Origin of the sequence: Mycobacterium parmense, from assembly GCF_010730575.1 — a bacterium.
Lineage (GTDB): Bacteria > Actinomycetota > Actinomycetes > Mycobacteriales > Mycobacteriaceae > Mycobacterium > Mycobacterium parmense.
On record NZ_AP022614.1, the window covers coordinates 2,007,297 to 2,462,639 of the forward strand.

A 455,343-nucleotide genomic window follows, 5' to 3' on the forward strand; every position below is an offset into this window, starting at 1 on the left:
TATCAGTGCGCATCCGAGTAAGTTCCGGTTATGGGTCCCGGGCAAAGAGTCGACGCGCTGTCGCCGCTGCGCCAGGGGCGATCCAGCAAAGCCGCCCCGGCGCCCGTGCCCGAGGTGGCGCCGTCGTCGGGCTGGTCGCGGTTTGCGACCGGGATTTCCGGGAAGTTGAAGGCCGGCGCCCGCGAAGCGCGGATTCTGCGTCACCGGTTCTGACCAACCCGCTGGAAAGGGTGGACGACCATGACCGCGACGCTCATCACCGGTGCCGACGTGTGGGACGGGATCTCCGAACGCGCGCAGCGGCGACAGGTGCTGGTCGTCGACGGCCGCATCCAGCGGGTGGGCGACACCATCGAGCCGCCGGCCGGTGCGAAGGTGGTCGACCTGCCGGGCCACACCCTGACGCCGGGGTTCATGGACTGCCACACCCACGTCACGTTGGCGCCGCCGTTCGGCCCGGGCGCCGCCTCGCACTCCAGCGTCAGCAACGCCCTGAACGCGCTGCCGGTCCTGCGGGCCATCCTGATGAACGGGTTCACCACGGTGCGCGACCTCGCCTGCGCCGACGTCGACTACCCGACGATCGACCTGCGCAACGCGGTCGCGGCCGGCGTCATCGAGGGCCCGCGGATGCTGGTGGCGCCGCACATGATCTCCGCGCGCGGCGGCCACGGCGATTTCAGCGCAATGGTCGCCGGCCAGTATCAGGGCCGGCGCCGCGCGCTGGAGTTGGCGGCGGCGGACGGTGAGGACGAGATCCGCACGCGGGTGCGCCAGGAGGTCCGCGCCGGCGCCGACTGGATCAAGTTCGCCGCCACCGGCGGCTTCGCCACTCCCTCCGACGAGCCGGCCCACGCCACCTACAGTCAGCGGGAAATGGATGTGCTGGTGGCGACTGCCGCCGACCTCGACATCCCGGTCACTCCGCACAGTTACGGCGACGAGGGCATCCGGCGCGCGGTGCGCGCCGGGGTGCGCAGCGTCGAACACGGAAACCTGGCGTCGGCGGACACGCTGCGGATGATGGAGGACCATGGGGTGTTCCTGGTCCCCACCCAGTACGCGGTGCTGTCCGGCGCCCGGCGCAGTGACGACGACAGCTACTGGGACGCGCTGCCGGAGTACACCCGCCGCAAGGTGCGGCGATACCGGCCGGCGTTGTTGAACGCCGCCGAGCGGCTGGCGGCGAGCAACGTGCGGGTCGCATTTGGCACCGACGCGGGAATGTTTCCGCACCACGAGAATTGGCGCGAGTTCCCGACGATGGTGTCCACCGGCATCACGCCGCTGCGTGCGCTGCGGGCGGCCACCAGCGTCGCCGCCGAACTGCTCCGGCTGGACGACCTCGGGGCGATCGCCGAGGGCAAGATCGCCGACCTGGTGGCCATGCCGGGTGATCCCTTCGCCGACATCGACGTCACCGGCCTCGTCGACTTCGTGATGAAAGAGGGCGTGATCTACAAAAGCCCGGCCGCCTGACCAGTCAGCCGCCGGGGCGCCAGAGCTGCAGCGTGCTGGTGATCCCGGCGGGCAACTCCAGCAGCTCGATGGGCGTGCCGTCGGGGTCGTGAATGAAGAACATCCGGACGCCGCCGATGTCGACGGGCGGCTCGGCCCGAACCTCGGGGTGCTCGCGTCGCACTCTCTCGTAGGCGGCGTCGAGGTCGTCGACCCGGAACGACACGTTCGTGTAGCCCAGGTGCGGGCCGCCCGGGGTTTTCGGCAACGCCCCCAGCGACAGCAACTCGACCATGGCGCCGCCGATCAACCCGCCCACCATGCGGCCCTGCCGCGCGGCCCCACCGGTTACCGAATCCAGCGCCGCCCCTTCGAGTTCGACGTCGAAGACGACGTCCATGCCCAGCACCGCCCGGTAGAACGCGACGGACGCCGCCATGTCGGAGACGCCGACACACACGTGGGAGAAATTCTGCACGGGCAGGCTCATGGATGCTCCTTTGCGCTCACGAAACCCCGCGAGAGGGCGTGTCTGTACGCCGACACGCCGTGAACACGCTACATTTGCGCGCCCTCGCGGCCAACCGGCCGGTCAGCCGCCCAGGCAGCCCGGCCCGAGCAGCTCCTTCAGGTCGCCCATCAGCGCCGGCGATGGCGTGACGCGCAGCGAGGCGTCCAGCTCGAGCGTGGTGATCCGGTCGCCGCTGATGAGCCGCAGATGCACCTGCGAGGTCCCCGGATGCCGGGCCAGCACCTGCTTGAGAGCGCTCACCTTGTCGATCGTGCACTGCCGGGTGGGTAGGCTGACCGCCAGTGGCCGGTTCACCTGAGCGCTCGAAAAGTCCGGCACCACAAGCTCGTTGGCGATGAGCGAGATACGGTCGTCGCGGATCGCGACCTTCGCGTTGACCAGCACCACCGCATCGTCGGCGATGTCGGCGCCATAGGTCGAGTAGGCGTGCGGGAAGAACATCACCTCGATACCACCGGTGAGGTCCTCCAATTGCGCCGACGCCCAGGGCATTCCGTTCTTGTTCACCCGCCGGTTCACCGAGGCGAGGATGCCACCCACCCGCACCTGGGTCTCGTTGGCCACGTCGCCGTCCAGGATGGCCGGGATCTGGGTGTCCACCTGGGCGGCCAGCAGGTGCGCGACGCCGTTGAGCGGGTGCCCCGACACGTAGAGGCCCAGCATCTCGCGCTCGAGGGCCAGCTTGTGCTTGTCCTCCCACTCGTCGTCGGGAACCTTGATGGTGAACACCGCTTCGGTGCAACCGTCATCGCCGCCGAACAGGTCGAACTGCCCCATCGCCTCGGCCTTCTTGGTGCCCAGCACCGAGTCGACGGCGTCGGTGTGCACGAGGAACAGGCCCTTGCGGGCATGGCCGAGGGAATCGAACGCGCCGGCCTTGATCAGCGACTCGGTGACCTTCTTGTTGCAGGCCGAGATGTCGATCTTGTTCAGGTAGTCCGAGAAATCGGTGAATTTGCCCTTGCCGCTTCGGGTTTGGATCAGGGAACTCACCACGTTGGCACCGACGTTGCGCACCGCACCCAGCCCGAAGCGGATGTCCTGGCCCACCGAGGCGAAGTTCACCAGGGACTCGTTGACGTCGGGCGGCAGCACGGTGATGCCGAGCTTGCGGCAGTCGGCCAGATACACCGCGGCCTTGTCCTTGTCGTCACCCACCGACGTCAGCAGGCCGGCCATGTACTCGGCCGGGTAGTTGGCCTTCAGGTACGCGGTCCAGTACGACACCAGCCCGTACCCGGCGGCGTGCGATTTGTTGAACGCGTACCCGGCGAACGGAAGGATGGTGTCCCACAACGCTTTCACGGCTTTTTCGGAGAAGCCGTTGGCGGTCATGCCCTCGTAGAAGCCCTTGTACTCGGCTTCCAGCACCTCGAGCTTCTTCTTGCCCATCGCCTTGCGCAGCGCATCGGCCTTGCCCATCGTGTAGGAGGCGACCTTCTGGGCGATGAACATGATCTGCTCTTGGTAGACGATCAATCCGTATGTCTCGGACAGGATCTCGCGTAGCGGCTCCTCGAGCTCCGGGTGGATCGGCTTGATGGCCTGCCGGTTGTTCTTGCGGTCGGCGTAGTCGTTGTGGGCATTCATGCCCATCGGCCCGGGGCGGTAGAGGGCCAGCACGGCGACGATGTCGTTGAACTCGGTGGGCTGCATCCGGCGCAGCAGGTCGCGCATCGGGCCGCCGTCGAGCTGGAACACCCCGAGCGTGTCGCCGCGGCCCAGCAGCTCGTAGGTGGGCTTGTCATCCAGCGGCACCGACTCGAGGTCGAGGTCGATCCCCCGGTTGGCCTTGATGTTCTCCAGCGCGTCGCCGATGATCGTCAGGTTGCGCAGGCCCAGGAAGTCCATCTTCAGCAGGCCGATGGCCTCACACGACGGGTAGTCCCAGCCGGTGATGATGGCGCCGTCCTGCGGACGCTTCCACAGCGGGATGGCCTCGGTGAGCGGCTCGCTGCTCATGATCACCGCGCAGGCGTGCACGCCGGCGTTGCGGATCAGGCCCTCCAGCCCGCGCGCGGTCTGGTAGATGGTGCGCACGTCGGGATCGGTCTCGATCAGGCCGCGGACCTCGGCGGCCTCCTTGTAGCGCTCGTGGTTCGGATCGGTGATGCCCGACAGCGGGATGTCCTTGGCCATGATTGGCGGCGGCAAGGCCTTGGTGATCCGGTCGGCGATGGCGAAGCCGGGCTGGCCGTAGTGGATGCGCGCCGAGTCCTTCAGCGCGGCCTTGGTTTTGATGGTGCCGAAGGTGATCACCTGAGCCACCCGGTCGGAGCCCCACTTGTCGGCGGCGTAGCGCACCATCTCGCCGCGCCTGCGGTCGTCGAAGTCGATGTCGATATCGGGGGCCGACGGGCGTTCGGGGTTGAGGAACCGCTCGAACAGCAGGCCGTGCGGGATGGGGTCGATGTTGGTGATGCCCAGCGCGTAGGCCACCAGCGAACCCGCCGCCGAGCCGCGGCCCGGTCCCACCCGGATGTCGACCGAGCGCGCGTAGTTGATCAGGTCCGCGACGATCAGGAAGTAGGACGGGAAACCCTTGTCGCAGATGACCTTGATCTCGTACTCGGCCCGGTCGATGTAGTCCTGGCCGACGCCCGACGGGAACCGGCGCCGCAGTCCCGCCAGTACCTCGTGATGCAGCCAGGACGCCTGATCGTGGCCCTCGGGCACCGGGAAGATCGGCATCCGGTCGCGCGGTTCCCACACGTCGGCGTAGGACTGCACCCGCTCGGCGATCAGCAGCGTGGAGTCGCACGCGCCGGCCACCTCGCCGTCCCAGATCTGGCGCATCTCGGCGGCCGACTTCAGGTAGTAGCCGTCGCCGTCGAACTTGAAGCGGTTCGGGTCCGACAGCGTCTTGCCGGTCTGCACGCACAGCAGCGCCTCGTGGTTGTGCGCGGCGTCGCGGGTGACGTAGTGGCAGTCGTTGGTGGCCAGTGGCGGGATGCCGAGCTTGCGGCCGATTTCCAGCAGGCCCTCGCGGACCCGCTGCTCGATGGACAGCCCGTGGTCCATCAACTCCAGGAAGTAGTTGTGGGCGCCGAAGATCTCGCGCCACTTCGCGGCCGATTCCAGCGCCTCGCGCTCCTGGCCCAGCCGCAGCCGGGTTTGCACCTCTCCCGACGGGCACCCCGTCGTGGCGATGATGCCGGTGGAGTTCTCGGCGATCAGCTCGGCGTCCATCCGCGACCACTTGCCGAGCTGGCCCTCGAAGGACGCCAGCGAGGACAGCTTGAACAGGTTGCGCAGGCCGGTGGCGTTCTCGGCCACCATCGTCAGGTGCGTGTAGGAGCCGCTGCCCGAGACGTCGTCGGACTTCTGGCCGGGGTCGCCCCACAGGATCCGTCGGGTGTCGAAGCGTGAAGCGGGGGCGATGTAGGCCTCGACACCGATGATCGGCTTGATTCCGGCCTTCGCGGCGGCGTTGTAGAACTCGCTCGCGCCGAACATGTTTCCGTGGTCGGTCATGCCGACCGCCGGCATGCCCAGGCGTTCCACCTCGGCCAGCATCGGCGTGATCTTCGCGGCACCGTCCAGCATCGAGTACTCGGTGTGGTTGTGCAGGTGCACGAAGGAGGATTGGTTCATAGGGACGCCAGTGTATGACTCAGCACCGACGCGTTGCGGGCGTGTCGCGAAGTGTGTCTTGCGCTCCGCCGGCGGCCGTATGGAATCTAAGGTGGGCGCTATGAGTGAGGCCGACGAGTGGTCCGCCGATGCGTCGCCATGGTCGGCACGGGAGTCCGAGCTGCTCGCGGTGACCCTGCGCCTGCTGCAGGAGCACGGGTACGAGCGGCTGACGGTCGACGCGGTGGCCGGCGCCGCCCACGCCAGCAAGGCCACGGTGTACCGGCACTGGCCGTCGAAGGCCGAACTGGTGCTGGCCGCCTTCATCGACGGCATCCGCGAGGTGGCGGTCCCGCCGAACACCGGGACGTTGCGGGGCGATCTGCTGGCCGTGGGCGAGAACATCTGCCTGCAGGCGCATCAGCACGCCGGCACCATCCGGGCCGTGCTGGTCGCGGTCTCGCGGCACCCCGCGCTCAACGACGCTCTGCAGCATCAGTTCCTGGATCAGCGCAAGGCCCTCGTCCGGCACATCATGCGGCAGGCCGTCGAGCGAGGGGAGATCGCCGAGTCCGCGGCCACCGAGGAGCTGTGGGACCTGCTGCCGGGATACCTCATCTACCGGTCCATCATTCCCGGCCGGCCGCCCACCCGCGAGACGGTGCAGACCCTGGTCGACGGCTTCCTGATGCCCGGCCTCACCCGACCGGCCGAGTAGCCGGAACCGGAAAAAAGTGTACGCCAGCGTCTCTTGTGCAGTACTGATCAGTACCGTACCGTCAGAGCGGACGGTCGCACCGGCCCGGCCGATGGCGACCACCGCGCCCGAGCATCGAAAGGCGAACGGGTGAAGGGGCTTCCGATTGCATCCCTGGTGAAGCGAGGGTGGATGGTGTTGGTGGCGGTCCTCGTCGTCGTCACCGCGGGGTTCGCCATCTACCGACTCCACTCGATCTTCGGTTCCGACAGCAGCGCCTCGGCCAACCACGGCCTGTCCAACGAGATCGTCCCGTTCAACCCCAAACAGGTGGTGCTCGAGGTGTTCGGCGCGCCGGGCGCGGTGGCCACCATCAACTACCTGGACGTCAACGCCCAGCCGCAGCAGGTGAAGAACGCTCCCCTGCCCTGGTCGTACACGATCACCACGACCGAGCCGGCCGTGGTCGGCAACGTCGTGGCGCAGGGCGACGGCAACGTGCTCGGCTGCCGCATCATCGTCAACGGTGAGGTCAAGGACGAACGCACCGTCGACAAAGCCGACGCCTACACCTTCTGCCTGGACAAATCCGGATGACCGGCCCAGAAGCCCCGCGGCCCTCCGTCCCGCGCGCCATCCGCCGTCTCTCCTTGCCCATCCTGCTGTTCTGGGTGGCGCTGGCCGCCATCACCAACATCGCCGTGCCGCAGCTGGAAGAAGTCGGAAAGACCCACAACGTGGCGCTGAACTCACCGGACGCGCCGGCGCTGAAGGCCATCAAGCGCATCGGGCAGGTGTTCGGCGAGTTCGACACCGACAGCTCGGCCATGATCGTGCTGGAAGGCGACAAGCCGCTGGGCGCCGACGCCCACCGCTACTACGACGCGATGGTCCGCAAGCTCGAACAGGACAAGAAGCACGTCGAGCACGTCCAGGACTTCTGGGGCGACACCCTGACCGCCGCCGGCTCGCAGAGCAGCGACGGCAAGGCCGCCTACGTCCAGGTATTCCTGACCGGCAACCAGGGCTCGGCGCAGGCCAACGAATCCGTGGCCGCCATCCGCGACATCGTCGAGCACACCCCCCCGCCGCCCGGCGTCAAGGCCTACGTGACCGGGGCGGCGCCGCTGATCTCCGACCAGTTCGACGTCGGCAGCAAGGGCACCGCCAAGGTCACCGGGATCACCGTCGGCGTCATCGCGGTGATGTTGCTCTTCGTCTACCGATCCTTGTTCACGATGCTGCTGGTTCTCATCACGGTGCTCATCGAAATGGCGGCCGCCCGAGGCATCGTCGCTTTCCTCGGCAACGCGGGCGTGATCGGGCTGTCGACCTACGCGACGAACCTGCTGACCTTGCTGGTGATCGCCGCCGGAACGGACTACGCGATCTTCGTCGTCGGCCGATATCAGGAAGCGCGCGGCACCGGGGAGAGCAAGGAATCCGCGTTCTACACCATGTTTCACGGGACGGCCCACATCGTCCTGGGGTCGGGCCTGACCGTCGCCGGCGCGGTGGCCTGCCTGAGCTTCACCCGGCTGCCGTACTTCCAGAGCCTGGGAATCCCGGCCGCTCTGGGCATCCTCGTCGCGCTGTTCGCCTCGCTGACGCTGGGCCCGGCCATGCTCACCCTGGGCGCCGCCGTGGGCGTCTTCGAGCCGAAGCGGGCGATGCGAACGCGCGGCTGGCGGCGCATCGGCACGGCGATCGTCCGCTGGCCCGGCGCCGTCCTGGCGGGGGCGTCCGCGCTGGCCCTCGTCGGCCTGCTGGCATTGCCGGGATACAAGACGAGTTACGACACCCGCCCCTACATGCCCGAGAGCGCGCCCGCCAACGTGGGTTACACCGCCGCGGAACGGCACTTCTCGCGCGCCCGGCTGGAACCCGAGCTGCTGATGGTCGAGACCAACCACGACATGCGCGATCCGGCCGACATGCTGATCCTCGACCGGGTGGCCAAGGCCGTGTTCCACGTTCCCGGCGTGGCCCAGGTGCAGACCATCACCAGGCCGCTGGGAACCCCGCTCGACCACAGCTCCCTGGCCTTCGTCGTCAGCAATCAGAGCGCCGGACAGCAGGAGAACCTGACCTATCAACAGGATCGGGCGGACGACCTGCGCAAGCAGGCCGGTGAGCTGGGCAAGACCATCGGCATTCTGAAGCAGCAGTACGTGCTGCAGCAGCAGCTCGCCGCCTCCACCCACAGCGAGGCGCAGAACTTCCACGACACGGTCGACACCATCAAGGACGTGCGTGACAAGATCGCCAACTTCGACGACTTCTTCCGGCCGCTTCGCAGCTACTTCTACTGGGAGAAGCACTGCTACGACATTCCCGTCTGCTTTGCGATCCGCTCGGTTCTCGACGTGCTCGACAGCGTCGACCAGCTCACCGAGAAGTTCGAAAACCTCACGGCCACACTGGACAAGCTCGACGCGCTGCAGCCCAAACTCGTGGCGCTGATCCCACCGCAGATCTCCAGCCAGGAGATCAACCGCGAACTGACGATGGCGAGCTATGCCACCCAGTCCGGGATCTACGCGCAGACTCAGGCCGCGATCGACAACGCGACCGCGCTCGGGCGTGCCTTCGACGCCGCAAAGAACGACGACAGCTTCTACCTGCCCCCCGAGGTCTTCAACAACCCCGACTTCAAGCGCGGGCTGAAACTGTTCCTCTCCCCCGACGGCAAGGCCGCCCGGATGATCATCACCCATGAGGGTGACCCCGCCACTCCCGAGGACATCGCGCACATCGAGCCGATCAGGAAGGCCGCGCACGAGGCCCTGAAGGGCACGCCGATGGCGGACGCCGGCATCTACATCGGCGGCACCGCGGCGACCTACAAGGACATCCAGGACGGCGCCAAGTACGACCTGCTGATCGTGGGGCTCGCCGCGCTGAGCCTCATCCTGCTGATCATGATGATCATCACGCGCAGCCTGATCGCCGCGCTGGTCATCGTCGGCACGGTCGCGCTGTCGCTGGGCGCCTCGTTCGGGCTGTCGGTGCTGGTGTGGCAGTACATGTTCGGCATCCAGCTGTACTGGGTGGTGCTGGCGCTGGCCGTCATCCTGCTGCTGGCGGTCGGATCCGACTACAACCTGCTGCTGATCTCGCGCTTCAAGGAGGAGATCCATGCCGGCCTGAAGACCGGCATCATCCGCGCCATGGCCGGCTCGGGCTCGGTGGTCACCTCCGCGGGCCTGGTGTTCGCGGTCACCATGTGCGCGTTCGTGTTCAGCGGTTTCCAGGTCCTCGGTCAGATCGGGACGACGATCGGCCTCGGTCTGCTGTTCGACACGCTCATCGTGAGGTCGTTCATGACGCCTTCTGTCGCAACGCTTCTCGGGCGCTGGTTCTGGTGGCCGCAGCGCGTGCGCCCACGTCCGGCCAGCCAGATGCTGCGTCCTTACGGGTCGCGCACGGCTGTCCGCCAGTTGCTGTTGTGGGAGGACGACGACCGCACGGTGATGCCGGCCGCCCGCTGATTTCAGGCGTACCGCTCGACGAACTGCTTGAGCGACTTGTCCACGTCATTCCTGACGGCGCGGGCCGCGGCCGAGCCGACCGGGCCGAACAACGCGCGCCCGCCCAGTTCCAGGCGCAGGCCCAGCGCCGAGCCCTCGTCCGTCGGGCGCACGGTGAGCGTGACGGAGTACCTCGTGCCGCCTTTGCCGGAGCCCGACAGCGCGACCTGGCGCGGCGGGTCCCACTTCGTCACGGTCCACGTCACCCGGTTGCGAAAACCCTTGGCGCGCGCCACCCCCACCACCTGGGTTCCCTCGGCCAGCTCGGCGGGCAGCTCGCTGCGCCAGCCCTCGTGCATCACCAGCCAATCGCCGAGCTCCGAGAGATCGGAGACGTGCTCCCACATCCGCTGCGGACTCATGGGCACGTCGGCGGTCATGTCAACAGCGGCCATCGCACGACCCTATCCCGGCGCGCGGTCACATCCGCCACGCCGGCCGCTGCCTAGCTGCTCGGTCCCCCGCGCAGCCGCTGACCGATGCGCAGCGCGGGCAGCAGCAGGCTGCGCGGCGCGTACCGGCCGCCGGCGCTGACGGCCTTGGGCACCACACCCGGCACGACGCTGCGCCGGCCCGCGAGCATCCCCCCGATCGCGGCCTGGGCCACGTCGGGCGGCGACACCTGAGCGACCGGGATGCTGAACCGCTCGGCGTTGGCGATCTCGGCCCACTCCGTGGGCACCGGGCCCGGGCACAGCGCCGTCACCGACACCCCCGTTCCGTGCAACTCCTCGTGGACGGCCTCGGAGAAGGTCTGCACGAAGGCCTTGCTGGCCGAGTACACCGCCATGAACGGGATCGGCTGGAAACCGGCGATCGACGCGATGTTGAGCACGGCGCCCGCGCCGCGCTCGACCATGCCGGGCAGGGCCGCGTGGGTGAGCTGCATCAGCGCCAGCGCGTTGAGGGTCACCTGCTCGCTCTCGCGTTCCAGCGGCAGCGTGTGGAACGCACCGCTGGTACCGAACCCGGCACTGTTGCACAGGCCGGCGACGGGCTCGGTGCGCAGCCGGTCCGCCAGCTTGGCGCGCGCGTCGCCGTCGCTGAGATCCAGCGGCATCACCTCGACCGCGACCGAGTTTTCCCGGCCCACCTCGTTGGCGAGTTCGTCGAGGCGATCGCGGCGGCGCGCCACCAGCAGCAGCGGGAAGCCGCGGCGGGCCAGCCCGCGGGCCAGTTCGGCGCCGATGCCGGACGAGGCGCCGGTGATGACGACGACGGTGTGGGTGCCCGGTTTGGGGAGACTCATGATGTCACCAATGTATCCCGCGGGTGGCGCGCACAAACGTCTCGCTTCGCTTGTCGAATTGGTTTGTTTCCGAACCGGATTCGTCACCCTTTGCGGCCTCGGAGTCGCTGAACATCGCGAAGGCGCGGTTGCGGACCAGGTCCATCACCGCCGGGTTCACGGCGTCGGCGACGGCGGCGAACTGCCCGAACGGCGAGCTGGCGCGCCGCGGCCGGTGCACTATCGCGTCGGCGATCACGCCGGCCGCCTGCTCCGGCGTCAGCGCCGGGAACTTGTCGTAGATGGTGGTCGGGCTGATCATCGGGGTACGCACCAGCGCCATGTGCACGGTGGTGAAGCGGACGTTGTCGTTGACCGTTTCGGCCTGCAACGCGTCGCAGAGGCTGTCGAGCGCGGCCTTGCTGGCAATGTAGGCGCCGAAACGTGGCGCGCGGGTCTGCACACCGACCGAGGAGACGTTGACGATGTGGCCGAAGCCGCGCTCGCGCATGCCCGGGATGAACTTGAGGATGAGCTGCACCGCGCCCAGATAGTTGAGCTGCATGGTGCGCTGATAGTCGTGGATGCGGTCGTAGGACAGCTCCAGCGAGCGGCGGATGGACCGCCCGGCGTTGTTGATCAGGACGTCGACGCCACCGAGGTCGTCGAGAACCTGGTCGGCCATCGCCGCGATGGCGTCCATGTCGGACAGGTCGCACGGGTAGACGTGGGCCGTTCCGCCGTCACCACGGATCTGGTCGGCGACCTTGTCGAGGTTTTCCTTGGTGCGGGCGACGAGTGCCACCACGGCGCCGGCTTCGGCGATCTTCTTCGCGGCCGCCTCCCCGATGCCCGACGAGCCGCCGGTGATCAGGACGGTCCTGCCCTCCACGGCGTCCTCGAGCGTGCGGCCCTGCACCGCGTCGAGCAGATTGCGCAGGTAGAACGGCCGGTACCGGCCGGCCGAGTTGGGGGTGTTGATGATGTGGGAGACCGCGGCGAACGGCTTCTCCACAAGGTTCGTTAGGTCACCGAGGTTCATCGGGCGTCGCTCCTGATGATCTTTGCCCCCCGGGGTGGCTGGCCTGCCCGTTGACCGGACCGCCGCGCGGAGCTGTGGCGGGTGATGTGACGTGCGTCATTAAGCAACCTAGGACATCGATCGCCCGGACCGGTGCAGATTGCGCGCAGCGCGGCCCACCGCGATTCTCACGGCGCGGCGATCGCCGCCGTCAAGATCGGGCAATCCCGTTGTCACGCAGCGTCACTGGCGCGCCATCACGGACTAACTGACGGGCAATGCCGAAATTTTCCAATCGCACTTGAGAAAATTCTGGGACGTTTCCGCACTCCCGAGCCCGTCGCCGTCTACGACAGGATCGGCGGGGACCGTCACCGAGATCATCGGCCCGATCTCGCCGCTGGCCCCCGACATCGCGCCGGCGGAGCCCACCAAGGTCCGAGCCGGGCCGGGGTCAATACAGCGCGCCCGGCGTCCTAGCATGCGTACGTGGGTCGCAGTTTCGACGATCTGGTGGCCGAGGCCGACGCGGTCAGCGTAGACGGGTGGGACTTCTCCTGGCTGGACGGGCGGGCCACCGAGCAACGGCCGTCGTGGGGCTACCAGCGCCTGCTGAGGGGCCGGCTCGCCGAGGTGTCGGCCGCGCTGGACATCCACACCGGCGGCGGCGAGGTGCTCGCCGGCGCGGGGCCGTTCCCACCCACCATGGCCGCCATCGAGACCTGGCCGCCGAACGCGGCTTTGGCCACCAGCCGCTTGCATCCGCTCGGCGTCGTGCTCGTCGCGACCCGCGACGAGCCGCCGCTGCCCTTCGCCGACGACGCCTTCGACCTGGTGACCACGCGTCATCCGGTTTCGGTCTGGTGGGGCGAGATCCTGCGGGTATTGCGGCCGGGCGGCACGTACCTCGCGCAGCACATCGGCCCCGCGACCATGGGCGAGCTGGTCGAGCACTTCATCGGGCCGCAGCCGCAGAAGTGGGCCGAGTTCCATCCCGACGCGGTGCGGGCGCAGGCAACCGAAGCGGGCCTGCAGGTGCTGGATCTGCGGATGGAGCGGCTGCGCGCCGAGTTCTTCGACATCGGCGCCGTCATCTATTTCCTGCGCAAGGTGGTGTGGACGGTGCCCGACTTCACCGTCGACGCCTACCGTGAGCGGCTACGGGAACTGCACGCACGCATCGAAGCCGACGGGGTGTTCGTCGCCCACGCCGTGCGACTGCTCGTCGAGGCCCGCAAGCCGGACTGAGTCAACCCTCGCCGCGCAACACGTCCAGCGCATGCCGCAGGTCGGCCGGGTAGGGGCTGACGAACTCCACCCGCCGGCCGTCGGCCGGATGTGCGAACGCGAGCGAACGTGCGTGCAACCATTGGCGTTCCAGCCCAAGCCTTTTCGCGAGTTTTGGGTCCGCCCCGTAGACGAGGTCGCCGCAGCAGGGGTGGTGCAGCGCGGCGAAATGCACCCGAATCTGGTGGGTGCGACCGGTTTCCAGGTGAACGTCGAGCAGGCTGGCGGCGATGAACGCCTCGAGGGTGTCGTAGTGGGTGAGGCTGTGCCGGCCGTTCGTGGTGACCGCGAACTTCCACTCCCCGCCGCGGTGGCGCCCGATGGGAGCGTCGATGGTGCCGCTGGACGGATCCGGATGCCCTTGCACCAGAGCGTGATAGCGCTTGTCGACGGTGCGGTGTTTGAATGCGCGCTTGAGCACGGTGTAGGCGTTCTCGGAGAGCGCGACCACCATGACCCCCGACGTGCCGACGTCGAGGCGGTGCACGATGCCCTGCCGTTCCGGCACACCCGAGGTGGTGATCCGGTATCCGGCGGCGGCCAGGCCGCCCAGCACCGTCGGCCCGGTCCACCCCACCGAGGCGTGCGCCGCCACGGCGGCGGGCTTGTCGACCACGACGATGTCCTCGTCGGAATACAGGATCGTCATGCCCTCGATGTCGACCGGGGTGTTCTGCGGCGCCGCGGGCGCCTCCGGCAGGCGCACATACAGCCAGGCGCCGCCGGTCAGGCGGTCGGATTTACCCGCCTGCACGCCGTCCAACTCGACGCCGCCGTCCTCGGCGAGCGCGGCGGCCGCGCTGCGCGAGAGCCCCAGCAGTCGCGCCAGGCCTGCGTCGACGCGCATACCGGCCAGTCCCTCGGGGACCGGCATCGACCGCTCGGTCACCGCTGGTCGGCCTTGCGCCGGCCGATCGAGTCGAAGTCGTAGCCGAATATCGACAGCACGACGAGCAGGATGGCGCCGCCGACCACCGCCGGATCGGCGACGTTGAACACCGGCCACCAGCCCACCGACAGGAAGTCGACGACATGTCCGCGCAGCGGTCCGGGTGCCCGGAAGAAGCGGTCGACCAGGTTGCCCGTGGCGCCGCCGAGGATCATTCCCAGGCCCACCGCCCACCACGGCGACACCAGCCGGCGTCCCATCCAGAAGATCCCGGCGACCACGCCGGTCGCGATCAGGGTCAACAGCCAGGTGTATCCCGTCGCCATCGAGAACGCGGCCCCCGAGTTACGCACCAGCGTCCACGTCACGGTGTCCCCGACGATGGACACCGGCTGGCCCGGCGGCAGCAGGCGCACGGCCAGCACCTTGGTGACGATGTCCAGGGTCAGCACGACCGCCGCGACGGACAGCAGCAGGCGCAGCCGTCGGGGCGGACTCTGCGCGGGCACGGCAGCCGCAGCGTCGGCCGCGCCGTCGTCCTCCCGGCCGGCGTCGTCAGCCGCCTCGGCTGACGTCACCGGCTCGGTCGATCCTGTTGGTTCCTCGGGCACTGTCTCATCATCTCCTAATGCGGCCGCAGGCTCAGCCGATGTTCGCCGGCGGCGTGCGCGATGATTCCACTATGGCCCGCGTCACCGTCATCGCGACCGGAGGCACGATATCCACCGGTACGGACGCGCACGGGGTACACCGGCCCGCCTACAGCGGTGCGGACCTGGCCTCGGGCATCGACGGCTTCGACCTCGACGTTGTCGACCTGCTCGCCGTCGACAGCTCGCAGCTGACGCTGCTCGATTGGGATCGGATTCGCGCGGCGGTGCAGGCCGCGGTCGCCGACGGCGCCGACGGCGTGGTGATCACCCACGGGACCGACACCATGGAAGAGACCGCCCTGTGGCTCGACCTGGTCTACGGCGGGTCGCCACCCGTGGTGCTGACCGGCGCGATGCGCAGCGCCGACGCCCCCGACGCGGACGGCCCGGCGAACCTGCGGGATGCGCTGGCGGTGGCGGCCGCCCCGGCGGCCCGCGGCGGCGGCGCGCTGGTGTGCTTCGCCGGGCGGGTGCTGCAGCCGCTGGGCATGAGCAAGGTGGCGACCGCGGACCTCGGCGGGTTCACCGGCGAACTGCTCGGCACGGTCGACGGCCAGGTGTCGCTGTCCGGCGCGAAAACGCGGACCTACCTGGGCGAACTCAGCGCCGCCGCGGCACCGCGGGTCGACATCGTCGCGGCATACCTCGGCAGCGACGGGGTGGCGCTGGACGCCTGTGTGGCGGCCGGCGCGCGCGGCGTGGTCCTCGAGGCGCTGGGGTCGGGCAATGCGGGCGCCGCGGTGGTCGACGCGGTGCGCCGGCACTGCCGCGACGGGGTGGCCGTCGCGGTGTCGACCCGCGTCCCCGGCGGGCGCGTACGCGCGAGCTACGGTCCGGGACACGACATGGCGGCCGCCGGCGCGGTGATGGTGCCGAGGCTGCGGCCGCCTCAGGCCCGGCTGCTGGTAATGGCCGCGCTGGCCGCCGGGCTACCCGTCGCCGACGTCATCGGCCGGTGGGGCTGAGACCTGCAGCGCGCCCACGTAGTCCGGCCAGTCCAGGGAGTCGACCGGGTTCGCGGCCGAGAGGTCGGCGGTGCCGGCGGGAAACGTCCGGGCCGGGCCGGGGCCGGACCCGCGGGTCTCGAACCGCGCCGTGACCACCCCGTGGCCCGCGCCCTGCACCCAGCCGTGCCCGAGCTCGCGGTGCACGACGTCGTCTCCCACCCGCCACCCGACGTCGTCTCCCACCCGCCATCCGGCGTCGTCACCGATCCGCCGGCCCGCGGCGTCGGGACCCGCCGCGAACATCGCCTCGGCGGCGGTCTCGACGGACTGCCTGCCAGGTTCCTGCCCCGGCAGCTCCAGGTCCGGGAACAGCGATTCCTGGCGCACGTCGCTCAGGCCCGAGAAGCCCACACCCAGCAGGCGAATGGGCCCGATCTCGCGGGGGTCCAGCAGCAGGCGCCGGGCCACCGCGACCAGCGCACCCGGCTCGGTCGTCGCGTAGGGCAGCGTCGCCGACCGGGTCAGCGTGCTCATGTCGGCCTTCTTCAGCTTCACCGTGACGGTCCGCGCGCCGCGGCCGTCGCGCAGCAGGCGCTGGTGGGCGTGCTCGGCGATGGGGTCGATCGCCTCGCGCAACTGCTCGAGGCTGGTGAGGTCGACGGCGAAGGTGGACTCGGAGCTGATCTGCTTGGCCTCGGCGCGTTCGGCGACGGGCCGGTCGTCGACGCCGCGCGCCAGCAGGTGCAGGGCCGGACCGACGGTGGCACCCAGAATGTTGGCGGCTTCGGCGGCGGTCAGCGCGGCCAGTTGCCCGATGGTCTCGATGCCGAGCCGGTGCAGCTTCTCCTCGGCGACGGGCCCGATGCCCCACAGCCGGCGAACCGGCAACCCGCCCAGCAGCAGCTCCTCCTCGGCGCGCCGGACCACCCGGACCCCGTCGGGCTTCGCCAACCCCGACGCGATCTTGGCGACCTGCTTGCCCGATCCCGCCCCGACCGACGCGGTGAGGCCGGTCCGGTCGCGAACCCGCCGCCGCAGATCCTCGCAGAACTGTTCGACGAGCTCGGCGGAGGCTCCCGCGAGTTGAGGCGGCTCGCCGAAAGCCTCGTCGAAGGAGAGTTGCTCGACGACGGGCAGCACCTCACGCACGGTGTCGAAGACGCGCCGGCTGGCCACGCCGTACACCACGCCGCGCGGCGGCAACACCACCGCGGTGACGCCGATCAGGCGGCGCGCCTGATGCATCGGCATCGCCGAGCGGGCGCCGAACACGCGCGCTTCGTAACTGGCGCCGGCCACGACGCCCCGACCGCCCAGGCCGCCGACCAGCACCGGCCGTCCCCGCAGGGTCGGTCGGGTGAGTTGCTCGACGGAGGCGAAGAACGCGTCCATGTCCAGGTGCAGCACCCAGCGGGACTCCACACCAGAAGATGGTATTGGTCTAGCGTCTTGGGATATGGCAATGAACCTGGCCCACCGGTTGTGTTGCAACTCCGACCGCTGGGCGCACGAGGTGAAGGACCAGCTGCTGCCCTGGGTCCTCGCCGGCGTGGACCTGGGCGAGCACGTCCTCGAGATCGGGCCCGGCTACGGCGCGATCCTGCGAATGCTCGTCGACATGGCGCCGCGCGTCACCGCGGTCGAGGTCGATGCCCCGATGGCGCAGCGGTTGCAGCGGCTGTACGGCGACCGGGCCCGCATCGTCAACGGCGACGGGACGGCCACCGGATTGCCGTCCGACGAGTTCAGTTCCGTGGTGTCGTTCACGATGCTGCATCACGTGCCCACCGCCGAACTGCAGGACCGGTTGTTCGCGGAGGCGTTTCGCGTCCTGCGCCCCGGCGGCGTGTTCGCCGGCAGCGACAGCGTGACGTCGCTGAAGTTCCGCATTCTGCATTTTCGCGACACATGCAACACGGTCTCGCCGGACACCCTGCCGGATCGCTTGCGGGCGGCCGGTTTTCGCGAAGTCGAGACCGAGGTCCGCGGGGGCAGGCTGCGCTGGTGCGCGGTCAAATGACCGAGCGCGACGAGGACGGCGCGCCGTCGACGCGGCTGGCGCGGCTGCGGCGGCAGTGGCACGAGAGGCTGCAACCCGGCGAACGGGCCGCGGTGCTCGCGTGGGCGTCGTTCACGGTCACGTTCGGCGGGCTGCGTGTGCTCACCCACTGGCTGCGCGCCGGACACGGGCCGTCCGGCGGCGGTATCTCCGTGGGCGGCAGACACTTTCACCATTACAACATCGGCATCGGGATGCTTGCCACGGTGGCCGGCGTGGGGTTGCGCGGGTCGGATAAGCAACGACAGCATCCGGTGGCGGCGGTGGCCTACGGCGCGGCGAACGCCATGATCGTCGACGAGCTGGCCCTGCTGCTGGACCTCAAGGACGTCTACTGGGCGCACGACGGCCGCGAGAGCGTCGACGCCGCCGTCGGCCTCATCGCCGCCGGCGCGACCGTCGTGGCGGGCATGCCGTTCTGGCCGCACGCCCACCGCGCGCTGTGGTCCGCGCCGAGGTCGCGGGCGGCGGGCAACGCCGGCGCGCCGTAAGAGGTAGAACGGAAGACATGCCCTCTCTGGCCACCGAACCCTCACCCTCCCCCGACCAAGAGCCGCATCTGCTGCGACAGGTGGCGGAGTCCTTCGGCGTCGACGCGCCACGGTACGACCGCGCGCGGCCCCCCTACCCCGACGCCCTGATCCAACGCGTCGTCGCCGCCAGCCCCGGCGACGAGTTCCTCGACGTCGGCTGCGGCACCGGCATCGGGGCACGCCAGTACAAGGCGGCCGGCGTCACGGTCCTCGGTGTCGATCCGGACTTCAGGATGGCCGAATTCGCAAGGACGACAGGCGTCGACGTCGAGGTCGGCAACTTCGAAACGTGGGACGCCCGCGGCCGCACCTTCGACGCGGTCGTCGCGGGACAGGCCTGGCACTGGGTCGACCCGGTGGTGGGCGCCGAAAAGGCGGCGCGGGTGCTGCGGGCGCGCGGGCTGCTGGCGCTGTACTGGCATGTCTTCGACCCACCCCGCCCCGTCGCCGAGGCTTTCGACGAGGTCATGCGCAAGGTGGCGCCCGACGCGCCGCTGCAGAACCCTGGCCTCGAGCTCCAGGAACGAAATCTGCACCGGGCCATCGAAGGCATCCGAACGACCGGCGCCTTCGGCGAACCCGAGCAGTGGCGATTCGAATGGCAGCGCCGGTACACGCGCGACGAGTGGCTGGACCATCTGCCCACCATGGGCACGCTCACCCGGCTGGCGCCGGAGGAGATCGCGACCGTGCTGCAAGGCGTCGGAACCGCCATCGATGCGATCGGCGGAGCGTTCACGATGGACTACGTGACGCTGGCCGTGGCCGCGAAGCTCCTCTAGCCCCGCGAAAGTGCAACTACCGACAGCTCCACTCGGGAAACGCGTTGCCGGTTGCACTTTCGCGGTCAGGAGCGGCAGCCCGCCGCCAGCAGAGCGCTGCGGACCCGGTCGACGACGGTGTGCGGACGGCGACGCAACAGCTCGGCGCTGACCCGGATCAGCCGCCACCCCCGTCGCTCCAGTTCGACCGTGCGATCGATGTCGTTGGCGCGGGTGCGCGGGTCCGTCCAGTGCTGGGCACCGTCGTATTCCACGCCGACGAGCCACTCCTCCCAGCCCATGTCGATGCGCGCCAGCACCGCGCCGAACACGTTGCGGACCACGATCTGGGTCCGTGGTCTGGGCAGCCCGCCCCGAACCAGCAGGAGCCTGGTCCTGGTCTCCTGCGGCGACTCGGCGCCCGCGTCGACCAGGGGCAGCGCACATCTGAGCTGCTTGAGACCCCGGGCGCCGCGGTGCCTCGCCAGCAGGGGGTGCACATCGCCGGCCCCGACACCCGTGGCCCGGGCCAGGGCGTCGATCCGCGCGACCGCCTCCGTCAATCCCGGCCGCCGGCCCAGGTCGAACGCGGTCCGCGCGGGTGAGGTGACGGGCACGCCGGCGACGAGCACGCTTTCTCCGGGGAGCAGCGTCTCGTCGCGCGCGACGATCAACGGTGGCGGCCGCTTGCGATCGGTGATCAGCTCGGCGGGGGCGCCGGCGTCGACCCACTCCGCACCGAGCAGCGCCGACGCGGAGTGGCCGCAGACCACGGCCTTCCTGCCCGACCAGAGCCACGCGGCGATCGCGCGATCCCGGGCGGTGAGCGGGCCGCCGCGTCGGCGATAGACGTTGCGGTAGATCCGCGTGCAGGACCTCCGCAGCTCACGCTCGGTCAGCGCGCCTCCTTTGACCGCTTCGGTGCCGACGAAGGGCATTGCATCCACCGGAGCAGGATGCCACGGCCCTCCGACACGTCACGAGAGTGCAGCTACTGACGGCTTCACTCGGGAAACGCGTTGCCCGTTGCACTTTCGCGCTCAGGAGCGGGCGATGCTCACCCGCACGCCGTCGCCGATGTCGACGCCGTCGGCCGGATCGCCGAATTCGAAAGCCGTGGCGAGGATCTCCCCCGCGATCAGATCGCGGTGGGCCGCCGCCCAGTCCGCCCGCCCGGCCGGCACGGACATCACCACGGAGATGCGATCGGACACGTCCAGCCCGGTCGACTTGCGCAACTCCTGCAGCTCGCGGATGCGGTCCTTGGCCCAGCCCTCGGCCTCCAGCTCGGGGGTCACCGTCGCGTCCAACACAACCAGCCCCGACCCGTCGGGCAGCGCCGCGGTGTAGTCGGGGTCGGCGGCGACCAGCCGCGAGCTGTACTCCTCGGGCCGCAGCACGGCCGGGCCGGCGCTCAGCGTGCCGTCGGGGTTGACGACGCCCTCCCCCGCCTTGACCGCCTTGATGGCGGCCTGCACGTCCTTGCCCAGCCGCGGCCCGGCCACCCGCGCGTTCACGGTGAGCTCGAAGCGGCCGTAGGTGTCGATCGCGTCCGTGAGCTCGACGGACTTGACGTTCAGCTCGTCGGCGATCAGATCGACGAATGGCTCCAGCCGCTTCGGGTCCTGCACGGCCACAGTCAGTTTCGGCAGCGGCAGCCTGACCCGCAGCTTCTTGGCCTTCCGCAGCGACGACGCCGCCGAGCACACTTCGCGCACCTGGTCCATCGCGGCCACCAGGTCGGCGTCGGCGGGCACCTCGCCGGCCTCCGGCCAGTCGGTCAGGTGCACCGACCGCCCGCCGGTGAGGCCGCGCCATATGAGCTCGGTCACCGACGGCAGCAGCGGGGCGGCCAGCCTGGCCGTCACCTCCAGCACGGTGTGCAGGGTGTCGATCGCGTCGACGTCCTCCTCCCAGAACCGCGAACGCGACCGCCGCACATACCAATTCGTCAGCGCCTCGGTGAACAGACGGAGGTGCTCGCAGGCCCGCGAGATGTCACAGCGATCCATCTCGGTGGTCAGGTCGTCGCGCAGCGCGGCCAGCTTGGCCAGGATGTAGCGGTCCAGCACCTGCCGCGAATCGGTGCGCCAGTTACCGGCTTTGGGCGCGTAGAGCGCCAGGAAGCTGTAGGCGTTCCACAGCGGCAGCAGCACCTGCCGCACGCCCTCGCGGATGCCCTGCTCGGTGACGATCAGGTTGCCGCCGCGCAGGATCGGCGAAGCCATCAGGAACCACCGCATGGCGTCGGAGCCGTCGCGGTCGAACACCTCGCCGACGTCGGGGTAGTTGCGCAGCGACTTGCTCATCTTCTGGCCGTCGGAGCCCAGCACGATCCCGTGCGCCACACAGGTTTTGAACGCCGGGCGATCGAACAGCGCGGTGGCCAGCACGTGCAGCGTGTAGAACCAGCCGCGGGTCTGGCCGATGTACTCTACGATGAAGTCGCCCGGGTAGTGGGTCTCGAACCAATCGGCATTCTCGAACGGGTAGTGCACCTGGGCGTACGGCATGGACCCGGAGTCGAACCACACGTCGAGCACGTCGGGGATGCGCCGCATCGTGCTGCGACCGCTCGGGTCGTCGGGGTTGGGCCGGGTCAGCTCGTCGATGTAAGGCCGGTGCAGATTGTCAGGGCGCACCCCGAAATCGCGCTCCAGCTCGTCGAGGCTGCCGTACACGTCGATCCGCGGATGGGCGGGGTCGTCGGACTTCCACACCGGAATCGGGGTGCCCCAGTAGCGGTTTCGCGAGATCGACCAGTCCCGGGCGCCCTGCAGCCACTTCCCGAACTGGCCGTCCTTGACGTGCTCTGGATACCAGGTGATCTGCTGGTTGAGTTCGACCATCCGGTCCCGGAATTGGGTGACCGACACGAACCACGACGACACCGCCCGGTAGATCAGCGGGTTACGGCAGCGCCAGCAGTGCGGGTAGGGGTGCTCGTAGGTCTCGTGCCGCAGCAGCACCGCGCCGTTGGCGGCCACCGGGCCGCCGGCGTTCTTCAGGTCGCGGATGATGTGCGGGTTGGCGTCGAAGACGCGCTGGCCCCGGTAATCCGGCACGCTGGAGTCGAAACGCCCTTTCGAGTCGACCGGGGTGACCGGCACGATGCCGGCCGCCTCGCAGACCGCCATGTCGTCCTCGCCGTAGGCGGGCGCCATGTGCACGATCCCCGTGCCGTCCTCGGTGGTCACGAAGTCGCCGGGCAGCACCTGAAAGGCGTCGGCAGTGTCCATGAAATACGGAAAAGGCGGCAGGTATCGGGTGCCGAGCAGGTCGGCGCCGCGGTAGCTGCCGAGCACCTCGGGTTCCTCGCCCAGCTCACGGGCGTAGGCGGCCAGCCTCGCCTCGGCCAGCACGAATCGCCGCTCCCCCACCCGGACCTGCACGTAGGTCACCTCGGGGTTGACCGCGACCGCGAGGTTCGACGGCAGCGTCCACGGCGTCGTCGTCCAGATCAGCAGGTAGGCGCCGTCCACCGGGCCGCCGACCGCCTGGAATCCCACCGTGAGTGCCGGGTCCTGCCGGCTCTGGTAGACGTCGTCGTCCATCCGTAGTTCGTGGTTGGACAGGGGGGTTTCGTCGCGCCAGCAGTACGGCAACACGCGATAGCCCTCGTAGGCCAGGCCCTTGTCCCACAGCTGTCTGAACGCCCAGATCACCGACTCCATGTACGGCAGATCCAGCGTCTTGTAGTCGTTGTCGAAGTCCACCCAGCGGGCCTGGCGGGTCACGTAGGCCCGCCACTCATCGGTGTAGCGCAGCACCGATTCGCGGCAGGCGTCGTTGAACGCGGCAATGCCCATGTCGTCGATCTGGGACTTGTCGGTGATGCCGAGCTGGCGTTCGACTTCGAGTTCGGCGGGCAGCCCGTGGGTGTCCCAGCCGAAGCGGCGCTCGACCTTGTAGCCACGCATGGTGCGGTACCGCGGGACGATGTCCTTGACGTAACCGGTGAGCAGGTGCCCGTAGTGCGGCAGCCCGTTGGCGAACGGCGGCCCGTCGTAGAACACGTATTCCTCGGCGCCGTCGCGGCGGGCGATGCTGGCGCGAAACGTATCGTCGCGGGCCCAGTAGTCGAGGACGTCGAGCTCGAGCGCCGGAAAGTTGGGGGCGCCGTCGGCCAGCTTCGGATATGCCCGGACGGGCTGAACCCCGTGGTCCGTCTGATCAGTCACGATGCGCGTCGTCTCCCGTGCCGTTACTCAGGCCGGGGACGACGACGCGCCAGTGGCGCGAGCGCCGCGGTACCACCCCGCTTGCCGCGCTGCCGCGCGGCCGCTCGTTGAAGGCTGTGACGGGCCTACCCGTTCGGTTCTACTGGGCCGGGCCGGCTGTTCTTCCGAATGCTCCCCGGTGATGGCCGGATCGACGCGGTTAAATGCTACCGCGAGACTGCAACTGCCGACGCAAACGCCGAGCGACTCCGTCGGCAGTTGCCGCCTCGCGGTGCAAAACGCACCATCAGGCCCGCACTTCGAGCACACCGGCCCGCCACAGGGCGGCGTACACGTGGCGCAGCGGGATGCTCAGCAGCCGGGCCGCGCCGTCCACCAGCGGGTCGCCGGCCGCGACGGAACGCAGGACGTCGGCGCCGCGCGTCGCCTTCTTGGGTGCCGCGGCTGCGACGGTGTCGGCGTCGCGCACCACCGTCAGCTTGCGGGCGGGGGCCACGGCTACCACTTCGTCGTACAGAACTGCGGTCATGATCGCCTCCTAGAGGGACTCCAAACGGGGATTAACTGGACTGACGTGTCCCGTCCCGTTGTGGTTCCGGTTCCAGAAACGCTTGGCCGATAAGGCGTTTAGCGTTACGACGACTCAGGCGAGAACGTCGTGCCGGAGACCGGATCGGGACGCGTAGTTCGGATATCGATCCGGACTATCGCTGGAACTCATACGTCCCTCACCTCCTCGCGGTCACGACATGCGCGGTTGTCCGCGCACGATTGCAGCAGGAGAACAGGACCCGACAAATGCCGGAGAACCGCACCCCTCTCGTCAGAGCTTCGACACCACACGACGTGTCCGGTTGCCCGGAAGCCACCTGGGCTCAACCCTTAATCCGGGAGGAGCTGTCCTGACCCGGGGCGTCTTTCGACGTTCGGGGTCAGTGGCCTGTATTCGTGTAGACGCCTCACCTAACGAGGTGCATACCTGACCGATGATGCACGACGGGTCCGACAGGGTCAAACTTCTCGGCAGCACTTTTCCGAATCTTTACGAAGTTCCCCGGGACGCACACAGGACGCACACAGGCGCTGTCCAGCTTCGGTATTGAGCGGCGGATGCGGCAACGGGGTCGCTCACCTGTCCACCAGGCCGTCGAGGCGCCCGATCGTGTCGATGAACTCCTCGACCATGTCCAGGACGACCGAACGCGCCGGCCGGACCCGATCCAGCGAACCGACCACCTGACCCACGAAATAGGTGGCCAGCTCGCGGGCCTGAGAACCCGACTGGGCGGCCGCCTTGTTGATGCGCACCTGCGACTCGGTGACCAGCGCGCTTTGCAACGGCATGCCCAGCGGATCGGGGCTGTCCCGCCGCTCCCACTCGTCGGTCCAGGCCGTGCGGAGCATCCGCGCCGGCTTGCCCGTCAGCGAGCGCGAGCGCACGGTGTCCGAGGAGGTCGCGGCCAGGAACTTCTCCTTGACGACGGGGACCGTCTCGGCCTCTTCGGTGGTCAGCCAGACCGACCCGCACCACACGCCCTCGGCCCCGAGGGCCAGAGCCGCGGCGACCTGACGACCGCGGGCGATGCCGCCCGCGGCCAGCACGGGAGTCGGCGCGACCGCGTCCACGACCTCCGGCACCAGCACCATGGTGGCCACCTCGCCGGTGTGCCCGCCTGCCTCGGTGCCCTGCGCGACGATGAGGTCGACGCCCAGCTCCGCGTGCCGCCGCGCGTGCCGCGTGGTGCCGGCCAGCGCGGCGACCAGCACATCGTGGTCGTGGGCGCGCTCGACCAGGTCGGCGGGCGGCGAGCCGAGCGCGCTCGCGATCAGCCGAATGCGGTGGGCGAAAGCCACTTCCACCAGCGGCTCGTAGCCCTTCGGTGAGATGTTGAGGCCGCCCGCGGAGGCCAGCCCCTCGTCGGGGGCCGCGGTGACGCCGTAGCGGGACAGCAGGTCGTCGACGAACGCGCGGTGTTCCTCGGGCAACAGTGTGCGGGCCTGTTTCGCGTCGATCCCGCCCCGCTCGGCACCGACGTACTTCGGCGGCAACAACAAATCGACGCCGTAGGGTTTGCCCCCGGTCTGCTCGTCGATCCAGCACAGCTCCTTTTCGAGCCGCTGGGGGCTGTGTGCGACGGCGCCGAGGACTCCGAATCCGCCGGCGTTGGTCACCGCCGCCACCACGTCTCGGCAATGGCTGAAGGCACAGATGGGGAACTCGACGCCGAGCATCTCGGCCACTGCGGTTCGCATTGGCCAGACGCTAGAAGTCGGTGGCGCTCAGGTCAATCAAGCTCCCGGTCGGCCCCGCGCCGAACGCGTACCCGGGGCGACGAAATCCCGTATCCCACAACGTGGTTGGCCGTTCGCACGGCGTCCGGGGGAGCGGGCGGCGCTCAGCCGGGCGGGCGACCGTCCGGTGGCCAGCTCGAGACGCCGTCCTCCAGCGGAACCTCCAGGCTCTGCAGAATCGACGCGACCATGCGCCACGCGCCGATCGCGCTCACGATTTCGATGAGAACCTTTGTATCGCCGTTGAATTCGCGCCGACACGCCGCCCAGCTGGCGGCGCTGACCGCGCCGTCGCGCACCACGTCGTCGGTGGCCGCCAGCACGGCGCGCTCAGCCGGCCCGAACGGCTCGTAGTTCTGCCAGTCACGCACCCCGAGCAAGTCGTCGGCGGTCACCCCCAACCGCGAGGCGACGCGCCAGTGCTGCGTCCATTCGTAATCGCAGGCGGTGAGCCAGCCGATCCGCATGATGACCAGCTCGCGCAGCCGCTGGTCGAGTGCGCCGTGCCAGAGCATCGTGGCGAGCAGGTCGTTGATGGCGCGAGCCAACGGCGGATGGTGCAGCAGGACTTGGAAAATGCTGAGTTCGGCCATGTAGTCGGGCACGGCCGCCTCGTCGGCGGCGGCCTTGGCCTCGCCGAGCGGCAATCCGGGCACTCGCGCTGATGTCATGGTGTGCGCACTCCGCCTCCTCGCCGGACACCGGCCGCGCGGCCGTCGGGACTTAGCTGAGCGACGCCCCCAGCACACCTATGGCACGCCCCCGGCAGCCCTGCGTTGGCCGGCTTTCGTTGCGTCAGAGTTGCGATCATAAAGATTCAGCGATTCTCGCGCGGGTCTTCGCAATAACACCTATCATGCCGTGATTGGCCATACCGTTGTGCGTTCAATTGACGCATCCTGCCCCTTTCCAGGGGTTCGGTTATTGCGTGATGCGAAGACCCACTAACCGTTAGTTAGCCTAACCTGAAGCGCGCCGCTTACCCTGTTACATCCGGGCGGGGGCGACCCTCGCCTCATCCACGAGCCGAGCCTCGGCCGTCGCCCGTCCGACCCGCCCGGATCTGACGCCGACCGTGCCGAGAAAACGCGTACCACGTTGGCGCACACTGCGTCTAGCTGCGATTTTGGAATGATTCTCGGTATCCACGCGTCGTCGGCCGGCCCCTCGCCCGCCGCGTCGGAAACTTTGCGACCCGGCGGATGCTTGTTAAATTTTTGTACGAGCGAACGATTTTTCCACGCATGTGCACCGCAGCCGCTACGCTCTGATCGCGCCAAGTTCTTTGGTTGGCTTCGACAGTGGGGGTCGACGGGTTGGAAGTGTGACGCTCGTGAGTTGCAGGTCACACTCGAAAAATCAGCGATATTTCTCGAAGCGCTGATAAGAGCTTGCGGCAGTGATAGGAACTTGTGGATAGGCAAGGAGAGGTGAAGGACAGTGGATAAGGCAGGCGTGACTCCGGTTGCCGTCATCGGGATGGCGTGCCGGCTGCCCGGGGGAATCGACTCCCCTGACCTCTTTTGGGAAGCGTTGCTGCGAGGCGACGACCTTGTCAAGGAAATTCCTGCGGACCGCTGGGACGTCGACTACTACTACGACCCCGAACCCGGCGTTCCCGGCCGGTCGGTTTGCAAGTGGGGCTCCTTCCTGGACAGCGTGGGCGACTTCGACCCCGAGTTCTTCGGCATCACCGAAAAAGAAGCGACCGCGATGGACCCTCAGCACCGGCTGCTGATGGAGACCGCGTGGGAGGCCATGGAGTATGCCGGCCTCACTAAGGACACGATCGCCAAGGAGACCGGCGTCTTCGTCGGATTGAACTACGGCGACTACCAATTCGTGCACGCCGCCACCGACGCCTTCGACGGCCCGTACGGCAACCCCGGAACCATCTCCTGCATGGCGTCGGGACGCGTCTCCTACGCGCTCGGCCTGCACGGTCCCGCGTCGACGGTGGACACCGCCTGCTCGTCGGGCCTGTTCGCCATCCACCAGGCCTGCCGCAGCCTGCACGACGGCGAGAGCAACATGGCCTTCGCGGGCGGTGTCAACGTGATGATGGAGCCGCGCCGGTCCGTTTCGGCGTCGGCGGGCGGCATGCTGTCGGGCACCGGGCACTGCCACGCGTTCGACGTCAAGGCCGACGGCTTCGTGTCCGGCGAGGGCTGCGTCGTGCTGCTTCTCAAGCGCCTCACCGACGCGCAGCGTGACGGCGACCGGATCCTGGGCGTCATCCGCGGCACGGCCGCCAACCAGGACGGCCACACCATGAACATCGCGATGCCGTCCGGCGAGGCGCAGGCCGCGGTGTACCGCGCGGCGCTCGCCGCGGCCGGCGTCGACGCCCGCACCGTCGGCATGGTCGAGGCGCACGGCACGGGCACCCCCGTCGGCGACCCGATCGAGTACGCGAGCACCGCCGAGGTGTACGGCAAGGACAACCCCTGCGTGCTGGGTGCCTCCAAGACCAACTTCGGCCACACCCAGGCCGCCGCGGGCGCACTCGGCCTGATGAAGGCCGTCCTCTGCGTCCAGCACGGCGTGGTCCCGAAGAACCTCCACTTCGAGGGCCTGCCCGAGGAGATGGCGCGGATCCAGACCGGCCTGTTCATCCCGCAGGACACCACACGGTGGCCCCTGGAGAGCGGCCAGCCCCGGCGCGCGGCCGTGTCGGCGTACGGCATCTCGGGCACCAACGTGCACGCGATCGTCGAGGAAGCCCCCGAGCCGCTTTCCCGCAACGGCGTGGTGACCAAGCCGAGCCGCGACGAGACGCTGGTGTTCCCGCTGTCGTCGTCGTCGACGGACGGCCTGAAGGAGACCGCGGTCCGGCTGGCCGAGTGGGTCGAGGCGCACTCCGCGGAGCTCGCGATGCCCGACCTGGCCTACACCCTGGCCCGCCGGCGTGGACACCGCTCGGTGCGCACCACCGTGCTGGCCAACAGCACCCACGAGCTGGTGACGGCGCTCCGCGAGGTCGCCGACAGCGAACTGCCCTTCCAAGAGGTGGTGGGCCAGGAGGAGCGCGGCCCGGTCTGGGTGTTCTCCGGGCAGGGGTCCCAATGGGCCGCCATGGGCGCGGACCTGCTGGCGAACGAGCCCGCCTTCGCCGCGACCATCGCCGAGATCGAGCCGCTGATCTCCGCCGAGTCCGGCTTCTCGGTGACCGAAGCGCTGACCGCACCCGAGAAGGTGACCGGTATCGACCGGGTGCAGCCGACGCTGTTCGCCGTGCAGGTCGCGCTGGCCGCCACCATGAAGTCCTACGGGGTCGCCCCCGGCGCGGTCATCGGCCACTCGATGGGTGAGTCCGCGGCGGCTGTGGTCGCGGGAGCGCTCTCGCTCGCCGACGGCGTGCGCGTCATCTGCCGCCGCTCACGGCTGATGACCAAGATCGCCGGCGCCGGCGCGATGGCGTCGGTGGAACTGCCTGCACAGCAGGTGCTTTCGGAGCTCATGGCGCGCGGCATCAACGACGCCGTGGTGGCGGTGGTGGCGTCCCCGCAGTCCACCGTGATCGGCGGCGCGACCGAGACCGTCCGCGAGCTGGTGGCCGTCTGGGAGCAGCGCGAGGTGATGGCCCGCGAGGTCGCCGTCGACGTCGCGTCGCACTCGCCGCAGGTGGACCCGATCCTCGACGAGCTCTACGACGTCCTGGCGGACGTCGAGCCGTTGACTCCCGAGGTGCCCTACTACTCGGCCACGTCGTTCGACCCGCGCGAGGAGCCGTACTGCGACGCCAACTACTGGATCGACAACCTGCGCCACACGGTGCGGTTCTCGGCGGCGGTGCAGGCTGCACTGGAAGACGGCTACCGCGTCTTCGCCGAGCTGTCGCCGCACCCGCTGCTCACCCACGCCGTCGACCAGACCGCCCGCAGCCTCGACATGACGGTGGCCGCCCTCGCCGCGATGCGGCGCGAGCAGCCGCTGCCCCACGGCCTGCGCGGCCTGCTCGGTGACCTGTTCACCACCGGCGCCTCGGTCGACTTCTCGGTGCTCTACCCCGCCGGCCACCTCGTGGACGCCCCGCTGTCCGCGTGGACCCACCGAACGCTGCTGCTGAGCCGCGACGGCCACAGCTCGCGCGCGCTGCGCTCCAGCGTCGCGGTGCACCCGCTGATGGGCCAGCACGTGCGCCTGCCCGAGGAGCCGGAGCGCCACGTGTGGCAGGCCGAGATCGGCACCGCAACGCTGCCCTGGCTGGCCGACCACCAGGTGCACGGCACGGCGACCCTGCCGGGCGCGGCGTACTGCGAGATGGCGCTGGCCGCGGCCGGCACCGTGTTCGGCGAGGCGGCCGGGGTTCGCGACGTCCGCTTCGAGCAGATGCTGATGCTCGACGAGGAGACGCAGGTCAGCCTCACCGCCACGGCGGAGGTGCCCGGTTGCCTCACCTTTGCGGTGGAGACCAACGAGGACGGCGTGAAAGCGCGCCGCGCGTCGGCGGTGCTGCACTCCCTGGACGACTACGAAGTGCCCGCCGTCCACGACATCGAGGCCCTGCTGGCCGCTCACCCGAGCCGCCTGGAAGGCGCCGATCTGCGCGACGCCATGGACCTGTGCGGAATCCAGTACGGCCCGGCGTTCACCGGCCTCACCGCCGCGCTCACCGCCGAAGGAGCGGGTACCACGGTGCTCGCCGAGATCGGACTGCCCAGCGTGATCCGCACGCAGCAGACCAGCTACGGCGTGCACCCGGCGTTGCTCGACGCCTGCTTCCAGTCGGTCGCCGCCCACCCGAGTGTCGCCGGCGCCAGCCTGGGCGGCCTGCTGCTGCCGCTGGGCGTGCGCGAGCTGCGGGCCTACGGCCCGGTGCACGCGGCCCGCTACTGCTACTCGCGGGTGACCGCGGCCGCGGGCGGAGCCGTCGAAGCCGACCTGGACCTGCTGGACAAGCACGGGGCCGTGCTGCTGACCGTCCGCGGCCTGCAGATGGGCACCGGCGTCTCGGCCGCGGGCGAGCGCGCACGCGTCATGGGCGAGCGGCTGCTGACCGTCGAGTGGCAACAGCGGCAGCTGCCCGCGGTCGCCACCACCGAGCCCGGATCGTGGCTGCTGGTCAGCACCTCCGACGCCGCCGACATGGTGGCGACGGCGTTCACCGACGCGATGAAGTTGCACGACGCGGAGTCCGCGACCCTGGCCTGGCATCAGGATGCCGACCACGCGGTCGTCGCCGAGCAGCTGCGTGACCAGATCGCCCGGGTGGGTTACTCGGGGATCGTGGTGCTCACCGGACCACGCACCGACAACCCGGACGACCAGCCCGCCCGCCGGGGTGGAGACCTCGTCCACCACCTGGTTCGCATCACCCGCGAACTGCCGGAGATCCAGGGCGAGGCGCCGCGGCTCTACGTCGTCACGCGCGGTGCGCAGAACGTGCTGTCCGAGGATGTCGCCAACCTCGAGCAGGGTGGGCTGCGGGGACTGCTGCGGGTGATCGGCGCCGAGCACCCCCACCTGCACACCACCCACATCGACGTCGACGAGGCGACCGGTGCCGAGCAGGTGGTGCGCCAGCTGCTGCTGGCGGGTCCCGACGAGGACGAGACGGCGTGGCGCAACGACGAGTGGTACACGGCGCGCCTATGCCCCTCTCCCCTGCGTCCCGAGGAGCGCAAGACCACTGTCGCCGCCCACGAGAACGACGGCATGCGCATGCAGATCCGCATGCCAGGCGACCTGCAGACCATGGAGTTCGCCGCATTCGACCGGGTACCTCCGGGCCCCGGGCAGATCGAGGTCGCGGTGACCGCGTCGAGCATCAACTTCGCCGACGTCCTCAACGCGTTCGGCCGCTACCAGAGCCTGGACGGCATCCTGCCGCAGCTCGGCACCGACTTCGCGGGTGTGGTGACGGCCGTCGGACCGGATGTCACCAACCACAAGGTGGGCGACCACGTCGGCGGCATGTCGCCCAACGGCTGCTGGGCCACGTTCGTCACGTGCGACGCGCGCCTGGCCACCACCCTGCCGGAGGGGCTGACCGACGCCCAGGCGGCGGCGGTGACCACCGCGCACGCCACGGCGTGGTACGGCCTGAACGACCTGGCCCGCATCAAGGCCGGCGACAAGGTGCTGATCCACTCCGGGACCGGTGGCGTCGGGCAGGCGGCGATCGCCATCGCCCGCGCCGCGGGGGCCGAGATCTTCGCCACCGCCGGTAGCGAGCAGCGTCGACAGATGTTGCGCGACATGGGCATCGAGCACGTGTACGACTCCCGCACCGTCGACTTCGCCGACGAGATTCGTCGCGACACCGAGGGCTACGGCGTGGACATCGTGCTCAACTCCGTGACCGGGGCCGCCCAACTCGCGGGGCTGAAGCTGCTGGCGCTGGGCGGGCGGTTCGTGGAGATCGGCAAGCTCGACATCTACGGGGACACCAAGCTGGGTCTCTTCCCGTTCCGCCGCAACCTCGCCTTCTGGGGTGTCGACCTCGGGCTGATGTCGGTGAGCCACCCGCAGCAGGTCAGTGAGGTCCTGAGCACGGTGTACCGGCTGACCGCCGAGGGCGTGCTGCCGATGCCGGAGGCTACGCACTACCCGCTGGCCGAGGCCGCCACGGCGATCCGGGTCATGAGCGCGGCCGAGCACACCGGCAAGCTCATTCTCGACATCCCGCAGGCGGGACGCAGCAGCGTGGTGTTGCCGCCGGAGCAGGCGCCGGTCTACCGGCGCGACGGCTCGTACATCATCACCGGTGGCCTGGGCGGCCTGGGCTTGTTCCTAGCCGAGAAGATGGCGGCGGCCGGCGCGGGCCGGATCGTACTCACCTCTCGCTCGCAGCCAACCCAAAGGGCTTTGGAGACAATCGAACTCGTTCGTTCGATCGGCTCTGATGTGGTGGTGGAATGCGGCGACATCGCCGAGGCCGAGACCGCAGAGCGGTTGGTCGCGACGGCGACGGCCACCGGCCTGCCACTGCGTGGCGTGCTGCACGCGGCGGCGGTGGTCGAGGATGCCACCCTGACCAACATCACGGACGAGTTGATCGACCGCGACTGGGCACCCAAGGTGTACGGCGCGTGGAACCTGCACCAGGCCACCGCGTCCGCGGAGCTGGACTGGTTCTGCTCCTTCTCCTCGGCGGCGGCCCTGCTGGGCTCGCCCGGTCAGGGGGCCTACGCCGCGGCGAACAGCTGGCTGGACGCGTTCACCTACTGGCGACGCGCTCAGGGGCTGCCGGCCACCTCGATCGCCTGGGGCGCCTGGGGCGAGATCGGTCGCGGTGCGGGGTTCGCGGAGGGCACGGGTGCCGCGATCACTCCGGACGAAGGCGCGTACGCGTTCGAGTCGCTGCTGCGCCACGACCGCGCGTACACGGGTTACACCCCGCTGATTGGCACACCCTGGATTGCATCCTTCGCGGAACGCAGCAAGTTCCTCGAGATGTTCAAGTCCGCGGGTGAAAAGCGTTCGGGCTCAAGCAAACTGCGCGCCGAGCTGGCAGAGCTGCCACTCGACGAGTGGCCGAGCCGGTTGCGGCGTCTGCTCTCCGAGCAGATCGGCCTGATCCTGCGCCGTAACATCGATCCCGATCACCCGTTGTCCGAATACGGCCTCGACTCACTGGGCAACCTGGAGTTGCGCACGCACATCGAGGCTCAGACAGGGGTTCGCATCACGTCTGCCGACATCACCACCGTTCGGGGGCTGGCGGATCACCTCTTCGACAAATTGGCGCCCAAAGAAGACGCGCCTGCGTAACGATAGTGACGAAGAGGGCGAAATGACCTGTACTGCTGGGGTTGGAACAGAGGAGGGAAACGTGTTCATCGGAGGAGGCTCTGAGCACGACAGCCTGCGGGTTGGTAACGCCTACGACTGGGACCCGGGCTCGGGCACCATCGTGACGTGGCAGCCCACGCCGGGTTGCGTTGCGAAAGCACTGCAAGCGCCAGTGAGTCCCGTCCCGCCCAGCTCCATGCAGGCAGGTCACCTTCGCGGCTACGTGGAGTTCCGTGACAAGGGCCTGGACTATTCGCGGGCCGTCATGGGCTCGTGGGACGTCCCGGGCAAGTGCGACATCCGCGCGATGACCTACGTCATCAACGCGCACCTCCGGCGGCACGCGACCTACCACAGCTGGTTCGAGTACAACGGTGCGGACAACATCGTCCGGCACACGCTCAAGAACCCGCGCGACATCCAGTTCGTCGCGAAGGACTACGGCGTGCTGACCCAGGCGGAGTGGCAGGACCACGTGCTGGCCACGCCCAATCCGCTGCAATGGGACTGCTTCCGCTTCGGCATCGTTCAGCACGAGGAGAAATTCTCGCTCTACGCGGTCGTCGACCACCTGCACTGCGACCCGATGCTGATCGCCGGCCTGTACGTCGAGATCCTGATGAACTACACCTCCCTCCTCGAGGGCAAGGCTCCGGTGACGTTGCCGCCGGCGGCCAGCTACGACGAGTTCTGCCTGCGCGAGGCCCAAACCGTGTCGTCCATGACGGTGGATTCGCCCGAGGTGCGCAAATGGATCGAGTTCGCCGAGGCCAACGGCGGAACCCTGCCGGACTTCCCGCTGCCGCTGGGGGATCAGACGATCCCGTGCGGCGGTGACGTCCATGTCCAGCAGCTGCTCGGCCCCGACCAGACGGCGCAATTCGAGGCGATGTGCCAGCGCGCCGGCGCGCGGTTCAGCGGCGGCCTGTTCGCCTGCGCCGCCCTGGCCCACCACGAATTGTCCGGTGCGGACACCTATTACGGCCTGACTCCCACCGACAAGCGCAAGAGCCCCGCGGACTTCATGACCGTGGGCTGGTTCACCGGGGTGGTGCCGTTCACGGTTCCCATCGACCCCAACTCGTTCGAGGAGACCGCGCGCGCCGCGCAGGCTTCCTTCGACGCGAACATGAGCTGCTCGAACGTGCCGTTCGACCGGGTTCTGGAACTGGCGCCGTGGCTGAAGAAGTACGGCCCGCAGTTCACCATGATGAGCTACATGGATGCGGGCCTGCCGCCCCTGTCCGCCATCGTGGCGACCGCGCTGGACGGCGTGAACGCGACCGCGTTCACCGACGGTCGCAGCCCGGCCTACATGTACTCGACGGTCTTCCGCCTGTTCGACGAGGTCTCGATCATGATCTCGTACCCGAACAACCCGGTGGCCCGGGAGTCGGTGATCCGCTACACGGACACGCTCAAGTCGGTCTTCGACCGGGTTGTCTCGGGGAGCCTGGCAGCGGTTCCGGTTCGCGTCGCGAGGTAAGGCGTCCGGGGACTTCGCCCTCCGAACAAGGATGAGGTCCTCGGAACAAGAGTGGTCCTCCGAACGAGAATGAGCGACCTTCAGCGATGAAGTTTGTCCTGGCAGCCCATGGAACCCGTGGCGACATCGAGCCCGGCGCCACGGTGGGGCTGGAGTTGCAGCGTCGTGGGCACGACGTCCGAATGGCGGTGCCGCCCAACCTGATCGATTTCGTCGAGTCGGCCGGGCTGCCCGGGGTCGCGTACGGCCCCGACACCCGCGAACAGATCGTCGCCGTCGCCGAGTTCACGCACAACGCCTTCAAACCCCAGAGCCCGGCCAGGTTGTTCCGCGACTGCCGCGAGCTTTTCGTCGAGGGCTGGGCGGACATGAGCCGGACGCTGACCTCGCTGGCCGAGGGCGCCGACCTGTTGCTGACGGGCCAGACCTACCACGGCGTCGTGGCCAATGTCGGTGAGTACCATGACATTCCGGTCGCGGGACTGCATCACTTCCCGGTGCGCGCCAATGGCCAGATCGGTGTTCCGTTCCTCTGGTCGCCGGCCCCCGTGGTCCGCGCCACGCTGAAGGCGGGGTGGCGACTGTACTCGGCCATGTCCAAGCCCAGCGAGGACGCCCAGCGCCGGGAACTCGGCCTGCCGAAAACGACCGTCCCCGCCTGGCAGCGGATGGCCGACGCGGGAGCGCTCGAGATCCAGGCCTACGACCAGGCCGTGTTCCCCAAGCTCGCCGCCGAATGGAACGGGCGGCGGCCGTTCGTCGGCGCGCTGACGTTGCAGTTGGCCGCGCACACCGACGATGAGGTCGCCGCGTGGATCGCAAACGGAAAGCCCCCGATTTACTTCGGTTTTGGCAGCACGCCGGTCAAGTCCCCCGCCGAAACGGTGGCGATGATTTCGGACGCCTGCGCGGAGTTGGGCGAACGGGCGCTGGTCTACGCGGGAGCGGACGGTGCCGAATCGATGCCCCACGACGACCACGTGAAGCTGGTGGGACTGATCAACTACGCGACCATCCTGCCCATGTGCCGGGCGGCCGTTCACCACGGGGGCGCCGGGACCGTCGCCGCGAGCCTGCGCGCCGGGCTGCCGACGTCGATCCTGTGGGACGTGGCCGACCAGTTCATCTGGGCGACACAGGTCAAGCGGCTCAAAGTTGGCTCTGCTAAACGTCTGTCGAACATCACCCGCAAATCGCTGGTCCGCCAGTTGCGCGCGATCCTGGCCCCGGAGTGCGTGGCGCGGGCCCGCGACATCGCCCCGAAGATGACCAAACCCGCCGTCGGTGTCGCCACCGCCGCAGATCTTTTGGAGCAAACCGTCCGCGTCAGCGCGTGAGACGACGCCGCAAGCGGGCCGCGAACGAAAAGTGATCCAGGTAACGAAGCGGCCGGCCAACTGCGTTGCGCCCAGGTTGGCGGGGGCGCAGGCTATTTGGCGCCGGGCCGAGGTCAACGGCGGTGGGCAAATTCGCCGGTATCGCCGCGAGAAAAACCGAGACCTAGTAACGTCCCAGAGTGATGTGGACTTACGTGGTGTGGGTGGGGGTCGGGATGCTGCTGGATCCCGTGCGGATCGGCATCGCGGCCCTTCTGATGTCCAGGCGACGGGCCATGGTCAACCTGCTGGCCTTCTGGATAGGCGGGATGGTCGCCGGCGCCCTCGTCGGTGTGGCCGTGCTGGTGCTGCTGCACGACATCGCCCTGGTGGCGATCCAGTCCGGCATCTCCACCATCAACGACGTCAGGTCCGCCGTCATCTTCCTGACCGGTGAACACCTCCGGATCACGATCGGCGTCGTCGCGCTGACATCGCTGGCGATCATGCTGGCGCGCGATCGCGCCAAGATGAAGACCCTGGTCACGGTCGGCGCAGGGCCGGCCCTGGACGCGGCGCCCCCGCCGCCGCGCAGGCAGAATTTCGTGGCGGCGCTGGCGGCCCGTGCCCACGGCATGCTCGATTCCGGCTTCATCTGGCCGGCCTTCCTCGTCGGGCTGATGTCCACGTTCCCGCCGGTCGAGGGCCCGATGATCCTCACCGTGATCATGGGTTCGCGAGCCACCGCCGGCACGCAGTTCAGCGCCTTCATGGTCTTCACCTTCCTGGTCCTCGCCTTCATCGAGATCCCCCTGGTCTGCTTCCTGGCGGCGCCGCAGAAGACGGAAGCCGTCATGGTCCTCATCAACCACTGGATCACCGTCTATCGGCGCCAGATCGTCGAGACGATGCTGTTCGTCGCCGGGGTGCTGACTCTGACCCAGGGCATCATCAACCTCTGATCGTGGCCGACCGAGTCGGCGGATTTCGGTGGTCGAGGCCCGGGCCGAGTGGGAAGGTATGTGGGTGATCGCCGAAGAGATCGCCGGAGGGGACGATTCGCCAGCTGTCCCCACTGTCTCGGTGTGCGTGCCGATGTACAACAACAGCGCGACCATCGAGCGGTGCCTGCGCAGCATCCTGGACCAGGAGGGCGTCGACTTCGAGATCCTCGTCGTCGACGACAAGTCGTCCGACGACTGCGCGGCCAAGGCCGCGGCGCTGCTGCGGCCCGGGGACCGGCTGGTCCGCAACGACCCCAACCTGGGGCTCAACGGGAACCACAACAAGTGCATCGAGATGGCGCGTGGTCAGTTGATCCAGTTCGTGCACGGCGACGACTGGCTCCTGCCGGGCGCGTTGAGCACACTCGTACCACTGTTCGAAGACCCGGCCGTCGGGATGGCGTTCGCGCCCCGGCGGGTCATCAACGCGAAGGACGTGCCGCTGCACCGGCGTCTGGGCCCCGCCCACATCTGGTTTCCGTGGCTGCGTAAGCACAACCGCGGATCGCTGCTGGTCTGCCAGATGATGTACCAGGCCGCCATGGGCAACTGGATCGGCGAGCCGACCTGCGTGATGTTCCGGCGCCAGCTGGGCGTGGACGTCGGGGGTCTGCGCGACAACATCTATCAGCTGGTCGACCTGGACTTCTGGTTGCGCCTGATGCTGCGCTGCGACGTGTGCTTCGTGCGCAAGAAGCTCTCGGTGCGCAGCCACTCGGCGGGCACGACGACGCTGAGCATCGTGCGCGCCCGGCGCAACTGGATGGACCACCTGCGCATCCTGACCTGGCTGATCGTCGACCCGGCCTCCCCCTCCTTCGTCCGGGTTACGGCCCGCATCTGGTGGGCACTGAAATGGCTGGGGATGGTGCTGCAAACCGCCGTGCTCGGCCCCGAGCGGCGGACACGCCTGAAGCTCCTGGCCGACGCCCGCGTGACCGAGTTCGCCCGGGCCCGACAGCTGGCCGACAAGCTCGGCCGGAGCACCGAGCAGCTCAGTCCTTGACGAAGGCGTACAGGCGGTAGGAGATGCCGCCGTCGCGCTGCAGGTCCTTGTCCATCAAGCCGGTGAAATAGCGGAAGAAGCCGGTCAAGAAGGTCGGCACGTGGCGATTCAGCAGCTCCTCGGACCGGCGCGTGTTCGCCGCCAGCCCGCGCTTGGCCTCCTCGAGGATGTCGCGCCGCGAAACCTGCCGCAACGGGGCACCGGACAGCACGTCGTCCCACCAGCCGGCGGCCTCCGGCCGGCGGTTGTCGGTGTAGAGGAAGTAGCCGCCCGGGCGCAGGACGCGAGCCACCTCGGCGAGGAAACCGACGAAGTTGGGGTATTGATGCGACGCCTCGACATTGATCACCGCGTCGAACGATGCGTCGGGAAACGGCAGGTTCTGGGCGTCGCCCTGCACGAATTTCAGGTTGGGAATCCGATGCCGTCTCTGGCACTTCCTGATGCTGGCCGGGTTCAGATCCAGTCCGGTATACGAGGCCGGGCCCAAGGTCCGCATGATGTAGGACGCTCCCCCGCCGGCCCCACAGCTGACTTCCAGAACGTCCTTGCCGGTGAGGTCGGTCTGCGAGGCCGTGACGTGGTAGAGCTGGATGCAATAGCGGTTGCGCTCGTCGGAGGCCTCGAGCGGCAGGCCCATCGGGGGGTCCTCTTCGTAGCCGAAGTTGAAGAACACGACGTCGTCGCCGACTTGGCGGGTGCCCAGCGGCAGCACATATTTCGTGGTGAGCTTCCCAATCAACGGGTTGGACTGGAAGCGGAATCGAGTAGCCACGGGCAGAGTGTTTCACGAAGGCCTGAAAGGATGGCCGAATTGGCCGGGTTCACCGGGTGAATTTCCGCTGCCAAAAAGCCCCTGACCAGCAGATTCCCACCAAAGTCACAGCAACATCACGGTCCGTGCCGCAATTGTGATTAGCCCACGGGACCGAACGCTTGACGGTAGGGTGAGTTGGGTGTCAAGCAAGGTCGGCACCGGCTCGCACGAAGCGGCCAAACCAGGGGGAGTCTTCGACCGCATCGGTGATGTGGTCGTTCGATGGCCGCTGCTCGTCATCGCCGCGTGGGTCGCGTTCGCGGCAACTCTGGCGCTGACGCTCCCGCCCTTGATGGCGCAGGCTGCCAAGCACCAGGACAAGCCGCTCCCCGACGACGCCCCCACCATGATCATCAACCAGGACATGGCGAAGGCCTTCGCCACCCCGGGGACCACGTCCGAGGCCCCCAAGGGCCCCGGTCCGCAGAAGAAGGCCGGCGACCCCGATGCCGGCGGCGGCAACCCCCTGGGCGGCGGCGGGTCGCTGCTGATGATCCTGCTGACCGACGAGCATGGGATTTCGCCGGCCGACGAGGACGTCTACCGCAAGCTTGTCGAGAGGCTGCACGAAGACAAGCAAGACAAGATGACCGTGCAGGACTTCCTGAACACCCCGCAGATGCGTGAAGTCCTGGCGAGCAAGGACGGCAAGGCCTTCATCCTTCCGGTGTCGTTCCCCGGCGCGGGCACCGACCCGGTCGTGGTTGCCGGCTACCAGCGCGTCAAGCAGATCGCCAAAGAGGTCACCAAGGGAACCTCCCTGACCGCCAACGTCAGCGGCCCGCTCGCGACGATCGCCGACGCCACCGCCATGGCGCAGGAGGACGCCCACTTCATCGAGATCGGCACCGTGGCCAGCGTGCTGATCATCCTGTTCATCATCTACCGCAACGTGGTCACCATGTTGGTGCCGCTGCTCAACATCGGCGCGACCATCGGCACCTCGCAGGGCGTCCTGTCCGGGCTGTCAGAGATCGGGCTGCCGATCAGCCTGCAGAGCATCGTGCTGATGAGCGCGGTGATGATCGGCGCGGGAACCGACTATGCGGTCTTCTTGATCAGCCGATATCACGACTACGTTCGCCGAGGCGAGACCTCGGACCGCGCGGTGAAGATGGCGTTGATGTCGATCGGCAAGGTGATCGCCGCGTCCGCGGCCACCGTCGCCGTCACCTTCGTCGCGATGGTCTTCACCAAGTTGGAGGTCTTTTCGGCGGTCGGCCCGGCGATTTCGATCTCGGTCATCATCTGCCTGCTCTCGGCGACCACGCTGCTGCCCGCGCTGTTGGTGATCACCGGCCGGCGTGGCTGGATCAAGCCCCGCCGGGACCTGACCACCAGGACCTGGCGGATCATGGGCACGCGGGTGGTCCGCAAGCCCCGCATCCACCTGGTCGGCAGTCTGGTCGTCCTCATCGCCCTGGCCGCGTGCACCAGCGTGATGCGGTTCAACTACGACGACCTCAAGACCATGCCCGCGTCGGTGGACAGCTCCAAGGGATATGTGGCGATGAACAAGCATTTCCCGATGAACGCCCTGACCCCGATGGTGTTGTTCGTCCAGTCGTCTCACAACCTGCGGAAACCGGCGGCGCTGGCCGACCTCGAGCAGATGGCCAGCCGGGTGGCAGCGCTGCCCGACATCACGATGGTGCGGGGCCTGACCAGGCCGAACGGCGATCCGCTGGAGCAGACCAAGATCTCGTTCCAGGCGGGCGAGGTCGGCAGCAAGCTCGACGACGGGTCCAAGCAGATCGCCGCGAACGGGGACAACCTGGACAAGCTGGTCAACGGCTCCAACCAGTTGGCCGACGCGCTGGCTCAACTCCGCGACCAGGTGAACACCGCCTTGTCCAGCCTCAGCGGGGTCGTCGGGCCGCTGATGGCCATGGAACAGATGATGGGCGGCGACAAGACGATCTCCGCCCTCAACCAGGGCGCGCAGTTCACCGGCCAGCTCAAGTCGCTCGGTGACAACCTGGGCGCGTCCACGGCCAACGCCCAGGACATCGCGACGTGGGCCGGCCCGATGCTGGTCGCCCTGAATGACAGCCCGGAATGCAACGCCGATCCGGGTTGTGTGAACTCGCGTGCCGGGCTGGCGTCGCTCGTGCAGGCCAACAACGACGGCACCCTCAACTCGCTGAAGATCATGGCCGCCAACCTGCAGTCGGCCCAGAAGGCCCAGACCATCGGCCAGACCCTGGACAAGGTGCAACAGACGATGTTGCAGGCCTCGGCCGCCATGACGACCATCAAGAATCTGCAGTCCACGATGGGCCAGGCGCAGCAGGGCGCCAACGCCCTGGCCGACGGCAGCCGGGCCATCGCCGGCGGCGTCAAGGAACTGGTGGACCGGACCAGGGACATCGGCAGCGGGCTCAACGAGGCGTCGCAGTTCCTGCTGGACATGAAGCAGAACGCCAACAAGGCCGACATGGCCGGATTCAACATCCCGCCGCAGATCATGACGCGCGACGAGTTCAAGAAGGGCGCGGCGATCTTCATCTCGCCCGACGGCCACGCGGCGCGGTACCTGATTCAGAGTGCGATCAATCCGTTCAGCACCGAAGCCATGGATCAGATCCCCAAGATCATCAAGGCGGCACAGTCGGCGACGCCGAACACCGAGCTGGCCGACGCGAAGATCTCGGTCGCGGGAATCCCCAGCGGCCTGAAGGACACTCGCGACTACTACAACGATGACATCGCGTTCATCGTCTTCGCGACCATCATCATCGTGTTCCTCATCCTGGTCGGGTTGTTGCGCGCGATCGTCGCGCCGCTGTATCTCATTGGCTCCGTGCTGCTTTCGTACCTGTCGGCCATGGGGCTCGGTGTGCTCGTGTTCCAGATCATCCTCGGCCAGAATCTGCACTGGAGCCTGCCGGGATTGTCGTTCATTCTGTTGGTCGCGGTCGGTGCCGACTACAACATGCTGCTCATTTCGCGCATCCGCGACGAGTCGCCGCACGGGGTGCGTGTCGGCGTGATCCGCACCGTCGGTTCCACCGGTGGCGTGATCACCTCTGCCGGTTTGATTTTCGCGGCATCGATGTTCGGCCTGATGACCGCCAGCATCTACACGATGGCCGAGGCCGGGTTCATCCTCGGCATGGGGATCCTGATCGACACGTTCCTGGTTCGCACCATCACCGTGCCGGCCGTGGCATCGTTGATCGGCCAAAAGAACTGGTGGCCTTCGCATCTGGGAAAGAATGCCGAACAGGTGATGGCGGCCCACCAGGCCAAGCAACGGCAACTCGAACAGCTGACCGATCAACTGGTGCGGATGAAGGTTCTTCCCACCCAGAAGATCCGTCCGTCGTTCACCCCGGCGCAGGCCACTCTGGCCGCGCGCAAAAACGGCGCAAAACCCGCCAAGGGCAACGGGAAGAAGCGAAGCGACGACGACTTGCCCCATGCTTTGCCGATATTCGACCTCAGCGGCCTGCCCTCACACCTGACCGACGCCCTGCGGGAGTCGGATTCGAAGGCGACAACGGCTGCAAACGGCAACGGCAGGCAGCCCAAGAAGGCCGACCGCTACCTCGGCCACTCCCTACCGCTGTTCGGGAACAACATCCTTTCGCAGCGTCCCGTCGTGCTGACCAACACCAACGGCAACGGGCACGCCAACGGCAACGGGCACGGGCTGCCGGCCGACGACGACGACGTCAGCCAGCCGCTTCCGGTGTTCGGCGCCGCCAACGGAAAGAACACGGGCGACTAGCACACCGCCTCTCCACTACGCGTCCAGGCGGGTGAACTCGTCCTGCCGGTACAGCTCCACGCACTGGGAGCGCCGGATCTTGCCGCTGGTGGTGATGGGGATCGAGCCGGGCGAGACCAGCACCAGATCCGCCACCCGCAATCCGTGCGACTTCGAAATGGCCGAGGTCACTTCGCGTTTGACTACGCCCAGCCTCTCGGCCGCCTCCTCGTCGGACTCGCCCTTCTTCTTGAGTTCGATGATCGCGACCAGCTTCTCCACACCCTTGTCGGGAACCGCGATCGCCGCGCAGCGGCCCGCGGTGATCTCCTGGATCGTGGCCTCGATGTCGTCAGGAGAGTGGTTGCGCCCGTACACAATCAGAAGATCCTTGATGCGCCCGATGATGAAGAGCTCACTTTCGGAGACGAATCCCGAATCACCGGTGCGCAGCCAGGGGCCTTCGGGTGTTCCCTGGTGGGGCTCGACGATCTGGGCGCCGAACGTGCGTTGGTTCTCCTCGGCTTTCTGCCAGTAGCCGGCGGCAACGTGGTTGCCGTGCACCCAGATCTCCCCGACGGATCCTTCGGGGCACTCGCGGCGGGTGTCGGAGTCGACGATGCGCACCAACTGTGACTTCGGCGTGCCGTAACTGACCAGCGGTGTACCGCTTCCGGTTTCAGATCGCTCGGCTTGACCGGCGGAAAGTTTCTCGGAGTCGAAGTGGACGATCTTGGGTGGTTCACCGACGTTACGGGTTGCGATGTACACCGTCGCTTCTGCCATGCCGTACGACGGCCGCAGCACCGCGGGGTCGAGGTTGAACCGGGCGAACCGGTCGGCGAATCGCTTGAGCGTTGCGGGCTGCACCCGCTCGCTGCCGTTCAGAAGTGAGTGCACATTTCCCAGGTCGAAACCGGCCATGTCCTCGTCCGAGGTCTTGCGCACCGCCAACTCGAACGCGAAGTTGGGCCCAGCCGAAAACGCGCCTCCGTTGGTTGCCAGCTGTTGTAACCACCGGGCCGGCCGCTGCAGGAATCCCACCGGGCTCATGACCACCGTGGGTGCGCCCACCACAATCGGGAAGATGATTCCCAGCAGCAGACCCATGTCGTGATACAAGGGCAGCCAAGACACCGCACACAGCCCCGGCGGGGCGACCGAACCGCTGGCCGCGAAGAAGTCGGCGGCGACCTGCTCGAAGTTGGCGAAGACGTTCTTGTTCGACACCATGACGCCGGCCGGTGTGCGTGTCGACCCGGAGGTGTACTGCAGATACAAGAACTCCGGCTGGTCATTGCGGCCACGCGACCGGGGTCCGGCCGGCTTCTGTCGAGAATCCAGGTCCAGCAGGTCGACTTCGACGATCGACGGGGTCGACGCCCCTTGTTGCGATTGCACAGCGTCGTTGACATTGTCGACGACGGCCGACGTCGTGAGGACCACCGCGGGCGAGGTGTCGGCCAGAACCGAGACCGTCCGCTCGTCGTGGGCGCCGCCGAAGGGCACCGAAAGCGGAACGGCAACCAGCCCGGCCTGCAGCGCGCCCAGGAAACCGACGATATAGTCCAGTCCCTGAGGCGCCAAGATCACGGCCCGGTCGCCGGTCGACCCGCGAAGTCGCAGCTGTTCGCCGAGGTTCACCGCTCGCCGGTGGAGCTGCGACCAGGTCAGGGAGGTCGCAACGCCGTTCCAATCCTGCTCGAAGTCAAGGAATGTGACCGCCGTGTCGTTCGGCTGCAGGCTGGCACGCTCGCGCAGGACAGCAGAAAGTGAAGACTCAACCACGGGCATCAGGTTACCTTCGTCGTGGGCGTTTCCGGACATAACCGCGACGAATCGTCTCCGAGGGCAAACCGCCGCGCAGGTGAGACCCATAAACTACCCTGTACGCGGTGGACAATCGGCTCGCACATATGGACCAGGCATCGTTTCTTGGTCTGCGGGCGCTTGGCTACGGGGCGCTCGTGCAGTTCAACTGGATCTATAACCGTGCCGTCGACATCGACGGGCTGCGGCGTTTCCACCACAACCTCGGCTACGGGTTGTTGGGCCGGCGGATCGAACGGTCGCCCTTGCCTTTCGGCCGTGACCGGTGGGTGTGCGCCCGTGGTCCGGCGGACCTCGACATCGCCGAAACCGCCCGGCCCCGCGCCGATCTGAGTGCCTGGCTGCTCGAGCGTGCACGCCTGCCGCTGGATCCCGAGCACGGCCCCAGCTGGCATCTGGGGGTGCTGCCCCTGCTGGACGGCGGAACGGCGATCAGCCTGGTGACTTCGCACACCATCGTCGACGGTCTCGGAATCCTGCAGGCAATCACCGACGCCGCCACCGGGCGCACCCGCTACCTGGGATATCCGTCACCGTGCTCACGCACCCGCACGCGCGCTGTGCTGCAGGACACCCGGCAAACCCTGGCATCGGTCCCAGAATTCGCGCGAGCGCTGCGTGCCACCGCGCGCATCGTCCGGTTGCGGAGAGCCGAAGTCGCCACCTCGATCATGTCGGCGCCACCGCGTCCCCGGGATGCCGGCGACGACCAGCCCGTGGTGCCGACGCTGACCGCCTACGTCGACCTTGCGGACTGGGATGCGTGCGCGAATAGTCTTGGAGGAAACAGCTTTACGCTCGTTGCCGGCTTCGCGGCCAGACTCGGCGTCCGATTGGGACGCGTCTGCGACGACGGCACGGTCACGTTGTCGTTTCCGGTCAGCGAGCGCACCGAGAACGACACCCGCGGCAACGCCGTGGTGCTCCCCACCATTTCCGTCGACCCGACGCACTTGTCGTCGGACCTCGCAGAGGTCCGCTTGAAGTTCAAGCAGGCGTTCGCCGATCTCGCGCAGATCACCCAGGAGTTGTTGGCGCCGCTGCCGTTGGCGTCGCTGACACCGAAGTGGGTGGCCCGCAGAACAGCGCGGATGGGGCTGGGCGCTGCCAATTCGCCCATCGGCTGCTCGAACGTCGGCGCTATCGACTCAGCGGTCAACCGCCCGGACGGCACCGAGGCCGACTACGCCTCGGGGCGCTTGATCGAGCCGTGGATCACCGAGCGGACACTGGAGGGCATGGGCGGGCAGCTCTTCGTAGTCTCCGGACGCGTCGGCGGCCGGATCTTCCTCGCCGTCAACGCCTACCTTGCCGGGCAGCAGAATTCGGTGGCTGCGCTGCGCGAGGCCTTGTCACGCACCTTCGACGAATTCGGTCTGGTTGCGCAGATCCATGGCTGAATCAGGGATCAACACTTGGCTTCCGTGAGCGTTACCCTCACCGGCGCAACGGGATTCGTCGGACGCCACATATTGCGCAGCCTTCTGGCGCGCGGATGCCCGGTGCGGGTCCTGGTTCGCGATCCGGCACGGCTGGCGGATCTTCGCGCACACCAAGCACTCCAAGTGGTCGAGACGCCCGACTTGTTTTCCGAGGCGGACGACAGACTCCATGAGCTTCTCGATGGGTCCAAGACCTTGATCCACGCTGCGTGGTATGCGGAACCGGGCAAATACCTCACCTCGCCGATCAACCTCACGTGCCTGACGGGCACCCTCAACCTCGCCTCCGCATTCGCGGCGGTCGGGGGCAGGCGATTCGTCGGCCTGGGCACCTGCGCGGAATACGATCTGTCCGCGGGGCTCATCACGACCGACACCCCGTTGTCCCCGAACACCTTGTATGCCGCGTGCAAAGCGTCGGCCTACCAGGTGCTTCGCTGTCTGCTCGACACCGAGGACGTGAGCTTCGCCTGGTGCCGGCTCTTCTACCTGTACGGGGAAGGCGAGGACGAGCGGCGGTTGGTTCCCTACCTACGCAAACAATTGAGCGCGGGGCAAGACGTGCTGCTCACAAGGGGTGATCAGGTGCGTGATTTCCTCGATGTGCACGATGCCGGCCGGATGATCGCCGACGTCGCGCTGGGAGACCAGCAGGGCGCACAGAACATCTGCTCAGGCGAGGCGGTGACGGTTCGGCAGCTCGCTGAACGCATTGCCGACGAGTACGGTCGGCGTGAACTGTTGCGATTCGGGGCCAGGCCCGAGAATCTCTTTGACCCACCGCGGGTTGTCGGCGTGCGAAAGGACGTGCGATGAGTGGGGTGACGCAGCTCTACGAGCAGTCGGACTTTCCCATTTTTCAGAACCGGATGTATGACTCCGCCGAGGAGGCACGCTCCTGTCCCCGAGGCGATATCCGTTTGGTTCAGGACGGCGGGAGCGGCCTCGTCTACAACGCGGCATTCCAGCCCGAATTGATGAACTACGACGCCGCGTACCAAAACGAGCAGGCACACAGCCCGCTGTTCAAAAACCACCTGGACCAAGTCGCCGGCATCGTCGAGCGTAACCTGGGCACCGACGGGCTGATCGAGGTCGGTTGCGGCAAGGCGTACTTCCTCGAGCTGCTCCAGTCGCGCGGCTTCTCCATCGCCGGCTTCGACGCCACGTACGAGGGCGAAAATCCCGCCGTCCAGCGGCGCTACTTCGACGCGGGCGCGGGCGTGTCGGCGACGGGACTCATCCTGCGGCACGTCCTCGAACACGTCCAGGACCCCGTCGCGTTTCTCGAGGGAATACGCGACGCCAACGGCGGCGGGCTGATCTATATCGAGGTTCCCTGCTTCGACTGGATCCTGCGGGCGCGCGCGTGGTTCGACATCTTCTACGAGCACGTCAACTACTTCAGGCTCGACGACTTCTCCAGAATCTTCGGCCGGGTGGTGGAGGGCGGCCATCTGTTCGGCGGCCAGTACCTCTACGTGGTCGCCGACCTCGACACCTTGCGGTCGCCGGCCGGGCCGGGCGACAGGGTGGAGTTTCCGCAGGACTTTCTGGCGATGGCATCCGGCACGCCGTCCGATCGGGGCACCGAAGCGACGGCGGTATGGGGGGCGGCGTCCAAAGGGGTCATCTTCTCGCTCTTGCGGGAACGCTCCGGCAACCCGGTCGACGTCCTCATCGACATCAACCCCGCCAAGTGCAACAAGTACGTGCCGGCCACCGGCCTGCGCGTGATGTCCCCGGAAGAAGGCATGGCCGCGCTCCCGCCGGGTTCAGACATCTGCGTGATGAACTCCAACTACCTCGAGGAGATCCGCACGATCACGGGAGACCGATTCAACCTGATTGGAGTTGAGCGTGACTGAATTCGACGACGAGGTCAAAAAGCGGATCGACGCGATGTCACGCGATGACCGCCTCCGGGCGGATGCCCAGGAGTTCATGCGGACCTCGCTGCTGTCCCAGTACTCCTACAACTTCTCCTGGATGTCGCGGCCCATCATCCAGTACCCCCAGGACATGGTCGCGATGCAGGAGCTGATCTGGCGGGTCCGTCCCGACCTGGTCATCGAGACGGGCATCGCCCACGGTGGATCGCTCATCTTCAGCGCGTCCATGCTGGCGCTGCTGGACGTGGCCGACGCCATCGAATCCGGTGCGACGCTGGACCCCGCCAAGTCGGGTCGCAAGGTGCTGGGCATCGACATCGACATTCGTGCGCACAACCGGGCCGCCATCGAGGCGCACCCCATGGCCTCGCGCATTCAGATGATCCAGGGTTCGAGCATCGCCCCCGAGGTGGTCTCACAGGTGCACGGGATCGCCGCGAGCTATCAGCGTGTGCTGGTGTGTCTGGACAGCAACCACACCCATGACCACGTGCTCGCCGAGTTGGAAGCCTATGCCCCGCTGACCTCGGTGGGGAGCTATTGCGTGGTCTTCGACACGATCGTCGAGGACGTGCCCGCCGAACTGTCCTCCGACCGCCCTTGGGGCCCGGGCGACAATCCCAAGACGGCCCTACGCGACTACCTCAAGTCCCACCCGGAGTTTCAGATCGACAAGAGCGTCCAGCACAAACTGCTGATCACCGTGGCCCCCGACGGCTATCTGGTTAGGACGGCACAGGATTCGACGTCGTTGACCGACAGCCAGGTGTGAGGTAGCGGCAGCCTCACACGACGGTCAACTCGGGAACCGCTGTCACGAAACGCGTGCCGAGGCCGGTGAGGTCAGCCAACTGGGTCTTCACCTCCCGCGCGATGTTCCACGGCAGGATGACGACGAAGTCCGGCGGATTTTCCCGCAGCGCGTCGGGTGATCGGATGGGAAGGTGGCTGCCCGGCATGAATTTGCCCTGCTTCGACAGCGCGGCATCGCAGACGTACGGCAGCAGGTCCGGCCGGACACCCGCGTAGTTCAACAGCGTGTTCCCTTTCGCGGCGGCGCCGTAGGCCGCCACGCGCCGACCGGAGCGCTTCTGTTCGATGAGAAAGGCCACCAGGTCATCCTTGACGCGGTCGGCGGACGACTGGAAAGCCGCGTAGGTCTCGGGCCGGGTCAGCCCGAACTCCTCCTCCCGCGTCAGCAGCACCGCGACGCGGTCCGTCGCCGAAATCGGCGCCGCGGCATGGCAGCCGTACACGCGCAGGCTGCCGCCGTGAGTCGGCAACTCTTCGACGTCCCACACCCGCAGGCCGGCGGCGGCGAAGACGCGTGACACGGTCGTGAGTGACAGATAGGAGAAATGCTCGTGGTAGATGGTGTCGAACTGGGTGCGTTCGATCAACGGCATCAGATGCGGAAACTCCAGCGTGACCGTGCCTTCCGGTTTCAGCACGGCGGCGAGCCCACGAGTGAAGTCGTTGATGTCCGGCACATGGGCATACACGTTGTTGCCGAGGATCAGGTCGACGCCCCGTCCTTCACCGGCCAGCCGACGCCCCAGGGCTTCCCCGAAGAACTCCCGTTGCACCGGGATGCCCAGCGCTTCGGCGGCGGCGGCCGTGCTCGCCGTCGGCTCGATGCCCAGGCACGGAATACCATCCGCGACAAAATTTTTGAGTAGGTAGCCGTCGTTGGAGGCCACCTCGATGACGAAGCTTTGCGGCCCCAGTTGGAGCCGGTCGGTGATCATGCGGACGTAGGCGGCAGCGTGGTCGAGCCAACTGGTGGAGGTGCTGGAGAAGTATGCGTAATCCGCGCTGAAGAGATCTTCGGCGCGGGCGTAATCCTCGGTCTGCACCAGCCAGCACCGGTCACACACCTTCACCCGCAGCGGATAGTGCACCTCGGGGCTGGACAGGTCCTCGGCGCGCAGGTAGGCGTTCGAGGGGGGCGCGAAGCCGAGATCGACGAAGTTGTTCTCCAAGCGGGTGCCGCAGTGTCGGCATTTCATAGGGCGACTCCGCTGAAATCGGCACCGACGAGCGGATGGGAAAGGTCGCGCGGCGACAGGTCCTTCGGCGGCAGCGGCCATCCGATGGCGAGTCTCGGGTCGTCGTAGCGCAGCCCGCCCTCGTACGGCGGCTGGTAGAACTCCGTGTGCAGGTAGAGCAACTCGCTGTCGGGCTCCAAGGCCTGGAAGCCGTGAGCGAAGCCCTCCGGGATGAGCAGCATGCGCGCGTCGTCCTGCGCCAATTCCTGGGCGTGCCAACGAAGGAACGTCGGGGATCCGGCGCGCAGGTCGACCGCCACGTCCCAGACCCGGCCGCGAAGGCAGCGAACCATCTTCATCTCCGCATGCGGTGGACGCTGGAAATGCATGCCGCGCACGGCCCCGGCGTGACTGGTTGTGGAGTGGTTGATCTGCGCGATCTGGCGGTGCCCCAGCAAGGGCGAAAGTTCTTGAGCGCAGAAGAGGCGGACGAACGCGCCACGGGCATCGCGATGCGGCGTGGATTCCACGAGCTTCAGATCGGCGATCGGGGTGTCGAGGATCTTCATGCGGTCGCCCATCTCAGGCCGGAGTCACCGGCGTCGGCGACATAAGCGGCCAGTTCCTCGGCACTCGACACCTCGCCGACCTCGACGAATCGGCGATACCACTGCGCGGTGTGGGCAATCGCGCTCTCGAGGTTCCAGACGGGCCGCCACCCGAGGTGCATCTTCGCCTTGGCGCTGTCGAGCTGGAGCAGGCCCGCCTCGTGCGGCTGGGGACCGGACGCGACGTTCCAGCGGAGCTGCGGCCAGGTGCGGGCAAGGTCTTGGAGAACCCGCTCCACGGTACGGTTTCCTTCCCCATCGGGTCCGAAGTTCCACGCGTCGGCACACTCGGCGTCGCCTGCCAGGAGCCGTTGCCCCAGTAACAGGTATCCGCTGAGGCAATCCAGCACGTGCTGCCAGGGGCGCGTGGCGTGCGGCGAGCGGATCACCAGCGGCTCGCGGGCGATGAGCGAACGCACCAGGTCGGGAATCAGCCGGTCCTCGGACCAGTCACCCCCGCCGATCACGTTGCCGCCCCTGGCGGTCGCCAGCAACGGCGCCGAGGGGTCTTGCAGAAACGCGGTCCGGTAACTGGCGGCGACCAGCTCGGCGCCGGCCTTCGACGCGCTGTACGGATCGTGGCCCCCCAGCCGGTCCCGTTCCCGATACGGCCACGGCCATTCGCGATTCTCGTAACACTTGTCGGTCGTGACCACCACCACGGCGCGGACTCCCGGTGTGTGACGGGCCGCTTCCAGCACGTGCGCCGTGCCCATCACGTTGGTGGCCCACGTGGTGACGGGCTCCCGGTAGGACCGGCGGACCAAAGGCTGGGCGGCCAGGTGGAAGATGATCTCCGGCCGCTCGGCGGTGACGACCCTGCGGACTTCGGCCTCGTCCCGGACGTCGATGCGATGGTCCTTCACCTGCAGCTTCAGCAGGTCCCAATGGCTGGGCTCGGACGGCGGGTCCAATGCGAGCCCGGCGACCTCCGAGCCCAGCGCCTGTAGCCACAGACACAGCCAACTGCCTTTGAAGCCGGTATGGCCGGTGACCAGGACGCGGCGTCCGCGATACGCAGTTCCGAAAGCGTTCAACGCCAGCATTTCCACGGCGCCTCGCCGCTGCTCCACAACTCTTCGAGCATGTTCTTGTCCCGCAGCGTGTCCATCGGTTGCCAGAACCCGGAATGCTCGAAGGCCATCATCTGGCCGTCGGCGGCCAGGCGAGCCAACGGCGGGCCCTCCCAGGAGGTCTCGTCACCGTCGATGTAGTCGAGCACCGCGGGCGACAACACGAAGAATCCGCCGTTGATGAGGCCTCCGTCGCCGCGTGGCTTCTCGGCGAAGCCCGTGACCTGCTCGCCGTCGCATTCGATGGCCCCGTAGCGACCGGGCGGAAGCACCGCAGTCACGGTCGCGTGTCGCCCGTGCCGACGGTGAAACTCGATGCTCGCGCCGATGTCGACGTCGCTGAGGCCGTCGCCGTAGGTGAAACAGAACGCGTCATCGTCCTCGATGTAGGCCGCCACGCGCTTGAGGCGCCCGCCGGTCAGCGTGTCGTCCCCGGTGTCCACCAATGTGACCCGCCACGGTTCTGCGTGCCGCTCGTGAACTTCCATCTTGTTGGCGGACATGTCGAAAGTCACGTCCGACATGTGCAGAAAATAGTTGGCGAAATATTCTTTGATCACATAACCCTTGTAGCCACAGCAGACGACGAAGTCGTGGATGCCGTGGTGGGAATAGAGTTTCATGATATGCCACAGGATCGGTCGTCCACCGATCTCCACCATCGGCTTGGGGCGGATGACGGTTTCCTCCCGGATTCGTGTGCCGAGACCGCCTGCAAGCAATACGGCTTTCATCGAGCTCGCTTTTGTTTTCGCTGATACCAACTTGATGTCACCTTCGGCCGATCCGCCGCCTCCGCCAGTCCCGCGGAGTATCTCGTGTCACCTTCTACTATCACAGTCATGTACCCGAAGACTTCGGCGGGGATGTTGCGCGCATATCTTTCGTTCAGATGACGGATCAGCAGGTAAGACCCCAATCTTTCGGAAAGAAATCCGACGGCCCTGATTTGCTGATCGTTGTATTTTTTCACACGGTCGCCGTACCGGCACAGGAATTGCCTACCGACAACCTCGATTTTCGACAGGGCCTGCACCAGCCAGGACTTCGGGTAGATTCCGAGTTCGATGCCTCCCGGGATGAAGTGCTTCGCGCCCAGCAGCTCCGTCACCGAACGGGAATCCAGCACGCCTAATTCAACTGCCAAATTGGTGTAATCAAGGATGTCCTTCAACTGGTGGCCCGATGCATACTGCCCCAGCACCGACTCCGCAAGAAAAATGGGTTGCGCAAGCAGGAAACCGACGTCGCCTCTCAGCATGGAGGCAGATAGCTCGACCTCTTCATCCACGCTGTCCATGTTCAGTTCCCGCATCGTGGGATACGAATGCGATTCCGAGCCGACGGCGAAAGGAAGAACCCTCTTTCGATACGAGGAGATCTCGATGAGCTCGGCCTCGCCGGCGAACCTTTCGATCGCGACCGGCAGAGCGTGCGTTCCCGCGGCGCCGTAGGCGATCGAACGAGCCTCGTGCCAAAACGGGTCCAGTTGCTTTACATGACAGGCGGAGTCGGTTTGGAAATTGCCGAGCGCGATGCAGTCGTCATACCATTTGTCGGGCAATAGTGGCTTCTTGTGCGTAACGCAGAAGCTGTGAATCATGATTGCGGATCAGTTCCCGGATGGAACGCTCGTCGGAGACGACGCGCTCGGGGCTTTTACGAACACATCCACCGTTCGGCGGCGGAGCGCACCGAGGGCAGGGCGGGGGCCGATGGGTTCGTCATGCGGGCAGTCTAGCTAGCTCGCGGCCGGTTCTGGCCATAAGGGCGCGACTCGTCGCGTCACGTCGACCCGTCAAGCCCGGTAGGCGCTCGGCTTCGGGTTGCGGAGAGCACGGCGCACGACGACGACGGAATCGTGGATCTCGACGCTGCCGAGGATCGCGGTGATGACCGGCACCGAAGCCTCTTGGGCCCGGGCCGGGGGGCCTGCCCGAAAGCCGGTCTCGCCGGTGGCAACCTGGTAATGGCTGTGCATCGCGTCGATCAACGCCCGGATGAGCTCCATGAAAGAAACGGGGCTGTCGCGGTAGAACGTCGAGTAGTCGCAGTCGACGTCTTCGACGATGTAGACGCCGCCGTCGATCAACGCATTCGCGAAAAGGCAGCGGAACGAATCCACCATGTGCGAGCTCGTATGGCGGCCTCCGTCGACGATGACGTCGAACGGACCGAATTCCGCGGCCACGTCCTTGAGCGAACAGACCTCTTGCTCGGCGCCGACGCGGACGTAACTGCCTTCGGAATTCGCGACCCTCAACAACTTCGAATCGACGTCGAGGCCGACGATGAGCGAGTCGGCGTGCAGGTACTCCTGCCACGCCGGTAGCGCCCCTCCGTAGAAGCCACCGATCACCAACATCCTGATCGGTCTGGCCCGGTCGACCACGGACTCACGAACAGGCAAGTGGCGCAACAACGTAGGGCTACGCGGCCCCAACTTCTCGCCACGCGGCTCGGAGTCCGCCGCCGTCCACGTGGTCATCGCCGCAAGCTCTGGCCCCAGGGCCCTCAGCATCGCCTCGCGGCCCCTGTACGGATAGCGCCAAGGTATGCGGAAAGCGGGAGGCCGGGCTACTTCGCGCAGACCGCGACCCGCCAGCGTCAGCCGCAGGTAGTCCCTGATCTGGGTCACCGACATGTTGGCGAGTACGCGCTTGTGGGTCTTTCGCCGCGGTGAACCACTCATATCGCACCTATTGTAGGGGTCACCTGAAACCGCCCCCATGCGCCCGCGACCCGGCTCAGGTCGCCACCAGGGCAACGGTGTTGGAGACGATTGCCCCGAAACGGTTTGGGGGACGCCGGACCACCTAGCCGGCGATCGCTGACTGACGCCTAGGACGGCTTCACAGGTGGCCTGACCCACGAACGGGGTCCGCAGCCGAGCCGGTTCACGTTCGCTTCGATCAGACCGTAGGGATAATCGGTGTGCTGCTCGAGGAACTCGCGCAGCTGTGTCATGGAGTCGTGCCACGGGGCGTTGTGGCGCGGCAGGACCGTCTTGAGGAACGGGAACCGCAGGTGCTCGATGAGGCCGTCCCAGAAATAGAGCGTGTTGTTCGTGGGTGGGCCGGCGAACCTGCCGGCCCACTGGTGCGCCGGCGACCGGCTGTAGGCGGCTTCGACGGCCGCGGCCGAGACGAACGGTGTGATCGTGAGCCCCGCCGCGCGGGCGCGCCTGGACATGCCGATCTCGTAGCGCCGGATGAGGCGAGGCTTGTCGACGATGTAGCGGAACCCGTCCCAGAAATCTTCGAGAAATGGGCGCGTCCGCGAGTTGAGATCCCACGCCAGGAAGAAGGACTGCAAGTGGGCAGCGTACTCGGCACTCTCGATGGCTCCGTACATGTCGGCGCCGTGGAAGCAGTCCCACATCTCTTTGATCGGGAAGAGCGGACCGTACACGCTGTCGTTGGTGAGGACCAGGCGGTCGAATTGGTCGAGCGACCAGCCGCGCTGCCGGACGACCGACCACGCGAGGTGCCAGGAGCCGAAATCGAGCGAAAGTGTCCGGCGAGTGAAGATGCCCGCACACAGCGAGCGGAGCGGGGCGACCGACTCCGCGGTCAGCGTCGGCGACCCCGAGACGAAGACGACCGTGGCTCCGAGCCGGTTCAGCGCCCGTAGGTAGTAGACGACGTAGGGGTCGACGACGCCCTGCGGGTCGAAGTGCGCGAAGAGAACCAGCGTGCGCCGGTCCGGCGGTGGCTGCGGCGGAAGCTCCTGATGATTTTGACAGATGAAGCCCAGCGCATCCCCGCTCACGCGGTAGCGGATAGCGGCTCGGTGGGAGTCGCGGACGGATTCGTCACGCAGGGTCCCGGGGAATCTCCACATGGCGCCCAAAACGTCTGGCGCCTGCCAATTTCGGAGCGCGTCCGGTCGCTGGAACTTTCCGGCGAGGCCACCGAACGCAAATCGGGGTTCCCGATCGCTCAAGGTCAGACTTCCCTCGTCGTGCGTGACAGGACCGCGTCAGAGCGTAACAGGGAGGCGTCACACACCGCGGGACTCGACCCACGTTCGAATGCGTCGGGCGGAGGTCTTCGGTCGCACCCAGGCGGACTCGCCGAGTCCGAGTCGGTCGAGGTTGGATTCGATGAGCTCGTAGGGGTACTCGGTGTGCTGTTCGATGAACTCGCGCAGCTGCGGGATGGAATCCTGCCAGGGCTCGTTGTGGCGCGGCAATCTGGTCTTGAGGAACGGGAAGCGCAGATGCTCGATCAGGACATCCCAGAAGTAGATGGTGGTGTTGGGAGGTCGCGGCCAGGACAACCGCTGCGACCATTGATGATTCGGTACGCGCTCACCCATCGCCTTGACGTCGGCGACGGAGACGAACGGTTTGATGCTGAGCCCCGCCCCGAGCGCCCGCGTGGACAAACCGACCTCGTAGCGCCGGATCAGGAGCAGTTTGTCGACGACGTATGTGAAGTTGTCCCACTCGTCGTGGAGGAACCGGCGGGTGCGCGAGTTGAGGTCCCAGGCCAGAAAGAACGACTGGATGTGGCGCTTCTGTTCAGTGTTCTCGATGGCGCCGTACATGTCCGCGCCTCGGAAGGTGCTCCACATCTCTGCGATGGGGAACAGCGGGCCGTACACGCTGTCGTTGGCGATGACCAACCGGTCGAACTGGTCGAGCGACCAGCCGCGGTCCCGCATGATGCACCACGCCAGGTGCCACGAGCCGAAGTCGAGCGACAGCGTCTGGCGGGTGAAGATCCCGGCGCACAGCGGTCGGATGGGAGCCACCGACTCCGGTGTCAGGTGCGGTGAGCCGGAGACGAAAACGATCGACGCACCCAGGCTGTACAGCGCCTTCAGGTAGTAGACGACGTAGGGGTCGACGATGCCCTGCGGATCGAAGTGAGCGAAGAGCAGCAACGTCCGTCGGCCGGGCGCAGGCTGGCGCGGCAACTCCTGGTGCGTCTCGCAGACGAATGACAGCGCGTCGCGATCCTGGCGGTAGCGTTGCGCGACTCGGTAGGCGGTGCGCTCGGATTCGCTACGCAGCCTCGTCAGATGTGCCCGGGCGATCTCAGACCATCGGTGCATGCTTATTCCGCGGGACTGCCGGCTCCGACATCCTTGGTCGCGAGTGCGAAATAATCACTCTTGGTAGTGGTCAGGTCGACGATGTCGAAGCCGAGGTGGCCCAGAACCTGTTCGATCAGCGGCGCGTCGAACACGTGGTGATGCAGAGTCCGGTTCTCGAAATTCTTCAGGCTCCGTTGCCGAAAATGCTCCAAGTCGCCGGCGGGCGGATCCATCTTCAGGTCGTGCAGCGACAAGATCTCATCGAGGTGGGTGAGGTCGTCCTCCCCCATCCCGCGATTGAAGTCGTCCAACAGGTGGTCGAACCTCGTGATCGGGCGGCGATGGTCGAAGTTGCTCTCTTTGCGCGGAAGCACCAGGATGAACCCTCCCCCCGGTTTGATGACCCTCTTCCACTCCGCGAGAGCCTTGAGTGGATTCGCCACGTGCTCAAGGCAGTTCGAGGACAGCAGAAAGTCGTATTGCTCGTCGGCGATCTGACTCAGGTCGGTCGCCTCCGAGATGAACTGCCTGCCGACTCTGTTGCCGTCATAGTTGAAGTTCCGGCCGGCCTCGATCCGGCCCTCCCAGATCGTGTCCGTGCCGAAGTTGACCCCGTCCAGTTCGCCGACGAACTGATAGAGGGGCAGCACCGTTTTGAACAGCGCACTCGGGCCACCGATCTCGATTCCGTGCTTGTTTTCGACGACGCTCTGATACTTCTGGCGGACAGGAAGACGCCACCGGGCATATTTCAGGATGTAGAAAAGGTCGACTGCCGACTTCGGCGCGAACTCTTTCACTGTTTGGCGCATCACATTCCTTCTCGGTCGGCCAGCGCGCAGTGGCGTGACATCACCGTCTCGGTGTCACCGGGCTTCGTCGTGCTCCGCAAGCGAAGAGCAACGTTACCCCCAGAGCCAGCAACGCAGGTCCTATCGCGAGCATCAGGCCGACGGCGCCGGCGGTGGCGCCGGCCAGCGCCCCCCGTAGCCACAGGCGACTGCGGACCCAGGCGTTGTCGGCGCCGGAAGGCCGGATCTCGACCGGCAGTATCGCCCTGACGTCGGGGTCCCCGAGGATACGGGCCAGGCGCTGCGGGTTGGGATACGCGAGGCTCCCCACAACGCCGTGCCCGCCGCCGGCTCGAAGATCGCCGATGTCGTTCGTTTCGAGGTAGGCCTGCGCATTCACCTGCTGTTGACGCGCCGACCTGCTCCAGTCAACGGCTCCGAGCAGCGAGCCGCAGTAACCGAGCGCCGCGATGGCCGCCACCACGATGAACATCCACGCCGCGGCGCAGCGCCGCGCGTAACGCTGCGATCGCGGGGAACGCGCCCCGTCCGCCAGCGCGAACACCGCCACCAGTCCCAGCGGGTACGCGAGCAGGACGATATCCAAATACCGTACTGCGATGAGGGTTCCACGACCGTAGGCGAGCATCGCGAGCTGGATGAGGAGCCATCCGCCTATTCCGAGGGCCACCCAGGCGCGGTGGGAGACGGCCGGGCGCCCGTCGAGGATGTGGCGGCAGTACCAGATCATCGGCGCGACACCGGCCAACGTCAGGACGCCGTATTCGCACAGCCCCTCGGCGAACGCCCACGGGGTGGTCGTCGAAGCCGCGGCGGTCCCCTCCCACCCGACCATGGCCACGGCGACGGAGACCATGACGGCGATCGCGACGAACTCACGGCCGCAGCGCTTCCTGACGTCGGCGGCCAGCTGCAGGCCCACCAGCCCGCCGGCCGCCACGATCGCCGCCACCCCCACCCCGAAGGACAGGCAACCGAGGACCGCGGCGGTGAGCGCACCGAACCAACGCGCGGAGAAAGCCGGCGCGGTGGCGAATCCCACGAGCGTCGCGATGCCGAACAGCAGCGCGAGGTAGAGCTGACACTGAAAGCCCCACAGCTCGTTCTCGTACCCGATGGGAATCGCGAAGAGCCACGCGACGAAGCACGCGAACAGCAGCCGGCGGTGCGGCGCGACCAGCGGCATCAACAGCGCCGCGAGCCAGGTGATCGCCGCGGTGTGGACGACCGCGCCGACGATCATCTCCAGACGCGTGTCCCAGTGGCCGGCCAGTTCCAGATGCACCAGGGCGAGCACCCGCGCCACGAAGATGCGGTGCTCGTTATGCGGAGCGAAGAGATCGGCGAAGGAGAGCACCCCCTTGAGGTAGGGCGAATACAGCCTCGACGCCTCCGCGTCCCACTGATCCAGCAGTGGCATGGGCGAGCCGAGCGCCGAGATGACCATGAGCTTGGCGCCGAAGACGGCGCAGGCGACGGCGATCAACAGCGCGGGTACACGGTTGCGCGTCTTCGGCACCTCGTTCGTGGCCCGCGGCACCCGGTCGTCAGAGGGCACGTGCGGCGCCTGCTCGGCGACCGCGTCCGCCGGCGCCGAGTCCACCTGCTCACTCATCGTCGCCCGCTCGGTACCGTCGCAGCAGCCGGAACGCCCCCAGCGAGGCGAGCCCGCCGCCGGCCCAGGTCAGCATCGGGCGCCGCATCGCCACGCCGTACCAGTGCAGGTAGGCCGGCAGCCAGCCGATCAGATCGAACTTGCTGGTGCCCGCGGTTCGGTCATCCCAGCTGCTGGGAACCTGATCGATTCGGTAGCCGAGCAGATGCGCCTTGGTCGTCAGCTCCAGCCCCACCTCGAACCCGCGCAGGCTCTCCACCGGAACCTCCTCGAGGAAGCGGCGACTGTAGGCGCGGAAGTTGGTGGTGGCGTCGTGGGTGGGCACGCGGCCCACGTAATGCAGGCTGAGTCCGGCGGTCCGCGACATCAGCGTCTTCAACCGAGGACCGCCGCGCTGGGTCCCGCCCGGCATGTACCGCGACCCACTGACGACGTCGGCTCCCTCGTCGCGAATCTTGGCTGCCATCAACGGGATCACCGATGGCGGGTCCGACAGGTCGGCCATGCTGGTGACGACGACGTCGCCGTCTGCGGCCGCGAAACCGGCAATCAGCGCGTTCGCCACGCCGTTGCCCAGGGAATTTCGCACCAGGCGCACCGTGGCGGGCCGGTCCGGCATCGCGGCCAGAGCCGGCAGTGTGCTGTCCGCGTCGAAGTCGTAACACACCAGTAGCTCGTGTGGGGTGTCCGCCAGCGCCTCGCTGAGCTTCCTGACGCATTGTTGGATGTTGTCGCCCTCGTTGTAGACCGGGATGACGACGCTCACCAGGCGCCGGTCGCCCGCCGCGCTTCGGTGGGCCGGCTTGCGGGCGCGAATGACGAACTGCTTGCCGAAGATTGGCCACGCCGCGCGGGTGCGCAGGTACGTACGGACCAGGATCGGCGCCTGGGGCAGCGGCGAGGAAGAGGTGTACGGCAGGAAGCGGTCGACGTCGTCGACGATCTCGAAATCATTGAACTTCAGCAGTTCGACCAGCGACCGGTCGCTGATCGGCACGGTGTGGTCCCAGAAGTCCCAGTAGTTGCCGGGAACGAAGCGGATGTTGGGCCCCATGGCGATCAGGTGCCCGCCGGGTTTGAGGACCCTGACGGCTTCGGCGATGGTGCGCTCGACCTCGGCCTTGCCGTCCAGGTGCTCCAGCAGATTGCTGGTGAAGACCACATCGACCGAATCGTCGTCGAGGAACGAGAGATCGTCGGCGCGGCCCCGGTGGAATTCGATGCCGGCGCCCAGCATCGCGGCACTGTCCGGGTTCAGGTCGACGCCGATCCGGCGTGCCGCGCTGACATGGTTGAGGAACTCGCCGTAACCGCATCCGAGGTCCACCACGGTGTCGCTGCGCCGGATCCACGCCTGGAAGAAGTCGCGCACCAGAACGGCCCAGATCGCAGAGCGTGACTCGACCGTGTGGCCGAACCGGTTGCGGTACAGCTGCTGCAGGTCAGGGTCCCCGTCGATGCGCATGTCGTCCCTAACGGTAGAACCAACGCGCGTCAGATGGTCCCGGCTTCGACGGCGTTCGCGACCCAGGGTATGACCTCGTCGAGCATGGCATCGAGCGTGGTGGCGGCCTCGAAGCCGAGCACCTCGGACGCCTTCTCGACGTCGGGCGACCGCAGCTGGACGTCATGCTCGAAAGGCGGATCGCTTTCGTAGCGGAACGGGACGCCGGGACGCATCTTGCGCCAGATCACCTCCGCCAACTCCAGCACCGTGGTGGCCTGCGGGGTGGACAGGTTGAAGTCGCCGTTGAGGGCGGCGGGGTGCTCCATGCAGGTACGGATGCCGCGAGCCAGATCACCGCCGTAGGTGTAGTGACGCACCTGCGTGCCGTCGCCGAGGATGTGCAGGGGGTCCTGGCCCTTGGCGACCTTCTGGATGAGGTCCGGAACCACGTGACTCATGGCGAGTTTGACATTTCCACTGGGAATCTCGCGCCCGCCCAGCGCCCGCTGCTCGCCCGTGCCCACACAGTTGAACGGCCGGATGATGGTGTACGGCAGGCCGTACTGCTCGTAGGCGCCGTGCGCGAAGTACTCACATGCCAACTTCTGAAAGCCGTATGTGCTTGTGGGCGGCGGACATTCGGTGATGTGTTTTTCGGGCGTCGGGAAGATGGTCGCGTTCTCGAAGACCATCGACGAGCTGATCACGTTGATCTTCTTGAGCCAGCCCTTGCGGTAGGCGTAGATCGCGGTGTCGAAGTGCGCTGCGGCAATGCGCTCGTTCTCGGCGAGCAGGTCGTAGGCGTACTCGTGGAAGTACGTGATGCCGCCGATGCGTGCGGCGCTGGCCACCATCTGGTCGCATCCCTGCACCAGGCGGCACATGAGGTCGACGTCTTTGACGTCGCCCTCGACGAAGTGGTAGCCGGGATGCCCGTCGTAGCTCTTGGCGACCTTGCCGTATTTCGAGTAGTTGTCGATCCCGACGACCTCGTGCCCGGCGCGAAGCAGCTCGTCGACGACGTAGCCGTTGATGAACCCCGCGCTGCCGGTGACCAGAACCTTCACTGGCCCGCCGCACCTGTGCCGGCCCGCGCGAAAGCGGCATCGCGTGGCGCCTTGTCTTCCAGCTCGCTGAGGTCCAGACATCCCCACACGTCTTCGACGATCTTTCCGTGCGGGATTCGCAGACCCCGGTAGATGGAATGCGGCACGCCGACCACCAGGACGTCGGCGCGACCGAGAACCGCATCGAGGGCGTGGTAGTCCGGGCCGTCCAGGAAGGGGTCGTGCAGCATGACCTTCTTGGCCTCGAGCATGAGCAGATGCCGCAGCTTGAAGCTGAGCGAATCACGCGTGTCGTCGCAGTCGGCCTTGAACGTCATCCCGAGAAGGCCAACGGTCTTGTGGCGCAAGTCGACTCGGCGCTTGAGCATGTTGACGATGAACTGCGGCTGGCCTTCGTTGATCAGCATGGCCGCATGCCCGAGCATGAAGTTGTTGTTGCTGAAGGCGGCGAGCTGCATGGTGTCCTTCAGCAGGCAGGGCCCGGCCGCCAAGCCGGCCCTGGGCATGCTGTCGACCCGGCCGTTCTTGTAGGTGGCCGCGTGGTGGACGCTGTTGAAGTCGAGGCCGGCCTCGCGGCTGAGCAGGTAGAACTGGTTGGCGACCGCGAATTGGATGTAGCGGTAGGCGTTGCAGAAAAGCTTGGCCAGCTCGGCTTCCTGCGGTTGTACCTCGATGATCTCGCCGGCTATCCGTGAGAAGAGTTCACGCACGACTCGACACCCCTCGGCATCGAACCCACTGATGATCTGCGGGATGACCCTCAGTTCGCGGATCGAGTGCCCCTGCGCGATCCGTTCGGGGCAAAAGGTCACGTGCACACCGATCCCGCGCTCCTGGAACATCTCGTGCACGCGCCGGCTCAGCCCCGGGTAGACGGTGCTTCGCAGGATCAGCGTCTGCCCGTCATGGAAATACGGGCTGATCTCGTCGATGATCCGAAAGAAGGTGTGCGCCTGAGGAGTCAGGTATTCGTCGACCGGCGTCCCGACGACACAGATCACGATGTCGGAGTTGCGCACAGCCCATGAGTCGGTGGTCGCCGAGAGACGTCCGGTCGGCAGTATGCGCTTGAGAAGTTCGTCTGCGCCCTCCTCGACGAACGGCATGCGGCCGGCCATGATCGACCTCAACGCGGCGGCGTTGGTGTCGAGGATGTCCACGCGGAACCCCTCTTCCGCGAGAACCAGGGCCAGCGGCAGTCCGACATGCCCAGCGCCGCCGATGATGCAGATCCGCGTATCGGGTTGAGCTGTCATGCGAAACGCCCCTTCGTTTCCATCTCCCCGCCCACTCGACTTCGGGCGGCGGGGACAGCGATCGCGATATTCAATTTGGGTCCCGATTGTTCGGAGCCTACGAGATCGCTATGAGCGGTGGGGCGTTTTCAACAAGTCGCAACATCGCCATAACTTGTCGGTTCCACGAAAGCCCCAGCGCCCTCAGATCTTTGGACACACGACAAATAAGTCGCGGCGAAGGGGTCGAACCGGGCGGTTGGAATTACGACGCCTCAACTGCCCGAGTGGTCGAGGTGGTCGGCCGCTTTCCAAACCGTCGGTTTGCGCACACGCGCAGTCGATGGATTCGCGCACACCTGGGCGGGCGGAATTGCGGTCGGCGGATCCGCCTTGCGGCGTTCAACTGGAACGGCGGATCACTGCGCCTGCCTCAGCCCGTCGCGGCCCCCGGCTGGTAGTACGGCGCCCCGTATTCGGTCACCGGGCGCAGGCCGTGTTTGCGCGCCTTCGCGGCGGCCTGCCGCATCAACTGATAGATCGCGACGAAGGCGGCGTGATCGGTCGCCACGAACGGCGTCAGCAGCCGGTTGTGCACCAGCGCGAAAGCGATTCCCGTCGCCGGGTCGCACCACCCGACCGAGCCGCCCAGGCCGACATGCCCGAACCCCGGCATCACGTTGCCGATCGGCAGGCTGTGGTAGCCCAGGTGGAAAGCCAACGGCACGAACAGGTTTCGGTCCGGGCGCAGGCTTCGCTCGCCGGTGAGGCCCGCCACCAGCTCACGCGACAGGAACTGGGTTCCGTCGACCTCGCCGTCGTTGGCGATGGCGCCGTACATCCTCGCCAGCCCGCGTGCCGTCACCACCCCGTTGGCCGCCGGGATCTCGGCGTCCAGCAGCGGGATGTCACCTTGGACGGCACCGACGATTCCCTTGAAGTACATCGACCGGTAGGCCCCGGAGAGCTGGTTGGCCACCTTGCGCGTCACGTAGCCGACGATCGGGTTGCCGACCATGTTCTTCGGCAGGATGATCTCGGCGGCCCGCGTCGGCGCGCCGGCCGGCGGCCGTCCCAGGTACATGCCGTCGGTGCCCAGGGGCGCGGCGAGCTCCTCGCGGATCAGCACGGCCATGCCTTTTCCGGTGACCGACCGCGCCAGCCCGGACATCAGCCAGCCGAAGGTGAGCGCGTGGTAGGCCGACTTGCCCAGCAGCCGCCCCGGGGCCGCCGCGGCCAATCGCCGCTCCATCGCGACGTGATCCAGCAGGTCTTCCATGGTGGCGCCGCGCAGACCGGACAGGCCGCCCTGGTGGCGCATCACCTGGCGCACCGTGAGGGCGGCCTTGCCGTTGGCGGCGAAATCCGGCCAGTACTCGGCGACCGGCGCGTCGTAGTCGATCAGCCCGCGGTCGGCGAGCCGGTGGATGACGGTGGCGGCCATCCCCTTGGTCGCCGAGAACACCATCGGGGCGGTGTCCTCCGACCACGGCCGCTGACCCCCCCGGTCCGACCAGCCCGTCCACACGTCGACGACGGGTTGACCGTCGACATACACGGCCAGCGCGCCGCCGCCGAACCGGCGCGCGGGGAACATGCTGGCGAAGCTCCGAACGACGCAACCGAAATGGGAGTCCGCCGCGCCCGACATGCGATGACCTGCGTCAGGGTCATCGCCATAAAAGACCGCGCGTCGATCGACTCCGGTGTCCATCGTCACGAACCAAAATTTACTAGGACTTCACACCTTCCATGCAGAAACCTCAAATATTTACCAAACCGTTAGTGGGTTGCGGCCCTACATGTGCGCACAAAGGTCTGGTTAGGAATTTTTATGGGCCGCCGAACGTAGCACAGGTGCTACGCTCGGCGAATGGCCAAACAAATCACTCAGCGCGAGCTGCGCAACCACAGCGGCGAGATCATGCGCCGGCTCGACCAGGGCGACTCATTTGTTGTGACCAGGAATGGCATCCCGGTCGGCGAGCTTTCTCCCTTGCGCCGGCATCGATTCGTCACCGGCGAAACGGCCGTCGCCGCGTTCAGGGGCGCTCCGCCGGTGGACTTCGAACGGTTCCGCGCAGATCTCGATCAGGTCGCCGCCCAGGACATCGCGCCTCGTGGCTGAGGCACCACGTCAGTCGCGGGGGCTCATCGACACCTCGATCGTTATCGATCTGGATCACATCGACGTCGAGCAACTCCCTACCGAACTGGCCGTCAGTGCCCTGACCATGGCTGAGCTTGCCGCCGGCCCTCACGCGACGGCCGATGCCGGCGAGCGTGCACGACGCCAAGATCGCCTACAAAGAGCGGAGGCCACCTTCGATCCACTGCCTTTCGATAGCGACTCGGCGAGGGCCTATGGGCGCATCTACGCCGCGGTTGTCGCAACCGGACGCAAGGCGCGGGGCCCCCGCGCCGTTGATCTGCTGATCGCTGCCACCGCCGTGGCCATCGACCTCCCGCTGTACACGCGCAACGCAGACCATTTTCGAGGGCTTGAACAGCTCCTGACGGTCATCGGCGTATAGGCCGAGGGTGCCCGCTTGTGTGGCGATTCCCGCGATGTTCACCCGGGCGGCGCTTTGTCGGGCCACCGGAACCGCTCGCGGTATGCCGACCAATCCCACGTCGACAGGAACGCCTGCGCAGCCTCATAGCCCCTGTTGAAGAGCTCTTCGAGACGCCCCCGGGATGCGCCGAAGTCAAGTACGCCCACGTCAGTCGATTCGACCAAGATCGCGCGGGAACGAACCCACGGCTGGTTCAGCTGGGTCTGGTCATGACCGACCAGCATGGTGGTGAGCAGGCTCTCCAGCAGAGACGTCTGATCGAAGAGACGAAGCGGCCTCAGAGCAGGCATCACCTCGCCAATGCCCTCGGCAATCCTCGGTACCACGGTGATCCCGAACGTGGGCCAGCGTGGCGCTTTGCCGTCTGGCCGGTCAAAGGTATCGACCGGAAAGTTCGACAGCACGCCACCGTCGACCAGCGTGGATGGCCTACCGGTGGCGCTGGTCAACGTAACCGGGCGGTAGAAGAACGGAATCGCCATCGAAGCGCGCACGGCGTCCGCAACGAGTTGTTCATCGGGGTCCAGCCCGTAGAGGCGCCGGTAGTCCCACGGTAATCGCACCAACTGGGCCGCCGTCAGATCCGCGACAGTGACCACCAGCTTGCAACGCCGCCCTTCGATCAGGTGGTCTTCGTCGAGGGCCAGATCACCGAACGAGTTCACGCCCAGGTTTTTCAGCTCACTGCGAATCCAGTCGTAGGCGACGTCGCCGCGGTACATGCTCGAGTCCCGCAGCAGACCCCACGCAGGACCGAGATAGGGCACGGGTGCCGCGTCACGCCATTCGCGCAGCGGCACCGATAGCGCCAGTTCTTTGACCTCCTGGCTCGTCAGCTGGTCACCATTGGACGCGGCGGCGAGGATGGCCGCGACGACCGAGCCACCAGAGACCCCTGACGCCCTTTTGAACGAATATCCAGCGTCCATGAGCGCGACGATCGCACCTACCAGGCCGATGAACTTGACGCCCCCACCAGAGAGAACCACATCCGCATGTTTCGGCTGCTGGTTCATCTCGCGATCATGTGCCATTGCTGCCTTTCTGCCGCGAGGCAACCGAGCGCGGCGACTCAGCTGTCCGACGCCGCCTCGAGTATTTGCTGGGCCGCCAGCGCCGGCGTCAGCTCCCCGGCCTTGACCCGCCGTTCCACGTCGGCGCGGATCTTGCGCACCCGCGGGTTGGACAGCAGCCGGTCCAGGACCGTGTCGCGCACCATCTGCCAGGTCCAGTCGACCTGCTGGGCCCGCCGGCGCGCCTCGAACTCACCGGCCTCGGTCAGCACCTCGCGATGACGCTCGACGGTCTCCCACAGTTCCTTGAGGCCGGTCCCCTCGATCGCGCTCATTGTCAGAACGGGCGGCCGCCACAGCGTGTCGCCCGGATGGATCAGCCTGATCGCCGCGGAGAGCTCACGTGCGGCCGCCTTGGCCTCCGCGACGTGTTCCCCGTCGGCCTTGTTAACCACCACGATGTCGGCCAGCTCCAGCACGCCCTTCTTGATGCCCTGCAGCTGGTCGCCGCCGCGCGCCAGGGTCAGCAGCACGAACGTGTCGACCATGTTGGACACCGCCACCTCGGACTGGCCCACGCCGACGGTTTCGATGAGGATCACGTCGAAACCTGCGGCCTCCAGCAACACCACCGTCTCCCTGGTGGCCTTGGCCACCCCACCCAGCGTGCCCGACGTGGGCGACGGCCGGATGTAGGCGTCGGGGTGGACCGCCAGCCGCGCCATGCGCGTCTTGTCACCGAGGATCGACCCCCCGCTGCGCGTCGACGACGGGTCGACGGCCAGCACCGCCACCTTGTGGCCCCGCTCGATCAGGTGCATGCCGAGCGCCTCGATGGACGTGGACTTGCCCACCCCCGGCGTGCCGGTGATGCCGACGCGGTGCGCGTCCCCGGAATCGGGCTGCAACGCCAGCAGCAGCTGCTGCGCCTGCTCGTGATGGTCGGGGCGGGTGGATTCCAGCAGCGTGATGGCCCGCGGCAGCGCGGCCCGGTCGCCTGAGCGGATGGCGTCGGCCAACTCCTCGATCGTCATCTTCCCGGCCCCGCGAAAGTGCAGGTGCCGACGCATTTCCCGAGTAGCTTCGTCGGTGGTTGCACTCTCGCGTGAGTCATTCGAGTGAGTAGCCCAGGCGCTCGGCCAGCTTGTGCAGCAAGCCGATCGCGGCGTCGGCGATCACCGTGCCGGGCGGGAAGATCGCGGCGGCCCCGGCGGCATACAGCTCGTCGAAGTCGTCGGGCGGGATCACCCCGCCCACCACGATCATGATGTCGGGCCGCCCCACCTCGGCCAGCGCGTCGCGCAACGCCGGGACCAGGGTCAGGTGGCCGGCGGCCAGCGACGACACCCCGATGACGTGCACGTCGTTGTCGGCCGCCTGGCGGGCCACCTCGTCGGGCGTGGAGAACAGCGACCCGACGTCGACGTCGAAGCCGATGTCGGCGAACGCCGTCGCGATCACCTTCTGCCCGCGGTCGTGGCCGTCCTGCCCCATCTTGGCCACCAGGATCCGGGGCCGGCGGCCGTCGGCCTCGGCGAACTTCTCGACCAGTTCGGTGGCGGCAGAAAGCGAAGTGATGTTGATGGCCTTTCCGGCTTCGTCACGGTAGACCCCGGCGATGGTACGGATCTCCGCCTGGTGCCGCCCGTACACCTTTTCCAGCGCGTCGGAGATCTCCCCGACGGTGGCCTTGGCGCGCGCCGCGTCGATGGCCAGGGCCAGCAGGTTGTTGCCGAGCCCGTCTCGATCCCCCTTGCGCCCGTGCGCCGCCGCCGCGCGCGACAGCTCGGCCAGCGCGGCGTCGCACGCGGCCTGGTCCCGGTGGGCGCGCAGCTCGTGCAGTTTGGCCAGCTGTTCGGCGCGCACCCGGCTGTTCTCGACCTTGAGCACCTCGATCTTCTGATCCTCGTCGACCTGGTACTTGTTCACCCCGATCACGGGCTGCTGGCCCGAGTCGATGCGGGCCTGGGTGCGTGCGGCCGCCTCTTCGATGCGCAGCTTGGGGATGCCGTCGCTGATGGCCTGCGCCATGCCCCCGTGCTCGGCGATCTCGGTGAGGTGCAGGCGGGCGCTCTGGGCGAGGCGGTGGGTCAGCCACTCCACGTAGTAGGAGCCGCCCCACGGGTCGATCGGGCGGGTGGTGCCCGACTCCTGCTGCAGCAGCAGCTGGGTGTTGCGCGCGATCCGGGCCGAGAAATCGGTCGGCAGCGCCAGCGCCTCGTCCAGGGCGTTGGTGTGCAGCGACTGGGTGTGGCCCTGGGTGGCGGCCATCGCCTCGATGCAGGTGCGCGCGACGTTGTTGAACGCGTCCTGGGCGGTCAGCGACCAGCCGGAGGTCTGCGAATGTGTGCGCAGCGACAGCGATTTGGGGTTCTTGGCGCCGAAGCCGGCGACCAGTTCGCTCCACAGCAGCCGGCCGGCCCGCAGCTTGGCGACCTCCATGAAGAAGTTCATGCCGATGCCCCAGAAGAAGGACAGCCGGGGCGCGAACTTGTCGATGTCGAGCTCGGCGTCCAACCCCGCCTTGATGTAGTCGACGCCGTCGGCCAGCGTGTAGGCCAGCTCCAAATCTGCTGTGGCACCGGCCTCCTGGATGTGGTAGCCGGAGATCGAGATGGAGTTGAACTTGGGCATCTTGGCGCTGGTGTAGGCGAAGATGTCGGAGATGATGCGCATCGACGGCTTGGGCGGATAGATGTAGGTGTTGCGCACCATGAACTCTTTGAGGATGTCGTTCTGGATGGTGCCGGCCAGCTTCTCCGGCGGCACGCCCTGCTCCTCGGCGGCCACCACGTACAGCGCCAGGATGGGCAGCACCGCGCCGTTCATCGTCATCGACACGCTCACCGCGGACAGGTCGATGCCGTCGAACAGCTGCCGCATGTCGAGGATGGAATCGATTGCCACGCCGGCCATTCCGACGTCGCCCGCGACACGCGGGTGGTCGGAGTCGTAGCCGCGGTGGGTGGCCAGGTCGAAGGCCACCGACAGCCCCTTCTGCCCGGCGGCGAGGTTGCGGCGGTAGAACGCGTTGGAGTCCGCGGCGGTGGAGAAGCCGGCGTACTGGCGGATGGTCCAGGGCTGGTTGACGTACATCGTCGGGTAGGGGCCGCGCACGAACGGCGGCTCGCCGGGGAAGGAGTTCAGCGGGTAGCCGTCCGCGGCGGCGGCGGTCCGGTCGGCCGCGGTGAAGACCGGCTTGACGTCGATGCCCTCCGGCGTGTGCCACACGGCCTCGGCGGACGGCCCCTGGCCGGCCGCCACCCGGGCGGGCTGCGGGACCGCACGGTCGCCGTGCAACGGGACGCCGGCGAAACTGCTGACGACGGGTGTGCTGGTGGTCATGTCCCTAGGCTCCCAACCGGGTCAGCAGGTCCGACAGGGTCTGCACCGCATTGATCTTGGTGGTCAAGAAGTCGTCTGGCCGGGGTTCGGCGTCCCCCACCGCTTTTTCGGGCCCGGCCAGGTACACCCTGGCCACACCGGCGTCCCGAGCGGCCCGCACGATGCCGGCGGCCTCGGCGCCGTACCGCTTGTCGGTGCCGCACATGACCGCCACCGGGGGCGCTCCCGCCGCTGCCACGGCCCCCGCGACGCTCTCGGCGTCGACCGGGCCGGGATTGACCGCCTCGATTCCGCCCGAGGCCAGCAGGTTCGCCGCGAACGTCGCCCGGATGTTGTGCTCGGCGAGCGGACCCAGTGGCAGCAACAGCACCCGCGGACGGGACCCGGTGCGCCCCAGGTACACATCGGAGCGGTCACGCAGCGCCTCGAACTCGGCGGCATACCGCGACAGGCCGTCGGTCTGCCGCGAATCACCCTGCGGCAGAACGGGTTCGGATAGATTAGGGAATTCGCTGACCCCGGTGACCGCGGTGCGGCGGTGCGCGATGTCGTCGGAGCGCCGCGCGGCGATCTCGGCGATCTGGTCAGCGACGTAGTCGGCGGCGTCGATGAAGCCGCCGCGGGCCTCGATCGCCTGGAACTGCTCCCACGCCCGCGCGGCCAGCTGCTCGGTGAGGTCCTCGACGAACCACGACCCCCCGGCCGGGTCGGCCACCTTGCCGACGTGCGACTCCTCCAGCAGCAGCAGTTGCGTGTTGCGCGCGATGCGGCGCGCGAAGGTGGGCGACATGCCCGGGAATCCGCCGGGAATCAGCTCGTCGAACGGGAACACCAGCACGGTGTCGGCGCCGCCGACGCCCGCGGCGAAGGCGGCCAACGTGCCGCGCAGCATGTTCACCCACGGATCCCGCTGGGTCATCATGGGCAGCGATGTCTCGGCGTGCAGGACCGCGGCCCCGCCCGCCGGGTCGCCGACCACCTCGGCCACCCGCGCCCACAGTTGCCGCGCGGCGCGCATCTTCGCGATGGTCATGAACTGGTCGTCGGCCGCGGACAGCCGGAAGCTGATCTGCCGCAGAGCCTGACCCACCGCCATGCCGGCGTCGGTGAGCGCGCGCAGGTAGGCGACCGCGGCCGCGATGGCTCCGGCGAGCTCCCACGTCGCGTTCGCGCCCAGATTGTGGAAGGCGGGTCCGTCGACGGTGATCGCTCGCACGCCGGGGCGCCCGGCCACGCGGGTCGCAACCGAGAGGACCTGCTCCATCGACGGGGCCGCCCGCCCGCTCAGCCGGGCGGTCAGCGGGTCGGCGCCCAGGTCGACCGAGACGGTGGCGCGCTCGCCGTCGCCGAGCCGGTCCACCAGCGCCAGCAGCCCTTCGCAGGCCGCACAGTAGTCGCCGCCCGCGTCGAGGATCACCGGCGCCAGGTCCAGATACACGCCCGCGAGCAGCTTCTCGAGATCGGCGGCCGCCACGCCGGACTCCCCCACCCGGACGAGCAGCGCGCCGACGCCGTCGGCGAGCGCGGCCAGCGTCGCCGCGTTGGCGGAGTCGCCCGACTGCGAACCGGGAAACGCCTCGACGACCTTCCAGCCGGAGCCGGCGTCGCGCAACACCTCGCCACCGCGCACGTACGGCCACTCGCCCGGCAGCGGCCGCTCCGGCAGCTCGTCGAGGGCGGTGTAGAGCGCCCGGATCGCGATTCCGTCGTACGTCGGCGTCTCCAGCAGCCGCTCGGGCTGGTCGCCGAGCGCGCCGGGTTCCTTCCCGGTGCTCTTGGCCAACACGCCCGCGACAGCGGTGCGCCAATGCGCGCGAACCCGTTCCAGGTCGTCGAGCTCGGGTACGTCAACGGACACCGATTGCTCCCTTATTCAGCGTCTTGCCGGGATGCCTCTTGACCAATGAGGCTAATTGATGGGCGCCCGGGGGAAAAAATGGCGAGGTGCGGCCATCAGGCCAGGTCCCGCGGCGAAACGCCAGCCTCGGGCAACGCCGTATTCACCGGCGGCCCGTAACCTGGTGAGTTGTGACGGCGCCCGCCACCTGCAAAATCGGCCAGACTCTGCGCGAACTCGGCTCCACGATCGCAGCCACCGCGCGCCAGCTGTCGCGGTCTCGGGTCCTGTGGACAGTGGTCGGTATCACAGTGCTGCTGGCGCTGGCGTCGCTATTGCCCCTGCCCTCGCCGGTCCAGATGCGTGACTGGGCGCGGTCGTTGGGACCGTGGTTCCCGCTGGCTTTCTTCCTCACCCACATCGTCGCGACGGTGGTGCCCGTACCGCGCACGGCGTTCACGGTGGCCGCCGGCCTGCTGTTCGGCCCGGCGCTGGGCATCGCGATCGCGGTGGTCGCCAGCGCCACGAGCGCGATGATCGCGATGCTGCTGTTCCGCGCGACGGGGTGGCGGCTGAACCGGGTCGTTCGTCACCGGTCCATCGAGACCGTGGATGCGCGCCTGCGGCAGCGGGGCTGGCTGGCCATCATGTCGCTGCGGCTCATCCCCGCCGTGCCCTTCGCGGCGCTCAACTACGCCGCCGGCGCGTCGACCGTGCGGGTGCTGCCCTACGGGCTGGCGACCCTGGCCGGCCTGCTTCCCGGTACTGCCGCCGTGGTGATCCTCGGCGACGCCCTGACCGGCCATCCCAGTGCCCTGTTCTACCTGGCCTCGGGGATCACGAGCGCGCTGGGCCTGGGCGGGCTGGTCGTCGAGGTCCGCCACTTCGTCCGGCACCATCGCCGCACCCGGGATCCCGCGCGTGACGACGGCGCCGCCCCCGAACCGGCCGTCGTTGGCTGATCCGCCGGCGCCGCTGAGACCGCGGATCCATAGCTGGGTGCTGACGATCGCGGCGCTGTGCAGCGCCGCGGTGCTGGTGGCGGCCGCCTGCCTGCTGCGGCGGACCGCCGACCCGCCGCCGGACGAGCCGCCGCCGCCCGCCACGGCGCCGATCGACCTGCCGGTGGCCGGCGCCATCGGCCCGGGCGCGGGCATCTACGTCGACTACGAAGACGGCTCCGGCGGAATCGCCTGCACAGCCGGGTTCTTGGTGCGCACCAGCACCGGCCGGGCCGGTGTCCTGACCGCCGGCCATTGCAATCGCCCCGGCGAGGCCAGCAAGGTGACGATGAACCTGGCGGGGATCCTCCCCTACGCGACGCTGGGCACCTTCACCGAGACGGTCGACGACGAAGCGCTTACCGACAAGCACGACATCGGGCTGATCATGCTCGACGGCGACAACATTCCGCGGACGTCGGCCATCGGCGCCGCACTGCCGGTCTCCGGGGTCGCAAGCAACCTCGAACTCGGCGACCAGCTGTGCAAGTTCGGCATGACCTCCAACGCGGCCGCGTGCGGGGAGGTCGTGGAGGTCACCGACAGCAAGGTGGTGTTCTTGGCGCCCGGCAAGTGCGGCGACTCCGGCGGACCGGTCTACCTCATGCGCAGCGACGGAACCGCCAGCGCGGTGGGCATCCACGTCCGCGGCGGCGACCCCAAGAACCCCAACGCCGGGTGCTCGGCCCCCGCGACGTTCTCCGTCGCCGAGCAGCTGCGGCCGTGGCTGGACAAGTGGAACCTGACCGTCGTCACCACCGCGCCGGGCGAGCCCCGCTGACGTTCACGCCGTCGCGGGCAGGCTGAGCCGGAAACTCGCCCCGCCCTGGTGCGGCAGACACACCAGCTCGCCGCCGTGGGCGCGCGCCAGCGCCCGCGCGATCGCCAGCCCGAGCCCGGCGCCGCCATGGTCGCGGCCGCGCCCGGCGTCCAGGCGCACCAGCCGCTCGAAGATCCGCTCGCGCTGGTCTTCCGGGATGCCCGGGCCGGTGTCGGTGACGGTCACCTCGGCGGTGCCGTCGCGCCCGGCCAGCTCGACGGTGATCGTGCCGCCCGGCGGGGTGTACCGGCGGGCGTTGTCGAGCAGGTTGGACAGGATCTGCGCCAGCCGGGTGGGGTCGGCGTTGACGGTCAGCGCCGGCGGGCCGGTGCGGGTGACGGTGAGCTCGGGCGCCAGCATGGCGGCGCGGTCGGCCTCGGAGTCGGCGAGGCCCGCCAGGTCGAGGTCGCACAGGTCCAGCGGGAGGCCCGCATCGATGCGGCTCAGGTCCAGCATGTCGGCGACGAGCCGACCGGCGCGGCGGGCGTCCGACAGCAACAGGCTGGCCCGGCGGTACTGCGCGCGCGCCGCATCGTCGTCCTCCTGCTGGGAGGCGCTGCTGGCGAGCTGCTCGGCGGCGACCTGGATGCCGGCGATGGGGGTGCGCAGCTCGTGGGCGGCGTCGACGAGGAACCGCCGGGTTGCCGTCTCGGCGCGCTGCGCCGTGTCGGCGGCCCATTGCGCCCTGCGCTCGGAATACTCCAGCGCGTCCAGCATCCCATCGAAAGCGCTTGCTGCGCGGCCTAATTCGGTGTCGGTGCGGTCGGGGCGCAACCTTGCGCCGCGGTCGCCGGTCCTGATGTCGTTGGCCAGCGCGGTCAGCCGGTCCAACGGGCGCAGGGCCGCCCGGCTGACCGCGACCAGCAGCAGCGCCGCGACCAGCAAAGTCACCACGCCCGCGCCGATCATCAGCTGGCGCAGCTGGCGTGTCACCTGGGTGGCCTGGGTGGTGTCAGCGACCAGAATCAGCCGGGCGCCGTCGGGCAGGGGGTGGACCACGGCGGTCGCGGTGGCGTCCGGGGGCGGGCCGGGCGGCGGCATGGGCGGCATGGGCGGCATTCCCGGCATGGGCCCCATGCCCGGCATGTGCGCCATGGGTGGGGGGCCGGGCGGGGCGAACGGCGGTGGGGGCGGTGGCGGCGGGACCACCGGCCCGGCGTCGGTGTCGGGGCTGATGCCACGGTCGCCGTAGGTCGCGCCGTCGGCGGTGACCAGCAGCGCGCGCACCCCGCCGCCGTTGAGCTCGGCGGCGATCAGATCGGGCGAGCTGCGCGCGGCGACCAGCGCGTCGGCGCGCGACGTCGCGGCGAGCAGCCGGTCGTGCAGGTTCTTGCGGGTCAGCACCCCCAGGCTGACGTCGATGGTCACCCCGAGCACGACGAGGAGCCCGGTCAGCAGCGCCAGCACCACCAGCGTGACGCGGCGCTGCAGCGACGGCGTGGCGGTCATGACCGCTGGGGCTGCAGGCGGTAGCCGATGCCGCGGACGGTGTGCAGGATCCGGGGCCCGTGCGCCTCGAGCTTGCGCCGCAGGCCGCTGACGTGCACCTGCACCAGGTTGGGGTCATAGGCGTCGTAACCCCACACCGCGTTCAGGATCTGGCCGGCACTGACGATCCTGCCGCGCTGTTGCACGAGGTAGGCCAGCAGTCGCAGCTCGGTCGCCGTCAGGTCCAGGCGGTGGCCGTCGCGCGCGGCGACACCGGCCTCGGCGTCGAGCATCAGGTCGCCCAGCTGGACCACCTGCGGCAGCCGCCCGCGCCTGCGCAGCACGGCGCCCACCCGCGACACCAGTTCGGCGAGCTCGAACGGCTTGATCACGTAGTCGTCGGCCCCGCCGTCCAGGCCGCGCAGCCGGTCCTGCAGGCCGTCGCGGGCCGTGATCAGCACGATCCCGACGTCGCCCCACTCCCGGATCACGTCGACGAGCGCGAAACCGTCGCGCCCCGGCAGCATCACGTCCAGCACCACCAGGTCGGGCCGCAGCCCGTCGAGCGCCTGCTCGAGCCCGTCGCCGTCGCAGCGCGCATCGGTGTGGTAGCCGACGTCGACGAGCGCTTCGCTGACCATCTCGCGGATGGTCTCGGAGTCCTCGACCACCAGCACCCGCGGCGTGCCCGCGCAACCGGCGTGCCGCGGGTCTGTCATGAACCCATTGTCGCCACCCGTCCTGAAACGAGCCTGAAGGTGTCGGGTCACAGGAGCCACCGGGCGGTCGGGACGTGTGTTCGTGCAGGCAAACCCCTCCGCCGTTGACTCGAGTGACAGGCGGGACATGGCGGGCCCTGCTTCTTCAGATCCACTTCAGCTGCGGCTCCTACCGTCCGGTGACATGACCATCAACGAGAACGACAACACGGCCAAGCCCGACCCGGCGATCCCGGCGCCGCCACCCCCGCCCGCCCCGGTCGCCCTCCAACCACCCCAGCGTCGCCGTCACTCCACCGGCGTGGTGATCGGCGCGGGGGTGGTGGGAGCGCTGGTCGGCGCGGCGGGCACCGTCGCGGCGATCGCGTTCGCCTGGATCGTCATGGCGGGACCTCCCGGTCCGCCGCCGTTCGGCCCGCCGCCGCCTCCCGGCCCGCCGCCGATGATGGCGCCGGCCTGGCATCACGGGCCGCCACCGCCGATGCCCGGGATGGCGCCGATGCCCGGGATGGCGCCTATGCCCCCGATGCCCGGGATGCCCCCGATGCCGGGCCCCATGCCGGGAGGGTTCGGGCCGCCGGGCGCCGAGCACCCGGCGCCGCCGGCGCAACCCTCGCCCCCGCCGCACATCTGACGAAAGCCCGCCGCCGTCACACCGGCGTGGCGGCGGCGGGCGTGCGACTGGGAGGATCGCGACTATGCGGGGATCACTTCTGCCCAGGCTCGCGGGACGGCTGCTGCGGTCGCGCCGCCTGACGCGCGCCCCGATCTGGCTCTACAAAGCCCGGGCGGGTGCCCTGTTCGGTTCGCGCATCCTGATGCTCGAGCACGTGGGCCGCAAAACGGGCAGGCCGCGCCACGTCGTGCTCGAGGTCGTCGACCGGCCCTGCGCCGACCGCTACGTCGTCGCCTCGGGATTCGGTCGAAAGGCCCAGTGGTTCCGCAACATCGAGGCCGACCCGCGGGTGCGTGTCTACTCGGGCGGCCACGCCCCCAGGCCGGCCGTCGCACGGGTGCTGCTCCAGGACGAGGCCGACCGGGCCCTGGCCGCCTTCCGCGCCCGTCACCCCCGGGCGTGGGAGCGCATGCGGCCGGTGCTCGAAGAGACGCTGGGCATGCCGATCACCGACAGCGGCACCCCGCTGCCGATGGTCGAGTTCAGCTGCGCTTCGGGCCCTTGACGGTCATCACGGCGAACGTGGCCAGAAAGGCCGCCGCCGGAACGACGTTGACGAACTTGTCGTGCGCGCGCACGTGGGCGCCGACGGCCAGCACGAAGTACAGGGTCAGCATGGCCGTGGTCAGCCGGGCCAACGCGGGGAACCAGGTGACCGATAGCAGACCGACCGCGGCCGCCGCCTTCACCACCGGCAGGATCTGCCGGACGTTGGCCGGGACCTCGAGGTCGTCGAGGACCTTTTTGATGGGAGCCACCTGCACGGCGCACGCCACCGCGTCGATGGCGTGAAACGCGGCGAGCCCGGCATAAGTCTTCGGCGACGTCAACGCAGTCATGGGTTGATCCTATTGAGTGAGCTCCCCCGCCGCGCCATCGACCGGCCGCCGGGCGATCGCCTCGGCCTTGGCGACCGCCTGCGCGATCGCCGGGTCGGTCTCCGTGTTGAACCAGTCGGCGACCTCGTCGTCGTCGTCGGTGACGGCGTGCTTGGCGGCGTCGTCGACCGGGGACGGTTGGAAGCGGAACACCCCGTCCTCGCCGGGGGCGCCGAGCAGCTTGGTGAATCCCTGCAGCGCCGAGCTGAAGTCGCTGGGCACCACCCACACCTTGTTGGCGTCGCCGCGCGCCATCTGCGGCAGCGTCTGCAGGTACTGGTAGGCCAGCATCTCGGGGGTGGGCCTGCCGGCCTTGATCGCGGCGAAGGTCTTCTCGATGGCCTTGGCCTGCCCCTGCGCGTGCAGGTAGGCCGCGGCGCGCTCGCCCTGGGCGCGCAGCATCTGGGACTGCCGGTCGGCTTCGGCGGCGAGGATGGCCGCCTGCTTGGCGCCTTCGGCCGCCAGGATCTGCGCCTGCTTCTGGCCCTCGGCCTCTTTGATCGCCGACTCCCGCATCCCCTCGGCGGTCAGGATCATGGCCCGCTTCTCGCGGTCCGCCTTCATCTGCTTTTCCATGGAGGCCTGGATCGACGGCGGCGGGTCGATGCTGCGCAGCTCGACCCGCGCGACCCGCAGGCCCCAGCGGCCCGTCGCCTCGTCGAGCACGCCCCGCAGCTGGCCGTTGATCTTGTCGCGTGAGGTCAGGGTCTGCTCCAGCGTCATGCCGCCGACGACGTTGCGCAGGGTGGTCGTGGTGAGCTGCTCGACGCCGACGATGTAGTTGCTGATCTCGTACACGGCCGCCTGCGGGCTGGTGACCTGGAAGTAGACCACCGTGTCGATGTTGAGGGTCAGGTTGTCCTCGGTGATCACCGGCTGCGGCGGGAAGGACACCACCCGCTCGCGCAGGTCCACCCGGGCGCGGACCCGGTCGATGAACGGCACCAGCAGGGTCAGCTGCCCGCTGACCGTGCGGCTGTAACGCCCCAGCCGCTCGATGACCGCCGCCTCCGCCTGGGGGATCAGCGCGACCGACTTTGCCACCAACACGATCGCGAATCCCACGAGGACAGCGAGCAACACCAGTCCTGCAACCGCACCTTGCACAGGAGTTCCTTTCTCTCGCAGGGCTTCTCGCGATCCTCTTACAGACCGCTCCTGAAGACCACCGCCGTGGCGCCGTCGATGCCCATGACGGTTACGCACTCCCCCGGTTCGTACACGTCGGCCGCGTTGAGCGGCCGCGCCGTCCATACCTGCCCGTCCAGCTTGACCTGGCCCTTGTCGCGGGTGACCCGGTCGAGCACCAGCGCGTCCTTGCCCCGCAGCGCCTCAATCCCCAGCGCAGGCGCGCCGGCGGGCGTCAGCCGCCGCCGCAGCGGCGGCCGCACCAGCGCGAGGAGCAGCACCGAGACGATCAGGAACACCCCGCCGTTGACCCACCCCGGCCAATCCGCCAGCCAGCTGGTTAGCGACGCGGCCAGCGCCCCGCCGCCCAGCATCACCAAAAACAGGTGGCCGGTCAGCGCCTCCGCACCGGCAAGCACCAGCGCGAATATGAGCCATAGCACCGCGGCGGGCATGCGGCCAGGATACGCGTCATCGGCCTTTGCCGGACAAAACAACTACACTGCGACATCGTGTGGTCTCCCAGTGTCTCCCTTTCCCTGTGGGCCAACGCCTGGCTCGCGGGCAAGGCCGCGCCCGACGACGTCTTGGACGCGTTATCGCTTTGGGCACCAAAGCAATCGGTCACCGCGTACGATGCGGTCGCCGCGGGCCATACCGGCCTGCCGTGGCCCGACGTGCACGACGCCGGGACCGTCTCGCTGTTGCAGACGCTGCGCGCCGCGGCGGGGCGACCGGCGCCGACGCCCGGCGGTCCGGGCCGGCTGCGAGGGACGATCAACGTGCTCATGCCGGTGCCCGGCGACGTCCGCGGGCTCACCCCGGGCACGCAATTCCAGCGTGACGCCCTGGCGGCCGGAGAGGCGGTGGTGGTCGCGAACCCCCACGAGCCCGACACCGCCATAGGGCTGGTTCCCGAATTCTCCTACGACGACGCCGACGACGAGGAAAGCTTTCCCGACCTGTGCGCGCTGTCGTGGACGGTGTACTCGCTGCCCGGGGCCCCGGTGCTCGATCACTACGAGTTGGGCGACGCCGAGTACACGCTGCGGTCGGCGGTGCGTTCGGCCGCCGACGCGCTGGGCGCGATCGGGCTGGGATCGGCCGCCGCCGACGTCGACGACCCGCGGGGGCTCGTCGAGCAGCTGCTGGAATCCGCACGGCAGCACAAAGTTCCGGATCACGCGCCGTCGCGCGCGTTGCGGGTGCTGGAGAACGCCGCCCACGTCGACGCGATCATCGCGGTCAGCGCCGGGCTCAGCCGGCCGTCCGACGCCGTCGACCGCTTCGCAGCACCGCTGCCCGCGCTGGAAGCCCTTGGGGCGCAGTCGTCCTCGGAGGCCAGGATCGCCGGCGACGCGCTGCGCCCTTTGACCGCAGTCGTCCGTTCGGCGAGGATGGCCGCCGTCAACGCGATCCTGCACTCGGCCTGGGCAGATTAGGCTCGGCGGCCGCGCAGTGCGGCGGAAGGCACGCCTCGCCGTTGACGCCGGCCAGGCAGCCGGGCACCGGATCCGGGCCGCTCACCCGCAGGGGCGCCCGGCCGCGGCGCAATTCGTCGACCAAATCCGCGGCCAGCCTTGCGAACCGGCGGTCGGCATTGAATGTCGACGCCCTCGCGAACGCGATACCGGCCGCCTCGGCCTGTCCGCGCAATTCGTTGTCGAGGTCCCACACCACCTCGATGTGGTCGGCGACGAACCCGACGGGGCAGACGATCACGGCCTTGACCCCGGACTCGTCCAGGGCGGTGAGATGGTCGGCGACGTCGGGCTCCAGCCAAGGCACCTGCGGCGGACCGGACCGCGACTGCCACACCAAGTCGTACTCGGTGTACCCCGCGGCGGCCGCGACAAGCCTTGCGGCGTAGGCGACCTGGCGACTGTAGAGCCTGGGGCCCAGGCTATCGTCGGCGGCCACCGGGACCGAGTGCGCCGTGAACACCAGGCGGGCGCCGGCGGGCACGGACCTGGCGGCGGCCGCGATGTTGTCGGCGAACATCTCGACGAATAGCGGATGGTCGAAATATCGCCGCAGCTTGACCAATTCGGGTGCCTGCGGCCCGGCCGCCGCACGAGCGCGCGCGAGGTCCTCGGCGTACTGGGTGCAACCGGAGTAGCCGCTCCACGCCGAGGTGGTGAACACCGCCGCGCGACGAACACCGTCGTCCCGCATGGCTATGACGGCGTCTTCGACATACGGATGCCAGTTGCGGTTGCCGAAGTAGACCGGCAGCTCCAATTCCGAGTTCAGCTCGGCGATCAGCGCACGATTGATCCCGTTGATCGGCGACACCCCACCGAAATGCAGGTAGTGCCCGGCCACGTCGTCGAGACGTTCGGGCGGCACCTTGCGGCCCCGGGTGACGTTCTCCAAGAACGGCCGCACCTGCTCGGGCCCTTCCGGCCCGCCGAAGGACAGCAGCAGGACGGCATCGAATTCCATGGCGGCTCAGAGCAACTGCGTGCTGGCGCCGCCGTCGGCGAAGATGATGGTCCCGGTGGTGGCCGGCAGCCATTCCGACAGCAGCGCGCACACGGTCTTGGCCACGGGCGTGGCGTCCTTCATGTTCCAGCCGAGCGGCGCCCGCTGGTCCCAGCCCTCCTCGAGCAGGCTGATCTGGGCACCTGCCTCCTCGCCGAGCGCGCCGCCCACGATCGCGCTCATCGCCAGCGTCCGGATGGGGCCCGCCGCGACGAGATTCGACCGCACGCCGTACTTGCCCGCCTCGCGAGCCACGAACCGGTTCACCGACTCCAGCGCGCTCTTGGCGACGGTCATCCAGTTGTAGGCCGGCATGGCGCGGCTGGGGTCGAAGTCCATGCCGACGATGCCGCCACCCGGATTCATGATGGGCAGCAATGCCTTTGCCAGCGACGCATACGAAAAGGCAGAGATGTGAATGCCTTTCGCGACATCTTCGAAGGGCGCGTCGAAGAACGGGTTGACGCCCATGCCGGTCTGCGGCATGAATCCGATCGAATGCACCACGCCGTCAAGCTTGTTGCCTTCGCCGATCACCTCGGTGACCCGCTCGGCGAGCGTCGCCAGATGTTCCTCGTTCTGCACGTCGAGTTCCAGAAGCGGCGCCTTCTGGGGAAGCCGGTCGGCGATGCGCTGGACCAGGCGCAGCCGGTCGAAACCGGTCAGCACCAGTTGGGCCCCCTGCTCCTGGGCCACCCGCGCGATGTGGAAAGCGATCGACGAGTCGGTGATGATCCCGGTGACCAGGATCCGTTTGCCTTCGAGCAGTCCTGTCATGTCCGTCCTCTTCGTTTGTTGAAATCAGTGGCCCATGCCCATGCCGCCGTCGACCGGGATGACCGCACCCGAGATGTAGCTCGCATCCTCCGACGCCAGGAAGCTGACCACCCCGGCGACCTCGGCGGCGGTGCCGACCCGCTTCGCCGGGATGAATTCCAGTGCGCCCGCCTGGATCCGCTCGTCGAGCGCGCGGGTCATGTCGGTGTCGATGTAGCCCGGGGCCACCACATTCGCGGTCACCCCGGCCTTGGACAGCTCCCGGGCGATCGAGCGGGCCATGCCGATCACACCGGCCTTGGAAGCCGCGTAGTTGGCCTGGTTGCCGATGCCCCAGGTCCCGGAGACCGAGCCGATGAAGATCATCCGGCCGAACCGTTTCTTGGTCATGCTGCGCGATGCCCGCTGAGCGACCCGGAAAGCCCCGGTGAGGTTCGCGTCGATCACCTTCTCGAATTTCTCCTCCGTCATCCGCATCAGGAACGCGTCCGCGGCCAGGCCGGCGTTGGAGACCAGCACCTCGACCGGGCCCTGGTGCTCCTCGACCTCTTTGAAGGCGCGATCGACGGCGGCGTTGTCGGTGACGTCGCACTCGACGCCGAAGAGTCCCTCGGGCACCCCGGTTCCGCGGTGCGTGACGGCCACCTGGTGGCCGTCGGCGGCCAGCCGCCGCGCGATCGCCAGGCCGATCCCCCGGTTGCCGCCCGTCACCAGGACCGAACGGGATACGAATGCGGGTCTGCCCCAGTCGGATGCGGCGTCGGTGGCGTTCTCGGTGGCTGTCTCAGTCACCCCGACAACGTAGCGCCTCGCCACCGCGGGTCCGACATGGGGCCGAAATGCGGCCGCTGTGCACGCGGTCGACCCCTGGTCGACTCGGGACCGCCCCCCGCGGGGTGATCACGTGCTCGCTGCATGCCCCCGAAGTACGAGGTCGACGGCCGCGGCGATGACGTCGTCGCCGGGCACCGTGCCGAACATCAGCGACGGGCAGGCCACCACCCCGGAGAGCATCCAGACCGCCGCGTCCAGCTCGGGGCCGTCGAAGAGTTCGGCGAGAATGTTGCGGATCGGTCGCTGCCCCTCGGAGTTGATCTCATTGCGGATTTGGCTCATCGTGTCGACCGTCGCCCACTGCGCCATCGCGGACAGCACCCGGTCGAGCCGCAGGTCGACGACTCCCTGCCGGAATGCGGTCAGCTCCCCGATCAGGTCGGCGCGGACGTCACCGGTGGGTTCCGGGTGCTTGAAGTCGCGAACCGACGCCAGCGCCATGGCGGCGAGGTCGGACCGCGACGGCCAGTGCTTGTACAGGGTGGTCTTCGAATAGCCGGCGCGCTCGGCCACGCGAGCGTGGGTGAGCGCCTCGGAGCCTTCCTCGACGAGCACGTCGAAGGCGGTACGCGCGACATCCGCCCGGGTTCGGACGATCCGGGCATCCTCGCCCTGCTCGTCCGGCTGGCCGGGGTGACCAAATGTCATCGATCGCGCCCTTCTCCCGCCTAAGCGGTGCGGATGTGTCGCGGGTGATGCTCAAAATTACCCGATGGACGAAGCGATCAGAAATGTTCGGCAGAATCACTAATGTACTAGTAGTTCATTAGTGTACTGTCTGTTCTATCCCGTCCGGCCCGCGGTCTCGCGCCCGCTCCTCGCCGCGACGGTCCCACGCGCGCTGGTCGTCCCCCGGGCCGACCGGCGGTCCCGGCTCGACCCACACCGGAGGGGAAAACAGATGAGTTCGCGAATCGACATGGGCTCGGTCCTCGCGCACCAGGCCGCGGCGACGGACACCCGCTATCACCCGGCGGCGGCGGTTCGCCGCCAACTGAACAAGGTCTTCCCGACGCACTGGTCCTTCCTGCTCGGCGAGATCGCGATGTACAGCTTCATCGTGCTGCTGATCACCGGCGTGTACCTGACGTTGTTCTTCGACCCGTCGATGACAGAGGTCACCTACAACGGCGTCTATCAGCCGCTGCGGGGCGTCGAGATGTCCAAGGCGTACGCGTCGGCGCTCGACATCTCGTTCGAGGTGCGGGGCGGGTTGTTCGTGCGGCAGGTCCACCACTGGGCCGCCCTGCTGTTCGCGGCCGCGATCATGGTGCACATGGCCCGGGTCTTCTTCACCGGAGCCTTTCGCCGGCCGCGCGAGGCCAACTGGGTGATCGGGTCGCTGCTGCTGATCCTGGCCATGTTCGAGGGCTTCTTCGGCTACTCGCTGCCAGACGACCTGCTCTCGGGCACCGGCCTGCGGGCGGCGTTCTCCTCGATCACGCTGGGAATCCCGGTGATCGGCACCTGGCTGCACTGGGCGTTGTTCGGTGGCGACTTCCCCGGTGACGTCATCATCCCGCGCCTGTACGCCATCCACATCCTGCTCTTCCCGGGCATCATGCTCGCGCTGATCGGGCTGCACCTGGCGATGGTGTGGTTCCAGAAGCACACCCAGTTCCCCGGGCCCGGACGGACCGAGCACAACGTCGTCGGCGTGCGGGTGATGCCGGTGTTCGCCGTGAAGTCGGGCGGCTTCTTCGCGGCGGTGGTGGGATTGCTGGGCCTGATGGGCGGGCTGCTGCAGATCAACCCGATCTGGAACCTGGGCCCCTACAAGCCATCCCAGGTCTCGGCGGGCTCGCAGCCGGACTTCTACCTGATGTGGACCGACGGGCTGGTCCGGCTGTGGCCGGCGTGGGAGTTCTACTTCTGGCACCACACGATTCCCGCCGCGGTGGCCGTCGCGGTCCTGATGGGCGTCATCCTCGGCGCGCTGGTCGTGTACCCGTTCCTGGAGCGGCGGTTCACCGGCGACCGCGCCCACCACAACCTGCTGCAGCGTCCCCGCGACGCACCGGTGCGCACCGGGATCGGGACGATGGCGATCGCCTTCTACATCGTGCTCACGTTCTCGTCGTTCAACGACATCATCGCTTACCAGTTCGACATCTCCCTGAACGCGATGACGTGGATCGGGCGCATCGGGATGGTGGTGCTGCCACCGATCGTCTACTTCGTCACCTATCGCTGGTGTGTCAGCCTGCAGCGCAGCGACCGCGCGGTGCTCGAGCACGGCGTCGAAACCGGGATCATCAGGCGCTTGCCGCACGGGGCGTACATCGAAGTGCACCAACCGCTGGGCCCCGTCGACGAAGGCGGCCACCCGATCCCGCTGCAGTACCAGGGCGCCCCGATCCCCAAGCGGCTGAACAAACTCGGCATGGGCGGTCGGCCGGGCTCGGGCAGCTTCCTGTTCGCCGACCCGCCGGCCGAAGCGGGCGCGCTACTGCGGGCGACGCACGCCGGCGAACAGCGCGCCCTGACCGCACTGCGCGAACGCCAGAACGGCAACGCCACCAACGGGAACGGCCGGGCGTCACGGGAGGCCGACGAGGGCTAGGACGGCAGGCGGCGGTTGATCAGCAGCGCGGCCAGCGCCGCCAGCGCCAGCACGACGGCGCCGAGCCGCAGCCAGCCCACGCTGGCATCACCCCTGATGGTCTCGTACCCGATCTGCTGCTGCAGCGTGGCGTAGACGCCCTTGAGCTCCGAGAGGCTCGAGGCGCTGTAGGCGTTGCCGCCGGAGAGCTGCGCGACCTTCCTGAGCGTCTCGTCGTCGACGGGCACCGGCTGGCGCTGGTCGTTGATCTCGACGAACCCGTACGGCGTGCCGAAGGAGATGGTGGAGATCGGCACCCCTTGGTCCTTGGCGGTGCGCGCGGCGGTGAAGGCGCCCTTGGGATTGTCGGGGTTGGTCGGCATGGTCTCCTTGCCGTCGGAGAACAGCACGATGCGCGCCGGCGGAGGGGCGTCGCCGCCGCCGATCACCGCGCCGACGGTGGCGATCGCCTGCAGGGCGGTGAAGATCCCCTCGCCCGTGGCGGTGCGATCGGCGAACTGCAGCTTGTCCAGCGCGGCCTTGGTGGAATCCCGGTTGGTGGTCGGCGACACCAGCACCGTCGCGGTGCCACCGAAGGCGATCAGCCCCAGGTTGATGCCCGGGGTCAGCTCGTCGGCGAACTGCTTGGCGGCCGCCTGCGCGGCGGCCATCCGGTTGGGCGCGACGTCGGTGGCCCGCATCGACTGCGACACGTCGATCACCAGCATCACCACCGCGCGGTTGCGGGGAATCCGAACGTCGTTGGTGGGACCGGCCATCGCGACGGTGAACAGCACCAGCGACAACACCAGCAGGATCGCCGGTACGTGGCGCCACCGCGAAGGCCGCTTGGGCGCAACGCTTTCCAGCAACTCCATGTTCGCGAACCGCAGGATCCGCCGCTGGCGCGACAGCTGCATCACCACATACAGCACGGCCAGCGCGACGACGACCAGGAAGAAAAGGAAGAACCAGGCATGCGCGAACCCGGTCAAGGACATCGCGCCGAGGAACGGCAGCGTCACTGCCTACCCGCCAGCGCCCCGCGCCGGCGGGACTCGACGAAGCGGACGATGTCGGCGATCCAGTCGCGGTCGGTGCGCAGCGTCAGCACCGGGGCCCCGCAGCTGCGGACGGTGCGGGCGACCTCGGCCCGGTGCGCGGCGGCGGCCTTCGCGAAATCGTCCCGCAGGTGCGCGTCGATGGTGAATTCGCGGGTCACGCCGGATTCGGCGTCCTGCAGCACGACGTCGCCGACATCCGGCAGCTCGACGTCGCGGGGATCGAGCACCTCGACGGCCAGGACCTCGTGGCGGGCCGCGACCGCGCGCAGCGGCCGCATCCAGTTGATCGGGCCGAGGAAGTCGCTGATGATCACCGCCATCCCGCGCCGGCGCTCCGGCCGGCGCAGCGCGTCGATCGCCATCGCCAGATCCCCGCGCACCCCGACCGGGGCGCGCGGGGTGGTGGCGATGGTGCGCAGCAGCGTCTGCTCGTGCTGGCGCCCGGAGCGGGCGGGCACCCGGGTGATGGTGGCGCCGTTGGCGACGATCGCGCCGAACCGGTTGCCGCCGCCGCTGTTGAGGAAGGTCATCGCGGCCGAGGCCGCCACCGCCAGGTCGCGCTTCTCGCAGCCCACCGTGCCGAAGTCCAGGCTGGCCGACATGTCGACCACCAACCAGGTCTCCAGCTCACGGTCGGCGATCATCTGCCGCACGTGCGGGTGGGTGGTCCGCGCGGTGACGGCCCAGTCCATCCGCCGGACGTCGTCGCCGGGCTGGTACTCCCGCGACTCCCCCGGCTCGGATCCGGGGCCCGGGATCAGCCCCAGGTGGTCGCCGTGCAGTACGCCGTCCAGCTTGCGACGGACGGTCAGCTCGAGTTTGCGCAGCGCCGCCGACAGCTTCGGGTCGACGATCTGCCCGCGCTGCATCGATGGCGGGTGGCCAGCAGCCGACGGTTCCCCGCTGGGGTTCGGCTCGGTCACCGACCGCTGGCCGCGCCGGCGGCCTGCATCACCGGCGGTACCGAATGACCTTGCTGCGGAACGGCGTTCACCTGAGGCAGGGCAACCGTCTGCAGGACCCGGTTGATGACGATCTCCGGCGAGATCTCGTCGGCGAGCGCGTCGTAGGTGAGCACCAGGCGGTGGCGCAGCACGTCGGGGATGACCTCCACGACGTCCTGCGGGATCACGTAGTCGCGGCCGCGCACCAACGCCAGCGAACGCGCGCCGGCGATGATGCCCAGCGAGGCGCGCGGGGACGCGCCGAACGAGATCCACGTCTTGACGTCGTTCATGCCCAGCTGCTCGGGGTGCCGGGTGGCGGTCACGACACGCACCACGTAGTCGACGAGCGCGTGGTGGACGAAGACGTTGGCGGCGATGTCCTGCAGGCGCAGCAGGTCGCCGGTGTTCAGGATCTGCTTGGGCGTCGGGGGCTTGACGCCCATCCGGTAGATGATCTCCCGCTCCTCCTCCGGCGACGGGTAGCCGACGTTGATCTTGAACAGGAAGCGGTCACGCTGGGCCTCGGGCAGCGGGTAGACGCCCTCGTGCTCGATCGGGTTCTGCGTCGCCATCACCAGGAACGGGTTGGGCAGGTCGAAAGTCTTGCCGCCGATCGACACGTGGCGCTCCTGCATCACCTCCAGCAGCGCGGACTGCACCTTGGCGGGGGCGCGGTTGATCTCGTCGGCGAGCAGGAAGTTCACCACCACCGGGCCGAGCTCGGTGTCGAACTCCTCCTTGCCCTGGCGGTAGATGCGGGTTCCGATGATGTCGGTGGGCACCAGGTCGGGGGTGAACTGGATGCGGGCGAACGTGCCGCCGACCACCTTCGCGAACGTCTCGACGGCCAGCGTCTTGGCCACGCCCGGGACACCCTCGAGCAGGACGTGGCCCCGGGAGAGCAGGCCGACCAGCATCCGCTCGACGAGCTGGTCCTGGCCGACGATGATGCGTTTGACCTCGAAGATGGCCCGCTCCAGGGTGTGAACCTCGGCGGCCAGGCCGTCACTGGCGACACCGGCGCCGCCTTGAGGCGCTTCGTGGGCCGACGGGGCGGAATGTTGCCCGCCCGGGCCCGAGTAACCGCTGGCGCCCGGGGGCGGCCCACCTGCTGCTGTCATCAACCCTCCACAGCTCAAATACGACACGACTGCTGCACGACCGATGTCGTGGGGCAGCGACGTGCCCGCGTCCAACTATTCCAGGCCCGCAGGATTCCGTCGACGCCGCGGGTCCCGCCCGGAATTCATCCGGGCGACCGCGCCGGTTTCAGTACTCGATGATTCTCGTCAGGAACGGTGTCATGCCCGGTCGACGGACCGGGCTGACGGTGACCTTGCCGGCGCTGCCGGACGCCTCCAGCATCTGGCCGTTGCCCAGGTACATGGTGACGTGCTGGCCGCCACCCGGGCCGTAGAAGATGAGGTCGCCGCGCCGGGCCTGATCCTGGGGAATGTGCCGGCCGGCGTTGTACTGGTCGCCGGAGAACCGCGGCAGCAGCACGCCGACGCCCGCGAAGGCGTACCGCATCAGGCCCGAGCAGTCGAAGCCGGTGATGTTGGCGCCATCCTCGACGCCCTTGCTCGGGCCCTGCAGCGTGCCGCCGCCCCAGGAGTACGGGACGCCCATCTGCGACCCGGCCCGACGGATCACGTACTCGATGGCCTGCCGGCCGTTGGCCCGCGGGATCCGGCTGGCGCCGGTGTTCGTGGCGCTCGGGGCGTCATTGCCGCCCAGGTTGATCCCGAGGCCACCGAGGAACTGCTTGCCGAAATCCAGCGTGGTCTGGGTGGCCTGGGCGGTGGCCTGCAGGGAGGCGTTGGCGACCGCGAGCGGGTCGCCCGGGGCGCCGGCGCTGATGGTCGCCGGCAGCGTCGGGTCCCACTGTCCGGGGTCGGCCGAGGCGGGCGCGGGCCCCGAAACCGTGACGGACATCAACAGCCCGGCCACCACGGCGGTGATCCAGGCGAGGTTGATGAGGCGAAACCGGTTGCGGCGCATGGTTGTCCGTTCAATGCTCACAGATTCACCACTCGATGTAGCGGACCACGTAGGGCGTCATGCCGCTGGTGCGCACCGGCGCGACGCGGACCTTCAGGCCGATGTCGGGGGCCTCGAGCATCTGACCTTGACCGAGGTAGATCGTGACGTGCTGGCTGCCGCCGGGACCGTAGAAGATGACGTCGCCGCGGCGCATCTGCGACGACGGGATCTTGCGGCCCAGGTTGTACTGCGCGCCCGAGTAGTGGGGCAGCTTGATGCCGACACCGGCGAACGAGTACAGCACCAGGCCCGAGCAGTCGAAGCCGGTGATGCCCGCCCCGGAGTCGATGCCGTGGCTCGGTCCGGCGGCGTTACCGCCACCCCAGGAATAAGGCACCCCGACCTGCGACATGCCGCGCCGGATCACGTACTCGGTCGCCTGCCGCCCGTACACCCGCGGGATCCGGCCGCCCGGCGTGGCGTTGTTGATGCCGGTGTCGTCGGGCTTGAGAATCCCCATCTGCTGCAGGAAACCGCGGCCCATCTGGGCGGTGACCTGTGTCGAGGTCGCCGAGATGCCGAGGACCTGGTTGATCACCGCGATGGGGTCACCGGGAACGTTGGCGCTGGGCACCATGGGCAGCGTGGGATCCCAGGCCCCGTCCCACTTGCGGGCGCCCGCCGACGGCGCGGACGCGCCCGGGGCGCCGTCCCACCGGTCGCCCGACGCGGCGCCGGTCGGCCCGCCGCGGCCCGTCGACCACTCGCTTACCGCCTCGCGTCGGGCCGCCTCGAGTTTTGCCTGCGCCTCGTCGCGCGCCGCGGCCAAACGCACGATCTCGCCACGCTGTTCGTCGAACTTGCGCTTGGAGTTCGACAGCGCCGCCACCGCCGCGTCCTGGCTGGCCTTCGCGTCGGCGGCGGCCCGGTCGGCCTGCTGCTTGGCCAGCCGCGCGGCCGACTCCTTGTTGACCTGCTCGGTGCGTGCCCGTTGCAGCTTGGTCAGCACCGCTTCGGAGCTCGCGGTCAGCGTCCGGGCCGTGGACGCGGTGTCGATGATGTCCTCGGGGCTGCTCGCGGTGAGGTAGCTGCCCGACGGGCCGTTCATGTACGTGGCCGCCGCGAACGTGTCGAAGCGGCGCTGCGCGGCGGAGATCGCGCCGTTGGCGTCCTTGACGGCCTGTTGACTGGCCTCCAGGTCGTGTTGGGCCGCGGCGACGTTGTCCCGCGAGGTTTCGACGTCGACCAGTGCCTTGTTGACGCTTTCCTGCTCGGTCTGGATCTCGGCACTCAGGTCCTGCAGACGCTGGTTGGCGTTGGCGACGTTGGCGATCAGCGACGCCAGGGTGTCGTCGGCGTGTGCCAGGCCCGGCGTGCACAGCAGCACCGCGAGGCTCAACACCGAGGGCACGACCGGTCGCACCAGCCGCCGCGTAGAGGATCCCCAGCGTGTTCGTCCCATTCGACTCAGGTCTCCTACGGCTCAACGTGGACGGGCGGCGCCAGCCGCCCCGTCCCCGGGAGGCACCATGAATAACACGAGCATCATTCGCACCGTACGTCACATGGGACGCGGGGGAAACAGACCTCATAAATCGCACTCTGGACGTGCGTTTACTGTGATCGAACGGTGATCTGCGCAGTTTGCCCGTGCAGAGAGTGAGAGTTTGCGACGCGCGATTAGGCGCTGCTCCCCGGCTGCTCAGACGGGGCGGGGCCGGCCGCCGACGACGTTGCTGCCCGCCTGGCGCGCACCTGCAGCAGCCGGGTGCCGACGGCCGCCGCGAGCACGCCGACGAGCAGGCAGATGGTGAGACCCGTCCAGGGGAACTCGGGGGCTTCAAGCTCGTGCAGGAAATTCTGCGCCGACTGCACGGCGTTGCCGGTCTTGGCGATGTCCTCGCCCGCCTCCAGCGTCACCCGGGGGAACTGCGTGCTGTAGCTGCCGACATAGCTCGGGCTCAGCGTCAGCACGGTGGCGTCGTGGTAGTCGGCGCCCACGACGGTGGAGATGTCGCGCAGCGGGGTGTCGTTCGGGGGGTTGTGGTCGAGCAGCACGACCTTGAGGTTGATGCCGTCGGCGCGCGCCTGGTTCACCACGGCGAGCAGGCCGGGCACAGCCGCCGGCGGGGCGCTGACGGAGTCGGCGGCCACCTGAGCCTTGACCGCGGCCATGTCCACGTCGACCGGGATGTAGGCGGGCAGGACCGGGTGCGAGCCGAAAGTCATGATGTGCCTCCTGCGGTAGGGCTACGAGCACCGTACGCGACGTGCAACCGGGGGTTTAAACGCACGCGCATCGCGACAAGACTGGGGTGTGCGAGCGCCCGGCGCTATGCAGGACAAGCGTACTGTTAAAGTTGCACGCGGCCGACGACACGGCCCGTCGGCGGCATGAACTGAATCTCGGGAGTTGATGTGATGAGCAAGGAATCGGTGAACTCGTTCGGAGCCCGCGACACCCTGACGGTCGGCGACAACAGCTACCAGATCTATCGCCTGGACGCCGTCGCCAATACCGAGAAGCTCCCCTACAGCCTCAAAGTCCTCGCCGAGAACCTGCTCCGCAACGAGGACGGAAGCGACATCACCAAGGAGCACATCGAGGCCATCGCGAACTGGGACCCCAAGGCGGAGCCCAGCATTGAGATTCAGTACACGCCGGCCCGCGTGGTGATGCAGGACTTCACCGGCGTCCCCTGCATCGTCGACCTGGCTACCATGCGCGAGGCCATCGGCGATCTCGGCGGCAAAGCGGAGAAGGTCAACCCGCTGGCGCCGGCCGATCTGGTGATCGACCACTCGGTGATCGCCGACCTGTTCGGACGGGCCGACGCGTTCGAGCGCAACGTGGAGATCGAGTACCAGCGCAACGGCGAGCGCTACCAGTTCCTGCGTTGGGGCCAAGGGGCTTTCGCCGACTTCAAGGTGGTTCCCCCGGGCACCGGCATCGTGCACCAGGTCAACATCGAGTACCTGGCACGCGTGGTGATGGAGCGCGACGGCGTGGCCTACCCGGACACCTGCGTGGGCACCGACTCGCACACGACGATGGTCAACGGCCTCGGCGTGCTCGGCTGGGGCGTCGGCGGGATCGAGGCGGAGGCCGCGATGCTGGGCCAGCCGGTGTCGATGCTGATCCCGCGGGTCGTCGGCTTCAAGCTGACCGGTGAGATCAAGGCCGGCGTGACCGCCACCGACGTCGTGCTGACCGTCACCGAGATGCTGCGCAAGCACGGGGTGGTCGGCAAGTTCGTCGAGTTCTACGGCGAGGGCGTCGCGCGGGTGCCGTTGGCCAACCGCGCCACCCTGGGCAACATGAGCCCCGAATTCGGCTCCACCGCCGCCATTTTCCCGATCGACGAGGAAACCATCTCGTACCTGAGGTTCACCGGCCGTAAGCCCGAACAGCTGGCGCTGGTCGAGGCCTACGCCAAAGAGCAGGGCATGTGGCACGACCCCGAGCACGAGCCGGCCTTCTCCGAGTACCTCGAACTCGACCTGTCGGACGTGGTGCCCTCGATCGCCGGACCGAAGCGGCCGCAGGACCGGATCCCGCTGTCGCAGGCCAAGGCCACGTTCCGCGAGCAGATCCCCACCTACGTCGGCGACGACGACGGCGCACAGGGCTACTCCAAGCTCGACGAGGTGGTCGAGGAGACGTTCCCGGCCAGCGACCCCGCGTCGCCGTCGAACGACCACGCCGACGACCTCCCCCAGGTGGCGTCCGCCGCCGAACACTCGAACGGCCGCCCGACCAATCCGGTGACGGTGCGTTCCGACGAGTACGGCGAATTCGTGCTCGACCACGGCGCGGTGGTGATCGCGGCGGTAACGTCGTGCACCAACACCTCCAACCCCGAGGTGATGCTGGGCGCCGCGCTGCTGGCCCGCAACGCCGTCGAGAAGGGGCTGACGTCCAAGCCGTGGGTGAAGACGTCGATGGCGCCGGGCTCGCAGGTGGTCAGCGACTACTACGAAAAGGCCGGGCTGTGGCCCTATCTGGAGAAGCTGGGGTTCTACCTCGTCGGCTACGGCTGCACCACGTGCATCGGCAACTCCGGCCCGCTGCCCGAGGAGGTCTCCAAGGCGGTCAACGACAACGACCTCGCGGTCTCCGCGGTGCTGTCGGGCAACCGCAACTTCGAGGGCCGCATCAACCCCGACGTGAAGATGAACTACCTGGCGTCACCGCCGCTGGTGGTCGCCTACGCGCTGGCGGGGACCATGGACTTCGACTTCGACTCCGAGCCGCTGGGGCAGGACAAGGACGGCAACGACGTCTTCCTGAAAGACATCTGGCCGTCGCAGCAGGACGTCTCGGACACCATCGCCTCGGCGATCAGCCAGGAGATGTTCACCAAGAACTACGCCGACGTGTTCAAGGGCGACGAGCGGTGGCGCAACCTGCCGACCCCGAGCGGCGACACCTTCGAGTGGGCGGACGACTCGACGTACGTGCGCAAGCCCCCGTACTTCGACGGGATGGCGGCCGAGCCCGAGCCGGTCCGCGATATCAGCGGTGCCAGAGTCCTTGCACTGCTGGGTGATTCGGTGACCACCGACCACATCTCCCCCGCCGGGAGCATCAAGCCGGGCACGCCGGCCGCGAAGTACCTCGACGAGCACGGCGTGGACCGCAAGGACTACAACTCCTTCGGCTCGCGGCGCGGCAACCACGAGGTGATGATCCGCGGCACCTTCGCCAACATCCGGCTGCGCAACCTGCTGCTCGACGACGTGTCCGGCGGCTACACCCGCGACTTCACCCAGGACGGCGGCCCGCAGGCGTTCATCTACGACGCCGCGCAAAACTATGCGGCGCAGGGCATTCCGTTGGTGGTGCTGGGCGGCAAGGAGTATGGATCCGGGTCGTCGCGAGACTGGGCGGCCAAGGGCACGCTGCTGCTGGGCGTGCGCGCGGTGATCGCCGAGTCCTTCGAGCGGATCCACCGCTCCAACCTGATCGGCATGGGCGTGATCCCGCTGCAGTTCCCCGACGGCAAGTCGGCGGGGTCGCTGGGGCTGGACGGCACCGAGGTCTTCGACATCACCGGCATCGAAGCCCTCAACGACGGCAAGACGCCGAAGACGGTCCACGTCAAGGCCGTCAAGGAGGGCGGCGACCCGATCGAGTTCGACGCCGTGGTGCGCATCGACACCCCGGGCGAAGCCAGCTACTACCGCAACGGCGGCATCTTGCAGTACGTCCTGCGCAACATGCTGAAGTCGTAGCCCCGGCCGACCGACTCCCTGGTCATGCCAAAAGTCAGCCAGGACCATCTGGCGGCCCGTCGTCGCCAGATCCTGGACGGCGCACGCCGGTGCTTCGCCCAATACGGTTACGACAAGGCGACGGTGCGCCGGCTCGAACAGGCGATCGGGATGTCGCGCGGAGCGATCTTTCACCACTTCCGCGACAAAGACGCGCTGTTCTTCGCGTTGGCGCACGAGGACGCCGAGCGGATGGCCGACGTGGCGTCGCGCGAGGGCCTGATCCAGGTGATGCGCGACATGCTCGCCGCGCCGGACCAATTCGACTGGCTGGCAACAAGGCTGGAGATCGCGCGCAAGCTCCGCAACGACCCTGCCTTCAGCCGTGGCTGGGCGGAACGCTCCGCGGAGCTGGCCGCGGCGACGACCGACCGGCTGCGCCGGCAGAAGGAGGCGCAGCGGGTGCGCGACGACGTCCCCGGCGACGTGCTGCAGTGCTACCTGGAGCTGGTCCTCGACGGTTTGGTGGCGCGGCTGGCCTCGGGCGAGGATCCGCAGCGGCTGGCCGCGGTCCTCGACCTGGTGGAGAACTCGGTGCGCCGCAACTAAACACGTCGGCCGGTTTCGCGCTATCCCTAAGCCAACTCGATGAGATCGCGGTATTGCTCGGACCAGAAGTCCTCGGTGCCGTCGGGCAGCAGGACGACGCGCTGCGGGTCGAGCGCCTCGGCCGCGCCGGGGTCGTGCGTCACCAGCACCACCGCGCCCTGGTAGCTGCGCAGCGCGTCGAGCACCTGCTCGCGCGAGGCCGGATCGAGGTTGTTGGTTGGCTCGTCGAGCAGCAGGACGTTCGCCGTCGACGCCACCAGCCCGGCCAGGGCGAGCCTGGTCTTCTCGCCGCCGGACAGCGTGCCCGCCAGTTGGTCGAGCTGCGGCCCGCTGAACATGAACGCGCCGAGCAGGCCGCGCAGATCCTGTTCGCCCGTGTCGGGGGCGGCATGCCGGATGTTGTGCCAGACGCTGGCGTCGTTGTCGAGGGTGTCGTGCTCCTGCGCGAAATAGCCTATCCGCAAACCGTGTCCGGGCTCGAGGCCGCCGGTGTCGGGACTCTCGACGCCGGCCAGCATCCGCAGCAGCGTGGTCTTGCCGGCGCCGTTGAGGCCCAGCACCACCACGCGCGAGCCGCGGTCGATGGCCAGGTCCAGCCCCGTGAACACCTCCAGCGAACCGTAGGATTTGCTCAGCCCCTTGGCCATCAGTGGCGTGCGCCCGCACGGGGCGGGGACGGGGAACTTGATCCGGGCGACCTTGTCGCCGACCCGCTCCTCGTCGAGGGAGGCCATCATTCGGTCGGCCCGGCGCAGCATATTCTGCGCGGCAACGGCTTTGGTGGCCTTCGCGCCCAGTTTGGCGGCCTGGGTGCGCAACGCGGCGGCCTTGCGTTCGGCGTTGGCACGTTCCCGGCGGCGACGTTGCTCGTCGGTGGCCCGCGCGTCCAGGTACTTCTGCCAGGTCATGTTGTAGACGTCGACCTCGCCGCGCACGGCGTCCAGGAACCACACCCGGTTGACGACGTCGGCGAGCAAATCGACGTTGTGGCTGATGATCACGAGCCCGCCCGTGTGCGCCCGCAAGAAGTCCCGCAGCCAGCCGATCGAGTCCGCGTCGAGGTGGTTGGTCGGCTCGTCGAGCAGCAGCGTGGTTCCCGACCCCGAGGCTCCCGCCCCCCCTTCGGAGGCGGCGAACAGAATGCGCGCCAGCTCGACCCGGCGTCGCTGCCCGCCCGACAGCGTGCGCAGCTTCTGCGTCAGCACCCGGTCCGGCAGGCCCAGACTCGCGCAGATGCGGCTGGCTTCACTTTCCGCACCGTAGCCGCCCAGGGCGACGAAACGCTCCTCCAGTTGCCCGTAGCGACGGATCGCGCGGTCGCGGGCCTCGTCGTCGGCGACCTCGGCCATCAGCGCCTGCTGCTTCTCCAGATCGGTGAGCAGGACGTCGAGCCCGCGAGCCGACAACACCCGGTCGCGGGCCAGCACGTCGAGATCACCCTCCTTGGGATCCTGTGGCAGATAACCGATCTCGCCGGTACGGGCCAGCGACCCGGCGTACGGCTCGCTTTCGCCCGCGAGGATGCGCAAGGTGGTGGTCTTGCCGGCGCCGTTGCGCCCGACCAGACCGATGCGGTCGCCGGGCTGCACGCGCAGGTCCGGGCCGTCGGGCGACAGCAGGATGCGCGCACCGGCGCGGACCTCGAGGTCCGTGGCAGTGATCACATTCGCTCCCCGGTGTGTCTTTGCTTATTTGTCGTCCGCGGCTTACTCGTCGCCGCTTATTTGTCTTCCGTGGCTTGTTTGTCGTCCGTGAAGACCGCTGGTCGGCGTTCTGCGCGCGCGGCAACCGCTTCTTCGAAGTTGGCGGTGAGCAGTCGGACGAAAAGCTGGCCCAAGCCTTCGGCTTGCATGTGCCCCTCCAGGCTACCGGCGTCCAGTCCACTCCACAGGGTGCGTTTGGTCAACTCGATGCCCGGCCGCGAGAAGGCCGCCATCCGCGCGGCGATGGCGTAACAGGTGTCCAGCAGCTGCTCTTCGGGCACCTGACACGACACCAGCCCGATCCGCTCGGCCTCCTCGGCGGTGACGTCGCGACCGGTCAGCATGATCTCGAAGGCGCGCGACGAACCGATGGCCCGGGGCAGCAGGTAGCTCAGCCCCAACTCGCTGGCGGTCAGCCCGTTGTTGATGCCCGCCGCCCGGAAGTAGGCGCCGGTCGATGCCACCCGGATGTCGGCGGCCAGCGCCAGGCACAGCCCGCCGCCGATGGCCGCGCCGTTGACCGCCGCGATCACCGGCTGGTGCAGCCGCCGCAGCGCCAGGATGACGTCGTCGAGCAACTCCATGGAGCGCAGCGCGTACGTCGGGCGGGTCAGCCCGTCGACGTTGGGCACCGTGCCCGCGGACTTGTGATCCGCACCGGAGGAGAACCCTCTGCCCGCCCCGGTCAAGACCACCACCCGCACGGAATTGTCGTACGTGACGGTCTCGAGTGCCTGTTTGAGCGGGACCATGACGTCGAACGCCATTGAATTCATTCGCTCGGGCCGATTGAGGGTTATCAGCGCGACGCCCGGGCGCGGGTGCTCCATCAGTACCAAACTCACCCGTGAAAGGTAACGCGCCCGCCGCGCGGCGCCCCACCCAGCGAACATTCCCCGGGGCGAAAATGGGCCGGCAAGTGGGACTGATCACGGTCGATTTCGCCGAACTTCCCGCCCGGTTTCGTTACGTCTGCTATCTTTTGCAGCATTGGACGCATTGAACGAGCTACGGCCCGGATGTTCGGTTTAGTGGGGGAACGCACTGTCCCGCAACGATGTTCAAGCATGGGTCGCGGGTGTGCTGCCGGCAACGTCGCCGTGACGTTTCGCCGCACTCGAATACCCGCGGGCAGCTGGCTGGCGCACTAGGGAGGCACTTTGTTCGTCCCAGGAAGGGAGGCGTTCGGATCGATCGACGACTGGGTGCCCGCCCCCGGTAACGTCGTGTGCTGGCACCCCTCGCCCGCGTCGCTTGCCAAGGTCCGTCAAGCCCCCGTCAGCGCCGTTCCGGCCAGCCATCAGCAGGCCCGTCACCTGCGGAATTTCCGTGACCACGCCACCCGCGGCGTCGACATGTCGCGGCTGTGCATCGGGAGCTGGGACATGCCCGGCCAGTGCGACACCCGGGTGCTGACCTACGTCATCAACGCGCACCTGCGCCGGCACGACACCTACCACAGCTGGTTCGAGTGCGCCGAGCACGACGAGATCCTGCGGCACACCGTCGGCAACCCGAACGACATCAACATGGTGCCGGTCAGACACGGCGAAATGACCCCGCAGGCATGGCGGCAGCACATCCTGGAGACGCCGACACCGTTGGAATGGGATTGTTTCCGCTTCGCGGTTATTCAGCGGCCCGACGATTTCACGTTCTGTTTCGTGATCGACCACCTCTACATCGACGCGCAATTCATCGGCGCGATGAGCGTGGAGTTCTACCTGATGTACAACGCCCTGCTCGCCGGGGGGGCGCCCATCTCGCTCCCGCCTCCGGGCAGCTACGAAAATTACGCCGTTCGGCAGCACCAGCTCACGTCCGCGCTGGACCTGAACTCCCCGCAGATCCGTTCCTGGGTCGACTTCTTCGAGAGCAACGACGGGACCCTGCCGGAGCTGCCGGTGTCGCTCGGCGACGGGTCGGGCTCATGCGATCTGATGTTCGTGCAGGTGATGGACGAGCGGCAGACCGCCGACTTCGAAGCAGCGTGCCTGGCCGCCGGCGCCCGCTTCAGCGGAGGCGTGTTCGCCTGCGCCGCGCTCGCCCAATACGAGCTGACCGGCGCCGACACCTATTACGGGCTGATCGCCCGCGACCTGCGCAGCACCCCGGCGGACTTCCTGACCATCGGGTGGTTCACCGGCTTCTGCCCGATCACCGTGCCGGTCAACCCCGCGTCGTTCGCCGACACCGCCCGCGCCGCCCAAAAGTCGTTCGACGACGGCAAAGAGCTGGCCGAGGTGCCGTTCAACCGCGTGCTGGAACTGGCCCCGTGGCTGCACATGCCCCAGCAGCGGGTGCCCCTGCTCTTCCACCTCGACGCCAGCAGCCCGCCGCTGTCGACCATCGTCAACTCCGAGCTCGGCGGCACGAACATCAAGATCTACCACGACGGCGGGGTTCCGGCCCGGTTCGACCTGCGGGTGAACCGCTACGAGAAGGAGACGCAGATCATCGTCTTCTTCCCGGACAACCCGGTCGCGCGCGAATCGGTCAGCCGGTATCTGGACACCCTGAAATCCATCTACCAGCGCGTCGCCGCGGGCCGCGGCGCCGCGCAGTTTCAGCGACTACTGGTCTGACGGGGCCTGCTCGGCCCCCGCCGCCTCGACGTCGAAGGATTTGACCTGCTGCACCAGGTCCTCGAGCGCCGCCGCCGGCAACGCCCCGGGCTGGTTGAAGAGCAGCTTGCCCTTCTTGAAGGCCATCAGCGTGGGAATGGACCGGATCTGGGCGGCCGCCGCGAGCTGTTGCTCGGCCTCGGTGTCAACCTTGGCGAACACGATGTCGGGGTGCTTGTCGGACGACGCCTGGAAAGTCGGCGCGAATTGGCGGCACGGGCCGCACCAGGACGCCCAGAAGTCGACGAGGACGATGTCGTTGCCCTCGATGGTCTCGTTGAATTTCTCGGCTGTGAGATCCACTGTTGTCACAGTTTCCCCAACGCCGTGGGGTGCCCCGATGTTCCCCGGCGAGCGGGCCGCGGCGCCGCGGGTGGGCCAGGACATCGAATTAGCCTCCGGCACATGGTAAGCCCCCAAAGCGCGCCCACCACGTAGGCGGTCGCGGTCTGCGGCGCAGCCCACAGGAAACCGGCGCGTAACCTTCCGCGACACCGCCCGAGGTTACGGTTGCGTACGTTTTCCCGCGTCCGCAAGACTGAGCGCGGATGATCCGCCAACGGAGGGAATCGCGTTGGGCCACTACATCGCAAACGTTCGCGACCTCGAGTTCAATTTGTTCGAGGACCTCGATGTCGGCGCCGTACTGGGCACCGGTCGCTATGCCGATCTGGACGAGGAGACCGTCCGCACCATCCTGGCCGAGGCCGCCCGCCTGGCGGAGGGCCCGGTAGCCGAATCCTTCGCGTGCGCCGACCGCAACCCACCGGCGTTCGACCCGGCCGAGCACAGCATCAGCGTGCCGCCCGAGCTGGCCAAGACCGTCGAGGCGATCAAGGAGGCCGGGTGGTGGCGGCTGGGCCTGGCCGAAGAGATCGGAGGGATGCCGGCGCCGCCGCCGTTGGCCTGGGCGGTCAACGAGATGATCGTGTGCGCCAATCCGGCCGCGAATTTCTTCTGTCTGGGCCCGTTCATGGCGCACGCGCTGTTCCTCGAGGGCAACGACGAGCAGCGGCGCTGGGCGGCCGAGGGCACCGAACGCGGCTGGCAGGCCACCATGGTGCTCACCGAACCGGACGCGGGCTCCGACGTCGGCGCGGGCCGCGCCAAGGCCATCGAGCAGCCGGACGGCACCTGGCACATCGAAGGCGTCAAACGGTTCATCTCCGGCGGGGACGTCGGCGACACCGCCGAGAACATCTTCCACCTGGTGCTGGCCCGCCCCGAGGGGGCCGGGCCGGGCACGAAGGGGCTGAGCCTGTTCTACGTGCCCAAGTACCTCTTCGACCCCGAGACGTTCGAACTCGGCCCGCGCAACGGGGTTTACGCCACCGGCCTGGAACACAAGATGGGCATCAAGTCCTCCCCCACGTGCGAAATGACCTTCGGCGCAACCGATGTGCCCGCCGTCGGCTACCTCGTCGGCGACGTGCACAACGGGATCGCGCAGATGTTCACCGTGATCGAGTACGCGCGCATGACAATCGGCGTGAAGGCCGCGGGCACCCTGTCCACCGGCTACCTGAACGCCCTGGCCTTCGCCAAACAGCGGGTGCAGGGCGCGGATCTGACGCAGATGTCGGACAAGACCGCGCCGCGGGTGACCATCATTCACCACCCCGACGTGCGCCGGAGCCTGATGACGCAGAAGGCGTACGCGGAGGGCCTGCGGGCGCTCTACATGTACGCGGCGGCGCATCAAGACGATGCTGTGGCACAACGCGTTTCGGGGGCCGACCACGATATGGCGCACCGCATCGACGACCTGTTGTTGCCGATCGTCAAGGGGGTGAGCTCCGAGCGCGCCTACGAGGTGCTGACCGAGTCGCTGCAGACGCTGGGCGGTTCCGGCTTCCTGCAGGACTACCCGCTCGAACAGTACATCCGCGACTCCAAGATCGACTCCCTCTACGAGGGCACCACGGCGATTCAGGCGCTGGACTTCTTCTTCCGCAAGATCGTCCGCGACCGGGGCCAGGCGTTGCAGTTCCTGACCTCCCAGGTCAGTCGCACCATCGACACCTGCGACGAGGCGCTGAAGCCCCAGGCCCAGCTGCTGCAGACCGCGCTCGACGACGTCACGGCGATGACCGCCGCCATGACCGCATACCTGATGTCCGCGACCCAACACCCCACCGACATCTACAAGGTGGGTCTCGGATCGGTGCGTTACCTGCTGGCGGTCGGCGACCTGCTGATCGGGTGGCGGTTGCTGGCGCAGGCCGGCATCGCACACGCGGCGCTCGAGCGCGGCGCCGACAAGGACGCCGCCTTCTACCGCGGCAAGGTGGCGACCGCGTCGTTCTTCGCCAAGAACATGCTTCCCAGGCTGACCGCGCTGCGCCATGTCCTCGACTCGATCGACGACGACATCATGCGCATTTCCGAGCAGGCGTTCTGACAGCGCGAGTTACACACAGTTTACCTACAGCTTCAACGGGTAAATGTTTCCGTGGGCCCACCCACGATTGGAGAAACGTTGATACCTGCCAGTTGTCCCACGTCCCGGTTAACCCGCCTCGCGGTCGTCGCAGTCGCCGGAGCCACCGCGCTGTCGGTCGCCGCGTGCGGTTCCTCGAACAAGTCGGCGTCCACCTCGACCTCCACGTCCACCTCGACGACGACCTCGACCACCACCGCCACGGCGCCGGCTCAGGGCGAAGCGAAGGTCAGCGGGCTCATCGCGTCGGTGGCCGGCAACGCGATCCAGGTCACCAAAGAGGACAACACCAACGCGACGGTCAACTTCACCGCGACCACCAAGATCCTCGAGATCACGCCGGCCGCGCTCGCCGACGTCACCATGGGCAGCTGCGTCACCGTGCGTCCCGTCAAGGAGGAGACCCAGGGCAACCAGCCGGTGACGGCCGCTTCGGTGAAGGTCAGCCCCGCCGTCAACGGCACCTGCCCGCAACCCCAGAAGCCCCCGGCCGCTTCCAGCAGCACGGCGCCGCCCGGATCCCCCGCGCCCGCGCCGCCCAAGCCGATCCGCGGCGCGGTGGCGTCGGTGACGGGTAACACCATCAACGTCACGGGCAGCGACGCCAGCGGGAACACCCAGCAGACGGCCGTGACGGTGGACGACAAGACGAAGTACACCAAGCAGACCTCCGCCGCGACTGAGGCCATCACCCCGGGCAAGTGCCTGTACGCGCGCGGGACCATGGACAACGCCAACGCGCTGCAGGCCACCAGCATCCAGCTGCGCCCGGCCAAGAACGGCAAGTGCGAAGGCCCGGGCGCGCACCCGGGACACGGCGGCTGACCGCACTTTCCCGCGCGGGCCTCGCGCGACTCGGAGTCGCCGCCGTTGTCGTCGGCGCAATCGCATTCGGATTCGCCATGTGGGGTCCGGTCGGCGGCTCCGGCAAGCGCCGCGTGCCGGCCATCTCGCCCCCCACGACGCCCACGTCGGTGCCGGCCGCGGCGCCGCCCGCGCCGTCGGTGGCCAAGGATTACGTCGAGGGGATGATCGAATCGGTATCGGGCACCGCGGTCGGGCTGCGGACCCGCACCGGGTCGGCGGCGGTGGACTTCACACCGGCCACCCGGGTGGTGGACGTCGCCCCGGCAAAACTGAGCGACATCACCCCCGGCAGCTGCGTCAACGTCCGCGCCACGCCGCAGAGCGGGCCGCCCGCCGGTGGCGCGATCACCGCGCAGACCGTGACGATCACGCCCGGCGTCGACGGCAGGTGCCCGCCCCCGGCGGGCTTCTACGGCACGGTCGCGGCGGTGTCGGGCAACACCATCACGGTCATGGGTGTCGGCGGTCAGCCGGCGACCACCAACGTCAACGTCGTCGACGCGACCTCATACACGATGCAGACGGCCACCGACACACGGGCGATCCAGAACGGCAAATGCATGGGCGCCCAGGGAGACACCATCGATGGTGTGCTGCACGCGGCGATGATCAGCCTGCAGGCGTGCCCCCCGATGGGGCACCATCACCACCACCTTCACCTGCCCCACTTTCACCTGTAGGGCAGCGAGGTCAGACGGTGAAGCCCAGGGCGCGCAGCTGCTCGCGTCCGTCTTCGGTGATCTTGTCGGGGCCCCACGGCGGATTCCACACCCAGTTGATGCGCAGGTCGTCCACCAGGCCGCTGCCGACCAGCGCGCTGCGCGACTGGTCTTCGATCACGTCGGTCAGCGGGCAGGCCGCCGACGTCAGGGTCATGTCGATGAGCGCCACGGTTCCCTCCTCGCCCTCCTCGACATTCATGCCGTAGACCAGTCCCAGGTCCACGACGTTGATGCCCAGCTCGGGGTCGACGACGTCGCGCATCGCCTCCTCGACGTCGGCCAGGAATTCCTCACCCGGTGCGGCGGTCTCGCTCATCCTCAACCTCCTGAAAACCTGCGGCCGCTTGGGCCAGAGCGTCTTTGAAAGCCATCCAGCCCAGCAGCGCGCACTTGACGCGCGCCGGGTACTTCGCCACGCCGGCGAACGCGACGCCATCGCCCAGGACGTCCTCGTCGCCCTCGACGGTGCCGCGCGAGGACACCATCTCGGTGAACGCGCTGACCGTCTCGAGCGCCTGGGGCACGCTCTGGCCGATCACCTGCTGCGTGAGCACCGAAGTGGCGGCCTGGCTGATCGAGCACCCCTGCCCGTCATAGGAGACGTCGGTGACAGTCTCGCCGTCGCCGGACAGCGCGACGCGCAGGGTGATCTCGTCACCGCACGTCGGGTTGACGTGAAACACCTGGGCGCCGAACGGCTCTCGCAGCCCACGGTGCTGTGGATGCTTGTAGTGATCGAGGATCACGTCCTGATAGATCTGTTCCAGGCGCACGGTCAGTCTCTCCCGAAGAATTCGAGCGCACGTCGCACGCCGGCCACCAGTCGGTCCACCTCGTCGTCGGTGTTGTACACGGCGAACGACGCCCGCGCGGTGGCCGCTATGCCGAACCGGCGGTGCAGCGGCATCGCGCAGTGATGCCCCACCCGCACGGCGACCCCGTCGTCGTCGAGCACCTGCCCCACGTCGTGGGCGTGCACGCCCTCGACGACGAAAGCCACCGGCGAGCCACGGTTCTCCATCGACGTCGGCCCGAGGATCCGCACGCCGTCGATGCCCGACAGTCCCTCGATGGCCGCGGCGACCAGCCGGCGTTCGTGGGCTTCGACCGCGTCCATGCCGATCGCCGACAGGTAGCGGGCCGCCGCGCCGAGACCGACCACCTGCGACGTCATCGGGGTGCCCGCCTCGAAGCGCTGCGGCGCCGGCGCGTAGGTGGAGTGCTCCATTGTCACGTTCTCGATCATCGACCCGCCGGTGAGGAACGGCGGCATCTCCGCCAGCACCTCCCCTCGGGCGTACAACGCGCCGATCCCGTTGGGCCCCAGCATCTTGTGCCCGGAGAAGGCGGCGAAGTCGACGCACAGCGAGCCCAGGTCGACCGGCTGGTGCGGCACCGACTGGCAGGCGTCGAGCACGGTCAGCGCGCCCACCGACCGGGCCCGGGCGACCAGTTCGGCCACCGGGGCCACCGCACCGGTGACGTTGGAATGATGGCTGAACGCCACCACTTTCACGCGGTCGTCCAGCCGCAGGGAGTCCAGGTCGATACGCCCGTCGTCCGTGACGCCGTACCAGCGCAAGGTGGCGCCGGAGCGGCGGGCGAGTTCCTGCCAGGGCACCAGGTTGGCGTGGTGCTCGAGCTCGGTCACGACGATGACGTCGCCCTCGCCGACCGAGCGGTCGAACCGGTTGTCGCCCAGCACATAGGACGCCAGGTTGAGGGCCTCGGTGGCGTTGCGGGTGAACACCAACTCGTCGGCGCCCGCGCCCACGAATGCCGCGACGTCCGCGCGGCCCTGCTCGTAGGCGTCGGTGGCCTCCTCCATGAGCTGGTGCGCACCGCGGTGGACCGCGCCGTTGGAGTTGATCAGGAAGTCGCGTTCGGCGTCGAGGACCTGCAACGGGCGCTGTGAGGTGGCGCCGGAATCCAGATAGGCCAACTGGTTCCCACCGCGCATGACGCGCTTCAAGATCGGGAAGTCAGCGCGGATCGCGTCGACGTCCAGCGGTGTCGCGGTCATGCTACGCCCCCGCGGCAGCGGCCTGCGTGAAGCGCTCGTAGCCGTTCTCCTCGAGTTCGTCGGCCAGTTCCGGCCCGCCGGATTCGACGATCCGGCCCCCGACGAACACGTGCACGAACTGCGGGCGGATGTAGCGCAGGATCCGCGTGTAGTGGGTGATCAGCAGGATGCCCCCGTGCTCGGCTTCCGCATAGCGGTTCACGCCCTCGCTGACCACACGCAGCGCGTCGACGTCCAGGCCGGAGTCCGTCTCGTCCAGGATGGCGATCTTCGGCTTGAGCAGTCCCAGCTGCAGGATCTCGTGGCGCTTCTTCTCTCCGCCCGAAAAGCCCTCGTTGACACTGCGTTCGGCAAAGGCCGCATCGATCTCGAGCTCGCCCATGGCGGCCTTGACCTCTTTGACCCAGTGCCGCAGTTTCGGCGGCTCGCCGCGGACGGCGGTGGCCGCGCTGCGCAGGAAGTTCGACATCGACACCCCGGGCACCTCGACCGGGTACTGCATGGCCAGGAACAGCCCGGCGCGGGCGCGCTCGTCGACGCTCATGCTCAGCACGTCCTGGCCGTCCAGCGTGATCGAGCCGGAGGTCACGTGGTACTTGGGGTGCCCGGCGATGGCATAGGACAACGTGGACTTCCCAGAACCGTTGGGGCCCATGACGGCGTGCGTCTCACCGGATCCGACGGTCAGGTTCACCCCGTTGAGGATGGGGATCTCGCGGGCGCCCTCGGCTGCGTTCGGGTCTTCGACACTGACGTGCAGGTCTTTGATTTCCAGGGTCGTCATCAGGCGGTTGCTTTCGATTCGGTGATGGCCAGTTCGTGTTCGATGGCCGCGGTCAGGCGTTCCCGGATCTCGGGCACCGCGATCTTGGAGATGATCTCGCCGAAGAAGCCGCGCACCACCAGCCGGCGGGCCTGCTCCTCGGGAATGCCGCGGGAACGCAGGTAGAACAGTTGCTCGTCGTCGAAACGGCCTGTGGCACTTGCGTGTCCGGCACCGACGATCTCGCCCGTCTCGATCTCGAGGTTGGGCACCGAGTCGGCGCGCGCACCGTCGGTGAGCACCAGGTTGCGGTTGACCTCGAAGGTCTCGGTGTCGGTGGCCTCGGCGCGGATCAGCACGTCGCCCACCCACACCGTGTGTGCGTCGGGCCGCTGTGAGTCCGGGTCTCCCTGCAGCGCGCCCTTGTACAGCACGTTGCTGCGGCAGTTGGGCTTGGCGTGGTCGACCAGGAGCCGCGACTCGAGGTGCTGACCGTCGTCGGCGAAGTACAGGCCCAGCAGTTCCGCGTCCCCGCCTGGCGCGGCGAAGCGCACATTGGCCGACAGGCGCACGACCTCCCCACCGAGGGTGACCGAGACGTGGCGAAGCACCGCGTCCTTGCCGAGCTTGGCGTGGTGCGCGCTCAGGTGCACCATGTCGTCGGCCCAGTCGGCGATCCACACGACGGTGAGCCGCGCGGCGTCCCCGACGACGAACTCGACGTTGTCCGCATAGGTCCCGCTGCCCCGGTGGTCGATCACAACGACCGCCTCGCCGAGCTCACCGACCCTGATCTGCAGGTGTCCGTAGGCGACCGCGCCCTCGCCCGGCCCGGTCACCGTGATGCCGACCGGCTCGGCGACCTGCACATCGCGCCCGACCGTCACCAGTGTCGCGGAGTTGAACGACGAAAAAGCTTGCGCGGCAACGCGGTCGGTGGGTACGCCGCCCTGGCCCAGGCGCTCGTCGCCGCGGCGTACGGTCTCGGTCTGCACCCCCGGCTGGTCGGCGACGCTGATCGGCGCCCTGCCCGTGCCGGGCGCCGAGCCGTCGTGCAGGCCCCGCAGCCGGCGCAGCGGGGTGAACCGCCAGATCTCGTCGCGGCCGCCGGGCACCTCGAAGGCGTCGACGTCGAAGGAGGCGAACAGCTCGCCCTTGTTGATCGCGGCAGGAGCCGTCATCCGACCGCGCCCTCCATCTGCAATTCGATCAGCCGGTTGAGCTCCAGGGCGTACTCCATGGGCAGCTCCTTGGCGATCGGCTCGACGAAGCCGCGCACCACCATGGCCATCGCCTCGTCTTCGGTCAGCCCGCGGCTCATCAGGTAGAACAGCTGGTTGTCGCTGACCTTCGACACGGTGGCCTCGTGGCCCATCGTCACGTCGTCCTCACGAATGTCGACGTAAGGGTAGGTGTCGCTGCGGCTGATCGTATCGACAAGCAACGCATCGCATTTCACGCTGGAGCGGGAGCCGTGCGCGCCCTTGTTCACCTGCACGAGGCCGCGGTAGGAGGTGCGGCCGCCGCCGCGGGCCACCGACTTGGACACGATGTTGCTCGACGTGTTGGGCGCCAGGTGCAGCATCTTGGCGCCCGCGTCCTGGTGCTGGCCCTCGCCGGCGAACGCGACGGACAACACCTCGCCCTTGGCGTGCTCACCGGTCATCCACACGGCCGGGTACTTCATGGTGACCTTGGAGCCGATGTTGCCGTCGACCCACTCCATGGTGGCGCCCGCTTCGGCGCGCGCCCGCTTGGTCACCAGGTTGTAGACGTTGTTCGACCAGTTCTGGATGGTCGTGTAACGGCAACGGCCACCGGGCTTCACGACGATCTCCACCACCGCCGAGTGCAGCGAATCCGACTTGTAGATCGGCGCGGTGCAGCCCTCGACGTAGTGGACGTAGGCGTTTTCGTCGACGATGATCAGCGTCCGCTCGAACTGGCCCATGTTCTCGGTGTTGATCCGGAAGTAGGCCTGCAGCGGGATGTCGACGTGCACGCCCGGCGGGACGTAGATGAACGATCCCCCACTCCAGACGGCGGAGTTCAGCGCCGAGAACTTGTTGTCGCCGGCCGGGATCACGGTGCCGAAGTACTGGCGGAAGATCTCCGGGTGCTCGCGCAGCGCCGTGTCGGTGTCCAGGAAGATGACGCCCTGGGCCTCGAGGTCTTCGCGGATCTGGTGGTAGACCACCTCCGACTCGTACTGGGCGGCGACACCGGAGACCAGGCGCTGCTTCTCGGCTTCCGGGATGCCCAGCTTGTCGTAGGTGTTGCGGATGTCCTCGGGCAGGTCATCCCACGTGGCGGCCTGCTTCTCCGTGGACCGGACGAAGTACTTGATGTTGTCGAAGTCGATGCCCTCGAGGTTGGAGCCCCAGTTCGGCATCGGCTTGCGCCCGAAGATGTGCAGCGCCTTGAGCCGGTGCTCCAGCATCCACTCCGGCTCGTTCTTCTTCGCCGAGATGTCACGGACCACCGCCTCGGACAGCCCGCGCTGTGCGCTGGCGCCCGCGACGTCGGAGTCCGACCAGCCGTAGCCGTACCGGCCCAGCGAGGCGATCGCCTGCTCCTGGCTCATCGGCGCCGCGGTGGGTTCCGGGGTGGTCTGTACGGCGGTCTTCTGGGCCTCCGGGGTGAGGGTCATCGAGACACTCCTTCGTCGCTCGTGGTGGTGCGGCGCGGGCTGGGCGCCGGGATCGATGTCTGTGTCAGGGGAACGTGCGTGGTGCAGGCGCAGTCGCCGTTGACGATGGTTGCCAGCCGCTGCACGTGGGTGCCGAGCACCTCGGACATGGCCTGCTGCTCGGCGTCGCAGAGCTCCGGGAACTCCTGCGCGACATGCGAAACCGGGCAGTGATGCTGACAGATCTGCACGCCGTGAATGGGTCCGCCGACCCGCGTGGTGGTGGCCACGTAGCCGGCCCGGGTCAGCGCGTCGGCGACCCTGCCCGCCGCGGCCTCGACGGCGGCGTCCGCCGCGCTGTCGGCGCCCTCGACGCCCGCCAGAATGGAGTCGATCCGCCGGCGGGCGAACGTCTGGACCGCCTGCTCGCCGCCGATCTCGCGCAGTTGCCGCATGGCCGCCGACGCGAGGTCGTCATAGGCGTGCTCGAGCTTGGCCCGACCGGCCGCGGTGAGCCGGTACCGCTTGGCGGGCCGCCCGCGTCCGACCTGCTGCCAGGCCGCAGGGGCCGTGGCCTCGGCGTCGCCGGCGTCGATCAGCGCGTCGAGGTGGCGGCGCACGCCGGCCGCCGCCAGACCCAGCCGGTCGCCGATCTCACCCGCGGTGATCGATCCCGACTCGACCAGCAGCCGCACGATCGCGCGGCGCGTCTGCCTGTCCGGCGCGGAGACCGCAACGGAGGCAGCAGCCGAAGCGGAGGCCGCGGGGATTTTCACAACACCAGTGTGACGCAATTGCGGGAATCGGTCCAGCGAGGGTGCCCTCCGCGGGAGTTGCGCTGCTCACACCGCGACCGCGGCGCCCCGTTACGCTGCTCTGATGGCAGCCCGCCACCACACCCTGAGCTCGTCGATCGCCAGCCTGCACGGCGACGAGCAGCCCGTGGGCACGCCGCTGAATCCCACCGACCTCACCGCCCTGCAGCGCACTCGCCTGTTCGGCGCCACCGGCACCATCCTGATGGCGATCGGCGCCCTGGGCGCCGGGGCCAGACCCGTCGTGCAGGACCCGACGTTCGGGGTGCGGCTGCTCAACCTGCCGTCGCGGATCCAGACGGTGTCGTTGACGATGACGTCCACCGGCGCGGTGATGATGGCGCTGGCCTGGCTGATGCTGGGCCGGTTCGCGCTGGGCAACCGCCGGATGTCGCGCGGCGAGCTGGACCGCACCCTGTTCCTGTGGATGCTGCCGCTGCTGCCCGCCCCGCCGATGTACAGCAAGGACGTGTACTCCTACCTGGCCCAGAGCCAGATCTCCCTGGAAGGGCTGGACCCGTACCGGGTGGGCCCGGCGTCGGGCCTGGGCCTGGGCCACATCTTCACGCTGTCGGTCCCCACCATCTGGCGCGACACCCCGGCCCCCTACGGCCCGCTGTTTCTGTGGATCGGCCGCGGCATCTCGGCGCTCACCGGCGAGAACATCGTCGCCGCCGTGCTCTGCCACCGGCTGGTGGAGCTGGTCGGGGTGGCGCTGATCGTGTGGGCGACGCCACGGCTGGCCCGGCGCTGCGGGGTGGCCGAGGTCAGCGCGCTGTGGCTGGGCGCGGCCAACCCGCTGCTGATCATGCACCTGGTCGCCGGTGTCCACAACGAGGCGCTGATGCTCGGGCTGATGCTGACGGGGGCCGAGTTCGCGCTGCGCGGCATCGGCGCGCCACGGCTCATGCCGGCCTCCTGGCGGCCCGGGCCCGACTGGGAGCCGCTGGGCATGCTGCTGGCCGGCTCGATCCTGATCACGCTGTCGTCGCAGGTGAAGCTCCCGTCGCTGCTGGCGCTGGGGTTCGTCACGATGGCGCTGGCCCACCGCTGCGGGGGCAACTTGCGGGCGCTGGTGCTGGCCGGCGGCGGCATGGCCGGGCTGTCGCTGGCGGTGATGGCGTTCGTCGGCTGGGCCAGCGGCCTCGGCTTCGGCTGGATCTACACCCTGGGCACCGCCAACGTGGTGCGCAGCTGGATGTCGCCGCCGACGTTGCTGGCGCTGGGCACCGGGCAGGTGGGCATCCTGCTCGGCCTGGGCGATCACACCACCGCGGTGCTGGCGCTGACCCGTTTCATCGGCGTCCTGATCATCACCGTGATGGTGAGCTGGCTGCTGCTGGCCGTCTTCCGCGGCCGGCTGCACCCGATCGGCGGCCTGGGCGTGGCGCTGGGCATCTGCGTGCTGCTGTTCCCCGTCGTGCAGCCCTGGTACCTGCTGTGGGCGATCATCCCGCTGGCCGCCTGGGCGACCCGCACCGGCTTCCGGGAGGCGGTGATCGTCATCACCCTCGTCGTCGGCATCTTCGGCCCCACGGCCAACGGTGACCGCTTCGCCCTCTTCCAGATCGTCGACGCGACCCTGGCCAGCGCCGTCGCCGTGCTGGTGCTGATCGCGCTGACCTACACGCGCCTGCCATGGCGGCGGCTGCCCGCCGAGAGCCGCGACCCGGACGGCAGTGGCGTCGCCGAACCAGGCTCCGCCGCCGCGGATCCCGAGACCCCGCAGCCGCCCGCGCAGCTTGACGCCTACGCTGATTCCACGTGAGCGCGGTCCCCGAGACACCCCAGACAGTGGTGCGCCTGCGCGGCGTCAGCAAGCGATACGGTTCCGGCCCGACCGCCGTCGAGGCCGTCGCGGACCTCGATCTGGACGTGCGCGCCGCCGAGGTGCTGGCGCTGCTGGGCCCCAACGGCGCCGGCAAGACGACGACGGTCGAGATGTGCGAGGGCTTCGCCCGCCCGGACGCCGGGACCGTCCAGGTCCTGGGGCTGGACCCGGTTGCCGACAACGCCCGCCTGCGGGCTCGCATCGGAGTGATGTTGCAGGGCGGGGGTGGGTACCCCGCGGCGCGCGCCGGCGAGATGCTGCGCCTGGTGGCCGCCTACGCCGCAGACCCACTGGACCCCGCGTGGCTGCTGGACACCCTGGGCCTGACCGACGCCGCCCGCACCACCTACCGGCGGCTCTCCGGCGGCCAGCAGCAGCGCCTCGCGCTGGCGTGTGCGCTGGTCGGCCGCCCCGAACTGGTCTTCCTCGACGAGCCCACCGCCGGCATGGACGCCCACGCCCGGCTGCTGGTGTGGGACCTGATCAACGCGCTGCGACGCGACGGTGTGACCGTGGTGCTGACGACCCACCAGCTCAACGAGGCCGAGGAGCTCGCCGACCGGATCGTCATCATCGACCACGGGCGCACGGTCGCCCAGGGCACACCGGCCGAACTCATGCGCACCGGCGCCAAGGACCAGCTGCGGTTCAGCGCGCCGCCGCGGCTCAACCTGTCGCTGCTGGCCTCCGCCCTGCCGGAGACCTACAAGGCCACCGAGGTGACGCCCGGCGAGTACCTGGTGGAGGGCCGGGTGGACCCGCAGGTGCTGGCCACCGTCACGGCGTGGTGCGCCCAGATCGACGTGCTGGCCACGGACATGCGGGTCGAGCAGCGCAGCCTCGAGGACGTGTTCCTCGACCTCACCGGCAGAAAGTTGCGGTCCTGATGTCAGAGATGACCGAAGCGAACGTCTTCCCGGCGGGCACCTTCACCCCGGACCCGCGCCCCAACGCGGTGCCCCGGATGCTCGCCGCGCAATTCGGCCTGGAGCTCAAGCTGCTGCTGCGCAACGGCGAACAGCTGCTGCTGACCATGTTCATCCCCATCACCCTGCTGGTCGGGCTCACGCTGTTGCCGCTCGGCTCGTTCGGCGGCAACCGCGCGGCCACGTTCGTCCCGGTCATCATGGCGCTGGCGGTGATCTCCACCGCGTTCACCGGGCAGGCCATCGCCGTCGCGTTCGACCGCCGCTACGGCGCGCTGAAACGGCTCGGCGCCACCCCGCTGCCCGTATGGGGCATCATCGCCGGCAAGTCACTCGCGGTGGTGACCGTGGTCTTCCTGCAGGCAATCATCCTGGGCGCCATCGGGTTTGCGCTCGGCTGGCGACCCGCCCCGGCGGCACTCGCGTTGGGTGCGGCCGTGATCGCCCTGGGCACCGCCGGTTTCGCCGCACTCGGCCTGTTGCTGGGCGGGACGCTGCGCGCCGAGATCGTGCTGGCGCTGGCCAACTTGATGTGGTTCGTCTTCGCCGGGTTCGGCGCGCTGACGCTGGACACCGAGATGATCCCGCCGGCGGTCAGGTGGGCCGCCCGGCTCACCCCGTCGGGGGCGCTCACCGAGGCACTCTCGCGGGCCATGGCGCTGTCGGTGGACTGGTTCGGCGTCGTCGTCCTGGCGGCCTGGGGCGCGGTGGCGGCGCTGGCCGCGCTGCGCTGGTTCCGCTTCACCTGAGTCCGGCGTCCCGTCACACCCGTACTACAGGCCGTAGTTTTGGGTGGCTTACGATCGGGCGGTGCTGATGCGGTTGGTCGACCTGCTGCCCAACCCCAGCCTGCGCGTCCAGCGGATGATCGCCGCGCTCGTCATCGTCTCGCAGGGCGGCATCGCCGTGACCGGCGCGATCGTCCGCGTCACCGCGTCGGGCCTGGGCTGCCCCACCTGGCCGCAGTGCTTCCCCGGCAGCTTCACCCCCGTCGCCCATGCCGAGGTGCCGCGGGTGCACCAGGCCGTCGAGTTCGGCAACCGGATGATCACCTTCGCGGTGGTCATCACGGCGGTGCTGGCGGTGCTGGCGGTGACGCGGGCGCGGCGCCGCCGCGAGGTCCTGGTGTACGCGTGGCTGATGCCGGTGTCGACGGTGGTGCAGGCGGTCATCGGCGGCGTCACCGTGCGCACCGGGCTGCTGTGGTGGACCGTGGCCATCCACCTCCTCACGTCGATGACGATGGTGTGGCTGTCGGTGCTGCTGTACGTCAAGGTCGGCGAGCCCGACGGCGGCGGGGCCGCGGTGGTGCACCGGCGGGTGGCCCGGCCACTGCGGGCGCTGACCGCGCTGGCCGGGGTGAACCTGGCCGTGGTGCTGGTGACCGGCACGCTGGTGACCGCGGCCGGCCCGCACGCGGGTGACCGCAGCCCGACCCGGACCGTGCCGCGCCTCAAGGTGCAGGTGGCCACGCTGGTACACATGCATTCGTCGTTGCTGGTGTCCTACCTGGCGCTGCTGGTCGGGCTCGGCTTCGGGCTGCTGGCCGTGCGCGCCTCCCGGGATGTGCTGCTGCGGCTCGGTGTGCTGCTGGCGCTGGTGTGCGCGCAGGCCGCCGTGGGGACCGCGCAGTACTTCACCGGGGTGCCGCCCACCCTGGTCGCGATCCACGTCGCGGGCGCCGCGGCGTGCACGGCGGCGACCGCGGCGCTGTGGGCCTCAATGCGAGAGCGGTCCGAGCCCCAGCCGCTCGCAGGCTGATTCCACTGCGAGCGCGAAGCGGCGCTCGGCTTGTTCGCGGTCCCCGGAGCCCAGGCACCGCCACCCCAGCGACGGCCCGACCAGGTCGAGCGCGACCAGCCGGGTGCCGACCACGTCGACGCGCGCGTAGAGCAGCTCACCGGCGGCGACCCCGGCGCGTTCGGCGGCCGAAGCCAGCGCGGCGTGACCCGCCTCCCACACCTCGAACTCCGGCTCGATCGGCCCCGCGCCGGCGAACGCGTGCGACTGCCGCCCGGCGAGGAAGATCAGCGCCGCATCCGCCGGCACCCCGCGCAGGACGGACACCCCCGCGGCCTCGAGCTCGTCCAGGTGGCGCTCGCCGAGGTTCCAGGCGACGGCCGCGGGCGGGTTGAGCAGGTGGCGCACGCGTCTCGTCCAGGCCAGCAATTCGGCGCGGCGGTCGGCGTAGCCGCGGATGCGCTGCAGGATCACCAGGTCGGCGCTCACGGTGACGGGGTCGTCCCACGAGCATCGGCGCGCGTGCAGGCCGCGCCGGCGCAGCGCGGCGACCAGCCCGTCGCCGTCACCGTCACCCGCCAGCAGGATGCGCGGATGGAAGACGTCCGGGCGGGCCAGCTTCATGCCCGGGCATGATAGCCACATGCACGCAATCGAAGTCAGCCAAACCGGCGGCCCCGAGGTGCTGAGCTACGTCGAAGCGCCGCAACCCCGGCCCGCGGCCGGCGAGGTACTCATCGAGGCCGAGGCCATCGGCGTCAACTACATCGACACCTACTTCCGTTCCGGGCAGTACCCGCGGCAGTTGCCGTTCATCATCGGCTCGGAGACCTGCGGCACCGTGGCCGACATCGGCGAGGGGGTCGACGGATTTCGCGTCGGCGATCGCGTGGTGACCGCCGCGGCATCCGGCGGCTACGCCGAATTCGCCACGGCGCCTGCGCATCTGACCGCGAAGGTGCCGGACGGCGTCGCGCCCGACGTCGCGGCTTCGGTGTTGTTGAAGGGACTGACGGCCCACTACCTGCTGACGTCCGTCTACGCGGTGCGGGAAGGCGACGCGGTGCTGGTGCACGCGGGAGCCGGCGGGGTCGGGCTCATCCTGACACAGTGGGCCCGCCTGCTGGGAGCGCGCGTCATCACGACGGTCTCCACGCCGGAGAAGGCGCAGCTGTCCCGGCGGGCCGGCGCCGACGAGGTGCTCTCCTACCCCGACGACCCGGCCGAGTTCGGCGCGACCATCCGCGGCCTGACCGGCGGCGACGGGGTGGCGGCGGTCTACGACGGCGTGGGCGCCACCACGTTCGACGCCAGCCTGTCCAGCCTCGCCGTGCGCGGGACGCTGGCGTTGTTCGGCGCCGCGAGCGGGCCCGTGCCGCCCGTCGACCCGCAGCGCCTCAACGCCGCCGGCTCGGTCTACCTGACCCGGCCATCGCTCGCCCACTTCATCCGCACCGGCCCCGAGTTCGCCTGGCGGGCAGGCGAACTGCTCGACGCGGTCTCGTCCGGGGCCATCACCGTCGAGGTCGGCGCGCGCTACCCGCTCGCCGACGCGGCCCGCGCGCACGAGGATCTGCAGGGCCGCAGGACGACCGGCTCGATCGTCTTGCTGCCCTGACGGTCAGAACAGGACAGGCAGCCCGATCGCCGAGTCGATTGCCAGCGCGCAGAAAACGACGGCCAGGTAGTTGTTCGACTGCAGGAACAACCGCAGCGGCTTGACCGGTTCGCCGGCGCGCACGCCGGAGTACAGCTGGTGGGCCATCGCGAGGAACCACACGCCCGCGAAAACCGCGACCGCGGCGTACAGCCAGCCGGCGGCGAGCGCCAGCGCCAGGGTCGCCAGCACCGTCAGCCAGGTGTAGATCAGGATCTGCTTGGTCACCTGTCGCTCGGTGGCGACGGCCGGCAGCATCGGAACGCCGGCCGCCTTGTAGTCGTCCTTGTACCGCATCGCCAGCGCCCACGTGTGCGGCGGCGTCCAGAAGAAGATGACCGCGAACATCACCAGTGCCGGCCAGCCGATGGTGCCGGTGACGGCCGACCACCCGATCATCACCGGCATGCAGCCCGCGGCGCCGCCCCACACGACGTTCTGCGACGTGCGGCGCTTGAGCAGCAGGGTGTAGACGAACACGTAGAACGCCACGGTGGCGAGCGCCAGCAGACCCGAGAGCAGGTTGGTCGTCCGCCACAGCCAGCAGAACGAGGCGACGGTGAGCGCGAGCCCGAACACCAGCGCGTTGCGCGTCGGGACGGCTTCGCGTGCCAGGGGCCTGCGCGCGGTCCGCTTCATCACCTTGTCGATGTCGGCGTCGGCCACACAGTTGAGCGCGTTGGCGCCGCCGGCCGCCAGGATCCCCCCGACCAACGTGTTGGCGATCAGCAGCGGGTTCACCGTCCCGCGGTGGGCCAGCAGCATCGCGGGGATCGCGGTGACGAGCAGCAGTTCGATGACCCGCGGCTTGGTCAGCGCCAGGTAAGCCAATGCCGTGCTCTGTACCCGTCCTCGTACTCGGCTCGGCGCGGCGTGCCCGCGAACGCTCACGCAATAACTCCTTGGGGTCGCAGCGGCGCGCAGTGTCTACTACGCACGATGGTAGACCGCTCACCGGCGGCGGTGAGCCCGCAGGGTCGGTTGGGACGATTTTTCCGGCATTGCGGGACCGATTGCAAAGCGCGGGTGGCCGGCGCGTTAATTTTCACATCGACCTGGGGTGGGTACCCGAAACCCTGCACTGCAAAGGCCGCCGTTCCCGCACTAGGGTGGGATTGATCAGCTCGATGACCCCGAGGACAGAGTCTGTGACGACACTTGAAGAGATCTCCACGCTGACCCGACCGCACCTTCCCGACGACTGGTCCGACATCGACTCGGCCGCCGTCGACACCGTAAGAGTCCTGGCGGCCGACGCGGTGCAAAAAGTCGGCAACGGGCACCCCGGGACGGCGATGAGCCTGGCTCCGCTGGCCTACACCCTCTTTCAGCGCACCATGCGGCACGACCCCAGCGACACCCACTGGCTGGGGCGCGACCGCTTCATCCTGTCGTGCGGGCACAGCAGCCTGACGCTCTACATCCAGCTCTACCTGGGCGGGTTCGGCCTGGAGCTGTCCGACATCGAGTCGTTGCGCACCTGGGGCTCGAAGACGCCGGGGCACCCGGAGTTCAGGCACACCCTGGGCGTCGAGATCACCACCGGTCCGCTCGGCCAGGGCCTGGCCTCGGCGGTGGGCATGGCGATGGCATCGCGCTACGAGCGCGGCCTGTTCGACCCCGATGCCGCCGCGGGCACCAGCCCCTTCGACCACTTCATCTTCTCGATCGCCTCCGACGGCGACATCGAGGAGGGCGTCACCTCGGAGGCGTCGTCGCTGGCCGCCGTCCAGCAGCTGGGCAACCTCATCGTCTTCTACGACCGCAACCAGATCTCGATCGAGGACGACACCAACATCGCGCTGTGCGAGGACACCGCCGCCCGCTACGAGGCCTACGGCTGGCACGTGCAGCGGGTCGAGGGCGGCGAGAACGTCGTCGGCATCGAGGAGGCCATCGCCAACGCCAAGGCGGTGACCGACCGGCCGTCGTTCATCGAATTGCGAACCATCATCGGCTATCCCGCGCCCAAGCTGATGAACACCGGCAAGGCGCACGGTGCCGCGCTGGGCGACGAGGAGGTGGCCGCCGTCAAGAAGATCCTCGGCTTCGACCCCGACAAGACGTTCGAGGTGCGCGACGACGTGATCGCCCACACCCGCAAGCTGGTGGACCGGGGCAGGGAAGCGCACGAGAAGTGGCAGGCGGACTTCGACGCGTGGGCCCAGCGCGAACCCGACCGCAAGGCGCTGCTGGACCGGCTGACCGCCGAGAAGCTGCCCGAGGGGTGGGACGCCGACATCCCCACGTGGAAACCGGGCGACAAGGCCCTGGCCACCCGTGCCGCGTCCGGCAAGGTGCTGTCGGCGGTGGGCCCCAGACTGCCCGAGCTGTGGGGCGGTTCGGCCGACCTGGCGGGCAGTAACAACACCACGATGGACGGCGTCAAGTCCTTTGGGCCGCCCTCGATTTCGACGAAGGACTACAGCGCGGACTGGTACGGACGCACGCTGCACTTCGGCATCCGCGAGCACGCGATGGGCGCCATCCTGTCCGGCATCGTGCTGCACGGCCCGACCCGCGCCTACGGGGGCACGTTCCTGCAGTTCTCCGACTACATGCGCCCGGCGGTGCGGCTGGCCGCGCTGATGGACATCGACACCATCTACGTGTGGACCCACGACTCGATCGGGCTCGGCGAGGACGGTCCGACCCACCAGCCGATCGAGCACCTCGCGGCGCTGCGCGCGATTCCCCAGCTGTCGGTGGTCCGCCCGGCGGACGCGAACGAGACGGCCTACGCCTGGCGCACCGTCCTGGCCCGCGGCAACGGCAGCGGTCCCGTCGGGCTGATCCTGACGCGCCAGGGCGTGCCGATTCTGGAGGGCACCAGCGCCGAGGGCGTCGCCCGGGGCGGCTACGTCCTGGGCTCCGGCGCCGAGGAGGAGGGCGCCGAACCCGACGTCGTCCTGATCGGCACGGGCTCCGAGGTCCAGCTGGCCGTCGAGGCACAGAAGATGTTGGCGGAGAAGGACATTGTCGCGCGCGTGGTCTCCATGCCGTGCGTGGAATGGTTCGAGTCCCAGCCCGAGGAGTACCGGGACAGTGTGCTGCCCCCGTCGGTGTCGGCCCGGGTGGCCGTCGAGGCGGGTATCGCGCAGCCCTGGCACAAGCTGGTCGGCGACACCGGCAGGATCGTCTCGATCGAGCACTACGGCGAGTCCGCCGACTACAAGACTTTGTTCCGTGAGTTCGGCTTCACCGCTGAGGCCGTCGCTGCCGCCGCGGAGCAGGTAGTGGATAACTGAGAAAGGTGTGGTTCACATGACCAGTCAGAACCCTAACCTCGCGGCGTTGAGCGCAGCGGGCGTGTCCGTTTGGCTGGACGACCTGTCGCGGGAGCGGCTGAAGTCGGGCAACCTCAAAAAGCTTATCGACACCCGCTGCGTCGTCGGTGTCACCACCAACCCGTCGATCTTCCAGAAGGCGCTCGCCGAAGGCGACGCCTACGAAGAACAGCTGTCCGAGTTGGCCGAGCGCGGCGCCGATGTCGAGGCGACCATCCGGACCGTGACCACCGACGACGTGCGCGACGCCTGCGATGTGCTGGCCCGCGAGTGGGAGGCCTCCGACGGGGTCGACGGCCGAGTGTCCATCGAGGTCGACCCGCGGCTGGCCGCCGAGACCGACAAGACCATCGCGCAGGCCGTGGAGCTGTGGAAGATCGTCGATCGGCCAAACCTGTTCATCAAGATCCCCGCGACCAAGGCCGGCATCCCTGCCATCACTTCCGTTCTGGCGGAAGGGATTTCGGTCAACGTCACGCTGATCTTCTCGGTGGAACGGCACCGTGAGGTGATGGACGCGTACCTCGCCGGCCTGGAGAAGGCTCGCGAGGGCGGACACGACCTGTCCAAGATCCATTCCGTCGCTTCGTTCTTCGTCTCCCGAGTGGACACCGAGGTGGACAAGCGGCTGGAGAAGATCGGCACCGAGGAGGCGCTCGCGCTGCGCGGCCAGGCCGCCGTGGCCAACGCCCGGCTGGCGTACGCGGCATACCAGGAGGTATTCGAGGGCGGTGAGCGCTTCGCGTCGCTCAAGGCCGACGGGGCCCGGGTGCAGCGGCCGTTGTGGGCCTCGACCGGTGTCAAGAATCCCGACTACTCCGACACGCTCTACGTCACCGAGCTCGTCGCGCCGAACACGGTGAACACGATGCCGGAGAAGACCATCGAGGCCGTCGCCGATCACGGCGAGATCAAGGGCGACACGGTCACCGGCACGGCGGCGGCCGCCCAGGAGGTCTTCGACAAGCTGTCGGCCCTCGGGATCGACCTGTCCGACGTGTTCGTGGTGCTGGAGAACGAGGGTGTGGACAAGTTCGTGGAGTCCTGGACCGAGCTGCTTCAGGAGACACAGAAGCAGCTGGATTCCGCCTCGAAATGAGTCCGGCTAAGTCTGCGGACCTATGGCGAAACCCTCTGCGCGACAAGCGGGATAAGCGGCTGCCGAGGATCGCCGGCCCGTGCGGCATGGTGATCTTCGGCGTCACCGGCGACCTGGCCCGCAAGAAGGTGATGCCCGCCATCTACGACCTGGCCAACCGGGGCCTGCTGCCGCCCAGTTTCTCGCTGGTGGGTTTCGCCCGCCGCAACTGGGACACCGAAGACTTCAGCAAGGTCGTCTATCAGGCCGTCAAGGACCACTGCCGCACGCCGTTCCGCGAGGAGAACTGGGAGCGGCTGGCTGAGGGATTCCGGTTCGTGCCGGGCGCTTTCGACGAGCAGGACGCCTTCGGCCGGCTCGCGGAGACCCTGGAGAAGCTGGACGCGGAGCGCGGCACGGGCGGCAATCACGCCTTCTACCTCGCTATCCCGCCCAAGTCCTTCCCGGTGGTGTGCGAGAAGCTGCACAACTCCGGGCTGGCCCGCCCCCGCGGCGACAGCTGGAGCCGGGTGGTCATCGAGAAGCCGTTCGGCCACGACCTGGAAAGTGCCCAGGCGCTGAACAAGTCGGTGAACGCCGTCTTCCCGGAGGAGTCGGTCTTTCGGATCGACCACTACCTGGGCAAGGAGACGGTGCGCAACATCCTGGCGCTGCGATTCGCCAATCAGCTGTTCGACCCGGTGTGGAACTCGCACTACGTCGACCATGTCCAGATCACCATGGCCGAAGACATCGGGCTGGGCGGCCGGGCCGGCTACTACGACGGCATCGGCGCCGCCCGTGACGTCATCCAGAACCACCTGATGCAGCTGCTGGCGCTGACCGCGATGGAAGAGCCGGTCAGCTTCAGTCCCCGTGCGCTGCAGGCCGAGAAGATCAAGGTGCTCTCGTCGACACAGCTGGCGGAGCGGCTGAGCGAGACCACCAGCCGCGGCCAGTACACGGGCGGCTGGCAGGGCGGCGAGAAGGTCGTCGGCCTGCTCGACGAGGAGGGCTTCGCCAAGGACTCCACCACCGAGACGTTCGCCGCGATCACCCTCGAGGTCGACACCCGCCGCTGGGCCGGGGTGCCGTTCTACCTGCGGACCGGAAAACGCTTGGGACGCAGGGTGACCGAGATCGCGCTGGTGTTCAAACGCGCACCGCATCTGCCGTTCGACGCGACGATGACCGATGAACTGGGGGCAAACGCCATGGTCATCCGGGTGCAGCCCGACGAAGGGGTGACACTGCGGTTCGGCTCGAAAGTGCCGGGCACCGCGATGGAGGTCCGTGACGTCAACATGGACTTCTCCTACGGCTCGGCGTTCGCCGAGGAGTCGCCGGAGGCCTACGAACAACTGATCCTCGACGTGCTGCTGGGCGAGCCCTCGCTGTTCCCCGTCAACGAGGAAGTCGAATTGGCGTGGCAGATCTTGGATCCCGTTCTCGACAACTGGGCCGCGGGCGGCAAGCCCGAACCGTACGAAGCCGGCACCTGGGGCCCGGAGTCGGCGTTCGAGATGCTGCGCCGCACGGGCCGGGAATGGCGGCGGCCCTGAGATGATCATCGACATGCCGGACACGACGACCACCGCGGTCAACAAGAAGCTCGACGAGCTGCGGGAGAAGATCGGCGCCGTGACCATGGGTCGGGTCCTGACGCTGATCATCGCGCCGGACAGCGAGGACATCCTCGAGGAGTCGCTCAAGGCGGCCAACGACGCCAGCCACGAGCATCCCAGCCGGATCATCGTCACGATGCGGGGCAATCCCTACGCCGACGAGCCGCGGCTGGACGCGCAGCTGCGCGCGGGCGGCGACACCGGCGCCAGCGAGGTGGTGATCCTGAAACTGTCCGGGCCGCTGGCCGGCCACGCCGCCAGCGTGGTCACCCCCTTCCTGCTCCCGGACATCCCGGTGGTGGCCTGGTGGCCCGACATCGCGCCCGCGGTGCCGGCCCAGGATCCGTTGGGCAAGCTGGCGATCCGGCGGATCACCGATGCGACCAACGGGATCGACCCGCAGGCGGCGATCAAGGGCAGGTTGCCCGGGTACACCGCGGGCGACACGGACCTGGCGTGGGCGCGCATCACCTACTGGCGGGCGCTGCTCACCTCGGCGGTCGACCTGACACCCCACGAACCGATCGAGTCGGCACTGGTATCCGGTCTGGCGACCGAACCCGCGCTCGACGTCCTCGCGGGGTGGCTGGCCAGCCGGATCGACGGCCCGGTTCGCCGGGCGGTCGGCGAACTCAAGGTCGAGCTGGCGCGCGGCAGCGAGACCATTGTCCTGAGCCGCCCGCAGGACGGCAGGACGGCAACATTGAGTCGCACGGCCCGGCCGGATGCCCTGCTTCCGTTGGCGCGCAGGGAAACCGGCGAATGCCTGGCCGAGGACCTGCGTAGGCTGGACCCCGACGAGATCTATCAGACCGCGCTCGAAGGCATCGAGAAAGTGCAGTACGTGTGAGCACCGTCGTTGAAATCTTCCCCGAGAGCCAGACGCTGGTCGCCGCCGCGGCCAAGCGGCTGGCCGACAGTATCCAGACTGCCGTGGCGGCGCGGGACCGGGCGCTGATCGTGCTGACCGGCGGCGGCAACGGCATCGGGTTGCTGAAGTCGCTCCGCGCCCAGCCGATCGACTGGTCGAAAGTGCACCTTTTCTGGGGCGACGAACGCTACGTGCCCGAGGACGACGACGAACGCAACGAGAAGCAGGCCCGGGCGGCGCTGCTCGACCACATCGATATTCCGTCGAGCCACGTGCACGCGATGCCGGCCAGCGACGGAGAGTTCGGCACCGACCTCGCGGCCGCGGCCTTGTCCTACGAACAACTGCTGGCGGCCAACGCCGAGCCGGGCCAGGCCGTGCCGAATTTCGACGTCCACCTGCTCGGCATGGGACCCGAGGGACACATCAACTCGCTGTTCCCGGACACGCCGGCGGTGCTCGAGACCGCACGCATGGTGGTTCCCGTCGAGGACTGCCCGAAGCCGCCGCCGCGGCGAATCACGTTGACGCTGCCCGCCGTCCAGCGTTCCCGGGAGGTCTGGCTATTGGTCTCCGGGGCCGGCAAGGCCGACGCGGTGGCCGCCGCCTTCGCTGGCGCGCCGCCCGTCTCGGTGCCCGCCGCCGGGGCCGTCGGCCTCGAGACCACGCTGTGGCTGCTCGACGAGGAGGCGGCGGGCAAGCTGCCGTCGCGCGCCGGGGATTAGGCACGCATGGCCGACAAAACCGTACGCGGCGGGCACGAGCGCAGCCGGATCAGGACCCTGACCCAGGCGGCGCTGAACGCCGACAAGACGGTGGAGCAGGTCGAAGACGTTCTCGACGGCCTCAGCAGGACGATGACCGAGCTGAACCTCTCGTTGTCGAACCTGAACGCCACGGTCGAGCGCATGGAGGGCGGCCTCGATCATCTGGACGGCACCCTGTCCAGCCTGGACGACCTGGCCAAGCGGCTGCTGGTGCTGGTCGCACCGGTCGAGGCCGTCGTCTCGCGCATCGAGGACATGGTGAAGGCGAGCGAATCCATGATGTCCCCGCTGGCGGCCACCGAGCATGCCGTGCGCGGCGTCTTCGACCGGCTGCGCAACCGCGCGGCTCACTGACGCCGGGCCCCGCCTACATCTTGGTGGACCGGGCCATCACGAAGCTGTACAGCCCGTAGGTGATGAGGCCCGCGCCGGCCGCGGTCAGCAGCGCCGCCCCGTAGTGTTGGGCTCCCAGAGTTTTCAGCGCCCCGTCAAGTCCGGTGGCCTTCCTCGGTTCTGAGCGACACGCGGCCAGGATCACCAGCGCGCCGGTGAGGACGATCACGGTGCCCTTGCCGATGTAGCCCGCCACGCCGAGCCGGCGCACCAGGGCACCGGACCTGCCCTCCAGGTCGTCGACGAAGGTGCGCCTCGCGCCCTTGTAGATGTGGTAACAGCCGACCGCGACGATGATCAGTCCGCCCGCGATCAGGGCGAGGGTGCCGCCGGTCGACTCCATGAGTCGCGCGCTGATGCTCGAATTCTGCTGGTCCGCGTTCCTTCCCGCGCCCCGGGCGAATCCGAACGCGGAGTAGGCGAACGCAAGGTAGACCGCCGCCAGGCCCAGGGCCTTCACCCGCAGGGACGCGTCCGACGACGAGCCGTCCGGCTTGCGGTCACACGACCGGCCGAGGGCCGATTCGACGAGCCGCCACAGGCCCATCGTCAGCAGCGCGGCCGTGGCGATCCAGAGCGCGAGCGGGCCGCCCGGCTTGGCCGCCAATGTCGCCAGGGCGCCGCTCTGGTCGGCGGTGCCATGCCCGCCGAACGCCAACCGGATGGCGAGGTAACCGACGATCAGATGCAGCAGCCCGTTGACGACGTAACCCGCGCGGGCAAGCCGTTCGAACACACCGTTCTGGGCCAGCTGCGCCGCGGTGGCCGGCGCCGCGTTGTCCGACATGGCCTACGAATGCCCCCGACTCACTTTTCCGTAACGTGTCGGCCCGTGACCTGCGTCGCCGGCGGGACGGGGCGCGGAGGGCTATCCGCTGTTGCGCAGGGCGCTCGACAGCCCGTTCATGGTCAGCAGGATGCCGCGCTGCACCAGTTCGTCGTCGTCGCCGGAGCGGTAGCGGCGCAGCAACTCGACCTGCAGGTGGTTGAGCGGCTCGAGGTACGGGAAGCGGTTGAACACCGACCGCGCCAGCGCGGGGTTGTCGGCGAGCAGGTCCTCGTGGCCGGTGATCAGCTTGTGCATGGCGATCGTCCGCTGGTGCTCGTCGGCGATCTTGTCGAACACCCGGTGGCGCAGGTCTTCGTCGGCCACCAGCTCGGCGTAGCGGGCCGCCAGCCCGAGGTCGCTCTTGGCCAGCACCTGCGCCATGTTCGACAGCGCGCCGCGGAAGAACGGCCAGCGCTCGTAGAGCTCGTGCAACGTCCGCACCCGCTCGTCCTCGCTCTCGGGGCCGGCCTTGATCCATTGCTCGAACGCCGTCCCGGTGCCGTACCAGCCCGGCAGCATCACCCGCGACTGGCTCCACGCCAGCACCCACGGGATGGCGCGCAGGTCGGCGATCGAGGAGGTGGGCTTGCGCGACGTCGGCCGGCTGCCGATGTTCAGCGACCCGATCTCGCTGACCGGCGTGGACGCCATGAAGTATTCGACGAAACCCGGTGTGTGGTGCACCAATTCGGCGTAGGCGCGCTGGGCGAGGGTCGCGATCTCGTCGAGCACCGCGTAGGCCGGCTCCGCGGCTTCGCCCAGGCCCTCGACGTCGAGCAGGGTGGACTCGAGCGTGGCGGCCAGCAGGCTCTCCAGGTTGCGCCGCGCCATCTGCGGCTCGGCGTACTTGGCCGCGATCACCTCGCCCTGCTCGGTGAGGCGCAGCGAGCCGCTCACCGCGCCCGGGGGTTGCGCCAGGATGGCCTGGTAGCTGGGCCCCCCGCCCCGGCCGACCGTGCCGCCGCGGCCGTGGAAGAGCCGCAACCGGATTCCGGTCTTGCGCGCCACCTCGACCAGGGCCAGCTCGGCGCGGTAGACCGCCCAGCTCGACGCGAGATATCCGCCGTCCTTGTTGGAGTCGGAGTAGCCCAGCATCACCTCCTGCCGGCCGCCCTGGGCGTCGACCACCGCGCGGTAGATGGGGAGTTCGAGCATCGCGTGCAGGATCGCCGCGCCGTTGTGCAGGTCGTCGATCGTCTCGAAGAGCGGCGAGATGGCGACCGGACAGTACGGTTCGGGTCCCGACGCGTCCAGCAGCCCGGCCTCCTTGAGCAGGATGCCGGCCTCCAGGACGTCGGACACCGAACGGCACATGGAAATCACGTAGGTGGGCACGGCTGCCGGACCGTAGAGTTGCACGGCGCGCGCGGCGGCCCCGACCACGCCCAGTTCGCCGCGGGCCAGGTCGGACAGTTGCGTGCGGTCACCGACCAGCGGCCGGCGGGTGCCCAGCTCGGCCGCGAGCAACCCCACCCGCTCGTCCTCGGGCAGCGAGCCGTAGTCGGGGTGCACGCCGGCCCACGCGAGCAGCTCGGCGACCACCTCCTCGTGCACGTCGGAGTTCTGGCGCATGTCCAGGCCGCTGAGGTGAAATCCGAAGACGCGCACGCCTTCTCGCAGGAGGGCGAGCCTGTCATCGGCCAGCAGGGCGCTGCCGTGGGTGCGCAGCGAGTGGTCGATGGTGTCGAGGTCGGCCTGCAACTCGGCCGGTGTGACGTATGGCGGCAGACCGAGGTCGAGTCGGTCCGGTGGTTGCTGATCCAGGATCTTGGCGGCGGTGGCGGTGAGCCGGCCGCGGACCACCCGGACGGCCCGGCGGTACGGTTCGTCTGCGCGGGCCTTCTCCTGGCACCCCTCGGACAACTCGGCCAGCGCGGGGCTGACCGCGACGAGGCGCGCCGACATCGACAGCTCCTGTTCCAGGGCGGTGAGTTCGGCCAGGTAATGCGCCAGCGCGGTGAAGGCCGCGCTACCGGTGGCCAGCCGCACCACGTCGCCCGTCACGTTCGGATTGCCGTCGCGGTCGCCGCCGATCCAGGAACCGGGTTGCAGGATGGGCCCTGCCAGCAGATCGGCGTCAGGCCAGCGGGCCCGCAACGCCTCTCGGACCTCCGCGTTCACCTGCGGGATCACCTTGAAGAACGCGGCGTCGTAATAGCGCAGCCCCACCTCGATCTCATCGGTGATCTGCAACCGGGACAGCCGGATGAGGGCGGTCTGCCACAGCGTGAGGACGTGGCGGCGCAGCTCGTGCTCGATGTTGCGGCCGTCGTCGGTCTCGGCGTGCCCCTCGGCGTGCAGCCGCATCAGCTGGGTGATCCGGTGCTGGGTGACGAAGACGGTGCGGCGGCGGGTCTCGGTGGGGTGGGCGGTGATCACCGGCGAGACCAGGGCGCCGCGCAGCGCGTCGGCGACGGTGGCCGAATCAAGCTCTGCCCGGTCGAGTTTGGCATACGTCGCGGCCAGGCTGCTGTCCTGCGGCGCATCGCCCGCGGCCACGTGGATGGCGCGCCGGCGCTCGCGGTGGATGTCCTCGGCCACGTTGGCCAGCAGCGCGAAGTGGCTGAACGCCCGGATGACCGGGATGGCCAGGCGGATGTCGATGCCGTAGAACATCCGGGCCAGCTCGGCGCGATCGATCTCGGAGCGACGGACCCGGAAGGACTCCACCCGCGCCCGCTCCACCAGGTCGAAGACCTCGTCGCCGTTCTGTTCGCGCACGGTGTCGCCCAGGATGGCGCCCAGCAGCCTGATGTCGGCCCGCATCGGCTCGGTCGCCTCGCGGCCGACGAGGGTCCGCTGGACGGCACCGATGGGCTCCAGAGCGGTGTCAGTGACCTCAACCATGCGTCCCAGTATCGTGGCGGATCGCCCGGTCCGCCCCTCGGGGAAAGCAGCGACGGGTCAGCGGTACTTGATCAGCAGGGCCATACCGACGATGCACACCAGCCAGATACCCGTGATGAACAGGGTCAACCGGTCCAGGTTCTTCTCGACCACCGTCGAACCGGAGAGGCTGGACTGCACGCCCCCGCCGAACAGCGTGGACAAGCCGCCACCCTTGGCGCGGTGCAGCAGCACCAGCAGGACCACCAGGATGCTGGTGACGACCAGCGTGATCTGCAGCGCCAATTGCATGACGCGCAGTTTACCCGGCGCGCGCCCGTGCCCTACGGAAGGGGCCCGCCGGCGGCGATCGCCGCCAGCGTCGCGAACTGCTCGCCGTCCAGCGACGCCCCGCCGACCAGGGCCCCGTCGATGTCGTCGCGGGCGACGATCTCGCCGATGTTCTTGGCGTTCACCGACCCGCCGTAGAGCACTCGCACGCCCTCGGCGACCTGCGCCGACGCCAGCGCGCCCAGCTCCTTGCGAACCGCGGCGCACACCTCCTGCGCGTCGGCGGCGCTGGCAACGCGCCCGGTGCCGATCGCCCAGACGGGCTCGTAGGCGACGACGACCCTGCCGATCTGCTCGGCGGACAGCCCCGCCAGCGACCCGCGCAGCTGCCGCTCGCAGTGGCCGACGTGCTCGCCCGCCTCACGGACGTCGAGGTGCTCGCCGATGCAGACGATCGGGGTCAGCTCGTGCCTGAGCGCGGCGGCGGCCTTCGCGGCCACCAACGCGTCGTCCTCGTGGTGGTAGGTGCGCCGCTCGGAGTGCCCGACGATGACGAACGTGCAGCCCAGCTTGGCCAGTAGCGGCCCGCTGATGTCGCCGGTATAGGCGCCGGAGTCGTACTGCGAGAGGTCCTGGGCCCCGTAGGTGAGCCGCAGCTTGTCGCCGTCGACCAGGGTCTGCACGCTGCGCAGGTCGGTGAACGGCGGCAGCACCGTGACGTCGACCCTGTCGTAGTACTTGTCCGGCAGGGCGAACGCGATCTTTTGCACCAGCGCGATCGCCTCGAAGTGGTTGAGGTTCATCTTCCAGTTGCCGGCGATCAACGGCTTGCGGCTCACGCGTCACCTCCCGGCTGCGGCCGGTTCAACACCTCGATACCCGGAAGTGTCTTGCCCTCAAGGTATTCCAGCGACGCGCCACCGCCGGTCGAGATGTGCGAAAAGTCACCCTCGGGGATGCCGAGGGCGCGCACCGCGGCCGCGGAGTCGCCGCCGCCGACCACGCTGAACGCGCCTTTGCCGGTCGCGGCGGCGATGGCGTCGGCGACGCCCTTGGTGCCCGCGGCGAACGACGCGAACTCGAAGACGCCCATGGGGCCGTTCCAGAAAATCGTCCTGGCGTTGGACAGCAACGCCGTGAACCGTTTGACCGAGCCCGGCCCGATATCCAGGCCGATCTTGTCATCGGGGATCGAGTCGGCCCCGACGGTCTGCGGCTGCGCGTCGGCGGCGAACTTGTCGGCGACGACGATGTCCATCGGCAACCGCAGCACGTCGACGTAGGTGTCCAGCAACCGCCGACAAGTTTGAACCATCTCCTCTTCCAGCAGCGACTTGCCCACTGAGAAACCCTGCGCGGCAAGGAAGGTGAAGCACATGCCGCCACCGATCACGATGCTGTCGGCCTTGGTCGCCAGCGACTCGATGACGCCCAGCTTGTCGGATACCTTTGACCCGCCGAGCACCACCGCGTAGGGGCGCCGGGTCGAGCTGGTCAGCTGCTCGAGCACCTCGATCTCGCCGGCCACCAGCGTGCCGGCGTAGTGTGGCAGCAGCGTCGCCACGTCGTACACCGACGCCTGCTTGCGGTGCACCACCCCGAAGCCGTCGGAGACGAAAGCCCCCGCCGGACTTACCAATTCAGCCATCTCGCGGGCCAGGGCCAAGCGCTCGGCGTCGTCCTTGCTGGTTTCGCGCGGGTCGAAGCGGACGTTCTCCAGCAGCAGGACGTCGCCGTCGGTGAGCCCCTCGGCGCGGGCCAGAGCGTCGGCGCCCACCACATCACCGGCCAGTTGCACGTGCCGGCCCAGCTGCTCGCCGAGCGCGGCCGCGACCGGAGCCAGCGACAACTTCGGGTCGGGCCCGTTCTTCGGGCGGCCCAGGTGCGCCGCGACCACCACCCTGGCGCCGGCGTCCAGCAGCGCTTTCAGTGTGGGGACCGACGCGGTGATCCGGCCGGGGTCGGTGATTACGCCGTCTTCGTCGAGCGGGACGTTCAGGTCGGAGCGAACCAACACGCTTCGACCGGAAACCCCTTGCTCAAGCAGGTCTTCGAGCGTTGGAACGGCCACGATTACAGCGACTTGCCGACCAGGCCGACCAGATCGACCAGGCGGTTGGAGTAGCCCCACTCGTTGTCGTACCACGACACGACCTTGGCCTGGTTGTCGATCACCTTGGTCAGGCCCGAGTCGAAGATCGAACTGTGCGGGTCGGTGACGATGTCGCTGGAGACGATCGGCGCGTCGTAGTACTTCAGGATGCCCTTGAGCTTGCCCTCGGCGGCGGCTTTGAACGCCGCGTTGATCTCCTCGGCGCCGGCGGGCTTCGACAGCTCGGCGGTCAGGTCGGTGACCGAGCCGGTGGGAATGGGGACCCGCAGGGCGTAGCCGTCGAGCTTGCCCTTCAGCTCCGGCATCACCAGCCCGATCGCCTTGGCCGCACCGGTGGACGTCGGGACGATGTTCAGCGCCGCGGCGCGGGCCCGGCGCAGGTCTTTGTGCGGGCCGTCCTGCAGGTTCTGGTCCTGGGTGTAGGCATGGACGGTGGTCATCAGGCCCTTGACGATGCCGAACTCGTCGTGCAGCACTTTGGCAAGCGGCGCAAGGCAGTTCGTGGTGCAGGAGGCGTTGGAGATGATGTTCTGGCTGCCGTCGTACTTGTCGTCGTTGACACCCAGGACGATGGTGATGTCGGGGTTGGTGGCGGGCGCCGAGATCAGCACCTTCTTGGCGCCTGCGTCCAGGTGGCCCTTCGCCTTGGCGGCGTCGGTGAACAGCCCGGTGGATTCCACGACGACGTCGACGCCCAGGTCGCCCCACGGCATCGCCGCCGGGCCTTCCCTGACCTCGAGTGCGGAGATCTTGCGGTTGCCGACGACTATCGTGTCCTCGCCGTCGAGGCTCACGTCGAAGGGCAAGCGGCCCAGGATCGAGTCGAACTTGAGCAGGTGCGCAAGCGTGTGGTTGTCGGTGATGTCGTTGACGGCAACCACCTCGATGTCGGCGCCGCCCTGCTCCTGTTGAGCCAATAAGGCACGGTAGAAGTTGCGCCCGATACGACCGAAGCCGTTTATACCTACCCGGACCGTCACTTGCCTCTCCCTGTCTTCCTGCTGTTGCGAGTCCGCTGATGTCGCGCTCGTGGTCAGCCTAGAACAGTGAGGTGCCGCAGCGTGCTGCCGGTGAGCGCGCATCGGGTTCGCCGTCGCCCGGGACCGGCGTACCCGTAGCGCCACCCGCCCCGAATGCCGCATTCCGCGGGCGCGAAATCAGCTCAATTTGAATTCAAAAGGCGCGGCCGTCAAAGTCCCGGAAAGAAAGCCCGTGGGAGGAATCCCGAATGAAATACCCGGCCGGTCCGCGGGCCGGCATGTAACGAGGCACGGACGGCCATTCCGGCCGGTGCCGGCCACCCCGGTTGGGGGTGTTGACCACCGCATCCACCGGGCGGCGCGAAATGGCCTCGCGGGGGCTTTTGGAATGCGGAAACGTCACCTTTTGGAAACGGTGCGGCGCGTTCGTTCCCCGTTGTGCACCCGATCCCGACAATTGACTCGGTCGTCCCAGCACGACCTGGGTACGGCAAGCGGCTGCACCGATTGACTGCGAAATGTCGAGCGTGAATATAAGGAGTTGACGTTGATGACGATCTTTGAACGGGTCAACATCAAGATATTTGCCAGCGCCGGGTTGTGCGGAGCCGCTATGGCGATGAGTCCGGACGCGGCCGCCGCCCCGTTCATGACGGGCGGGGCCTGCATCCACCAGCAGGCCGGCGACGCTATCGCGCCGGCGGCCGCTGGAGCGGACGCCGCGGGCGCACCGGTGGTAGTGGCCGGCGATGTGTGTACGACGAGTGCCCCCCTCACCGACATGTCCGGCGTCCCGCTGGCCGTGCCTGGGCCACTGGCCGCGCCGGTGCCGGCCGGAGCACCGCTGATCGCCCTCGGGCCACCGATTCCGGCCGGTGCCCCGATACCGGCCGGCGCTCCGCTGCCGGCGGTGCCGGTGGTGCCGGTGGGCGCTCCGCTGATCGCGCTGGCCGGGGCTCCGGTGGACGGGGTCATCGCCGCGCCGATCATCGACATGGCCAAGGACGTGCCGACCGGTCCGGCGCCCACCGGCGGGCCGGTGCCCGGTCAGCCGGTTCCGCCCGGCCCCGCGCACTGAGGCCGATCCCGTTCGAAGACGACGCGGACCCGCTGGGTTATCCCAGCGGGTCCGTTTCGGTTCGGGCCGGGGGTTCGGTCAGGAGAAATCAGCCAGTAAAGACTGGTAGGCGGCCGTGCGGCAGTGCCGTTCAGTGCCGTTCGATGGCGTTCAGTGCCGTTCGATGGCGTTCAGCGCCGTTCGATGGCGTTCAAGGCGGCACCACCCGCGTGTGAGCCGGGAGCTATTCCTGGACGATCACCGGGTCGCCCACGTGGACCGCGTTGTAATACCACTCCGCGTCCTGTGGGCTCAGGCTGATGCAGCCGTGGCTGACGTTCTCGAGCCCGAGGGAGTTGACCGCCCACGGCGCCGAGTGAACGAAGAGTCCGTGGTTGGTGATGCGGACGGCGTAATCGACCGGGAGCCGGTAGCCGTCGGGGTCGTCGACGGGGATGCCGACGCTGCTCGAATCCATGATCAGCGAGCGTTCCTTGGACAAGACGGTGTACGTGCCGACCGGCGTCGGGAACTCCGGCCTGCCCATCGAGGCCGGCAACACACCCTGTTCGCCGAAGTGTGGCCGGTGATGGGGGGTGGGCACCGGGGGCGTCGGTCCGGCCTCGACCCCGTCGATGCTGACGGTGAAGGTGTGATCCGAGATACTGGCCACGCCGACGACGGCGGGGCCCGTCTCGAACTCGGTGGCCACGCCGCCGACCGACAGCGCCATGGTGCTGTGTGCCGGCCAGAACCGGTCGGGCACCCACTGCACGACGTCGTTGTCGAGCCACTCGAATCTGCCGGTCATCGCGGGCGCCGATCTGACGTCGAGGGCACGCTCGGCCGCGTGCCGGTCGGCGATGGGAACCCGGAACCTCACCACGATCGGGTGCGCCACGCCCACCACCGCGCCCCGCGCCGGCAGCACCGACGCGATCGGGGGCCCGGATGGCCGGCTGGCCGCCGCCAGCCTGATATCGGCGGGCCCCGCTGCCACGCTCGCAGCGATCCCGACAACGGCGAGGACACACCGAAAAACCGCCCGCATGGCTCCAATTCCCTTTAACTGACAGAGTTGCAATAGTGATGTTAAGGCGGTGTGACCAGTGTAAACGTAAGGGCGCGTAAGCGATTCGATCAAGTATGGGTCACGTTTCGGCTACGGCCGGTTGCGCAGCCAGCGCAGCGCCGACTCGGCGGCGTGGTAGCCGCACAGGCCGTGGATGCCGGCCCCCGGCGGCGCGGACTGCGAGCACAGATACACCCCCGGCACGCCGGTCGCGTAGGGGTCGACGGCGATGCGCGGACGGAAAAGGACCTGCAGGCCGTCGTTGGCGCCGCCGATGATGTCGCCGCCGACGAAGTTGGGGTTGTAGGCCTCCAGCTCGGCGGTGCCCTTGCTGACGGTCGCGACGACGCGGTCGCGAAAACCCGGGGCGAACCGTTCGATCTGCTCGACGACGGCCGCGGTCGCGTCGCCGGTGTAGCCGAACGGCACGTGCGCGTATGCCCACACCGGGTTGATGCCGCCCGCCGACCGCGACGCGTCGGCCAGGTACTGCTGGCCGACGAGCACGAACGGCCGCCGCGCCATCTTCCCTTGCGCGCGTTGATGTTCCGTGTCGGCGATCTCGGCGAATGTTCCGCCGAGGTGGACGGTCCCCGCGCGTCCGCAGTAGGGGTTCGTCCACGGTATGTGGCCCTCGACGGCGAAGTCGACCTTGAACGCCGACGAGCCCTCGCGGTAGCGCCGATAAGACCGTGCGATGCGGCCGGGCATCACGTCGCCGTAGAGGCCGAGCACCCCGGCGGGGCTGAGGTCCAGCATGACCACGTCGGCGCCGCCGATCTGGGCGCGGTCGGTGACCCTCACCCCGGTGCTCACCGTGCCGCCGTGCTCGGCCAGCGCGGCGGCCAGCGCGCGAGTGATCGAGCCTGATCCGCCCCGGGCGACGGGCCAGCCGTAGCGATGCCCGCTGGCCAGGATCATCAGGCCCAGCGACGCGGTGAGCGGGCGGTCCAGCCGGGTGTAGACGTGGGCCGCCGCGCCGCCGAACAAGGCGCGCGCCTGCTCGGTGCGCAACCAGCGGGCCACCGCGGTGGCCGGCAGCAGCGCGCGCGGACCGAAGCCGGCCAGGCGAAGCGGGTGATGCGGGATGTTCAGTGCCGGGCGCAGCAAGTCCTGCGCCAGGGCGTCGAATCCCCTTGCCAGGTCGCCGATCATGAGCCGCCACCGGCGGGCGTCGGCACCCATCAGCTCCGTGGTTCGCTCGATCGACTGATACAGCACGCCGGCGGTGCCGTCGTCGAGCGGGTGGGCGCAGTCGATCTCCGGCCAGTCCCACTCGAGCCCGTGGCGCTGCAGGTCCAGCTCCCGCCAGAACGGCGAACCGACGCCCAGCGGGTGGAATGCCGAGCAGTGGTCGTGGATGACACCGGGCACGGTGAGCTCGCCCGAGCGCGCTCCCCCACCGACGGTCTCGCCGGCCTCCAGCACGTGCACGTCGACGCCGTTGCGGGCCAGCTGGATTCCCGCGGCCAGGCCGTTGGGCCCGGCACCGACCACCACCGCCTTAGGCACGGACGGTCACCGGGAAGTCGTCGCCCGGCTCGGGCCACGGTTGCCGGCTCAGCATGCTGTCCACCTCGACGTACCCCTCCTCGATCAGCCCGGTCTTCGCGTCGACGATGCGGTACTGCTGCCGTTGCGCCTGGATCGGCTGGCTCTCCAGGATGATCACCCGCACGTCGCCCTCGTCGAACCGGCAGCGCCGCTGCAGCGCGGCGAGCAACTGCTCGTTGTGCAGGTGACCCTCCCCGAAATTCCACCCGATCAGCGGCCCGGCGACGATCTCACCGTCGCGCAGGACGTAGCCGGCCTCGTCGGCGCCGACGGCACGCGCCACCAGACCGTTGAGCGCCCGTCCGTGAGTGTGCATGGACCGCCACGCCATCAACTTGTCGATCATGAGTTCGGCGGTGTCCGGATCATAAAGCCGGGCAAGTTGTTTGGGGACCAGCGCCGCGGCTTTGGTGACGTTTGCCTCGATCCGGTCCTCGACGCCCGCCCGCAGGCACCAGGTGCTGGTGGCCCAGTTTCCGGCGTAGTAGCGCATCGCCGGAAGAAACGAAACCTGCTCGGGGAACAGATTGCCCACGATCGGCACCACCGCCAGCGCGCCGACCAGGATGGCCAGCAGCAGCGGGGAGCTCAGCCCCGTGGCCCTGACGCCGGCGTAGTGCCCGAACAGGTAGAACAGCGAGAAGATGAAGAACACGTTCCACTCCAGCGGGACTCCCATCGGGATGGTGGACGTGATGTTGAGGTGGAACAGCACCATGAACGCGATGAGGAACCAGGCCCACCGGTGCCCGTCGGCGAACAGCACCAGGACCAGGGGCACCAGGAACTCGGCCGTGGTGCCGCCGACGTGCGCCATCATCGTGGGCACCCACGACGGGCGCAGGTCGTCGACGGGGTCGCGGTAGAGCCTGCGCTTGAACCAGTTGAAGGCGCGGGACCGCAACAGCGGGTTGTTGCTCATCATGACCGCCACCACGTAGGGGAAGTGGTGGTTGAGTTTGGACGTCGCCGCTCCCCACCACAGCGCCAGCATGATGATCTTGTACGCGGCGATCTGGTCGGTGAAGCCGAAGAAGAAGACCAGCAGGGTCAGTCCGTAGTGTTCACCCCGCGCGGCGAGGAACACCGTCTTGTCGCGCAGGCCCAGCAGCGCCAGCGCCACGATGGCCGGCACCACGACGGCGGGATCGATCAGGCCGACGTTGGCGGAGGGGACGCCGGCCGCGCTCACCGGCCCGCCCCGCCCGGGTGACAGCAGCGCCCATACGCCCGAGCCCAGCACGACCAGATACAGCGCCACGTCGACGACGGTGCGGCTGTCGCCGGCGGTGAAGGGGATCTTGCCCGGCCAGGGCGGCAGGCGAATCGTGTTGGGCCGCAACCAGTACAGGAAGCCGCCGAACGGCGGCCAGAACCGCGCGGTCAGCGGCCCCGATCCACAGCCCAGGCCCAGGATCTCGAAGAGCAGGGTGAAGACGACGACCTTCTGATAGACGATGGGCTGCGTCCACCAGTCCGCGATGCGCCAAAGACCGCCGAGGCCCGGCGTCAACGAGATCGTCGCGGCGGCGCCGGCGACGTACACCGCGATCTTGAACACGTAGAAGAGGTACACCGCGAAGGGAGTGCCGAAGCCGTTCTCCACCCAGTGGCGGGACATGATCTGGCGCCGGGCCGACCGCGGCAGCGTGCGCCAAATGCGGGGGTCGACGTCGGGAAGCTCCGGTGTCATGAACCCCATGGCGGCGAAATATGGTGCGATTCAGGCCGAATCGACGGCGACGGCTACCGGGCGGCGAACCGGTGCCGCGCGGCCAACGGGGGTTCGCCGACGTTTCGCCGCGGAAACCTCCGGCGCAGCTCGTCGATCATCTTGTCCAGGGTCCGCCGGTCTTGTTCTTCGGCGCGCGTCATGCGCCGGAAGTTGCAGGCGGCCTCGGTCTCTCCCTGGGCTTCCGACGCGGCGAGCGCCTTGCGGTACTCGTCGATGCGGTGGTCGATGAGCCGACGGCGCTGGGCGAGCAGATGCAGAAAGTAGTCGGCCTGTCGGCTGTCGGCCGACACGGGCGGTTCGGCCTCGCCGATGGCCGGGCCCGCGGCCAGTGCCCTGGAGTGCCGGCCGTCGCGGCGGCCGCTCGACCCGCGTGCCGCCACCGAGCGTCCTTGCCGCTCGTCAGGCACACCGGCGAACTCCATCTGGCCTCTTTCAGCTCGTCGGGCGTTTGGGCGTGCGTAACAATAACGCGCCGGATCGGCCAGCACCATATGGACGAAGAAGAAAGGAACAAACGCCGTGAGCTCCGGCCCGTGGCCGGTCGCTACCATCGAGGGACTCGACGCGGCCCACCAACGCCAAGCGGCCTCGCCGGAGCCACGAGGGAGGAACGTGACCGACAGCGACAGCGCGGACGGCGGGGACATCGGCAAGTTCGACCCCATCCTGACCCAGCGCCTGATGGGCGCGATGCGCCCGGTCCTGAAGACCTATTTTCGGTCGGAGGTCCACGGCCTGGAGTCCTTCCCAGCAGGCGGGGTCCTGGTGGTCGGCAACCACTCCGGTGGCATGTTCCCCATGGACGTGCCGATCTTCAGCGTCGACTTCTACGACAAGTTCGGCTACGACCGGCCGGTCTACACGCTGAGCCACGACATCCTGATGACCGGTCCCACCGCCTCGTTCTTCCAGCGCACCGGCTACATCCGCGCCAACCGCGAGAACGCGGCGAACGCGCTGCGGTCCGGCGGCGTCGTCATCGTCTTCCCCGGCGGCGACTACGACGCCTACCGGCCCACGCTGTCGGAGAACGTCATCGACTTCAACGGGCGCAAGGGCTACGTGAGGACCGCGATCGACGCCGGCGTGCCCATCGTGCCCGCGGTGTCCATCGGCGGGCAGCAGACGCAGCTCTACCTGACCCGGGGCACCTGGCTCGCTGAGCGGCTGGGGATCAAGCGCCTGCTGCGCAGCGCCATCCTGCCGCTGTCGTTCGGCTTCCCCTTCGGCTTGAGCGCCGTCATCCCGCCGAACGTGCCGCTGCCCACCAAGATCACCACGCAGGTGCTGGAGCCGATCGACATCTCGAGCTTCGGTGACGACCCGGACGTCGACGAGATCGACGAGCACGTGCGGTCGGTGATGCAGCAGGCGCTCAAGGATCTCGCCGCCAGGCGCCGATTCCCCATCGTGGGCTGAGCCGTGGCCTCTCGTGTCAACCAGATCGCCGGCCTCCTCGCCACCCTGACGCGCGCCGGGATGATCGCGCCGATGCGGCCCGACCGTTACCTGAAGATGGCCGCCGCCATGCGCCGCGAGGGCATGGGCATCACCGTGGGCTTCGCCGGCGCGGCGCAGCGCTGCCCGGACCGCCCCGCGCTGGTCGACGAGCTGGGCACGCTGACGTGGCGGCAGCTCGACGCGCGGATCAACGCGCTGGCCGCGGCGCTGCAGGCGCTACCCGGCGGCCAGCCGGCGGTGATCGGGATCATGTGCCGCAACCACCGCGGCTTCGTCGAGGCGCTCGTGGCCGCCAACCGGATCGGCTCCGACATTCTGCTGCTGAACACGTCGTTCGCCGGCCCGGCGATGGCCGACGTGGTCAACCGCGAGGGCGCCGACGCCGTGATCTACGACGAGGAGTTCACCGCGACGGTCGACCGCGCGCTGGCCGACAAACCCGGCGCCGTACGCATCGTGGCGTGGACGGAGGGCACTCATGAGCGGACGGTCGAGAAACTGATCGCCGACCACCTCGCACAGCGGCCCGCGCGCACCGGCCGCAAGGGCAAGATGATCCTGCTCACGTCAGGCACAACCGGAACACCCAAGGGCGCCAAGCAATCCGGTGGGGGCGCCGGGATCGGCACCCTCAAGGCGATCCTGGACCGCACGCCGTGGCGGGCCGAGGAGACCGTCGTGATCGTCGCCCCGATGTTCCACGCCTGGGGATTCTCGCAGCTGGTGTTCGCCGCGTCGATGGCCTGCACCGTGGTCACGCGCCGCAAGTTCGACCCGGAGGCCACGCTCGACCTCGTCGACCGCCACAAGGCGACGGGCCTCGCGGTGGTGCCGGTGATGTTCGACCGCATCATGGAGCTACCCGAGGAGGTGCGAAACCGCTACAGCGGCAAGTCACTTCGGTTCGCAGCCGCGTCCGGGTCCCGGATGCGCCCCGACGTCGTCACCGCGTTCATGGACCAGTTCGGCGACGTGATCTACAACAACTACAACGCCACCGAGGCGGGCATGATCGCCACCGCCACCCCGGCCGACCTGCGCGCCGCGCCCGACACCGCGGGCCGGCCGGCCGGCGGGACCGAAATCCGGATCCTGGACGGCGAATTCAACGAACTACCCACCGGCGAGGTCGGCACCATCTACGTCCGCAACGACACCCAGTTCGACGGTTACACCTCCGGCACGACCAAAGACTTCCACGCCGGGTTCATGTCTTCGGGTGACGTGGGCTACCTCGACGAGGCCGGGCGGCTGTTCGTCGTCGGCCGCGACGACGAGATGATCGTCTCCGGCGGCGAGAACGTCTATCCGATCGAGGTGGAGAAGACGCTGGCGGCACACCCCGACGTGGCGGAGGCCGCGGTGATCGGCGTCGACGACGAGCAGTACGGCCAGCGGTTGGCGGCGTTCGTGGTGCTAAGCCCGGGAGCCCGGACCGGCGTGGACGAGCTCAAGCAGCACGTCCGCGACAACCTGGCCAACTACAAGGTGCCCCGCGAGATAGCGATCGTCGACGAACTCCCCCGCGGCAGCACGGGCAAGATCCTGCGCGCCGAATTGCAGGCCAAGGTCAGCGGCTCGTGAACCGGACGCTGATCGCGCGGCTGCGGCGCCCCCGGCCGGTGCTGCGCGCCGCGGTGGAATTCGTCAACGCCGCCAACGGTTTACGCCCGCTGGCCCGCAAGGGTTACAGCACCGTCCTGGTGTTCTGGTTCGGCTGGCCCACCTCGGAGGTGCCCGGCCTGTACTTCTCGGCCTCGCTGGCCGACGCGCTGCGCCGCGGCCGGCGCGGCGACTTCGCCGGCCGGCGCGGCAGGGTGGCGATGGCGCTGACGGCCGCGTCCTGGGCGATCCTGGGCGTGATCCGCTACCGGGGCGTGACCACGCCGGGCCCGGTGCTCGAAGCCGGTCTGCGCGAGCAGCTGGGCCACGACTACGCCAACGAGATCCTCGACCTCCCGGCGGCCTTCACCCGCCGCGGGCGCCGGCTCCTGCCGCTGGCCAACACCGTCGCGCGCCGTCGCTACGTCGACAAGACCAACGTGGTTTCCTACGGCCCGCACGGCCGCGCGAACCTCGCCGATGTCTGGCGGCGCCGCGACCTGCCGCGCGACGGCAAGGCACCGGTGCTGCTGCAGGTGCCGGGCGGGGCCTGGATCATCGGAATGCGCCGCCCGCAGGCCTATCCGCTGATGAGCCACCTGGCGGCCCGCGGCTGGGTCTGCGTGTCGATCGCCTACCGGGTGTCCCCGCGGCACACCTGGCCCGATCACATCGTCGACGTCAAGCGGGCGCTGGCATGGGTGAAGGAGAACATCGCGGACTACGGCGGCGACCCCGACTTCGTCGCCATCACCGGCGGCTCGGCGGGCGGGCACCTGTGCGCGCTCGCGGCGCTGACCCCCAACGACCCCCAGTTCCAGCCCGGCTTCGAGGACGCCGACACCTCGGTCGTCGCGGCGGTTCCGGTGTACGGGCGCTACGACTGGTTCTCCACCGAGGGCGAGGGGCGACGCGAATTCATCGGGCTGCTCGAAAAGTTCGTGGTCAAGCGCAAATTCGCATCGCACCGGCGCGTCTACGTCGACGCCTCGCCGATCCGGCAGTTGCGTGCCGACGCGCCGCCGTTCTTCATCCTGCACGGCTCCGACGACTCGCTGATCCCGGTCGGCGAGGCACAGGACTTCGTCGAGGAGATGCGCGCCGTGTCGAAGTCACCGGTCGCCTACGCCGAATTGCCGAACGCGCAGCACGCTTTCGACATCTTCTCCTCGCCGCGGGCGCATCGCTCCGCCGAGGCCGTAGCGCGCTTCCTCTCCTGGGTCTACGCGACCACCTACGCGGCGCGCGACTAACTAGCCGCCTCGCCCCTTGCGCCAGCCCAAACGTTGACATCTATATTTTATAGCTATATATGTTAGATAGGAGGTGGTGGAGATGACACCCACGGATGACAAGCCGTCCCGACTCAAAGAACTGTTCCTCGGACCTGATCTGGTCGTGATGCCCGGCGTGTACGACCCGATCAGCGCCAAGCTGGCCCAGCAAGCCGGGTTTGCCGCGCTGCAGTGCAGCGGCCTCGGGATCGCCGCGGTGCATTACGGTGTCCCGGACTACTCCATCGTCTCCCTGGCCGAGATGGCCGGTGCCTGCGGCGTGATCGCCCGATCGGTCGACATCCCCGTGGTGGGGGACGCCGATACCGGATTCGGCAACGCGGTCAACACGTTCTTCACGGTGCAGACCTTCGAACGCCACGGCCTCGCGGGGATCAACTTGGAAGACCAGGTCATGCCCAAACGGTGTGGCCACCTCGACGGCAAACACGTCATCGACCTGGACGAGGCCGTGGCCAAGATCCGGGCCGCGGCCGATGCCCGGCACCACCCGGACTTCGTCATCACCGCCCGTACCGACGCACTGGCCGTGGAGGGCATCGACGGCGTTATCAAGCGCGGCAACGCCTATCTCGACGCCGGCGCGACGCTGGTGTTCGTGGAGGGCTTGCACGCGCGAGAGGAGATCGTCGCCGCCGTTGCGGGTATCGACGGGCCGGTGGGGATCAACATCATCGAAGGCGGCAAGTCGCCGACGCATCTGACGTTCACCGAGCTCCAGACGCTCGGCGTGGCCCGGGTCAGCCTGCCCGGCGCCCTGCTTGCCGCCGCGATCACGGGGATCACCGACGCACTCGAGCAGATTCGCCACGACGACGGGACCTGGAACCTGGGCACGCGCACGGCCGGCTTCGCCGACATCCACGACCTCGCCGGCACGCCGCTGGTCGCCGAACTCGAGCAGCGCTACCTTGCCGGTCTCGCTTCCAGCGGGGGGAGGCGGTGATGGCAGCGCAACCGAGCACGGTCTTCGACAAGATCTGGGATGCCCACGTGGTATCCCAGCTCGATGCCGACACCGCGCTGCTCTACGTCGACCGGATCTTCCTGCACGAGAAGAGCGGTGCGTTCGCCCTGACCAGCCTGCGCGACGATCACCGGCGGGTCTTCGACCCGCACACCGTATTCGGCACCCTCGACCATTCGGTGGACACGCGGCCCGGACGCACCGACACCAGCCCGCTGCCCGACAGCCAGAAATTCATCGAGGGATTCCGGGCCACCGCCGCGGCGGCAGGCATACCGATCTTCGATCTCGGCGACGACCGCCAAGGAATTTGTCACGTCACCTTCCCCGAGCAGGGACTGGTCCTGCCCGGCATGACGATGGTGTGCGCAGACAGCCACACCGGCACCAACGGAGCGCTCGGCGCGCTGGCCTGGGGCGTGGGCGTGAGCACCTGCGAGACCGCCCTGGCCTCCCAGACGCTGGCCGTCAAACGGCCCAAGACCCTGCAGGCCCGCTGCACCGGATCACTCGGCGACGGCGTCTACGCCAAAGACCTGATCCTGGCGCTCATCGCGACCATCGGCGCCGCCGGCGCCACCGGCCACGCCATCGAGTACGCCGGGCCGACCATCGAATCGATGCCCATCGAAGGCCGAATGACGTTGTGCAACATGGCCGTCGAAGCCGGCGGGTTCACCGGCATCGTCTCCCCCGACGCCATCACCCTGGACTACCTCAGGAGCCGAGCGCAAGCACTCACCGGTAGCGACTGGCAGCGCGCCGCCCGGCAATGGTTGGCGCTGGGCACCGACGACGGGGCACGTTTCGACCGCACCGTCGACATCGACGTCACCGCCTTGACACCCCAGATCACCTGGGGCACCAGCCCCCAGCACTGCGCCGGCATCGACGCATCGGTGCCGCATCCCGACACGCTGCCCGATCCCGCCGGAGCCGCAAAAGCACTCGACTACATCGGGCTGACGCCGGGCACGCCGATGACCACCATTCCCATCGACGCCGCCTTCATCGGATCCTGCACCAACGCAAGACTTTCCGATCTGCGAGCCGCGGCAGCACTGCTGGCCGGACGCCACGTCGCCGACGGAGTCACCGCCATCTGCATCCCCGGGTCGACCGCGGTCAAGCGCGCCGCCGAGGCCGAGGGCATCGACCGCATCTTCATCGACGCCGGCTTTCAATGGCGCGAATCGGGCTGCGGTTTCTGCTTCTTCGGCGGCGGCGAGGGCTTCCCGAGCGGCGCGCGCGTGGTCAGTTCCACCAACAGAAACTTCGAAGGCCGGCAGGGCCCCGGCGTGCGCACCCACCTGGCCAGCCCCGCCACCGTCGCCGCGTCCGCGCTCACCGGGCACATCACCGATCCCAGGACCCTGCCATGACCGACCGATCACTGCGACACGTCGCCGGCGTGGTCGCGCCGCTGCTGCGTGACAACATCGACACCGACATCATCGCCCCCTCCCGTCTGCAGGTGCCCGGACTGGGCAAGACCGGTTATGAATCAATCCTGTTCGGCAACTGGCGCTACGACGAGAACGGCTGCGAACGGCCCGATTTCATCCTGAACCAGACGGATTACCGGGCCGCGACGATGCTGCTCACCGGTGCGAACTTCGGCTGCGGCAGCTCCCGGGAATCCGCGGTCTGGGCGCTACGCGGATTCGGCATCAAGGCCATCATCGCCCCCGGCTTCGGGTCCATCTTCGCCGCCAACTGCTACCGCAACACCATCCTGCCGCTGACCCTCCCGCCGGACGAACACGCCCGCCTGGTCGCCGAACTACACATCGACGCCGCCGAACCACCACGAGCAGAGATCGACCTCGAACACCGCCGCGTGCGGGCCACCGCGGGGCCCTGGCACTCGTTCCCCATCGACCACCGGCCCCGCAGTTTGCTCCTCGACGGACTCGACGACATCGACGACAATCTGCGGCACCGCAACGACATCGACGCCTACCGCGCCCGCGACCAACGGCTGCGCCCCTGGCTGTACCGCCGCGCCGACAGCACGGGACGCGACAGCGCGGAAAACCGGGGCTAGACGCTCAGCGCCGCCGCCTTCTCGAGTTCGGTCAGCGCCTGCTCGATGCGGTCGGCCATGTCGTCGATGTCGTTGGCCACCTCGGGCGTCGTCACGAAACCGAAGTCCAGGTAGTCCTGGTAGGAGAAGCAGGTGATGTTCAGCGCGACGTCCATCACCGGCGGACCCAGCGGCACCAGCGACTCCAGCCTGGCCCCGGCCATGTACAGCGTAAAAGGAGGGCCCGGGACGTTGGACACGACCAGGTTGATGGGCGCCAGGTTTCGCGACAGCCCGCTGGCCGTGTAGGCGCGCGCGGCCAGCTGCAGCAGCCCGGGCGGGGTGGTCTCGGTGAGCCCCATGATCTGATGCGCCGACAGAGCCCTGGCCATTTCCTTTGCGCTCTGCGTGCTTTCGTGGATGGCCCGCAGCCGCTCGCCGGGGTCTTCGATATCGGTCGCGAGCGACGCGGTCATCGAGCTGACCTGATTACCGACGTCGTCCTTGCTCTCGTCGGTGCGCGTCGACACCGGGATCTGCGCGATCAGCGGTTTGGCCGGCAGCTCGCCACGCTTGAGCAGGTACTCCCGGGCGGCGCCGGCCACCAGCGCCAGCACGACGTCATTCAGCTTGACGCCGAAGGCGTCCTTGACGGCCTTGGCGCGGGCCAGCTCGATGCGGCAGCCGCTGATCCGGCGGTGGGGCGACACCGGGGCGTTGAAGCGCGTCTTGGGCGCCTCGAAGTAACGCGGCGGCCTGCTTCGGATGCCCAGCGTGGCGATCTGCTGGCGCAGCGTCTGCTCGACGAGCAGGGCGACGCGGAACGGCGTCTTGACGCCGACGTTGATCAACGCGCCGATCGCGCGGCGTTGGAGGCCGGGGAGCTGCGATCCGCCCAGCGACCCGACCGTGCCCTCGCGCGGCGGCCGGGGTTCGGGCGTGACGTCCAACAGGATTTCACCCAGCCCGGCGCCGGAGACACCGTCGACGATGGCGTGGTGCATCTTGGTCAGGATCGCGATCCGGCCGCCCCCAGGACCTTCCAGACCCTCGATGACCCACATCTCCCACAGCGGCCGCGAGCGGTCCAGCTTGTAGGACATCAGCCGGCCGACGAGCTCCTCGACTTCGCGGCGGCCGCCGGGGGCGGGAACGCCGATGCGGCGGATGTGGAAGTCGATGTCGAGATCGGGATCCTCGACGAACCACGGCCGGTCCAGCCCCAGGGGCGCGCCCGTGACCCGCCAGCGCAGCTGGGGCAGCTCGGGCAAACGCTCGACGATCAGCTCGCGCAGACGCTGGAAGCTGTACTCGGGCGCGTCGCTGGGATCACAGATCGCCAGCGCACCCACGTGCATGTGCCAGCCCGCCGTCTCCGCCGACCAGAACGCCGCGTCGACACTCGAAAGCCGTTTCATGAGCTGACCGTAGCCCGATCAGGCATCCTCCAACAGATCCGGCGTCACCGCCGACTCCGTGTCGGGGATGCCGTCGATTTTCGCCTTGCGATCGGCCATCGACAGCAGCCGCCGAATGCGTCCTGCCACAGCGTCTTTGGTCATCGGAGGGTCGGCGAGCCGGCCGAGTTCCTCCAGCGACGCCTGCCGGTGCTCGACGCGCAGCTTGCCCGCCGAGGCCAGGTGGTCGGGCACGGTGTCACCGAGGATCTGAAGCGCCCGCTCGACGCGGGCGGCCGCCGCGACCGCCGCCCGCGCCGAGCGGCGCAGGTTGGCGTCGTCGAAGTTGGCCAGCCGGTTGGCCGTGGCCCGCACCTCGCGCCGCATCCGGCGCTCCTCCCAGACCAGCCGGGTGTCCTGGGCGCCCATCCGGGTGAGCAGCGCGCCGATCGCCTCGCCGTCGCGCACCACCACCCGGTCCGCGCCGCGCACCTCGCGGGCCTTGGCGCTGACCCCGAGCCGCCGGGCCGCGCCCACGAGCGCCAGCGCGGCCTCCGGTCCCGGGCAACTGACTTCCAGCGCGGACGAACGTCCCGGCTCGGTCAGCGAGCCGTGCGCCAGAAACGCGCCCCGCCATGCGGCTTCGGCGTCGCCGATGCTGCCGCCGACGACCTGGGCCGGCAGGCCGCGCACCGGCCGCCCCCGCACGTCGAGCAGCCCGGTCTGGCGCGCGAGCGCCTCACCGTCGTTGGCCACCCGCAGCACGTAGCGGGTGCTCTTGCGAATCCCGCTGGCCGACAGGACATGCACCACGGCGTTGTAGCCGTACAGCTCGAAGATGTCCTTGCGCAGCCGCCGCGCGATGTTGCCCAGGTCGACCTCGGCCTCGACGACCACCCGGCCGCCCACGATGTGCAGCCCGCCGGCAAACCTCAGCAGCGAGGTGACTTCCGCGCGCCGCGCGCTGACCGACTTCACCGTGAGGCGACTCAGCTCGTCCTTGACCTCGGTCGTCATCGCCACGCGTCGTCACCCCTGTCGCCGTCGATCCGAACCTCTTCGGGGGCCGTCGCACTCGGCGTCCCCGGGCCCTGGTGGCCCGCCCGGACCCCGTCCAGGGCCGCCGCGAGCTTGCCTGGATCATGTAAAGGTGTACCAGGTCTGGCCACATCCGCGAAGTGGACCTGGGCTTGCAGCAACGTCGCGGTGCGGCGCAGTTGGTCCCGCTCCCGCTCGCTCGGCACCCGTTCGGCGTCGATGATGATGTCGTGCACGGTGAACCAGGGGGCGTGCTGGGCCAGTACGTGCAGGTGACGCTCCACGGAGAAGCCGGCCGTCTCCCCCGGCTCGGCCACCAGGTTCAGCACCAGGGCCCGCCGGGCGGTGGTAGCCTGCAGCGCCGACGCCAGCCCGGGGACCAGCACGTGCGGGATCACGCTCGTGAACCACGACCCCGGCCCCAGCACCACCAGGTCGGCGCCCATGATGGCGTCGACGGCCTGCCGGGTCGCGGGCGGGTCCTTGGGCAGCAGCCGCACCCGCCGCACCTTGCCCGGCGTGGTCGCGATCGCCACCTGGCCGCGGATCAGCCGGAACATGCGCGGGTCGGTCTCCAGGCCGGACACGTCGGCCTCGATCTGCAGCGCGATGGGGCACATCGGCAGCACCCGGCCCTTGACGCCGAGGATGCGTCCGAGCTCGTCGAGCGCGGCGACCGGATCGGCCAGCACCTCGGACAGCCCGGCGAGCATCAGGTTGCCGATCGGGTGTCCGGCCAGCGCGCCGCTGCCGCCGAACCGGTGCTGCAGGATGGTCGCCCACAGCCGTCCGTGCGGGCTGTCAGAAGCCAACGCGGCCAACGCCATTCGCAGGTCTCCGGGCGGCACCACGCCGAGTTCGCTGCGCAGCCGGCCCGACGATCCGCCGTCGTCGGCCACCGTCACCACCGCCGTGACGTGAGGGGTCAGCCGCCGCGCGGCCGAGAGCGTCGCGTACAGACCGTGCCCGCCGCCGAGCGCCACGATGCCCTGGTTCACCGGTGCGCTCATTCGCGGCCCAGGTCCCGGTGCAGCGCCCGCACCGACAGCTGCGGGTTGCCCCGCAGCAGCTGCATCAACGCCTCGGCGATCGCGACGCTGCGATGCTTCCCGCCGGTGCAGCCGATGGCGACCGTCATATAGCGCTTGCCCTCCCGCCGGTAGCCGTCGACAACCAGAGACAGCAATCGATGGTAAGCATCGAGGAACTCCGCCGCGCCGGGTTGGTCCAACACGTAGTCGCGCACAGCCGGGTGCTGGCCGGTGAGCGGACGCAACTCGTCGACCCAGTGCGGGTTGGGCAGGAAACGCACGTCCATCACCATGTCGGCGTCCATCGGCAGGCCGTACTTGAAGCCGAACGACTCGACGGTGACGCTCACGTACGTCCCGGTCTCGCCGCCGAACGCCCGCTCGATGCTCTCGCGCAGGCCCCGCACCGACAGCGTCGAGGTGTCGATGATCAGGTCGGCGGTGGCGCGGACCGGGGCCAGCATCCGGCGTTCGGCGGCGATGCCCTCGGCCAGGGTCTGCTGGCCCTGCAGCGGGTGGCTGCGGCGGTTCTGTTCGTAGCGGCGCACCAGCATGTCGTCGGACGCCTCCATGAACACCACGCGCGGGCTGATGCCGCGGGTGGCCAGCTCGGTGCGCACCGAGTCCAGGTCGCCGGTGAAACCGCGCGACCGCACATCCATCACGACGGCCAGCTTGGTGATTCGCGAGCCGGCCGCCAAGCCGAGATCGACCATCCGGGTGATCAGCTGGGGCGGCAGGTTGTCGGCCACGTACCAGCCGAGATCCTCGAGCACCTTGGCCGCCGTGCCCCGTCCGGCCCCGGACAGTCCGGTGACCAGGACGACGTCGATGTCCGCCCCCGTTTCGGGGCGGGCATCGCCCGGGTGGCTGTCGGTCAGGTCGCCCGTCATTCGGAGCCTCCCGTCGACCCGGCCCGCTCGGGCCGCAGGGCTTCGAGCACCGCGGTGGCGGTGGCCACTCCGATCCCGGGCACGGCGGTGATCTGGTCGACGGTGGCCTCCTTGAGGCGGGCTATCGATCCGAAGTGGGTTACCAGCGCCTTGCGGCGATGCTCCCCCAATCCTGGCACCGAATCCAGCGCCGATGCTGTCATTCGCTTGGATCGCTTGCTGCGATGGTAGGTGATCGCGAACCGGTGCGCCTCGTCACGGACCCGCTGCAGCAGATAGAGACCCTCGCTGTTGCGCGGCAGGATGACCGGGTCCGGCTCGCTGGGCACCCACACCTCTTCCAGCCGCTTGGCCAGGCCGATCACCGCGACGTCGGTGACGCCCAGCTCCTCGAGCACGGCGGCGGCGGCGTTGACCTGGGGCGCGCCGCCGTCGACGACGTACAGGTTGGGCGGGTAGGCGAAGCGGCGCGTTTTGCCCTCCGGCGAAAGCAGATTCGGGTCGTTCTTGTCGCTCAGATGCCGCTGGAACCGGCGGCGGGTCACCTCGGCGATGGAGGCGACGTCGTCGGAACGCCCCTGCCCCGCAGCTTCCCTGATCCCGAAGTGGCGGTAGTCCGACTTGCGGGGCAGGCCGTCCTCGAACACCACCAGCGAGCCGACGACGTCGGTGCCCTGCACGTGACTGACGTCGACGCACTCGATGCGCAGCGGAGCCTCCGGCAGCCCCAGGGCGTCCTGAATGCTCTGCAGCGCCGCCGATCTGGCGTTGAAGTCGCCGGCGCGCTTCAATTTGTGTTGCTGCAGGGCGTCTTTGGCGTTGCGCTGCACGGTCTCGGCCAGCGCCCGCTTGTCGCCGCGGCGCGGAACCCGCAGCACCACCCGCGAGCCGCGCAGGCCGGAGAGCCAGGTGGCGAGCTCGTCGGCGTTGGACGGCAGGCACGGCACCAGCACCTCGCGGGGCACCGGGTTGACGGCCTCGTCGGCCGAGCCACCCAATTCCGCCTGCTCGCCGTAGAACTGCGTCAGGAACTGTTCGACCAATCGCTCCTCGCCGGATTCCCCGGGGTCGCCGGACTTCTCGACGATCCAGCCGCGCTGCCCGCGGACCCGGCCGCCGCGGACGTGGAACACCTGCACCGCGGCTTCGAGGTCGTCGTCGGCGAAGGCGACCACGTCGGCGTCGGTGCCGTCCCCGAGCACCACGGCCTGCTTCTCCATGGCGCGCTTGAGCGCGCCGAGGTCGTCGCGCAGCCGCGCGGCCCGCTCGAAGTCGAGTTCGTCGGCGGCGGCGTTCATCCGCTGCTCCAGTTCGCGGGCGAACCGATCGGTTTTGCCCGACAGGAAGTCGCAGAAGTCCTCGACGATCTGGCGATGCTGCTCGGCGCTGACCCTCCCGACACACGGCGCGGAGCACTTGTCGATGTAGCCGAGCAGGCACGGCCGGCCGATCTGGTTGTGGCGCTTGAACACTCCGGCCGAGCAGGTGCGGGCCGGGAACACCCGCGTGAGGAGGTCGAGGGTTTCGCGGATGGCCCACGCGTGCGAATACGGCCCGAAGTAGCGCACGCCCTTGCGGCGCGGGCCGCGGTACACCATCAGCCGCGGGAATTCCTCGTTGAGGGTGACCGCCAGCACCGGATAGGATTTGTCGTCGCGGTAGCGGACGTTGAAGCGCGGATCGAACTCCTTGATCCAGTTGTATTCCAGCTGCAAGGCCTCGACTTCGGTGTTGACCACCGTCCACTCGACCTTGGCCGCGGTCGTCACCATCTGCCGGGTGCGCGGATGCAGGCCCGCGACGTCGGCGAAGTACGACGTCAACCTGCTGCGCAGGCTCTTGGCCTTGCCGACGTAGATGACTCGTCCGTGCGGGTCCCGGAACCGGTAGACGCCGGGCTCGACCGGGATGGACCCGGGCGCGGGGCGATATGTGGCGGGATCTGGCACGTCTCCAGGCTAATGGTCGCCGGCCGTGCGCTCCGAAGGGCCCCGAAGGGGCAGTTGGCTCCTCGGAAAGCCGAGACAGGGGCCCTCAATGCCGTTGCGCCCGTATCGCACCGGCCACCGGGCACGTGGGCACTCGGCGGGCGGCACCGGGCGACGCTCAGTTCGCCGACAGGTCCGGCCGGTACCGGGCCACCAGGGACCGCACGGTGTCCATCGCCGCCACGGCCCGTTCCCTGTCGATGGCCTGGATGGCCATCACCGGGACGTACTCGTCGTCGGGCAGGTCGACTCGCGCCATCCGGGCGCCACGGGGAAACGAGACTCCGACGATCTCCGACCATTCGAAAAGCCGGTAGCCCAGCAGATTACGCACAGCAACCCCGGCCGGTCCCAACCGCAACCGGGGGCGGGTGAACAGCAGCACGAGCCCGGCCAGCACCAATCCGAGGACGGCCATCGCCACCTGGTCGGCGGTCTGGAAGATGACCCCGGTGGACTTCATCTTGAGCAGAAAACCCACCGTGACAAGGACTCCCGCGATCACGACCGCCGCGGCGCAGGCGAACAGCGGCGTGCGGTGCGCACGCAGCTCGACGTCCCACGTCTCGCGGTCGCGCGACGACGTCACGACCGGGCGCGCAGGTCACGCAGGGTCAGCGCGGCGGTCAGGGCCGCGCCGGCCGCCTGCGCCCCCTTGTCCTCGACCGAGGTCGCAAGCCCGGCCCGGTTCAGCGCCTGCTCCTCGGTGTCGGTGGTCAGCACCCCGTTGGCCACCGGCGTCGAGGCGTCCAGCGCCACCCGGGTCAAACCCTGGGTGACCGCGTCGCAAACGTAGTTGAAATGGGGTGTCTCGCCGCGGATCACGACACCCAGGGCGATGACGGCCTCGTGGCTGCGGGCCAACTCCTGGGCCACCACCGGAAGCTCGATCGCGCCGAGCACCCGCACCACCGTCGGGCTGTCGATGCCCGACTGGGCGGCCACCTTGCGGGCGCCGGCCAAAAGCGCCTCGCAGATCTCGGTGTGCCAGGTGCTGGCCACAATGCCCAGCCGCAGACCGGACGCGTCGATCGCCGGGATCTGCGGTTCCCCGCTACCGCTCACAAAGCGCCGCCGAATTCCCCGGGAAGATGGACGGATTCGTGGAATTCGTCCAGCCCGGCCAGGTCGTGACCCATCTTGTCGCGCTTGGTCATCAGGTAGCGGATGTTCTCGGCGTTGGCGCGCACCGGCAGCGGCACGCGCTCGATGATGTGCAGGCCATACCCGTCGAGACCCACCCGCTTGGCCGGGTTGTTGGTCAGCAGCCGCATCGACCGCACGCCCAGGTCGACCAGGATCTGGGCGCCGATACCGTAATCCCTTGCGTCCGCTGGCAATCCGAGCTTGAGGTTGGCGTCGACCGTGTCTTCCCCGGCGTCTTGCAACTGGTAGGCCTGCAGCTTGTGCATCAGACCGATGCCGCGGCCCTCGTGGCCGCGCATGTACAGCACGATGCCGCGCCCCTCCCGGGCCACCATCGCCATCGCGGCGTCCAGTTGCGGCCCGCAGTCGCAACGGCGCGACCCGAACACGTCCCCGGTGAGGCACTCGGAGTGCACGCGGACCAGCACGTCGTCACCGTCGGCGTCGGGTCCGGCGATCTCGCCGCGAACCAGCGCCACGTGCTCGACATCCTCGTAGATGCTGGCGTATCCGATGGCCCGGAACTCGCCGTGGCGGGTCGGGATCCGCGCCTCGGCGATGCGCGCGATGTGCTTCTCGTGCTTGCGCCGCCACTCGATCAGATCGGCGATGGTGATCAGCGCCAGGTCGTGCTCGTCGGCGAACACCCGCAACTCGTCGGTCTGGGCCATCGCGCCCTCGTCCTTCTGGCTGACGATCTCGCAGATAGCGCCCGCGGGCTGCAAACCCGCCAACCGGGACAGGTCGACGGCGGCCTCGGTGTGTCCGGGCCGGCGCAACACCCCGCCGTCCTTGGCGCGCAACGGAACGACGTGCCCGGGGCGGGTGAAGTCGCCGGCGACGGCGGCGGGGTCGGCGAGCAGGCGCATCGTCGTGGCCCGGTCGGACGCCGAGATGCCGGTGCCGACGCCGAGGCGGGCGTCGACGGTGACGGTGTAGGCCGTGCCGTGCTTGTCCTGGTTCACCGCATACATCGGCAGCAGCCCCAGTCGGTCACAGATCTCGCCCGCCAGCGGCACGCACAGATACCCCGACGTGTAGCGCACCATGAAGGCCACCAACTCCGGCGTCGCCTTCTCGGCGGCGAAGATCAGGTCGCCCTCGTTCTCGCGGTCCTCGTCGTCGATGACGATGACGGCCTTTCCGGCCGCTATGTCGGCAACCGCCCGCTCGACGGAGTCCAACCTCGTCATCTTGGCTACCTTGCTGTCGTGGGCCCGGGTGGGGAGCCCGAGTGTTGTCTTTAAGTATGAACCACCGGGACGCGGACGTTATTGCCGCGGACGCGCAGCCCGGATGAGCCGGCCTTAAGTCCCGGCTGTGAAGAGGATCTGAGACACGGGGTCCGGCGCGCCAACGCGTTTTGGCGCTCTGTGCGGGGGGAATGGGGCCGGCATGAATACCACCACGCAAACAAAACCGTGGGTTCGCCTGTGCACCGCAGCACTGGCGGCCGGCGGTCTCGCTGCAACCACGCTGGGTCTGGCTTCCGGAACCGCTCAGGCGGCGCCCCCGCCGGCGCCGGCGTACCACCACCACTGGTGTCCCGGCGACCAGTGGGATCAGAGCTGGGGCCCGTACCAGAACTGGAACAGCTGTCACGACTGGGACGACAACTACGGCCCGGCCGGCTATGGCGCCCCGCCGCCGTGGGCGCGGCCGATGCCGCCGCCACCGCCGTGGGCGCCTTGGGCGCACGTCGTCTGGAACCCCGGGGTGAATGACTGGGGTTATTGGGACGGCCCCGTCTGGCGACCGCTCTAGCCAAGACAGCAACCACCCGACGGCAACGCAGGCCACCGCGGCGGCGCGCACCGCCGCTGCCGGTGGCCTGCGTTCACCGGCGGTCAGCATGCGCGGCGCGGCTGAACCGAAGAGCCCGCCTCACCAGCCGCGGAAGCTGAATCACCTGCCGCTGTGCGCCATCAACCGCTCGACGTATTTCGCGATCACGTCCACCTCGAGGTTGACCTGGGTGCCGACCGGCGCGCTGCCCAGGGTGGTGAGTTCCCGGGTCGTCGGGATGAGCGACACTTCGAACCAGTCCTTCGGCCCGGCGCCCAGGCCCGAGACCGTCAGGGAGATCCCGTCGACGGTGATCGACCCCTTCTCGACGACGTAGCGCGCGACCTCGGCGGGAACCTCGATGCGCACCACCTCCCAGTTCTCGGAGGGCGCCCGGGCCACGACCCGGCCGGTCCCGTCCACATGGCCCTGCACGATGTGGCCGCCGAGCCGGCTGTTGACCGCCGCGGCGCGCTCGAGGTTCACCCTGCTGCCGACCTGCAGAGCGCCCAGGTTGGACCGGTTGAGCGTCTCGGCCATCACGTCCGCGGTGAACTGGCCGTCGGCCGTCAGCTCGGCGACCGTCAGGCAGACGCCGTTGACGGCGATCGAGTCGCCGTGGCCGGCGTCGGAGGTCACGACGGGCCCGCGGATGGTCAGGCGCGCTGCGTCGGTCAGGACGTCGCGCGCCGTCACCTCCCCGAGTTCCTCGACAATTCCGGTGAACATCGCACCAGCGTAATCGGCCTGCGGGCGCCGACCCACGCCCCGCGATCCCGAGCCGCACTTAGGCGACCCTCTACGATGCACAGTATGCAACTAAGCCGCCGTCTCACGGCCGTCTTTGCTTCCCTGACCCTTACAGCCCTCGCGATCTCCGGCTGCTCGTTCAGCTCCACGACGAGCAGCGGCGGACCGTTGCCCGACGGCAAGACCCTGGTGAGCCAGTCCGCCGACAGCACCAAGAACCTGAAGAGCGCGCACCTGGTGCTGACCGTGCAGGGCAAGATCGCCGGACTTCCCGTACGGAACCTGACCGGCGACCTCACCACGGTCCCGAACACCGCCGCGCAGGGCAACGCCCAGATCAGTTTCGGCGGGCAGGACATCAGCGCCGACTTCGTCGTCGTGGGTGGTGACCTGTACACCAACGCGCTGAACCCCGGCGACAAAACGATGACCGACGTCGGCCCGGCCTCACAGGTCTACGACCCGTCGGCGATCCTGAACCCCGACACCGGCCTGGCCAACGTGCTGGCCAACTTCACCGACGCGAAGGCCGAGGGCCGCGACCAGATCAGCGGCCAGACCACGGTCCGCATCACCGGCAACGTCTCCGCCGACGCCGTGAACAAGATCGCGGCCCCCTTCAAGGCGACCGCTCCGGTGCCGTCCACCGTCTGGATCGTGGAGAGCGGCGACCATCAGCTCGCGCAGATCAGCCTGCAGAAGAGCCAGGGGAACACCGTGCAGATGACGCTGTCGAACTGGAATCAGCCGGTGCAGGTCAACAAGCCCACAGCGGGCTCATGAGGGCGCTGGCGGGACGCCGCGTCGCGATCGGCGCCGGCAGTCTGGCGGTACTGCTCGGTGCGCTCGACGCCTACGTCGTGGTCACCATCATGCGCGACATCATGCACGACGTCGGCATCCCGATTAACCAGCTGCAGCGGATCACCCCGATCGTCACGATGTACCTGCTGGGCTACATCGCGGCCATGCCGCTGCTCGGCAAGGCCTCCGACCGGTTCGGCCGCAAGCGGCTGCTTCAAGTCAGCCTGGCGACGTTCATGGTCGGCTCGGTGGTCACCGCGCTCTCGGTCGCCATCGGCCACTTCAACGTGGCCGACCTGAACGTCCAGATCATGGGGCACCCGCTGCAGAGCCTGCAGATCCTCGGCTACCCGATCGTGAACCTGCACGTCGAGAGCCTCCAGGTGCTGGTCGTCGGCCGTACCATCCAGGGCATCGCCAGCGGCGCGCTGTTGCCGGTCACCCTGGCCCTGGGCGCCGACCTGTGGGCGCAACGCAACCGCGCCGCCGTGCTCGGCGGCATCGGCGCCGCCCAGGAGCTCGGCAGCGTGCTGGGCCCGCTCTACGGCATCTTCATCGTCTGGCTCTTCCGCGACTGGCGCGACGTGTTCTGGATCAACATCCCGCTGACGTTGCTGGCGATGGCGCTGATCCAGGTCAGCCTGCCGAAGCACGATCGCAGCTCGGCGCCGGAGAAGATCGACCTGGTCGGTGGCCTGCTGCTGGCGGTCACCCTCGGCCTCGCGGTCATCGGGCTGTACAACCCGAATCCCAACGGCCAGCAGGCGCTGCCCAGCTACGGGCTGCCCCTGGTGATCGGCGCGGTGATCGCCGGGGTCGCGTTCCTGATCTGGGAGCGGTTCGCGCGGACGCGGCTGATCGACCCGGCCGGGGTGCAGTTCCGGCCGTTCCTGGCCGCGTTGGGGGCGTCGTTCGCCGCCGGCGCCGCGCTGATGGTCACGCTGGTCGACGTGGAGCTGTTCGGCCAGGGCGTGCTGAGCCTGGACCAGAACAAGGCCGCCGGCATGCTCACGTCGTTCCTGATCGCGCTGCCGGTCGGCGCGCTGCTGGGCGGGTTCATCGCCACCCGGGTCGGCGACCGGGCGGTGGCGTTCGTCGGTCTGCTGATCGCCGCGGGCGGCTACCTGCTGATCTCACACTGGCCCGTGGACCTGCCGCACTACCGGCACAACTTCTTCGGCCTGTTCTCGATGCCGGCGATGAACAACGACCTGATGATCGGGGGCGTCGCGGTCAACAACGACCTGCTGATCGCGGGCATCGGGCTCGGGCTGGTGATCGGGCCGCTGACGTCGGCCGCGCTGCGCATCGTCCCGTCGGCCGAGCACGGCATCGCCTCAGCGGCGGTCGTGGTGGCCCGGATGACCGGCATGCTGATCGGCGTGGCGGCGCTGAGCGCGTGGGGCTTGTACCGCTTCTACCACATACTCAGCGCGAAGAACGCCGAGGTGTCGACCAGCCTGAGCATGACCGAGCAGGCAATTGCCAAGGCGCAGAACGCGATCCCGTCGTTCGCCGCGATGTACGGCGAGATCTTCACCATCACCGCGGGCGTCTGCGTCGTCGGGGCGCTGCTGGGGCTGCTCATCAGCGGGCGCACGGACCACGCCGAGGAGCCGGCGATTCCCGAGCAGGAACCCGTCGCCGCGCCGGCGCCGTAACCCTCAGCCCGGCACCAGGCTGAGCACCAGATCCGGTCCGGCCCGGTCGATCCCGTCGAACTGCCACCGCAGCGCGCGCGCGATGGTGGGGACGCCTAAGTCGCCGACCGCGGTGATCGGCCCGCCCAGCAGCATCGGCGCGACGTACGCGAGGATGCGGTTGACGGCCCCGGCGCGCAGGAATGCGCCCGCGAGCGTGGGGCCGCCCTCCAGCAGCACGTCGGTGCGGTCGGACACCGCCTTGATCACCTCCATGGGATCGTGGGTGCGGATCACCATCGTGCGCGACTCGTCGTTGAGAACCTTTGCCTCGGGCGGTATGTCGCGCATCCCCACCACCACGCGCAGCGGTTGGCGGTCGGCCAGCGAGCCGTCGGCCAGCCGGGCGGTCAACGCCGGGTCGTCCGCCAGCACGGTTCCCGTGCCGACCACGATGGCGTCCGCGCCGGCCCGGCGGCGATGCACATCCAGGCGGGCGGCCTCGCTGGTGATCCACTGGCTGGTGCCGTCGGCGGCGGCGCTGCGGCCGTCGATGCTGGTGGCGTATTTCCAGGTGACGTGCGGCAACCCGGTCCGCTGTTTGTGCAGCCACTCGCGCAGCGGCCCGGCCGCCACCTGGTGGGCCAGCGCGCCGGCCTGGACCTGCAGGCCCGCCGCCTGCAGCCGGCCCGCGCCGCCCCCGGCGATGCCGTTGGGGTCGGTGACGGCGTACACCACCGCGCTCAGGCGGGCCTCGATCAACGCGTTGACGCACGGCGGGGTCTTCCCGTAGTGGTTGCACGGCTCGAGGGTGACCACCGCGATCCCGCCGGCGGCCAGGCCGCCGGCCTTGCGCAGCGCCACGATCTCGGCGTGGTCGCCGCCCGCCGGCTCGGTGCCGCCGACGCCGACGACGCGGCCCTCCCGATCCACGATGACCGCCCCGACGGGCGGGTTCGGGTAGGTCTTGCCCTTGACCAGATAGGCTTGCTCGATCGCCAGACGCATTGCGGCGTCGACGCTTTCGACCTTCTGAGGCTGGTTCATTCGCTCAGGTGGGGTGACGCGGCGGCGGCCTGTCGCCGCAGCGCCTCGATCGCGGACCGCGGGTCCTGCGCGCCGTACACCGCCGAGCCGGCGACGAAGCAATCCACGCCGGCCTCGGCGGCCTGCTCGATCGTGTCCTCGTTGACCCCCCCGTCGATCTCGACCAGGATCTTCAATTCGCCCGCGTCGACCAGCTTGCGCACGGTCCGGACCTTGCTCAGCACGTCGGGAATGAAACTCTGGCCGCCGAAACCCGGCTCCACCGACATGATCAGCAGGGTGTCGAAATGCGGCAGGATCTCGAGGTACGGCTCGAGCGGCGTCTTCGGCTTGACGCTGATGCCCGCCTTGGCGCCTGCGGCGCGGATGTCGCGGGCCACCCCCACCGGGTTGCCGGTGGCCTCCGCGTGAAACGTCACGTTGTAGGCCCCCGCCTCGGCGTATGGCGGCGCCCAGCGGTCCGGGTCCTCGATCATCAGGTGGCAATCCATCGGGATCGACGTCGCGGCCAGCAGGCTCTCCACGACCGGCAGGCCGATGGTGAGATTCGGCACGAAGTGGTTGTCCATCACGTCGACGTGCAGCCAGTCGGCGCCGACGACCGCGGCGGCTTCGTCGGCGAGGCGAGCGAAGTCGGCGGCAAGGATCGACGGCGCGATCAGTGGCCTACCGGTGTTGCCAGGCATGTGCGCCAGACTATCGGCGGCGCAGCGCCGCCGCGGCCCGGCTACCCCGCTTCGCGGCGCAGCGCCGCCGCGGCCCCATCCTTTCCGTCGCGCAGCGCTACCCCGCTTCGCGGCGCAGCGCCGCCGCGGCCCCATCCTTTCCGTCGCGCAGCGCTACCCCGCTTCGCGGCGCAGCGCCGCCGCGAACATGGCGTCGGTGCCGTGCCGGTGCGGCCACAGCTGGACATACGGGCCGTGGCCCAGACCCGCGGCGGGATCGAACAGCGGCCGGGTGTCCAGCGCGCTCACCGGATGGCGGCGCAGCGCGTCGGCGACCACGCCGGCGGTCTCGGCCAGATGAGGCGAACACGTCGCATACAGCACGACACCGCCGGGACGGGTGAGCGCGATCGCGGCTGCCAGGAGTTCGCGTTGCAGCCTGGTCAGCGCGGGCACGTCGGCCGGCTGGCGCCGCCACCGGGCCTCGGGCCGGCGGCGCAACGCGCCCAGCCCGGTGCACGGCGCGTCGACGAGCACCCGGTCGAAGCCCGGCTCGAGACCGCTCCGCCGCCCGTCGACACGCAGCACCTCCACGTCCAGCCCGCGGGTGTTCTCGACCACCAGATCGGCGCGGCGCGGCGCCGGCTCCACCGCCGTGACCCGCGCCCCCGATCCCGCAGCCAGCGCGGCCAGCAGCGCCGTCTTGCCCCCCGGGCCGGCGCACAGATCCAGCCAGCGCCCCGCGTCGTCGTCGACCTCCGCCAGCGTCAGCGCCCGGGCCACCAGCTGGCTGCCCTCGTCCTGGACCAGCGCCACGCCGTCGCGCACGGCCGCCAGCCGCCCCGGGTCCCCGCCGGGCAGATAGACCGCATAGGGCGAATAGCGGCCGGCCGTACCCCCCACCGCGTCGGCCAGTTCGGCGGCGCTCAGCGCTCCCGGGCGCGCCGCGAGGTGCACCTGGGGCCGTTCGTCGTCGCTGGCCAGCACCGCATCGAGTTCCGCCGCGTCCGCGCCCAGCGCGTCGGCGAAGGCCTGGGCGACCCAGCGCGGGTGGGCGTGCACGAACGCGGCATGCCCCACCGGGTCGCGCGCCGGGTCGGGTGCCAGCTCGTCGACCCAGGACTTTTCGTCCCGAGCGGCGATGGCCCGCAACACACCGTTGACGAAACCTGCTCGCGCCGAATCGAATTCGATGGCGGCCTGCTCCACGGTGGTGGACACCGCGGCGTGGGCGTCGACGCGGGTGCGCAGCAGCTGGTAGGCGCCGAGCCGCAGCAGGTCGAGCAACACGGGATCGATGGACTCCGGGGAGCGCTTCGCAGCCGCGCCGATGACGGCGTCGAGCAGGCCCCGGCCGCGGCAGGTGCCGTAGGTCAGTTCCGTGGCGAACGCGGCGTCGCGTCCGCTGATGCCACGTTCGCGCAGCAGCGCGGGCAATGCCAGGTTGGCGTAGGCGTCGCGCTCGCTGACCGCCCGAAGCACCTGGAACGCGGCGGCCCGCGCCGGGTCCAGCTGCCGGCGGCGCGGCCTGCGCTGCGCGGGGCTCATGAGGCGCGCGCGGCGGCGTCGAGCCGCGCGCCCCGTGCCCAGTCGACGGCGTTCATGAACCTCTTGCCGGGCGGCTGAATCTGGCCCAGCCGCACCGGTTGCGAACCGGTTCCGATCCACACGCCCTTGCGATCGACCCGAATAGCGCCGGGCGCCAACGGATTCGGCGCATCATAGTCGACGCGGACCGGCCCCAGTTTGACGCGCTGGTCGCCGACGAGCGTCCAGGCTCCCGGGCTGGGCGTGACGGCCCGGATCCGCCGCTCCACGACCGGTGCAGGCAGGTCCCAGCGCACCCGGGCCTCCTCGACGGTGATCTTGGGCGCGACGCTGATCCCGTCGGCCGGTTGTGGCCGCGGGGCCAACGTTCCCGCGGCCACGCCGTCGAGCGTGGCCGACAGCAGCGCGGCGCCCGAAGAGGCCAGCCGCTCGAGGAGGTCCCCCGCCGTGTCGGTGGGCCGGATGGCCTCGGTCACCACCCCGTAGATCGGGCCGGTGTCCAGGCCCGGCTCGATCTGGAACGTCGTCGCCCCCGTGACGGCGTCGCCCGCGGCGATCGCGGCCTGCACCGGCGCGGCACCGCGCCAGGCGGGCAGCAGCGAGAAGTGCAGGTTGATCCAGCCGTGCGGGGGCACCGCCAGCAGGCCCTCCTTCAGCAGGGCGCCATAGGCGACCACCGGGCAACAGTCCGGCCCCAGCTCCGCGAGCTCGGCGACGAACTCCGGCGAGTTGGGCCGCGACGGCCGCAGGACCGGAATGCCGCGGTCGAGCGCCTCGCGCGCCACCGGTGACGGCTCCGGCTTCCCGCGGCGCCCGGCGGCCGCGTCGGGCCGGGTCAGCACGGCGATGACCTCGTGGCGGGGCGAGTCGACGAGGCTGCGCAGCGCGGGCAGCGCGGGTTCGGGAGTGCCGGCGAAGACAAGGCGCACCGGCACAGTCTAGGAAGCGGCGGCGCGCCGTCCACACGGCGCGCATATTGCGTGCGTATACTGTTGCTTATACATATTGTTTCTTGCAGTTACGGTTGGATGAACCGGACCGCACTGCCGTGCTAGTGACAATGAAGTCGAGTGGGCAGCCCATCGGATTCCAGGAGGTCTGATGACTCTCGACACCACGATCAGCGACGACTACCGGCTGAGTCCCTCACATCGCACGGTATGGGCACTGGGCGACTACGCCCTGATGGCCGAGGAGGTGATGGCCCCGCTGGGACCCGTTCTGGTCGCCGCGGCCGGGATCGGGCCGGGCGTGCGGGTGCTCGACGTCGCCGCCGGTTCCGGCAACATCTCGCTCCCGGCGGCCGCGGCCGGCGCTGACGTCGTCTCCTCCGACCTGACCCCCGAGCTGTTGGCGCGGTCGCAGGCCAGGGCCGCGGCGCGCGGCCTGGTGCTGGATTATCGCGAGGCGAATGCCCACGCCCTGCCCTTCGGCGACGGCGAGTTCGACGCCGTGGTCTCGGCGATCGGCGTGCAGTTCGCGCCGGATCAGCAGCGCGCCGCCGACGAGCTGCTGCGCGTCTGCCGACCGGGAGGGACGATCGCCGTCCTCAGCTGGACCCCCGAAGGCTTCTTCGGGCGGATGCTGTCCACCATCAGGCCCTATCGGCCCAGCCTGTCGCAGGCGGTCCCCCCGGCGGTGCTGTGGGGGCGGCCGGCCTACGTCGCCGGCCTGTTCGGCGACCGGGTCAGCCGCATCTCCGCCGTGCGCGGCATGCTGAGGGTGAACCGTTTCGACAACGCCCACGCCGTGCACCGCTACTTCAAGAACCACTACGGTCCGACGATCGAGGCGTACGCCAACATCGGCCACAACCGGGTGCTGACGGCCGAACTCGACGCCCAGCTCATCGAACTCGCCCAGCAACACCTGGCCTCCGGCGTCATGAAGTGGGAGTACCTGCTGCTCACCGCCGAAAAGCGGTGATTCGGACCAGAATGGAGAGATCTCAGGAGATGCCTAGAAATCCCTAGAGATCGATGTCCGCGTCCAGGTGGACGTCGGGCTCGCCGCCGGCCGCGGTGAACGCCGTGAGGGCACGGATCAGCCCGTGCCTTTCCGCCGCCGGCATCTGCTGCACGATGGCCGCGATCTCGGCGCGCCGGTGGGCCGTGACCCGGCGCACCACGTCGCGGCCGCGCTTGGTCAGGGCGGCCAGCAGTTCGCGGCGGGAGGTCGGGTGCGGCAGGCGGTCGATCAGGCCGGCCGCGACGAGCCGGTCGACCATCCGGCCGGTGGCCGACGGCTGCACTCCCAGCAAACCAGCCAGCGTCGCGAGGTTGACCGGGCCGCGATTGGACAGGATCACCAGCGTGCGGAACTGCGGGATGGTGATGCTCTCGTCCACCTGGCCGATCGACCGCGCCGAAATCGCCACCAGCAGCCGGGAAGCCGTCAGCAAAGCATCGGTGATCACATCCAGGGATTCGTCGACGGACGTGTCGTTGTTGCTGGGCATCGCCTCTCCTCCCGACCACCTCCCGGCATCGGAGCCCGAAGACTAGAAAGTTTAGCAACCTTCCAGTGTCGCGATCTGGGAATTATTTCTCACGCGTACTGTCTACGCCGGTCAGGGTATAGAGGTTTCATACCCGCTTTTCGCGGACTTCAATTGATCACCCGATGTGTAACGGATCGATCTGCACGCGGACCGGCTCCGCGGTCTGCCGGGCGCTGAGCAGCCGCACTCCGCGCCGCAGCGCCGCCGCCAGCGCCAACCCCTGATCGCGGCTCACGCGCACCAGCATCCGCGTTACCGGTCCGCCCGCGGGCGTCCCCGCCGGCCGCCGCACGCCGGGCGGCAGGTCCACCGGGCCCAGCAGGTCGGCGCGGATGTCTTGGTCCTGAGGCAGCCCGGTCTCGTCCAGTAACGCCGCCACGGCGCCCGGCGCTCCGTCGATGGCCGCCATGTGCACGCTCGGCGGCAGGCCGAGCTCGGTCCGGGCCGTGAGCTCGGCCTCCGCGTGGCCCACCGGGTCCCAGCGGATCAGCGACTGCACCGTGGGGATCGACGACTCGGCCACCACCATCACCACACCGCCGTCGCCGCGGGGCCGGACCAGGGCCGCCGCGGTCAGCCAGCGCCACAGCGCGTCCTCGGCGGCGCGCAGATCCTGCCGGCCCAGCAAGGCCCACGTGTCGAGCAGCAGCGCCGCGCCGTAGCCGCCGGCCGCCGGGGGTTCGGCGCCCGGCGTGGCGACCACGACGGCGGGGCCCGCCGCGACCTCCGCCACGACGTCCTCGCCCGTCGACGTGATCACCGGCGTGCCGGCAAACGCGCGGCCCAGCTCCTCGGCGGTGCGCCGCGCCCCGACGACGACGGCACGGACCGCGTCCGAGCCGCAGCGCGCGCACCGTCGCGTGGGCTCGACGCGACCGCACCAGCGGCAGACCAGCGCCGTCCCCCGCTCCTGCAGCGACAGGGGCCCGGTGCAGTGCCGGCACCGGGCGACGGCGCGGCACCGACCGCAGGCCAGCGACGGAACGTATCCGCGCCGCGGCACCTGAACCAGCACCGGCGCGCCGACCGCCAGCGCCGAGCGGGCGGCGCGCAACCCCAGCGACGGCACCCGCGCGGTGCGCGCCGCCGGGTCACGTTCGTCGGCGTAGCCGGTGTCGTCCAGGGCGATCACCCGGGGCGTGCGGGCGCGCACCACCGGCCGCGCCGCGACGATGTCGTGCGCCCACCCGCTGCGGACCAGGGCGTGGGCCTCGGCGGTCCGCGCGTAACCGCCGATCACCGCCGCACAGCGGGCCTGGTGGGCGCGCAGCATCGCCACCTCGCGGGCGTGCGGGTACGGCGCCCGCGGCTCGGCCAGGCTGTCGTCGGCGTCGGCCCACACCATCACCAGCCCCAGTTCGCCGAGCGGGGCGAACACCGCGCTGCGGGTCCCGATCACAAGCCGCGCGGTGCCCCGCAGCGCGGCCAGCCAGCGCCGGTAGCGGGCCGCCGGGCCCAGGCCGGCCGACAGCGCGACGACGGCACCGTCGTCGATGCGGGCGGTCGTGGCCCGCGCGAGGGTGTCCAGATCCCGTTGATCGGGCACGACCGCCAGGACCGACCGCCCGGTCCGGATGGTCTGCGCCGCGGCCTCGGCGAAACGCTCCGCCCACGGCTCGCCGGGCAACGCCTGCCACACGGCCCGCGCGGCGCGGGACTCCGACAGGGCGGCCAGGAACTGGCCGCCGCGGACGTACCCGCCCCAGGCCGCCGGGTCGACCGGCTCCGGCAGGGCCGCGGCCGCCGGCGGCACGGCTTCGCGCTCGACCCGGGCGTGCCGCGGCGGCACCGCCAGCCGCAGCACGTCGGCGCGGGTGCCGGCATAGCGGGCGGCCACCGCGTCGGCCAGCCGGCGGATCTCGGGGGTGAGCACCGGTTCGGGCGACACGACGCGGTCGAGCCAGCCCAGCTTGCCGGCGTGGTCGGTGTCGTTGCGCCGTTCCAGCACGAACCCGTCGACCAGCCGGCCGTGGAACCGCACCCGCACCCGCACTCCCGGCTGGGCGTCGTCGGACTGCTCGGCCGACACGAGGTAGTCGAACTCGCGGTCCAGGTGCGGCACCGACAGCATCGGCAGCACCCGGGCGATGGGTTCGATGTGAGATGCGCTCTTATTCAAAGCCTTCGGCGGGCCAGTCGACGACCTGCGCGCCCTCTTCCCAGTCGTCGTCTTCGTAGCCCTCGTCCAGAACCGACTCCTCCCGGCCGAAGAAGAACCCGGCCGTGATGAGGACCTGAGCCGCGGCGTAAAGCCACCAGACGGGCACCGAGAGAGCCTGGTTGTCCAGGATGAACCTGCCGATGCCGATCATGGCGTCGGACAGCGCGAAGCAGATCGCGCCCACCGCGGTCCAGATCGTCGGCAGCCGCGCCAGCTGCGCCGTGCACACCATCGCGGTCAGCACCAGGATGTAGGCCGTGACCGGGATCGTGAGCTGGTCACGGCTCAGGTGGGGCCAGAACCAGGCCAGCAACGCCAGAGTCGCCAGGCAGATCAGCGCCACGGCGGCGATGCGCGGCCGCGACGGCGCCGCCACGGTGGCCAGCGGCAGCAGCGCGGCCAGAAAACACAAGTGCGCCAACAAGAACGAGGCCAGCCCCACGACGAAGGACAGGGTCCACCACGGGATCGCCAGCAGCCAGTCGCCGGTGGCCGACAGCAGCAGTGCGGGCACCAGCCAGCGCCGCTCGCGGACGATCGGGTGCCCGAGCGCGGCGACCGTCAGCAACAACGCCATCAGCGCTTTGAACGGGGGCTGCAGGATCCAGTGCCCGGTCAGCTCCGTTCCCGGCGGCGACCGCAGCGCCAGCACGGTCAGGTAGACGCCGTAGGACAGGCCGGCCCAGCCGGCCACCACCCAGCCGCCGGCCACCAGGCGAGGTGCGTACGGTACCTCCATGCCCAGCTTGGACAGAACAGCCGACGAGAAACCCGCAATCGACCCCATCTTGCAGAAGGTACTGGATGCGGTTCCCTTCCGGCTATCACTCGACGACGGTGTCGACGCGGCGCGACAACGCTTCCGCGACCTGCCGCGCCGGCCGGTGCACCCCGAGCTGCGGGTCGAGGACCGCGACATACCCGGCCCGGCGGGGCCGATCAACATCCGCATCTATTGGCCGTCAACCGATCCCGGCGCGCGGCGGCCCGTCGTCCTGTTCTTCCACGGCGGCGGTTTCGTGGTGGGCGACCTCGACACCCACGACGGCACGGCCCGCCAGCACGCGGTCGGCGCCGACGCGGTCGTGGTGTCCGTGGACTACCGACTGGCGCCCGAGCACCCCTACCCCGCCGCCGTCGAAGACGCTTGGGCCGCAACGCAGTGGGCGGCCGCGCACGCCGACGGGCTCGGCGTCGACCCCGCCCGGATGGCCGTCGCCGGGGATTCGGCCGGGGGGACCATCGCCGCGGCGACGGCCCAGCGCGCCCGCGACAGCGCCGGACCGCCGATCTCGTTCCAGCTGTTGTGGTATCCCTCCACGATGTGGGACGCGACGCTGCCCTCCTTCACCGAGAACGCCGCCGCGCCGATTCTCGACGTGCGGACCGTCTCCGCGTTCTCGCGTTGGTACGCAGGCGAAGTCGACCTGTCGGATCCGCCGCCGGCCATGGCGCCGGGGCGGGCGAAAAACCTGGCCGGCCTGCCGCCGGCCTACATCGGGGTCGCCGGATACGACCCGCTGCGCGACGACGGCATCCGGTACGGCGAGCTGCTGGCCGCGGCCGGCGTGCCCGTCGAGGTGCACAACGCCGAGACGATGGTGCACGGCTACCTCGGTTACGCGGGTGTGGTGCCGGCCGCGACCGCCGCCTGCGATCGGGGGCTGGCGGCGCTGCGCAACGCCCTGCACGGCCGAACCCCCGGCGTACGGTAAATCCATGACCGAGCCGACCAGCGACCGACCAGCCATCGATCCGACGTTCAAGTCGTTGCTCGACGCGTTCCCGATGACCTTCAAGGCAGAGGACGGCGTCGAGGTCGCCCGCAAGCGGCTGCGCCTGCTGAAGGTGCCGCAGGAGATGCTGCCGGGCTTGCGGACCGAGGATCGCACGGTCGACCACGGCGGGCTCGCCGGCATCCCCGTCCGCATCTACTGGCCGGCCGGTGCCGCCACGCCCGCGCCTGTCGTCGTCTTCTACCACGGCGGCGGCTTCTGCCTGGGCGACCTGGACACCCACGACCCCGTTGCCCGCGCGCACGCGGCCGGCGCGGAGGCGATCGTGGTTTCCGTCGACTACCGGCTGGCCCCCGAACACCCGTTCCCCGCCGGGGTCAACGACTGCTGGGCGGTGCTGCAGTGGGTCGCCGAGAACGCCGCCGAGCTGGGGGGCGACCCGGCGCGGATCGCGGTGGCCGGTGACTCGGCGGGCGGCAACCTCGCGGCGGTGATGGCGCACCTGGCCCGGCAGCACGGCGGTCCGGCGCTGGCTTTCCAGCTGCTGTGGTACCCGACGGTCACCGCGGACCTGTCGCTGCCGTCCTACACGGAGAACGCCGCCGCGCCGGTCCTGGACCGCGACGCCATCGATGCCTTTCTGTCCTGGTACCTGCCCGAGCTCGACATCAGCGACCCGACGGCGCTGCCCCCCACGGTGGCGCCGGCCAACGCCGACGACCTGTCCGGTCTGCCGCCCGCCTACATCGGCACCGCCGAGCACGACCCGCTGCGCGACGACGGGGCCCGCTACGCCAAGCTGCTGACGGCCGCGGGCGTGCAGGTCGAGCTGAGCAACGAACCCACCCTGGTGCACGGCTACGTCAGCTTCGCGATGGTAATCCCGGCCGCGGCCGAGGCCACCGACCGGGGGCTGGCGGCGCTGAAGCGGGCGCTGCACGGCTGAGGACAACCAGATGACCTGCACGCCCGACCACCACACGCTGATCATCGGCGCCGGGTTCGCCGGAATCGGCGCCGCCATCAAGCTCGACCGGGCCGGCATGACCGACTACCTGCTGCTCGAGGCCGGCGACGGCGTCGGCGGGACGTGGCACTGGAACACCTATCCCGGCATCGCCGTGGACATCCCGTCCTTCTCCTACCAGTTCTCGTTCGAGCAGAGCCCGCGCTGGTCGCGCACCTACGCGCCCGGCCGCGAGCTCAAGGCGTACGCCGAGCACTGCGTCGACAAATACGGCCTCCGGTCGCGAATCCGGCTCGGCACGAAGGTGATCTCCGCGGAGTTCGACGACGAGCGCGCCGTGTGGCGGGTGCGCACCGACCGCCACGGCGAGCTGACCGCCAGGTTCGTGATCAGCGCCTGCGGCGTGCTGACCGTGCCCAACCTGCCCGACATCGACGGAGTGGACTCGTTCGGCGGCATCACCATGCACACCGCACGCTGGGATCACTCCCAGGACCTGGCGGGCAAGCGCGTCGCCATCGTCGGCACCGGCGCCTCGGCCGTGCAGGTGATCCCCGAGATCGCGCCGATTGTCAAGCAGCTCACGGTGTTTCAGCGCACGCCGATCTGGTGCTTCCCCAAGTTCGACGTCGCATTGCCCGCGCCGGCCCGCTGGGCCATGCGACTGCCCGGCGGCAACGTGGTCGCGCGGCTGGCCAGCCAGGCCTTCGTCGAGCTGACCTTCCCGATCTCGGCGCAGTACTTCACGGTGTTCCCGCTGGCCAAGCGGATGGAGTCGGCGGGGCTGGGCTATCTGCGCCGGCAGGTCCGCGACCCCGCGGTGCGCGAGCGGCTCACGCCGCGCTACGCCGTGGGCTGCAAACGGCCCGGCTTCCACAACGGCTACCTCGCGACGTTCAACCGCGACAACGTGCGGCTGGTGACCGAGCCGATCGACAAGATCACCGCCTCGGCGGTCACCACCACCGGCGGCGACGCGCACGAGGTCGACGTCTTGATCCTGGCGACCGGTTTCAAGGTGATGGACACCGACCACGTGCCGACCTATCCGGTCACCGGGAGCGGCGGCCTGCCACTGAGCAAATTCTGGGACGAGCACCGGTTGCAGGCCTACGAGGGGGTCTCGGTGCCGGGGTTCCCGAACTTCTACAGCGTGTTCGGGCCATACGGTTATGTCGGCTCGTCCTATTTCGCGCTCATCGAGGCCCAGACCCATCACATCGTCCGGTGCCTCAAGCGGGCCCGGCGCTGCGGCGCCAGCCGCGTCGAGGTGACCGAGGACGCCAACGCGCGCTACTTCGCCGAGATGATGCGCAAGCGGCACCGCCAGATCTTCTGGCAGGACAGCTGCAAGCTGGCCAACAGCTACTACTTCGACAAGAACGGCGACGTCCCGCTGCGCCCGACCACCACGGTGGAGGCGTACTGGCGCAGCAGGCGGTTCGATCTCGACGACTACCGGTTCTCCGCCTAGCGCTAGGCTTTCACGCGTGGCAAAGGAGTATCCCCGTCTCGACGAGTCGCTGCGTGACTTCATCGCCGAGCAGGCCATGTTCTTCGTGGCCACCGCACCCTCCGAGGGTGGCCGGATCAATCTGTCCCCCAAGGGATACCGCGACACCTTCGCCGTGCTCGACGACCACACGGTGGCCTACCTGGACCTGTTCGGCAGCGGCGTCGAGACGATCGCCCACCTGCGGGACAACGGCCGGATCACCGTGATGTTCTGCTCGTTCACCCGCTACTCGAGGATCCTGCGGCTGTTCGGCACGGGCCGCGTGGTCCGCCCCGACGACGCCGAATTCGATTCCCTGGCAGCGCTTTTCGGCGCCAACAACCACGCCGGCGTCCGGGCCGCCATCGTCATCGATGTGAACCGGATCGCCGACGCGTGCGGATTCGCGGTGCCCTACTACGAGCTCGTCGACGAGCGGCCCGTGCTCGACGCGCACCACGCCGGGGCCTCCGACGCCAAGTTCGCCGGCCTCGTCGACCGCAACCGGCGCAGCATCGACTGCCTACCGGCGCTGGACGCCGACCACCCGACGCCGCAGAAGCGGGCCTAGATCGCCCGCTTGAGCTCGTCGACCTTGTCGACCTGCTCCCATGGCAGTTCGACATCGGTGCGCCCGAAGTGCCCGTAGGCGGCGGTCTGGGCGTAGATCGGGCGCAGCAGGTCGAGGTCGCGGATGATGGCGCCGGGCCGCAGGTCGAACACCTCGGGCACGATCTTCTCGATCTTGACCGGGTCGACCGTGGCGGTGCCGAAGGTCTCGACGAACAGCCCCACGGGGGCGGCCTTGCCGATGGCGTAGGCCACCTGCACCTCCACCCTTTCGGCCAGGCCGGCCGCGACGATGTTCTTGGCCACCCAGCGCATCGCGTACGCCGCCGAGCGGTCCACCTTCGACGGGTCCTTGCCGGAGAACGCGCCGCCACCGTGGCGCGCCCAGCCTCCGTAGGTGTCGACGATGATCTTGCGGCCGGTGAGGCCCGCGTCGCCCATGGGCCCTCCCAGCACGAACTTGCCGGTCGGGTTGATCAGCAGCCGCGTGGACGAGGTGTCCAGCGTGTCGTGCGCGAGGTCGTCGAGCACGGTGTTGAGGACCTTCTCGCGCAGGTCGGGCGTCAGCGTGTTCGCCAGGTCGACGTCGGCCGCGTGCTGGGTGGAGATCACCACGGTGTCCAGTGCGACCGGCACGTCGTTCTCGTAGGCGATGGTGACCTGCGTCTTGCCGTCCGGGCGCAGATACGGCAGCACGCCGTTCTTGCGCACCTCGGTCAGCCGCCGCGACAGCCGGTGGGCCAGCGCGATGGGCAGCGGCATCAGCTCCGGGGTGTCGCGGATGGCGTAGCCGAACATCAGGCCCTGGTCGCCGGCGCCCTGGGCGTCCAGCGGATCGGCCGCGCCCTCCACGCGCGCCTCGTGGGCGGTGTCGACGCCCTGGGCGATGTCGGGCGACTGCGCGCCGATCCCGATGTTCACCCCGCACGAGGCGCCGTCGAAGCCCTTGTCCGACGAGTCGTAGCCGATGTCGAGGATGCGCGCGCGCACGGTGTTGGTGATGTCGGCGAAGGCCTCCTTCGCCGTCGTCGTCACCTCGCCCACGACGTGCACCTGGCCGGTGGTCACCAGCGTCTCGACCGCGACACGTGAGCGAGGGTCCTGCGCCAGCAGGGCGTCCAGAACGGAGTCGCTGATCGCGTCACAGATCTTGTCGGGATGGCCCTCGGTCACCGACTCACTGGTAAACAGGCGACCCTTTTCGCTCACTATTCCCGTCCTCTCGATTAATTAGTTAGTCAAATTATAGTCTGCGGCCCGGATCTGCATCCGTCCAGTGGTGCAAGCGACCAGCCAGGACCCCTTCAGGAGCCGCGCAGAAACGTGACGATCGCATCCACAATACGACTGGCCATCAGGGTCTTGGAGCCGTGCTGCAATGCGGACTCGGCGCCGTCGGACGCCAACATCCAGCCGTCGTTGTTGTCGACCTCGAACGCCCGGCCGTCGCCCACCGCGTTGACCACCAGCAAATCGCACCCCTTGGTGCGCAGCTTGGCGCGGGCGTGGAACAGCACATCGCCGTTGGCGTCGCCGGTCTCGGCGGCGAACCCGACGATGGCGCGCATGTTGGGCAGCTCGCCGTGGGCCCGGGCGCGGACGACGCCGGCCAGGACGTCGTCATTGCGCACCAGGTCGATCGCCGGCGGGCCGGCCTGGCTGTCGGGGCCCTTTTTGATCTTCGCGGCCGAAACCCGCGCGGGCCGGAAGTCGGCGACCGCCGCCGCCATCACGAGCACGTCCGCCTCGGCGGCGTGCTTGGAGACCGCATCGCCGAGTTGCGCGGCGGAGCTGACCTGGACCACCTCCACCCCGGCGGGGTCGATCAAGCCGGCGGTGTGCCCGGCGATCAGCGTGACCTGGGCCCCGCGCTGGGCGGCGACCCGCGCGACGGCGTAGCCCTGCTTGCCGGAGCTGCGGTTGCCGATGAAGCGGACCGGGTCGATCGGTTCGCGGGTGCCGCCGGCGGTGACCAGCACCTTGCAGCCGGCGAGGTCGTAGGGCAGGGCGTCGTTGCGCTCCAGCAGCAGGTGGGCCAGGGTGGTGATCTCCTCGGCCTCGGGGAGCCGCCCCGCCCCGCTGTCGTGGCCGGTGAGCCGCCCGGAGGCGGGTTCGAGCACCACCGCCCCGCGGCGGCGCAGCGTGGCCACGTTGTCGACCGTGGCGGGGTGCAACCACATCTCGGTGTGCATGGCGGGGGCGAACAGCACCGGGCAGCGGGCGGTCAGCAGCGTGGCGGTCAGCAGGTCGTCGGCCCGGCCGTGAACCGCCCGGGCCAAGAGGTCCGCGGTGGCGGGCGCCACCACGACCAGGTCGGCCTGCTGGCCGAGCTTGACGTGCGGCACGTCCGGGACGTCCTCGAAGACCCCGGTGCTCACCGGCTGCCCGGAAAGCGCCTCGAACGTGGCGGCGCCGACGAAGCGCAGCGCGGATTCGGTCGGGACGACCCGCACGTGGTGGCCGGCCTCGGACAGCTGGCGGACCACGGTGCACGCCTTGTAGGCGGCGATGCCCCCGGAGACGCCGACGACTATCCGCTTGCGGTCCACCGCCCCTGCCCTGTTACTCGCCCTCGGTGTGCTCGAGCAGGTCGCCGTGGATCTCGCGCATGGCGATGGAGAGGGGCTTCTCCTGCAGGCCCGGCTCGACGAGCGGCCCGACGTACTCGAGGATGCCCTCACCGAGCTGGTTGTAATAGTCGTTGATCTGCCGGGCGCGCTTGGCCGCGTAGATCACCAGCGCGTACTTGCTGGAGACCCGGTCCAGCAACTCGTCGATGGGCGGGTTGGTGATGCCCAGCGGCGTGTCGTAGGCGCGCTGTCCGGCCGCCAGCGAGTCGAACCGGTCGGCGGTGGGGACGGCGGCCAGCGGCGCGTCGGACTGCGAAGTACTCACGTAAGTCAATCTCCTGGTGGATTACTGCGGTTGTCGGACCGCGGGGAAGTTCGTGCTCAATCTCGAGTGGGTCCGGTCTGCGCGTCTGGACGGTCCGGCGCAGTTACCAGCAAGGATACCAATTCGGCGCACGCCGACTCCAATTCCCTGTTGACGACGACCTCGTCGAAGTCGTCCTGGGCGGCCAATTCGACGCGGGCGGTCTCGAGGCGGCGCCGGATGGCCTCCGGGGTCTCGGTGCCGCGGCCGACGAGTCTGGCCTCGAGGTCCTCCCAACTCGGGGGCGCCAAAAACACGGTGATGGCCTCGGGCAGCGCGGATTTCACGGCCCTGGCCCCCGCCAGATCGACCTCGATGAGCACCGGATGCCCGGCCGCGGTGGCGGCCCGCACGGGTGCGGCCAGGGTGCCGGAGCGGTGCAGCCCACCGTGGATGTCGGCCCACTCGAGCAGGGCGCCCTCGTCGATCAGTTGCTGGAACCGGGCGGCGCTGACGAAGTGGTAGTCGACGCCGTCGACCTCGCCCGGCCGCGGCGCCCGCGTGGTCGCCGAGACGCTGAAATGCAGGTCAGGGACGCGTTCGCGCAGACAACGGACCACCGTCGACTTGCCGACGGCCGAGGGACCGGACAGCACGACCACACGGCCGCGCTGTGCGTCCGGTCCCCCGCCGGCGCTCACCGGGACTGCCCGGTTTAGGAGCCGAACTTTTCCAGCAGAGCCTTGCGCTGGCGGTCACCGAGGCCCCGCAGGCGGCGGGTCGGGGCGATCTCCAGCTCGGTCATGATCTCCTGCGCCTTGACCTTGCCGACCTTCGGCAACGCCTCCAGCAGCGCGGAGACCTTCATCTTGCCCAGGACTTCGTCCGTTTCGGCGTCCTTGAGCACCTGGCTGAGGTTGGTGCCGCCGCGCTTCAGCCGGTCCTTGAGCTCTGCTCGAGCTCGACGTGCGGCAGCCGCCTTCTCCAACGCGGCCGCGCGCTGCTCGTCGGTCAACTGGGGAAGGGCCACGATTCCTCCGTATCTGATCAATCTCAATCGATCTTCATGTGTCTTCGCCGGGTACTTCTGCCAGCGCAGACGACCGTACTCAGGCCTTCCGACGAAATCTAACCCGCCCCCCGGGTTAAGGCGATCAAACCCGCAGCATGCGCCCGCTCAACGGGCCCGGCGAGGCCGGGAAAACACCGTCGGCCGGGCAGCGCCGACCGTGGCTGTGCACGGGGCTGACCGCGCCGCGCGGGCCGCCCCTTTCCTGCCTTCGACCAGCGGTTTTGCACGCCACGGCGACGGGGCGTCCGCCCGGGCGGCGACGCGTCGGACGTCCGCGGCGCGGGGCCCGATCGGCCCGGTGCTGGGCATCACGCGATCGGCAGGGCGTGTCGCGCGTGTCGCGTCGTCGCCCGGTGGGGTTGCGCGCGGGCTCGGTTACGATCGAGCGGTGCCGAACCTGCGGATTCGTCAGGCGGCGGACCTGCTCGGAGTCAGCGACGACACCGTCCGGCGATGGATCAACCAAGGCGCGCTGACGGTCAGCCACGACGCGGCCGGGCGCAAGGTGATCGCGAGCGAGGATCTGGCCCGGTTCTCCCGCAGCAACGCGCCCGCTCCCCCACCGGATCCGCTGGGCATCGGCAGTTCGGCCCGCAACCGGTTCGTCGGCCTGGTCACCAAGGTCGTCAGCGACAAGGTGATGACGCATGTCGAGATGCAGTGCGGCCCCTTCACCGTCGTCTCGCTGATGAGCACCGAGGCGGCCGAGGAGCTGAGGCTCAAGCCCGGCAGCGTCGCCGTGGCCGTCGTCAAGGCCACGACGGTGATCGTCGAGACGGCCCCTTAGACCGACCCGAGGTAGGCGACCGCGTCCACCATGCGCTCGCCCGCCGCCCGCAGCTCGGGCACGCCGGGACCGGCCCGCAGCACTTCGCGTGCGACGGCGGGCAGCAGCTGGCCCGGCGCGGCCCCGCCCAGGCCCGCCAGCGCCTCGGGACGCCCGCCCTGGACGCCGAGCCCCGGCACCAGCACCGGGCCGCCCAGGGCGCTGAGATCGGGCGCCTCGAAGACCGTCGCACCGACCACCACCCCGACGAACCCGGCCTGGTCCGCGGTGACCGACCGGTTGGCCGCCGCCGCCTGGTTCACGATCAGCTGCGCCACCGTGCGACCGTCGGTGGCGGCGCGTTGCACCGTCGCGCCCTCCGGGTTGGAGGTCGCGGCCAGCACGAACACCCCCCGGTCGCGCGCCGCGGCGGCCTCCAGCAGCGGCCGCAGCGAGCCGAACCCCAGGTAGGGCGAAGCCGTGACGGCGTCGGCGGCCAGCGGCGAGTCGCCCGCCCAGGCGGCGGCGTAGGCCGCCATCGTCGAGCCGATGTCGCCCCGCTTGGCGTCGGCGATCACCAGGACCCCGCGATCGCGCAACGCGGCGATGGTGCGTTCCAGCACGGCGAAGCCGGCCGCGCCGTACGCCTCGAAGAACGCCACCTGCGGCTTGACGACGGCGAAGCCGGAGAACGCCTCGACGCAGATGTCGCAGAACCGGGCGAGCCCGTCGGCGGTGGTCGGCAGGCCCCAGGCGCGCAGCAACTCCGGATGCGGGTCGATGCCCAGACACAGCGGCCCGCGGGCGGACTTCGCCCCGGCCAGCCGACCGCCGAACCCCGTCACAGCGGCCCTCTGTCGCGCGCTTCGCCCGCGCCGCCGTGCCCGATCAGGCTGTGCAGCTCCTGCAGGCTCCGCACCCCGATGTCGCCGCGGATGCCCGCCTCGATGCCCTGCACGGCCGCGGACGCCCCCTGCACCGTCGTGACGCAGGGAATGTTGGCCGACACCGCGGCAGAGCGGATCTCGTAGCCGTCGATGCGCGGGCCGGAGTTGCCGTAGGGCGTGTTGATGACCATGTTCACCCCGCCGGCCCGGATGGCGTCGACCGCCGACATCTCGGGGCGGCCGGGCTGCGGCTCCTCGAAGTGCTTGCGTACTTCGTCGCACGGAATCCCGTTGCGCCGCAACATCTCCGCGGTGCCCTCGGTGGCCAGGACGCGGAACCCGAGGTCGGCGAGGCGCTTGACCGGGAACACCAGCGACCGCTTGTCCCGGTTGGCCACCGAGACGAACACCGTGCCCTGCGCGGGCAGCGACCCGTAGGCCGCGGTCTGGCTCTTGGCGAAGGCGGTGCCGAAGTCGCGGTCGATGCCCATCACCTCGCCGGTGGATTTCATCTCCGGGCCGAGCAGGGAGTCGATGGCGGCCCCGTCGGCGCGGCGGAAGCGGTGGAACGGCAGCACCGCCTCCTTGACCGCGATCGGCGCCTGCGGCGGCGCGTGGGCGCCGTCGCCGGTCGCGGCCAGCATCCCCTCGTCGCGGAGCTGGGAGATGCTGGTGCCCAGCATGATCCGCGAGCACGCTTTGGCGAGCGGAACGGCGGTGGCCTTGGACACGAAGGGCACGGTACGGCTCGCCCTCGGGTTGGCCTCCAGCACGTAGAGCACGTCGTCCTTCAGCGCGTATTGGACGTTGAGCAGCCCGACGACCCCGATCCCGAACGCGATGGCCTCCGTCGCGCGGCGCACCTTCTCGATGTCGCTGCGGCCCAGCGTCACCGGCGGCAGCGCGCACGCCGAGTCACCGGAGTGGATGCCGGCCTCCTCGATGTGCTCCATGATGCCGCCGATGTAGACCTCGGCGCCGTCGCACAGCGCGTCGACGTCGATCTCCACCGCGTCCTCGAGGAAGCGGTCGACGAGCACCGGGTGCTCCGGCGACAGCTCGGTGGCGCGGGTGATGTAGCCCTCCAGCGTCTGCTCGTCGTAGACGATCTCCATGCCCCGCCCGCCCAGCACGTACGACGGGCGCACCAGCACCGGGTAGCCGATCTCCTCGGCGATCCGGCGGGCCTGCGCGAAAGTGGTTGCCATGCCGTATTTCGGCGCCGGCAGGCCGGCCGCGCTGAGCAGGTCGCCGAACGCGCCGCGGTCCTCGGCCAGGTCGATGGCCTGCGGCGGGGTGCCGACGATCGGCACGCCCGCGTCGGCGAGCCGCTGGGCCAGCCCGAGCGGGGTCTGGCCGCCGAGTTGCACGATGACCCCGACGACACCGGGTCCCCCGCCGGCGGACTGCTGCTCGGCACGGAACACCTCGCACACGTCCTCGAAGGTCAGCGGCTCGAAGTACAGCCGGTCGGCGGTGTCGTAGTCGGTGGACACGGTCTCCGGGTTGCAGTTGACCATCACGGTCTCGAAACCGGCCTGGCTCAACGTGGTCGCCGCGTGCACGCAGCTGTAGTCGAATTCGATGCCCTGGCCGATCCGGTTGGGCCCCGAGCCCAGGATCAGCACCTTGGGCTTTTCCTTCTGCGGAGTCACCTCGGTCTCGGCGGCGGGGTCGAGCTCGTAGCTGCTGTAGTGATACGGGGTCTTGGCCTCGAACTCCGCCGCGCAGGTGTCCACCGTCTTGTACACCGGGTGGATGCCGAGCCGCCCGCGCAGCGACCGGACTCCGTTCTCCCCGGCCAGTTCCGGCCGCAGCGCGGCGATCTGGCGGTCCGACAGGCCGCTGTGCTTGCCGCGCCGCAGCAGCTCCGCGTCGAGTACCGGGGCGGCGGCCAGCTCGGCGCGCAGGGTCTCGAGCTCCGCGATCTGCGCCACGAACCAGGGGTCGACGCCGCTGGCCTGCGCCACCTGCTCGATCGAGGCGCCCAGACGCAGCGCCAGCTCGATGTCGTAGAGGCGGCCCTCGGTCGGGGTCCGCAGCCGGTCCAGCACCTCGTTGACGTCGCCATCCGGGTCGGGCTTGGTCCAGAAGCCGGCGCGGTCGGTTTCCAGGGACCGCATCACCTTGCCGAGCGCCTCGATGAAGTTGCGGCCCAGCGACATCGCCTCGCCGACGGACTTCATGGTGGTGGTCAGGGTCGGGTCGGCGCCGGGGAACTTCTCGAACGCGAACCGCGGCGCCTTGACCACGACGTAGTCCAGGGTGGGCTCGAAGCAGGCCGGCGTCTCCTTGGTGATGTCGTTGACGATCTCGTCGAGGGTGTAGCCGATGGCGAGCTTGGCCGCGATCTTGGCGATGGGGAAGCCGGTGGCCTTGGACGCCAACGCGCTGGACCGCGAGACGCGCGGGTTCATCTCGACGACGACCAGCCGGCCGTCGCTGGGGTCGACCGCGAACTGGATGTTGCAGCCGCCCGTGTCGACGCCGACCTCGCGCAGGATGGCGATGCCCAGGTCGCGCATCCGCTGGTATTCGCGGTCGGTCAGCGTCATCGCCGGCGCGACGGTCACCGAGTCGCCGGTGTGCACGCCCATCGGGTCGACGTTCTCGATCGAGCACACCACCACCACGTTGTCGTGGCCGTCGCGCATCAGCTCGAGCTCGAATTCCTTCCAGCCGTAGATCGATTCCTCGATGAGCACGTTGGCGCTGGGCGACGCGGCCAGCCCGGCGCCGGCCATCCGGTCGACGTCCTCGTGGCTGCGGGCCATGCCCGATCCCAGGCCGCCCATGGTGAAGCTGGGCCGCACCACGACCGGCAGGCCGACCTCCGCGACCGTTTCGCGGACCTCGTCCATCGTGAAACACACCCGGCTGCGGGCGGATTCGCCGCCGACCTTGGCGACGATGTCCTTGAACCGCTGCCGGTCCTCGCCGCGCTGGATGGCGTCGAAGTCGGCGCCGATGAGCTCGACGTCGTAACGCTCCAGCGCGCCGCTCTCGTAGAGCGCCACGGCGGTGTTGAGCGCGGTCTGCCCCCCCAGGGTGGCCAGCACGGCGTCGATCTTGTTGCCCCGCTCGGCCTGCTGGGCGATGACGCGCTCCACGAACGCCGGGGTGATGGGCTCGACGTAGGTGTGGTCGGCGTACTCGGGGTCGGTCATGATGGTCGCCGGATTGGAGTTGATCAGGCTGACCTGCAGCCCCTCGGCGCGCAGCACCCGGCAGGCCTGGGTGCCGGAGTAGTCGAATTCGGCCGCCTGCCCGATGATGATGGGCCCCGAGCCGATCACCAGCACGTGGTTGAGGTCGGTGCGTCGCGGCATCAGCGGCCCCCTGCCATCAGGTCGATGAACTGGTCGAAAAGGTACTCCGCATCGTGCGGGCCGGCGGCCGCCTCGGGATGGTACTGAACCGAGAACGCCTTGCCGCTGGCGAGTCTGACGCCCTCGACCACCCCGTCGTTGGCGCAGGTGTGGCTGACCACCGCGGCGCCGAACGGCGTGTCGAAGCGCTGGCCCGCCTCCCCCTCGAGCGCGAAGCCGTGATTCTGCGCGGTCACCGCCACCCGGCGGGTGACGTGGTCGATCACCGGGATGTTGATGCCGCGGTGACCGAACACCATCTTGTAGGTGGACAGGCCCAGCGCCCGGCCCAGGATCTGGTTGCCGAAACAGATACCGAACAGCGGTATTCCGGCGCCGAGCACATCGCGGGTGAGCGCGACGACGTGGTCGGCGGTGGCGGGGTCGCCGGGGCCGTTGGACAGGAAGACCCCGTCGGGCTTGAGGTCGGCGATCTGCTCGAAGGTCGCCGACGCGGGCAGCACATGGCTGCGGACGCCGCGCCGGGCGAAGTTCCGCGGTGTGTTGGTCTTGATGCCGAGGTCGAGCGCGGCGACGGTGAAGCGTTGCGGGACTTCGGGTTCCACGACGTAGACATCGGGGGTGCTGACCTCGCCGGCGAGATCGGCCCCCAGCATCGACTGCTGGCCGCGTACCCGCGCCAGCAGCTCGTCCGCGTCGGCGAGCGCGTCGCCGGAGAACACCCCGGCCTTCATCGAGCCGCGGCTGCGCAGGTGGCGCACCACCGCGCGGGTGTCGATGCCGGCGATCCCGACGATGCGCTGGCGGACCAGCTCGTCCTCCAGCGTGCCGGTCGCGCGCCAGTTCGAGGCTCGCGGCGACGGGTCGCGCACCGCGTAGCCGGCGACCCAGATCTTGTCGCCCCGGCTCTCGGCGTCCTCGGCATTCCAGCCGGTGTTGCCGATCTGCGGCGCGGTGGCCACCACGATCTGCCGGTGGTAGCTCGGGTCGGTCAGCGTCTCCTGATAGCCGGACATGCCGGTGGAGAAGACGGCCTCGCCGAGTGTCTGGCCGACCTCACCGAACGGCGACCCGGTGAAGACGCGGCCGTCCTCGAGGACCAACACAGCTTTACCGCTCACGCGGCTCCCTCCTGTCCGGCCTGCAGCCAGTCGTCGTATTCGCCGCGGTTGTTGGCACGGAACCCGGTGTCGATCTCGACGCCCGACGGCAGGCGCCACCGGATCGCCAGGATCGAGTTGCGCGCGGCGACCTTGCCGGCCATGCCGCGCTCGGCGCGGACCGCGGTGATCGACCCCTGAGGAATCCAGATCGGTTTCGCGCGAATGCGTTCCAGCAGTATCCCCTCGGGATAACGGGTCAGCACCGCCTTGCTGCGGTAGCCGAGATCACCGGCCGTGACCCGGTCGTTCCAGGCCGGCGACAGCGTGGAACCGACGTAGATCCCCCGGATGGTGGTGGTCGCGGCGCCCACCTCGTCCGGCATGGCGGGCATGGTGCCGATCAGCTCGCTCTGCCGCGCGGCGCGGCGCCGCCAGCCGACCATCATCAGCTGGATCACCACCGCGATCACCACCACCAGCACGGCCGCGAAGATCAGCGACCCCACCAGCGTGCCGGAGTTCATGCCGGGGACTTCCCATCTCGAGCCGTCACCTTCCCACGCAGCAGCGTCGCGGTCACGGTGGCGGGCAGGCTCATCGCCTCGTACGGCGTGTTGGCCGACCGGCTGGCCAGGTCGGCCCCGGCGACGGTCCAGGTCGCGTCCGGGTCGATGACGGTCAGGTTGGCCGGCTCCCCGACCTCCAGTGGCCGCCCGTGGTCGGGCAGCCCCACGATGCCGGCGGGGTTCTCGCTCATCACGCGGGCGACGTCGCGCCAGGTCAGCAGGCCGGGCTGCACCATCGTCTGCACCACCACCGACAGCGCCGTCTGCAGCCCCAGCATGCCCGGGCGGGCGGCGGAGAACTCGCAGCACTTATCGTGCTCGGCGTGCGGGGCGTGGTCGGTGGCCACGCAGTCGATGACGCCGTCGGCCAGCGCCCGCCGCAGCGCCAGGGCGTCGGCGTGCTCGCGCAGCGGCGGGTTGACACGGTTGCGCCCGTCGTAGCTGGACAGCCGGCCGTCGTCGAGCAGCAGGTGGTGCGGGGTCACCTCGGCGGTGATCGAAATCCCTTGGCCCTTGGCCCATTTCAACAGCTCGACAGTGCCCGCGGTGGAGGCGTGGCAGATGTGGACGCGCGCGCCGGCGTCGCGGGCCAGCAGCGCGTCGCGGGCGACGATCGACTCCTCGGCCGCCCGGGGCCAGCCCGCGAGCCCGAGCCGGGCGGCGTTGGGTCCCTCGTGCGCGACGGCGCCGACGGTGAGCCTGGGCTCCTCGGCGTGCTGGGCGATCAGCACACCGAGCCCGCTGGCGTACTCCAGGGCGCGGCGCATCACGAGCGGGTCGTGCACGCAGACGCCGTCGTCGGAGAACATCCGCACCTGCGCGGCACCGGCCGCCATCATGCCCATCTCGGTGAGCTCGGCGCCGGCGAGCCCGACGGTGACCGCCCCGACGGGGTGCACGTCCACCAGGCCGACCTGCCGGCCGCGGTGCCAGACGTGGTCGGTGACCACCGGACTGTCGGCCACCGGGTTGGTGTTGGCCATCGCGAACACCGCGGTGTAGCCACCCAAAGCCGCTGCTGCCGAGCCGGTGTCGATGTCCTCGGCATATTCTCGGCCGGGCTCGCGCAGGTGGGTGTGCAGGTCGACGAAGCCGGGCAGCAGCACCTGGCCGGTGGCGTCGATGACGTCGGCGGTGTCGGGGATGTCCAGCCCCGCGCCGATCTCGGCGATCTGGCCGTCATCGACCAGGACGTCGACGCGGTCGCCCTCCCCGTACAGCCTGACCCCACGGATGACAACGCTCACGCCGCGATTTCCTCCGCTCCGATCAGCACGTGGAACAGCACCGCCATCCGCACGTGCACACCATTGGAAACCTGTTGCAGCACAGCCGATTGTGACGAGTCCGCAACCGACGAAGCGATCTCCATGCCGCGCAGCATCGGGCCCGGGTGCAGGACAACCGCGTGACCGGCCAGCATGGCCTGGCGGCGGTCGGACAAACCGTACAGCGACGAGTACTCCCGCACCGACGGGAAGAAGCCGCCGTTCATCCGCTCGGCCTGCACCCGCAGCATCAGCACCGCGTCGGCGGCGGGCAGCTCGGCGTCGAAGTCGTTGGACACCGTCACCGGCCACCCGTCGACCCCCACCGGCAGCAACGTGGGCGGCGCGACCAGGACCACCTCGGCGCCGAGCGTGTCCAGCAGCATGACGTTGGAGCGCGCGACCCGGCTGTGCAGGATGTCCCCGACGATCACGACGCGCCGACCTTCGATGCCGCCGAGGCGCTGGCGGATGGTCAGCGCGTCGAGCAGCGCCTGCGTCGGGTGTTCGTGGGTGCCGTCACCGGCGTTGATCACCGACGGGCCGCCGGCGTCCGAGCACGTCCAGTCGGCGAGCAGCTGCGCGGCGCCGGAGGCCGGATGGCGGATGATCAGCGCGTCGGCCCCGGCGGCCCGCAAGGTCAGGGCCGTGTCACGCAGCGACTCGCCCTTGCCCACCGACGATCCGGACGCGCTCACGTTGATCACGTCGGCGCTCATCCACTTCCCGGCCACCTCGAACGACACCCGGGTGCGGGTCGAGTTCTCGTAGAACATCGTGATGATGGTGCGGCCGCGCAGCGTGGGCAGCTTCTTGATCTCGCGGCCGACCAGCGCCTGGGCGAACCGGTCGGCGTCGTCGAGGATGGCGGTCGCGTCGTCGCGGCTCAGGTCGCCGGCGGTCAGCAGGTGGCGGGTCATCGCGAGATCACCACGCCGTCGCGACCGTCGTGCTCGGTGAGCAGCACGTGCACGCTCTCGCTGCGCGAGGTCGGCACGTTCTTGCCGACATAGTCGGCACGCAGCGGGAGTTCGCGGTGGCCGCGGTCGACCAGGACCGCCAGCTGCACCGCCCGCGGCCGGCCCACGTCGCGCAGCGCGTCCAGGGCGGAGCGCACCGAGCGCCCGGAGTAGAGCACGTCGTCGACGAGGATCACGAGCGCGTCGTCGACGCCGCCCGCGGGAATCGAGGTGGCGGCCAGCGGACGCGGCGGCTTGGTCATCAGGTCGTCGCGGTACAGCGTGATGTCCAGCGCGCCGCGCGCGACGTCCACGCCGCTGAATTCACCGATGTTGGCGGCCAACCGTTCGGCCAGGATGACGCCGCGGGTCGGGATGCCCAGCAACACCACGCGCGGGGCATCGGGACCGTCGAGTGCGGTCTTCTCGATGATCTGATGTGCGATACGGGAAACGGTGCGGCCCACGTCGGCCGCCGACATCAATTCCCGGGTGTCACCCGCGGCACCCATGCGAGACCTGACCTCCTTCTCCGCCTCGCCGGACGGATCGTTAAAGGATGTCGACTGCACGGCAGCCTAGCACTTCCGGTGACTACCCTGGCGACCATGACGGGCTCGGGTCCGGGGTTCTCCGGATTGCAGCGGATGGACTTCGATGCGCTCTACCGCGGCGAGAGCCCCGGCCAGGGCATCCCGGCGATGCACACACCGCCGTGGGACACCAAGGCGCCCAAGGACAACGTCGTCGCGTGGCATGCCGCCGGCCTGGTCCACGGCGACGTCCTCGACATCGGCTGCGGGCTCGGCGACAACGCCGTCTACCTGGCCCGCCACGGCTACCGGGTGACGGGGCTCGACATCTCGCCGACCGCGCTGATCACCGCCGAGCGGCGCGCCGCGGACGCCGGCGTCGACGTCACGTTCGCGGTGGCCGACTCGACCAGGCTCGAGGGCTACGCCGGCGCGTTCGACACCGTGATCGACAGCGGCATGTTCCACTGCCTCGACGACGACGGCAAGCGCGCCTACGCCGCCGCCGCGCACCGGGCGACCCGGCCGGGCGCCACGCTTCTGCTCAGTTGCTTCTCCGACGCCAATCCGGCCGACGGCGACTGGCCGCGGCCGACGGTGTCCGAGCAGGCGCTGCGCGACGTCCTCGGGGGCGCGGGCTGGGACGTGGCGGCCGTGGAGCCGGCCACGATGCGCCGGGAGGTGGACGGCCAGACGGTCGAGATGGCGTTCTGGTACGTCCGCGCGCAGCGGCGCTGACCGCGCCGCTCGGCGCCGGGGAGCAGAGCCGCCGCGCACGCCGGGACCACCCCCGGCGCGCCTTCGGGCAGAGCCTCCGCCGACCCGACCGCTACCCTGTACCGGTGAATCGCTCGTCCCTCGACGTCAATGCGGCCTCGATCCGCGAAGTGTGCGACGCGGGCCTGCTCGCCGGTGCGGTGACCGTGGTCTGGCAGCGCGGAGAAGTGTTGCAGGTCAACGAGATCGGTTACCGCGACGTCGACGCGGGCCTGCCGATGCAACGGGACACGCTGTTTCGCATCGCGTCGATGACCAAGCCCGTCACCGTTGCGGCGATCATGAGCCTGGTCGACGACGGCAAGGTGAGCCTGACGGATCCGGTGGTGCGCTGGGCGCCGGAACTGGCCGACCTCCGGGTGCTCGACGACCCGCGGGGCCCGCTGGACCGCACGCACCCGGCGCAGCGGGCCGTCCTGATCGAGGACCTGCTCACCCACACCAGCGGCCTGGCCTACGGGTTCTCGGTGTCCGGGCCCATCTCCAAGGCCTACCTGCGGCTGCCGTTCAACCAGGGCCCCGACGCCTGGCTGGCCGACCTGGCCACGCTGCCGCTGGTTCACCAACCCGGCGAGCGGGTCACCTACAGCCATTCGATCGACCTGCTGGGCATCATCGCCTCCCGCGTCGAGGACAAGCCGTTCCACGAGGTCCTCGACGAACGGATCCTGGGCCCGGCGGGCATGCCCGACACGGGGTTCTTCGTCTCGGCCGAGGCGCGACGCCGAGCCGCGACCATGTACTCGCTCGACGAGCACGAGCGCCTGCGGCACGACGTGATGGGGCCCCCGCACATCACGCCGCCCGCGTTCTGCAACGCCGGCGGCGGGTTGTGGTCGACCGCCGACGACTACCTGCGGTTCGTGCGAATGCTGCTGGGCGGGGGCACGATCGACGGGGTGCGGGTGCTGTCCGCCGAGTCGGTGCGGCTCATGCGGACCGACCGGCTCACCGACGAACAGAAGCGGCACAACTTCCTCGGCGCGCCGTACTGGGTGGGCCGCGGGTTCGGGCTCAACCTGTCGGTGGTGACCGATCCGGCCAAGTCGGCGCCGCTGTTCGGGCCCGGCGGCCTGGGCACCTTCAGCTGGCCCGGCGCCTACGGGACGTGGTGGCAGGCCGACCCGGGTCCCGAGCTGATCCTGCTGTACCTGATCCAGAACCTGCCCGACCTCACCGTGGACGCGGCGACGGCCGTCGCGGGCAACACCTCCCTGGCCAAACTCCGCACGGCGCAGCCGAAATTCGTTCGCCGCACCTATCAGGCGCTCGGCCTCTAGCACCATGGCCGACCACCCACCCGACCGCATCAGCGGGCCCCGGCTGGTGCTGCGCCGGCCCGTGGTCGACGACGCGGGCGCCCTGTACCAGCGGGTCGCCCGCGACCCCGAGGTCACCCGGTACCTGCAGTGGGCGCCGCACCCCGACGTGGCGGCCACGCGCCGGGTGATCACCGAGAAGCTCAACGTCAGCGACGACGACCGGACCTGGGCCATCGAACTGCGCCACAGCGGCGGGGTCGTCGGGCTGGTCAGCGTCCGGCGCCCGGCGCCGCACTCGGCCGAGATCGGCTACTGCCTCGGAAAGCGCTGGTGGGGAAAGGGGTTGATGTCCGAGGTGCTCGACATGCTGCTCGCCGCGCTGGACGCCGACCCCAAGGTGTACCGCGTCTGGGCGACCTGCAGCGTCGACAACACGCGCTCGGCGCGCCTGCTGGAGCGGGCGGGCTTCTTCCTGGAGGGGCGGCTGGCCCGCCACGCCGTCTACCCCACCATGGGTGCCGAGCCGCAGGACAGCCTGCTCTACGCCCGGATCCTGCGCTGACTAGCCGTCTTCGCCCAGCGCCCGGCGCGCGTACGCCCGCACGTCGGCGTCGCCGTCCTGCAGCGCCATCCGCAGCGCGTCGCGGGCGGCCGGCTCGCAGGTGAATCGGGCCAGGCCGAGCACGGCCGCCTTGCGCACGTCGAGGTGCGCGTCGGCCAGCGCCTCGGCCAGTCGCGGCACCGCGAACGTGGCCACCGCACCCGACAGCGCGCGGGCCGCGCCCTCGCGGACCTGCCACGCGGGCGCCCCCAGCGCCTGCTCGACCAGAGCGAATTCCTGCTCCCCGCAGCCCAATTCGCCCAGGGCAGCCAGCGCGGCGGCCCGCACGAGCGGATCCGGGTCGCCGATCAGCGCGCGGACCGCCACGCCGGCCCCGGCGCCGCCGCCCAGCGTGGCCAGCCCCGCCGCCGCCGCGATGCGGACCTCGCGGTTCTCATCGCCGGTGGCGTCGACCACGCCGGCCACGTCGTCGATCGACACCAGCGCGCGCACCGCCTCGATGCGCACCCGATGGTCGGGATCGTCGAGCGCGCGGCGATACTGGCCGGCGTCGCCGGCGCGCCGGGCGGCGAGCAGGTACACCGCGGCAGCGCGGACCACCGTGTCGCGCGACCCCAGATGCTCCCCGGCCGGCGCCGGGTCGGGCAGCACCTCGACCAACTCGCGGATTGCCTCGGCGCCGGTCCGGCGAACCGCCGCGTCGCCGTCGGACAGCGCCGCGTAGAGGGCCGCGGCGTATCCGTCGGGAAGATGCTCGGTCAGCGTCACGACCGCCGTGCGGCGCACCCCGGCGTCGGGGTCGTCCAGGTATCCCCTCAGGTCGGCGACCGTCGGCTCCGCCAAGGCGAGGACCTCGGCGATACGCGGCGACGGCGGCTCGAACGTGGTTGCCGCCGCGCCGATTCGGGACCCGGCGGTGGCCGGCGCCGGACCGCCGATCAGCTCCGGCTGGTGCACCGGCCGCACGCTCTGGTCCGCCGGCGGCAGGCCGTCGAGTTCGGGGACCGCCACGATGTAGGGGGCCACCGGCCGCTTGAGGAAGGCCATCCCGCCGTCGGCGTCCTTGCGCAGGTTCAGGTGGTAACCCCACTGTCCGTCGTCGCGGCCGGGCAGATCCGCCCGGTCGTGGTAGAGCCCCCAGCGCGACTCGGTCCGGGTCAGCGACGACCGGGCCGCCATCTCGGCGCAGTCCCGGATGAACGACACCTCCACCGCGCGCATCAGCTCGTGCGGATTGCGGGCACCCATCGCGGCGATCTCGTCGCGCATCCGCTCGAACGTGCGCACCGCGATGGACAGCTTGGCCGCCGTCTTGGGCGGCGCCACGTAGTCGTTGACGAACCGGCGCAGCTTGTATTCGACCTGCGGCTGCGGCGGCCCGTCCGGATGCCGCAGCGGCCGGTAGATCAGCTCGTGCGCGGCGCGCAACTGGTCCTGTGGAAGCCGTTGCGGCGCACCGACCTCCCCACGCGTGCCGGCGGCGTGCGTCCCGGCGAGGTCACCGAAGACGAACGCGCCGATCATGTAATTGTGCGGGACGCAGGCCAGGTCGCCCGCGGCGTAGAGCCCGGGCACCGTGGTGCGGGCATGCTCGTCGACCCACACCCCCGACGCGGAATGGCCACTGCACAAACCGATCTCGGAGATGTGCATCTCCACGTCGTGGGTCCGGTAGTCGTGGCCGCGGTTGGCGTGGAAGGTGCCCCGGGTGGGGCGCTCGGTGGTGTGCAGGATGCCTTCCAGCGCGGTCAGCGTCTCGTCGGGCAGGTGTGACACCTTCAGGTAGATCGGCCCGCGTGCGGAGTCGATCTCGCTTTTGACCTCGGCCATCATCTGCCCCGACCAGTAGTCGGAGTCGACGAACCGCTCGCCGCGGGCGTTGACCTGGTAGCCGCCGAACGGGTTGGCCACGTAGGCGCACGCCGGCCCGTTGTAGTCCTTGATCAACGGGTTGACCTGGAAGCATTCGATGCCCGAGAGCTCGGCGCCTGCGTGATAGGCCATCGAGTACCCGTCGCCGGCGTTGGTGGGGTTCTCGTAGGTGCCGTACAGGTAGCCCGACGCGGGCAGGCCGAGCCGGCCGCACGCCCCGGTTGCCAGGATCACCGCCTTCGCGCCGATGGCGACGAATTCACCTGTGCGCGTGTGCAACGCGGCGGCGCCGACGGCCCGGCCCGCGCTTGTGGGGTCGGTCAGCACCCGCACCGGCATGAGGCGGTTCTCGATGCGGATCCTCTCCCGCATCGAACGCTGCCGCAACACCCGGTAGAGCGCCTTCTTGACGTCCTTGCCCTCGGGCATGGGCAGCACGTAGGAGCCCGACCGGTGCACCCGGCGCACCGCGTACTCGCCGTGCTCGTCCTTCTCGAACTTCACCCCGTAGCGTTCCAGCCGCTGCACCATCGCGAACCCGCGGGTGGCGGTCTGATACACGGTGCGCTGGTTGACGATCCCGTCGTTGGCCCGGGTGATCTCGGCGACGTAGTCCTCGGGTTCGGCCTTGCCGGGGATGACGGCGTTGTTGACGCCGTCCATCCCCATCGCCAGCGCGCCGGAATGCCGGACGTGCGCCTTCTCCAGCAGCAACACCTGCGCGCCGTGCTCGGCGGCCGACAGGGCCGCCATGGTGCCCGCCGTGCCGCCGCCGATGACCAGCACGTCGCAGTCCAGGCGGACCGGGGTCAGGTCGGGGATCTGCATCAGGCCGCCACCGGACGGTCGAGCGCGGCCATGCCTTGCCGGCGGTTTGTCATTGGCAGTCTTCGACTTTCAGCGCAGGAGGTAGGGCATGTTGACCGTGACGGCACCGGTCGGGCAGCGGGCCGCGCAAGGGCCGCAGTACCAGCATTCGTCGACGTGCATGAACGCCTTGCCGGTGTCGGGGTCGATCGCCAAGGCGTCCAGCGGACAGACCTCGACGCACAGGGTGCAGCCCTCGATGCACAGCGACTCGTCGATCGTGACCGGCACATCGGCGCGGATGTTGTCGATCAATGTCATCTATGACTCCGTATCATGTTGCCGTGCATGGTTATTCGATCCCCTCGCATACGGATGTACTCGAGGTCGACGGGCCTGCCGTCGTCGAGGCTGGTGAGGCGCTCGAGCATGAGCAGCGCCGCCCCGTCGGGGACCTGCAACGTGGCCGCCGAGTGCGCGTCGGCGGGAATGGCCTCCAGTGCCAGCGACGCCGAGCCGAGCCGGCGTCCGCTCACCTGCTCGATCAGCGCGAAGATGTCGTCGGTCTCCAGCGGATGCTCCAGCACCCGGTGCCCGATGCCCGGGGCGAGGTAGGTCAGGTCGAGGCTTAGGGGCAGCCCGCCCAGGTAGCGCAGCCGCTCGACGTATACCGCCTGCTCACCCGGTTCCAGTCGCAGCCGGCGAGCCACCGCCGGTGGCGCGGTGACCGGCGTGGCGGCCCGCACCTCGTTGCGGACCTTGCCGAGCTCCGTGAACGTCTCCTTCAGGCCCAGCAGCACATCGAGCCCGTGGTCGTACTTGCGCTGCGCGACGCGGGTGCCGATCTTGGGCCCGCGCTCGATCAGGCCCTCGTGTTTGAGAACGCCAAGGGCCTCACGAACGGTGTTGCGGGACACCAGAAATTCGGTGGCCAGGTCGTGTTCGGCCGGCAGGCCGTCGGGGTAGGCGCCGGTGTGGATCTGCCGGCGCAGCACGTCGGCGACCCGCCGGGCGCGGTCGGCCCGCGGTCCGCGGAGGGGTACTGGCTGCGCCACGCCGCCACGCTAACCCGGCAGGGGGCGGTCTCAGGGGCGCCCGAGCGCGGCTCCGAACGGCCCGGCGGCCTATTGCGCCGGGCGCGATTCGGCTTTCACCAGCGGTGACAGCCGTCCGGAAAGCCATTGCGCCACCGCGGACGCCCGCACGGCGTTCCGATCCCGGTGATCCGAACGCGGCGGGCCGCGGTCAGCGCCTCTTGGCGTACCTGCACACCATGTCGCTCTCGCGGAACGTGCCCGTGTGCTGGCGGCCGTTGTCGTCGCGGCCGAAGAAAGTCCATTGTTTCGGGTTCTTCTGCGGTTCGCCGATGAGCTTGACCGTGTAGCGCATCTCGGTCTGGTCCAGCGTGCCGATGAGGTCGCCGACCCGGATATCTCGCGGATGCACGCGAGGCGCGTCCGACCAGTTCAGGGGCATGCGGCCGTCCTCACGCTCATCGACAGCGCGAAGGTTGGCGCCGGTCAGTTACCACCACGCTACACGCGTGCGTCACGCCTCTCCGCGAACCTTCTGCGCGGTCGCGTCACCGTTGAGCGCCGCGGCGTCCGACGGCAGCTCGAAGCCCGGGAACGCCGTGCCCACCGCGGCCGTCGCCGCGTCGCGCTGGGCCTCCATCCGGGCCAGCGCCGCGTCGGTGAACACTGACAACCCGAGGTCAGGGTTGTAGCCGTGGATCTCCTTCACGTCGAGCTGGGCCAGGAAGTAGACGATCTCCTTGGACACCACCTGCCCGGGGACCAGCACCGGGAAACCGGGCGGGTAGGGCACCACGAAGGTCGTCGACACCAGTGTCCTGCCCTCGGCCAGCCGCCGGCCCGCCATGCCGATCATCACGTGCTCACGGTCGGACTCTTCGTATCCGGCGTAGAAGGCCGCGCGCATGTCCCCGAACTGGCAGGCGTCGACCGGGCGGAAGGCGTCGTCGAACTCGCTGAAGTCCGGCAGGTGGGGCAGGTCTTCGGTGATCTCCTCGACGCGGCGCTGCTGCAGCGCGCGGTCGGCGGTGCTGGCCGCCTTCTGGGCGCGATCGAAATCGGTGGCCACCCTGCGCAACACGTCGAGCAGGTAGTGCACGCTCGACCAGGTGACCCCGATGGTGAAGATCAGCAGCACGCTGTTGATGGACGTCTTGTTGATCTGGATGCCGAACCGTTCCATCAGAATCTTCTCGCGGAAGTCGTAACCGTTCATGCCGGTCTTGCCGATGAACAACGTCACCCGCGTCGCGTCCAGCACGAACTGATCGGACCGCCACGCCTCGTTCCACTGCGCAAGGGCGCCCTGCCGGACCTCGCGGTAGGAACTGACCGAGGAGGCACGGAACTCCTCGGGCACCAGGTCGGCCTCGTCGAGGATGCGAAACCACTTGCTGATCAACCGGTCCCGGCGGACGCGATGACGGAAGATCAGGGCCATGTCGTACACCTGCCGGACCAGCTGGAAGCCCTCGATGTCGACCTGCCGGCGCGCCAGGTCCAGCGACGCGAGCAGCTGCTGGTTGGGCGAGGTCGAGGTGTGGGTGAGAAACGCCTCGCCGAACGCGTCGCGGGCGAGCGCGTTGAAATCCTGGTCACGCACGTGGATCATCGACGCCTGCCGCAGCGCCGACAGCGACTTGTGTGTCGAGTGGGTCGCGTACACGCGCACCCGAGCCCGGGCGGGATCGGGCAGCAACCGGCGCTCCAGCCACTGCGACCGGCCCCCCTCTTCCTGCACCCGCTCCATCTGCGCCGCCCACTGCCGGTACTCCTCGGCGTATTCCGGGGAGGCCAGCCGCTGCTCGAGGCGCTCGGCCGACACCATCGCGGTGCGCTGCCGGGCCCACGGCACCGCGGTGGCGAAGGCGTACCACGCCTCGTCCCACAGGAAGCAGATGTCCGGCTTGATCGCCAGCACCTCCTCCATCACCCGCAGCGGGTTGTACACCACGCCGTCGAACGTGCAGTTGGTGAGCAGCAGCATGCGGACCCGCTGCAGCTGGCCCGCCGCCTCGAGGTCCAGCAGCGTCCTCTTGATCGTGTGCAGCGACACGGCGCCGTAGATCGCGAACTGCGCCAACGGGTATGCGTCCAGGTACAGCGGGTAGGCGCCGGCCAGCACCAGGCCGTAGTGGTGCGACTTGTGGCAGTTGCGGTCGATCAGCACGATGTCGCCGGGCCGGGTCAACGATTGCACGACGATCTTGTTGGCGGTCGACGTCCCGTTGGTGACGAAATAGGTGTGGTCGGAATTCCAGGTCCGCGCGGCCTTGTCCATCGCCTTCTTGATGTTGCCGTGCGGGTCCAGCAGCGAGTCCAAACCGCCCGACGTGGACGATGTCTCGGCCATGAAGATGTTGCGGCCGTAGAACTCACCCATGTCCTGCAGCGACTTGGAGTTGAAGATGCTGGCGCCGCGCGCGACCGGCAGGGCGTGGAACTGGCCGACGGGCGCTGCCGCGTACGCCCGCAGCGCGTCGAAAAACGGTGTGGCGAAACGGTTCCGCAGACCCGCAAGTATGGTGCTGTAGAGGTCGGTGACGTCGTTGAGCCGGTAGAACGTGCGGTCGTACACGTCGGGCTCGCTGTCGTCGCCCGCCGCGATCGACTCATCGGTCAGCAGGTAGAGGTCGATGTGGGGCCGCAGTTCGCGGATCCACTCGCCGCATTCCACCCAGTCGTTGGCGCGGTCGGGGATCACCCCCTGCGCGTCCTCGTTGGGCCCCAGCAACGTGTTCATCAGCGGCACGCGGTCGCGGCTGCGCAGGGGCAGGTCGTCGCGGATGATCGCGGCCTGGATCTCCCCGTTGAGGGCGACCGCGGTGATGGCGTCCTCGACGCTCGGCACGACCAGGAACTCGAACTGCACGTCGTCGGACGGGTCGCGCAACGCGCGCAGGCACTCGGCCAGGCTTTCCGGGGCCGTGGTGGGCGCGTCGTCGGCGAGCAGCACGGTGTAGAAGTGCTGCTGTTTGGCCCTGGCCACCAGCTCCTGGTCCGCCAGCGGCGCGGTCGTGTCGAAAAGTCCTGCGCGGTCGCCGTATTCGCTGAGCAAACGCACCGCCAGCGAGACCTCTTCGGCGAGCCGCACCGTGGAGAGCATCTCCAGGTGGGCGCGGAAGGCCGCCAGGTTCTCCGCGCCGGGGTACAGCCAGTACCGCTCGTAGGCGCCGATGCGGTCCATCAGGCGCTTCACCCGGTTCAGCTCGTGGGTCTTGTCCATCCCGGCGAGGTCGACCTCCGCGAGGTGACGGCAGGCGTCATCGAGCAGGTTCCACGTGTCGATCCGCGCGTAGGACGGGTTGGCCACCGCCGCCAGGGCCGAGACCCGGAGGCGTCGCGGCTGGCCGCTGTTTCGAATCATGACCTCACTGTCCTCCTCGAATGACCCCGCGAAACGGCGCGTCAGCCCGGCTCGTCCCCGTTTCCTCGCGGACCGCGGCTGCTCTCCAGCCATCGCAACACGGGAAGCTGCGGGAAATCCCGGCGCCGCGCCGGTAACTCGGTGACGTCGCCGAGCGAGCGCACCACGGCCTGGGTCAGGCCCAAGATGGCGGCCATGACCGGCAGCAGCGGCTGCAGCGGCCTGGCCGCCGAGCGGACCGTGCTGATCCGGCGGGCCACCACCAGGCGTTCGACGCAGTGATACAGCCAGGCGCCGACGGCCAGCGCGTAGATCGACAGCGCCGACGCGGCGATGGCCCACCCGGACGCGGCACACATCACGGCGCCCAGCACCACGGTGGCCGCCAGCCAGCCGGCGACCACCACGCGCAGCTCGAGCCGGGTCACGAGCCGGGCCCCCGGACCGCCCGGGCGGCGGCGCGGATCTGGGGCGTCACCAGCATCACCTGGCCCAGCACCCCGTTGACGAAGCCCGGCGATTCGTCGGTGGACAGCTCCTTGGCCAGCTGGACGGCCTCGTCGACGGCGACCGGCTCCGGGACGTCGTCGGCGTGCAGCAGCTCCCACACCGCGACCCGCAGGACGGCGCGGTCCACGGCCGGCAGCCGGTCCAGCGTCCAGCCCTGCAGGTGCGAGCTGATCAGGTCGTCGATGTGCGCCGCGTGTTCGGCGACCCCACGGGCCGCCAGGACCGTGTACGGGTGCAGCGCGGACACGTCGGGATCGGATTCGGCCAGCGCGATGCGGCCGTCGACCACCTCGGCCGGGCTCAGCCCTCGGGCCTCGGCCTCGAAGAGCAGGTCGACGGCGCGCTTACGGGCCTGATGGCGTCCCCGAAAGGGCCTCGCGGGCCGGCTCACGCGTTGACGCGTCCCAGGTAGCTGCCGTCACGCGAATCCACCTTCAGCTTGTCCCCGGTGTTGATGAACAGCGGAACCTGAATCTCCGCCCCGGTCTCCACCGTCGCCGGCTTGGTGCCCGCGCTGGAGCGGTCCCCCTGCAGGCCGGGCTCGGTGTGGGTGACCTCGAGCTCCACGGTCACGGGCAGCTCGAGGTACAGCGGCGCCCCGTTGTGGAACGCCACCTGCACCGGCATGCCCTCCAGCAGGTACTTGGCGGCGTCACCGACCAGCGACTCCGGCAACGGGTGCTGCTCGTAGTCCTGGCTGTCCATGAAAACGAAATCCGAGCCGTCGCGGTACAGGTAGGTGGTGTCGCGACGGTCCACCGTCGCCGTCTCCACCTTGACGCCGGCGTTGTACGTCTTGTCGACGACCTTGCCCGAGAGCACGTTTTTGAGCTTGGTTCGCACGAAGGCCGGGCCCTTGCCGGGCTTGACGTGCTGGAACTCGACGATCTGCCACAGTTGGCCGTCGATCACCAGCACCAATCCGTTCTTGAAGTCGGCAGTTGATGCCACGGTCGGTGTATCTCCTCGAGGATGTTCGAATGCGTCGCACAGCAGCGCCAACCCATTATCGACCATGGCCGGGCCCCTGCTGCCGCCCGACCTTACCCGCGGCCGCTACCCGGTCGGATCCCCCAGGCAATGGCCGTGGTCTTTCACGATCGTTCCGCCCGGGGCCTTGGCCAGCACCGCCGCCTCGGCGTCCCCCATCGTCGCGCCCCAGCCGCCGAAGTATTTGGTGTTGGAAGCGTTGGTCGCGAGGGCGATGCACCCACCCGGACCACTGGCCAGCAGGCGGCAGTCGCTGATGGTCTTGCGGCACGCCGACATCACCACCTGCTGGGCGGCGTCCTGGCTGGCCGCTCCGTCGACGGTCTGGATGTGCCCGGTGGAATCCGATATCGCCATCGCGATCCAGTTGCTGTCGGCGTGCGAGATCGGTGCCCCCGCGAGCGCCAGGCCGACCGCTATCGGCGCCGCCACTCGTTTGTACATGGAGGAAGGCTATTACGGGCCCGCTGATCCCGCGACCGGCGCGCGATCAGGCCAGAACGGTCAGATCCTTGGGGAACCGGGTCAACAACTCGGGGGTTCCGGCGTCGGGCACGACCAGCGTGTCCTCGATGCGGACGCCCCCACGCCCGGGCAGGTAGACGCCGGGCTCCACGGTCACCACGGAGCCCGCCAGCAGGGTGCCGACGGACGTGGCCCCGATTCCCGGCGCCTCGTGGATCTGCAGGCCGACGCCGTGCCCCAGGCCGTGGCCGAACAGCTCGCCGTATCCCGCGTCGGCGATCATCGTGCGCGCGGCGGAATCCACGTCGCGCAGGCCGGCGCCCGGACTCAGCGCCTCCCGGCCGGCCCGCTGCGCCTCTGCGACCAGCTGGTAGATCTCCTGCTGCCACTCGGCGGCCTTGCCGAGCACGAACGTGCGCGTCATGTCGGAGTGGTAGCCGGCGACCAGCGCACCGAAGTCGATCTTGACGAAGTCGCCGTCTGCCAGCACCGCGTCCGTCGGGCGGTGATGCGGGATCGCCGAGTTCGGCCCGGCCGCCACGATCGTCTCGAACGAGATCGCGTCGGCGCCGTGGTCGATCATCAGGGCCTCCAGCTCCCGGCTCACCTCGCGCTCGGTCCGCCCGGGCCGCAGGCCGCCGCCCGCCACCAGGTCGGTCAGCGCGGCGTCGGCCGCCTCGCAGGCCAGCCGCAGCAGGGCAACCTCGCCGGCGTCCTTGACCTCGCGCAGCGCCTCGACCGTGCCGGCGGCCCGGACCAGCTCGGTGGCCGCTTTGTGCTCCTCGATCGCGCCGGTCAGCGCGTCGAACCCGTCGACGGTGACCACGTTGCTCTCGAAGCCCAGCTTGGCCGCGCCGCCCTCGGCGGCCAGGCCGACCAGGTGGCGTCCCAGGGCGCGCTCGATGGCGATCTCGAGCCCGGCGGCCTGCTCGGCGGCCTGGGTGCGATACCGGCCGTCGGTGGCCAGCACGTCGCCACGGTCGTCGGCGAACACCAGCAACGCGCCGTTCGAACCGGTGAAACCGGACAGATACCGGACGTTGACCAGGTCCGTGACCAGCATCGCGTCCAGCCCGCGGGCACCCATCTGTGCTTTCAGGTTGTGTCGGCGCTGAGAATGTGTCACGACCCTTGACGGTACTCGCTACGCTGATGGCCCATGAGTAACTGGATGGTGCGCGGCTTGGCGTTCGCCGGGTTGATGGTGGTCCTGCGCCTGATTCAGGGCGCGCTGATCAACGCCTGGCAGACGCACGCCGGACTGTTCAGCATCGTGCTGCTGCTGCTGTTCATCGTCGGCGTTGCCGTGTGGGGCGTATTCGATGGCCGGGCCGACGCCGCCGCCAACCCCGACCCGGACCGCCGCCGCGACCTGGCGATGACCTGGCTGCTGGCCGGCGTGGTCGCCGGCGTCGTCAGCGGCGCCGTCTCCTGGGTGATCGCCCTCTTCTACAAGGGCCTCTACACCGGCGGGCTGCTCAACGAGTTGACGACCTTCGCGGCCTTCACCGCGCTGCTGGTGTTCCTGCCGGGGATCATCGGCGTCTCGATCGGGCGCTGGCGGGTGGACCGCAATCCCCCGGCCCGCCGCGAAGGCGAGGCGGACGAGGAGCGCGCCGACACCGACGTCTTCTCCGCCGTCCGCGGCGACGAGACGCCCGCGGCCGCATCGCACTCCGAGTCCCACACCGAGCCCTATCCCGAGGAAGCGACGCAGGAGCGGACGTCCGCGGTGGCCACCGCCGAACGCGAGCACGAGGCACCCACCGAGACGATCCCGACGGGCTCGTGGGGCGGCACGACCGAGTCGGCCCCCGCTGCGGAGGACGACGCGAAGACCGAGGTGATCCGCAGCGACGCCGAGGACCACACCAAGCCGCACCCGCAGCCCGAGAGTTAGGCCCCCGCGAGGTAGCGCAGCGCCAGCAGGTAGCCCTGGATTCCCAGCCCCACGATCACGCCCGTCGCGACCGGGCTCAGGTACGAGTGCCTGCGGAATTCCTCGCGGGCGTGCACGTTCGAGATGTGCACCTCGATCAGCGGCGCGGCGAGCTCGGCGCAGGCGTCGCGCAGCGCCACCGACGTGTGAGTCAGGCCGCCGGCGTTGAGGATCACCGGCTGGCCGGCGTCGGCGGCGGCGTGGATCCAGTCCAGCAGTTCGGCTTCGCTGTCGCTCTGCCGCACCACGGCCCGCACGCCCAGCGCCGCGGCCTCGCGTTCGATCAGGGCGGCCAGCTGGTCGTGCGAGGTGTCGCCGTACACGTCGGGTTCGCGCCGGCCGAGCCGGCCCAGGTTGGGCCCGTTGATGACCTGGACGGTGACGCTCGAGGTCATGCGGCGCCCAGCCCCGCGTATGCCGCCGCCAGTAGCGCCGGGTCCGGCCCGGCCAGCCGGCCGGGCTTGGCCAGCCCGTCGAGGACCACGAAGCGGAGCACACCGGCGCGGGATTTCTTGTCCTGGCCCATGTACTCGATGAGCTGGGGCAGGGCGTCGGCGTCATAGCTGACCGGCAGGCCCAGCAGCGACAGGATGCTGCGGTGCCGCTGCGCGGTGTCGTCGTCCAGGCGTCCGGCGAGCCGCGCCAGCTCGGCGGCGAACACCAGGCCCACCGACACCGCGGCGCCGTGGCGCCACTGGTAGCGTTCGCGCCGCTCGATCGCGTGGCCCAGAGTGTGCCCGTAGTTGAGGATCTCGCGCAGTTCCGACTCCTTCTCGTCGGCGGCGACCACCTGCGCCTTGACCGCGACCGCCCGCCGGATCAGCTCCGGCAGCACGTCGCCCGCAGGGTCCGTCGCGGCGCCCGGGTCGGCCTCGATGAGGTCGAGGATCACCGGATCGGCGATGAACCCGGCCTTGACCACCTCGGCCATGCCGGCGACCAGCTCGTTGTGCGGCAGCGTCTGTAGCGTCGCCAGGTCGGCCAGCACCGCCAGCGGCTGGTGGAACGCGCCCACCAGGTTCTTGCCCGCGTCGGTGTTGATGCCGGTCTTGCCGCCGACGGCCGCGTCGACCATCCCCAGCAGCGTGGTGGGCACGTGCACGATCGACACGCCGCGCAGCCAGGTGGCCGCCGCGAATCCGGCGACGTCGGTGGCCGCGCCGCCGCCCAGGCTGACCAGGGCGTCCTTGCGGTCGATGCCGATGCGGCCCAGCACCTCCCACAGGAATGCGACGACGGGCAGGTCCTTGCCGGCCTCGGCGTCGGGGATCTCGATGCGGTGCGCGTCGGTGCCTCTGGCGGACAGGTGGCTCCGGATCACCTCGGCGGTCTCGGTCAGCGGGGGCTGATGAACGACGGCCACGCGGTGCCGGCCCGTGAGCAGCTCCTCGAGCTCGGTGAGCAGTCCGGTGCCGATGACGACCGGGTACGGCGGGTCGACGGCCACCTGCACGGTGACCGGGTCGTCGGGGCGGGTCACGTGGCCGCCTCCGGAATGTTCCGGGATGACTGCAGTCGCGCGACGATGTAGCGGACCACCGCCCCGGGATTGCGGCGGTTGGTGTCGACCCGGATGGTCGCCACCTGCCGGTACATCGGAATCCGCGCGGCCATCAGGTTCTTGAATTTCTCGACGCGGTCGCCCCCGGCCAGCAGCGGCCGCACGGCGCCACCGCGGGTGCGGCGCGCGCCTTCGCCCGCGCTGATCTCCAGGTAGACCACGGTGTGGCCGGTGAGCGCCTCGCGCACCCCCGGGCTGGTGACGGCGCCGCCGCCCAGCGACAGGACGCCGTCGTGGTCCGCGAGCGCGGCACGCACGACGTCCTCCTCGATGCGACGGAACTCCGATTCGCCGTCGGTGGCGAAGATGTCGGCGATGCTGCGACCGGTCTGCTGCTCGATCACCGTGTCGGTGTCCAGGAAGCCGACCCCGAGCGCCTTGGACAGCCGGCGGCCGATGGTGGACTTGCCGGACCCCGGCAGCCCCACGAGCACGGCCCGGGGGGCCATCACGCGGTACCCCGCGCCGCCGGCGACTCCCGGTCGGCCACCGCGCGCCGGTAGGCCTCGACGTTGCGCCGGGTCTCGGCGAGCGAGTCGCCGCCGAACTTCTCCAGCGCCGCGCGGGCCAGCACCAGCGCGACCATGGTCTCGACCACGACCGCGGCGGCCGGCACCGCGCACACGTCGGAACGCTGATGGATGGCGACGGCCTCGTCGCCGGTCGCCATGTCGACGGTGGCCAGCGCCCGGGGCACGGTGGAGATGGGCTTCATCGCCGCGCGCACCCGCAGCGGCTGGCCGTTCGTCATGCCGCCCTCGAGCCCGCCCGCGCGATTGGTGGAGCGGACCACGCCGTCGGGCCCGGGATACATCTCGTCGTGGGCGCGGCTGCCGCGGCGGCGCGCCGTCTCGAACCCGTCGCCGATCTCGACGCCCTTGATGGCCTGGATGCCCATGACGGCGGCCGCGAGCTGGCTGTCGAGCCGGTTGTCGCCGCTGGTGAACGACCCCAGGCCGACCGGCAGGCCGACCGCGACGACCTCGACCACGCCGCCGAGCGTGTCACCGTCGTTCTTGGCGGCCTCGATCTCGGCGATCATCGCCTGCTCGGCGGCCTTGTCGAAGGCGCGCACCGGGCTTGCGTCGATGGCGGGCAGGTCCTCGGGAGATGGGGGCGGCCCGTCGTAGGGCGCCGACGGCCCGATCGCGATGACGTGGGACAGCACCTCGGCGCCCAGGGCCTGACGCAGGAACGCCCGCGCGACCGTGCCCGCGGCCACGCGGGCGGCGGTCTCGCGGGCGCTGGCCCGCTCCAGGACGGGCCGCGCGTCGTCGAAGCCGTACTTGAGCATGCCCGCGTAGTCGGCGTGGCCCGGCCGCGGCCGGGTGAGCGGCGCGTTGCGCGCCGAGGTTTGCAGGACGTCCAGCTCGTCGGAACCGACCGGGTCGGAGGCCATCACCGTCTCCCACTTCGGCCACTCGGTGTTGCCGATCTCGACGGCGATGGGCCCGCCCAGGGTCAGTCCGTGCCGCACGCCGGCCAGCACCGTCACCGCGTCGCGCTCGAACGACATCCGCGCGCCGCGGCCGTAACCCAGGCGGCGGCGCGCCAGCTGGTCGGCGATCTCGGTGGAGGTGACCTCGACACCGGCGACCATGCCTTCGACGACGGCCACCAACGCGCGGCCGTGGGATTCCCCGGCGGTGATCCAACGCAACACGGGTTACATCTTCCCATGTGGCCCGGCGTGCCCTTAAATCCGCGGTGCGCCGGTCCGATGCGGGCAAGGCGTGCTTGGATTGGGTATGACACTCGACGAGGTCGGGGTCGACGTCGAGATCGCGACCCAGGGCGTCGGCCTTGCGCCGGTGTTCCAGCCCATCGTGTCGCTGCCGGATGCGGTGGTCGTGGGCTTCGAAGCACTCGCGCGCTGGCCGTCGTCGGGCGGGCTCGATCCGTGCGCGGTTTTTGCCCACGCCCGGGCCACCGAACGCACCGACCAACTCGATCGCATGTGCATCGACGCCGCCATCGCGAGCGCGCTGGCCAGTGGCTGGGCGCCCAACACCTTGTTGAGCCTCAACTGCGAGCCGACCGCGGTGAGCATCCGCCGCTCGGAGGACGAGGTGCTGGCGCGCGGCTACGAGGAATTGCAGCTGCTCTTCGAGCTCACCGAGCGCAGCCTCCTCGAGCATCCCCACGCGCTGCTGCACAAGGTCGCCGCCCTGCGCCGTGACGGGTTCGCCATCGCACTGGACGACGTCGGGGTCAATCCGGACTCACTCGCCCTGCTCGACGTCATCTCCCCCGACGTCGTCAAGCTGGACCTCACGCTGGTCCAGTCGCAGCCCGACGACGCCCAGGCCCGCACGCTGACCGCGGTGATGGCCCACCACGAACGGACCGGAGCGCTCATCCTCGCCGAGGGAATCGAGTGTGACGACCACCTCGAACAGGCACTCGCGCTGGGTGCCGACCTGGGGCAGGGGGCCATGTTCGGTCTTCCGCGCCCCGCCGCCGAACACCCCCCGCCCGCGGCCTGGTCGTTGCCGCCGCGGAAGCGGCGACCCGCGGCGGCCGGCGCCTCGCCGTTCGACATCATCTCCGGCCGGCGTCCCGTGCGGACGGCTCGCAAGGAAACCATGACCGCGCTGTCGCGCCACATCGAGAGCCAGGCCCGACGCGCCGCCGACCCGCCGATCCTGCTGGCGGCGCTGCAGCACGCCGAGAACTTCACCGGCCACACCCGCGGGTCCTACCGGAGCCTCGCGACCCACTCGCCGCTGGTGGCCGTCTTCGGCCGCGAACTGCGGGCCGACCCCGGCTCCGCCGTGCGCGCGGTGGACCTCGACCCCACCGATCAGTTGTGCGCGGAATGGGTCGTGCTGGTCCTGGGCCCGCACACCGCCGCCGCGCTCATCGGACGCGAGCACGACGCCGATCCGCGCTCCGACTGCCGCGACGGCGACCGGCGATTCGACTTCGTCATCACCTACGACCGGGCGCTCGTCACCGCGGCCGCGTGCAACATGCTCGACCGGATGCGTTGACCGCGCCCGTCACGTCCCGCGACTAGCCCAGCAGGCTCATCCCGACCGCGGCGGCGGTGGCCGCGCACATCGACGGCCCGTGCGGCACCGCGCGCACGCCGCGCAGCCGCGCGGCCGTCCCGCCCGCCGCGGTCAGCACCGGCGCGGCCAGCGCGGCCAGGAACCACGCGCCGGCGCCGCAACAACCGGCCAGCCCACCCAGCCCCAGGGCCAGCTTCACGTCGCCGCCGCCCATCCCGGTCGGGGCCGCCAGGTGGACCAGCAGGTAGATCGTGGCCAGCGCCGCCGCCCCGGCCAGCGCCGGCGCCCCGCGGCCCGCCCAGGCGGCGGCCACCAGGATCGCGGCGGCCCCGGGCAGCGTCAGCAGGTCGGGCAGCCGGCGCTGCCGGAGGTCGTGCCAGCTCAGCACCGCGAGCCAGCCGAGCACGAGGGCCACTGGGACGATCCGCACGGACGAGACGCTAGCGCGCCGCCTGCAGGGCGCAAGCCATCGCCTCGCGCGGCGCGGGCAGCCCGGTGAACTGCTCCACCTGCGCGAACGCCTGGTGCAGCAGCATCTGCAGCCCACCGATCACCCGGCCGCCGGCGCCGGACACCGCGGCCGCGAGCGGGGTGGGCCAGGGGTCGTAGACCGCATCCAGCAGCAGCGGGATCGCCGCGAAGGTTCCCGCGTACCGCGCCGCGACGTCGGCCGGAATGGTGCTGACCAGGACCTGAGCGGCAGCCACTTCGTCGGCCAGGCCGCTGCCGTCCAGGGCGCAGAACCGCGTCGCGACCCCGACCCGGGCGCCGAGGTCCAGCAGCCGGGCCGCCTTCCGCGCGTCGCGGGCCACCACCGTGACGCCGGCGACGCGCAGCTGCGCCAAACCCACGACAGCCGCCGGCGCGGTGCCGCCCGATCCACAGACCAGCGCCCATCCCGAGGCCACCCCGGCCGCCGACAGCGCGCCGCGGACCCCGTCGACGTCGGTGTTGTCGGCGCGCCAGCCCGACGCGGTGCGTACCAGTGTGTTGGCCGACCCCACCTGCTCGGCGCGTTCGGTGCGCTCGTCGGCGAACCGCAGCGCGGCGAACTTGCCGGGCATGGTCACCGAGACGCCGACCCACTCGGGCCCGAACCCGCCGACCACGCCCGCCAGCTCCTGCGCGCCGCAGTCGATGCGCTCGTAGGTCCAGCCGTCCAGGCCCAGCGCGCGGTAGGCGGCCAGGTGCAGTTGCGGAGACTTCGAGTGGGCGATCGGCCTGCCGAGCACGCCCGCCCGTCTAGCGCGAGCTGTCGAGGACACCGTTGCGCTTAGCCAGCTCGATGTTGGCCAGATGCTGCTTGTAGTCCTTGGTGAACAGCGTCGTGCCCTGCGCGTCGATGGTCACGAAGTACAGCCAGTCACCGGGCTCGGGATGCTCCGCGGCGCGCAGGGCGTCGACGCCGGGCGAGCAGATGGCTGTGGCGGGCAGCCCCTGCGACACGTAGGTGTTCCAGGGCGTGCGCTGGGCGCGATCGGCGTCACTGGTGGCCACCTCGCGCCGGTCCAGCGGATAGTTCACCGTCGAGTCGAATTCCAGCGTGTGGTGGGCGTGCAGGCGGTTGTAGATCACCTGCGCCACCTTGGCGAAGTCCGGCGTGTTGGACTCCTGCTGCACCAGCGACGCCACCACGAGGATGTCGTAGGGCGACAGGCCCATGTCCTTGGCGCTGTCCACCAGCCCGGACTTCATGTACTCCGCGGCCCCGGCGCTGATCAGGCCCGCCAGGATGGTCTCGGGCGTTGCGGAGGGATCGACGTTGAACGTTCCCGGGGCGATCAGCCCCTCGATGCGGCGGTGGTCCTTGCCGAGCTCGGTGACGGGCTCGAGGGCCCACGGCGGCACCGCCAGCGCCGCGGGGGCGCTGTCGGACGCCGCCGCGCGCAGGTCGGCCACCGAGACGCAGTGCTTGCCGCCGTCGAAAGCGGCGCAGGTGGCCCGCGACGTCAGCGTCAGGATTCCCGGGATGGTCACGTTGGTCTTCATGTCGGTGGTGTCGTCGAGCTGCCGGCCCTCCGGGATGACCAGCCTGCCCACCCGGTTGCCGGGGTCGGCCAGCCGCGCGACGGCGTTGGCGGCCGGGATCTCGGTGCGCATCTGATAGAAGCCGGGCTGGAGGGCGTTGATCGCGTTGTTGCCGTGCGCGGCGTTGACGAACGCCCGGACGGTCTTCACGACGCCATCGTGCAGCAACGTCTCGCCCACCATCGTGGTGGAGTCGCCGTCCTGCACCTGGATCACGACGTCGCGCTTGCCGCCGCCCGAGTAGTCGTCGGCGGACCCGAACATGGTGGGCCACAGCTTGACCCCGGCGAACACGACGCCCACGACGACGACGACGATCACCGCCAACGCCGCCCTGCCGGCGAAGCGGCGCCGGCGGCGGTTGCGCTCCTCGCGCCGGCGCGCCCGACGGTCGACGCGGCTCATCCTGCGCCGCGGCGACCCGACCGTCTCGGGCTCAGCACGTTCGCGGCGTGCGCTGTCAACCATCGGCGAGTCCCCCCGCGCTCTGCGGCGCGCGGCGCTCATCGAGCCAGCTCTGCAGGATCGCCACCGCCGCCGCCTGGTCGATCACCGACCGCTGCTCTCGGCCCCGCACCCCGGCCGCGCGCAGCGACCGCTGCGCGCTGACGGTGGTCAGCCGCTCGTCGGCGAGCCGCACCGGGATGGGCGCGATCCGCTGGGCCAGCGTCTCGGCGAGCTGGATCGCGTCGAGGGCCGCGGGTCCGGTGCGGTCGGCCAGGGTCCGCGGCAAGCCGACGACCACCTCGACCACCTCGAGCTCGGCGACCAGCGCGCAAAGCCGGCGCACGTGCCGCCCGGTTCGGTCGCGGCGCACCGTCTCCACCGGGGTGGCCAGGATACCGTCGGGGTCGCTGCAGGCCACGCCGATGCGCACGCTGCCGACGTCGATGCCCAGGCTTCTGCCGCGCCGGGACGCCCGCGCCGTATTGCCCTGGTCGGGGTCGCCGGGCCGGTCGGGCAAGCGATGTTGTGCCGGGACCACTCAACCGACCCGATCGATCTCATCGCGTACCGCCTTGAGCGCCACGTCGATGCCGGTCGGATCCTTCCCTGAGCCCTGGGCGGTGTCGGCTTTGCCCCCGCCCCGGCCGTCGACGGCCACGGACAGGCGTTTGACCAGGTCGTTGGCGCTGATACCCAGGTCCTGCGCGGCCGCGTTGACCGCGACGACGTACGGGACGGCCGACCCGCCGTCGCCGTCAGAGGTCTCGGCGATCAGGGTGACCACCGCCGGCTGACTGCCTTGCTTGCGCAGAATGCCGCCCACGACCGAGCGCAGGTCGGCCGCCGTCGCGGCCGGCATGCGTTGGGCCACCAGCAAGACGTTGCCGATGCGCTCGGGCTCGATCTTGGCCACGGTTGCGGTGAGTCCGCCCTTGCGGGCGCGTTCGAGTTCCTTCTCCGCGGCCTTGAGCCGCTCCACCAGGGTGGCCACCCGCGCGGGCACCTCCTCGGACGGCACCTTCAGCGAGGACGCCAGCCCCGCCATCAGCGCGCGTTCCTTGGCCAGGTGCCGAAACGACTCGAGCCCGACGTAGGCCTCCACCCGCCGGACCCCCGAACCGATCGACGACTCACCCAGGATGGTCACCGGCCCGATCTGCGCCGAGTTGTGCACGTGCGTCCCGCCGCACAGCTCCAGCGAGAACGGGCCGCCGATCTCCACGACCCGCACCTGGTCCGGATAGGCCTCGCCGAAGAGCGCCATCGCGCCCATGGCCTTGGCCTTCTCGAGTTGCTCGGTGAACGTGTGCACCTCGAAGTCGGCCTGCACGGCCTCGTTGGTCACCTCTTCGATCTGGGTGCGCTGCTCCTCGCTCACCGGCCCCTGCCAGTTGAAGTCGAAACGCAGGTAGCCGGGCCGGTTCAGCGACCCGGCCTGAACGGCGTTGGGGCCCAGCACCTGTCGCAGCGCAGCGTGCACCATATGGGTGCCCGAGTGGCCCTGCGTGGCGCCGCGGCGCCAGCCCGGGTCGACGGCGGCGACCACGGTGTCGCCCTCGACGAACTCCCCCGACTCGACGTTGATCCGGTGCACCCACAGAGTTTTGGCGATCTTCTGCACGTCGGTGACCGCCGCTCGGGCGCTCTCGCCGGACCCGGTGCCGCTGATGGTGCCCTCGTCGGCGATCTGGCCGCCGGACTCGGCGTAGAGCGGTGTGCGGTCGAGCACCATCTCCACCCGCTGGGCCCCATCGGCGCCGTGCGCCACCACCGGCACCCGCTTTCCGTCCACGAAAATCCCGAGAATCCTTGCTTCCGAGGATAATTCGTCGAAGCCGGTGAACTCGGTGGGCCCGGCGTCCACCAGCTCGCGATAAGCGGTCAAGTCGGCGTGGGCATGCTTGCGCGCGGCGGCGTCGGCCTTGGCGCGGCGGCGCTGCTCGGCCATCAGCTCGCGAAAGCCGATCTCGTCGACCTGCAGGCCGGCCTCCGACGCCATCTCGAGCGTCAGCTCGATCGGGAAGCCGTAGGTGTCGTGCAGGGTGAACGCATCTGAACCGGAGATCGCTTGTGCGCCCGACCGTTTGGTGGCGCCGGCGACCTCGTCGAACAACTTCGAGCCCGACTCCAGCGTGCGGTTGAACGCCGTCTCCTCGGCGACGGCGATCCGCCTGACCCGGTCGAAGTCGGCGACGAGCTCGGGGTACGACGGCCCCATGGCGTCGCGCACGGTGGCCATCAGGTCGCCGACGATCGGGCCGTCGATGTCGAGCAGCTTGGCCGAGCGGATGACACGGCGCAGCAGGCGGCGCAGCACGTAGCCGCGCCCGTCGTTGCCGGGGCTGACGCCGTCGCCGATCAGAATCGCCGCGGTGCGGCTGTGGTCGGCGATGACGCGATAGCGCACGTCGTCTTCGTGGTTGCCGGCGTCGTATCCGCGCGGCGCGCGCGACGCGACGAGATCGATGACCGGGCGCAACAGGTCGGTCTCGTAGACGTTGGCCACGCCCTGCAGGATGAACGCGACCCGCTCCACGCCCATGCCGGTGTCGATGTTCTTGCGGGGCAGCGGACCCAGGATCTCGAAGTCGGTCTTGCCGGTGCCCTCGCCGCGTTCGTTCTGCATGAACACGAGGTTCCAGATCTCGATGTAACGGTCCTCGTTGGCGATCGGGCCGCCGCCGACGCCGAACTCCGCACCCCGGTCGTAGTAGATCTCCGACGAGGGGCCGCACGGCCCGGGGATGCCCATCGACCAGTAATTGTCCTCCATGCCGCGGCGCTGGATACGCTCGACGGGCAGCCCGGCGATCTCCTGCCACAGTCGCACGGCCTCGTCGTCGTCGAAATAGACCGTCGCCCAGAGCCGTTCGGGGTCCAGGCCATAGCCGCCGTCGTCGAGGCCGCCGGTCAGCAGGCTCCACGCCAGCTCGATGGCCTCGCGCTTGAAGTAGTCACCGAACGAGAAATTGCCGGCCATCTGGAAGAAGGTGTTGTGCCGGGTCGTGATGCCGACCTCGTCGATGTCGGGCGTCCGGATGCACTTCTGGATGCTGGTGGCCCGCGGGTACGGCGGCGTGCGCGCGCCCAGGAAGTACGGGACGAACTGGACCATGCCCGCGTTGACGAACAGCAGGTTGGGATCCTCGAGGATCACCGAGGCGCTCGGCACCTCCGTGTGGCCCGCCTTCACGAAGTGATCAAGAAACCTCTTCCTGATCTCGTGTGTCTGCACTCTTCTTCCGCTTCTTTCTTACTTCGACGTGGGTTCCCAGCCTATTCTGCGGGCAACGCGGCGTGCCGCCCGGCGGTGGCCGTCAGCCCGCCATGAAGCTCAACCGCACCGTCCGGCGCGGGTTGTCCCGGTTGAGGTCGACCAGCACGATGCTTTGCCAGGTGCCCAGCGCAGGATCGCCCCCGGCCACCGGCACGGTCACCGACGGCGAGACGATCGCCGGCAGGACGTGATCGGCGCCGTGGCCCTCCGAGCCGTGCGCGTGCCGGTAGCGGTCGTCGCGGGGCAGCAGCCGTTCCAGGGTGTCGACCAGGTCGTCGTCGGAGCCCGCACCGGTCTCGATGATGGCCACCCCGGCCGTGGCGTGCGGCACGAACACGTTGCACAGGCCGTCGCCGCAGCTGAAGCAGAACCTGCGGACCGCGTCGGTGAGGTCCACGATGCGGCGGTGCGCGGTGTCCACCTCCAGTACATCGGTATGCACCCGGACCAGCCTACGGCGATGCCGCAGGACGCGGCCAATTCGATGTGACGGTTGCCACACCCTCGCGGGCAGGAGGAAGGTGACTGGTGGGACCGGTGGCGCCGCCGGGGCGCCGCCCCACACGAGAGGGGTCGATCGTGTACGCACGCTCCACCACCATTTCGGCGCAGCCGTTGTCCGTCGACATCGGCATCGCGCACGTCCGCGACGTCGTCATGCCCGCCCTCGCGGCGATCGACGGCTTCGTGGGACTGTCGCTGCTGGTCGACCGGCAGTCCGGCACGTGCATCGCCACCAGCTCGTGGGAGACCGTGGAGGCGATGCGGTCCAGCGCCGAGCGGGTGGCGCCGGTCCGCGACCAGGCCGCGCTGATGTTCGACGGCAGCGCGCGGGTCGAGGAATGGGAGATCGCCCTGCTGCATCGCGACCACCGTTCGCGGGACGGCGCCTGCGTGCGGGCCACCTGGCTCAAGGTGGTGCCGGACCAGCTCGGGCGGTCCCTGGACTTCTACCGGGAGGCGGTGCTGCCGGAGATGGAGCAGCTCGACGGGTTCTGCAGCGCCAGCCTGATGGTCGACCACCCGGCCTGCCGGCGGGCGGTGTCCTGCTCGACGTTCGACAGCATGGAGGCGATGGCGCGCAACCGGGACCGGGCGACCGAGCTGCGCAGCAGGCGTGTGCGGGATCTGGGCGCCGAGGTGATCGACGTCGCCGAGTTCGAGCTGGCGATCGCCCGGCTTCGGGTGCCCGAGCTGGTCTAGGGCAGCGAGTCCCCGGGAAACCCGCGGCACGGGTGCACCCGGTAGTTGAAAACCCCCGATGCCACGCCCGGGTCGTCGGCCATGATCGCGACGGTGTCGTCGATGGTCGCGGCGAAGACCCCGATACCGCAGACGTCGGAGTCGTCGGTGACGGGCAGCACCACCGCGAGCACGCCGTCGTCGCGCAGCGCGAAGTTGCGGCGGCCGTGCTCCCAGACGATGGCCGGCGTCCCGGCGTCATCGAAGTTGGGCCCCTTGGTCAGGATCACCAGGCTGTAGGGCCTCGCTTTCGGCAGCAGTTCGCTCATCTGCGCGTCGGTGAAGGTCTTCACGATCGCCTCCTTTTCGCCCGGATGATCGCGCGCAGGCGTTCCAGCCGGCCGGCCATCTCCCGCTCGCCGCCGCGACCGGTCGGCCGGTAGTAGTCGACGCCGACCAGCTCGTCTGGCGGATACTGTTGTCCCACAACGCCGTCCGGATCGTCGTGCGAGTACTTGTAGCCCTGGGCGTTGCCCAGGGCTGCCGCGCCGGAATAGTGGCCGTCGCGCAGGTGCGCGGGGACCAGGCCGGCCTTGCCCGCCCTGATGTCGGCCATCGCCGCCCCCAGCGCGGTGGTGACGGCGTTGGACTTGGGCGCGGTGGCCAGGTGGATGGTGGCGTGCGCCAGGGTCAGCTGGGCCTCGGGCATCCCGATCAGCTGCACGGTCTGCGCGGCGGCCACCGCGGTGTGCAGGGCGCTCGGATCGGCCATGCCGATGTCCTCGCTGGCCAGGATCAGCAGCCGGCGGGCGACGAATCGCGGGTCCTCCCCGGCCACCAGCATGCGGGCCAGGTAGTGCAGGGCCGCGTCGACGTCGGAGCCGCGCACCGACTTGATGAAGGCGCTGATGACGTCGTAGTGCTGGTCGCCGTCGCGGTCATAGCGCACCGCCGCCTCGTCCAGCGACTGCTCGACGGTCTCGACGGTCACCTGCGCGCCGGACCCCTGAACCGATTCGGCGGCTACCTCCAGCGCGGTCAGCGCGCGGCGGGCGTCGCCGGCGGCCAACCGCACCAGCAGCCCGACCGCCTCGGGCGCCACGGCCACCCGGCCGCCCAGGCCGCGGGGATCGTCGACGGCACGCTGCACGACGGTGCGGATGTCGTCGGCGCCCAGCGGGCGCAACTGCAGGATCAGCGACCGCGACAACAACGGGGCCACCACCGAGAACGACGGGTTCTCGGTGGTCGCCGCCACCAGCAGCACCACCCGGTTCTCCACGGCGGACAGCAGCGCGTCCTGCTGGGTCTTGGAGAAGCGGTGGACTTCGTCGATGAACAGCACCGTGCGCTCGCCGTTGAGCAGCGCATGGCGCGCCGACTCGATGACGGCCCGCACCTCCTTGACACCGGCCGACAGCGCCGAGAGCGCCTCGAACCGGCGGCCGGTGGCCTGCGATATCAGGGAGGCCAGCGTCGTCTTCCCGCTGCCCGGCGGGCCGTACAGGATGGCCGACGCCACACCGGAGCCCTCGACCAGGCGGCGCAGGGGCGAACCCGGCGCGAGCAGGTGCCCCTGGCCCACCACCTCGTCGAGCGACGCCGGTCGCATCCGGACCGCCAGCGGCGCCCCGGCCGACACGCCCAGGCCGCGGTCGCTCGTCCGGGCGGCGCCGGGGAGGTCAAACAGACCGTCGGACACGGCTTTAGGCATACCACGCCGGGATGACCGGGTGCGTCGGCCCAGGCAGGCGGCGGGCAATGCGCGCGTCCTGGCCACATATTTGCTAAGTTCCCGTTTGCCAAGTCCCGTGCGTGTGCCCACAGAGCAATCAGACAGCTAGGACGGACATGAGCCAGCCCCCCGAATATCCAGGGACCTCGCCCGACCCCCACGGGGGCAACCAGAACCCGCCCGGCTACCCACCACCGCCCGGCCCGCCGCCCGGTTACGGACCGCCGCCCGGCCCACCCGGTTACGGCGCACCGCCACCCCCGCCGCCCGGTTACGGACCGCCCCCCGGCTACGGCGGGCCCCCGCCCGGCTGGGGGCAGCAGCCCGGCTACGGCGGGCCCGCCACGGGCCCGGGCTTCAGCGTCGGCGCCGCGTTCAGCTGGGCGTGGAACATGTTCACCAAGAACGCGGTGGCGCTCGTCGTCTCGGTGCTGATCTACGCGCTGCTGTTCGGCGTCGGCTACGGCGTGCTGGCGCTGAGCGGCGGCCTGAACACCAACATCACCGACTCCGACGACTACACCAGCGCCACCACGACCATGGGGCCCGGCGGCTGGGCCATCATGGCGGTCGGCTACCTGCTGGTGTTCGCGGTCGGGGTGTTCGTGCACGCCGCGTTCTTCTCCGGCTGCCTGGACATCGCCGACGGCCGGCCGGTGGGCATCGGCTCGTTCTTCAAGCCGCGCAACCTCGGTCCGGCGATCCTCGCCGCGCTGCTGGTGGGCGCGCTGACGGGGCTCGCGTCGGCGCTGTGCTTCCTTCCCGGCCTGATCCTGGGCATCTTCGTCCAGTTCACCGTGCCGTTCGTGATCGACCGCTCGCAGTCGCCCATCACGGGCCTGAAGTCGAGCTTCTCGACGGTGTCGTCGAACTTCGGCAACGCCCTGCTGGCGTGGTTGGTGGAGCTGGCGGTGGTCTTCGTCGGGGCGCTGGTCTGCGGTGTCGGCCTGCTGGTGGCCGCCCCGCTGGCCGGGCTGATCCTGGTGTACACCTACCGCAAGCTCTCGGGCGGCCAGGTCGTCCCGCTGGAGCAGTCCGGCTACCAGCCGGGACCCCCACCTGGGCAATACCCCGCCTAGCGGCGGCGCCGACGCTGAATTGCACTGCGCTGCAGCCTGGTGGCGCTTGTGATGCAATCAGCGGTTATGAGTATCAAAGTTGCGCTGGAGCACCGCACCAGCTACACCTTTGACCGGCTGGTCCGGGTTTTCCCGCACATCGTGCGGCTGCGCCCGGCGCCCCACTGCCGCACGCCCATCGAGGCCTACTCGCTGCACGTCGAGCCCGACGACCACTTCATCAACTGGCAGCAGGACGCGCTGGGCAATTTCGTTGCGCGGCTGGTGTTTCCGAACCCGACGACCCGGCTGAGCATCACGGTGGGGCTCATCGCCGACCTCAAGGTGATCAACCCTTTCGACTTCTTCATCGAGGACTGGGCCGAGACCTGGCCGCCCGGCGGCCTGGTCTATCCCAAGGCGCTGGCCGACGACCTGCGACCGTACCTGCGCCCGGTCGACGAGGACGGCGAGGGGTCGGGCCCCGGCGAGCTGGCGCGGTCCTGGGTCGGCGACTTCTCGGTGCCCGACGGGACCCGCACCATCGACGTGCTGGTCGCGCTGAACCGCGCGATCAACGCCGACGTCGCCTACAGCGTGCGGATGGAGCCCGGGGTGCAGACGCCGGACCGCACGCTGCGCACGGGGATCGGCTCGTGCCGGGACTCGGCGTGGCTGCTGGTGTCGATTCTGCGCCAGCTCGGGCTGGCCGCCCGCTTCGTGTCCGGCTACCTGGTGCAGCTGGCTTCCGACGTGGAGGCCCTCGACGGGCCGTCGGGGCCGGCCGCCGACTTCACCGACCTGCACGCGTGGACCGAGGTGTACATCCCGGGCGCGGGCTGGATAGGGCTGGACCCGACGTCGGGGCTGTTCGCCGGCGAGGGCCACATCCCGCTGGCCGCAACGCCGCACCCGGCGTCGGCGGCGCCGATCAGCGGCGGCACCGAGGTCTGCGAGTCGGTGCTGGAGTTCTCCAACACCGTCACCCGCGTGCACGAGGACCCGCGCGTCACGCTGCCCTACAGCGACGAGGCGTGGCAGACGATCTGCGAGGTCGGCCGGCGCGTCGACGAGCGGCTGGCCGCCGCCGACGTCCGGCTGACCGTCGGCGGCGAGCCGACGTTCGTGTCGGTGGACAACCAGACCTCCAAGGAGTGGACGACGGCCGCCGACGGGCCGCACAAGCGGCGCCGCGCCTCCGACCTGGCCGCCAGGTTGAAGTCGGTGTGGGCGCCGCAGGGACTGATCCAGCGCAGCCAGGGCAGGTGGTATCCGGGAGAACCGTTGCCGCGCTGGCAGATTGCGCTCTACTGGCGCACCGACGGGCTGCCGCTGTGGACCGACGAGGCGCTGCTGGCCGATCCCTGGGGCGACGAGGCGGCCGGCCCCGCCGACGCCGAGGCCGCGCACGAGGTGCTCGCCGGGGTCGCCGACGGGCTGGGCCTGCCGTTGTCGCAGGTGCGACCCGCCTACGAGGACCCGCTGTCCCGGTTGGCCGCCAAAGTTCGCATGCCCGAAGGCGATCCGGTGAGCGAGACCGACGACCTGGCCCCCGGCGCCGACACCGCCGCCGACCGCGCCGCGCTGCTGGCGCGCCTCGACGAATCCACCACGGCGCCTTCGGCTTTCGTGCTGCCGCTGCATCGCCGCGACGACGACCTGGGCTGGGCCAGCGCCGACTGGCGGCTGCGACGGGGCCGCCTGGTGCTGCTGGCCGGGGACTCGCCGGCGGGGCTGCGGCTGCCGCTGGACTCGATCAGCTGGCACCCGCCGCGCGCCCGGTTCGACGCCGATCCCCTGTCCGTTCCCGGCGCGCTGCCGGCCGGGCCCGAGGCGGGCGACGCGGTGGTGACCGACCCCGAAACCGCGCCGACGACCGCGATGGTCGCCGAGGTCCGCGACGGGCTGGTGTACATCTTCATGCCGCCCACCGAGGCGCTCGAGCACTTCGTCGACCTCGTCGCCCGGGTGCAGACCGCGGCGGCCAAGGCCGACCGTCCGGTGGTGATCGAGGGCTACGACCCGCCGCCGGACCCGCGGCTGCGCTCGACGACGATCACGCCCGACCCGGGCGTGATCGAGGTCAACGTCGCGCCCACGGCCGGCTTCGCCGAACAGCGCGAACAACTGGAGACGCTCTACGCCCAGGCCCGCCTCGCCCGGCTGTCCACGGAGTCCTTCGACGTCGACGGCACGCACGGCGGCACCGGCGGCGGCAACCACATCACCCTCGGTGGGGCGACGCCCGCCGACTCCCCCCTGCTGCGCCGCCCGGACCTGCTGGTGTCGCTGCTCACCTACTGGCAGCGGCACCCGTCGCTGTCCTACCTGTTCGCCGGGCGATTCGTCGGCACCACGTCGCAGGCGCCGCGGGTCGACGAGGGCCGCGCCGAGGCCCTCTACGAGCTCGAGATCGCCTTCGCCGAGATCGCCCGCCTCGCGGCGGCCGGCTCGCCCAAGCCCTGGGTGGTCGACCGCGCGCTGCGGCACCTGCTCACCGACATCACCGGCAACACTCACCGCGCCGAGTTCTGCATCGACAAGCTCTACAGCCCCGACAGCCCCCGCGGCCGGCTCGGCCTGCTGGAGTTGCGGGGCTTCGAGATGCCCCCGCACCTGCGCATGGCGATGGTGCAGTCGCTGCTGGTGCGCTCGCTGGTGGCGTGGTTCTGGGAACAGCCGCTGCGCGCCCCGCTGATCCGCCACGGCGCCAATCTGCACGGGCGATACTTGTTGCCGCACTTCCTGATTCAGGACATCGCCGAGGTCGCCGCCGACTTGCGCGCGCACGGCATCGCCTTCGAGACCAGCTGGCTGGACCCGTTCACCGAATTCCGCTTCCCGCGCATCGGCACGGCGGTGTTCGACGGCGTCGAGATCGAGCTGCGCGGGGCGATCGAGCCGTGGAACACCCTCGGCGAGGAGTCCACCGCGACGGGCACCGCCCGCTACGTCGACTCGTCGGTCGAGCGCATCCAGGTCCGCATCATCGGCGCCGACCGCCACCGCTACGTGGTCACCTGCAACGGCTATCCGGTGCCGCTGCTGGCCACCGACAATCCCGACATCCACGTGGGCGGCGTGCGGTTCAAGGCGTGGCAGCCGCCGAGCGCGCTGCACCCGACCATCACCACCGACGGCCCGCTGCAGTTCGAGCTGGTCGACCTCACCTCGGAGACGTCGCGCGGCGGCTGCACCTACCACGTGTCGCACCCCGGCGGGCGCGCCTACGACCAACCGCCCGTCAACGCCGTGGAGGCCGAGGCGCGCCGCGCCCGCCGCTTCGAGGCGACCGGCTTCACGCCGGGCAAGCTCGACCTGGCCGGCCTCAAGGAGAAGCAGGCGCGCATCTACACCGACATCGGCGCGCCGGGCATCCTCGACCTGCGCCGCGTGCGTACCGTGCAGCAGTAATGGCGTTTGCGGACATGACGTTCGGCACGGGCGGAGCGACCGGGCCGGGCTCGACGACCAGCGGCGGCCGCTACGACGCCGACCGCCTGCTGGCCGGCTATAAGTCAGCGCGCGCGCAGGAGGCCCTGTTCGACCTGCGGGACGGCCCGGGGATCGGTTACGACGAGTTCGTCGACCACGACGGCAGCATCCGTCCCGCCTGGTCCGAGCTGGCCGACACCGTCGCCGAGCGCGGCAGGGCGGGCCTGGACCGGTTGCGCTCGGTGGTGCACGGCCTGATCGACAACGACGGCATCAGCTACACCGAAGTCGAGCCGACCAAGGACGGGGCCCACGCCCTGGAGCCGCGGCCGTGGCGCCTGGACGCCCTGCCGATCGTGCTCTCCGCCGCGGACTGGCAGGTGCTCGAGGACGGCCTGGTGCAGCGCTCGCGCCTGCTCGACGCCGTGCTCGTCGACCTCTACGGGCCGCGCTCGTTGCTCACCGAGGGCCTGCTGCCCCCCGAGCTGGTGTTCGCCCACCCCGGCTACGTGCGGGCCGCCAACGGCATCGAAGGGCCCGGCCACCACCAACTTTTCATGCACGCCTGCGACGTCAGCCGGTGGGCGGACGGCACGTTCCGGGTCAACGCCGACTGGACGCAGGCGCCGTCGGGCGCCGGCTACGCGCTGGCCGACCGGCGCGTCGTCGCGCACTCGATCCCGGACCTCTATGAGCGGATCGCGCCGCGACCCACCACACCGTTCGCCCAGGCGCTGCGGCTGGCGCTGATCGACGCTGCGCCCGACGTCGCCCAGGACCCCGTCGTGGTGGTGCTCACGCCGGGCATCTACTCCGAGACCGCCTTCGACCAGGCGTATCTCGCGACGCTGCTGGGCTTCCCGCTGGTGGAGAGCGCCGACCTGGTGGTGCGCGACGGCAAGCTGTGGATGCGGTCGCTCGGCACGCTCAAACGCGTCGACGTCGTCCTGCGCCGCGTCGACGCCGAGTACACCGATCCCCTGGACCTGCGCGCCGACTCCCGGCTCGGGGTGGCCGGGCTGGTGGAGGCGCAGCGCCGCGGGACGGTCACGGTGGTCAACACCTTGGGCAGCGGCATCCTGGAAAGCCCTGGGCTGCTTCGCTTCCTGCCCGAGCTGGCCGAGCGGCTGCTGGGGGAAGCCCCGCTGCTGCGCACCGCCCCGGTGTACTGGGGCGGCATCGCCGCCGAGCGCTCACACCTGCTGGCGAATCTGTCGTCACTGCTGGTGAAATCCACCGTCGGTGGCAAAACCTTTGTCGGGCCTAATCTTTCGTCGCAGCAGCGCTCTCGGCTGGCCGCTTGCGTCGAGAAGATGCCGTGGCAGTGGGTAGGTCAGGAACTGCCCCAATTCTCGTCGGCGCCAACCGATCACGCTGGCGCGCTGTCCTCGGCGGGCGTCGGCATGCGGCTGTTCACGGTCGCCCAGCGCAGCGGGTATGCGCCCATGATCGGCGGCGTCGGCTACGTGCTGGCCCACGGGACCGCCGCATACACCCTGAATACCGTCGCGGCCAAGGATATCTGGGTTCGCCCCACCGAGCGGGCGCGCACCGAGACGGTGACCCTGCCGTCGGTCTCGCCGCCGGTGAAGACCGCCGCGGGCACCTGGGGCGTCAGCTCCCCGCGCGTGCTGTCCGACCTGTTCTGGATCGGGCGTTACGGCGAGCGCGCGGAGAACATGGCCCGGCTGCTGATCGTGGCGCGCGACCGCTTCCACGTCTACCGGCATCAGCAGGACACCGAGGAAAGCGAGTGCGTGCCGGTGCTGATGGCCGCGCTGGGTCGCATCACCGGCACCGACACCGGTGCCGAAGGCGACCAGGCCGAGATGATCGCCGTCGCCCCCTCGACGCTGTGGTCGCTGACGGTGGACCCGGACCGTCCCGGGTCGCTGGTGCAGGCGGTGGAGGGGCTGGCGCTGGCGGCCCGGGCGGTGCGCGACCAGATGTCCAACGACACCTGGATGGTGCTGGCGGCGGTCGAGCGCGCCCTCGCCCTGCATCCCGACCCGCCGGACTCCCTGGCCGAGGCCGACGCCTCGCTCGCGTGGGCGCAGGCGCAGACGCTGTCCGGGATGCTGACGCTGTCGGGGGTGGCCGGCGAGTCGATGGTGCGCGACGTGGGCTGGACGATGATGGACATCGGCAAGCGCATCGAGCGCGCGCTGTGGCTGACCCGGCTGCTGCACGCCACCCTGACCACGGTGCGCAGCCCCGCCGCCGAACAGACGATCATCGAGTCGACCCTGGTGGCGCTCGAGTCGTCGGTCAGCTACCGGCGTCGCACGGTCGGCACGGTCAGCGTCGCCGCCATGGCCGAGCTGATGCTCTTCGACCCGACCAATCCCCGGTCGCTGCTGTATCAGCTCGAACGGCTGCGCTCCCACCTCAAGGACCTGCCCGGCTCGTCGGGCTCGTCGCGCCCGGAGCGGCTGGTCGACGAGATCAACACGCTGCTGCGCCGGTCGCACCCCGGCGAACTGGAGATGGTCAGCGACGAGGGACTGCGCGCCGAGCTCGCGGAGCTGCTGGACACGGTACACGTCGAGCTGCGCGACCTGGCCGAGGTCATCACCACCACCCAGCTGGCGCTGCCCGGCGGCATGCAGCCGCTGTGGGGCCCCGACGAACGGCGCGTGATGCCCGCCTGACCGACCGCGGCGCGTCACGCCGGAGCCCTGACTCGCGGCGTCGCCCCGGCCCGCTCAGCCCACTCAGCCCGCTATCGCGGCGGGTCCCCTGGCCTCCGACGTCACCTCGTCGACCACGGTGTGGATGAACTTCATCTTCTCCAGCACCGCGACCGGCAGCACGAACGGGTACAGGTCGTCGTGGCCCATCGACCGGTTCACCATGTTCAGCGACCACGACAGCGGCAGCCACATGTCGATGATCGTCTGGAATGCGCTGGGGCCCAAGGCCGGCCGGTCGAAGGTCGCCGACGCCGGCGCCAGGCCGCACCATGCCGAGGTGTCCAGGGTGTCGCGGATGTGCAGGTAGTGTGCGAACGTCTCGGCCCAGTCCTCGGCGGGATGCATGGTGGCGTAGGACGACACGAAGTTCTCCTGCCAGCCCTCGGGGGCGCCCTCGCTGTAGTGGCGGTCCAGCGCCGCCTGGTAGTCGGCGTCCGGATCGCCGAAGAGCTCGTTGAACCGGGCCAGGTACTCATCGGACGGGGCGACCAGGCGGTAGAAGTAGTAATGCCCGATCTCGTGGCGGAAGTGCCCCAGCAGGGTCCGGTACGGCTCGTCCATCTCGACCCGCAGCTGCTCGCGGTGCACGTCGTCGCCCTCGGCCAGATCCAGTGTGATGACGCCGTTCTCGTGGCCGGTCATCACGTTCTCGTGCGCACTGGACAGCAGGCGGAAGGCCAGGCCCTGGTCGCGATCCTCGTCGCGGCCGACGATCGGCAGCTTGAGCTCGTGCAGCTCGGCGATCAGGCGCCGCTTGGCCGCCTCTGCCCGCGCGAACTCCGTCATCCCCGCTGCGTCGGCGTCGTTGGGCCGCACCGTGGTCAGCACGCACGACGCGCACAGTCCGCCCGGGTTGCTGCGCACCAGCCAGTTGCACTCGGCCAGATGGCGATTCACGCACAGCTGGTATTCGCTGGCGCTGACGAACCCGGCGTGCTCGCCCTCGTCGCCCGTCGTGATGACCAGCAGGGCCATCTGCTCGAGGGAGAATCCCAGTGCGCTGCCACACCCCAGGCAGGTGGAGTTCTCGAACGTCAGCCGTTGCCCGCAGTTGGGGCAGTGGAAGTCACGCATGCAGCACGTCACCTTCGAAGGGGACGACGTCCACCGCGACGTCGATCACGCTGCGCTCGGAATTGGTGTAGATGATGCCGCGCAGCGGGGGCACGTCCGCGTAGTCGCGGCCCCGCCCCACGATGATGTAGCGCTGGTCGACCATCTGGTCGTTGGTGGGGTCGAGCCCCAGCCATTCGAACTGGCCGGGCTCCTGAGGGGTCCACACTGCGGCCCAGGCGTGGGTCGCGTCGATGCCGATCATCCGGTCCTTTCCAGGGGGTGGGTCGGTGGCCAGATAACCCGACACGTAGCTGGCCGCAAGACCGTTGGCTCGCAGGCAGGCGATTGCCAGCCTGGCAAAGTCTTGACATACCCCTTCTCGCGCCGCCAGAACCTCCTTGACCCCGGTGGAAATCGTCGTCGACCCAGAGCGGTAGGTGAAATCGTTGAAGATCCGCGTCGCCAGGTCGCGCAGCACCTCGACCAGTGGGCGTCCCGGCGCAAAGCTGGGCGCCGCGTACCGGCGCACCTCGTCGGTGATCTCCGGCGGGTTGAGGTCCAGGGTGAACTCGGTGGCGAGCGCTCCCCTGCGGCCGGTGGGGCGCGCCGCCTCCCATGGCTGCACGGCCGGCCCGCTGCGGTACCGCTCGGGCGGCGGCGGGTACACGTCGACGATCGAGTCGCTGGTGACGATCAGGGTCCGGTGCGGCTCGGTGACGTGGAAGTAGGAGCTGATGTTGCCGTACACGTCGCGGCTGGTGGAGCTGTCGGCGGGGGCGGGGTCCACGGTCAGCCGGTGAGTGATGCAGCGCTGGCGCAGCGAGTCGCGGGGGGTGAGGAAACCGCGGCCATACGAGCTGGTCACCACGTCGGAATACCGGTACTCGGTGCGGTGGGTGACCCGGTGGCGGCGGGGAACGCCGCCCTCGGCGTCCGACAAGGGTTTCGACAAGGCTCCTCCTCACCGCTGATCACATCACACCGGGGCCGGATTCGCGGGGTCCGCCGATCCGGCGCCAAGCGCGCTTTGCGGGAGCACAATCAATGGGTGGCCACGTGGGACGACGTCGCCCGCATCGTCGGTGAGCTGGCACTCACCTCGGAGCCGTCACCGCGCGACTGGCGGGTCGGCAAGAAGTTGCTGGCGTGGGAGCGCCCGCTGCGCCCGTCCGAGCGCGAGGCGCTGACGCGCGACGGCACGGAGCCGCCCGACGGCGACATCCTCGGCGTCCGGGTGTCCGACGAGGGCGTCAAGTTCGCGCTGATCGCCGACGAGCCGACCGTCTACTTCACCACCCCGCACTTCGACGGCTATCCCGCGGTGCTGGTCAGGCTGGCCCGGATCGCGGCCCGTGACCTCGAGGAGCTGATCACCGAGGCGTGGCTGACGCAGGCGCCGAAGAAACTGGTCCAGGAGTTCCTGGCCGACTCGCGGTGAGCCGGCTACCGCAGATCGATCACCCGCTGCAGGTCGTCGACGCAGGCCGCGACCACGTCGGCGAGCACCACCTCGGCTCGGGCGTGCGCATTCGACTGCAGCTCAACGACGTGCTGGCGCGCGGCGGCGGTATAGGCGCAGGCCCCGGCCGGGTCGGTGTCGGCCAGCGCCGTGGCGGCCGCGAGCACCACCAGCACGGTGTGCAGGGCCCGCGGCGGCCGGTTGTCGCAACCGTCGGCGGCGGGGGCGACGACGCGGGCCAGCTGCAGCACGGAACCGGCCAGCAGGGCGACGTGCACGGCCTGGTGATCGGCCGCGTCGACGGCGCCGCGCAGTCCCCACCGTCGCGGTGAGACGCGGACCACCTGACGGGCGGTGGCGCGCGCGCTGATCAGCCCGCCCACCTGCTGGTGCACCCGGTCGACGACCGACAGCGGCCAGTCGGAGGCGGCCTCGCGGCGCCCGGCGGCGATCTCGGCGGTGTGCGACAGCACGACCTGCAGGATCGCCAGCACGCCGACGCGGGCGCGGCCCAGCACCTTCAACGGGTCGGCGGGGAACAGCAACACCGCGAAGACCAGCGCCAGCAACCCGCCGATGAGGGCATCGTCGATGCGTTCCCAGCCGACCCCGCGGCGGAACAGCGCCAGCACCAGGATCGACGAGACGACGGTCTGGTTGGCGAACATCATCCCCTGGCCCAGGTAGCCGCCCTCGATCAGCACCGCCGCCGAGAGCGCGATCAGGGCGGCCAGGCCGATGGGGACCGGACCCGTCCCCAACAGGATCTGCACCACGGTGCCCATTCCGATGCCCAGGGTCACGCCGATCATCATCTGGATGGCGCGTTGCGCCCGTAGGACGTTGGTGATCGACAGGCACACCGCGGCGGCGATCGGCGCGAAGAACGGCTGCGGGTGGCCCAACACGTCGTGGGCGACGTACCAGGCGAGACCCGAGGCGACCGAGGTCTGCAGGAGGTTGAACCACCGCCCCCGCAGGCGTTTGAAGTGGGTCACCGCCCCCGCGTACGCCGCAGAGCGCATGGTCCGCGGCGCCGGGGTCACGGGGTGCCCGGGCCTAGTTCGGCTGCAATTCGAACAGCGGGATCACCCGGCTGGTCTTGGACTGGTACTCGGCGAAGCCCGGCGCCGCGGCCGCGACCTTTTCGAACAGCGCGTCGCGCTCGGCGCCCGGCAACTCGCGGGCGGTGACGTCGAACGCTTGCACCCCCTGCGGGGCGCCAAGCTCCACGTGCGCCGCCGGGTTGGCCCGCAGGTTGTGCACCCAGGCCGGGCTGACGGGCGCGCCCGCGAACGACCCGATGATGATCAGCTTGCCGTCGATGCGGAAATAGGCCAGCGGGTTCACCCTCGGCTGGCCGGACTTGGCGCCCGTCGTGGTCAGCAGCAGCAGATTCGCGCCCTCGAACTGCCCGCCGACCTTGCCCTCGTTGGAACGGAATTCGTCGATGATGCCGGTGTTGAACGCGTTGATGGTGCCCGTGTCTGGAATCTCGGTCATGCCCGCTCAACTTTCTCCGGCTTGGCGTCTATTCCGGACTGCGTACCCGGCGTTGGTATCGCGTAGCCGCGATGGTCCCGCGACGCAATCCCTGGCCACAGCGTTGAGACTGCTGGCCGCCGGAAACGTTGAAAAATAGTGTTTCGTTCCCGCTGCGTACCCGCACATCAGAAGCGCGTCCAGCGGCCGCCAAATCTTCACACCACGATCCAAGCATCAAACAGGGGGCCAAGGTGACCGGCGACCAATATGGCCGACGGCCGCGTCGAGCAGTACGTGCTTCTCGTCCCCGCGGGGGGACGTCGAGGTCACCGCCGCCGGTGCGCGCCAGCTGGCCCGCCGCGCTGCATAATGCGGCGGATTCCCTCGATGACCTGCGGTGAGCTGCTCCCCAGCGGCCTCGAGAGCAGCTGGCGACGAAACTCGAACCCCGTCCCTGCAGCGATAAACCATCCTCGAGTTACGACACGCGATACTCGGGGCATACCCTGAGGTTGCGATTAGAAGATCTGGGGTGTAAAAAGAAGAAGCCCGGCCGACCGGCCGGGCTTCTGAAACGGAGGTTCCGCACAAGCGGTAGACCCCTGCTGTAGCGAGCTGAGTCTACCGAACGTGCGGGCCCTCCTTCAAATCGAAGGAGAGTTAAATCATGCTCAAGACGATTATCCAGGCGATGCCGGCAGGAGGCACCGACGCCCCGAAGATCATGACGGGAACGTTCACCGACCTTCGTGCGCTGACGGTGCCGGTCACCGAACTGGTCGCGAAAAAGCCGTCTCCGACTTACCAGCATGTGGTGGAGGAGATTCGGCCGATTCGGGACCTCGTCCAGCGTGACATGTCGGGCGCCAAGGCCACCAACGCCAAGACCAAGCTGCCGGCCTACGTCGGCCGAAAGTTGACTCACAATGGGCAGTGGACAGGTCCGGTGTGGAACTTCATCATCTGGCTTCCCGACTCCTTGGAGCTGGCCGGCGACGAGAACGACCCGGTGATGACCTACCAGCACGACCCGACGAACCTCGGGTTCTACCTCGACGGCGAGTCGCGGGGATTCTGCCTCGAAACGATGATCCTGGTCGAGGACGATCCGGATCGGCGCAAGGCGCTGATGAACATCCCGGTCATCATCGAGCTCTACGACGGCATCTCGGTCGAGCGCGCCGCGCAGCATTTCCGGGACACCAACGGCCTGGGCGTGGGAATCAACGCGGCGCTGCTGGTCGGCCACGATTACGAAGATCAGTGGATGGAGACCACCCGGAAGGTGTTCGCAGAGCTCAACATCGAGCTGGAGGACCAGTCCAGGCAGGTCAAGGCCAACAGCTCGGCCGTCCTGACGGTGGTCGCGGCACGCGCGATGGTTGCGGCCATCGCTCGCGGGGTCAGCGCGGTGCAGTTTGGCGCGGGCACGATCCCCACCACGATCGACAAGGAGCCGGTCGACTTCAAGAAGCTGGAGTCGGTCGCCGCCAACTGGCTGGGCCACGTGTTCTCCACCTGCGGTGTGACGGCGTTCAAGGACAAGAGCCTGGTGCTGCGTGCGGTCCCGGTCAGCACGGCGCTGGGTGCGCTCGGCCGGCCGTTCTACACCGGCGACGTGGACGCCCAGCTCAAGGCCAAGGCCCTGCTCAGCAACTCGGACATCGACTGGTCAGCAGGCTCGCACTGGTCGGGGATTGCCGGGAAGCTCAATCCCAATGGGGCGTTCTCGGTGGGCTCCGGCAAGGAGAACGGCTACGCCACCTACCGGGCTCTCACCGAGCCGTCCGACCCGGGTTACAAGTCGATCCGGCACATCCGGGACGCCGAAGTAGCAGCGAGCTGAATTGAAGGAGCCCGGCCTGCCAGGCCGGGCTCCTTCTTCATCAGGGCAGCGGCGGCCGGGTGAGCGCGATGGCGCGGGCCACGACCCCGAAGATGCCCGGATACCAACAACCGATCAGAAAGAGACCAGCTGAAAATGCCACGCCCCTTTACCTTTTCCCAGCGAAAAGGCTTAACACCGATCCCTGAGCCAGTACAGCTCGAGAGCATGGACGAACGGCTCCGGACTGATTTATGGAATGTGCTTTTTCACGAGCTATTCAAGCCGTTCGCCCAACCCGCGCCCTACTCGCTACAAAGTTTCTGGTGGCACCACTTCGGTTTTCCCGCCGAGAGCTATGACGAGCGAAAGGTCGGTTACCAGGTCAAGCTGGTCATCAGCGAGGGCGAATGGTACGAGGTCTACGACCTGCTCGAGTTCATTGCGAGCCAGACACCCGATTACTACCCGCAGCTCCTGAAGCTGCTGAACAGCGTTCTCGAGCTCAACCGCGCCGGATACCGGATCGTGGCTGGCCACGTCGTTGAAATCACCGACGAGAACGAACTCCAGTCGATCCGGGACGCGGCCGCGAAACCAGCGGGCTCCCCGGTGCGCCAGCACCTCGAAAAAGCTGTGCAGCTGTTCGCCAATCGGGACAATCCGCAGTACGCGAACTCGATCAAAGAGTCGATCTCGGCGGTCGAGTCGGCGGCGCGCGACGCATCCGGCAAGCCGTCCGCGGTGCTGGGCGCCGCTCTCGACGAGATCGCCAAACAGACCGGGTCGGTGCATCCGGCGCTGTTGAAGGGCTGGAAAGCGATCTACGGATTCACCAGCGACAGCAGCGGTATCCGGCACGCGGATACGCCCGGCAGCGTGCCGGCGACTCCGGAACTGGCGCAGTACTTCCTCGTCACCTGCTCGGCGATGGTCAACCTGCTGACGACGTTGCAGGCAAAGCCGTAGCGCCGCAGCCCGGTCACTGTGTGGACACCTCGGTGGCCGCCGTCGCCTCCGGTGCGCCGCCCAGGGCTACGGCGCAGGCGATGACCTGGTCGGCCAGCGCGGCCCGCTCGGTCGACGGGGCGGTGTAGATGCGGGCGGCCAGGCCGAGCAGCTCGGCGGCGCCGGCTTTGCGACCCTGGCCGAGACCGTAGGCGCAGCGCGGGGGCGGACCACTGCGTACCCACTGCGTACCGAGAGCACCTGATCGCAGCTAACGTGCAGGTGAGCACGTTAGCTGGTCTCCGGCTTGGCGTCTATTCCGGACTCCTTGCGCTGCTGGGCGGTGATCGGCGCCGGCGCGTTGGTCAGCGGGTCGACGCCGCCGCCGGTCTTGGGGAACGCGATCACCTCGCGGATGGAGTCGACACCGGACAGCAGCGCGTTGATCCGGTCCCATCCGAACGCGATTCCCCCGTGCGGCGGGGCGCCGAAGGTGAACGCCTCCAACAGGAATCCGAACTTTTCCTCGGCTTCGGCGTGATCGAGGCCCATCACCGCGAAGACCCGCTCCTGGATGTCGCGGCGGTGGATACGGATGGAGCCCCCGCCGATCTCGTTGCCGTTGCACACGATGTCGTAGGCGTCGGCGAGCACGCCACCGGGATCGGTGTCCACCGCCTCTTCATGGCCCGGCTTGGGCGAGGTGAACGCGTGGTGCACCGCGGTCCACGCCCCCGAGCCCACGGCCACGTCGCCGGCGGCGGTGGCGTCGTCGGCGGGCTCGAACAGCGGCGGGTCCACGACCCACACGAACGCCCACGCCTTGGGGTCGATCATGTCGAGCCGCGCGGCGATCTCGCCGCGCGCGGCCCCCAACAGGGCCCGCGACGGTTTCGCCGGTCCCGCGGAGAAGAAGATGCAGTCGCCGGGCTTGGCCCCGACGTGGGCGGCCAGGCCAGAGCGTTCGGCGTCGGAGAGGTTCTTGGCGACCGGACCGCTCAGCGTCCCGTCGTCGCCGACCAGCACGTAGGCCAGCCCGCGGTGGCCGCGCTGTTTGGCCCACTCCTGCCAGCCGTCCAGTGTGCGCCGCGGCTGCGAGGCGCCGCCGGGCATCACCACCGCGCCCACGTAGGGCGCCTGGAAGACACGAAACGTGGTGTCGGAGAAGAAGTCTGTGCACTCGACCAGCTCGAGGGCGAACCGCATGTCGGGTTTGTCGGAGCCGAAGCGGCGCATCGCGTCGGCGTAGCTGATCCGCGGGATCGGCGTCGGGATCCGGTAACCGATCAACTCCCACAACGCGGTGAGGATCTCCTCGGAGATCGCGATGATGTCCTCGGCGTCGACGAAGCTCATCTCCATGTCGAGCTGGGTGAACTCGGGCTGGCGGTCGGCGCGGAAATCCTCGTCGCGGTAGCAGCGGGCGATCTGGTAGTAGCGCTCCATGCCGGCGACCATCAGCAGCTGCTTGAACAGCTGCGGGCTCTGCGGCAGGGCGTAGAACGAGCCCGGGTGCAGCCGGGCGGGCACCAGGAAGTCGCGCGCCCCCTCCGGGGTCGAACGGGTGATCGTCGGCGTCTCGACCTCGACGAAGTCGTGGCGCGCCAGCACCGCGCGCGCGGCGGCATTGACCTTGGCGCGCAACCGAAGTGCAGCTGCCGGCCCGTCGCGGCGCAGGTCGAGGTAACGGTACTTCAGCCGCAGCTCCTCACCGGCGGGCTCGTCGAGCTGGAACGGCAGCGCAGCGCTCTCCCCGAGCACGGTCAGCGACGCCGCGTTGACCTCGATGTCACCGGTGGCGATCTCGGCGTTGGCGTTGCCCTCCGGCCGGATCTCGACGGCGCCGGTGACCGCGACGCAGAACTCGGAGCGCAGCCGGTGCGCCTGCGCCAGCACGTCGGGCTCGCGGAACACCACCTGGGCGACCCCGGAGGCGTCGCGCAGGTCGATGAAGATGACACCGCCGTGGTCGCGGCGGCGGGCCACCCAACCGGCCAATGTCACCTGCTGCCCGGCGTCGCTACTTCTCAGCGAACCAGCGGCGTGGCTGCGCAGCACAAACACACTCCCTTTGGCTTGGTATCGAACGAGTGCCCAGTCTAGGCGGCCGTGTAATTTCGTCCGTATCGCCACCAACATCGCACTCGTCGGTCCCGGCGCCGTCGGCACGACCATCGCCGCCCTGCTTTACAAGGCCGGGCATTCGGTGACGGTGTGCGGTCACACGCCCCGCGCGGCCATCGAACTGCGGCCCGACGGCGCCGCCCCCATCGTGGTGCCCGGGCCGGTGCGCACCGACCCCGGCGAGGTGACCGGGCCGGCCGACGTCGTGGTGCTCGCGGTGAAGGCGACCCAGAACGACGACGCCGCCGCCTGGCTGGCCCCGCTGTGCGCGGAACACACCATCGTCGTGGTGCTACAGAACGGTGTCGAGCAGGTCGAGCAGGTCCAGCCGCACTGTCCGTCGTCGCCGGTGGTGCCGGGCATCGTCTGGTATTCGGCCGAGACGCAACCCCAGGGATGGGTGCGGCTGCGCGGCGAGGCCGCGATAGTGCTGCCCAGCGGGCCCTCGGCGGAGACCATCGCCGGGCTGCTGCGCGGCGCCGGCTGCCGGGCCGACTGCGACCCCGACTTCGTCACCGCGGCCTGGCGCAAGCTCTTGGTCAACGCGCTGGCCGGTCTCATGGCGCTCTCCGGGCGCCGGTCAGGCATGTTCCGCCGCGACGACGTGGCCGCGCTGGCGCGGGCGTACGTCGCCGAGTGCCTGGCCGTCGCGAGGGCCGAGGGCGCCCGGCTGCCCGACGGCATCGTCGACGAGCTGGCCGAGCTGTTCCGCCGGGCCCCCGAGGACATGGGCACCTCGATCCTCACCGACCGGGAGAACGGCCGGCGGATGGAGTGGGACATCCGCAACGGGGTGATCATCCGCAAGGGGCGCGCCCGCGGCCTGGCGACGCCCATCAGCGATGTCGTCGTGCCGCTGCTGGCGGCGGCCGGCGACGGTCCGGGCTAGATTTAGCGCCATGTTCCCGCTTCCGCCTGCGCGACAGCGTCGGCCCCGCCAGCACGCCCCCGCCGCGACCCCGCAACTTTAGGAGCATGCGATGACCTTCAACGAGGGCATGCAGATCGACACCAGCACGGCGTCATCGTCCGGCGGGATGGGTGGGATGCGGATCGCGCTCGGGGGCGGTGTCGGCGGCCTGCTGATCATCTTCCTGGCGCTGTTCTTCGGCGTCGACCCCGGCGGCATCGTCAGTCAGCAGCCGATGGACACCCGCGACGACGCGGCGCCGGGCTTCGACCTGAGCCAGTGCAAGACCGGGGCCGACGCCAACAAGTACGTGCAGTGCCGCGTGATCGCGACCGGCAACTCCGTGGACGCGGTGTGGCATCAGCTGATGCCGCGCTACACACGCCCGCACGTGCGGCTGTTCACCGGGCAGGTGGACACCGGCTGCGGCCCGGCGACCACCGCGGTGGGGCCGTTCTACTGCCCGGTGGACCAAACCGCCTACTTCGACACCGACTTCTTCCAGGAGCTGGTCGACAGATTCGGTTCCAGCGGCGGGCCTTTCGCCCAGGAGTACGTGGTCGCCCACGAATACGGCCACCACGTGCAGCAGCTGCAGGGCTACCTCGGCAGGGCACAGCAGGGCGCGCAGGGGGCCGGCGGCAACGGCGTGCGCACCGAGCTACAGGCCGACTGCTACGCCGGTATCTGGGCGCACTACGCCTCCACCGTGAAGCAGGAGAGCACCGGCGTGCCCTATCTGGAGCCGCTGAGCGACAAGGACATCTCCGACGCCCTCTCGGCCGCGGCTTCGGTGGGCGACGACCGCATCCAGAAGTCGGCGACCGGCCACATCAATCCCGAGTCGTGGACCCACGGCTCCTCCGAGCAGCGCCAGCACTGGTTCACCGTCGGCTACCAGAGCGGCGACCCGAACAAATGCGACACGTTCGACGCGACGAACCTCAACTGAGCACCGGGGCCGCTACCAGCGCCGCGTCGAGCACGTCACCCCGGTGGTGGCGCTCTGGGTCACCACCACCTGGCCGTCGACGGCGATCTGGCACTGGATCTGCGGGGTGTTGCCGGAGTCGCAGTCCGGCCAGTGGCACCCGCCGCTGGCGGTGACGATCGCCCACTGGCCGGGGTCCGCGAGCGTGGTGGTGTAGGTCAGCGGCTGCCCGGCCGAGAACGCCGTCTGCACGGACTTCATGTACTGCGACGAGTTGTTGTCGTAGGCCGCCTGGCTGGGCGGATCGCTGTCCATGTAGCGCACGTTGCCCGTCAGGTTGCCGGTGGCCGTGATCGTGTAGGTCACCTGGTGGCCGGCGGGGTCGGCATCCGAGGTCGCGGGCGTGACAACGGAAAGCATGGCCAAAGCGGCCACAGCGGCCGCCGCCGTCGCGATCCCGCGGGTCACCTTTCGCACGTTCGTCATGTCGCAAACGCTACCGAACTCGTTACGCGCGGTTGTCCGGCTCGGGGTATGAAGCATGCATGAGCGACGATCCGCAACCCGCCCGCGTCACCGGCCCGCAGGCGCCGGGGTTCAGCCGCCGCAGGCTGCTGACGACAGGCGCCCTGTCGACGGTCTTTGGGGCGGGAATCGGGGGCGGCGCGGTGCTGCTCTGGACCCGCGCCGGCGCCCCGGCGCTGTGGCACCAGCCGGACCGCGACGGCGCGCCGCCCGTCGTGGGCCTGCACCTGCAGTACGGCAGCAACGCCGCCACCGAGGTGGTGGTCTCCTGGCACACCACCGAGGCCGTCGCCAACCCGCGGGTGATGCTGGGCACGCCCGCCGCCGGTTTCGGGCGCACCGTCGCGGCCGAGACACGGACCTACCGCGACGCCAAGTCCGGCACCGAGGTCCGCGTCAACCACGCCCGCCTGACGAACCTCACCCCGGACACCGACTACGTCTACGCGGCTGTGCACGACGGCACCGACCCCGCGCAGGGGACGGTGCGGACCGCACCGCAGGGACGCAAGCCGTTGCGCTTCACCAGCTTCGGCGACCAGTCGACGCCCGCCCTGGAGAAGCTGCCCGACGGCAGGTACGGCACCGACAACATCGGGTCGCCCGCCGCCGCCGACACCACGCTGGCGATCGAGCGGCTGGGCCCGTTGTTCAACCTCGTCAACGGCGACCTGTGCTACGCAAACCTCGCGCACGACCGGGTCCGGACGTGGTCGGACTGGTTCGAGAACAACACGCGGTCGGCGCGGTACCGCCCCTGGATGCCGGCGGCCGGCAACCACGAGAACGAGTTGGGCAACGGGCCGGTCGGTTACGCGGCCTACCAGACCTACTTCGCGGTGCCCGATTCCGGGGCCGACGCGCAGTTTCGCGGGCTGTGGTACTCGTTCACGGCCGGGTCGGTGCGGGTGATCAGCCTGGCCAACGACGACGTGTGCTTTCAGGACGGCGGCAACTTCTACGTGCACGGCTACTCCGGTGGTGAGCAGAAGCGTTGGCTGGCAACCGAACTCGCGGCCGCGCGACGCGACCCCGATGTCGACTGGGTGGTGGTCTGCATGCACCAGACCGCGATCTCGACCGCCGACCGCACCAACGGCGCCGACCTCGGTATCCGCGAGCAGTGGCTGCCGTTGTTCGACCAGTACGACGTCGATCTGGTTCTGTGCGGCCACGAACACCACTACGAGCGGTCGCATCCGCTGCGCGGGGCGATGGGCACCGACACGCGGACGCCGATACCCGTCGCGACCGGTAACGGCACCGTCGACGCGAGCCGGGGAACGGTGCACCTCGTCATCGGCGGTGGCGGCACCTCGCTGCCCTCCAACGGCATGTTCTTCCCGCAGCCGAGGTGTCGCGTGTTGACCGCCGTCGGCGACTACGACCCCGCGATCGGGCGCAAGAAGCCGATCTACGTCATCGAGGATGCGCCGTGGTCGGCGTTTCGCGACCGCGACAATCCCTACGGCTTCGTCGCTTTCGACGTCGACCCCGGCTCACCCGGCGGCAACACCTCGATCAAGGCCACGCACTACGCGCTGAGCGGTCCGTTCGGCGAGGTGACCGTGGTGGAGCAGTTCACGCTGACCAAGCCGCGCCGCGACAGGACCGCCTAGCGTCAGAACAGCGTCGGCTGGGCGGGCTCCGCGACAGCCGGGGCTGCCCGCGCGAACGGCCGGTGGTCGCCGGCCAGCCGATGCTTGCGGATCAGCGGTGCGGCGCGTGCCCGCAACATGTCGCGGTAGTCCGGCGGCAGGTAGGCGCCGCGCCGGTACAGCTCGCGGTAGCGGCCGACCAGCTCGGGATGCGAGCGCGCCAGCCACTCCATGAACCAGCCGCGGGTGGAACTGCGCAGGTGCAGGCCGAAGACCGTGACCCCGGTGGCGCCGGCGTCGGCGATCTGGCCGAGCAGCCCGTCGAGGTGCTCGGCCGAGTCGGTGAGGTGCGGCAGCACCGGCGCGACCATCACATGGCAGTCCAGGCCGGCGTCGCGGATCGCCGCGATGAGGCCCAGGCGCGCCTGTGGCGTCGGGGTGCCGGGCTCGACGTCGCGGTGCAGTTCCGGGTCGCCGACAGCCAGCGACACCGCCACCGAAAGCGAAACCCGTTGCGCAGCATCGGCGATCAGCGGCAGGTCGCGCCGTAGCAGCGTGCCCTTGGTCAGGATGGACATCGGCGTGCCCGACTGAGCCAGGGCGCTGATGATGCCCGGCATCAGCGCGTAACGGCCCTCGGCGCGCTGATAAGGATCGGTGTTGGTGCCCAGCGCGACGGTTTCGCGCCGCCACGACGGCCTGCGCAACTCGCGGCGCAGCACCTCGGCGACGTTGGTCTTGACGATCACCTGGCTGTCGAAGTCGTTGCCGCAGTTGAGGTCCAGGTACTCGTGCGTGGGCCGCGCGAAGCAGTAGCGGCAGGCGTGCGAGCAGCCCCGGTAGCCGTTGACCGTGTAGGTGAACGGCAGCGCGGCCGCGTTCGGCACCCTGTTGAGCGCGGACTTGCACAGCACCTCGTGGAACGTGATGCCCTCGAACTGCGGCGCGCGCACGCTGCGGACGAGTCCGATCCGCTGCAAGCCGGGCAGCGCCTCGTCCTCGACCGGCCTGCCGTTGACCGCGACGGCCTGATTCGCCCAGCGCATGCTTTATTCGAACACTAGTTCGATACGAAGTCAAGTCCGCGCGCCTAGAAGGGCGGCGGGTCGTCGTCGTCTCCCACGATGCCGGAACACCCGAAATCACATGTCGCCGTTTGTCTCTCAGGGACTTGGCGCGCCTGCCTGTTGTGCCGGCGTTCGGTGGCGATGTAGTGGGCGCGGTTCTGGGCCCGTGTGCGTTTGCGTTTGGGCATCATCGCGGTGCGCTCCCCGCACCGCCCGGTGGGCTCGGCCGCCCACCGGGGCGCGGGCCCAGTCGGCGCGCACAACTGCGGGAACAGCCACGCGCTGCCCGGGGTGGTCACGTAGGTTGAGCCGTCGGACAGTCGCCAGAGCACAGTCCCGTCGGGCAGCTGCTGGTCGCGCCACCCCCAGAAGGTCTTCATCACATGGTGGCATCGGTTGGCTGAAGAACACTTCAGCCAAAGTGCCACCCGGCTTGCTCAGTACGGGTGGACGGGGTTGTGATAGTTGGGACCCGCGATATGGGCGGCCGCTTCGATTACGAGCCCGCTCAGCGGCAGAAGCACCAGCAGTGCCAACACAGCTACCTTGATGGTCCTCTCCGCGTCGGACCCGACGGGCTCGCCGGTCACCTCACTGAGCACCTTGAACTTCATCACGGATTTGCCGATAGTTGCGCCCGTCGTGCCCTGTCGGTAGCCCCAGTTCCAGACCGAGTACGCCAGTGCCACTAGCAAGCCGATCACTATGGCCGCCAGCCCCGTTGCAGTCACGTGCCCACCGCACACCGTCTTGAAGCCGCCGACATATGGTTCGCAGAACTTCCCAATTAAGTACTCTGCGATGGCGCCGGCGATGCCGTACACGATCAAAATTGGAAAGGCATCAATTAAGGTGGCCTCGACACGCCGACCCGGTGATGTCGGTGGCAGTATCGTCAATTTCTGGCGCGACGGCGGCGGTTTCGGCTCAGCGGTGGGCTTCTGCCGGGCATCTTGACCGCCGATGTCCACGAAGGATTGATCGCTTCCGTGGAGCGGGGTCCCGGTGGAATTCGCAACCTCTGTCGGCACCGCTGATTCAGGTGTACCCGTGGCACCTGCCGGGCCGTCGATAATGGTCGACCCGGACGCGGGCGCGAGTCGCTCCGGCGGCGCCATGGTGTCCGAGGAAGCTTTGGCGGCGTCGTCGATGATCGCAGACTCAACTGGTGTGGCGGTGTCGGTAGTGATAGGCGGTGGCTGCTTGAGCGACTCCGTGTCGATGGCGGCGACTATGGCTTCTACTTCGGTTCGTGTTCGATAGGTGACGTCTTCGCGGTCGCGCAGCTTCCTTAGCATCGTCATGATGTCGTTGCGGGCGGCCTCGTGCTGTCCGTCTTCTCGTAACCCCACCTGCAGTTGAGCCACGAGGGCGGCCTGGTCGCGCGGGCTCAGATATTCGGGGTTCGAGATGATTGTGTAGAGCCGGATCAAATACTCGAACGGCACCGGTGGTTCACCGGGCAGCGGTTCCGGGAGCGGGTGACGCCGCGCCCGCTCCCGGTGCAGCGCCGCACTTATCCGCATGGCCGTGCTGGGCGTGGGGAGGCGGTAATCGATCGCCTGCACCGCCCCCAGCGGGTTGAGCTGCATGCTGTCGACGGGGCCGACCTGGATGGGAAGGATGGGCAGACCGAGCGCCTGCCCGTACTGCAGCTCGGCCTGGCACGGCTTGGACTCGATGGAGTTTTGTGAGAGCGCGAAGACGAACACATCGCAGCCGCGGATCTGTTCGAGGATTGCCCGCCACCATGCCTCGCCGCCGGCCAGGCGCTGGTCCATCCACACCTGCTCGTCGGCGTCTTGCAGATTCTGCACGAGACTTTTGACCGCGTCCCTGTCGCGGCTGGAGTAACTGACGAACACCGTCATGGCCAGTCCAACCTCTCACTACGCCCAGTCCCCGCAAGCCTAGACGCGGTCTTTCAGGCTGCCCGCAAAACGGCCGATCGCGGCCTCGCACGTCTTTCTTCAAGGCTGGCGGCGGCCCCGTTAAGTACGTTTCAGGCATGACGAAAGCAACCACGCCGCGACGGGCGGCGATCTACACCCGCATCAGCCTCGACAAGTCGGGCGAAAGGCTCGGCGTACAGCGCCAGCTCGACGACTGCAACGCGCTGGCCGAGCGCCTTGGCTGGGAGGTCGTCGAGCACTTCGACGACAACGACCTGTCGGCCTTCTCCGGCCGGGTGCGGCCCGGTTTCGAAGCGCTGCTCGACGGCCTGAAGCGCGGCGAGGTCGACGCGCTGATCTGCTGGCATCCCGACCGCCTGTATCGCACGCTGAAGGACCTGGTGCGCCTACTCGACCTGGCGACCGGCGTCGAGATTCGGACCGTCAACGGCGGCGAGTTCGACCTGTCGACGGCGACCGGCAAGATGCTCGCGACCATCCTGGGGTCGGTGTCGTTCAACGAGTCAGCGCACAAATCGGAGCGCCAGCGCCGCGCCGCCCAGCAGAAAGCGGAGGCCGGGTTGCCGCAGTGGACGCGGGCTTTCGGCTACCTGGGCGACACGCGCCAGCCAGACCCCAAGACCGCCCCGCTGGTCGCCGAGGCGTACCGGACGGTCCTGGCCGGCGGGTCGATCACCGACGTCACGCGGGCCTGGAACGCCGCGGGCGTGCTCACGATCAAGGGCAAGCCGTGGACACCGGCGCAGCTGTCATCGTTCTTGCGTAAGCCCCGTAACGCTGGCCTGCGCGCCCATAACGACGAAATCGTCGGTCCGGGAACATGGCCCGCGCTGATCGACGAGGACACCTGGCGGGCGGCGCGGGCCAAGCTCGACGCCCGCAACCGTGGTCGCCGCGCGATCCGCTGCCACACCCTGACCGGCATCCTGCAATGCGGCAAGCCGGGCTGCGGCGGCTACCTGTCGGGGCACCGCACGATCGACAAGCGGATCGCATACGCCTGCAAGACCTGTCGCGGTGTCAGCGTGCGAGCCGACCAGGTGGAGCCGATGGTCTACAAGCTGCTCGCTGGTCGCCTGGCCCAAGCCGACGCGGTCGACCTGCTCAAGACGGAGTTGCACGACACCGAGTTGGCCGAGCAGCTGCGCGCCGAACGGGCCACCCTGCTCGCGCGCCTGGACGAGATCGCCGACGAGCGCGCTGACGGCGACCTGACCGGCCCCCAGGCCAAGCGGGCGACCGAGCGCGTGAACGCGAAGCTGGCAGCGATCGACCGCCGCCAGCAGGACCAGGAGCGCGACGCTGTTCCTGGTGGCGCTGGGCTTCGAGCAGCCGCCTGTTGCGTGCCTCCCAACGGCACTCGGCGCAGACGCCGGTTCGGTTGTCGGGATTCAGCGCTTCGCCGCACTCGCAGAACTCGACCAGGCGGCGCGCGGTCACGACGCGCACCTTGTTCCCCGCGCACGCGGTCTGGTTACCTACGCGTCTGTACCCCTTTGGGTTACCAGCTGCACGAAGTAACCACCTTCCTACGTCCATCGTGAACCAACGAGCCCGACAAGCCGGGATCGCGCATCCTGGCGGCAATCCGGCTCATCAAACGGGGCGCGATGGCTGACGACGACGACTTCTACGACGACGATGACTACTTCGTCGACGACGACGAGGACCCGTCGACGCCTGGGTCGAACGCACGCTGGCGACCGCGCCGCCGCTGACCGACGAGCAGCGCACCCGCCTGGCCGAATTACTGCGACCAGTCCGCAAGGCTCCGAACGGTGGTGCGGCCAGGTGACGAAAAGCCAAGCGACCCAGCTCGCTGCTGAACTGGGTCGCTTGTCGATGTCCGACCGAGATTCTGCCACAGCACGACGACAGTTGCGCTGCAACACGACTGGGGTGATGCGCTGATGTGGTCCAAGCTCGACGACAAGCTGCACAGCCACCAGAAGGCGCGGAAGGCGGCCTTGGAAGCGATGGGCCTCTGGGCGGTTTGCCTGTCCTACTGCGGCGACCAGTTGACCGACGGGTTCGTGGCGGCCTGGTACGTCGCCACCTGGGTGCCGGGCCGCAAAGGCGTTGCGATCGCTGACCGTTTGGTCGCCGCCGGGCTATGGGAACGGGCCGAACGCGACGGCGAACAAGGCTGGCAAGTGCACGACTACCTTGACTTCAACAAGTCACGGGAATGGGTGGTTGCCAACCGTGAGGCCACCGCGCAGCGGCAGCGCGACTGGCGTAAACGCGCAGGTGGTAACGGTGAGGCATCCACTGATGGCGACGACTGAGACCTGTTGCCCCCGAGGGTGTCACAGCGTTACGGACACCGTTAGTAACGGCGTTAGTCACGCGGTCAGTCACACGACCCCGACCCGACCCGACCCGCTTCTAGCCCCTCGCGAACTCCTTCGGAGTTAGACGGGGGCGGCGCGCCTGCTGTGCGTGCGCTGGTCGGCCAACGGCACGATGCACACCCAGTTCGCTTTCCATGCGTCGGTCGATGCCGCCCTGGCCGTCGCGGCGGTCCCGTGCGACGACGACGCCTGCGTCCTCGTCCATGACATCGCCGAGCGCGACGACCACGGCAGGCTACGCGTCACACCAACCCGGCCCGTCGACATCGACGAGCTGCGGAACCGCATGAGCGAGGCCGCCGACGAAAGGCGGCAGCGCGAAAACGCGCGACACCGCGCGCTGTACCTGCGACAACTCGCCCGTCTGGGACTACCACCACCATCCGGAAGGCAACCACGATGACCAACCAGGAGCCGACACTGGCCGACCTGGACGACGGTGAAGCGTTCGTGATCGGGCGCGAACTGGCCGCGATCAGCAACGACGTGCCTTACCCGCAAGCGCAGGCCTGGGCGCGCCACAAGGCCTGGTTGATCGCCGAAGAACTCGACCGGCGCATCGGATCACCCAGCCCGCCACGGCCCGAACTGGTGACACTGTCCGACCTCGCGCCCGTCCATCTGCGCCGCCTGGCCGACCGGGTCGGCGTGGTCGCGGCGCTCGAAGCCGCCGACGGCGAGGCCGGACCCGCGGCCCGATGGTGGCGAGCGCTGCACGCGCGGATCGTCGCCGCAATCGAGAACCGGGAGCGCGACGCCGCACCGCTGCGCCAGTGGCTGCATGAGCACCCCGTTAGCCATGAGGTCCCCGCCGACACGCCGACCTGGCGGGAGATCAGCGGGCTGCCCGATGCCGAATGACTGCGGCGTCACGCAATTGCGCCGTCACGCATACGATTTGGCTCGGCGAGTCTGCGGCCCGCTTGTCGGTGACCTATGCCATGATCGAGCGCAGGCGTTCACCAGCCGGGACGGGATCGTTGCCGCGACCAGGACCGCGAACGCCGCCATCCGCGCCCCAAATACCAACGCATCCTTGCGCGCCCAATCGCGTTCGCGCGCAACACTTTCCCGGAGGACTAATGTCTAACCGTCTGCAGGCCCAGTACGACCGCCTGGCCGCGCTGCGCACCGACCTACGCGGCAAGCGCGACGCCGTCGTGGCCCGCGCTGAACGCGAAGGCCGCAAGGACCTGACCGAGGCCGAGACCCGGTCCTTCACCGATCTGACCGACCGCCTGAAGGATGTCGGGGCCCGCTGCGGGGACGCGGCCGAAGAGTTGCGGCGCGCGATTGGCGACGGCGACGACCTGACCGCGCGGGTGCGGCAGGCCACTGCCGGTGTCACCGCTGGCGCTAGTGCGGTGATGGGCGGTCGTATCGCTCCGATCACCTTCGACGAGACCGAGCTGCAGCGCGCGTGGTCCGCACTGTCGGCGCACCAGTCCTATCGGATCGAATCGCGGGCATACGGCACCATCGACAGCCTGTTGCCGCCCGAGTTGTACCCGAACATCGTTGGCCCTGTCTACGAGAACCGCTTGCTCTCAAGGCTGCCGGTCACCCCGTGCGACGCGCCGTTCGTTCGCTACATTCGGCACTACGGAACGACCGGCGCTGCCGCGATCGTCGGCGAGGGGCAACCCAAGCCGGAACTGGTCCCCCAGACCGACGAAGTCACCATCGAGATGGCCAAGTTGGCCGCCCACGTCGGCACATCATGGGAATCCGTTCGAGATTGGCCATCGTGGCAGGAGTACCTGACTCAGGACCTTGCCCGCGAGATCTACAGCGCGGAGAACGCCCAGCTACTCACCGGCAGCGGCACCGGCAGCAACATCACCGGCTTCACCAGCGTCTCAGGCATTTTGACGCACCAGGCCGGTACTGGGACGACGCCGCTGTCGCCGCTCGACGACATCGAGTTAAGTATCGCGACGATGCGGACCGGCGCTGTCCTGGCCGAGCCGGACATCTTCGTGGTCCACCCGACCACATGGAGCGCGATCAGAAGGTCGAAGGACCGTTACGGCAGGTACCAGGTCGCACCAGATCCGACGGCCAACGAGGCGAAGTCGGTGTGGGGCGTTCCGGCGCTCGTCACGACGCAGTTCCCCGCGGGTGAGGGCCTGCTGATCGACAGCTCGCGATTGGCCGCGTGCATTGGCGGGAAGGCCTGACGCTGCTGATGGGATACAGCGGCAACGATTTCACATCGAACATCGTCCGGTTCGTGGGTGAGGAACGGTTCAACTTGGCCGTCGAGCGCCCGGCCGCTGTCTGCCACGTCACTGGGCTGCCAACAGCATGACCGCCGCGAAGACGGCCAAAGTCGTTGTCCGTCAGCCGTTTAAGGTCACGCAGGCCGGTGTCGACTACTGGCCTGGTGACACGGCGGCGGTTCCGCCGCGCGTCGCGCAAGAGTGGACCAAGCTCGGGTTCACCAAGCTGTTCGACGCGGCCGCCGAACCGGCGTCCGACACCGACCCGACCGAACCTGCGCAGCCCAAAACAACTGCGCCGAAGCCGTCAAGGCGGTGGCGCTGACGGGGCGGACGCCGAGCTCGCTGCCGCCACGGGAAAAGACGCGACGGCGGTGGGTCAGTTCTCATACCCGCTGCCTGATACGGCAGTAGCGCGCTGGGATCGTCGCGCTATCGTCGGCAACCATGACGGCTGAAACCAAACCACTTTGGTATACGTCCAACCCGGACCTGGGCGACGAAAGAGCAGAGCTTGAGGCGATCCTCAAGCGCTACCAGGTGCTGTTCCGAAAGCTCCTAGTACCAGGGGCCGTGGATGCGCTGGATAACATCAATAAACTGCTTAACGGTTTCGGCAATGCACAGTTAAACGCTCTGGGATCGCTGTTTTTTAGTCTTGAACGCACGTTATTCAACTCCCCCTCACCTATATTTAATGGCGAGGAAAGCTATCAACGATATTTGGTCGAGTATGTGCCACTTAAGCACATACGTGATTTCATTTACTACATCGTGACCAACATGTCTGACGCGGTGCCTGCGCCTTTTCCGGGACGAGAGTCAGTAATCGCATTCTTCGTGGAGTGGAGTTCGGCCCTCAGCAGTTTCCTTCTGCGCGAGGGTCGTGGAACGATGCGTTACGACCCGAGGACCGACGGAATTAACTTTTCTAACACGCCATCTGAAACGGTGGCTCTGCGGCAATGGTCCGCTCAACTCGACGAATCGTTGGCGACGTTCCGCGGCATTCTCAACGAGGAGGATGCGCGCGAGTCGGCCGTTCAGTCCGCAATCGAAGCACGTCATGCTGCCGACGCAGCGCGCCGTGCCGCAGGCGAAAGCGGTGCCCTGAGCATGGGCGAGCACTTCCAGCGAATCGCGGCTGATGAACAGAAGTCCGAGAAGGATTGGAATAAAATCCTATTTCTGCTTATTGCGGCCATTCTCGCAATGAGTGCGTTCATTGTGTATAAGTCGGTTTACTCACAGTGGGTTCAAACGCTGCTACACCTCGTCATCATTTTGCCGGTTATCGGTGCGGCAACTTATGCGTCGAGAAACGCAGGTCATCATCGAGTAGTTGCCCGGTGGGCAAAAACGGCGTCAGTCCAAGTTAACTCCGTCCAAGCCTTTGCTGAGCAGTTAAGCAGCCCCGAGAACCGGGATAGGCTAATCCTTGAGTTAGGCAAAAACGTGTTTTCGACACCTGCGTATGGTGACCCGTCCAAAGTTGAACATTTCTCTGCCATCCCCCCCGACCTCCTTGACGCGGCGAAAGAAGTAGCGAACAAGTCGTTACCTGAGAAGGCCAAGAGAGGATAGCCCTCGTATGAATGGTCGCTTGACTCGCTGTCAACCGAGGCGCTGGCTAGATCGCTGACCGAACCCCGATGCGAGCCCACTCACCCATCCGCTGGAACCTCGATCCGGCCATCCCTGCAGGCGTGGGTGGTTGAGCAGGTGTAGGGCAACGAGACCGGCTAACATGGCGCAGTCCCCAACGGCCCGTCCCGTCGACGGCACCCATGCTTCGACCAGTCGCCACTTGAGCCCATCCTTTGCGGGAACTCGTTCCCGGCACCCGTTCCGGCGCACCCCGACCCGAAGGGACGTCAAATGTTGCCCGGTGGCGCGGCCGCAGGAGCCGCCCGGAACGGGTGAACTCCCCCTGAAACAACGTGAACAAATTTTGGGCCAGACATCCAACGTGATATCTGCCGTAAGCCACGGTAGGGAATGTTTCTGCACCTTCCGAGCCGAGGTGGCTTGTTCGTGTCAAATGTGAACACCCTGTGATCGCAACCCGCGCTGGTTAGCGCTGTCTCGCGTTCACGATCCGCCGAATATCTGTCTCTGATACTTCGCCGGAAGTGTGCCCTCGTTTATGGCGTGCAAGACGGTAAAAGGCTGCAGCAGCGGGTTGCGGAAGCGGTATCGGTACCGCCGTTCAACACCATCCCGCTTCAACACGGATCCGCGGTCATAGCCGGTGAAATCTTTTAGATGTCGACTGAAGGCTGGGATGTCGTAATCCCTTTTCATCACATCTGACAGCGGCTGCCTGACTGCCGGCGGTGCGAAATAACCAAGACGGTCTTTCTCGGCCAAGGCGCACGCCAACAGGACCGACCCGTACAAACTGTCCCGCGAGCTCTGGACGGCACGCAGATACTCCTTCATCAGGGTGTGTTTATCGACGGCCTTTGCAATTGCTCGGCGTACGTCGCTCATATCAACCAAGTTGCGGTCGTCGCTGACGGCGGCGCTTGCTGCCTCTAGAGCGAGCAAGTGGACGTAGTGAGGCAAACCCTCGGCGAGACGTGCCAGTGCAGCCTTTGCGGCAGCCGATGCACGGAGTCCAACCTGGCTTAGACCGTTATCGACGATCTGCGCCTGCTCGCTGTCGCTCATGCGCGGGACGGGAACTTCCCTCAGCGCGCGCTGCACGGATTCGTGTTCACCGATGAGCCCGTCCAGCGAATCGGCAACGCCAACGAAAATCAACTTCGTAGCTACTTCGTGGTCTGACAGGGCCTTGATCGTGTCGGCCATCTGCGACAACGATTCTGCATCCTCCATGCGGTCGTATTCATCCAAGATGAAGATGCTCTTGGGTACGTCTTGCTGAAGTATCTGACGGATCGAATCCGGGTCGAGTCGGCCCAGCCCGTCGCCGCCTCTATCAATATCGAAGCCGACCTCTCGCATGAGCCTGGTCCACACCCGGTCGAACGTATCGTCGGTGCTGCAGTTGATTCGTGCAACCGCTGTGCTTTTTCCGAGGGGCCCAAGAAATTCATGGAGCACGTTCGCAATCGAGGTTTTGCCGACGCCACGTTCTCCGTATAGCACTACGTGCGTCCCGGGCTGCGCGATCGCCGTGATCACGTCGATCAGCTGGTCGAGGCGGCCCGCAAACCGATCTTTTCTGGCTACCGGTGCACCAGGCGTGAAGATTGTATTGAGTTGGATCAGCCGGTCAATCTTGTCAGTCAAGGCGAGGCTCCTTCCTCTATCGTTACAAACTAGCTCCTTACGCCATCACCCTCCTAGCAATATCTCTTAAAATCTTTGGCGACGCTGTAGACACGCCCGTAATGGCGTGAGATCGTGGTGTACATGACGACGCCAACCACCCCCGACCTGGACCGTGTCGTGCCGGTCGTGTGCCGCGCCTGCTCTGGCCCGGGGAATGGTCGTCGACTTGGCGCGGTGGGCTGGCATTCCAGTGACCCGTTTCAGATCTGGGTCTTCGACGGAGACGATGTCGTCGGCAGGCACTACTCGGCGGCTTACGCCGGGGATCACGGGGGTGTTATTCCGGGCGTGGTGGTCGCCTACACGTTCAGGTGTACGGCTTGCGACCGCAGCTCGGCCTCAATCCCCGTTGGCGATCTTCGAGCGCTCGCCGCTGCGGCATGGAGCCCACTGCAGCCAGGGGTGGTTGATGTTTGAATCGAGAAAGGCGTTGGCTTGTGAGTGATTTCAACAAGGTTCGCGTGACGCGTGCTGATCTAGAGGACGTCATCCGCGAGAAGGCGGCGGGGGTGTCCGGCGTGGACCTCGAGGCGGTGGTATCGGAGTTGGTCGCGCGCTTGCCCGACCTGGTCGATGAGCACACCGCCACCAGTGCCCTCCGCGCTGACACCGTGCACGCCTGGATCGAGCAGCAGATCGACGCCGAGTGCACCTCCGCTGAGTTTGACGCGGTCCTCAAGGCCAACACCCCCTGAGCCGCGGCAGGACCTATCGATGACGGACCAAAACCCCTGGTCGCTGGAACGTACTTAACCCCGCTGGTGATGGCGGCGGCACAGCGATTTCAGGTTGGACAGATGCGTGGACCCGCCGTCGGCGTACGGGACCGTGCGGTCGATGTCGCAGTCCACCGCGGGCCGGTCACACCCGGGCGCCCGGCACGTCAGGTCCCGGCATCGTACGAAATCCGCCAGCCGGGCCGAGGGCGTGTAGCGCGGTTCGGGGACATCCGACGGCCAGACGACCGGCGCCAGCCGCGTCGAGGCGGCCAACTCGGCGAGCACGTCGGCCGGGATCAACCCTTCGGCCCCCGGCAGGACCGCCGGCGCCGACCCGCCGCCCGCTAAAGCGGCCCACTCGGCGACCACGTGGATCACCACCGCCGAGGCCCCCGGCCCCCGCCCCGGCCGCGCAATCCGGCGACCCGCACCGGCAACCCAGCCGATTGGCCCCGCAAGCCAGGGCCCCCAACGCGTCGGCGCGGCGCTGGTCGTCCGGCAACCGCGGTCGACGAGGCCGGCCATCGTCGTCACCGCGGCAGACCCTAACCGGGCCCGTCGCTGGCGGCCGCCAACAGCGGCACGACCAGATCGCTGATCGGCGTGGGGATGCCGTGCGAACGTCCACGCCGCAGCACGACCCCGTTCCGGCTGTCCCATTCGAGGGGACGGCCGGCTTGCCGGTCGGCGAGAATGGAGGTGCCCAGGTCGGCCGGAGAGCCGCGAAATTTGTCGACGATCGCCTGCGGCACTTCGTCTTCCAGCGTCGCGCCCTCGGCGCGAGCAACCTCGAGGCATTCGCGGAGGTAGGCCAGCGCCAGCCCGGTGACGTCGGTTCGGGCGAACATGCCAGCACGGCGACCAGCCAGAACCATCAAACCCGCGACGGCGTTTTGCAGGAGCTTTCGCCACGCGACGGACGTGAAGTCCGCCGCCACGTCGACCGAGCAACAGGTGCCGCGCAACGCCTCGAGCACCACGGCGCTCGCCGGCTCGTCCGGCACGGTGATGCGCGCTTCGCCGCGCAGCCACACCGAGGCGTCCGGTTCGCGTTGAGCGGGAAACCACACCACCGAGGGCAGCACCGCGCCGCCGGAAAGGTACGGTCCGACAAGCGTTTTCTGCTCGACGCCGTTCTGCAGGACGCAGACAACGGTGTTCGGGCCGCACAACACCGAAAGCCAGGGCGCGGCCGCCTTCACCTGGGTCGACTTGACCGCGAGGAATACCAGGTCGAAGGTGGCGTCGAGCTCGCCCGGATCGATTCGCACCGGCCCCGGCACGACGACACGACCGCCGTCGGCGCGCAGCTCCAGGCGGTCGCGCGCCGAGCGACCGCAAATCGTCGGCGTCCGGCCGGCCTCGTGCAGCGCCGCGGCCACGGTGGTGCCGATCGCCCCCGGACCGACGAGGGCGACGGTGGGCGCTTCAGACGTCACGGCCCTCTCGTCCCGAATCACCAGCCGCCCTCACCGCGGCTTCAGCAGCAGCACGGCCTCGGCGAATTCGCGAGGCCGTTCCTGCGGAAGACCATGTCCGGCTTCGACAACGCGATGCGCGACGAGCCGCGCGAAGTGATCGTCGTGGCTGCCGGACATCGGCCGGGGCGGGAGCCCGTCGTACTTGGTGTCGAGCACGACGGTGGGCACCGTGACGACCGGCTCGGTGGCGATGCGCTGCTCGGTCGCGTCGTAGGCCGGATCGCCTGCGACCAAACCATAGCGATGGCGGTAACTGTGCACGACGACGTCGACGAAGTCGGGATTGTCGAACGATTCCACTGTCGCTGTCAACATTTCGTCGGTGAACGACCACCGCGGCGACCACTGTTTCCACAGCAGCCTCGCGTACTCGGCACGGTAGCGCTCCAGGCCGCGTCTCCCCCGCTCACCGTGCAGATAGTACTGGTACCAATAGGCTGACTCGCGATCCGGCGTCGCGGGCGTGAGCGCCGCAGCGATGTTCTGCACGTTGTATCCGTCCACGGTGACCAGTCCGGACACCAGTTCCGGCCACAGCGCCGCGACCAGGCAGGCGGCTCGGCCGCCCCAGTCGAAGCCGGCGACGATCGGCCGGCGCAACTGCAGCGCTGCGATCAGGTCCCGCAAGTCGTGCGCCAGCGCTGCCTGCTGCCCGGAGCGCGGCGTCGCGGCGTCGACGAACCGCGTTGGCCCGTAACCGCGTAGATACGGCACGATGACGTCCGCACCCGCGTCGGCGAGCCGACCGACAACGCCGTCGTAACACCTTGGTGCGTAGGGAAAGCCATGCAACAGCACCACCGGCCATCCCCGGCGATCGCCGGATCGTTCATAGGCGACATCGAGCACGCCCGCCCGCACCGACTCGTGAGTCATGGACTCACCCAGACGCTGGTGAGCAGGCCGGCGTAGGACGGCAGATCGTCGGTTCGAGCCGTGCGGTCCTTCGCCGAGTCATCCCAGTAGCGTAGCTGCGCCGCCTCTTCGTGAAACGGGTGCGATTCGAACTCGGCCGCTTCCTCAGACGTCATCGGGCCGCCTTGCCTGCGCAGTGACCGCACGGACGCGGGACTGAGAATGCCGCTGTACCCCGGGCGGGTCGCCACCAGGTAACGCTTGGCGGCGACGTGCTGCCCGACCAGAAACGCTGCCCTCGCGCAGATGTGGTCCGCGCAGAATGCGGCCCCCACACGGTCGTGCCCGCCCGGCCCGTAGCGGTCGAGGACCTCCGGTGCGCGGCCGATGTCGTGCAGTAGCGCCGCCGCCACCATGTCGTTGTCGCTCTTGGCTCCTCGGGCGAACTGCGCGGTTTGCAGCGCGTGCTGAAGCTGATTGACGGCCTCGTCCTCATAGGGGGTCTTCTCGAGTCGCCGCAGGATCTCGATGGCGTCGTCGACCGAGAAACGGGGGGTGGGCACGGCACGCCTCCTTCCTGGGTGTTCAGGCGTCAAGTGGTTGCCGCGCCGACGATTTCGATACGGCGGCCGGTGTGGGCGCCCCTACGTGCATGTCCCTGCTGACGTCGTCGAGGGCGAGGCCGTTCGGCTCCCGCAACAGCATGGTCGCGGCGATTGCGGCCCCGTAGCAGCAGAACGCCAGCAGCATCACCGCACGCAGCCCCGCCCCGGTCAACAGCAGCGGCACCAGTAGGGCGCCGGCGAAGGCGCCCACCTTGGCGACACCGGCCGACAGCCCGTGGAAGGTGCTGCGGATCGAGGTGGGATAGGACTCGGCCGCCAGCAACATCGTGGTGTAGCCGGGACCGAAGGCGATCCCGAACAACGAGACACCGAAGACGACCGCGAACGGGACCACGGCGGCGCTCAGGCTCGGCACCACGGCGATGGCCAGCATTGCGGCGGCACACAGGCCGAAGCCGGTGACCTGCAGCCTCCGACGCGGCATCCGGTCCAGGATGAGCAGTCCGGCGATGCCGCCGCCAAGGCTGAAGCAGACCACCAGGACCGCGTTGATCGCGATGTTCGACAGTACGGTCCCGTGCGGCGCGATGCTCTTGATCAGCAGCGGCTGGCTGACCGAATTGCCGTACACCGCAACGTTGAAGAAGAACCAGCTGCCCGCGGTGCCCAGCAGGGTGATCAGGATGCGCCTATTCACCACGGCCGAGCGCAGCCCCACTCGTGGGGCAGCCAACTCGGCAGGGGCCGAGAACGTGGTGTTGCTCGACTGGGTGGAGAAGGACTCGAAGTCCTGGCGCGCCCGTCGCTCGTCGCCCCGATCGGCGGTCCAGCGTGGCGACTCCGGCATATGCCTGCGCTGATACAGCACCAGCAGCGACGGCAGCACACCGATTCCGACGATCAGCCGCCAGGCCATCGCGTCGGGAACGCCGATGGCCAGGACCAGCAGGCTGACCAGGTAGGCGCACACCTGACCGAACACGTAGAAGATGAAGGTCAGTCCGACCAGGCGGCCGCGGTTGCGGCGGTTGGCGTACTCGGTCATGATCACACCGCTGGCCGGGTAGTCACCACCGATGCCCAGCCCGAGGATCAGCCGGCCGACCAGGAGCACCGTGAAATTGGGCGCCAGCGCGGAGACAAGGGCACCGATCATCATCAACACGGCTTCCAGGCCGTACACCCGGCGACGCCCGAACAGATCGCCGAGCCGCCCGAAAAGCATGGCGCCCAACGCGACTGCGAGCAGTGTCGAACTCGTCAGCATCGAGATCTGATCGCCGTTGAGGTGGAACTGCGTGGTGGCCAACAGGGTCACCGTGCCGATCACGTTCAGGTCGTAGGAGTCGGTGAAGAACCCGGCTCCGGCAGTCGTCGCCGCCTTGAAATGGAAGACACCCAGTTTCGCGTCGTCGATCGACTCCGCGACGGTGGCGCGGGCGGCGGTGGTCATGGAAGCCTCCGGGAAACGGCCGAACTTGTCATGAGAAGTACCGTCAGGCATCTGGCCTCGCTCTGTCAACGCCTCGCCGAAGTAGGAGCCTTAGAATTCAGAAGCGGTTCACCGGCAGTATGTTTGAGCCGATCATCGCTATCCGATTCCTCGAACAACATGTATAGTCAAGTTTCATGACCGTGGCGTTGCATGAGGTAATCGCCGACAGCCTGCGCGAACAGATCCAGCGAGGTGAGCTCGCGCTCGGCGCCGCGCTGCCGTCCGAGTCCCAGCTCTGTGACCGGTGGAACGCCTCGCGCGGGCCGGTGCGCCAGGCACTGGCCACGCTGCGCGCCGAGGGAGTCATCGCCGGTGGCCGCGGAAAGCCGCCGGTGGTGTGCTCCTCGTCGATCGGCCAGCCCTTCGACACTCTCCTGTCCTACTCCGCCTGGGCTCATTCGATCGGCCGCACACCCGGACAGCGCACGCTGGAGCTGGCGCTGCGCCGCGCCGACGAATCTGCGGCGGCCGAACTCGGCGTAGAGCTGGGCGTGCCCGTGGTACAGGTGCTGCGGTTGCGTCTGCTCGACGGCGAGCCGGCCATGCTCGAGCGCGCCACCTTCGTCGAGCACGTCGGCCGTCGGCTGTTCGACTTCGATTGCGACTCGGGCTCATTGTGGGCGTATCTGCTGTCGCAGGGCGTACAGTTCCGCACCGCTTCACACGTGATCGACGCCGTCGCCGCCGACCCCGTCGACGCGCTGAACCTCGGCGTGGACGAGGGTGCGCCGCTGTTGCGTCAACAACGCCGCACCCGCAGCGCCGACGGCGAGGTCATCGAATACCACGACGACCGCTACCTGCCCGGGCTGATCAGCTTCACCCTCGAAAACACCCTCGACGCGCGCTGTGCGTTGGTGCGTAACGCGAAACCCTGACCGGAGGCCCGCATGACCCAATCCCCGCCCGAGCTCGTCGTGCTGGACATGGCGGGCACCACCATCGATGACGGCATGCAGGTCTACCGCGTGCTCGGAGAGACCGCGGCGGCCCACGGGGCGACGCCCACGCGCGAGGACATCGCACGCTGGCACGGCTCGGCCAAGCACGAGGCACTGCGGGCATTGCTCACCCCGCCCGGCGGCACGCCACCGCACGACGAACGGCTGCACGCCGTCGTCGGCGATTTTCGTGCGCGATTGACGGCCGCCTACACCGCCGCACCGCCGGTGCCACTGCCCGGCGTGCCCGAGGCCCTGGCCGATCTGCGGGAGGCCGGGATCCGGGTCGCACTCAACACCGGCTTCGACCGCGAGATCGCCGAGTCGCTGCTCGAAGCGCTGGGCTGGCAAGGCGATTCAGTTGTCGACACCGTCGTGTGCGGCAGCGATGTACCGACCGGGCGCCCCGCCCCGTACATGATCTTCCGGGCGATGGAACGGCTCGGTGTCACCGACGTGGCGCGCGTGCTCATCGCCGGAGACACGCCGCGCGATCTCGAGGCCGGCACCAACGCCGGCGCGGCGTTCGTCGTCGGCGTCCTTTCCGGCGCCGGCACGGCCGAGGAACTCGGCGCGCATCGACACACCCATCTGTTGCCGTCGGTCGCCGACCTGCCCGCCTTCGTCGGCGCTCCCCGCGCGGCGGTGAGCATCGCGTGACCGCACACACCCTCGCCGCCATTTGGCGCGGTGGCGAAGCGATCACCGTGGAGCCCGTTCGGGTGCCGCCGCTGTGCCCGGGCGAGGTGCTGGTGCGCGTGCGACTGGCCACCGTGTGCGGCAGCGACCGCCATACAGTCAGCGGACGCCGCACCCAGCCGTGCCCGTCGATCCTCGGCCACGAGACCGTCGGCCAGATCGTCTCGCTCGGAACGGGTGCGCCACGGGCGGTCGACGGCCGGCCACTGCGGGAGGGGCAGCGCGTCATCTGGTCGGTGACGCTGCCGTGCGGCGCGTGCGACCGGTGCCGCGCCGGCGTGACCGCGAAATGCCGCAACGTGCGCAAGGCCGGGCACGAGGCCCTGGACTCCGGCTGGACGCTGTCCGGTGGCTACGCCCAACATGTCGTGTTGCCAAGGGGATTGGCGATTGCGATCGTCGACGACGACCTGCCCGACGCCGTCGCGGCGCCCGCGGCCTGCGCGACGGCCACGGTCATGGCGGTGACCGAGCGCGCCGGCCCGATGGCCGGCCGCCGGGTGATCGTCATCGGTGCGGGCATGCTGGGCCTGGCGGCGGTGGCCGCCGCCACCTGGGCCGGAGCCGCGCGGGTGCTCGCGGTCGATCCGGCGCCGGCGAGGCGCACGCTCGCACAGCGCTTCGGCGCGACAGCAGTGCGACCGTCGATCAGCGAAGACGATAAATGCGATGTGCTGCTTGAGTTTTCCGGCTCGCCGGCGGCGCTACAAGCCGGGATGGGCACGCTCGACGTGCAGGGAATGGGCGTGCTGGCCGGCTCCGTCCTGCCCGGCGCGCCGATCAGCGTGGACCCGGAGTCGGTGGTGCGCCGTCAATTGTGCATCGCCGGCGTGCACAACTACGAGCCCCGCCATCTGGGCGCCGCGCTGGACTTCCTGCGCGCGACACTCGACCGCTTCGGGTGGCCGGAGCTGGTCGCCGCGCCGAAACAGCTCGACGACGTCGGCGCCCTGTTGACGGCCTCGGCCGGAGCCATGCCGCGGTACTCGATCGCCCCCTGAGCACGAACCAGCCGTCGCGAAAGCGCCGCGCACCGGGAAAGACACCTCATGCTCACCTATGTCTGGCTGTTCCTGATCGCCCTGTGCGCCGGCGCGCTCGGCGGGCTGGTCGGCACCGGGTCGTCGTTGGTGCTGCTGCCGGTGCTCGTGGTGATGTATGGGCCGCGCGTCGCCGTACCGGTCATGGGCATCGCGGCCGTCATGGCCAACGTGGGCCGAGTCTTAGCCTGGTGGAAGCAGATTCGCTGGAGGCCCGTGCTCGCCTACGCCGTGCCGGGCACGCCCGCCGCCGTGCTCGGAGCCCATACGCTGCTGACCGTCCCCCAGTCCGTGGTGGAGAACGCGCTCGGCGGCTTCTTCCTGCTGATGATCGCCGTGCGCCGGATCGTCGCGGCGCGCCGATGGCGGATGCGGTTGTGGCAGCTCGGCGTCGCGGGTGGCGTTGTCGGTTTCCTCACCGGCCTGGTCCTGTCCACCGGTCCGCTCAGCGTGCCGGTGTTCACCGGGTACGGACTCACCGGCGGCGCCTTCCTGGGCACCGAGGCCGCCAGTGCCATGGTGCTCTACGTGGCCAAGATGGCCACCTTCGGCCAGTTCGGAGTCCTGACCCACACCGTCATCATCCGCGGCGTCGCGATCGGGGCCGCGCTGATGCTGGGGCCGTTCCTGGCCCGTCCACTGGTGCGCCGCCTGCACACCCGAACCTACGGCCTGCTCATCGACCTCGTGCTGGGCGTCGCGGGCATCGGGACCCTCGTAGCGACCCTGCGCTGAGGATCACCCGGCGAAGCGCGAAACAACCTCGCCGACAACGGAATCCAAAGGCACCGAAACCTGCTCGCCGGTCGCCAGGTCCTTGACCCCGGCGGTACCCGCTTCGATGTCGCGGTCGCCGAGCACCAGCGCGACGCGGGCGCCCGAACGGTCGGCCGCGCGCATCGCGCCCTTGAGGCCGCGGTCGCCGTAGGCCATGTCGACGCGGATACCGGACGAACGCAGCTGCGCCGCCAACACCGCCAGCCGCAGCTTGGCCGCCTCGCTCAGCGGCACGCAGAACACGTCGCACCTGGCGGACTCCCCCACGCTCTTGCCCTCCGCGCGCAGCGCCAGCAGGGTCCGGTCCACCCCGAGGCCGAACCCGATGCCGGACAGGTCCTGGCCGCCGAGCTGGCGCATCAGGCCGTCGTAGCGGCCGCCGCCGCCGATGCCGGACTGCGCGCCCAGACCATCGTGGACGAACTCGAAGGTGGTCTTGGTGTAGTAATCCAGCCCGCGCACCATGCGGGGGTTGACGACGTACGGGACCCCGATCGCGTCCAGGTGCGCGAGCACGGTGTCGAAGTGCTGCTTGGCGCCGCCCGAGAGATGGTCGAGCAGCACCGGTGCGCCGGCCGTCATCGCGCGCACCTCGGGACGCTTGTCGTCGAGCACCCGCAGCGGGTTGATCTGCGCGCGCCGCCGGGTGTCGTCGTCGAGGTCGAGCCCAAGCAAGAACTCCTGCAACAACTCCCGATACTGCGGACGGCAGGTCTCGTCACCCAGGGAGGTGATCTCGAGCCGGAACCCGTCGAGCCCCAGCGAACGGAAGCCGGCGTCGGCGACCGCGATCACCTCGGCGTCCAGCGCCGGGTCGTCGACGCCGATCGCCTCGACGCCAACCTGTTGCAGCTGCCGGTAGCGGCCGGCCTGGGGTCGCTCGTAGCGGAAGAACGGGCCCGCATAGCACAGCTTGACCGGCAGGGCGCCGCGGTCGAGCCCGTGTTCGATCACCGCGCGAACCACCCCGGCCGTGCCCTCCGGGCGCAGGGTCACCGAGCGGTCCCCGCGGTCGGCGAACGTATACATCTCCTTGGACACCACGTCGGTGGATTCGCCGACGCCGCGGGCGAACAGGGCGGTGTCCTCGAAGACGGGCAGCTCGATGTCGCCGTAACCGGCCCGCCGCGCAGCGCCGAGCAGGCTGGAGCGCACGGCCACGAACTGCGCCGAATCGGGCGGGAAGTAATCCGGGACGCCCTTGGGAGCCGAGAACTCCGTCACGTGCCCAGGCCCTCGAGGAAGGGGTTCAGCCGCCGCTCGGCGCCGATGGTGGTGGAGTTTCCGTGCCCCGGCAGCACGACGGTCTTGTCGTCGAGCACCAGGAGCTTGCCCAGGATCGACGTCAGCAGGTCACGGCCGCTGCCGCCGAACAGGTCGGTGCGGCCCACCGAGCGTTCGAACAGCGTGTCGCCGGTGAACACCACCTCTTCGTCGGCCGACACCCGGAAGACCACCGATCCGCGGGTGTGCCCCGGCGTGTGATCGACGTTCACGCTCACACTGCCGAGGTCGAGCTTGTCGCCGTCGCGGTCGAGCTCGACAACCTGCCTGGGCTCGCGGAAGAAGGCCCCCGCCATCACCTGCGCCAGCCGCGGTCCCAGCCCGTGGATCGGGTCCTTCAGCATGAACCGGTCCTCGGGGTGGATGTAGGTGGGGCAGCCGAAGGTGTCGGACACCTTCTGCGCGGACCAGATGTGGTCGATGTGCCCGTGCGTCAACAGCACCGCCGCCGGGGTCAGCCGGTTCTTGTCGAGAATGCGCCGGATCGGGCCCATGGCGCCCTGCCCCGGATCGACGATGACGGCGTCCGTTCCGGGCCGTTCGGCCAGCACGTAGCAGTTGCACTGCAACAGCCCCGCGGGAAATCCGGTGATCAACACAGTTCCCAGTTTCCCATGGGGCCGGGTGAGACCGGCCGCGGCGCCCACATTAGCCTGAGCTGGCTACCTCGGGCCCGAGACCATGGAGGCATACCCGCCGTGCCGACCAACGAACAGCGACGTGCCAACGCCAAGCGCAAACTCGAGCGCCAGCTCGAGAAGCGCCAGAAGCAGGCCAAGCGACGCCGGATAGCGCTGATCACCGCCGGCGCTGTCGCGGCCGTGGCCATCATCGCCGTGGTCGCGATCGCGGTAATCAACACCAAGCACGAACACGCGAGCAACACCGCCACGTCGACCACCGCCCCGAGCAGCAGCGCCCCCGAGTCCACCCCGGACGCGACGCCGCCGGCGGCTGCCGTCCCGCCGCTACCGGCGTTCAAGCCGTCGGCGAGCGTGGGCGCCAACTGCCAGTACCCCGCGTCGTCGGACCCGGCCGCCAAGCCGGTGAAGCCGCCGCGCACCGGCAAGGTGCCGACCACCCCGGCCCAGGTGAGCGCCAGCATGGTGACCAACCAGGGCCACGTCGGACTGATGCTCGCCAACAACGAATCCCCCTGCACGGTAAACAGTTTCGCCAGCCTGATCGGCCAGAAGTACTTCGACAACACCAGCTGCCACCGGCTGACGACCTCACCGACGCTGGGCGTCCTGCAGTGCGGCGACCCCAAGGGCGACGGCACCGGCGGTCCCGGCTACCAATTCGCCAACGAATACCCGACCGACCAGTACCCGCCGAACGACCCGAAGGCCCAGGAGCCGGTGCTGTACCCGCGCGGCACGCTGGCGATGGCCAACGCCGGGCCGGGCACCAACGGCAGCCAGTTCTTCATGGTCTACAAGGACTCTCAGCTGCCGCCCCAGTACACCGTGTTCGGCACGATCCAGGCCGACGGGCTGGCGACCCTCGACAAGATCGCCAAGGCCGGCGTCAGCGGCGGTGGCGACGACGGGCCGCCGGCCACCGACGTCACCATCACGTCGGTGTTGCTCGACTGACCACGCGGCGCGAAACCACTTCTGATTGAGCCGGATTCCCACGGCACGCGCTGTCGAGAGTTTATTGTCGTTGGGTGAATCTGGATCCGGAATCATTCGGTCACTACCGGATAGAGGGGCTGTTGGGCCGCGGCGGCATGGGACGCGTCTACCGTGCCCACGACACCACCACCGATCGGGTGGTTGCCCTCAAAGTCCTTCCGCCGCATCTGGCCGAGGACGAAGACTTTCAGCGCCGCTTCCGCCGGGAGGCACGCATAGCGGCCGGCCTCAACGACCCGCACGTGGTGCCCATCCACGGCTACGGCGAGATCGACGGCCGGCTCTACGTCGACATGCGGCTCATCGAGGGTCGCGACCTGTCCCGCTACATCGCCGAACACGGCGGACGGCTGGGCCCGGATCGTGCGGTGGCGGTGATCGAACAGGTTGCCGCGGCACTGGATAGCGCCCACCGGGTGGGACTGATCCATCGCGACATCAAGCCGATGAACATCCTGGTCACCACCGCCCACGACTTCGTCTACCTCATCGACTTCGGTCTGGCCCGCGCGGAAGCCGACACCCAACTCACCAACACCGGCGCCACGATGGGCACCGTTGCCTACCTGGCGCCCGAGCGCTTCAGGGGCACAACGGATCACCGGGCCGACGTCTATTCGCTGGCCTGCGTGCTCTACGAATGCCTCACCGGCAAGCGGCCCTTCGACGGTCAGACACTGGAAGAACAGCTCAACGCGCACCTGAACACCCCGCCGCCGCGCCCTTCGGCGATGTGCCCCGACCTGCCCGCCGCGTTCGACGAGGTGGTGGCCCGGGGCATGGCCAAGGACCCCAACCAGCGCTACCAGAGCGCGATCGAGCTCGCCGAGGCCGCAAAACAGGCGCTGGCGAGCCTGAGCGTCGCCACGGCGGCGGCCCGCGTGCCCAACCCGCCACCGCCCCCCGTACCGCCGCCACCCCCATGGGGCGGACCGCCGCCCCCGCGCCCGGAGAACCGGCAACCCGGCCGGCGGCTGGTCCTGGGCATCGTCGGCGCGTCGGTCGTCTCGCTGGCCGCGGTGACGGCGTTGGTCATCAGCCTCGTGCATCGCTCCGACACCCCGGCCGCGAGCACCGCGTCGACAACCCCCGTCCACCCGCGAACACTCAGAGGGTGGGGGGCAACCTCGCCCGTCCCGTCCGGGGCGCTACCGATGCCGGCGTTCGCGCCGCCCGCCGACCTCGGCGCGAACTGCCAGTACCCGCCCTCGCAGGACGCCGCGACCAAACCCGTCGAACCGCCGCCGTCGGGCAGGGTCTCGACAACGCCGGGCCGCAGCGCCACCATCTCCACCAACTACGGCGACATCGGGATCAAGCTCGCCACCAACGAGTCCCCGTGCACGGTGAACAGCTTCGTCAGCCTGGTCAAGCAGCAGTTCTACAACAACACCCCGTGCACCCGGCTGGGTATCCAGCCCAGATTCGGCTTGCTGCAGTGCGGCGCCACCGAGAGCGACGGCACCGGCGGCCCGGGGTACAACGTTGCCGACGAGTACCCGGCCGACCAGTACCCGCCCGGTGACCCGGCGATCGCGCAGGGGGTGGTCTACCCGCGCGGCACCGTGGCCATGGCCCCGGGTCAGACCCCGAACACCAACAGCAGCGTGTTCAACCTCGTGTTCACCGATTCCGACCTGCAGGCGACTTCCACGGTGTTCGGGACGATCGACGAGGCCGGCCTGGACACGCTCGACAAGATCTCCCAGGTGGGCGTCGCCGGCGGCGGTGACGACGGCGCTCCCGCCAAGGCGATCACGGTCAACTCGGTGCGGCTCGACTGACGGCGACCCGCCGCCATACCGTTCTAAGCCGCTGACGTCACGCGGTACACGTCGAACACCCCTTCGACGTTGCGCACGACGTTGAGAACGTGCCCGAGGTGCTTGGGATCGCCCATCTCGAAGGTGAACCGGCTGATCGCCACCCGGTCGCCGGAGGTCGTGACCGACGCCGAGAGGATGTTGACCTTCTCGTCGGCGAGCACCCGCGTGATATCCGACAGCAACCGGTGCCTGTCGAGCGCCTCGACCTGAATGGCCACCAGGAACACCGACGACGGCGAGGGCGCCCACAGCACCTCGATGATGCGCTCGGCCTGCTGCTGCAGCGACGCGGCGTTCGTGCAGTCGGTGCGGTGCACGCTCACCCCGCCGCCGCGGGTGACGAAGCCCATGATCGGGTCCCCCGGCACCGGCGTGCAGCACTTGGCCAGCTTGGTCAGCACCCCGCGGGCGCCGGGCACGGACACGCCGACGTCGTCGCTGCTGCGCGGGCGGCGCAGCATGGTGGTGGGAGTCGACCGCTCCGCGAGGTCCTCTTCGGCCTGGTCGATGCCGCCGAGCTCGGCCAGCAGGCGCTGCACCGCGTGGCGCGCCGACACGTGACCCTCGCCGATCGCGGTGTACAGCGCCGAGACGTCGCTGTAATGGAGTTCGCGCGCGACCGCCGCCATGGACTCGGCATTCATCAAGCGCTGCAACGGAAGTCCGCCGCGGCGGACCTCGCGGGCCATCGCCTCCTTGCCGGCCTCCAGCGCCTCCTCGCGACGCTCCTTGGCGAACCACTGCCGGATCTTCGTCTTGGCCCGCGGCGACACCACAAACTGCTGCCAGTCCCGCGACGGCCCCGCGTTGGGCGCCTTGGAGGTGAACACCTCGACGACTTCGCCGTTGTCGAGCTTGCGCTCCAGCGCCACCAGCCGGCCGTTGACCCGGGCGCCGATACAGCGGTGGCCGACCTCGGTGTGCACCGCGTAGGCGAAGTCCACCGGTGTCGACCCGGCGGGCAGCGTGATGACGTCGCCCTTGGGCGTGAAGACGAAGATCTCTTGCACCGCAAGGTCGTAGCGCAGCGACTCCAGGAACTCGCCGGGATCGGCGGCCTCCCGTTGCCAGTCCAGCAGCTGGCGCATCCACGCCATGTCGTCGATTTCGGCGGCGGCGTGGGGATGCGGAACACCGTTGCGGCCCTTGGCCTCCTTGTAGCGCCAGTGCGCTGCGATGCCGTATTCGGCGGTGCGGTGCATGTCGCGGGTGCGGATCTGCACCTCCAGGGGCTTACCCTCCGGCCCGACGACCGTGGTGTGCAGCGATTGGTAGACACCGTATCTGGGCTGGGCGATGTAGTCCTTGAACCGGCCCGCCATCGGCTGCCACAGGGAGTGCACCACGCCGACGGCGGCGTAGCAGTCCCGGATCTCGTCGCACAGGATCCGGATGCCGACCAGGTCGTGGATGTCGTCGAAGTCCCGCCCCTTGACGATCATCTTCTGGTAGATCGACCAGTAGTGCTTGGGCCGGCCCTCGACCGTGGCCTTGATCTTCGACGCGCTCAGGGTGTTGGTGATCTCGGCGCGCACCTTGGCCAGGTAGGTGTCGCGGGACGGCGCGCGGCCGGCGACCAGCCGCACGATCTCGTCGTACTTCTTGGGATGCAGGATCGCGAACGACAGGTCCTCGAGCTCCCACTTGACGCTGGCCATCCCCAGCCGATGGGCAAGGGGCGCAATGACTTCGAGCGTCTCGCGGGCCTTGCGCGCCTGCTTCTCGGGCGGCAGGAAGCGCATGGTGCGCATGTTGTGCAGGCGGTCGGCCACCTTGATCACCAGCACCCGGGGATCGCGGGCCATCGCGGTGATCATCTTGCGGATGGTCTCGCCCTCGGCGGCGGTGCCCAGCACCACCCGGTCCAGCTTGGTCACCCCGTCGACGAGATGGCCCACCTCTTCGCCGAACTCCTCGCTGAGGGCCTCCAGGGTGTACCCGGTGTCCTCGACCGTGTCGTGCAGCAGCGCCGCGACCAAAGTGGTGGTGTCCATGCCCAATTCGGCCAGGATGGTCGCGACCGCCAGCGGGTGGGTGATGTAGGGGTCGCCGGAGTGGCGCAGCTGGGTGGCGTGCCGCTGGTCGGCCACCTCGAAGGCCCGCTGCAACAGCGACAGGTTCGCCTTCGGGTAGATCTCCCGGTGCACCGCCACCAGCGGTTCGAGCACCGGATTGAGGGTGCTGCGCTGAGCGGTCATCCGCCGGGCCAGCCGGGCGCGCACCCGGCGGGACGCGCTGCTGCTCTTCGTGGCCTCGACCGGCGGTTCCGGCGGCTCGGTGACCTGGGGCGACGCGGGCTGCGCCGGCTCGGGCGCCGCGATCGCCTGCGCAGTGCTCTGGTCGTCAGCCACGTCGTTCACCTCCGATCTCGAGGATATCGCGGGGTGGGGCGGGTCAGGCCCGACTCAGGCTGTGCACCCGCAGCGGCGCGATGGCCTCGCGGCCGCCCAGCGCGGTCAGTTCCATCACCACCGCGGCCGCCGGCACCCGCGCGCCGCCGCGCTCGAGCAGGCGGCACGCCGCGGCCAGCGTGCCTCCGGTGGCCAGCACGTCGTCGACGATCACCACGTCGCGGCCGTGCAGGTCGATGCCTTCGGCGGCGATCTCCAGCGTGGCGCTGCCGTATTCCAGGTCATACCGCTCGGTGTACACCGGCGGCGGCAGCTTGCCGCCCTTGCGGATGGCCAGCACCCCGGTGCGCAGGCGGTCGGCGACAGCCGCCGCCACCAGAAATCCGCGGGAGTCGATCCCGGCGACCAGGTCGGCGCCGGAGGCGACCCCGGCCAGCGCGTCGACGATCGCCGTCATCGCCGCCGCGTCGGCGAAAACCGGGGTGAGGTCCTTGAACTGGATCCCCGGCTCCGGGAAGTCGGCCACCTCGCGGGTGAGCGACGCGATCAGGTCGGCGACGGGCGCGGTCCCGCTGACGCTGGTCACTGCACCGACGCCCATCGGTCCATGTTCCAGCCCGCTCCCCAGCGGGTCGGATTCTTGCTCACCGCGTACATCCTCTTCGACATCAGCAGCGTGCGCTGCTGCCGGTACAGGGGCAGGGTCGGCATATCGCCCCACAGTACCGGCGCGGCCTCCGCCAGCAGCCGCACCCGCTCGGCGGCGTCCGCCGACACGGCGAGCCCGCTGATCACCCCGTCGACCTGCGGGTTGGCGTACCCGGACAGGTTGTTGCCGTTGCCGCTGTGCAGGTCGTAGGCGTCGATCGCCGACGAGCCGGTCGACCCGCTGCCCGTCGCTCCCCCGGTGCTCGCGATCAACACGTCGATCTTGCCGTCCTTGAGCGCCTGCGGTCCCGAGGTGTCCAGGGCGACGTCGGACACGGTGATGCCGGCCGGGGCGCACGACTTGGTGATCTGCCCGACGGTCACGGCGAGCCGGGCGTTGGGCCCCTGGTAGCCGATCCGCACCGTCGTCGGCGCCCCGCCCAGCGCGTCGCGGGCGGCGGCGGGGTCCGGCTTGGCGAACTTGGCGGCATCGGCGGCGCCGTCCCCGGCCGACACCGCGTCGTCGGTGGCCGGGTCAAGGCGGGAATTGGCGATCGGCACGCCGGCGTCGTGGGCGATCATGTCGCGCGGCGTGCACATGGCGAACGCGCGCCGGGCCTTGGGGTCGGCCAGCGGCCCGCGCAGGGCGAAGATCAGCTGCTCGATCCCGGCGGACGGCCCATCGCTGCGCTCGTAGCCGTCGGGCGTGGCGAGCGCTCCCGAGGAGCCGGCCGCGACGTCGACCACGTCGACGCTGCGGCTGTTGACACGGTCCTGGATGTCGGGGCCCTGCGGCCACACCGTGATGCGCTTGGTGATCGGTTTGGGACCCCACCAGCGGTCGTTCGCGACGAGCACCACCGCGCCGCCGTCGAGGATCGATTCGATCCGGTACGGTCCCGACGACGGGAAGCGCTTGAGGTCCAGGCCCGGCTTGAGGTCCCAGGTGCTGTTCCACAGCTTGGCGATCTGGGCCACCGCGGGCGCGTTGTTGCCGAGCAGCGCCGTGGTCACGTCGGCGTTCAGCTGGTCGGCGATGACGTGCGACGGCATCAGCGAGGTCGCGCCGAACAGCTGGTTGTAGTCGACGATTCCGCGGTCCGGCGCGAACGTCACCCGGGCCTTCTTCTGCCCGGGGATGCAGTCGACGTTGGCGATGTCGGCGTAGCCGGCCTGGGTCGCGGCGTCGAACCCGGCGAACCGGCCGGACTGCGCCGCCCACGCGAGCACCAGGTCGTCGCAGGTCACCGGCTTGCCGTCGGAGTAGACGGCGTTGTCGGCGATCTGGTAGTCGAGCGCCAGCGGAGCGCCGCTCACCACCGAGACCGAGCCGAAGTCGCGGTCGGCCACGACCTGTCCGTCCGGCCCGTGATAGCCGAAGCCGATGAGCGTGCGGGCGAACGCCTGCGCCCCGGCCGACGCCGCGCCGACGACGGTGTTGGTGTTGTAGGTGACCAGGGGTCCGTCGACCACGTAGTCGACCTGCGAGGCGGCGCTGCCGGAGCAGGCGGTCAGCGTCCAGGCCGCCACGAACAGCGCGGCCAGCCCCACGACAGCAGCGCTCGTCCACCACGCGAGGCGCCCCCGGGTCATGCTGGTTACCGTCGGCCCGCGTTTCGCTTGCCGGTCGGCCGCCGCGTCCCGGTGGGCCGCGCCGGACGCGCGCCCGGCGCGGGCTTGCTCGGCGCCGGCTTGCCCGGCGCTTCCTTGCTCGGCACGTCGGCCTCGGCGGTGTCCTGCTCGGCCGCCTCGGAGTCGCCCGGGTCGGAAGGCTTCGCGGCCGTCTCGGCGCGCGAACCGCCGCCGCGGCGCCTGAGCACCCGGCGCGTGTGGGTGCGCACCAGTTCGGTGCGTTCACGCATGCTCACCAGCAGCGGGGTGGCGAAGAAGATCGACGAGTAGGTGCCGATCAGGATGCCGATCAGCTGCACCAGCGCCAGGTCCTTCAGCGTGCCGACACCCAGCAGCCACACCGCGACCACCATCAGCGCGAGCACCGGCAGGACCCCGATCAGGCTGGTGTTGATCGAGCGCATGAACGTCTGGTTGATGGCCAGGTTGGCCTGTTCGGCGAACGTGCGCCTGGTGGTGTGCTGGAAGCCGTGCGTGTTCTCCTCGACCTTGTCGAACACGATCACGGTGTCGTAGAGGGAGAAACCGAGGATGGTCAACAGGCCGATCACCGTGGCCGGGGTGACCTCGAAGCCCACCAGCGAGTAGACGCCGGCGGTGACGGTCAGGTCGAAGAACATGGCGGCGATGGCCGCCAGCGTCATGTAGCGCTCGTAGCGGATCGTGATGTAAAGGCTGACCAGTGCCAGGAAGATGACGAGCGCGATCAGCGCCTTCTTGGTGATCTGGTCGCCCCAGGTCTCCGAGACCGCCGAGTCGCTGATGGCCTTCTTGCTGGGTTTACCGTCGGCGCCCTTCGGTCCGAAGGCCTCGAACAGGGCGTCGCGCAGCTTGGCGGTCTGGTCGTTGGACAGCGTCTCCGACCGGATCTGCACGGTCGCCGAGGCGCCGCTGCCGACGACGACCACCGACTCCGGGTCGGTGCCGAGGGTCTTGCGGAACACCTCGGTCACTTGCGACGTCTGCGCCGTGCCGCGCGGCATCGACACCGTGGTGCCGCCCTTGAAGTCGATGCCGAAGGTGAAGCCCCGCAACAGGATGCTCAGGATCGCGATCGCCACTATCGCGCCGCTGATGCCGAACCACAGCCTGCGGCGCCCGACGACCTCGAACGCGCCGGTGCCGGTGTAGAGCCGGGAGATGAAGCTGCGGCGCGGCTGCCCGGCGGCGCCGTCGGTCGATTCGACCGCGCCCTCGGACTCGGTGATCTCGGTCGCGTCTTCGGCAGCCATGGGTTACCCCCGTCCCGTCTTCACCTGGGCCCGGCGTTCGCGGGCGACCTGCTGAACGGCCCCCAAGCCGTTGAACGCGGGCTTGGCCAGCGTCGGCGACTTCGACGCCAGGTACACCAGCGGCCAGGTCACCAGGAAGACCACCACCAGGTCGAGGATCGTGGTGAGGCCCAGCGTGAAGGCGAAACCCTTCACCTGGCCGATCGCCAGGAAGTACAGCACCGCCGCGGCCAGGAAGGTCACGGCGTTGCCCGACACGATCGTCTTGCGGGCCCGCACCCAGCCGCGTGGCACGGCCGACCGGAACGAGCGACCCTCCCGGATCTCGTCCTTGATGCGTTCGAAGAACACCACGAACGAGTCCGCGGTGGTGCCGATGCCGATGATCAGACCGGCGATGCCGGCCAGGTCCAGCGTGTAGTTGATATAGCGGCCCAGTAGCACCAGGATCGCGAAAACCATTACGCCCGAGGCGGTCAGCGACAGCGCGGTGAGCAGTCCCAGCGCCCGGTAATACAGCAGCGAGTACAGCAGCACCAGGATCAGCCCGATGGCACCCGCCATCAGGCCGGCCCGCAGGGAGGTCAATCCCAGTGTGGCCGAGACGGTTTGGGCCTCCGACGATTGGAAGGACAGCGGCAGCGAGCCGTATTTGAGGACGTTGGCAAGCTGGCGCGCGGTCGAGGCGGTGAACGGCGGGTCGCCGCCGGTGATCTGGGTCCGGCCGCCGGGGATGGCCTCCTGGATCATCGGGGCGCTGACCACCTGGGAGTCGAGGGTGAAGGCGGTCTGGGTGCCGATGTGGGCGGCGGTGAAGTCGGCCCAGGTGTTGGCGGCGGCCGGCTTGAACTGCACGTCGACGACGTAACCGATGCCGCGCTGGTTCATGCCGGAGGTGGCGTCCTGGATCTGGTCACCGCTGATGATCGACGGCGCCAGCAGGTAGGCCACCTTGTGGTCGGTCGAGCAGGTCACCAGCGGAAGGTTCGGGTCGTCGTTGCCGGCCAGGATGTCGTTCTTGTCGCACTGGGTCGCCTGGAACTGCAGGGCGAGAAACTGGATGCCCTGCCGGGTGCTCTGGCGCCATTTCTTCTCCTCGCTGATGCGCTCCGCGAGGTCTTTGCGCGGGTCCGGCGCGGCCGGCTGGTCGGCCGGCGGCGCCGCCCCGGGCGCGGGAGCGGGTGCCGGCGCGGGAGCGGGTGCCGGTGCCGGCGTGGGGGCGGGCGTCGGCGGGGGGTCCTCAGGGTAGGGGCGCGGCTGGGCGCCGGGCCGGCCCGGCGGCGCCGGTTGCGCGGCTGGCGGCGCCTGGGCGCCCGGGCGCCGGGGCGCCCGGCTGGCCGGGCGGGGGCGGCAGGCCGGGGGCGCCGGGGGCTGGACCGCCCGGGGCGGGGGCGCCGGGGGCTGGACCGCCCGGGGCGGGGGCGCCGGGGGGCGGCTTGGGCGCCGCGGCCTGGGCCGGGATGGACTGGATCACCGGCCGGATGTACAGGCGGGCGGTCTGGCCCAGGTTGCGTGCCTCGCTGCCGTCGTTGCCGGGGACGGTGATGACGAGGTTGTCGCCGTCGACGACGACCTCCGAACCGGACACGCCCAGCCCGTTGACCCGGGAACTGATGATCTGCTGCGCCTGGGCCAGGGCCTCGCGGCTCGGCGCGGAGCCGTCGGGTGTGCGCGCGGTGAGCGTCACCCGGGTGCCGCCCTGCAGGTCGATGCCGAGCTTGGGCGCGGCGCGCTTGTCGCCGGTCAGGAAGACCAGCAAGTAGACGCCGACGAGCAACAGCAGGAAGACCGACAGGTAGCGGGCAGGGTGCACCGGCGCCGAAGACGATGCCACGTTCCTTCTAACTCCTCGAGAATCGGTCGCTTACCCAGGACGGAGCCCCGGGGAGAGCCTAGCGGCGGTCGCAGGGGCGGCGAAGCCGGGCGCAGCGGGCCGCCGCAATGCACCCGGTGGCCCGCACGTCAGGAATCCTCGGTCACCCGGCTGTCGTCCCGTGTGCCGTCCTCTTCGACGAGGTCGTCGTCCTCGGGCAGGATCCGGTCGCGCACGGCCATCTTCATCCAGGTGGTCACCACGCCGGGGGCGATCTCGAGGTCGACGGTGTCGTCGGTGATCGCGGTGACGGTCGCTTGCAGGCCGGACGTGGTGTGCACCCGGTCGCCGGGCTGCAGCGACTCGTGCAGGTCGATGGTGGCCTGCATCGCCCGCCGTTGCCGGCGCGACGCGAACCACATGAACCCACCCATGATGAGCACGAATGGCAAGAACAAGACCAAACTCTCCATTGACGCGCCTGCCTTTCGTATCGGTGTTCGCAGCCAAGGGCCAGTGTGCCACCAGACCCGTCGGCGCCATCAAATCCCTCAACGCCATCAGCGCAGGTCGCGCCGGACCGGCCCGCTGGAACCGGCTCGAACGATAGGCTTTGGTCGCGGCGCGGCACGCGCGGCGCGGTGAGGAGGATGACAGTGGCCACCCTCGAGCAGACCCGCCAGCTGGTCACCGAGATTCCCGGTCCGGCGTCGCTGGAACTGACCAAACGCCGCGCCGCCGCGGTGTCCCACGGGGTCAACGTCTCGCTGCCGGTGTTCGTGGCCCGCGCCGGCGGCGGCATCATCGAGGACGTCGACGGCAACCGGCTGATCGACCTCGCGTCCGGTATCGCGGTGACCACCATCGGCAACTCGTCGCCCCGGGTGGTCGACGCGGTGCGGGCGCAGGTCGCCGAATTCACCCACACCTGCTTCATGGTGACGCCGTATGAGCAGTACGTCGCCGTCGCCGAGGAACTCAACAGGATCACTCCCGGCGCGGGCGAGAAACGCACGGTGCTGTTCAACTCCGGCGCCGAGGCGGTCGAGAACGCGGTCAAGGTGGCGCGCTCCTTCACCGGCAAGCCCGCCGTCGTCGCGTTCAACCACGCCTACCACGGCCGCACCAACCTCGCGATGGCGCTGACCGCCAAGTCGATGCCGTACAAGAGCGGTTTCGGCCCGTTCGCGCCGGAGGTCTACCGGGCGCCCCTGTCCTATCCCTACCGCGACGGGCTGCTCGACAAGGAGCTGGCCACCGACGGCGAAAAGGCCGCCGCGCGGGCGATCAGCGTCTTCGACAACCAGGTCGGCGCCGACAACCTGGCCGCGGTCATCATCGAGCCGATCGCCGGCGAGGGCGGGTTCATCGTCCCGGCGGAGGGTTTCCTGCCCAGCCTGCTCGAATGGTGCCGCAAGAAGGGCGTGGTCTTCATCGCCGACGAGGTGCAGACCGGCTTCGCCCGCACCGGAGCGATGTTCGCCTGCCAGCACGAAGGCCCGGGCGGTCTGGAGCCCGACCTGATCTGCACCGCCAAGGGCATCGCCGACGGGTTGCCGCTGTCGGCGGTCACCGGCCGGGCGGAGGTCATGGACGCGCCGCACGTCGGCGGTTTGGGCGGTACGTTCGGCGGAAACCCGGTGGCGTGTGCGGCGGCGCTGGCCACGATCGCGACGATCGAGAACGACGGACTGGTGGAGCGCGCCCGGCAGCTGGAACGGGTGATCACCGAACCGCTGCTGCGTCTGCAGGCCGGGGACGACCGGATCGGCGACGTACGCGGCCGCGGCGCGATGATCGCCATCGAGCTGGTGAAATCCGGAACCGCCGAACCCGACGCGGAGCTGACCAAGAAGCTGTCCACCGCCGCCCACGCCGCCGGCGTCGTCGTGCTGACCTGCGGCATGTTCGGCAACGTCATCCGGCTGCTGCCGCCGTTGACCATAAGCGACCAGCTGCTGGCCGAAGGCATCGATATCCTCGGCCGGCTCTTGGGCGACCTTTAGTCAACCGGGGCCGCCCGGGTCACCCGCGGTGGCGTATCTCACAACTGAAGCCGAGCCGGCGCGTGGAGGAATACCTTTACTTTAGCTAACGTTCTAAATGTCGGCGCACGTAGCGCCCAAAAAGCACTTATTTGCGCACTGATTTCAGGCAAGGGGAACCGTTTATGTCGACCATCAACCACGAAGAGTGGCTCGCACGCCGCGTCGAGGAACTGACCGCCAACGACCCCCAGTTCGCCGCGGCCCGGCCCGACCAGACGATCACCGACGCCCTCGAGCAGCCCGGTATGCGGCTGCCGCAGGTCATCCAGACGGTGCTGGACGGCTACGCCGACCGACCGGCGTTGGGCCAGCGCGCGGCGGAGTTCGTCACGGACCCTGCGACGGGCCGCACCTCGTTGGAGCTGCTCCCCCGCTTCGACACCATCACCTACGGCGAGCTGGGTGAGCGCGTCGGCGCACTCGGACGCGCGCTGGCCGACGGCCCGGTGGGCCCCGGCGACCGCGTCTGCGTGCTGGGCTTCAACAGCGTCGACTACGCGACCATCGACATGGCGCTCGGCCAGATCGGCGCCGTGTCGGTGCCGCTGCAGACCGGCGCGTCGATAACCGGACTGCAGCCGATCGTGGCCGAGACCGAGCCCGCCGTGATCGCGGCGAGCGTCGATCAGCTGCCCGACGCCGTGGAGCTCATCCGCACCGGGCCCGCACCGACCACGCTGATCGTGTTCGACTACCACCCCGAGGTCGACGAGCAGCGCGAGGCGGTCGAGACCGCCCAGGCGAGGCTCGAGGGCACCGGGGTCGGCCTCGAGACCCTGGCCGACGTGCTCGAGCGGGGTAGGTCGCTGCCCGCGGCGCCGCCGTCCGGGGCGGCCGACGACTCCGAAAACCCTCTGGCGCTGCTGATCTACACCTCCGGCAGCACCGGCGCGCCCAAGGGCGCCATGTACCCGCAGAGCAACGTCGGCAAGATGTGGCGCCGCGGCAGCAAGAACTGGTTCGGCGAGAGCGCCGCGTCGATCACGCTCAACTTCATGCCGATGAGCCACGTCATGGGCCGCGGCATCCTCTACGGCACCCTCGGCAACGGCGGCACCGCCTACTTCGCGGCCCGCAGCGACCTGTCCACCCTGCTCGAGGACCTCGAGCTGGTGCGTCCCACCGAGCTGAACTTCGTCCCGCGCATCTGGGAGACCCTGTTCGGCGAGTTCCAGCGCCAGGTCGAGCGGCGGCTCACCGACGAGGGCGACCGCCGAGCAGTCGAGACGGAGGTTCTGGCCGAGCAGCGCCAGTACCTGCTGGGTGGGCGCTTCATCTTCGCGATGACGGGCTCGGCGCCCATCTCCCCCGAACTGCGGAACTGGGTCGAGTCCCTGCTCGAGATGCACCTGATGGACGGCTACGGCTCCACCGAGGCCGGGATGGTGCTGTTCGACGGCGAGGTCCAGCGCCCGCCGGTGGTCGACTACAAGCTGGTCGACGTGCCGGACCTGGGCTACTTCCGCACCGACCGGCCGCATCCGCGCGGCGAGCTCCTGTTGCGGACCGAGAACATGTTCCCGGGCTACTACAAGCGGGCCGAGACCACCGCGAACGTGTTCGACGAGGACGGCTACTACCGGACGGGCGACGTCTTCGCCGAGGTCGCCCCCGACCGGCTCGTCTACGTCGACCGCCGCAACAACGTGCTCAAACTCGCGCAGGGCGAGTTCGTCACCCTGGCCAAGCTCGAGGCGGAGTTCGGCAACAGCCCGCTGATCCGGCAGATCTACGTGTACGGCAACAGCGCGCAGCCCTACCTGCTGGCGGTCGTGGTGCCCACCGAGGAGGCCCTGGCTCAGGGCGACCCCGAGTCGCTCAAGCCGAGGATCGCCGACTCGCTGCAGACCGTCGCACGGCAGGCCAACCTCCGGTCCTACGAGGTGCCGCGCGACTTCATCATCGAGACCACACCGTTCAGCCTGGAAAACGGCCTGCTGACCGGCATCCGCAAGCTGGCGTGGCCCAAGCTCAAGCAGCACTACGGCGAGCGCCTGGAGCAGCTCTACGCCGACCTGGCGCAGGGACAGGCCAACGAGCTGGCCGAGCTGCGGCGCAGCGGCGCCGACGCGCCGGCGCTGCAGACTGTGACCCGGGCCGCGGCCGCGATGCTCGGCGCCGCGACCAGTGAGCTGACGCCCGACGCCCACTTCACCGACCTGGGCGGCGACTCGTTGTCGGCGTTGACTTTCGGAAACCTGCTGCGCGAGATCTACGACATCGACGTGCCGGTGGGTGTGATCGTCAGCCCGGCCAGTGACCTGGCGGCCATCGCCAAGTACATCGAGGGCGAGCGCGAGGGCACCAAACGACCCACCTTCGCCGCCGTGCACGGTCGCGGCGCGACCGAGGTGCACGCCGGTGACCTCACCCTGGACAAGTTCCTCGAGGCCGAGACGCTGGCCGCCGCGCCCGGGCTGCCCAAGCCGACCGCCGAGGTGCGGACGGTGCTGTTGACCGGAGCCACCGGCTTCCTGGGCCGCTACCTGGCCTTGGAATGGCTCGAGCGGATGGACCTGGTCGACGGCAAGGTGATCGCCCTGGTGCGCGCCAAGTCCGACGAGGAGGCGCGGGCCCGGCTGGACAAGACATTCGGCGCGGGTTCTCCTGAAGGAGACCCCAAGCTGCTGGCGCACTACCGCGACCTCGCGGCCGACCACCTCGAGGTCATCGCCGGTGACAAGGGCGAGGCCAACCTGGGCCTGGACCAGCAGACCTGGCAGCGGCTGGCCGACACCGTCGACCTGATCGTCGACCCGGCGGCCCTGGTGAACCACGTCCTGCCGTACAGCGAGCTGTTCGGTCCCAACGCGCTGGGCACCGCCGAGCTGATCCGGATCGCGCTGACCACGAAGCTCAAGCCGTACACCTACGTGTCGACGATCGGGGTGGGCGACCAGATCAAGCCCGGCGAGTTCGTCGAGGACGCCGACATCCGGCAGATCAGCGCGACCCGCGCGATCAACGACACCTACGCCAACGGCTATGGCAACAGCAAGTGGGCCGGCGAGGTGCTGCTGCGCGAGGCGCACGACCTGTGCGGCCTGCCGGTCGCGGTGTTCCGCTGCGACATGATCCTGGCCGACACCACCTACGCCGGCCAGCTCAACCTGCCGGACATGTTCACCCGGCTGATGCTGAGCCTGGTGGCCAGCGGCATCGCACCCGGTTCCTTCTACGAGCTGGACGCCGAGGGCAAGCGGCAGCGCTCCCACTACGACGGCCTGCCGGTGGAGTTCATCGCCGCGGCGATCTCGACCCTCGGCGCGCAGTCCGAGTCCCCCGAGGGTTTCCGGACCTACCACGTGATGAACCCGTATGACGACGGCATCGGCCTCGACGAGTACGTCGACTGGCTCATCGAGGCCGGCTACTCGATCGAGCGCATCGCCGACTACTCCGAATGGCTGCGGCGGTTCGAGACGTCGCTGCGGGCCCTGCCGGAACGGCAACGTCAGTACTCGCTGCTGCCGCTGCTGCACAACTACCAGCAACCCGACCAGCCGATCAACGGGTCGATGGCCCCGACCGACCGGTTCCGCGCGGCGGTGCAAGAGGCGAAAATCGGCCCCGACAAAGACATCCCGCATGTCTCGGCGCCGATCATCGTCAAGTACGTCACCGACCTGCAGCTGCTCGGACTGCTCTAAGGCCGCAGAAACGAACCGCCCAGACCCCTCGTGGGCTGGGCGGTTCGCTGTGCGCGCGGATCAGCGCTGCGGGTGTGGCCAGCGCAGATATGCGGCGCCCGATCCCGCGTTGGCGCCGGCGCGCTGGCGGCGCCACCCGCGCTTCGGCTCGGTCCCCGGGGCCCGCGGCTTGGTCAGCGCGCTCGAGGACACCTCGGGCGCCTCGACCACCGAGTCCCGGTACGGCTCGACGGTCGGCATCGAACCGGCCGCGTACGCAGGCTCGACCGATTGCACGTCGCGCGCCAGGCGCACCGCCGTGCGTGCCAGCACCACGCCGCCGACGAAGATGATCAGCGCGCCCAGGCCCGAGAAGTAGGACACCTCGAGCACCGCGCGCTTGCGTTCGGTGGCGGCGACGGGGTCACCGGCGGAGCCGATGCCCAGCAGCGGAGCGACCTGCTCGCCCACCACGAACCAGGCGCCGGCCAGCACCGCCAGCCAGCCGCCGAGTACCGCGGTGGCGCGGTTCGCCGCGACGATCAGCAGCAGGCCGCCGACCACGGTGGCGGCGCCGGGCAGCACCTCGAGCCAGCCACGGGCCGACGTCCACGCCCAGTCCCGGTCGGGCGTGTAGGCGAAATCGAAGCGGGGACCGACGAACGGGATCAAAGCGCCCCAGGCACCCAGAATGACCAGGAGCACTCCGCTGATCGCGCCACGCGAACGCGGCATCCTCAGCCCCCCGGCGCGGTCGTACTCGTTTCTCATGGCATCTCCTTGCTAGATACAGGCACCAGACGGGTACCCCTCGCGCTCCGGCGATAACCGGGCGGGGGTTGCGCGGGAGAAAGCCGCCGGGCGTCGCTAGTCGAACAGACCGGGCTGACCGAGCCCGGTGACGCCGGCGGGCGGGGTCATGCCCAGGTGCGTCCAGGCGAGCGCGGTGGCCACCCGGCCCCGCGGCGTCCGCGCCATCATGCCCGCGCGCACCAGGAACGGCTCGCAGACCTCTTCGACCGTGGCGGCCTCCTCGCCGACCGCGACCGCCAGCGTCGACACCCCGACCGGGCCGCCGCCGAAGCTGCGGGTCAGCGCGGTCAGCACCGCCCGGTCCAGCCGGTCGAGGCCCAGCTCGTCGACGTCGTAGACCTCGAGCGCGGCCTTGGCGACGTCGCGGGTGATGACGCCGTCGGCGCGCACCTCGGCGAAGTCGCGGACCCGGCGCAGCAGCCGGTTGGCGATCCGCGGGGTGCCCCGCGAGCGCCGGGCGATCTCCGCGGCGGCCTCTGCGCCGACCTCGATGCCCAGGATGCCGGCCGACCGGGCCAGCACCCGCTCGAGTTCGGCGGGCTCGTAGAAGTCCATGTGTGCGGTGAAGCCGAACCGGTCGCGCAGCGGGCCGGTCAGCGCGCCGGACCGGGTGGTGGCGCCGACCAGCGTGAACGGTGCCACCTCCAGCGGGATCGACGTCGCCCCGGGCCCCTTGCCGACCACCACGTCGACGCGGAAGTCCTCCATGGCCAGGTAGAGCATCTCCTCGGCGGGCCGGGCGATGCGGTGGATCTCGTCGATGAAGAGCACGTCGTGCTCGACCAGGTTGGACAGCATCGCGGCCAGGTCGCCGGCCCGCTCGAGCGCGGGACCCGACGTCACCCGCAGCGAGGAGCCGAGCTCGGCCGCGATGATCATCGCCAGCGACGTCTTGCCCAGCCCCGGCGGGCCGGACAGCAGGATGTGATCGGGTGTGCCGCCGCGGTTCTTGGCGCCCTCGATCACCAGCTGCAGCTGTTCGCGGACCCGCGGCTGGCCGATGAACTCCTGCAGGGTCCGCGGCCGCAGGCTGCCGTCGACGTCGCCCTCGCCGACGGCCAGCGTCGGGGAGACGTCGCGGTCGGCGTAGGGGTCCTCGTCGTCGTCCTCGGTCACCGCGACTTCCCCAGCAAAGACAACGCGGCCCGCAGCGCACCGGACGTCGTGGCGTCGCGATCGTCGGCCAGCACCTTGTCGGTGGCCTCCTCGGCCTGCTTCACCGCGAAGCCCAGACCCACCAGGGCCTCCACCACCGGACCGCGCACCGCATGGCCGTTGGTCGCCGCGCTCGCCGGCGCCGCGCCGGTCGCGGGACCGATCTTGTCGCGCAGTTCCAGCACCATGCGCTCGGCGCCGCGTTTGCCGATGCCGGGCACCCGGGTCAGCGCGGCGACGTCGCCGTCGTGCAGCGCCTGGCGCAGCGCCGCGGCGTCGTGCACGGCCAGCGTGGCCATCGCCAGCCGGGGGCCCACCCCGGACACCGACAGCAGGGTCGTGAACAGGTCGCGGGTCTCGGTGTCGGGAAACCCGTAGAGCGTCATCGAGTCCTCGCGCACGATCATCGCGGTGATGAGCCTGGCCTCGGTGCCGGTTCGCAGCGTCGCCAGGGTCGACGGCGTCGCGTTCACGCGGTAGCCGACGCCGGCCGCCTCGATCACCGCGTGATCGAGCGCGATGCCGAGCACCTCGCCGCGCACCGAGGCGATCACCGGGCGGCCCCGCGCTTGGCCTCGACCTGGGCGACCTTGGCCAGGTAGGTGTTTCGCTGCCGCGCGGCCTGCGCCTGCGCGGCGGCCATCCGCTCGATCATCGGCGCCCGCCAGCAGTGGCAGATGGCCAGCGCGAGCGCGTCGGCCGCGTCGGCCGGTGTCGGTTTAGCCTGCAGCGCAAGGATTTTGGTGACCATCGCGGTCACCTGCGCCTTGTCGGCGGCGCCGTTGCCGGTGACCGCGGCCTTGACCTCGCTGGGCGTGTGGAAGTGCACGTCGATGCCGCGCCTGGCGGCCGCCACCGCGACCACGCCGCCGGCCTGCGCGGTGCCCATCACCGTCGTCACGTTGTGCTGGGAGAACACCCGCTCGATGGCCACCACGTCCGGCTGGTGCGTGGCCAGCCAGTGCTCGACGGCGTCGCTGATGGCCAGCAACCGCAGGGGCACCGGCGCGTCCGACGGGGTGCGCACCACGTCGACGTCCAGCGCGACGACGGTGCGCCCGCGACCGCTCTCGATCACCGACAGCCCGCATCGGGTCAGCCCGGGGTCGACGCCCATCACCCGCATTGCCCGCTCCCACCTCTAGAACAGCTGTTCGATAGCGTAACGGGCCGCCTCGACGCCGCCGGACAGGACACGCGGCCGCGGGGCCGCTTCTTTCCCGACCCCCCGGCCCACAAAATGCTGTTATCTTAAGGCGCTTGTTTGCCCGACCCGGAGGGTGCGCATGGGGACGCTGCTGGTCGTTGTCGCCGCCGTGCTGTTCATCGCGTCCGTCGTGGTCCTGGTCGTCGCTTTGCGGCGGCCGCGGGGACCCGGCGGGAGGGCGGGCCGGACGCCCGGGCGCACAGACCCGCTGGCGTTCAACGCGATGCCCCAGTTCGGCCCGCGGCAACTCGGCCCCGGCGCGATTGTCAGCTACGGCGGCATCGACTACGTCGTCCGCGGGTCCGTCACCTACCGCGAGGGGCCGTTCGTGTGGTGGGAGCACCTGCTCGAGGGCGGCGACCAGCCGCTGTGGTTCAGCGTCGAGGAGGACGACGGGCGCCTCGAGCTCGCGATGTGGGTCAGCCGCAAAGGCCTCGACCTGCAGCCGGGCGGCCCGTACGTCGTCGACGGCGTGACCTTCCACGAGACGGAGCGCGGTCGCGCCTCCTACACCACCGAGGGCACGACGGGCCTGCCGGCGGGCGGGGAGATGGAGTTCATCGACTGCGCCGACGCCGACGGGAGCGCCCTGCTCTCGTTCGAGCGCTGGGCCCCGGACACCCCGTGGGAAGTGTCGACGGGCAAGCCCGTGTTGACCGGCGAGCTCACCGTCTACCCGGCGCCTCCGCCGTCGGCCTAGGACTCGGGGGACCTCTCGGTGCCGCTTCATCAGCTCGTCGTGACGCCGACGGACGTCTGCGGCCAAAACCTCGGGCTCGCGCTCAACACCCCCGCCCCGGCCCCGCTGGCCGCCTCCCGCCTGGTTCACCCGGCCGGCGGCGCGCTGCGGCTCGGGGTGCTCGGCGCCTCCCACGTCGTCACCGTCGAGCATGCGGCGGGCCGGTTCAGTGAGCAGGTCTCCTGCGTTGCCCGCGAGCTGGGCACCGACCTGCCGGCGCGCACCGGCGCACCCGGCTACCTTCTCGAATCCCGGACCGACACCTACGACCGGGCCGCGTTCCGCCGGATCGCGGCCGCCCTGCGCGAGCGCTGCGAGCGCCGGGGGTGGCTCGGCGGGACATTCCCCGGAGACGACGCCGCGCTGACCGCGCTGGCCGCCGAGCCCGACGGCAGCGGGTGGCGGTGGCAGACCTGGCACCTGTATCCGGGGCGCTCGGGCGGCGACATCGTCCGCACGGCCAGCCGGTGGCGCCCGTGAGCCGCAACCGCCTGTTCGTGATCGCCGCCGGGCTGGCGGTCGCCGCGACCGTGTGCCTGGTGTTCGGGATCGTGTTGCTCAACAAGGACATCGCGTCCTACATCGCGAGCCACTATCGCGAGTACTCACACGACGTGAACGGCACGCGCTACGTCTGCACCGGTGCGCCCGACGACGTCGCCGACACGCTCGCGGACTATCAGGCACCCCAGGCGCGCGCCTCCAGCGGCAACAGCGAGTACCTGCGCTACAGCAACAACATCGTCATCGTCGGCCCCGACGGCGAGCGCCCGTGCAGCATCCGCGTCGAGTCCCTGAGCGCCGGATACAGCCACGGCGCGTTCATCTTCCTCGGCCCCGGATTCAGCCCCGGCTCCCCTTCGGGCGGCGCGGGCGGCACCCCCGGCGGCCCCGGGGGGACCAAATAACCGGCAAGATCCCCATCTCTGAGGAGGCAACCATGTACCTGGCCGTCGAGATCGGAACCATCGATCTCAATCCCGTCTTCAAAGGCGTCCTCGCGACCATCCTGTACTTCGCCGTCGGCATGGCCGTCCTGATCGTCGGCTTCTTCATGGTCGACCTGCTCACCCCGGGCAATCTGCGCCGGCTGGTGTTCATCGATCGGCGGCCCAACGCCGTCGTCATCGCCTGCGCGATGTACGTCGCGCTCACCACCGTGATCATCAGCGCGATCGTCAATTCCTACAGCCAGCTGGGTCAGGGGCTCCTCGGCGTGGCGGTGTACGGGCTGATGGGGGTGGTGCTGCTGGGCGTCGCGCTGCTGAGCGTGCACGTGTTGATCCCGGGCGACTTCCACGAGCACGTCGACGAGCCGGAACTGCACCCCGGGTCTTTCGCGGTGGCGCTGATGCTGCTGGCCGTCGGAGGGGTCACCGCCGCGGCGGTCTCATGACGCCGGCGAAATGGTGGAGGGCGTTGCTGCTGGCCGCGGTCGCGGCGTGCGCGGCGTGCGGAATCGTCTACGAGCTCGCGCTGCTGACGCTGTCGGCGAGCCTGGACGGTGGCGGGATCGTCGCCACCTCGCTGATCGTCGCGGGCTACATCGCCGCGCTCGGCGCCGGCGCGGTGCTGGTCAAGCCGCTGCTGGCGCATGCGGCGATCACGTTCGTCGCCGTCGAGGCGCTGCTGGGCATCGTCGGCGGCCTGTCGACGGCGGCGCTCTACGTGGTGTTCGCCTTCGTCGACGGGTCGACCTGGGTGCTGGCGGTGAGCACGGCGCTGATCGGCGGCCTGGTCGGCGCCGAGGTGCCGCTGTTGATGACGCTGCTGCAGCGGGGCCGCACCGCCGGGCCCACCGACGCGGGCCGCACGTTGGCCGACCTCAACGCCGCCGACTACCTCGGCGCGCTGCTGGGCGGGCTCGTGTGGCCGTTCCTGCTGCTGCCGCAGCTGGGGATGATCCGCGGCGCGGCGGCCACCGGCATCATCAACCTGGCGGCGGCCGCCGTCGTGTCGGTCTTCCTGCTGCGGCGCACCGTGTCGGCGCGGCAGCTGGCGACGACGCTGTGCGCGCTGGCAATGGCGCTCGGGCTGCTGGCCACGCTGCTGGCGGGCTCGGCGGACATCGAGACGACCAGCCGCCAGCGGCTCTACGCCGACCCGATCATCGCCTACCGGCACACGCCGTACCAGGAGATCGTGGTGACGCGCCGCGGCGGAGACACCCGCCTGTACCTCGACGGGGGCCTGCAGTTCTCCACCCGCGACGAGTACCGCTACACCGAGAGCCTCGTCTACCCAGCGCTCGGGAACGGCGCGCGCTCGGTGCTGATCCTGGGCGGCGGCGACGGGCTGGCCGCCCGCGAGCTGCTGCGCCAGCCGGGCATCGAGAAGATCGTGCAGGTCGAACTCGACCCCGCGGTCGTCGAATTGGCGCGCAGCACCCTGCGCGACGCCAACGCCGGCGCCCTGGACAACCCCCGCGTGCAGGTCGTGATCGACGACGCGATGGGCTGGCTGCGCCGCCCCGGCGTGCCCCGTTTCGACGCGGTCATCGTCGACCTCCCCGACCCGGACACCCCCGTCCTGGGCCGGCTGTACTCGACGGAGTTCTACGCGCTCGCCGAGCACGCGCTGTCCCCGGGCGGGCTGATGGTCGTGCAGGCGGGCAGCCCGTTCTCGACGCCGGTCGCGTTCTGGCGCACGGTGTCGACGATCCGCTCGGCCGGGTACGCCGTCACGCCCTACCACGTGCACGTGCCCACCTTCGGGGACTGGGGTTTCGCGCTGGCCCGGCGCGCGAGCACCGCACCCATTCCGCGGATGCCGGCCGACGCTCCCCCGCTGCGCTTCCTGAACGCGTCGGTGCTGGGCGCGGCGACGGTGTTCTCCGAGGACGTCGGTCCACGCGCGGTGGAGCCGTCGACGCTGGACAATCCGCGCATCGTCGGCGACATGCGCCGGGGGTACGACTAGAGCAATGGCGTCGACCCGCGGGACCCGGCGCCCGCGCCGGCTACTCCTCGTCGAGCGCGGCGAGCACCTCGTCGGAGAGGTCGACGTTGGTGTAGACGTTCTGCACGTCGTCGCTGTCCTCCAGCGCGTCGACGAGCTTGAACACCTTGCGCGCGCCCTCGACGTCGACCGGCACGCTGACCGACGGCTGGAAGCTCGCCTCGGCCGAGTCGTAGTCGATGCCGGCTTCCTGCAGCGCGGTGCGGACCGCGACCAGGTCGGTGGGCTCGGACACGATCTCGAAGCTGTCGCCGAGATCGGTGACGTCCTCGGCGCCGGCGTCCAGCACCGCGGTCAGGATGTCGTCCTCGGTCAGCCCGTTCTTCTCCAGCGTGACCGTGCCCTTGCGGGAGAACAGGTAGGACACCGAACCGGGGTCGGCCATGGTGCCGCCGTTGCGCGTCATCGCCACCCGCACCTCGCTGGCGGCGCGGTTGCGGTTGTCGGTCAGGCACTCGATCAGCACGGCCACGCCGTTGGGCGCGTAGCCCTCGTACATGATCGTCTGCCAGTCGGCGCCGCCGGCCTCCTCGCCGGCGCCGCGCTTACGCGCGCGTTCGATGTTGTCGTTGGGCACCGACGTCTTCTTCGCCTTCTGGATGGCGTCGTAGAGCGTCGGGTTGCCCGCGGGGTCACCGCCGCCGGTCCGGGCGGCGACCTCGATGTTCTTGATGAGCCGGGCAAACTCCTTGCCGCGGCGCGCATCCTTGACGGCCTTCTGGTGTTTCGTGGTGGCCCACTTGGAATGGCCGCTCATCGCTGGTGGTACCTCTTCTGTTGCCTGAAAGTTCGCCAGACGATTCTACGTGGACGGTGAGGCGCTTCGGCCGGGCCCGCTGCGGACCATGTGCCGTCGTGCCCGCCTCACAGCGACAGCACGCCACACGCTTGGGCGGCTGAGGTTTCAGCCGCGCCCGTTGACCATGTCGACGAAGAGCTGGTGGACGCGGCGGTCGCCCGTCATCTCCGGGTGGAAGGCCGTCGCCAGCACGCGGCCCTGGCGTACGGCGACGCCATGGCCCGCGGCGCTCGCCAGCACCTCCACCCCGTCGCCCGCCCGTTCGACCCAGGGCGCGCGAATGAACACCGCGCGCACCGGAGTGTCCAGGCCCGCGAACGCGACGTCCCCTTCGAACGAGTCGACCTGGCGGCCAAAGGCGTTGCGGCGCACCGTCATATCGATCCCACCCAAGGGCAGTGCCGCGCGCCCGTTCACGCCCGCGTCGAGGATCTCGCCGGCCAGCAGGATCATCCCCGCGCACGCGCCGTAGGCCGGCATGCCGTCGGCCAGCCGCGCCCGCAGCGGCTCGAGCAGATCGAGCTCGAGCAGCAGGTGGCTGATGGTCGTGGACTCCCCGCCGGGGATCACCAGCGCGTCGACGGCCTCGAGCTCGCTGCGGCGGCGCACCGTCACCGGTTCGGCGCCGGCTTCGCGCAGCGCCGCCAGGTGCTCGCGGGTGTCGCCCTGCAGCGCCAGCACCCCGATGCGCGGGCCGCTCACTTCGGGTGCCCGCGCTTGTAGCGGGTCAGCCCCTCCTGCATCACCGCGGCGACCATCTCGCCGGTCTGAGTGAAGATCTTGCCCTGGCACAGTGCGCGGCCGCCGCTGGCCGACGGCGAGGACTGGTCGTAGAGCAGCCACTCGTCGGCGCGGAACGGCCGCATGAACCACATCGCGTGGTCCAGCGAGGCCACCTGCAGGTGCTCGCGCACGTCGAGGTGGGTGACCTGCGCCGATCCCAGCAAGGTGAGGTCGCTCATGTAGGCCAGCGCGCAGATGTGCAGCACCGGGTCATCGGGCAGCGGGTCGCGGTGGCGGAACCACACCTGCTGCTGTGCGGCCTTGCCCGGCGAGAGCTGCAGCAGCTCGCGCGGAACGATGCGGATGTCCCACTCCTCGAACTGCTTGAACCCGGCGTCGTCGAAGACCTTGATGGAGTCCAGCCCGGGCAGGCCGTCGGGCGGGGCCGCGGCCGGCATCGCGTCCTGGTGGTTGATGCCTTCCTGGTCGACGTGGAAGGAGGCACCCATGCTGAAGATGATTTCGCCGTGCTGGATGGCGTTGACCCGCCGGGTCGCGAACGAACCACCGTCCCGCGAGCGCTCGACGATGAAAACCGTGGGCGCCAACGCGTCTCCGGGTCGCAGGAAGTAGCCGTGCAGCGAGTGGACCTGATACTGCGGGTCGACGGTGCGCACCGCCGAGACCAGCGACTGGCCCGCCACGTGGCCGCCGAAAGTGCGCTGCAGGAAACCCGATTCGGGGCTGAACACGCTCCCGCGGTAGATGTTGACCTCGAGTTGTTCGAGGTCGAGGATCTTCTCGATCGACACGGGCTGTTTTTACCAGCCGCGTTGGGCCAGGCGGTGCGGCTCCGGGACCTGCTCGACATTGATGCCCACCATCGCCTCCCCCAGGCCGCGCGACACCTTGGCCAGCACGTCGGGGTCGTCGTAGAAGGTGGTGGCCTTGACGATCGCCGCGGCGCGCTGCGCGGGGTCACCGGACTTGAAGATGCCCGAGCCGACGAACACGCCCTCAGCGCCCAGCTGCATCATCATCGCGGCGTCGGCCGGGGTCGCGATCCCGCCGGCGGTGAACAGCGTCACCGGCAGCTTGCCCGCCCGGGCCACCTCGACGACGAGGTCGTAGGGCGCCTGCAATTCCTTTGCGGCGACGAACAATTCGTCTTCCGACAGCGAGGTCAGCCTGCGGATCTCGCCGGCGATGGCGCGCATGTGCGTGGTGGCGTTGGAGACGTCGCCGGTGCCGGCCTCGCCTTTGGACCGGATCATGGCCGCGCCCTCGTTGATGCGGCGCAGCGCCTCACCGAGGTTGGTCGCCCCGCACACGAACGGCACGGTGAATTTCCACTTGTCGATGTGATGCGTGTAGTCCGCCGGGGTGAGCACCTCGGACTCGTCGACGTAGTCGACGCCGAGGCTCTGCAGGATCTGGGCCTCGACGAAATGCCCGATGCGCGCCTTGGCCATCACCGGAATGGTGACGGCGGAGATGATGCCCTCGATCATGTCGGGGTCGCTCATCCGCGACACCCCGCCCTGGGCGCGGATGTCGGCGGGCACCCGCTCGAGCGCCATCACCGCGACCGCGCCGGCGCCCTCGGCGATGCGGGCCTGCTCCGGGGTGACGACGTCCATGATGACGCCGCCCTTGAGCATCTCGGCCATGCCGCGCTTGACGCGGGCGGTGCCGGTCCGGCCGCTGCCGTTCGATGCGGCGGTAGTCACTTCTGGTCTCCTTCACCGGTTGATTCGGGCACCAGTCTAGTGAAGGCAGACAAATCGATTTGCCAAGCTTCTTCCACCCACTCCGGCCTGCGGGACATCTGCGCAACGCGCCGGGGGCGATTCGGCCCCCCGCGTCCTCACCGGATCGACTGCAAGTGTCCGGGAACCCTGCCGGCGGCCACCGCCGCCGCCTCGGTGAGCAGTTCGGGCAGCTGGATCGGATACACCGTCTGCCCGGCGTCGACGAGCCGCGCGATGTCGGCGGCATCACACCAGCGGTGGCCGTGAATGTAGCGGCGCTCCAGCTCGGTGCGTCCCGCGCAGGATGGTTCGAAGCGGCGGGTGCGATGGACGAAGAAGAATTCCTCGCTGTCGATCAGCGAGCCGTTGAACTCGAAGGTCTCGTCGCGGCGCCAGACGGGCCCGACGAGGTCGCCCGCCGCCACGCGCAGACCGGTTTCCTCCGCCAGCTCCCGGGCGGCCGCCTCGGCCAGACGCTCGCCGTCACCCACCTGCCCGCCGACGGTGAACCACCACCTCGGCGCGTGCTCGTCGGCGGCGGGGTCCGACCCGCACAGCAGGAGAACGGCTCCGGTCTCGTCGAGGAGCACGACGCGCGACGAGGTGCGGTGGTTGAGCACCCCGTGATCGCCGTGCGCCAGCGCGTGCGGTCGCTCGACGATCTCGAAATAGCTTGGCAGCGCAGCGGTTCCACCCAGCCGAAATGCGCGCACCAGGGGCCGCTCGGCCAGCGCCAAGGTGTCGCGGACCGCGTCGTTGTGGAACCTGCGGGCCAGCAGCACCCGCGCCTCGGCGTCGGCCAGCTCCGCGATCAGGCCGACCGGCAGCGCGGCCGGGTCGACCGCCGCCAGCGCGGCCGAAAGCTCGTTCTCCGCGGTCTCGCGCGCGCTGCGCGGCGCGCCCTCCGCGGCGTCGGCCAGCGCGGCCAGGCGCCGCCCCTCCGATGCGCCGCCGTAGGCGTCGATCGCGACGGCGCGCGCCACCACCGCGCGTCGCGCCAGGGCGCCGTCCAGCGCCTGCCAGGACAGGTCGTAGCGGACGTGCAACCGGTCCAGCCGGTTGGCCGTCCGGTAGGCCCAGGCGCCCAGCGCGGCGAGCAGGACGACCAGCACCACGGCGCCCACGATCAGCCAGGTCATCAGCTGGCCACCTGCACCTTGGCGCCCGAGCCGGCGACGGTCTCGTAGACCCGCATGATCTGGCTGGCCACCACCGACCAGTCGTAGCGCTGGACCGTCCTGGAGCCGGCGGCGACGTAGCGCTCCCGCAGCGCCCCGTTCTCGAGCACCTCGACGAGCGCGGCGGCCAGCGCGGCGCCGTCACCCACCGGCACCAGGCGCCCGGTTTCGCCGCCGAGCAGCACGCGGCGGAACGCGTCGAGGTCGCTGGCCACCACCGGGGTGCCGGCCGCCATCGCCTCGACCAGGACGATGCCGAAGCTCTCGCCCCCGACGTTGGGCGCGCAGTAGACGTCGGCGCTGCGCATCGCCGACGCCTTGTGCGCGTCGTCGACCTGGCCCAGGAAGCGGAGGTGGCCCACCAACGCGCCGGCCCGCGCGCGCAACTCGTCCTCGTCGCCGCGCCCGACGACCAGCAGTTGCACGTCAGCGAAGTGACGGACCACTGTGGGCAGCGCGTCGAGCAGGACCGACATGCCCTTGCGGGGCTCGTCGTAACGCCCGAGGAACAGCACCGTCCTGCCCGGCCGCGGGTATCCCGGTAGCCGCTGCGCCGAAGCGAACGACTCGACGTCGACACCGTTGGGGATCTCCACCGCGTCGGTGCCCAGCGCCTCCATCTGCCAGCGCCGCGCCAGGTCGGACACCGCGATGCGGCCCACGATCTTCTCGTGCATCGGCCGCAGGATGCCCTGAAAGACGCTGAGCGTCAACGACTTCGTGGTCGACGTGTGAAACGTGGCCACAATCGGGCCCTCGGCGATGTTGAGGGCCAGCATCGACAGACTCGGCGCGTTGGGCTCGTGCAGGTGCAGCACATCGAAACCGCCGTCGGCGAGCCACTTCTTGACCTTGCGGTGCGTCGCCGGACCGAACCGCAACCGGGCCACCGACCCGTTGTAGGGAATCGGGACGGCTTTGCCGGCGGAGACGACGTAGTCGGGCAGCGCGGCTTCCGGTGACGACGGCGCGAGCACGCTGACCTCGTGGCCGCGGGCGTGCATCACCCCGGCCAGTTGCAGAACGTGGGACTGCACGCCGCCGGGCACGTCGAACGAGTAGGGACACACCATCCCGATGCGCATCAGGTTCCCTTCAGCCGGGCCTGCTTGGTGTCGGACAGGTCGGCCAGCCACTGCGGCTGCAGCATGTGCCAGTCCTCGGGGTGCCCCGCGATGTCTTTGGCGAACTGGTCGGCCAGGACCTGGGTGATGGCGGCGACGTCGCCGCCGGTGGTGTCCAGGGCCGGATGTATCGACGCGACCCAGCCCTCACCCTCGAACCAGGAGCCGACGGGCAGCAACGCCGCCCCGGTCTCGATCGCCAGCTTCGCCGGGCCGGCCGGCATGCGGGTGGGCTCACCGAAGAAGTCGACCTGGACCCCGCTGCGGGTCAGGTCGCGCTCGGCCATCAGGCACACCACCCGGTTGTCCCGCAGCCGGTCACAGAGCACCTCGAAGGGGGGCCGCTCGCCGCCGGACAGCGGCAGCACCTCGAATCCGAGGCTTTCGCGGTAGGCGATGAAACGCCGGTACAGCGACTCGGGCTTGAGGCGTTCCGCGACGGTGGTGAAGGTGCCGCGCGAATGCGCCAACCAGACGCCGGCCATGTCCCAGTTGCCGCTGTGCGGCAGCGCGAGCACGGCTCCACGACCGGATTGCAGCGCGGCGTCGAGGTGGTCCTGCCCCAGGACTGAGTCCGCCAGCTGGCGTGCCAGCGCGGGCAGATCCATCGTCGGGAGGCGGAACGCCTCGCGCCAGTAGCGGCCGTAGGACGCCAGCGAGGCGCGCATCAGCGCGTCGGGCACCTCGGCCGGGGCCACGCCGATGACGCGGGCCAGGTTCTTGCGCAGCTGATCGGGTCCGCCGTTACGGGCCGCGTACCGCGCCCCGGCGGCGAATGTGGCGCGGGCGGCGGCATCCGGCATCGCTCGCACCGCCAGCCAACCGCCGGCGTAGGCCCAGTCCGTCGCGGCGCCCGTCACCAGGTGCATGCCGGGGATCACGTGTCGCCTGTTCTCGCAATGGGCTCCGTCGCGCCGGGCGACGTCCGCACGGTATGCAGCCGCTGCGCGCAGGTCACGACGCTGAGCACGGCCAGCAGCCACATCGCCACCGGCAGGGCCGGCGGCCAGGCGACGAACGGGAAGTCCGACACGCCGGCCCCGCCCAGCACGATGATCAACCGCTCCGGCCGTTCGATGATGCCGGCGTCTCCGCGCAACCCGCTGGCCTCGGCCCGGGCCTTGATGTAGGAGATCACCTGCGAGGTCACCAGGCAGATCAGGGTCGCGACCGCCAATAGTTTGTCGTGCATGCCGAACGCCACCCACCACAGCAGCCCGGCGAACACCGCGCCGTCGCTGATCCGGTCGCAGGCGGCGTCCAGCACCGCACCGAACCGCGTCCCGCCGCCCCGTTCCCGCGCCATCGCCCCGTCGAGCATGTCGAACACGACGAAGAACCAGACCACGCACGCGCCGGCGAACAGCTTGCCCATCGGGAAGAGCGTCAGCGACCCCGCCACGCAGGCGGTGGTGCCCACGACGGTGACGACGTCCGGGGTCAGGCCGATCCGCAGGGCCGCCCTGGCGGCCGGCGCGGTCACCCGCACGAACGCCGCCCGGGACAGGAACGGCGCCTTACTCATTGGTGGCTCATGGGCGCTGAGCCCACTCGGCGGCCAGCAGCCGGCGGGTCTCCCGCAGCAACTGCGGAATCACCTTGGACCCCCCGATGATGGTGATGAAGTTCGCGTCGCCGCCCCAGCGCGGGACGACGTGCACATGCAGGTGCTCCGCCAGCGAGCCACCCGCCGACGTGCCGAGGTTCAGGCCGACGTTGAAACCGTGCGGACGCGACACGTTCTTGATGACGCGAATCGCCTTCTGGATGAACGACATCAACTCCGCGCTCTCCGCGTCGGTGAGGTCTTCCAGTTCCGAGACCCGCCGGTAGGGCACCACCATCAGATGCCCCGGGTTGTACGGGTAGAGGTTGAGCACGGCGTACACCAGCTCGCCGCGCGCCACCACCAGGCCCTCCTCGTCGGACAGCCGGGGAATGTCGGTGAACGGCTGCTCCGACTTGGCCGAGGAGTTGGCGGCGTCCCGCTTCATCGGCGCCTCGGCCAGGTAGGTCATCCGGTACGGAGTCCACAGCCGCTGCAGGTGGTCCTCCTCGCCGACGCCGGTGTCGAGGATGGCGTCGTCGCCGTTGGCGCGTTCGCGGTCGCTCACTGACCGGCCACCTTCACCAGTTCGGCTGTGGGAGCAGCGTTCTCACGATCAGCGATCCACGCCACGATGACGTCGACCGCGGCGTCGCGGGGCACGCCGTTGATCTGGGTGCGGTCACCGAAGCGGAAGCTCACCGCGCCGGCCTCCACGTCGCGGTCACCGGCCAGCAGCATGAACGGCACCCGCTGGCTGGTGTGCTGGACGATCTTCTTGGCCATCCGGTCGTCGCTGGCATCGACCTCGACCCGTACACCGCGCGACTTCAGTTGTGCCGCAACTTCTTTCAGGTAAGCCACGTGCTCGTCGGCCACCGGGATGCCGACCACCTGCACGGGCGCCAGCCACGCCGGGAACGCCCCGGCGTAATGCTCGGTGAGGATGCCGAAGAACCGCTCGATCGACCCGAACAGCGCGCGGTGGATCATCACCGGGCGCCGGCGGGTCCCGTCCGGGGCGGTGTACTCGAGGTTGAAGCGCTCCGGGAAGTTGAAGTCCACCTGGATGGTCGACATCTGCCAGCTGCGGCCCAGCGCGTCGCGGGCCTGCACCGAGATCTTCGGGCCGTAGAAGGCCGCGCCGCCGGGATCGGGAACCAGCTGCAGGCCCGATTCCTGCGCGACGTTGGCCAGCGCGGCGGTGGCCTCCTCCCAGATCTCGTCGGAGCCGACGAACTTCTCCTCGTCCTTGGTCGACAACTCGAGGTAGAAGTCCTCGAGCCCGTAGTCCCCGAGCAGCTCGAGCACGAAACGCAGCAGCGACGCCAGCTCACCGTGCAGCTGTTCGCGGGTGCAGAAGATGTGCGAGTCGTCCATGGTGAACCCGCGGGCCCGGGTCAGCCCGTGCACCACGCCGGACTTCTCGTAGCGGTACACCGTGCCGAATTCGAAGAGCCGCAACGGAAGTTCCCGGTACGAGCGGCCCCGCGAGGCAAATATCAGCGTGTGCATCGGGCAGTTCATCGGCTTGAGGTAGTAGTCCTGCCCGGGCTTGCGCACGTTCCCGTCGTCGTCGTACTCGGCGTCGAGATGCATCGGAGGGAACATGCCGTCGGCGTACCAGTCCAGGTGCCCCGAGGTGTGGAACAGCTGCGCCTTGGTGATGTGCGGAGTGTTGACGAATTCGTAGCCGGCGTCGATGTGCCTGCGCCGCGAGTACTCCTCCAGCTCCCGGCGCACGATGCCGCCCTTGGGGTGGAAAACCGCCAGGCCGGAACCGATCTCGTCGGGGAAGCTGAACAGGTCGAGCTCGGCGCCCAGCCTGCGGTGGTCGCGGCGCTGCGCCTCGGCGACCAGCTCGAGGTGCCGGTCGAGCGCCTCCTGCGATTCCCATGCGGTGCCGTAGATGCGTTGCAGGCTGGCGTTTTTCTGGTCCCCCCGCCAGTAGGCGGCCGAGCTTCGGGTCAGCTTGAACGCCGGGATGTGCTTGGTCGTCGGGATGTGCGGCCCCCGGCACAGGTCGCCCCAAACCCGTTCCCGCGTGCGGGGATTGAGGTTGTCGTAGGCGGTGAGCTCGTCGCCGCCCACCTCCATGATCTCGTCCATCTTGTCCTGGGCCACGGACTTGTCGTCGACGAGTTCAAGCTTGTACGGCTCGTCGGCCAACTCGGCGCGCGCGGCGTCCTTGGACTCGTAGATACGCCGGTCGAACAGCTGCCCGTCCTTGACGATCTGACGCATCCGCTTTTCCAGCTTGTCCAGGTCTTCGGGGGTGAACGGCTCGGCGACGTCGAAGTCGTAGTAGAAGCCGTCGGTGATGGGCGGCCCGATGCCCAATTTGGCGTGCGGGAACAGGTCTTGGACGGCCTGGGCCAGCACGTGCGCGGTCGAGTGCCGGATGACGCTGCGACCCTCGTCGGTGTTGGCCGCCACCGGGATCACCTCGGCGTCCGCGTCGGGCGCCCAGCTCAGGTCGCGCAGCTTGCCTTCCGCGTCGCGCACCACCACGATCGCGTCGGGCGTGCCCCGCCGCGGCAACCCCGCCGCGCCGACCGCGGCGGCCGCGGTGGTGCCGGCAGGGACCCGGATCAGGGCTGCCTGCGGCGAACGCAAGCCCGGCGCAGCCGGGCGCTGCGGGTCGCCGCCATTGCCACCTGCGTCGGGGTGTGCGGGGGCGCTCATCGCGTGTTTCTCCAAGGTGTGGGTGCCGTGTTCGGTCGATGCCATGCTATCGGGGCCGAACGGCGTCAGGGTTGCCCCGGCTTGAGCCGCACGAACAGGGCCTCGGCCTCCGTCAGCAGCGTGTCACCCTCGGTGAGCCGGCCTGACACGAAGATCTTGCGGCCGTCCACCCGGTCGATGCCGGCGTCGAACTGCAGATCCGTCTCGATCGGCACGATGTGGCGGTAGTCGATCTTCAGGTAGGCGGTCCGCTGGTAGGGCCCGCCGGTGAGCACCGACGACGTCAGCCCGAGCACCGAGTCGAACAGCATGCCCAGGCAGCCGCCGTGCACGGCGCCGTTACGGCCCAGGTGGAACCGAGCGAAACGGGCCGAGCCGTGCACGCGGCCGTCGTCGCCCTTGCGGGCCCACATGGGGACCGACAGGATGTTGCCGCGTTGCGGCAGGTCCATCCGGCGCCCCGACGGCGACTCCCATTCGTCGGCGTCGAACGGGGTCAGCAGCTCCGAGACCTTCTCGAGCAGGTCGGCGGCCTCGGTGATCAGCTCGTCGGGCGCGTCGACCGCGCGGGCCAGATCCTGCACGCGGCGCACCGCCTCGATGAACCTGCCGTAGTCGGGGCCGCCCTTGGTGGTCGGTTCGGGCCGGTTGAATCCGCCACCAGGGTGCGTGTTGGTGTCGCCGGCCACCAGGACACCGTATCGGTGGCCGGCGCCGCCGGGGTCTCAGACCGTCTTCTGGGCCCCGGCCGCGGCCAGCGTCTCGAACTCGTCGTCGCTCAGCGTGATCTCGGCGGCGGCGACGTTCTCCTCGAGGTGCGCGACGCTGGACGTGCCCGGGATGGGCAGCATCACCGGCGAACGCTTCAGCAACCAGGCCAGCGCCAGCTGCGACGGCGTGGCGTCGTGCTCGGCGGCGATGCGCTGCAGCGGGCCGTCCGGGGCGGCCAGCGGACCGGCGGCCAGCGGGAACCACGGGATGAAACCGATCCCCTGGGCGGCCGCGGCATCCAGCAACGCCTCGGCTCCGCGCGCGGCCAGGTTGTACATGTTCTGCACCGACACGATCTCGGTGATCTGCCGGGCCGCGTCGAGCTGGTCGACGTCGATCTCGGACAGGCCGATATGACGGATCTTGCCCTCGTTCTTCAGCGCCAGCAGCTCACCCACCTGGTCGGCCAGCGGGAAGTTCGCGTCGATGCGGTGCAGCTGGAACAGGTCGATGGCCTCGACGCCGAGGCGGCGCAGGCTCATCTCGCATTCCTGCCGCAGATAGCTCGGATTGCCCAGCGGGATCCAGACGTCGGGGCCGGTGCGCAGCAGCCCCGCCTTGGTGGCGATCACCAGGCCGTCATAGGGGTGCAGGGCCTCGTGGATGATTTCCTCGGAGACGTACGGGCCGTAGGAGTCCGCGGTGTCGATGAAGTTCACGCCGAGTTCGACGGCCCGCCGCAACACCCGGACGCATTCGTCGCGATCTGCGGGGGGACCCCAGACCCCCTTGCCCGTCAGGCGCATCGCGCCGAATCCCAGCCGGTTGATGGTCAGGTCGCCGCCGAGTGTGAACGTTCCCGACGCCTCGGCAACAGCTTTCGAGTTTTGTGCGGTCATTTCTACGACCGTACGCCGCGCGGCTGGCCGCGTGACCCGGCGTGGCAAGCTGGACCACGTGGACCTGGCAGCGCTCGAAGAACTCCCCCTGACGTACCCGGAAGTCGGCGCGACGGCGGCCGGCGCGCTGCCGGCGGGATACGGCCATCTGCACGTGCAGACCCAGATCGGCACGGGCCGAGAACGTTTCGAGCGGGCCGCCGACGCGGTCATGCACTGGGGCATGCAGCGCGGCGCGGGGCTGCGGGTGCGGGCCAGCTCGGACGAGGCGGTGCTGGACGCGGTGGTGCTGGTGCGGATGGGCTTTCTGCCGGCGCCCTGCCGCGTGGTGTACGTCATCGACGAGCCGGGGATCCGCGGATTCGCCTACGGAACGCTGCCGGGTCACCCAGAGTCCGGCGAGGAGCGCTTCGTCGTCCGCCACGATCCCGCCACCGGTGCGGTGTTCGCGGAGGTGACGGCCTTCTCGCGGCCCGCGACGTGGTGGAGCAGAGCGGCCCGCCCGGTCGTCTCGGTGGCGCAGCGCGTCATCGCCCGGCGCTACCTGCGCGGGGTGTGACGGGCTGCCGTCAGCGGCATTGACTGCCTGCCGCCAACAGCAGTATTCCGCCCGTCGCCAGCGCAAGCACCTTGACCGCCTCCAGGCCGATGTATGCGTAATGCGCCCGCGAGCGCGGCGCGTCTCGGCCGGCGAGCACCTCATCGGAGCGCCGAGTGAGCACCGGGCGCACGGCGATCAACTGGACGGCCAGCGCGGCGAGGCCCGCGGCGAATGCCGCGACCACCGGCACGCGCGTCGGACCGGCAACCAGCGCAGCCGCGATGACTGTGGCCAGGACCACCTCGGCGGTGTTCAGCGCGCGAAACACCAAGCGCCCGATGCCGAGTCCGATCCGCAACGTCACGTCCGGCGCGCGGAACTTCAGCGGGGCCTCCAGAAACGAGATGGCCAGCACCATGCCCAGCCAGACGAAGGTCGACGCGACGGCGACCGCGGGACCCGCGGTCACCCGCCCGCGGCGCCCACGGTGAGGTGGGCCAGGCACAGGTCGGGTTCGGCGAACGGTTCGAGCCCGTCGACCGAGATCGGCACCTGCCAGCTCTGAACGGTGCCCTGCATCAGGCCGAGGTGGACCGGGCAGACGACGCTGGCCCGGTTCTCGGCGAGTTCCAGGAACGGGCAGTGCCGCAAGCCGATCTGCTGCTTGCCGTCGACGGTGCGGCGCTCGGGCGCGAAGCCGAGTTCGTCCAGCATGTCGACCAGGTGCTCGACGGCGTCGTCGGCGGTGGAGCCGGCCGGTGGCGCCGGCGGTATCGCGTCGGGCTTTCGTGCCCACGATCGCCCCGCGGCCACGGCCCGTTCGTACGCGTCGGGCTCGGCGGCAAAAGCCGACGCCAGGATCTCGGCGAGCATCCGGTAGTGCCGGGTGCCGCCGCGGTCCATCTGCCGGACCGCGCGAAACATCAGCGGCGGGCGTCCGGGTCCCTTGCGGCTGGGCTCGACCTGCTCCACCTGCCCGTCGCCGACGAGGCTCTCGAGGTGGAACCGCACGGTGTTGGGATGCACCGCGAGGAGATCCGCGATCGCGGCGATGCTCATCGGATCCGGCGAGGCGCGCAGCACCCGTAGTACCTCGCGGCGGCGCCCGGCGGATTCCCCAATCGACGTGGCGATCTCCCTCACGCTCCCTTCCCGCGGACGGCTCGGCGGTGACCTGTGTGGGCGAGGCGGCGGGCGGTCCCCGTCGGTAGCGGTCGCGCCGGCCCCATTTTACTCAGCAAGTCTTGTACAAACGCCGTCATCTCGCCCGTCGAGGACTTGCGTTCGCTGCTCTGGTGACAAACGCCTCTGCCCTGTGCACCCGCGACGTCAATACGGTCATCGACGGGTGGCCAAGCCCACTTCCAGCAAAAGCCCCCGAAAGGACATGCCATGTCATCGCGTCACGCACCCATGGGAATCGTCGTCGGCATCGACGACTCACCGGCCGCCAGAGCGGCGGTGCGGTGGGCCGCACTCGACGCCGAGCTGCGCAAGGTCCCGCTGACGCTCGTGCACGCAATCTCACCGGAGGTGTCGAGCTGGTTGAGGACACCGATGCCCGCCGGCGTGCTGCGCTGGCAGCAGGATCACGGCCGCCGACTGGTCGACGGCGCGCTGAAGGTCGTCGAGGAGGCCTGCCGGGACGGGGGTCCCACCGCGGTGAACACCGAGATCATGGCTTCCGGCGCCGTCCCCACCTTGATCGATCTGTCCAAGGACGCGGAGCTGGTGGTCACCGGGGCGCAGGGCAGCGGGCGGTGGCCGGGCCGGCTCCTCGGGTCGGTGAGCTCGGCGCTGCTGCGCCACGCGCACTGCCCGGTCGCGATCATCCACGACGACGAGGCCGCGACGCCGCCTTCGGCGCGGGCGCCGGTGCTGCTCGGCATCGACGGCTCGCCGGCATCGGAGTCGGCGACGGCGATCGCCTTCGACGAGGCCGCGCGCCGCGGCACCGGCGTCGTGGCGCTGCACGCATGGAGCGATCAAGACTCCGAGTTCTCCGAGATCGACTGGCCGGCAACACAATCGATGGCCGAAGAGGTGCTTGCCGAACGGCTGGCGGGCTGGGGCGAACAGTACCCGGATGTGCGGGTGAGCCGCAGCGTCGTGCGGGCGCAGCCCGCGCGGCAGCTCGTCCAGCGCTCCGACGAGGCCCAGCTGGTGGTGGTCGGCAGCCGTGGCCGGGGCGGATTCGCCGGGATGCTGGTGGGGTCGGTCGGTGAGACCGTCGCCCAGATGGCGCGGGTACCGGTGATCGTGGCCCGGGAACCGGGCTGAGGCAGGGCGGCGAACGCCGACCGCCGCCGAAGTGCATGGTCGCCTATCGGCGGACGACGAGCACCGAGCACTCGGGATGGCGGAAGAGCGGATGCCCCGCCGGCCCCACCAATTTCGCCAGCTGATCGGCCTCCGAGCCGCTGATCACCGCCAGCTGGACGCGCTCGTGGTTGGCCCGCAGGAAGCTGGCGATGGCCGCCCGGCTGAGTATCGGGTAGACACGCACGTCGGGATGGCGCTGCCGCCACTGCTCGATGCGGCGCACGAAGACGCCGTCCTCGTGATCGGTGAGGTCCTCCGGCCGGCCCGCCAGGACCAGCAGGGGGGCCCGGCGCAGCCGCGCCTCGGTCGCGGCAGTGCCGACGACGGCGTCGTTGTCGGGCGCGTCGCTCATTCGGACCACGATCCAGTTGACGTCCGGCGGGGGATGTTCGCCCCCGGAGCGGATGACGGCGACGGGGCAGTGTGCGCGCTCGGCGAGTTCGGTTGCCGCCGAGCCCAGGATCGAGCGGGCATAACGTCCGATCCCGACGGATCCGACGCATACCAGGACGGCGTCGCGGGAGGCCTCCACCAGCACCGGCGCGGGCGGCCCGCGCAGCACTTCGGCTTCGACGACGACCGGCTTTCCACTCGCCTCGATCGCGGATTGCGCTGCCCGCAGCGCGGTTTCGGCATGGGCGAGATCGCGGGCATAGTCATCCGGCGACGGGTGCGTCGCCTTGATGACCGCGGTGAGGTGCAACGGCACCCCGCGGCCGATGGCCTCGTCGCAGGCCCACAGCGCCGCCGCGACCGCGGCCCGCGAGCCGTCGATCCCCACCATGACCGGTTTCATGGCGCCGTCACCGGCGTCCGGGGCGCGGCGAGACGGTAGACGTCGACCAGGCGCGCCACATCGGTGGGCGTGACGATGCCGACCACCCTGCCGTCCTCGACGACCAGGGCGCGGCCGGGGGATCCGGCCGGCGCCATGCGCTCGAGCAGTCTGGTCAGCGGCTCCTGCGGGGCGGCGGTCGGCACCGCTTGCATCGGCAGCGCGATGTCGCCCACTCTGGTCGCGGCACGCCGGGCCGGGGCGACGCCGCGCAGCTGCGTCAGGGTGACCAGGCCGACGATCGTTCCGTTCACGTCGGCGACCGGGTAGGCCGAGTGCCGGTCTCCGAGCACGTACCGCTGGATGAAGTCCTCGACGGTGATCCAGCCGGGGGCGGTGTGCGGCCGGGCGGTCATCGCGTCGGCGACGCGCACGCCCTCGAACATCTGCTGGGCGGTGATCCGGCCTTCCTCCTCGCGGCTGGCGGCGAAGATGAACCAGCCGATGAACGCCAGCCAGACGCCGCCCACCAGACCGCCGAACCCGAATTCGACCAGGCCGAGCCCGATCAGGACGAACGCCAGCACCCGCCCGGCGCGCGCCGCGCCGATGCCGGCGCGCACGCTGTCGCCGTGACGGCGCCACAGATAGGCCCGCAGCACCCGGCCGCCGTCCAGCGGCGCGCCCGGCAGCAGGTTGAACAACCCGAGCAGCAGGTTGATACCGGCCAGCCACGACGCGACGCCGACCGCGATCGGGGCGGCACCGACGGTGCGCAGCGCCGCGACCAGGCCGCCGAACCCCGCCGCCAGCGCCAGGCTGGTGGCCGGACCCGCGATCGCGATGCGTAGCGCGGCCCTGGGCGTCTTCGCCTCGCCCTTCAGTGTGGTCACGCCGCCGAACAGCCACAGCGTCACGTCGCCCACCGCGACTCCGAAATGGCGGGCCACCAGCGCGTGCGCCAGCTCATGGGCGACCAGCGACGCCAGCAGCACCACCGCACCGCACCCACCCGCAAGCCAATATGCTTGCGGTGCATAGCCCTTGGCGCTGCTCGGCAGTGTGCTTGCCAGGCTCCAGGTGAACAACCACAGGATGACCAGTACGCTCCAGTGGACCTTCACCGGGAACCCGGCGATCCGCCCCAGCGGGATCGCGTCGTGCACGTCTCCAGCCTTCCGTTCGAGGCGGTCCGTTCACCGCTTTCCGCCCAAAGCTAGGGCGGCGCGACGGCCATCGCTAGGGTCGTTGGACCTTGCGCGGGCGGCCAATTGGCCTTGCCACGATGGATCAGTTGACGATCTTGATGACCGGCCGGATCGGCTGGGTGCCGGGCAGCCGCTCGACCCGGTGCTTGACGCCCAGCAGCATCGCGCGGGTACCCAGCGCGATCACCGGCCGAAGCAGCTCCATGGCGAAAACCTCGCCGGGATGCCGCAGCGCGATCCTGGTCCGGGTCAACAGCCGCACCCTGTCCTCCCAGTGTGGCTGAATGTGAAACGACCACACCATGTCCCAGCGCCGGCCCGCTCGCGTGGACTGCAGCACAAGATACTTCTCGGGCGCCACCGCGGCGACGCTCATGGTCACCCCGCCGGGCAGCCCCATCCAGCCCTCGGGGGCCAGGCGGACCTGGTCGCCCATCGCGAGGTGCTGCCATTCCCGGCGGATGGTGTCGGCGTCGCGATGACCGATCTGCAGCAGCCAGGGCCAGACCGAGGACACGGGCGCGTCGATGTACACCGCCTCGGTCGTCTGGATGGCCGGGTCGGCCACCGCGGCGTCACCGGGCAGCGGCATCCGGCTTTCGGCCTTGGTCGCACCCCAGTTGCGGTAGTACCGTCGCGCGCCGTAGAGGACCGCAAGCAGTGTCGCCGTCTCGCCGATCCGTCGTGTCAGTTTGACCATGGCGCCAGTCTGGACGCGTGTGGCGTTCGACCACCAGGGTCAATGGTCGGGGACTTTGGGCCCTATCCGCAATCTCGGCGTGACGGAATAATGACCTCGGTTGACGTAACTTGGCTGCGGCAGTTGCGTGGCGAACGAAGGAGCCTGACGGCTATGGGTGCTGACCCACCGTTGTTGTTGACCGAGACCGACGTGGACGCCCTGGCCGCGGAATTCCTCGACTCCCGTTACCTGGGAACGACTTACGCCGACTGGTCCCCCGATCGACGCCTCGACACCTTCCTGCGGCGACGGGGGCTGTCGCGCGTCGCCGACGACGGCGACCTCGCCACGGTGGTCCTGGACCGCGTCATGGTCCATGTGGGCCGCGCCGCACGGCCCACCCGTTAGTCAGCGCATCCCCCGGCGCGGGCCCGCCAGGGCGCGCTCCAATTCGGTCAGACACTGCTCGGTCAGCGGTATCAGCGTGTCGATGTCGGGCACCGCTTCGGCGCCCGCGGCATAGCCGACTCCCAGCCGGTCGGCGTACGAGCAGGTCGTGACGTTGAGCGCCATCCCGTCGTAGACCGTCGACACGGGGTAGATCTCCTCGACATGCGCACCGTTGAGGTACATTTCGGCACCGGGGCCGGGCACGTGTGAGACGGGCAGGTTATAACCGGTGCGCAACTTCGGGGTGAACGGCAGCAGCGGGCCCAGCACGGTCGCGGCGATGCTGCCCGCGTTCGTCAGCAGCGAGGCCGCGGACCCGCGCTCGCCCACCCAGCGCTTACCTTCGGCCATCGACCGGTGGACCAGATCCAGCCGCGCAACAGGATCGTCCAGGTCGGTGCCCAGGGGGCACATCCACAACCCGAACTTGTTGCCGTGCGCCTCGTTCGCGGCGTCACTTTCGCGGTCCCGCACCGTGATCGGGCAGGCGGCCACCAGTGTTTGCCCGGGCAGCTCACCGCGTTCACCCAGCCAGCCGCGCAGAACGCCCGCGATCGTCGCGGTGACCACGTCGTTGGCCGTCACCCCGGCGGCCCGTTGCACGGCCTGGATCCGGGCCCTCGCCCAGCTGCCCGCCGCGACCGCCCGCCCCGAACCCAGCCGGCCGTTGAACCGAGTATGTGGGGCCCCGAACGGCAGCACGGTGGTGTGACCGACGAGGGCATCGAGGACGGTCGACACTTCACCGGTGAGCACCCGCCCGGCCAGCCCGACGCTCGACGACGCCGCGTCGACCAGTGAGCGCAGCGGCGCGATCAATCGGGGCACCAGCCCGCCCGGCGCCGGCGCGGATTCTCGGCGACTGTCCGCGTAGAAGGGCGGCATCGACCGCCGTTGCGGGTCGGCGCTCAACGCATCGGTGATCATCCGCAGACCGGCTACACCGTCGACGACGGTGTGGTGCACCTTGATGTAGAGAGCGAACCGGCCCCGATCGAGTCCGTCGATGAGATACGACGCCCACATCGGGCCGCCGCGATCGAGCCGCTCTGCATCCAGCTCGCCGATCAAGCGCCATAAGCCCGCTTCGGACACGCTGCGGCGCTGGCAGTACCGCTGCAAATCAAGGGTTTTCGCTTCCCGCCACACCCACAACCCGCCCGTGTCGATACCGCGGTGTGGATATCGACGCAGCCGGGGGTCGACCGCATGGGCGCCCGCGAGCGCCTCTCGATACACCTCGTCCACGTAGTCGGGGCGCACGCCGTCGGGCGGCGCGAGGATCAGCACGGCGCCGACATGCATCGGGCTGGCCAGCAGCTCGGCCGTCATCATCGCGGCGTCCAGCGGATCCAGGGGATGCATGCCGATTCCCCCGATCAGGCGGGGCGGCGCTGCGTCGACGCCTCGTCCAACAGCCCCGACTGGTGCAGCGCGGCCTCGATGAACCGCTGCACCGGGCGGGCGCGGAAGAAACCGGTGTGGCCGCCGGGGTACCAGACGATCTCGGGTTTGCCCCAGTGCTCCCAGAGGCGAACCACCTGATCGCGGGGGTGCACCACTTGATCGGCGACACCTGCGTAGATGAAGCGGCCGGGCTTGGGCACCAGAGGCTCGAGCGAAAGCGGAGACATCATCCGCCCGACGGGTTCGGCCATCTCCATCGTTGCACGGCGCGGGTCGTCGGGCGCGAGGCCGGAATGCCGCCGCAGCAGCCCCATCAGGTCGGCCACCGGGACACCGAGAATGGCGCAGACCAGGCCGGTTTCGAGGCTGGCGACCAACGCGGCGATGTAGCCGCCCAGCGAGAGACCGTTCAACCCGATCTGTGAGCCGGGCTCCTCGGCACGTATCCACGACAGCAGCCGCCTGATGTCCCAGACCGCCTGAGCCGTCGCGTGCACGTCGTCGAGGACATCCTCCCCCGGGAACACCGCGCCCTTGGGCAGTCCCCGCGCCCGGGGCCCGTGCATCGGCAGGACGGGCATGACGACGTTGAGGCCGAACTCGTCGTGCAACCGCCTGGACCGAAACAGCGCGAGATCGAGTGCGGCGCGGCCCATCTCCGTTCCGTGTATACACACCAGCCACGGCCGGGGCTCGGGATGGCGCAACAGCAGCGCGTACTCGCGGTCGTTCGCGGTGTAGCCCAGCCAGCGCTGCGCACCGGGTTCACCCGGCCGCGGCCGGTACCCACTGTCGAAGAACAGGCGATCGTAGGAATTCTTGCCGCCCTTGACTTCTCGGACCGTGACATCGGTGAGCGGCGGCGGCGCGGCGAAGAACCGCTTGGGCTTGTCCAACATTCCTTGCGTGCCGTAGAAATCCAGGGCGGCGACCACCTCCCGCGTGATGCGCTCGAACACGTCGGGGCGGCTGACCGGGCGGCGCGCCTTGAGCCCCAGCAGGACGACCTCGTCGCGGAAGGCCTGTGCCGCCAATGCGAGCGTGGGCCGTGCGATGGGGAGCTCGTCGTGCGATTGCCCCAGATAGTCACGCCACACTCCGGCCAGGTACCGACCGGTGTGGGTGAAAGGGCCCGCGACGCCGCCCAGGGGTCTCGCCATGGCAGAAAGCTAACAGCCCCCGCGACGTCGGGTTAGGGACTTACGTCCCGGTGCCCGCCCCGAAAGTCCCCGGTTGGCCGGGCGCGCAAAGGGCTTGCTGATGTGAGCATCGCGACGCGTTCGAGGGGACTTTCGACACTCGCGCCGCTGTCCGGCCGACAGTAACGTCGGGGCCGCCGCAAACGTCAAGCGGCGCCGAACATGTTGATGAGGAGCAAGATCATGGCAGAAGCACCGGCTAAATCCGAGCCGCGTTGGGCCGAGCTTTCCGACGACGTTCTCGAATCGGTCGAGGCCGGGCGCAAGCAGGCCATCGAGGCCGTGCGCAAGTTCGTCGATCAGATCAGTCCCGTGCTGCCCGAGCAGTCGCGGCGTAAGACGGTCGTCGACGCCGCCCTGGACCTCGCAGACGAACTGGTCACCACGCGGATCGAATTCTTCCGCAGCGTGGTGCGCAGCGCCGGCGAGGTGATGAGCAAGTAGCCTTTCCGCCGGCTTTTTCGCCGAGTGTGCGTTCCCGGCGTCCAGGGCGGCCAGGGCGGCGATACGCCGACTGACGCCACCCTGAGCGCACACTCAAAGCCCTTGTTGCACAATTGAAAACGCTCGCCCCTAGTCGAAGGCATGGATCACCTGACGTGCCACCTGCTGGACTCGCCGGCACGTGCGGGCATCGAGGGCCGGGCCGTCCGACTCGGGGATCTCTCCCGTCGTCGTGACCACCCCCGGCTCCTCCTGATGCCAGCGGGCGTTCACCGCGGCGCCCAGCGCGCGTGCCGGCGGGTTGTCGGAAAGGACCCGGGCGTGGAAGCGTTCGACGGCGCCGACGCGCGCCGCCACCGCCAGCGCGCCGAGCAGCATTGTGCCGATTCCCCTGCCCTGATAGGCATCCGCGACGGTGAGAGCGACCTCCGCCGACGACGCGTCGTCCTCGTCGCGGATGAAGCGCGCGTCGGCGACGATGGCCCCGTTCGCGCTGTCGACGACCACCCAGACGAAGTGGTCGACGTAGTCGACCTCGAACAGGTACGCCAGCCGCGCCTCGGTCGGCGCGGCACCTTGGTACCTGCGGTAGAGGGTCTGCCGCGAGAACGCGCCGTTGCTTGTGAACCGCTCGGCGTCACCGGGCAGCACCGGGCGCAACAACAGGGGGGCGCCGTCTTTGGTCGAGAATGGGATCGGGGTGATGTTGGCGGCCAGGCGCCCTCGCGCGGTGCGGACCATGCTGTCGGCCACCGCGGGCATGGCCAGCATGCAATCGAATGCGGCGCTGTATCCGGTGTAGCCGCGCACGGCGTCCTTCGCGATCACCGTCGCGGTTCTGGCCTTGCGCCGCAGCAGCGCGATCTCGCCGACGATCGTCTCGGGCGACAGCACGGTCACCACGGTCTGGCCGTCCGGGGCGACGTGCCTGACCTCGACGCGACCGGACGCGATGATCGCGAAGGACAAAGCCTGCTCGCCCTGGCACATCAACACGTCGCCGGCGCCCGCGGCCAGAGGCGAAAGGCCGGCAGCCAGCGCGGTCAGTTCGGACGCCGGGACACCGGCGAACACCTGCAGCGTCGCCAGACCAGCGGCGTCGACGTTCGCCGCTGCATCCGCCGGCGGCGCCGGACCGCGCCGCCGGGCCGGCGATTGCGAACCGGTACCCGCGGGCCGCGCCTCCACCCGACATACCGTAGCGGCCGCCGCGGGCGCCGACTGCGGAAGTAAGTGGACGAACGCGGTGACAAAAGGCCTTTGCACCCACCCGAGGGCCATTCGCCTACCGTCGCGTGACTTTCGTCACTATCCCCACCGGGGCCGGTCGCGGCAGCATCGAAGGGGCTCGCGCCCCACACACCACCGGTATCCGGTTCGGCCTCAACGGATTAGCACATGAAAACAGCTCTGGCCACAATGGAGCGGCCCGACCTCAGCAAGATCGAGAACCGCGCGCCCTCCGTGGCGCACATGTTCCTCGCTCGCGTCGCCGCCACCCCGTACGCGGAGGCGTTTCGTTATCCGCACGACCACGCGTGGGAAAGCGTCACCTGGCAGCAGGTCGGCGAGCGCGTCTGCACCCTCGCCGCGGGCCTCGTTTCGCTGGGAATCGCCCCCGAGGACCGGGTCGCGCTCGCGTCGTCCACCCGCTACGAGTGGGTGCTGGCCGATTTCGCCATCATGTGCGCGGGTGCGGCGACCACCACGGTGTATCCGACGACCAACGCCACCGACGTCGCATACATCGTCGCCAACTCCGGAAGCCGGGTGGTGATCGCCGAGGACCGCGTGCAGCTCGAGAAGCTGCTCGAGCACCGCGCCGAGCTGCCGGACGTGAGCAGGGTCGTCGTCATCGACGGCAACGGCGACGGTGACTGGGTGATGTCGCTCGCCGAACTCGAGCAGATGGGCAAGCAACTGCTCGCCGACTCGCCGGGCGCCGTCACCGATCGGGTCGCGTCCGTCGGCCCGGACCAACTGGCCAGCCTCATCTACACCTCGGGCACCACCGGCCGGCCCAAAGGCGTGCGACTCACGCACGGCGCGTGGACCTACACCGCGGCGGCCATCGACGCGCTGGGCATCCTCGGGCCGGACGACCTGAACTTCCTGTGGCTGCCCCTGGCCCACGCGTTCGGAAAGGTGATGCTGGCGTTGCCGCTGCAGATCGGCTTTCCCACTGCCATCGACGGCCGTGTCGAGCGGATCATCGACAACCTCGCGCTGCTGCGACCCACCATCATGGGCGCGGCGCCGCGCATCTTCGAGAAGGCTCATGCCCGCATCGAGGAGATGGCCGCCGAGCAGGGCAGGTTCACCAAGAAGGTGTTCGACTGGGCGGTCGGTGTGGGCCTGAAGGTGTCGGAGGCCCGGCAGGCCGGCCGCAAACCGTCGCTGGCGTCATCGCTGGCCTACCGGGTGGCCGACCGGCTGGTCTTCAGCACCATCCGGGAGCGGTTCGGCGGGCGGCTGCGGTTCTTCGTCTCCGCGGCCGCCGCCCTGGACCGTGACGTGGCGCAATGGTTCGACGCCGTCGGCATCGTGGTGCTCGAAGGTTACGGCCTCACCGAGACCGCGGCCGCGTCATTCATCAACCGCCCCAACGCGTATCGATTCGGGACGGTCGGCCTGCCCTTCCCGGCCACCGACGTCAAGATCGCCGGCGACGGCGAGATCCTGCTCAAGGGGCCCGGTCTGATGGCGGCCTATCACGGCCTGCCCGACGCCACCGCCGAGGCGCTCGACGGGGACGGTTGGTTTCACACCGGCGATGTCGGCGAGGTCGATGCGGACGGGTTCCTGCGGATCACCGACCGCAAGAAGGACATGTTCAAGACCTCGCAGGGCAAGTACGTCGCACCCTCGGCCATCGACGCGAAGTTCAAGGGCCTTTGTCCCTATGTCAGCGAGCTGGTGGTCTACGGGGAGGGCAAGCCGTACTGTGTGGCGCTGGTCAGCCTCGACACCGAGGCCATCACCGATTGGGCCGGCAAGAACGGGCTGGGCGGCAGGCCCTTCGGCGAGATTGCGCGCGATGACAAGACGCGTCAACTGATCTCCGGCTACATCGACGCCTTGAACGCCGAACTGAACCGGTGGGAGCAGGTCAAGGCGTTCACGATCGCCGATCGCGAATTATCAATCGAGGCAGGAGATTTGACGCCGAGCATGAAGCTTCGCCGCAAGGCGGTCATCGGCAAGTTCGCCGACGACCTCGACGCTCTCTACCAACGGTGACGACGGGCCACCCCGCGCCGGCCGCGTCGCGCCTCGCATCGTTGGTGGCTGCACGCGCGGCACCATAGGGACGAAAGTCCTCTACCTGCTGGCCAACGACTCTCGTGGAACCGCGTCGGGCCTTCCTACGGTGTTGGCATACGCCACCCCAAGACCGAACCAAGACGTGAAGAGGAAAGAGGCATGGCATGCAATCGGAGCGCCTCACCTGGCTGGTGAAAGCCCAAGGCCCGTTCGCCTCGGTGTACTACGACGACTCGCACGACACCGAGGACGCCGTAGAGCAACTCGAAACCAGATGGCACCTGATTCGCCGGCGTCTCGAAGAGTTGGGCGCCGATGCGGGCGTCATCCGCATGGTGGAGCGCGCGGTGCTGCACCACCGGCCGGCGATCGGCCACCGCGGCCGGGCGGTGATCGCGACCCACGAGCAGGTGCTGATCAACGATCACCTGGTCAGTCCGCCACCGGCAATGGAGATTCGCCTGTCGGATTACCCGTACGTCGTTCCGCTGATCGACCTGGAGATACGGCGCCCAACCTACGTCGTTGCGGCCATCGACCGTGCCGGTGCGGATATCAGCATCTACCGCGGCCGCACCGTGAGCTCCACGAGCATCGACGGCGGTGGTTATCCGGTCCACAAGCCGGCCACCGGCGGCTGGCATGGCTACGGCGACTACCAGCACACCACCGAAGAGGCCATCCGGATGAACTGTCGAGCGGTCGCCGACGAACTCGTGCGACTGGTCGACAAGGCAAACCCCGAAGTCGTATTCCTTTGCGGAGAAACACGATCGCTGGCCGATCTGGTCTCCGAGTTGCCGCGGCGGGTCACCGAGCGGGCATCGCAGGTGCATTCCGGGGCACGCAAGATCGGCATCGACGACGACGAGATTCGAGAACTGGCCTCGGCCGAGTTCGCTCGGCGTCGCGACGCGGAGATGACGGGTATCGCCGACCGCTTCAGGGCCGAAGTCGGGCGCCGCTCGGGGCTGGCCGCCGCCGGGCTCGCCGACGTCTGCTCCGCATTGCGCGACGGCAACGTCGAGACCCTCATCGTCGGCGAGTTGGGTGACGCCACCGTGGTGACGGGGCGCTCACTGTCCACGATCGCCACCGATGCCGACGCGCTGTCCGAGCTCGGCGAGCCGATGCAGCGAGTGGTGCGCGCCGACGAGGCTTTGCCCTACAACGCGGTCGCGGTCGGCGCCACGCTGGTCCGGGCCGACGGCGGGTTGGCCCTTGCCGACGGGATCGGTGCGGTGCTGCGGTATGCCGCCGACAGCGTCGCCCGTCGCGGCGCCTGACAGGAACCGGATAGCAAAGTTGGAGCGGCGGTCCCGGACGGGGGGATTCCCGGGACCGCCGCAGCATGGGGGTGCGCCCGGCGCGGCGACGCGCTCTGCCTATCCGCAGACTCAGTGGTGCCGGCCGGTGAGCGGGCGCCGGGTGCCGGCCAGGCCACGTTCGTGGTGCTCTTCGTTCAGTACGTCGACGTGGCACGTCCTGGTTGCCTCACCATCGCCCACCATCGCCAGTCTCCTTGCGTCGCGAGGTGATTCGCTTGGTTACATGGGAGCATCGGCGGGCGGGCGCAAAGTAGGGGCGGAAGTCCTCATTCCGCGGGGTCGTTCGTCCGCTCGCCGGCGGGGCCGACGGTCGCCCACGCATTTCGGGGCGTCGCCGACGGGCGAACAAATTAATCGATAAAACGCCGCATTTCTTAATCGACATTATTGCTGGTTGTCATCAACCGTTTCGTCGACGTATATCGACAGGCCCATAAAGTAACGGGCGTGTCCGACCTCCCGACACAAACCACGTATTCGCACGCCTCCCGGCGGCGGCGTTCGTTGCACCACTCGGGCGACGACCGAAGACAGGCGATTCTGGCCACCGCCGAACGGTTGCTGGGCGAACGGCCGCTGGCCGACTTCTCCGTCGACGACCTGGCGAAGGGCGCGGGGATTTCGCGGCCCACGTTCTACTTCTACTTCCCGTCGAAGAATGCGGTGTTGTTGGCTCTGCTCGACCAGATGAACAGCAAGGCCAACGCCGCGCTGCGGGTGCTGGGGGGCGATCTGTCCGGCGACCCGGAGACGGTGTGGCGAACGCGCATCAAATCCTTCTTCGAGGTGTCCGGCGCCCACCCTGCGGTCGCCGTGGCGGGCGCGGCGGCGAAGTCGACCAACCCCGAGGTCCGTCAGCTGTGGTCGACGCTGATGCAGCGGTGGATAGGTTTCACCACCCTGGCGATCAAAGCCGAGCGCGGCAAGGGCGTGGCGCCCGACACGATCCCGGCCGAGGACCTTTCCGTGGCGCTGAACATGTTGAGCGAGCGGATGATGGCGGCGACCTTCACCGCCGAGGAGGCGTCGATCCCGGAAGGCCAGGTGATCGACGCGCTCGTTCACATCTGGCTGGCCAGCATTTACAACTCGTAGGTCACAGGGAGCGCACCAGCGCGGCCCGACCCCTGGTGCGCAGCCTGTGCAGCGCCGAGCCGCGGTACCGCTCCATCATGGCCGCCATCTCCTCGCCCAGTTCCTCGAGTTCCGCGTCGCTGATCTCGACCTCGGGGGGCGCGGGAATCAGGTCGCGTTCCTCCTCGTCGGCGTGCGCCTCCAGCACGGTCTTGAACGAGTTCCACTCGTCGGGGTAGCCGGGGTCGCTCTGCGGGGTCTTGAGCAACACCGAAAGCTGGTCGACCACCTGGCGGTGCTCGGCGTGCGCGATCGCGATCAGCTTGGCGGCCCGCTTCAGCGCCGGGTAGTACAGGTCGTCCTCGATGCGGAAGTGGATGTCCAGCTCGATCAGCATGTCGTCGAAAAGGGCATGCCGCTCTTCGGACTCGACCGGCGCCTCGCTGATCTTGCGGCCCAGGCCTTTGAGCACCACGTGGTGTTCCTTGAGCACGTCATAGGCGTTCACTGCGCTTCTCCTTCTCCGATTCCGATTGCTCCGCCCGCGACCGGCTCCCGCCCGCCGCGGACTTCGACCATTCCGTTGGCCAGCCGGGCCTCATAACACGGCAGCGGGGCCGCGGCCGGACCGCGCAGCACCTCCCCGGACTCGGCCGCGAACCAGGATCCGTGCCAGGGGCACACCAGCCTGCCGCGGTCGAGCCAGCCGTCGGCCATGGGGGCGGCGAGGTGCGGGCAGAACTCGCCGAACGCCGTGACGCCTCCCGGTCCGGTCCGGCACAGCACCAGTCCCACCCCGTCGACCTCGACGCGCACCGGCTTGCCGTTCAGTGAGCTCGCCGGCAGCACCGGCGTCCATTTGGTGGTGCGCAGCCGCTGCCCGGATCGGTCGGTCCCGATGCCGGACTCGAACACCAGCGCCCCGCCGAGGTAGCTGCCCGCCACCGTGAGGCCGTAACCCACGGCCGTCAGCGCGATCCCGCGGCGGTTGCGGCCCCGGCGGCGATCCCACCAGGATTGCGCGTAGAGCGCCGTCGCGGCCAGGTTGATCAGGCCGTGCACCGCCCCGACCCGCCGATCCTCCTCGTGGGTGTGTTGCCAGTCCGTCACGCCGGTGAGCGCGGAGCCGATGCTGGCCAGGATGCCCACCCCCAGGGCCCGGCCGGCGAACCGCGACGCGTCGCGGACCTCGGTGGCCGGCTGCCCCGGCAGCAGGCTGAGCGCGTCGAGCGCGACGGTCGTGCCGAGCGCCCCGCTGGTCAGCGACGCCAGCGGCGGGTGCGCCGGGTGCCCGAGCCAGACGCCGTGCAGCGCGTTGGTGACGGTGTCGCGGGCGCCGCCGAGCCCGTTGTAGGCGAAACTGACTAGGTGCTCGAACCGGTAGCTGGGCCGGTCCAGCCATTCCTGGCGGCCGATGGCGGCGATCGCCCGCGCCCCTAGCTTGCGCAATCCCTGGTTTCCTGACCCGCTCATCGCACCAGTCCCTCCTCGAATTCGAAAGCCAGACGGCGTAGCGCCCCCGAACCGATTACCCCGTCGTTGCGTGCCCTCACATCCGCGTCAGCCCTGCCCCGACCACGCTAACTTCGCCCCCTTGCCCCTGATTGCCAGTTGCCTGTGAATTACCACAAAGTGGACTTGTAGAAACGGCGTAGTCCGGCTCCGGACCCCCTCAGAGGAGGGTGAGCACCGCCGCGCCCAGGAATCCCGCTGCCATCACCGACGACGCCGTCACCGCGGTGGCCCGCCATCCGAAGCTGCGCGCGACCATCGCGACGCCCGGGATGCTGGCCGCGGGGAGGGTGACCAGCAGCGCACCGATGGTCCCCGAGGAGGCGCCGAGCAGCGCCAGGCCCGACAGGATCGGAATCTCCCCCGCCGTGGGGATCACCATGAGCGTGCCGACGATCGCCGCGACCGCCACGACCAGCAGGCCCGTGAGGAAACCGTCGCCACCGGGGTGCGTCGATTGCCCCGCGGCGAGCAGCCAGCCCCGGAACGCTCCGACGAGAAGCACCAGGACCGCATACTCGGGCAACAGGATCGCGGACAGCCGCAGCAGCGCCCACGTGAACCCGCGCGGCCCGCGCCCGCCCTCGTCGCCCGGCGCGGCGACGGTCGCGGGCGGCCCGCCGGTGACGCTGCCGACCAGCGCCCCGACGCCGAGCACCACGGCCAGGCCCACCACCGCCCTGGTGACCGTCCACTGCCAAGGCGCAACGAAGAGCAGGAACACCAGCACCGCGGGGTTCAGCAGCGGGTTGCCCAGCCAGTACGCGACGGCCGCGGGCAGACCAACTCCGTTGCGCCGCAACGTGACGGCGACCGGGGCGGCGCAACAGGTACACATCATCGACGGCATGCCGGCAACCGCGCCGGCCAGCGCACTCGAGACCGGCCGGCCGCGGTTGAGGACCCGCGCCGGCCACGACCCGGGCAGCAGCGCCTGAATCGACGCGCTGAGCAGCAGCGCCACCACCAGCGCCGGCCAGATCGAGCCCAGGTAGGCGTGGAAGAACGTCGTCGCGGCGTGCCACGTCGGGCCGTCCCCGGCCCGCACCCCGCCGACCTTCAGGATGCTCGACCCCGACCAATGGCGTGTGCGTTGGGCTTTCGCCGCTTTCGCGACGTAGGGCAACCATTTCGCCCAGAGCAGTCCGGCCACGAACACGGCCAGCGTCGCGCAGACACCGACCCCATTCGCTTTCAGGCGCGTCGCCACGGTCACCGACGCTATTGCAAAACAATCCGCCGCACTCGCCGAGGTGGCCGTTTCGGGGTTTGTCGATCACTCGCCGAAATGGCTCCGACACACGATTCCCGTCACCTATTAGTCTCGGCTTCGTGCGCGGGGTCGTTCGGGACGGGTATCGCCGGTATGTCGCCATCGGTGACAGCCAGACCGAGGGCTTGTGGGACGGCGACGACGGCATCGGCCTGCTCGGGTTCGCCGATCGACTGGCCGCGAAAATCGATTCCCTCTACCCGGGGCTGCAGTACGCCAACCTGGCGATCCGCGGCAAGCGGATCGCCGACGTGCTCGCCGAGCAGCTCCCGCCGACCCTGGCGATGCGCCCGGATCTGGTCACCGTCTGCGCCGGCATGAACGACGTGATCCAGCCGGGACGGTCATTCGGCCCCGCCCTGCGCGACCTGGAGGTGCTCTACGCCGCGCTCGCCGGGTCGGGCGCCACGGTGGTGACGACGACCTTCCCCAATGTCGCGCAGTTCCTCCCGCTCGGTCGGCTGGTGTCGGCGCGGCTCGCCCGGATCAACGGCGCCATCCGGGCGGCGGCCGACCGGTACGGGTTCCGGCTCGTCGACCTGTACAACGCCGCGTCGATGCGCGAGCTGGACACCTGGGCCATCGACCGCGTGCACGCCTCCACCAGGGGGCACATCCTGTTCGCCGCGGCGGCCGCGGAAGCACTGAATCTGCCTGACACGAACCATGATTGGGCCTATCCCAGCCTCAACCCGACGCGGCGCTCGCTGGCCGGCGGCGCATACGAACAGCTGCGGTGGACCCAGGGCGCGCTGTTCCCGTGGATCTGGCGGCGCCTGCGCGGCATGTCGTCGGCCGACGGGCGCGAGCCCAAACGGCCGTGGCTGGAGCCGCTGACCACGCCGAGCCGGTCGGGCGATGGCGCGCCGGCGGCAAACGGGGACATCACCGCGCAGACCAACCGCACGTCAGGCATCCTTGACGCATGAACGTGGAGGCGCTGCTGCACACGATTCCGCCACTGGCGGTCTACCTCGTGGTCGGCGGCGTCGTCGGCGTCGAAAGCCTGGGCATCCCGCTGCCCGGCGAGATCATCCTCGTCAGCGCGGCGCTGATGTCGTCGCATCACGACCTGGCCGTCAATCCGATCGGTGTCGGCGTCGCCGCGGTGATCGGCGCCGTGGCCGGCGACTCGATCGGCTACGCGGTGGGACGCCGCTTCGGCATGCCCCTCTTCGATCGGCTGGGCCGCCGCTTCCCGAAGCACTTCGGCCCGGGGCACGTCGCGCTCGCCGAGAAGCTGTTCGGCCGGTGGGGCGCCCGCGCGGTGTTCCTGGGCCGGTTCATCGCGCTGCTGCGGATCTTCGCCGGCCCGCTGGCCGGCGCGCTGAAGATGCCCTACCCGCGGTTCCTGACGGCCAATGTCTCGGGCGCGATCTGCTGGGCGGGCGGCACCACCGCGCTGGTGTACTACGCCGGGATGGCCGCCGAACAGTGGCTGCAGCGGTTCTCCTGGATCGGACTGGTCGTGGCGGTCGTCGTCGGGATCGGCGCCGCAATCCTGTTGCGGGAGCGCACCGCGCGCGCGATCGCCGAATTGGAGGCCGAGCACTACCGCAAGGCCGACACGGCCGCGGCCTGAGGGAGGCGCCGGCCGGCTAGCCGACCGCCTCGCCGGCGTCCCGGGCCGCCACGGGCCGGTGTTCGTCGATGAGGGCGCGGCCCATCTTCCGGGCGCGCAGGGCGGCGTCCAGCTCTCCGACGGCGGCAAGCACGATGGCTCCCTTCATCAGGATGTGCCACGACGACGCGAAGTCCTCGACGTCACTGAGCCCGGCCGCGAGTGCGCGCCGCCGTACGATGTCGCGGACGTGGCCGATGTGGGTGATGCAGGCTTGCCCCACGGGATGGTCGGCCCCCAGTTCGAGCAGCACGTTGATGAACGAACAGCCTTCGTAGCCGTCGCGCAGCTGGAACCAGTCGTGCATGACGTCGAAGATGGCCAGCAGCTGCTCCTCGGGGGTGGCGCCGCGCAGCCGTGACTGCTCCTCGATGAGGCCGTGGGTCCAAAGCTCCTCGCGTCGCGACAGCACGGCCAGCACCAGGTCGTTCTTCGTCGCGAAGTGACGGTAGAGGGTGGCCTTGGCCACGCCGGCACGGTCGATCACCTCTTCGGTGCCGACCGCACGAATTCCACGCCGGCTGAACAGCTCGTAGGCCGCGGTGAGGATGCGTTCACGAGCCGACGGGGCCGGGGCCACGACATCGGGTTTCGCCATACCGGCCTTACCATACTCTTAGCGCGACACGTGTAGACAGACCGCCCTGTCTCGTTATAGAACAGAGGTTCGCACTTCGCGAAAGTCTGTCTTCAGACAAAAGGACGGGCATCCATCGCTGCGTCACCGACGCCAGTCGATCAGGGGGTCCACATGAGTCCAGTCATTGCGGAACGGATGCCAACCACGCATCTGATGCTCAGCACCCGTCTTGTCTACGAACTGGGTGACCCGCACAGCACGCTGAGGGCGACCACTGACCGCTTCGGCCCTGCGGTGCTCATCAACGCCGGGGGCGAGATCGACGCCTGCAACGAGCACACGTGGCGCCGGCTCGTCGGCGAGGCGGCCGGCGTCGTCACCGCGCCCGGGCCTTTCGTCGTCGACGTCACCAACCTCGACTTCATGGGCTGCTGCGCCTTCGCGGTGCTGGCCGACGAGGCGCGGCGGTGCCGGCAACGCGGCATCGAGTTGCGGCTCGTGAGCCACCGCTCGATCGTCGCCCGGATCGTCGACGCGTGCGGACTCAACTCGCTGCTGCCGGTCTACCCAACGGCCGACTCCGCGCTGGTGGGCGCCGCGCGCTGACCATCGGTCCGCGTGGGCACCGACCGGGTCGTCCGGCTCGATGAGCGATCATCCCACCTTCGGTGCCGAGGAGGAGTTTCTCCTCGTCGACCCGCGCACGGGCCAACCCGCTGCGCGCAACGCCGAGGTGGCCGCGGAGGCTGAGCGCCGAGGGGTGCAGCTGCAGCTGGAATTGAGCAGCTGTCAGGTCGAGACCACGTCCAGCGTGGCCGCGACCAGCGCCGAGCTGGGCGCAGAACTCGCCCGGTTGAGGCACACCGCCGCGCAGGCGGCCGAGGCCACGGGGGTGCGGCTGCTGGCCGCGGGGCTCCCGCCGGTCACCCCGCACGCGTTCCCCGTCACGGACACCCCGCGGTACCGACGCATCGGAGCGCAGTTCGGAATGATCGCGCACGAGCAGGGCATCTGCGGGTGTCACGTACACGTGCGGGTGCCCGATCGCGCGGCCGCGATCTACGTGAGCAATTGGCTGCGGCCGTGGCTGCCGTCGCTACTTGCGCTGTCGGCCAATTCGCCGCTGTACCGCAACGCCGACACCGGCCACGCGAGCTGGCGAAGCGTGCTCTGGAGCCGCTGGCCGGCCGCGGGGCCGCCGCCGTTCTTCACCTCGCCCGAGGACTTCGACCGCACGGTGCGCCTGCTGGTCGACGCGGGAGTGATTCTGGACGAGGACATGGTCTATTGGGATGTGCGCCCGTCGGCCGACTTCCCGACGGTCGAGGTCCGCGTGGCCGACGTCCCGGCCACGGTCGCCGAGACCGTGCTGCTGGCCACCCTGATCAGGGCGGCGGTGATGACGGCCCTGGCCGCCCGCGACTCTGGCGATCATGTCGCGCGCCTGCCCCCGGGCGCGCTGCGGGCCGCCTACTGGAAGGCCGCGCACGACGGGCTCGCCGGCCACGCGCTCGACCTGGTTGACGGGCGCGGAGCCGTCCCGGCGCGTGAGCAGTTGGGCGCGCTGGTGCGACGCCTGCGTCCCGCGCTCGACACTCTCGGCGAGTACGACCGGGTGGTCGACGAACTCGACCGGGTCGCGGCGCGGGGTAACGGGGCGATGCGGCAGCTGAGGGCCTGGCGAGAACACCGCGACGCACTCGACGTCGTCGCGGCAATCGCCACCGCCACGCTCGAATGACCTCAAACGCCGTGCAGCAGAAGGGTTTTCCTCAGGCGACGCTGAGCAGCCGGTATAACCCGATCAGCCCGACCACGACGATGACGCCGCGCAGCGCGTTGCCGGACAACCGGCGCCCGTAGCGCGCCCCGACGAAACCCCCGAGCAGGGAACCGGCCGCGATCAGCCCGGCGACCGGCCAGCTGATCCGGTCGCAGGCCACCGTCGTATAGGCAATGGCGGCAACCACATTCACCACCAGCGTCATCAGGTTCTTGGCCGCGTTCATCCGCTGGACCGATTCGGGCAGCAGCGCCCCCATCAGTCCGACCAGCAAAATGCCCTGCGCGGCGGTGAAGTAGCCGCCGTAGACGCCGACCGCGAACGTGCCGGCCACCAGCACGGCCATCCGCGCGGGGCTGACGTGCTCCGGGGAGCGCCCCGCCGCCTCGGCGCGCCGGCCCGTCCACGCCTGGATCGCCGGGCCGGCCACGACCAGCGCCAGGGCCAGGACCAGCAGGACCGGCACGACCTCGGCGAACACCTTCTCGGGCAGATGCAGCAGCAGGTAGGCGCCCAGCACCGCGCCGGCCAGCGACGCCGGGATCTGCCAGCGCAGCCGGGCCCATTGGCCGCTCAGTTCGGCGCGGTAGCCCCAGGTGCCCGAGACGCTGCCCGCCACCAGGCCGGTCGCGTTCGACATGGTCGCCGTGACGGGCGGGTACCCGAGCGCGACGAGGGTCGGGAAGGTGATCAGGGTGCCCGAGCCGACCAGCGCGTTGATGACGCCGGCGCCGAACCCGGCCAGGGCGATCAGAATCATGTGGGAGGGCGTCACCGACGGAAAACATTAGCCTGCCCCCCGTCTCGGCCCGAAGCTGGGCCCGTCAGGCGGGAGGCGCTTCGGAGCCCCTGTCCACGCCGGTGCGCAGCTTGACCGAGGCCGAGTAGGCGAGCGTGCGGAAATGCAGCACCGGGTCGTCGGAGGGCTCGATGCCGTCGGTGACCCGCATCGGGTCGAACACGACGATGTCGCCGCCGTGTTCGCGCCCGGTCTCCGGCCCGGTGATCTCCACGACGCCCACGGTGACGAACTGCGTGCTCTGCCAGGGCGCCGACGGGTCGACGGTCGAATCCGTCGGCCCGGCGACCTGAACGCGGTAGTCGAACCGCACCGGCCCGTCGGCGAGGCGGGCCGCGAGCTCCTCGGTGAGGAAGTCGGGGCCCTCGTCCGCGGCGGCCTTCGCGGACAGGTAGTTCTCGGGCGCGGCCGGGACCATGTGATAGCGAACGAATCTGGCGCTGCCGTCGTCGGCCACCCAGCGGAAGGCGTGCAGTCCGTGGTATTCCGTGGCGGCGTAGCTGGCCGGCACCCGGTTGGCGTCGCGCAACACGGGCAGCGCACCGAACAGGCGGGGGTGGGTGACGAGGTATCTGGCCATGCGCAGCGGCGTGGTCAGGCCGGGACGCATCGCCTTGAGCAGGTCGATGAACCCGTCGGGGCTGCTCGAGACGAACAGCCGCGCGGTCTGCGCCGAGACGTCGGTGGTCTTTCCGTCGGGCAACGTGAACTTGACCGCCATGCCGCGCACCCCCGGCAGTCCGTCGCGCTGCGCGGGGTTGCCCGATCCGTTCGAGAATCGGACCAGCGCCGGCACCGCGGAACCGCCGAGATGCTTTGCGCGCGAGAGCCTTACGGCGTCAGGGCTGGCCGTGAACGTGCCGCGGTACAGCGTGCCTTTGGCGTGCAGCGCCCGACAGTGTGGCTGTGCTCCCCCGGCGCCCCGGATGGCCGCGATGGCGTCGTCAGGAGTGATCATGCGCGAATCTTAAGTCCCTACTCGGGAAAGCCGAAGAGTTTGACCACGCCGTGGTCGCGCCCGGCGGTATAGCCGCCGTCGACGGCGATGGCCTGGCCGCTGACGAAAGCGGCGTCGGGCGACAGCAGGAAGGCCGCCATGGCGGCGACCTCCTCGGAAGTGCCGAGCCGTTGCAGGGCGTGTTCCTCGGTGATCGAGGCCAGCGGGCCCTCCATGCCCGGCATCCCGAAGACGCTTCGGGCCATTGGTGTGTCGATGAAGCCGGGGCAGATGGCGTTCGCCCGGATGCCGCTGGGCCCGTAGTCGAGGGCGATGTTCTTGGTGAGCAGCACGACGCCGCCCTTGGCCGCGTTGTACGCGCTGCCGCCCGCGGTGCCCTCCAGGCCCTCGACGCTGGCGACGGTGACCAGCGATCCCCGCTCCCCGTCGACGCGGGGCTGCTCGATCATCTTGGCGAGCGCCGCCTTGGCCACCAGAAAGGTACCGGTGAGGTTGATGCCGATCACGCGCTCCCACTCGGTCCGGTCGAGCAGGTGCACGGGGCCGCCCCCGGCGACCCCGGCGGCGTGGAAAACCCCGTCGAGGCGGCCGGGTACGGCGGCCATGACGGCGGCGACCGCCGCCTCGTCGGTCACATCCGCGGTGACGTAGTGGAACTCTGGGCCCAGGTCCGGAGGGCCGGCTATGTCGGCGCCGACCACGGTGCCGCCCTCGCCGAGCAGGCGCCGGGCGGTGGCCAGGCCGATCCCCGACGCGGCGCCCGTGACGAGGAAGGTGCGCGAACGGGCACGACCGGCGCTGACCATGTCAGTCATGTTGGCACACCGAATCGGTGTTTTTGCCATCTGCGCATACTCGATGCCCTCAGGGCACACTCGGTAGGGGACAGCTCACACCAGCGGAGGGGTTATGCCACCAGCCGACGCCACGGCCAGCACGACGGAGACACTCGCCGGATTCGTCGAACGGCACGCGCGACACCGGCCCGGCGATGTCGCGATCCGCTTCGGCGACCGGCAGTGGTCCTGGGCCGACTGGGCGGCGCGGATCCGTCGGGCGGCCGGCGCCCTGCGCGATGCCGGCGTACAGCGCGGCCACTGCGTGGCGGTCCTGGACAAGAACCACCCGGCCTGCCTGGAGATCCTGTTCGCCGCCGCGTCGATCGGCGCCGTGACCACCGTGGTCAACTGGCGCGTGGTCGGCGACGAGATCGTGCACGTCCTCAACGACAGCGGCGCGCGCATGTTGTTCGTCGGTGACGAGCTGCGCCCCGTCGTCGAGGCGGCCGCGGGGCAGGCACCGGACCTGGGACGGGTGGTCGTGGTGGGCGGCGGCGACGACGAGTACGAAGCACTGCTCGCCGCAGCGTCGCCCGAGCAGGTCGACGCGGCGGTCGACGAAGCCTCGACCGCGCTGGTGATCTACAGCTCCGGAACCACCGGGCGGCCCAAAGGCGTGTTGCTCAGCCAGCGTGCGCTGGTCAACCACGCGGCGAACCTGGCGGCGGCCTTCCCCTTCGGCGAAGGGGATGCGAATCTCGTCGCGATGCCCCTGTTCCACGTCGGCGGAATCGGCTACGCGCTCTTCGGGATTCGCGCCGGGGTACCGACGATCATGACGCGCGAACCGGACGCCGCCGGCCTGATCGGGGCGGTGCAGGCCGGCGCCACCCACGCGTTCTTCGTGCCGCCGGTGATCGCCCGGTTCCTCGACGCCGGCCAGGCCGCGAGCGCGACGATCTCGGCGCTGCGCTACATCGTCTACGGAGCCGCCCCCATGCCGTTGCCCCTGCTGCACCGGGCTCTCGAGACCTGGCCCGCGACGCAATTCGTCCAGGTGTACGGACAGACCGAGTTGTGCGGGGCGGTCACCGCCCTCAGCGACGCCGACCATCGCGATCCGGCACGGCCCGGCCTGCAGCTGTCTGCCGGAAAAGCGATGTTGGGCACCGAGATTCGCGTCGTCGACCCCGAGACGGGCGATCCCCTTCCGGCCGGCGCGCCGGGCGAGATCTGGGTGCGGAGCAACCAGAACATGAGCGGGTATCTGAATCGGCCCGATGCGACGGCCGAGACGATCACCGCCGACGACTGGGTGCGCACCGGCGATGTCGGCCGACTCGACGCCGACGGCTACGTCTACATCGAGGACCGCCTCAAGGACATGATCATCACCGGCGGCGAGAACGTGTACGGGCCGGAGGTGGAAAGCGTCCTCCTGGACCACCCCGCGATCGCCGACGCCGCGGTCATCGGAGTGCCCGACGACTTCTGGGGCGAGTCCGTCAAGGCGATAGTCGTGGCCGCCGCCCCGGTGGACCCCGAGCAGGTCATCGGGTTCTGCCGCCAACGTCTCGCGGGCTACAAATGCCCGCGCACCGTGGAGCTGGTCGCGTCGCTCCCCCGCAACGCCAGCGGCAAGATTCTGAAAAGTGCTTTGCGCGAACCGTATTGGCGCGGCCGAGCGAGGGGGATATGAGCGCCGACCCGGACGACGAGGGCCGCTGGATGGCGTTGGCCGTGGGAGCGGACGGCTGCATGAGGCGAGCCGGAAGCCGGCGCCCGCCGTCCGCCGTGGCGCTACGGGAGGATCACACGTACGACAGCATGGCCGACGCGGTGGTCGCCGTCGCGTCGGCGAGCACGTCATTCAGCTTCGTCTGCAGCGCGGTGGTGGCTTCGCCGACCGGCTTCTCGCAGAACCTGCAGCGCGGCGTGAACCGGGGCTGGTCTTGTTCGTCCGGCCAGAATCGGCGCGGGCCCACGACGGCGCCCGGGTCGTACTGGACGGACTGGTGCGGGGCGTCCCGGAGGAGTCTGCCGACGGGGTGGCCCTGCGGGCACTCGAGCTTGAGCATCCCGACGCCTTCTTGATTGGCTGCCATGGTTCACCGTTCTGTGTGCGGGTGTCGGGGTTTCCCCGAGCGTCGCTCCCCGGACCATTGTGACCCCTGGTTGCGCCCGGGCGTCAACGGTCCCGCGGCCCCGTCCGCGCGTCGGCCACCATGCCGCGGTGCAGCACCCGCTGCCCCACGACTCCGTCGTGGTCCGCTTTGTGCATCACAACGCGGTTGTCCCACATCACCACGTCACCCGGCGACCACCTGTGGCGAAGCACGTTGCGCGCGCGTGTGCAGTGCGCGACGAGGGCGGCGACAAGCTGGTCGCCATCTGCTCGGGAGAGCCCGCTGACGGCGGCGCACCGCTCGGGGGTCGACAGGTAGAGCGCGGTACGCCCGGAAACCGGGTGGGTGACTGCCACCGGGTGCTCGGCCGACTTCTCGGCGGCGTCGCCGAGTTCGAGGCCGGTGACCACGTGGGTGATCGTGCGCCGGCGCAAGTCCGCGCGCAGCGCCTCCGGCAGCGCGTCGTAGGCGGCGTACTGGTTGGTGAACAGCGTGTCGCCGCCGCGCGAAGGCACCGTGACCGCCCGCAGCGCCGTGTAGCACGGGGGACGCCGCACGTAGGTGGTGTCCGCGTGGAACGCCGACTTCGGTGGCGTGTCTCGCCCGACGTTGGTGACGACGTTCAACTTCGGGTGCCCGGGCACGGGCGTTTCCCCCATCGTGAAGACCAGGTCGCCGAAAAGGCGGAGGAAGTAAGCGAATTCGGTGTCGTCCGGCCACTGCCCCGGCATGATCAACACCCCGTGCGCGGCGAGCAGGGTCCGCAGGGCGTCGACGACCAGTTCGTCGGCGGCGCCGATCCGGAAGCCACGCACGACCGCACCGACGGGCGCCAGCGGCGCGACGTCGAGGGTCATGCCGGCGTGATTCCCGCGTGCGCGCAGACAGCAGAAAACAACTCGGGCACGGGCAGACCCGCCGCGGCGGCCATCGTCGCGACGACGCTGCACGGGGCGAACGAACAATAAGGGCTCGCCTCGAGGAACCACGGCGCGCCCTCCGGGTCGATCCGGAAGTCGAACAAGCCGTAGTGCCGGCAGCCCAGTGCCCGGTAGCAGGCGCGCGCCGCCCGCCAGGTCGGCGCGGTGATCGGGTCGCCGGGCGCAACGATCCACGCCCGGTCGGCACGCTTGGCGGCCAGAGCCAGATCGCCGCCACCGGTGCGGGTCAACTTGTCGGCAGCCCGGCGAATCGGCGCGACATCCTGGTCGACGGCATACTCTTCCAGCGGCAGGCAGACCAGGTCACCGCGTTGTTCGAGGACGGCGCAGCGCACCTCTCGGCCCAGCGGGACATAGCGTTCGACCAGCACGTCGGCCCCGAACTCGGCCGCCGTCGCCAGCGCCGCGTCCAGGCCGTCGGGGTCCTCGACCAGCGTCAGCCCCGCCGAGTTGTCGGCGCCGGCGGGTTTGACCACCACCGGCGTCCGCAGCGTGACGTCTCGCGCGCGCCGGACCACCTCGCCGGCGGGCACCCGCACCCCGGCGGCGGCGACGATCGACCGGGCGACCGGCTTGTCCGCGGCGTTGGCCATCACCTGTGGGGTGTTGCCCACATAGCGCAACCCCGCAGCTTCGAGCAGCCCGCGGTACGCCGTCATCCCGGGACGGCAGAACATCTGCGGCAGGACGACGTCGATGCCCAGGGCGTCGATGTGCTGCAACGCTGCTGCCGCCGACATCGAATGCCCACCGGCGTGCGGGGCGTCCGCGCTGCACGGGAAGCGCCACGACCGGTCGGGGTAGACGACGGCCATGTGCATGCGGTGATGGTCCTTCAGCGCGGCCGCACACTCGCGGGCATACAACAGCGAGAGCTCGACGTGGAAGTCGTCGACCGCGGAACCGGCGAGTTGCAGAACCGTCAGCGGCACGTCAGTCTCCGCCTGTTGCAACGAGTTTGCCGATGTTGAAGTCGATCCGGCTCCACCCTTTGCGGCGACGCAGGCTGGCGAGCAGCAGCGCAGGGATCTGCAGGTGGTGCACCATCAGGTAGGGCAGCGGATCCCACCAGGCGAAAATGGCGTCGCGCCCCCGCGCGATCGTCGCCAGGCGGCGACGGCGACCCGGCTGCGTCAGGAGCCGCCACAACTCGTGGTAGATCCAGTACGTGGGCCGCGCCCGCGGTCGAGGCGTGAGCTGAGGGTGTCCGTCATGCAGGTAGGCCGCCGCCACGTGCGGGTGGTCGTGGAACATCGTGATCGCCGAGTGTGTGCGCGGATTGCACTCGATGGCGTACGGGTGACCGTCGGCGCCTTCCACGAAGTCGAAGGACACCTGCCCTGTCACGCGCAGCCGGGCGACGAAATCCTGTACCCAGCGCTTGATTTCGGGCTTGTCGGCATGCCGGTAGTTGACCTGGAAGGCCGACGAGGCGCAACAGCCGTACACGGTGATCTGACCGTCGCGCACGGTGCTGTGGGTGCAGTACTCCTGACCGTCGACGAATTCCTGGAGGAGCCACGGATCGCGTTCCGAGATGCCGAGGGAACGCGCGTATTCGGAGTTGAACTCGGGGGTGTCGGCGGCCAACCGCGGCAGGTGGGTGCGGCCCACCGGGTTGTAGGCGATGCGCTTGAGGATGTAGCCGCGCCCCGGTGGGAAGTCGAAATCCTGCACCTGCCGCGCATCGGTGATGCGCACCGAGTGCGGCACCTGCAGACCCATAGATTTTGCCAGGCAAGCGAATTCGGCCTTGTCGTCGAGTGCGGCGACCAGCTCGGGACCGGCGTGCAGCACCTCGCAGACATCATCGAGGACAGCCTTGGCGTGGGCGTCGGCCACACTGGCGGCGGGGCTCGAGACGGGCACGAAGACGTCCACGCACTCCCACCGGACCACCTCGAGGAGCGCCGCGGCGTAGCCCGGGTCGCCGGGGTCGGGAACGCAGTGAAACGCATCGACCGCTCGCGAGAACCGGTGTCCGGTAAAGCGGTACCGGGTGGACTCCACCAGCACCACGCGATGCCCGGCAAGGTGGAACGACCGGGCCAGCAGCAGCGCCTTGGTCATCTTCCCCCCGCTGAGCATGATCGTGCGCCGCCTTGACGACTTCGGCCAGGCGGGCTCTGGCGCTCGCCGCAGCAGCGCCAGGCCCACCAGGCAGAGGTCGAACGGCAGCGTCACGGCCAGGGCGGCGAGGGCCGCCATCGTGCGCAGCTGCGCACCCCGCCGCCCGTGGGGTTCCCACAGACCGGCCACCCGGTCGGTCGCGCCGGCCGCGGCTGCCCCGAGCACCCCATCAGCCACGCGCGCCCACTTCGACCTCCGCGGTGAAGGCGTCGAGGCCGTCGCCGCCCCGCGGATAGTCGATGCACAGTTTCTTGTGCGCGGTCAGCGTGTCGGACAGCTCCTCGAGCGACACGTCGTTGAGGAACCGGCAGGCCCCGATCGGGTCGGGCACCGCGGCCCTCAGCAGGCCGTCGCGGGTGCGCAGGATCGCCGCCGTCGCCTGCTCGAGAAGCTCGGGGGTGAGGAAGTCCGAGTCCAACGCGAGGCCCAGCGCACTCATGACGTCGAGGATCCGGTCGCGGTCGGCGGCCGTCAGATACCCGCGCCGTTCGGCGAGGGTGACCGAAAGCGCCATGTCGATGTTGATCGCATGGCCGTGGAAGAACGGCGTCGGCGGTGCCAGCTCCAGCGTCGGACTCCACGTGTGGCCGAAGGCGATCACCCGGTCGAGGTCCATCTCGTGCAGATTCGGCGCTTCGAGTTCGAGCATGGTGGCGATGGCCTGATGGGTCAGTCGCCTCGACAGCGAACGCAGCTCGGGATCGTCGCGCAGATAACCGAACCGGGTCGCCAGCAGGTCGGGGCCGTAGATCTCGATCAGGTCGAAGATCTCGGCGTTGCCCACCACCGCGATCTTGATCAACTCGGCGATACCGTTGCGCACCTGCGCCTCTGGGAGCGTCTTGAGGAAGGAGAAGTCCAACAGCACCTGCTGGGAGGCGTGGTAGGCGCCCAGCCGATTCTTGTGCTTGCCGTGGTTGACGGCGACCTTGATCGACACGCTGGCGTCGATCAGACCGATCAAAGTCGTCGGAATCCTGACGTACGGCGTGTTGCGCCGGTAGCTCGCGCAGGCGAATCCGGCCACGTCGGTGGTCAATCCACCGCCGACCACCAGCACGGGCTCGGTGCGCACCAAGCCGAACGCGTCGAACTCGGTGACGATGCGCTCGAAGGTGGCCAACGACTTGGCCGTCTCGTGGATGCCGACGGGGACCACCGTCAGGGCGATCTTGTGACGCGCGAAGTAGTGCCGCACCGCCCGCCCGTAAAGGGCGTAGACCACTTCGTCGATCACCATCAGCGCGCGGCCGTAACGTCGGTAGATGTCGGCCAGCTCGGGACGCCCGGGGTCGAACACGCCGTCGACGTAGGTCAGGTCGTACTCGATGCGTTCGTATCCTTCGACGTGAAATCCGTTGTCACCGACGGCGACCCGAGTACGAGCGTGGCTCATCGAGCGTCTCCTTCCAGGTTCTGGTCGCTCGCGGCCAACTCCGCGACGCGTGCCGCGTCGAGCTCGTCGGCAACTTCCGTCGCGCCGTCGAACCGTGACCCGGCGGTGTTCTCGTTGGGAAACGCGATGCATCGCAGGCCTGCCGCGGTGGCCGCGCGCACACCCCCGACGTTGTCCTCGATCGCGACGGCACTGCCGGCGGTCACGCCCAGCCGGTCGAGTGCCAACCGATACGACGACGGGTCGGGTTTCGGGTCGGCGACGTCGTCGGCGTCGACGACCACATCGAAGGTGCCGGGGGAAATGTGGGGCGAGAGGGAGTCGAGCAGCGCGCTGACGTTGGCCTTCGAGGTGGTCGTCACCAGGCCGAGGTGAAAATTCTCCCGCTTGGCGTGCTCGATCGTGGCCAGGACGCCGGGTCGCGGCATCAGCGGGCGGTCCCTCAACAGTCCCTGGAAGATGCGCGATTTCGTCGCATGCACGGCCCCGGCGTCGACGTCGGCACCACGATTGGCGGCGTAATCGGCGATGCGTCGCGCACCGCCGCTTGACCCCAGCATCGACCGGTAGTCCTCCCGGGTCCACGACCAGTCCAGACCGTGCTCGGCGAAAGCATCGTTGAATGCCTGTCGTTGCAGTTCGGACGTGTCGGCCAGGGTGCTGAGCGAGCCGAATAAGACAGCAGACATGGATTCCTCTCTCGACCGGACACCGCGTCGGTCGATCAGGTGGTGCGCATGATGGGTACACACGGCCCCCGCAGGGGCGTGGCGGACGCCTGGGTCTCGACGTCGATTGATTGAAAAAGTCCAGACAGCCCGATACTGGACATAAAGTTCATTAGTACACACATTTGCCCCTAATGCAAAGTGTGTTCATCACACAAGTTGGGACGCGTCGGACCGACGGGAGGTGAAGTGCCGTTTTGCCGGCCCGCCTAGCTGTAGCCGGCGACCCCGGCCAGTTCGCGTGCCACCGCGTCGAAGGCGTGCAACGTGGCCCACAGCAGCTGCGGGTCCCCCGCGTCCGGCTGGGTGGACAACTTGGCCGCGACCAACTCCGCGGCGCGGTTGACGTAGATCATCTGACCGCACATGCCCTGGCACAGCACGACATTGCTGCCCGGGTAGGGAAACCACACCTGGTTGCGGTACATCCCGCCCGGCATGTCGGTGTCGACGGGGCTGGCGGCGAACGCCTGACGCGAATCGGGGCCGCCCTCGAGCGTGTCGGCGACCCACGACGCCGGCACCACCTGCCGGCCGGCCAACGAGACGCCGTCATGCAGGAACAGCGAGCCGAACCGGATCATGTCGGTCAGGCAGGCGTTGATGCCGCCGTCGAAGAATCCGGTGCCTTCAGAGTCGACCCCGATGGTGGCGTCGCATTGGGCCCCGATGCGGCTCCACAGCAACTCCGACATCAATTCGGGCATTCGCCGCGCGGCCGCCGCCTCGCAGATCCAGCCGAGGACGTCGGTCTCGCAGGATCGGTATTCGAACGGACCGCCGTGCGCCGACTTCCGCCGCAGGGTCAGCAGGAAGTCGCGCAGCGTGGCGGGGACGTCGGCGCTGGTCCGCGGAGCCCATCCCATCGCCTGGTCGAGGACGTGTATCTGCGCGGTGGGGTGAAGGTAATCGTCGGAGAAGTCGATACCCGACCGCATGTCGAGCAGGTTGCGCACGGTCGCACCGGCGTAGCCGCAATTCGCCAGGGCGGGAACGTAGGTCGTCACCGCAGCGTCCAGCTCGATCGCACCGGCCCCGTGCAGCGCGCCCACGACGGCGGCCACCAGCGACTTACTCACCGAGAACAGCAGGTGGCGGGTGTGGGCGCCCATGGCGTCGAGATACTCCTCGGCCACCAACGCACCGCGGTGGGCGACGGCCCACCCGTCGGTGGCGGTGCGGGCCATCACCGCGCCGACGGTGGTGGCCACCGAGTCGGGCGTGGTCAGGGCGATGTCGGCGATCGGAGCCCTGGCTGCGGGCAGCTCGGCTACCGGTCCGGCGCCGCGCGGGATCACCGCCGTCGGCACGACGTGTTCGACGTTCTGCAACGACCACCGCGCATATGGCTCGGAGAGCCAGTTTTCCAGCGATATACCCGCCGGGCGGCCGCTCACGCGCGCGCGACGAGCCGTGAGACGATCGGCGCGGCCGGCGTCAGGGGCGTCGAGACGAACTTCGCCTTCATGCCCTTGACCCAGCGCCGGCAGCGCTCGCTGAGCTGATAGTCGTCGGTCTGCAAGTGTGAGCGGGTGACGAGCACGCCGAGCTGGGCGCCCTCGGAGCGCAGGTCGCCGGGGGCCGCGACGCGCATGTAGAAGGCCTCGGACCCGTCGAGCAATGTGGCCCAGTCGTTGGCGGGCCGTGCAAAAGAGACGCGGCCGTCGTCGTCGATGCGCCACACACCGGTGCGTGGCGTCGCGGTGAAGATCTCGAGGTCCGGCGACGTCTCAGTGATGACCACCTGGCCCCAGACCTCGTCCTCGCCGTAGCCGCGCTCCCAGCGCTCGTTGATCTCGTCGATGTCGAGCTCGTAGTCCACGTCCATGTACTCGAGCAGGTGGAAGAGGAACAGCGGCATGTCGGCGTAGGCCTCGGTGGTCAGGTTCGTCATCGGGCTGGCGCCGGACAGGCGCGGATTCACCTCGCCGAGATACAGCTCGTCGGAGTCGAGGTCGTGCAGAAGGTCCACCTCGAAGTAGCCGCGGTAACCCTCTCGGCGCATGACGTCGCCCAGCTTTCCCACCATTTGCCGCGCGGCGTGCGTCTGGGCGGGCGGGAGCACCTCGCGCCAGATGTCGTTGCCGCACCAGCTGCCCCGGTGCGGCGTCAACTCGGAATAGCCGACGAGGCTCGTCATCGCGGGACCGATCACGGTGCCGTGCCGGGTCACGGCGCCCTCGAGGCACACCTCGACGTTGCGGATGCGCTTCATCACCTTGAGGTCTTGGCCGACCAGGTTACCGGCGTACTTGTCCCAGTCGGCCTGCCCGTGCACGAAGAACGTCCCGCTGCCGGCGTTGCCGTAAGCGATCGAGATGACCAGGTCGTCTCCCAAGCCGCTGTGTTGTGCGAGCGCCAGCAGTTCGTCGTAGGAGCCGGCCCGCCCGATCGTGTTGGGCACGCTCGGCACACCCGCCTCGTCGGCCAGGCGCGTCATGACGATCTTGGAGCCCAGGCGCTGGCGCAGTTCGATCGGCGGGTGCATGATCTCGAGGCCGGCCTGGCGCGCCAGGCCCTGGATCTCCTCGTTGAGCATCACGAAGCAGACCTTGCCACCAGGGCCTTTGCCCGCGATGAAGTCGAGCGTCTCGGGGTCCGACAACAGGTGGCTGCACACCTCGTCCATCGAGTCGAAATCGCGGCGGTCGCGTCGCCGGGGCACGAACACGCGCGAGTGGGTGCCCTCGAAAGAGTCAAAGTAGGTCAGGTAGAAGAAGTTTCGTATCCAGCGGTCAACGCCCAGCAGGTTGAACGGCGTCGGCGAGATGAAATACAGCGGAACGGTGTTGGTGTGGAAGAACGCGCGGATCTCCGACAGGCCGTTCAGCTTGCGGCGCGGCTCTGCGGCGGTCACCGGCTCACCCGCCTCGGTGGCTCGGTCGATGCGACGGCGGTGAGCTCACGGACCTCCATTTCTCAAGTGTGCACCAGCCCCCGAGCGCGCGTAAGGCCCGGCCGTATCGGCGCTCGCCGGGCAATTGCGTGATCCCCGGCGGATCCTGGGGCAAATTCCGTTGACCCACAGTAATTTTCGATCGTGTCGGTCCACCCGGGCAGTCGCCGATCGGGCAATTGACTCAGCCCACCCGCCACCGAAAATTTGCGAGAGCCGGGAATTCCTCGATCGGCCCGGCTAGCATTTGGTTGCCGGCCCGGGGGTTGCCGCACCGTCGTGGATGGGAACCGCCGATGTCTTCGTACGTGATCGCAGCACCCGAGGCTATCGCCGCGGCGTCGCTGGATTTGGCCGGCATCGGCGAGGCGATCAAGGAGGCCGCCGCCGCGTGGGCGCCCTCGACCACCAGGATTGCCCCGGCTGCCGGCGACGAGGTGTCGGTGGCCGTCGCCCGCTTCTTCGGCAGCTATGCCCGGCAGATTCAGGCGCTCAGCGCGCAGATGACGCTGTCTCACGCCGAATTCGTGCGCGCGTTGAGCGGGTCAGGGACCGCGTACACGGCCACCGAGGCCGCGAACGTGTCACCGCTGCAGACGCTGCTGTCGGGTAGCGGGGTCGGGACCGGGGGCGCCGCCGCGTCGGCCGCTGCCACCAACGGGGTGACCGGGGTCAGGGTGGGATTCTCCTTGCTCGAGATTCCGGTCGGCCCGTTCTCCGTCTTCGGGTATCAGATCGGTCCGTTCAATTTCCCCGCCCCCGCACACTGGTATTTCCCAACCCAGGCGAACGGCTCAGTACAGGCCAACGGTGTCATCTACCTCCAACACGGCTTCGGGGCGACCGGGTGGTTCTACCAGCCGCTCGCGATGCAGCTGGCGCAGCAGACCGACAGCGTGGTGGTCGTGCCCACCCTTCCGTCGATTCCTCTGCCGTTCGGTCTGTGGCTCAACGGGACGGGATTGCAGCAAGGTGTGGCGTCGCTGTTCCTCGGCAGTGAGCCGGCGCTGAACATGAGCGCGCACCAGGCGGGTCTGCAGGGCACGCTGCCGCTCGATTTCATCATGACGGGGCACTCCGCCGGCGGTGGCCTGGCCACGATCGCCGCAGGCGACTACATCGCCGACATCGGAGCCAATGCCGCCAGCAACCACCTTCTCGGTGTGGTGATGTTCGACGGGGTCGCCTCGAATTCCTCGGCCTTCGCGACGTCGATCGCCAACCTGCAGGCGCTGCACATCCCCGACTATGTGGTCGCAGCGGCGCCCCAACCGTGGAACGCGTTCGGTGCCACCACCAACGAACTCATCAGCCTCTACCCGGGGCAGTTCGTCGGGGTCGAGCTGGTCAACGGATCCCACGTGGACTCGATGCTGGGCAGGACTCCGCTGACCGACTTCATCCTCCAGTTGGTGACCCGGTTCTCGCCGCCCGGCAACACCGCGGCGGTCTACACGCTGTCCTCGGGCTGGATCAACGACATCTACGCCGGCGCGGGCCCGACCAACCCGATGTACGGCATCTACGGCCCCACCGGCGGGTACCTGCCCCCCGGCGGTCAGCAGATCGTCCTGGGCCCGGCCACCGGGATCGTGCTCGGATAGTTCGCGGGACCTGGCCGGCGCTACTGGCCGCGGACGGACTCGAGTCGCCGGCTCACCCGCGCCAACGCCTCGTCGAAGACCTCCACCTTCTCGACGCGTCGCTCGTTGGCCGGCTGGGCGGCCCCGCGCGCACCCTCGGCCTCCACCCGCGCCGCGCCCCGGCGCCGCAGCAGGCTGAAGTTCTTCTCGCGCGCGGTCCGCAGCCGGCCCTGCAGATCCTTCAGCTGACTTTCGTCCATGCGCTCCAGGGCGGCGGGGTGACTCTCGCCGATCAACGAACTTTCCTGCTGGGTCAGGTTCACCTGGTGGTTGCTCACCGTAGATTCATAGCCTGTGCCGGTCGCACCGGCGCGCCGAATTGCCCGACCGCTCACCGAACCTTCACGTCAGGACCATCTCGAGTTCAACCCGATCCCCCGATCGACATTCCTGGGCCGACGACGTTCCTAACCCGGCGACCGATTCAGCCCTGTGACGTCTCGGAAAGCGTCGACGAGCGGCGAGAGCACCTCGACGGCCCGGTCGCCGCGCTCGGGCACCGCGATGGTGAACCTGACATCGGTGACGCCCACGGCGACCAGCCCTGGGACAGGCGCGACCGACGCCTCGTAGTCGATCGACCCGCCGTCACGCTTCACGGCGCGCGCGGCGCCTTGGACCTGCAGATCGCTGGGGTCGCCGCCGTGGGCGCGCACCTTGTCCTTCATCGCCACGATCGCGGCCGGAAGGTCGGCGAACGCCGATCCCCAGGGAATCCAGCCGCTGCCGAAGCGGGCGATTCGCCGGGCGACAGCGTCGTTGACTGTTCCGCTGATCCAGCAGGGCACTCCGCCGGGTTGCACCGGCTTGGGCATCTGATGGATCGCGTCGAAGGACAATTCAGGCGAGTCGTACGAGGCGCGCTGCTCGGTCCAGAGCGTCTTGCAGACTTCGAGCGTGTGATCCAGCAGCCGCCCCCTACGAGCGAACGGCAGTCCCGCGGCGTCGTATTCCTCTCGCTGCCAGCCCACCCCGACCCCGAGGTCGATTCGGCCTCCGGAGAGCACGTCGAGCGTCGCGAGCTGCTTGGCCAGCACCGCGGGCCGCCGCAGCGCGGCCAGCAGTATCGACGTCCCGAGCCTGATGCGCTCGGTGCCGGCCGCGATCGCCGTGAGGACGATCAGCGGCTCCAGCCAGCTCCCGTCGGGCCCGGTGGGCTGGCGGCCGCCGGACGCCCCGCCCACGGAGGGATCGGCGTAGGCCTCGAGATTCTCGCCGAAAACCACGTGGTCGGAAACCACCACGCGGTCGATGCCGGCAATGTCCATGGCCTGCGCCGACGCCAGTGTTGCGGCCCAGTCATGTTGCGGACCATCGGTGAACGTCCTCAGGTACAACGAGATTTGCGGATCGCGCGCCATCATCGCCCTACCTGCCAGGATTGATCCTGCGAAGGGCAACTGCGCTCGCCGCCGACCCTCATGTGTTCGGCCATTGCCCGCAAAACGCGTGATGTGGGGCCGTCGTCACCGCTCTCTCGCATCGAGAACCGACGGAAGTCAGCCATGACGTCCCACGTCTGGTGGGCCGCAGCTGTAATCACCTCGCGCACGCTACTCGACCTCAGCACGACACTCTCAACCACGTACTGCTATGCCTTCCCGGCGGAGCTGACGCCAACCGGGCTGCGGTTGCCGCCGTCGAGCGCGAGGGACCTGCTGGCTGGGCGCCCTGACTTGGCAGGCCAGTCTGTGCTACGGATACCGACAGAGAACTGGTCGACCACCGACGACGATGTTGACCGCTCGGCCGAAGCGATAATTGCTGCCGCGCATACTGTTTCGTCACAGTGAGGCCATCAGGTGCCGCGGTTGCATTTCGTCTTTGAGGGTACGGTCAGCGCGGGCGGGCCGCCGGACGAATCTCCTTGATGGTGTTGTCCACCAAGCCCTTCGCGGCGAAACAGGCCAGGGCCGCGTCGAGGATGTCCCGTCTCCTGTCGTCTTTCGACGGAGCGATCTCTACTATTAGAGGAATTCTCGGACCCCGAGAATGGTTGGCTGCGTTCTTGATTCCTGTGCATCCGCCCCGCACGTTCGGACCCGCATTGTTCATAAACTGTGGCGATGGAAAGGTGCGAGGAATGCGGGTACGCCTACGACCTGGCTGCCGCGACACGGGCGGGCCAGGAAATCAGCGTCGGCGTCGCTGAGTTAGCCGAGTTGCTCACCGTCACCCCACCGAGGACGCTGGCGCAGCGGACCGAACCGCAGCTGTGGTCGCCGCTGGAATACGCCTGCCACGTTCGCGACGTCTTGTTTACCCAACGAGAGCGGGTGCTACTGGCGCGGCGCGCCGACGTGCCCTCGGCCGTGCCGATGGGCCGCGACGAACGCGTGGCTCACGAAGGATACGCCGAACAAGACGCGATCGAGGTCGCCGAGGAGCTGGTGGTGGCCGCACGACTGCTGGCCAACGTTTTGCGCCGGCTCGACGCGCCCGACTGGGAACTGCGGCTCATCTATAACTGGCCGCAGCGCACCGAGCGGACCCTGCGATGGGTGGCCGCCAACACGCTGCACGATGTGCGCCACCATTTGCTGGACATAAACCGCCAACTCGCGTGACGAACCAAGGACACCGCGGCGCCCCGCAGCGCTGGTTTTTGCGCCGGTAGAGCCCTACAGAATTCGCGTGGACAGGCGGCCACACTCTGCTGCGAGCCGTAATTGCTCTCGGGAACAACGGTCGCGGCTGGATTAGAATTGCGGCGCGCCATTAGCTCACGAGTCAAAAATCGGACGGACGGTGATAAGCGATGACCAGCGCAACCCACTACGAGCACGTCACACACGATCATGTGCACGGCGAAGGATGCGGCCATGTCGCGATCCCGCATGGGGATCACGTCGACTACGCGCACGACGGTCACCTTCACCGACGGCACGAGGATCACTACGACGAATGTGAGCCATCCGGCCACGCGGTACACGAAAGTCATGACCACGTCCACGGTGAAGGATGCGGCCATGTCGCGATCCCGCACCGAGATCACGTCGACTATGTGCACGACGGGTGCAGGCACGCGGCTCACGGCGAGCACTACGACGAGCACTGACGGCTACGCATTACCCCCCTGTGGTTGTGCCCGTTGATGACACGGGCATAAAGGCTCAGTCCAATCGGTAGCGGATCAGCCGGGAGCTGTTGGCTACCACCGCCACCGAGGACGCGTTGTGCAGGGATCGCGGCCTGCACCGGAGACAGCGGCGCCGCCCGCGCGCCGGTAGTACGCACTCAGACGGCAGAGGCTCTTAGTTGAGCTGCCTGAAGAGGCGCCCGAGGTCGCGGGGTGATCCCGGACCGTCGGGCGCGAGCCGCGCAGTCGAGTGTTACAGTCCCGCTACCTTAATGAAAATCTTTTCCAATAACGGGCCATGGAGAACTCCGATGACGGGTGCGCCGCTGGATTCGGAAGGACAAGCGTGCAGGCGATCCCCATCATTGCATTGACCGGCTACCTCGGCGCTGGCAAGACGAGTCTCCTCAACCACGTACTTCGTAGTCCGCAAGCGCGAATCGGCGTAGTTATCAACGACTTCGGTGAGCTCAATGTCGACGCCATGCTGGTGACCGGACAGGTTGACGAACCTGCCTCCATCGCCGGCGGCTGCATCTGCTGCTTGCCTGATGACGGCGGACTCGATGATGCGCTGAGCAAACTCGCTGATCCCCAGCTCAGACTGGACGCAATCATGGTCGAAGCCAGCGGTTTGGCCGACCCAGTTGCGATCGCCCGGATCATCCGTTTCAGCGGGGTCGATGGCGTGCGTTTCGGGGGCCTCGTCGATGTCATTGATGCCGCGTCACACTTTGACACCGTTGACGTCAGCAGTGTGGCTCCCGCCCGCTACGGTGCGGCATCGCTTGTCGTCGTCAACAAACTCGACCAATTCCCCCAACGCTGCCGTCCCGTCGCACTCGAGCGCGTCAAACATCGCGTGCGAGAAAGCAATCCACATGCGATCGTCTTGGGAGCGATCGGCGGGCAGATCGACCCCACGCTGCTTTACGACGTGGCCGCGTCCCACGACGAACCAGGCCAGCTCTCCTTGCGCGAACTATTCGTCGACACCATGACAAACGTTCCTGCGCACGGCCACAACCACGTGCATGCCGACTCAGTCACCGCGACCAGCAACGGTTGCATCGACCCAAGCGCGCTTGTCGACCTGCTCGAAGAACCGCCCGCCGGGGTGTACCGGCTCAAGGGGGCGGTGGCGGTGCAATATCGCGCATCGGTTCGGACCTATGTGGTCCATCTGGTCGGGACCTCGATTCACATTGCGAGTGCACCACTGTCGGTACCCACCAACTGCCTGGTGGCGATCGGGATCGACCTCGACCCCAACGAGGTACGTGTCCGACTCGACGCTGCGCTGCGCCCGCGGGCCGGCCCCGCACCAGCCGCCAGTGTCCGCCGGCTGCAAAGGTATCGCCGACTCAGCATCTGATACGGCTCCAATCCCCACCTGCGGTCGTCCAAAATCCGCCCAGGCGACGATCTTGGCCGTCGCACCACATTTGGGTCTGCTGCGGCCTTGCCATGGTGACATCCTTCCAGCCCGCCCACGCCGGGCAAGCCATCTCAGGTGTCACCTGTTCGTGCAGCAGACCCCTACTGCGACGGACTCGGGTGGTTCATCGGCGGGCTCATCGTGCACCGATCGCCTGCGGCAGCGCCCGTCGTTCGGATCATGTCGCTCTGTTGTGCATGGCGTAGCGCATGAGGTGCCGATACAGCCACGCCTCGCCGCCGCGGGCGTTTACGCCGTGGGCGAGGTAGAGGGTGTCCGGATCGCCGAAGACACCGAAGTCCTGTTTGACGCCCGTCGCCTGGGGGCGGGTGTCTGTTCCCGTCCACTCGATGGGTGCGGGTCCGGATCCCCTCGAGGAAGGCGCACACTTACGCCGATCTCTACGACTCCGACCTGGATCATGTGGCGGATGCGCTCGACGGGCTCGGTGGCTAACCATGGCGGGGGATAATCCAAGCCGTTGTCGATGATCGATCGAAATCCGGACAGCGGAGACGGCGGCCATGACCTGTACTGATCCGTGTGGTCCCGGCTGGGATCGAACCAGCGACCTTCCGCGTGTGAAGCGGACGCTCTTCCACTGAGCCACGGGACCGGCGCCGAGAGGCGAACGAGGTCGAAGACTAGCACGCGTCAGGCACCGTCAGTATGCCCCACCTGCGGCACCGGGCCTGCCGGTCGGGGCTCGGGACGGTTCACACCAAGAGATTTGTAAGAGCCCGCTCAGGTGGACTATCGTCGTGCTTCGCACCGGACGACGATCTCGTTCGTGGCGCGCGGATGTAGCGCAGTTGGTAGCGCATCACCTTGCCAAGGTGAGGGTCGCGGGTTCGAATCCCGTCATCCGCTCGAAGGTGCAAGAGGCATCAATCCAGCGGTGGAGTGGCCGAGTGGTGAGGCAACGGCCTGCAAAGCCGTGCACACGGGTTCGATTCCCGTCTCCACCTCCAAGTTTTTGACCCCCAGCGCGATTAGCTCAGCGGGAGAGCGCTTCCCTGACACGGAAGAGGTCACTGGTTCAATCCCAGTATCGCGCACCAGCTTTGGCGCAGGTTAGAGGCGCTTATAGAAGAGAGCCAGGGGCAGCGTGACCCAGATATGACCTGGCAATCGGCGCGCTGGCAACCTGTTTGAGAGCTAGCCACCATGGCCATCACCACAATCAACCCGTACCTCGACGTCCAGGCGCCCGCCGCCGCTGAGTTCGCCGACGGGCGGCAGCCCGACGCGCGGCCCTACCGCATGATCTTGGGGGGCAAAGCGCCTGGTAGGTGACGACGGGCTTATGTCTGCCACCCCCGCAGACCCCTAACGGCTCGGTTCCTGTCTCATGGTGCGAGCCCGACAAGGCCCGGCGGCGTGGGTGGCGCCGGCGACGGCCCCGCCGGACCGCCAACTCCGTTGCCGCGAGCGCTACCACCGCCGTTGCCGCCACCGTCGGTGCCCCCACCGCCGCCACTGCCAGCAGCGTCCCCCGGCTGAGGACCAACCGCAGGAGGCTCCTGTCGCGGTGGAGGCGGCGGCCGTTTGGGTAGAGGCGGTGGCGCGACTGGACGGGGCGTCTGGATCTGCGCCCTCGGCGGTGGTGGTGGCGCAACCTGCGGCGGGTCGGGCTGGGGTGGAACCTGCGGCGGGTCGGGCTGGGTGATATCGCCGGAGGGAATCGCTTCGATCCGCCAAGAGAGCACTTTGCCGTGCGCGTCACCGTCGGACCGGTTCGCTGCGTAGCAGCCCGACGCGAAAACACCGCCGTCCATGGAGTGTGGCATCCACGCCGCGCCGATCCGCGTTGGTGGCGCCTGGTGACGTACCCCTGCCGCTGGACCACGGATGGAAAAGCCGGCATCGTTGGTTATATACGGATCGTAAAAATGGCTTGGGCAGTAGACCTGGATTGATGTGGCGATGAATCTGACCGCGGTTCTATGGACCCGCCCGGACATTTGGCGATATTCCGGATTTTGCTCGAACATGCCCTTCATCTCTTCGTCTACGACGGCATAGACCGAGGCGCCGTGATCGAGTTCGCTACAAATCTCATGGGCTCGGGCGACAAGAGCAGGCAAGTTATCGACGACGGGAATCTGATCTGCTGCGAGCTGCGTCACAAAGTAATCCTGCAGCTCCTGCTGGCTTGGGCTTGGGTCGGCGCTTGCCGCGCCAGCGCAAATAACTGCGGCAGTCAGCACCACCGAGGCGCTAGCCGTGGCGTGGGCAGGGCCGGTGATGCCGGTGCGCACAGCAGGATCCCCCGTTTCTTCGGTGTCATCTGCTCGGTGTCTAATTCAACCGGAGTGATTACGGGACGTCCATAGGTGTAGAGCTGTAGTTCGGGCCGCCCCCACGCTCCTCGGGGGCGGCCTGATTCATTTCAGTGTCGATCAGCGCGGTACAGCCGCAGGGTTCGTAGCGGTGCGGGTGCGGGCGGTTTGGGCGGGCACAGTGCCGGCACGCTTGGCAGCCGTCATCATCATGATCGCCCGCCGCATGCCCGCACAGCGCGCAGGGTCCACGCTGTAAAGTCATCCATTCTCACCAGCTATTCAGAAAGCTTTTAGCGGCCGCGCAGGTGCGCCTTCATCCCACGGAGCGGGAGTTGCGCTTGTCGAAAAAAATCCGTCCACGACGCGATATCGGAGTGCTCCTTGAGCAGAGCCCTGCGCTGGCGCTCGGTCATGCCGCCCCAGCTCGTCACATGTGACGGTAGCGGGCGCTGCTTCGCACCAGGTTCCCGCAATGTTAAAAGCTCAAAACGGACAACTTAACCCAGTTGCGGTCAGACTCAGCACAACTGGGCGTGCTTATACCGTCGCGCGGACATACGCTCCGCGCGTGCGCGACATCGAGACGATCAACTCCGAGCTGCGCCGGCTGCTGGCGATTCGGACGAATTGGGCTATGGCGCCGGACCTCCCGGCGCAGGATAGAGCCCGCTATGACTTCCCACGATGACAACCAGGGGGAATGGTGACCATCTGCGGGATTAGGTTCGCAGGATTGGTCAACGCGGGACCGGCGTCGTTGGGGACTGGCGGCCGGCATTAGGAGATGAGCCAGGTGTGGCCTCTGTACCTACTCGCCCTCGCCGAGAGCAGCCTTCGCTGCCTCGTCGTCCGGTGCCTTTACAGCAAGGACAACCCATGCTCCCACGACGCCTAAAACCAGTTCCCAAATACAGATCCAACCGATACGGCGAAGGTCGGAGTCGTCGATGTTCGGCAGCGAGCTATACAACATCGCCGAAGAGAAGCCTGCGGTAGTAACGGCGCCGCACGCGAGCCAGTGGTCATACGGCGTGATCGTCTTACCCATGACCGACCTCAGGTAGAAAATCAAGAACACGAGGACGCTCCCTAGTCCCATGCAACCCGCGACTTTGCCGCCAAGCGTCCACCTTCCACCTGGGTACAGCGCGCATAGACCGATGATTAGCGGCGCGGAGGTTTCGACCAAGCTGCGTGCGGCTCCGGCCTGCCGCAAAGGCACTTTGCCCCATCGAAGGGCGTTGACCTGAAACGCAACGAATAACAACGCCAGGATCGTCCCCGAAATCGGCGCTACTGCGGTGAAGAAGTCTTTCCAGTCTTTCCACTCTGGCTTCACCTACGTTTGACTACCACAGGTGGCCGACCGAAAAAAGGTCGGCTTGTTTGTCGCCTTCGCCGTCAAGTAGACCTCGGCGCGGTCAGTAGAACCATCGCGGCACGCTGTCTGGCGTGAGTTGTGTGTCGGATTCGGCGTTGGCGTGGCCGATTTCAGACATTGGGACGGCGGTTTCGAGCGACACCCAGTGCTTGCGGCGGCCGGGTGTGATTTTCCTCTTTGTCGATCGCGTCGTCGACTCTGCTGACCATCGAGCAGGCCCGCGAGCTGATGTCGGTTCTACGTGAGGCCATCGCCGAGGCTGGCCGGTGAGCACAATGAGTAAGCGACCTGACCAACCTCGAGCTGCTTGCCCTAATCCTGCTGTTGGAGCAGCCCGACGAGCGAGTCAACGGGCACCCCGCGCCAGTTCTGCGACTGGCCCCGAAGTGATCCGCCACGCCGTGGTTATCGCCGCATTTCTGGTGGCGGCGTTCCCGGCCCCGCCGGCCGCGCATGCTGGGCCGATTCAGTGGTGCGACCCGGCGTCATCGCTGTTCGACCCGACGATCTGTTACAGCGACAGCCACGAGCGCGGTGGCAAGAGTCGTGATCCGTTCGGCCCGGTATATGACCCCGATTACTGCGCCGCCAAGGGCGGCTAGGAACCGGATCGCCCTAGTCCACGATCCAATAGTTGATACGTGCTGTCGCTCAACGCACCCTGCTCATTTGCCTTGTACGGGCATTTGAAAGACGTCCCGCTAGATGCCGAACGATGCAAATAGCGGAGGAATGTCGGCCAACAGTAGCTGCGGAAGAAAGACCAACAGTTGAGGAAGAGTATATATAAAGATCGCAAATTCAATAAATAGAATGATTCCGAGGAAGGCGCCGATGAGCAGGAAGGGCGCGATAGATTGCACCACTGCAGCGCCCAGCATTGCCAACGACGGCGGGAGCGCCACGTTGATGGCCAGCACCAGCTGGTCGACGGCGTTCAGGCCGCTGTCCAGCAGGGGCAGACCCGTGGCGATGGCGGAATCGATGACGGGCAACAACGCCGCGGCGATGGCGTTCTCGATGTTGGCATACGAGAACGCACCGGCAGTCAAGTGCTGCACGAACTGGTCGTTAAACGCCGCTGCCTGACCGGCCAGCGCCTGATAATTCGCGGCGTGCTGGGAGAACAGGTGCGCAATACTCGCCGACACCTCATCGGCGGCTGCAGGTATCACCGAAGTCGTCCGGGCAGCCGCCACCATGTGCGCCGCGTTGACGTTTGCGCCGATACTGGCCAAGTCCGTTGCCGCCGCCGTCATCATGTCCGGGTCCGCGATCACGTACGCCATGTCTGTCCTCCAACCCGGTCGGCAGAGAAACCATCGGCCGGGCAATAAGGAAACCGTAGTCGCGCTGGGGCAGGAGCGCACTACTGCTCAGCGCAAGGCGATGGAACGGTCCGCCGCCGCCCGGCCAGCTGCCAATCCCGGCATCCGACCCGCTAACCGGCCGTTCATTGGGCCGGTGTCGCCTATCAGGGCGAGCGCCATTGCCGTCGGTTGCCTACCCAAAGCCCGCACGCGTCGGCGGCGGGTCGCTAGGCTGTCCAACCAGGGGGCTATCGGAAGGTTTGTCGTGGCCTGGGTGACGTTGAAGCGTTACCGGCTGTCGGCGCTGATCGGCCAGGGCAGAACGCGCAGGGTCGTCGTCGCGGCGGCGGCCGCCGTCGCGCTCGCCCCGTTCTCTGCGTTGGCCACCACAACCGTTGTGGCACAGGCGGCTCCGTGCGCTGGCGCCGGCCAGAACCCCATGTCGTGTGAGCACTGCCTGTTCTACGTGAACCTCTACCACACGTCGAACGTGTGCTTCAGCGAACCGGTCCGCCAGGCGCCCAGGACCACGGAGCCGCTTCCCGAACCCGTCCGCCTGCCGGAGGCGCTTCCGCCGGCTCCCCCGCCGCCCAACGCGGCTCCGGTGCCGATCCCGAGTATCAATCCGCTGGCACCGGGCACGCCGAGGAACGCCTCGCTGGTCATACCCCCGAAAGGGCTGGAAGCGTCCCCGCAAGCGGTCGCGGCCGCGCGGGCGGCACCGGCGGCTCGAGTCGATCCGAACAGGGTCGACCCGGTGCTGCAGCAGGTGGACTTCAACCACCAGGTGCAAAATGTGGTCAACGCTCACGCCGACAACGTCGACGTCGTCAAGGCCGGCAGCGCCGAGCTGGCGCGTCCCCGGCACTGGGACTACGTCGACTACGACGAGTACCGACGCCCGAGCCTGTACAACCCGCTCGGCGAGGCGATGACCTTCTGCTACTTCTACGACGGCGCCGAACGCGAAGCGTATGTGCCGGCCGGTGGCCGGATCGTGCTCGACGCCGCCGCGGTCGGGCTGGTCCCGTTCACCGCGGTCGGCGACAGCCATGTGGCGTCGGGCAGCTTCTACGGCGGGGCGTGGATACCGCCGGACGGATTCGACGGCCCGCCGCCGCCCGGCTACAACCCCCCGCCGCCCCCGCCGGTGTACCAGCACGTCTACGCCTACGTCCTGGCAGACAACCAGACGGTGGACGTCGGCCGGGTGCAAGTGGTGGGCCGCGACGACAGCCAACCCACGGGCAGCCAGGAGACGTTCCTGCTCGACGACTCCACCCTGGCGTGGGGCCAGGTCAACGACTCCGACGGCAGCGCGCAGATCACGGTGACGAAGACGCAGCCGCTGCCGGGCGTCGGGCCGACCGACAACGGCACCTTCCTGGTGGCGCTGGCCGCTCACGACGAGCACGCACAACCCGCCGAGCCCGCCCGACCCGCCCAGCCGTGGTGGCCCCAGGCGCTGGGTTACGGGTTGCTGGGGTTGGGCGCCGCGTTCGTCGCGTGGATCGTCAACCGTCGGCAGAAGACCGCCGACCCGACCAGGCCCTAGGGTCGGCGCGACGAAAACGTCTGCCGCACCGGCGCGTTCGACGCCGGTGCTCGCTCAGAACCGCAACTTGTTGAGCTGATCGTCGACCGCCAGAGCGCTCGCGGCCAGCCGGTAGGCTTCCACGGCGTCCGCGAGCACGGCGCCCGAACGGTCGAACCGCGCCCAGTCCATGACGGCCTGACAGACATCGTCGGCGAGGCTGCGCAGAATTCCGTCCCGCGGTGGATTGTCGATCGCGTTCACCGCGGCGGCGCAAAGCCAGCCCTTGAAAACGCCGTCGACGCAATCACTCTGCAGCGCAAGCTGAGCCAGCCGGACAAGCTCCCGCGCAAAGTCGCCCTCGAAATCCATCTCTTCCCTTCGCATCAGGAACACGAGCGGCCGCGAAAGCGCTCATTGGCCAGTCGGTACCGTAGCGCGCGGATGAGAAAGATTCGGCCACAGCCGAATCACGGAGCGACGACAGAATTGCGATCCCGTCAGTTCAGGAACCAGCCGCCTGGTTGGAGCGAAGCCCTGCGACCACACGCGGAAATGGCGGTGGCGCTTGGTCTCGTGGCTCGTGTTCGATGTGCGCCCATTGGTGCGGCGCGAAGTACCACGCCCACCTGCCCTTGGTGTACCCGATCTTGAGAACGGCGCCCTCGGTATCGAAATGGAGATCGTCGCCGTACGTATTCTCACTGCCGTCGGCCCACACGACTTTGAACGTCATAGGCGCGCACGGTACCGGGCGGCGGTGAACAACAGACTCCGCGAAATCGCGGACAACTCCGGCGCCGCCGTCTGCCTCGCCGCCGCCGAAGTGATGCGTGGCGCGGCTCAGCAGTGAGCCGCCCAGCACCGCTGATTGGGGCAGTACGACGCGTGCGCGATCCGCACCATGTTGCCGACGTCGCCGTATGTGACGTTCCGCGGGTCCAGGGTGGCGTGAATGTTCTGCGTGATCTGGTCGTAGGTCCAACCCCAGCCCAGGTCGTCGCAGATGAGGCGTCCCATCGCGGTCAGGGCGTCCTCGTGATCCGGCGGCCACGAAAAGCCGACCGCGCGCAGTTGAGCGAGGTACGCGTCGTCGGCCGGATCGGCGGTCGCAATCGCAGCGCTACTGAACAGAGCAGCGGCAGCCATAACGGGGATGCCCAGCTTGGCCAACCAGCGAGGTGAGGTCATTCGGTGCGCTTCCTTTCTCCTTGGCGAGACGATGCCGTCAGTGCGAAAACCCGAAGCGGCACGACTAAGAAGGATAGAGACAGCTAAGGAAATTGCAGCTTATGCAAAGCTGAATTATCGGCTTTGCCCCCTACTATCCCCTGATTCCGAGCGGGCGCCACGCCGTCGGGTGCGAATGCCCCCCGCGGACGGGCAAACGCCGACTGCCGCCGCCCAGGACGCCTCGACTCCACGGCGCTTGAGGTCCAATGGCCCTAGGGTCGCGCCGCGCGGGAACACACTATTAAGAACGTGAACGACTCAATCCAGGACGCCGCGACTCGCGGGGCGCATCCGGCCATCGCCGCCCAGGTGTTGGACGAAGCCTCTGCGTGGGATTTGCTCGGCACCGTGGATTGCGGACGGGTCATCTTCCGTCTCATGTCGTGCCCGGAGAGCACCGCGGTCCTGCATCTGGTCGACGACCAGCGGGTCATCATCCGCGCCCGCCTGACCCCTACCGACGCTGTCGACGCACGGTCGACAAACGGCGCCCTGGTGGCCTACGAAGCGGAGAGGGCCGATGCCGACACCCATACGAGTTGGAGCGTGCTCGTTTTCGGCCGGGCGCACGCCCTCACCGATCCGGGCCGGGTGGACCGCTACAAGCGACGGCTCCGCCCGTGGGTGGACTACGCGGACACCATTCTCGCCATCGAGCCCGATATCGTCACGGCGATCCGCGTCGCCTGTGCCGGCGAGCAGTGTGGGTGTCTCGATGCGACCGCGAGAGACATTGTCTCTGGCCAGTTTCGGTGCCTGCTGGGTCTAGACAACCATGATTGAACGATCCTACGACGGCGGCCTGGGGTTGGCCCAGCCCGCCCAGGGCGCCCAGCCGCTGGCGCGCGACGAGGCCATGCGGCTGCTGGCGAGCGTGAGCTACGGGCGTGTCGTATTCGACTTCCGATCGCTCCCGGCGATCAGGCCGGTCAATCACCTGGTCGACGACAGCCGGGTGATCCTCCGCACCCGGCTGACCACGGCGGTCTCCAACGCCACGCGCTTGAACGCCGGCATCGTCGTCGCCTACGAAGCCGACAGCATCGACCCGGAAACCCGCAGCGGCTGGAGCGTCGTGGTCACCGGGCACGCGCGCACGCTCACCGACACCGACGAAGTCACGCGGTATGAGCAGCTTCTCCGGCCGTGGATCAATCACGCCGACACCGTCGTCGCCATCGAACCGCAATTCGTCACCGGCCTGCGGATCGTCCCCGCGCAGACATAACCACCCCGCCCAAGGCATGCTTGACGTATGCATGTCAACAACGGAGTCCGCGACCCCGCGGCGAGCTTTCCCTTGGACATCACCCTCGACGACGCCGGCGAGCGTCGGCAGGCCAACCGGGCGGTCGCGGTCAGCGCCGTAGGGCTGGCGGTGACCGGTCTCGTCGAACTGGCCATCGCGCTGTTATCGGGCTCGGTGGCGCTGCTCGGCGACGCGCTGCACAACCTGTCGGACGTCTCGACCAGCGCGCTGGTGTTCGTCGGGTTCCGGGCCTCACGCAAGGTGCCCGACGAGCGTTACCCCTACGGCTTCGAGCGGGCCGAGGACCTCGCGGGATTGGGCGTGGCGCTGGTGATTTGGGCCAGCGCCATCGTGGCCGGATACGAGAGCGTCACGAAGCTGCTCCGTCACGGCGGCACCAGTCACGTGGGCTGGGGCATCGCCGCGGCCGGGGTGGGCATCGCGGGCAACCAACTGGTCGCCCGCTACAAACTGGTGGTGGGACAGCGGATCCGGTCGGCGACCATGGTTGCCGACGCCAGGCACTCGTGGCTGGACGCGCTGTCCTCCGCCGGCGCCATGCTGGGACTCATCGGCGTGGCCCTCGGCTGGGGCTGGGCCGACGCGATCGCCGGGATCGTCGTCACCGGGTTCATCTGCCACGTCGGCTGGGAGGTGACCGCCGACATCGCGCACCACCTGCTCGACGGCGTCGACCCCGAAATCATCACGACCGCCGAAAGCGTCGCCGCCACGGTTCCCGGTGTCACACACGCGCACGCCCGGGCGCGGTGGACCGGGCGGACGCTGCGCGTCGAGGTCGAAGGCTTTCTCGACCCCGACACGCCCCTGGGGACCGCCGACCAGATCGGTCGCCGGGTGGCCAGCGCGCTGGCACCGCGGATTCCCGAGATGCACAACTTCACGTGGACGGCGCGCGCCGCCTGATACTCAGGCGGGCAGCCCTGACCCCCGGGCGCGTCAGCCCCGGCGGAACCGCTCGCGCAGCTGTGGGTCGTTCTCCCACCACAACGCCGACGGGGCGGCACGGTCGTCCGGGACGTCCTCGGCCATGTCCAACTCGGCGTCGACCCGCGTCGCGTGCGCCTTCTCGTCGCGCGACAACGCGCGCATCAGCAGCAGCACGAAGGGCCACCCGACCAGGTCCCCGAGGATCCAGAGGACGCCGGCGCCGATCGTCTGGTCGAGCCGCTGATCGGGCCCCCAGGATCGGTGCAGACCCGCGTAGTACGCGGCGCCGATCAACGAGCCCTGCCAGAGGACCAGCCCGAGCACGCCGTCGCCGAGGGCCTCGGCGACGGTGATCAACAGCGAGATCAGCTGGGGATACCTGCGCGGCACCGGGTCCGCCTGCAGCCGTGCATAGAAGTAGCCGAAACCGATGACCACCAACAGGATTCGAGTCGACGAGCCGACCAGCTCGCTCTCGAGCGCGGCGGTGTACCAGGGCGTCAGATAGAGCAGCCAGGGGGTGGCGAGCATGCCCACCGACGTCGTCGCCGGATGCACGAGCACCCGGGCGAGCCGGGTGGCCAGCACCCGATCGACGCGCTGCCGGCCGGCCGGGCCGAGGGCGGCGCGCACGACGGTGACAGGCCGGCCCTGCGCGACCAGGAACGGTGCCACGTACAGCAGCAACAGGACCTGCAACGCGCGCACCCAGAACAGGACGTCGGCGTAGACCCCGATTGCGCTCATGGTGGCCAGTGCCCACACCACCATGCCCGCGCCGAAGCACGCCATGTTGCCGGCGCCGACCGGCCCCTCGGCGCTGCGTCCGCGGCGCAAGCACCAGACGTACGCGCCGGCGAGCGACACGACTGCCACCGCGCAGACCGGGTCCGGCCGCCAGGTCTGGACCAGCGAACCCCATGTCAGCGGCCCGGGATCGACGCGCATGCCCATCAGCGTATTGCGCGACCGCGCGGTCGGGCAGCGCGGTCGCGGCTAGGCGGCCGGGGCGCGCGAAGGCTTAAGGACCCGCGCCGAAAGCCGACGGGACCGCAGCGCACCCGGCAGCGCGCCGACCGGCCGGGGCTCCGGGGCTTCCCAGATGTCGCCGTCGAGAACACCGGGCAGACCGGCCTGGCTGGCGACGAAGACGGGCACCTCGCCCCGTGCCGACTGGCGGTGGTAGTCGCGCAGCGCCGCGAACGCCCACCGGCCCAGCAGACAGATCGCGACCAGGTTGACGATCGCCATCAACGCCATCGCCAGGTCGGCCAGCGCCCACACCAGCGTGAGCTTGGACAGCGCACCCACCGCGATTGCCAGCAGGGTGATCACCTTCAGGCCGTTGATCGCCAGGCGCCGCCCGCCCAGGAAGAACAGGTTGGCCTCGGCGCACACGTAGTTGCTCAGCACCGAGGCGAACGCGAACACGAAAACCACCGTGGTCATCGGCACGGTGGTCCACGAGCCGAGCCCGACCGCGATCGCCGACTGTGTCAGGCTGGCCCCGGCGACCGCGCCCAGGTGGGCCGGGTCGTAGACGGAAGGACCCGACATCAGCACGATGAACGCGGTCGCCGTGCAGATCACCATCGTGTCGACGAAGACGGCGAGCGCCTGGATCAGGCCTTGCTCGACGGGATGGGCCACCGTCGCCGAACCCGCGATGTTGGGCGAACTGCCCATCCCCGCCTCGCAGGCGAACAGGCCGCGCTTGACCCCGGTGAGCATGGCCACCGCGATGCCGCCGGCGAAACCGCCTGCCATCTGCCGGATTCCGAACGCGCCGCCGATGATCTCCTCGATGACGCCCGGCAGCTCGGTGATGTGGACGGCGACGATCGCCAGCGCCAGCACCGTGTACAGCAGCGCCACCACCGGCAGCACCGCGCCGGCGACCCGCGCCACCCGACGCACCCCGCCGAACAGCACCGGAGCCGCAAGCACGGCCAGCACGGCTGTCGTCCAACGGATGTCGATGCCGTGCGACGACTTCAGCACACCGCTGACCGCGTTGGTCTCGACCATGTTGAACGCCGTCGCGAAGGTGAACACCAGCAGCACCGAGAAGAAGACGCCGCCGGTCCGCGACCGCAGCCCGTTCTGGATGTAGAACGCCGGACCGCCCCGGAAGGCACCGTCGGCGGAACGGACCTTGAAGATCTGCGCCAGCGTGGCCTCGATGAGCGCGGTCGCCATACCGACGGCGGCCACGACCCACATCCAGAAGATGGCGCCGGGCCCGCCGACGGTGAGCGCGATGGCGACGCCGGCGATATTCCCGGTGCCGACCCGCGACGCGAGGCCCACGCAGAAGGCCTGGAAGGAGGAGATCCCACCGTCGGGGTGGTGGGATCTGCGGAGTTGGCGGAACATGCGCCCGAAGTACCGGATCTGGATGAAGCGGGTCCGCACGGTGAAATAGATGCCGGCGCCGATGAGCAGGTAAATGAGGATGTGCGCGCCGAGAACGTTGCTGAGCGGGTCGACCAACTTCGCCTGAAGGAGGTCCAAGTCCGCTTCCTTTCAGGCACCAGTCACAAGCCCCGGCAGAGGCGATTCCGTACCGAATCGTAAGGACGCCATGTTGACGGCGTGTTTCGTCGGCGCGGCCCGGGTAGCGGGCGGGTTAACACTGCATCACAACGGGCGGTGCGGCCGGGCCGCGCGCGGCCGCTACGAGGTGCCGTCGGCCTTTGCCGTGGTGGTCGTGAGCGCCTGGGGGCAGTAGACGTTGGCGGCGATCGCCGTGAACCTCGCGGCGTTGTCGCCGTGCAACCCCGAGTTCTGGGCTTGCACGGTCTTGACGACGTCGGCCATTTGCGTTCCCTGGCCGACGGCCTGGCACACCCATCTGCCCGCGGCGATGACGCGGCCCGGGTCGGGGTAGGTGATGCCGGCGGCCTGCAGCGAGGCGAGGAAGGCGTCGTCGTTGCTGTCGGCCCGCGCGGGCGCGGCCAGGCCGGTCACGACGGCCAGACCCGCCAGCACAAGCAGAAACCTCATGGCCCGAGATGGTCCCAGAAGGGGGCCTCCTCCGCATCCGATTCCGCGGATCCCGTGTCGGCGGGCGCCGGCAAGAACCCCTCCCCCTCGCCATAGCGCTGTGCGATCATGCGAACTATGCGCCGCTGGCTGATCGTCCTGTGCACCTTCCTCGTCGCGGGCGCCGGTGTCGCCGCCGCGGCTCCGCGTGCGTGGGCCGGCGACGCGCCCATCGGCCACGTCGGCGACACGCTGCGGGTGGACACCGGCACCTATATCGCCGACGTCACGGTCAGCGGCGTGGGGCCGTGCGACCCGCCACCCGGGTTCGGCTACCTGCGCAGCAACAGCTACAAGGGCTTCCCGGACAGTTCCGTCGAGCGCGCCGACGTGACGATCCGCGCCGTCCGGGTGCCCAACCCCTTCATCATGGCCACCAACTTCAGCTTCGACGGGGTGACCCCGTTCGCCGACGCGTACACGCCGCGGCCCTCCGACGCGCCCGACGCGCTGGACGCGGCACTGACCAACGCGCCCACCGGGGCGATCGTGCGCGGCGGAGTTTACTGGGACGCCTACCGCGACCCGGTGTCCACCGTCGTCCTGCTGGACAAGAAAACGGGCTACCACCTCGCGCAGTGGAACCTTTGATCCGCGGGGGATCTCCGACGCTGGCCGTCGCGCGCGCCACGGCGGACTCGGTCGACGTCGAACAGCTCGCCACCGTCGCCGCGCGCACCTTCGCGCTGGCTTGCCCGCCGACGGTGCCGCCCGGCAGCGTCGCGTCTTTCGTCGACACCAACCTGTCCGCCGCCCGCTTCGCGCAGTACCTGACCGACCCGGAACGCGCGGTGCTGACCGCGCAGCGCGCGAAGCGAATCATCGGATACGCCATGCTGATTCGCGGCGTCGGCGAGGACCCTGACGTGCGGCGGGCTGTGGACATCGGCCCGGCCGCGGAGCTGTCGAAGATGTACGTGCTGCCCGAGCACCACGGCGCCGGGGTCGCCGCGGCTCTGATGGAACATGCGCTGGATACCGCCGCGGGATGGGGGGCGCGCTGCGTGTGGCTGGGCGTCAACCAGGAAAACGAACGGGCACAACGCTTTTACGCCAAGAGCGGCTTCGCGGTCGCGGGCACCAGGACCTTCCAGGTGGGCGCTCGCCGCGAGAACGACTTCGTCATGGTTCGCCACCTTCGTTGACCGTCAGTGCCAGCAGCCGAGAGATGGCCCGCAGGTACTTCTTTCGGTAACCGCCGGCCAGCATCTCGTCGCTGAAGACCGTGTCCAGCCTTGCCCCCGACGCCGCCACCGGGATGCCGGCGTTGTAGAGGCGATCCGTCAGCGACACCAGCCGCAACGCGACGTTCTGGTCGTCGACAGGGTGCACTCCCGTCAGGAACACGGCGGTCACGCCCTCGATCAGCGTCGGGTATCGCGACGGGTGCATGGTGGCCAGGTGCGCGCACAGCGCGTCGAAGTCGTCCAGCGTCGCCCCGGCGAACCCCTCCGCGCGCGCGATCACATCCTCGTCCGAAAGCGGCGGCGGCGCCGGGGGCAGGCCGCGATGCCGGTAGTCGGGGCCCTCGATCCGGACGGTGGTGAAGATGCTTGCCAGCGTGTGGATTTCGCGCAGGAAGTCCTGCGCGGCGAAGCGGCCCTCGCCGAGCTGCTCGGGCAGCGTGTTGGAGGTGGCGGCCACCGACACGCCCCGCTCGACCAACGACGACAGCAGCCGCGAGACCAGCGTGGTGTTGCCGGGGTCGTCGAGCTCGAACTCGTCGATGCACACCGCGGTGTAGTCCGCGAGCAAAGCGACACACTCGGCGAAGCCGAAAGCCCCGGCGAGCGCGGTGAGCTCTCCGAAAGTGGCGAACGCCTTGGGATTCGGGCCTTCCGGCAACTCGTAGTAGGCCGAGGCCAACAGGTGAGTCTTGCCCACCCCGAAGCCGCCGTCCAGATACAAACCCACGCCCGGCAGCACCGTTCGCCGACCGAACAGCCGGCGGCGGCCGGACCGGCGCGCGACGGCCTGGCGGCAGAACGCCCGGCAGGCGGCGACGGCGGCGGCCTGCGTCGGTTCCGACGGATCGGGTTGATAGGTCGAAAAACTCACGTCGGCGAAGGTCGGCGGTGGCCTCAACTGCCCGATCAGCCGATCCGGCGAGGCGGCGGGATGCCGATCCACCAGGCGGGCCACGCCGCGGGAAGTGGACCCGTGCATGCACGCACTGTAGCGGCGTGCTGCAATCAGACTCATGCCCGAGCCTGACGCCGGCGGCGCCCCGCAATCAGCGACCGAGACGCCGCTGGCGCTGCTCGGATCGGTGCACGACGTCGACGACGGCGAGCTGTCCGCGCTTTACGCCTACCCGGGCCGGGACACCACGTGGCTGCGCGCCAACTTCATCACCAGCGTCGACGGCGGGGCCACCGCCGGCGGCACCAGCGGCGCCATGGGCGGCCCCGGCGACCGGTTCGTCTTCAACATGCTGCGCGAACTCGCCGACGTCATCGTCGTCGGCTCGGGCACCGTGCGCGCCGAGGGCTACTCGGGCGCGCACGTGAGCGCCGCCCAGCGGCAGCGGCGGCAGGCCCGCGGGCAGGCCGAGGTGCCGCAGTTGGCGATCGTCACGGGCTCGGGGCACCTCGACCGCGCCATGGGGGTGTTCACCCAGACCGAGGTGCCGCCGCTGGTCCTGACCTGCAAGGCGGCCGTCGAGGACGCACGCCGGCTGCTGACGGGCCTGGGCGAGGTGCTCGACTGCTCCGGTAGCGATCCGGGCAAGGTCGACGAGGCGGCGCTGGTGGCGACGCTCGGCGCCCACGGGATGCGCCACATGCTGACCGAAGGCGGCCCGACGCTGCTGGGCTCGTTCATACGGCGCGACCTGCTCGACGAGCTGTGCCTGACGATCGCGCCGTGCGTCGTCGGCGGCGAGGCCCGCCGGATCGCGGGCGGCGCGGGCGAGCTGATGACCCGGATGCGTTGCGCGCACGTCCTCACCGACGACGCCGGCTACCTCTACACCCGATACGTCAAGGCCTGACCCGACACATCCCGACACATCCATGCCCCGAAAAGGCCCGGCTACTGTGGTCGGCATGGGACGGCACATTACGTTCGCCACGCTTGTCGTCGCGGTGACCGCGATGGTGGCCGGCTGCGTCCCTGGAGTGGGCGCCGACCCGCGCTTCGCCACCAACTCCGGCGCCCGGCCGCAGGGCGTGGCGCCCAGCAAGGCGCCGCCGAGCGGTCCCCCGCCGATCGCCGCGCCCAAGAACGACCTGTCCTGGCGTGACTGCACGTCGCGGGTGTTCACCGACGCTGCCGTACCCGCCGTCCCCGGAGTCCAACTCGAGTGCGCGACCTACGACTCCGACCTGGACCCGGTCAACGGCGGGTCGGGCAGCCTGAGCATCGGTGTGGTCCGGGCCCGCTCGAACAAGACCCCGCACGATGCCGGCCCGCTGGTCTTCACCACCGGCTCGGACCTGCCGTCGTCGACGCAGTTGCCGGTCTGGCTGTCGCAGGCGGGCGCCGACGTGCTGCAGTCGCACCCCATCGTCGCGGTCGACCGTCGCGGCATCGGCATGTCGAGCCCCATCGACTGCCGCGACAACCTCGACCGCCAGGCGATGCGCGAGCAGGCCCAGTTCCAGACCGGCGACGATCCCGTCGCCAACCTGTCCGACATCGCCAACAACGCCACCACCAACTGCACCGACACCATCGCGCCGGGCGCCACCTCCTACGACGACGGGCACGCCGCCTCCGACATCGAGCGGCTGCGCAGCCTGTGGGACGTGCCGGCGGTCGCGCTCGTCGGGATCGGCAACGGCGCCCAGGTGGCGCTGGCATACGCCGCGACGCGGCCCGACAAGGTCGCCCGCCTCATCCTCGACTCGCCGGTGGCGCTGGGCGTCAACGCCGAAGCGGCCGCCGAGCAGCAGGTCAAGGGGCAGCAGGCCGCGCTCGACGCGTTCGCCGCGCAGTGCGTCGCGGTGAACTGCGCGCTGGGTCCCGACCCGAAAGGCGCTGTCAGCGGGCTGCTGGCCGACGCCCGCGCCGGTAAAGGACCCGCCGGCGCCTCGGTGGCCCAGGTGACCAACGCCATCACCGTCGCCCTCGGTTTCCCGTCCGGCGGCCGCGTCGGGGCCACCACCAATCTGGCCAACGCGCTGGCGGCGGCCCGCTCCGGCGACGCCGGCCAGCTGACCGGCCTGATCAACCATGCCGACGCCGTCCAGGACTCCGACGGCCAGTTCGTCAGCACCTGCAGCGACGCGGTCAACCGCCCGACCCCCGACCGGGTGCGCGAACTGGTGGTGGCGTGGGGCAAGCTGTATCCCCAGTTCGGCACCGTCGCCGCGCTGAACCTGGTCAAATGCGTGCACTGGCCCACGATTTCGCCACCGGCGCCCCCGAAGGACCTGAAGGTGGACGTGTTGTTGCTGGGCGTGCAGAACGACCCGATCGTCGGCTCGGAGGGCGTCGCGCAGACGGCGGCCACCATCATCAACGCCAACGCCGCGAGCAAGCGGGTGATGTGGCAGGGCATCGGTCACGGCGCCAGCATCTATTCGGCCTGCGCGGTTCCGCCGCTGGTCGGCTACCTCAACAGCGGCAAGTTGCCCGGCACCGACACGTACTGTCCCGCCTGACAGTTGGTTTTTTCCGCTCCGCCGCCCTCGGTGTACGGTGCGCTGGTGACGGCAGCCGACTCGACCCGTACCCGCCTGCGTGACCGCATGATGGCCGCATTCGGTCCCCGCACCGGCGCACCGGACACGGCGACCGTGGTGCGCCTGGCGCTGTGGCCGGCGGCCATCCTCTCGGTCCTGCACCGCAGCGTCATCCTGACCATCAACGGCAACATCACCGACGACTTCAAGCCCGTCTACCGCGCGGTGCTCAACTTCCGGCACGGCTGGGACATCTACAACGAGCACTTCGACTACGTCGACCCGCACTACCTGTATCCGCCCGGCGGCACGCTGCTGATGGCGCCGTTCGGGTATTTGCCCTTCACGCCGTCGCGGTTCCTGTTCGTCCTGATCAACACCGTGGCCATACTGATCGCCTGGTATCTGCTGCTGCGGATGTTCGACTACACGCTGTCCTCGGTGGCCGCGCCCGCCCTGCTGCTGGCCATGTTCTGCACCGAGACGGTGACCAGCACGCTGGTGTTCACCAACATCAACGGCTGCGTCCTGCTCGCCGAAATGCTGTTCTTGCGTTGGCTTCTCGACGGCCGGGCCGGCCGCCAATGGTGGGCCGGCGCCGCGATCGGGCTGACGCTCGCGCTCAAGCCGCTGCTGGGCCCGCTGCTGTTGCTGCCCCTGCTGAACCGTCAGTGGCGGGCGCTGGTGCCCGCGTTCGCGGTGCCGCTGGTGATCAACCTGGCGGCCTGGCCGCTGGTCAGCGACCCGAAGGACTTCGTCACCAAGACGGTGCCCTACATCCTGGGCACGCGTGACTACTTCAACAGCTCGATCGAGGGCAACGGCGTGTACTTCGGTCTGCCCACCTGGCTGATCGTGTTCATGCGGATCCTGTTCACCGTGCTCGCGATCGCCGCCCTGTGGCTGCTGTACCGCTACTACCGCACCCGCGACCCGCGGTTCTGGATCACCAACTCGACCGGCGTGCTGCTGCTGTGGTCGTGGCTGGTGCTGTCGCTGGCCCAGGGCTACTACTCGATGATGCTGTTCCCGTTCCTGATGACGGTGGTGCTGCCGAACTCGCTGATCCGCAACTGGCCGGCGTGGCTGGGGATCTACGGATTCATGACGCTGGACGACTGGCTGATCTACCGGTGGATGAGGTACGGCCGCGCGCTGCAATACCTGAAGATCACCTACGGCTGGTCGCTGCTGCTGATCGTGGTGTCGTGCGTGCTGTACTTCCGCTACCTCGACGCCAAGGCCGAGGACCGGCTGGACGAGGGGATCGATCCGGGGTGGCTGACGGGCGCAGCGGGTCCCCGCCATTCCGACTAGCGGGGATCGCAAGCGCGGCGCAGCCGGGCGCAGCGGGTCCCCGCCGTTCCGGCTAGCGGGGATCGCAAGCGCGGCGCAGCCGGGCGCAGCGGGTCCCCGCCATTCCGGCTAGCGGGGATCGCAAGCGCGGCGCAGCCGGCGCAGCGGGTCCCCGCCGTTCCGGCTAGCGGGGATCGCAAGCGCGGCGCAGCCGGGCGCAGCGGGTCCCCGCCGTTCCGGCTAGCGTGGAGGCATGACTAGCCCGAAGGTGCAACTGACCGACGACGAGTGGCGGCAGAAGCTCACGCCGGAAGAGTTCCAGGTGCTGCGTCGTGCCGGCACCGAGCGGCCCTACACCGGCGAGTACACCGACACCAAGACCGAAGGCGTCTACGAGTGCCGGGCGTGCGGCGCCGAATTGTTCCGCAGCACGGAGAAATTCGAGTCGCACTGCGGCTGGCCCTCGTTCTTCGACCCGGCGGACTCCAGCGCGGTGATCCTGCGCCCCGACGATTCGATGGGCATGCGGCGCATCGAGGTGCTGTGCGCCAACTGCCACAGCCACCTGGGCCACGTCTTCGAGGGCGAGGGATACCCCACGCCGACCGACCAGCGCTACTGCATCAATTCCATCTCGCTGCGCCTGGTGCCGGCGGGTTCGTAACGCCTTCGCCGCACAGGTCACGCCGCTCACGGGAACCAACGGGTGCACCTTTGTGCCCGCCTCTGAGCGACAACGCCTTTGGTGGTGTGCCGACGCGCGGGCGTGACCGAGCGATGGCCGGGGCGCGACCGCCTGTCAGTCCACCCGCGTGGCGTGCACTTCCCAGAACGGCGCGTGCACCCGGCCGCCCTCCAGCCACGGCTCCATCGCCCGGAACCGCTCGAGCAGGGCCTGCGACTGCTCGGCCATGTCGGGGTTGCGCGCGGCCATCATCTCGATGGTCTGGGTGCTCATGTTGACCAGGTAGGTCGTCGGCCCCAGGTAGGTGATCTCCCAGCCGCCGTCGGGCAGGACGTTGCGGAAGTCGTCCTCGGACAGCGACCGCATCATCTTGAAGCCGTTGACGTCGTGCTCGCCGAACTCGAACATGTAGAGCCGCGCCCCGGGTCGGGTGGCCCGGTGCAGCGCCCGCGCATACGACTTCTGCATCTCGGGATCGGTGCTGAACGTGTGATAGAAGGCGCAGTCGACGACGGTGTCGAACCGGCCTTCGAGGCCCTCCAGCTTGGTGGCGTCGGCCAGCTCGAAGTTGACTGACACCCCGGCGTTGCGCGCGTTCTCACGGGCGCGCTCGATGGCGCCGGCCGACCCGTCGACGCCGGTGGCCGAATAGCCCTTGGAGGCGTAATAGATCGCGTGATGCCCCGGGCCGGTGCCCGGGTCGAGCACCTCGCCCTTGACCGCGCCCAGCGCGACCAGCCGCTGGACGACCGGTTGCGGCCCACCGATGTCCCACGGCGTGGCTGCGGGCAGGCCGTGCGACGTCCGGTCGTCGCGGTACATCTCCTCGAAGCGGGCGGGATCGGTGACGTCGGGATGGCTCATGCGTTCCTCTTTCCTGTCATGGCAGCGAATTCACCAGCTGCTCGACGCCCACCCGCGGACCGGTGAAGAACGGCGTCTCCTCACGGGTGTGCCGCCGGGCGTCGGTGGCGCGCAGCTCCCGCATCAGGTCGACGATCCGGTGCAATTCGGGGGCCTCGAACGCGAGCAGCCACTCGTAGTCGCCGAGCGCGAACGCCGGCACCGTGTTGGCCCGGACGTCCTTGTACTCGCGCGCGGCCATGCCATGCTCGGCGAGCATCCGGCGGCGCTCCTCGTCGGGCAGCAGGTACCACTCGTAGGACCGCACGAACGGGTAGACGCAGATGTAGGCGCCCGGCTCCTCGCCGGCCAGGAACGCCGGGATGTGGCTCTTGTTGAACTCGGCGGGCCGGTGCAACGCCACGCTGCTCCACACCGGTGAGCACGCGCGGCCCAGCGCGGTGGTGCGCCGGAAATCCGCGTAAGTCGCCTGCAGCGCTTCGACTTTCTCGGCGTGGGTCCAGATCATGAAGTCGGCATCGGCGCGCAGGCCCGCGACGTCGTAGAGGCCGCGCACCACCACTGCGCGTTCCTCCTGTTGCTTGAAGAAGCGGGTCGCCTCGTCGACGACGGCATCGCGCTCCGCGCCCAGGGCACCGGGTTGCACGGAGAACACCGAGAACATCAGGTAGCGGATCGTCGCGTTGAGGGCGTCGAAGTCCATTTTGGCCATGAAACCTATCGTGCCACCTTCATTCCGAGGGCCTCGACCGCGCGCCCCGCCGCCCCCACGCAGGCCGGCACGCCGATGCCGTCGAGGTAGCTGCCGGCCACCCCCAGCGTCGGCGGCAGGCCGGCCCGCACCTCGGCGACCAGGCCGGCGTGCCCCGGCCCGTACTGCGGCATCGCCTCGATCCAGCGCTGCACGCGCGCGTCGACCACCTCGACGTCCAGCCCGAACACCGTCGCCAGGTCGGCGCGCGCCCAGGCCAGCAGCTCGTCGTCGGAGGCGGTCCGGGCCAGGTCGTCACCGAAACGCCCGAACGACAGCCGCAGCAGCTGCGTGTCCCCGCCGGCGCCCCATTTGCGCGAGGACAGCGTGATCGCCTTGGCCCGCAGCCGCTCACCGGTGGCCACCAGCACGCCGGAACAATCCGGGAACGGCGTAGCCCCCGGCACGGCGAGCGCCACCACCACCGACGAGGCGCTGCTGACCCGGCTCGCGGCGGCGGCGCTGCGCGGCGCGACGTCGGCGACCAACGGGGCGAACCGCGGGGCCGGCACAGCGAGCACCACCGCGTCGGCGAGCCACCGGGCGCCGGTGTCGTCGGTGAGCTCCCACGCCGCGTCGGTGCGGTCGAGCCGACGAACCGCGGCACGCACCCAGCGCAGCCGGCTGCGCTCGACGAGCTCGTCGACCAGGGTCCGATAACCGCCGTCGAGCGCGCCGAACACCGGGCCTCCCCCGGCCGGCGGCAGCGCCTGGCGCACCGCGTCGGTCAGGCTGCCCGCGCCGCGGTCCAGGGCCGCGGCCACCGTCGGGGCGGCCGCGCGCACACCGATCGTCGCCGCCGAGCCCGCATACACCCCGCTAAGCAGCGGGTCCACCGACCGCGCGACGACCTGCTCGCCGAACCGGTCGCCCACCAGCTCGGCCACCGCCGGATCGCTGCCGGCTCGCCAGTCGAGCGGGCGCCCGGGCTCGGCGTCGATGCGCGCGAGCGTCGCATCGTCGACCAACCCGGCCATTTGGGCCGCCGCCGACGGAATCCCGACCACCGTGCCGGTGGGCAGCGGGTGCAACTCGTCCCCGCTGTAGATAAGCGGTCGCGCGCCGGCCGAAACCCGTTGCCGATCAGACAGATTCAGCTCAGTCAGCAGCGCCGGCACCTCGGGCCGGCGCAGGATGAACGCCTCGGCGCCAAGGTCCATCGGCTGGTCGCCGACGACCTCGGTGCGCAGAACCCCGCCGAGCCGCCCGGCGGGCTCGAAAACGGTGATGTCGGCGTCGCCGGATGCCGAGCGGAGCCGGTACGCGGCCGTCAGTCCCGAAATACCGCCGCCGACAACGCAAAAGGACCTGCTCATAGCGAGTGGACCAGCGACACCACATCGGTCAGCACACCCGGGTCGGTTTCCGGCAGGACGCCGTGCCCGAGATTGAAGACGTGGCCGGCCGCCCCCGCGTCGACGGCGCGGCGCCCGTCGTCGACCACGGCGCGCGCGGCGCGCTCGATCGCCGGCCAGCCCGCGAACAAGACCACCGGATCGAGGTTGCCCTGCAACGCCGTGCCGGGCGCCACCCGGGCGGCGGCGTCGGCGAGGCCGGTGCGCCAGTCCACGCCGACCACCGCGGCCGCCGCCGGCTTGAGCACGGCCGACATCGCGCCCAGCAGCTCGGCGGTGCCGACCCCGAAATGGGTCATCGGGACGCCGTACCGGGCCAGCGCGCCGAACACCCGGGCGCTGTGCGGCTGCACGTAGGTGTGGTAGTCGGCCAGCGACAGCGCGCCCGCCCACGAGTCGAACACCTGGATGGCGTCCACTCCGGCCTCGAGCTGGACCCGCAGGAAGCCGACGGTGATTTCGGTGAGCTTCTCCATCAGCGCGTGCCAGGTGGCCGGTTCGGCGAGCATCATCGCCTTGGTACGGGCATGGTGGCGGCTGGGTCCGCCCTCGATCAGATAGGAAGCCAGCGTGAACGGCGCGCCCGCGAACCCGATCAGCGGGACGTCGCCGAGCGCGGACACCAGCAGCTTCACGGCGTCGGCGACGGGCTGAACCCGTTGGGAATCAAGGGTTTTCATCGCCTCGACGTCGGACGCGGTGCGGACCGGTGCGGCGATGACCGGACCCACGTTGGGGACTATGTCCAGGTCGACGCCGGCGCCCAGCAGCGGCACCACGATGTCGGAGAACAGGATCGCGGCGTCGACGTCGTGGCGACGCACCGGCTGCATGGTGATCTCACAGACCAAATCGGCGTCGAAGCACGCCGCCAGCATGTTGTGCTGGGCCCGCAGCGCCCGGTACTCCGGCAGCGAACGACCGGCCTGCCGCATGAACCACACCGGAACCCGCCGGGGTTTGCGGCCGGCAACGGCGGCCAGGTACGGGGAGTCGGGGAGGTCACGGCGAGCGCGCGCAGGCTTATCCATTGGGATCCATGCTGCCACGACCGTGTCCCTGCGTAATATCGACGACCGTGCCGGTGCGCCAACCCCCCGTGAGCTACGACGAGTTCCCGAGCCTGCGCTGCGAACGCGGCGACAACGGCGTGCTGACCCTGGTGCTCGACTCCCCGGGGTTGAACTCGGTCGGACCGCAGATGCACCGCGACCTCGCCGACATCTGGCCGGTGCTCGACCGCGACCCCGACGTCCGCGCCGTGCTGGTCCGCGGTGAGGGCAAGGCGTTCTCCTCCGGCGGTAGCTTCGACCTGATCGCGGAGACCATCGGCGACTACGAGGACCGGGTCCGCATCATGCGCGAGGCCCGCGACATGGTGTTCAACATGATCAACTGCGACACCCCGATCGTGTCGGCGATCCGCGGGCCGGCCGTGGGAGCGGGCCTGGTGGTGGCCCTGCTCGCCGACATCTCGGTGGCCGGCCGCACCGCGCGGCTCATCGACGGCCACACCAAGCTGGGTGTGGCCGCCGGCGACCACGCCGCCATCTGCTGGCCGCTGCTGGTCGGGATGGCCAAAGCCAAGTACTACCTGCTGACCTGCGAGACGCTGCTCGGCGAAGAGGCCGAGCGCATCGGCCTGGTCTCGACATGCGTCGACGACGACGACGTGCTGGCCACCGCCACCCGCATCGCCGAGAACCTGGCCCGGGGCGCGCAGAACGCGATCCGCTGGACCAAGCACAGCCTCAACCACTGGTATCGGATGTTCGGACCCACCTTCGAGACGTCGGTCGGGCTGGAATTCCTCAGCTTCGGCGGCCCGGACGTCCAGGAAGGCCTGGCCGCGCACCGCGAGAAGCGTCCCGCCCGGTTCGACCGCGGATCCGCCACCTGAGCTGGGCGGATAGTATCGTTGAGCGCTTATAACGGCTTGGTCGCGACGCCCGCGCGGCCCGGCGCGCCTGTTTCGGGGTGTCGGCCGATGGGTCTACCGTCTGACGCTGTGACCCGCACCTGCGACGATGCGGTGCGAAGCAAGGACGAGGAGCGTCGCTTGACCTCAGCAGAGCCGGCCCCATTCCGCGAGGCGGTCGCGGCGATGAACGCCGTGACCGTGCGGCCGGAGATCGAGCTGGGCCCGATCCGCCCCCCGCAGCGGCTGGCGCCCCACAGTTACGCGCTGGGCGCCGAGGTCAAGCACCCCGACCTCGAGATCGTCCCCGAGCGCTCCGAGGGCGACGCGTTCGGTCGCCTGATCCTGCTCTACGACCCGGAGGGCGCCGACGCCTGGGACGGCACCCTGCGCCTGGTCGCCTACATCCAGGCCGACCTCGACTCCAGCGAGGCCGTCGACCCGCTGCTGCCAGAGGTGGCGTGGAGCTGGCTGGTCGACGCGCTGCAGTCGCACGCCGCCAACACCACCGCCCTGGGCGGCACCGTCACCGCCACCACGTCGGTGCGCTACGGCGACATCTCCGGACCGCCGCGCGCCCACCAGCTCGAGCTGCGCGCGTCCTGGACCGCGACCACCCCCGACGTCGGCGCCCACGTCCAGGCGTTCTGCGAGGTGCTGGAACACGCCGCGGGCCTGCCGCCCTCCGGCGTCACCGACCTGAGTTCGCGGTCACGCGCCTGAAATGGGCGAACCGTCGGCCCCCGGGCCCGGCAGCCCCGCGCCCGACGACACCGAACCGGAGCCCACTCCGCTCCTGCGTCCGGCCGAAGGCATCCCCGACCTCTCGGTGAGCGTCCACGAGATCGAGGCGGCCGCGCAGATGCTGAGCCGCGGGCGCGGACCGTTCGCCGTGGACGCCGAGCGGGCCTCGGGCTTTCGCTACTCCAACCGCGCGTACCTGATCCAGATCCGCCGGGCCGGCGCCGGCACCGTGCTCATCGACCCGGTCAGCCACGGCGCCGACCCGCTGGTGGCGCTGCGGCCCGTCGCCGAGGTGCTCGGCGAGGACGAATGGATCCTGCACGCCGCCGACCAGGACCTGCCGTGCCTGGCCGAGGTCGGCATGCGGCCGCCCGCGCTCTATGACACCGAGCTCGCCGGGCGGCTGGCCGGGTTCGACCGGGTCAACCTGGCGACCATGGTCGAGCGGCTGCTGGGTTTCGGACTCGCCAAGGGCCACGGCGCGGCCGACTGGTCCAAGCGGCCGCTGCCCGCGGAGTGGCTCAACTACGCGGCCCTGGACGTCGAGGAGCTCATCGAGCTGCGCGCCGCGGTCGCCGACGTGCTGGCCGGGCAGGGCAAAACAGATTGGGCCGCACAGGAATTCGACTATCTGCGCACTGCCGGAGCCCGGGAGGTGACGGCCGCCGCGCGGCGCGACCGCTGGCGGCGGACCTCGGGCATCCACCGGGTCCGCGACCGGCGGGCGCTGGCCGCCGTCCGCGAGCTGTGGCTGGCCCGCGACCGCGTCGCCCAGCGCCGCGACGTCGCCCCGCGCCGCGTGCTGCCCGACTCGGCGATCATCGACGCGGCCACCACCGATCCGCAGACGGTCGAGGACCTCGTCGCGCTGCCGGTCTTCGGCGGGCGCAACCAGCGGCGCAGCGCCGCGATGTGGTTCGAGGCGCTCGAGACGGCCCGCCGCAACCACGACCTGCCCGAGGACTCCGAGCCCCCCAACGGGCCGCCGCCGCCGGCGCGGTGGGGCAGGCGAAAGCCCGAGGCGGCCGCCCGGCTCGAGGCGGCGCGGGCGGCGCTGGCCGAGGTGTCGGCGCGGGTCGGGGTCCCCACGGAGAACATGGTGTCTCCCGACCTGGTACGACGGCTGTGCTGGGACTGGGAGCCCGCGCCGGATCCCGTCGAGGCGGTCGAGAACTTCCTGTTGGCCGGGCAGGCGCGGCCCTGGCAGCGGCAACTCGTGGTGCCCGCACTGGCGCGGGCGTTGCAGCCGCCGGCCGACACCGACGTCGACACCGGGACCGACGCCGGCTAATCCAGGTGCTCGCGGATCTCCGCTTCGGAGTCGGCGCTGCCCAGCGCGGCCACCCAACCGGTGACGCGGCGGGCGATGTCCTGGTCGGTGAGCCCCAGGTCGGCCAGCAGCTCACCGCGCGAGGCGTGGGCGTAGAACTCCTGCGGCAGCCCGACGTCGCGGCACGGCACGTCGACGTCCGCGCGCCGCAGGGCCGCCGACACGGCCGACCCCACCCCGCCGCTGACCCCGTTGTCCTCGACCGTGACGACCAGCTTGTGCTGGGCCGCCAGCTCCACGACGCCGGCGGACACCGGCAGCACCCAGCGCGGGTCGATCACCGTCACGCCGATGCCCTGGTTGTGCAGCCGCTTGGCCACCGCCAGCGCCATCGACGCGAACGCGCCCACCCCGATGAGCAGCACGTCGTGGCTGGACCCGCTGGCCGGCAGCGCCAGCACGTCCACGCCCGAGACGCCAGACCCGCGGCGTTCCAGCGCCGGAATGTCTTCTCCCACATCACCTTTGGGGAAACGCAGCGCCGTCGGACCGTCGTCGACGTCGAGCGCCTCGCCCAGTTCCTCGCGCAGCCGGGCGGCGTCGCGGGGCGCGGCCACCCGCATGCCCGGCACCACGCCCAGGATCGACAGGTCCCACATGCCGTTGTGGCTGGCGCCGTCCGAGCCGGTGATTCCGGCCCGGTCGAGCACCATCGTGACGGGCAGCTTGTGCAGCGCCACGTCCATCATGATCTGGTCGAAGGCCCGGTTGAGGAACGTCGAATAGATCGCCACCACCGGGTGCATGCCGCCCATCGCGAGGCCCGCCGCCGACGTCATCGCGTGCTGCTCGGCGATCCCGACGTCGAACAGGCGGTCCGGGAAACGCTCCCCGAACGGCGTCAGCCCGGTGGGGCCCGGCATCGCCGCGGTGATCGCCACCACGTCGCGGCGCTTGCGCGCGTAGCCGATCAGCGCATCGGAGAAGGTCGCCGTCCACCCCGGTCCGGCGATCTTGGTGGCCTGGCCGGTGACCGGGTCGATCACGCCGCACGAATGCATCTGCTCGGCCTCGTCGTCCTCCGCCGGCGCATACCCCATGCCCTTGCGGGTGACGACGTGCACGATCACCGGGCGGCCGAAGCCGCGGGCGTGACGCAACGCGCCCTCGACGGCGCGCTCGTCGTGGCCGTCGACCGGCCCGACGTACTTCAGCCCCAGGTCGGTGAACAGCAACTGCGGCGCCAGCGAGTCCTTGATGCCCGCCTTGACGCTGTGCATGAAGCGGTAGGCGATCTTGCCGAACAGCGGCATCGCGCGCAGCGCCTCGCGGCCCCGCTCCAGGGCCTGCTCGTAGACCGGCTGCAGCCGCAGCGAGGCCAGGTGGTCGGCGACGCCACCGATGGTGGGCGCGTAGCTGCGGCCGTTGTCGTTGACCACGATGATCACCGGGCGGCGCGACGCGGCGATGTTGTTCAGCGCCTCCCAGCACATGCCGCCGGTGAGCGCCCCGTCGCCCACCACCGCGACCACGTGCCGGTTGCGGTGACCGGTCAACTCGAAGGCCTTGGCCAGCCCGTCGGCATAGGACAAGGCGGCGCTGGCGTGGCTGGACTCCACCCAGTCGTGCTCGCTCTCGGCCCGCGACGGATACCCCGACAGGCCGCCCTTCTTGCGCAGGCTCTCGAAGTCCTGGCTGCGCCCGGTCAGCATCTTGTGGACGTAGGCCTGGTGACCGGTGTCGAAGATGATCGGGTCGTGCGGCGAGTCGAAGACGCGGTGCAGCGCCAGCGTCAGCTCGACCACGCCGAGGTTGGGCCCCAGGTGTCCCCCCGTGGCAGCAACCTTGTGGATCAGAAACTCGCGAATCTCGGCGGCCAGTTCGCGAAGCTGCTGCTGTGAAAGGTGCTGCAGATCAGCGGGCCCGCGGATCTGTTCCAGCATCCCGACAGTCTACGCAGGCCCCGCCGGACGGGCCCCGGTCGAAGACGCCCGAGTTCCCGCGGCCCGCGGCGCGGCCCCATCTTTGGTAGCCTCAGTCCGCGGTGAGCCGGGAAGCCTGGTCGGCACGTTTGTCCCCGACCCCGGAGCACGCCGTGAGCCTTCAGACGTATCTTCCGTGTATGCGTGCCGAGCAGATCGCCGAAGAATTCCCGGTCGTCAGCATCGATGCCAACGCGCTCGACGCTGCCCGCATGCTCGCCGAGCACCGGTTGCCCGGCCTGCTGGTCACCGACGCCGGGGGCAATCCCTGCGCGGTGCTGCCCGCCTCCCAGGTCGTCCGGTTCATCCTTCCGCGCTACGTGCAGGACGATCCGTCGCTGGCCGGTGTGCTCAACGAGTCGGTGGCCGACCGCTGCGCGGAGAAGCTGAGCGGCAAGAAGGTTCGCGACGTGCTGCCGGACCATCTGGTCGACATCCCGCCGGCCAAGGCCGACGACACCATCATCGAGGTCGCGGCGCTCATGGCGCGGCTGCGCAGCCCCCTGATCGCGGTGGTCAAGGAGGGCAGGCTGATCGGGGTGGTGACCGCATCGCGCCTGCTCGGGGCGGCGTTGGAGCATTGATCCGGCCGGGAAGCCGATGAGCGTCGTCGCGATCGCGGTGTTCGCGGTCGCCTACGTCCTGATCGCCAGCGACCGCATCAACAAGACACTGGTCGCCCTCGCGGGCGCCGCGATCGTGGTGATGCTGCCGATCATCACCTCCGACGACATCTTCTACTCACACGACACCGGCATCGACTGGGACGTCATCTTCCTGCTGTTCGGCATGATGATCATCGTCAGCGTGCTGCGCCAGACCGGCGTGTTCGAGTATGTGGCCATCTGGTCGGCCAAACGCGCCCGCGGCTCGCCGCTGCGCGTGATGATCCTGCTCGTCCTGGTCACCGCCGTCGCCTCGGCCCTGTTGGACAACGTCACCACGGTGCTGCTGGTGGGCCCGGTGACGCTGCTGGTGTGCGAACGCCTGGAGATCAAAGCCGCGCCGTTTCTGATGGCCGAGGCGTTCGCCTCGAACATCGGCGGCACGGCGACGCTGGTCGGCGACCCGCCCAACATCATCATCGCCAGCAAGGGCGGCGTGACTTTCAACGACTTCCTGATCCACCTGGCGCCGATCGTCGTCATCGTGATCGCCGTCCTGATCGCGATGCTGCCACGGCTGTTCCCCGGGGCGTTCACCGTGGACCCCGAGCGGGTCGCCGACGTCATGTCGCTGGAGGAAAAGGAAGCCATTCGCGATCCCGGGCTGCTCATCAAGTGCGGGGTGGTGCTGGTGGCGGTGTTCGCGGCCTTCATCGCCCACTCGGCGCTGCACATGGACCCGTCGGTGGTGGCGCTGCTGGGCGCCGGCATCCTGATCGTGCTGTCCCGGCTGGAGCACTCCGACTACCTGTCCAGCGTCGAATGGGACACGCTGCTGTTCTTCGCCGGACTGTTCGTCATGGTCGGCGCCCTGGTGAAGACGGGCGTCGTCAAACAACTTGCGCACGTGGCGATCACCGCCACCGGCGGCAACACCGTGGTCGCGACCATGGTGATCCTGGCGGCGTCCCTGGTGATCAGCGGCGTGGTCAACAACGTCCCCTACGCCGCGACCATGGCGCCGATCGTCGGCGACCTGGCCCCGGCCCTGACCGACCACATCAACCCGGGCGTCCTGTGGTGGGCGTTGGCCCTGGGCACCGACTTCGGCGGCAACCTGACCGCGGTCGGCGCCAGCGCCAACGTCGTCGTCCTGGGCATCGCCGCGCGCTCCGACAACCCCATCACCTTCTGGGAGTTCACCCGCAAGGGCATGGTGGTAACGGCGGTCTCGCTGGTGCTCTCCGCCGTCTACCTCTGGCTGCGTTACCTCATGGCCTGACGGGTCAGCAGCGCGACGCACTCGGCGTGGTGGGTCAGCGGGAAGGCGTCGAACACCCTCAGCTGCGCCACGGTGTAGCCGTGGCCGAGGTAGAGGCCGATATCGCGAGCGAAAGAGGCTGCCTCGCAACCGATGTGGACCACCCGGGGCACGCCGGCGGCGGCCAGCAGGTCGACGACCTCGCGCCCGGCGCCCGCGCGCGGCGGGTCCAGCACCGCCACGTCGGCGGCAGCGGCCCGCGGCGCGGCCAGCGCCCGGCGCACCGAGTCGGTGACGACGTCCACCTGCGGCAGGTCGGCCAGCGCGGCCCGGGCGGCCCGCGTCGACGCGCGCGAGGTGTCGACGCTCAACACCCGCCCGGACTCCCCCACCGCCTCGCCGAGCGCCGCGGCGAAGACGCCCGCGCCGCCGTAGAGGTCCCACGCGGTCATGCCGGCTTGCGGCTGCGCCCACTCGGCGACCAGGTCGCTGTAGACGCCCGCCGCACCGCGGTGCGCCTGCCAAAACGCGGTGACCGGAACCCGCCACGTGCGCGCGCCCACCCGCTGCACGGCCTCGTAGTCACCCTCCACCACGTCGGTCACCGTGCGCCTGCCCTGCCGCAGGGTGCGGACCACGTGGCGCGCGCCGGCGTCGTCGACGACCACGTGCAATTGCGCACCGGCCGGCCAGCCGGCCTCGCCCAGCCCGGCGAGCATCCCGGCCGGCAGCTGCGCGCAGCGCAGGTCGGTCACCAGATCGTCGCTGTGATAACGGTGAAAGCCCGGCCGGCGGTCCGCGCCCACGTCCAGCCGCACCCGGGTGCGCCAGCCGGTCGGCCCGCCGTCCGCGACCGCTTCGGCCTCGCCGCTCCAGCGGTATCCGCCCAGCCGCTCCAGCTGGTTGGCCACGACGCGGGCCTTGAGCGACCGCGCCGCCTCGGGAGTGGCGAACGCCAGGTCGCAGCAGCCGGCGCCGTCCACCCCGGCGATCGGGCACAGCGACCCGGTGCGCTCCGGCGCCGGCTCGAGCACCTCGAGGACCTCTGCGTGCCAATAGGATCCGCGATCGGCGGTGACCCGCACCCGCACCCGCTCCCCGGGCAGCGCGTAGCGGACGAACACCACCCGGCCCTCATGGTGGGCGACGCAGCTGCCGCCGTTCGCCGGATCTCCGGTGAGCAGGGTCAGTTCGGCCGGAGTCGACGACTCCGGCGGCCGGTCGAGCGCGGGTTCCGGGGTCAATCGAAAATTCCGCGACGGGCGTCGCCGGGTGCGGCGTGCGGCTGCAGGGTGCTCAGCCGCTCCGACGAACTCAGCTGCCAGGGAACGGAAGTCACCATCACGTTGGGCATGAACAGTAACCGGCCCTTGAGCCGCAGCGCGCTCTGGTTGTGCAGCACCTGCTCCCACCAGTGCCCCACCACGTACTCCGGGATGAAAACCGTCACGACGGTACGCGGCGAGTCCTTGCTGACACGTTTGACGTAATCCAGTATGGGGCGGGTGATTTCACGATACGGCGAGGCAATCACCTTGAGCGGCACGCTGATATCGCTTTCCTCCCAGCGGTGCACCAGTTCACGGGTTTCCCCGTCGTCGACGCTGACCGTGAGGGCCTCGAGCGCATCGGGGCGCGTGGCGCGGGCGTAGGCCAGCGCGCGCAGCGTCGGCAGGTGCAGCTTGGAGACCAGCACCACGGCGTGGTTGCGGCTGGGCAGCACCACGTCATGCTGGGCGGCGGCCTGCTGGGCCAGTTCGCGGTTGACGGTGTTGTAGTGCTTGTGGATCAGCTTCATGATGAGAAACAGCAGACTCATGGCGAACAACGCGATCCACGCACCGGCGAGGAACTTGGTGACCAGGACGACCACCAGGACGGTGCCGGTGGAGATCAGCCCGACCGTGTTGACCACCCGCGAGCGCATCATCTTGCGCCGCAGCCGCGGATCGGTCTCGACGCGCAACAACCGGGTCCAGTGCCGCACCATGCCGATCTGGCTGAGGGTGAACGAGATGAACACGCCGACGATGTACAGCTGGATCAGCGCGCTGAGCTCCGCCCGAAAAGCGATGATCGCCGCCAGCGCGGCCGCCGAGAGGAACAGGATGCCGTTCGAGAACGCCAGCCGGTCCCCGCGGGTGTGCAGCTGGCGGGGCAGGTAACTGTGCTGCGCCAGAATCGAGCCCAGCACCGGGAACCCGTTGAAGGCGGTGTTGGCGGCCAGCACCAGGATGAGCGCGGTCACCGCGGTGATGAGCAGGAACCCGATGTGGAAGCTGCCGAACACCGTTTCGGCCAGCTGGGTGACCAGCGTCTTCTGGTAGTAATTCGCCGGGGCGCCGGCCAGTTGGGTCGCCGGGTCGTCGACCAGCTGGACGCCGATCGCCTTGGACAGCACGATGATGCCCATCAACAACGCCACCGCGATACCGCCCAGCATCAAAAGAGTCGTTGCGGCGTTGCGCGACTTGGGTTTCTGAAACGCCGGCACGCCGTTGCTGATCGCCTCCACACCGGTCAGCGCCGCACAGCCCGACGAGAACGACCTAGCGACGAGGAACGCCAGCGCGAACCCGGCGAGCCCGCCGTTCTCGGCCTTCATGTGAAAGCCGGCGGACTCGGCCTGCAAATGGTTGTCCAGCACGAAGATCCGGATGAGTCCCCAGGCGATCATGCAGGCCACGCCGACGATGAAGGCGTAGGTGGGGATCGCGAACGCCAACCCGGATTCGCGCACCCCGCGCAGGTTCATGGCCATCACCAGCAGGATGGCGGCCACGCAGAACCACACCTTGTTGTGGGCGACGACCGGGACCGCCGAACCGATGTTCGACATCGCCGACGCCGTCGAAACCGCAACGGTCAGAACGTAATCCACCATCAGCGCGCTGGCGACCACCAGACCGGCGGTGTCACCCAGATTGGTGGTGACCACCTCGTAGTCACCGCCCCCGGAGGGGTAGGCGTGCACGTTCTGGCGGTAGCTGGCCACCACCACCAGCATGACCGCCGCCACCGACAACCCGATCCACGGCGTCAGCGCGTAGGCTGACAGTCCCCCCACGGACAGCATCAGGAAGATCTCCTCGGGGGCGTAGGCCACCGAGGACAGCGCGTCGGAGGCGAACACGGGCAAGGCGATCCGCTTGGGCAGCAGCGTGTGACTCAGCCGGTCGCTGCGGAACGGCCGACCGATAAGCAACCGGCGCGTGGCGGTTGAAAGTTTGGACACGAGAGCCAAGAGTAAGCCCACCCGCGCTTGATAGCGTTTCGTAGGCGAGAATGTTCCCGACCGAAATCGGCTGGCCAACCTTGGTTGCCGATAGAGTCACACAGACGAGACGCAGCTGAGAGGACCTCACGTGCGGGTGGTTGTGATGGGCTGCGGCCGGGTGGGCTCGTCGCTGGCCGACGGCCTGTCGCGAATCGGTCACGACGTGGCGGTGATCGACCGCGACAGCACCGCCTTCAACCGCCTCAGCCCGGATTTCGGCGGGGAGCGCGTGCTGGGCCAGGGCTTCGACCGCGACGTATTGCTGCGGGCCGGCATCGAGGAGGCCGACGCGTTCGCGGCGGTGTCATCCGGCGACAACTCCAACATCATCTCGGCACGGCTGGCGCGCGAGACCTTCGGTGTCAAGCGCGTCGTCGCCCGGATCTACGACGCCAAACGCGCCGAGGTCTACGAACGCCTGGGCATCCCGACCATCGCCACCGTCCCCTGGACCACCGACCGCCTGTTCAACCTGCTCACCCGCGAGAGCGAGACCGCCAAGTGGCGCGACCCCACCGGCACCGTCGCGGTGGCCGAGGTCGACCTGCACGAGGACTGGGTGGGGCGCCGCGCCACCGAGCTGGAGCAGGCCACCGGCGCGCGGGTGGCCTTCCTGATCCGCTTCGGAACCGGCGTGCTGCCCGAACCCAAGACCGTCATCCAGGCCGGGGACCAGGTCTACATCGCGGCCATCTCCGGGCGCGCCGCCGAGGCGGCGGCCATCGCCGCCCTGCCGCCCAGCGAGGATCTGGACTCCGGACCCGGCCACTAGCAACGAGGAAGTCCAGCCATGACAGACCCCAGCACGCAGGAGCAAGGCACATGAAGGTAGCCGTCGCCGGGGCCGGGGCCGTCGGCCGCTCGGTTACCCGCGAACTCGTCGGCAACGACCACGACGTGACGCTGATCGAACGCAACCCCGACCACGTCGACGTCGACGCCATTCCCGCCGCGCACTGGCGCCTGGGCGACGCATGCGAACTGAGCCTGCTCGAGTCGGTGCACCTGCAGGACTTCGACGTGGTGGTGGCCGCCACCGGCGACGACAAAGCCAACGTCGTGCTGAGCCTGCTGGCCAAGACCGAGTTCGCGGTGCCGCGGGTGGTGGCCCGGGTCAACGACCCCCGCAACGAGTGGCTGTTCACCGACGCCTGGGGTGTGGACGTGGCCGTGTCCACGCCGCGCATGCTGGCCTCGCTGATCGAGGAGGCCGTGGCCGTCGGAGACCTGGTGCGCCTCATGGAGTTTCGCACCGGGCAGGCCAACCTCGTCGAGATCACGCTGCCCGACGACACCCCGTGGGGCGGCAAGCCGGTGCGCCGCCTGCAGCTGCCGCGCGACGCCGCGCTGGTGACGATCCTGCGCGGCCCGCGGGTGATCGTCCCGGAGGCCGACGAGCCCCTCGAGGGCGGCGACGAGCTGCTGTTCGTCGCCGTCGCCGAAGTCGAGGAGGAGCTGCGCAACCTGCTGTTGCCGGCCGCCGACGGCACCGCCGGATAGCGGTGCGTCGCTAGTCGCGGGCCGTCTGCGCCCCGGCGGCCGAAATCGCGCGCTGGGCGGCCTTGACCGCCGCATACGTCAGCAGCGCGGCCATGGCGGTCAGCGGCCAGCCCATCCCGATGCGCGCCACGCCCAGCCAGCCGGTCTTGTCGGCGTCGTAGAGGAGCCGCTGGACCGTGAACCTGGCCGCGAACACCAGCATCCAGCCGAGCGTGGCGACGTCGAACGCGTAGACCGCACGGGGCACGGCGCGCCAGGCCCGGTCACGCCCGCTGGCCCAGCTCCAGCCGTAGCCGACCAGCGGCCGCCGGATAAGCACCGATATCCCGAAGACCACCGCCCACACCAGCGACATCCAGATGCCCAGCAGGAAGTAGCCCTTGGACTGCCCCACCAGGTACGCGATCAGCGCGCAGATGCCGACCCCTACGAACCCCGAGAACGCCGGCTGGACCGAGTCCCGCCCGATCAGGCGCCACACCAACACCAGTGCGGCCACACCGACGGCGGCCCCGATCGCGGGCAGCAGGCCGGACAGACCGGACACCGCCACGAAGGTGACCACCGGCAGCGAGGAGTAGACGACGCCGCTGATGCCCCCGGCCTGGGCCAGCAGGCGCTCGGCGCTGGTGAGGTCGCGCTCCGGTGACTCCGACTCCTGCGGGCCGGCTCCCGAGCCGCCCGGGGCGGTCACCGCTGGATTTCGTAGTGAGGGTTGTAGATGGCTTTGGTGCCGTTCTCCAGCTTGCCCAGCCGGCCCCGCACCCGCAGGGTGCGCCCCGAGTCGATGCCGGGGATCCGCCGCTGGCCCAGCCAAACCAGCGTGACGGTGTCGCTGCCGTCGAACAGCTCGGCGCGGACGCCGCCCGCGCAGGCCTTGCCGTTGCACTCCACGCTGCGCAGGGTGCCCACCATCGTGACTTCCTGGCCGCGCTCACAGTCGACCACGCGCTGCGCGCCGGTACTGGCGACCTCGTCGGACAACTCCTCGGAGTCGAGTTGCTCCGGATCCTCCGTCAACCGACGGCTGAGCCGGCGCAAATAACCCTGGGCCCCCATGGCCACTCCTGACGCTGATCAAGCTTCGGCGCTTCCATCTATGCCAACGGACACCGTAGACCTGTTGGTTCCCACGCGCCAACCGGGCCAAACCTCGTGTCGGCGCGCCCGTACACACCGGGCACTATCGACTGGTGGCTGTGGATCTGCGCGGCGTGACCGCCGTGTTGCTACCCGGGACGGGTTCCGACGACGACTACGTTCGCCGGGCCTTCGCCGGGCCGTTGCGTGCGGTCGGCGCGGTGCCGGTGACCCCCCCGCCGCGACCGGACCGGTTGGTCGACGAATACCGGGCCGCGCTGGATGCCGCCGCGGCCCGCGGGCCGATCGCGGTCGGGGGTGTCTCGATCGGCGCCGCCGTGGCGGCGGCCTGGGCGCTGGCCCACCCCGACCGCACGGTTGCGGTCCTGGCGGCGCTGCCGGCCTGGACCGGCCCCCCGGGCGAGGCTCCCGCCGCGCTGGCGGCGCGGTACTCGGCGGCACAATTGCGCGCCCACGGACTTGGGGCGGCGACCGCCATGATGCGGGCGTCGAGCCCGCCGTGGCTGGCCGACGAGCTGGCCCGGTCGTGGCGCGCGCAATGGCCGCACCTGCCCGACGCCATGGACGAGGCGGCGGCCTACGTCGCACCGAGCCGCGACGAGCTGGCCCGGCTCGGCGCGCCGCTGGCGGTGGTGGCCGCGGTCGACGATCCGATCCATCCGCTGCAGGCGGGCATGGACTGGGTGGACGCCGCGCCGCGCGCGGCCCTTCGGACGGTGACGCTGGAGGAATTCGGCGCGGACACCGCCGCCCTGGGCGCGGCCTGCCTGGCCGCGCTGGCCGAGCTGGCCGAGCTCTAGTCAGCCGCCCCTTCAGCCGCCCTTCAGCCGCCGGTAGTGGTGCGCAGCTGCTGCATGGCCGAGCCATCGGCGCTGCGCCGCGCGGCGGGCTCGTCGGGGGGCGCCTGCTCCTGCGCCTGCGCCTGGGCCTGTTGCGCGGCCGCGGCTTCGCGCAGCTGCTGGGCCATCGGCTCGGGCAACTGCACGGCCAGCGGCGTGCGCACCGGAAGGGGGGTGTCCCCCCGGCGCACCACGGTGTCCGCGAGCGCCGTCCGCGCCTCCTGCTCCAGCGCTTCCATCGTCTCCTGGGTGCCGTTGATGACGCAGCGGATCATCCAGCGGTAGCCGTCCACCCCGATGAAACGCACCACCCCGGCGGCGGTGCCGACCACCTCGCGGCCCCACGGGCCGTCCTTGATGCTGACCGTGGCCGAGTCGTTGCGCAGCGACTCGGCCAGCTCGCCGGCCACCTCGCGCCACAGCCCGCCGGTCTTCGGCGCGGCATAGGCGGCGATGGTGAAACGGCCGTTGGCCGTGACGACCCACACCGCGCTGGGAACCCCGGTCTCGGTCAGCTCGACCTGCAGCTGGCCCGCCTCGGGCATGGGGATGAGCACCGAGCCCAGGTCGAGCCGCGCCAGCTCCGCGACCGCCGGGTCGTCGAAGTCGTCGATGTCGAACGGGCCCTCGAGCTCGTCGGTGTCGTCGGGGGCCGGCGTGTCGGCGGCGGGGGCCGCGGCGACCTCGTCGGACGCTTCGGCGGCCGCGCCGGGCATGGCGGTGCCGTCGTCCTTGCGTGAGCGCTTACCAAATGCCATCACAAACTCGCATGTCCGCCGGAGGAACCGTGACCGCCGTCGCCACGGGATGTCTTGGCCAGCCCGGCCTCGTCGAACGACGCCACCTCGACCAGCTCGACCAACTCGACCCGCTGCACCAGCAACTGGGCGATGCGGTCGCCGCGGCGCACCCTGATGGGCTCGGCCGGGTCCAGGTTGATCAGCGCGACCTTGATCTCGCCGCGATAGCCCGCGTCGATGGTGCCCGGGCTGTTGACGATCGAAAGCCCCACCCGCGCAGCCAGTCCCGAACGCGGGTGCACCAGGCCGACCATGCCGTGCGGAATCGCGACCGCGACGCCCGTGCCGACCAGGGCGCGCCGGCCGGGATCGAGGACCACCTCTTCGGCGCTGTAGAGATCGACCCCGGCGTCGCCGTCGTGGGCGCGGTTGGGCAGCGGAAGTTCGGGATCGAGGCGGACGATTTTCATTTCAAGGCCAGACTGGTCGACACGGGGCCACAGATTACCCTTGACCGCGTGTCTGAGACGCGCGTCGCGCCGCACGGCGTGCGATACCGCGAACGCTTGTGGGTGCCGTGGTGGTGGTGGCCCCCGGCCTTCGCGCTCGCCGGGCTCATCGCCTTCGAGGTCAACATGGGCCTTGCCCTCCGGCCGGCCTGGTCACCGTACGCGGCGCTGTTCGCCGTCGCGACCGCGGCGCTGCTGTGGCTGGGGCGGATCGAGATACGGGTCACCTCCGGCGACGACGGCGTCGAGCTGTGGGCCGGCGACGCGCACCTGCCGGTCACGGCGATATCCCGCTCGGCAGCCATCGCGCGCTCCGCGAAATCCGCCGCGCTGGGCCGTCAGCTCGACCCGGCCGCCTACGTGCTGCACCGGGCCTGGGTGGGACCGATGATCCTGACGGTCCTCGACGACCCGGACGACCCGACGCCGTACTGGCTGGTGAGCTGCCGCCACCCGGAGCGGGTGCTGTCGGCATTGCGCAGCTGACCCCGAATCCGGTCAGGCTGCGCAATCGGTACAGATCATCACGCCGTTCTTCTCGCTGGCTAGACGGCTGCGGTGCTGCACCAAAAAGCAACTGGAGCACGTGAACTCGTCCGCCTGCTTGGGAACGACGCGAACGGACAGCTCTTCGCCGGACAGATCGGCACCGGGCAGCTCGAACGATTCGGCGGTCTCGGATTCGTCTACGTCGACCACGGCCGAGGCCGCTTCGTTGCGTCGCGCCTTGAGCTCCTCGAGCGAGTCCTCGGACACGTCATCGGTCTCGGTACGCCGTGGAGCGTCATAGTCGGTAGGCATATCTTTTCCCCTGCCCTATTTCCTCTGCATGCCTCGGTACTCAAGCAACGCTTTGTACCAGCGTCGAACGCATCCACCAAACGATTCGTGCCCGTATCGCGCCCCATTGTGATGTGATTTGCACCACACCACAATCTTCTCTCTTGTGTTCGGCTTTGAACAGTGCGTCCAGCCTGCGGCTAGAGTGCACCTGTGGTCGCACAAATCACCGAGGGTACCGCTTTTGACAAGCACGGTAGGCCATTTCGACGACGCAACCACCGTCCGGCCATCATCGTGCTCGCCTTGCTGGTGGTGGCCACCGGCGTCGTGTGGACCGTCGCGCTGACCCGCCCCGCGAAAGTCCATGAGGCCGTGGTGTGTAACCCGCCGCCGCAACCCGCGGGGGCGACCGCGGCGCCCCAACTCGGGGAGCAGGTGTCACGGACGGTCATGGCGGACGTCACACCCGCCAAGCTCGCCGACACCAGGGTCCGCGTCCTCAACGCCAGCGGCCGCGGCGGGCAGGCCGCCGACGTCGCCGGCGCGATGAAAGACCTCGGTTTCGCCCAGCCCACCGCCGCCAACGACCCCGTCTACGCCGGCACGCGACTCAACTGCCAGGGACAGATCCGGTTCGGCACGGCCGGACAAGCCACCGCCGCCGCGGTGTGGCTGGTGGCGCCGTGCTCGGAACTGTTCAACGACAACCGCGCCGACGACTCCGTCGATCTGGCGATCGGCACGGAGTTCACCGCACTGGCCCACAACGACGACATCGACGCCGTGCTGGCCAGCCTGCGTCCCGGCGCCACCGAACCCTCGGATCCCGCTCTGCTCGCCAAGATTCACTCGAGCAGCTGCTGAGGCTCAGTCCAGGATCGGGTCCAGGCCGTTATGGCGCTCCAGGACCGCCAGCAGCTCGTCGGCGATGCCGGGCGCGGCGGCCATGACCAACCCGGCCCCGTCGCCGCCCTCGGGCGGCAGCAGCACCCGGGCGCCCGCCTCGGCGGCGATCAGCGCGCCGGCGGCACGGTCCCACACCTGCAAGCCGTGCTCGTAGTAGGCGTCGAGCCGGCCCGCCGCCACCATGCACAGGTCCAGCGCCGCGGACCCGATGCGCCGGATGTCGCGCACCATCGGCAGCATGCGCGCCAGCAACGCGGCCTGCGCCGCGCGGCGCTCCCGCGCATAGCCGAAGCCGGTGCCCAGCAAGGCCATCGACAGCTCGTCGACGGCGGCGCAGCGCAGGGGCTGGGAGCCACGCTCGTCGGCGACGTGCGCGCCGAGGCCGGCCGCCGCCGAGTACACCCGGCCGGCGACCACATCGGCGACGGCACCGGCCACCGACTCGCCGTTGACCTGGACCCCCACCGACACCGCGTAGGCCGGAATGCCGTAGACGAAGTTGACGGTGCCGTCGATGGGGTCGAGCACCCAGCTGACCGCGTCCGCCGGGATGGCCGCCGGGCCGCTGGGCCCGCCGCCCTCCTCCCCGAGAATCGGTTCCCCGGGCCGCAATTCGGCCAGGCGGTCCCGCAGCAGCCGTTCGGTCTCCGTGTCGACGATGGTCACGGGGTCGGTGGGAGTGCTCTTGGACCGCACCGCGTCGCCGTCGCCGGCACCCGGGTCGGCGCCGAACACCTCGGCGCGGCGGCGCCGCACGAACTCGGCGGCCTCGACGGCCAGGGTCTCGGCAACCGAGCGCAACCGCACCAGGTCGAGATCAGCTCGGGTCACCGCTCTATCGCATCACAGCCGGCACGGCCGCGCCGAGACCCCGAGGCGCCCCGCCGCGGCGGTTAAGGTGGGCGCAGCGCCTTCGTTGCCCCGAGGAGATCTGATGACCCGCACCGACTCGCCCACGAAAACGCCCGGTGCGGGCCCGGCCGTCGCCACGCCCCAGCGCCGCGCGTTCGGTGTCGACGTCGGCGGCAGCGGCATCAAGGGCGGCATCGTCGACCTCGACACCGGCCTGCTGATCGGCGAGCGCTACAAGCTGCTGACGCCGCAGCCGGCGACCCCGGCGGCGGTCGCCAAAACCATCGCCGACGTCGTCCGCGCGTACAGCTGGACCGGCCCCCTCGGGGTGACCTATCCCGGCGTCGTCACCCACGGCGTCGTGCAGACGGCGGCGAATGTCGACAAGGCGTGGATCGGCACCAACGCGCGCGACATCATCAGCGCCGAGCTGGACGGCCAGGACGTGACCATCCTCAACGACGCCGACGCGGCCGGTCTCGCCGAGGAGCGATACGGCGCGGGCAAGGACAATTCCGGACTGGTGATCCTGCTGACCTTCGGCACCGGCATCGGCTCCGCGGTCATCCACAACGGCAAGCTGATACCCAACACCGAGTTCGGCCACCTCGAGGTCGGCGGCAAGGAGGCCGAGAAGCGGGCCGCGTCGTCGGTCAAGGAGAAGAACGACCTCAGCTACGAGAAATGGGCCAAGGAGGTCACCAGGGTGTTGGTGGCGATCGAGAACGCGATGTGGCCCGACCTGTTCATCGCCGGGGGCGGCATCAGCCGCAAAGCCGACAAGTGGGTGCCGCTGCTGGCGAACCGCACCCCGGTGGTGCCTGCGGCGCTGCTCAACACCGCCGGGATAGTCGGCGCGGCCATGGCCGCCACCGCCGACGTCACGCACTGATTTTCCCCGGTGGGGCGGGTAGGATCGCGCACTGTCGTTACAATGGTCCACGGCGGCAAACAGCCCGACTGACAGCGTGCGAGTACCGGCGCTGATCGATTACCAACGCCGACATCCGACATAGCAGACACTTTCCGGTTCATCGTGCCCTTACCCACCGGGAGTGCGTCCAAACGAAGGGGTGTAAGTGGCAGCGACCAAGGCAAGCCCGGCGACCGACGAGCCGGTGAAGCGCACCGCCACGAAGTCACCGCCGTCCCCTGCTAAGCGACCTGCGGCGAAGGCCGCCAACGGCGCCGCACCCGCGAAGCGGGCGAGCAAGGCGGCGCCCCGCGCGGCCAAGCCCGAGACGGACGAGCCCGCCAAGAAGGGCCGCCCGGCCAAGGGCGCCGACGGCAAGGCCCCATCGGCCCGGGCGGCCAAGGCGGCCAAAGGCGCCGCCGAGCACGCCGACGACGACCTGACCGTCCTCGAGGCCGACGCCGCCGTAGAGGACCTGGACGGCGAGCCCGATCTCGAGAGCGAGCCCGTCGAGGAGCTCGACATCGACGCGGGCGACCTGAATCTCGAAGACCTCGACGACGTCGTCGCGACCGACGCCGACGCCGAGGACGCCGATGCGGGCGACCAGGAGGACGGCGAGGACGACACAGCCGCCCCGGCCGCGAAGGCCGGCGCGGCGCCCGCCGAAGAAGACGAAGAGATCGCCGAGCCCTCCGAGAAGGACAAGGCCTCCGGCGACTTCGTCTGGGACGAAGACGAGTCCGAGGCGCTGCGGCAGGCCCGCAAGGATGCCGAGCTCACCGCCTCCGCCGACTCCGTTCGCGCCTACCTCAAGCAGATCGGCAAGGTGGCGCTGCTCAACGCCGAAGAAGAGGTGGAGCTGGCCAAGCGGATCGAAGCCGGCCTCTACGCCACCCAGCTGATGGCCGAGCACGCCGAGCGGGGCGACAAGCTGCCCGCGGCTCAGCGCCGCGACATGGTGTGGATCTGCCGCGACGGCGACCGGGCGAAGAACCACCTCCTGGAGGCCAACCTGCGGCTGGTGGTCTCGCTGGCCAAGCGCTACACCGGCCGCGGCATGGCGTTTCTCGACCTCATCCAGGAGGGCAATCTCGGCCTGATCCGCGCGGTCGAGAAGTTCGACTACACCAAGGGTTACAAGTTCTCCACCTACGCCACGTGGTGGATCCGCCAGGCGATCACCCGCGCCATGGCCGACCAGGCGCGCACGATTCGCATCCCGGTGCACATGGTCGAGGTGATCAACAAGCTGGGCCGCATCCAGCGCGAGCTGCTGCAGGACCTGGGCCGCGAGCCCACGCCCGAAGAGCTGGCCAAGGAAATGGACATCACGCCCGAAAAGGTGCTCGAGATCCAGCAGTACGCCCGCGAGCCGATCTCGCTGGACCAGACCATCGGCGACGAGGGCGACAGCCAGCTCGGTGACTTCATCGAGGACAGCGAGGCCGTGGTGGCGGTCGACGCGGTGTCGTTCACGCTGCTGCAGGACCAGCTGCAGTCGGTGCTCGAGACCCTCTCCGAGCGCGAGGCCGGTGTGGTACGGCTGCGATTCGGGCTCACCGACGGCCAGCCCCGCACCCTCGACGAGATCGGCCAGGTCTACGGGGTGACCCGCGAGCGCATCCGGCAGATCGAGTCCAAGACGATGTCGAAGCTGCGCCACCCGAGCCGTTCTCAGGTGCTGCGCGACTACCTGGACTGAGCGCTAGCCCAAGCCCGTCGGCGCGCGAGCGCCGTCAGGGCAGGCCCTGCCCGCGGGCGTCCAGCGGCGCGAAGGTGCCGTCGGAGCCCGGCCGGTAAGCGGTGACCCGACTCACGGCGCGGACCGGCAGCCGACCGTACAGATGCGGGAACAGCATCGCCTCGGGATCCGTTGGCACACCCGGCTCCCATCGCACGGGTGAGTCCAGCAGCGCGGGCTCGACGTGCAACAGCAGCAGGTCGTCGCGCCCCCGGAAGAGCCGGTTGGCGGGCAGATGAACCTGTCCCGGGGCGGACAGATGGATGAAATCGGCGCCGTCCGGGGGGCGGATCTCGCCGCGAGCGCGGGCCGCGGACCACTCGTCGGACCCGCACAGGTGCACCAGTAACTCCCCGGGGGAGGCCACGGATAAACACCCTAAAGAGGACAAAGCGAAACGGGAGGGGCCCGTGAGAAACGACACACCCGAGAACGATCGGGGAACAACGCGAAAACCCAATTCGTCTGAGAGAGTGAACATACGTAAGAACGGAGAAGCCATGAATGCAACTCTGACCAGTCCCGAGCTCACTCGAGCGGACCGCTGCGATCGCTGCGGTGCCGCAGCCCGGGTCCGCGCCAAGCTGCCTTCAGGAGCCGAGCTTCTCTTCTGCCGGCACCACGCGAACCAGCACGAGGCCAGGCTGACCGAATTGGCCGCCGTGCTGGAGGTCAGCGAAGCTAGCTGAACCGGACTCGCCCGCCGGCAGTGCACGACAAGCGGGCGAGCATTCGGTCATGCTGGGCAGGTATGAGCGATCAGGTCGCAAAACCGTCCCGTCACCACATCTGGCGTATCAGTGTCAGGACACTGACGAAAAGCTGGGACGATTCGATTTTCTCGGAGTCGGCGCAGGCCGGCTTCTGGTCGGCGCTGTCCCTGCCGCCGCTGCTGCTGGGCGTGCTGGGCAGCCTCTCCTACGTGGCACCACTGTTCGGCCCGGACATGCTGCCCAGCATCCAGCGCCGGCTCGTGTCCACGGCGCACACCGTGTTCTCCACCAGCGTCGTCAACGAGATCATCGAGCCCACCATCCGCGACATCGCGAACAACGCCCGCGGCGAGGTGATCTCGCTGGGCTTTTTGATCTCGTTGTGGGCGGGCTCGTCGGCCATCTCGGCGTTCGTCGACTCCGTGGTCGAGGCGCACGACCAGACACCGCTGCGCCACCCCGTGCGGCAGCGGCTGTTCGCGCTGTTCCTGTACGTGGTGATGCTCGTGGTCGTCGTGACTACGGCGCCTCTGGTAGTGGTGGGCCCCCGCAAGATCGGCCAACACATCCCCGTCGGCCTGGCGAACGTGCTGCGCTACGGCTACTACCCCGCACTGATCCTCGCCCTCATGATCGGGGTGATGATCCTCTACCGGGTGTCGCTGCCCGAGCCGTTGCCGTCGCACCGGCTGATCCTGGGAGCCGCGCTCGCCACGGCCGTGTTCGTCATCGCCACTCTGGGCCTACGACTGTATCTGGGCTGGATCACCAGCACCGGCTACACCTACGGCGCGCTGGCGACGCCGATCGCGTTCCTGCTGTTCGCCTTCTTCGGCGGCTTCGCGATCATGGTGGGCGCCGAACTCAACGCCGCGGTCCAGGAGGAGTTTCCCGCCCCGAAGACGCACGCCCACCGGCTGCGTAACTGGCTGGTGTCCCGCGCGCACGCGCTGCTGGGCACCGAGTTGCCGCCCCCCACCCCGACGGCGAGGCCGCGCGACGTGGTCACCGCCGAGCCGCCCGGCTGATCACTCTTTTCTGAGCCGCTCGTAGATCTTCTTGCACTCCGGGCACACCGGCGAACCCGGCTTGGCCGCCCGCGTCACGGGGAACACCTCGCCGCACAGGGCGACGACGTGGTTGCCCATGACCGCGCTCTCGGCGATCTTGTCTTTCTTGACGTAGTGGAAGAACTTGGGGGTGTCGCTGCCGGTCCCGTCGTCGACGCGTTCCTCGGTGTCGGTGCGCTCGATCGTCTGCGTCTGCATGCCTCACATTGTGCCCCCTGAGGCGCTTCTGCCGGAATCGGTCGGATGTGGGACAGTGGAGAAATGAACCGCGAATCCGCTTTGGGGTTCGACGATGATGGCAGGCCGATACTCATCACCGCCGCCGCCCCCTCGTACGAGGAGCAGCACCGCGCGCGAGTCCGTAAATACCTGACGCTGATGGCGTTCCGCATTCCGGCGCTCATCCTGGCCGCCCTCGCGTACGGCGCCTGGCACAACGGCCTCATCTCGCTGGCGATCGTGGCGTTGTCCATCCCGTTGCCGTGGATGGCCGTGCTGATCGCCAACGACCGGCCGCCACGCAGCGCGGCCGAGCCCCGCCGATTCGACGATGCGCGGCAACGCACTCCGTTGTTCCCGCGGGCCGAGCGGCGGGCCATCGAGGCCCCACGGCCACCGGACCCGCAATGGGACCAGCAGTGGGATCCGTCCCGCCAGCAGCATTGGGATTGACCGCTTCCGCCGACCTGACCCAGCGCGGAGTTCCCATGCCCGCACTTCTCAGGACTTTCTCAGGTCGTCGGCACATTTCAGCACGTCAAAGCGTGTGAGATGACGAAGCGTTGGGAACTCTGAGGCCTGAACTGTCGTTGAACCCAATGACAGTTACAAGCCGATCAGGAGGTCGCTATGGCGAACGCCACCCCAAGCAGATTTGACGGCGATCTGGACGCTCAAAGCCCTGCAGCGGATCTGGTTCGCGTCTACCTGAACGGCATTGGCAAGACCGCGCTGTTGAATGCGGCGGGCGAGGTCGAACTCGCCAAGCGCATCGAGGCCGGCCTCTATGCCGAGCACCTGCTGGAAACGCGTAAGCGCCTCGGCGAGAACCGCCGGCGCGACCTCGAGGCCGTCGTGCGTGACGGCCAGGCCGCGCGCCGCCACCTGCTCGAGGCCAACCTGCGCCTGGTGGTGTCGCTGGCCAAGCGCTACACCGGTCGCGGGATGCCGCTGCTGGACCTGATCCAGGAGGGCAACCTCGGACTGATCCGCGCGATGGAAAAGTTCGATTACACAAAGGGATTCAAGTTCTCGACCTACGCGACGTGGTGGATTCGCCAGGCCATCACCCGCGGCATGGCCGACCAGAGCCGCACCATCCGGCTCCCCGTTCACCTGGTCGAGCAGGTCAACAAGCTGGCGCGGATCAAGCGCGAGATGCACCAGAACCTGGGCCGCGAAGCCACCGACGAGGAGCTGGCCGCGGAATCCGGCATCCCGGTCGAGAAGATCAACGACCTGCTCGAGCACAGCCGCGACCCGGTGAGCCTCGACATGCCCGTCGGCTCGGAGGAAGAGGCCCCGCTGGGCGACTTCATCGAGGACGCCGAGGCGATGTCCGCCGAGAACGCGGTGATCGCCGAGTTGCTGCACACCGACATTCGCAGCGTGCTGGCGACGCTCGACGAGCGCGAGCACCAGGTGATCCGGTTGCGGTTCGGCCTCGACGACGGACAGCCGCGCACCCTCGACCAGATCGGCAAGCTGTTCGGGCTGTCCCGCGAGCGCGTGCGCCAGATCGAGCGGGATGTCATGTCGAAGCTGCGCAACGGCGAGCGCGCCGACCGGCTGCGGTCCTACGCGAGTTGACCCACCGGCGCTAGGCCGCCGACCAGAGTCAGGAAGCCAAATGGTATGCCCGCCGCAGTCGCGGCGGGCATACCGCTTGCCGGGGACGCGTTGCACCCATTCCCGCAGCTGGCCAAGTAGACTCGGCGTCGATGGAAGGTGCTGAATGAACGACCTGGTTGACACCACCGAGATGTATCTGCGGACCATCTACGACCTCGAGGAAGAGGGAGTCACTCCGCTGCGCGCCCGCATCGCCGAACGCCTCGAGCAGAGCGGGCCGACCGTCAGCCAGACCGTGTCCCGCATGGAACGCGACGGGCTTCTCCACGTGGCCGGGGACCGCCACCTGGAGCTCACCGACAAGGGCCGCGCGCTGGCCATCGCGGTGATGCGCAAACACCGCCTCGCCGAGCGGCTGCTCGTCGACGTCATCGGGGTGCCCTGGGAGGAAGTGCACGCCGAGGCGTGCCGGTGGGAGCACGTTATGAGCGAGGACGTCGAACGGCGGCTGGTGCGGGTGCTCAACAACCCCACCACGTCCCCGTTCGGCAACCCCATCCCGGGTCTGCTTGACCTAGGGGTGGGTCCGGATTCCGACTCCGCCGAGGCCAACCTGGTCCGGCTGACCGAAGTGCCCCCCGGCCCGCCGGTCGCGGTGGTGGTGCGCCAGCTCACCGAGCACGTCCAGGGCGACATCGATCTGATCACCCGGCTCAAGGACGCCGGCGTGGTCCCCAACGCCCGCGTGACGGTCGAGACCAGCCCCGCCGGCGGCGGGGGGGTCACCATCGTCATCCCGGGCCACGAGAACGTCACCCTGCCCCACGAGATGGCCCACGCGGTCAAGGTCGAGAAGGTCTGACCGCCGGCCCCGCTCCGGCGCGCCACGACTATCCCGCCCGGCGTACGGACGCCCGTCGCGGCGGCAAGCGCACACCTAGCCGGTTGGCCAGCCGGTAGCCGGTGAGAGCAAGTTCCCGGATGTGCTCGGGCCGCAGGCCCGAATGCAATGCCGTGTCCAGCATGCCCGCCATCCGGTGCTCGGGGTGGCGGCGCAGCGCCGCCTCCAGAGCTATTCCGGCCAGCGGTCCGTCGCCGCGCGCGTAGGCGCTGAACGCGAGCAGCACCAGCGCCTCGACCCGCCACGGCTCGGGCAGGGTGCGTGACAGGAGCGCCCACAACGACTCTGCGTCCCCGGCGTCGCGGCCGACGGCGAGCGCATAGAAGATGTCCCGCACCGTCGCATCGACCAGCGCGCAGCCCAGTTCGGCCAGCTCGTCGTCGGACAGCGACTCCCCGGCCGCGACGCGGGACGCGGCGGCGCGCGCCTGTCGCACATCGCGGCGAGCGCACCGGGCGGGGTCGGCGCGGTGCGCGCCGCGGCGCCGCTCCGCTTGCCGCGTGACGGCCTCGACCAGCCCGGCGGTGCGCGCCGGGTCGTCCACCGCGACGACGGCCTGCAGGTCGGCACGCCGCGCGTAGAGCCGCCGGCCGTCCAGCACCGCCGCGGCGGCCAGCGGCGACGCGGAGGGATCTTCCACCGGCCCGCTCGACCCGCAGCCGTCCACGCAATGCCACCGGCCGCCGGCGCCCACCCGGTCCACCAGGTGCGCGGCCCACAGCTCAATCCCGCACTGCGCCAACGCTTCTGCGAGCGCCCGGCACAGCCGCCGGTGCTCGTCGTTGCAACTGGGGCACCACGCGCCTTCGGCGTCGACGATCACCGCGACCGCCGCCTCCGGCTGCGCCGCGGCCACGACCTCGGCCAGTTCCCCGGCCCGGTCGATGAGACCGGGGCCGAGGTCGGCCCGCATCACCGCCCCGAGCTCACCGCCGTCCACAGACACCAGAACCAGCGAATTCTCGGGAACGAAGCCCAATACGGCCGGTAACGCGGCGATGAGCGCGCCGGGACGGTTGAAATCAAAATCTTGTCGATGCGTCGTCATGAGCACCCACGCTGACGGCCGCGACCGTCAGGCGGTGGCCGCGGGATCCGGCGGGGTGAGCGTCCTGTGGATGAACCCAGCACTGTGGGTTGAGCTGATTTACTGTTTACCCCATGAGTTCGGCGCAAGAGTACGACATGGTGGTCATCGGTTCGGGGCCCGGCGGCCAGAAGGCGGCCATCGCCTCGGCCAAGCTCGGCAAGTCGGTCGCCGTCGTCGAACGCGGACAGATGCTCGGCGGCGTGTGCGTGCAGACCGGCACCATCCCGTCAAAGACGTTGCGGGAGGCGGTCCTCTACCTCACGGGAATGAGCCAGCGCGAACTCTACGGCGCGAGCTACCGGGTGAAGGAGAAGATCACCCCGGCCGACCTGCTGGCCCGCACCCAGCACGTGATCGGCAAGGAAGTCGACGTGGTGCGCAACCAGTTGATGCGCAACCGGATCGACCTGCTGATCGGGCACGGGCGGTTCCTCGACCCGCACACCATCGAGGTCGAGGACCCCTCGCGCCGCGAAAAGCTGATGATCAGCGGGAGATACATCGTCATCGCCACCGGCACCCGCCCGGCGCGGCCGTCCGGCGTCGAGTTCGACGAGGACCGCGTGCTCGACTCCGACGGGATCCTCGACCTCAAGACGCTGCCGGCGTCGATGGTCGTGGTCGGCGCCGGGGTGATCGGCATCGAGTACGCCTCGATGTTCGCCGCTCTGGGCACCAAAGTGACCGTCGTGGAGAAGCGTTCGGACATGCTCGACTTCTGCGACCCCGAGGTGGTCGAGGCGCTGAAGTTCCACCTGCGCGACCTGGCGGTGACGTTCCGGTTCGGCGAGGAGGTGACCGCGGTCGACGTCGGGTCTGCGGGCACCGTCACCACCCTGGCCAGCGGGAAGCAGATCCCCGCCGAGACGGTGATGTATTCCGCCGGGCGGCAGGGGCAGACCGACCACCTCGATCTGCACAACGCCGAGCTGGAGGCCGACAACCGCGGCCGGATCTTCGTCGACGACAACTTCGCGACCAAGGTGCCCCACATCTACGCCGTCGGCGACGTCATCGGTTTCCCGGCTCTGGCCGCCACCTCGATGGAGCAGGGCCGGCTGGCCGCCTACCACGCCTTCGGTGAAGCATGCGACGGCATCACCGACCTGCAGCCGATCGGCATCTACTCCATCCCCGAGGTCTCCTACGTCGGCGCCACCGAGGTGGAGCTGACCAAGGAGGCGATTCCCTACGAGGTCGGGGTGGCCCGCTACCGAGAGCTCGCCCGCGGCCAGATCGCCGGCGACTCCTACGGCATGCTCAAGCTGCTGGTGTCCACCGAGGATCTCAGGCTGCTCGGCGTGCACATCTTCGGCACCAGCGCCACCGAGATGGTGCACATCGGGCAGGCCGTGATGGGCTGCGGCGGGACCGTGGAGTACCTGGTGGACGCGGTGTTCAACTACCCCACGTTCTCGGAGGCGTACAAGGTGGCCGCACTGGACGTGATGAACAAGGTGCGCGCACTCAACCAGTTCCGCCGGTGACGGGTTTAGTCCGCTAACAGGTTTCTTCGAAGTCGCCGGGCACCGGGTCACCCGGGCCGCCGGCTTCGGCACGGGCCAGCAACTGCGCGATGTGGTCGTCGAAAGGCGCCGAGTAGGAAACGTTTTCGGCGCAGCCGCCGCCTTCGAGGCCGCCGATCAGTCCGGTGACCGTGGTCCCGCTGACCCAGGGCGCGCCGCTGGTGCCACCGACCAGCCCCTCACACGCCAGGGACGGGTAGCCGCTGTCGGTGACCGCCGTGCTGGCCTGGCAGCCGACGGGTGAGCCGCCCACCCCGGAGGGATATCCGAGCACGGTGACGTGGCTTCCGGGCGGGGGCGCCGTGCCCAACGTCAGCGCCAGGCCGACGTGCGCCTCCACCGTCCCGCCGGTCGGGCTGTTGACCCGTGCGATGGCGTAATCGGCGTGCGGGTCCTTGCCCCCGGTCCAGCGCGGGTCCAGATAGACGGCGTCGGCGGTCCACACGTCGGGGTGGGCGGCGTCCCCGGCGAAACCGGGAACGAAAGCGATCTGGGTGGCCCCCGCCAGGCAGTGCGCGGCGGTCAGGATCAGGTTGCCGCCGGCCGAGTGCAGCACCGAGCCCGTGCAGACGTGTTGGGTGGCGCCGTTGAGGAAGATCGGGCCGACCCGCAGGTCCGGATCGACCGGTCCGGCCACCACCGCCCGCTGGGGCTGGCTGAGGTGCTGTACCGACGCGGGGGGCCGCGAAGACGACGCGCCCGGGGCCGCGGCATGACCGGCGGGCCGGGCACACGACGTCAACAACGCCGCCAGACCGACCACCGGGCACAGCAAAACCATGAGTACACGCATTGTTTTCCATCATGCCCGACCCCGGAGCGCCAGGCAGAACTCGACCCTTCGCGGTGTGCCGCAAATCGTCTGGCGAAATCGCCGCCGTCGCGAGAAAAGTTCCAGGCGGATTACGGGCACCCGACGCCGCGTTTCATTGTGTAAAGACCGAACGGTGTTCGCTGTTCGTCATTGGTGCCCGTTTGATTTGGGGGACACTTGTTGGGGCATCCTGGAGAATTCCCCCGAAAGGAGGCAGTCCCGAATGGCCCACAGTCACGAGCCGGACGACGAGTCCTACCAGCGAGGGCAGGCCGGCATGTATGAGCTGGAACGCCCGGCGCCGCAGTTGTCGACGTCGGACGGTCGCGGGCCGGTCCTGGTGCACGCCCTGGAGGGATTTTCCGACGCCGGGCACGCCATTCGGCTGGCGTCCACCCACCTCAAGAAGGCCCTGGCCACCGAGCTGATCGCGTCCTTCGCCATCGACGAGTTACTGGACTACCGCTCGCGGCGGCCACTGATGACGTTCAAGACCGACCACTTCACCAACTACGACGATCCGGAGCTGAGTCTGTACGCACTCCGTGACGTCGTCGGCACCCCGTTCCTCCTGCTGGCGGGCATGGAACCGGACCTGAAGTGGGAGCGCTTCATCACCGCGGTCCGGTTGCTGGCCGAGCGTCTCAACGTGCGGCAGACGATCGGCCTGGGCACCGTGCCGATGGCGGTGCCGCACACGCGGCCCATCACGATGACCGCGCACTCCAACAAGCCCGAACTGATCGCCGAGTTCCAACCATGGATCTCCGAGATTCAGGTCCCCGGCAGCGCCTCGAACCTGCTGGAGTACCGCATGGCCCAGCACGGCCACGAGGTCGTCGGTTTCACCGTGCACGTCCCGCACTACCTGACGCAGACCGACTATCCCGGCGCCGCCGAGGCGCTGCTCGAGCAGGTGGCAAAGACGGCGTCGCTGGACCTGCCGCTGTCGGCGCTGTCCGAGGCGGCGGCGGTGATCCGGGAGAAGGTCGACGAGCAGGTGCAGGCGAGTGCGGAAGTTGCTCAGGTGGTGGCTGCGCTCGAGCGCCAGTACGATGCGTTCATCGACGCTCAGGAGAACAGGTCGTTACTAACTCACGACGAGGACCTGCCTAGCGGCGACGAGCTTGGCGCAGAGTTCGAGCGGTTCCTCGCCCAGCAGGCGGAGAAGAAGTTCGACGACGACGACAAAGCTTGAGCTCCTGACAGGCCCGTAGCCCGGCCCGACACAAGGTTGGCGAGATGACCGAGCGGAAGCGCAGCGGCAACCTCCGCCCGGTGCGTGAGGTGAGCGCGCCCACGCTGGAGTTTCGGACGATTCACGGATACCGGCGGGCGTACCGAATCGCCGGTTCCGGCCCGGCGATACTGCTCATCCACGGGATCGGCGACAACTCCACCACGTGGAATACGGTGCAGGCCAAGCTCGCTCAGCGGTTCACCGTCATCGCGCCGGATCTGCTCGGGCACGGGCAGTCCGACAAGCCACGCGCCGACTACTCCATCGCCGCGTACGCCAACGGGATGCGCGACCTGCTCAGCGTGCTCGACATCGAGCGGGTGACCATCGTCGGCCATTCGCTGGGCGGCGGCGTCGCCATGCAGTTCGCCTACCAGTTCCCACACCTGGTCGAGCGGCTGATCCTGGTCGGGGCCGGCGGGGTGACCAAGGACGTCAACTTCGTCCTGCGGTGCGCGTCGCTGCCGATGGGGAGCGAGGCGCTGGCGTTGCTGCGGCTGCCGTTGGTGCTCCCCGCGATTCAGGTGCTCGGCCGCGTGCTGGGCACCGCTTTCGGCAGCACCGGCCTGGGCCGTGACCTGCCCAACGTGCTGCGCATCCTCGACGACCTCCCGGAGCCCACGGCCTCGGCGGCGTTCAGCAGGACGCTGCGGGCGGTGGTGGACTGGCGGGGGCAGATCGTCACCATGCTGGACCGGTGCTACCTCACCGAGGCGATCCCGGTGCAGATCGTCTGGGGCGCCAAGGACGCGGTAGTGCCGGTCCGCCACGCGCGGATGGCACACGCCGCCATGCCTGGATCCCGCCTCGAGATCTTCGAGGGCTCGGGCCATTTCCCGTTCCACGACGACCCGGCGCGCTTCATCGACGTCGTCGAGCGTTTCATCGACACCACCGCGCCCGCCGAATACGACCAGGCCTCGCTTCGTGAGCTGCTCCGCAGCGGCGGCGGCGCAAAGACCGTGACGGGGCCGACGTCCACCCGGGTCGCCGTCCTGAACGCGATCGGTTCCGACGAGCGCAGCGCCACCTGATCATCGGACGCGTCGCGGAACGCCTTGTGGCGTAACCGAAGTCGTGCGCTGCTCAGCTCTGGCGACGCAGCACCGCGACCAGATGATCCTGCAGCGGTTGTCCGACCGCGCCCATCTGCACCGTGTAGGACAGCTGGTCGCCGTCGATACGCATCGAACGGGCAAGCCCCGTAACCTCTTTCGCGGTCGGGGCCCGGCCGATGGCCGTCGTGGACACGGCGATCTCGATTACGCCGCCGGTGAGCGAATAGGTGCCCGTGTCGATCTCGGTGATGCCGCTCGGGTGGGCCAGGATCAGCTCGACACGCCCCGGCTCCGGCACGCGCAGGAATCCGGCCTCGGCGTGCAGCGGCTTGCCGTCGGCCACCGCCTTCGTCTTGTGCGAATAGGCCAGAAACGGTTTGCCGACATGGGAAAACACGGCCTCCTCGAAATAGTCGAAGGGCTCGATCGTCGGATACTTGCCGGCACCGTGGCCGGACCACGTCCCAAGCAGTGGAGCCAGCGCAGCGAGGTCGGGATGCAAGTCGGGGGGCATGAGTTTCAGGCTAGCCCGGCGACGCAGCAGGCCCCACGGGCCTGCGCAGGAGACGGGCCGTCGTGCCTAGCCGGGCGCGGAGACCTCGCGGTGCGCGCGCAGCGCCTGGATCTCGCGCTCGAAGTCCTCTGCGGAGGAGAAGGAACGGTATACCGACGCGAACCGCAGGTAGGCCACCTCGTCGAGGTCGCGCAGCGGCCCCAGGATGGCCAACCCGACCTCGTGGCTGGGAACCTCCGGCGAGCCCGCCGCGCGCACGGTGTCTTCCACTTGTTGGGCCAGCAGGTTCAGCGCGTCGTCGTCGACCTGGCGACCCTGGCAGGCCCGCCGGACCCCGCTGATGACCTTCTCCCGGCTGAACGGTTCGGTGACGCCACTGCGCTTGACCACTGCGAGGACCGCGGTCTCGACCGTGGTGAAGCGTCGTCCGCACTCCGGACACGACCGGCGGCGCCGGATGGCCTGGCCTTCATCGGTTTCCCGCGAGTCGATCACCCGCGAGTCGGGGTGACGGCAGAACGGACAGTGCATGACCGCTCCTTCGCCGTGCCGACAATCAGGTGACGCAGTACTGCGAGCGTACCCGAGGGCACCGGCCGGCCCGGCTCGTCACGGGGACCACCGTTGTCAGCCGACCGGCGCGATCAGGGTCTGGCCCGCGGCGAGTGCCGGAGAGTGCAGATCGTTGAGCTCGCGGATCCGCTCGGCCACCTGGCGCGCCGGGGCGTCCGGCGCGACGCGGTGCGCGACGTCCTGCAAGGACTCCCCCGCCTCGACGCGCACGACGGCGAGCCGATTGGGAACGGGGGCCGCGGAACTCGACGAGTCACCGTTGAGCGCCTCACCGAGGTTGCCGACAAGACCCAGCCAGAGGGTGATCAGCCCGGCGATCAGCGCCAGTCCCGCGGTCGCCGCCAGCCCGACGGGCCGCCTGCGACGATGCGGCGCGACGGACACCGCCACCCCGCTGCCGTGGTAGCGGGTGGCCGCGCCGGCCGGCCGGGCCGGGCCGGGCCTCCGTGACACCGCCAGGCCGTCCCGGCTGTAGCGGAGCCCCTGCACCGGACCGTTGACCGGGCGCCGAGCGCTGCTGGTCCGCGGTGAGAGTGTGTGAATCGTGGTCATCTGCGTTCCTCCGGTCAAGCCTGGTCTCGCTCGTGTGTTCGACCATAGTCGCTCGTGTGTTCGATTCCCGAACATTTGAGCGAAGCGTGTCGGACGAGCGAAACGCTAGACGACGCCACCGACAACTTCGTCGCCGTCGTCGCTGCCATGCCGCCTGGTTACCCGAACCGCGCGAAAGTTACACACTTGTGATTCCGCCGCTGGTGCGCCGTTTTCAAGCCGGCGAACGCCGCGACACGCCAGTCGAACACATGTTTGATTCTGCGCGGTACTCCGGCTACATTCATTGCCATGAGCGACAGCAGTGACACCTCATCGACCGTCGCGCCCGGCCGGTTGCATTCCGTGGACACTTCCCTCACCGAACGGCAGCGCACCATCCTGAACGTCATCCGCGAGTCGGTCACCAGCCGCGGATACCCGCCGAGCATCAGGGAGATCGGCGACGCCGTAGGCCTGACGTCGACCTCCTCGGTGGCTCACCAGCTGCGGACCCTCGAGCGCAAGGGGTATCTGCGCCGCGACCCCAACCGTCCCCGCGCGGTCGACGTCCGCGGCGCCGACGACACCGGCGTGGCGGCGCCCGTCACCGACGTCGCCGGCTCGGACGCCCTGCCGGAACCCATCTTCGTGCCGGTGCTCGGACGCATCGCGGCAGGCGGGCCGATCCTCGCCGAGGAAGCCGTCGAAGACGTCTTTCCGCTGCCGCGCGAACTCGTCGGCGAAGGCACGCTGTTCCTGCTCAAGGTGGTCGGCGACTCGATGGTCGAGGCCGCGATCTGCGACGGCGACTGGGTGGCGGTGCGACAGCAGAACGTCGCCGACAACGGCGACATCGTCGCGGCCATGCTCGACGGCGAGGCCACCGTCAAGACCTTCAAGCGGGCGGGCGGTCAGGTTTGGTTGATGCCGCACAACCCGGCGTTCGACCCCATACCGGGCAACGACGCCGTGGTGCTCGGCAAGGTCGTCACCGTGATCCGCAAGATCTAGCCCCCGCGGCCGGGGTCACGGGCTCAATCGGCCTTGACGAAGCCGTTGGCCCGGGCGACCTCTTCGCTGGCCAGCCACAGCTCGGGCAGCGTGTCGTGGTACAGCTCGCTGCCCGGCGTGTAGTACAGGCCGAAGCGCGCGCTCGCCTTGATGGGGTATCCGTCGGGAACCTGATAGGGATCGTCCAAGGGCAGGTGGATGGTCGGACGACCGGCCGGGGCCTCCGCGCCGGCCGATGCCCGGCCCGGTTCCGCAGGGTGTTCCGAGTCCTCTTCGGCGAATTCCTCGTCCGCGGCAGCATGCCGCCCGGTCCGCGCCGCCATGCCGGCGGCCACGGCCCCCACCGCCGCGGCGCCGGTCTCGTCGGCGCTCGCGGTGTCGTCGTACGACTCCCGGTGGTCTTCGAAGTCCTCCGGGCGCCGCTGGGCCTCTGGGGTCGTGGGAGTTGTTGGCGCGGAAGGGATTTCGGCGATTTCGGCGTCCTGGTAGCCTTCGTCGGCGTAGTCGCCTTGCTCGGCGCTCTCGGGCTCGGGATAACCGGCCTGCGACAGATCGTCGTCGGAGACGATGGGTATCGAGTCGGTGTCGACGGCATCGGGGTTCTCCCCCTCGACGTCGTAGTAGCTTCCGTAATCCTCTTCGTCGGAAGCGGTTTCGCCGCCGTACATCTCGGCTCCGCGCCGCCAGCCGACACGCGCCCCCGGCCCGGCGTCGGACTGCTGCTCCGGCGCGGCCGCGAAGTGCTCGGCGGATGCCTGAGCGTCACGGTGGTCCCAGGGCTGGTCGACGGCCGGCTCGTAGCCGACGTCGTCGGGCGCGTAGGCGGGCCCCTCGGCGGCGAGACGATGGCGACGCCGGCCGAACGCCAGGTACGCCGACACCGCGACCAGGGCCACCAACGGCACCGCGACCAGCAACCACCACCATTGCCAGGCGAACTTCTTGCCGTGCGGGGGCATCGCCGAGCTGCTGGGCTGGCTCTGCCCCGCCACCTGCAGACCCGACAGCAGCGGCGCCAGGTTCGCCGGCTCGGTGGAATAGGTGTTCTTCGCCCGGTTCCACGAGACCTTGCCGCCGGTGAACTGCTGCGAGACGACGTCGCCATCCACGGCCTGATCCCCGACCGGCGCGCCCAGTTTTCCGGAGGCGCCACGCAGCTTGTCCCAGGCGACTCTCATGGCGCCCCGCACGACGAACGCGCCGTGATCGGCGGACCAGAAGATCACCGGTTTGTCGGCCGCCGAGAACTCGCAGATGCGGCTCGAGGGGATGCCGCCGTCGGCCTCGTTGGCGACGGGAAAACCGAGGTCGCTGCCCACGGGGCCGCCCAGCGACTCGTACTTGGCCAGGATGTCGCTCTCCACGGCGCTCGCGCCGGTGGCGGGGCTGAAGTACACCTTGCCGCCGGAGAAGTTCTGGGCCAGCCCGTCAGCGCCGACCGCATACTGCCCACCTTGCTTGGCGCCGAGCGGACCGTTCACGCCGCCGGCCGCCCGCCAGGCCGTGTTGATGGCGGCGGTGGGGTCGATCGGCACCTGCAGGCCCTTCAATTGGTCGGCCAGCGCAGGCGGGTCGGTGGTGAAGTCCTTGGTCTGCCGGTTCCAGGAGACCTGGCCGCCGCTGAACTTCTGCGCGGTGACCTCGCCGTCGTAGGTCTCGTCGCCGGTCGGCACGCCCAGCACGCCCCCCGAGCTGCCCAGCTTGTCCCACGCGGCGTTGATCGCGCCGCGCACCACGAAGGCGCCGTGCTCGGGCGTCCAGAAGATGACGGGTTTGTCGCTGGCCGCGAAGGTGCTCACGCGGCTGTCGGGCCCGGAGAGACCGGGGACTTCGGTGATGGTCGGAAAGCCCAGATCGCTGCCCGCCGGGCCGCCGAGCGACTCGTATTTGTCCAGCACCGGCCCGTACATCCAGTGGGCACCGGTGGCCGGCGTGAAGAACATCTTGCCACCGTCGAAGTCGAGGGCGAAGCCGTCGCCGGCCGGATAGACGTCACCCTTGCGGGCCCCGAGGGGCGACGTGTCGCCGCCGGCCTTGTCCCAGGCGGCCATCATCGCGGCCTCGGCGTCACCGATCGGCGACGCCGACGCGGCGGGCGCCAACAATGCGGTGGCCAACGCCGTAGCCGACAAGCCGACCAGCGCGATCCCGATCAGCCTGCGCATGCGACCTCTCTGCCCGTTCACCAAGCCTCCCAGCCGGCGGATACGCCGCCATCTGCGGCCATGCCCGCACCTGCCCGCCCGGCGAGCGGGCCGTACCCCCACTGCGGGGACGCAGCCCCATGACGGTCCGGATCATCGCCGGGCTCGCATAACTTTGCTCCAGGCAACGAGTAATGCGAAGTCAAATTACGAATAGTACAAAAACGGAGACCGCGGCGATGTCGAATTGTTGCCGGGGCATGCCCGAATCGCGATCGGACGCGCCTAGTTCCGTTTGTCGCGCCACACCGCGCACACAACATAAGCGCAGACAGTACGTGAGGGCGCATAGTTTTTGAGCGACCGACCCGGCCGTGGCATTGAATACTGCGATCGGCGTTTAGTCGGACACCCGAGATCGCAATTGTTGGTTCACCGCATATCGCCGCGGCGGGGCCGCTACACCCCGAGGCTGCGACCGATGATCTCCTTCATGATCTCGGTCGTTCCGCCGTAGATCGTCTGCACCCGCGCGTCCAGGTAGGCGCGCGCGATCGGGTATTCGCGCATGTAGCCGTACCCGCCGTGCAGTTGCAGGCAGCGGTCGATCAGGTGCACCTGTTTCTCGGTCGAGTACCACTTGGCCATGGCGGCCTGCTCCGCGGTCAGCTCCTTGTCCAGATGCAGCCGGACAAACTCGTCGACCATCATGCGCACCACGGTGGCTTCGGTCGCCAGCTCGGCGAGCAGGAAGCGGCTGTTCTGAAAGCTGCCGATCGGCTTGCCGAAGGCCTTGCGCTCCTTGGTGTACTGCAGGGTCTGCTCGAGCGCCTGCTCCATGGCCGCCGCGGCCATGATGGCGATCGAGATGCGTTCCTGCGGCAGGTTCTGCATGAGGTAGATGAACCCCATCCCCTCCTGCCCCAGCAGGTTCTCGGCCGGAACGTGCACGTCGGTGAACGACAGCTCGGCGGTGTCCTGGGCGTCCAGCCCGATCTTGTCCAGGTGGCGGCCGCGCTCGAAGCCATTCATGCCACGTTCGACGACGATCAGCGAAAAGCCCTGCGCGCCCTTGTCGGGATCGGTCTGGGCCACCACGATCACCAGGTCGGCGTTGATGCCGTTGGTGATGAAGGTCTTCGACCCGTTGAGCACGTAGTGATCGCCCTGTTTGACCGCCCGGGTCTTGATGCCCTGCAGATCGCTGCCCGTCCCCGGCTCCGTCATCGCGATCGCGGTGATGAGCTCCCCGGTGCAGAACTTCGGCAGCCAGCGCTGCTTTTGCTCCTCGGTGGCCAGGTCCAGCAGGTACGGCGCGACGATGTCGTTGTGCAGGCCGAAGCCGATCCCGCTGTAGCGCCCGGCGGTCGTCTCCTCGGTGATGATCGTGTTGTAGCGGAAGTCGGAATTGCCGCCGCCGCCGTATTCCTCGGGCACGGCCATGCCCAGGAAGCCCTGTTTGCCGGCTTCCAGCCAGACGCCGCGGTCGACGATCTTGGCCTTCTCCCATTCGTCGTGATGGGGCGCGACGTGGCGCTCCAGGAATGCGCGGTAGGACTCGCGGAACAGTTCGTGCTCCGGCTCGAAAAGGGTGCGCTGGTACTTGACGGCACTGCCCATGGATGACCTCCGGCGAATCGGGACTCTGCGCCCAAGATACCAACCAGCCGGTTGGTCGGTGGCGGGGGTGGCCGAGGGTGCGCCAAGCCGGGTGCCGGCGTCGTCAGCGCGCCGAGAACTCCCGCAGTCGAGCGGCCAGCGCCACCGGTACGCGCGCCTGGATGCGGGTGCCGGCGGCGTTGTGCTCCTCCTGCTGGACACGGCCGTCGGCGTGCAGCCGCGCCACCAGATCGCCCCGGTGGTAGGGGATCACGACGTCGACGGCGGTATCCGAGGGGACGGCGAGCTCGGCCATCCGCCCCCGCAGGGTGTCGATGCCGTCGCCCGTCCGCGCCGAGACGAACACCGCCCCCGGCAGCTCGTGGCGCAACTTGGCCAGCATCAGGTCGCTGGCGGCGTCGACCTTGTTCACCACCACCAGCTCGGCCGGCGGATCCGCGTGATGGTCGGCGACCGCGGCGAAAATCTCGGCGACCACCGCGCGGACCGCGCCGATCTGAGCCAGCGGGTTGACGTCGGAGCCGTCGACCACGTGCACCAGCAGGTCGGCGTCGACGACCTCCTCCAGCGTGGAGCGGAACGCCTCCACCAGCTGGGTGGGGAGGTGCCGGACGAACCCGACGGTGTCGGTGAGGACGGCCGGCCGGCCGTCGATGAGTTCGGCGCGCCGGGTGGTGGGTTCCAGCGTGGCGAACAGGGCGTTCTGCACCAGCACCCCCGCCCCGGTCAGGGCGTTGAGCAGGCTGGACTTGCCGGCATTCGTGTAGCCGACGATGGCGATCGACGGGACGTCGCTGTGCCGGCGGCGGCTGCGCTGGGTGTCGCGGACCTGTTTCATCTCGCGAATCTCGCGGCGCAGCTTGGACATGCGTTCGCGGATGCGACGCCGGTCGGTTTCGATCTTGGTCTCACCGGGACCGCGCAGGCCCACTCCCCCGCCGCTGCCGCCCGCGCGGCCACCGGCCTGCCGCGACATCGACTCACCCCAGCCGCGCAGCCGCGGCAGCATGTACTCCATCTGGGCCAGCGACACCTGCGCCTTGCCCTCCCTGCTGGTGGCGTGCTGGGCGAAAATGTCGAGGATCAGCGCGGTGCGGTCGATGACCTTGACCTTCACGGCCTTCTCCAGCGCGGTCAGCTGCGCCGGGGACAGTTCACCGTCACAGATGACGGTGTCGGCGCCGGTCGCCAGCACCACCTCGCGCAGCTCCCGGGCTTTGCCGGAGCCGATGTAGGTCGACGGGTCGGGCTTGTCGCGACGCTGGATCAGTCCTTCGAGGACCTGCGAGCCCGCGGTCTCGGCCAGGGCCGCCAGCTCGGCCATGCTGGCCTGGCTGTCGGCGGCGCTGCCGTCGGTCCACACGCCCACCAGGACCACCCGCTCCAGCCGCAGCTGGCGGTATTCGACCTCGGATACGTCGGCGAGTTCGGTGGACAGACCGGCGACACGGCGCAGCGCCGAGCGGTCTTCGAGGGCGAGTTCGCCCGTGCTGGGCTCCGCGTGACGGGGAGCGCTGTCAGAGAATTCTGGGTGTGTCATAGGCAATAACAAATGATGCACGCACAACCTGCGTCGCGCACCGCATTTAGCGCTCCTGTGCCAGCCACCATTCCCCACTGACCTCGCCGCGGGCCACCAGGACCGACGGGCCGCGCAGGAAGCTGGTGGCATTGGTGATCGTGACGACGACCTCGCCGCCGGGCACGCGGACGGTCAGCGTGCCGGTGCCCGCCAGGGCGGCGGCCGCGGCCGCGACCGTCCCGGTTCCGCAGGACCGGGTTTCGCCCACCCCGCGCTCGTGGACCCGCATCGTCACCACCCCGCCCGACGGCGCCGTGAGGACTTCGACGTTGACCCCGTCGGGGAACTGGGCGGGGTCGTAGCTCACCGGCGCCGCCACGTCCAGCGCCGCGAGCGCGTCGGCGGTCAGGCCGGGGTCCACGCACGCCAGGTGCGGATTGCCCACGTCCACGGCCAGACCGGCGAACCGCCGGCCGCCGACGACCGCCTCGCCCGGGCCCAGCACGTTGACCTTGCCCATGTCGACGGTGACGTCGGCGTTGGTGGCGTCGACGCGGTGCACGGTGACCGGCCGCGGACCCGCCAGCGATCCGACGACGAACTCCTCGCGGGTTTCCAGGCCGCTGGCCCGCAGATAGTGGGCGAAGACCCGCACGCCATTGCCGCACATCTGGGCCGGCGAACCGTCGGCGTTGCGGTAGTCCATGTACCAGTCGCCGGCCTGGACCCCGTCGGGCAGGCGGTCTAGCACGCCGGCCGCCACGACCGCCCCGGCGGTGGTCACCCGCAGCACGCCGTCGGCGCCCAGCCCGCGGCGGCGGTCGCAGAGCGCGGCCACGCGCGCGGCGGTCAGGCTCAGCTCGGCCCGCGCGTCGGGCAGCAGCACGAAGTCGTTCTCGGTGCCGTGGCCCTTCGAGAAGATCATGCGAACATCACCAGCTCAGGGTACGTGCCGCCACACCCGCACGGCGTCGTCGACGAGGCGGTCCCCCTGCTCCGCGTCCAGCCACCGCACCCGGTGGTCCCGGCGAAACCATGACCGCTGCCGGCGCACGTAGCGCCGGGTCCCGACGAACGTCTGCTCCCGGGCCTCGCGCAGCGCCTCGTCGCCACCGCCGGCGTCGAGGGCCGTGATCACCTGGGCGTAGCCCAAGGCGCGCGAGGCGGTGACCCCGTCGCGCAGTCCCTCGTCGAGCAGGGCCCGCACCTCGTCGACCAGGCCCTGCTCGAACATCGCGTCCGTGCGCCGGGCCAGCCGTTCGTCGAGCACCGCGGTGTCGCAGTCCAGCCCGACGATCGCGGCACCCCACCGCGGGGCGCCGATTCTCGGGGCGGACGCGGAGAAGGGCCGGCCGGTCAGCTCGACCACTTCGAGCGCCCGCACGGTGCGGCGGCCGTCGGTGGGCAGGATCGCGGCGGCCGCGGCGGGGTCACGACGGGCCAGTTCGGCGTGCAGGCCGCCGACTCCGACCTCGGCCAGCCGCTGCTCCCAGCGGGCACGGACAGCGGGGTCGGTCGCGGGAAACGACCACCCATCGAGCAGCGACTGGATGTAGAGCATGGAGCCGCCCACGATGATGGGCACCGCACCGCGCGCCGCGATCGCGTCCACGTCGGCGCCGGCGGCGTCCTGGTAGCGGGCGACGGTCGCCGTTTCGGTGACGCCCAGGACGTCGAGCTGGTGGTGGGGGATGCCGCGGCGCGCACCGACGGGCAGCTTCGCGGTGCCGATGTCCATCCCGCGGTACTGCTGCATGGCGTCGGCGTTGACGATCTCGGCGCCGGTCTGCGCGCTCAGCCGCTCGGCCACCTCGAGCGCCAGCTGCGACTTGCCCGTACCGGTCGGGCCGATGACCGCCAGCGGCCTCATGGCTGCCAGGCGCCGGCGAAGTAGCCCACGCCGTACGGCGCGCCCGTGTAGAGCTCCTTGGCCGACCGCGGACCCGGCTGGGCCAGGCCGGCCAGCACGCCGAAAGCCACCCGGCCCAGGATCGGCCGCGGCAACCGGGCGAGGGCGCCGGCGTCGCCGTTGGCCAGCGCGTCGTCGAGGGCCCGCTGCGCGCCGGCGTTGGCGGGGTCGAACCCGCCGGGGGCGGCCGGCGTCAGGGTATTCGCGCCGTCGGCGACCACCAGCACGCCCACCGGCTCCGGCGTCCGGTCGAGCTCGGCGCGCAGCCCCCTACCGGTCGCGAGCGCGTCGGCGGCGTCGTGGTCCTGGTGATAGACGCGGACCTGCGCGGTCGCCTCGGGCTGAGCCTGGCCCCGCAGCCAGGCGCCGACCAACGCGCACAGCGGCAGGTCGCACGGGGTCGAGGCGTCCGGGGAAAGTCCGACCCGCACGTCGGCGCCGAAACCCGCGAAGGTGCCGGCAGCTTCGGGACCCAGGACGTCGTCCGCCGGGCCGGTCCCGACGACGACCCAGCGGGCCGGCAACAGGGCGGCCGCGGCGAGGACCGCCGCCGTCAGGTCGGCCAGCTCAGCGGCAGCCACCCCGGCGAGCTCGGGGACGAGCACGGGGGCCGACGGGACGATCGCGATGGCGCTGAGCACGCCACCAAACTAACGGGTCGCCGTCAGGGATGGTCCGCCACGACGATGGCGGCGGGGTCGAGCTGTTCGCGCGCGGGAAAGTGCGGCCCCTGCGCGCGGCGCGGCACCCCCGCACCGTCGCGCCCGGTCTGGGCGACCATCGTCGCCGCCTCGCCGCGGGCCAGGGCGACCGTGGCCACGATCACCACCGACACCGCCGCGACCAGCACGAACGCCCGTGGGCCGGTCGCGTGCAGCGACTCGCCGAGCACCAGCACGCCCAGCAGGCCCGCCACCACGGGCTTCGCCACGGTCATCGTCGGCATCGACGCCGTCAGCGCACCGGCGCGGAAAGCCGACTGCTGGAAGATCATTCCGGCCAGCGCCACCGCCAGCCAGGGGAAGAACTCGGGCGCGGTCAACACACCCATCAGGCTGTGCTCGCTGAGCTCGACGATCCCCTTGGTGAGCACAGCGAACAGGGCCAGCGACGAACCCGCGACCACGGCCAGCAGCGCGGCCGCGAACGGCTTGCCCGACCACTTGTGCGCCGCCAGGACGCACGACACCAGCAGCGGCACCAGCACCACCGCGACGATCAGCCACGTCTGCCACGACGCTCGCTGCTGTCCCTCGGCCGGGTCGCCCACGCTGATCACCACCGCGAGGGCGCCGGCCAGCACGACCGCCCACAGCCACTCCCACCGGCTGACCTTGTGGTCGGCCAGACGCGCATAGATCGGCAGGGCGAACAGCAGGGCCGTCACCTGCAGCGCCGTCACCAGCACCACCGAACCCCAGGCCAGCGCGGCGGCCTGCAGGCTGTAGTTGACGACGGCGGCCAGGCCGCCGAGCCACCAGCGGGCGTCCCGCAACGACATGCGGAACAGTTCCAGGTGGCCGACCTCCTTCTCCGTGATTTCCTGGGCGGAGCGCTGCCGGATCACGTCCCCGACCGCTGACGCCAAAGCCGCACACAACGCGAGCAACGCCGCGACATCAACTTTGGACATGACAGACCCCTCACGAGTTTTCGGTCGAGCGTTCCCCGGCGGAGCAGTAAATACACGCGGTGTTTGCGACCAGTTCACCGACAACTGTATGACGTCGCGCACCTGCGTGGAGCCTCGGGAGGTAACCCTTTGATTAGTACTTCGCCAACCTTTGTCACGGCTGTGGCAACGCTAGGAGACCCGCATGGACGGCTGTGTGCCGCTCGGCAGCAGGGGACCGGCCGGGTCGGCGCCGCCGCCGGCGACATTGGCGTTCATGGACGTGGCCTCGCCGCGGGCCAGGGCCATCGTCGCGACCACGACCACGCCGACCGCGATCACCAGAGCAACCAGTTCGGGGCCGTCGGCGTCGAGGGTCTCCCCCAGCACGGTGACCCCCAGCACCGACGCCACCAGGGGCTCGGCCACCGTCATCGTCGGCAACGACGCGGTGAGCGCGCTGGCCCGGAACGCCGACTGCTGGAAAACGGTCCCGATCGCCGCCACCAGCACCCAGCCGTACAGTTCCGGCGTGCGCAGCAGGGCCGCCGGGCCGTCGGGCAGCACCTCGACGATGGCCTTGGTGAGCACCGCGAACAAAGCCCACGACGACGCCGAGACCAGCGCCAGGAGCACCGCGGCCACGGCACCCGACCACAACCGCGCGCCGACCACGCAGAACACCATCGCCGGTCCCATGACCAGGGCCACGATCGCCCAGGAGTCCAGCGAGGCCCGCTGGTACCCGGCGGCCGGCTCACCCACCGCGACGAACACCGCCACGGCGGCGGCCAGCAGCACCGCCCATAGCCACTCGCTGCGCGTCAGCCCCTGCTTGGTCAGCCACGCGTAGACCGGCAGGGCAAACAGGAGAGCCGTCACCTGCAGCGCCTGCACCAGGACCACCGATCCCAGGCCCAGCGCCACCGCCTGCAGCGCGAAGCTCGCGACCGCCGCGCCGCCGCCCAGCCACCACCTCAGGTCGCGCAGCGACATGCGCAGCAGCTCGACGTGGCCCACCTGTTGGTCGGTGATCTCCTGCGCGGACCGTTGCCGGATCACGTCCCCGACACCCGAAATCAACGCGGCGATCAGCGCAAGCAGCGCCGCGACATCCACCTTCGCTATGACGACCTCCCCAGCGACACGCGGCCAAAGCCGCCGCGGCCACCGCCGTCGAAAGACTCGCGCGGTGGGCGATAGCCACGACGGTACCTGCCCGCACGGCGACCTCCGCCGTGGCGCGCGGAAGGCTCCGGGGCGGCGCCCGAATGCCCTCGAGTGGCCCCGAGTGCCCCCGAGCGCCTAAGCCGTCTGCCGAACCGTGCCGCGACGCGTCGCGCCCACCCGCTTGCTCGTCGCGACCGCGTCGCCGCGCGCCAGCTCGACGGTGGCGGCCGTCATCACCAGCGCAGAGATTGCCAGGGCGATCATGCCGACGTGGCCGGTGTTCAGCGTCTCGCCAAGGACCGCCACTCCCAGCAAAGCCGCCACGACCGGCTGGGACACCTCGAGCGTCGGCATCGAAGCGGTCAGCGCGCCGGCCCGAAAGGCCGACTGCTCCCAGGCGAAGCCGCCGAGCGCGACCAGGACCCAGGCATACAGTTCGGGTGCGCCCAGCGCCGCCCAGCCGCCGTCGGCGATCCGGTGGACGGCGGGCTTGGTGAGCGCCGCGAACACCCCCCACAGCGAGCCGGACACGAAAGCGAGCAGCACCGCCCCAAGTGTCCCGCCGAAGACCCGGGCGCCGACGACGCAGGCGGCCAGCAGCGGCGCGGCTATCGCCAAGACGACGGCCCAGGTGCGCAGCGACGGGTCGGATTGACCGGCCCGCGGGTTGCCGACGGTGACGATCACGGTGACCGCCGCGGTGAGCAGCAACCCCCAAAACCACTCCCGGCCCGTCACGGCCCGGTGGGCCAGCCGGGCGCTGATCGGCAACGCGAACAGCAGCGACAGGACCAGCAGCGCCTGCACCAGCAGCACCGAACCCTGGGCCAGCGCGGCCACCTGCAGGCCGATGCTCACGATCAGCAGCAGCGCGCCGTACCGCCACCGCCGGTTGCCCAGCAACGACCGGTACAGGTCGACCTGACCAGCCGTCGGCCGGGTCATGCGGTGGGTCGCGCGTTGCTGCAGCACGTCGCCGACAGCGACGCACAGCGCCGAGGCCAGCGCGAGCAGGGCGGCGATCTCCGCCTTCGGCATGAGTCTTCTCTCCGTGGGTGTCGGCAGGGACCAGTGATACCCCGTAAGGATGCACCGACTCGTGGCGTGCCCGCCCACTGGATAACGCGGCGGGGCGTCCGTAACGTCAAGCTGCTTGAATACTCGTAAGCACCTGCTGGGCGGTCCTCGATGTCGTCGATGTCCGCGGCCGGGTGTGGCCAGACGGTGCCGCCTCGCGCGGCAGGTGCGCGGCGCACGGACCGCGCGAAAGGGTGGTGACGACGCATGACAGGTGACCAGCCCGGCGGCGAAGATTCGGCCGGGCGGGTGCCGGCCCCGGCACCCGGTCCCGTCCCGGGGCCGCGGCCGGGACCCCGTCCCGGACCCCGGCCGACACCGCGACCCGTCGCCCACCCCGTGGCCGTGGCTTCGTCCAGCGACCCGCGCCGGTTCGGCCGCGTGGACGACGACGGGACGGTCTGGCTGATCAGCTCGGCCGGCGAGCGCATCGTCGGCTCCTGGCAGGCCGGCGACCGCGAAGCCGCGTTCGCCCACTTCGGCCGCCGTTTCGACGACCTGTGCACCGAGGTGACGCTCATGGAGGAGCGGCTGGCGTCGGGTTCCGGTGACCCCCGTAAGACCAGGGCCCAGGCCTGCGCGCTGGCCGAGACGTTGCCGACGGCCACCGTGCTCGGCGACGTCGACGCGGTCGCCGCCCGGCTGGCCCGCCTGGTCGAGCAGGCCGACGCCGCCGTCGCGGCCGAACGCTCCCGGCGCGACGAGCACCGAGCCACCCAGACCGCCCGCAAGGAGGCGTTGGCGGCCGAGGCCGAGGACCTGGCCGCCAACTCCACGCAGTGGAAGGTCGCGGGCGACCGGATGCGCGCGATCCTCGACGAGTGGAAGACGATCAGCGGGCTGGACCGCAAGGTCGACGACGCGCTGTGGAAGCGCTACTCCGCGGCCCGCGACGCCTTCAACCGGCGGCGGGGTTCGCACTTCGCCGAACTGGACCGCGAACGCACCGGGATCCGCCAGGCGAAGGAACAGCTGTGCGAACGGGCCGAGGAGCTGTCCGGTTCGACGGACTGGACCGCGACCAGCGCCGAGTTCCGCAAACTGCTCACCGAGTGGAAGGCGGTGGGGCGGGCGAGCAAAGAGGTCGACGACGCGCTGTGGCGCCGCTTCAAGGCCGCGCAGGACGCGTTCTTCTCCGCCCGCAACGCGGTGTCGGCGGAGAAGGACGCCGAGTTCCGCGCCAACGCCACCGCCAAAGAGGCGCTGCTGGCCGAGGCCGAGAGGCTCGACACCGGCAACCACGAGGCCGCCCGGGCCGCTTTGCGCGCCATCGTCGACAAGTGGGATGCGATCGGTAAGGTGCCCCGGGAGCGCAGCGCCGAGCTGGAGCGCCGGTTGCGTGCGGTCGAGAAGAAGGTGCGCGACGCCGGCGAGGTCGGCTGGTCGGATCCCCAGGCGCAGGCCCGCGCCGAGCAGTTCCGCACCCGCGCCGAGCAGTACGAGCAGCAGGCGGCGAAGGCGGCCGCGGCGGGCCGCACCCGCGAGGCCGAAGAGGCCAGGGCCAACGCCGACCAGTGGCGGCAGTGGGCGCAGGCCGCGGCGGAGGCGTTGCGGCGCTAGGGGTTCGGGGGCGCGTCGCGGTCTTGGGCGTCGCCGCCGGACGCCTCCGGGTCGTCGATGCTGTCCAGCAGGGACTTGGACTGGTGCTCGCGGACCAGCCGGCGACGCTGCTCCTCGGCGGCGAGTTGCACGATGGTGCGCGACCACACCACGCGCGCCCACTGGTATGCGAGGACGACCACCGCTATCCACGCCACGATCAGCCCGGCGCCCGGCCCCGGGTGCCCGGCGGCGACGGTCTGGCGCGACCAGACGGCCAACAGCCCGACGGCGCTGGCGAGCGCGGAACCCGCCAGGGCGGTCCAGGCCAGCGCCCAGCGCCGCGTCAGCAACGCCAGCATCGAGAAGCCGACGCCGAACACCAGCGCCAGCCAGGCGAAGGCCCGGTGCGGCAGGGCCACCGCGGCCTTGCCGGCGCCGTGGCTGCTGAACAGGACGTCCCAGCCCCGCACCGCGCCGGTGTGCGGCAGGATGAACGATCCGAGCAGCACAAAAACCACGATCGAGATCACGAAAAGCCGTGGGCCGGGCTCGATTCCACGTGCAACCCGGCGCTCGGCGGCCTCGATCTCGCTGCGCAGCGCGTCCATGTCCGTCTGATTCGTCTGCTTTTTCATGAGGCACATCCAAAGGAGTCGGCCGGGCCGGCGGGCGGCCCGACAGCGGGTAGGCCAAGGCCGATGCTGCGGGGGCGCCGCCCGGCGGCGTGCGCGTCGCCCGCCCTTGTGCGGCGGTGGGTCAGCACGCCGCCGTCGGCGATCAGGTGGTGGGGGGCGGCCTGGCTGACGGCCACCGTGACGATGTCGCCGGGGCGTACGCCGTCGTCGGCGCTGAAGTGCACCAGCCGGCCGTCGCGCGCCCGCCCGGTCATGCGTTCGGTGCGGGCGTCCTTGCGTCCCTCGCCGCTGGCGACCAGCAATTCGACGGTCTGCCCGACCAGCGCGCGGTTGCCGTCCAGCGAGATCCGGTCCTGCAGTTCGACAAGCCGCTCGTAACGCTCCTGCACCACCGGTTTGGGCAGCTGGCCGTCGAGTTCGGCGGCCGGGGTGCCGGGACGCTTGGAGTACTGGAAGGTGAAGGCCGCCGCGAACCGGGCCTGCCGCACCACGTCCAGTGTGGCCGCGAAGTCCTCCTCGGTCTCGCCGGGGAATCCGACGATCAGGTCGGTGGTGATGGCGGCGTGCGGCATGGCGGCCCGGACGCGGTCGATGATGCCGAGGTAGCGCTCGGCTCGGTAGGAGCGCCGCATCGCGCGCAGGATCCGGTCGGAGCCCGACTGCAGCGGCATGTGCAGCGCGGGGCACACGTTCGGCGTCTCGGCCATCGCCTCGATGACGTCGTCGGTGAACTCGGCCGGGTGCGGCGAGGTGAACCGCACCCGCTCCAGGCCGTCGATTTCCCCGCACGAGCGCAGCAGCGCGGCGAACGCACCGCGGTCGCGGCCCAACGACGGGTCGGCGAAGGACACCCCGTAGGCGTTGACGTTCTGGCCCAGCAGCGTGATCTCGAGCACGCCGTCGTCCACCAGCGAGCGCACCTCGGCCAGGATGTCGGCCGGGGCGCGGTCGACCTCCTTGCCCCGCAGGGAGGGGACGATGCAGAAGGTACAGCTGTTGTTGCACCCGACCGAGATGGAAACCCAGGCGGCGTAGGCGGATTCGCGCGCGGTGGGCAGCGATGACGGGAATTCCTGCAGCGCCTCGGCGATCTCCACCTGCGCGACCCGGTTGTGGCGGGCGCGGTCGAGCAGCGTGGGCAGCGACCCGATGTTGTGGGTGCCGAAGACGACGTCGACCCACGGCGCCTTGTGCAGCAGCGCGTCGCGGTCCTTCTGAGCCAGGCATCCGCCGACCGCGATCTGCATGTCGGGGTTGCCGCGCTTGCGGGGAGCAAGATGGCTGAGGTTGCCGTAGAGCTTGTTGTCGGCGTTCTCGCGGACGGCGCAGGTGTTGAACACCACCACGTCGGCGTCGGCACCCTCGGCCGCCCGCAGATAGCCGGCCGCCTCCAGCAGCCCCGCCAACCGCTCGGAATCGTGCACGTTCATCTGGCAGCCGTAGGTGCGGACCTGGTAGGTCCGCGCTGCAGCCAATGAAGTCACGGGGCCATGGTACGGGCTACACGCGACGGCGTTCCCGCTCGGCGGCCAGCTCGGCGAGAACCACGTCGCACGCCAGATGCTGGCTGTACCCCCGTCGCGCCAGCAGTCCGACCAGGCGGCGGCTCAGCCGCGCGTCGTCGCCGCCGTCGGAGCCGAGGGTCTCCCGGCGCAGCTTGGCCCGGACCAGCTCCTCGGCCCGGTCCCGCTCGGCCCCGGCGTCGATTCCCGCCAGTGCGGCGGTGATCACGTCGTTGTCGACGCCCCTGGTGTGCAACTCCGCGGCCAGCGCACGCCTGCTCTTGCCGGCCCTGGCCCGCCGCGACCGCACCCATTGCTGAGCGAAGTCGGCGTCGTCCACCAGGCCGACGGCGGCCAGCCGGTCGAGCACCCGGTCGCTGACGTCCGCGGGGTAGCCGCGCTTGGCCAGCTTGCCCGAAAGCTCCGCCCGGGTGTGCGACCTCCCGGTGAGCAGGCGCAGGCACAGCGCCCGCGCCTGCTCCTCGCGGGAAGGCTCAGAAGTCGACGGGGGCGGGCAGGACGTCATCGTCGGTCACAACCGCGCCGATGCCGAGCTTTTCCTTGATCTTCTTTTCGATCTCGTTGGCCACGTCGGCGTTCTCCATCAGGAAGGTGCGGGCGTTCTCCTTGCCCTGGCCGAGCTGCTCGCCCTCGTAGGTGAACCAGGACCCCGACTTGCGGATGAAGCCCTGCTCCACCCCCATGTCGATCAGCGAGCCCTCCCGGCTGATGCCCTTGCCGTAGAGGATGTCGAATTCGGCCTGCTTGAAGGGCGGCGACACCTTGTTCTTGACGACCTTGACGCGGGTGCGGTTGCCGACCGCGTTGGTGCCGTCCTTGAGCGTCTCGATCCGGCGCACGTCCATGCGCACCGAGGCGTAGAACTTCAAAGCCTTTCCACCGGTGGTGGTTTCGGGGCTGCCGAACATCACCCCGATCTTCTCGCGGAGCTGGTTGATGAAGATCGCCGTGGTCCCCGAGTTGTTGAGCGCGCCGGTCATCTTGCGCAGCGCCTGGCTCATCAGCCGGGCCTGCAGCCCGACGTGACTGTCCCCCATCTCGCCCTCGAGCTCCGCGCGCGGCACCAGGGCCGCCACCGAGTCGATGACCAGGATGTCCAGCGCGCCGGACCGGATCAGCATGTCGGCGATCTCAAGGGCCTGCTCACCGGTGTCGGGCTGGCTGACCAGCAGGGAGTCGGTGTCGACTCCGAGCTTCTTGGCGTAGTCGGGGTCCAGGGCGTGCTCGGCGTCGATGAACGCCGCGACCCCGCCGGCGGCCTGCGCGTTGGCCACCGCGTGCAGCGCGACGGTGGTCTTACCCGAGGACTCCGGGCCGTAGATCTCCACGACCCGGCCGCGGGGCAGGCCGCCGATGCCCAGTGCCACGTCCAGCGCGATGGATCCGGTCGGGATGACCGAGATCGGCTGGCGCATCTCGTCGCCGAGGCGCATCACCGAGCCTTTGCCGTAGCTCTTCTCGATCTGGGCCATCGCCAGCTCGAGGGCCTTCTCGCGGTCGGGGGCTTGCGTCATGGTGTCTCTCCTATAGTCGGTGTGTTCTCATGACCGGGTTTCGGTCGGTTGGCCGTGACACTAGAGAGGGCCACCGACAAGTCGACATGTCCGAACGCTCACCACAGTAGACGAACACTTGTTCGATTCAAGCGGACACGCCAGGGACGACATGAACATCTCCGCGCAGCTGTCCGACGTCTCGTCCTACGGGGGCTTCTTCGCGCTGACCGTCGGCGGCGACGCGGCGGGGTGGCGCCCGGTCGGCCGGTGCTACGCCGACGGCTGCGCCGACCTGATCGACGCCACCCTCGCGCGCTACCGCACCACCGAGGCGCGAGTGGGCGCCTCGCTGGTCCAGCTCGGCCACGCCGCCCGGCTCTTCTCGCCCGTCCTCGCGTGCGTGCTGGCCCACGGCGTCATCCCGGACCTGGGCGGCCTGCAGCGCGCCGACGACGGGACGCAGCTACGGCTGCCCGAGCCCGTCGGGGAGCGCGTCGGCCCGGACTCGCCGCTGCCCGAGCTGGTGTACCGGGTCGTCGTGCGCGACCACATGGAGCCGCTCGCGACCGGGCTGAAAGTCAAAGTGGCGCCCGCACTGCTCTACGGCAACATCGCGTCGGCGCTCGTCGGCGCGTCGAATGCTCTGCTCTCGGCGCGGCCCGACCTGCGCCGGCCGATCACGAAGCTCACCGCCGGGCTGCTGGGCACCGGCGGCCTGGCCGGCTCCGGCGTGCTGCGCGAAGACGATCTGGCGTTGCGCAGGCGCAGCTGCTGCCTGTTCTACCGGGTTGCGGACGGAGCCACGTGCGCCGACTGCCCGCTCTGACGCGAAGGCGGGCTCACCACTGATCGCGGGGCACGTCGAAGTCGACGCACAGCGCCCGCCACACGTCGCGGGGGTCGACACCATCCTCGATCGCCTGCGCTGCGGTCCGATCGCCGAAGGCCGTCAGCACGTGGTCTACCAGCACCGACGCCCCGTAGGTGGCGCCGAAACGCAGGACCACCCGCTCGTTGAACTCCGTTAGCCGCACGCCAGCCAACATACCCAGCGGGCCGCTCAGCCCGCCAAAGCGAGCGCGTCGTGGCATACCTTCACCGGGTCGGCGACACCGGAGACGGCGGTGGCGGCCCTTTGCGCGGCCGCCCGGTAGCCCGGGGTCGACAGCACGTCGTTGACCGCGGCCACCAGCGCGTCGGCGGTCAGCGGGCGGATCAGCCGCCCGCTGCCCTGGCGCACCACCCGGTTGGCCATCTCCCACTGGTCCCCGCCGCCGGGGACCACCACCAGCGGCACCCCCGCCAGCAGCGTCTTGGCCACCATGCCGTGGCCGCCGCCGCAGACCACCACGTCGGCGTGGGTCAACAGCTCGGCCTGGCTGCCCAGCCCCACCACCGCCCACGGCCGCTCGGGCAGGGCCGCGCCGCCCAGCCGCGACACCACCAGCCGCGAGCCCGCCGGCAGCGTGTCTCCCGGCGTCAGACACCCCAGCGCGACCTCGGCCAGGCCCTCGGTCCCGGTCGACGCCGTCGACGGCGCCACCGCCACGACCGGGCCGGAGCCCGGCGGGATGTCCAGCACCCGCTCGGTCGGTTCGAAGTGCAGCGGACCGACGACGACGGCCTCCGCCGGCCAGTCCGGGCGCGGGACCTCGAGGGCGGGCAACGTCGCGATCAGCCGCCGCAACGGGCCGGGATCGACTGCCGGCAAACCGATTTCGGTCCGCACCGCCGCCCGCTGCCGCAGCCCGGCCCGCCAGGACCGGGCCGAGAGCGCGCGCATCGTGGCGTCGCGCAGCCTGCCGCGGACGCCGGTGCCCGGCGCCAGCCCGCTGCCGATCGGCGGCAGCCCCTTGGACGGCAGGTACAACGGGTGCGGGTTGAGCTCGATCCACGGGATGCCCAAGAGTTCGGCGGCCATGCCGCCGCCGGCGGTGATGACGTCGGACACCACCAGGTCGGGCGCCAGCGCATGCAGCGCCGGCACGTTGCGCACCGCCATCCGCGCCGCGCGCCGGTGGATCCGCGCCCCGGCGTCGAGATCCTCGTCGGTGGCCGCCAGACCGTCCAGCTCGACCGCGGCGATTCCGGCCGCGCGGGCGGCGCCGACCCACTCCTCGCCGGTGAACAGCGTGGGATCGTCGCCCGCTTCGGCGAAGCGCCGGCACAGCGCGATCGCGGGGAAGGAGTGGCCGGGATCGGGCCCGGCGACCACGGCGACGCGCATCCGAATCACCCTGCCACACCGGCTCGCCTACGCTGGCACTCATGACCGAGCTGACTGGTACGGCCGTCGCGAACACCCGCACGGTCGAGGGTTTCCTGAACGCCCTGCAGAACGCGGACTACGACGCCGCGGACGCCGCGCTGCACGACAACCTCGTCTACGAGAACGTCGGGTTGCCCACCATTCACGGCCGCGCCCGGGCGATGAAGCTCTTCCGGCGGATGGACGGGCGCGCCGCCTTCGAGGTGAAGATTCACCGCATCGCGGCCGACGGCGGGGCCGTGCTCACCGAACGCACCGACGCGCTGATCTTCGGCCCGCTGCGGCTGCAGTTCTGGGTGTGCGGCGTGTTCGAGGTGCACGACGGGCGAATCACGCTCTGGCGCGACTACTTCGACTTCTTCGACATGGTCAAGGCCACCGTCCGCGGCGTCGCGGCGCTGGCGCTGCCCTCGCTGCGAGCGACGTTCTAGCGGGCGACGCCGATGACCGACAAAGCACCCCGCACCCGGCCGAACGCCTTGCAGTTCGTCCGCTACTGCTGCGGCGGCCGGCTGCCCGACTCGATGCGGGACTGGGTGCGCAACGACCTGGCCGGCAAGGGCGCCACCCGCCGGATGATGATCCGCGTCGCGGTCCCGGCGGTGCTGGTGCTCGCCCCGTTCTGGCTCATCCCGACCACGCTCGACGTGCACCTGAGCATGACGCTGCCGATCCTCATCCCGTTCGTGTACTTCTCGCACGCCCTGAACAAGGTGTGGCGGCGGCACATGCTGCAGGTGCACGGCCTCGACCCCGAACTGGCCGACGAGCTCACCCGCAAGCGCGACGCCCACATCCACCAGGCGTACATCGAGCGCTACGGGCCCAGAACCGACGGGCCCGACGCGACCCGGCCGCAGAGCCGCGGCGAGTAGCTATCCGGCGCCGCGCAGCCCGCCCAGCTCGTCGAAGGCCTGCGCCCAACCCGCCAGCCGGTCGGTGGCTCCGGCCAGCTCCGCCCGGTACCGCTGGGCGGCGGGAGACACCTCACCAGTGGCGGCGGACACCAGATGCGCTGCGGCGGTGACCATTTCGTTGTACTGGCGGACGCCGGCGCTCAGCGCGGCGGTGAAGGCGTTGATGGTGGGCACCAGATACGACCGCGACGAGTCCGAATGCTGCGCCGCCCGCTCCATCGACACCACCTCGGCGGCGGTGGCCGCCATCGCCGCCGAGCTCTTGTTGGCGGCCGCGGTCAGGTCCTTGATCTCGGCGCTCGGCAGCAGGGCGCCCCGCTCCATCACGCCGAGCAACGAGAAGAATCCCCGCTCGGAAGCCCCCAGCGCGTACATCGCGGGGCGTGCCGCCGACCCGGGCGGCGGCATCCGGCGCCCGGCGGCGGGCCGGCAGGCCGGCAGCGGCTCCGAGCGCAACCAGCGGTAGCGCAGCAGCAACAGCGTCGCCGGGATGGCCATGACGGCGGCGACCGCGCCGGTGATCTCCAGCAGCAACGCGAACCAGCCCCAGGCCGCCAGCACCATCGTCACCAGCGCCCAGAACACGCACCCGGCGCTGAAGATCAGCCCCCACCGCAGCGCCCGGCGGCGGCGGCGCAGCATCCGGGCGCGGGGGTCCGCCGCCGCGCTGATCCTGCGTGCCAGCACCTCGGAGAGGTCGGCGGCGGTGTCGAGCCCTCGCTGCACCAGCGCGCGCCAGGGGCCGCGCTGCATCGAGTTCACCGCCATCGATTCCGCCGCGTTACTGCCCGAACGGCTTCTCGGCGACGGGTCCTCTGGTCTCGGCGGGCGTGGCGGGGCCGCTTGCGGGGTGGCGGGCGGGGTCCCGCCGGCCGGCAACGCCTCGCCGCGCATCGAGGCGCGGATCTGCTCCAGCCGCGAATGACCGGCCATCTGGACGCCGGCCTGTTCGACCTCGAGCATGCGGCCCTGCACGGAACCCTGGGCGAGTTCGGCCGCGCCGATCGCGTTGGCGTAGCGGCGCTCGATCTTGTCGCGGACCTCGTCGAGGCTGGGCGTGTTGCCGGGTGCGGCGATCTCGCTCATGGACCGCAGCGACGCGCTGACCTGCTCCTGCATCTTCGCCTGCTCGAGCTGGCTGAGCAGCTTGGTGCGCTCGGCGATCTTCTGCTGCAGCACCATGGCGTTCTGTTCGACCGCCTTCTTGGCCTGCGCCGCGGCCTGCAGCGCCTGGTCGTGCAAGGTCTTGAGGTCCTCGACGCCCTGCTCGGCGGTCACCAGCTGGGCCGCGAAGGCCTCGGCGGCGTTGTTGTACTCGGTGGCCTTGGCGGCGTCCCCCGCCGCGGTGGCCTGGTCGGCCAGCGTCAGCGCCTGACGCACGTTGACCTGCAGCTTCTCGATGTCGGCCAGCTGCCGGTTGAGGCGCATCTCCAGCTGGCGCTGGTTGCCGATGACCTGCGCGGCCTGCTGGGTGAGCGCCTGATGGGTGCGCTGCGCTTCCTCGATGGCCTGTTGGATCTGCACTTTGGGGTCGGCGTGCTCGTCGATCTTCGCGTTGAACAGCGCCATGAGGTACTTCCACGCTTTGACGAACGGATTGGCCATGGGATAGCTCCACCTTCGCTTCTCGTGCCGGACGAGCATTCAACGGGCCCGACCGGGCTCTGCGCTCACCCTGTCGCTCAATTTAACGGGTCTGCGGCCATCGCCCCACCCCTGACGCTCCGATGGGAGGTCAGGCCACGGCCAGGGACGCAACCGGCGGGATGACGACCTTGGTGGTGGCGTCGATCGAGCTTCCGGCGGTCTCACCGGCGAGCCGGCGTTCCTGGCCGGCCATCCGCTCGCCGGCGTCGGTCAGCACCGACGACAGCGGGACGTCCAACGCGTCGCAGATCGCGTTGAGCAGCTCGCTGGACGGCTCCTTGCGGCCGCGCTCCACCTCCGACAGATAGCCGAGGCTCACCCGCGCCGAGTCGGAGACCTCGCGCAGCGTCCGGCCCTGCGACGTCCGGGCGTCGCGCAGCACGTCCCCGATGACCTCGCGCACCAATGGCGGCATCCTGCCCTCCTTCGTCGAAGCCCTGCACAGCACACGACCAGCAGGCGCTACCCACGTAAACGCCGGCGGCCGCCGTGTTGGTTCCCGGGCGATCAAACGGTGGGCTGGCGAACCGCCCGCACGGTCGAGGCGACGTAGTCGACGCCGGTGACCACCGTCAGCACAATGGCCGCGCCCATCAGGACCGACGCCGCGACCAGCAGCGGTCCCGACAGCGGCAGGATGAACAACGCGATCGCCAGCGACTGCACGACAGTCTTGAGCTTGCCGCCCCAGCTGGCCGGGATGACGCCGCGGCGAATGACGATCAGCCGCAACAGGGTGATCCCGATCTCGCGGGTCAGGATCAGCACCGTGACCCACCACGGCAGGTTGCCGAGCATCGAGAGCCCGATCAGGGCCGAGCCGATCAGCGTCTTGTCGGCGATCGGGTCGACGAACGCGCCGAACTCGGTCGCCATGCCGTAGTGGCGGGCCAGCAGCCCGTCCAGCCGGTCGGTGATCGAGGCCACCGCGAAGATGACGAAAGCCACGACGCGGAACGCGGTTTGGTGGCCGTCGCCCGCGAACAGGGCGAGCAGGAATATCGGGACCAGCACCAGCCGCGACAGGGTCAGGGCGTTGGCCAGGTTGGCGATCCGGACGCGGCCCGGCGGCCCCGTTAGCGGACCCGTCCGCGGCTGCCCCGACACGGCAACAGAATAACGGTTGACCTGCTACCCCGAACCCGATGCCGATACTGTTAGCCGTGACCGAAAGTTCACCGGATCTCCCCGCGGTTGTTCGGCGCGCCCGGACGTCGGACGTGCCCGCGATCAAGCAACTCGTCGACACCTACGCGGGCAAGATCCTGCTGGAGAAAAACCTCGTGACGCTCTACGAGGCGGTGCAGGAATTCTGGGTCGCCGAATACCAGGGCCAAGTCGTGGGGTGCGGCGCGCTGCACGTGATGTGGGCCGATCTCGGGGAGATCCGCACCGTGGCGGTCGACCCGTCGGTCACCGGCCACGGAATCGGCCACGCGATCGTCGACCGGCTGCTGGAGGTGGCCCGCGAGCTGCAGCTCAAGCGGCTCTTCGTGCTGACCTTCGAGACGGAGTTCTTCGCCCGGCACGGCTTCACCGAGATCGAGGGCACGCCGGTGACCGCCGAGGTGTACGAGGAGATGTGCCGCTCGTACGACATCGGTGTCGCCGAGTTCTTGGACCTGAGCTACGTCAAGCCCAACATCCTGGGCAACTCCCGGATGCTGCTGAGGCTCTAATCTCGCTGCCGCGAGCGTGCACTGGCTGCGAGTTTTGGGCTGATTTCGCGCAGTGAGTGCACGTTCGGCGTCATTCGGTGTCCGGGTCGCCGGACCCGTCGGCGTTGGCACCGCCGCGGATCAGCGCCAGCGTCCCCGCCAGCTCGTCGGGCTTGACCAGCACCTCGCGGGCCTTCGAGCCCTCGGACGGCCCGACGATCCCGCGCGTCTCCATCAGGTCCATCAGCCGGCCGGCCTTGGCGAATCCGACGCGCAGCTTGCGCTGCAGCATCGAGGTCGAGCCGAACTGGCTGGACACCACCAGCTCGACGGCCTGCAGGAACACGTCCATGTCGTCACCGATGTCCGGGTCGACGTCGGTTCGCTCGCCGGTGGGCTTGGCGGTGGTGACGCCCTCGGTGTACTCGGGCTCGGCCTGGTCCTTGCAGGCGCTGACGACGGCTTGGATCTCCTCGTCGGTGATGAACGCGCCCTGCAGCCGGACGGGTTTGCTCGCGCCCATCGGCAGGAACAACCCGTCGCCCATCCCGATCAGCTTCTCCGCGCCGGGCTGGTCGAGGATGACGCGGCTGTCGGTCAGCGACGACGTGGCGAACGCCAGCCGCGACGGCACGTTGGTCTTGATCAGGCCGGTCACCACGTCGACCGACGGACGCTGGGTGGCCAGCACCAGGTGGATGCCGGCGGCCCGCGCCTTCTGGGTGATCCGCACGATCGCGTCCTCGACGTCGCGCGGCGCGGTCATCATCAGGTCGGCCAGCTCGTCGACGATCGCGACCACGTACGGGTAGGGCCGGTACTCGCGCTGGCTGCCCAGCGGGGCCGTGATCGCCCCGGAGCGCACCTTGGCGTTGAAGTCGTCGATGTGGCGCACCCGGGAGGCCTGCATGTCCTGGTAGCGCTGCTCCATCTCCTCGACCAGCCAGGCCAGCGCGGCCGCCGCCTTCTTGGGCTGGGTGATGATCGGGGTGATCAGGTGGGGAATGCCCTCGTAGGGGGTGAGTTCCACCATCTTCGGGTCGATCAGGATCATCCTGACCTCCTCCGGGGTGGCCCTGGCCAGCAGCGACACCAGCATCGAGTTGACGAAGCTGGACTTACCGGAACCGGTGGAGCCGGCGACCAGCAGGTGGGGCATCTTGGCCAGGTTGGCCGAGATGAAGTCGCCCTCGATGTCCTTGCCCAGGCCGATGATCAGCGGGTGATGGTCGCGCCGGGTCGACGGCGCGGTGAGAACGTCTGCGAGACGCACCATTTCGCGGTCGGTGTTGGGCACCTCGATGCCCACGGCGGACTTTCCGGGGATCGGCGCCAGCATGCGGACGCTCTCGGTGGCCACCGCGTAGGCGATGTTGCGCTGCAGCGCGGTGATCTTCTCCACCTTCACGCCGGGCCCCAGCTCGACCTCGTAGCGCGTCACGGTCGGCCCACGGGTGCAACCGGTGACCGCGGCGTCGACCTTGAACTGGTTGAGCACCTCGCTGATCGCGTCGGCCATCACGTTGTTGGCCGCGCTGCGTTTCTTCGGCGGGTCCCCGGCCACCAGCAGGCTCAGAGGCGGCAGCGTGTACGGGCCTTCGACGACCCGGTCGAGCTCGATGGTGTCCTGGTCCGCCTTGCCCCGCCGGCGGCCGCGCGCGGCGGCCTCCTTGACCGCGGGTTCGGGAACGGTGGGGACGTCGTCCTCGAGGGGCGCCTGGTCGGAATCGGCCGACGGCCACGCCTGCGGCTCGCTCTGCGTGGCCGGGGACGCCTCGTCGACGTACCCGTCGGAGAAGTCCTCGCGCGCGGCGCCGGCGTCGTCGACCGGCTCGTCCGGCTCGTCGGCGAAGTCGCTGAAGTCGCTGAAGTCGCTGAAGTCGCTGAAGTCGTCGTATTCGTCGTCGTCGCCCCCGAACAGCCGGTTGCCGAACATCGCCCGCACGACGTCGGGCACCTCGCGGATCGTCGTGCCGGTAAGCAGCAGCAAACCGAACAGCGCGCCGATGAACAGCAGCGGCGCCGCGATCCACGGGGTCAGGCCGTCCGACAGCGGCCCGCCGATGGCGAAGCCGATAAATCCGCCGGCGCGGCGGCGCGCCTCGGGGTCCTCGGGGGACCCGGACCACAGGTGGCGCAGCCCCAGCAGCGAGAACGCGATCAGGCTCGCACCCAGGATCAACCGGGGTCGCGCGTCCGGGTTCGGTTCGGTGCGCATCAGCGCCACCGCGACGGCCGCCGCGACCACCGGCAGCACGAGCACACCGGAACCCACGAAGGTGCGCAACAGGGTGTCGACCCACGCGCCGACCGGCCGCGCGGCGTCGAACCAGGAGCTCGCGGCGACCACGACGGCCACGCCGAGGAGGAGCAGCGCGATCCCGTCGCGCCGGTGCCCCGGGTCGATGTCGCGGGCCCGCCCAATCGAGCGGGCGGCGCCGCCGGTCCCCCGCGCCGCCATCATCCAGGTGCCGCGCAGGGCGCGCCCGCAGGCCAGCCCCGCGGCGACCAGCAGCGGCGAATTGCGCCGCCTGGCGGGCCGGCTCACCCTGCCGCGCGCCGGTGCCGGACGGGCGCCCCTGGCCCCGCTCCGGGACCCGCCCCGCGGCCCACCCCGTGAAGAGGCTTTTGACCTGCTCGTTCGGGTTCCAGAGCGGGCGGCGGTCTTGTTGGCCATGGCCGCAAGAGTAGTCGCAAGCACCTCATCGGCACCACTTGCCACACTGGTAACGGCGGCCCTGATCATGGCGGGAGGCCGGGAGTGCGTGAGTAGGGTGTCATCCGGTGATATGCGTCATGCCCTCAACCACCCCCGGAGCCCCCAGGAGGCCCTAGCATGCCCGTCGTCGTCGTCGCCACCATGACCGTCAAGCCGGAATCGGTCGACACCGTCCGCGACATCCTCACCCGCGCGGTGGAGGAAGTGCACGAGGAGCCGGGCTGCCAGCTGTACTCGCTGCACCAGTCGGGCGAGACCTTCGTGTTCGTCGAGCAATGGGCCGACCCCGAGGCGCTCAAGGCCCACAGCACCGCGCCTGCGGTTACCAAGATGTTCACCGCCGCCGGCGAGCACCTCGACGGCGCGCCGGACATCAAGATGCTGCAGCCGGTCCCGGCCGGTGAGCCGGACAAGGGACAGTTGCGCCCCTGATGGCCCGTCCGCTCGACGGGAAGGTCGCCTTCATCACCGGAGCGGCGCGCGGCCAGGGCCGCGCGCACGCCGTCCGCCTGGCCACCGACGGCGCCGCCATCATCGCGGTCGACCTGTGCGACCAAATCGCCAGCGTCCCCTACCCGCTGGCGAGCCCGGAGGATCTGGCGGCCACGGTCAAGCTGGTCGAGGACACCGGCGCCCGCATCGTGGCCACCCGCGGTGACGTGCGCGACAGGGCGTCGGTGTCGTCGGCGCTGCAAGCGGGACTCGACGAGTTCGGCCGCCTCGACATCGTGGTGGCCAACGCCGGCATCGCCCCGATGCAATCCGGTGACGACGGTTGGCGCGACGTGATCGACGTCAACCTCACCGGCGTGTATAACACGATCAAGGCCGCGATCCCGACGATGGTCTCCCAGGGCGACGGCGGCTCGATCGTGCTGATCAGTTCCAGCGCGGGGCTGGCCGGGGTGGGCAGCCCGGACGCCGGTTCCGTCGGTTATGCCGCCGCCAAACACGGGGTGGTCGGGCTGATGCGCATCTATGCGAATCTGCTTGCGCGAGAAAATATCCGGGTAAATTCGATCCACCCGTCGGGCGTCGAGACGCCGATGATCAACAACGAGTTCACCCGCGAGTGGCTGGCCAGGATGGCTGCGGCCGTGGACAACCCGGGGGCGCTGGGCAACGCCATGCCGGTGGAGACGTTGCAGGCCGAGGACATCGCCAACGCGGTGGCGTGGCTGGTCTCCGACCAGGCCCGCTACGTCACGGGCGTGACGCTGCCGGTCGACGCGGGCTTCCTCAACAAGTAGCCATGGCACCCAATCCCGCGGCGCAGACGGCTTTCGGGCCGATGGTGCTGGCTGCGGTCGAGCAGAACGAGCCACCCGAGCGCCGCCTGGTCGACGACGACCTCGCCCAGCTGTTCCTGCCGCCCGCGCTGCGAAGGCTGGTGGCCGCCACCCGCTACGCGCCCGTGCGCCGCCTGGTGATCCGCGCGTCGGAGTTCACCGGGCCCGGGCTGTGGGCGAATCTGGCCTGCCGCAAGCGTTTCATCGGCGACAAGCTGGCCGACGCGCTCGGCGACGTCGACGCGGTCGTGATCCTGGGCGCCGGGTTGGACACGCGGCCCTACCGACTCACCCGCCAGGTGCGCATCCCCGTCTTCGAGGTGGACCTGCCGGTCAACATCGCCCGGAAGGCCGAGACGGTCCGGCGGGTGCTGGGCGGGCCGCCCTTGTCGGTCCGACTGGTGGCGCTCGATCTCGAGCGTGACGACCTGCTGACGTCGCTGGCCGAGCACGGCTATTTGCCGGACTACCGGGTCTTCTTCATCTGCGAGGGCGTCACGCAGTATCTGAGCGAGGCTACGGTGCGGCGGACGCTGGAGGGCCTGCGCGCGGCCGCGCCGGGCAGCCGGCTGGTATTCACCTATGTGCGAAGGGATTTCATCGACGGCACGAACAGGTACGGCACTCGCACGCTGTACCGCAACGTCCGGCAGCGCCGCCCGTTGTGGCAGTTCGGCCTGCAGCCCGATGAGGTGGCCGGTTTCGTCGCCGAATACGGGTGGCGGCTGGTGGAGCAGGCCGGTCCCGACGAACTCGTCGAACGCTACGTCGAGTCGACGGGCCGCAAACTCAAAGCCTCGCAACTGGAGTGGTCGGCGTACGCCGAGAAGGCCTAGCGGTGCCCTCACCGGGCCGATCAGACCTCGATGACGGTGGGGACGATCATCGGCTGGCGCCGGTAGGTCTCTCCCACCCACTTGCCGACAGTGCGCCGCACGCCCTGCGCAATCCGGCCCGGGTCGGTGACGCCCGCGGCGACAAGCGATTCCAGCTCGGCCCCGACCTTGCGGACGGCGGGCTCGAGGGCCTTGGGGTCCTCGGAGAATCCGCGCGAATGCAGCTGCGGCGGGCCCACCGGCCGCCCCGTCCCGCGGGTGACCACCACCGTTACCGCGACGAAGCCCGACGACAGAATGAGCCGCTCCCCCAGCGTGATGTCTCCGACGTCGCCGGTGATCAGGCCGTCGACGAACATCTTGCCCACCGGCACCGCCCCGGCGATCGACGCCCTGCCGGAAACCAAATCGACGCTGACGCCGTTCTCGGCCAACAGGATCGACTCGCGCGGCACCCCGGCGCGGGCCGCGAGTTGGGCGTTCGCCCGCAGCATCCGCCACGTGCCGTGCACCGGCATCACGTTGCGCGGCCGCACCCCGTTGTAGAGGAACAGCAGCTCCCCCGCGTAGGCGTGACCCGAAACATGCACTCGCGCTTGCGCATTGGTGACGACGCGGGCCCCGATCTTGGCCAGCGAGTCGATGACACCGTAGACCGCCTCCTCGTTGCCCGGGATGAGCGACGACGACAACACGATCAGGTCGCCCGCGGTCAGCGTGATGCTGCGGTGCTCGCCCCTCGACATCCTTGACAGCGCCGACATCGGCTCGCCCTGAGTGCCGGTGGTGATCAGCACCACGCGCTCGGGCGGCATCGTCTCGGCGGCGGCGATGTCGAGCAGGTCGGAATCGTCCACCCGCAGGAAACCGAGGTCGCGGGCGATGCCCATGTTGCGCACCATGGAACGCCCGACGAAGGACACCCGCCGGCCCAGCGCCACGGCGGCGTCGATGATCTGCTGCACCCGATCCACGTTGGAGGCGAAGCACGCCACGATGACCCGCCCCTCGGCCCCCCGGATCAACCGGTGCAGCGTCGGGCCCACCTCGCTCTCCGAAGGGCCCACGCCGGGGATCTCGGAATTCGTTGAGTCGCAGAGAAACAGGTCCACCCCGGCGTCGCCGAGGCGGGACATGCCGGGCAGGTCGGTCGGCCGGCCGTCCAGCGGCAGCTGGTCGAGTTTGATGTCGCCGGTGTGCAGGATGGTTCCCGCGCCGGTGGTCACGGCGATGGCGAGCGCGTCCGGTATCGAGTGGTTGACCGCGAAGTACCGGCACTCGAAGACGCCGTGCCTGCTGGTCTGGCCCTCGGCGACCTCGACGAACGCGGGCTTGAGCCGGTGCTCGCGGCACTTGGCGGCCACCAGCGCGAGGGTGAACCTCGACCCGACAACCGGAATGTCCGGCCGCAGCCTGAGCAGGAACGGGATGCCGCCGATGTGGTCTTCGTGCGCATGGGTCAGCACCAGCGCCTCGATGTCGTCGAGGCGGTCCTCGATGTGGCGCAGGTCGGGCAGGATCAGGTCGACGCCGGGCTCGTCGTGGGTGGGGAACATCACGCCGCAGTCGATGATCAGCAGTTTGCCGAGGTGCTCGAGGACCGTCATGTTGCGGCCGATCTCGCTGATGCCCCCGAGCGCCGTGACCCGCAGCCCACCCGCGACCAACGGTCCCGGGGGAGCGAAGTCTACATCCACTTGCGGGCCAGCCTCTGGGTCACCGGAGCACCGAGGCCGCGCGCATGTCGGCGGCCAGCTCGTCGAGTTGCCCGGCGGTTGCGGGCATTTGCGGCAGCCGGGGGGCACCCACGTCGATGCCCTGTAACAACAGGCCGGCCTTGGACAGGGTCACGCCGCCCAGGCGCGCCATCGCGTTGCACAGCGGAGCGAGATTGCCGTTGATTTTGCGTGCGGTGGCCATGTCGCCGGAACCGAAGGCGGACAACAACTCCCGGAGCTGGGCCGCGGCCAGGTGGGAGATGACGCTGATGAAGCCCGTCGCGCCCATCGCCAGCCACGGCAGGTTCAGCGCGTCGTCGCCGGAGTAGTAGGCCAGGCCGGTTTCGGCCATCACCTGGCCGCCGCTGTGCAGGTCGCCCTTGGCGTCTTTGATGCCGACGATGTTCGGGTGTTCTGCGAGCGTGCGGATGGTCTCGGTCTGGATCGGTACGACCGAGCGTGGCGGGATGTCGTAGAGCAGGACGGGCAGCGCGGTCGCGTCGGCGACGGCGGTGAAATGGGCGATCAGCCCGGACTGCGGGGGCTTCGAGTAGTACGGCGTGACGACCAGGAGCCCGTGCGCGCCCTCGGCCTCGCACGCCTTGGCCAGGCGGACGCTGTGCGCAGTGTCGTAGGTACCCGCACCGGCGATGACGCGGGCACGGTCGCCCACCGCCTCCAGGACGACGCGCAGCAGCTCGCGCTTCTCGTCGTCGGTGGTGGTCGGCGACTCTCCGGTGGTTCCGGAGACCACCAGGCCGTCGCAGCCCGCGCCCACCAGGTGATTGGCCAGTCGCGCCGCTGCCGCGGTGTCGAGAGAGCCGTCGGCGCCGAACGGCGTGACCATGGCGGTCAGCAGGGTTCCCAACCGGCTGGACGCCTCGAATCCGACGTTGCTCACGGTCTTCAGGCTACCTGGCCGGGGCAACCCGATTAGGACCCGCCGAGCGCGCGTGTTCGAAGCGCGACCCACGACGACGGCATGCACCCGCCCGCCCCGGGCGGGGCGCGGCTCAGGCCTCGGTGGCCAGCGGGCTCGTGGCGACCTCCGTGCCGTCGGCGAGGGCCGAGATCTCGAAATCGGCGAACACGGCGGGCGCCACCGCGGCGAGCTGGCGCAGGCATTCGATGGCCAGCCGCCGGATCTCCACGTCGGCGTGCTCGCTGGCGCGCATCGCGACGAAATGCCGCCACGCCCGGTAGTTGCCGGTGACCACGATCCGGGTCTCGGTCGCGTTGGGCAGCACGGCGCGAGCCGCCTGGCGGGCCTGCTTGCGGCGCAGGACGGCGCTCGGCTGGTCGGCGAACTTGGCCTCCAGCTTGGCCAGCAGCTCGACGTAGGTGGCGCGGCTGGCGTCGGCTGCGTCGGCCAGCATCTGGCGCAGTTCGGGATCGTCCTCCATCCCGGGCGGCATGACCACCCGCGAGGTGTCCTCGGGGACGTAGCGCTGCGACAGCTGCGAGTAGGAGAAGTGCCGGTGGCGGATCAGCTCATGCGTGCACGACCGCGAGATGCCGGTGATGTAGAACGACACGCTTGCGTGCTCGAGCACCGAGAAATGCCCGACGTCGATGATGTGCTTGATGTAGCCGGCGTTGGTCGCGGTCCGGGGGTTGGGCTTCGACCAGCTTTGATAGCAGGCCCGGCCGGCGAACTCGACCAGCGCCGGGCCGCCGTCGGCGTCGGTGCTCCACGGCACGTCCGGCGGCGCCACGAACTCGGTCCTGGCGATCAGTTGCACGCGTAGCGGCGCGATCTGTGCCACGGCGCTCACCCTAGCCCGGCGACGATGCGCGCCGCGAAGCGGCGCGAGGAGGAGTCGGGCAATCCAGCTCTAGCCCGGCGACGATGCGCGCCGCCTTCCACAGGGTGCTCTCGAGCTCGTTCATCGGCGGCGCAGCTCACCGGCCAAGTCGCCCCGGCTCGACACGCTGATCCCGCTCAGACCCAGCCAGGACGCCATGGACTCCAATTCGCCGGCCAGCGCCGCGGCGACACGTGCCCGCGGCTGGCCGGCCTCGCTGAACGCGCCCACGACGCGCAGGGTGCCCGCCGCCCGGTCGGCCTTCAGATCGACCCGCGCCACCAGTTGCCCGTCGAGCAGCAGCGGCCACACGTAGTAGCCGTAGCGGCGCCGGGCGGCGGGCACGTAGATTTCGACGCGGTAGTGAAAGCCGAACAGCCGCTCGACCCGGGGCCGGAAGAAGATCAGTGGGTCGAACGGGCACAGCAGCGCCGTGCCGCGGTCCAGGCGCGGCACCGTCCGGCCGGCCCGCAGGTACGCCGGCGCTTGCCAGCCGTCGACCTCCACCGGCTCGATCTCGCCGCCGGCCACCAGCTCGGCGATGGCCGGCTTGACCTGCCGAGCCGACAGCCGGAAGTAGTCGCGGATGTCGGCCTCGGCGCCCACGCCCAGCGCCGTGGCGGCCCGCAGCACCAGCTCGCGCACGGCCTCGCCGTCGTCGACCTGACGAGCCAGCACGCGCGGCGGCAGCACCCGCTCCACCAGGTCATAGTGGCGGGCGAAGCCCACCCGGGTGGCGGTGGTCAGCACGCCTGAGGCGAACAGCGCCTCGGCGACCCATTTGGTGTCGCTGCGATTCCACCAGGCTCCCTTTCTGCGCCGCGGCGTTTGCGCCAGATGGGCCTCGATCTGCCCGGCCGTGCTGGGCCCGAGCGCCGCGACGGCGTCGACGACGTCGTCGGCGAGCTGCGGATTGGCCTGGACGATGTGGGTGCCCCAGCGGCCGTGGCGGTATTCGCGCATCCGCCAGCGCAGCAGCGGCCAGTCGTCGACGGACATCAGTGCGGCCTCGTGCGCCCAGTACTCGACCAGCAGCCGCGCCCGGCGCGGACCCCACGCGGCGCGGTCCAGCACGTCGCGGTCGTAGGGGCCGAGCCTGCTGAACACCGGGGCGTAGTGCGCGCGCACCGCCACCGACACCGAATCGAGTTGCAGGACTTGGATTCTCGAGATCAGCCGCTTCAGGTGCGCGGCCGTGATGTCGCGGCCGGGACGCGGGTCGGTAAAACCTTGGGCCGCAACGGCTATCCGCCGCGCCTGGGCAACGGTCAGCCTGCGGTTGCGGATCGACACGGCGCCGAGAGTACCGGCCGTTTGCTCGCGACTGTGCGACCTACCCCGTTCGCGCCACGGCGTTCGCGTCCGATGGATTCTTTTGTTCGTGGTAGGCCGCATCGAGAGCGTGCGGGACCGATTCCAGGTCGCGGTACACGCCCATGAGTTGCTCGAGGATCCTGATCCGCTGCCGGCTCGCCTCTTCGACGGCTTGCCGGGCCTCCTCGCGATCGTGCTCGGCCCTTTGCTTCGCCTCGGCCAGCAGCTGCTCGCGCGCCTGATGGGCGTCGGCGCGCAGGCCGGCCAGCTCGGCTTCGAGCTGGTCCTTGGCCTCCCGATATTCGGTTTCCATGGCTTCTCGCCGGGCCGCCATGTCGGCCAGCAGCTCGTCGCGCTGTCGCTCCGTGGCCCGCACCTCCGCCTCGGCCGCGGCGATCAGCGCCTCTGCCTCCGACCGGGCCTCTGCCTGCATCTCGGCGATCTCGTCGACCGCACGCCTGAGCATCTTCGCCATGCGTTGCTGCACCGCGTGCGGCGACGGGGAGGTGTCGGTCAGCACGGCGACCTCTTTGCGCAGCGCGGCCGCCTCCTCACCGGACGCATGCAACCGCGCCCTCAGACTCTCCACGTCGTCGACCAGCAACTTCTGCTTGGTGGTCAGCACCTCGATGTGGGCGTCGACGGCGGCCGGGTCGTAGCCGGCGAGCTTGCGCGAGAACTTCTTTGCAGGCTCGGTGATCATTGATTCTCCCCCTCCTCGAGAAACGCCTGAACCCCACGAGTGCGCCCCGGGGCCGAGTATGTCAGCTTCGACGCGCGCCCGGCGGGGCGGCTACGGCCGAGAGTAGCTGTGAAACCGGTACCGCAGCCCGGAGCGGCTCACGCACCAGTCCCCGGCCTCGCCCACCCATGCGTCGTCGAGCATCGGGGCCACCGCGTCGTCGTCGTCGCGCCGCAGGTCGATGTCGACCTCGGTCACCTCGCACCGCGTCGCGTGCGGCAGCGCGAGCAGGTAGATCTGCGCTCCGCCGATCACCCACGTCAGCGGGTCGACAAGGGCGTCCTCGATGCGACCGACCACCTCGGCCCCGTCGGCGGTGAATCCGGCCTGCCGGGACATGACGATGTTTTTGCGACCCGGCAGCGGACGGACCCTGACGGGCAACGACTCCCAGGTCAGCCGGCCCATCACCACGGTGTGACCCATGGTCACCTCTTTGAAGCGGGCCAGGTCTTCGGGCACGCGCCAGGGGATGTCACCGCCCCGGCCGATGACACCAGAGGTCGACTGGGCCCACACCAGGCCCACCTGCATTTTCGGCGTCATACCGCGACGGGGGCCTTGATCGCCGGGTGCGGATCGTAATTCTTCACGACGACGTCGTCGTAGGTGTAGTCGAAAATCGAATCACGCTGTGCCAGAACGAGTTCAGGATAGGGACGTGGCTCACGCCCCAGCTGCAGGCGCACCTGCTCGACGTGGTTGTCATAGATGTGGCAGTCGCCGCCCGTCCACACGAACTCGCCGACCTCCAGCCCGGCCTGCGCGGCCATCATGTGGGTGAGCAGCGCGTAGCTGGCGATGTTGAACGGCACCCCGAGGAACAGGTCGGCGCTGCGCTGGTAGAGCTGGCAGCTCAATCTCCCGTCGGCCACGTAGAACTGGAAGAAGGCGTGGCACGGCGGCAACGCCATCCGCGGGATCTCGCCGACGTTCCAGGCCGAGACGATGATGCGCCGCGAGTCGGGATCGTTGCGCAGCAAGTCCACCGCGGCGCTGATCTGGTCGACGTGCTCGCCCGACGGCGTGGGCCAGGACCGCCATTGCACGCCGTAGATGGGCCCGAGATCGCCTGTGCTGCTGGCCCACTCGTCCCAGATGGTGACGCCGTGCTCCCGCAGCCAGCCGACGTTGGAATCACCGCGCAGGAACCACAGCAACTCGTAGACGATCGACTTCAGATGGACCTTCTTGGTGGTGACCAAGGGGAAGCCGGCCGACAGGTCGTAACGCAACTGCTGGCCGAACAGGCTGCGGGTCCCGGTGCCGGTGCGGTCCGATTTCACCGCGCCCCGCTCGAGCACCAGGCGCAGCAGGTCCTCGTAGGGCGTCGGGATCGGCACGCGGATGAATCTACCGCGATCGCCCAGGAGTAGAACGGAGGCCATGCCGAAGATCACCGACAGCGTCACCACCGCCGACGGCAGCTGCCCCGTCAGCCTGTTCACCCCCGACGGTCCCGGCCCCTGGCCCGGAGTCGTCATGTTCCCGGACGCCGGCGGGGTGCGCGACACCTTCGACCAGATGGCCGCGAAGCTGGCCGGATACGGTTACGCGGTGCTGCTGCCGGACGTCTATTACCGCAGCGGCGATTGGGCGCCGTTCGACATGGCGACCGTGTTCTCCGACGAGCAGGAGCGCAAGCGCCTCTTCTCCATGATCGGCGGCATCACCGCCGACAAGATCACGACCGACGCCGGCGCCTTCTTCGATTTCCTGGCGGCGCGCCCGGAGGTATCCGGGGAGCGATTCGGCGCCTGCGGCTACTGCATGGGTGGGCGGACCTCGCTGGTGGTGGCCGGCCGGTTGCCGGAGCGCGTCGCCGCGGCGGCGTCGTTCCACGGTGGCGGCCTGGTCACCGACGCCGCGGACAGCCCGCACCTGCTGGCCGACCGGATGCGCGCCACGATCTACGTGGGAGGCGCGCGAAACGACGCGTCGTTCACCGCCGAGCACGCCGAGCAGCTGGACAAAGCGCTGACGGCGGCCGGCGTCGCCCACACCATCGAGTGGTACGCGGCCGGCCACGGCTTCGCCGTGCCGGACAACCCGCCCTATGACCCCGCGGCCGCCGAGCGGCATTGGCAGGCGATGACCGAGGTTTTCGGCTCGGCGTTGACGGGTTGACGCCGGGCTGACCGACCCGCCGAGACGAGACGGCGACCGCCGACCACGCGTGACGCCTCGCTCGACGGTCGTCGGCACGCCGGCTCCGCCACCGCGGCGAAACCGCGCGCGCGGCACCGAATTCTGCCCGGGGCCGGCGACGAAGTCGCCCCCGGCGCCCGGTGATTCGCCGCCGGCCGCCGGGGCGCGGCAGGTGTGGACGAGCCGTGCAAGATGCCATACGATGTGCCGTCAACAAGGCCAGGCACCAGCGACCTACACCGCATCGTGTCGCAGGCAGCGCGATGACTGGGGAAACGTGACCGAGTCCACCTCCGGCAAGAGGCGACGCGTCGAGCGGCGCCGTCCGACGCCGCCCGACCAGCTGCCCATCGACGCCCTGCAGCAAATGCCCGCCCTGGTCGTCCTGGAGCGCCTGCCGGCGCCGGCCCTCGCGGTCGACCGGGCCGGGATGATCTTGTTCGCCAATCGCTCGTTCTGCGACATGCTGGGGTATCTGCCGGCCGAGCTGGCTTCCATGAAGTTCGACGAGCTTCTGCGCCGGCGGACGGTGGGCAAGCGCAGGGTGGCCCTGAACGGAACCGACATCGAGCGACTCGTCGAACTCAAGCACAGCGACGGCCACGCGCTGCGGGTCAGCATGAGCAGGTCTGCCATGCACCGCCGGGATGACTTGGTTGCGCTGGTCACCTTCCACGACCGCACCGAGGAGTTCTGGGTGGACCCGAAGAAGAAGGGCGACTGACCGCAGCGGTTCGGCGTCCGCCGCCAGCTAGCCGCCGGTCGGGTGCGCGCGGAAACCCTGCGCTGCGCCGAGCAGCAGCCCGCCGTCGATGACCATCGTCTCCCCGGTGATCCAGCTCGCCGCGTCAGAGACCAGGAAGGCGACCGCGGCGGCCACGTCGACGGGCTCACCGATGCGTCCCAGCGCTATCGACGACGACAGCGGGTCCTCGTTGTCCTTCCACAGCGCCTCCGCGAGCTTGGTGCGCACCACGCCCGGGCAGATGGCGTTGACCCGCACACGTGGTGAAAGTTCCAGCGCCAGTTGCTTGGTCACGTGGATCAGGGCCGCCTTGGTGGCGTTGTACATGCCCATCCCCGGCGACTGGTGCAGGCCCCCGATGGACGCGGTGTTGACCACCGAACCGCGGTGTTCACCCATCCCGGCCTTGACGGCGAGCGACGTCCACATCAGCGGAGCCCACAGGTTGACGTCGAAGATCTTGGCGAAGCGGGCATGATCCTGATCGATCAGCGGACCGAACGCGGGGTTGGTCCCGGCATTGTTGACCAGGATGTCGATGCGGCCGAACCGCTCCAGCGTCACGTCGACGCAGCGCCGCGCGGCGTCCTCGTCGACCGCGTGGGCTCCGACGCCGAGCGCCCGGGGACCGACCTGCGCGGCGGCCTCCTCGGCGGCCTCCTGCTTGCGGGCGGTGAGCACCACGTCGGCGCCGGCGGCGGCGAGCTGCTGGGCGATCGCCAGGCCGATCCCGCGCGAGGCGCCGGTGATGATCGCTGTGCGGCCGGTCAGATCCTGTGAAGTCATTCTGCTACGCCCTTAGATTCGGTGACGCCCGGATGTTTTGCACACGTGTCAACGTGGTACGCGACACGCATGTTAGCGAAATTAACCCTTGTGAAGAGCGTGGTCGCCGCCGGGGCTGCGGCCGCCGCGATCGTCGTCGCGCCCACGGCGGTGGCTGACTTTCTCGCTGCCGCCCCGGCAAGCACGGCGGCACCGGCGCACGTCGTCGTCAAAGACGACCCGGGCGGCGGAGGCTGTGACGCCAATGGCAACTGTGGCTCGGGCGGGCAGTTCAGCGGGCCCGGCGGTGGCCCGGGCGGCCAGGGCTGCGTGCCCGGGGTGGGTTGTGGCTCAGGCGGCCAGAACGCGGGGCCCGGCGGCATCCCGGGCGGAGCCGGCTGCCTGCCGGGTGTGGGCTGCGGCTCGGGTCACGCCTGATCCTTTCCTGAACTCCCGAGCCTGGTGATCCAGGCTCGGGAGTCGGCCGGGTCGATGACGTCGTCGAGCTCGAAGGTGGTTGCCGCCCGCAGCGCCTTGCCGTGCTCGTAGGCCGCGGCCACCAGCCGGTCGAACAACGCCGCACGCTCGGCCGGATCGTCGAGCGCGGCAAGCTCCTTGCTGAATCCAAGTCGCACAGCGCCTTCCAGACCCATCCCGCCGATCTCGCCGGTGGGATAGGCGATGGTGAACTGCGGGGCGCGGAAGGAACCGCCCGCCATCGCCATGGCCCCCAGCCCGTATCCCTTGCGCAGGATGATCATTCCCAGCGGCACCGTCAGCCGCGCGCCGGTGACGAACATGCGGCCGAACCGCCGGACCGCGGCCTCTTTCTCCGATTCGGGTCCCACCATGAATCCCGGGGTATCGCAGAGCGAGATCACCGGCAGCCGGAACGTCTCGCAGAGCGTCAGGAAGTCGCTCGCCTTGTCCGCCGCCTCGGCGTCGATGGCGCCGCCGAGGTGATGGCTGCTGTTGGCCATCAGTCCGTACGCCCTGCCCTCGACGCGGACCAGCGCGGTCACGATTCCCACCCCGTAGTCGGGTCGCAGCACCAGCGCCGAGCCCACGTCGACCACCGCCTCGACAGCCCGGTGCACGTCGTAGGCGCGTAACCGGTTCTGCGGCACCACATGCCGCGCCAGTCGCGGATCCGGCGGCTCCCAGCCGGGGAGGCGCCGGAGAAAGTACGACAGGTACTGCCTGGCCAGCGCCACCGCGTGCGCCTCGTCGCGGGCCACCAGGTCGACGACGCCGTTGCGGCGCTGCACGTCGATCGGCCCGATCGCCTCGGGTGGGTAGACACCCAGGCCGCCGCCTTCGATCATCGCCGGACCACCCATGCCGATGTTGGCGTCCGGGGTCGCGATGATCACGTCGCACACCCCGGCCAGCGCCGCGTTGCCGGCGAAGCAGCGGCCGGAGACGATCGCCACCAGCGGCACCCGCCCGCGCAGTCCCGCGAGCATGCGGAAGGTCGGTACGTCCAGCCCGGCGGCGCCGCCGACGTCGGTGTCCCCGGGCCGGCCGCCGCCGCCCTCGGCGAACAACACCACTGGTACCCGCTTGCGGGCGGCCACTTCGAAGACGCGGTCGGTTTTCGCGTGGTTGCGCATTCCCTGCGTTCCGGCCAGCACGGTGTAGTCGTAGGAGACCACCAGCGCCTCGGCCGCCGCGTGCCCGAACCGGTCGGCGCCGATGGTGGCCAGGCCCGCGATCAGGCCGTCGGCCGGGGTGTTGGCAATCAGGTCTTCCTCGGAGCGCCGGCTGCGTTGCGCGGCGACGGCCAGCCCGCCGTACTCGACGAAGCTGCCGGCGTCGACCAGGTCGGCGATGTTCTCCCGGGCGGTCCGTCGGCCCCGGCTGTGCCGCTTGGCGACCGCGGCTTCGCGGCCCTCGTCGAGGGTGAGCAGATGCCGCCGCCGGACCTCGTCGAGGTCGGCGCGCGGCTGGTCGAGATCGGTTGCGGCGGAGGATTTCTCGTCGTCGGCGTCGGCGCCGGCCCGGACGAAGACCAGGAGCGGGTCTCCGGTCCCGACCACCTGTCCGGGCGCGACCAGGCTGCGGACGGTTCGCAGGCCGGCCGGCGCGCGCAGCACGTGCTGCATCTTCATCGCCTCGAGGACGACAAGCTGGGCCCCGGAGTCGAACTCGGTGCCGTCGGGCGCCACCTCCACCACGGTGCCGGCCAGGTGGGCGCGTAGCACCTCCTCCCCCGGGTACAGCTCGACCGCGCTGACGCGCGTTTCCCGATGGCGGGACAGCGCCGCGGCCGCCAGCCCGGGCAGCTTGCGGTCCAGGAATCCGGTGGTCACCGTGGCGGACTGAAAATCATCCTGCGACAGGATTTCTCGCAACAGTTCGATGTTGGTGCCGACACCCTCGATGTCGAACTCGGCCAGCGCGGCCGACGCCTTGCGCGCCGCGGCGGGCAGCGACGACCCGCGCACGTGCGCGGTGACCTTCGCCAGCAGCGAGTCGTACCGCGGGCTGGTGACAAGTCCGGGCCGGCCGTAGGTGTCGACCCGAACTCCGGGACCGGCCGGTGGGGAGAACGCGGTCAAGGTGCCCGCCGCGGGCACCACCGAGCCGTCGGCGGCGAAGGTCTCCATGTTGACCCGTGCCTGAACCGCCGTGCCCCGGTGCGCGGTCGGCTCGCCGATGACTTCGATTCCGTCGGAGGCGATTCCGGCGGGAAGACCCAACTCGTAATAGGAGGCGCCTGCGGCAATGGCCAGCTGGGCCGCGACCAGGTCCACCCCGGTCGTCTCCTCGGTGACGGTGTGCTCGACCTGGATACGCGGGTTGACTTCGAGGAAGGCGAAACTCTCACCGGCAACCAGGAATTCGACGGTGGCCACCCCGCGCACGCCGACCCGCGCGCACAGCCGCGCAGCGGCGTGGTGCAGATCCCGCCGCAGCTTGTCCGAAATCTCTTGGGCCGGCGCGATCTCGATGAGCTTCTGATGGCGTCGCTGCACACTACAGTCCCGGTCACCCAGGGCCAGGGCGCGCGGCTGGTGTCCGACGGGCGCGGCGACCACCTGCACCTCGAGGTGCCGCGCGTCGTCGAACAGGGCCTCGGCGAACAGCGCGGAATCGCCGAACCCCAGTTGCGCTTCCGCGGCGCACTGACGATAGGCGTCGTCGATGTCGCCCGCACCGCGCACCGCGCGCATGCCCCGGCCCCCGCCGCCGGCGAGCGCCTTGATCATGATGCCGCCGTCGTGGTCGGCGAAGAACGCCCGGACATCCTCGAGCGTGCTCGGCCCCTCGGTGGCGGGCAGCACCGGCACCCCCGCGTCGGCCGCGGCGCGGCGCGCCGACGACTTGTTGCCCAGCAACTCGAGCACGTCGGGGTCCGGGCCCACGAACGTGTGCCCGGCCGCCGCGCAGGCTCGCGCGAACCCCGGGTTCTCGCTGAGGAATCCGTAACCGGGATGGATCAGCTCGGCCCCGCAACGGTCGGCGGCCGCCAGCACGGCCGCCTGGTCGAGGTAGGTCTGAGGGCCGGCGCCGGACAGGGCGATCGCCTCGTCGGCGGCGTGCACGTGCGGGGTCTCGGCGTCGTCCTCGGCGTAGACCGCGACCGTCCGCATGCCCAGTTCCGTTGCCGTGCGGATGATTCGGAGCGCGATCTCGCCACGGTTGGCTATCAGCAGCGTCGCGCTCATCGCAACGGATCGCCCCACCGCACCTGCCGGCGCAGCCTGGCCTTGAGCAGCTTGCCGCCGGCGTTGCGCGGCAGTGGGCCGTGCACCACCGTGACGTACTGGGGGATCTTGAAGTCGGCCAGCCGGCCGCGGCAGTGCTCGAGCACCGCCGGCACGTCGACGCGATCCGGGCCGCCGAACAACACAGCGCCCACCTTCTCCCCCATGACGTCGTCGGGCACCGCCAGCACACACGCGTCAGCGACACCGGGCGCCGCGAGCAGCACGGCCTCCACCTCAACGCTCGAGACGTTCTCCCCGCCGCGGTTGATGATGTCCTTGAGCCGGTCGACGAGATGCACCCGGCCGGCGTCGTCCACCCGCACTACATCGCCGGTGTGCAGCCAGCCGTCCACGATCGTGGCCTCGGTGGCCTCCGGCCGGTTCCAGTAGCCGGCGGTCACATTGGCGCCCCGCACCACCAGTTCACCTGTGCGCGAATCGGCGCCGGAACCGATCACCGCCAGATCCACCGAGGGAACCGCGTACCCGACAGAGTCGGCATGCGCGAGGGCGTCGGCGTCGGGCAGCACGGTCATCAGCGAGGCCGTTTCGGTCATCCCGTAACCGTTGAACACCGTCGCGGCCGCGAAGGCGTCTTTCACCGAGCGCACGAGCGACGGGGCGATCGGCGCGCCGCCGTAGCCCACCCAGCGCACCCCGGAGACATCCGCCGAGGCGAAGCCTTTGTGCCGCAACAACAACGAATAGATCGCCGGAACGGTCACCATGGACGAGATGCGCTCGGCCGACAGCGTGGCGATCAGCTCCTCGAGGTCGAGGGCCGGCATGATGACCGCCGCGCCACCGAGGCGCATGGCGACCAGAAGCTGTGTATTGCAACCTGTCACGTGGAACAGCGGCACGGATATGAGGGTGCGCATCTCCTCGCCGAGATCGCGCGGCTGGTCGAGGCAGCGCAGGTTGTTCTCGGCGTTGGTCAGGAAGGCCTCGTGGGTGGTCGGCACCCCCTTCGGGTGCCCGGTGGTGCCCGAGGTGTAGAACAGCGCGGCGGTGTCGCGGGGGCCGAGTTCGGTGGACACATACGGTTGCCCGTCCGGCAGCGGGGCATCGGCCGACAGGTCCCCCCGCGCGCCCGAGTCCGACAACACGAAGTCGACCTCCGGCTGCGCCGAGCGCGTATTGACCGCCACCGCAACGCCACCGGCCATCACGGCGCCCCAGAACGCCAGCACCCAGTCGATTCCGGCGGGACGGCGCACCGCGACGCGGTCTCCCCGGCGCAGGCCGGCCGCACGCAGCCCGCCGGCGACCCGCGCGGCGCGCTCCCACAATTGCCGATAGGTCAGCCGGCCGGCGCCCGGTTCGACGACCGCTTCGCTGTCGGGCCGCCGGTCGACCTGATCGGCGAGCATGTCCAGCAGAGTGTCCGGCAGGTCGTCGTAGTGCGGGACGCCCCGGGCGTCACGGGAGACGCCCGTCGTCGGGAAGGGGTTGGCGCCACGGGCGATTTCGGTCACGGCGGACGTGCCCTGTCCTGACATTGCGGTGTCCTATCGTGATAGCGGTGACGATCGAGGACTCCGCCATCATGCCCGAGGCGCTTTTCACCGAGGACGGCGACTCCTTCGTGCCGGGGACGCTGACGCGTGGTCCGTGGGGCGCGGCAATGGGCGGGCAGATCGTCGGCGGCCTGCTGGGCTGGGGCGTGGAACGCGGCGGCATCGATCCCGACCTGCAACCGGCCCGCTTGACGGTGGACCTGTTGCGCCCGGTCGTGCTCGAGCCGGTGCGGATCCAGACCTCGGTGCAGCGCGAGGGCCGGCGAATCAAGCTCGTCGATGCAGCCTTGGTGCAGAACGGCACGACCGTCGCGCGCGCCAGCGCGCTGTTCTTGCGGCGCGGGGAGCACCCCGACGGCCACGTGTGGTCCGGCCCCGTCCAGGCGCCGCCGCTTCCGGTGAACACCGACGGGTTCCCGGCGGACATGCCTTTTCTCATCTGGGGCTACGGGGCCAGCGCGCAAGGCAGTCCCGGCATCGCGGCGGGCGAGTGGGAGCAGGCCCACTCCCAGAAGTTCGCCTGGGCCCGCGTGTTTCGCCCGATCGTCGCCGGCCACCCGCTCACACCGTTTGCCCGCCTCGCTTTCGCCGGGGACATCACGAGTTCGCTGACCCATTGGGGCACAGGCGGATTGCGTTACATCAACGCCGACTACACCGTCACCGCGAGCCGGCTGCCGGACGGTGAATACGTGGGCCTGGCCGCGCAGAGCCATTACGCAGCCGCGGGTGTGGCGACGGGCACCGCGACGCTGTTCGATCGCCACGGCCCGTTCGGCACCTGCTCGGCGGTCGCGCTGGCCCAGCCGGCGGAGGCGTTCAAACCGGCTTTCGAATAGGTATGCTGTTGCAGTCCTCCAGCCGGCGCGTAACGGATGGTGCATGCAGATGAGGGTCATCTCAGGTCGTCCAGCGCAATCGGCCGGCTCGCCCGCTCGCCGAGCCGGCCGGTCTCGAGGCGGTTGTGACACCCGCGCCACGTGAGCGCGGCGATATCAGCCGACGGGTGTTCCTGGCCGCGACGATCGGGGGCGGGTTGGGGCTGACCGCCTGCGGGCGCCCCGCCGCGCCGGCGCGGAGCACCCCCACGTCGGTCAGCGCGTCGGCCAACCCACTTTCGGAGGCAATCAATGCCGCCGAGGCTGCGCGCCCCCACACGGGTCGCACAGTGACGGCAGCACTGACGCCGCGGGCGGCCGGCATCGACCTCGGCGGCCCCATTGCACACACCCTGGCCTTCGGCACCACCGTCCCGGGTCCGCTGATCCGGGCCAACGTCGGCGACGAGCTGGCCGTCACCGTCACCAACGGTCTCGATCGCCCGACGTCGGTACATTGGCACGGCATCGCGTTGCGCAACGACATGGACGGCGTGGAACCGGCCACCCCGAACATCGCCGCGGGCCAGCAGTTCACCTACCGGTTCTCGGCACCTCATCCCGGGACCTACTGGGCCCACCCCCACGTCACCCTGGACACCGACTACGGGCTGTACCTACCGGTGATCATCGACGACCCCACCGAGCCGGGCGCCTACGACGCCGAGTGGATCCTCATCCTGGACGACTGGACCGACGGCGTCGGCAAGAGCCCACAGCAGATCTACGACGGGCTGCGTCAGATGGGTCAGATGCAGACGTCGACGGTCGTGGGGAACAGCGCCCTACTCGGCGGCGACGCCGGCCACGTGCTCTACCCCTACTATCTGATCAACGGGCGCATCCCCACAGCGCCGGCCACCTTGCGCGCGAAGCCGGCGCAGCGGATCCGGGTCCGCATCATCAACGCGGGCTCCGACACGGCATTCCGCGTCGCGCTGGCGGGGCATTCGATGACGGTCACCCACACCGACGGCTTCCCCGTGGCACCCACCACCGTCGATGCGCTGCTGATCGGCATGGGCGAACGCTACGACGTCATCGTCACCGCGGGTGACGGAGTCTTTCCCCTCGTGGCACTCGCCGAGGGCAAAAACGCCCTGGCGCGCGCGCTGCTGTCGACCGGCGCCGGGACCGCGCCCGATCCCGCATTCCAGCCCACCGAATTGACGGGCCGCATAGGGACCGTCGCGATGTTCAGCGCCACGCCCCCGGTGGACCTGGGAACCGCCAAGGCGGACGTCAGCCTGCGCGCCAACCTCTCGGGCAGCATCAAGCGATACGACTGGGCGATCAACGGCAAGCAGTATCCGCACGACTCGCCGCTCACCATCAAGCAGGGGCAGCGCGCCACACTCACATTTGCCAACGCCACGATGATGTGGCATCCCATGCATCTGCACGGGCACACATTTCAGGTCATGGATTCCCATGGCGCCCTGGGGCCCCGAAAGGACACCACCATCGTGTTGCCCATGCGCGAGGTCAGCGTTGCCCTGGTGGCCGACAACCCCGGCATCTGGATGATGCACTGCCACAACACCTATCACCAAGAGGCCGGGATGATGACCACCCTGAACTACACCGGCTAAGCACCCGCTCCGTCGTCATCGGATTCGATGCTGCACCCGTCCCCCGAGGTGCAGTCGCCGCTGTCGCCGCAGTCCTGGCGGGTATCCGCCCAGAGCGGCTCGTCGACGGCGAAGCCGCGTGCCCGCAGGGCGGCCACCGTCCGGGCGACGTTGCCCTTGCCGTAGTCCACCCCGTCGACGTCCGACGGCGCGTGGTGGATGAATCGACCACACGCTTGGTGACAGAAGTCCGCGTAGGGCTTCGTGTACAGGATGAAGGTGTGCCAGCCGATGTCGACCAGCGGTGCGGGAGAGAAGTTGCCATCCGGATCCCCGGCGCACAGCGAGAGGAATGCGAGCGCCTGGTCCATGATGCGTTCGGCCAGCGCGCGCTCGATGCGCTCGTCGGTGACGATGCGGTTGACCAGACGCTCCCAGAGCTGACGTTCGACCAGGTCGCGGTGGGCGAGGTGTGCGTAATTGCCGGTGACTGGGTCGGCGCACGGTGCAGACATCGCCTCTCCTTTGCTCGGAGCTTCGGCTGGGTTCAGCGTAGTCGGCCGGCGGTCACCGCGGAACGGGTCGACGACGTCGCGTTTGCGCGGACGCGCTCATTCCATCAGCCGCGCGGCGAGGGTCGCACCGAGGTTCCAGCAGGACTCCAGGTCCTCCTTGGTCGGCTTACCCGAGACCACCACGGTCTCGGCGGCCTTCACCCAGCCCAGTCCGGCGACGATCGCGTCGACGCCGCGCTCGGCGCCTTCGGTGCCCTCGTTGCCGTGCAGATACAGGCCGAACGGCCGACCCCGCGTCGCGTCCAGGCACGGGTAGTAACAGACGTCGAACGCGTGCTTGAGCGCCCCGCTCATGTATCCCAGGTTGGCCGGGGTGCCCAGCAGGTAGCCGTCGGCACCGAGCACATCGGCCGGCGACAGCGTGAGCGCGGCGCGCCGCACGACCTGCACGCCCTCGATCTCGGGGTCGGTGGCGCCCGAGACCACCGCCTCGAACATCTCGTGGGTGTGTGGCGACGGCGTGTGATGAACGACCAGCAGCGTCCTGCTCACGGGCGGGCCTGCAGCGCGACGGCCGTCCGCATGGCTTCCCGGGCCCGCCGGCGGTCGCCCGCGTAGTCGTATGCGCGGGCCAGCCGGTACCAGCGCCGCCAATCGTCGGGGTGGTTCTCTACCTCGGTGCGCACGGCGGCGAACAGCGTGTCGGCCGCGGCCGGCTCGATGCGCCCAGATGGGCGCCTCGGCAGCCCGCTGACGTCGAGTTCGAGGCCGTCCGCGGCGATCCGGCGCGCCAGTTTCTGGTGGGCGAAGCCGGAGCGCACGGTAGCCACCATGGCCCACAGCCCGATGACCGGCATGACGAGCACCGCCAGGCCCAGGCCCACGGCGGCGGCCCGGCCCGAGGCGATCAGCGCCACGGCGATGCGGCCCAGCAGCACGCAGTACACGAGCAGCGCCACGCACATGAAGCCGATCAGCAACTGGACGCGCAGGGTGGCGTTCATTGCAGGTCGAGCAGCGGCTCGAGGCCGATCGTGAGTCCGGGCCGTTCCGTGACGCGCCGCACCGCCAGCAGCACGCCCGGCACGAACGAGGTCCGGTCGAGGCTGTCGTGGCGGATCGTCAGCGTCTCGCCCTCCGTGCCGAACAGGATCTCCTGGTGCGCAACGAGTCCCGCCAGCCGCACCGAATGCACCGGGACGCCGTCGACGTCCGCCCCGCGGGCGCCGGGCAGGCCGGTGCTGGTGGCATCGGGGTTGGGAGGCAAGCCCTTTCGGGCCTCCGCGATCAGCTTGGCGGTACGCGTCGCGGTGCCCGACGGGGCGTCGGCCTTGTGCGGATGGTGCAACTCGATCACCTCGACCGAGTCGAAGAACCGCGCAGCCTGCCGGGCGAAATGCATCGACAGCACGGCCCCGATCGCGAAGTTGGGGGCGATCAGCACCGACGTGTTCGGGCTGTCGGCCAGCCAGGCCCGCACCTGATCGAGGCGCTCCGCGGTGAAGCCGGTGGTGCCGACCACGGCGTGGATTCCGTTGGCGACCAAGAACTCCAGGTTGCCCATCACCACATCGGGGTGGGTGAAGTCGATGACCGCCTCGGTGTCGCCGTCGGTGAGCAGGCTCAACGCGTCGCCGGCATCCACCTCGGCGGACAGGGTGAGGTCGTCGGCGGCCTGCACCGCCGCCACCATCGTCGACCCGACTTTGCCCTTCGCTCCCAGCACACCTACCCGCATGAGGACACCCTAGACCGGGGTGGCGCGGCGACCGGTTGGCTGGGCTTCATGGCTGTCCAGTGATTGCGAAATGTTTTTGCAGCCGTTGCACAGATATGTGGATTAGCCTGGCGGACCCCTGCCACCCATTCGGGCGGCGGTCGGGCTGACAATTCTCGCAATTCCGAATCGCGAATTGGGATTCGAAGGAGATGACGCTATGAGCGCAACGGGGCGCTGTGGCCGTGTCGTTGGTTTCGGGCTGATGAGCGGTCCACTTCTGGGCGCCGCAATCGTGTGGGCCGGCCCTGCCCAAGCCGATCCCGGCTCCTATCTCAACGATCTGCACAAGGCCGGGATTCACGACGTCAACGGTGGCGACGCGGCCCTGCTGCGGACCGGTCAGAAGTTGTGCCAGCAGATTTCCTATGGCGCTTCCCCGCAGGAGCTACAGGGATTGGCATTGCAGCGCTCAGACAGCACCCTGGGGCCCAATGGCCTCACGCCCGTGCAGGCGGCCGAGGTCGTCAACTTCGCCGTCGCCGACCTTTGTCCGCAATACTGAGTCTTCCGCGCGGCAGAGTTTCGGCGCTTCCGATTTTCGCCGCGGCAGAGTTTCGGCGCGGCATTCGGGTGATCTTGTCCACAGTCCCGCTTCTGTCCACAGCTGGCCTTTCGGCACCGGCCGGGAGTTCGACCCCGGAATAGTATTCGAACATGAGTTCGATCGATGTTCCGCCCGCGGTTGCTGCCGCTCTCGAGGCGCTCGACACGGCGGTGGCCACGCTGCGTGGGCTGAACTTCGACGCGCTCACCCCCGCCGTTGCGCTGTGCGCGCTCGAGCGGATGGAAACCTCTCGCCGCCGGCAAGTAGCCGTCAGCCACGACGTGATCGCGAGCCTCACAACGCACGACCCCGCCGACGTCGGGGGGCCGGTCCACAAGGTGATCGCGGACTGGCTGCGGATCAGCACCACCGAGGCCGTCCGGCGGCTGCGGGACGCCGAGAGCCTCTCGCCTCGCTCGACCCTCACCGGGCAGGTGCTGCCGCCGGAATTGCCTGCCACGGCCCGGCTATGGCGCGACGGCTTGCTCGACGGGCAGCATCTGCGGGTGATTCGGGAGTTCGTACGCGACCTGCCCGAGACCGTGCCCGCCGAGGCAGTCGAGAAAGCGGAGGGCTTCCTGGCGCGCCAGGCGGCGCTGTTGCGGCCCGACCAGCTCGCGAAGGTCGCGGGCCAGTGCGCGCTGCGGCTCAACCCGGACGGGAAGTTCTCCGACTCCGATCGCGCGCGCCGGCGCGGATTCACCTGGTGTGGCCAGCGCCCCGACGGCATGAGCGTCGGGAAGCTCGTGGCATCCCCGGAGCTACGGGCCAACCTCGATGCTTGGCTCGCGCGGTTCGCCGCCCCGGGAATGTGCAACCCGGACGATGAATACCCTTGTGTCGAGGGCGAACCCACCGAACAATGCGCGGCCGGCGACACACGCAGCCATTCCCAGCGGCAACACGACGCGCTCAACGCGCTGGTTCGTGGTCAACTGGGCGACCCGAAGTTGGGGCGGCACAACGGACTGCCGGTGGCGGTCATCGTCTCGACCACGCTGCAGGAGCTGACGTCGGCGACCGGCCGGGCGGTGACGGGCGGCGCAACACTGCTGCCGATGCGCGACGTGATCCGGATGGCCCGCCACGCCTACCACTACCTGGCCGTGTTCGACAAACACTCGAGCCGCCCGCTCTACCTCGGCCGGACGAGGCGGATCGCCACGGCGGATCAGCGCGTCGTCCTCTACGCGAAGGATCGCGGCTGCACGCACCCGGGCTGCGACGTGCCGGGATATTGGAGCGAGGTGCACCACATCGAGGAGTGGGCCGCCGGCGGCCGCACCGATGCCGACAACCTCACCTTCGCCTGCGCGCCCATCCACAAGCTGGTCGGACGTGGTTGGCAGACAAGGAAACTCCCGAACGGGCGCACCGGGTGGATACCGCCCCCGCCGCTGGACCGCGGCGCGCGCACCAACGACTACCACCACCCGGAGCGCCTCTTCGATGAAGACGAAGCGCCCTGAGCCGCTACTTCTTGAACCGGCCGGCGAACCCGCGCAGCGGCAGGTCGGCGCTGGTGACGAGCCCCGGCGGCGCCGCCACCACGGCCCTGAGCGAGTTGAGTGCGGGCAGCCCGGTCACGGTCATGCCGATGGAGGCGAAGTTGTCCGGGTTGGACAGGTCCACGCCGGGTTTGGGGAAGATCATGTGCTTGTTGTAGACGCAGGGGTCGCCCTTTATCTGGGTGATGTAGCAGCCCTTGATGTCCCAGTGGGGGTCGGTGTGCGGCGTCATCTGCCATTCCAGGTGCGTCTCGACGCGCGGCACGCCGTCGACCATGCCCTGGTACTTGATGTAATTGCCGCCCAGCGAACCCTTGGGCAGTGTGTACCAGCCCAGGTCGACGTCCTTGGTGCAGGCGCCCAGCTCATAGGTGAACCTCACCTCGTCGAGGGGCAGGTCGAAGCAGTCGGCCATCATCAGCACACTGTCGGCGAACACCCGCGTGTATTTTTCCAGCTTCGCCGGTATTTCCGGGTCATCCACGGGCAGGCCGTAGCCCACCTCGATCCAGGTGTCCTTGGAGTGGTGGCACGACACGTCGACGGACTCGATGGTGGTGACGTTCTCGATCTCGGCGACGTCGGCCGAACACACCACGCCCAGGATCTGGTTCAGTCCCGGATTCATCCCGGTGCCGTAGAAAGTGGCACCGCCCAACTCGGCGGCCTCGGCCAGCAGCCGGGTCACCGGCTTTCCCGACGGGTGCGGATGGTTCTTGTCGCGGTGCCACCCGGTGATCCAGTCCGCGGTGGTGACGATGTTGATGCCCGCCTCGAGCACCTTGACGTAAAGGTCCTCGTCGGGAAACACGCCGTGGAAGGTCAGCACGTCCGGCTTGGCCGCGACGATCTCCTCGATGCTGCCGGTCGCCTTCACCCCGTTGGGCCCGATGCCCGCAAGCTCGCCGGCGTCTCGTCCGATCTTCTCCGGCGAATAACAGTGCACTCCAACGAGTTCGAGGTCAGGGCGGTCGGCGAGTCGCCTGATCATCTCCGAGCCGACGTTTCCGGTCGCGACCTGGAAGACGCGAATCGGCCGGGTGGGTGCGTTCATGGGTGTTCAGCCTTTCCGGGTTGCTGCGTACACTTCGGCGGCGCTGCCGCCGAGGCCGTCGGGGTAGAACTGCTTGGCCCAGTTGCGGATCGCGGTGAAGCCTTCGTACTCGGCGGCGGCCAGCGCGGGCGGGTCGGAGTAGCGCTGGTGTTGCCAGATCTCGATGTCCTGGGTGAATTGCCGGATCACCTCCTGCCCGAATTCACACCCCTTGCGTTCGGCGCGCGCCGGATCCTTGCCGGGCATCCGGCCGATGTAGACCATGAAGCGGACGTCGGAGGTGCGCTCGTCCACCGGGGTGACCGCGGAGATGGTGCGGTTGTCGACCATCCCCCAGCTCTTGGTCACCGCGATTCCCAGGCCGCCGTTGATGGCCTGTACGCCGCTGTTGACATCCTCGATCCGCTGGCCGTCGTCGCCGGAGAACGTGATGGTGAAGTCGACGTAGGAGACCGCGCCGGCGAAGTCGTGGCGGGTGAAGACGGGCACGATCGGGGTGTCGTGCACGAACTTGAAATGCGCGAAGTCGACCCCGTTCTCGAGCACGTACTGCGGGTGCAGTTCCAGCCCCTGCCGAAACAACCGTTGCTGCGGGTAGTAGCCGGCGGCGCCGCCGTCGTCCCCGAACGCGGCGAACACGTCGGGTGGCTCGAAGAACGGCTCGCGCCCCTGCAGGTCGTGCCAGATGTAGACCGACTCGTTGCGCTCCACCACCGGATAGGTGCGGATCCGCCTGCCCCGGTTGGGGCGGTCCTGGTAGGGAATGCAGACGTTGCGTCCCCCCTCGTTCCACTGCCAGCCGTGGAAGGGGCACTGCAGCACCTCGCCGACGACCTTGCCGCCGTAACCCAGGTGCGCCCCCAGGTGTTCGCAGTAGGCGTTCATGACGGAAATCCGGCCGGACTCGGTCCGCCAGGCCACCATCTCCTGATCGAAGTACTTCATCGTGTGGACGTCGCCGACACCGATCTCGTCGGACCAGGCGACCTGAAACCATCCGGTCGGTTTCATCGACAACGGCGGCTTAGCCATGTGGGAACCCTCCTTGCGTAGGAATGATAGGCGGCATCGGGCGAAGATCACAGTCCCCTCTATGAAAATGGTAGGCTCGGCTCGTGACCGGGACCGAGGTCGCCGGCCGGCGCCCCAATCGGCGCGGCCACGCCACGCGCGAGAGCATGCTCGAAGCCGCGCTGAAGTCGCTCGCGTCCGGCGAGCCGGGCTCGGTGTCGGCCAACCGCATCGCCAAGGACATCGGGGCGACCTGGGGCGCCGTGCAGTACCAGTTCGGCGATACGGACGGCTTTTGGGCCGCGGTGCTGCACCGCACGGCCGAGCGCCGCGCCGCGACGTTCTCGAGCCTGTCGACGCCGGTCTCGCCGGACGCCCCCCTGCGCGAGCGCGTGGGCGCCATCGTCGACACCCTTTACAGCGGGCTGGCCTCGCCGGATTCCCGCGCTATCGAGAACCTGCGGGCCGCCCTGCCGCGCGACCCCGGCGAGCTCGAGCGCCTCTACCCGCGCACCGCCGCGGAGCTGTTCTCCTGGGGCAGAAGCTGGCTCGAGACGTGCCAGAACGCCTTCGCCGGCCTCGATGTCGACCCGGAACGGGTGCGTGAGGTGGCCACGCTCATCCCTGGCGCGATGCGCGGCCTGGTCTCCGAGCGCCAGCTGGGCTCCTACGCCGACCTCGACGTGGCGCGGCGCGGCCTCACCAACGCCCTGGCCGCCTACCTGGAACAGTCGCGGCCGCCAGGTCTTTAGCCTTGACGGTGTGAGCAACAGCGACGTCAGAGTCCGGCGGGCCGAGCCGGCCGATTTCGCTGAGGTGGCCGCGATGCACTATCCCGTGTGGCGGCGGTCCTGGGAGGGGATCGTGTCGCCGCACCTGCTCGATCTGCTCGGCCCGGCGCAACGCTGGGCCGACGTCGTCTACCCGGAGATGCTCAGCCGCCGCGGCTGGAGCATGTGGATCGCCGAGGCCGGCGTTGCGACGCTCGGCATGGTCCTGTTCGGGCCGGACTCCGCGCATCCCGAACACGTGCAGATCGACTCGCTCTACGTCGACGAACGCCACCAGCGGCACGGCGTCGGCGCCCTGCTGCTGCGGCAGGCCGTGTGCGCGAACCCCGCCGCTGACGTGATCCTGTGGTGCGCGGAGATCAACACCAAGGGCCGCCGCTTTTATGAGAAGAACGACTTTCGCGCCGACGGGCGCACGCTCGACTGGGAGCCGCTGCCCTGGGTACGGGTGCCGCACCTGGGCTATCGACTCAAGCGCGCCTGACCGGCGTTGCGGTCCACCCATTCGGCGGTCAGCCGGGCGATGACGCCGGGTTGCGCAGCCACCACCCAGTGGCCGCCCCCGATCGGGACCACCCTGCCGCCGTCGGGGATGGCGCCGGTGAACCTCTGCAGGGCGGGCGTGACGAAGATGTCCCAGCGTGGCACCAGAACCTGCACCGGCACAGTGGTTTTCGGGAGCTGCCGCCCCGGCGACAGCATCGGCGCCGGCATGTTCGCCCGATACAGGCCGAGCCCGTTGAGGTAGTCGCTCAGCGACCGCGGCGCCTTCGGGCCCTGCCCGCGACCACCGATAAGCGCCGTCGCCTCAACGACTTTCACACCCACCCGGGAGCGGAACGCCAACTCGGGCAGCAGCGGGCACAGGAAGAATGCGATGTAGGAGGACGCCAGCAGCTGCCCGGCGACCCGGGCGAGCGCCAGGGGCGTGCGCGCCGAGCGTAGGAACGCGCCGGCGTAGCGCAGGTGCGGGCCCGAGATCGACGTGAAGGAGGCGAACCTGCCCATCACCGACTCGTCGGTGACGGCGGCCCAGGTCGCGATGGAACCCCAGTCGTGGCCGAGCAGATGGACTTGCGAGACGCCCAGGCTGTCGACGACCGCGCCGAGGTCGGCGATGAGCTGCGCGAAGGCGTACCCCGAACGCGTCGCGGGAGACGAAGACTCACCGGCGCCGCGCACGTCGTAGGCGACGACGTTGTAGCGGCCGGCGTAGTGCGCGGCAAGCTCGCCGGCCACCGGGTCCCACACGTGGTGGTTGTCCGGAAAGCCATGCACGGCAAGGATGGTGGGGCGTCCGGCGTCGATGTCGGTATAGCGGTGGACGGCGAGGGTGACGCCGTCGGTGGCGGTGACGTGCGAGGTGACGGTCATCGCTGGGCGCTGGGCATCGCAGCCTCTACTCCGCCTCGGCGCGGTGCTTGAGCCGCTGCAGCGTCAGGCGGATGTGCTCGGCGTTGGCGGCCGCCCGGTCGGGGACGCCGGTGGCCATGCCGGCGAGCTTGCGGAACCAGTTGGGCCTGCGGTCCCAGGTGCTTTCGGTGACCCGGCAGCCGGCGTCGTCGGCAACGATGTCGTACTGCCAGCGCGCGATCGGCAGCACGGTGTGGGTCACCTCGAAGGCGAAGAGGCGGCCCGGCTCGGCGTCGGTGACGGTGCACTTGGTGGTCCAACTCCGGTGGCCGTTCTCGTTGCGGCCGGCGAACACCGCGCCCGGGCGGACCGCGTCGCCCTTGCGCCACCGCATCGCCACCGCCTCCTCGGCCAGCGACGCCAGGGTGGGCAGGTCGGTGAGCAGCCGGTACACCACATCGGGGCGGGCGTCGATCTGCACGGTGGCCGACGCGCACGGATCAGTCATCCGCCGATCATAGGTCCCGGATCGACCCTCCTGACCGCTCCCGCCTCGATTGCGGCCCATCTGAAACTTCTCCACACTTGAGGTGAATCCGCACAGCGAGGGGCCACCATGCGAGTCGGCGTACCGACCGAGACCAAGAACAACGAGTTCAGAGTGGCCATCACCCCGGCGGGCGTCGCCGAGTTGTCCCGGCACGGCCACGACGTGCTCGTGCAGGCCGGCGCCGGGGAAGGCTCGGCCATCTCCGACGAGGAGTTCAAGGCGGCCGGTGCCGAGCTGACCAGCTCGGCCGCCCAGGTCTGGGGCGACGCCGAACTGGTGCTCAAAGTCAAAGAACCGCTGCCGGCCGAGTACGGGCTGCTGCGGCGCGGCCAGACCGTCTTCACCTATCTGCACCTGGCCGCTTCGCGGGCGTGCACCGAGGCGCTGTTGTCCTCCGGCGCAACGTCTATCGCCTACGAGACCGTCCAGGTTGCCGACGGGACGCTCCCGTTGCTGGCCCCGATGAGCGAGGTCGCCGGCCGGCTCTCCGCGCAAGTCGGGGCCTATCACCTGATGCGGACGCACGGCGGGCGCGGCGTGCTGATGGGCGGTGTGCCGGGGGTGAAGCCCGCCGACGTCGTGGTGGTGGGCGCCGGCACGGCCGGCTACAACGCCGCGCGGGTCGCCGGCGGCATGGGCGCCAACGTCACGGTGCTCGACGTCAACATCAACAAGCTGCGGCTGCTCGACGCGGAGTTCGGTGGCCGGGTCCGCACGCGCTATTCGTCGGCGTACGACCTGGAAGGCACCGTCAAGCGCGCCGACCTGGTGATCGGCGCCGTCCTGGTGCCGGGCGGGAAAGCCCCCAGGCTGATCTCGAACTCCCTTGTCGAGCAGATGAAGAACGGCGCGGTGCTGGTGGACATCTCGATCGACCAGGGCGGCTGCTTCGAGGATTCCCGGCCGACCACCCACGACGAGCCGACGTTCGGCGTGCACGGCACGGTGTTCTACTGCGTGGCGAACATGCCCAGCGCGGTGCCCAAGACGTCCACCGTGGCGCTGACCAACGCGACCATGCCGTATGCGATCAGGCTCGCCGACCACGGCTGGCGAGCGGCGTGCCGGTCGGATCCCGCCTTGGCCAAGGGGCTTTCGACGCACGACGGCGCGCTGGTGTCCGAGCGGGTGGCCGCCGACCTGGGGCTGCCGTTCACCGATCCGGCGGAGCTGCTGTCCTGAGGGCCCTGAGGGCTAGGTGAGGCCGGCGATGATGTCGGCCACCGGCCCGGTGCGGGCCTGCCGGTAGGACGTCCCCGCCCACAGGGTCATCCCGTTGGGGTCCTCCACGGCGGCCGCGGCTTCCCTTATCGGCCAGGTCATCTGGTGCACCTCGGGGTAGCCCAGCGGGGCCACGGTGTCGAGCATGCGGGTGAATTCATTCTCCAGGCTGCGCGCGTACCGGCCGGAGAAGGCTCGCGTGACGATGGTGTTCGCGAACAGCGGGTTCTTCATCGCCGTGCGCTGCGCGACGTTGGTGCCGGCCTCGTCGCTGAGCAGCAGCGCGGTGCCCACCTGGGCGGCCACCGCTCCCCGGTTCAGCACGGCGGCGACGTCCTCGGCGGTGCCCAGGCCGCCGGCCGCGACGAGGGCGACGTCGCGGTGCGCGCTGCGGATCCGGGCCAGCAGCTGGTGCAGCGATTCGGTACCGGGTTCCATGTCCGGTGCGAAGGTGCCGCGGTGGCCGCCGGCTTCGGGCCCCTGCACGATCAGGCTGTCCGCGCCCGCGGCGATGGCCACCCCGGCCTCGTAGGCCGACGTCACGGTCACCATCACCAGCAGGCCCAGCGCGCCGAGCCGCCCGATCACCTCGGGCGGCGGGACGCCGAAGGTGAACGACACCAGCTCCGGGCGGACGTCGGCCACCACCTCGAGCTTGCGCTCCCAGTCGTCGTCGTCGCCGTGCTCGGGCCGCCCGACCTCGACCTGGTAGAACTCGGCGATGTTCATGAGCTCTTCGGCGTAGTAGTCCAGCGCGATCCAGTCGGCGACACTGGGTTGGGGCACATGCAGGTTGACCCCCAGGGGGCCGGTGGTCAGCGCGCGCGCGGCGGCGATGTCCTCGGCGAACCGGTCGGCGCTGATGTGCCCGGCGGAGAGGAAACCGAGGCCGCCGGCGTTCGAGACCGCCGCCGCCAGCGCCGGGGTGCCGGGTCCACCGGCCATCGGCGCGCCGACGATGGGCACCGCGATGTCCCAAAAGCCCAGTACCATCTGAGCTAATCTACCATCGCCCGAAGTTGTTGGGGCAGCGAGCGTTTCGAAGCGTAGGGGCCCAGGACGGCGGCGGCGTATCGCTGCGTCAGCAGCTTGCGCGCCACCGCGTTGACCTCGTCGACGGTCACCGCGTCGATCTTGGCCAGCGTTTGCTCGATGCTGCGATGTCTGCCGTAGTTCAATTCGTTGCGTCCCAGCCGGCTCATCCGGGAGCCCGAGTCCTCCAGGCCCAGGACGAGCCCGCCGCGCAACGACCCCTTGGCGATTCGGCATTCCGCCTCGGTGATGCCGTCGCGCGCCACCGCGTCCAGCACGCCGGAGGTCACCGCCATGACGTCGGCGAACCGCTCGGGCTGGCAGGCGGCATACACCGACAGCGCGCCGGTGTCGGCGAAGACGTCCACCGTCGAGTACACCGAGTAGGCGAGGCCACGCAACTCGCGAACCTCCTGGAACAGCCGCGAACTCAGGCCGCCGCCCAGCGCGGTGTGCAGCACCGACAACGCCCAGCGGTGCCGCCAGCCGCGCCCGGGCGTGCGGACACCCAGCGACATGTGGGTCTGCTCGGCGTCGCGCTTGCTCAGGGTCAGCCCAGGCCGGCCGGCCACCCGCCCGGCGCCTTTGCGCGGGGCCAGCGGATGGCGCCCGCGGACCAGCCGCGGCCCGAAGTGCTCGCGCACCAACGCCAGAACCTCGCCGTGGTCGACGTTGCCGGCCACCGCCACCACCATCCGCTCCGGCGTATAGCGCCGCACGTGGAACGAGCGCAGCTGGTTGCGGGTCATCGACGACACCGATTGCGCCGTGCCGATCACCGGACGGCCCACCGGGTGGTCGCCGAACATCGCCGTCAGGAACAGGTCCCCCAGCGCGTCCTCCGGGTCGTCGTCGCGCATCGCGATCTCCTCGAGGACGACATCGCGTTCCAGCTCGACGTCGTCGGCGGCGCAGCGGCCGTTGAGCACCACGTCGGCCACCAGGTCGACGGCCAGTGCGAGATCGCTGTCGAGCACGTGCGCGTAGTAGCAGGTGTGCTCTTTGGCGGTGAACGCGTTGAGCTCCCCGCCCACGGCGTCCATCGCCTGCGCGATGTCGACGGCCGTGCGGGTGGGCGTCGACTTGAACAGCAGATGCTCGAGAAAGTGGGCCGCACCGGCCACGGTGCCGCCCTCGTCGCGCGAGCCGACACCGACCCACACGCCGACCGACGCGGAACGGACCGAGGGCAGGTACTCGGTCACCACCCGCAGGCCGCCCGGCAATGTGGTGCGCCGCAGTGCGGCCTGGCGTTCGGGTTTCGCCGCGGCGACGTGCGTGCCCCGCCGCAACGCGGGGTCGGCTGCCGACTTCCTAGACTGAGCTGGCGGCATCGGCGGGGGCGGGGTCAGCAGGGGCGGCCCCATTCTCGGCCCCGTCGTCTTCGGCCACCAGCACCAGCGAGATCTTGCCCCGCTTGTCGATGTCGGCGATCTCCACCCGCAGCTTGTCGCCGACGTTCACCACGTCCTCGACCTTCGCGATCCGCTTGCCACGGCCGAGCTTGGAGATGTGCACCAGGCCGTCACGCCCGGGCAGCAGCGACACGAACGCGCCGAAATCGGTTGTCTTGACCACGGTTCCGAGGAACCGCTCGCCGACAGTCGGCAGCTGCGGGTTGGCGATGGCGTTGATCCGGTCGATCGCGGCCTGCGCCGAGGGCCCGTCGGTCGCCCCGACGAACACGGTGCCGTCGTCCTCGATGGAGATCTGCGCGCCGGTCTCCTCGGTGATCGCGTTGATCACCTTGCCCTTGGGGCCGATGACCTCGCCGATCTTGTCGACCGGGACCTTGATGGTGGTCACCCGGGGCGCGTACGGGCTCATCTCGTCGGGACCGTCGATGGCCTCGGCCATCACCTCGAGGATGGTCAGCCGCGCGTCCTTGGCCTGGGCCAGAGCGCCCGCCAGCACCTGCGACGGGATCCCGTCGAGCTTGGTGTCCAGCTGCAGCGCGGTGACGTAGTCCTTGGTGCCGGCGCACTTGAAGTCCATGTCGCCGAACGCGTCCTCGGCGCCCAGGATGTCGGTCAGGGTGACGAAGCGGCGCTCGGTCTTGCCGTCCACTTCGATGTCGTCGGAGACCAGGCCCATCGCGATGCCGGCCACCGGCGCCTTCAGCGGCACCCCGGCGTTGAGCAGCGCCAGCGTGGACGCGCACACCGACCCCATCGAGGTCGAACCGTTGGAGCCCAGTGCTTCGGACACCTGCCGAATGGCGTAGGGGAACTCCTCGACGCTGGGCAGCACGGGAATCAGGGCCCGCTCGGCCAGCGCGCCGTGCCCGATCTCGCGCCGCTTGGGCGAGCCGACCCGGCCGGTCTCGCCGGTGGAGAACGGCGGGAAGTTGTAGTGGTGCATGTACCGCTTGGACGTTTCCGGCCCCAGCGAGTCGATCTGCTGGGCCATCTTGACCATGTCGAGCGTGGTGACGCCCAGGATCTGCGTCTCGCCGCGCTCGAACAGGGCGCTGCCGTGCGCCCGCGGCACCACGGACACCTCGGCCGACAGCGCGCGGATGTCGGTGATGCCACGGCCGTCGATGCGGAAGTGGTCGGTCAGGATGCGCTGGCGGACCAGCTTCTTGGTCAGCGAGCGGAACGCGGCGCTGACCTCTTTCTCCCGACCCTCATAGGTGCCGGCCAACCGCTCGAGGACCTCGGCCTTGAGCTCGTCGATGCGCGCGTCGCGCTCGGCCTTGCCGCCGATGGTCAGCGCCTTGGCCAGCTCCTCGGTGGCCACCGAGGACACCGAGTAGTAGACGTCGTCGGCGTAATCCGGGAACACCGGGTACTCGCCGGTGGGTTTGGCGGCCGCGTCGGCCAGCTCCTGCTGCGCGGTGCACAGCGCGGCGATGAACGGCTTGGCGGCCTCCAGGCCTTGCGCCACAACGGTTTCCGTCGGCGCCTGGGCGCCGCCCTCGACCAGCTCGATGAGCTTTTCGGTGGCCTCGGCCTCGACCATCATGATCGCGACGTCCTGCTGGTCGTCGCCGACTATCCGGCCCGCGACCACCATGTCGAACACCGCCCGCTCGAGCTGCTCGACGGTGGGGAACGCGACCCACGTTCCGTCGATGAGCGCCACCCGGACACCCCCGACGGGACCGGAGAACGGCAGGCCGGAGATCTGGGTGGACGCCGACGCCGCGTTGATGGCCAGCACGTCGTAGAGGTCGTTGGGGTCCAGGCTGAGGATCGTCACGACGACCTGGATCTCGTTGCGCAGCCCACTGACGAACGATGGCCGCAGCGGGCGGTCGATCAGCCGGCAGGTCAGGATGGCGTCGGTGGAGGGGCGGCCCTCGCGGCGGAAGAACGAGCCCGGGATGCGGCCCGCGGCGTACATCCGCTCCTCGACGTCGATGGTCAGCGGGAAGAAGTCGAAGTGCTCCTTGGGGCTCTTGCTGGCGGTGGTCGCCGACAACAGCATGTTCTCGTCGTCGAGGTAGGCGACGACGGCGCCGGCGGCCTGCTGGGCCAGCCGGCCGGTCTCAAAGCGGATGGTGCGGGAGCCGAAACTCCCGTTGTCGATGGTGGCGGTCGCCTCGAACACGCCCTGTTCGATTTCAGCTACAGACATAGGTGTCCGTACTGCCTCTCTGGTATTCGGCTTTTTCGCGCGTCAATGCAGAGTCCGGAGAGCGGAAGTCTGAATACGGCTACGGCCATCGATCGAAGCGGCCGACCTGCCCCAGATCCGGAGAGCCCGGCAGCCACTACCGAAGACCGCCCGATGCAGACTGGGCTGCTCTCTCGGAGGTGCGTAGTGACACGCTGGAACGGCACACGCGGATCTGCGTGTCCGCACCGTTTGCCCAGGCCGAAACGGCCCAGAACGCCCTCACTCTACACGGGGAAACAACGGCCGCCAGCGGGCCTGCCGAATATCGCGGCGGACGCCGCCCAGGTCAGCGGCGCAGGCCCAGGCGCTCGACCAGCGCGCGGTAGCGCGCCACGTCGATCTGCGCCACGTACTTGAGCAGCCGGCGGCGGCGCCCGACCAGCAGCAGCAGGCCGCGGCGCGAGTGGTGGTCGTGCTTGTGCACCTTGAGGTGCTCGGTGAGGTCGGCGATCCGCTTGGTCAGCAGCGCCACCTGGGCCTCCGGGGACCCGGTGTCGGTGTCGTGCAGGCCGTAGGTGCCCAGGATCTCTTTTTTCTGCTCGGCAGTAAGCGCCACGAAACTATCTCCATCCAATGGTCCGCGAACAAGAATCACGGCGCGGCCACCGCGAACCGCAGCACGCGCCGATGTCGTCGCAAAGTTTAGCAGCAGAGCACCCAACGGCCGGATTCGTCTAATCGGCGTCCAGCAGGGCCCGCGCCTTGTCGGTGTCCTTGCCCATCTTGTCGATCAGGTCTTTGACCGTGTCGAACTTGCGCTGCCCGCGGATGCGGGCGACGAAGTCCAGCGCCACATGCTGTCCGTAGAGGTCGGCGTCGGTGTCCAGGACGAACGCCTCGACGGTGCGGGTGCGCCCGGAGAACGTCGGGTTGGTGCCGACGGAGACCGCGGCTTGGTAGCGCTCCCCGGGCACCACGGTGCCGGTCACCGGGCCGTGCCCGAGGACGGTGAACCAGGCGGCGTACACCCCGTCGGCGGGGATCGCCGAATACATCGGCGGGGCCACGTTGGCGGTGGGAAAGCCCAGCTCGGCGCCTCGGCCGTGACCGCGGACGACGACGCCCTCGACGCGGTGCGGACGGCCGAGTGCCTCCATGGCCGCCACCACGTCCCCGGCGTCCACGCACGACCGGATGTAGGTCGAGGAGTACGTCACCGTCTCGTTGCTGAGGTGCTCGGTCAGCAGCGACATCGACTCGACCGCGAACCCGAACCGCTCCCCGGCGCGGCGCAGGGTCTCGACGTTGCCGGCCGCCTTCTTGCCGAAGGTGAAGTTCTCGCCCACCACGACCTCGACCACGTGCAGGTGCTCGACCAGCAGCTCGTGCACATAGCGGTCCGGCGTGAGCTTCATGAAATCGCTGGTGAACGGCATCACCAGAAAGACGTCTATGCCCAGCTCCTCGACCAGCTCGGCGCGCCGGGTCAGCGTCGTCAGCTGCGCCGGGTGGCTGCCCGGGTAGACGACTTCCATCGGGTGCGGGTCGAACGTCATCAGCACCGTGGGCACGTCGCGCGCGCGACCGGCCTTCACCGCGTGGGCGATGATCTCGGCGTGGCCACGGTGCACACCATCGAAAACCCCGATGGTGAGCACGCACCTGCCCCAGTCCGTGGGAATCTCGTCTTGGCCGCGCCACCGCTGCACGTCCGCAAGCCTACGGCGCGAAGCGGCCGGCCGGGAGGTCCGGCGTCAGGGATCACGCAAGATCGCGCGCGCGTTGCCTAGACTTCTGCACTGTGAGGGCTGACGAGGAGCGTGGCGGTCTCACCGCGGTCGGCCAGGACTACCTGAAAGCCATCTGGAACGCCCAGGAGTGGTCCTCGGAAGGCGCGCCGCCGAAGGTCAGCACCAAAATGCTGGCCGAGAAGATCGGGGTGTCGGCCAGCACCGCGTCGGAGTCGATCCGCAAGCTGGCCGAGCAGGGCCTTGTCGACCACGAGAAGTACGGCGCGGTGACCCTGACCGCCGACGGGCGCCGGGCGGCGCTGGAAATGGTGCGCCGGCACCGGCTGCTGGAAACGTTCCTGGTCAACGAACTCGGCTATGGCTGGGACGAGGTGCACGACGAGGCCGAGGTGCTCGAGCACGCGGTGTCGGATCGCCTGGTGGCGCGCATCGACGCCAAGCTGGGCTTCCCGCAGCGGGATCCGCACGGCGACCCCATCCCGGCGTCGGATGGGCAGGTGCCCACGCCGCCGGCCCGCCAGCTGTGGGCCTGCGACGACGGCGACACCGCGACGGTGGCCCGCATCTCCGACGCCGACCCGCAGATGCTGCGCTACTTCGCCGGGGTCGGGATCAATCTCGACTCGCGGCTGCGGGTGCTGACCCGCCGCGAATTCGCCGGCATGATCTCGGTGGCCATCGAGTCCGGCGACGGTGCCGAGACCACCGTCGACCTGGGCAGCCCGGCGGCCAGGGCCATCTGGGTGGTGGCCTAGTCCGTCGCTGACGCCGAGCGTGCAGTCACGGCGACATTTCGGCCGGTTTCTCGCGTTGAGTGCACGCTCGGCGCGAGACGGGCCCGCCCCGGCGTATGCCTAGAGTGTCGACGGGCGGATGACCACCACCGACCTGGTCCGATCGCGTTCGTCGCGCAGCAGCGCCACCACCCGCCCGTCGGCGTCGCAGGCCGCGTACACGCCGTCGATGCCGGCCGGGGACAGCGCCCGGCCGTTGGCGGTCGCGGCGGCCTCTTCGGCGGTGAGGTCGCGCCGCGGAAACATCCGCAGGCACGCCTCGTCCAGCGTCCAGCTCAGCCCGGGCCGCTCCCCCAGGTCATCGAGCGTTCGCGCCGCGGCCAGGTCGAAGTCGCCGACGCGGGTGCGCCGCAACGCCGTCAGATGCCCGCCGACCCCGAGGGCGGCACCGAGGTCGCGGGCCAGGGCGCGGATGTAGGTGCCCGACGAGCAGTCCACCTCCACGTCGAGGTCGACCAGCTCGTCGTGGGGCCGGACGGCCAACACCTCGAACCGGTCGATGCGGACCGGCCGGGCGGCCAGTTCCACGGCGTGGCCCTCGCGGACCAACCGGTAGGCGCGCCGGCCGTCCACCTTGACTGCGCTGACCGCCGACGGCACCTGCGCGATGTCGCCGCGCAGCCCCGCAACCGCGGCCGCGATGCCGTCCTGCGTGAGGTGCGCCGCCGAAACGGTCTGCAGCACTTCGCCTTCGGCGTCCTCGGTGGAGGTGGTCTGGCCGAGCCGCACGGTGGCGGCGTAGGACTTCGACGCCGCGGTCAGCAGGCCGAGGATCTTGGTGGCACGTTCGACGCCGACCACCAGCACGCCGGTGGCCATCGGGTCCAGCGTGCCGGCGTGTCCCACCCGGCGGGTGGCGAAGATGCGCCGGCAGCGCGCCACCACGTCGTGGCTCGTCAGCCCGGCCGGCTTGTCGACGACGACCAGCCCCGCAGAAGTTGCCGGCCCGGCCGGGGTTGCGCTCACAGCACGATGGCGGTCAGCACCAGCCCGCGCTCGACCGACCAGCGTCCCCGCAGCGCGGTCAGCGGCGGACCGCAAAGCGCCTCCGGATCGATCAGGATCTTGGAGACGAACGACCCCGTCGCCCCGGCCGCGTCGACGTCGAAGACGATGTGGGCGTCCTCGAAGCCGAGCCACCGGCCGGTCAGCGGGAACCACGCCTTGTACGTTGCCTCCTTGGCGCAGAACAGGATCCGATCCCAGTGCAGACCCTGGGGCAGCGTGGCCTGCTCGTGGCGCTCCTCGGGGACGGTGATCGCGTCCAGCACACCCTGCGGCAGCACGTCGTGCGGTTCGGCATCGATGCCCACCGAACGCACCGCCCCGGCGCGCCCGACCACCGCGCCGCGGTATCCCGTGCAATGGGTGAGGCTGCCCACCACGCCGTCGGGCCAGCGGGGTTCGCCCTTCTCGCCCTTGAGGATCGGCGCCGCAGGGAAGCCGAGTTCGCCCAGCGCGATCCGGGCGCAGTGGCGCGCGGTGATGAACTCGTTGCGCCGCTTGGCAACCGACTTCGCGATCAGCGGCTCCTCCTCGGGCAGCGGCGCGAGCCCGGGCGGATCCGAATAGAGCTCGGCGTAGGCGAGCTCTGCGGCCCCCGAATCGAGCAGGGTCGCCGGCAGCACCGACGACACCAGAGCGTGCCCCGTCATCGTGATTGCCGCTGCCGCAACCGTTCCCGGAACTGCACGGCCTGCCGGCGCATCTCGGGGGTGATCGTGAAGTGGCCGCCGAACTCGTTGAGATAGCCCGGCGGATAGTGGGGATCCGGCAGCACCTGCCGCAGCCACGTATACGGCTTGCGCCGCCGCCACTCGCGGGGATAACCCACCGACACTTCCTCGAAGCGCACGTCGTCGTACCAGCTGGTGCGCGGGATGTGCAGGTGACCGTAGACCGAGCACACCGCGTTGTAGCGGGTGTGCCAGTCGGCGGTCTTGGTGGTTCCGCACCACAGCGAGAACTCGGGGTAGAACAGCGCCTCGCAGGGGTCGCGGACCAGCGGGAAGTGGTTGACCAGGACGGTCGGCGTCATCCAGTCCAGCTTCTCGAGCCGCGCCCGGGTGATGTCGAGCCGTTCGCGGCACCACGCGTCCCGCGTCGGGTAGGGCTCCGGCGACAGCAGGAACTCGTCGGTGGCCACGACGTTGCGCTCCCGCGCGATGGCCAGGCCCTCGGCTTTGCTGGTCGCGCCCTCGGGCAGGAAGCTGTAGTCGTAGAGCAGGAACATCGGCACGATCGTGGCCGGGCCGCCGCGCTCGGTCCACACCGGGAACGGGTGCTCGGGGGTCACCACGCCCATCTCGTCGCACATGTTGACCAGGTAGTCGTAGCGCGACTTGCCGAAGATCTGCATCGGGTCGCGGTTGGTGGTCCACAACTCGTGGTTGCCGGGCACCCAGATCACCTTGGCGAACCGCCGCCGCAGGGTGTCGAGCGCCCAGCGGATCTCGTCGGTGCGTTCGGCGACGTCGCCGGCGACGATCAGCCAGTCCTCCGGCGAGGCCGGGTGCAGCGACTCGGTGATCGGCTTGTTCCCCAGATGCCCGGTGTGCAGGTCGGAAACCGCCCACAGCGTGGGCTGGGGGGTCGGCTGCCCCCCGTTCGTCGATTGCTGCCCGGCCATGAACAACCACCCTAACGACTCGATCGCGGCGAGCCCTCCCCGCTGCCGCGGGAGTACCCGGGTTTCGGTGTGACGCCCGCACGCGACTTGTACACTCCGGGCAGGAACCGCCGACGCGTACCCCGGGGCGGGGTAGGAGATGCCGATGTTCGCCAAGTTGCGCCTGCTGGGTGCGCTCGGCGCCCTGGCGGCCGGGGTCGTCGGCGGCGCCGTCGGCTGGCAGGGTCCGGCGTCGGGGCCCGGCGGACACGACCCGGTCGAGCTGCGGTCGACCGCCGAGCCCCTGGAAACGACGATGAAGAGCCCGATCGTGGCGACCACCGACCCCAGCCCGTTCGACGCCTGCCAGGACATCCCGTTCGACGTCATCCAGCGGCTCGGCCTGGCCTTCACGCCGCCCGAACACGAAGACGGGCTGCGCTGCCACTTCGACGCCGGCAACTACCAGGTGGCCGTCGAGCCCATCGTGTGGCGCACCTACGCCCAGACCCTGCCCCCCGACGCCGTCGAGACGACCATCCAGGGCCACCGCGCGGCGCAGTACTGGGTGCTCAAGCCGACGTACCACAACAGCTACTGGTACTACTCCTGCATGGTCGCGTTCAAGACCAGCTACGGCGTGATCCAGCAGTCGCTGTTCTTCTCGACGGTCTACTCCAACCCCGACGTCGACTGCATGTCCACCAACCTGCAGCGCGCCAACGACCTCGCGCCGTACTACAGGTTCTGAGCTCCGGGGACCTGGGAAAAGTGGGCACGACGCCAAGCCGGCCTGCGCGCAGCAAGCGGGCAGCCGTCGACAAGCTGGGACAGCTCGGCGGGGCCGCGCTGGGACGGGTGCTGGGCCTGCGACCGGCGACCACGAATTACACGGTGGAGCGCGTGGCGGTGCCCATGCGCGACGGGGTGCAGCTGGTGGCCGACCACTACGTGCCCGAAACGTCCAGCCCGGCCGGCACCGTGCTGATCCGCAGTCCCTACGGGCGCGGGTTTCCGTTCGCTCTCGTCTACGCCAGGCCGTACGCGGCGCGCGGCTACCACGTGGTCGTGCAGAGCGTGCGCGGGACGTTCGGGTCCGGCGGGGTGTTCGAGCCGATGGTCAACGAGGCCGCCGACGGCGCCGACACCGTCGAGTGGCTGCGCGGGCAGCCGTGGTTCACCGGGCGATTCGCCACCGTCGGGGTCTCCTACCTCGGGTTCACCCAGTGGGCGCTGCTGCACGACCCGCCGCCGGAGCTGGCCGCGTCCGTGATCACCGCGGGGCCGCACGACTTCTTCGCCTCGGTCTGGGGCACCGGCACGTTCGCGCTCAGCGATTTCCTGGGCTGGAGCGACCTGGTCTCCCATCAGGAGGACCCGGCGCGGCTGCGGGCCGCGCTGCGGCAGGTGCGGGCTCCCCGGCTGGTGGCGCGGGCGGCTCTCGAGTTGCCGCCGGGCACCGCGGCGCGCGCACTGCTGGGCGCCGGGGCCCCGTGGTTCGAGTCGTGGGTCGAGCACCCCGACGGCGACGACCCGTTCTGGGATTCCCTGCGGTTCGGCGAGGCGCTGGACCGGGTGGGGGTGCCGGTGCTGCTGCTGGGCGGCTGGCAGGACATCTTCCTGGAGCAGACGCTGCAGCAGTACGCGCACCTGCGCGCCCGGGGCGTCGACGCCGCGCTCACGGTCGGCCCCTGGACGCACACCCAGCTGCTCAGCCACGGGCTGGCGATCTGTTCGCGCGAGTCGCTGGACTGGGTGGACACCCACCTGTCCGGCGCACCCGCCCCGCCACGGACCAGCCGGGTCCGCGTGTACGTGACGGGGCAGGGCTGGCGCGGGACGCCGGACTGGCCGCCCGCCACCACCGAGCGTGCGCTGTACCTGCGGCCCGGCCGCTACCTGGGCGAAACGGCGCCCACGGAGCTGACGGCGGCGCCGGCGGTCAGCTTCCGCTATGAGCCCGCCGACCCGACCCCGACCATCGGGGGGTCGCTGCTGTCCGCGGACGGCGGCTACCGCGACGACAGTGCGCTCGCGCTGCGCGACGACGTGCTCTCCTTCACCAGCGCCACCCTCACCCACGACATGTGCGTGTACGGAAACCCGGTGGTCGAGCTGGCCCACAGCTCGGACAACCCCCACGTCGACCTGTTCGCGCGGGTCAGCGAGGTCGACGCCAAGGGGCGGTCGAGAAACGTCAGCGACGGCTACCGCCGGCTGACAGGGGCGAACGGAAGCGTCCGCGTCGAACTCGACGGGATCGCCCACCGCTTCCCGGCCGGCTCGCGCATCCGTCTGCTGATCGCCGGCAGCTGGTCGCCCCGCTTCGCGCGCAGCCTCGGCACCGGCGAACCCATCCTGACGGGCCGGCAGTCCTTGCCGGCCACCCACACCGTGCGATACGGGCCGTCGCGGCTGCTGCTTCCCGTCGGTCCCGCCGACCTGTCAGCCGACCGCGCCCCGGACCCGGTCGGCGACCGCGCCTAGCGCCTCCTCGTCGAGCACCGGCGCCCCCAGCTCCGGCCGCACCGGCAGCTGCACCCAGCTGGTGCAGCCCCCGAACTCGGGTACCCGCGACAGGCGCACCGGCTCGGCCAGCGGTATCACGGAGACCACCAGTACGGCCAGCTTGTGTTTGGGCCGGAAGTCGAGCCGGTCGGCGCGCACCGACTCGTCGGTCCAGATGTGCAGGTCCTCGATCGCCGAGAGCCCATCCGGGCGGTTGACGGGCTGAGCGGCAACGACTTTGGCGGCGGCGCGCACCAACAGGTGGTCCTCGGTGCTGTCACCGGACGCGGGCGCCAGCAAGTCGCGGTGTTCGGGCCGGACCCGCTCGGCGTGGCTGTGCGCGACCGTCGGGAACAGCAGGAACTCCCGGGCCGCCAACTCGAACCGCTTCTCGCCGATCCCGCCCTTGCGCAGCAGCACCCGCTGGCGGCCGTCCAGCAGCGCGTGCACCACCGCGCTCCACTCCTTGAGCGCGGGAGTACCGGAAACCTCAGCGGCAGAAGTCATTTCGACCCCGACATGCGTGCGAGCACCTCCGGACGGCGCAGCGGCGGGACGGTCTTGGGCGGCTGTCGCCGCGGCGGCAGCGCGCCGAGCAACCGCGCCGTCGCCTCGGTCACCTCGGCGACGGCGGCCTCGAACGCGTCGGCCCCCGCGGCCGGCGGGTGGGTGATGCCGCTGACCTTGCGCACGTACTGGCGCGCGGCAGCCGCGATCTCCTCGGCCGTGGCCGCGGGCTGCAGGCCCCGCAGTTCGGTGATGTTCCGGCACATGCCTCCACGATAAACGCGGCCGGCGACCCTTTACGGTGATGTGATGAGCGACGAGATCCTGCTGATCGAGACCGGCGAGCGGGTGCGCACCCTGACCCTGAACCGGCCACAGTCCCGCAACGCGCTATCCTCGGCGCTGCGGGACCGGTTCTTCGCGGCCCTGGCCGATGCGGACGCCGACGACGGCGTCGACGTCGTCATCCTCACCGGCGCCGACCCGGTGTTCTGCGCGGGACTGGACCTCAAGGAGCTGGGCGGCCAGTCGGCGCTGCCGGACATCTCGCCGCGGTGGCCGTCGATGACCAAGCCGGTGATCGGCGCCGTCAACGGGGCCGCCGTCACCGGCGGGCTCGAACTGGCCCTGTACTGCGACATCCTCATCGCCTCCGAGCGGGCCCGCTTCGCCGACACCCACGCGCGGGTGGGTCTGCTGCCCACCTGGGGGCTGACCGTGCGGCTGCCGCAGAAGGTGGGCGTAGGCATGGCCCGGCGCATGAGCATGACCGGCGACTACCTCTCGGCGGCGGACGCGCTGCGCGCCGGCCTGGTCACCGAGGTGGTGCCGCACGACCAGCTGATGAGCACCGCCCGGCAGGTGGCGGCGTCGATCGTCGGCAACAACCAGCAGGCGGTGCGGGCGTTGCTGTCGTCGTACCACCGGATCGACGAGGCCCAGACCGGCGCCGGGCTGTGGCTCGAGGCCACGGCGGCCCGGCAGTTCCGGACCACCGGCGACGACATCGCCGCCAACCGCGAGGCCGTCCTGCAACGCGGCCGGGCTCAGGTGCGATAACCAATAAGATCCACCCGTAGCCCCACCCACGTTCACGCAGGAGGAGCCGGTGCGTGCGATCGTCGACTTCGCCCCGCGGGCCGTCGCCGCGCTGATCCTGGCGGCGGCGTCCGCGGTGGCGGCGCCCGCGTCGCGGCCCGCCGCGCAACCGCCGCCGGATTTTCCCAACCTCGACGGGTTCACCGCGGTCCCGGTGGACGGCTACGTCACCGCCCCTGCTTCCGGGTCGGCCCCGGGCACCGCGCCGCGGGTCGCCTTCGCGCCGTCGCCCACCCTGGTGTGCGACTTCTACGGCGGCACGGCACCCGCGCCGTCGCCCTCGCAGGACATCAAGTGCAACGGCGACATGCCCGGCCTGGACGACTTGCCCATTCTGGGCGGCGCGCACCCGCGGCCGGGCGACTGCGTGGTGGGGTCGGTGACCTACAACGGGCCCGGCTACGTGCTGAGCCGCATGTCGTACGCGGGCTGCGACGGGAACCCGGCCGGGCTGCCGTCAGCCGGCAAGCCGCTGGGCGCCGGCCAGAAGCTGTCGTACCTGAACGTGACGTGCGCCGTCGGCGTGGACAGCCTGGTCGCCTGCCTGGACACCACCAGCGGCGACCACGGGTTCGTGCTGCGGCGCTCGGGCAGCCGCGCCTTCTGATCAGCGCAGAGCGCTGATCAGCGACGCCACCACGTCCTCGACGGTTCCGGCGGTCGAATAGCCGGCGGCCAGCCGGTGCCCACCGCCGCCGAACCGCGACGCGACGGCCGCCAGGTCCACGTCGGCCTTGGCGCGCATGGACACCGACCACCGTTGCAGGTCGACCTCCTTGAACACCGCCGCGACCTCGGCCTGCTGCGTGGTGCGGACGATGTCGACGATGCTCTCGACCTCTTCCTGCCGCGAACCGGCCCAGTCCCGGTGGTCGACGACCGCATAGACCAGCCCGCGACCGCCGGCCGCCTCGGGCACCAGCTGTGCGGAACCGAGCACCCGGGACAGCAGTGGCAGCCACCCGAACGGGTGGGTGTCCATCAGGGTCCGGCTGATCGCGGCGTTGTCCACGCCGATGTCGACCAGCCGGGCGGCCAGCCGCAGCGCGCGGGCGCTGGCCCAGCGGAAGGATCCCGTGTCCGTCGTCAGCCCGGCGTAGATGCAGTGCGCCACGTCCGGTTCGATCGGCTTGCCCCACGCGTCCAGCAGCTCGGCGATCATCATCGTCGTCGAATCCGCTTGCAGATCAACGTAGTTGGCGGTGCCGAACAGGTCGTTGGAGGCATGGTGGTCGATCACCAGCAACGGCCGGCCCGGCGCCGCCAGGGCGCCCAGGTCGCCCAGCCGCTTGACGCTCGGCACGTCCACGGTGACCACCAGATCGACGTCGCGGCTCATCGCCTCGGGGCCGACCAGCAGGTGACAACCGGGCAGCGACGCCAGCGACTCCGGCAGCGTCGCCGGGGCGGCGAAGCTCACCTCGACCCGCTTGCCGGCCTTGTCCAGCACCAGGGCCAGAGCCAGCCCGGCACCCATGGTGTCGGCATCGGGGTGAACGTGCGCGATCACCGCGACGCTGCCCGCGGCCGCCAGCAATTCGGCCGCGCCAAGGGCGTCGACTCGTGCCCCCGTCACCCGGGCCGCCGCGCGGTCAGTCGTGGGGTCGATCGTCGCCACCGGCGTCTCCGCCGAACTCATCGATGCCCGAACCGGTTTCCCGGTAGGGGTCGGCCTCGCCGGCCGGCTTGGCGCCCGAGCGGACCCGGGCCAGGTCGGCGTCCGCGGCGCGGGCGCGGGCCAGCAGCTCGTCCATCCGCGAGACGGTGTCGGACGTGGTGTCCCGGGTGAACGTCAGGGTGGGCGTGAACCGCACACCGGTGCCCGCGCCGACCATGGTGCGCAGCGCTCCCCTGGCCCGGTCCAGCGCCGCCGCGGCGGCGTCGTAGTCGGGCTCGTCGTCGAGCGTTGGCCCCATCACCGTGTAGAACACGGTCGCGTCGTGCAGGTCGGCGGTGACCTTGGTGTCGACGATGGTCACCCCGTCCAGTCCCGGATCCTTGATCTCGAACTCGATCGCCGAGGCGACGATGGTGTTGATCCTCTTGGCCAGGCGGCGTGCCCGCGCCGGGTCAGCCATGTCTACTCACCGCCTCCTCCTCATCACGTCGTTCTGCATCGTCGGCGATGGTCGTGGTCAGGTGCGTTCCTTCTGGACCAGCTCGTAGGACTCGATGATGTCGCCTTCCTTGATGTCGGAATAGCCCAGCGTCATACCGCACTCGAAGCCTTCGCGAACCTCGGTCACGTCGTCCTTCTCCCGGCGCAGCGAGTTGATCGTCAGGTTCTCGGTCACCACGACGTTGTCGCGCAGCAGCCGGGCCTTGGCGTTGCGGCGCACCACACCTGAGGTGATCATGCAGCCGGCGATGATGCCCACCTTCGAGGACCGGAAGATCGCCCGGATCTCGGCGCGACCCAGCTCGTTCTCCTCGTAGATCGGCTTGAGCATGCCGCGCAGGGCCTTCTCGATCTCGTCGATCGCCTGGTAGATCACCGAGTAGTAGCGGATCTCCACACCTTCGCGGTTGGCCAGCTCGGTCGCCTTGCCCTCGGCGCGGACGTTGAACCCGATGATCACCGCGTCCGACGCCGACGCCAGGTTGACGTTGGTTTCGGTGATGCCGCCGACGCCGCGGTCGATCACGCGCAGCGCCACCTCGTCGTCGATCTGGATGCCCATCAGGGCCTCCTCGAGCGCCTCGACGGTACCGGCGTTGTCGCCCTTGAGGATCAGGTTCAGCTGGCTGGTTTCCTTCAGCGCCGAGTCCAGGTCCTCCAGGCTGATCCGCTTGCGGGAGCGCGCCGCCAGGGCGTTGCGCTTGCGGGCGCTGCGCCGGTCGGCGATCTGGCGGGCGATGCGGTCCTCGTCGACGACCAGGAAGTTGTCACCGGCGCCGGGCACGGACGTGAAGCCGATGACCTGCACCGGCCGCGACGGCAGCGCCTCCTCGACGTCGTCGCCGTGCTCGTCGACCATGCGGCGCACGCGCCCGTAGGCGTCGCCGGCGACCACCGAGTCGCCGACGCGCAGCGTGCCGCGCTGGATCAGCACGGTGGCGACCGGACCGCGCCCGCGGTCCAGGTGCGCCTCGATCGCCACACCCTGGGCCTCCATGTCGGGGTTGGCCCGCAGATCCAGGGCGGCGTCGGCGGTCAGCAGCACCGCCTCCTCGAGCGAGGAGATGTTGGTGCCCTCCTTGGCCGAGATGTCGACGAACATCGTGTCGCCACCGAATTCCTCTGGAACGAGCCCGAATTCGGTGAGCTGGCCACGGATCTTCTGCGGGTCGGCGCCTTCCTTGTCGATCTTGTTGACCGCCACCACGATCGGCACGTCGGCCGCCTGCGCGTGGTTGATGGCCTCCACCGTCTGCGGCATGACGCCGTCGTCGGCGGCGACCACGAGGATCGCGATGTCGGTGGCCTTGGCGCCGCGGGCACGCATGGCGGTGAACGCCTCGTGACCCGGGGTGTCGATGAAGGTGATCAGCCGCTGGGTGCCGTCGAAGTCGACGGGCACCTGGTAGGCGCCGATGTGCTGGGTGATGCCGCCGGCCTCGCCCTCACGCACGCTGGCCTTACGGATGGTGTCCAGCAGCCGGGTTTTACCGTGGTCGACGTGACCCATGACGGTCACCACCGGCGGACGGGTCTGCAGGTCCTCCTCGCCGCCCTCGTCCTCGCCGTAGGTGAGGTCGAAGGACTCCAGCAGCTCGCGGTCCTCGTCCTCGGGGCTGACGACCTGGACCACATAGTTCATCTCGCTGCCGAGCAGCTCGAGCGTCTCGTCGCCGACCGACTGGGTGGCCGTGACCATCTCGCCGAGGTTGAACAGCGCCTGCACCAGCGAGGCCGGGTTGGCGTCGATCTTCTCGGCGAAGTCGGACAGCGACGCGCCGCGGGCCAGGCGGATCGTCTCGCCGTTGCCGTGCGGCAGCCGCACGCCGCCGACGACGGGCGCCTGCATCGAGTCGTATTCCTGGCGCTTCTGCCGCTTGGACTTGCGGCCGCGCCGCGGCGCACCGCCGGGACGGCCGAACGCGCCGGCCGCGCCGCCGCGCTGACCGGGGCGACCGCCCCCGCCACCGGGGCCACCGCCGCCGGGCCGGCCTCTGAAACCGCCGGGCGCGGCGCCTACGCCACCGCCGCCACCACCGCCGCCGCCGCGGTAGTTACCGCCGCCGCCGTCACGGCCGCCGCCGGGGCCACCGGGCCGACCGCCGCCGGGCCGGGGCGCACCGGTGCGGGCCGGCCGGGGCCCTCCCGCCGCGCCGCCGGGACGCGGCGGCATGTTGCCGGGCGACGCGCCCGGGCGAGGCGCCCCGGGCCGGGGCGCGCCGGGGCGCGGCACCGGGCGCGGAATGGGCCGGTCGACGGATTGCGCCGACGAGAACGGGTTGTTGCCGACGCGCGGGGCGCGGGGCTTCGGTATGGGGGGGCCGGGACGCGGGCCCGGCGTCGCGCCGGGCTGCGGCCCGGGCTGGCTGTGCGGCTGCTGGGCCGGGGTTGGCGGCCGCGGCTGTCCCGGCTGGGGTGGGGCCGACGGGGTGGCCGGGCGGCTCGGAACCGGCGCCGGCCGCGCCGGGGCCTGTTCGGGCGCGGCCGACGAGGCCTGGGCGGCGGGCGCCATCGGGCCGGGGGTGGGACGGGGCGGCGCGCTGGTCGCCTCGCCGTTGCCGACCACGCTGCTGATCGCCTTGTCGAGCGCCCGGTCGAGGGAGGCGTCGGGGCTCCGCGAGGGGGCTTTCGCCGCGGCTTTCGCGGCCTTCTGCGGGGCGGGCTTGCCGCCCCCGAAGGATTCGCGCAGCCGCCGCGCGACCGGCGCCTCTACCGTCGACGAAGCGGACTTGACGAATTCGCCCTGATCGTTAAGCCGGGCGAGCACTTCCTTGCTGGTGACACCGAGTTCCTTAGCCAACTCGTGTACGCGGGCCTTACCTGCCACTACATCTCCTGTCTATGAGGCGACAGTCGTGGGGCCGCGCCTCGGGGCTAGCTGTAACGCATAGAGGTGGGAGTCATCGGGACTTCACGGTGTGCTCATGTTCTTCGCGCCTGTTCTTTCGCCCGGGCGGCCGGGCGCATCGAGGAAATCGATGTGCTCGACCACCGCGGATGTGTCCGGTGAGCCGGTGATGCGCAGCGCTCTGGTGAAAGCCCGCCGCCGGATCGCCTGTTGTGCGCACTGCCGCACGGGATGCACCCACGCACCCCGCCCCGGCAGGCTGTTGCCCGTGTCAACGATGACGGCGTGTTCACCGTTCCCGCTCGACACGGCCACCACTCGAAGCAGTTCGACGGCCAGCTCTCGCTTCCGGCACCCGACACACGTCCGCACTGGTCCCGCGCTTTTGTGTGTCCAGCTGGTTTCGGGGGCCGAAGGCTCGCGCTGGATCACGGCTCAGTCTAGCGTCACCTGACCAGTGGTCCGAACCGCCTCGGGCGAGCGTGCCCTCGGGCCGCCCGACACGGCTCAGCGGTCGTGCGCCATCCCGTGG

Annotated in this window: 431 protein-coding genes, 4 tRNA genes, 8 pseudogenes and 1 riboswitch (1 of these 444 cut by a window edge); of the genes and pseudogenes, 174 read left to right on the forward strand and 269 right to left on the reverse strand. The window is 69.5% G+C overall.

Features of this window, described 5'->3' with window-relative positions; genetic code table 11:
• Positions 1–30 precede the first annotated feature (30 nt).
• Both G6N48_RS08910 and G6N48_RS08915 read left to right on the forward strand, forming a co-directional pair.
• Positions 31–213 (forward strand): hypothetical protein, encoded by a 183-nt coding sequence (locus G6N48_RS08910; RefSeq protein WP_085269559.1) that lies wholly within the window; start codon positions 31–33, stop codon positions 211–213.
• 27 nt (positions 214–240) lie between these two features.
• On the forward strand, positions 241–1,479 hold the full coding sequence (locus G6N48_RS08915; RefSeq protein ID WP_085269560.1) for a metal-dependent hydrolase family protein: 1,239 nt from the start codon (positions 241–243) through the stop codon (positions 1,477–1,479).
• A gap of 4 nt (positions 1,480–1,483) precedes the next feature.
• On the opposite strand, the gene G6N48_RS08920 is transcribed toward G6N48_RS08915, so the two are convergent.
• Entirely contained in the window at positions 1,484–1,948 is a 465-nt protein-coding gene (locus tag G6N48_RS08920) for a VOC family protein (protein WP_085269561.1), read from the reverse strand.
• Between the two features lie 102 nt (positions 1,949–2,050).
• Positions 2,051–5,584, reverse strand: a complete 3,534-nt coding sequence (gene dnaE / locus G6N48_RS08925; protein ID WP_085269562.1) for a DNA polymerase III subunit alpha — start codon at positions 5,582–5,584, stop codon at positions 2,051–2,053.
• A 100-nt stretch (positions 5,585–5,684) separates the two neighbouring features.
• Between dnaE and G6N48_RS08930 the strand changes: the two genes are divergently transcribed.
• From G6N48_RS08930 to G6N48_RS08940, 3 genes are all read left to right on the forward strand, one after another.
• Positions 5,685–6,281 carry a TetR/AcrR family transcriptional regulator gene (locus G6N48_RS08930; protein WP_085269563.1) on the forward strand — a complete coding sequence of 199 codons (597 nt, stop codon included), beginning with the start codon at positions 5,685–5,687 and terminating at the stop codon, positions 6,279–6,281.
• A 171-nt stretch (positions 6,282–6,452) separates the two neighbouring features.
• Complete coding sequence (locus tag G6N48_RS08935) at positions 6,453–6,857, forward strand: MmpS family transport accessory protein (protein ID WP_085269564.1); 405 nt, start codon at positions 6,453–6,455, stop codon at positions 6,855–6,857.
• Entirely contained in the window at positions 6,854–9,751 is a 2,898-nt protein-coding gene (locus G6N48_RS08940) for an MMPL/RND family transporter (protein WP_085269565.1), read from the forward strand. Before G6N48_RS08935 ends, G6N48_RS08940 begins: the two co-directional genes overlap by 4 nt.
• A 2-nt stretch (positions 9,752–9,753) precedes the next feature.
• Here the strand turns inward: G6N48_RS08940 and G6N48_RS08945 are convergent, their stop codons facing one another.
• The 3 genes from G6N48_RS08945 to G6N48_RS08955 are packed head-to-tail and all read right to left on the reverse strand — an operon-like array spanning position 9,754 to position 12,060.
• The gene (locus G6N48_RS08945; protein WP_085269566.1) at positions 9,754–10,185 is read right to left on the reverse strand and encodes a type II toxin-antitoxin system Rv0910 family toxin; all 432 of its coding nucleotides are present in this window, start codon (positions 10,183–10,185) and stop codon (positions 9,754–9,756) included.
• Positions 10,186–10,235: 50 nt separating this feature from the next.
• Entirely contained in the window at positions 10,236–11,039 is an 804-nt protein-coding gene (locus tag G6N48_RS08950) for an SDR family NAD(P)-dependent oxidoreductase (protein ID WP_085269567.1), read from the reverse strand.
• A gap of 4 nt (positions 11,040–11,043) precedes the next feature.
• Positions 11,044–12,060, reverse strand: a complete 1,017-nt coding sequence (locus G6N48_RS08955) for an SDR family NAD(P)-dependent oxidoreductase (protein ID WP_085269568.1) — start codon at positions 12,058–12,060, stop codon at positions 11,044–11,046.
• 468 nt (positions 12,061–12,528) lie between these two features.
• Between G6N48_RS08955 and G6N48_RS08960 the strand changes: the two genes are divergently transcribed.
• Entirely contained in the window at positions 12,529–13,287 is a 759-nt protein-coding gene (locus G6N48_RS08960) for a methyltransferase domain-containing protein (protein ID WP_085269569.1), read from the forward strand.
• A 1-nt stretch (position 13,288) separates the two neighbouring features.
• Here the strand turns inward: G6N48_RS08960 and G6N48_RS08965 are convergent, their stop codons facing one another.
• Both G6N48_RS08965 and lspA read right to left on the reverse strand, forming a co-directional pair.
• Complete coding sequence (locus G6N48_RS08965; RefSeq protein ID WP_085269570.1) at positions 13,289–14,215, reverse strand: RluA family pseudouridine synthase; 927 nt, start codon at positions 14,213–14,215, stop codon at positions 13,289–13,291.
• A complete protein-coding gene (gene lspA, locus G6N48_RS08970; protein WP_139825802.1) occupies positions 14,212–14,826 on the reverse strand; it encodes a signal peptidase II in 615 nt (204 codons plus the stop codon). Before lspA ends, G6N48_RS08965 begins: the two co-directional genes overlap by 4 nt.
• 71 nt (positions 14,827–14,897) lie before the next feature.
• Between lspA and G6N48_RS08975 the strand changes: the two genes are divergently transcribed.
• On the forward strand, positions 14,898–15,833 hold the full coding sequence (locus G6N48_RS08975; protein ID WP_085269725.1) for an asparaginase: 936 nt from the start codon (positions 14,898–14,900) through the stop codon (positions 15,831–15,833).
• On the opposite strand, the gene G6N48_RS08980 is transcribed toward G6N48_RS08975, so the two are convergent.
• Positions 15,798–17,237, reverse strand: coding sequence for a DNA polymerase IV (locus G6N48_RS08980; protein WP_085269572.1), 1,440 nt, complete (start codon positions 17,235–17,237; stop codon positions 15,798–15,800). The genes G6N48_RS08975 and G6N48_RS08980 overlap by 36 nt on opposite strands.
• Before the next feature lie 34 nt (positions 17,238–17,271).
• On the opposite strand from G6N48_RS08980, the gene G6N48_RS08985 reads away from it, so the two are divergent.
• The 3 genes from G6N48_RS08985 to G6N48_RS08995 are packed head-to-tail and all read left to right on the forward strand — an operon-like array spanning position 17,272 to position 19,189.
• Positions 17,272–17,835 carry a class I SAM-dependent methyltransferase gene (locus G6N48_RS08985; protein ID WP_085269573.1) on the forward strand — a complete coding sequence of 188 codons (564 nt, stop codon included), beginning with the start codon at positions 17,272–17,274 and terminating at the stop codon, positions 17,833–17,835.
• Positions 17,832–18,365, forward strand: coding sequence for a hypothetical protein (locus tag G6N48_RS08990; protein ID WP_085269574.1), 534 nt, complete (start codon positions 17,832–17,834; stop codon positions 18,363–18,365). The genes G6N48_RS08985 and G6N48_RS08990 overlap by 4 nt, the downstream gene beginning before the upstream one ends.
• A 17-nt stretch (positions 18,366–18,382) precedes the next feature.
• Positions 18,383–19,189 carry a class I SAM-dependent methyltransferase gene (locus G6N48_RS08995; protein WP_085269575.1) on the forward strand — a complete coding sequence of 269 codons (807 nt, stop codon included), beginning with the start codon at positions 18,383–18,385 and terminating at the stop codon, positions 19,187–19,189.
• Positions 19,190–19,254: 65 nt separating this feature from the next.
• On the opposite strand, the gene G6N48_RS09000 is transcribed toward G6N48_RS08995, so the two are convergent.
• From G6N48_RS09000 to G6N48_RS09020, 5 genes are all read right to left on the reverse strand, one after another.
• Entirely contained in the window at positions 19,255–20,106 is an 852-nt protein-coding gene (locus tag G6N48_RS09000) for a DUF559 domain-containing protein (protein ID WP_085269576.1), read from the reverse strand.
• A 102-nt stretch (positions 20,107–20,208) separates the two neighbouring features.
• Positions 20,209–23,349: an isoleucine--tRNA ligase gene (ileS, locus tag G6N48_RS09005; RefSeq protein WP_085269577.1), complete on the reverse strand. Its 3,141-nt coding sequence runs from the start codon at positions 23,347–23,349 to the stop codon at positions 20,209–20,211.
• Positions 23,350–23,635: 286 nt separating this feature from the next.
• A complete protein-coding gene (locus G6N48_RS09010) occupies positions 23,636–23,878 on the reverse strand; it encodes an Rv1535 family protein (RefSeq protein ID WP_085269578.1) in 243 nt (80 codons plus the stop codon).
• Between the two features lie 279 nt (positions 23,879–24,157).
• Positions 24,158–24,327: riboswitch (M-box (ykoK) riboswitch) on the reverse strand.
• A gap of 150 nt (positions 24,328–24,477) precedes the next feature.
• The gene (locus tag G6N48_RS09015; protein WP_085269579.1) at positions 24,478–25,602 is read right to left on the reverse strand and encodes an NAD(P)H-dependent flavin oxidoreductase; all 1,125 of its coding nucleotides are present in this window, start codon (positions 25,600–25,602) and stop codon (positions 24,478–24,480) included.
• Positions 25,603–25,745: 143 nt separating this feature from the next.
• Entirely contained in the window at positions 25,746–26,312 is a 567-nt protein-coding gene (locus G6N48_RS09020) for a carboxymuconolactone decarboxylase family protein (protein WP_085269580.1), read from the reverse strand.
• An 808-nt stretch (positions 26,313–27,120) separates the two neighbouring features.
• Between G6N48_RS09020 and pks2 the strand changes: the two genes are divergently transcribed.
• The 5 genes from pks2 to G6N48_RS09045 all read left to right on the forward strand — a co-directional run bounded on the left by pks2 (position 27,121) and on the right by G6N48_RS09045 (position 38,190).
• Positions 27,121–33,357: a sulfolipid-1 biosynthesis phthioceranic/hydroxyphthioceranic acid synthase gene (gene pks2, locus G6N48_RS09025; RefSeq protein ID WP_232066775.1), complete on the forward strand. Its 6,237-nt coding sequence runs from the start codon at positions 27,121–27,123 to the stop codon at positions 33,355–33,357.
• A 61-nt stretch (positions 33,358–33,418) separates the two neighbouring features.
• Entirely contained in the window at positions 33,419–34,864 is a 1,446-nt protein-coding gene (locus G6N48_RS09030) for a condensation domain-containing protein (protein WP_139825803.1), read from the forward strand.
• 86 nt (positions 34,865–34,950) lie between these two features.
• Positions 34,951–36,201 (forward strand): glycosyltransferase, encoded by a 1,251-nt coding sequence (locus G6N48_RS09035; protein ID WP_085269583.1) that lies wholly within the window; start codon positions 34,951–34,953, stop codon positions 36,199–36,201.
• A 182-nt stretch (positions 36,202–36,383) separates the two neighbouring features.
• On the forward strand, positions 36,384–37,142 hold the full coding sequence (locus tag G6N48_RS09040; RefSeq protein ID WP_085269726.1) for a GAP family protein: 759 nt from the start codon (positions 36,384–36,386) through the stop codon (positions 37,140–37,142).
• A 58-nt stretch (positions 37,143–37,200) separates the two neighbouring features.
• On the forward strand, positions 37,201–38,190 hold the full coding sequence (locus tag G6N48_RS09045) for a glycosyltransferase family 2 protein (protein WP_085269584.1): 990 nt from the start codon (positions 37,201–37,203) through the stop codon (positions 38,188–38,190).
• Here the strand turns inward: G6N48_RS09045 and G6N48_RS09050 are convergent.
• Complete coding sequence (locus G6N48_RS09050; RefSeq protein WP_276080846.1) at positions 38,180–38,971, reverse strand: phthiotriol/phenolphthiotriol dimycocerosates methyltransferase; 792 nt, start codon at positions 38,969–38,971, stop codon at positions 38,180–38,182. The two genes, G6N48_RS09045 and G6N48_RS09050, sit on opposite strands and share 11 nt — an antisense overlap.
• A gap of 247 nt (positions 38,972–39,218) precedes the next feature.
• Between G6N48_RS09050 and G6N48_RS09055 the strand changes: the two genes are divergently transcribed.
• Positions 39,219–42,740, forward strand: coding sequence for an MMPL/RND family transporter (locus G6N48_RS09055; RefSeq protein ID WP_428841981.1), 3,522 nt, complete (start codon positions 39,219–39,221; stop codon positions 42,738–42,740).
• 15 nt (positions 42,741–42,755) lie between these two features.
• Here the strand turns inward: G6N48_RS09055 and G6N48_RS09060 are convergent, their stop codons facing one another.
• Entirely contained in the window at positions 42,756–44,513 is a 1,758-nt protein-coding gene (locus G6N48_RS09060; protein WP_085269727.1) for an AMP-binding protein, read from the reverse strand.
• Positions 44,514–44,614: 101 nt separating this feature from the next.
• On the opposite strand from G6N48_RS09060, the gene G6N48_RS09065 reads away from it, so the two are divergent.
• Genes G6N48_RS09065 through G6N48_RS09080 form a run of 4 tightly spaced genes read left to right on the forward strand, consistent with a single transcriptional unit; the run spans position 44,615 to position 48,655 of the window.
• Entirely contained in the window at positions 44,615–45,949 is a 1,335-nt protein-coding gene (locus G6N48_RS09065) for a hypothetical protein (RefSeq protein WP_232066580.1), read from the forward strand.
• Positions 45,950–45,973: 24 nt separating this feature from the next.
• Positions 45,974–46,807 (forward strand): NAD-dependent epimerase/dehydratase family protein, encoded by an 834-nt coding sequence (locus G6N48_RS09070; protein ID WP_085269588.1) that lies wholly within the window; start codon positions 45,974–45,976, stop codon positions 46,805–46,807.
• Positions 46,804–47,859 carry a class I SAM-dependent methyltransferase gene (locus G6N48_RS09075; RefSeq protein ID WP_085269589.1) on the forward strand — a complete coding sequence of 352 codons (1,056 nt, stop codon included), beginning with the start codon at positions 46,804–46,806 and terminating at the stop codon, positions 47,857–47,859. The genes G6N48_RS09070 and G6N48_RS09075 overlap by 4 nt, the downstream gene beginning before the upstream one ends.
• Positions 47,852–48,655 (forward strand): cephalosporin hydroxylase family protein, encoded by an 804-nt coding sequence (locus G6N48_RS09080; RefSeq protein WP_085269590.1) that lies wholly within the window; start codon positions 47,852–47,854, stop codon positions 48,653–48,655. The genes G6N48_RS09075 and G6N48_RS09080 overlap by 8 nt, the downstream gene beginning before the upstream one ends.
• A 13-nt stretch (positions 48,656–48,668) precedes the next feature.
• Here G6N48_RS09080 and G6N48_RS09085 read toward each other — a convergent pair whose 3' ends face one another.
• The 14 genes from G6N48_RS09085 to lipL all read right to left on the reverse strand — a co-directional run bounded on the left by G6N48_RS09085 (position 48,669) and on the right by lipL (position 64,491).
• Positions 48,669–49,892: a class I SAM-dependent methyltransferase gene (locus G6N48_RS09085; protein ID WP_139825805.1), complete on the reverse strand. Its 1,224-nt coding sequence runs from the start codon at positions 49,890–49,892 to the stop codon at positions 48,669–48,671.
• Positions 49,889–50,440, reverse strand: coding sequence for a dTDP-4-dehydrorhamnose 3,5-epimerase family protein (locus tag G6N48_RS09090; protein WP_085269729.1), 552 nt, complete (start codon positions 50,438–50,440; stop codon positions 49,889–49,891). Before G6N48_RS09090 ends, G6N48_RS09085 begins: the two co-directional genes overlap by 4 nt.
• Positions 50,437–51,525 (reverse strand): CDP-glucose 4,6-dehydratase, encoded by a 1,089-nt coding sequence (rfbG, locus tag G6N48_RS09095; RefSeq protein WP_232066581.1) that lies wholly within the window; start codon positions 51,523–51,525, stop codon positions 50,437–50,439. The genes G6N48_RS09090 and rfbG overlap by 4 nt, the downstream gene beginning before the upstream one ends.
• A complete protein-coding gene (gene rfbF / locus G6N48_RS09100; RefSeq protein ID WP_085269592.1) occupies positions 51,513–52,286 on the reverse strand; it encodes a glucose-1-phosphate cytidylyltransferase in 774 nt (257 codons plus the stop codon). The genes rfbG and rfbF overlap by 13 nt, the downstream gene beginning before the upstream one ends.
• Positions 52,283–53,155: a hypothetical protein gene (locus tag G6N48_RS09105; RefSeq protein ID WP_085269593.1), complete on the reverse strand. Its 873-nt coding sequence runs from the start codon at positions 53,153–53,155 to the stop codon at positions 52,283–52,285. Before G6N48_RS09105 ends, rfbF begins: the two co-directional genes overlap by 4 nt.
• 195 nt (positions 53,156–53,350) lie before the next feature.
• Complete coding sequence (locus tag G6N48_RS09110; RefSeq protein WP_139825807.1) at positions 53,351–54,244, reverse strand: class I SAM-dependent methyltransferase; 894 nt, start codon at positions 54,242–54,244, stop codon at positions 53,351–53,353.
• 149 nt (positions 54,245–54,393) lie between these two features.
• The gene (locus tag G6N48_RS09115; protein ID WP_161494215.1) at positions 54,394–55,323 is read right to left on the reverse strand and encodes a rhamnan synthesis F family protein; all 930 of its coding nucleotides are present in this window, start codon (positions 55,321–55,323) and stop codon (positions 54,394–54,396) included.
• 231 nt (positions 55,324–55,554) lie between these two features.
• Positions 55,555–56,613, reverse strand: a complete 1,059-nt coding sequence (locus tag G6N48_RS09120) for a rhamnan synthesis F family protein (RefSeq protein WP_085269596.1) — start codon at positions 56,611–56,613, stop codon at positions 55,555–55,557.
• Positions 56,614–56,615: 2 nt separating this feature from the next.
• The gene (locus tag G6N48_RS09125; protein WP_161494216.1) at positions 56,616–57,395 is read right to left on the reverse strand and encodes a methyltransferase domain-containing protein; all 780 of its coding nucleotides are present in this window, start codon (positions 57,393–57,395) and stop codon (positions 56,616–56,618) included.
• Positions 57,396–57,447: 52 nt separating this feature from the next.
• A complete protein-coding gene (locus G6N48_RS09130; RefSeq protein ID WP_085269598.1) occupies positions 57,448–59,022 on the reverse strand; it encodes a hypothetical protein in 1,575 nt (524 codons plus the stop codon).
• Positions 59,015–60,487 (reverse strand): glycosyltransferase, encoded by a 1,473-nt coding sequence (locus G6N48_RS09135; protein WP_085269599.1) that lies wholly within the window; start codon positions 60,485–60,487, stop codon positions 59,015–59,017. The genes G6N48_RS09130 and G6N48_RS09135 overlap by 8 nt, the downstream gene beginning before the upstream one ends.
• A 29-nt stretch (positions 60,488–60,516) precedes the next feature.
• On the reverse strand, positions 60,517–61,536 hold the full coding sequence (locus G6N48_RS09140) for an NAD-dependent epimerase/dehydratase family protein (protein WP_085269600.1): 1,020 nt from the start codon (positions 61,534–61,536) through the stop codon (positions 60,517–60,519).
• On the reverse strand, positions 61,533–62,792 hold the full coding sequence (locus tag G6N48_RS09145; RefSeq protein WP_085269601.1) for a nucleotide sugar dehydrogenase: 1,260 nt from the start codon (positions 62,790–62,792) through the stop codon (positions 61,533–61,535). Before G6N48_RS09145 ends, G6N48_RS09140 begins: the two co-directional genes overlap by 4 nt.
• Before the next feature lie 412 nt (positions 62,793–63,204).
• Entirely contained in the window at positions 63,205–64,491 is a 1,287-nt protein-coding gene (gene lipL, locus G6N48_RS09150) for an esterase/beta-lactamase LipL (protein WP_085269602.1), read from the reverse strand.
• Between the two features lie 153 nt (positions 64,492–64,644).
• Between lipL and G6N48_RS28180 the strand changes: the two genes are divergently transcribed.
• Positions 64,645–64,899, forward strand: coding sequence for a type II toxin-antitoxin system Phd/YefM family antitoxin (locus tag G6N48_RS28180; RefSeq protein WP_139825808.1), 255 nt, complete (start codon positions 64,645–64,647; stop codon positions 64,897–64,899).
• On the forward strand, positions 64,892–65,305 hold the full coding sequence (locus G6N48_RS09155; RefSeq protein ID WP_232066582.1) for a type II toxin-antitoxin system VapC family toxin: 414 nt from the start codon (positions 64,892–64,894) through the stop codon (positions 65,303–65,305). The genes G6N48_RS28180 and G6N48_RS09155 overlap by 8 nt, the downstream gene beginning before the upstream one ends.
• 38 nt (positions 65,306–65,343) lie before the next feature.
• On the opposite strand, the gene G6N48_RS09160 is transcribed toward G6N48_RS09155, so the two are convergent.
• The 4 genes from G6N48_RS09160 to mutA all read right to left on the reverse strand — a co-directional run bounded on the left by G6N48_RS09160 (position 65,344) and on the right by mutA (position 71,563).
• Positions 65,344–66,363 (reverse strand): patatin-like phospholipase family protein, encoded by a 1,020-nt coding sequence (locus G6N48_RS09160; protein ID WP_085269730.1) that lies wholly within the window; start codon positions 66,361–66,363, stop codon positions 65,344–65,346.
• Between the two features lie 56 nt (positions 66,364–66,419).
• On the reverse strand, positions 66,420–67,394 hold the full coding sequence (gene meaB, locus G6N48_RS09165) for a methylmalonyl Co-A mutase-associated GTPase MeaB (protein WP_085269731.1): 975 nt from the start codon (positions 67,392–67,394) through the stop codon (positions 66,420–66,422).
• A 76-nt stretch (positions 67,395–67,470) separates the two neighbouring features.
• A complete protein-coding gene (gene scpA / locus G6N48_RS09170; protein WP_085269604.1) occupies positions 67,471–69,705 on the reverse strand; it encodes a methylmalonyl-CoA mutase in 2,235 nt (744 codons plus the stop codon).
• A gap of 4 nt (positions 69,706–69,709) precedes the next feature.
• Positions 69,710–71,563, reverse strand: a complete 1,854-nt coding sequence (mutA, locus tag G6N48_RS09175) for a methylmalonyl-CoA mutase small subunit (protein WP_085269605.1) — start codon at positions 71,561–71,563, stop codon at positions 69,710–69,712.
• Between the two features lie 170 nt (positions 71,564–71,733).
• Here mutA and G6N48_RS09180 point away from each other — a divergent pair, with 170 nt between their 5' ends.
• Together G6N48_RS09180 and G6N48_RS09185 are read left to right on the forward strand one after the other, a co-directional pair.
• Positions 71,734–72,504, forward strand: coding sequence for a TVP38/TMEM64 family protein (locus G6N48_RS09180; RefSeq protein ID WP_085269732.1), 771 nt, complete (start codon positions 71,734–71,736; stop codon positions 72,502–72,504).
• Positions 72,464–73,324, forward strand: coding sequence for a S1 family peptidase (locus G6N48_RS09185; protein ID WP_232066583.1), 861 nt, complete (start codon positions 72,464–72,466; stop codon positions 73,322–73,324). Before G6N48_RS09180 ends, G6N48_RS09185 begins: the two co-directional genes overlap by 41 nt.
• A gap of 3 nt (positions 73,325–73,327) precedes the next feature.
• Here G6N48_RS09185 and G6N48_RS09190 read toward each other — a convergent pair whose 3' ends face one another.
• Both G6N48_RS09190 and G6N48_RS09195 read right to left on the reverse strand, forming a co-directional pair.
• Positions 73,328–74,812, reverse strand: a complete 1,485-nt coding sequence (locus tag G6N48_RS09190) for a sensor histidine kinase (protein WP_163670811.1) — start codon at positions 74,810–74,812, stop codon at positions 73,328–73,330.
• Positions 74,809–75,510: a response regulator transcription factor gene (locus tag G6N48_RS09195; RefSeq protein WP_085269606.1), complete on the reverse strand. Its 702-nt coding sequence runs from the start codon at positions 75,508–75,510 to the stop codon at positions 74,809–74,811. Before G6N48_RS09195 ends, G6N48_RS09190 begins: the two co-directional genes overlap by 4 nt.
• 184 nt (positions 75,511–75,694) lie before the next feature.
• Here G6N48_RS09195 and G6N48_RS28185 point away from each other — a divergent pair, with 184 nt between their 5' ends.
• Both G6N48_RS28185 and G6N48_RS09205 read left to right on the forward strand, forming a co-directional pair.
• Positions 75,695–76,144, forward strand: coding sequence for a hypothetical protein (locus tag G6N48_RS28185; RefSeq protein WP_085269607.1), 450 nt, complete (start codon positions 75,695–75,697; stop codon positions 76,142–76,144).
• 64 nt (positions 76,145–76,208) lie between these two features.
• Positions 76,209–76,691 carry a nitroreductase family deazaflavin-dependent oxidoreductase gene (locus G6N48_RS09205; protein ID WP_085269608.1) on the forward strand — a complete coding sequence of 161 codons (483 nt, stop codon included), beginning with the start codon at positions 76,209–76,211 and terminating at the stop codon, positions 76,689–76,691.
• On the opposite strand, the gene G6N48_RS09210 is transcribed toward G6N48_RS09205, so the two are convergent.
• From G6N48_RS09210 to G6N48_RS09220, 3 genes are read right to left on the reverse strand one after another with little or no spacing between them, the layout of a single operon-like run.
• Positions 76,669–77,025 carry a DoxX family protein gene (locus G6N48_RS09210; protein ID WP_085269609.1) on the reverse strand — a complete coding sequence of 119 codons (357 nt, stop codon included), beginning with the start codon at positions 77,023–77,025 and terminating at the stop codon, positions 76,669–76,671. The genes G6N48_RS09205 and G6N48_RS09210 overlap by 23 nt on opposite strands.
• 9 nt (positions 77,026–77,034) lie before the next feature.
• The gene (locus G6N48_RS09215) at positions 77,035–78,171 is read right to left on the reverse strand and encodes an SPFH domain-containing protein (RefSeq protein WP_085269610.1); all 1,137 of its coding nucleotides are present in this window, start codon (positions 78,169–78,171) and stop codon (positions 77,035–77,037) included.
• A 38-nt stretch (positions 78,172–78,209) separates the two neighbouring features.
• Positions 78,210–78,647 carry an NfeD family protein gene (locus G6N48_RS09220; protein WP_085269611.1) on the reverse strand — a complete coding sequence of 146 codons (438 nt, stop codon included), beginning with the start codon at positions 78,645–78,647 and terminating at the stop codon, positions 78,210–78,212.
• Positions 78,648–78,704: 57 nt separating this feature from the next.
• On the opposite strand from G6N48_RS09220, the gene G6N48_RS09225 reads away from it, so the two are divergent.
• On the forward strand, positions 78,705–79,634 hold the full coding sequence (locus tag G6N48_RS09225; protein ID WP_085269612.1) for a hypothetical protein: 930 nt from the start codon (positions 78,705–78,707) through the stop codon (positions 79,632–79,634).
• On the opposite strand, the gene G6N48_RS09230 is transcribed toward G6N48_RS09225, so the two are convergent.
• The 4 genes from G6N48_RS09230 to G6N48_RS09245 form a co-directional block, all read right to left on the reverse strand.
• The gene (locus G6N48_RS09230; RefSeq protein ID WP_085269613.1) at positions 79,600–80,637 is read right to left on the reverse strand and encodes a ferrochelatase; all 1,038 of its coding nucleotides are present in this window, start codon (positions 80,635–80,637) and stop codon (positions 79,600–79,602) included. The two genes, G6N48_RS09225 and G6N48_RS09230, sit on opposite strands and share 35 nt — an antisense overlap.
• 6 nt (positions 80,638–80,643) lie before the next feature.
• Positions 80,644–81,453: an NADH-dependent enoyl-ACP reductase InhA gene (gene inhA / locus G6N48_RS09235; RefSeq protein WP_085269614.1), complete on the reverse strand. Its 810-nt coding sequence runs from the start codon at positions 81,451–81,453 to the stop codon at positions 80,644–80,646.
• A gap of 24 nt (positions 81,454–81,477) precedes the next feature.
• The gene (gene fabG1, locus G6N48_RS09240) at positions 81,478–82,245 is read right to left on the reverse strand and encodes a 3-oxoacyl-ACP reductase FabG1 (protein ID WP_085269615.1); all 768 of its coding nucleotides are present in this window, start codon (positions 82,243–82,245) and stop codon (positions 81,478–81,480) included.
• 108 nt (positions 82,246–82,353) lie between these two features.
• Positions 82,354–82,935 (reverse strand): TetR/AcrR family transcriptional regulator, encoded by a 582-nt coding sequence (locus G6N48_RS09245; RefSeq protein ID WP_085269616.1) that lies wholly within the window; start codon positions 82,933–82,935, stop codon positions 82,354–82,356.
• Between the two features lie 253 nt (positions 82,936–83,188).
• Here G6N48_RS09245 and qcrB point away from each other — a divergent pair, with 253 nt between their 5' ends.
• Positions 83,189–84,850 carry a cytochrome bc1 complex cytochrome b subunit gene (gene qcrB, locus G6N48_RS09250; protein ID WP_085269734.1) on the forward strand — a complete coding sequence of 554 codons (1,662 nt, stop codon included), beginning with the start codon at positions 83,189–83,191 and terminating at the stop codon, positions 84,848–84,850.
• Here qcrB and G6N48_RS09255 read toward each other — a convergent pair.
• From G6N48_RS09255 to G6N48_RS09280, 6 genes are all read right to left on the reverse strand, one after another.
• On the reverse strand, positions 84,847–85,854 hold the full coding sequence (locus G6N48_RS09255; RefSeq protein WP_085269617.1) for a VWA domain-containing protein: 1,008 nt from the start codon (positions 85,852–85,854) through the stop codon (positions 84,847–84,849). The genes qcrB and G6N48_RS09255 overlap by 4 nt on opposite strands.
• Positions 85,851–86,762 (reverse strand): DUF58 domain-containing protein, encoded by a 912-nt coding sequence (locus G6N48_RS09260; protein WP_085269618.1) that lies wholly within the window; start codon positions 86,760–86,762, stop codon positions 85,851–85,853. Before G6N48_RS09260 ends, G6N48_RS09255 begins: the two co-directional genes overlap by 4 nt.
• Positions 86,763–86,812: 50 nt before the next feature.
• On the reverse strand, positions 86,813–87,961 hold the full coding sequence (moxR1, locus tag G6N48_RS09265) for a chaperone MoxR1 (protein ID WP_085269619.1): 1,149 nt from the start codon (positions 87,959–87,961) through the stop codon (positions 86,813–86,815).
• Between the two features lie 148 nt (positions 87,962–88,109).
• Complete coding sequence (gene ripB / locus G6N48_RS09270; RefSeq protein ID WP_085269620.1) at positions 88,110–88,841, reverse strand: NlpC/P60 family peptidoglycan endopeptidase RipB; 732 nt, start codon at positions 88,839–88,841, stop codon at positions 88,110–88,112.
• 25 nt (positions 88,842–88,866) lie between these two features.
• Positions 88,867–90,285, reverse strand: a complete 1,419-nt coding sequence (ripA, locus tag G6N48_RS09275; RefSeq protein ID WP_085269621.1) for an NlpC/P60 family peptidoglycan endopeptidase RipA — start codon at positions 90,283–90,285, stop codon at positions 88,867–88,869.
• A 218-nt stretch (positions 90,286–90,503) separates the two neighbouring features.
• Positions 90,504–91,052, reverse strand: coding sequence for an Rv1476 family membrane protein (locus tag G6N48_RS09280; protein WP_085269622.1), 549 nt, complete (start codon positions 91,050–91,052; stop codon positions 90,504–90,506).
• A gap of 192 nt (positions 91,053–91,244) precedes the next feature.
• Between G6N48_RS09280 and G6N48_RS09285 the strand changes: the two genes are divergently transcribed.
• Positions 91,245–94,058 carry an aconitate hydratase gene (locus G6N48_RS09285; protein ID WP_085269623.1) on the forward strand — a complete coding sequence of 938 codons (2,814 nt, stop codon included), beginning with the start codon at positions 91,245–91,247 and terminating at the stop codon, positions 94,056–94,058.
• A gap of 24 nt (positions 94,059–94,082) precedes the next feature.
• Positions 94,083–94,646: a TetR/AcrR family transcriptional regulator gene (locus tag G6N48_RS09290; protein WP_085269624.1), complete on the forward strand. Its 564-nt coding sequence runs from the start codon at positions 94,083–94,085 to the stop codon at positions 94,644–94,646.
• 26 nt (positions 94,647–94,672) lie between these two features.
• On the opposite strand, the gene G6N48_RS09295 is transcribed toward G6N48_RS09290, so the two are convergent.
• Positions 94,673–96,310, reverse strand: coding sequence for an ABC-F family ATP-binding cassette domain-containing protein (locus tag G6N48_RS09295; RefSeq protein ID WP_085269625.1), 1,638 nt, complete (start codon positions 96,308–96,310; stop codon positions 94,673–94,675).
• A gap of 56 nt (positions 96,311–96,366) precedes the next feature.
• The gene (locus G6N48_RS09300) at positions 96,367–97,242 is read right to left on the reverse strand and encodes an enoyl-CoA hydratase (protein WP_139825809.1); all 876 of its coding nucleotides are present in this window, start codon (positions 97,240–97,242) and stop codon (positions 96,367–96,369) included.
• A 267-nt stretch (positions 97,243–97,509) separates the two neighbouring features.
• Here G6N48_RS09300 and G6N48_RS09305 point away from each other — a divergent pair, with 267 nt between their 5' ends.
• Positions 97,510–98,934 carry a condensation domain-containing protein gene (locus G6N48_RS09305; RefSeq protein ID WP_139825810.1) on the forward strand — a complete coding sequence of 475 codons (1,425 nt, stop codon included), beginning with the start codon at positions 97,510–97,512 and terminating at the stop codon, positions 98,932–98,934.
• Here G6N48_RS09305 and trxA read toward each other — a convergent pair.
• On the reverse strand, positions 98,923–99,285 hold the full coding sequence (gene trxA, locus G6N48_RS09310; protein WP_085269626.1) for a thioredoxin: 363 nt from the start codon (positions 99,283–99,285) through the stop codon (positions 98,923–98,925). The genes G6N48_RS09305 and trxA overlap by 12 nt on opposite strands.
• A gap of 262 nt (positions 99,286–99,547) precedes the next feature.
• On the opposite strand from trxA, the gene G6N48_RS09315 reads away from it, so the two are divergent.
• From G6N48_RS09315 to G6N48_RS09325, 3 genes are all read left to right on the forward strand, one after another.
• A complete protein-coding gene (locus G6N48_RS09315) occupies positions 99,548–101,374 on the forward strand; it encodes an acyl-CoA dehydrogenase (RefSeq protein ID WP_085269627.1) in 1,827 nt (608 codons plus the stop codon).
• A gap of 78 nt (positions 101,375–101,452) precedes the next feature.
• Positions 101,453–102,238 (forward strand): DUF5666 domain-containing protein, encoded by a 786-nt coding sequence (locus G6N48_RS09320; protein WP_232066584.1) that lies wholly within the window; start codon positions 101,453–101,455, stop codon positions 102,236–102,238.
• Between the two features lie 77 nt (positions 102,239–102,315).
• A complete protein-coding gene (locus G6N48_RS09325) occupies positions 102,316–102,960 on the forward strand; it encodes a DUF5666 domain-containing protein (RefSeq protein WP_232066585.1) in 645 nt (214 codons plus the stop codon).
• 10 nt (positions 102,961–102,970) lie between these two features.
• On the opposite strand, the gene G6N48_RS09330 is transcribed toward G6N48_RS09325, so the two are convergent.
• From G6N48_RS09330 to G6N48_RS09360, 7 genes are read right to left on the reverse strand one after another with little or no spacing between them, the layout of a single operon-like run.
• On the reverse strand, positions 102,971–103,318 hold the full coding sequence (locus G6N48_RS09330) for a metal-sulfur cluster assembly factor (protein ID WP_085269630.1): 348 nt from the start codon (positions 103,316–103,318) through the stop codon (positions 102,971–102,973).
• Positions 103,293–103,781 (reverse strand): Fe-S cluster assembly sulfur transfer protein SufU, encoded by a 489-nt coding sequence (gene sufU, locus G6N48_RS09335; RefSeq protein ID WP_139825819.1) that lies wholly within the window; start codon positions 103,779–103,781, stop codon positions 103,293–103,295. The genes G6N48_RS09330 and sufU overlap by 26 nt, the downstream gene beginning before the upstream one ends.
• On the reverse strand, positions 103,778–105,025 hold the full coding sequence (locus G6N48_RS09340) for a cysteine desulfurase (RefSeq protein ID WP_085269632.1): 1,248 nt from the start codon (positions 105,023–105,025) through the stop codon (positions 103,778–103,780). Before G6N48_RS09340 ends, sufU begins: the two co-directional genes overlap by 4 nt.
• Before the next feature lies 1 nt (position 105,026).
• The gene (sufC, locus tag G6N48_RS09345; protein ID WP_085269633.1) at positions 105,027–105,809 is read right to left on the reverse strand and encodes a Fe-S cluster assembly ATPase SufC; all 783 of its coding nucleotides are present in this window, start codon (positions 105,807–105,809) and stop codon (positions 105,027–105,029) included.
• On the reverse strand, positions 105,809–106,969 hold the full coding sequence (gene sufD / locus G6N48_RS09350) for a Fe-S cluster assembly protein SufD (RefSeq protein ID WP_085269634.1): 1,161 nt from the start codon (positions 106,967–106,969) through the stop codon (positions 105,809–105,811). Before sufD ends, sufC begins: the two co-directional genes overlap by 1 nt.
• A complete protein-coding gene (gene sufB / locus G6N48_RS09355; protein ID WP_085269635.1) occupies positions 106,966–108,438 on the reverse strand; it encodes a Fe-S cluster assembly protein SufB in 1,473 nt (490 codons plus the stop codon). Before sufB ends, sufD begins: the two co-directional genes overlap by 4 nt.
• Positions 108,435–109,193 (reverse strand): helix-turn-helix transcriptional regulator, encoded by a 759-nt coding sequence (locus G6N48_RS09360; RefSeq protein ID WP_372511300.1) that lies wholly within the window; start codon positions 109,191–109,193, stop codon positions 108,435–108,437. Before G6N48_RS09360 ends, sufB begins: the two co-directional genes overlap by 4 nt.
• Positions 109,194–109,284: 91 nt before the next feature.
• On the opposite strand from G6N48_RS09360, the pseudogene mptB reads away from it, so the two are divergent.
• From mptB to G6N48_RS09380, 4 genes and pseudogenes are all read left to right on the forward strand, one after another.
• Positions 109,285–111,000 (forward strand): annotated as a pseudogene (gene mptB / locus G6N48_RS09365) (polyprenol phosphomannose-dependent alpha 1,6 mannosyltransferase MptB); the annotation flags it as partial.
• Complete coding sequence (locus G6N48_RS09370) at positions 110,997–111,950, forward strand: ABC transporter ATP-binding protein (protein ID WP_139825811.1); 954 nt, start codon at positions 110,997–110,999, stop codon at positions 111,948–111,950. The pseudogene mptB and the gene G6N48_RS09370, both read left to right, overlap by 4 nt.
• 8 nt (positions 111,951–111,958) lie before the next feature.
• A complete protein-coding gene (locus tag G6N48_RS09375) occupies positions 111,959–112,738 on the forward strand; it encodes an ABC transporter permease (protein ID WP_085269738.1) in 780 nt (259 codons plus the stop codon).
• Positions 112,739–112,781: 43 nt separating this feature from the next.
• On the forward strand, positions 112,782–113,750 hold the full coding sequence (locus G6N48_RS09380; RefSeq protein ID WP_372511299.1) for a COX15/CtaA family protein: 969 nt from the start codon (positions 112,782–112,784) through the stop codon (positions 113,748–113,750).
• On the opposite strand, the gene G6N48_RS09385 is transcribed toward G6N48_RS09380, so the two are convergent.
• Positions 113,709–114,353, reverse strand: coding sequence for a hypothetical protein (locus tag G6N48_RS09385; protein ID WP_085269638.1), 645 nt, complete (start codon positions 114,351–114,353; stop codon positions 113,709–113,711). The two genes, G6N48_RS09380 and G6N48_RS09385, sit on opposite strands and share 42 nt — an antisense overlap.
• Before the next feature lie 19 nt (positions 114,354–114,372).
• Between G6N48_RS09385 and G6N48_RS09390 the strand changes: the two genes are divergently transcribed.
• Positions 114,373–115,347 (forward strand): quinone oxidoreductase family protein, encoded by a 975-nt coding sequence (locus tag G6N48_RS09390; RefSeq protein WP_085269639.1) that lies wholly within the window; start codon positions 114,373–114,375, stop codon positions 115,345–115,347.
• Between the two features lie 3 nt (positions 115,348–115,350).
• On the opposite strand, the gene G6N48_RS09395 is transcribed toward G6N48_RS09390, so the two are convergent.
• Positions 115,351–116,277 (reverse strand): heme o synthase, encoded by a 927-nt coding sequence (locus tag G6N48_RS09395; RefSeq protein ID WP_085269640.1) that lies wholly within the window; start codon positions 116,275–116,277, stop codon positions 115,351–115,353.
• Positions 116,278–116,534: 257 nt separating this feature from the next.
• Between G6N48_RS09395 and tkt the strand changes: the two genes are divergently transcribed.
• From tkt to G6N48_RS09425, 6 genes are read left to right on the forward strand one after another with little or no spacing between them, the layout of a single operon-like run.
• A complete protein-coding gene (gene tkt / locus G6N48_RS09400; RefSeq protein ID WP_085269641.1) occupies positions 116,535–118,634 on the forward strand; it encodes a transketolase in 2,100 nt (699 codons plus the stop codon).
• A gap of 16 nt (positions 118,635–118,650) precedes the next feature.
• Entirely contained in the window at positions 118,651–119,772 is a 1,122-nt protein-coding gene (gene tal, locus G6N48_RS09405) for a transaldolase (protein ID WP_085269642.1), read from the forward strand.
• A complete protein-coding gene (zwf, locus tag G6N48_RS09410; protein ID WP_085269643.1) occupies positions 119,769–121,313 on the forward strand; it encodes a glucose-6-phosphate dehydrogenase in 1,545 nt (514 codons plus the stop codon). Before tal ends, zwf begins: the two co-directional genes overlap by 4 nt.
• 1 nt (position 121,314) lies before the next feature.
• Positions 121,315–122,226 carry a glucose-6-phosphate dehydrogenase assembly protein OpcA gene (gene opcA / locus G6N48_RS09415; protein ID WP_085269644.1) on the forward strand — a complete coding sequence of 304 codons (912 nt, stop codon included), beginning with the start codon at positions 121,315–121,317 and terminating at the stop codon, positions 122,224–122,226.
• On the forward strand, positions 122,223–122,972 hold the full coding sequence (gene pgl, locus G6N48_RS09420) for a 6-phosphogluconolactonase (RefSeq protein ID WP_085269645.1): 750 nt from the start codon (positions 122,223–122,225) through the stop codon (positions 122,970–122,972). The genes opcA and pgl overlap by 4 nt, the downstream gene beginning before the upstream one ends.
• 6 nt (positions 122,973–122,978) lie before the next feature.
• Positions 122,979–123,368 carry an ATPase gene (locus G6N48_RS09425; RefSeq protein WP_085269646.1) on the forward strand — a complete coding sequence of 130 codons (390 nt, stop codon included), beginning with the start codon at positions 122,979–122,981 and terminating at the stop codon, positions 123,366–123,368.
• Between the two features lie 13 nt (positions 123,369–123,381).
• Here G6N48_RS09425 and G6N48_RS09430 read toward each other — a convergent pair whose 3' ends face one another.
• From G6N48_RS09430 to gap, 6 genes are all read right to left on the reverse strand, one after another.
• Positions 123,382–124,194 carry a DUF1206 domain-containing protein gene (locus G6N48_RS09430; RefSeq protein WP_085269647.1) on the reverse strand — a complete coding sequence of 271 codons (813 nt, stop codon included), beginning with the start codon at positions 124,192–124,194 and terminating at the stop codon, positions 123,382–123,384.
• 81 nt (positions 124,195–124,275) lie between these two features.
• Complete coding sequence (gene ppc, locus G6N48_RS09435; RefSeq protein WP_085269648.1) at positions 124,276–127,083, reverse strand: phosphoenolpyruvate carboxylase; 2,808 nt, start codon at positions 127,081–127,083, stop codon at positions 124,276–124,278.
• Between the two features lie 57 nt (positions 127,084–127,140).
• Positions 127,141–127,374: a preprotein translocase subunit SecG gene (gene secG / locus G6N48_RS09440; protein WP_085269649.1), complete on the reverse strand. Its 234-nt coding sequence runs from the start codon at positions 127,372–127,374 to the stop codon at positions 127,141–127,143.
• Positions 127,375–127,406: 32 nt separating this feature from the next.
• Positions 127,407–128,192: a triose-phosphate isomerase gene (tpiA, locus tag G6N48_RS09445; RefSeq protein ID WP_085269650.1), complete on the reverse strand. Its 786-nt coding sequence runs from the start codon at positions 128,190–128,192 to the stop codon at positions 127,407–127,409.
• On the reverse strand, positions 128,189–129,424 hold the full coding sequence (locus tag G6N48_RS09450; protein ID WP_085269651.1) for a phosphoglycerate kinase: 1,236 nt from the start codon (positions 129,422–129,424) through the stop codon (positions 128,189–128,191). Before G6N48_RS09450 ends, tpiA begins: the two co-directional genes overlap by 4 nt.
• 2 nt (positions 129,425–129,426) lie before the next feature.
• Positions 129,427–130,446, reverse strand: coding sequence for a type I glyceraldehyde-3-phosphate dehydrogenase (gap, locus tag G6N48_RS09455; RefSeq protein WP_085269652.1), 1,020 nt, complete (start codon positions 130,444–130,446; stop codon positions 129,427–129,429).
• A gap of 541 nt (positions 130,447–130,987) precedes the next feature.
• On the opposite strand from gap, the gene G6N48_RS09460 reads away from it, so the two are divergent.
• On the forward strand, positions 130,988–131,524 hold the full coding sequence (locus tag G6N48_RS09460) for a hypothetical protein (RefSeq protein WP_085269653.1): 537 nt from the start codon (positions 130,988–130,990) through the stop codon (positions 131,522–131,524).
• Positions 131,525–131,747: 223 nt separating this feature from the next.
• Here the strand turns inward: G6N48_RS09460 and G6N48_RS09465 are convergent, their stop codons facing one another.
• From G6N48_RS09465 to G6N48_RS09480, 4 genes are all read right to left on the reverse strand, one after another.
• Positions 131,748–132,554, reverse strand: a complete 807-nt coding sequence (locus tag G6N48_RS09465) for a L,D-transpeptidase (protein ID WP_085269654.1) — start codon at positions 132,552–132,554, stop codon at positions 131,748–131,750.
• A gap of 111 nt (positions 132,555–132,665) precedes the next feature.
• A complete protein-coding gene (locus tag G6N48_RS09470; protein WP_085269655.1) occupies positions 132,666–134,087 on the reverse strand; it encodes a phytoene desaturase family protein in 1,422 nt (473 codons plus the stop codon).
• Positions 134,080–135,831, reverse strand: coding sequence for a DUF3556 domain-containing protein (locus G6N48_RS09475; protein ID WP_085269656.1), 1,752 nt, complete (start codon positions 135,829–135,831; stop codon positions 134,080–134,082). The genes G6N48_RS09470 and G6N48_RS09475 overlap by 8 nt, the downstream gene beginning before the upstream one ends.
• Positions 135,832–135,875: 44 nt before the next feature.
• Complete coding sequence (locus tag G6N48_RS09480) at positions 135,876–136,286, reverse strand: hypothetical protein (protein ID WP_139825812.1); 411 nt, start codon at positions 136,284–136,286, stop codon at positions 135,876–135,878.
• Between the two features lie 190 nt (positions 136,287–136,476).
• On the opposite strand from G6N48_RS09480, the gene G6N48_RS09485 reads away from it, so the two are divergent.
• The 6 genes from G6N48_RS09485 (at position 136,477) to leuD (ending at position 143,236) form a co-directional block, all read left to right on the forward strand.
• Positions 136,477–137,283: a lysophospholipid acyltransferase family protein gene (locus tag G6N48_RS09485; protein WP_085269657.1), complete on the forward strand. Its 807-nt coding sequence runs from the start codon at positions 136,477–136,479 to the stop codon at positions 137,281–137,283.
• A 3-nt stretch (positions 137,284–137,286) separates the two neighbouring features.
• On the forward strand, positions 137,287–138,909 hold the full coding sequence (gene fadD12 / locus G6N48_RS09490) for an acyl-CoA ligase FadD12 (protein WP_085269658.1): 1,623 nt from the start codon (positions 137,287–137,289) through the stop codon (positions 138,907–138,909).
• An 8-nt stretch (positions 138,910–138,917) separates the two neighbouring features.
• Positions 138,918–140,180, forward strand: coding sequence for an alpha/beta hydrolase (locus tag G6N48_RS09495; RefSeq protein ID WP_085269742.1), 1,263 nt, complete (start codon positions 138,918–138,920; stop codon positions 140,178–140,180).
• Between the two features lie 82 nt (positions 140,181–140,262).
• Positions 140,263–141,168 carry an isocitrate lyase/PEP mutase family protein gene (locus G6N48_RS09500; RefSeq protein ID WP_085269743.1) on the forward strand — a complete coding sequence of 302 codons (906 nt, stop codon included), beginning with the start codon at positions 140,263–140,265 and terminating at the stop codon, positions 141,166–141,168.
• Positions 141,168–142,571: a 3-isopropylmalate dehydratase large subunit gene (locus G6N48_RS09505; RefSeq protein WP_085269659.1), complete on the forward strand. Its 1,404-nt coding sequence runs from the start codon at positions 141,168–141,170 to the stop codon at positions 142,569–142,571. Before G6N48_RS09500 ends, G6N48_RS09505 begins: the two co-directional genes overlap by 1 nt.
• Positions 142,568–143,236, forward strand: a complete 669-nt coding sequence (gene leuD / locus G6N48_RS09510; protein WP_085269660.1) for a 3-isopropylmalate dehydratase small subunit — start codon at positions 142,568–142,570, stop codon at positions 143,234–143,236. Before G6N48_RS09505 ends, leuD begins: the two co-directional genes overlap by 4 nt.
• Here leuD and G6N48_RS09515 read toward each other — a convergent pair.
• From G6N48_RS09515 to G6N48_RS09550, 8 genes are all read right to left on the reverse strand, one after another.
• A complete protein-coding gene (locus tag G6N48_RS09515; RefSeq protein WP_085269661.1) occupies positions 143,233–144,633 on the reverse strand; it encodes a WS/DGAT/MGAT family O-acyltransferase in 1,401 nt (466 codons plus the stop codon). The two genes, leuD and G6N48_RS09515, sit on opposite strands and share 4 nt — an antisense overlap.
• An 18-nt stretch (positions 144,634–144,651) precedes the next feature.
• A complete protein-coding gene (gene whiA, locus G6N48_RS09520) occupies positions 144,652–145,629 on the reverse strand; it encodes a DNA-binding protein WhiA (protein ID WP_085269744.1) in 978 nt (325 codons plus the stop codon).
• Positions 145,626–146,648: a YvcK family protein gene (locus tag G6N48_RS09525; RefSeq protein WP_139825821.1), complete on the reverse strand. Its 1,023-nt coding sequence runs from the start codon at positions 146,646–146,648 to the stop codon at positions 145,626–145,628. The genes whiA and G6N48_RS09525 overlap by 4 nt, the downstream gene beginning before the upstream one ends.
• An 8-nt stretch (positions 146,649–146,656) precedes the next feature.
• Positions 146,657–147,574: an RNase adapter RapZ gene (rapZ, locus tag G6N48_RS09530; protein ID WP_085269663.1), complete on the reverse strand. Its 918-nt coding sequence runs from the start codon at positions 147,572–147,574 to the stop codon at positions 146,657–146,659.
• Positions 147,571–149,523 carry an excinuclease ABC subunit UvrC gene (gene uvrC / locus G6N48_RS09535; RefSeq protein WP_085269664.1) on the reverse strand — a complete coding sequence of 651 codons (1,953 nt, stop codon included), beginning with the start codon at positions 149,521–149,523 and terminating at the stop codon, positions 147,571–147,573. The genes rapZ and uvrC overlap by 4 nt, the downstream gene beginning before the upstream one ends.
• Positions 149,524–149,680: 157 nt before the next feature.
• The gene (locus tag G6N48_RS09540; protein ID WP_085269665.1) at positions 149,681–150,151 is read right to left on the reverse strand and encodes a PH domain-containing protein; all 471 of its coding nucleotides are present in this window, start codon (positions 150,149–150,151) and stop codon (positions 149,681–149,683) included.
• On the reverse strand, positions 150,148–150,627 hold the full coding sequence (ribH, locus tag G6N48_RS09545) for a 6,7-dimethyl-8-ribityllumazine synthase (RefSeq protein WP_085269666.1): 480 nt from the start codon (positions 150,625–150,627) through the stop codon (positions 150,148–150,150). Before ribH ends, G6N48_RS09540 begins: the two co-directional genes overlap by 4 nt.
• On the reverse strand, positions 150,624–151,901 hold the full coding sequence (locus G6N48_RS09550; RefSeq protein WP_085269667.1) for a bifunctional 3,4-dihydroxy-2-butanone-4-phosphate synthase/GTP cyclohydrolase II: 1,278 nt from the start codon (positions 151,899–151,901) through the stop codon (positions 150,624–150,626). The genes ribH and G6N48_RS09550 overlap by 4 nt, the downstream gene beginning before the upstream one ends.
• Positions 151,902–152,103: 202 nt before the next feature.
• Here G6N48_RS09550 and G6N48_RS09555 point away from each other — a divergent pair, with 202 nt between their 5' ends.
• Positions 152,104–152,472, forward strand: coding sequence for a hypothetical protein (locus G6N48_RS09555; RefSeq protein WP_085269668.1), 369 nt, complete (start codon positions 152,104–152,106; stop codon positions 152,470–152,472).
• A gap of 141 nt (positions 152,473–152,613) precedes the next feature.
• On the opposite strand, the gene G6N48_RS09560 is transcribed toward G6N48_RS09555, so the two are convergent.
• A complete protein-coding gene (locus G6N48_RS09560; RefSeq protein ID WP_085269669.1) occupies positions 152,614–153,222 on the reverse strand; it encodes a riboflavin synthase in 609 nt (202 codons plus the stop codon).
• A gap of 75 nt (positions 153,223–153,297) precedes the next feature.
• Between G6N48_RS09560 and G6N48_RS09565 the strand changes: the two genes are divergently transcribed.
• Together G6N48_RS09565 and G6N48_RS09570 are read left to right on the forward strand one after the other, a co-directional pair.
• Positions 153,298–154,026: an LppX_LprAFG lipoprotein gene (locus G6N48_RS09565; protein ID WP_139825813.1), complete on the forward strand. Its 729-nt coding sequence runs from the start codon at positions 153,298–153,300 to the stop codon at positions 154,024–154,026.
• Positions 154,023–155,708: an MFS transporter gene (locus G6N48_RS09570; protein ID WP_085269671.1), complete on the forward strand. Its 1,686-nt coding sequence runs from the start codon at positions 154,023–154,025 to the stop codon at positions 155,706–155,708. The genes G6N48_RS09565 and G6N48_RS09570 overlap by 4 nt, the downstream gene beginning before the upstream one ends.
• Positions 155,709–155,711: 3 nt before the next feature.
• On the opposite strand, the gene ribD is transcribed toward G6N48_RS09570, so the two are convergent.
• The 4 genes from ribD to fmt all read right to left on the reverse strand — a co-directional run bounded on the left by ribD (position 155,712) and on the right by fmt (position 159,876).
• Entirely contained in the window at positions 155,712–156,734 is a 1,023-nt protein-coding gene (gene ribD / locus G6N48_RS09575) for a bifunctional diaminohydroxyphosphoribosylaminopyrimidine deaminase/5-amino-6-(5-phosphoribosylamino)uracil reductase RibD (RefSeq protein ID WP_085269672.1), read from the reverse strand.
• Positions 156,731–157,420 (reverse strand): ribulose-phosphate 3-epimerase, encoded by a 690-nt coding sequence (gene rpe / locus G6N48_RS09580; RefSeq protein ID WP_085269673.1) that lies wholly within the window; start codon positions 157,418–157,420, stop codon positions 156,731–156,733. The genes ribD and rpe overlap by 4 nt, the downstream gene beginning before the upstream one ends.
• Positions 157,421–157,573: 153 nt before the next feature.
• On the reverse strand, positions 157,574–158,947 hold the full coding sequence (locus tag G6N48_RS09585; RefSeq protein ID WP_085269674.1) for an RsmB/NOP family class I SAM-dependent RNA methyltransferase: 1,374 nt from the start codon (positions 158,945–158,947) through the stop codon (positions 157,574–157,576).
• A complete protein-coding gene (gene fmt, locus G6N48_RS09590) occupies positions 158,944–159,876 on the reverse strand; it encodes a methionyl-tRNA formyltransferase (RefSeq protein ID WP_085269745.1) in 933 nt (310 codons plus the stop codon). Before fmt ends, G6N48_RS09585 begins: the two co-directional genes overlap by 4 nt.
• 172 nt (positions 159,877–160,048) lie before the next feature.
• Between fmt and G6N48_RS09595 the strand changes: the two genes are divergently transcribed.
• Positions 160,049–160,873 (forward strand): class I SAM-dependent methyltransferase, encoded by an 825-nt coding sequence (locus tag G6N48_RS09595; RefSeq protein ID WP_085269675.1) that lies wholly within the window; start codon positions 160,049–160,051, stop codon positions 160,871–160,873.
• 43 nt (positions 160,874–160,916) lie between these two features.
• On the opposite strand, the gene G6N48_RS09600 is transcribed toward G6N48_RS09595, so the two are convergent.
• From G6N48_RS09600 to G6N48_RS09610, 3 genes are all read right to left on the reverse strand, one after another.
• On the reverse strand, positions 160,917–161,405 hold the full coding sequence (locus G6N48_RS09600) for a MarR family winged helix-turn-helix transcriptional regulator (RefSeq protein ID WP_085269676.1): 489 nt from the start codon (positions 161,403–161,405) through the stop codon (positions 160,917–160,919).
• Between the two features lie 157 nt (positions 161,406–161,562).
• Entirely contained in the window at positions 161,563–163,518 is a 1,956-nt protein-coding gene (locus G6N48_RS09605) for a primosomal protein N' (RefSeq protein WP_085269746.1), read from the reverse strand.
• 40 nt (positions 163,519–163,558) lie between these two features.
• A complete protein-coding gene (locus G6N48_RS09610; RefSeq protein WP_085269677.1) occupies positions 163,559–164,347 on the reverse strand; it encodes a lysoplasmalogenase in 789 nt (262 codons plus the stop codon).
• On the opposite strand from G6N48_RS09610, the gene G6N48_RS09615 reads away from it, so the two are divergent.
• The 4 genes from G6N48_RS09615 to G6N48_RS09630 are packed head-to-tail and all read left to right on the forward strand — an operon-like array spanning position 164,346 to position 168,377.
• The gene (locus G6N48_RS09615; RefSeq protein WP_085269678.1) at positions 164,346–165,323 is read left to right on the forward strand and encodes an alpha/beta hydrolase; all 978 of its coding nucleotides are present in this window, start codon (positions 164,346–164,348) and stop codon (positions 165,321–165,323) included. The two genes, G6N48_RS09610 and G6N48_RS09615, sit on opposite strands and share 2 nt — an antisense overlap.
• Positions 165,324–165,327: 4 nt before the next feature.
• Entirely contained in the window at positions 165,328–166,290 is a 963-nt protein-coding gene (locus tag G6N48_RS09620) for an alpha/beta hydrolase (protein ID WP_085269679.1), read from the forward strand.
• Between the two features lie 10 nt (positions 166,291–166,300).
• Positions 166,301–167,785: a flavin-containing monooxygenase gene (locus G6N48_RS09625; RefSeq protein ID WP_085269680.1), complete on the forward strand. Its 1,485-nt coding sequence runs from the start codon at positions 166,301–166,303 to the stop codon at positions 167,783–167,785.
• Between the two features lie 16 nt (positions 167,786–167,801).
• Entirely contained in the window at positions 167,802–168,377 is a 576-nt protein-coding gene (locus G6N48_RS09630; protein WP_085269681.1) for a pyridoxamine 5'-phosphate oxidase family protein, read from the forward strand.
• On the opposite strand, the gene metK is transcribed toward G6N48_RS09630, so the two are convergent.
• The 5 genes from metK to mihF all read right to left on the reverse strand — a co-directional run bounded on the left by metK (position 168,374) and on the right by mihF (position 172,280).
• Complete coding sequence (metK, locus tag G6N48_RS09635) at positions 168,374–169,585, reverse strand: methionine adenosyltransferase (protein WP_085269682.1); 1,212 nt, start codon at positions 169,583–169,585, stop codon at positions 168,374–168,376. The two genes, G6N48_RS09630 and metK, sit on opposite strands and share 4 nt — an antisense overlap.
• Positions 169,586–169,680: 95 nt before the next feature.
• Positions 169,681–170,925, reverse strand: a complete 1,245-nt coding sequence (gene coaBC, locus G6N48_RS09640; protein ID WP_085269683.1) for a bifunctional phosphopantothenoylcysteine decarboxylase/phosphopantothenate--cysteine ligase CoaBC — start codon at positions 170,923–170,925, stop codon at positions 169,681–169,683.
• Between the two features lie 13 nt (positions 170,926–170,938).
• A complete protein-coding gene (gene rpoZ, locus G6N48_RS09645; protein WP_085269684.1) occupies positions 170,939–171,271 on the reverse strand; it encodes a DNA-directed RNA polymerase subunit omega in 333 nt (110 codons plus the stop codon).
• A 56-nt stretch (positions 171,272–171,327) separates the two neighbouring features.
• A complete protein-coding gene (gene gmk, locus G6N48_RS09650) occupies positions 171,328–171,951 on the reverse strand; it encodes a guanylate kinase (protein WP_163670812.1) in 624 nt (207 codons plus the stop codon).
• Positions 171,952–171,965: 14 nt separating this feature from the next.
• Positions 171,966–172,280: an integration host factor, actinobacterial type gene (mihF, locus tag G6N48_RS09655; RefSeq protein ID WP_003872557.1), complete on the reverse strand. Its 315-nt coding sequence runs from the start codon at positions 172,278–172,280 to the stop codon at positions 171,966–171,968.
• A gap of 430 nt (positions 172,281–172,710) precedes the next feature.
• Here mihF and G6N48_RS09660 point away from each other — a divergent pair, with 430 nt between their 5' ends.
• Complete coding sequence (locus G6N48_RS09660; protein ID WP_085269748.1) at positions 172,711–173,109, forward strand: TOBE domain-containing protein; 399 nt, start codon at positions 172,711–172,713, stop codon at positions 173,107–173,109.
• Here the strand turns inward: G6N48_RS09660 and pyrF are convergent.
• Genes pyrF through pyrR form a run of 7 tightly spaced genes read right to left on the reverse strand, consistent with a single transcriptional unit; the run spans position 173,106 to position 181,712 of the window.
• Positions 173,106–173,933: an orotidine-5'-phosphate decarboxylase gene (pyrF, locus tag G6N48_RS09665; RefSeq protein ID WP_085269685.1), complete on the reverse strand. Its 828-nt coding sequence runs from the start codon at positions 173,931–173,933 to the stop codon at positions 173,106–173,108. The two genes, G6N48_RS09660 and pyrF, sit on opposite strands and share 4 nt — an antisense overlap.
• Positions 173,930–177,304: a carbamoyl-phosphate synthase large subunit gene (gene carB, locus G6N48_RS09670; protein WP_085269686.1), complete on the reverse strand. Its 3,375-nt coding sequence runs from the start codon at positions 177,302–177,304 to the stop codon at positions 173,930–173,932. The genes pyrF and carB overlap by 4 nt, the downstream gene beginning before the upstream one ends.
• Positions 177,304–178,425 carry a glutamine-hydrolyzing carbamoyl-phosphate synthase small subunit gene (gene carA, locus G6N48_RS09675; protein WP_085269687.1) on the reverse strand — a complete coding sequence of 374 codons (1,122 nt, stop codon included), beginning with the start codon at positions 178,423–178,425 and terminating at the stop codon, positions 177,304–177,306. The genes carB and carA overlap by 1 nt, the downstream gene beginning before the upstream one ends.
• A complete protein-coding gene (locus G6N48_RS09680; RefSeq protein WP_085269688.1) occupies positions 178,422–178,931 on the reverse strand; it encodes a PH-like domain-containing protein in 510 nt (169 codons plus the stop codon). Before G6N48_RS09680 ends, carA begins: the two co-directional genes overlap by 4 nt.
• On the reverse strand, positions 178,928–180,220 hold the full coding sequence (locus tag G6N48_RS09685; protein ID WP_085269689.1) for a dihydroorotase: 1,293 nt from the start codon (positions 180,218–180,220) through the stop codon (positions 178,928–178,930). The genes G6N48_RS09680 and G6N48_RS09685 overlap by 4 nt, the downstream gene beginning before the upstream one ends.
• Entirely contained in the window at positions 180,217–181,161 is a 945-nt protein-coding gene (locus G6N48_RS09690) for an aspartate carbamoyltransferase catalytic subunit (RefSeq protein ID WP_085269690.1), read from the reverse strand. Before G6N48_RS09690 ends, G6N48_RS09685 begins: the two co-directional genes overlap by 4 nt.
• Positions 181,158–181,712 (reverse strand): bifunctional pyr operon transcriptional regulator/uracil phosphoribosyltransferase PyrR, encoded by a 555-nt coding sequence (gene pyrR, locus G6N48_RS09695; RefSeq protein ID WP_085269691.1) that lies wholly within the window; start codon positions 181,710–181,712, stop codon positions 181,158–181,160. The genes G6N48_RS09690 and pyrR overlap by 4 nt, the downstream gene beginning before the upstream one ends.
• Before the next feature lie 126 nt (positions 181,713–181,838).
• Between pyrR and G6N48_RS09700 the strand changes: the two genes are divergently transcribed.
• From G6N48_RS09700 to G6N48_RS09710, 3 genes are all read left to right on the forward strand, one after another.
• Complete coding sequence (locus G6N48_RS09700; protein WP_139825823.1) at positions 181,839–182,471, forward strand: class I SAM-dependent methyltransferase; 633 nt, start codon at positions 181,839–181,841, stop codon at positions 182,469–182,471.
• A gap of 104 nt (positions 182,472–182,575) precedes the next feature.
• Positions 182,576–183,790 carry a serine hydrolase domain-containing protein gene (locus G6N48_RS09705; RefSeq protein ID WP_085269692.1) on the forward strand — a complete coding sequence of 405 codons (1,215 nt, stop codon included), beginning with the start codon at positions 182,576–182,578 and terminating at the stop codon, positions 183,788–183,790.
• 4 nt (positions 183,791–183,794) lie between these two features.
• Entirely contained in the window at positions 183,795–184,334 is a 540-nt protein-coding gene (locus G6N48_RS09710) for a GNAT family N-acetyltransferase (RefSeq protein WP_085269693.1), read from the forward strand.
• On the opposite strand, the gene G6N48_RS09715 is transcribed toward G6N48_RS09710, so the two are convergent.
• The 10 genes from G6N48_RS09715 to G6N48_RS09760 form a co-directional block, all read right to left on the reverse strand.
• Complete coding sequence (locus G6N48_RS09715; RefSeq protein ID WP_085269694.1) at positions 184,335–187,034, reverse strand: fumarate reductase/succinate dehydrogenase flavoprotein subunit; 2,700 nt, start codon at positions 187,032–187,034, stop codon at positions 184,335–184,337. It abuts the gene before it with no gap.
• 69 nt (positions 187,035–187,103) lie between these two features.
• The gene (locus G6N48_RS09720) at positions 187,104–187,334 is read right to left on the reverse strand and encodes a 4Fe-4S dicluster domain-containing protein (protein ID WP_085269695.1); all 231 of its coding nucleotides are present in this window, start codon (positions 187,332–187,334) and stop codon (positions 187,104–187,106) included.
• On the reverse strand, positions 187,331–188,068 hold the full coding sequence (locus G6N48_RS09725) for a GntR family transcriptional regulator (protein WP_085269696.1): 738 nt from the start codon (positions 188,066–188,068) through the stop codon (positions 187,331–187,333). Before G6N48_RS09725 ends, G6N48_RS09720 begins: the two co-directional genes overlap by 4 nt.
• 190 nt (positions 188,069–188,258) lie before the next feature.
• On the reverse strand, positions 188,259–188,489 hold the full coding sequence (locus G6N48_RS09730; RefSeq protein WP_085269697.1) for a hypothetical protein: 231 nt from the start codon (positions 188,487–188,489) through the stop codon (positions 188,259–188,261).
• A 72-nt stretch (positions 188,490–188,561) separates the two neighbouring features.
• Positions 188,562–191,414 carry an aminotransferase class I/II-fold pyridoxal phosphate-dependent enzyme gene (locus tag G6N48_RS09735; protein WP_085269698.1) on the reverse strand — a complete coding sequence of 951 codons (2,853 nt, stop codon included), beginning with the start codon at positions 191,412–191,414 and terminating at the stop codon, positions 188,562–188,564.
• A 41-nt stretch (positions 191,415–191,455) separates the two neighbouring features.
• Positions 191,456–191,842, reverse strand: coding sequence for an antitermination protein NusB (locus G6N48_RS09740; RefSeq protein WP_085269699.1), 387 nt, complete (start codon positions 191,840–191,842; stop codon positions 191,456–191,458).
• Positions 191,839–192,315 (reverse strand): transcription antitermination factor NusB, encoded by a 477-nt coding sequence (gene nusB / locus G6N48_RS09745; RefSeq protein WP_085269700.1) that lies wholly within the window; start codon positions 192,313–192,315, stop codon positions 191,839–191,841. Before nusB ends, G6N48_RS09740 begins: the two co-directional genes overlap by 4 nt.
• Entirely contained in the window at positions 192,312–192,875 is a 564-nt protein-coding gene (gene efp / locus G6N48_RS09750; RefSeq protein ID WP_085269701.1) for an elongation factor P, read from the reverse strand. The genes nusB and efp overlap by 4 nt, the downstream gene beginning before the upstream one ends.
• 105 nt (positions 192,876–192,980) lie before the next feature.
• Positions 192,981–193,358, reverse strand: a complete 378-nt coding sequence (locus G6N48_RS09755) for a DUF4189 domain-containing protein (protein ID WP_085269702.1) — start codon at positions 193,356–193,358, stop codon at positions 192,981–192,983.
• 46 nt (positions 193,359–193,404) lie between these two features.
• A complete protein-coding gene (locus G6N48_RS09760; RefSeq protein WP_085269703.1) occupies positions 193,405–194,505 on the reverse strand; it encodes a M24 family metallopeptidase in 1,101 nt (366 codons plus the stop codon).
• Between the two features lie 33 nt (positions 194,506–194,538).
• Between G6N48_RS09760 and G6N48_RS09765 the strand changes: the two genes are divergently transcribed.
• On the forward strand, positions 194,539–195,279 hold the full coding sequence (locus tag G6N48_RS09765) for a B-4DMT family transporter (RefSeq protein WP_085269704.1): 741 nt from the start codon (positions 194,539–194,541) through the stop codon (positions 195,277–195,279).
• Here G6N48_RS09765 and aroQ read toward each other — a convergent pair.
• Genes aroQ through aroC form a run of 4 tightly spaced genes read right to left on the reverse strand, consistent with a single transcriptional unit; the run spans position 195,276 to position 198,542 of the window.
• Positions 195,276–195,713: a type II 3-dehydroquinate dehydratase gene (gene aroQ / locus G6N48_RS09770; protein WP_085269705.1), complete on the reverse strand. Its 438-nt coding sequence runs from the start codon at positions 195,711–195,713 to the stop codon at positions 195,276–195,278. The genes G6N48_RS09765 and aroQ overlap by 4 nt on opposite strands.
• Positions 195,710–196,798: a 3-dehydroquinate synthase gene (gene aroB / locus G6N48_RS09775; protein ID WP_085269706.1), complete on the reverse strand. Its 1,089-nt coding sequence runs from the start codon at positions 196,796–196,798 to the stop codon at positions 195,710–195,712. The genes aroQ and aroB overlap by 4 nt, the downstream gene beginning before the upstream one ends.
• Entirely contained in the window at positions 196,795–197,328 is a 534-nt protein-coding gene (locus G6N48_RS09780; protein ID WP_085269707.1) for a shikimate kinase, read from the reverse strand. Before G6N48_RS09780 ends, aroB begins: the two co-directional genes overlap by 4 nt.
• Positions 197,328–198,542, reverse strand: coding sequence for a chorismate synthase (aroC, locus tag G6N48_RS09785; protein WP_085269708.1), 1,215 nt, complete (start codon positions 198,540–198,542; stop codon positions 197,328–197,330). Before aroC ends, G6N48_RS09780 begins: the two co-directional genes overlap by 1 nt.
• Before the next feature lie 85 nt (positions 198,543–198,627).
• On the opposite strand from aroC, the gene G6N48_RS09790 reads away from it, so the two are divergent.
• Positions 198,628–199,872 (forward strand): sensor domain-containing phosphodiesterase, encoded by a 1,245-nt coding sequence (locus G6N48_RS09790; RefSeq protein ID WP_085269709.1) that lies wholly within the window; start codon positions 198,628–198,630, stop codon positions 199,870–199,872.
• A gap of 22 nt (positions 199,873–199,894) precedes the next feature.
• Here G6N48_RS09790 and G6N48_RS09795 read toward each other — a convergent pair whose 3' ends face one another.
• The 6 genes from G6N48_RS09795 to G6N48_RS09820 form a co-directional block, all read right to left on the reverse strand.
• Complete coding sequence (locus tag G6N48_RS09795) at positions 199,895–200,323, reverse strand: prepilin peptidase (protein WP_085269710.1); 429 nt, start codon at positions 200,321–200,323, stop codon at positions 199,895–199,897.
• A gap of 10 nt (positions 200,324–200,333) precedes the next feature.
• Positions 200,334–201,158 carry a shikimate dehydrogenase gene (locus tag G6N48_RS09800; RefSeq protein ID WP_085269711.1) on the reverse strand — a complete coding sequence of 275 codons (825 nt, stop codon included), beginning with the start codon at positions 201,156–201,158 and terminating at the stop codon, positions 200,334–200,336.
• Positions 201,136–202,389 carry an endolytic transglycosylase MltG gene (locus G6N48_RS09805; protein ID WP_085269712.1) on the reverse strand — a complete coding sequence of 418 codons (1,254 nt, stop codon included), beginning with the start codon at positions 202,387–202,389 and terminating at the stop codon, positions 201,136–201,138. The genes G6N48_RS09800 and G6N48_RS09805 overlap by 23 nt, the downstream gene beginning before the upstream one ends.
• Complete coding sequence (gene ruvX / locus G6N48_RS09810; protein ID WP_085269713.1) at positions 202,382–202,906, reverse strand: Holliday junction resolvase RuvX; 525 nt, start codon at positions 202,904–202,906, stop codon at positions 202,382–202,384. Before ruvX ends, G6N48_RS09805 begins: the two co-directional genes overlap by 8 nt.
• A complete protein-coding gene (gene alaS / locus G6N48_RS09815; protein WP_085269714.1) occupies positions 202,907–205,603 on the reverse strand; it encodes an alanine--tRNA ligase in 2,697 nt (898 codons plus the stop codon). It lies immediately after the preceding gene.
• A gap of 82 nt (positions 205,604–205,685) precedes the next feature.
• Positions 205,686–206,087 carry a secondary thiamine-phosphate synthase enzyme YjbQ gene (locus G6N48_RS09820; protein ID WP_085269715.1) on the reverse strand — a complete coding sequence of 134 codons (402 nt, stop codon included), beginning with the start codon at positions 206,085–206,087 and terminating at the stop codon, positions 205,686–205,688.
• A 137-nt stretch (positions 206,088–206,224) separates the two neighbouring features.
• Between G6N48_RS09820 and G6N48_RS09825 the strand changes: the two genes are divergently transcribed.
• On the forward strand, positions 206,225–206,848 hold the full coding sequence (locus G6N48_RS09825; protein ID WP_085269716.1) for a hypothetical protein: 624 nt from the start codon (positions 206,225–206,227) through the stop codon (positions 206,846–206,848).
• Here the strand turns inward: G6N48_RS09825 and G6N48_RS09830 are convergent.
• On the reverse strand, positions 206,845–207,180 hold the full coding sequence (locus tag G6N48_RS09830; protein ID WP_085269717.1) for a YciI family protein: 336 nt from the start codon (positions 207,178–207,180) through the stop codon (positions 206,845–206,847). The genes G6N48_RS09825 and G6N48_RS09830 overlap by 4 nt on opposite strands.
• A complete protein-coding gene (locus G6N48_RS09835) occupies positions 207,177–208,541 on the reverse strand; it encodes a replication-associated recombination protein A (RefSeq protein WP_085269718.1) in 1,365 nt (454 codons plus the stop codon). The genes G6N48_RS09830 and G6N48_RS09835 overlap by 4 nt, the downstream gene beginning before the upstream one ends.
• A 137-nt stretch (positions 208,542–208,678) precedes the next feature.
• Between G6N48_RS09835 and G6N48_RS09840 the strand changes: the two genes are divergently transcribed.
• The 3 genes from G6N48_RS09840 (at position 208,679) to G6N48_RS09850 (ending at position 215,706) form a co-directional block, all read left to right on the forward strand.
• Entirely contained in the window at positions 208,679–209,641 is a 963-nt protein-coding gene (locus G6N48_RS09840) for a DUF2189 domain-containing protein (protein WP_163670813.1), read from the forward strand.
• Between the two features lie 66 nt (positions 209,642–209,707).
• Positions 209,708–213,034, forward strand: coding sequence for a transglutaminase family protein (locus tag G6N48_RS09845; RefSeq protein ID WP_085267292.1), 3,327 nt, complete (start codon positions 209,708–209,710; stop codon positions 213,032–213,034).
• A 14-nt stretch (positions 213,035–213,048) separates the two neighbouring features.
• Entirely contained in the window at positions 213,049–215,706 is a 2,658-nt protein-coding gene (locus tag G6N48_RS09850; RefSeq protein WP_232066778.1) for a circularly permuted type 2 ATP-grasp protein, read from the forward strand.
• A 63-nt stretch (positions 215,707–215,769) separates the two neighbouring features.
• On the opposite strand, the gene G6N48_RS09855 is transcribed toward G6N48_RS09850, so the two are convergent.
• On the reverse strand, positions 215,770–216,822 hold the full coding sequence (locus G6N48_RS09855; protein ID WP_085267290.1) for a zinc-binding metallopeptidase family protein: 1,053 nt from the start codon (positions 216,820–216,822) through the stop codon (positions 215,770–215,772).
• Entirely contained in the window at positions 216,815–217,756 is a 942-nt protein-coding gene (locus G6N48_RS09860) for a transglutaminase family protein (protein ID WP_232066586.1), read from the reverse strand. Before G6N48_RS09860 ends, G6N48_RS09855 begins: the two co-directional genes overlap by 8 nt.
• A 96-nt stretch (positions 217,757–217,852) precedes the next feature.
• On the opposite strand from G6N48_RS09860, the gene G6N48_RS09865 reads away from it, so the two are divergent.
• Positions 217,853–218,242 (forward strand): MmcQ/YjbR family DNA-binding protein, encoded by a 390-nt coding sequence (locus tag G6N48_RS09865; protein ID WP_085267288.1) that lies wholly within the window; start codon positions 217,853–217,855, stop codon positions 218,240–218,242.
• Positions 218,243–218,247: 5 nt separating this feature from the next.
• Here the strand turns inward: G6N48_RS09865 and G6N48_RS09870 are convergent, their stop codons facing one another.
• On the reverse strand, positions 218,248–219,288 hold the full coding sequence (locus tag G6N48_RS09870; RefSeq protein ID WP_085267297.1) for an FUSC family protein: 1,041 nt from the start codon (positions 219,286–219,288) through the stop codon (positions 218,248–218,250).
• A gap of 34 nt (positions 219,289–219,322) precedes the next feature.
• Positions 219,323–219,766, reverse strand: a complete 444-nt coding sequence (locus G6N48_RS09875) for a nitroreductase family deazaflavin-dependent oxidoreductase (protein ID WP_085267287.1) — start codon at positions 219,764–219,766, stop codon at positions 219,323–219,325.
• Between the two features lie 649 nt (positions 219,767–220,415).
• Here G6N48_RS09875 and G6N48_RS09880 point away from each other — a divergent pair.
• Together G6N48_RS09880 and G6N48_RS09885 are read left to right on the forward strand one after the other, a co-directional pair.
• Positions 220,416–221,594, forward strand: a complete 1,179-nt coding sequence (locus G6N48_RS09880; protein WP_085267286.1) for a DNA sulfur modification protein DndB — start codon at positions 220,416–220,418, stop codon at positions 221,592–221,594.
• A 135-nt stretch (positions 221,595–221,729) separates the two neighbouring features.
• The gene (locus tag G6N48_RS09885; protein WP_139825582.1) at positions 221,730–222,542 is read left to right on the forward strand and encodes an AbiJ-NTD4 domain-containing protein; all 813 of its coding nucleotides are present in this window, start codon (positions 221,730–221,732) and stop codon (positions 222,540–222,542) included.
• A gap of 270 nt (positions 222,543–222,812) precedes the next feature.
• Here G6N48_RS09885 and aspS read toward each other — a convergent pair whose 3' ends face one another.
• Entirely contained in the window at positions 222,813–224,585 is a 1,773-nt protein-coding gene (gene aspS / locus G6N48_RS09890; protein ID WP_139825581.1) for an aspartate--tRNA ligase, read from the reverse strand.
• A 61-nt stretch (positions 224,586–224,646) separates the two neighbouring features.
• Here aspS and G6N48_RS09895 point away from each other — a divergent pair, with 61 nt between their 5' ends.
• Complete coding sequence (locus G6N48_RS09895) at positions 224,647–225,534, forward strand: oxidoreductase (protein ID WP_179969934.1); 888 nt, start codon at positions 224,647–224,649, stop codon at positions 225,532–225,534.
• A 91-nt stretch (positions 225,535–225,625) separates the two neighbouring features.
• Positions 225,626–226,507 carry a KPN_02809 family neutral zinc metallopeptidase gene (gene ypfJ, locus G6N48_RS09900; RefSeq protein ID WP_085267284.1) on the forward strand — a complete coding sequence of 294 codons (882 nt, stop codon included), beginning with the start codon at positions 225,626–225,628 and terminating at the stop codon, positions 226,505–226,507.
• A 12-nt stretch (positions 226,508–226,519) separates the two neighbouring features.
• Here ypfJ and G6N48_RS09905 read toward each other — a convergent pair whose 3' ends face one another.
• Positions 226,520–226,972, reverse strand: a complete 453-nt coding sequence (locus G6N48_RS09905) for a hypothetical protein (RefSeq protein ID WP_085267283.1) — start codon at positions 226,970–226,972, stop codon at positions 226,520–226,522.
• A 59-nt stretch (positions 226,973–227,031) separates the two neighbouring features.
• On the opposite strand from G6N48_RS09905, the gene G6N48_RS09910 reads away from it, so the two are divergent.
• On the forward strand, positions 227,032–228,630 hold the full coding sequence (locus tag G6N48_RS09910; RefSeq protein WP_085267282.1) for a purple acid phosphatase family protein: 1,599 nt from the start codon (positions 227,032–227,034) through the stop codon (positions 228,628–228,630).
• 2 nt (positions 228,631–228,632) lie between these two features.
• On the opposite strand, the gene G6N48_RS09915 is transcribed toward G6N48_RS09910, so the two are convergent.
• From G6N48_RS09915 to G6N48_RS28890, 4 genes and pseudogenes are all read right to left on the reverse strand, one after another.
• The gene (locus G6N48_RS09915; protein WP_085267281.1) at positions 228,633–229,655 is read right to left on the reverse strand and encodes an Rv2578c family radical SAM protein; all 1,023 of its coding nucleotides are present in this window, start codon (positions 229,653–229,655) and stop codon (positions 228,633–228,635) included.
• Between the two features lie 44 nt (positions 229,656–229,699).
• The gene (locus G6N48_RS09920) at positions 229,700–230,056 is read right to left on the reverse strand and encodes a hypothetical protein (protein ID WP_085267280.1); all 357 of its coding nucleotides are present in this window, start codon (positions 230,054–230,056) and stop codon (positions 229,700–229,702) included.
• A 57-nt stretch (positions 230,057–230,113) separates the two neighbouring features.
• The gene (locus tag G6N48_RS09925) at positions 230,114–231,202 is read right to left on the reverse strand and encodes an RDD family protein (RefSeq protein WP_408632583.1); all 1,089 of its coding nucleotides are present in this window, start codon (positions 231,200–231,202) and stop codon (positions 230,114–230,116) included.
• 33 nt (positions 231,203–231,235) lie between these two features.
• Positions 231,236–231,547: pseudogene (locus tag G6N48_RS28890) on the reverse strand (toll/interleukin-1 receptor domain-containing protein); the annotation flags it as partial.
• A gap of 137 nt (positions 231,548–231,684) precedes the next feature.
• On the opposite strand from G6N48_RS28890, the gene G6N48_RS09930 reads away from it, so the two are divergent.
• From G6N48_RS09930 to G6N48_RS09960, 8 genes and pseudogenes are all read left to right on the forward strand, one after another.
• Entirely contained in the window at positions 231,685–233,133 is a 1,449-nt protein-coding gene (locus G6N48_RS09930) for a recombinase family protein (protein WP_085267278.1), read from the forward strand.
• A gap of 146 nt (positions 233,134–233,279) precedes the next feature.
• Positions 233,280–233,384: pseudogene (locus G6N48_RS28190) on the forward strand (hypothetical protein); the annotation flags it as partial.
• 115 nt (positions 233,385–233,499) lie between these two features.
• Positions 233,500–233,877 carry a hypothetical protein gene (locus tag G6N48_RS09935; protein ID WP_085267277.1) on the forward strand — a complete coding sequence of 126 codons (378 nt, stop codon included), beginning with the start codon at positions 233,500–233,502 and terminating at the stop codon, positions 233,875–233,877.
• Between the two features lie 154 nt (positions 233,878–234,031).
• Positions 234,032–234,346 (forward strand): hypothetical protein, encoded by a 315-nt coding sequence (locus G6N48_RS09940; protein WP_085267276.1) that lies wholly within the window; start codon positions 234,032–234,034, stop codon positions 234,344–234,346.
• Positions 234,343–234,804 (forward strand): hypothetical protein, encoded by a 462-nt coding sequence (locus G6N48_RS09945; protein WP_085267275.1) that lies wholly within the window; start codon positions 234,343–234,345, stop codon positions 234,802–234,804. The genes G6N48_RS09940 and G6N48_RS09945 overlap by 4 nt, the downstream gene beginning before the upstream one ends.
• A gap of 221 nt (positions 234,805–235,025) precedes the next feature.
• Complete coding sequence (locus G6N48_RS09950) at positions 235,026–236,123, forward strand: phage major capsid protein (protein ID WP_161494161.1); 1,098 nt, start codon at positions 235,026–235,028, stop codon at positions 236,121–236,123.
• 127 nt (positions 236,124–236,250) lie between these two features.
• Complete coding sequence (locus tag G6N48_RS09955) at positions 236,251–236,490, forward strand: hypothetical protein (protein ID WP_085267273.1); 240 nt, start codon at positions 236,251–236,253, stop codon at positions 236,488–236,490.
• Positions 236,491–236,612: 122 nt separating this feature from the next.
• A complete protein-coding gene (locus tag G6N48_RS09960) occupies positions 236,613–237,749 on the forward strand; it encodes a hypothetical protein (protein WP_139825580.1) in 1,137 nt (378 codons plus the stop codon).
• 507 nt (positions 237,750–238,256) lie between these two features.
• On the opposite strand, the gene G6N48_RS09965 is transcribed toward G6N48_RS09960, so the two are convergent.
• On the reverse strand, positions 238,257–239,423 hold the full coding sequence (locus G6N48_RS09965; RefSeq protein ID WP_085267272.1) for an ATP-binding protein: 1,167 nt from the start codon (positions 239,421–239,423) through the stop codon (positions 238,257–238,259).
• Between the two features lie 479 nt (positions 239,424–239,902).
• Here G6N48_RS09965 and G6N48_RS09970 point away from each other — a divergent pair, with 479 nt between their 5' ends.
• Entirely contained in the window at positions 239,903–240,160 is a 258-nt protein-coding gene (locus G6N48_RS09970; protein WP_085267271.1) for a hypothetical protein, read from the forward strand.
• Positions 240,161–240,226: 66 nt separating this feature from the next.
• On the opposite strand, the pseudogene G6N48_RS09975 reads toward G6N48_RS09970, so the two are convergent.
• The 5 genes and pseudogenes from G6N48_RS09975 to G6N48_RS09995 all read right to left on the reverse strand — a co-directional run.
• Positions 240,227–240,677, reverse strand: a pseudogene (locus G6N48_RS09975) (DUF222 domain-containing protein); the annotation flags it as partial.
• A 52-nt stretch (positions 240,678–240,729) separates the two neighbouring features.
• The gene (locus G6N48_RS09980; RefSeq protein ID WP_332107549.1) at positions 240,730–241,644 is read right to left on the reverse strand and encodes an oxidoreductase; all 915 of its coding nucleotides are present in this window, start codon (positions 241,642–241,644) and stop codon (positions 240,730–240,732) included.
• Positions 241,645–241,653: 9 nt separating this feature from the next.
• On the reverse strand, positions 241,654–242,541 hold the full coding sequence (locus G6N48_RS09985) for an alpha/beta fold hydrolase (RefSeq protein ID WP_085267269.1): 888 nt from the start codon (positions 242,539–242,541) through the stop codon (positions 241,654–241,656).
• A complete protein-coding gene (locus G6N48_RS09990; RefSeq protein WP_161494160.1) occupies positions 242,538–243,083 on the reverse strand; it encodes an HD domain-containing protein in 546 nt (181 codons plus the stop codon). Before G6N48_RS09990 ends, G6N48_RS09985 begins: the two co-directional genes overlap by 4 nt.
• 22 nt (positions 243,084–243,105) lie before the next feature.
• Positions 243,106–244,539 (reverse strand): MFS transporter, encoded by a 1,434-nt coding sequence (locus tag G6N48_RS09995; RefSeq protein WP_161494159.1) that lies wholly within the window; start codon positions 244,537–244,539, stop codon positions 243,106–243,108.
• Positions 244,540–244,715: 176 nt separating this feature from the next.
• On the opposite strand from G6N48_RS09995, the gene G6N48_RS10000 reads away from it, so the two are divergent.
• From G6N48_RS10000 to G6N48_RS10015, 4 genes are read left to right on the forward strand one after another with little or no spacing between them, the layout of a single operon-like run.
• Positions 244,716–245,459, forward strand: coding sequence for a GntR family transcriptional regulator (locus tag G6N48_RS10000; protein WP_085267266.1), 744 nt, complete (start codon positions 244,716–244,718; stop codon positions 245,457–245,459).
• Between the two features lie 12 nt (positions 245,460–245,471).
• Entirely contained in the window at positions 245,472–246,182 is a 711-nt protein-coding gene (locus G6N48_RS10005; RefSeq protein ID WP_085267265.1) for a phosphonatase-like hydrolase, read from the forward strand.
• Positions 246,179–247,222 (forward strand): zinc-binding dehydrogenase, encoded by a 1,044-nt coding sequence (locus tag G6N48_RS10010; RefSeq protein ID WP_085267264.1) that lies wholly within the window; start codon positions 246,179–246,181, stop codon positions 247,220–247,222. The genes G6N48_RS10005 and G6N48_RS10010 overlap by 4 nt, the downstream gene beginning before the upstream one ends.
• Before the next feature lie 48 nt (positions 247,223–247,270).
• Positions 247,271–247,996, forward strand: coding sequence for a sulfite exporter TauE/SafE family protein (locus G6N48_RS10015; protein ID WP_085267263.1), 726 nt, complete (start codon positions 247,271–247,273; stop codon positions 247,994–247,996).
• Between the two features lie 3 nt (positions 247,997–247,999).
• Here G6N48_RS10015 and hisS read toward each other — a convergent pair whose 3' ends face one another.
• Both hisS and G6N48_RS10025 read right to left on the reverse strand, forming a co-directional pair.
• On the reverse strand, positions 248,000–249,262 hold the full coding sequence (hisS, locus tag G6N48_RS10020; protein WP_085267262.1) for a histidine--tRNA ligase: 1,263 nt from the start codon (positions 249,260–249,262) through the stop codon (positions 248,000–248,002).
• On the reverse strand, positions 249,259–249,921 hold the full coding sequence (locus G6N48_RS10025) for an MBL fold metallo-hydrolase (RefSeq protein ID WP_085267261.1): 663 nt from the start codon (positions 249,919–249,921) through the stop codon (positions 249,259–249,261). The genes hisS and G6N48_RS10025 overlap by 4 nt, the downstream gene beginning before the upstream one ends.
• Before the next feature lie 99 nt (positions 249,922–250,020).
• On the opposite strand from G6N48_RS10025, the gene G6N48_RS10030 reads away from it, so the two are divergent.
• Both G6N48_RS10030 and G6N48_RS10035 read left to right on the forward strand, forming a co-directional pair.
• On the forward strand, positions 250,021–250,920 hold the full coding sequence (locus G6N48_RS10030; RefSeq protein ID WP_085267260.1) for a peptidylprolyl isomerase: 900 nt from the start codon (positions 250,021–250,023) through the stop codon (positions 250,918–250,920).
• Between the two features lie 74 nt (positions 250,921–250,994).
• Entirely contained in the window at positions 250,995–252,746 is a 1,752-nt protein-coding gene (locus tag G6N48_RS10035; RefSeq protein WP_085267259.1) for a protein kinase domain-containing protein, read from the forward strand.
• A 23-nt stretch (positions 252,747–252,769) separates the two neighbouring features.
• On the opposite strand, the gene G6N48_RS10040 is transcribed toward G6N48_RS10035, so the two are convergent.
• The 6 genes and pseudogenes from G6N48_RS10040 to yajC form a co-directional block, all read right to left on the reverse strand.
• Positions 252,770–255,139: a RelA/SpoT family protein gene (locus G6N48_RS10040; RefSeq protein WP_085267294.1), complete on the reverse strand. Its 2,370-nt coding sequence runs from the start codon at positions 255,137–255,139 to the stop codon at positions 252,770–252,772.
• Positions 255,140–255,182: 43 nt separating this feature from the next.
• Positions 255,183–255,740 carry an adenine phosphoribosyltransferase gene (locus tag G6N48_RS10045; RefSeq protein WP_085267258.1) on the reverse strand — a complete coding sequence of 186 codons (558 nt, stop codon included), beginning with the start codon at positions 255,738–255,740 and terminating at the stop codon, positions 255,183–255,185.
• On the reverse strand, positions 255,722–257,380 hold the full coding sequence (locus tag G6N48_RS10050; protein WP_085267257.1) for an ABC transporter substrate-binding protein: 1,659 nt from the start codon (positions 257,378–257,380) through the stop codon (positions 255,722–255,724). The genes G6N48_RS10045 and G6N48_RS10050 overlap by 19 nt, the downstream gene beginning before the upstream one ends.
• 5 nt (positions 257,381–257,385) lie before the next feature.
• On the reverse strand, positions 257,386–258,651 hold the full coding sequence (gene secF / locus G6N48_RS10055; protein WP_085267256.1) for a protein translocase subunit SecF: 1,266 nt from the start codon (positions 258,649–258,651) through the stop codon (positions 257,386–257,388).
• A gap of 3 nt (positions 258,652–258,654) precedes the next feature.
• Positions 258,655–260,485, reverse strand: a pseudogene (secD, locus tag G6N48_RS10060) (protein translocase subunit SecD).
• 128 nt (positions 260,486–260,613) lie between these two features.
• On the reverse strand, positions 260,614–260,937 hold the full coding sequence (gene yajC, locus G6N48_RS10065) for a preprotein translocase subunit YajC (RefSeq protein WP_085268078.1): 324 nt from the start codon (positions 260,935–260,937) through the stop codon (positions 260,614–260,616).
• A 183-nt stretch (positions 260,938–261,120) separates the two neighbouring features.
• Between yajC and gabT the strand changes: the two genes are divergently transcribed.
• Positions 261,121–262,470 carry a 4-aminobutyrate--2-oxoglutarate transaminase gene (gabT, locus tag G6N48_RS10070; RefSeq protein ID WP_085268139.1) on the forward strand — a complete coding sequence of 450 codons (1,350 nt, stop codon included), beginning with the start codon at positions 261,121–261,123 and terminating at the stop codon, positions 262,468–262,470.
• A 164-nt stretch (positions 262,471–262,634) separates the two neighbouring features.
• Entirely contained in the window at positions 262,635–266,162 is a 3,528-nt protein-coding gene (gene car, locus G6N48_RS10075; RefSeq protein ID WP_085268079.1) for a carboxylic acid reductase, read from the forward strand.
• A gap of 60 nt (positions 266,163–266,222) precedes the next feature.
• Here car and G6N48_RS10080 read toward each other — a convergent pair whose 3' ends face one another.
• From G6N48_RS10080 to ruvC, 4 genes are all read right to left on the reverse strand, one after another.
• Positions 266,223–266,912 carry a hypothetical protein gene (locus G6N48_RS10080; RefSeq protein ID WP_085268080.1) on the reverse strand — a complete coding sequence of 230 codons (690 nt, stop codon included), beginning with the start codon at positions 266,910–266,912 and terminating at the stop codon, positions 266,223–266,225.
• A 96-nt stretch (positions 266,913–267,008) separates the two neighbouring features.
• The gene (ruvB, locus tag G6N48_RS10085) at positions 267,009–268,070 is read right to left on the reverse strand and encodes a Holliday junction branch migration DNA helicase RuvB (RefSeq protein WP_085268081.1); all 1,062 of its coding nucleotides are present in this window, start codon (positions 268,068–268,070) and stop codon (positions 267,009–267,011) included.
• Positions 268,067–268,663 carry a Holliday junction branch migration protein RuvA gene (gene ruvA, locus G6N48_RS10090; protein WP_085268082.1) on the reverse strand — a complete coding sequence of 199 codons (597 nt, stop codon included), beginning with the start codon at positions 268,661–268,663 and terminating at the stop codon, positions 268,067–268,069. The genes ruvB and ruvA overlap by 4 nt, the downstream gene beginning before the upstream one ends.
• Positions 268,660–269,235: a crossover junction endodeoxyribonuclease RuvC gene (gene ruvC / locus G6N48_RS10095; RefSeq protein ID WP_085268083.1), complete on the reverse strand. Its 576-nt coding sequence runs from the start codon at positions 269,233–269,235 to the stop codon at positions 268,660–268,662. Before ruvC ends, ruvA begins: the two co-directional genes overlap by 4 nt.
• Positions 269,236–269,395: 160 nt before the next feature.
• Between ruvC and G6N48_RS10100 the strand changes: the two genes are divergently transcribed.
• Genes G6N48_RS10100 through G6N48_RS10120 form a run of 5 tightly spaced genes read left to right on the forward strand, consistent with a single transcriptional unit; the run spans position 269,396 to position 272,974 of the window.
• On the forward strand, positions 269,396–270,016 hold the full coding sequence (locus G6N48_RS10100) for a DUF4178 domain-containing protein (RefSeq protein WP_085268084.1): 621 nt from the start codon (positions 269,396–269,398) through the stop codon (positions 270,014–270,016).
• Between the two features lie 18 nt (positions 270,017–270,034).
• Positions 270,035–270,535 (forward strand): DUF2617 family protein, encoded by a 501-nt coding sequence (locus tag G6N48_RS10105; protein WP_085268085.1) that lies wholly within the window; start codon positions 270,035–270,037, stop codon positions 270,533–270,535.
• Positions 270,532–270,963, forward strand: coding sequence for a DUF4247 domain-containing protein (locus G6N48_RS10110; RefSeq protein WP_085268140.1), 432 nt, complete (start codon positions 270,532–270,534; stop codon positions 270,961–270,963). Before G6N48_RS10105 ends, G6N48_RS10110 begins: the two co-directional genes overlap by 4 nt.
• 32 nt (positions 270,964–270,995) lie before the next feature.
• Positions 270,996–271,451, forward strand: a complete 456-nt coding sequence (locus tag G6N48_RS10115; RefSeq protein ID WP_085268086.1) for a DUF350 domain-containing protein — start codon at positions 270,996–270,998, stop codon at positions 271,449–271,451.
• Positions 271,448–272,974 (forward strand): polyamine aminopropyltransferase, encoded by a 1,527-nt coding sequence (locus G6N48_RS10120; protein ID WP_085268087.1) that lies wholly within the window; start codon positions 271,448–271,450, stop codon positions 272,972–272,974. The genes G6N48_RS10115 and G6N48_RS10120 overlap by 4 nt, the downstream gene beginning before the upstream one ends.
• A gap of 40 nt (positions 272,975–273,014) precedes the next feature.
• Here the strand turns inward: G6N48_RS10120 and G6N48_RS10125 are convergent, their stop codons facing one another.
• The 12 genes from G6N48_RS10125 to G6N48_RS10180 form a co-directional block, all read right to left on the reverse strand.
• Positions 273,015–273,770, reverse strand: coding sequence for a YebC/PmpR family DNA-binding transcriptional regulator (locus tag G6N48_RS10125; RefSeq protein WP_085268088.1), 756 nt, complete (start codon positions 273,768–273,770; stop codon positions 273,015–273,017).
• A gap of 147 nt (positions 273,771–273,917) precedes the next feature.
• Positions 273,918–274,514 carry a pyridoxal 5'-phosphate synthase glutaminase subunit PdxT gene (gene pdxT / locus G6N48_RS10130; RefSeq protein WP_085268089.1) on the reverse strand — a complete coding sequence of 199 codons (597 nt, stop codon included), beginning with the start codon at positions 274,512–274,514 and terminating at the stop codon, positions 273,918–273,920.
• Positions 274,511–275,347, reverse strand: a complete 837-nt coding sequence (tesB, locus tag G6N48_RS10135; protein ID WP_085268090.1) for an acyl-CoA thioesterase II — start codon at positions 275,345–275,347, stop codon at positions 274,511–274,513. Before tesB ends, pdxT begins: the two co-directional genes overlap by 4 nt.
• Before the next feature lie 9 nt (positions 275,348–275,356).
• Positions 275,357–276,265 carry a pyridoxal 5'-phosphate synthase lyase subunit PdxS gene (gene pdxS / locus G6N48_RS10140; protein ID WP_085268091.1) on the reverse strand — a complete coding sequence of 303 codons (909 nt, stop codon included), beginning with the start codon at positions 276,263–276,265 and terminating at the stop codon, positions 275,357–275,359.
• 137 nt (positions 276,266–276,402) lie between these two features.
• Complete coding sequence (locus G6N48_RS10145; protein ID WP_085268092.1) at positions 276,403–277,425, reverse strand: NUDIX domain-containing protein; 1,023 nt, start codon at positions 277,423–277,425, stop codon at positions 276,403–276,405.
• On the reverse strand, positions 277,425–278,549 hold the full coding sequence (locus G6N48_RS10150) for a glycosyltransferase family 4 protein (protein WP_085268093.1): 1,125 nt from the start codon (positions 278,547–278,549) through the stop codon (positions 277,425–277,427). The genes G6N48_RS10145 and G6N48_RS10150 overlap by 1 nt, the downstream gene beginning before the upstream one ends.
• Complete coding sequence (locus G6N48_RS10155) at positions 278,549–279,457, reverse strand: phosphatidylinositol mannoside acyltransferase (protein WP_085268141.1); 909 nt, start codon at positions 279,455–279,457, stop codon at positions 278,549–278,551. Before G6N48_RS10155 ends, G6N48_RS10150 begins: the two co-directional genes overlap by 1 nt.
• A gap of 8 nt (positions 279,458–279,465) precedes the next feature.
• On the reverse strand, positions 279,466–280,113 hold the full coding sequence (gene pgsA, locus G6N48_RS10160; RefSeq protein ID WP_085268094.1) for a phosphatidylinositol phosphate synthase: 648 nt from the start codon (positions 280,111–280,113) through the stop codon (positions 279,466–279,468).
• Between the two features lie 7 nt (positions 280,114–280,120).
• Positions 280,121–280,702 carry an HIT family protein gene (locus tag G6N48_RS10165; RefSeq protein ID WP_085268095.1) on the reverse strand — a complete coding sequence of 194 codons (582 nt, stop codon included), beginning with the start codon at positions 280,700–280,702 and terminating at the stop codon, positions 280,121–280,123.
• Positions 280,699–282,819, reverse strand: a complete 2,121-nt coding sequence (gene thrS, locus G6N48_RS10170; RefSeq protein ID WP_085268142.1) for a threonine--tRNA ligase — start codon at positions 282,817–282,819, stop codon at positions 280,699–280,701. Before thrS ends, G6N48_RS10165 begins: the two co-directional genes overlap by 4 nt.
• A gap of 65 nt (positions 282,820–282,884) precedes the next feature.
• Positions 282,885–283,508: a PaaI family thioesterase gene (locus G6N48_RS10175; protein ID WP_085268096.1), complete on the reverse strand. Its 624-nt coding sequence runs from the start codon at positions 283,506–283,508 to the stop codon at positions 282,885–282,887.
• 36 nt (positions 283,509–283,544) lie between these two features.
• The gene (locus tag G6N48_RS10180; protein ID WP_085268097.1) at positions 283,545–284,429 is read right to left on the reverse strand and encodes an aldo/keto reductase; all 885 of its coding nucleotides are present in this window, start codon (positions 284,427–284,429) and stop codon (positions 283,545–283,547) included.
• A 58-nt stretch (positions 284,430–284,487) separates the two neighbouring features.
• On the opposite strand from G6N48_RS10180, the gene G6N48_RS10185 reads away from it, so the two are divergent.
• Positions 284,488–284,988, forward strand: a complete 501-nt coding sequence (locus G6N48_RS10185) for a DUF1990 family protein (RefSeq protein ID WP_085268143.1) — start codon at positions 284,488–284,490, stop codon at positions 284,986–284,988.
• Positions 284,989–284,998: 10 nt separating this feature from the next.
• On the opposite strand, the gene G6N48_RS10190 is transcribed toward G6N48_RS10185, so the two are convergent.
• Positions 284,999–285,439, reverse strand: a complete 441-nt coding sequence (locus tag G6N48_RS10190) for a hypothetical protein (protein WP_085268098.1) — start codon at positions 285,437–285,439, stop codon at positions 284,999–285,001.
• Complete coding sequence (locus G6N48_RS10195) at positions 285,436–286,113, reverse strand: helix-turn-helix transcriptional regulator (protein ID WP_085268099.1); 678 nt, start codon at positions 286,111–286,113, stop codon at positions 285,436–285,438. The genes G6N48_RS10190 and G6N48_RS10195 overlap by 4 nt, the downstream gene beginning before the upstream one ends.
• Before the next feature lie 249 nt (positions 286,114–286,362).
• On the opposite strand from G6N48_RS10195, the gene G6N48_RS10200 reads away from it, so the two are divergent.
• Positions 286,363–287,250 carry a universal stress protein gene (locus tag G6N48_RS10200; RefSeq protein WP_085268100.1) on the forward strand — a complete coding sequence of 296 codons (888 nt, stop codon included), beginning with the start codon at positions 286,363–286,365 and terminating at the stop codon, positions 287,248–287,250.
• A gap of 43 nt (positions 287,251–287,293) precedes the next feature.
• Here G6N48_RS10200 and G6N48_RS10205 read toward each other — a convergent pair whose 3' ends face one another.
• The 3 genes from G6N48_RS10205 to G6N48_RS10215 form a co-directional block, all read right to left on the reverse strand.
• The gene (locus tag G6N48_RS10205; protein WP_085268101.1) at positions 287,294–288,088 is read right to left on the reverse strand and encodes a universal stress protein; all 795 of its coding nucleotides are present in this window, start codon (positions 288,086–288,088) and stop codon (positions 287,294–287,296) included.
• Positions 288,085–289,233, reverse strand: coding sequence for a site-2 protease family protein (locus G6N48_RS10210; RefSeq protein WP_085268102.1), 1,149 nt, complete (start codon positions 289,231–289,233; stop codon positions 288,085–288,087). Before G6N48_RS10210 ends, G6N48_RS10205 begins: the two co-directional genes overlap by 4 nt.
• Before the next feature lie 124 nt (positions 289,234–289,357).
• The gene (locus G6N48_RS10215; protein ID WP_085268103.1) at positions 289,358–289,975 is read right to left on the reverse strand and encodes a hypothetical protein; all 618 of its coding nucleotides are present in this window, start codon (positions 289,973–289,975) and stop codon (positions 289,358–289,360) included.
• Positions 289,976–290,152: 177 nt separating this feature from the next.
• Between G6N48_RS10215 and G6N48_RS10220 the strand changes: the two genes are divergently transcribed.
• Positions 290,153–290,365: a hypothetical protein gene (locus G6N48_RS10220; RefSeq protein ID WP_179969935.1), complete on the forward strand. Its 213-nt coding sequence runs from the start codon at positions 290,153–290,155 to the stop codon at positions 290,363–290,365.
• On the opposite strand, the gene G6N48_RS10225 is transcribed toward G6N48_RS10220, so the two are convergent.
• Together G6N48_RS10225 and G6N48_RS10230 are read right to left on the reverse strand one after the other, a co-directional pair.
• On the reverse strand, positions 290,366–291,772 hold the full coding sequence (locus G6N48_RS10225; protein WP_085268105.1) for a wax ester/triacylglycerol synthase family O-acyltransferase: 1,407 nt from the start codon (positions 291,770–291,772) through the stop codon (positions 290,366–290,368). It abuts the gene before it with no gap.
• 14 nt (positions 291,773–291,786) lie between these two features.
• Positions 291,787–292,974, reverse strand: coding sequence for an alpha/beta hydrolase family protein (locus G6N48_RS10230; protein ID WP_085268106.1), 1,188 nt, complete (start codon positions 292,972–292,974; stop codon positions 291,787–291,789).
• 222 nt (positions 292,975–293,196) lie between these two features.
• Here G6N48_RS10230 and G6N48_RS10235 point away from each other — a divergent pair, with 222 nt between their 5' ends.
• Complete coding sequence (locus G6N48_RS10235; protein ID WP_085268144.1) at positions 293,197–293,457, forward strand: hypothetical protein; 261 nt, start codon at positions 293,197–293,199, stop codon at positions 293,455–293,457.
• Between the two features lie 129 nt (positions 293,458–293,586).
• Here G6N48_RS10235 and G6N48_RS10240 read toward each other — a convergent pair whose 3' ends face one another.
• Positions 293,587–294,546 carry a GNAT family N-acetyltransferase gene (locus G6N48_RS10240; RefSeq protein ID WP_372511319.1) on the reverse strand — a complete coding sequence of 320 codons (960 nt, stop codon included), beginning with the start codon at positions 294,544–294,546 and terminating at the stop codon, positions 293,587–293,589.
• 309 nt (positions 294,547–294,855) lie between these two features.
• Between G6N48_RS10240 and G6N48_RS10245 the strand changes: the two genes are divergently transcribed.
• The 3 genes from G6N48_RS10245 to G6N48_RS10255 all read left to right on the forward strand — a co-directional run bounded on the left by G6N48_RS10245 (position 294,856) and on the right by G6N48_RS10255 (position 299,144).
• The gene (locus G6N48_RS10245) at positions 294,856–296,697 is read left to right on the forward strand and encodes an AMP-dependent synthetase/ligase (protein ID WP_085268108.1); all 1,842 of its coding nucleotides are present in this window, start codon (positions 294,856–294,858) and stop codon (positions 296,695–296,697) included.
• Between the two features lie 188 nt (positions 296,698–296,885).
• Positions 296,886–298,007 (forward strand): Rv2629 family ribosome hibernation factor, encoded by a 1,122-nt coding sequence (locus G6N48_RS10250; protein ID WP_085268109.1) that lies wholly within the window; start codon positions 296,886–296,888, stop codon positions 298,005–298,007.
• A 489-nt stretch (positions 298,008–298,496) separates the two neighbouring features.
• Positions 298,497–299,144: a TetR/AcrR family transcriptional regulator gene (locus G6N48_RS10255; protein WP_085268110.1), complete on the forward strand. Its 648-nt coding sequence runs from the start codon at positions 298,497–298,499 to the stop codon at positions 299,142–299,144.
• A gap of 1 nt (position 299,145) precedes the next feature.
• Here the strand turns inward: G6N48_RS10255 and G6N48_RS10260 are convergent, their stop codons facing one another.
• The 3 genes from G6N48_RS10260 to G6N48_RS10270 all read right to left on the reverse strand — a co-directional run bounded on the left by G6N48_RS10260 (position 299,146) and on the right by G6N48_RS10270 (position 301,845).
• Complete coding sequence (locus G6N48_RS10260; RefSeq protein WP_085268111.1) at positions 299,146–299,631, reverse strand: hemerythrin domain-containing protein; 486 nt, start codon at positions 299,629–299,631, stop codon at positions 299,146–299,148.
• Positions 299,628–300,596, reverse strand: coding sequence for a Rieske 2Fe-2S domain-containing protein (locus G6N48_RS10265; RefSeq protein WP_085268112.1), 969 nt, complete (start codon positions 300,594–300,596; stop codon positions 299,628–299,630). The genes G6N48_RS10260 and G6N48_RS10265 overlap by 4 nt, the downstream gene beginning before the upstream one ends.
• Before the next feature lie 199 nt (positions 300,597–300,795).
• Positions 300,796–301,845, reverse strand: coding sequence for a permease (locus G6N48_RS10270; RefSeq protein WP_232066589.1), 1,050 nt, complete (start codon positions 301,843–301,845; stop codon positions 300,796–300,798).
• A gap of 122 nt (positions 301,846–301,967) precedes the next feature.
• Here G6N48_RS10270 and G6N48_RS10275 point away from each other — a divergent pair, with 122 nt between their 5' ends.
• Positions 301,968–302,837, forward strand: coding sequence for an SGNH/GDSL hydrolase family protein (locus tag G6N48_RS10275; RefSeq protein WP_085268114.1), 870 nt, complete (start codon positions 301,968–301,970; stop codon positions 302,835–302,837).
• On the forward strand, positions 302,834–303,490 hold the full coding sequence (locus tag G6N48_RS10280; protein ID WP_085268115.1) for a DedA family protein: 657 nt from the start codon (positions 302,834–302,836) through the stop codon (positions 303,488–303,490). The genes G6N48_RS10275 and G6N48_RS10280 overlap by 4 nt, the downstream gene beginning before the upstream one ends.
• A gap of 16 nt (positions 303,491–303,506) precedes the next feature.
• Here the strand turns inward: G6N48_RS10280 and G6N48_RS10285 are convergent, their stop codons facing one another.
• Positions 303,507–304,127 carry a TetR/AcrR family transcriptional regulator gene (locus tag G6N48_RS10285; RefSeq protein WP_085268116.1) on the reverse strand — a complete coding sequence of 207 codons (621 nt, stop codon included), beginning with the start codon at positions 304,125–304,127 and terminating at the stop codon, positions 303,507–303,509.
• A gap of 153 nt (positions 304,128–304,280) precedes the next feature.
• Here G6N48_RS10285 and G6N48_RS10290 point away from each other — a divergent pair, with 153 nt between their 5' ends.
• Complete coding sequence (locus G6N48_RS10290) at positions 304,281–304,715, forward strand: anti-sigma factor antagonist (protein ID WP_179969866.1); 435 nt, start codon at positions 304,281–304,283, stop codon at positions 304,713–304,715.
• A gap of 40 nt (positions 304,716–304,755) precedes the next feature.
• Entirely contained in the window at positions 304,756–305,850 is a 1,095-nt protein-coding gene (locus tag G6N48_RS10295; protein WP_085268117.1) for a glutamate--cysteine ligase 2, read from the forward strand.
• Between the two features lie 31 nt (positions 305,851–305,881).
• On the opposite strand, the gene G6N48_RS10300 is transcribed toward G6N48_RS10295, so the two are convergent.
• From G6N48_RS10300 to G6N48_RS10310, 3 genes are read right to left on the reverse strand one after another with little or no spacing between them, the layout of a single operon-like run.
• Positions 305,882–306,667 carry a sulfite exporter TauE/SafE family protein gene (locus tag G6N48_RS10300; protein ID WP_085268118.1) on the reverse strand — a complete coding sequence of 262 codons (786 nt, stop codon included), beginning with the start codon at positions 306,665–306,667 and terminating at the stop codon, positions 305,882–305,884.
• A 49-nt stretch (positions 306,668–306,716) separates the two neighbouring features.
• Positions 306,717–307,649: a catalase family peroxidase gene (locus tag G6N48_RS10305; protein ID WP_085268119.1), complete on the reverse strand. Its 933-nt coding sequence runs from the start codon at positions 307,647–307,649 to the stop codon at positions 306,717–306,719.
• 17 nt (positions 307,650–307,666) lie between these two features.
• Positions 307,667–308,464: an SDR family NAD(P)-dependent oxidoreductase gene (locus tag G6N48_RS10310; RefSeq protein ID WP_085268120.1), complete on the reverse strand. Its 798-nt coding sequence runs from the start codon at positions 308,462–308,464 to the stop codon at positions 307,667–307,669.
• Between the two features lie 94 nt (positions 308,465–308,558).
• On the opposite strand from G6N48_RS10310, the gene G6N48_RS10315 reads away from it, so the two are divergent.
• Entirely contained in the window at positions 308,559–310,127 is a 1,569-nt protein-coding gene (locus G6N48_RS10315; protein ID WP_085268121.1) for a long-chain-fatty-acid--CoA ligase, read from the forward strand.
• A 112-nt stretch (positions 310,128–310,239) separates the two neighbouring features.
• Here the strand turns inward: G6N48_RS10315 and G6N48_RS10320 are convergent, their stop codons facing one another.
• The 8 genes from G6N48_RS10320 to G6N48_RS10355 form a co-directional block, all read right to left on the reverse strand.
• Positions 310,240–310,533 carry a hypothetical protein gene (locus tag G6N48_RS10320; RefSeq protein ID WP_085268122.1) on the reverse strand — a complete coding sequence of 98 codons (294 nt, stop codon included), beginning with the start codon at positions 310,531–310,533 and terminating at the stop codon, positions 310,240–310,242.
• A gap of 83 nt (positions 310,534–310,616) precedes the next feature.
• The gene (locus G6N48_RS10325; RefSeq protein ID WP_085268123.1) at positions 310,617–311,411 is read right to left on the reverse strand and encodes a TauD/TfdA dioxygenase family protein; all 795 of its coding nucleotides are present in this window, start codon (positions 311,409–311,411) and stop codon (positions 310,617–310,619) included.
• On the reverse strand, positions 311,408–312,427 hold the full coding sequence (locus tag G6N48_RS10330; protein WP_085268124.1) for a D-alanine--D-alanine ligase family protein: 1,020 nt from the start codon (positions 312,425–312,427) through the stop codon (positions 311,408–311,410). Before G6N48_RS10330 ends, G6N48_RS10325 begins: the two co-directional genes overlap by 4 nt.
• A 1-nt stretch (position 312,428) precedes the next feature.
• On the reverse strand, positions 312,429–313,802 hold the full coding sequence (locus G6N48_RS10335; protein ID WP_232066590.1) for an ATP-grasp domain-containing protein: 1,374 nt from the start codon (positions 313,800–313,802) through the stop codon (positions 312,429–312,431).
• The gene (locus G6N48_RS10340) at positions 313,795–315,021 is read right to left on the reverse strand and encodes a sedoheptulose 7-phosphate cyclase (protein ID WP_085268125.1); all 1,227 of its coding nucleotides are present in this window, start codon (positions 315,019–315,021) and stop codon (positions 313,795–313,797) included. The genes G6N48_RS10335 and G6N48_RS10340 overlap by 8 nt, the downstream gene beginning before the upstream one ends.
• The gene (locus tag G6N48_RS10345) at positions 315,018–315,710 is read right to left on the reverse strand and encodes an HAD family hydrolase (RefSeq protein ID WP_085268126.1); all 693 of its coding nucleotides are present in this window, start codon (positions 315,708–315,710) and stop codon (positions 315,018–315,020) included. The genes G6N48_RS10340 and G6N48_RS10345 overlap by 4 nt, the downstream gene beginning before the upstream one ends.
• A 248-nt stretch (positions 315,711–315,958) precedes the next feature.
• Complete coding sequence (locus tag G6N48_RS10350; RefSeq protein ID WP_232066591.1) at positions 315,959–317,146, reverse strand: serine hydrolase domain-containing protein; 1,188 nt, start codon at positions 317,144–317,146, stop codon at positions 315,959–315,961.
• Complete coding sequence (locus G6N48_RS10355) at positions 317,143–318,606, reverse strand: biotin carboxylase (protein WP_139825669.1); 1,464 nt, start codon at positions 318,604–318,606, stop codon at positions 317,143–317,145. Before G6N48_RS10355 ends, G6N48_RS10350 begins: the two co-directional genes overlap by 4 nt.
• Before the next feature lie 335 nt (positions 318,607–318,941).
• Here G6N48_RS10355 and G6N48_RS10360 point away from each other — a divergent pair, with 335 nt between their 5' ends.
• Positions 318,942–320,249, forward strand: a complete 1,308-nt coding sequence (locus tag G6N48_RS10360; RefSeq protein ID WP_085268128.1) for a PE family protein — start codon at positions 318,942–318,944, stop codon at positions 320,247–320,249.
• Between the two features lie 20 nt (positions 320,250–320,269).
• Here G6N48_RS10360 and G6N48_RS10365 read toward each other — a convergent pair whose 3' ends face one another.
• Both G6N48_RS10365 and G6N48_RS10370 read right to left on the reverse strand, forming a co-directional pair.
• Complete coding sequence (locus G6N48_RS10365; RefSeq protein WP_085268129.1) at positions 320,270–320,566, reverse strand: hypothetical protein; 297 nt, start codon at positions 320,564–320,566, stop codon at positions 320,270–320,272.
• 129 nt (positions 320,567–320,695) lie between these two features.
• A complete protein-coding gene (locus tag G6N48_RS10370) occupies positions 320,696–321,652 on the reverse strand; it encodes a TIGR03619 family F420-dependent LLM class oxidoreductase (RefSeq protein WP_085268130.1) in 957 nt (318 codons plus the stop codon).
• Between the two features lie 702 nt (positions 321,653–322,354).
• On the opposite strand from G6N48_RS10370, the gene G6N48_RS10375 reads away from it, so the two are divergent.
• The gene (locus tag G6N48_RS10375; protein ID WP_085268132.1) at positions 322,355–322,855 is read left to right on the forward strand and encodes a DinB family protein; all 501 of its coding nucleotides are present in this window, start codon (positions 322,355–322,357) and stop codon (positions 322,853–322,855) included.
• A 191-nt stretch (positions 322,856–323,046) separates the two neighbouring features.
• Positions 323,047–323,346, forward strand: coding sequence for a hypothetical protein (locus G6N48_RS10380; protein ID WP_085268133.1), 300 nt, complete (start codon positions 323,047–323,049; stop codon positions 323,344–323,346).
• 55 nt (positions 323,347–323,401) lie between these two features.
• Here the strand turns inward: G6N48_RS10380 and G6N48_RS28895 are convergent.
• Positions 323,402–323,495: pseudogene (locus G6N48_RS28895) on the reverse strand (hypothetical protein); the annotation flags it as partial.
• A 218-nt stretch (positions 323,496–323,713) separates the two neighbouring features.
• Between G6N48_RS28895 and G6N48_RS10385 the strand changes: the two are divergent.
• Positions 323,714–324,742 carry a CobW family GTP-binding protein gene (locus G6N48_RS10385; protein WP_085268134.1) on the forward strand — a complete coding sequence of 343 codons (1,029 nt, stop codon included), beginning with the start codon at positions 323,714–323,716 and terminating at the stop codon, positions 324,740–324,742.
• A 607-nt stretch (positions 324,743–325,349) separates the two neighbouring features.
• On the opposite strand, the gene G6N48_RS10390 is transcribed toward G6N48_RS10385, so the two are convergent.
• A tRNA-Val gene (locus G6N48_RS10390) sits at positions 325,350–325,421 on the reverse strand.
• A gap of 181 nt (positions 325,422–325,602) precedes the next feature.
• Here G6N48_RS10390 and G6N48_RS10395 point away from each other — a divergent pair.
• From G6N48_RS10395 to G6N48_RS28650, 4 genes are all read left to right on the forward strand, one after another.
• Positions 325,603–325,675, forward strand: a tRNA-Gly gene (locus tag G6N48_RS10395).
• A gap of 27 nt (positions 325,676–325,702) precedes the next feature.
• Positions 325,703–325,776: transfer RNA gene (locus tag G6N48_RS10400), tRNA-Cys, on the forward strand.
• Positions 325,777–325,791: 15 nt separating this feature from the next.
• Positions 325,792–325,866: transfer RNA gene (locus G6N48_RS10405), tRNA-Val, on the forward strand.
• Between the two features lie 106 nt (positions 325,867–325,972).
• Entirely contained in the window at positions 325,973–326,101 is a 129-nt protein-coding gene (locus G6N48_RS28650; RefSeq protein WP_264050207.1) for a hypothetical protein, read from the forward strand.
• Between the two features lie 53 nt (positions 326,102–326,154).
• On the opposite strand, the gene G6N48_RS10410 is transcribed toward G6N48_RS28650, so the two are convergent.
• Positions 326,155–327,066: a DUF732 domain-containing protein gene (locus tag G6N48_RS10410; protein ID WP_085268135.1), complete on the reverse strand. Its 912-nt coding sequence runs from the start codon at positions 327,064–327,066 to the stop codon at positions 326,155–326,157.
• 832 nt (positions 327,067–327,898) lie between these two features.
• A complete protein-coding gene (locus tag G6N48_RS10415) occupies positions 327,899–328,429 on the reverse strand; it encodes a hypothetical protein (protein ID WP_085268136.1) in 531 nt (176 codons plus the stop codon).
• Positions 328,430–328,872: 443 nt separating this feature from the next.
• Here G6N48_RS10415 and G6N48_RS10420 point away from each other — a divergent pair, with 443 nt between their 5' ends.
• Complete coding sequence (locus G6N48_RS10420; protein ID WP_161494182.1) at positions 328,873–329,073, forward strand: hypothetical protein; 201 nt, start codon at positions 328,873–328,875, stop codon at positions 329,071–329,073.
• 99 nt (positions 329,074–329,172) lie between these two features.
• On the opposite strand, the gene G6N48_RS10425 is transcribed toward G6N48_RS10420, so the two are convergent.
• Positions 329,173–329,760, reverse strand: a complete 588-nt coding sequence (locus tag G6N48_RS10425; protein ID WP_085268138.1) for a PE family protein — start codon at positions 329,758–329,760, stop codon at positions 329,173–329,175.
• A 328-nt stretch (positions 329,761–330,088) separates the two neighbouring features.
• On the opposite strand from G6N48_RS10425, the gene G6N48_RS10430 reads away from it, so the two are divergent.
• Entirely contained in the window at positions 330,089–331,336 is a 1,248-nt protein-coding gene (locus G6N48_RS10430; protein ID WP_163670955.1) for a hypothetical protein, read from the forward strand.
• 54 nt (positions 331,337–331,390) lie between these two features.
• Here G6N48_RS10430 and G6N48_RS10435 read toward each other — a convergent pair whose 3' ends face one another.
• Entirely contained in the window at positions 331,391–331,687 is a 297-nt protein-coding gene (locus G6N48_RS10435) for a hypothetical protein (RefSeq protein ID WP_139825929.1), read from the reverse strand.
• Positions 331,688–331,991: 304 nt separating this feature from the next.
• Here G6N48_RS10435 and G6N48_RS10440 point away from each other — a divergent pair, with 304 nt between their 5' ends.
• Positions 331,992–332,168 (forward strand): hypothetical protein, encoded by a 177-nt coding sequence (locus G6N48_RS10440; protein WP_163670814.1) that lies wholly within the window; start codon positions 331,992–331,994, stop codon positions 332,166–332,168.
• Here G6N48_RS10440 and G6N48_RS10445 read toward each other — a convergent pair.
• Positions 332,159–332,506, reverse strand: a complete 348-nt coding sequence (locus G6N48_RS10445; protein ID WP_139825930.1) for a DUF732 domain-containing protein — start codon at positions 332,504–332,506, stop codon at positions 332,159–332,161. The two genes, G6N48_RS10440 and G6N48_RS10445, sit on opposite strands and share 10 nt — an antisense overlap.
• Positions 332,507–332,797: 291 nt before the next feature.
• On the opposite strand from G6N48_RS10445, the gene G6N48_RS10450 reads away from it, so the two are divergent.
• The 3 genes from G6N48_RS10450 to G6N48_RS10460 are packed head-to-tail and all read left to right on the forward strand — an operon-like array spanning position 332,798 to position 334,724.
• Positions 332,798–333,331 carry a pyridoxamine 5'-phosphate oxidase family protein gene (locus G6N48_RS10450; protein WP_139825931.1) on the forward strand — a complete coding sequence of 178 codons (534 nt, stop codon included), beginning with the start codon at positions 332,798–332,800 and terminating at the stop codon, positions 333,329–333,331.
• Positions 333,324–333,776: a pyridoxamine 5'-phosphate oxidase family protein gene (locus G6N48_RS10455; RefSeq protein WP_085270926.1), complete on the forward strand. Its 453-nt coding sequence runs from the start codon at positions 333,324–333,326 to the stop codon at positions 333,774–333,776. The genes G6N48_RS10450 and G6N48_RS10455 overlap by 8 nt, the downstream gene beginning before the upstream one ends.
• 27 nt (positions 333,777–333,803) lie before the next feature.
• Positions 333,804–334,724, forward strand: a complete 921-nt coding sequence (locus G6N48_RS10460; protein ID WP_085270927.1) for a cation diffusion facilitator family transporter — start codon at positions 333,804–333,806, stop codon at positions 334,722–334,724.
• 33 nt (positions 334,725–334,757) lie between these two features.
• Here the strand turns inward: G6N48_RS10460 and G6N48_RS10465 are convergent, their stop codons facing one another.
• The 3 genes from G6N48_RS10465 to G6N48_RS10475 form a co-directional block, all read right to left on the reverse strand.
• Positions 334,758–335,696, reverse strand: a complete 939-nt coding sequence (locus tag G6N48_RS10465; protein ID WP_085270998.1) for a cytochrome c oxidase assembly protein — start codon at positions 335,694–335,696, stop codon at positions 334,758–334,760.
• Positions 335,697–335,744: 48 nt separating this feature from the next.
• A complete protein-coding gene (locus G6N48_RS10470; RefSeq protein ID WP_085270928.1) occupies positions 335,745–337,262 on the reverse strand; it encodes an alanine/glycine:cation symporter family protein in 1,518 nt (505 codons plus the stop codon).
• Positions 337,263–337,424: 162 nt separating this feature from the next.
• Positions 337,425–337,754 (reverse strand): DUF732 domain-containing protein, encoded by a 330-nt coding sequence (locus tag G6N48_RS10475; protein WP_085270929.1) that lies wholly within the window; start codon positions 337,752–337,754, stop codon positions 337,425–337,427.
• 117 nt (positions 337,755–337,871) lie between these two features.
• On the opposite strand from G6N48_RS10475, the gene G6N48_RS28200 reads away from it, so the two are divergent.
• Positions 337,872–338,384, forward strand: coding sequence for a hypothetical protein (locus G6N48_RS28200; RefSeq protein WP_232066593.1), 513 nt, complete (start codon positions 337,872–337,874; stop codon positions 338,382–338,384).
• On the forward strand, positions 338,381–338,938 hold the full coding sequence (locus G6N48_RS28205) for a GNAT family N-acetyltransferase (RefSeq protein ID WP_232066781.1): 558 nt from the start codon (positions 338,381–338,383) through the stop codon (positions 338,936–338,938). Before G6N48_RS28200 ends, G6N48_RS28205 begins: the two co-directional genes overlap by 4 nt.
• Here the strand turns inward: G6N48_RS28205 and zapE are convergent.
• Complete coding sequence (zapE, locus tag G6N48_RS10485; RefSeq protein ID WP_139825932.1) at positions 338,916–339,995, reverse strand: cell division protein ZapE; 1,080 nt, start codon at positions 339,993–339,995, stop codon at positions 338,916–338,918. The two genes, G6N48_RS28205 and zapE, sit on opposite strands and share 23 nt — an antisense overlap.
• On the opposite strand from zapE, the gene G6N48_RS10490 reads away from it, so the two are divergent.
• From G6N48_RS10490 to msrB, 4 genes are all read left to right on the forward strand, one after another.
• Complete coding sequence (locus G6N48_RS10490) at positions 339,994–340,785, forward strand: pyrimidine reductase family protein (protein WP_085270932.1); 792 nt, start codon at positions 339,994–339,996, stop codon at positions 340,783–340,785. The two genes, zapE and G6N48_RS10490, sit on opposite strands and share 2 nt — an antisense overlap.
• Positions 340,786–340,807: 22 nt before the next feature.
• Positions 340,808–342,400, forward strand: a complete 1,593-nt coding sequence (locus G6N48_RS10495) for an alpha/beta hydrolase (RefSeq protein ID WP_139825933.1) — start codon at positions 340,808–340,810, stop codon at positions 342,398–342,400.
• Between the two features lie 30 nt (positions 342,401–342,430).
• Positions 342,431–343,738: an arabinofuranan 3-O-arabinosyltransferase gene (gene aftC, locus G6N48_RS10500; protein WP_085270934.1), complete on the forward strand. Its 1,308-nt coding sequence runs from the start codon at positions 342,431–342,433 to the stop codon at positions 343,736–343,738.
• A gap of 232 nt (positions 343,739–343,970) precedes the next feature.
• A complete protein-coding gene (gene msrB / locus G6N48_RS10510) occupies positions 343,971–344,381 on the forward strand; it encodes a peptide-methionine (R)-S-oxide reductase MsrB (RefSeq protein ID WP_085270935.1) in 411 nt (136 codons plus the stop codon).
• Positions 344,382–344,516: 135 nt separating this feature from the next.
• On the opposite strand, the gene G6N48_RS10515 is transcribed toward msrB, so the two are convergent.
• The 4 genes from G6N48_RS10515 to hemE are packed head-to-tail and all read right to left on the reverse strand — an operon-like array spanning position 344,517 to position 348,403.
• Positions 344,517–345,266 carry a class I SAM-dependent methyltransferase gene (locus G6N48_RS10515; RefSeq protein ID WP_085270936.1) on the reverse strand — a complete coding sequence of 250 codons (750 nt, stop codon included), beginning with the start codon at positions 345,264–345,266 and terminating at the stop codon, positions 344,517–344,519.
• Between the two features lie 16 nt (positions 345,267–345,282).
• Positions 345,283–345,978: a hydrogen peroxide-dependent heme synthase gene (gene hemQ / locus G6N48_RS10520; RefSeq protein WP_085270937.1), complete on the reverse strand. Its 696-nt coding sequence runs from the start codon at positions 345,976–345,978 to the stop codon at positions 345,283–345,285.
• Between the two features lie 5 nt (positions 345,979–345,983).
• Positions 345,984–347,333, reverse strand: coding sequence for a protoporphyrinogen oxidase (locus G6N48_RS10525; protein ID WP_085270938.1), 1,350 nt, complete (start codon positions 347,331–347,333; stop codon positions 345,984–345,986).
• The gene (gene hemE, locus G6N48_RS10530) at positions 347,330–348,403 is read right to left on the reverse strand and encodes a uroporphyrinogen decarboxylase (protein ID WP_085270939.1); all 1,074 of its coding nucleotides are present in this window, start codon (positions 348,401–348,403) and stop codon (positions 347,330–347,332) included. The genes G6N48_RS10525 and hemE overlap by 4 nt, the downstream gene beginning before the upstream one ends.
• A gap of 8 nt (positions 348,404–348,411) precedes the next feature.
• Between hemE and G6N48_RS10535 the strand changes: the two are divergent.
• From G6N48_RS10535 to G6N48_RS10545, 3 genes and pseudogenes are all read left to right on the forward strand, one after another.
• Positions 348,412–349,285 (forward strand): annotated as a pseudogene (locus tag G6N48_RS10535) (enoyl-CoA hydratase/isomerase family protein).
• 95 nt (positions 349,286–349,380) lie between these two features.
• The gene (locus G6N48_RS10540) at positions 349,381–350,013 is read left to right on the forward strand and encodes a DUF3000 domain-containing protein (RefSeq protein ID WP_085270941.1); all 633 of its coding nucleotides are present in this window, start codon (positions 349,381–349,383) and stop codon (positions 350,011–350,013) included.
• 1 nt (position 350,014) lies between these two features.
• Complete coding sequence (locus G6N48_RS10545) at positions 350,015–351,325, forward strand: ribonuclease D (protein WP_085270942.1); 1,311 nt, start codon at positions 350,015–350,017, stop codon at positions 351,323–351,325.
• Here the strand turns inward: G6N48_RS10545 and dxs are convergent.
• Positions 351,322–353,247: a 1-deoxy-D-xylulose-5-phosphate synthase gene (dxs, locus tag G6N48_RS10550; RefSeq protein WP_085270943.1), complete on the reverse strand. Its 1,926-nt coding sequence runs from the start codon at positions 353,245–353,247 to the stop codon at positions 351,322–351,324. The two genes, G6N48_RS10545 and dxs, sit on opposite strands and share 4 nt — an antisense overlap.
• A 179-nt stretch (positions 353,248–353,426) precedes the next feature.
• On the opposite strand from dxs, the gene G6N48_RS10555 reads away from it, so the two are divergent.
• Positions 353,427–353,870, forward strand: a complete 444-nt coding sequence (locus G6N48_RS10555; RefSeq protein WP_085270944.1) for a CBS domain-containing protein — start codon at positions 353,427–353,429, stop codon at positions 353,868–353,870.
• 16 nt (positions 353,871–353,886) lie between these two features.
• Positions 353,887–355,173, forward strand: coding sequence for an ArsB/NhaD family transporter (locus tag G6N48_RS10560; protein ID WP_085270945.1), 1,287 nt, complete (start codon positions 353,887–353,889; stop codon positions 355,171–355,173).
• On the opposite strand, the gene G6N48_RS10565 is transcribed toward G6N48_RS10560, so the two are convergent.
• Positions 355,158–356,342, reverse strand: coding sequence for a class I SAM-dependent RNA methyltransferase (locus G6N48_RS10565; protein ID WP_139825938.1), 1,185 nt, complete (start codon positions 356,340–356,342; stop codon positions 355,158–355,160). The genes G6N48_RS10560 and G6N48_RS10565 overlap by 16 nt on opposite strands.
• Before the next feature lie 50 nt (positions 356,343–356,392).
• Complete coding sequence (locus tag G6N48_RS10570) at positions 356,393–358,387, reverse strand: APC family permease (protein ID WP_085270947.1); 1,995 nt, start codon at positions 358,385–358,387, stop codon at positions 356,393–356,395.
• 130 nt (positions 358,388–358,517) lie between these two features.
• On the opposite strand from G6N48_RS10570, the gene G6N48_RS10575 reads away from it, so the two are divergent.
• The gene (locus tag G6N48_RS10575; RefSeq protein WP_139825935.1) at positions 358,518–359,201 is read left to right on the forward strand and encodes a potassium channel family protein; all 684 of its coding nucleotides are present in this window, start codon (positions 358,518–358,520) and stop codon (positions 359,199–359,201) included.
• A 50-nt stretch (positions 359,202–359,251) separates the two neighbouring features.
• Positions 359,252–359,929 carry a potassium channel family protein gene (locus tag G6N48_RS10580; protein ID WP_085270949.1) on the forward strand — a complete coding sequence of 226 codons (678 nt, stop codon included), beginning with the start codon at positions 359,252–359,254 and terminating at the stop codon, positions 359,927–359,929.
• Positions 359,930–359,939: 10 nt separating this feature from the next.
• Here G6N48_RS10580 and G6N48_RS10585 read toward each other — a convergent pair whose 3' ends face one another.
• Entirely contained in the window at positions 359,940–360,545 is a 606-nt protein-coding gene (locus tag G6N48_RS10585; protein ID WP_276080788.1) for a DUF3159 domain-containing protein, read from the reverse strand.
• 74 nt (positions 360,546–360,619) lie between these two features.
• Complete coding sequence (locus G6N48_RS10590; RefSeq protein ID WP_085270951.1) at positions 360,620–360,988, reverse strand: OB-fold nucleic acid binding domain-containing protein; 369 nt, start codon at positions 360,986–360,988, stop codon at positions 360,620–360,622.
• Positions 360,989–361,122: 134 nt separating this feature from the next.
• On the opposite strand from G6N48_RS10590, the gene G6N48_RS10595 reads away from it, so the two are divergent.
• A complete protein-coding gene (locus G6N48_RS10595) occupies positions 361,123–361,830 on the forward strand; it encodes a serine aminopeptidase domain-containing protein (RefSeq protein ID WP_085270952.1) in 708 nt (235 codons plus the stop codon).
• A gap of 23 nt (positions 361,831–361,853) precedes the next feature.
• On the opposite strand, the gene G6N48_RS10600 is transcribed toward G6N48_RS10595, so the two are convergent.
• Together G6N48_RS10600 and dut are read right to left on the reverse strand one after the other, a co-directional pair.
• Positions 361,854–362,630 carry a DUF3710 domain-containing protein gene (locus tag G6N48_RS10600; protein ID WP_085270953.1) on the reverse strand — a complete coding sequence of 259 codons (777 nt, stop codon included), beginning with the start codon at positions 362,628–362,630 and terminating at the stop codon, positions 361,854–361,856.
• Positions 362,627–363,079, reverse strand: coding sequence for a dUTP diphosphatase (gene dut / locus G6N48_RS10605; RefSeq protein ID WP_085270954.1), 453 nt, complete (start codon positions 363,077–363,079; stop codon positions 362,627–362,629). The genes G6N48_RS10600 and dut overlap by 4 nt, the downstream gene beginning before the upstream one ends.
• A 48-nt stretch (positions 363,080–363,127) precedes the next feature.
• On the opposite strand from dut, the gene G6N48_RS10610 reads away from it, so the two are divergent.
• Positions 363,128–363,604: a DUF3093 domain-containing protein gene (locus tag G6N48_RS10610; protein ID WP_085270999.1), complete on the forward strand. Its 477-nt coding sequence runs from the start codon at positions 363,128–363,130 to the stop codon at positions 363,602–363,604.
• A 12-nt stretch (positions 363,605–363,616) separates the two neighbouring features.
• Here the strand turns inward: G6N48_RS10610 and G6N48_RS10615 are convergent, their stop codons facing one another.
• Entirely contained in the window at positions 363,617–363,919 is a 303-nt protein-coding gene (locus G6N48_RS10615) for a DUF4193 domain-containing protein (RefSeq protein ID WP_085270955.1), read from the reverse strand.
• 192 nt (positions 363,920–364,111) lie between these two features.
• Between G6N48_RS10615 and cei the strand changes: the two genes are divergently transcribed.
• Complete coding sequence (gene cei / locus G6N48_RS10620) at positions 364,112–364,765, forward strand: envelope integrity protein Cei (protein WP_085270956.1); 654 nt, start codon at positions 364,112–364,114, stop codon at positions 364,763–364,765.
• Positions 364,766–364,768: 3 nt separating this feature from the next.
• Here the strand turns inward: cei and G6N48_RS10625 are convergent, their stop codons facing one another.
• The gene (locus tag G6N48_RS10625) at positions 364,769–365,638 is read right to left on the reverse strand and encodes an inositol monophosphatase family protein (RefSeq protein ID WP_085270957.1); all 870 of its coding nucleotides are present in this window, start codon (positions 365,636–365,638) and stop codon (positions 364,769–364,771) included.
• A 103-nt stretch (positions 365,639–365,741) separates the two neighbouring features.
• Between G6N48_RS10625 and ppgK the strand changes: the two genes are divergently transcribed.
• Complete coding sequence (gene ppgK / locus G6N48_RS10630) at positions 365,742–366,551, forward strand: polyphosphate--glucose phosphotransferase (protein WP_085270958.1); 810 nt, start codon at positions 365,742–365,744, stop codon at positions 366,549–366,551.
• A gap of 187 nt (positions 366,552–366,738) precedes the next feature.
• Complete coding sequence (locus G6N48_RS10635) at positions 366,739–368,277, forward strand: RNA polymerase sigma factor (protein ID WP_085270959.1); 1,539 nt, start codon at positions 366,739–366,741, stop codon at positions 368,275–368,277.
• A 34-nt stretch (positions 368,278–368,311) separates the two neighbouring features.
• Here G6N48_RS10635 and G6N48_RS10640 read toward each other — a convergent pair whose 3' ends face one another.
• Positions 368,312–368,683: a DUF952 domain-containing protein gene (locus G6N48_RS10640; protein WP_232066594.1), complete on the reverse strand. Its 372-nt coding sequence runs from the start codon at positions 368,681–368,683 to the stop codon at positions 368,312–368,314.
• 133 nt (positions 368,684–368,816) lie between these two features.
• Between G6N48_RS10640 and G6N48_RS10645 the strand changes: the two genes are divergently transcribed.
• Both G6N48_RS10645 and G6N48_RS10650 read left to right on the forward strand, forming a co-directional pair.
• On the forward strand, positions 368,817–369,005 hold the full coding sequence (locus G6N48_RS10645) for a DUF7455 domain-containing protein (RefSeq protein ID WP_085270961.1): 189 nt from the start codon (positions 368,817–368,819) through the stop codon (positions 369,003–369,005).
• Between the two features lie 62 nt (positions 369,006–369,067).
• Positions 369,068–370,057 carry a YihY/virulence factor BrkB family protein gene (locus G6N48_RS10650; RefSeq protein ID WP_085270962.1) on the forward strand — a complete coding sequence of 330 codons (990 nt, stop codon included), beginning with the start codon at positions 369,068–369,070 and terminating at the stop codon, positions 370,055–370,057.
• Here G6N48_RS10650 and G6N48_RS10655 read toward each other — a convergent pair whose 3' ends face one another.
• The gene (locus G6N48_RS10655; RefSeq protein WP_085270963.1) at positions 370,058–370,297 is read right to left on the reverse strand and encodes a DUF3039 domain-containing protein; all 240 of its coding nucleotides are present in this window, start codon (positions 370,295–370,297) and stop codon (positions 370,058–370,060) included.
• A 45-nt stretch (positions 370,298–370,342) separates the two neighbouring features.
• Between G6N48_RS10655 and G6N48_RS10660 the strand changes: the two genes are divergently transcribed.
• The 3 genes from G6N48_RS10660 (at position 370,343) to G6N48_RS10670 (ending at position 372,752) form a co-directional block, all read left to right on the forward strand.
• Positions 370,343–370,771 (forward strand): DUF3099 domain-containing protein, encoded by a 429-nt coding sequence (locus G6N48_RS10660; protein WP_139825936.1) that lies wholly within the window; start codon positions 370,343–370,345, stop codon positions 370,769–370,771.
• A 177-nt stretch (positions 370,772–370,948) separates the two neighbouring features.
• Entirely contained in the window at positions 370,949–371,908 is a 960-nt protein-coding gene (gene sigB, locus G6N48_RS10665) for a sigma-70 family RNA polymerase sigma factor SigB (RefSeq protein ID WP_085270965.1), read from the forward strand.
• A 145-nt stretch (positions 371,909–372,053) separates the two neighbouring features.
• Positions 372,054–372,752 carry a metal-dependent transcriptional regulator gene (locus G6N48_RS10670; protein WP_085270966.1) on the forward strand — a complete coding sequence of 233 codons (699 nt, stop codon included), beginning with the start codon at positions 372,054–372,056 and terminating at the stop codon, positions 372,750–372,752.
• Positions 372,753–372,780: 28 nt separating this feature from the next.
• On the opposite strand, the gene G6N48_RS10675 is transcribed toward G6N48_RS10670, so the two are convergent.
• Positions 372,781–373,839, reverse strand: a complete 1,059-nt coding sequence (locus G6N48_RS10675) for a DUF4192 domain-containing protein (RefSeq protein WP_085270967.1) — start codon at positions 373,837–373,839, stop codon at positions 372,781–372,783.
• Between the two features lie 113 nt (positions 373,840–373,952).
• On the opposite strand from G6N48_RS10675, the gene sthA reads away from it, so the two are divergent.
• Entirely contained in the window at positions 373,953–375,368 is a 1,416-nt protein-coding gene (gene sthA, locus G6N48_RS10680) for a Si-specific NAD(P)(+) transhydrogenase (RefSeq protein WP_085270968.1), read from the forward strand.
• Positions 375,369–375,381: 13 nt separating this feature from the next.
• Here the strand turns inward: sthA and G6N48_RS10685 are convergent, their stop codons facing one another.
• Entirely contained in the window at positions 375,382–376,200 is an 819-nt protein-coding gene (locus G6N48_RS10685) for a trypsin-like serine peptidase (RefSeq protein ID WP_085270969.1), read from the reverse strand.
• Positions 376,201–376,444: 244 nt separating this feature from the next.
• On the opposite strand from G6N48_RS10685, the gene G6N48_RS10690 reads away from it, so the two are divergent.
• Both G6N48_RS10690 and G6N48_RS10695 read left to right on the forward strand, forming a co-directional pair.
• Entirely contained in the window at positions 376,445–377,419 is a 975-nt protein-coding gene (locus tag G6N48_RS10690) for a proteasome assembly chaperone family protein (protein ID WP_085270970.1), read from the forward strand.
• Between the two features lie 44 nt (positions 377,420–377,463).
• Complete coding sequence (locus tag G6N48_RS10695; RefSeq protein ID WP_085270971.1) at positions 377,464–378,495, forward strand: alpha/beta fold hydrolase; 1,032 nt, start codon at positions 377,464–377,466, stop codon at positions 378,493–378,495.
• A gap of 52 nt (positions 378,496–378,547) precedes the next feature.
• Here G6N48_RS10695 and G6N48_RS10700 read toward each other — a convergent pair whose 3' ends face one another.
• The 3 genes from G6N48_RS10700 to G6N48_RS10710 form a co-directional block, all read right to left on the reverse strand.
• Positions 378,548–379,033 carry a peroxynitrite isomerase gene (locus tag G6N48_RS10700; RefSeq protein ID WP_085270972.1) on the reverse strand — a complete coding sequence of 162 codons (486 nt, stop codon included), beginning with the start codon at positions 379,031–379,033 and terminating at the stop codon, positions 378,548–378,550.
• Between the two features lie 66 nt (positions 379,034–379,099).
• Positions 379,100–379,564, reverse strand: a complete 465-nt coding sequence (gene nrdR / locus G6N48_RS10705) for a transcriptional regulator NrdR (RefSeq protein ID WP_085270973.1) — start codon at positions 379,562–379,564, stop codon at positions 379,100–379,102.
• Positions 379,565–379,660: 96 nt separating this feature from the next.
• Positions 379,661–380,158: a LysM peptidoglycan-binding domain-containing protein gene (locus G6N48_RS10710; protein ID WP_085270974.1), complete on the reverse strand. Its 498-nt coding sequence runs from the start codon at positions 380,156–380,158 to the stop codon at positions 379,661–379,663.
• Positions 380,159–380,449: 291 nt separating this feature from the next.
• Between G6N48_RS10710 and lexA the strand changes: the two genes are divergently transcribed.
• Complete coding sequence (gene lexA, locus G6N48_RS10715) at positions 380,450–381,151, forward strand: transcriptional repressor LexA (protein ID WP_085270975.1); 702 nt, start codon at positions 380,450–380,452, stop codon at positions 381,149–381,151.
• 23 nt (positions 381,152–381,174) lie between these two features.
• Here the strand turns inward: lexA and G6N48_RS10720 are convergent, their stop codons facing one another.
• The 9 genes from G6N48_RS10720 to G6N48_RS10760 all read right to left on the reverse strand — a co-directional run bounded on the left by G6N48_RS10720 (position 381,175) and on the right by G6N48_RS10760 (position 392,166).
• Positions 381,175–383,316, reverse strand: coding sequence for an LGFP repeat-containing protein (locus G6N48_RS10720; protein ID WP_085270976.1), 2,142 nt, complete (start codon positions 383,314–383,316; stop codon positions 381,175–381,177).
• A gap of 438 nt (positions 383,317–383,754) precedes the next feature.
• The gene (locus G6N48_RS10725; RefSeq protein ID WP_085270977.1) at positions 383,755–384,915 is read right to left on the reverse strand and encodes an acyl-CoA dehydrogenase family protein; all 1,161 of its coding nucleotides are present in this window, start codon (positions 384,913–384,915) and stop codon (positions 383,755–383,757) included.
• Positions 384,916–385,018: 103 nt separating this feature from the next.
• Positions 385,019–386,455, reverse strand: coding sequence for a GTPase HflX (gene hflX / locus G6N48_RS10730; protein WP_085270978.1), 1,437 nt, complete (start codon positions 386,453–386,455; stop codon positions 385,019–385,021).
• 46 nt (positions 386,456–386,501) lie between these two features.
• The gene (gene dapF / locus G6N48_RS10735; RefSeq protein WP_085270979.1) at positions 386,502–387,362 is read right to left on the reverse strand and encodes a diaminopimelate epimerase; all 861 of its coding nucleotides are present in this window, start codon (positions 387,360–387,362) and stop codon (positions 386,502–386,504) included.
• A gap of 15 nt (positions 387,363–387,377) precedes the next feature.
• Positions 387,378–388,307: a tRNA (adenosine(37)-N6)-dimethylallyltransferase MiaA gene (gene miaA, locus G6N48_RS10740; RefSeq protein ID WP_085270980.1), complete on the reverse strand. Its 930-nt coding sequence runs from the start codon at positions 388,305–388,307 to the stop codon at positions 387,378–387,380.
• A complete protein-coding gene (locus G6N48_RS10745; RefSeq protein ID WP_085270981.1) occupies positions 388,304–388,987 on the reverse strand; it encodes a class III extradiol ring-cleavage dioxygenase family protein in 684 nt (227 codons plus the stop codon). Before G6N48_RS10745 ends, miaA begins: the two co-directional genes overlap by 4 nt.
• A 23-nt stretch (positions 388,988–389,010) precedes the next feature.
• The gene (locus G6N48_RS10750) at positions 389,011–389,979 is read right to left on the reverse strand and encodes a DMT family transporter (protein WP_085270982.1); all 969 of its coding nucleotides are present in this window, start codon (positions 389,977–389,979) and stop codon (positions 389,011–389,013) included.
• Between the two features lie 171 nt (positions 389,980–390,150).
• On the reverse strand, positions 390,151–391,086 hold the full coding sequence (locus tag G6N48_RS10755; RefSeq protein ID WP_085270983.1) for a DMT family transporter: 936 nt from the start codon (positions 391,084–391,086) through the stop codon (positions 390,151–390,153).
• A gap of 177 nt (positions 391,087–391,263) precedes the next feature.
• Positions 391,264–392,166, reverse strand: a complete 903-nt coding sequence (locus G6N48_RS10760; RefSeq protein WP_085270984.1) for a DMT family transporter — start codon at positions 392,164–392,166, stop codon at positions 391,264–391,266.
• Between the two features lie 246 nt (positions 392,167–392,412).
• Between G6N48_RS10760 and G6N48_RS10765 the strand changes: the two genes are divergently transcribed.
• A complete protein-coding gene (locus G6N48_RS10765) occupies positions 392,413–393,765 on the forward strand; it encodes a DUF349 domain-containing protein (protein WP_085270985.1) in 1,353 nt (450 codons plus the stop codon).
• Here G6N48_RS10765 and G6N48_RS10770 read toward each other — a convergent pair.
• The 4 genes from G6N48_RS10770 to recA are packed head-to-tail and all read right to left on the reverse strand — an operon-like array spanning position 393,762 to position 397,419.
• On the reverse strand, positions 393,762–394,391 hold the full coding sequence (locus G6N48_RS10770) for an Rv2732c family membrane protein (RefSeq protein WP_085270986.1): 630 nt from the start codon (positions 394,389–394,391) through the stop codon (positions 393,762–393,764). The two genes, G6N48_RS10765 and G6N48_RS10770, sit on opposite strands and share 4 nt — an antisense overlap.
• Positions 394,379–395,866, reverse strand: a complete 1,488-nt coding sequence (gene miaB, locus G6N48_RS10775) for a tRNA (N6-isopentenyl adenosine(37)-C2)-methylthiotransferase MiaB (RefSeq protein WP_264050179.1) — start codon at positions 395,864–395,866, stop codon at positions 394,379–394,381. The genes G6N48_RS10770 and miaB overlap by 13 nt, the downstream gene beginning before the upstream one ends.
• A 16-nt stretch (positions 395,867–395,882) precedes the next feature.
• Positions 395,883–396,410, reverse strand: a complete 528-nt coding sequence (gene recX, locus G6N48_RS10780) for a recombination regulator RecX (protein WP_085270988.1) — start codon at positions 396,408–396,410, stop codon at positions 395,883–395,885.
• Complete coding sequence (gene recA, locus G6N48_RS10785) at positions 396,379–397,419, reverse strand: recombinase RecA (protein ID WP_085270989.1); 1,041 nt, start codon at positions 397,417–397,419, stop codon at positions 396,379–396,381. The genes recX and recA overlap by 32 nt, the downstream gene beginning before the upstream one ends.
• 151 nt (positions 397,420–397,570) lie before the next feature.
• Here recA and G6N48_RS10790 point away from each other — a divergent pair, with 151 nt between their 5' ends.
• Positions 397,571–398,227 carry a (2Fe-2S)-binding protein gene (locus tag G6N48_RS10790; RefSeq protein WP_085270990.1) on the forward strand — a complete coding sequence of 219 codons (657 nt, stop codon included), beginning with the start codon at positions 397,571–397,573 and terminating at the stop codon, positions 398,225–398,227.
• 13 nt (positions 398,228–398,240) lie between these two features.
• On the opposite strand, the gene G6N48_RS10795 is transcribed toward G6N48_RS10790, so the two are convergent.
• The gene (locus tag G6N48_RS10795) at positions 398,241–398,435 is read right to left on the reverse strand and encodes a DUF3046 domain-containing protein (RefSeq protein ID WP_408632579.1); all 195 of its coding nucleotides are present in this window, start codon (positions 398,433–398,435) and stop codon (positions 398,241–398,243) included.
• A gap of 26 nt (positions 398,436–398,461) precedes the next feature.
• A complete protein-coding gene (locus G6N48_RS10800) occupies positions 398,462–399,628 on the reverse strand; it encodes a glycosyltransferase (protein ID WP_085270992.1) in 1,167 nt (388 codons plus the stop codon).
• Between the two features lie 41 nt (positions 399,629–399,669).
• On the opposite strand from G6N48_RS10800, the gene G6N48_RS10805 reads away from it, so the two are divergent.
• The gene (locus G6N48_RS10805) at positions 399,670–400,101 is read left to right on the forward strand and encodes a limonene-1,2-epoxide hydrolase family protein (RefSeq protein WP_085270993.1); all 432 of its coding nucleotides are present in this window, start codon (positions 399,670–399,672) and stop codon (positions 400,099–400,101) included.
• A gap of 12 nt (positions 400,102–400,113) precedes the next feature.
• Complete coding sequence (locus G6N48_RS10810) at positions 400,114–400,545, forward strand: DUF5313 domain-containing protein (protein ID WP_085270994.1); 432 nt, start codon at positions 400,114–400,116, stop codon at positions 400,543–400,545.
• Here G6N48_RS10810 and pspM read toward each other — a convergent pair whose 3' ends face one another.
• The 4 genes and pseudogenes from pspM to pgsA (G6N48_RS10830) all read right to left on the reverse strand — a co-directional run bounded on the left by pspM (position 400,546) and on the right by pgsA (G6N48_RS10830) (position 403,341).
• Positions 400,546–401,355, reverse strand: a complete 810-nt coding sequence (gene pspM / locus G6N48_RS10815; protein ID WP_085270995.1) for a phage shock envelope stress response protein PspM — start codon at positions 401,353–401,355, stop codon at positions 400,546–400,548.
• Between the two features lie 13 nt (positions 401,356–401,368).
• Positions 401,369–402,192: pseudogene (gene pspA / locus G6N48_RS10820) on the reverse strand (phage shock protein PspA).
• A 130-nt stretch (positions 402,193–402,322) separates the two neighbouring features.
• Positions 402,323–402,649, reverse strand: a complete 327-nt coding sequence (gene clgR, locus G6N48_RS10825) for a transcriptional regulator ClgR (protein WP_085267381.1) — start codon at positions 402,647–402,649, stop codon at positions 402,323–402,325.
• Between the two features lie 92 nt (positions 402,650–402,741).
• Complete coding sequence (pgsA, locus tag G6N48_RS10830; protein WP_085267382.1) at positions 402,742–403,341, reverse strand: CDP-diacylglycerol--glycerol-3-phosphate 3-phosphatidyltransferase; 600 nt, start codon at positions 403,339–403,341, stop codon at positions 402,742–402,744.
• Between the two features lie 38 nt (positions 403,342–403,379).
• Between pgsA (G6N48_RS10830) and G6N48_RS10835 the strand changes: the two genes are divergently transcribed.
• Entirely contained in the window at positions 403,380–403,913 is a 534-nt protein-coding gene (locus G6N48_RS10835) for an amino-acid N-acetyltransferase (protein WP_085267383.1), read from the forward strand.
• Positions 403,914–403,983: 70 nt separating this feature from the next.
• Here G6N48_RS10835 and G6N48_RS10840 read toward each other — a convergent pair whose 3' ends face one another.
• A complete protein-coding gene (locus G6N48_RS10840) occupies positions 403,984–406,638 on the reverse strand; it encodes a DNA translocase FtsK (RefSeq protein ID WP_139825592.1) in 2,655 nt (884 codons plus the stop codon).
• A gap of 90 nt (positions 406,639–406,728) precedes the next feature.
• Between G6N48_RS10840 and G6N48_RS10845 the strand changes: the two genes are divergently transcribed.
• Genes G6N48_RS10845 through G6N48_RS10855 form a run of 3 tightly spaced genes read left to right on the forward strand, consistent with a single transcriptional unit; the run spans position 406,729 to position 408,736 of the window.
• Positions 406,729–407,043: a putative quinol monooxygenase gene (locus G6N48_RS10845; protein WP_085267385.1), complete on the forward strand. Its 315-nt coding sequence runs from the start codon at positions 406,729–406,731 to the stop codon at positions 407,041–407,043.
• Entirely contained in the window at positions 407,040–407,861 is an 822-nt protein-coding gene (locus G6N48_RS10850) for a mycofactocin-coupled SDR family oxidoreductase (protein ID WP_139825593.1), read from the forward strand. The genes G6N48_RS10845 and G6N48_RS10850 overlap by 4 nt, the downstream gene beginning before the upstream one ends.
• 2 nt (positions 407,862–407,863) lie before the next feature.
• Complete coding sequence (locus G6N48_RS10855) at positions 407,864–408,736, forward strand: SAM-dependent methyltransferase (protein ID WP_085267387.1); 873 nt, start codon at positions 407,864–407,866, stop codon at positions 408,734–408,736.
• 20 nt (positions 408,737–408,756) lie between these two features.
• On the opposite strand, the gene G6N48_RS10860 is transcribed toward G6N48_RS10855, so the two are convergent.
• The 7 genes from G6N48_RS10860 to G6N48_RS10890 all read right to left on the reverse strand — a co-directional run bounded on the left by G6N48_RS10860 (position 408,757) and on the right by G6N48_RS10890 (position 415,658).
• Positions 408,757–410,433, reverse strand: a complete 1,677-nt coding sequence (locus G6N48_RS10860) for a ribonuclease J (protein WP_085267388.1) — start codon at positions 410,431–410,433, stop codon at positions 408,757–408,759.
• Between the two features lie 19 nt (positions 410,434–410,452).
• A complete protein-coding gene (dapA, locus tag G6N48_RS10865) occupies positions 410,453–411,355 on the reverse strand; it encodes a 4-hydroxy-tetrahydrodipicolinate synthase (protein WP_085267389.1) in 903 nt (300 codons plus the stop codon).
• A gap of 112 nt (positions 411,356–411,467) precedes the next feature.
• Positions 411,468–412,220: an FAD-dependent thymidylate synthase gene (gene thyX, locus G6N48_RS10870; protein ID WP_085267427.1), complete on the reverse strand. Its 753-nt coding sequence runs from the start codon at positions 412,218–412,220 to the stop codon at positions 411,468–411,470.
• Between the two features lie 120 nt (positions 412,221–412,340).
• Entirely contained in the window at positions 412,341–413,546 is a 1,206-nt protein-coding gene (locus G6N48_RS10875; protein WP_232066783.1) for a winged helix-turn-helix domain-containing protein, read from the reverse strand.
• A gap of 46 nt (positions 413,547–413,592) precedes the next feature.
• Positions 413,593–414,276, reverse strand: a complete 684-nt coding sequence (locus G6N48_RS10880; protein ID WP_085267391.1) for a DivIVA domain-containing protein — start codon at positions 414,274–414,276, stop codon at positions 413,593–413,595.
• A 90-nt stretch (positions 414,277–414,366) separates the two neighbouring features.
• Positions 414,367–414,861, reverse strand: a complete 495-nt coding sequence (locus tag G6N48_RS10885; protein WP_085267392.1) for a dihydrofolate reductase — start codon at positions 414,859–414,861, stop codon at positions 414,367–414,369.
• Positions 414,858–415,658, reverse strand: coding sequence for a thymidylate synthase (locus G6N48_RS10890; RefSeq protein WP_085267428.1), 801 nt, complete (start codon positions 415,656–415,658; stop codon positions 414,858–414,860). The genes G6N48_RS10885 and G6N48_RS10890 overlap by 4 nt, the downstream gene beginning before the upstream one ends.
• A gap of 43 nt (positions 415,659–415,701) precedes the next feature.
• Here G6N48_RS10890 and G6N48_RS10895 point away from each other — a divergent pair, with 43 nt between their 5' ends.
• Positions 415,702–416,442, forward strand: a complete 741-nt coding sequence (locus tag G6N48_RS10895; protein WP_085267393.1) for a dienelactone hydrolase family protein — start codon at positions 415,702–415,704, stop codon at positions 416,440–416,442.
• A 298-nt stretch (positions 416,443–416,740) separates the two neighbouring features.
• Positions 416,741–417,187, forward strand: coding sequence for a PAS domain S-box protein (locus G6N48_RS10900; RefSeq protein WP_161494163.1), 447 nt, complete (start codon positions 416,741–416,743; stop codon positions 417,185–417,187).
• A gap of 27 nt (positions 417,188–417,214) precedes the next feature.
• Here G6N48_RS10900 and G6N48_RS10905 read toward each other — a convergent pair whose 3' ends face one another.
• Entirely contained in the window at positions 417,215–417,994 is a 780-nt protein-coding gene (locus tag G6N48_RS10905) for an SDR family oxidoreductase (RefSeq protein ID WP_085267395.1), read from the reverse strand.
• Positions 417,995–418,084: 90 nt separating this feature from the next.
• Between G6N48_RS10905 and G6N48_RS10910 the strand changes: the two genes are divergently transcribed.
• Positions 418,085–418,411 carry a PE-PGRS family protein gene (locus G6N48_RS10910; protein WP_085267396.1) on the forward strand — a complete coding sequence of 109 codons (327 nt, stop codon included), beginning with the start codon at positions 418,085–418,087 and terminating at the stop codon, positions 418,409–418,411.
• Here the strand turns inward: G6N48_RS10910 and G6N48_RS10915 are convergent.
• Both G6N48_RS10915 and G6N48_RS10920 read right to left on the reverse strand, forming a co-directional pair.
• The gene (locus G6N48_RS10915) at positions 418,402–421,644 is read right to left on the reverse strand and encodes an acetyl-CoA carboxylase family protein (protein WP_085267397.1); all 3,243 of its coding nucleotides are present in this window, start codon (positions 421,642–421,644) and stop codon (positions 418,402–418,404) included. The two genes, G6N48_RS10910 and G6N48_RS10915, sit on opposite strands and share 10 nt — an antisense overlap.
• The gene (locus G6N48_RS10920) at positions 421,641–423,164 is read right to left on the reverse strand and encodes a class I adenylate-forming enzyme family protein (RefSeq protein ID WP_085267429.1); all 1,524 of its coding nucleotides are present in this window, start codon (positions 423,162–423,164) and stop codon (positions 421,641–421,643) included. The genes G6N48_RS10915 and G6N48_RS10920 overlap by 4 nt, the downstream gene beginning before the upstream one ends.
• A gap of 47 nt (positions 423,165–423,211) precedes the next feature.
• Here G6N48_RS10920 and G6N48_RS10925 point away from each other — a divergent pair, with 47 nt between their 5' ends.
• A complete protein-coding gene (locus tag G6N48_RS10925; RefSeq protein ID WP_179969867.1) occupies positions 423,212–424,045 on the forward strand; it encodes an acyl-CoA thioesterase domain-containing protein in 834 nt (277 codons plus the stop codon).
• 125 nt (positions 424,046–424,170) lie between these two features.
• The gene (locus G6N48_RS10930) at positions 424,171–425,676 is read left to right on the forward strand and encodes a multicopper oxidase family protein (RefSeq protein WP_269475421.1); all 1,506 of its coding nucleotides are present in this window, start codon (positions 424,171–424,173) and stop codon (positions 425,674–425,676) included.
• On the opposite strand, the gene G6N48_RS10935 is transcribed toward G6N48_RS10930, so the two are convergent.
• The 4 genes from G6N48_RS10935 to dapB form a co-directional block, all read right to left on the reverse strand.
• Positions 425,673–426,170 carry a glycine-rich domain-containing protein gene (locus G6N48_RS10935; RefSeq protein WP_085267398.1) on the reverse strand — a complete coding sequence of 166 codons (498 nt, stop codon included), beginning with the start codon at positions 426,168–426,170 and terminating at the stop codon, positions 425,673–425,675. The two genes, G6N48_RS10930 and G6N48_RS10935, sit on opposite strands and share 4 nt — an antisense overlap.
• A gap of 96 nt (positions 426,171–426,266) precedes the next feature.
• Positions 426,267–426,668 (reverse strand): flavodoxin family protein, encoded by a 402-nt coding sequence (locus tag G6N48_RS10940; protein WP_139825596.1) that lies wholly within the window; start codon positions 426,666–426,668, stop codon positions 426,267–426,269.
• Between the two features lie 50 nt (positions 426,669–426,718).
• On the reverse strand, positions 426,719–427,174 hold the full coding sequence (locus G6N48_RS10945) for a tetratricopeptide repeat protein (protein WP_085267400.1): 456 nt from the start codon (positions 427,172–427,174) through the stop codon (positions 426,719–426,721).
• A complete protein-coding gene (gene dapB / locus G6N48_RS10950) occupies positions 427,171–427,908 on the reverse strand; it encodes a 4-hydroxy-tetrahydrodipicolinate reductase (protein WP_085267401.1) in 738 nt (245 codons plus the stop codon). The genes G6N48_RS10945 and dapB overlap by 4 nt, the downstream gene beginning before the upstream one ends.
• A 199-nt stretch (positions 427,909–428,107) precedes the next feature.
• Here dapB and G6N48_RS10955 point away from each other — a divergent pair, with 199 nt between their 5' ends.
• Complete coding sequence (locus G6N48_RS10955) at positions 428,108–428,452, forward strand: DUF732 domain-containing protein (protein WP_085267402.1); 345 nt, start codon at positions 428,108–428,110, stop codon at positions 428,450–428,452.
• Positions 428,453–428,604: 152 nt separating this feature from the next.
• On the forward strand, positions 428,605–429,963 hold the full coding sequence (locus G6N48_RS10960) for an HNH endonuclease signature motif containing protein (RefSeq protein WP_085267403.1): 1,359 nt from the start codon (positions 428,605–428,607) through the stop codon (positions 429,961–429,963).
• 4 nt (positions 429,964–429,967) lie between these two features.
• Here the strand turns inward: G6N48_RS10960 and G6N48_RS10965 are convergent, their stop codons facing one another.
• Both G6N48_RS10965 and G6N48_RS10970 read right to left on the reverse strand, forming a co-directional pair.
• The gene (locus tag G6N48_RS10965) at positions 429,968–431,056 is read right to left on the reverse strand and encodes an NAD(P)H-dependent amine dehydrogenase family protein (RefSeq protein ID WP_085267404.1); all 1,089 of its coding nucleotides are present in this window, start codon (positions 431,054–431,056) and stop codon (positions 429,968–429,970) included.
• A 6-nt stretch (positions 431,057–431,062) separates the two neighbouring features.
• Positions 431,063–432,088 carry a Rieske 2Fe-2S domain-containing protein gene (locus tag G6N48_RS10970; protein WP_085267405.1) on the reverse strand — a complete coding sequence of 342 codons (1,026 nt, stop codon included), beginning with the start codon at positions 432,086–432,088 and terminating at the stop codon, positions 431,063–431,065.
• A gap of 146 nt (positions 432,089–432,234) precedes the next feature.
• Here G6N48_RS10970 and G6N48_RS10975 point away from each other — a divergent pair, with 146 nt between their 5' ends.
• Together G6N48_RS10975 and G6N48_RS10980 are read left to right on the forward strand one after the other, a co-directional pair.
• The gene (locus G6N48_RS10975; RefSeq protein WP_085267432.1) at positions 432,235–432,819 is read left to right on the forward strand and encodes a TetR family transcriptional regulator; all 585 of its coding nucleotides are present in this window, start codon (positions 432,235–432,237) and stop codon (positions 432,817–432,819) included.
• Positions 432,820–432,829: 10 nt separating this feature from the next.
• Positions 432,830–433,342 carry a GNAT family N-acetyltransferase gene (locus G6N48_RS10980; RefSeq protein WP_232066595.1) on the forward strand — a complete coding sequence of 171 codons (513 nt, stop codon included), beginning with the start codon at positions 432,830–432,832 and terminating at the stop codon, positions 433,340–433,342.
• Here the strand turns inward: G6N48_RS10980 and G6N48_RS10985 are convergent.
• Together G6N48_RS10985 and G6N48_RS10990 are read right to left on the reverse strand one after the other, a co-directional pair.
• Positions 433,321–434,232 (reverse strand): alpha/beta fold hydrolase, encoded by a 912-nt coding sequence (locus G6N48_RS10985; protein ID WP_085267406.1) that lies wholly within the window; start codon positions 434,230–434,232, stop codon positions 433,321–433,323. The two genes, G6N48_RS10980 and G6N48_RS10985, sit on opposite strands and share 22 nt — an antisense overlap.
• Before the next feature lie 25 nt (positions 434,233–434,257).
• On the reverse strand, positions 434,258–434,719 hold the full coding sequence (locus G6N48_RS10990) for an SRPBCC family protein (RefSeq protein ID WP_085267407.1): 462 nt from the start codon (positions 434,717–434,719) through the stop codon (positions 434,258–434,260).
• Between the two features lie 108 nt (positions 434,720–434,827).
• On the opposite strand from G6N48_RS10990, the gene ald reads away from it, so the two are divergent.
• Entirely contained in the window at positions 434,828–435,943 is a 1,116-nt protein-coding gene (gene ald, locus G6N48_RS10995; RefSeq protein ID WP_085267408.1) for an alanine dehydrogenase, read from the forward strand.
• A 12-nt stretch (positions 435,944–435,955) separates the two neighbouring features.
• On the opposite strand, the gene G6N48_RS11000 is transcribed toward ald, so the two are convergent.
• The 5 genes from G6N48_RS11000 to G6N48_RS11020 form a co-directional block, all read right to left on the reverse strand.
• Entirely contained in the window at positions 435,956–436,975 is a 1,020-nt protein-coding gene (locus G6N48_RS11000) for a nitronate monooxygenase (RefSeq protein WP_085267409.1), read from the reverse strand.
• Positions 436,976–436,980: 5 nt separating this feature from the next.
• Entirely contained in the window at positions 436,981–438,348 is a 1,368-nt protein-coding gene (locus G6N48_RS11005; protein ID WP_085267434.1) for a M16 family metallopeptidase, read from the reverse strand.
• Positions 438,329–440,596 carry a polyribonucleotide nucleotidyltransferase gene (locus G6N48_RS11010; RefSeq protein WP_085267410.1) on the reverse strand — a complete coding sequence of 756 codons (2,268 nt, stop codon included), beginning with the start codon at positions 440,594–440,596 and terminating at the stop codon, positions 438,329–438,331. The genes G6N48_RS11005 and G6N48_RS11010 overlap by 20 nt, the downstream gene beginning before the upstream one ends.
• 328 nt (positions 440,597–440,924) lie before the next feature.
• Positions 440,925–441,194, reverse strand: coding sequence for a 30S ribosomal protein S15 (rpsO, locus tag G6N48_RS11015; RefSeq protein WP_085267411.1), 270 nt, complete (start codon positions 441,192–441,194; stop codon positions 440,925–440,927).
• 118 nt (positions 441,195–441,312) lie between these two features.
• On the reverse strand, positions 441,313–442,287 hold the full coding sequence (locus G6N48_RS11020; protein ID WP_085267412.1) for a bifunctional riboflavin kinase/FAD synthetase: 975 nt from the start codon (positions 442,285–442,287) through the stop codon (positions 441,313–441,315).
• Positions 442,288–442,379: 92 nt separating this feature from the next.
• Between G6N48_RS11020 and mntR the strand changes: the two genes are divergently transcribed.
• Complete coding sequence (mntR, locus tag G6N48_RS11025; protein ID WP_085267413.1) at positions 442,380–443,084, forward strand: manganese-binding transcriptional regulator MntR; 705 nt, start codon at positions 442,380–442,382, stop codon at positions 443,082–443,084.
• Between the two features lie 99 nt (positions 443,085–443,183).
• Here the strand turns inward: mntR and truB are convergent, their stop codons facing one another.
• The 3 genes from truB to G6N48_RS11040 are packed head-to-tail and all read right to left on the reverse strand — an operon-like array spanning position 443,184 to position 445,752.
• Complete coding sequence (gene truB, locus G6N48_RS11030) at positions 443,184–444,089, reverse strand: tRNA pseudouridine(55) synthase TruB (protein WP_085267414.1); 906 nt, start codon at positions 444,087–444,089, stop codon at positions 443,184–443,186.
• Positions 444,086–444,778, reverse strand: coding sequence for a 4'-phosphopantetheinyl transferase PptT (gene pptT / locus G6N48_RS11035; protein ID WP_085267415.1), 693 nt, complete (start codon positions 444,776–444,778; stop codon positions 444,086–444,088). The genes truB and pptT overlap by 4 nt, the downstream gene beginning before the upstream one ends.
• The gene (locus G6N48_RS11040) at positions 444,775–445,752 is read right to left on the reverse strand and encodes a metallophosphoesterase family protein (RefSeq protein WP_085267416.1); all 978 of its coding nucleotides are present in this window, start codon (positions 445,750–445,752) and stop codon (positions 444,775–444,777) included. Before G6N48_RS11040 ends, pptT begins: the two co-directional genes overlap by 4 nt.
• Before the next feature lie 145 nt (positions 445,753–445,897).
• On the opposite strand from G6N48_RS11040, the gene G6N48_RS11045 reads away from it, so the two are divergent.
• Together G6N48_RS11045 and G6N48_RS11050 are read left to right on the forward strand one after the other, a co-directional pair.
• Positions 445,898–446,482, forward strand: coding sequence for a DUF3558 domain-containing protein (locus G6N48_RS11045; RefSeq protein WP_085267435.1), 585 nt, complete (start codon positions 445,898–445,900; stop codon positions 446,480–446,482).
• Positions 446,483–446,502: 20 nt separating this feature from the next.
• A complete protein-coding gene (locus G6N48_RS11050; protein ID WP_085267417.1) occupies positions 446,503–448,218 on the forward strand; it encodes a CocE/NonD family hydrolase in 1,716 nt (571 codons plus the stop codon).
• On the opposite strand, the gene G6N48_RS11055 is transcribed toward G6N48_RS11050, so the two are convergent.
• Both G6N48_RS11055 and G6N48_RS11060 read right to left on the reverse strand, forming a co-directional pair.
• A complete protein-coding gene (locus G6N48_RS11055) occupies positions 448,177–448,746 on the reverse strand; it encodes a DUF1802 family protein (RefSeq protein WP_085267418.1) in 570 nt (189 codons plus the stop codon). The two genes, G6N48_RS11050 and G6N48_RS11055, sit on opposite strands and share 42 nt — an antisense overlap.
• The gene (locus G6N48_RS11060; protein ID WP_085267419.1) at positions 448,743–449,012 is read right to left on the reverse strand and encodes a DUF2277 domain-containing protein; all 270 of its coding nucleotides are present in this window, start codon (positions 449,010–449,012) and stop codon (positions 448,743–448,745) included. Before G6N48_RS11060 ends, G6N48_RS11055 begins: the two co-directional genes overlap by 4 nt.
• A gap of 43 nt (positions 449,013–449,055) precedes the next feature.
• On the opposite strand from G6N48_RS11060, the gene G6N48_RS11065 reads away from it, so the two are divergent.
• Positions 449,056–449,805 carry an enoyl-CoA hydratase gene (locus tag G6N48_RS11065; RefSeq protein WP_085267420.1) on the forward strand — a complete coding sequence of 250 codons (750 nt, stop codon included), beginning with the start codon at positions 449,056–449,058 and terminating at the stop codon, positions 449,803–449,805.
• A 49-nt stretch (positions 449,806–449,854) separates the two neighbouring features.
• Positions 449,855–450,451 carry a hypothetical protein gene (locus G6N48_RS11070; RefSeq protein WP_085267421.1) on the forward strand — a complete coding sequence of 199 codons (597 nt, stop codon included), beginning with the start codon at positions 449,855–449,857 and terminating at the stop codon, positions 450,449–450,451.
• On the opposite strand, the gene G6N48_RS11075 is transcribed toward G6N48_RS11070, so the two are convergent.
• The 5 genes from G6N48_RS11075 to nusA form a co-directional block, all read right to left on the reverse strand.
• On the reverse strand, positions 450,452–451,462 hold the full coding sequence (locus G6N48_RS11075) for a DHH family phosphoesterase (protein WP_232066596.1): 1,011 nt from the start codon (positions 451,460–451,462) through the stop codon (positions 450,452–450,454).
• Positions 451,437–451,922, reverse strand: coding sequence for a 30S ribosome-binding factor RbfA (gene rbfA, locus G6N48_RS11080; protein ID WP_085267423.1), 486 nt, complete (start codon positions 451,920–451,922; stop codon positions 451,437–451,439). Before rbfA ends, G6N48_RS11075 begins: the two co-directional genes overlap by 26 nt.
• A gap of 57 nt (positions 451,923–451,979) precedes the next feature.
• Positions 451,980–454,790, reverse strand: a complete 2,811-nt coding sequence (gene infB, locus G6N48_RS11085; protein ID WP_085267424.1) for a translation initiation factor IF-2 — start codon at positions 454,788–454,790, stop codon at positions 451,980–451,982.
• 84 nt (positions 454,791–454,874) lie between these two features.
• Positions 454,875–455,120, reverse strand: a complete 246-nt coding sequence (locus G6N48_RS11090) for a YlxR family protein (protein WP_232066597.1) — start codon at positions 455,118–455,120, stop codon at positions 454,875–454,877.
• A gap of 198 nt (positions 455,121–455,318) precedes the next feature.
• Positions 455,319–455,343, reverse strand: partial view of a transcription termination factor NusA gene (gene nusA / locus G6N48_RS11095; RefSeq protein WP_085267425.1) — the 3' end only. It continues 1,079 nt past the right edge of the window; the window shows 25 of its 1,104 coding nt (coding positions 1,080–1,104); its start codon lies beyond the right edge, outside the window; its stop codon occupies positions 455,319–455,321.

Bases quoted from the DNA above. Each gene is read 5' to 3' on its own strand.
- G6N48_RS09620 (WP_085269679.1), top strand. From the start codon at position 165,328: ATGACCGAGCCGACCAGCGACCGACCAGCCATCGATCCGACGTTCAAG.
- clgR (WP_085267381.1), bottom strand. From the start codon at position 402,649: ATGCCGCCATTGGTGCGCGAGGTCATCGGGGACGTGCTGCGCGACGCC.
- G6N48_RS10445 (WP_139825930.1), bottom strand. From the start codon at position 332,506: ATGACCTCACCTCGCTGGTTGGCCAAGCTGGGCATCCCCGTTATGGCT.
- dut (WP_085270954.1), bottom strand. From the start codon at position 363,079: ATGAAAATCGTCCGCCTCGATCCCGAACTTCCGCTGCCCAACCGCGCC.
- lexA (WP_085270975.1), top strand. From the start codon at position 380,450: ATGAGCGACAGCAGTGACACCTCATCGACCGTCGCGCCCGGCCGGTTG.
- car (WP_085268079.1), top strand. From the start codon at position 262,635: ATGTCGACCATCAACCACGAAGAGTGGCTCGCACGCCGCGTCGAGGAA.
- G6N48_RS10475 (WP_085270929.1), bottom strand. From the start codon at position 337,754: ATGAGGTTTCTGCTTGTGCTGGCGGGTCTGGCCGTCGTGACCGGCCTG.
- G6N48_RS10840 (WP_139825592.1), bottom strand. From the start codon at position 406,638: ATGATCAGGGCCGCCGTTACCAGTGTGGCAAGTGGTGCCGATGAGGTG.
- G6N48_RS10555 (WP_085270944.1), top strand. From the start codon at position 353,427: ATGCGTGCCGAGCAGATCGCCGAAGAATTCCCGGTCGTCAGCATCGAT.
- G6N48_RS09995 (WP_161494159.1), bottom strand. From the start codon at position 244,539: ATGACCACCGCCGCCCGCGCCACCGTCGCGGAGTCGATCGACGACGCG.
- G6N48_RS08910 (WP_085269559.1), top strand. From the start codon at position 31: ATGGGTCCCGGGCAAAGAGTCGACGCGCTGTCGCCGCTGCGCCAGGGG.
- rfbF (WP_085269592.1), bottom strand. From the start codon at position 52,286: ATGAAAGCCGTATTGCTTGCAGGCGGTCTCGGCACACGAATCCGGGAG.
- G6N48_RS10100 (WP_085268084.1), top strand. From the start codon at position 269,396: ATGGGGACGCTGCTGGTCGTTGTCGCCGCCGTGCTGTTCATCGCGTCC.
- G6N48_RS10205 (WP_085268101.1), bottom strand. From the start codon at position 288,088: ATGAAACCGGTCATGGTGGGGATCGACGGCTCGCGGGCCGCGGTCGCG.
- G6N48_RS09950 (WP_161494161.1), top strand. From the start codon at position 235,026: ATGTCTAACCGTCTGCAGGCCCAGTACGACCGCCTGGCCGCGCTGCGC.
- G6N48_RS10180 (WP_085268097.1), bottom strand. From the start codon at position 284,429: ATGACCGCACAAAACTCGAAAGCTGTTGCCGAGGCGTCGGGAACGTTC.
- sufD (WP_085269634.1), bottom strand. From the start codon at position 106,969: ATGACGGCTCCTGCCGCGATCAACAAGGGCGAGCTGTTCGCCTCCTTC.
- G6N48_RS08915 (WP_085269560.1), top strand. From the start codon at position 241: ATGACCGCGACGCTCATCACCGGTGCCGACGTGTGGGACGGGATCTCC.
- meaB (WP_085269731.1), bottom strand. From the start codon at position 67,394: ATGACGATCGAGGAGTTGGCCGACGCCATCCGCTCAGGCGACCGGGCC.
- G6N48_RS09925 (WP_408632583.1), bottom strand. From the start codon at position 231,202: ATGCGGATAAGTGCGGCGCTGCACCGGGAGCGGGCGCGGCGTCACCCG.
- G6N48_RS08950 (WP_085269567.1), bottom strand. From the start codon at position 11,039: ATGAGTCTCCCCAAACCGGGCACCCACACCGTCGTCGTCATCACCGGC.
- G6N48_RS10005 (WP_085267265.1), top strand. From the start codon at position 245,472: ATGACCCAATCCCCGCCCGAGCTCGTCGTGCTGGACATGGCGGGCACC.
- G6N48_RS10710 (WP_085270974.1), bottom strand. From the start codon at position 380,158: ATGACCACGATTCACACACTCTCACCGCGGACCAGCAGCGCTCGGCGC.
- G6N48_RS08975 (WP_085269725.1), top strand. From the start codon at position 14,898: ATGGCCCGCGTCACCGTCATCGCGACCGGAGGCACGATATCCACCGGT.
- G6N48_RS10650 (WP_085270962.1), top strand. From the start codon at position 369,068: ATGAGCGATCAGGTCGCAAAACCGTCCCGTCACCACATCTGGCGTATC.
- G6N48_RS10970 (WP_085267405.1), bottom strand. From the start codon at position 432,088: ATGGCTAAGCCGCCGTTGTCGATGAAACCGACCGGATGGTTTCAGGTC.
- G6N48_RS09915 (WP_085267281.1), bottom strand. From the start codon at position 229,655: ATGCGCTGGGCGAATCAGGCCGTCGCGGTCAACGGCAGGCCGGTCGAG.
- G6N48_RS09780 (WP_085269707.1), bottom strand. From the start codon at position 197,328: ATGGCCCCCCGGGCCGTGCTCGTGGGGCTGCCGGGGTCCGGCAAGTCC.
- G6N48_RS10145 (WP_085268092.1), bottom strand. From the start codon at position 277,425: ATGACCTGGCTGATCGTGGGCGCCGTGGTGCTGGTCGTCCTGCTCGCC.
- opcA (WP_085269644.1), top strand. From the start codon at position 121,315: ATGATCATCGACATGCCGGACACGACGACCACCGCGGTCAACAAGAAG.
- aroQ (WP_085269705.1), bottom strand. From the start codon at position 195,713: ATGACCTCGAGCGTCACCGTCCAGGTCATCAACGGGCCCAACCTGGGC.
- G6N48_RS10525 (WP_085270938.1), bottom strand. From the start codon at position 347,333: ATGAGCAGGTCCTTTTGCGTTGTCGGCGGCGGTATTTCGGGACTGACG.
- G6N48_RS09715 (WP_085269694.1), bottom strand. From the start codon at position 187,034: ATGCAGATCCCCGACCTGACCCCGGTCCGCCTGGACTGCGACGTGCTG.
- G6N48_RS09565 (WP_139825813.1), top strand. From the start codon at position 153,298: ATGCACAGTATGCAACTAAGCCGCCGTCTCACGGCCGTCTTTGCTTCC.
- G6N48_RS09190 (WP_163670811.1), bottom strand. From the start codon at position 74,812: ATGACCGCCACGCCGTCGCTGCAGCGCCGCGTCACGCTGGTGGTGCTG.
- G6N48_RS08940 (WP_085269565.1), top strand. From the start codon at position 6,854: ATGACCGGCCCAGAAGCCCCGCGGCCCTCCGTCCCGCGCGCCATCCGC.
- G6N48_RS09910 (WP_085267282.1), top strand. From the start codon at position 227,032: ATGAGCGACGATCCGCAACCCGCCCGCGTCACCGGCCCGCAGGCGCCG.
- G6N48_RS10225 (WP_085268105.1), bottom strand. From the start codon at position 291,772: ATGCATCCCCTGGATCCGCTGGACGCCGCGATGATGACGGCCGAGCTG.
- G6N48_RS10015 (WP_085267263.1), top strand. From the start codon at position 247,271: ATGCTCACCTATGTCTGGCTGTTCCTGATCGCCCTGTGCGCCGGCGCG.
- rpe (WP_085269673.1), bottom strand. From the start codon at position 157,420: ATGCCTGGCAACACCGGTAGGCCACTGATCGCGCCGTCGATCCTTGCC.
- zwf (WP_085269643.1), top strand. From the start codon at position 119,769: ATGAGTCCGGCTAAGTCTGCGGACCTATGGCGAAACCCTCTGCGCGAC.
- ypfJ (WP_085267284.1), top strand. From the start codon at position 225,626: ATGACCTTCAACGAGGGCATGCAGATCGACACCAGCACGGCGTCATCG.
- G6N48_RS10655 (WP_085270963.1), bottom strand. From the start codon at position 370,297: ATGCAGACGCAGACGATCGAGCGCACCGACACCGAGGAACGCGTCGAC.
- G6N48_RS10545 (WP_085270942.1), top strand. From the start codon at position 350,015: ATGGGCGAACCGTCGGCCCCCGGGCCCGGCAGCCCCGCGCCCGACGAC.
- msrB (WP_085270935.1), top strand. From the start codon at position 343,971: ATGACTAGCCCGAAGGTGCAACTGACCGACGACGAGTGGCGGCAGAAG.
- G6N48_RS08995 (WP_085269575.1), top strand. From the start codon at position 18,383: ATGCCCTCTCTGGCCACCGAACCCTCACCCTCCCCCGACCAAGAGCCG.
- G6N48_RS10245 (WP_085268108.1), top strand. From the start codon at position 294,856: ATGAAAACAGCTCTGGCCACAATGGAGCGGCCCGACCTCAGCAAGATC.
- G6N48_RS09010 (WP_085269578.1), bottom strand. From the start codon at position 23,878: ATGACCGCAGTTCTGTACGACGAAGTGGTAGCCGTGGCCCCCGCCCGC.
- G6N48_RS09385 (WP_085269638.1), bottom strand. From the start codon at position 114,353: ATGAAGCTGGCCCGCCCGGACGTCTTCCATCCGCGCATCCTGCTGGCG.
- G6N48_RS28650 (WP_264050207.1), top strand. From the start codon at position 325,973: ATGGCCATCACCACAATCAACCCGTACCTCGACGTCCAGGCGCCCGCC.
- G6N48_RS28200 (WP_232066593.1), top strand. From the start codon at position 337,872: ATGCGCCGCTGGCTGATCGTCCTGTGCACCTTCCTCGTCGCGGGCGCC.
- G6N48_RS10155 (WP_085268141.1), bottom strand. From the start codon at position 279,457: ATGCACCTGGTGACGGGCGCCGCGACGGACTGGGCCTACGCCGGCGGT.
- G6N48_RS10455 (WP_085270926.1), top strand. From the start codon at position 333,324: ATGATTGAACGATCCTACGACGGCGGCCTGGGGTTGGCCCAGCCCGCC.
- G6N48_RS09625 (WP_085269680.1), top strand. From the start codon at position 166,301: ATGACCTGCACGCCCGACCACCACACGCTGATCATCGGCGCCGGGTTC.
- G6N48_RS09120 (WP_085269596.1), bottom strand. From the start codon at position 56,613: ATGCACCGATGGTCTGAGATCGCCCGGGCACATCTGACGAGGCTGCGT.
- G6N48_RS10045 (WP_085267258.1), bottom strand. From the start codon at position 255,740: ATGGGCGTCGGTGCAGTGACCAGCGTCAGCGGGACCGCGCCCGTCGCC.
- G6N48_RS11010 (WP_085267410.1), bottom strand. From the start codon at position 440,596: ATGTCTGTAGCTGAAATCGAACAGGGCGTGTTCGAGGCGACCGCCACC.
- G6N48_RS09600 (WP_085269676.1), bottom strand. From the start codon at position 161,405: ATGCCCAGCAACAACGACACGTCCGTCGACGAATCCCTGGATGTGATC.
- G6N48_RS10215 (WP_085268103.1), bottom strand. From the start codon at position 289,975: ATGGTCAAACTGACACGACGGATCGGCGAGACGGCGACACTGCTTGCG.
- secF (WP_085267256.1), bottom strand. From the start codon at position 258,651: ATGGCTGCCGAAGACGCGACCGAGATCACCGAGTCCGAGGGCGCGGTC.
- G6N48_RS09340 (WP_085269632.1), bottom strand. From the start codon at position 105,025: ATGACCGCGACACCGCTGGACGTCGACGCGATCCGCGCTGACTTCCCG.
- ruvC (WP_085268083.1), bottom strand. From the start codon at position 269,235: ATGCGGGTGATGGGCGTCGACCCCGGGCTGACCCGATGCGGGCTGTCG.
- G6N48_RS10115 (WP_085268086.1), top strand. From the start codon at position 270,996: ATGTACCTGGCCGTCGAGATCGGAACCATCGATCTCAATCCCGTCTTC.
- G6N48_RS09875 (WP_085267287.1), bottom strand. From the start codon at position 219,766: ATGACCGAGATTCCAGACACGGGCACCATCAACGCGTTCAACACCGGC.
- recX (WP_085270988.1), bottom strand. From the start codon at position 396,410: ATGACGTCCTGCCCGCCCCCGTCGACTTCTGAGCCTTCCCGCGAGGAG.
- G6N48_RS09935 (WP_085267277.1), top strand. From the start codon at position 233,500: ATGTGGTCCAAGCTCGACGACAAGCTGCACAGCCACCAGAAGGCGCGG.
- G6N48_RS09930 (WP_085267278.1), top strand. From the start codon at position 231,685: ATGACGAAAGCAACCACGCCGCGACGGGCGGCGATCTACACCCGCATC.
- G6N48_RS09570 (WP_085269671.1), top strand. From the start codon at position 154,023: ATGAGGGCGCTGGCGGGACGCCGCGTCGCGATCGGCGCCGGCAGTCTG.
- G6N48_RS10435 (WP_139825929.1), bottom strand. From the start codon at position 331,687: ATGGATTTCGAGGGCGACTTTGCGCGGGAGCTTGTCCGGCTGGCTCAG.
- G6N48_RS10725 (WP_085270977.1), bottom strand. From the start codon at position 384,915: ATGGGCAGTGCCGTCAAGTACCAGCGCACCCTTTTCGAGCCGGAGCAC.
- G6N48_RS11000 (WP_085267409.1), bottom strand. From the start codon at position 436,975: ATGGTACTGGGCTTTTGGGACATCGCGGTGCCCATCGTCGGCGCGCCG.
- G6N48_RS10250 (WP_085268109.1), top strand. From the start codon at position 296,886: ATGCAATCGGAGCGCCTCACCTGGCTGGTGAAAGCCCAAGGCCCGTTC.
- G6N48_RS09550 (WP_085269667.1), bottom strand. From the start codon at position 151,901: ATGACGAGGTTGGACTCCGTCGAGCGGGCGGTTGCCGACATAGCGGCC.
- moxR1 (WP_085269619.1), bottom strand. From the start codon at position 87,961: ATGACAGCAGCAGGTGGGCCGCCCCCGGGCGCCAGCGGTTACTCGGGC.
- G6N48_RS09020 (WP_085269580.1), bottom strand. From the start codon at position 26,312: ATGACATCAGCGCGAGTGCCCGGATTGCCGCTCGGCGAGGCCAAGGCC.
- G6N48_RS10425 (WP_085268138.1), bottom strand. From the start codon at position 329,760: ATGGCGTACGTGATCGCGGACCCGGACATGATGACGGCGGCGGCAACG.
- G6N48_RS10515 (WP_085270936.1), bottom strand. From the start codon at position 345,266: ATGAGCCATCCCGACGTCACCGATCCCGCCCGCTTCGAGGAGATGTAC.
- G6N48_RS10590 (WP_085270951.1), bottom strand. From the start codon at position 360,988: ATGGGGGCCCAGGGTTATTTGCGCCGGCTCAGCCGTCGGTTGACGGAG.
- sufB (WP_085269635.1), bottom strand. From the start codon at position 108,438: ATGACCCTCACCCCGGAGGCCCAGAAGACCGCCGTACAGACCACCCCG.
- G6N48_RS09765 (WP_085269704.1), top strand. From the start codon at position 194,539: ATGAGTAACTGGATGGTGCGCGGCTTGGCGTTCGCCGGGTTGATGGTG.
- G6N48_RS28180 (WP_139825808.1), top strand. From the start codon at position 64,645: ATGGCCAAACAAATCACTCAGCGCGAGCTGCGCAACCACAGCGGCGAG.
- G6N48_RS10945 (WP_085267400.1), bottom strand. From the start codon at position 427,174: ATGAACGCCACCCTGCGCGTCCAGTTGCTGATCGGCTTCATGTGCGTG.
- G6N48_RS10315 (WP_085268121.1), top strand. From the start codon at position 308,559: ATGCCACCAGCCGACGCCACGGCCAGCACGACGGAGACACTCGCCGGA.
- G6N48_RS09060 (WP_085269727.1), bottom strand. From the start codon at position 44,513: ATGCCCGTGGTTGAGTCTTCACTTTCTGCTGTCCTGCGCGAGCGTGCC.
- G6N48_RS28185 (WP_085269607.1), top strand. From the start codon at position 75,695: ATGACCATCAACGAGAACGACAACACGGCCAAGCCCGACCCGGCGATC.
- dapF (WP_085270979.1), bottom strand. From the start codon at position 387,362: ATGATCTTCTCGAAGGGCCACGGCACCGAGAACGACTTCGTGCTGCTG.
- G6N48_RS10285 (WP_085268116.1), bottom strand. From the start codon at position 304,127: ATGGCGAAACCCGATGTCGTGGCCCCGGCCCCGTCGGCTCGTGAACGC.
- G6N48_RS10845 (WP_085267385.1), top strand. From the start codon at position 406,729: ATGCCCGTCGTCGTCGTCGCCACCATGACCGTCAAGCCGGAATCGGTC.
- G6N48_RS09110 (WP_139825807.1), bottom strand. From the start codon at position 54,244: ATGAGTGGTTCACCGCGGCGAAAGACCCACAAGCGCGTACTCGCCAAC.
- G6N48_RS09375 (WP_085269738.1), top strand. From the start codon at position 111,959: ATGACCGAAGCGAACGTCTTCCCGGCGGGCACCTTCACCCCGGACCCG.
- G6N48_RS08920 (WP_085269561.1), bottom strand. From the start codon at position 1,948: ATGAGCCTGCCCGTGCAGAATTTCTCCCACGTGTGTGTCGGCGTCTCC.
- G6N48_RS08945 (WP_085269566.1), bottom strand. From the start codon at position 10,185: ATGGCCGCTGTTGACATGACCGCCGACGTGCCCATGAGTCCGCAGCGG.
- G6N48_RS09475 (WP_085269656.1), bottom strand. From the start codon at position 135,831: ATGGGGTTCATGACACCGGAGCTTCCCGACGTCGACCCCCGCATTTGG.
- G6N48_RS10805 (WP_085270993.1), top strand. From the start codon at position 399,670: ATGACCGAGCTGACTGGTACGGCCGTCGCGAACACCCGCACGGTCGAG.
- G6N48_RS09260 (WP_085269618.1), bottom strand. From the start codon at position 86,762: ATGCAGCGCGGGCAGATCGTCGACCCGAAGCTGTCGGCGGCGCTGCGC.
- G6N48_RS08990 (WP_085269574.1), top strand. From the start codon at position 17,832: ATGACCGAGCGCGACGAGGACGGCGCGCCGTCGACGCGGCTGGCGCGG.
- G6N48_RS09195 (WP_085269606.1), bottom strand. From the start codon at position 75,510: ATGACAGACCCGCGGCACGCCGGTTGCGCGGGCACGCCGCGGGTGCTG.
- G6N48_RS10345 (WP_085268126.1), bottom strand. From the start codon at position 315,710: ATGTCTGCTGTCTTATTCGGCTCGCTCAGCACCCTGGCCGACACGTCC.
- G6N48_RS10835 (WP_085267383.1), top strand. From the start codon at position 403,380: ATGCCGATACTGTTAGCCGTGACCGAAAGTTCACCGGATCTCCCCGCG.
- sigB (WP_085270965.1), top strand. From the start codon at position 370,949: ATGGCGAACGCCACCCCAAGCAGATTTGACGGCGATCTGGACGCTCAA.
- G6N48_RS09465 (WP_085269654.1), bottom strand. From the start codon at position 132,554: ATGCGGGCGGTTTTTCGGTGTGTCCTCGCCGTTGTCGGGATCGCTGCG.
- G6N48_RS10380 (WP_085268133.1), top strand. From the start codon at position 323,047: ATGACCAGCGCAACCCACTACGAGCACGTCACACACGATCATGTGCAC.
- G6N48_RS10855 (WP_085267387.1), top strand. From the start codon at position 407,864: ATGGCACCCAATCCCGCGGCGCAGACGGCTTTCGGGCCGATGGTGCTG.
- G6N48_RS09480 (WP_139825812.1), bottom strand. From the start codon at position 136,286: ATGGAGTTCGCCGGTGTGCCTGACGAGCGGCAAGGACGCTCGGTGGCG.
- G6N48_RS09610 (WP_085269677.1), bottom strand. From the start codon at position 164,347: ATGGAGGTACCGTACGCACCTCGCCTGGTGGCCGGCGGCTGGGTGGTG.
- G6N48_RS09840 (WP_163670813.1), top strand. From the start codon at position 208,679: ATGAGCCAGCCCCCCGAATATCCAGGGACCTCGCCCGACCCCCACGGG.
- sufC (WP_085269633.1), bottom strand. From the start codon at position 105,809: ATGACGACCCTGGAAATCAAAGACCTGCACGTCAGTGTCGAAGACCCG.
- scpA (WP_085269604.1), bottom strand. From the start codon at position 69,705: ATGACCACCAGCACACCCGTCGTCAGCAGTTTCGCCGGCGTCCCGTTG.
- G6N48_RS11045 (WP_085267435.1), top strand. From the start codon at position 445,898: ATGTTCGCCAAGTTGCGCCTGCTGGGTGCGCTCGGCGCCCTGGCGGCC.
- G6N48_RS09710 (WP_085269693.1), top strand. From the start codon at position 183,795: ATGGCCGACCACCCACCCGACCGCATCAGCGGGCCCCGGCTGGTGCTG.
- G6N48_RS10560 (WP_085270945.1), top strand. From the start codon at position 353,887: ATGAGCGTCGTCGCGATCGCGGTGTTCGCGGTCGCCTACGTCCTGATC.
- G6N48_RS10770 (WP_085270986.1), bottom strand. From the start codon at position 394,391: ATGTGCCTCATGAAAAAGCAGACGAATCAGACGGACATGGACGCGCTG.
- G6N48_RS10880 (WP_085267391.1), bottom strand. From the start codon at position 414,276: ATGATCACCGAGCCTGCAAAGAAGTTCTCGCGCAAGCTCGCCGGCTAC.
- G6N48_RS10685 (WP_085270969.1), bottom strand. From the start codon at position 376,200: ATGCGTGTACTCATGGTTTTGCTGTGCCCGGTGGTCGGTCTGGCGGCG.
- G6N48_RS10325 (WP_085268123.1), bottom strand. From the start codon at position 311,411: ATGACCCTCGACGTCGCGCCGCTGGCGCCCGTCGGTGCGGTCGTGCGT.
- miaA (WP_085270980.1), bottom strand. From the start codon at position 388,307: ATGAGGCCGCTGGCGGTCATCGGCCCGACCGGTACGGGCAAGTCGCAG.
- G6N48_RS09105 (WP_085269593.1), bottom strand. From the start codon at position 53,155: ATGATTCACAGCTTCTGCGTTACGCACAAGAAGCCACTATTGCCCGAC.
- G6N48_RS10675 (WP_085270967.1), bottom strand. From the start codon at position 373,839: ATGACGACGCATCGACAAGATTTTGATTTCAACCGTCCCGGCGCGCTC.
- G6N48_RS09430 (WP_085269647.1), bottom strand. From the start codon at position 124,194: ATGTCGGACAACGCGGCGCCGGCCACCGCGGCGCAGCTGGCCCAGAAC.
- G6N48_RS10800 (WP_085270992.1), bottom strand. From the start codon at position 399,628: ATGCGCGTCGCCGTGGTCGCCGGGCCCGATCCCGGCCACTCCTTCCCC.
- G6N48_RS10495 (WP_139825933.1), top strand. From the start codon at position 340,808: ATGCCCCGAAAAGGCCCGGCTACTGTGGTCGGCATGGGACGGCACATT.
- G6N48_RS09615 (WP_085269678.1), top strand. From the start codon at position 164,346: ATGCCCAGCTTGGACAGAACAGCCGACGAGAAACCCGCAATCGACCCC.
- G6N48_RS09835 (WP_085269718.1), bottom strand. From the start codon at position 208,541: ATGCCTAAAGCCGTGTCCGACGGTCTGTTTGACCTCCCCGGCGCCGCC.
- ribD (WP_085269672.1), bottom strand. From the start codon at position 156,734: ATGAACCAGCCTCAGAAGGTCGAAAGCGTCGACGCCGCAATGCGTCTG.
- G6N48_RS10125 (WP_085268088.1), bottom strand. From the start codon at position 273,770: ATGAGCGGCCATTCCAAGTGGGCCACCACGAAACACCAGAAGGCCGTC.
- G6N48_RS10490 (WP_085270932.1), top strand. From the start codon at position 339,994: ATGCCCGAGCCTGACGCCGGCGGCGCCCCGCAATCAGCGACCGAGACG.
- G6N48_RS09090 (WP_085269729.1), bottom strand. From the start codon at position 50,440: ATGAAGATCCTCGACACCCCGATCGCCGATCTGAAGCTCGTGGAATCC.
- G6N48_RS09285 (WP_085269623.1), top strand. From the start codon at position 91,245: ATGAGCAAGGAATCGGTGAACTCGTTCGGAGCCCGCGACACCCTGACG.
- G6N48_RS09075 (WP_085269589.1), top strand. From the start codon at position 46,804: ATGAGTGGGGTGACGCAGCTCTACGAGCAGTCGGACTTTCCCATTTTT.
- G6N48_RS11005 (WP_085267434.1), bottom strand. From the start codon at position 438,348: ATGCCGCCAGCTCAGTCTAGGAAGTCGGCAGCCGACCCCGCGTTGCGG.
- G6N48_RS10615 (WP_085270955.1), bottom strand. From the start codon at position 363,919: ATGCCTACCGACTATGACGCTCCACGGCGTACCGAGACCGATGACGTG.
- nrdR (WP_085270973.1), bottom strand. From the start codon at position 379,564: ATGCACTGTCCGTTCTGCCGTCACCCCGACTCGCGGGTGATCGACTCG.
- G6N48_RS10935 (WP_085267398.1), bottom strand. From the start codon at position 426,170: ATGTCTGCACCGTGCGCCGACCCAGTCACCGGCAATTACGCACACCTC.
- G6N48_RS10960 (WP_085267403.1), top strand. From the start codon at position 428,605: ATGAGTTCGATCGATGTTCCGCCCGCGGTTGCTGCCGCTCTCGAGGCG.
- G6N48_RS09845 (WP_085267292.1), top strand. From the start codon at position 209,708: ATGAGTATCAAAGTTGCGCTGGAGCACCGCACCAGCTACACCTTTGAC.
- G6N48_RS09555 (WP_085269668.1), top strand. From the start codon at position 152,104: ATGAATACCACCACGCAAACAAAACCGTGGGTTCGCCTGTGCACCGCA.
- G6N48_RS10200 (WP_085268100.1), top strand. From the start codon at position 286,363: ATGTCATCGCGTCACGCACCCATGGGAATCGTCGTCGGCATCGACGAC.
- recA (WP_085270989.1), bottom strand. From the start codon at position 397,419: ATGACGCAAGCCCCCGACCGCGAGAAGGCCCTCGAGCTGGCGATGGCC.
- G6N48_RS10305 (WP_085268119.1), bottom strand. From the start codon at position 307,649: ATGATCACTCCTGACGACGCCATCGCGGCCATCCGGGGCGCCGGGGGA.
- G6N48_RS09245 (WP_085269616.1), bottom strand. From the start codon at position 82,935: ATGACATTTGGTCACCCCGGCCAGCCGGACGAGCAGGGCGAGGATGCC.
- G6N48_RS09755 (WP_085269702.1), bottom strand. From the start codon at position 193,358: ATGTACAAACGAGTGGCGGCGCCGATAGCGGTCGGCCTGGCGCTCGCG.
- ppgK (WP_085270958.1), top strand. From the start codon at position 365,742: ATGACCCGCACCGACTCGCCCACGAAAACGCCCGGTGCGGGCCCGGCC.
- G6N48_RS10660 (WP_139825936.1), top strand. From the start codon at position 370,343: ATGTGGGACAGTGGAGAAATGAACCGCGAATCCGCTTTGGGGTTCGAC.
- G6N48_RS10975 (WP_085267432.1), top strand. From the start codon at position 432,235: ATGCTCGAAGCCGCGCTGAAGTCGCTCGCGTCCGGCGAGCCGGGCTCG.
- yajC (WP_085268078.1), bottom strand. From the start codon at position 260,937: ATGGAGAGTTTGGTCTTGTTCTTGCCATTCGTGCTCATCATGGGTGGG.
- carB (WP_085269686.1), bottom strand. From the start codon at position 177,304: ATGCCGCGACGCACCGACCTCAACCACGTGCTGGTGATCGGCTCGGGG.
- pks2 (WP_232066775.1), top strand. From the start codon at position 27,121: ATGGCGTGCCGGCTGCCCGGGGGAATCGACTCCCCTGACCTCTTTTGG.
- G6N48_RS10670 (WP_085270966.1), top strand. From the start codon at position 372,054: ATGAACGACCTGGTTGACACCACCGAGATGTATCTGCGGACCATCTAC.
- G6N48_RS09790 (WP_085269709.1), top strand. From the start codon at position 198,628: ATGACACTCGACGAGGTCGGGGTCGACGTCGAGATCGCGACCCAGGGC.
- zapE (WP_139825932.1), bottom strand. From the start codon at position 339,995: ATGAGTCTGATTGCAGCACGCCGCTACAGTGCGTGCATGCACGGGTCC.
- G6N48_RS09035 (WP_085269583.1), top strand. From the start codon at position 34,951: ATGAAGTTTGTCCTGGCAGCCCATGGAACCCGTGGCGACATCGAGCCC.
- G6N48_RS10375 (WP_085268132.1), top strand. From the start codon at position 322,355: ATGGAAAGGTGCGAGGAATGCGGGTACGCCTACGACCTGGCTGCCGCG.
- G6N48_RS10955 (WP_085267402.1), top strand. From the start codon at position 428,108: ATGAGCGCAACGGGGCGCTGTGGCCGTGTCGTTGGTTTCGGGCTGATG.
- G6N48_RS10000 (WP_085267266.1), top strand. From the start codon at position 244,716: ATGACCGTGGCGTTGCATGAGGTAATCGCCGACAGCCTGCGCGAACAG.
- G6N48_RS09855 (WP_085267290.1), bottom strand. From the start codon at position 216,822: ATGCGTGACTTCCACTGCCCCAACTGCGGGCAACGGCTGACGTTCGAG.
- G6N48_RS09680 (WP_085269688.1), bottom strand. From the start codon at position 178,931: ATGAACTCCGGCACGCTGGTGGGGTCGCTGATCTTCGCGGCCGTGCTG.
- G6N48_RS09280 (WP_085269622.1), bottom strand. From the start codon at position 91,052: ATGACTTTCGGCTCGCACCCGGTCCTGCCCGCCTACATCCCGGTCGAC.
- G6N48_RS10370 (WP_085268130.1), bottom strand. From the start codon at position 321,652: ATGATGGCGCGCGATCCGCAAATCTCGTTGTACCTGAGGACGTTCACC.
- hflX (WP_085270978.1), bottom strand. From the start codon at position 386,455: ATGACACACCCAGAATTCTCTGACAGCGCTCCCCGTCACGCGGAGCCC.
- rbfA (WP_085267423.1), bottom strand. From the start codon at position 451,922: ATGGCTGACCCGGCGCGGGCACGCCGCCTGGCCAAGAGGATCAACACC.
- G6N48_RS10120 (WP_085268087.1), top strand. From the start codon at position 271,448: ATGACGCCGGCGAAATGGTGGAGGGCGTTGCTGCTGGCCGCGGTCGCG.
- G6N48_RS09605 (WP_085269746.1), bottom strand. From the start codon at position 163,518: ATGCTGTCGGTGCCGCACCTGGACCGCGAGTTCGACTACCTCGTGTCG.
- G6N48_RS08985 (WP_085269573.1), top strand. From the start codon at position 17,272: ATGGCAATGAACCTGGCCCACCGGTTGTGTTGCAACTCCGACCGCTGG.
- G6N48_RS10230 (WP_085268106.1), bottom strand. From the start codon at position 292,974: ATGGCGAGACCCCTGGGCGGCGTCGCGGGCCCTTTCACCCACACCGGT.
- G6N48_RS10690 (WP_085270970.1), top strand. From the start codon at position 376,445: ATGGCCCACAGTCACGAGCCGGACGACGAGTCCTACCAGCGAGGGCAG.
- G6N48_RS09805 (WP_085269712.1), bottom strand. From the start codon at position 202,389: ATGGTTGACAGCGCACGCCGCGAACGTGCTGAGCCCGAGACGGTCGGG.
- G6N48_RS10720 (WP_085270976.1), bottom strand. From the start codon at position 383,316: ATGCGCAGGCTGATCGGGATCGCGCTGGTCGGCTTGTCGGCTACGGCG.
- G6N48_RS10080 (WP_085268080.1), bottom strand. From the start codon at position 266,912: ATGAGAAACGAGTACGACCGCGCCGGGGGGCTGAGGATGCCGCGTTCG.
- pgsA (WP_085268094.1), bottom strand. From the start codon at position 280,113: ATGAGTAAGGCGCCGTTCCTGTCCCGGGCGGCGTTCGTGCGGGTGACC.
- G6N48_RS10990 (WP_085267407.1), bottom strand. From the start codon at position 434,719: ATGACTGATCCGTGCGCGTCGGCCACCGTGCAGATCGACGCCCGCCCC.
- G6N48_RS10765 (WP_085270985.1), top strand. From the start codon at position 392,413: ATGACAGGTGACCAGCCCGGCGGCGAAGATTCGGCCGGGCGGGTGCCG.
- G6N48_RS09015 (WP_085269579.1), bottom strand. From the start codon at position 25,602: ATGCGAACCGCAGTGGCCGAGATGCTCGGCGTCGAGTTCCCCATCTGT.
- G6N48_RS10895 (WP_085267393.1), top strand. From the start codon at position 415,702: ATGCCGAAGATCACCGACAGCGTCACCACCGCCGACGGCAGCTGCCCC.
- ppc (WP_085269648.1), bottom strand. From the start codon at position 127,083: ATGGTTGAGGTCACTGACACCGCTCTGGAGCCCATCGGTGCCGTCCAG.
- G6N48_RS10295 (WP_085268117.1), top strand. From the start codon at position 304,756: ATGAGCGATCATCCCACCTTCGGTGCCGAGGAGGAGTTTCTCCTCGTC.
- ripB (WP_085269620.1), bottom strand. From the start codon at position 88,841: ATGCGCCGCAACCGGTTTCGCCTCATCAACCTCGCCTGGATCACCGCC.
- leuD (WP_085269660.1), top strand. From the start codon at position 142,568: ATGACCGACCGATCACTGCGACACGTCGCCGGCGTGGTCGCGCCGCTG.
- G6N48_RS09985 (WP_085267269.1), bottom strand. From the start codon at position 242,541: ATGACTCACGAGTCGGTGCGGGCGGGCGTGCTCGATGTCGCCTATGAA.
- thrS (WP_085268142.1), bottom strand. From the start codon at position 282,819: ATGAGCGCCCCCGCACACCCCGACGCAGGTGGCAATGGCGGCGACCCG.
- G6N48_RS09595 (WP_085269675.1), top strand. From the start codon at position 160,049: ATGACTCTCGACACCACGATCAGCGACGACTACCGGCTGAGTCCCTCA.
- G6N48_RS09505 (WP_085269659.1), top strand. From the start codon at position 141,168: ATGGCAGCGCAACCGAGCACGGTCTTCGACAAGATCTGGGATGCCCAC.
- pspM (WP_085270995.1), bottom strand. From the start codon at position 401,355: ATGGCGGTGAACTCGATGCAGCGCGGCCCCTGGCGCGCGCTGGTGCAG.
- G6N48_RS09730 (WP_085269697.1), bottom strand. From the start codon at position 188,489: ATGCCCCTGAACTGGTCGGACGCGCCTCGCGTGCATCCGCGAGATATC.
- G6N48_RS10235 (WP_085268144.1), top strand. From the start codon at position 293,197: ATGGCAGAAGCACCGGCTAAATCCGAGCCGCGTTGGGCCGAGCTTTCC.
- G6N48_RS11060 (WP_085267419.1), bottom strand. From the start codon at position 449,012: ATGTGCCGGAACATCACCGAACTGCGGGGCCTGCAGCCCGCGGCCACG.
- inhA (WP_085269614.1), bottom strand. From the start codon at position 81,453: ATGACAGGACTGCTCGAAGGCAAACGGATCCTGGTCACCGGGATCATC.
- secG (WP_085269649.1), bottom strand. From the start codon at position 127,374: ATGCAATTGGCGCTGCAGATCACGCTGGTCGTCACCAGCATCCTGGTG.
- G6N48_RS10440 (WP_163670814.1), top strand. From the start codon at position 331,992: ATGGAGATCGTCGCCGTACGTATTCTCACTGCCGTCGGCCCACACGAC.
- G6N48_RS09085 (WP_139825805.1), bottom strand. From the start codon at position 49,892: ATGAAATGCCGACACTGCGGCACCCGCTTGGAGAACAACTTCGTCGAT.
- whiA (WP_085269744.1), bottom strand. From the start codon at position 145,629: ATGACGACCGAGGTCAAGGACGAGCTGAGTCGCCTCACGGTGAAGTCG.
- G6N48_RS09880 (WP_085267286.1), top strand. From the start codon at position 220,416: ATGCTCAAGACGATTATCCAGGCGATGCCGGCAGGAGGCACCGACGCC.
- dapB (WP_085267401.1), bottom strand. From the start codon at position 427,908: ATGCGGGTAGGTGTGCTGGGAGCGAAGGGCAAAGTCGGGTCGACGATG.
- G6N48_RS10580 (WP_085270949.1), top strand. From the start codon at position 359,252: ATGAAGGTAGCCGTCGCCGGGGCCGGGGCCGTCGGCCGCTCGGTTACC.
- G6N48_RS09515 (WP_085269661.1), bottom strand. From the start codon at position 144,633: ATGAAACGGCTTTCGAGTGTCGACGCGGCGTTCTGGTCGGCGGAGACG.
- G6N48_RS09325 (WP_232066585.1), top strand. From the start codon at position 102,316: ATGTGGGGTCCGGTCGGCGGCTCCGGCAAGCGCCGCGTGCCGGCCATC.
- G6N48_RS10360 (WP_085268128.1), top strand. From the start codon at position 318,942: ATGTCTTCGTACGTGATCGCAGCACCCGAGGCTATCGCCGCGGCGTCG.
- G6N48_RS11040 (WP_085267416.1), bottom strand. From the start codon at position 445,752: ATGGCCGGGCAGCAATCGACGAACGGGGGGCAGCCGACCCCCCAGCCC.
- G6N48_RS09425 (WP_085269646.1), top strand. From the start codon at position 122,979: ATGGCCGACAAAACCGTACGCGGCGGGCACGAGCGCAGCCGGATCAGG.
- G6N48_RS09850 (WP_232066778.1), top strand. From the start codon at position 213,049: ATGACGTTCGGCACGGGCGGAGCGACCGGGCCGGGCTCGACGACCAGC.
- G6N48_RS09045 (WP_085269584.1), top strand. From the start codon at position 37,201: ATGTGGGTGATCGCCGAAGAGATCGCCGGAGGGGACGATTCGCCAGCT.
- G6N48_RS09720 (WP_085269695.1), bottom strand. From the start codon at position 187,334: ATGACATTGATCGACAACATCCGCGCCGATGTGCCGGTCACGATCGAC.
- G6N48_RS10290 (WP_179969866.1), top strand. From the start codon at position 304,281: ATGAGTCCAGTCATTGCGGAACGGATGCCAACCACGCATCTGATGCTC.
- G6N48_RS08935 (WP_085269564.1), top strand. From the start codon at position 6,453: ATGGTGTTGGTGGCGGTCCTCGTCGTCGTCACCGCGGGGTTCGCCATC.
- tal (WP_085269642.1), top strand. From the start codon at position 118,651: ATGACCAGTCAGAACCCTAACCTCGCGGCGTTGAGCGCAGCGGGCGTG.
- G6N48_RS09905 (WP_085267283.1), bottom strand. From the start codon at position 226,972: ATGACGAACGTGCGAAAGGTGACCCGCGGGATCGCGACGGCGGCGGCC.
- pyrR (WP_085269691.1), bottom strand. From the start codon at position 181,712: ATGGGTGCCGCGGGTGACACCCGGGAATTGATGTCGGCGGCCGACGTG.
- G6N48_RS10885 (WP_085267392.1), bottom strand. From the start codon at position 414,861: ATGACGCCGAAAATGCAGGTGGGCCTGGTGTGGGCCCAGTCGACCTCT.
- G6N48_RS11055 (WP_085267418.1), bottom strand. From the start codon at position 448,746: ATGACTTCTGCCGCTGAGGTTTCCGGTACTCCCGCGCTCAAGGAGTGG.
- G6N48_RS10810 (WP_085270994.1), top strand. From the start codon at position 400,114: ATGACCGACAAAGCACCCCGCACCCGGCCGAACGCCTTGCAGTTCGTC.
- G6N48_RS09210 (WP_085269609.1), bottom strand. From the start codon at position 77,025: ATGACTGCGTTGACGTCGCCGAAGACTTATGCCGGGCTCGCCGCGTTT.
- G6N48_RS10310 (WP_085268120.1), bottom strand. From the start codon at position 308,464: ATGACTGACATGGTCAGCGCCGGTCGTGCCCGTTCGCGCACCTTCCTC.
- G6N48_RS09390 (WP_085269639.1), top strand. From the start codon at position 114,373: ATGCACGCAATCGAAGTCAGCCAAACCGGCGGCCCCGAGGTGCTGAGC.
- sthA (WP_085270968.1), top strand. From the start codon at position 373,953: ATGAGTTCGGCGCAAGAGTACGACATGGTGGTCATCGGTTCGGGGCCC.
- G6N48_RS09205 (WP_085269608.1), top strand. From the start codon at position 76,209: ATGCGGGGATCACTTCTGCCCAGGCTCGCGGGACGGCTGCTGCGGTCG.
- G6N48_RS10915 (WP_085267397.1), bottom strand. From the start codon at position 421,644: ATGAGCGCGACGCTGCTGATAGCCAACCGTGGCGAGATCGCGCTCCGA.
- G6N48_RS10460 (WP_085270927.1), top strand. From the start codon at position 333,804: ATGCATGTCAACAACGGAGTCCGCGACCCCGCGGCGAGCTTTCCCTTG.
- G6N48_RS09885 (WP_139825582.1), top strand. From the start codon at position 221,730: ATGCCACGCCCCTTTACCTTTTCCCAGCGAAAAGGCTTAACACCGATC.
- G6N48_RS10985 (WP_085267406.1), bottom strand. From the start codon at position 434,232: ATGACCGTCACCTCGCACGTCACCGCCACCGACGGCGTCACCCTCGCC.
- G6N48_RS08955 (WP_085269568.1), bottom strand. From the start codon at position 12,060: ATGAACCTCGGTGACCTAACGAACCTTGTGGAGAAGCCGTTCGCCGCG.
- G6N48_RS08930 (WP_085269563.1), top strand. From the start codon at position 5,685: ATGAGTGAGGCCGACGAGTGGTCCGCCGATGCGTCGCCATGGTCGGCA.
- G6N48_RS09135 (WP_085269599.1), bottom strand. From the start codon at position 60,487: ATGCGCATCGACGGGGACCCTGACCTGCAGCAGCTGTACCGCAACCGG.
- G6N48_RS09690 (WP_085269690.1), bottom strand. From the start codon at position 181,161: ATGACCCGCCACCTGCTGACCGCCGGCGACCTGAGCCGCGACGACGCG.
- qcrB (WP_085269734.1), top strand. From the start codon at position 83,189: ATGAGTTCGCGAATCGACATGGGCTCGGTCCTCGCGCACCAGGCCGCG.
- hemE (WP_085270939.1), bottom strand. From the start codon at position 348,403: ATGGATAAGCCTGCGCGCGCTCGCCGTGACCTCCCCGACTCCCCGTAC.
- G6N48_RS09145 (WP_085269601.1), bottom strand. From the start codon at position 62,792: ATGACAGCTCAACCCGATACGCGGATCTGCATCATCGGCGGCGCTGGG.
- G6N48_RS09560 (WP_085269669.1), bottom strand. From the start codon at position 153,222: ATGTTCACCGGAATTGTCGAGGAACTCGGGGAGGTGACGGCGCGCGAC.
- hemQ (WP_085270937.1), bottom strand. From the start codon at position 345,978: ATGGCCAAAATGGACTTCGACGCCCTCAACGCGACGATCCGCTACCTG.
- G6N48_RS10320 (WP_085268122.1), bottom strand. From the start codon at position 310,533: ATGGCAGCCAATCAAGAAGGCGTCGGGATGCTCAAGCTCGAGTGCCCG.
- G6N48_RS11065 (WP_085267420.1), top strand. From the start codon at position 449,056: ATGAGCGACGAGATCCTGCTGATCGAGACCGGCGAGCGGGTGCGCACC.
- G6N48_RS10265 (WP_085268112.1), bottom strand. From the start codon at position 300,596: ATGAGCGGGTCAGGAAACCAGGGATTGCGCAAGCTAGGGGCGCGGGCG.
- G6N48_RS10340 (WP_085268125.1), bottom strand. From the start codon at position 315,021: ATGAGCCACGCTCGTACTCGGGTCGCCGTCGGTGACAACGGATTTCAC.
- G6N48_RS09000 (WP_085269576.1), bottom strand. From the start codon at position 20,106: ATGCCCTTCGTCGGCACCGAAGCGGTCAAAGGAGGCGCGCTGACCGAG.
- G6N48_RS10750 (WP_085270982.1), bottom strand. From the start codon at position 389,979: ATGTCCAAAGTTGATGTCGCGGCGTTGCTCGCGTTGTGTGCGGCTTTG.
- G6N48_RS09330 (WP_085269630.1), bottom strand. From the start codon at position 103,318: ATGAGCGAGACCGCCGCACCGGGTGAGGAATTCCTGGCCGACGTCGAG.
- rapZ (WP_085269663.1), bottom strand. From the start codon at position 147,574: ATGACGGGCGACCTGACCGACAGCCACCCGGGCGATGCCCGCCCCGAA.
- dxs (WP_085270943.1), bottom strand. From the start codon at position 353,247: ATGCTGGAACAGATCCGCGGGCCCGCTGATCTGCAGCACCTTTCACAG.
- G6N48_RS10465 (WP_085270998.1), bottom strand. From the start codon at position 335,696: ATGCGCGTCGATCCCGGGCCGCTGACATGGGGTTCGCTGGTCCAGACC.
- G6N48_RS09500 (WP_085269743.1), top strand. From the start codon at position 140,263: ATGACACCCACGGATGACAAGCCGTCCCGACTCAAAGAACTGTTCCTC.
- rfbG (WP_232066581.1), bottom strand. From the start codon at position 51,525: ATGCTGGCGTTGAACGCTTTCGGAACTGCGTATCGCGGACGCCGCGTC.
- G6N48_RS10050 (WP_085267257.1), bottom strand. From the start codon at position 257,380: ATGACCCGGGGGCGCCTCGCGTGGTGGACGAGCGCTGCTGTCGTGGGG.
- G6N48_RS09130 (WP_085269598.1), bottom strand. From the start codon at position 59,022: ATGAGTGAGCAGGTGGACTCGGCGCCGGCGGACGCGGTCGCCGAGCAG.
- G6N48_RS09870 (WP_085267297.1), bottom strand. From the start codon at position 219,288: ATGCGCTCTGCGGCGTACGCGGGGGCGGTGACCCACTTCAAACGCCTG.
- G6N48_RS09960 (WP_139825580.1), top strand. From the start codon at position 236,613: ATGACGGCTGAAACCAAACCACTTTGGTATACGTCCAACCCGGACCTG.
- G6N48_RS10905 (WP_085267395.1), bottom strand. From the start codon at position 417,994: ATGACTTCACAGGATCTGACCGGCCGCACAGCGATCATCACCGGCGCC.
- pptT (WP_085267415.1), bottom strand. From the start codon at position 444,778: ATGACGGGGCACGCTCTGGTGTCGTCGGTGCTGCCGGCGACCCTGCTC.
- G6N48_RS09290 (WP_085269624.1), top strand. From the start codon at position 94,083: ATGCCAAAAGTCAGCCAGGACCATCTGGCGGCCCGTCGTCGCCAGATC.
- G6N48_RS09585 (WP_085269674.1), bottom strand. From the start codon at position 158,947: ATGAGCCCCGCGCAGCGCAGGCCGCGCCGCCGGCAGCTGGACCCGGCG.
- G6N48_RS09230 (WP_085269613.1), bottom strand. From the start codon at position 80,637: ATGGAATTCGATGCCGTCCTGCTGCTGTCCTTCGGCGGGCCGGAAGGG.
- G6N48_RS10695 (WP_085270971.1), top strand. From the start codon at position 377,464: ATGACCGAGCGGAAGCGCAGCGGCAACCTCCGCCCGGTGCGTGAGGTG.
- G6N48_RS10645 (WP_085270961.1), top strand. From the start codon at position 368,817: ATGAATGCAACTCTGACCAGTCCCGAGCTCACTCGAGCGGACCGCTGC.
- dnaE (WP_085269562.1), bottom strand. From the start codon at position 5,584: ATGAACCAATCCTCCTTCGTGCACCTGCACAACCACACCGAGTACTCG.
- G6N48_RS09300 (WP_139825809.1), bottom strand. From the start codon at position 97,242: ATGTTCGCTGGGTGGGGCGCCGCGCGGCGGGCGCGTTACCTTTCACGG.
- G6N48_RS09160 (WP_085269730.1), bottom strand. From the start codon at position 66,363: ATGAACCAGCAGCCGAAACATGCGGATGTGGTTCTCTCTGGTGGGGGC.
- G6N48_RS10940 (WP_139825596.1), bottom strand. From the start codon at position 426,668: ATGTTCGAGGCGGTGGTCTCGGGCGCCACCGACCCCGAGATCGAGGGC.
- ald (WP_085267408.1), top strand. From the start codon at position 434,828: ATGCGAGTCGGCGTACCGACCGAGACCAAGAACAACGAGTTCAGAGTG.
- G6N48_RS10280 (WP_085268115.1), top strand. From the start codon at position 302,834: ATGAACGTGGAGGCGCTGCTGCACACGATTCCGCCACTGGCGGTCTAC.
- G6N48_RS10700 (WP_085270972.1), bottom strand. From the start codon at position 379,033: ATGCCCCCCGACTTGCATCCCGACCTCGCTGCGCTGGCTCCACTGCTT.
- G6N48_RS09955 (WP_085267273.1), top strand. From the start codon at position 236,251: ATGACCGCCGCGAAGACGGCCAAAGTCGTTGTCCGTCAGCCGTTTAAG.
- G6N48_RS09735 (WP_085269698.1), bottom strand. From the start codon at position 191,414: ATGATTCGAAACAGCGGCCAGCCGCGACGCCTCCGGGTCTCGGCCCTG.
- G6N48_RS10150 (WP_085268093.1), bottom strand. From the start codon at position 278,549: ATGCGCATCGGGATGGTGTGTCCCTACTCGTTCGACGTGCCCGGCGGC.
- G6N48_RS10965 (WP_085267404.1), bottom strand. From the start codon at position 431,056: ATGAACGCACCCACCCGGCCGATTCGCGTCTTCCAGGTCGCGACCGGA.
- G6N48_RS10790 (WP_085270990.1), top strand. From the start codon at position 397,571: ATGAACATCTCCGCGCAGCTGTCCGACGTCTCGTCCTACGGGGGCTTC.
- G6N48_RS09945 (WP_085267275.1), top strand. From the start codon at position 234,343: ATGACCAACCAGGAGCCGACACTGGCCGACCTGGACGACGGTGAAGCG.
- ripA (WP_085269621.1), bottom strand. From the start codon at position 90,285: ATGGGACGAACACGCTGGGGATCCTCTACGCGGCGGCTGGTGCGACCG.
- G6N48_RS09040 (WP_085269726.1), top strand. From the start codon at position 36,384: ATGTGGACTTACGTGGTGTGGGTGGGGGTCGGGATGCTGCTGGATCCC.
- G6N48_RS09220 (WP_085269611.1), bottom strand. From the start codon at position 78,647: ATGCCCGCCGCGGTGCTATGGCTCATATTCGCGCTGGTGCTTGCCGGT.
- G6N48_RS10760 (WP_085270984.1), bottom strand. From the start codon at position 392,166: ATGCCGAAGGCGGAGATCGCCGCCCTGCTCGCGCTGGCCTCGGCGCTG.
- G6N48_RS09920 (WP_085267280.1), bottom strand. From the start codon at position 230,056: ATGAAGACCTTCTGGGGGTGGCGCGACCAGCAGCTGCCCGACGGGACT.